Source organism: Cystobacter fuscus (assembly GCF_044360685.1).
Taxonomy (GTDB): Bacteria; Myxococcota; Myxococcia; order Myxococcales; family Myxococcaceae; genus Cystobacter; species Cystobacter fuscus_C.
This window is the reverse complement of the sequence record NZ_CP043491.1, coordinates 1493631-1952637: the sequence shown is the minus strand read 5'-3', so window position 1 is coordinate 1952637 and position 459007 is coordinate 1493631. Positions and strand designations below refer to the sequence as shown.

The following is a 459007-nucleotide window of genomic DNA, read 5'->3' as shown; positions in this document are numbered from 1 at the left end:
CAGGAGCCCTCTTGGGCGTAGCGGGCGGGAGCAGAGCGGGAGGTGAGGGACGCTGACGGAGGCCGCCCGAGCACTGCTGCTCAGGCCGCGCTCCCCTCAGGGGAGAGGCAGTGGGCTTGGGCCTGTGGGCAACCGCGGCCTGGCGCTCAACACCACGCGTGGGGGAGCTCACGCTGCACGAGGCCCTCACGGGACGGCGTGTCTTCCAGGACGAGGATCTCTCCAACACGGTGCGCGCCACCCCACCCCCCTTCCTCGTCCCGCCCTCGGTGCTCCGCCCGGACGTCCCTCCCGCGCTGGATGCCGCCGTCATGGGCCTGCTCGAGTGGAACGTGGAGGCGCGCACGGAGCGGGGCCAGTGGGTGCGCGAGCAGTTGTGTGCCCTGACGGGGAGCTTCGCGCCCTTTCCCCACGGGCAGCGGGAGCTGGGCCAACTCGTACAGGATGCCCTCGCGCGCAAGGCGGGCCTCCTGGCGGAGCGGAGCACGGCGCCGGAGCGCCGCACGGAGGGCAGCGATCCCCCGGCGCGAAGCGAGGAGCCCACGGCGAAGATGCCGGGGAAGGTGTCAAAGGGTTCGTAGCCTACAAATCGTCTGACACCCTTCTCTGCGCTGAGCGCGCCCCACGGACTGGCGTCTACTTGGACTCCACCCGTCCGAGCGGGCTGGCCGCGTCCGCCAGTGCGTTCTGGGCCTGCTGCCAGGCGGAGTCTCCGGGGTAGAGCGCGGTGCGGAGAAAGGCCCAGGAGAGCCGCTGAACGACGGCCACCCGCTCGGGACTCTCGTCCGTGGTCTCGGCGACGTCGTAGCCCGAGACTCCGCCCAGTCCGTGCTCCCCGTCGAACAGGGTGAGCAGGGACTTGGGGCCCGGGGCGAGGACATAGGGGTCGGCGTGCCAGGGGGCGCCCGCGACCGTCAGGTGGGTGGAATCGTCCTTGTCTCCGGCGACCACGAGCGCGGGCGCCGTCATCGACGAGAAGTCGATGCTCTTGAAGAAGGGGTAGTTCTCGGCCGCGAACGGACTGAGGGCGTCGCCCCGGCCGGGCGCGGCGAGCAGCACGCCCGCCTTGATGCGGGGCTCGGTGAGGCGCACCTCCTTTTCGCCCTCGACATCCAGGAGCCGCGCGCCCAGCAACACGCTCGCGGTGTGTCCGCCCATCGAGTGCCCGATGACGGCCACCCGGCTCCGGTCCACGCGTCCGGCGAGCGTGGGGACGGCGCGCTCGAGCGTGTCGAGCTGGTCGAGGATGCGCGTCATGTCCTGGGCCCGCGAGCGCCAGAACAGGGGCGCCTCGGGGTCCTTGGAATCGCGGGTGACCGCCGCGAGCGTCTTCGAATCGAGGTGGGTGGGCTGGATGACGACGAAGCCGTGGGCCGCGAAGTACTGGGCCAGGGGCGCGTAACCGTTCAGGGAGGAGAGGTGGTTGGAGCGGCCGTGGCCGTGCGACATCAAGAGGATGGGCAGGGAGTCGCCGGTCACGGGCGCGGAGACCCGCACCTGCAGGTCGACGACGCGGCCGGGCGCCGGCAGCACGAGGGGGCCGACCGAGAGGACCGGCGAGGGGGTGTGGGAGGTGGCAGTAGGTGCGCTCATGATTCGTAGCTCCTGTCGTGGGCTCGGCCCGGTGAAGAGGCGTGGGAGTCGAGTGAGCGAACAATGCCGCGCGGCGGGAGCCCTTCATTGGAAGGAACGGACATTTTCGGGGCGCGCCTCGTGGGGTCGGATTGAATAGCCGCGGCGGGCACGCGAGAATATGCGGGTGCACCACACGACGGACACCGCCACCCCGAGCTTCTCCCTGTCCCGCTACGTCGAGGACGTTCGTGAATTCGAGTCCGCCGCTGGAAGCACCCGTCACGACTGGCTGCCCGACGGAAGAACCGTCCTCGTCTTTCGAACGTTCGAGGGAGGCCTGACCGGGGACGTCTGCGTGGCGGGGCCCCGGACGCGGGCGATGTTCAAGAACACCACCGGCGTCTCGCGGGCGCTCATGCTCCAGTTCAAGCCGGGCTGGTCGGCGCAGTTGCTGGGCGTGAGCGCGAGCGCGCTGACGGACCACATCGTCCCGCTGGAGGAGCTCTGGGGCCGTCCGGGTGACGCGCTCCGCCTCGAGCTCCTCGCGGCGCGAAGCCCCTCGGAGGTCGCCGAGCGCCTCTCCCAGGCGTTTGCCCTTCGTGCCCACCACACCTCCGACCCGGCCTCGGCGCGGCTCGCGCGCCGTGCGATCCGATTGCTCGAAGGAGACGAGGTCCGGGTGGAGCGCGTGGCGGAGCAACTGGGCGTCACGGCGCGGCACCTTCGCCGGGCCTTCACGGAGAGCGTCGGCATCGGGCCGAAGGACTTCGCGCGCTCCGTTCGCCTGCGGCGCGCCATGCAACTGGCGGCGACCTCGAAGGAATGGGGACGCATCGCCCTGGAGGCGGGCTACTACGACCAGGCGCACCTCATTGGCGACTTCCGGGAGCTCGTCGGCTTCACCCCGAGCGCCTTCGTGAAGCGCGCGGAAGGGGGGGGCGTCCGGTGCGGCCCCGGAGGCCTGGAGGCCAGCGACTTCCAGCCCTCCGCGTGAGCGCGCCGTGGCGCTCCACCCCTCCGCGGGCTTGCCTCGCGCACGCGCTTCGGCTTCCACCTCCTGGAGCAATTCCCGCACCGCGCCCTGCCTCTCTTCTTCACTCTTCCCCACCCAACACGGCAGCGGCGCTACCTCCAACTCCACCGGCTCGGCCCACTGCTCGGCGAACCGCCCCTCCCCTCCTCCCTGCTCCCACTGCCGCGTTTGCTCCAGCGCTTCGTCCAGTTGAACCCATGGAAGAGCCGCCGCGCCGCTCCCTGCAACTGCGGCAGGCACGTGAGGCCCGGCCACTGGGCGCACTTCTCCACCCATCCTTCCTTCACTCCATGGGCGAGCACGTAGCGCAGCCGGCCCACCAGCGCCGTGTCGTCCAGTACCGGCTCGGCCGAGTAGCGCCTCTCCCAGAAGCCTCCACTCCAGTCCACCCACCGCCCCACCTTCTTGGAGAGATTGGCTCTCAGGTACTGCATGAAGGAGGCGAGGGACGCACCACGAGCCCACACCCTCAGCACGCTGGAGACGCCCGAGCTCCAGGCGTTGCTCGCCGAGTTGGAGACCCTCCGGCCCGTGCGCTGAGGGCCGGGACTCACTCGCCAGAGGACGCCCGCGCCGCGAGCGACTCGCGCCGCACCTGGCTTCTGGGGCATGCCTCCACGCGCCAGGCCCTGCGGGAGTTGCGTGAGCAGTACCGGACCTTCATCGCGGCGTTCCGAGAGGCGGCGGCCCGCTGGGGACGAGGGGATTTCTCAGCGCCCTTTCCGCCTTTCTCCTTCCCGCCGCGGGTGGTGCCAGGTCGCGTCGCTCGAGTTCTTTGACACCCTCTCTGGCTTCGACTCGGGAGCGCCCTTGAGCCGCTCCACGTCACGGCGCGGAGACAGACCATACATCCGGCGGTACTCCCGACTGAATTGGGATGAGCTCTGGTAGCCCACCTGGTAGCCCGCCGACCCCGCGTCGAATTCCTCGAACAGCATGAGCCGCCGCGCTTCGTGAAGCCGCATCTGCTTCTGGAATTGCATGGGTGTGATCGCGGTGGAGACCTTGAAGTGATGATGGAAGGACGAGACGCTCATCCCGACGTGCTCCGCGAGTTCCTCTACGTGCAGGGGCTCGGTGAAGTTCGCGCGGAGCCAGGCGATGGCCTTGGCGATCCTGCTGCTCTGGCTGTCGACCAGCGCGAGTTGGAAGAGCCTCGGACCAAAGGGTCCCGTCAGGAGCCGATAGAGGATCTCCTGCTCTATCAACGGGGCCATGGCCGGGATGTCCTCGGGCCGCTCGAGCAGGCGGAGCAGGCGCAACGTGGCGTCGAGCAGGTCGGATGACGCGGAGAGAACGGCCACGCAGCGAGCGCCGCCTCGGGGCTCCGGGGGCGTGACGTCGATGCGTGCCAGCAACTCACGAAGCGTCTGGCTGTTGAGGGTCATCCCGAGTCCCAGGAAAGGCTCGGCGACACTGGCCTTCGTCGTTCGAGAGAGCACCGGGAGGTCGAGCGCCACCACGAGATAGTCGCCCACCCCATACTCGAGGTCCTGGCCTCCAAGGGTCAGGCATTTCGCGCCCTGCACCACGAGGGCGAAGCAGGGCCATTGGGTCGTGTGCTGGGGCTGTGTCAGGGACGTGCATCGACTGAGGAACAAGCCATTGATGGACGTCTGGACCTCACCTTCCCGCGTGGCGAAACGGTCGATGAGCCCCGCGAGTTCTCGATAGGCCATGGTCGTCGAAGTCATTGGATTCCGATGGGAATCATGCCCGATGCCTCGGCGCGCGTCAGCCGCTCCGGATTGGCCCTGGAGGATCGTACACAGGTCCTGGAGCATCGGGATACCGCACCGAAGAGCGCCGCGCGTAGGGTCCAGACCATCACCCAGGCGCATCACCGGGCCACATCTGGCTTTTCGAGTCGACGCCGGGAAACTGGAGCGGGAAATGACAGGCAAGCTTCTCATCTATGGGGCCACGGGCTACTCGGGACGACTCATCAGCCAGCAGGCGTTGGCGTCACGTCTTGACTTCGAGGTCGCCGGACGCGATGCGGCCCGGACCCGTGCGCTGGCGGACCGGCTCGGCGTGGGCTCGCGTACGTTCTCCCTGGATGACGCGGACGCGCTGCGCCGCGGCCTCGAGGGCGTGCACTCCGTCCTTCTCTGCGCGGGGCCCTTCAGCCATACCGCGCGACAGGTCATGGAGGCCTGCATCGAGCTCAAGGTCCACTACCTGGACATCACCGCCGAGCTCGGCGTCTTCTCGTTCGCGGAGTCGAAGTCGGAGGCGGCGTCCTCCGCGGGAATCATGCTCCTGCCGGGAGTGGGCTGGGACGTGGTGCCCAGCGATTGCCTGGCCCTCCACACGTCGAGGCGCGTCCCACGTCCTCACCGTCTGCGCCTCGCGCTCAAGCACTTTGGTGGCATCTCACGCGGCTCCGCTCGGAGCGCGGGGGCCATCCTCCAGCTCGAGTCGCTGGTGCGAGAGGAGGGGCAGCTCGTCGCGTCGACGGCGCCCGCGCGGGAGTCGTTCGATTTCGGAGAAGGACCCGAGGATTGCCTCCGCATGCCCATGGGAGATCTGATCACCGCCTGGAAGTCGACGGGCGTGCCCAACATCGAGGAGTTCGCCCAGGTCGGGTTGACAGCGCTCGCGGCGCCCCCCGATCCGATGACCATGCCCGAAGGCCCAACGGAGGAAGAACGAAACGCGGGCCGCTCGAAAGTCGTGGCCGAGGTCACGGACCGGGATGGGACCGTGGTGCGCTCACTCATCGACACGCCGTCGGGCTACACGTACACCCAACTGTCCGCAGTCGAGCTCGCCCGGCGCGTAGTCGGTGGCGAGTACAAGCCCGGCTTCCAGACCCCCGCGTCCGCTTTCGGCTCCTCATTGGCCACCCAGATTGGTGATGCGCGGATCATCGATCTGTAGTGAGGGGCGAGCGCCCTCCCATCAGGCGGACTGCTCACGAGAGAGGGCCGGAGACAGCTCGGCCGCGCCCGCCCCGCGTTCTCGTAATCGCCAAGTCGGGGGCGTTGCGGCCGGTGAGCAACACGAGGAACTCGTCGTCGTCGTCCAACTCGACGGCCGTGGTGCCGCGCCCGTTCTGCGTCAGCCGTCCGCATCTCCGGGCGTCACCGATTCCGAAAGAGCCGCGCGGGGCCCCTGGAATCGCTTTCGGTACGAGGAGTCGTCCACCAGGTACGGCGCGGACCACTGGGGGAGCATCTCGACGAGTCCGCGCGTGTCGCGGCTGAACAGGCCGGCGATGCGAAGGAGCCAGCCGGGCATCGCTCGTACCTCGATGGCGGTGCCGTGCGTCCTGGCCTCGCGCTCGACGAGGTTCCGCGTCGTCTCGTGAACGACGGGCGCGTGAAAGACTTGCCCCTCGACGTCGTCCGGCGCGAAGGCGAGCTGCACGAGAGCATCGATGACGTCGTCGCGCATCGAGAACGCATGCGGCACGTCCGGATCCCCAATCAAGAGGGGGCTCTTGCCCTGCTTGATGCGCTCGATGGCGCTCGCGTTGAGGAGAGAGCGCGCCAGACCCGCGCCGAGGAAATCCGACGCGCGGAGCGAGACCGCACGCACGCCTTCGCGCTGGGCGGCGACCACCATGTCGGCGAGGGCTTTGCGAATCTTGCCCTTTTCCGTCGCAGGCTCCTGCGGCGTCGCCGGTCTGAGCGGGCCGCGGTCGAGTGCGTACATGTACAGGCCGTCGAGCAAAACGAGGCGTGAGCCCGAGAGCCGGGCGCCGTCGAGGAGTCCCGCCGTGAGCGGCACGAGCTGTTTCTTCCACACCGCCGCGTCGTAGATGGGCGGGTTGGCTGCGGCGATGATCGCGCGCGCGCCGGTCGCGAGCCTGGCGAGCTCCGCGCCATGCCGTGCGTCGAGCGCCACGTGCGTGACGCCGTTCGGAATGCGGCTGGGCTTCGAGCGGCTTACCCAGACGACCCGGTGACCTTCGCGCGCCAGGCGCTCCACCAGGGGCGTCCCGATCTGGCCGGCTCCGACGACGACGAGCTTGCTGTGATTCATGGCATGGTTCTCCATGCACCCAAGATGGCGCCGCGCAAGCCTTTGTTCCAATCGATAGAACCGATACGATGCATGCATGCAGAGCATGAGATACACGCCGACCGAGCTGCTGCCGGCGCTGGTGGCACTGCTCGATACTGCGAGCGTGACCAGCGCGGCAAAGAGGCTCGGCGTGGGCCAGCCGGCGATGAGTCGCACGCTCGAGAAGCTGCGCGCGGTGACGGGAGATCCCCTCCTCGTGCGACAGGGCAGGAGGATGGTGCGCACGCGTCGCGCGGAGCAGCTCTTGCCACAGGCGGAGGCCATCCTCGCGGGCGCGCGGCGTGTTCTCGCGCCGGAAGAAGCGTTCGACCCGGCGACGGCGACGGGCATCGTGACCCTCGCTCTCGGGGACGACCTGCAGGTGATGCTGTCCGGTGCGCTGCTCACGCGTTTGCGCAAGCTGGCTCCGGGCATCGACGTGCGGGTGCGTGCACTCACCGAGGAGACGCCGCGCGACGCGGTTCGCGGCGTCGTGGACCTCGGTGTGGTGCCGGACATCCTCGAGGACTACTCGGTTCCCGGGGTGGACGATCTCGTGGTCAAACGAGTGTACGCGCGCAAGTTCGTGACGGCGTCACGCGAGAAGAGGCCTGCGTCGCTGCGAGCGTTCCTCGCGGCAGAGCACGTTCTGGTGTCACCCCGGGGGGAAGGCGGTGGCTACGTGGACGAGATGCTGGAGAAGCTCGGCCAGCAGCGTCGCGTGGCCGTGACCGTGCCTGGGTTCATTGCCGCCCTCGAGCTCGTGAAGCAGACCGAGCTGATCTCCACCTTGCCGGACGACGTCGTGCGCGTCCTCGGGGGCAGGCTCCACGTGCAGAAGTGTCCCGTGGAAACGCCGACGCTCTACATGAGCGTGTTCTGGGCCTCGCGCTTCACGCAGGACGGACGCCACGCCTGGCTGCGTGGCGTCGTCACGGATGTGGTCCGCTCCCTCGGGCCACGCTGACTCGTTCCAGTCCAGGGGGTCAAAGAACTCGAGCGACGCGGCCTGGCACCACCCGCGGCGGGAAGGAGAAAGGCGGAAAGGCTACTTCCAACTCCACGGGCTCGGCCCATTCCTCGGCGAAGCGTCCCTCCCCCACTGCCAGTTCCTGGCGTCCCCTCTTGCTCCAGCGCTGCTACCGCTACGAGTGATGGTGCACGGGCGCATCCGTGCTTCCGCTGGACCGGGTTGGGTGCCAGTCTGCGCCTCCCAACCCGGAGACACCGGCATGGTCACGCTGTGCGGCTTCCCACTGTCGAACTACTACAACAAGGTCAAGATGGTGCTGCTCGAGAAGGGCGTTCCCTTCCAGGAGGAGCGCGTCGGCACGGGCAAGACCGACGAGGCGAGCCTGAGCGCGTCGCCGCTCGGCAAGGTCCCGTTCATCCGCACCGAGCACGGCCCGCTGTGCGAGAGCCAGGTGATCGTCGACTATCTCGAGGCCGCGTACCCGAAGCCGTCGCTGATGCCGGCGGATCCGTGGGCCCAGGCCAAGATGCGGGAACTGATCACCTTCATCGAGCTGCACCTGGAGCTCGCCGTGCGCCAGTTGTACGCCCAGGCCTTCTTCGGCGGCACGGTCAGCCAGGAGACGCAGCAGCGCGTGCGCCAGCTACTCGACAAGAACATCCCCGGCTTCAAGCGGCTCGCGAAGTTCTCGCCCTACGTCGCGGGCGACACCTTCACCCTGGCCGACTGCGCCGCGTTCGTCAGCCTGCCGCTGGTCGCCATGGCCACCAAGAACATCTATGGCGAGGATCTGCTCGGCGCGGCCGGCATCGACTGGAAGAGCTACACCCAGAAGATCGGCGAGCGCCCGAGCGCGCAGAAGGTCACCGCCGACCGCGAGGCCGATCCGCTCCTGCCGAAGTGACCTGACCTTCCACGCCCCCGGTAGTTCGAGTCTCGGAGGGGCCTGGACACGCCCTCCACGGCGCGTCTTGGGTTTGCCCGGAACCAGCCCCCCCCGGCGAGGGAAGGCGCCGGGGTTGACTGGAGGAGCGGGCGGGGCTTGCTCAGTATCCCCACACCTGCATCTCGTAGAGCGAGTAGCCCCACTGCGTGGCGCGCTGCGTGCCGAGCATGCGCACATAGCGACCGCTGCCATTCAGGTTGGGCAGCACCACATGGCTGTACGAGACGCCGTTGGTGGTGGAGTAGAACGTGGTCCAGTTCACGCCGTCGTTCGAGGCCTGCAGGTAGTACACCTTGGCGCCGGCGTCCCAGTACAGGTCGACGCCATTGATGGTGCGCACCGAGCCCAGATCCACCATCAGCCACTGCGTGCCGGCGGCGCTGCCCTCGATCGAATTCCAGCGCGTGCTGGTGGTGTTGCCGTCGAAGGCATTGTTCGGGCCCAGGCTGGCGTTGTAGCTCGACGAGGCCGAGGCCGGCTTGCCCTGCGACAACAGCACCGTCTGCGGCACCGTGACGGCGGTGCCCGGATGGTAGCTCGAACCGAGCTTGTTGCGCGTGCTGTCGGCATTCACCCCGAACCGCGACAGGCTCCAGCGCTGACCCGTGCTGGTGTCGCCCAGGTAGAGCTGGTAGCCGCCCGCCGTGGTGGACGAGAAGAACACGTAGTTGGTGCCGTTGACGGGCCAGGGATCGGAGTTGTTGCTGTTGCAGTCGTTGATGCTGAGCTGGTTGGGCGTGTCGCCCGGGTTGACCTTGGTGTAGAGCTGGTCGAGTTGGGCAGCGTCCTTCCAGCGTGCATAGAACACGGTGCCGTCGGCGCGCACGATCGGGTAGTAGGTCGCCAGCCCGGTCGGCGTGTCGAACGCGACCTTGGTGCGGGTGGCGACGGTCTGCTTGTACAGCCCCATGCCGGAGCCCGCACCGGTGACGAAATAGACAGCGCTGCCGTCAGGGCTGGCGAACGGCATCGAACTCTCCACGTTCGGTGCCGTGTTGGTGAGGTTCACCACCGAGGTAAACACCGGACCCGAACTGGTGTACGACAGCGTGGCTTGCATGATGTCGCCGTTCTGCTTGAACAGCAGCGACTTGCCATCGGCGCTGAACTTGGGGTCCTCGTTGCGCGTCTCGCCAGTGCTGTTGGTCAGGTTGACGGGTAGCTCGCTGGAGCCGACCTGCCAGAAGAAGACGTTCCACGCACCATTCGCGATGCCCATGAAGGCCAACCATTTGCCGTCGGGACTGAACACCCCGTTCATCGGATCCTGGATGCCCCAGGTGCTGTTGGACACCTGCGTGAGCGTGCGGGCCGCGAAGTCATAGATGAAGAGCTGGCTGGTGCCGTCGCCGTAGCCGACGTAGCTGTGATACGCGAGCTTGCCCGTCAGGCTGGCCGGAAAGGTGGAGTCGGACTGGGTCGGCGGATTGGCCACGCAGGCCGCGTGGGCCGCCATGCCCAGGGTGGCAACCAAGGCGCCCGCGGCAAGGCGCAGTGCGAGAAAGCGGTGAGGCATGGGTTGAATTCCTGTGCGAATGCGTCGATGGGGAGAGGCCACCGGGTTGAGCCTTCGCCGCACCGGCGGTGAGCAGGCAAAGCTCCGCCCGCTCGGGTTTGACGAGGCTTCATGAAGCAACAACTCGTCTACCACGAAAGGCGTGAAGATGACGAAAAATCTGAAGCCATCCGAGAGCGTGAACCGGGATGGGAATGAGCTGTCTGGACCTGGTTTGATGTCCTGCAACAGCCGCGCGCCCTGGGGGGAACCACCGCTCACCCAGGGCTCGGAGCCGTGCTCCTGCTCGGAGGCGACGAAGACGATACGGCCATCTCCCACCGGCTGGTGCAGAGGGGCCGAGAAGGGCCGCTGACGGAGGCCGCCCGAGCACTGAGCCAAGCCCGTGGAGAGGCCGCACAGCCCCCTTTGGGTACACACCTGCGCAGGCCGCGCTCCCCTCAGGGGCGAGGCAGTGGGCTTGGGCCTGTGGGCCACTGCGGACTGGCGCTCAACACCAGTGAATCCTTCCCAGGCGGACACGAGCACGGCGTCAGGATTTGGCTTCATTCCCTGGAGGCTCTTCCTGGCCTGGCCAGGACATGCGGTAGGCTCACCGGATTGAGCCCCATTTCCTCGAAGCAGCGACTCACGAACGAGAGGGTCTCGGTGGCGACGTACTTCCTACGTCCCCTCCGCCGGGCCCTTGATGCGCACGGGTGCGAGCCGTCGTCGGTCCTCGCCCCGCTCGGGCTCGCCGATCAGCCAGCGGCGCGCATCCCCTTTGAAACCGCGGCGGCCATCTGGGCTTCGGCGGCGGCGCTCGCCGAGCCGGGCATTGGCCTGCACGCGGCGCGCATGCTGGTCCCTGGCGACTATGGCGCTCTGGAGTTCGCGGCGCGCTCGAGCCCCACGCTGCGCGCCGCGCTCGAGCGAAATGCGCGCTACCACCGCCTCCTGAACGACCGGAGCGAGGTGCTCGTCCAGGGACGCTGCGTGCGCTATGTGCGCCCGGGCATGGAGGCGTCGATGCCCGCTCCCTACGTGGAGTTCGTCCTCGCCTCCTGGGCGAGAATGGCCCGCGATCTGGCGGAACGCTCCTCGCTGCTCGAGCGCGTCTTTCTGCCCCACGGCCCTCCTCCGGACGACACGCTCCATCGCGAAGTCTTCGGGTGCGAGGAGGTCCGGTTCGGGAGGGACGAAGCGGAGCTGCACTTCGCCGAGGGTGCGCTCGACGCGCCACTCCCTCGCGCCGACGGGGCGCTCGCCTCGGTGCTCGACCGGCACGCCGAAGCCCTCCTCGAGGAGATCGCTCGCGGCGCGCGCTGGACGTCCCGTGCGCTCACCCACATCGAGCGCCGCCTCGCCGATGGGACGCCCCGGCTCGAGGATGTCGCGCAGGACCTCGGGATCTCGCCGCGCATGCTGCGCCGGCGTCTCGAGGAAGAGAACACGACGTTTGCCCGGGTTGTCGACGATATCCGCCGACGGCTCGCGCTGAAGATGACCGCGGACGCCACCCTCTCGCTCGGAGAGATTGCGTTCTTCCTCGGGTTCTCCGAGCCGAGCGCCTTTCACCGCGCATTCCGCAGATGGACGGGCCGCACGCCCCGAAGCGAGGAGCCCTCGCCGCCCTAGCGGTGGTCACCCGGGTCAGCCGGGGGGTCAGCCGAGTCACTGCCTGAAACGAAGCCTGGCCGCAGAGTGGGAAGCGAAAGGTGCTTCCCATGAACCCTCCCCTCTCGCCTCACGCCGCGCCGCCGCGCCCGGGCCTTACGGCGCGCCTCGGTCCTCACGTGCGGCTCGCGCTCGCCGGATTGGCGCTCGCGCTCGGAGGAGCGGCGTGGGTCCTTGTCCCGTACCGTCCGATCGCCATGGCCGGTGCGACACCGGCTCCGCCACCGTATGGACGGCCCGTGGCGGTGCCTGGCCTGCGTCTCCACGTCTTCAACACCGGGGCGAACCGGATGTCCTCGCTGCTCGTGGGCGATGTGCGGCCCTGGCGCTCCGCCCCCGCGTTCGTCATCGAGCATCCGCGGCACGGGCTCATCGTCTTCGATACAGGGCTCTCGCCAGCGGTGGCACGCGACGGTGAGCGCGCGTTGCCCCTGCCGATGCGCTGGCTCTTCGAGAGCCGCGGGCGGCCCGAGCGCACGCTGCCCGCCCAGATGCGCGAGGCCGGTCTCGAGCCGGCGCGTGTCCGCCAGGTGGTGATCTCGCATCTGCATGACGATCACGTGGGAGGACTCGCCGCCTTCGAGAACGCGCCCATCATCGCTGGCCCGGCAAGCGCGTCCCAGGCCAGCGCGTACGGCCTCGAGGGGCGGTGGCATGAGGTCCACTTCGCGGGTGGCACCGCGCCTCCATTCGACGCCGCGGCCGATCTGCTCGGAGACGGGAGCGTGGTGCTACTCGGGGGCGGCGGACACTCGAGAGAGGATCTCCTGATGCTGCTCGCGCTTCCGGGAGGCCCGGTGCTCCTCGCGGGCGACGCCGTGGTCCATTTTGACTGGCTCGAATCCGACGACGTGCAGCGGATCGCCGTCGATGCCGAGCGCGCGGCGGCGGTCCGCAATCAGGTCCGTGCGTTCCGGGCAGCGACTCCGGACCTTGTCCTCATCCCTGGGCATGACCTCGACGGGCTGCCCACGAATCGCACGGACCTCGTGCTGCACCACCCGGAGTGGTTCGCGGTGGAGGCCTGGCCGATCTCCCTCGAGGGGTGATGCCCACGGGCCTTCGTGAACCCAAACCCCGAAGCACTGACCATGAACCCGACGCCAAAATATAACGGTTTTGCCCAACTGGAGAAACCATGAAGAGATCCACCATCGTCTTGAAACCGATCGTCGTCGCCGTCTCCGCCCTGTTTGCCGGCACCGCGCTGGCCGGGGTGCCCAGCGGCGTTTCCGTCAAGACCTCACACCCGCGCCTGTATGCGAGCGCCTTCGACTTCACCCTGCTGGAGATCGAAGCCGCGGTGGGGCCGAAGACGTTCCCCACGCAAAAGGGCGAGTTGAAGTTCACGCTGACGCCGGTGCCCAAAGGAACGGGCGACACCGCGACCACGACCATCTTCGGCGACCAGAATGCGCCGAACTCGCTGTACGTGCGCCATGCGGACAGCGCCACGAGCGCCGGCAGGACCCTGGTGCAGGTGGTCTTACAGCGCACCGCGCGCGTCGGGACGACGGAACCCATCAACGCGTTTGCCGCCACCTTCGAGGTGACGACCGGTACGCCCCATGAATTCGTCGTCACCTGGGATGCCGGCGCGAAGACCGCGGTGCTGAAGGTCGACAACGTGCAGCACCCGGCGAAATGGCAGCCGGTCGGCGACGGCTGGACCGCGTCTGGCCAGAAATTCGTGCTGGGTGGACATAAGGGCGACCAGCTGAAAAACCTCAGCGTGCGCAACCTGGCGACGAACGAGGTGTGGTCGTCGCTGCCGGAGCTGCCGGTCGAGATCGCGCTGCACGAATCGTGGCAAGGTTACCTGCGTCGCAGCACGACGCTGGCCAACTTGATCAACAATACGTGCGACCTGAGCAAACCGCTGGCCGATCAGGTCGACTACTGCAATACGACGAAAGGCGGCCGCGGCAAGATCACCGAACCGGCCAAGTGGCTGGCGCTGGCTTACCGGCTCACCGGCAAGCCGGAGCTCCTGACGGCCGCGAAAAAGCACATCAAGCTGCTCCTGAAGGCCGACCTTGGTGCGGGCGAAGTGGACGGCCCGGAATGGAGCATGGGCGGCCGCGTCGGCGCGATGGGGATCTATTACGACTGGCTGTTCGACGACCTGAAAGGCGACAGCCCGGACGGCGTACTGACCTACCACGAGGCGCTCGCGCAGCGGATCAAAGCGACGATCGCGTTCGACGTCGTGGGTAAGAACACCGACCTGCTCGGTTCCGTGTGCGGTGCGCCGGCGCAAAATGCCAGCGGCCAGTGGGTGACGCCGACCATCACGGCCAACCCGTTCGACTGCGCCGTCAAGCCCGTCTTCACCACCGGTGCCGGTCCGAATATCCGCACCAACTACCTGAGCGGCCACACGGCCAGCGCCAACACGGGTTCCCTGCTGGGTCTCCTCGCGATCGCCGATGCGTACCCCGAGGTGAAGGGCCTGATCGACACGATCTACGACCACTTCAAGTTCGGCTACTTGCGCGCGCGCGACTTCGTTGCCGAGAACGGCGGCAACCAGACGCTGTATTCGTACGCGTCCTCCGCTGGCGAGACGGCCGACCGCCTGCTGCTGTGGAACCGGGCGCTGACGAGCAACTCGGGCCTGCAGATGGTGTCGGCACCGTACATGATCTACCCGTACATCTACGGCGTGCGCGCCGACGGCAGCTTCCCGGCGGGCGGCGACAACTTCACGTTCAGCCTGGGCGAGCGCAGCGTGGGCAGCATGGCGCTCGTGGGCGCGGCGGCCGGCGACGTGCATGCGGCGAATTACTACTGGAACGACATCATGCGCTACCGTAGCGCCTCGCACGTGGGCCTGTTCGAGGAGCGCCTGCTGTATCCGAAGCCGACGACAGCCGCGCCGACGACCGCGCTGCCGCTGTCGCGCCACTTCAAGACGGCCGGCAATGTGCTGATGCGCGACACGTGGACCCACGCGGAGGCGACGCTGCTGGACTTCAAATCGTCGTCGTTCATCAGCGAGAACCATCATCACCTGGACCAGAACGCCTTCTCCCTCAGCTACAAGGCGCCGCTGCTGCTCGATTCCGGCCGCTACGACAACTACGGCAGCGTGCATTGGCTGAACTACTACACGCGCACGATCGCGCACAATACGATCACGGTGTACGACGAGGAGACATTCGGCGGCCGGTCGCTCGACGGCGGCCAGTGGTTCGGCACACGCGCGACCTATCCGACGATCGAACAGATCCAGCCGGGCGGGTCGAACGTGCTCGATGGCGTGGCCAGCTACGAGGAGGGGGGCGACTACGCCTACGTGACGGGTAATGCCAGCAAGGCTTACGTCAACAGCAAGATCGATCCGAACACAGGCTTCCTGCGCAGCATCGTCTACCTGCGTTCGCAGGTGCGCGGCGAGCAGCCGAAGATCCTCGTGTTCGACAGCGTACGCCCGACCAAGCCCAATATGGAGATCACGTCGCTGCTGCACAGCGTGAACAAGCCCACCAGCACGATCGTACCGACGGACGAGCACAACGGTCGCTACAAGTTCGGCTTTGTCGGCGCCGCCGAGCCGCTGACGATCCGGAACGGCAACGGCATGGTGACGGTGCAACCGCTGCTGCCGGCGCAAAGCGACATCGCGCTGGTGGGCGGCCTGAATGAAGGCAGCTCGTGCGTGCAGGCGGCCGTGCCGGGCACGACGTCGTTCGAGACGCCCCGTGCCGAGTTCACGTCGCAGGATTGCCGCTTCATGGTGCGCACCAGGCTGCAGGACGGCACGATCGGGTGGCGCAACTTCGCGCTCATGGATGAACCGCCAGAGCCGTCGCGCGACACCGATATCGGCGCCTGGCGCGTCGAGATCAAGCCACGCACCGCGCCGGCCGTCGGGACGGCGCAGTTCTTCCTGAACGTGCTGCACGTGGACGACAGCGATGGTGCGACCAGCGGTGCCGCCGCGATCGCCAAGGCGCGCCTGTTGTCGTCGGATGGCAATGCCGTGGCGGTGGCGATGGCCGACGGCCGCGTGGTGGTGTTCCATGGCGGTGTCGCGCCATCCGCCACCACGGACGAAATCAGTTGGACGGTCGATGCGGGCTCGAAAGCGCCGACGTTGGTGGTAGGGCTGCAGAAGGGCGCGACCTATACGCTGACGCCGGTCAGCACGACGCGCATGAAGCTCACGCGCAGCAGCACCGGTACGCTGACGGCGCCGAACGGCGTTCTGAAGATCAACCGTAGCTGACAACAGGTGCCCCGCGCGCGGGGCCATGAAAAAAACCCGCCGCGGCGGGTTTTTTTCTTTTGGCCGGCTACGCTCAGGCGAAGTTCTGGTTCACGAAGTCTCAGTTGACCAGGTTCCACCACGATTCCACGAACTTCGGACGGGCTCCATGAGCCTGCCCCCGTGCGGGGCAAGGGCCGCATGCCCTCGCGCGAGGTGCGTCTGCAGGCCAACGTGATGCTGGACGTGCTCGTGGAGCGGTGAGTCGGCGCGCGGCTTCCGCGCGACCGGAAAGTGAATCCGTGGGTGACACTTTCCGGGGGCCGTGGGGTTTCAGGGAGCCAATGAATGAAACGCTAGAAGAGGCAACCTTCTCCCCCTCGCATGACTCGCCTTCGCCCGGTTCGCGGTGGGCCCTGCTCTCCGTGTTGCTCCTGACGGCCGTGGCGGGTTGCTCGGACGACGCCCCTCCCGACACGGCGCCGGAGGGGCCCAGGCCCCTGGTCTGGGGGAATTGCCCGGCGCTTCCGGAAGGCGCCACCCGAGACCCTCGTCAGACGTGCGCGACCCTTCAGGTCCCACTGGATTATCAGCACCCGGAAGGGCGCACCCTCGAACTCACGGTCTCGCGAATCGCCACCGCCAGGCCGGACTCCCGACGAGGCGTTCTCCTGTTGAACCCGGGTGGACCGGGGCTCGAAGGACTCGATCATCCGAGCCTGCTCGCCACCGTGTTGTCTTCCGAGGTCCTCGACCACTACGACCTGATTGGATTCGACCCCCGCGGTGTGGGTCACAGCTCTCCGGTCACCTGCGGGCTGACCGACGTCGGTTTCACCGACCTCTTCCCGTACCCCGCCGCGGATGGCTCGATCGACGCGAACGTCGCCCTCGCTCGCGAGACCGCGACTCGATGTGCCGCATCCACCTCGGGCGATGTCCTGCCTTTCATCACCACCGCCAACACCGCCCGCGACATGGATCGGATCCGTCAGGCGCTGGGGGAAGGGAAGATCTCCTACTGGGGCCAGTCCTACGGCACCTACCTGGGGGCCGTGTACGCGTCCTTGTTCGCCGAGAACACCGACCGGATGGTGCTCGAGGGCAATGTGGATCCCACGAGTGTCTGGTATGGCTTCGCCCGCTACTGGGGGGTGGGCATGGCCAGCCGGTTCCCCGATGCCGCCCGCCTTGCCGCGGCCAACAACGACACCGTCCACTTCGGCACGAGCATCGAGGAGGTGACGGCGACGTACCTCGAGCTGGCGAATCGGCTCGACGCGACCCCCGCGTCCGTTCCCGGAACGAGCGCGCGCATCACCGGGGGTCTGTTCCGCTCCGTCACCTACGTCCTGCTGCAAAGGGATGAGCAGCTTCCGCTCCTCGTCCAGTCCTGGCGAGCCATTGCCCACCTCGCCGCCGGAGCTCCCACCGCCGAGGATGCCGCGCTGCTCCAGCAGGTCTTCGCCCAGGGCCCGGCCAGGACGGACGTCCCCGCCGACAATCAGACGGCTGTCTTCCTGGCGCTCATGTGTGGCGACGCGAGCTGGCCCACGGACCTCGAGGTCTACAGGAAGAACACCGCCGAGGACCGGGCCACCCATCCGCTCACCGCCGGCATGCCGTTCAATATCTGGCCGTGCGCCTTCTGGAAGACCCCTCCGCGCGAGGCCCCGGTCGAGGTGACCCGCCAGGGAGCGCACAACATCCTCCTGCTGCAGAACCGGCGCGACAACGCGACTCCATGGGAATCCGGGCTGGGCATGCGAGAGGCGCTCGGAGCGCGCGCGACGTTCGTCGAGGTCGACGCGGGTGGCCACTATGTCTACGGTCAGGGCTCAACCTGCGTGGACGGCGTGTCCAACACGTTCCTGCTGAACGGACGACTTCCCCAGGAGGACGTCTCCTGCGGGAACTAAGTAGGTCGCCAGAAGTTCCGAGACAAATTCCGGCCGCATGCACAGCTTCTGGAGCATGCGACCGGCAAGGAGCCCTGCCGAACTGGGGCTGACAGCATACGACAGGCGGAAGCTGGAGCGGGCGTTGCGGCAGGCGCGCGACGCCCGCTACTTCCGTCGTCTTCTGGCCATCAAGCTCATCGCCGAGGGCAAGGGCCCGGGTGAGGTCGCGCACCTGGCAGCCCTGAGTCGACCAGCGGTCTACTTCTGGCTTGAGCGCTACCTTGCAGCACGCACTCCATCAGCGCTGTTGGATGCCCCGCGCTCAGGCCGGCCCAGAAAAGCCCCGCGCCTCACCAGCAGGCGCCTGCGTCGAGTAGTGCGCAGCAGTCCAGAGAGGGCTGGCTGGGCGAGCCATGGCTGGACGGTGCCGCTGCTCCGCTCGCACTTGCAGAGGCAGGGCTTCGAGGTATCCCCCGCACGCTGCGTCGCCGACTGCACGAGGCGGGGCTGGCGTGGAAGCGACCCCGGTATGTGTACGTGACGGCGGCGCCCCATCCAGGGCAGAAAAAGGGGGCCTTGTCCGCCGTTTGAAGCGCCTCAAACGCCAGTTCCCCCGTGCGGTGCTGCTCGTCATGGACAGCACGGTGCTGCGCTGGTTTCCACCGCTGCGCGCCGTATGGGCTCCTGTCGGTCAGCAGGCAGTGGTGCCCATTACAGGTGAAAATGCCAAGCGCACGCTCTGGGGCGCCATCAACCCGCGCACCGGCAGGCGTGTCGTCATGGCCACCAGGCGCAGCCGGCAGGAGGACTTCATGGCCTTTCTGCGCACGCTGCGCGCCGCCTACCCCGGCCGCCCGCTGCTCTTGGTGCTCGACAGGGCCAGCTGCCACACCGCCCAGAAGTCCCAGCAGCTGGCCTGCCGCCTCGGTATCCATCTGCTCCTGCTGCCCAAGCAGCACTCGGAGCTCAACTGCATGGACCACTTGTGGCGTCCACTCAAGCAGCTCGTATCGGCCAATCGCCAGTACCCTACCGTGGAGCAGCACGTCGACGCCGCCATCCAATGGGTACTGGGCCTCTCTGCCCAGGAAGCCCTCCGCAAGGCGGGCTGCCTCGCCGAAGGCTTCTGGCTGCGCGATTTGTTAGAGAACTTCTGGCGACCTACTTAGCGCAGTTCCCGCGCGCGGCGCTCCAGCGAGTCCGCGCGTGAGTCCAACTCCCAGGCCAGGGACTCGAGCCGCGCGGCCTCCTGCTCCAGGCCCCGCATGTCCAAGTCGAACGTCCTCCTGAGCAGCTCGGCCCCATTCACTCGCGGCGTCCTCTCCTTCAGCACCTCCTTGCTGGCCGCTGCTTGGGGCGCCTCGTTCGCCTCCTCCGCACCTGCTTGGGTGAGAGTACCCATCATAGACCTTCCCGATGCCGACCATTCCGTGCGAGTCGAACTCCGCCGCCCGGAGTGCCCCCATGCTGGAAGCGCCAGAGTGTCGGGGAAAGAACCCGGACCACGTGCTCAAGCTTGTGCTGGGGTCAGCGCGCGCCGGTAGTGCATGGCGACCGCGCCGCAGCGGAGCGGCTTCGCCGAGACCAGCTCGAGCCGTCGTGTGCTGGGCAGCCCGCTCTGGTACAGGGTCGGGCCGTGGCCGGCGATCCTGGGGTGGACGAGGAACTTGTACTCGTCGATCAGATCCAGTCGGTCCAGCTCGGTCGCGAGCTTGCCGCTACCGAGGAGCACGCCGGACGGGGTTGCATCCTTGAGCTTCTGCACAGCCGTGCGTAAGTCGCCGACGATGTGGTGGCTATTGGTCCACGGGAAGTCCTTTCGCGTCGACGACACCACGTACTTTGGCTTGTCCTCCAGCTTGAGCGCCCACTCGCGCATCGCTGGCGGCGCCGACTCATCGCCCCGGGCGACCGCCGGCCAATAGCTCTCCATCATCTCGTAGGTGACGCGGCCCCACAGCATCGCCCCGCCCTCGTCCATGAGGCGGGTGAAGAAGGCGTGTGTCTCGTCGTCGGCGATTCCCTCCTGGTGGTCGACGCAGCCGTCCAGGGTGACGTTGATGCTGAAGGTCAAGAGTCCCATGCGGCCAGTCTAAGCACACAGCGGGCTGAATCACGGCTCGAACGATGCGAGTACGTCTCGCCCTTCGGGCAGCGGTCCTCCAAAGCGCACGTGCACGTCCACGCTCCGAATCTTCCGCTCCCCGGCTTCTCCGAATTGAAACCGACAGGACATGCCCACCGAGAGGCCCGCGTCCGACGTGGCCGCCCATGAGTCGGAGCGCTCACCACGTCCGCCGTGTTGCACGTCCTGGGTCATGTGCCGGTGCGGACGCGGCGCGGTGGACGCGGCACGAAGCGCGGCACTCGCTCGATGACGGCCGCGTATGCCGGCCGGCGCTCGAGGCTCCGCTGCTCCATCATCGGGATGCTGGCGAGCTGGAACATCGCGTATATGCAGGCGGCTCCCGCGAACACCCACCACGCATCCGGGTCAGCGGCGATGCCGAAGATCGCGAGCGAGACCCAGAAGCTGACCTCGCCGAAGTAGTTGGGGTGCCGCGACCACGCCCACAGACCCTGGTCCATCACCTGGCCGGGCTTGCGGGTCCGAATGAACCGGTGCATTTGGATGTCGGCCACGAGCTCGATCGCCACTCCACCCACGCCCACGACGACCGCCAGCGCGTCCAGCCACCCGAGGTCGCGGCCGGTGCGGGTGAGGACGACGTAGACCGGCAGCATGCCGAGGAACACCTGCAGCGTGGGGAAGACGTGGATGCCCATGAGGTCGGCCGCCGCCTCGGCCCTGCCGGCGCGCTCGCGCACCATGGGGTAGCGCCAGTCCTCGTGGTGCAGTCCGGGAAAGGTCTGGACCCAGTTGGCCGTGAGCCGGACCGCCCACAGCACGATCACCCCCATCACGAGCCAGGCGCGGGGCTCGTCGGCCGGTGTCCCGGACTCGACCCACCAGGCGAGCATCAGCAGCGGCGGCAGCACGCTCCAGTACGCGTCGTAGAAGCTCGAGTTGTGGTGCAGCCGGCTCGCGCCGAAGATCACCAGCGTCGCGATGAGGTCGGCTATCAGCCCGTCGAGCCACAGCCACGCGGTCTCGGGACCCCACGCGAACCACGCAGCACCCGCGGCGATCGCCACGATGTACGCGATCACGATCCGCACCATGGACTCGGTCCTGCTCGCCTGCGCTGTGGTCATCCCGCAGACCGTACCTAGAACACGTTCCAGTTCGCCAGCGTATAAGCGGGATGGGGGACCTGTTGAGGGGGAGGGCTGGAACCGAGAGGTGGAGGAGGACTGCTGACGGGTGACAGGCGGGCTGTGCGCCGTGCTGGTGGAGAGACGGTGCAGCCCTATTGGGCACACGTCGGCCCAGGTGGCCCCCCAGGGGGAGGCAGCAGGGGCGTGGGCGTCCTTGGCAGCGTGACTGCTCGAGGCTCAACACCACGCCTGCTGGGGTGGCCCCTGGGCTGCAGCCAGCGGCAGCAAGCCGCGTAGGCAGTGCCAGGTGCTGCGGAATGGCGCGCACTGCGTTGGGTGCCGTCAGGTACGCCAACACCCGGCGCTTGCCTCCACAGCACGCACAGGTGAAGACGTCCCACGCGAACGTTCTCCTCGGCAACTCCGCCTGGTCCGCTCGTGGCTTCCTCTCCTTCTTCGGCTCCTTGCTGACCCCTGCCTGGGATGCCTCGCTCGCTCCCTCCTCTCCTGCTTGGGGGAGCATGGGCACGCTGGTGCGCGTGCGCTCCTGCGGCACGTGCACCATGGACAGCGCGCTCGTCACCTGCGCGCCGTGAGGCCGCGGCTCACAACCCCGACAGGAAGCGGTCGAGCGCGGCGTTGAAGTGCTCGGGCTGCTCCTGGTTGGGCAGGTGTGCGGCGTCGGGAACCGTCTCCAGGTGGGCGCCGGAGATGAGGTCCGCCATCTGCCGGACCTCGTCCGGCGTGGTGAGAGGATCCTTGTCGCCCACCACGACGAGGGAGGGACCGGCGTAGCGCGCCAGGAGATCCCGGCTGTCGGAGCGCAGGGCCATGCCCCGCTGGGCCGCGGCGATGCCCTCGGGCCGGGCCGCGCGGATGAGCGCCGCCACCTCGCGGCCCACGACGGAGTCCGGACCGGCGGCCACCAGGCGCGGCAGCAGGGTGCGCAGGACGGCATCATGGCCCTCGCGCAGCACGTCCTGGGCCAGGTTCTCGCGCCGCGTGTGTCCCGCCGCGTCGTCCGCCTGGGGCAAGGTGTCCACCAGCACGAGTCCCCGGACGCGGCCCGCGTTCTCACGCAGGAAGGCCATGCTGGCGTAGCCGCCCATGGACACGCCGCCCACCACCACCGAGTCCAGCCCCAGCGCGTCGAGGAGCGCCAGGCCGTTGCGGGCGATGCGCGACATCTCCGTGGGGACCTCGCCCAGGCCGCTGCGTCCGTGCCCCGGGGCATCCGGCAGCAGGAAACGGTAGCGGTGCGACAGGGCCTTCACCTGGGGCAGGAAGGCGTCGGCGTTCAGGGAGTAGGCGTGAAAGAGGAGGACGGGCAGGCCCTGGCCCTCGTCTCGGTAGTGCAGGGGGACGCCATCGACGCTCAGGGTAGGCATGGACGCTCGTGGGCAGGAGGGAGGCAGCGCGGGTCACAGCCAGCGCTTGCGCCGGAACCAGAACATGAGCCCCGTGGGCAGGGCAAACACGAACACCAGCATCAACCAGAAGAAGCCCCGGTGGGAGAGGACGTCGAAGTTCTGGCCGAAGAAGCCCGTGATGAAGGACAGCGGCAGGAAGATTGGTGGAGAAGATGGTGAGCTGTTTGGTGATGTCGTTGGTGCGGTTGGCCACCATGGACAGGTAGCTCTCCTGGCCCGCGGTCACGCGCGGGCGGGACGCGGACCACACAGCGCGCGGAGCGCGTCACCCTCGGCCGTGGAGAGCACGGTGACCGGGTACTTCGGACCACCGCTCGCGCGGTCGAAGAACGGATGGGGCCACGTCCTGCCGCGGAGCTTCCAGCCGAGCACCATGCGCATCGCTCGCGCGAGCAGGCGCACGTTCGGTTTCACCAACCCGGGCGGAGGGTTGCCGATCGCGAACTTGCCGAGGAGCCCACCGCGCGGCGCGCCGAAGACCTCGTCACACGGGCGTGCGTTCGGCGCCTGCTGGAACAGTTCGGTGACGATCCCGACGAACGGCAGCCGCGACGACACCGTGTTGCCGAGCGGCGTCTTGCAGCAGCTCGCGTACCAGCGATAGAGGCCCTCGGGCGTGAGGCGCACGGCAGTGGCGAGTTCGATGCCACGATCGAACGAGAGCATCGAGGGGGCGACCTGCACGATATCCGAGCCGCCGTGCTCGTCGAGCAGCTCGGCGCGACCGAGGTGGTGCAGGAACGCCTGACAGTCGTCGCAGTAGCAGACGACGCGGTTCACCGTGTCTGGCGCTGCCTCGCGCAGCCATCCGTGTATCTTTCCGCAACGACACTGCAACTCGACGTCTCGAGACATGGGAGCCCCCGCATATTCCGGCCTTGAAAGACTTTTCTGCTTTTCCTGATTAATTTTGATTATTTCACGGTAAGTGTGCTCCTCTGGGTCTCGGCAGTCCGCCCCGCTCCCGGGGCGTTCACCCCCAGTGCTGGAGCACGCCATGTCTACGGGTCACTTCCGGAAGCGCCTTGTCCCCGCCGTCGTCCTCACGGGGGCCCTCGCGGGCTCCAGCGCGCTGGCCGTCGCGCAGGACGAGCATTCCCGCGGCGAGGAGCGCCACCTCGACGCACGCAGCGCGTACAACGCCCAGGCGCGGTTCGGTTTCTCGCGGGCCCAGCAGTCCGCGGCGGCGGCGCTGCGCCAGCGCGTACCGGAGCTGCTGGTGGAGGTGGATGAGTCCAACGGACTGGTGCGCTCGCTCACCAACCCGGTGGGCGCCCTGTCCGAGCCGCAGAGCGGCGAGGCGCTGGTCATCGGCCTGGACTTCGTCATGAAGCACAGTCAGGCCCTGGGCCTGGAGCAGCGTGACCTGACCCAACTGGAGCTGACCGACCGCGTCTATTCGGAGGACAGCGGCATCACGAACCTCTATCTGCGGCAGACGCACAAGGGCCTGCCCGTCTACAACGCCCAGCTGCAGATCAACGTGGACCGCGAGGGGCGCGTGCTCAGCGTGCACAGCGACTTCCTGCCCTCGATGGACACGTCCATCGCCGGCGTGGAGCCGCGCCTGGGCGCCGAGCAGGCGGTGGCCAGCATCGCCAAGCACCTGGGCGTGCGCCTGGAGCGCGCGCCGAAGTCGCTGAAGGCGCAGCCGGGCGCGCGGCAGCGCACGCGCGTGGAGGTAGAGGGCCTGTCGCGCGAGCCCATCGACGCGCAGTTGGCGGTGCTGCCGGTGCGCCGGGGCGAGGCGCGGCTGGTGTGGCACTTCCAGGTCCACACCCCCGACCAGCAGCATGACTACGACGTGACGGTGGACGCGCAGACGGGCGAGGTGTGGACGCGCTTCGACTGGGTGGCCTCCGACTCCTACAAGGTCTACCCGGCGCCGGTGGAGAGCCCCAACCACACCTCGCCGCTGCCGCCCTCGGACGGCCGGGTGGTGGTCACCAACCCCGCCAACACCGTGGCTTCGCCCTACGGCTGGCATGACACCAACGGCGCCGCCGGGGCCGAGTACACCACGCTGCGCGGCAACAACGTGCACGCGTACGAGGACAGCAACAACGACGGCCTGCCGCCCACGACTCAGCCGAGCTGCGGCTCCACGCTGGAGTGCAGCTTCACCCTCAACCTCTCCAGCGCGCCATCCACGTACATCCCGGCGGCCGTCACCAACCTGTTCTACTGGAACAACATCATCCACGACGTCACGTACCAGTACGGGTTCAACGAGGCGGCCGGCAACTTCCAGGTGAACAACTACGGCAAGGGCGGCCTGGGCAATGACGACGTGCGCGCCGAGGCCCAGGACGGCAGCGGCACCAACAACGCCAACTTCTCCACGCCGCCGGACGGCTCGCGCCCGCGCATGCAGATGTACATCTGGACGGCGCCCACGCCGGACAAGGACGGAGACCTGGACTCTGGCATCATGGTCCACGAGTACGGCCACGGCATCTCCAACCGCCTGGTGGGCGGCCCCAGCAACGTGTCCTGCCTCTCCAACCGCCAGCAGCCGGGCGAGGGCATCAGCGACCTGCTGGCGCTCTGGTTCACCGCGCGCTCGACGGACACCGGGGCGCTGGGCCGCGGCATGGGCACGTACGCGCTGAACCAGCCCACCACGGGGGTGGGCATCCGCACCCAGCGCTACAGCACCAGCTCGACCGTCAACACCTGGACGTACTCCAGCATCAACGGCATGGCCGTGCCGCACGGGGTGGGCTCGGTATTCACCCAGGGCATGTGGGAAGCGTACTGGGCGCTGGTGAACCAGTACGGCTTCAGCAGCGACCTCTACGCGGCCACGGGCACCGCGGGCAACCAGCGCTTCATGCGGTACTTCATCCAGGGCCTGAAGAACACTCCGTGCAGCCCCACCTTCACCCAGGTTCGTGACGGCATCATCCAGGCGGCCACCTCCATCAATGGCGGCGCGGACGTCTGCACGCTGTGGAAGGCCTTCGCCGCCTTCGGCCTGGGCACCGACGCCGTCTCCGGCGGCTCCACCAGCACCACGCCGACCAACGGCTTCGCGGTGCCCGCCGCGTGCCAGTGAGCGGCACGCGCTAGCCCCTCGCGGTAACGGCCCGGAGCACTCCCTCGTGGAGGCTCCGGGCCCTCATCATCTCGCAGTGGAGTGACCCGCCCCCGAGCCGAGGCCCTGACGGCCTGGCTGCGCTCTCTGCAGGGACGTCAAGGCCCCCACTCCACATCCATCCCCCGAGCCACGGTAGATAGCAGCCATGCACATCTCCTCCTTCCGTGGCGCTAAGGCTTTGTCCCTGTCACTCCTCTTCTGCGTGCGGCGGCACAGCCCGAGCTGACGCTCAACCTGCGTGACATCCCCAACGGCACCTTCACCGGCAAGCTGCTGGGCAAGTTCCAGATGAGCGGGGACCTCGAGGGAGAAGTCACGCTGGACCTGGTCATGAACGGGCGGACCGAGGACGACGGGACCGGCAAGGTGCGGCGTGTGGCCCGAGAGGGTGTCAAAGAACTTGAGCGACGCAACCTGGCACCACCCGCGGCGGGAAGGAGAACGGAGGAAAGGGCGCTGAGAACTCCCCTCGCCCCCAGCGAGCCGCCGCCTCTCGGAACGCCGCGACGAAGCCACGGTATTGCTCACGCAACTGCCGCAGGGCCTGGCGCGTGGAGGCATGCCCCAGAGGTCGCGGGCTGCGCTTGAGGTGCTCAGGCCGGGTATGCGGGTGCTGGGCCCTCACCGCTCTCGCCCCAAGCACGGGCTTGTTCCTCGCGCGCGCCTCGACTTCCACTTCCTCCACCAGTGCCCGCACCGCACGCTGCCTCTCTTCCTCCCGCAGTCCTTTCCAGCACGGCAGGGGCGCTACTTCCAACTCCACGGGCTCAGCCCATTGCTCGGCGAAGCGTCCCTCCCCCACTGCCAGCTCCTCGCTTCCCCTCTTGCTCCAGCGCTTCGTCCAGTTGAACCACCGGAACAGCCGCCGCGCCGGCCCCAGCAACTGCGGCAGACACGTCAGGCCCGGCCACCCGGCGCTCCTCTCCACCAGCCCCTCCTTCACCCCGTGGGCCAGCACGTAGCGCAGCCGGCCCACCAGGGCCGTGTCGTCCAACACCGGCTCCGCCGAGTAGCGCCTCTCCCAGAAGCCGCCACTCCAGTCCACCAGCCTGCCCACCTTCTTGGACAGGTTGGAGCGCAGGTACTGCATGAAGGAGGCGAGAGAAGCTCCCCGCGCCCACACCAGCAGGTGGAAGTGGTTGGAAGCGAAGGTGAAGGCGTGCAGCCGGACGGTGCCGGCGCTGCGCTGGACGGCTCGCGCCAGTACGCCTCCCACCACCTCGTTCATCTCCGCGCTGGGACGCAGCAACAGCCGTCCCTGGTAGCACCTGGACGTGACGAAATAGACACCCTCCTCCTGGAACATCCTCAACGGCCAGCCCATCCCCAACCCCCACGTGCACTCCGCCCGGCCAGATGCACCCCGTGGGCCAACTCCAAGTCCTCCGTTGAGTCCTTTGACACCATCTCGCCATCTCGGCGCGCAGACACCATCTCGGCGCGCACCGCCGAGGCTCGCGCGGGCCTTCTCTCCTGCCCTCCGTGCCCGAATCTCAGCTCGCGCTCGCTGCCTGAGTCGGTGAACGGTTACCATCGCTCGAGCACGACTCTTCCAGGAACTCTCAACTCCTGCATCAGAGGCCACCGGTCCCGACATCCTCCACCTACAGCAAGTCCTCGATCCGGATCGGCATCTTGCGCAGGCGCTTGCCGGTCGCGTGGTAGATGGCGTTGGCGATCGCACCGGACGCGCCGACCATCGACACCTCGCCCAGCCCCTTGGTGCCGATGGGGTTGCTCAGCGGGTCAGGCTTGTCGATGAAGGCGACGTCGATGTCGCCCACGTCGGCGTTCACCGGCACGACATAGTCGGCGAGGTCGCAGTTCAGCCAGCCGCCGAAGCGCGGGTCGACCTCGGTCTCCTCGCGCAGCGCCGCGCCAATCGCCCAGATGACGCCGCCGCGCACCTGGCTCGCCGAGGTCCTGGGGCTCACCACCCGCCCGCAGTCGGCGACGCTGACGACCCGCGGCACGCGCACCCGCCGCGTACGCGGCTCGACGCGGACCTCGACGAAATGGGCGATGTAGCTGAACGTCGTGAACGACGGATAGTGCGGCCCCCAGATGCTGAAGCCGCCCTGCTTGAGCACGTTCAGCACGCCGGGATCCTGCCCGGGCCCGACCTGCGACGCCTCGATCTGCAGGAACGGGCGCCGCACTGTGGCGAGCCGGCGGTGCAGGTTGCCAGAGAGCGCGCGACCCGCGAACAGCGCGTCCGCCGCCTCCCGCATCTTCGCCGCGGCGGTGGCGGCGGCGGAGACGACGCTCGCCGTGCCCCAAGAGCCAGCGGTGAGGTGCTGCGGCGCGGCACTGGTGTCGCCGATCACGATCTCCAGCCGGGCGGGCTCGATGTCGAGTTCGCGTAGCAGCACCGCGGCGATCGCGGTGCGCAGCCCCTGCCCCATCTCGTGGCCCGAGGCGGCGTAGCGCGTCGTGCCGTCGGCGCAGACGCGCAATGTCACCAGTGACGGCGTCGTCATCGACGGATAGGCGCCGCAGGCGACCCCCCAGCCGACCTGCGTCCCGTCGGGCAACGTCATCGACCCGGGCGCCGCGGTCCGCCGCTCCCAGCCGAAGCGTCGCGCGCCCTCGCGGATGCAGTCATTCAGGAACCGCGACGACAGCGGCTTGCCAGTGATCGGGTCGACCGTCGCGTCGTGCCGCAGGCGGAACGCGACCGGGTCCTCGCCGAGCTTGTAGGCGAGTTCGTCGACCGCGCTCTCGAACGCGAAGTTGGAGGGCTGCGGGTGCGGCGCGCGCATGTGGCCCGGGGCCTGCGTGTCGATGCGGATGTTGCTGGCGGTGCCGAGATAGTCGGCGATGCCGTACATCTGCACTGGGGCCTCGTGGTATTGGGGCGGGAACTCGCCCTTACGCGACTGCTGGTGGTCGGCGTCGTAATGGACCGCGACCATCTTGCCCGCGTCCGCGCCGAGCTTGACGTGGTGGCGGCTCCTCGGCCGGAAGGTCGCGTTGTGGAAGATCTGCGCGCGCGGCATGACCAGCTTCACCGGCCGCCCGATCAGCATCGCGGCGCGCGCGACGAGCGCGGTCTGGCGCTGCGACGCACCCTTCTGCCCGAAGCCACCGCCAATCGAAGAGCTTTTCACCTCGATCAGCGCGGGATCGATCCGTAGCGAGCGCGCGAGCGTGCTCTTCACCGGGCCTGCTTGTTGCGTACACTCCCACACGGTGAGCTTGCCATCCGACCATTGTGCGGTAGTGGAGAGCAACTCAATCGGGTTGTGGTGCTGCGCCGGGCTCACGTAGGTGCCGGCGTGCAATGTCGAGGCGGTCTCCATCGCGAGCCGGGCGTTGCCGACCTCCACGCCCTTGAACGGCTCGCGCGCCGCGCCAACGCTGTCGATCAGCGGGCTGAACGTCTGGCCGGCGTAGGTCGCGCGTACCGCCTCGGCGCCCTCGATCGCGGCCTCCAGCGTCTTGGCGACGACCAGCGCCACCGGCTGGCCGCGGTAGGCGATCTCGCGGATGATGGTCGGCGGCGGGGGGGGCGGCCCCTCGCCCTGGGGTGGCGCGGGGGGCGGTGGGAAATCGTCGGCGGTCAGCACGCGCACCACGCCGGGCACGCGCGCCGCCGCCTCAAGCGACAGTGCGGTGAGCTGGCCCTTGGCAACCCGCGCTGGCACGGTCATCGCGTAGAGCAGGCCCGGCAATGGCACATCGGCGGCATAGGCGGTACGGCCCATGACCTTCTCGCGCGCGTCGACGCGGGCGCGATCAGCAAAGGGTGCGGTGGTCATCAGACATTCCTCCCAGCGGCGATCATGAGCGCGTCGGCGACGGTGCGCGCGCCGAGTTCGATCTTGAAGCCGTTGAAGTGACCCGGTGTCGCGCCGGAGAGCGCCGCGCGGCCGGCGGCGAGCGCGGTCTCGAGGGTGAGTTGCTGGCCTGCGAGCGACTGCTCGGCGGCGGTGGCGCGCCACGGCCTGGTCGCCACCCCACCCAGAGCGATCCGTGCGCGGACCACCCGGTCGCCGTCCATCTCGAGCGCGACCGCGGCGGAGGCGAGCGCGAAGGCGTAGCTCTCGCGATCGCGGATCTTGTGATAGGTCGACGCGCGTCCGGCGGGGGTCTTGGGCACGACGATCGCGGTGATCATCTCGCCTGGCTGGAGCGTGAACTCCAGGTGCGGGGTCGTGCCGGGCAGGCGGTAGAGGTCGGCCACCGGCAGCGTGCGCGAGCCGGTCGGACCGAGCAACTCGATATAGGCGTCCATCGCCACCAGCGCCACCGGCCAATCGCCGGGGCTGACCGCGGTGCACGCGCTGCTGGTGCCGAGCACCGCCTGGCCGCGGTCGAGCCCGCCGATCGCCGCGCAGCCGGAGCCAGGCTCGCGCTTGTTGCAGGGGAAGACGCCGACCGCGGACGGGTTGCCGGTGCCGTTGCGGAAATACAGGCAGCGCGTACGTTGGAGGAGGTTGCCCCCCACCGTCGCCATGTTGCGCAGCTGCTGTGAGGCGGCCTTCCACAGCGATTCGGCGAGCAAAGGATAGTCGCTCTGCAGCGTGCGGTCGGCCGCTACCGCGCTCATCGGCGCCAGCGCCTCGAACCGCAGCTGGTCGCCGCTGGTGTCGATCCGGTCGAGCCCGCGGATCGCGGTCACGTCGATCAGGTGGCGCGGCCGGTCGATGTCGAGCTTCATCATGTCGTACAGCGACGTGCCGCCGGCGATGTAGCGCGCGCCCGCGCCGACCCGGCCGTGAGCGGCCACCGCCTCGGCGGCCGACGTCGGCCGGGTATAGGTGAATGGCTGCATCAGCCCCTCCCCATCTTGGTCGCGGCGTCCTCGATGGCCGCGACGATGCCGACGTAGGCGCCGCAGCGGCAGATGTTGCCGCTCATGTACTCGCGGATGCGCTCGCGTGACGTGGCGTTGCCCTCGCGCACGCAGGCGACCGCGGCCATGATCTGGCCCGGGGTGCAATAGCCGCACTGCAACGCGTCGTGGTCGATGAACGCCTGCTGCATCGGGTGCAACTGCTCGCCGTTGGCCAGCCCCTCGATCGTCGTCACCTCGCGTCCCTCGACCTTGGCCGCGAGCGTCAGGCACGACGCGACGCGCCGGCCGTCGACGTGGACTGTGCAGGCGCCGCACTGGCCGTGGTCGCAACCCTTCTTGGCGCCGGTCAACCCGATCCGCTCGCGCAGCAGGTCGAGCAGCGACGTGCGCGTGTCGATCGCGACCTCCACCGCGTGGCCATTCACCGTCGTTCGCAGGTCGAGCCCGTTGCCGCCCACCGGAGGCGAGGGCACCGGGTCCTGCCGTGGCTGGACATGCTCGCAAGCCAGCGACAGCGTCAGCAACGCCGCGCCGCCGCCCAGCGCGCCCCGGCGCGTGACTGCCAGGGAATCCGTCGTGTTCTCGTCGTCAACCATGGTTGCCAAGGTGCGCTCTCGTCGAGCCGCTTACAAGCAGCTTGCTCGGCATGCTAAGCATCACGAAAAGTATGACTCGTGGATTCGACAGACATACGCTCGACGGGCTCGGCATCCTCCGCGCCGTCGTGGAGGCGGGGAGCTTCATGGGCGCGGGAGAAGCACTCGGCCTCACCCAACCCGCCGTCAGTCGCGCGGTGGCACGGCTCGAGGCACGCATCGGTGTGCGCCTGTTCCGTCGCACCGCGCGCTCCATCTCGTTGACCGACGAGGGCAAGACCTTCTACGAATCGGTCGCGCCCCATATCCGCGCCATCGAGGAGGCGACGAGCGGGGCGGGGGAGTCGAAGGCCCAGGTACGGGGCCGCTTGCGCGTGAACATGGACCCGGGCACCGCGCGATTCCTGCTGATACCTCGCCTGAATGAGTTCCTCTCGAGGCATCCCGAACTCTTCGTGGAGATCGCCGTGCGTGACCGCATGGGCGATCTGGTCCGCGAGGGCGTCGACGTCGCCATTCGGTTTGGCAACCCGGAGCCGTCGGCGCTCAAGGCCCGGTTGCTGCTGCGCACGCGCATCATCACCTGCGCGTCACCCGAGTACATCGCGCGGCACGGAGCCCCCCTTCGTCCGAAGGACGTCGAGAAGCATCCCTGCATCCTGATGCGCGACCCCTCGACGGGAATCCCCTTCGCCTGGGTGTTCCAGCGCGGGAGGAAGACAGTCCCCGTGAACGTGACGGGGCAGTTGATGGTGAACCATGGCGAGACGATGATGGCCACGTGTCTCGCGGGACTGGGCATCGCGCAGGTGGTCGAACTCTACACGCGCAAATACCTCGCCGACGGGCGGCTCGTCCAACTGCTCCCGGAGTGGAGCGACGAGATGTACCCGCTCTACGCGTACCACCACTCGTCTCAGCTCATGTCGGCCAAGGTCCGAGCCTTCCTGGAGTTCGTCGTCGCGCTGACGCGCGAGTAGGACCCCTCGGCTCCAGCCCTCTCCCTCCACATGGCCCCCATCCCGCCTATACGCAAGCATGTGCCGTTCGTGCTCGGGCTCGCGCGTGCCCCCGCCGTCTACAAGCGCAACTACCTGCGGCGCGGCGACCCGTTCAACCTGGAGGACGCGGCGCATGTCTTAGAACCCTGGGCAGGCTCCCAGTCCACCTCCTCTCCACAGTCCTTCAATCCTTCCCATGCTCCGAGCTGTTTGAGCGTCAACTCCCACTCACCGACGGGCCGCTCCAGGCGGGTGAGCAGCAGGCCGCCCGCGTTGGCCGAGCAGTCCGCGAGCACGGCGGCGTGCTCCAGCGACACGCCGTGTCCACACCGGGGGATTGTCTGATTTCCAGGGGCACAGCGAGCAATGGCCGGGTGCGTCAGGTGCGCGCGAGAAGGGGGCGCACGGCGCGGTGAGGCCCGGGATGCGCTGGCGTGCAAGCTGGACGGGGCATGGGCGTCATGATGACGACTGAAGTCCGTTCGTCGGGAAGGAACCCATGCTGAAGCAGTCCCTCACGCAGGCCGCGGCCAACGGTGACTGGCGCACCGTGCTCGCGCAGCTCCTCGACGCCTGGCGGGCCGCGCCGCACCGCGAGCTGGCGGACCGCATCGCCGCCGTGGGCGCGAAGCTCGGCGCCGGGACCTGGGACACCGTCGCGACGAAGCCGGACCCCACGGTGCTGTCGGCTCTGCTCGACACCCTCCTCGACAAGGGCTCCGTCAAGGCACGCGCGCGGCTCGAAGCGATGGAGGCCTGGCCGGAGGACCCGCGTATCGACCGCTGGGTGGCGGACCGGTACGCGGACCCGCCCTTCACGAGCACTGGCGCACGTCCCTTCTGGACACGGCTGCTGCCACTGGCGCGCCGCGTCCGGGATGCACGGGCCGCGGAGACGCTCGCCAAGGCTCGCACGGGCTTCGACCGCTCGATTCTTCATGAAGAGTTCCTCGGCCGTCACCTCGACAGCCTCCAGTTCCAACTGAGCGCCGTGACGGACGCGGAGCTCTCTGCCGACCTCCGCGAGGCCCTGCCGGGAATCGACGCCGCGCTCCGCTCGGAGACCGAGGCCGCGAAGCCCCGCCGCTCGGCAGATGCCGAGGCGCTGCTCGCACAGGTGCTCGCGAAGCCGGAGGACGACGAGGCGCGCGCCGTGCTCGCGGACGTCCTGCAGGAGGCCGGACATCCTCGCGGAGAGCTCATCGCCCTCCAGCTCGAAGCGACCCGCCGCACGCTCACCCCCGCCGAGGCGAAGCGCGAGCGGCAGCTCATCAAGTCGGCGCGCAAGGAACTGCTCGGCCCGCTCGACGAGGTGCTGAAGCCCGACTGCGCCTTCTCGCGCGGCTTCCTCTCCCGCGCGGCGCTGAAGCAGGGCAACTCAGGTGCGCTCGCGAGCGCCATCGAAAAGACCGCCGGCCACCCGCTGTGGGCCACCGTCGAGCACCTCGAGGGCAAGGGCGACTCCAGCATCACCCCGCACGAGGTGATGAGCTCACTGCGCTCCCTCGCGCACAGCAGCGTCGGCATCAAGAGGCTGGCCCGGATGCCGAAGCTGGAGGCGCTCGTCGATGACAGTCACTCCGAGGACTGGCTCGCGCTCGCCCAAACGCAGGAGGCCTTCCCGCGGCTCCGCAAGCTCGACGTCCAGCTCTTCCCGCGACAGGCGCGCGACTTCCTCCTGTCGCCTCTCGTCGCACGCCTGGAACGGCTCCAGGTGCGGCTGGACCTTCCAGGTCATGACCCGTCCATCGCCGAAGCCGCGCTGCAATGGCTTGCACTCGTGCCGAGGCTGAACGTCCCCGACCTCACCTTCCGCATGGTCCGCTACAGCACCAAGGACTGGAGCAGCGGCTACCAGTTCGTCCGGGACGCCTCGGGACAACTCTCCGTCCGCGTCTTCACCACCGCGATGAACGAACCCCACGAGGCGCTCGTGCAGGCCGATGTACTGCGCGGCCTGGATGAGATTGTGAAGCTGAAGCCCGCGAGCCTCGTCGTCGCCCATCAACTGCGCACGGACGTCCGGACCGCCGTCGAGGCGCGGGCGCGCGAGCTCGGGGCCACGCTGGAGACCTGAGCTGCGTATAAGCCGAGAAGGTGTCGCCGAGAAGGCCGAGAAGGTGTCAAAGGACTCGAAACGAGGGACGCGCGCGGGAACGGAGGACTTGGAGTTGGCCCACGGGGTGCATCCGGCCCGGCGGAGTGCACGTGGGGGTTGGGGATGGGCTGGCCGTTGAGGATGTTCCAGGAGGAGGGTCTCTACTTCGTCACGTCCAGGTGCTACCAGGGACGGCTGTTGCTGCGTCCCAGCGCGGAGATGAACGAGGTGGTGGGAGGCGTGCTGGCGCGAGCCGTCCAGCACAGCGCGGGCACCGTCCGGCTGCACGCCTTCACCTTCGCTTCCAACCACTTCCACCTGCTGGTGTGGGCACGGGGCGCCGCGCTCGCCTCCTTCATGCAGTACCTGAGAGCCAACCTGTCCAAGAAGGTGGGCAGGCTGGTGGACTGGAGCGGCGGCTTCTGGGAGAGGAGGTACTCGGCGGAGCCGGTGTTGGACGACACGGCGCTGGTGGGCCGGCTGCGCTACGTGCTGGCCCATGGGGGTGCCACGCTCGCCCCCTCCTCACCTGCTTGAGGGACCAGAAATGGCCGCAATTTCGAGCCTGGAGCGAAGACGCCGTGGAACCTCGTGAGGTTCGTTCGAGGCGCAGGTACCAGGGACGCCACACGCCGTAACAGTTCCAGCCCGGTGAAGAGCAGGTGCGTGGTGCCGTCCGGCAGCGGGCGCTTCATCCAATAGGGGATGCGGCCGTCCTCCGCTCGTGACAAACGCTCCAGCGCCAACGCTCCGCGTGCTCCATAGCGGCACAGCCGCTCCAGTCCCTGTCTGTCGTTGGCGTGAAGGTGCGTGTTGGCATGCAGGGAGAAGCCCTCCAGGAAGGCGCACCGGGGCTGCTTTCGGGGAGGGGGCCGGACGCCCACCTCCATCCAGCGCAGCCGCTTCTGTAGTGAGTGCGCCTGGTACGCCTGCTGCGCGTCCTCGGGCCCTTGCGCGGGGAGGGCCCCTCTTTTCTCCAGAAGGCGCAGCACCCGGTGCCGCACCACCCAAAGCAGTCGCTCCACCTCACCTTGCGTGGGCGGGGGCAACGCCTCGAAGCGCACGCCGCCCTCTCCCGGCACGAAGACGCCGTCCGGCACCAGCGAGTGGAAGTGAGGCGTCACTTGCAACGCCGAGCCGAAGAACTGGATGAACGACACGGCCCCGACCTGCCCACGACGAATACCCTGCCTCCGCGCTCGCCGACGCTGTAGGGCGAACACCGCGCCCAGGAAGACGGTGAAGACGTCGGTGAGCAGCCCCGCATCCTTGAGCAGCACCCACCGCACCCGGTGCGGAAAGGACAGCGTCCACTGCCGGTAGGGCACGTGCGGCAGCACCCGCTCCTCCAGATGCGCCGCCGTCACATGCGCCCGCTTCGCATTGCAGGACGGGCACACCCCTCGTCCTTTGCACGAGAAGGCGACGAGAAGTTCGTCCTTACAACTCTCACAGCGCACCCGCGCGAAGCCGTGCGCCAACACTCCACACTCCAGGTACCTGGCGAAGTCCCGCTCCACGTACCGGGGCAGGCCGCGCCCCAGTTCGCTCGCCTCCGCCAGCAGCGTGGCGAGGTTGTCCCTCACCGCCGCATACAACACCGTCCTCTCCGGCCGTCTCCGCCGGTACTCCCACCCGTGCGCCCCCACCAGCCCCTCCCCGGCCACACCTCGCCAGGGCACACGCTACCGCCAGGCTCCCACGAGACTCCGCCAAGCCCCCTTTGTGAGTGCCAGACGGCGGGTTCGCTTCCCACCGCCTCCACTGTTTTGCTCTGTACTTGCAGGTGGTTAGCAGTTTCCCTCCATCCACGTTGCACATCTGTCGCACGCGGGCGCAAAAGGTATCCCATCAACTCCTGAATGACCTTGAGCGGGACACCCCGCATCGCGAGGTGGCTGGCGAGGCTCACCGTCTACCTCTCATTGCGCTCCCTGCCACGCCTCGCGGCAGAGAGCGCTCTTATTCCAGGAGCACCTTCAGGTGCTCCACCTCATAGTTGGGCCGTCCCATGAAGGTGTCGAGCAGGCGTTGCTCGACGTTCTCCTCTTCCCAAACGGCCGCGCGCTCAAGCCCGACACACTCTTGGGGCTCTGCACTTCTCACATTGCCGACGGTGTCGAAGATCGTGCAGTCCCGGAAGTTTCTTCGGTCCTGCATGAACTGAACAATGGGTTGGGAAAACTGCTCCCCCAACTTCCTCCACCCAATGAGTTCCCATCCCCTCTCTTCCATGTGGCGGGCAGAAATCTTGAAGAGGATGGGCTGGGAGGCAATCCGATCCAGGTCGGAATCCGGAGTCTCGGTTCTGTAATTGTAATAGGCGTCGTGCGGCAGCTTCAGCACTCGGCCGTAGCCAAAGGAGCCGTCGGCGAGGGGAATTCTCAAGAACGAGCCTGGCTTGTAGAGTCGCGGCATTTCTAGTATCCCGTGTACGGGGAAAGTTCGCCCCACAGCTCCGTGGCGGCGGCGTGAAACCGTCGGCCTCGCGGATTGTCTTTCGCCACACCGCGCACGGCATTCTCGGTCTGGTAGGGTGCTCCTGTGTCAGAGCGAGCGCTCCCCAGGGAATCCATCAACTGCTGCTCTCTTCCGCGAATCCGCCAGTACGCGACGTCGTCGTATCTCTGGCCATAGTCAACGGCGTTCCCAACATCAAATCGATCAACCTCAGGAGATAAGAACACAGCGCTCCGAGGTTCCAGGTTCTCGTCCAGATGACGATTTTTATCGCGAAGGAGAACAGCCACCACGGCTTGAAGTGGTAGTGACTGAGTGAGATCAACAACCATGCTGGTCCGCCCCGCGTAGTAGCGGTGGGTTGTCTTGTTGAGCTTGGTGTAGGTGACGTAGATGCGCCCCATCCGTTTCTTGCCACTCTTGTCAGGCTCAGACTTGGGGGCCGCGCCTGGAGGAGCCTGGGTTGGGTATTGACCTTGGACCCACCCCTTCACATCGCCGAAGTGAGTGCCATAATACTTGTCCGCAATATCAATGGGAGTCTTCTCCCCATCCGCAGCTGCACTGGCGGTCAGGCAGACGAGAAGGACGCTGCCGACCGCAGCCACCACCGCACCTCCCACTACCACCACCTCTCCCACCGCGCCGCCAGCCCCAGCCTCCGCGGCAGGGCCGCCTTCGGGCACGAGCCGCAGCACGCCCTGAGGGATGCCATCTCCCAGGCCCTCGCCCGACAGCCCCTCCAAGGGAGGTGCCGAGCGCGGGGCGAGTGGAGCCACGGGTGAAGCCCCCGCCGCTGTCGCCACAAGCACCACGTGCACACCCGCGCGAGCGGAAGGAACCGCCTCCCTCCGAGTCCCGGCCGCCTCCTCTCGGCGCGGGACATAGACACAGCGCTGGGGCTGCTCAGGAGCCTCTCGGACGCTGGGAGCCGTGCCGCTACACCCCACCAGCACCATGCACAGCCACACCACCCACCCACGCGACACGCAGCGCCTCCAGGCGTTGGCTCCTGCCGACAAGGTTCCGAGCCTACAGACACGTCCTGCGTTCCTGTCAACGCACCCCCTGGGGTGAAGACCCTACGGAGGACTTACGCGAGACCCACGTCCGACGCGGCCGCTCTGGATGGTGGCCACGAGCCCCAGCGCTCCCCACGAGGGCGCTTCGATGAGGCCTGCGTTCAGCCTACCTCTCCATCCCGAGAAGCTCAGCAAGGGCAAGGGCAGCTCAGAGCCAGCTCGGGCTCTCGCGGCCCAGGCCCTTCAAGGCCCGCTCCGCCGCATTCACTCCGAACCAGTTGGCTTCCTCGAAGAGCGCCAGTCCTCCCAGGTCCGAGTGCGCGAAATGCAGGTGCTCGCCCAGGCTCTCCTGGGCGGCGAGGCGCTCCGGGCCCCACAGGAAGCCCGGCACGGGGCGCACCATCGCATGCCCCCAGCGCATGACCTCCAGCCGCCGGGCCTGCCCGGCGATGCCGGGGTGCGCGGGCATCAGGTCGGCCATCACCAACCCCTCCCAGTCGCCGTAGCTCGCGGAGAGCACCTTCTCGCGCTCGGCCTTCACGTCCAGGCCCGCCATGGGCAGATACCAGGTGAGCACCGTCGGCCCCTGCTCGTCCATGCGCAGCCGCTGGTGCGTGGCCACCACGTAGCCCAGGCTGCGGCTCTCGTAGAGGACGTTGTCCCAGGACAGGGGAAAGCCCCGCGACAGCGGCGCCTCCGACAGCGTCAGGTTGGCCACCACCCACGGCCCGTAGTGGAAGGCCCCGAGCCACTCGGGACGCCGCTCGCGCCAGGGCGCCACCAGGTGCGCGGCCACGAAGCGCGGACACGCCAGCACCACCTGCCGCGCCCGCCACGCCCGGGGCCGCCCCGTGCCCGCCTCCACCGCGTCCACCCGGCAGCCGTCCGGCCCCGGCGTCACCGTGTGCACTAGCACGCCCGGCTCCACCTGCCCCGCAGGCAGCGCCGACAGGAGCTGGTGCACCAGGCGGCCATTGCCCTCCGGCCAGCTCAGGAAGCCCTCGCTGCGCTCCCCCTGCCCGTTCTGCCGGGCGGCGAAGTACCAGATGCCGGCCCACGCCGACACGCCCTCCGCCGTGGTGCCGTAGTCATCCCGGCACGCGTAGTCCACCAGCCACTTCAGCCGGGGCGAGCGGAAGCCCTCCGCCTCCAGCCACTGGGCGAAGGAGAGCTTGTCCAACGCCGTCCACTCGGCGTCGTCGCTGGAGAGCGCCGTGGGCACCGCGAAGGCCTTGCGCCCGCGCCCATCCCGCGCCGCCGCGAAGGCGTTCATCCGCGCCTCGAAGCGCCGCAGTTCCTCCAGGTCCCCGGAGCTGGCTCCCGCGCGCAGGTACAGGCCCTCGTACCACTCGCCCCGGTAGAAGATGCGCTCCTCGGGCTCGCTCACGAGCAGGGTCTCGTCGAAGAGGGGCTGGCCCTGGTCGTCCACGCCCGTCACCGCGTCCATCTCGCGCAGCAGCCGCATCACCGGGCCCGCGTCCACCAGGGGCGCCGGCAGGTAGTGCGCGCCCCACGGGTAGGCGGACACCGCGTTCTTCCCCGAGCGCGACGTCCCCCCCGCCTCCGCGTCCAGCTCCAGCACCCGCACGTCCTTCACGCCCGCGGCCGCCAGCCGCCACGCCGCGCTCAGGCCCGCCACCCCTCCACCCACCACCAGCACGTCCACCGGTTGGGCCTCGGCCGCGAGCGGGAGCGGGCCCGCGCGCAACCGGTGGCCCGTGTCCACCACCCGGTCCACGAGCGCTCCGGGCACGGGCTCGCGCGGGGCCGTCTTGCGGCACGCGCTGGCCGCCACGGCCGAGCCGAGGAACGCGGCCACCAGCTCCCGCCGCGTCAGTTCCACCGCCGCCACTCCTCCTCGTAGTAGTGGACGAGCACCTGGTTGTTCAGCCGGTTCACCTCCGTGGGCAACGGACCCATGTCCGGGGGGAACAGGAAGAGCGAGGCGTGCGTCTCCTCGGAGAGGAAGCGCAAGCCCTCCACCAGCGGCCGGCGCGGCAGCACCCCCTCGTGGGCGACGAGCACGTAGCCCCACTCCCCAAACGAGGGCACCAGGGCGTGGTAGGGCTGGGTCCAGAAGCCCGCCGCCGCGAGCGTGGTGTTCACGCACCAGAAGGAGCGCCGGGCGTAGAGCGGAGAGGTGCTCTGGATGACGGCCACCCCGTCCGGCGCCAGCCGCTTCTTGAGCAGCCGGTAGAAGCCCGTGGTGTACAGCTTGCCCAGCGCGAAGTTGTTGGGGTCCGGGAAGTCCACGACAATGACGTCCCAGGGCTCGCCGTGCTCGCGCAGGTACTCCATGGCGTCGGTGTTGACGACGTGCATGCGCGGATCCGCGAGCGAGTGCGCGTTGAGCTCGGCCAGCTCGCCGTAGCGCGTGGCGAGTCCGGTCATCGCCGGATCCAGGTCCACCAGGGTGAGCGTCTTCACCTCGGGGTACTTGAGGATCTCCCGCGCCGCGAGCCCGTCCCCACCCCCGAGCACCAGCACGCGCTCGAGCTTGCCCGCGCGCACCAGGGCCGGGTGCACCAGCGCCTCGTGGTAGCGGTACTCGTCCACGCTGGCGAACTGGAGGTTGCCATTGAGGTAGAGCGAGAAGCCCCGCTTGCCGCGCGTGAGGACGATGCGCTGGTAGGGCGAGCTCGTCGCGTGCACCACCTCGTCCGAGAAGAGGTGCTCCTCGGAGAAGTTGCTCAACCGGTCGCCCAGCACGAGCCCCACCATGAGCAGCAGGCTGAGTCCCACCGCCTTGACGCGCAGGCGCCCCGGGTGGGCGAGCACCGGCGCGAGCAGCCACGTGCTCCACAGGCCCACCAGGGCGTTGAGCAGCCCGAAGAGCAGCGACGTGCGCACCAGGCCCAGCCTCGGCACGAACAACAGGGGGAAGCTGATGCTCGCGGCGAGCGCGCCCAGGTAGTCGAACGTCAGCACCCGGCTGACCAGGTCCTTGAAGGCGAGCTGATCCTTGAGCAGGCGCAAGAGCAGGGGGATTTCCAGCCCCACCAGGGTGCCGATGAGCAGCACGCTGCCGTAGAGCACCACGCGGAACACGTCCGTGAGCGCGAAGGTGAGGAAGAGCAGCGGCGCGCACGCGCCTCCCACCAGGGCCACCCCCAGCTCCACCTCCACGAAGCGCTGGGCCACGCCCCGCTCGATGAAGCCCGACAGCCAGCTGCCGATGCCCATGGCGAACAGGTAGCAGCCAATCACCGTGGAGAACTGGGTGATGGAGTCGCCGAGCAGGTAGCTCGCCAGCGCGCCGATGATGAGCTCATAGATGAGCCCACAGGTGGCGATGACGAGGACGGTGACGAAGAGGAGCGTCTTGTTCACGGTGGAAACGGCCCGCCGCGGGACTTCAACCCGAGATGGCCGCGGCCACGATGATGGCCAGGCCGATGATGAAGGAGCCCATCACGATGCCGAGCGCGGTGTTCTGGTCGACCTCGATCTCCTTGTGCACGTCGAACGGCATGATGAAGCGGAACACGTAAAGGCCCGCCACGAACACCGCCAGCCCCACCAGCGAGTACACGACGCTCGCCAGCAGGTTGTCCACGTTCACCAATACGGCCAGCACACCCATCCGCATCACTTCCCTCCCATGAAACCGCCACTGCGGTAGCGCGATCCACCCACGAAGAAGCCGCCGCCCGAGCCGCGAGAAGAAGAAGACGTCACCGTCCCCCGCTCCGCGCGGGTGAACGGTTCCCAGCCCCGGTACGCCATCAGCGCGTAGAGCACGACGATGATTCCACCGATGTACTTCATGACGCCTCCCTCACTCTCCCGAGCCGGACTCCAGGTTGCTCTCCGCCCAACGTGATGTCTCGAAGCTCGAGGCGCGGAAGACCGCGAACAGGGGCAGCACCCACAACACCACCAGCGCCCAGAAGAACCAGAGCGCGCGCGGGGTGTCGCTCACGAGCTTCAGCGTATAGCTCTGCCCTTGTGGCGTGCCGTCGAAGAGCGCCTGGGTGCGCAGCACATAGCGCCCGGGCGGCACCGAGGACAGGTGCTCGGTCTCCGTGCGGTTGCCCTCGCTCCAGGAGCCATCCGAGTCGCTGCCGGAGTAGTAGCCCACCTCCTCGTAGAAGCCGATGACGTCGCCACTCTGCTCGTTGACGAGCTCCGCCTGCACGCCCAGCCAGGAGTTGTTCACGGGCGAGGTCAGTTCGGCGCGCACGTTGCCGTGCTTGTGGATGTCGAAGGGCTTGCTGAAGTGGATGGCCGAGGGTGTCCCCGAGCGGGCATCCAAATCCAACCGCACGGTCTCCTCCAGCACGACCTCGTTGGCGGCGAGCACGTTGAGCACCAGGAAGACGGCGAGCAGGGCCACGCTCCAGATGCCGGCCCACATCCAGGCGGGGCCGCTCGCGTGGGGATTGGGCTGGCTGGGCGCGATGCCCTGGGGCGCGGGCAGGGGCTCCTTCAGCCCGAAGGCCTCCTGGATGACGCCGGGCGCCAGGTACTCGCCGCGCGTGTACGTCACCTCGTTCTCCGTCTCGTCCACGCTCACCGAGTACGGCGGCGCCACGTACTCCTCGGCGCGCGACCGCTCCCCGGCGCGCACCTCCCAGTAGAACTCGCCGAGCACGGTCTCGGTGACGGCCTCCACGCCCTGGAAGGCCCGGTAGCGCTGGCCCTCGAGGTGCGCGGCGGCCCCCGGAGCCACCGACACCTCGCCCGCGTCCAGGGGCGTGAGGAACACCCAGTGCCCGTTGGACTCCATGAGCCAGGTGAAGCCCCGCTCCCGGTTGAACAGGAGGTACTCCTCCCACGGGTAGCGCACCCCCTCCACCGTGCACGAGCGCACCAGGAAGCCGATGCAGATCCACTCGGTCCCATCCAGCTTGCCCCGCGCGCCCAGGGGAATGCGCGGCCCCGGGTCCGGCTTCTCCAGCAGTTGGAGGAAGGCGAGCTTGCCCTGGCGCACGTCCAGCAGCGCGCCGCAGTAGGGGCACGCCACGCGCTTCGTCTGATCCGGCGCGCGCAGCTCCAGGGGACCGTTGCACTGGGTGCAGCGCGCCTGTTGCAGCGCGACCTTCTTCACCCGGGGCCGGAGCTGGTCCGGCGCGATGCCCAGCTCCGTGAGCTTCAGCTTCTTGCCGACGTAGACCTCGGGGTCCGTCGACCACGTCCCGAAGTCCAGCGTCACGAAGACGCCCTTGGGCCCCGTGGCGTCCACGTAGTGGCTGTCCGCGCTGGGGTCCACGTCGTCGGGCAGCTGGCCCTCGGCGGCCACCACGCGGCCATGCCCCCGCTCCTCCACCACGAGCCGGTGCCCCGCCAGGCTGAAGCGGTGGCCGGGCGGGAAGTCCTCGAGCGACAGGCCCTGCTCGGTACCGGAGGCGATGAGCAGGTGGAAGGCGCCCTCGGACTCGGAGAGCCAGCCGGTGCGCCCGTCGTCGAACTCCACGTACCACTCGTCCCAGGGGCCCGCGCCATGATCCTTCTGCAGGTGCCCCACCAGCCGGTACGCGTCGCGCCCCAGCCGGCCCTCCGCGCCGAGCCGCAAGGGCGAGTCGGTCTCGACGATGGCGCCCACCTTGCCGTGGGCCTCGAGCGACACGCCCTTGCGCGCCACCACCGTCTGGCAATGGCCACACACCACCACCTGCGCCGAGCCCGCGGAGAACTCCACCGCCGCCCCACACGAGGGACACGTCCCCTGCGTCACGTCTCCACCTCCCGGCGCAACTCCCGCACCCGGCAGGAGACCGCCCCCAGGTGACGCATCGTCAGATCCTCGAAGTCCGGGCACAGCCGTGGCCGGCAGCAATAGACGTTGAGCGCGGCGAAGCCGTGCTCGGGGAAGGTGTGGATGGTCAGGTGGCTCTCCGCGAGCAGCGTGAGGCCCGTGATGCCACCGGGCTCTGGAAACACGTGCCACTGCGGCTGTCCCATCACCTTCAGCTCCAGCAGCACGATGAGCTCCTCGAACAGGGCCTCGAGTCCTCGCGCGTCCTTCAGGCGCTCGGGCACGCACCCGCTCACGTCCACCAACCATTCCTGTCCGGTCGTCAGGGCAGTCCTCCCCTTGCAGCCCCTACCTTCTACCACGGTGTCCTCCCCTGGGGAGGGGGTGGGAAGAAACGCGGAGCCCGGCCCTGGTACACTGCACGTGCGCATGGCCCCGAAGGATCTGCTCCCCCCGACCCCGCCCCCCACCGTTCTTCCCACCAACGAGCCCGCGCCGAAAAACGTGCCCGCGCCGAGCGCGGTGGCGCGGCTCTTGCGCTCCCTGCGCTCCCTTCCGGAGGCCCGTCACGACACCCCGGCGGGTGGCAGCGCGGGCCTCGCCGGCTGGTTCAAGGCCGAGACGGCTCCGCCCACGGACATCACCGCGCGCTTCCACGAGCTCCATGCCCGGGTGCGTCAGGACGAGCCCGTGCTGCCCGACGAGGCCCGGCGCCACCTGTACCTGCTGGTGAAGGGGATGCTCGGCGACGAGCTGCCCGGCTATCTCGAGGACAACCAGCTGCGGCTGGAGCAGCGGGGGCTGGAGACGCGCGAGGTGGCGGTGGACACCGAGGGGCGGCTCGCGGACAACGTGGCGGTGGTGCGCGAGGCGCTGCTGGACGCCATCCACTTCGGCCGCACGGTGGTGCTGGTGGGCCACAGCAAGGGGGGCGTGGAGGCGATGAGCACGCTCGCGCTCTACCCGGAGCTGCGCCGGCACGTGCGCGCGGTGGTGGCGATGCAGCCGCCCTATGGGGGCTCGGTCATCGCCAATGATCTGGTGTCGACGCCCGCGCTGCGGCAGATGCTGGACGTGACGTTCCCCTCGCTCTTCCAGGGGGACGCAGCCTCGGTGGAGGACCTGTCCTACGCGCGGCGGATGGAGTTCGTGCGCCAGCACCCCTACCCCCTGGACATCCCCACCGTGGCGCTGGCCACCTCGCGGCTGTCGCGGCGCTCGTTGATGCGGCCCCTGTGCAACTACGTCCAGGAGCGCTACGGCTGGGCCTGTGACGGACTGGTGGCGGCGCTGGACGCGGAGGTGCCCGGTTCACGCGTGGTGCGGCTGGCGGACATGGACCACGCCGAAGCCGCACTCACGGGCCTACCCGGCTTCGCCAACTACTTCCCCGGCTCGCTCACCGAGACGCTGATCGCCCTGGCGCTCGACTCGCGCGTCCAGGGGACCTAGAAGGCGCCGCTTCGTATGAGTCAGGGCAAGCCCGCCGAGACAGGTGTATCCACCAGCAACGAGCCGGCCCCGAGCGAGCGAGCCCCCACGGACGCGCCTCTCCTCACGGACGTGTCCATGCGCGAGCGGGACTCCTCCGGCATCGGGGAGGCGCCCACGCTGCGGACGCTCACACCAACGCGTCTGGAGCGGCTCCGCCCCAGTCACCTGCTGCCCGTGGTGGACCCCGCGCACTACGCGCTCGCGGGGGAGCTGGCGCACGGCGGCATCGGCCGCATCCTCCGCGCGCGGGATCTGCGGCTCGGCCGGCCAGTGGCCATCAAGCAGATGCTGTCCCCCACTCCGGGGACCGAGTCGCGCTTCATGACCGAGGCGTTCGTCACCGCGCGGCTGCAGCACCCAGCGATCGTGCCGGTGTACGAGGCGGGACGCTGGCCCAACGGCGAGCTGTTCTACTCGATGAAGCTCGTCTCCGGACGCTCGCTGGCGGACGTGCTCGCCGAGCGCACGACGCTGAAGGAGCGGCTGGCCCTGCTGCCCCACGTGCTGGCGGTGGCCGAGGCCATGGCCTACGCCCACTCCGAGCGCATCATCCACCGCGACCTCAAGCCGGCCAACATCCTGGTGGGAGGGTTCGGCGAGACGGTGGTCATCGACTGGGGCCTGGCCAAGGATCTCTCGCGCGAGGAGAACACCGCGCTCGCCCAGGCGCTCGTTCCCGAGGGCTCCTCGCCAGACGATGGCCTGACCCGGGTGGGCACGGTGATGGGGACGCCCGCGTACATGCCGCCGGAGCAGGCCGCGGGCCAGGCGGTGGACGAGCGCGCCGACGTCTACGCGCTGGGGGCCATCCTCTACCACCTGCTCGCCGGCACCCGTCCGTATGAAGGGAACACCTCGGATCAGGTGCTGGCGAAGGTGGTGAGCGGCCCCCCACGGCCACTCCTCCACCTCCAGAAAGGCATCCCGAGGGATCTGCTGGCCATCGTGAGCAAGGCGATGGCGCGCCGCCCCGATGAGCGCTACGCCACGGCGCGCGAGATGGCGGAGGATCTGCGGCGCTTCCAGACGGGGCAGATCGTCGAGGCGTACGAGTACTCGCCCGTTGAGTTGCTGCGCCGTTTCGTGCGGCGCCACCGGGCCGCGCTGCTGGTCACGGCGGTGGCCCTGTTGCTGCTCGCCACCCTGGGCGAGGAGAGCATCCGCCGGATTTCCGACCAGCGGGATGCCGCCCAGAAGGCCCGGCAACAGGCGCAAGACCGCACCGATGAGCTCCTGCTGACGAAGGCGCGTGATGACGCGGCGGATGCGCCCAACGAAGCCATCGAATCGCTGCGGGAACTCCCGTCCGGCTTCGAGAAGTGGTCCGCGGCGCGCACGATCGCCGCGGATGCCCAGGCCCATGGCTTCGCCACCGTGTTGCGCGACCATACCCAGCACATCAACGACATCGCCTTCACGGCCGATGGCCAAACGCTCGTCTCCGCCAGCGACGACTCCACGTTGCGTGTCTGGAATCTCGAGCAGGGCAAGCAACTGCGCACGCTGGAAGGTCACGAAGACGAGGTCTGGCGCGTCCGGATACTCCCGGGAGACCGGGGCTTCATCTCCAGCGACAAGCAGGGGATCCTGCGCAAGTGGACTCCCACCTCCGAGAAGTCCACTGTCTTCGCATCCCTGGGCAGTCCCGTGTCGGCGCTCACCGTGGGCTGTGGGGGCCGGTGCCTGCTCGCCGCCACCCAGGCGGATGACGTCCTCCATCAATGGGACCTGTCCACGGGGGAGGCCCGCACGTTCCACACGGGCGTGCAGGGCATCGAGGAGCTGTTGGTGTCACCGCTCGGCCCCTGGGTGTTCGTGCGGGGCCACCGCAACGCGGCCTCGGCCTTGGGAAACCTGGAGCAGGGCTCCTTCCAGGTGTTGAAGCAGACCCGGCCCACCGCCGGGGGGTTCTGCCCGGACGGCCGCCTATTCACGGTGGACGCCCAGGGTGAACTTCACGCCTGGAAGCCCGGGACGCCCGAGGGGCAACTGCTCACGCGCAACCTGGGCATCGGCACGGCGCTCACCTTCGTGCCGGGCACGGCCTGGGTGGTGATCGGGACCCAGGAGGGGGTGATCCGGCTGTGGAACTTCGACACGGGCCGGCTGCGGGAGCTCCACCATCACCAGGGGCTCGTCAACAGCCTGGACGTCACCTCGGATGGCCGCCATCTCGCCTCGGCCAGCGCCGATCGGACCGCGGTGCTCTGGGAGCTCGCGACCGGAGAGCCCCGCGTGCTCCGAGGGCCCCGGCAACAAGCCCACCTCGTCCTGTTCTCGCCGGATGACCGGCGGCTGGCCGTGGCCAGCTACACCGGGCAGCTGCGCTCCTTCTCCATGGAGACGAAGCTCCACCACGTGCTCTCGGCCGGCGCCGCCCCCCAGGTCTCGCTGGTGCTCTCCTCCAACGGCCAACGGCTGGCCACGATGTCCGAGCAGGGCGTCCTGCGGCTCCTCGATGCCTCCTCGGGCAGGACCATCCAGGAGGTGCCCGGCTTCGCCCCGGAGGCGATGAGCTTCTCCCCGGACGGCAGGTGGCTGGCCGCGGGTGGACTCGATGGACGGGTCCACCTGTACGCCTCCGGCACCGGGAACGAGCGGCCCCTGCCGCCAGGGCATGAGACCCGCGTCACGGCCGTCACCTTCTCCGGGAAGGAGCAGCACCTGGCGACGGCGGACGAGCACGGGGAGATATGGCTGTGGGAGCCTGGCGTGGGCCAGGGACGCCGTCTCGGAACACACGGGGCCAAGGTGTGGCAGCTCGCGTTCTCGCCCCGGGACGAGAGCCTCGCCTCGGCGGGCGACAATGGCGAGGTGCGGCTGTGGAACGTGGCCACGGGCGATGCCCGCTCCCTGCCCGGCCGCAAGGGCGCCGTGCGCGCCGTGGCCTTCTCTCCGGATGGCGAGCGCCTCGTCATGGGAGGCATGGATCAGCTCGTGTTCTGGGACCTGCTCAATGGCCAGCGCCATGAACAGGACACGAAGAAAGGAGACGTGCTGGAGCTGCGCTACTCACCCGGGGGCGACGTGGTGGCCAGCCGCAATCACAAGGATGGCAACGTGATGCTCTGGGACGGACGAACGGGGGAGCCACGACAAACGGGGGAGGGGGAGTCACACGGCCTGCTCCGGGGACACCAGGGTGATGTGCTCGGACTGGCCTTCTCTCCGGACGGGACGCGCCTGGCCTCGGTGAGCCTCGACAAGACCGTGCGGCTGTGGGACCTGGCCACCTTGGAGAATCGCGCGCTGCGAGGCCACACCGGACCGGTGGGGGCGGTGGCCTTCTCCCCGGACGGAAAGACGCTCGTCTCCGCCGGCCACGACGGCACCGTCCGGCTCTGGCCGGACGACCTGCCCCTGGAACCGGAGGCCCTGCGCGCCTGGATGAGTACTTTCAAACAGGACCAACTGCCCCGCGAGAAATCCTGGCCCTGAGGCGGAATCTGTCAGACAGGGGGCGTAGAGGGTGGGGCTCACCCAGGAGACTTCCGCATGCTCCAACCCCGACAGCTCCTCGCCTGTCTCGTCCCCCTGTTGCTCCTCGTCCCATCCGCCCGGGCGGAGGAGACCCCCACCCCGGCCGGAGGACACACGCCCTCCGCCGCGTACCGGTGGCTGGACATCGTGCTCGAGGCCACGGCGCGCGAAGTGGAGCGGCGCGGCGCACGGCCCACGGTCATCTCCCGGGCCCACGCCATCTCGGTGACGGCCATGTACGACGCGTGGGCGGCCTATGACGCGCGCGCGGTGGGCACCCGGCTGGGAGGCAGCCTGCGCCGGCCCCTCGCCGAGCGGACCCTGGCCCGCAAGCAGAAGGCCATCGCCTACGCCACCTACCGCGCCCTCGTGGACCTCTACCCGGAGGATGCCGCGTGGCTCGCGCAGCAGATGAGCGGCATGGGGTACGACCCCAACGACACCTCGACCGACCTCGCCACGCCCCAGGGAGTGGGCAACACCGCCGCGGCCGCGCTGCTCGCCTGGCGGCGGAACGATGGCGCCAACCAGCTCGGTAACGAGCCCGGCTCCAGCGGCGTCCCCTACTCCGACTACACCGGCTACGCGCCCGTCAATCCGCCCGACGTCATCCTCGACCCCGACCGCTGGCAGCCCATCTCGTTCGATGACGGCCAGGGCGGCACCGTGACGCCCGGCTTCCTCACGCCCCACTGGTACAAGGTGCGGCCCTTCGCGCTCACCACCAGCTCCCAGTTCCGTCCGCCGCCTCCTCCGAAGGTGGGCTCGGCGCAGCTCGCCCAGGACGTGCAGGAGGTCATCGACTACAACGCGAACCTCACCCCGGAGCAGAAGGCGCTCGTCGAGTTCATGCGCGATGGCCCGCGCTCCACGGCCCAGTCCGGCCACTGGCTGCGCTTCGCCCAGGACGTGTCGCGCCGCGACCATCACGGCCTGGACCGGGACGTGAAGCTCTTCTTCACCGTGGGCAACGCGGCGCTGGATGCCTTCATCGCCGCCTGGGAGTCCAAGCGCTACTACGACTCCTCCCGGCCCTGGACGCTCGTGCGCTACTACCACGCGGGTGACACGCTGCTGGGCTGGGTGGGGCCGGGCCAGGGCGTGGACTGGATTGGCGCCGAGCAGTGGCACCCGTACTCGCCCTCCACGTTCATCACCCCGCCCTTCCCGGGCTATGTGTCGGGCCACAGCACGGTGAGCGCCGCGTGCGCCCGGGTGTTGGAGCTGTTCACGGGCAGCGACGCCTTCGGCAAGGTGGAGCAGCTCACCGCGGGGGCCCTCACCGAGCCGGGCTTCGCGTGCAACATCATCCAGCAGCGCGAGGGCGTGCCCTCGCAGGACACGCCCGAGGATTGCCAGGTGACGCTGGAGCTGCCGACCTTCAGCGAGACGGCGGAGCTGGCGGGCATCTCGCGCGTCATGGGCGGCTACCACATCCAGGCGGATAACGTCGCGGGGCTTCAGCTCGGACGCCAGGTGGCCGACTTCCTCTGGCCCCGGGCTCGGGCCTACTGGGCGCCCGGAACGAACTGACGCACGCTCAGGACAGCTCGAGCGAGGCGGAGGGCCGCTGGTTCTCGCGGGGGCCCTCCACCGGCAGCACCAGCGTGAAGGTGGCGCCATGCCCCAGCCCGGAGCTCGCGCAGGACAGACGCCCGTGCATCTCGGTGGCCGCCAGCGCGCTGATGTGCAGCCCGAAGCCGTGCCCGTGCTTCTTCGTCGTGAAGCCCTGGGAGAAGAGGCGCGCCAGATGCTCCGGCGCGATGCCCACGCCATTGTCGGAGAACTCGATGACGAGCTGGTCGCCCCCGGCGCCCAGGCGGATGCGGATGCGCAGGCGCTTGTCCGGGGCATTGCTCTCCATGAGCGCGTGCCGGGCGTTGCTCAGCAGGTTGACGAGGATCTGCAGCAGGTTGTGGCGGTCCACGAGGATGGGGGGGACGTCGGCGTACTCTCGCACCAGGAGGATGCCCTGGCGCTCGATCGATCCGGCGTGCAGGCGCAGAGCCTCCTCGATGAGCTGGGGCACCGGTAGCCGCTCCAGTACTCCACCGGCACGCGCGTACTGCTGCTGCATGACCACGATGGACTTGATGTGCTCGATGCCCTCGGTCAGCGCCCCCACCTCCTGGCGCAGCACCACGCGCTCCTTCTCCAGCTCCTCCGCGAGCGCGAGCAGGTAGCCCGGAAGCCGATGGCCGCGTGAGTCCGTGGCGAGGAAGGCCTCCAGTTCCTCGGAGTGTTGCCCCAGCAGGGTGGCGGCCTTGCGCAGGCCGGACAAGCGTGAGTGGCGCAGCTGCTCGTTGAGGATGCCCGCCGAGATGTTGACGCTGTTGAGGGTATTGCCCACGTTGTGCAGCACGCCAGTGGCGATCTCGGCCATGCCCGCGTAGCGGGAGACATCCACCAGGCTGCGGTGCATCTCGCCCAGCCGGGCCTCGGCCAGCTTGCGCGCCGTGATGTCCCGCGCGGAGACGGTCAGCCCCATCACGCGGCCCTCCGCTCCCACGATGGGGCTGATGGAGATGTCCAGGACGACGTGGACGGGCTCCTCCAAGGGCTCCTCCGAGTGCTCCTCCTGCTCGAAGCGCAGGCGCTCCCCCGCGAGCACCCGGTTGAACCTCGGGTCCCATTGCTCCTGGAGCTCTGGAGTGCGTGGGAAGCAGAAGCGCTGTCCGGGAACGAGTTCCTGTCCCTGCATCCGCCGGTAGAACCGGCGCATCGCCGTGTTGGCGGTGATGACGCGCAGCTGGGTGTCGAGGGAGAACACCAGGTCATCGGAGCTCTCCACGAGGCTGCTCAGCTTGCCCTCGCTCTCGCGCAGGGTCGCCAGGGTCCGCTCGAGCGCGTCGTGGGCGGTGTCCCGCGAGGTGCTGTGCAGCGTGCTCAGCACCCACGAGCCCACGAGGGCAATGGCCGCGGAGGCGCACATGACCGTGAACTCATCCAGGGGGATGGCCGTGAGGCCAGGGGTGAAGCGCACCCGGTACAGCGGATGGAGGATGCCCAGGCACACGACGAGGCAGACCGTGACGAAGAAACCCAGGCGGGGTCCCAGCAGGTACACCGCGAACGCGGGAATCATCATGCTCGTGGCGTGGAACCCCCCTTCGGGATGGGAGCTCAAGAAGACGGACACCACGTAGCTCACCACCATGGACAGGCACAGGAACATCGCCGGCACGGTCAAGGAGCGGGCCCTGCGCGCCAGCAGCAGCGTCGCGGCGTAGCACCCGCTCGAGAGGAGCGTGGGGACTTCCGCGGCCGTGAAGGGCACGAGCAGCAGGAAGAACACCCCGAAGGGGAGCGCGAACAGGCAGGCGGCGATCAACACCCGCTGGCGGTGCAGCTCCGAGGGGGGAGCCTTGCGCAGTGCATCCGAGAGGAACGCATCCAGCAGGGAGGTGAGCCAGAGGTACCCCACTCGCGGCCCCCCTTGCCCCGATGACGTGGATGAACCGGAGCCTACGTGCTTCGAATCGGATGTACTCGCCATGTTGATGTCGCGCTCGCCGCGAACCCCCGTCTGAGAATAGCGCATGGGCTTGTGCAGTAGTGGACACACCCAGGCCAGCCAGCCACCGCTCGTCTGCTCCAGACCAAGGGGGGTCGGGGGTGCACCGAGGCCTCGCCACCCGAGGCCCTCCGCGCGTGCTCATTCGTTCGAAATGAATGTCCCTCTCGGTCGATTCGACCGACCGCGCGAGACCTCTCGCCGCGACGAAGCCACCGCTCCTCGGAAGGCCGAGCGCTCCGGTGGTGGCACGCACCTTGCCCCTGGCACGGACCCGAGCCGTCCCACCCCGTCCCAGTCCGAGGAAAGCAACCCATGAGCGCTCCGCTGAACCTGATGGCACCCGACGTGCGGGCCAATCCCTACCCTCTCTACGCGCGGCTGCGGCGCGGGCCGGTGTGCCAGGTGGAGCCGGGAGGAATGTGGGCCGTCAGCCGCCATGACGACGTGGTGGCGGTCCTCAAGGACACCCGGCGCTTCTCGTCGGTGGGGCTCGGCCGGAGCTTCCTGCCGCCCTGGTTGGAGCGCAACCCCGTGGCCGCCTCGCTGGTGATGAAGGATCCGCCCGAGCACACCCGGCTGCGCGGGCTGGTGAGCAGGGCCTTCAGTGGGCCGGCCCTCCAGCGGCTGGAGGCGCGCGTGCGCGCCATCGCGGAGGAGCTCGCCGAGGCGGTGGCGCGGCAGCGCGAGGTGGACTTCGTCGCCGCGTTCTCCCTGCGGCTGCCGGTGCGGGTGCTCAACCTCTTCTTCGGCCTGGAGCCGGAGCTGTGGCCGCGCATGCGCGTGTGGGCGGATGATCTGCTCAGCATTCCCGCGAGCCAGCCCACGCCCGAGCGCATCGAGGAGATCCGCCGGAGCCTCGAGGAGATGGAGAGCTGCTTCCAGGCCCTCATCGCCTCGCGCCGGGCCGTGCCGGGGGAGGATCTGGTGAGCGAGCTGCTCGGCGCGGAGGGGCTGACGGACGACGAGCTGATGAGCTTTCTCTTCAGCCTGTTGCCGGCCGGCTTCGAGACGACGGCCCACCTGCTCTCCAACACCGTGCTCGTGCTCGCCCGGCATCCGCGCGAGGCGGAGCGCGTATTCGCGGAACCCCGGCTGATTCCCCGGCTCATCGAGGAGGTGCTGCGCTACGAGCCACCGGCCCAGTCCAGCCTGCGGCTGGTGACGGAGGACACGGAGCTGGGCGGAGTGCGCGTGCCCCGGGGTGCCCTCGTCGCCGTGCTGCTGGGCTCGGCCATGCGGGACGAGCAGCGCTACCCGGAGGCGGACCGGTTCGACCTGGACCGGGAGGGCCAGAGCCACCTGCCCTTCGGGCATGGCATCCACTTCTGCCTCGGGGCGCAGCTGGCCCGGATGGAAGCCCGCCTGGGATTGGAAGCGCTCCAGGCCCGCGTCCGCGGCGTCTCCCTCACCCGGCAGGAGGTGTCCTGGTCCCAGTCGTACATCGCGAGGGGCCCCCTGAGCCTGCCCGTGCGCTTCGAGCCCCGTGCCGGAACGTAAAGCGCGAAAGCGCTGGGAGCCGCCGGGCCGTTGTCCGATGTACGGTTTGGATCCAGAACTGTTGGATCATGCCCTCCTCATTGGAATTCCCGGAAACAAAGAAGGCCGGTTTGCGGGAATTCAGGCACTGTTTGTTTGCGCCTGATCCGCTTTTGAAGATAGGAGGGGGGATTGAGCCGATGGCAGAGCAGAGGAGAGAGGCACGCCGGTGTTGGCATGTCGTATGCGCGGCGCTCACCGTGAGAGCGGCCCTGAAGCCCGTGGCACGACGGCGCGCGCCTCCCTGCTTTCCGCCAGGAATGTATCGACCCGATACGGAGAATCCATGAGTCACGCGAAGCCGACCCTCGCCACGCGACGGGTGGGGTACATGCGGCTGTCCGCCGTCGCCACCGGGCTGATCGCCGCCCTCGCATCCGCCCAACCCAAGGGCCTGGTGAGCTTCGAACTGGAGCGCCTGGAACTGAACCCCAATGGCCGGGGTTCGTTGGTGATGAGCACCGGTGAACTGCTGCCCGGAGGCGCCTTCCGCCTCTCGGTGGCGGGGCATTACGAGAAGAACCCCCTGGTGCTGTACTCGGACATGAGTCCGGTGGGCGCGGTGGTGGGAGACCGGGCCACGGCGCACCTGTTGCTGGCGTGGACGCCGCTGCGCTGGCTCGAACTGGGCGCGCACCTGCCCCTGGTGGCCTGGCAGCGCGGAGATGACCTGAGCGGCCGGGGCATTGGCACTCCGGCCACGACGGGCCTGGGTACGCCCTCGGCGCAGGTGCGCGTGGGCCTGCTCGCGCAGCGCCGCGAGGCCCCGCTGGACCTGGCGCTCGAGCTGGGCGTGGGATTGCCGGTGGGCAGCGTGGACACGCTCTCCCGGGACAATGCTTTCCGGCTGTCGCCCAAGCTGTCACTGGGCCGGCGCTTCGGCGGGCTGCGCGCGGGCGTGGAGGCGGGCGTGCTGGTGCGGCCCCCGCAGGTGCTCATCGACGACGGCGCCGTCCAGGACGAGCTGGGCAACGAGGTGCGCCTGGGCGCGGTGGTGGCCACCACGGGCAAGGGGCTGCGCGGCGAGCTCAACGTGCGGGGCACGATTCCGCTCACCCAGCAGCAGAAGTCCATGGAAGTGCTGCTCGGCCTGCGGCTGCCGCTGGGCTCCGCGGCGGAGTTCTACGCCCTGGGAGGCCCGGGCTTCGGCGACACCACGGGCACGCCCTTCTTCCGGGCGCTGCTCGGCGTGGCCTTTGGCGGAATGGAGCCGGAGATCGAGCGGGGCGGCGTGCGCGACGACGATGGCGACGGAGTGCCCAACAGTGAGGACCAGTGCCCGAATGAGCCGGGTCCGGCCGCGCGCCAGGGCTGCCCTCTGAAGGACACGGACGGCGACGGCATCCTCGACAGCGCGGACAAGTGCCCGAAGGAGCCGGGTCCGGCCGAGTTCCAGGGTTGCCCCACGAAGGACCGGGACGGGGACGGAGTCCTCGACACCGAGGACAAGTGCCCGACCGAGGCGGGTCCGGCCGAGCGCCAGGGCTGCCCGGTGAAGGACACGGATGGCGATGGACTGCCGGACGAGCAGGACAAGTGCCCGCGGGAGACGGGCCCGGCCTCGCGCCAGGGCTGCCCGGTGAAGGACACGGACGGCGACGGCGTCGTGGATGAGCGTGACGCCTGCCCGACGCAGGTGGGCCTGGTGGAACTGCGCGGCTGCCCGGCCAAGGACACGGACGGCGACACGGTGTCGGACCACCTGGACAACTGCCCCACGGAGAAGGGTCTGGCCTCCAACCAGGGTTGCCCCGCCCAGCAGGAGCAGTTGGTGGAGATCCAGAAGGACCAGCTGAAGATCAAGCAGTCGGTGTACTTCGCCACCAATAAGGCGGTCATCAAGCCGCGCTCGTTCAAGATGCTCAGTCAGATCGCCAGGATCATCCAGCAGCACCCGGAGATCGAGCAGATCGTCATCGAGGGCCACTCCGACTCCGTGGGCAACGCCGATGCCAACCGCAAGTTGTCGCTGGCGCGCGCGGAGTCGGTGAAGACGTACCTCGTGGAGAAGGGCGTGGAGGCCTCGCGGCTGCAGGCGAAGGGTTATGGACCCGACCGCCCCATCGCGCCCAACACGAACGCCAAAGGCCGCGCGGCCAACCGCCGCGTGGTGTTCACCATCGTCAACGAAGAGCACAAGTAGAAGCCGAGGGAATCAAAAGTCATGAGGAATCCATTCATGAAGCAGTGGCTCCCCGCCGCCGTGTGCGCGCTGGGCCTCGGCTCGACCACGGCGATGGCCGCGGCGGACACGTTCGGTTTGGGCAACGGACAGGACGGGCCGCTCACGGTCCCCGCGTATGGCCACGTCATCAACAGCTACGCCCAGGTGACCGCAGCGTTGGCGGCTCAGGCCACGTCCATCCAGATCGGCACCTGCAGGGGGGGGGACTCTGCATGCTTCGCGGAGGGAGATCTGGTGCTGGTGTACCAGGCCACGGGTCTCCAGCCAGAGCCCGTGTCGGGAGAACAGAGGACCATCGACCTGAGCAACAATCCGGTAGGTCGGTGGGAGTTTGCGCGTCTGGCCGCAGGGACGATAACCGGGCGATTGGAACTGACCGAGCCGCTCATCTACGACTACGCGCCGAACGTGACCCAGGTCATTCGGGTGCCAGAGCACACCAAGGTCACCATCGAAGCCGGACGGAGCATCACGGCCCCTGCCTGGGATGGGGCCACAGGCGGAGTCATCGCGTTCCTGGCCACTGCGGAGGTGGACAACCGGGGGGAGATCAACGCGGATGCCCTTGGGTTTCGGGGTGGTCAGTACACCAAGGGGGATCCCGCCGACAGGGGCTGCTCAGACCTGGATGAGGCGACTCCCCGGGGCGCTCAAAAAGGTGAAGGTATTGGCACGGGGCGCTACGGAGCCACGCAAACCGGGAGAGGCAACGTAACCAATGGTGCTGGAGGCGCCGTCTGCTACAGATCGGGAGGCGGAGGCGGAGGCAACGGCGGAACTGGCGGCCAGGGAGGACACTCGGAGGCAACTGACGGTTCGCGGCCTGTGGGAGGAATGGGAGGCGCAGCCCTGTCCTACGGGAACAAGGCGACCTCCGATGCATACCTGCGGCGCCTCACGTTCGGCGGAGGCGGAGGAGCCGGACATGGCACCGCCACCACGAGTTTGGGCGGCACGGGCGGCGCGGGTGGCGGAATCGTCTTCCTGCGAGCCAGTCAACTCCAGGGCAGCGGCAGCATCAGCGCCACAGGAGCGCCGGGAGGATTGAACAACACGAGTATTGAGGGCGGGGGCGGAGGCGGAGCAGGTGGCACCATCTATGTGCGAATTGTCAGAGCCGCCGCCTGCGGCCAGATCCTCGCCACTGGCGGTATTGGGGCGACTTCGTCCTCTCCACGAGTGGGACCTGGAGGTGGAGGAAGCGCCGGACACGTGCTGTTTCAGGCCTTGGCAGGAGGAAGTTGCGATACCGACGCTATCCTCGCGACTGGGGCTAATCCCGGAACCCAACAGAATCCCGGGGACGGTTCTTATGGCGCGACGGCCGGCAGTCTGAAGTCGGATGACCCCAGCCCCGTCAACGAGCTGACGTACGGTTTCATCATCCCCGCGCCTCCGGTGGTGACCACGCCGGCCAACGGCAGCTTCATCAACAACGTCCGTCCCCCCATCACGGGCACGGCCCGGCCCAACACCCCGGTGATCGTCTACCTGGATGGACAGGAAGTCGGCCGAGTCACCACCAACGCTGCTGGTGAATACTCCGTCACCCCGACCCAGGATCTGGCCGAAGGCCCCCACTCAGTGGTGGCGATCGCGGCGATCGATGCCGTGCAGAGCCTCAACAGCGTGCCCGACACCTTCACCGTGGACATCACGCCCCCGGACACCAGCATCGCCAGTGGTCCGGGACGGTTCACGCGTGCTCGCGACGTGACGTTCGAGTTCGGCGCTTCGGAAGAGGGCGTGACCTACCAGTGCAAGATTGATGACGCGACTGACTTCATCCCTTGTGACCCAAGCAAGACCTTCACCGGACTGTCCGATGGGCCTCACAGGGTGGAGGTGTATGCCGTTGATCGCGCCGGCAACCGAGATGACACCCCTACTGTCCACGAGTTCCAGATCACCGTCGCGGATCTCTCGCTGCTCGGTGATGGCATCGGCGGGTGCTCGGCCTCGGGGCAGGATGCCTCGCTGATCGCGCTGGGCCTGGGCGCTCTCGTGGCCGGGCTCCGGCGTCGCCGCCAGAGCCAGACCCACTAACACCACTCAGTGCTGGATGCGGGTGCCCAGCACCTGCAGGAAGCCCGCAATCCAGCGCGGGTGGCCGGGCCAGGCCGGCGACGTCACGAGGTTGCCGTCCACCACCGCCTCATCCGCGGCCACCTCGACGAAGGTCCCCCGAGCCAGTGTCACCTCGGGGCCGCAGGCCGGGTAGGCCGTGCAACGCTTGCCCTCGAGCACTCCCGCCGCCGCGAGGATCTGCAATCCATGGCAGATCGCGGCGATGGGCTTGCGCGTCTCCCCGAAGTGGCGAACCACCTGGATCACCTTCGGGTTGAGGCGCAGGTACTCCGGCGCCCGGCCTCCGGGAACCACCAGACCATCGTATTGGGCGGCCTCGACCTCGGAGAACGTGGCGTTGAGGATGAAGTTGTGCCCGGGCTTCTCGCTGTACGTCTGCGCCCCGTCGAAGTCATGCACCGCGGTGCGCACGAAGTCGCCCTTCTTCTTGTCCGGACAGACGGCATGCACGGTGTGTCCCACGGCCTGCAGGGCCTGGAACGGCACCATCACCTCGTAGTCCTCCACGTAGTCGCCCACCAGCATCAGCAGCTTCTTGCCTTGAGCCATCGTCTTCTCCGGGTTGGGGGGTGAATCGTCCGGAATCATACCGTCCGGAAACGGGGCCTGGGCAATGGGCGGTGTCTTCGCGCGTAGGGCGCCCCAACCCGCCCTGGAGGCCCCATGCAACGCCCCGCCCAAGCACCCCGAGCCCGCGGCCGATGGATGAAGCTCCTCGTCGATTTCTCTCCCCTGCTCCTGCTGCTCGTCGGCCGGGCCAGCCTCGCCGACCACTACCACGTGCCTTCCGGCTCCATGGAGCCCACCCTCCAGGTGAAGGATCACATCGTCGTGGACAAGCGCGCCTATGGTCTGCGCGTTCCGCTCACCCACCTCTGGCTCACCGAGCACGAGCCTCAACGCGGCGACGTCATCCTCTTCGACTCGCCCGTGGATGGACGCGTCATGGTCAAGCGGCTGGTGGGCCTGCCGGGTGACCGGATCGCCTTCGATGGCGAGTCGCTCCTCATCAATGGCGAGCGCATCCCCCAACACCTCACCCCGGACGGCACGCGCCTCGAGTTCCTCCCGGGCGCCCTCCACGCGCTCCACCCCGAGACGGACCAGGGTCCGCCCTTGAGCGAGGTGGAGGTGCCCGCGAGAAACTACCTCGTCCTCGGAGACCACCGGGGCAACTCGGCCGACAGCCGGTACTGGGGCTTCGTTCCCCGCGAGAACCTGCTGGGCCGGGCGGTGGCCGTCGTCTACAGCCAGCGCGAGGGGCTCTCCGCCAGCGAGCGCTGGTGGCTGCCGCTGCTCCCGGAGGAAGGCACCGGCCTCGACCCGCGCCTCACCCGCTGAGCTCCCGCATGAACTTCACGAGCGGGGGATTGAGCAGTTCCGGATGCGTCAGGGTGGGCGCATGCGCGGCGCCCGGAATGGGCACGAAGCGCGCGCGGCCCCCGAGGGCGTCGACGAGCACCTGAGCCTCGGTGACGGGAATCGCCGCGTCGGCGAGGCCATGGAAGACAATGGCCGGGCAGCGGATCTCCCCAAGCCGGGGCTCGATGTCATCCCGCTCGAGGAGGTTGTTCGTCGCGGCGACGAAGGCGGCCTTGGGCGTCTGGCGCCACCGCTCGACCCAGGGGCCGTGGAAGCGCGGGTCGCCAATGATGACCCCCGAGTAGAGCCGGAGGATGTTCTCCATGGCGCCGGGAGTCCCCCACAGGTCTCGCACCTGCCGGTAGCCGGCACGGCCCTGCTCTCCGTCCATGCTTCCGCTGGTGCTCATCAATACGAGGCCGAGCACACGCTCGGGGTAGCGCAGCGCGACGCGCAGGGCGCAATAGCCCCCCTGGGACAGGCCGCCGACGACCGCCCGCTGGATGCCCAGGTGGTCGAGCAGCGCGATGCAGTCCGCCGCGGAGTCATAGAGACTGAAGGGCTGGCCGTCCCACCGCGTGCGCCCGAAGCCCCGGGCGTCCCAGCGGATGACGCGGAACTCGGGGGCGAGCGCCTCGGCCTGCGCGTCGAACATGCGGCCATCCATGAGGAAGCCATGTCCCAGGATGAGCGCGGGACCCGGGCCGCCAGAGTCCTCGAAGTAGATGCCTTGGTGGTTGAGTTCGGCGATGGGCATGGAGCCCCACGCTACTCCACCCCCCACGTGCCTCCGAGGCTACACGCGGCCCGGCGAGGACTCCGGATGCCGCGGACGAGCGCCGGAACTCCCTGGCCCAGAGCCCGGCCGTGAATTGAAAAACAACAGTGTACCTGGAAGCTGTGGTGTTCCAGACAACACCGCAAGAACGGTCTTCACTGACCACAGAGGGAAACACGCGTTGGCCTGCTTCCTGCTCTGGGGTCAGGGCACGCTCCGCGAGTCCGCGGAGCCACCGTGAGGCATGGCCTCGCGGTCCCCTCCCCCGGAAGAAGAGGACTTCATGATCCGCACCCTGCTCCGCCCCTCCTCCCTGCTTCTCGCCTGTGTCCTCGCCTCGGGTTGTGGCCCCGCGCCCGAGCCCGAGCCCATGCCCACGCCCGAGACCACCGCCGCCCAGCCCCTGCGCTGGCCGAAGTGGATCCGGGTCATCGGCGCCGACATCGTGGGAGCGGTCGAGGGGGCGCAAACGGGCGGTGCGATCGGCGCCGTCTTCGGCCCCGAGGGCGCCGTCATCGGGACCGTCGCGGGTGCCGTCATCTACGGGACCCAGGCCTCCGTCGAAGCCGCCTCCGCGACGACCACCACCCAGGGAGTGTCCGCGGGCAGCCGCGCGTCGAGCGATCCCTCCAACGCCCTCAACCCGTTCGATCACATCGGCAGGCACCACAACGTGGAACTGGACAACACCGTGTCCATCATCGGCCCGGGAGGCTGCATCCCCAACCCCTTCCCGTTCCCCTTCCCGCGTGATCTCACCCAGGGCCCCCTCTGGGATTACGCGGCCAAGGCGTTGAAGACCCCTCAGGAGTTCCTGGCGCTGCCCGAGTTCAAGGAGGGCTGGTACGACTCGCTCGACTTCGTCGCCTCGACCGCGAACGACGACATCGAGACCTCCATCAAGAAGCGCGTGGAGAGCGGAAAGATGACGGCGGCCGTGGGCCAGCGGCTCACCCGCTACTTCACCACCGTCGCGCCCCTCGACACGGACAAGCTGATCGCGGCCACGAAGTCCTTCGAGAAGGAGACGCTCGCGGACAAGACCCTGACGGAGCAGGACCGCTCCACCCTGCTGAGCGGCTACTCCGTCGCGCGCCACAGCGCGGCGTACTGGGCCGACCAGGCCGCCCGGACGACCGCCTCGCCCTGGTGCGGCTGCAGCAAGTAATCCCTCACACCATCGGTCCGCCCAGGACATACGGAGAGCAGAAAAGCCGTTCATTCCAGAAATCTTGGAATCTGATAATTGTTTGTGCTAACAGGTAAAGCCTGTTCAGCCCATGCAACGTCCCAACTCCAAGGCTATCGGCATCCTCGGTGTCCTGCTGCTCATTGCCCTCGGAGCGGCGCTGATCTCGCGCACTCCGGACTCCTCCCGGAGTGCCTCCGCGGATGCTCCGCCCCTCCCGTCCTCCGCCCCAGGCGGCGCGCCCACCGCCGCCACTTCCCCAGGAGCCAGAGGCCCCGCCGTCCCCCGGGAGCCCACGCCGAAGGAGGACATCCTGCCCATGCCCGGGTGCTGGGAGGGCGTGGCAGAGTTCGACAAGAACGGCTCGCTGGACACCTTCCGTCAGGCGTTGAGCGCCGCGGCGGGAGCGGGGGACAGCGAGCTGATGCTCTACCTCCAGGAGCGGCTCACGGAGCTCATCGCGGATGACGCGGGCAAGGCGCTCCAGGTGCTCGAGTGGGCGGAGAAGTCCGCGCCGCCGGAGCTGGGCGTCTACATGGAGGCGATGAAGCGCGCGCCCGCCGTCCACCAGCCCCAGGTGGTCGAGCGCCTGCTGAAGATGGGCGAGGACCCGGGCGCGCAGCTGGGCAACCGCGCCGCCGCCGTGGACGCGCTGGAGACGCAGAAGCGCCTGTCCCCCACGAACATCCAGCGCCTCAAGGCGCTCGCGATGGAGCCGGCCACGGACTCGGCGGGCTGGGTGGCCACGCGCACCATCGGCCGGGTGATGAAGGAGGACTACGAGCGCACCGGCACCTTCGCCCCCTATTGGAACGAGCTGCTCGACGTGGGCGAGAAGTCCGAGGACCTGGCCGTGCGTCTGCTGGCCCTGGAGATGCCCTCCTACTCGGATCCCCTCATCGGCGACGAGACGATGGACAGGCTCGCGAGCATCATGCGCAAGGATCCCGAGCGGGACGTGCGCGAGATGGCCGCCTTCCGGCTCGCCGTCACCGGAGAGCCCCAGAAGGCCCTGGAGGCCTACCGCACGGCCTTCCCGCTGGAGAAGGACGAGTGCGTGCGCTGGGCCCTCTTCCGCTTCGCCGCCCGCGCCGCCGGACCCGAGGCCCTGCCGCTGCTGCAACAGATGGCCGCGCAGGACGCGCGCTTCGCGCAGGACTACCAGGACTTCAAACGCCTCTATGCCGAGGGCACCGTGGACTTCGCCCGGATCTGGCTCGGCGTCCAGGAGCGCCACCGCTGCACCATCGAGGAAGGGGCACCCCACCAATGATCTCCCCTCTCCCCCGCGCTCTCCTGAAGCGCGCGCCCCGATGGCGCATGGCGCTGCTCGCCTCGGCCACCTGGCTGCTGCCGGCCCCCTCCCCCGCCGCCGATGCCGCCACGCCCTTGCGGCAGACGGCGTGCTCGTTCACCGGGATGATCGACGAGCTGCGCGAGGCGTTGAAATCCGGCTCGCCCGCCTACCGCAAGTACGCCCGGGAGCGGCTCAAGGCCGCCGCGCGCGTCATGCCCGCGGACGAGCTGCGCGCGGCCGTGCAGAGCGAGCGGGACCCGGACACGCTGGAAGCACTGGGCATGGCGCTCGCCAGCAAGTCCTCCTTCACGGAGGACGCCACGCTCGTGCAGCCGCTGCTCACCCGCGCGGCGGGAGACGCGGACCCCAAGGCCCGGGCCGCGGCGATCCGCGGCCTGCGCGGCACCGGCTCCGTGGACCTCATGACGAAGAACGACGGCGTGGTGACGTACGAGCAGCTCATCCGCGACAGCACCCCCGAGGTGCGCCAGGCCGTGGTGGACAACCTCATCCACGAGAGCGCCAAGGTGTACTTCGGCCACGAGCGCACCGTGTCCGAGGCGGCCGTGTCCGCGGCGCTGGCCTCGAAGGATCCCCAGGCGGCCGCGAAGCTGCTGTCCGAGGTGTCCATGGAGGCGGTGGGCCACGACACGGTGGAGCGGTTGCGCAAGCAGTTGCGCTCGGAGGACCCCGCCCTGCGCGGAGCGGCGGCCACGGCGCTCGGCGGCGTGCCAGGAGCGGAGGCCCCCTCCATGAGGGACGCGCTCGTGTCGCTCTATCGCGACGAGAAGGATCCCGCGGTGCGCAAGGCCGCGCTGCAGGGGCTCGTGCGGCTGGGCATGGGGGGTGCCCGCTCCACGCTCGAGTCCCTGCGGGGCGTGGCCCCCGGGATGGATCCGGAGATCGACGCCTGGCAGTCCGCGCTCAAGCTCGGGCTGCAGGAGTGGCACCTGTTGCTGCGCGAGAAGGAGCGCCTGCGCAGGTAGCGGCTGTCTCACCCCGTAGTCCCGCAGCGCAGTGCCCCCCGAGGAGGACGTATGAACATGAAGAAGGTGATGTACACCGCCAGCGCGCTGCTGGCGGGCTGGGCCGGAGTGGCCATCGCGGCGAGCGCCAAGGGCCCCATCTGCGAGCCCAACGCACGCGTGAACTCGACGACGTACTACAGTTGCAGCGGCGGCAGCCACACGGCGCTCGACATCAGCAACGGCACGTGCGGCGAGTGGAACCACCGCGGCATGCTCGCGGGCAGCTTCGCCTACAAGTACTACGGCGGCTGCGGCGCGGCGTGCTACGGCTCCACCTGCAACGGCGGCGCGGGCAACTACTACGTCGTCTCCGGCGGCAGCGGCTGGGAGTTCCGCCAGCTGCACATCTACGCCAACGCCAGCTCCGGCACGAAGACGTGCGACGGCTGCGCCCTGGGCCTGGTGGGCGGCACCGGCGACGCCACCGGTCCCCACGTGCACGCGGACAACCGCCAGTACGGCACCCGCAAGTCCGCCTGGTACACCAGCAAGGGCACCACCTGCGGCACCACCGGCAACTGCACCACGGTGATCGGCGCCCCCACGCTGTAGTCCCCGCGCGCCCCGTTCCGCTCGCCGTTGCCGGGCGGAACGGTCTTCCGGGCAGTCCTGGCCCCGTTCATCACTGCGCGTAGGAGAACGTCGTGGTGGAACGGACGCGCCGCCGGATGAAGAGCACGCCGCCCTCCCCGGTGGCGAGGATGCGCGACAGCTCCCGGCCCTGCGCTCCAGGCGCACCGAACTCCAGGGTGATGTCCACCTTGTCCGCGAGCTTCGGCAGTTGCGTGGGACGGGTGCTGATGCGCAGCAGCTCGCCCCGGCTCCCATCCACCAGGGCCTCGCCCACGAGCCCATCCGGGCACTTGCCGCCTTCCTTGGGCGCGAAGGCGATGCGCAGCAGGTGCGGCTGCCGGGAGTCCGGGCCCTTCACCTCGAAGCGGTAGCGGCCCTGCTCCCGCGGCGAGAAGGGAAGGTAGTCGAGCTGGAATTGCTTCTCCTTGCTCTCGGCCCGGTCCTTCTCCTCCTTCGCGCGCTGCTCCCGCACCTTGCCGGTGACGTCCTGTCCATCCTGCGTGGCACGCACCACCGTGGAGGCGCGCTTGCCCTGGCGCCACTCGTTGCGCTCCACGGACTCCAAGCGGGACTTCGTCTTGCCCTCGTCGTCGAGCTCTTCCCACACCGTGGTGGCGAGGGTGGTCCGGCCCTGTCTGCGTTGCTCGCGCGCCTGTTCCGCCGCCGCCAGGCGCGGGAGCAGCTCCGCCAGGGGATCCTCATTCGCCAGGACGGAAAGCGGCAGGAAGAAGGACAACGCCATGGACCAGTAAGGGAAGCGCATGCGCGAAAAGCTACTCCTCCCCCTGGAAACGCCAGCCCCCCTGGAGTCTGGGTACGCCCAGGCACGTGACAACTGACACGCAGACAACGCCCCATGGCGGAGCTCTTCGTCCATTATTGAATCACCCGGAGGAGCAGCCCAAAAACGAGCCATGGATCCGACGAACCGTCCGCCGCCCAGCGACCCGTCGTACGACCTGCTGCACCAGAGAGATCGCCATCCGCTCGACGCCCTCTTCGCGCCGCGCAGCGTGGCGGTGATTGGCGCGAGCGAGAAGCCCGGGAGCGTGGGACGCACGCTGCTGTGGAACCTCATCAGCAGCCCCTTCGGGGGCACCGTCTACCCCATCAATCCCAAGCGCAAGAACGTGCTGGGCATCACCGCCTGGCCCTCCCTGCGCGCGCTGCCCGAGCCCGTGGAGCTGGCCGTCATCGCGACCCCGGCGGCCACGGTGCCCGACGTGATGCGCGAGTGCGCCGAGGTGGGGGTGAAGAACGCCCTCATCATCTCCGCGGGCTTCAAGGAGGTGGGCGGCGAGGGCGCGCGGCTGGAGCAGGAGGTGCTGGAGCTCGCCCGGCGGGCGCGCATCCGGGTGCTCGGCCCCAACTGCCTGGGCGTGATGCGGCCTCCCAACGGCCTCAACGCCACCTTCGCGGGGAGCGTGGCCCGGCCGGGCAACGTGGCCTTCATCAGCCAGAGTGGCGCGCTGCTCACGGCCATCCTCGACTGGAGCCAGCGCGAGGCCGTGGGCTTCAGCGCCATCGTGTCCCTGGGCTCGATGATGGACGTGGGCTGGGGCGACATCATCGACTACCTCGGGGATGACCCGCGCACGCGCAGCATCCTCATCTACATGGAATCCGTGGGCGACGCGCGCTCGTTCCTGTCGGCGGCGCGCGCGGTGGCGCTGCACAAGCCCATCATCGTCATCAAGGCGGGGCGCACCGCCCAGGCAGCCGCGGCGGCGGCCTCGCACACGGGCTCTCTGGTGGGCAGCGACGAGGTGCTCAGCGCTGCCTTCCGCCGCGCGGGCGTGCTGCGCGTGGACTCCATCGCGGACCTCTTCTACATGGCCGAGGTGCTCGCCCGGCAGCCGCGCCCCGACGGACGGCGCCTCACCGTGCTCACCAACGCCGGAGGCCCCGGTGTGCTGGCCACGGACGCGCTGGTGATGGGAGGCGGCGAGCTGGCGCGGCTGTCGGACACCACGCGCGAGCAGCTCACCACCTTCCTGCCACCCGCCTGGAGCCACGGCAACCCGGTGGACATCCTCGGCGACGCGGACCCCGAGCGCTACGCGCGGGCGCTCAAGGTGACGGGCGCGGACGAGAACAGCGATGGCCTGCTCGTCATCCTCACGCCCCAGGACATGACGAAGCCCACGGAGACGGCGGAGCTGCTCAAGCCCTATGCGCGCATGGGCAAACCCATCATCGCGAGCTGGATGGGCGGCTCGGAGGTGAGCGCGGGCGAGCGCATCCTCAACGACGCGGGGATTCCCACGTTCGGCTACCCGGACACGGCCGCGCGCATCTTCAATTACATGTGGCGCTACTCGTACAACCTGGCGGGCTTGTACGAGACGCCCGTGCTGACGGAGGAGCCCGAGCGGCGCGAGGAGGCCGAGGCGCTCATCCGCGAGGCGCGCCGCGCGGGCCGCACGATGCTCACGGAGTACGAGTCCAAGCGGCTGCTGGCGGCCTATGGGATTCCCACGGTGGAGACCCGGCTGGCGTCGAGCGCGGACGAGGCGGTGCGCGAGGCCCGGGCGCTGGGCTTTCCCGTGGTGGTCAAGCTCAACTCCCAGCACGTCACCCACAAGACGGACGTGGGCGGGGTGCGGCTGGACCTGCGCACGGAGGAGGCGGTGCGCGAGGCCTTCGACGGCATCCGCCAGAAGCTGGAGGAGCTGGGACAGCCGGACGCCTTCCAGGGCGTGACGGTGCAGCCCATGGTGAAGCTGGACGGCTACGAGCTCATCCTGGGCAGCAGTCTGGACGCGCAGTTCGGGCCGGTGTTGCTGTTTGGCACCGGAGGCACGCTGGTGGAGGTGTTCCGGGATCGGGCGCTGGGCCTGCCCCCGCTCAACACCACGCTGGCGCGGCGGATGATGGAGCAGACGCGCATCCACGAGGCCCTGCGCGGCGTGCGCGGACGCAAGCCGGTGGACCTGGCGGCCCTGCAGAAGCTGATGGTGCGCTTCAGCCACCTGGTGGTGGAGCAACGCCTCATCAAGGAGGTGGACATCAACCCGCTGCTCGTCTCGGAGGAGCGGATGATCGCGCTGGATGCGCGCGTGGTGCTGCACGAGCCCGAGGTGACGGAGGCCGGGCTGCCCCGGCTCGCCATCCTCCCCTATCCCCAGCGCTACGTGGACCGGTGGCGGGCGAGCGACGGCGAGGAGCTGCACATCCGCCCCATCCGGCCCGAGGACGAGCCGAAGATGGTGGAGTTCCACCACACGCTCTCCGAGCAGTCGGTGTTCCTGCGCTACGCGGGGATGATGAAGCTGGACCAGCGCGTGGCGCACGAGCGGCTCGCGCGCATCTGCTTCATCGACTACGGACGGGAGATGGCGCTGCTGGCCACCCGGGCGGATGGCACGGTGCTCGGGGTGGGACGGCTCACGCGCCTGCCCGGCACGGAGGCCGCGGAGTTCGCCCTGCTCATCAGCGACGTGGTGCAGCGCCAGGGCCTGGGCTCGGAGATGCTCCAGCGGCTGGTGACGGTGGGCCGCGACTGGGGCCTGCGCTACATCGTGGCGGACATCCTGTCGCGCAACGGCGCCATGCAGCACGTCTGCCGCAAGCTCGGCTTCCACATCCGCGAGGGGGAGCTCGGGGATGATATGGTCAAGGCCGTGAAGAAGCTGGACTGAGGGTCCCTCCCCCAGTCCGCGCGGGAGCGGGGTTGCTGCCCACCTGGATGGGCACCCCCGCGGTGCCTTTGCTGACTCGATTCATCAAGCGGCCCTGGCTAGCCGACTTGTCGGTTACGAGACAGCCAATGGCCCCGGTGTCCCTGTATTACGCACCGCGTCCAGCTATCGAATTCTCATAAAAACATTTCAATAGCTGGACTTAACCCTAAAAATCTTTTTTCTTCTTCCTCTGCTTTCGCGGGAATCCGTTTGGTTTCTGCGCAACCTGGCTGAGGAGGACGAAGCGCCACCATGAAATACAAAATCACTGGACTCGCCGTCGCGATGATGGCCACCGGCCTATGGGCGGGTGAAAGTCTCGCGGCCCCCGCCTCTGGAGTGCAGGGCTCGGGTTCCTCCGCCGTGGCGTACATCAACACCACGTCCTGGGCGGACATCCATTACCGTGTCAACAACGGCGGCCAGATCAACGTCCGGATGACGGTCATCAACGGGCGCAACGAATACACGATCACCAACCTGACCAGCGGCGCCACCGTCGACTACAACTTCACGTATTGGGACACCGCGTGCAACTGCGCCTATGACACGGCGGCGGCCCGGTATGTCCATGGCGGCACGGCGCCGGACGCGGGCACTCCCGACTCGGGAACGCCGGACTCGGGAACGCCGGACTCGGGGACGCCCGACGCGGGCAACTCCCAGGACGCGGGAACGCCGGACTCGGGCACCTTCGACGGCGGCGGCACCACCAGCGTGGTCCCCCTGTTCAACAGCGGCACGGCCCTGGAGCCCGTCCTCGTGGAGAACACGTCCACGGCGATCATCACCCACGTGGGTGACCGCGTGCGCGACCGCCATGCCCGTGAGGCCCAATTCCAGGCGTACGATCACTTCCTCAGCTTGTATTTCAACAACCGCACGTTCTACCTCGACATCATCGACGAGGTCGCCAAGGGAGGCACCCAGGTCAAGGTCAACATGACGACCACCTACCCCCATGACGGCACGAACTTCCGCGCCTTCTTCCGGGGCATCAACACCACGGCGGAGTACTGGCACAACGGCACCTTCACCCGCACGACGGACGACTATCACTACACCGCCAGCGTCGGTTACAACGCCAAGGAGGGCCGGGCGATCAAGGTGGGCGATCGCATGGAGATCGAAGTGGGCGTCTTCCTGAAGCAGCCGGTGGAAGGACGCTTCAACTACTACTCCAGCACCATGCTCTACATCGTCGGCACCGGCGGCATCGTCCCGTTCGAGGGCGTGGGCTCCACCCTGGACTCCTACCCGCTGCCGGAGACCGCCTGGAGCGGTGGCCGCACCACGCTCAACTACCCCTACTCGAACGAGCCCTCCAAGCGCTTCATGCAGCTGGCGACGAACCTGGCGCCCGTGAACGCACAGCCGTTCGTCGAGGGCCGTCGCATCCACCACACCCACTTCGGGGACGGCACCCACTCCGAGTCGGGCAACCCCGTGTTCACCACGCAGGTGGGCAAGCTGGGGGTCAACTACGTGGCGGAGTCCTGTGTCGCCTGCCACAAGAACAACGGCCGCGGCCTGCCCCAGGCCACCAACACCACGCTCACCAACATGGTGGTCAAGGTGGGACGCGTCAGCGGAAGCACCGTCACCGCGGATCCGCAGATCGGCGCCAAGCTCCAGCCGCGCAGCACCAGCGGCACGCCCGAGGCCGACGTGCGCATCTCCGGCTGGACCACCACCAGCGGCCAGTTCGCCGATGGGACGGCCTACCAGCTGCGCAAGCCGACCTACAGCTTCACCAACGTCATCCCCACCCACTTCTCGGCGCGCGCCACCCCGCAGCTCGTCGGCATGGGCCTGCTGGAGGCCGTGCCCGAGACCGCCATCGCCGCCCTGTCCGACCCCAATGACAGCAATGGCGACGGCATCTCCGGACGCATGAGCAACGTGAAGGATCCCCAGACGGGCGAGCTGCGCATGGGCCGCTTCGGCTGGAAGGCGGGCCTGGCGCGCGTGCGTCACCAGGTGGCCGATGCCTTCAATGGCGACATGGGCGTCACCACGTCCGTCTACAAGTCGCTGGACTGCGGCGCGTCGCAGCAGGGCTGCGCGGGCACCAGCACCGAGCTGAGTGATCAGGACCTCGACAAGCTCGTCCGCTACATCTCCCTGCTGGGTGTGCCGGCCCGCCGCAACCTGAACGACACCCAGGCCCAGCGCGGCGAGACGCTCTTCCAGAGCGCGGGCTGCGCGAACTGCCACAAGACGTCCCTCACCACGAGCGCCTACCACCCGAACGCCGAGCTGCGCGGCCAGACGATCCGCCCCTACACCGACCTGCTGCTGCACGACATGGGCGCGGGCCTGGCCGACAGCCTGCCGGAGAACAACGCGTCGGGCTCGGAGTGGCGCACCGCTCCGCTGTGGGGCATCGGCCTGACGGCGGGCGTGAGCGGCGGCGAGGCCTACCTGCACGACGGCCGCGCGCGCACCCTGTCCGAGGCCATCCTCTGGCACGGCGGTGAGGCCGAGGCCTCCAAGCAGTCCTTCGTCAAGATGTCCGCCGCGGACCGCGACGCCTTGATCAAGTTCCTGCAGAGCATCTGACGCACCCGTCGTCCGCGCCGCCGGGGGGCACGCTCCCCGGCGGCGTCTGTCCTACCGGGGCGCGTCGTCGTCTGGAGGCCGGCGTACCGGCACATCCCCCACGTCGAGCGTCTGGCCTCGCACCAGCTTCACCCGGTGCTCGTTGGGCTCGCTCCCGGCGAAGATCTCCAGGGTGCCCTCTCCCGGGGACAAATCCTTCAACGCGAAGCGTCCATCCACGGTGGTCTCGACGAAGAACTCCTGCTGTTCCTTGAGGCGGAGCGCCGCATGTGCCAGCGGAGCATTCGTGGTGGCATCCACCACCCGGCCCCGCACGCTGCTTCCCGGCGCGACGGACACCTCCACCTCCGCCGTCTTTCCCTCCACCGGAGAGACGTGTGCCGTCCCCACCGCGCCATCCACGGTCCGCACCATCAGCGTCAGGGGCTCCGCGGGGACGTCCGGCAAGTCGAAGCGCTCTCCGGAGAATTCACGGGTGAACCTGCTCGGTGCAGACGACTTGAGTGGAACATGAACGCCCACGGTGAAGCCTCGGACCGGTTGACCATCCGCACGCACCACCCGGCCGCGCACCGAGGCCCCTGTCCGTAACTTCACCACCACCTCCTGATCGCCCTGCGCGATTGCTTGCCGCGTCTCTCCCGAACGTCCCCCATTCCTCGCGGTCACCGTCAACAGCCCGGCCTTGGGCGACTTGTAGAAGCGGTAGACGAAGCGTCCCTCTTCGTCCGTGGACGTGCCCATGCTCCCGCCTTCGTCCGGGAACAGCTCGCCGGAGAGCACGACCCTGGCGAAGGGAGAAGGCGCGCCATCCGGCTCGAGGACAAGGCCCTTGATGAGGGGGCTCGACGCTTCCCGCCAGACCATCTCGAGCTGGACGGTCCGCCCCGCTTCGATCTTCACCTCATGAGTCCGGCGCTCGCCTTTCAGCAGGTCAGAGTCGGACACGAGCACTACACGGTAGGCGCCCACCGGTAACGTCATCCGGAAGCGTCCGGTGGAGTCCAGCGCGCTCCGGGCGTGGGGAGGGAGCTCGACCGAATAGACCCTCACCGACAACGGCTCGGCAGGCGGCGAGCCCTGCTCCGTGCGCACCACGCCCTCCAGAATACCCGTCCGCTCGAAGGTGAAATCCACCCGGGCCGTCTCATCCTCCTTCACGTCCACGAGATGGCTCACCCCCAGGGCCACGCCCTCCAGATGGGCGGTGAGGTACATCTGGCCGAGGTTCAGCCCCCCGAGGCGGTAATACCCTTGAGCGTCGGTAAGGGCCTCGGCGGTGGAGCTCCCCCGGCTTCCCGCCCAACGCAGCCCGCCCCCTACCCGCGCCCCCGCCAACGGCGCTCCCGCGGTGTCCCGCACATGGCCTTCCACCGTGCCCGTGCCCTCGAGTTGGAGTTCGAGCGGGAAGCGCTCACCCGCGGCCACCATCACTCCCTTGCGCGTGAGCCGGGAGTAGCCGGGCGCATCCACCACCAGATCGTAGCCGCCGGGAGCCAGGCTCTTCAGGGCGAAGAGCCCCGAGGCATCCGTGACCGTGCGTCCCGCGTCTCCGTTGCTCCCCGTGGAGCCGGCGCGCACGAAGTGGCTATTGGGCATGACGCTCACACTCGCACCCGCCACGGCGGCCCCCGTGGCCCGCGCGACGACCCGGCCCTCCAGCACCGCGCCCGCCCCGAGCCGGATCCGCACGTCCCGCACCGTCTGCCCCGCGCGCACGAACAGAGGCTTGTCCACCGAGCCCGCCTCGTCACCGCGCCGCGCGGAAAGGAAATGGGAGCCAGCGCCCACCTCGACGGAGAAGCCACCGCCCTCGCCCGTGGTGGCGCTCTGGGGCGTGGACCCGCGCACCTCCACCTCGGCATTCGCCACGGGCCGCTCCTGGGCATCCACGACGAAGCCCTCGATGACTCCCGCCACCTGCAACGCCACCGTCAGCGGAGCCGCCGCGGGAATCACGACCTTCCGCAGCACCTGGCGCGCATGCCCCGGGGCCCGCGCCTCCAGCAGGTACTCTCCCGAGGAGAGCCCCTCGACGCGGAAGTCTCCCCGCTCGTTGCTCGAGGCGTACACCCGCTCCTCGGCGGGAGCATCGTGGCGGAAGAGGATGTCTGGCGAATCCGGCCGCACCGACAGGACGAGTTCCACCAGGGGCAGCGGCTCGTTCGTCCCCGCCACCACCGTGCGGCCGGTGAGGGGATGGCCGGGCTCCAACACCAGGCGCACGCGCGTGCGCTCCTCCCCATAGGGGCGCTGCACCTGCCGCCGCAGCGGCGCATGGCCCTCGGCATGGACGGCCACCAGATAGCTCCCTGGCCGCGAGGCGAGCCGCGCCTGGCCCCGTGCATCCGTGGTGCCCGTGCTCGCCAGCCGCCACGCCACCTCGTCGAGGATGGGATCTCGCGCACCGCGCCAGTACAGCCGGACGTTGGCGCCAGGCACGGGACGCTCGCCCGCGAGCACCTCCACCTCCAGCACGCCTCCTTCCTCGGTGGGAACCTCGGCCAGCAGCGGTGTACTGCCCGCCTCCGCGCCACCGCGTGCGCCCACGTCCTCGGGCCGCTCCCGCTGCAACTCCAGACCCGCCCGGCTCCTCGGCTCCCGCCCTGGGGAAGAGGCGTCCTCCATGGGCTCTCCGCTCCCCCGGAGTCCGAGCCAGAGCAGGAGGAGCACTCCCATCAAGACCACCGCCACACGTGTGAGCCCGCGCATACCCGATGTCCGTTCAGTGAGGGGACCCCACACTACCCGGAGCACGGCTCCACCCGGAGCCCTCCACGACAGCCTCCCCTCGGACCGCACCTCCACGGTGCTTCTTCAACCATACGGTCCGCCCCCCTTCCCGACCTGCCAGGCACGAACATTCCCTGGCCGGAAGCGATTTGCCTGTCATATATTTTGCCAGGTAAATCATCGGATAGCCCATGCGACAGACCCTGACCCCCCATCCCGCCAACGCGTACGCGCTCCAAGCGCTCCAGCTCATCCCCCGGCTGTACCGGTGGGCGGTGGCGAGCATGCAGGCCAACCACCTGGGCCGGGACTTGAGCCTGCGCCAGCTGGGCGTGCTCTACGCGCTCCGGGAAGGCGCGTCCTCACCGGGACAACTGGCGCGCCGGCTGCGCGTCACGCCCGCGGTGGTCACGGGGTTGATCGATCGTCTGGAGCGACAGGGCTACGTGCGGCGCGAGGCCGAACCCGCGGACCGGCGGCGCTTCCGGCTGGTGCTGACGGAGACCGGACTCGCGGTGAGCCTGGAGGTCCAACAGGCACTGGCCTCCGAGTTGACGGCCCAGTTCGCGAGCGCCTCCCCGGAGCAGCTCCAGGAGCTGGGCCGCTCGATGCAACTGGTGGAGCGGGCCCTGCTCGTCCTGGAAGAGCGCACGCCGCCCTCCCTCCTCGACGAGGAAGAGACGACGAAGAAGCCGAAGGCAGGACGGAAGTAACACCAACGAGGAGGACACCATGGCGACGAATCCCGTGAACCAACAGACGACGCAGGCGGCGGCGAGTGGGCCCACGCCCCAGGCCACCTGCCCCATGAAGGCCCTGCGCGAGGCACCGCGCTGCCCCGTGCTGCTCGACAAGGAGAGCCCGGAGTTCCTCGCCCGCGCGTACGCCGCCTACGCGGAGCTGCGGGAACAGGCCCCCGTCGTGCGCGCCTCCTTCGGCCACGGCTTCGCGGACGCGGTGCTTCCGGGGGGCGCGAAGCGGCCGGAGTCCGGCAGCTTCCCCGCCAAGGAGCGCCTCTTCGTGACCCGCTACGACGAGGTGGTGGAGGCCCTGCTCGATGATCGCCTCTCGTCCGACTTCCGCACGTCCCTGACGCCGGAACAGCGCGCCAACCTGCAGTACATGCCCGAGGAGATCCGCCCCCTCGCCTACAGCCTGCTGATGTTGGATCCGCCCGACCACACGCGGCTGCGCAAGCTCGTCCAACCCAACTTCACCGCGCGCACCATGGAGACGCTCCGGCCGCGCATCCAGCGCATCGCCGACACCCTGCTCGACCAGGTGGAGCGCGCGGCCGCCGAGCGCGGAGAGCGCGAGGGGGAGCGCCGGATGGATCTGCTCCACACGTTCGCCTACCCGATGCCCATCACCGTCATCAGCGACATGCTCGGCATTCCCGAGGAGGATCGGCAGCGGGTGCACGGCTGGGCGGAGAGCCTGCTCGGCGCGGATCGGCGTGACGCCGCGATGGACGAGCTGCGGCGGGGCAGCCTGCGGGAGTTCGCCCGGTACCTGGATGGCTTGTTCGAGCGCAAGCGGCGCGAGCCCACCGAGGACATGATCAGCCAGATGGTCCACGCCCAGGACGAGGGGGACAAGCTCAACCACCAGGAGATGGTGTCCATGGTGTTCATCCTCTTCTTCGCCGGGCACGTGACGACCGTGAACCTGATTGGCAGCGGCGTGGTGGCGCTGCTCACCCATCCGGATCAACTCGAGCGCTTCCTCGCCGACCCCACCAACCTGTCCAAGGGCGCGGTCGAGGAGACGCTGCGCTACTGGGGCCCGGTCGACTACATGTCCACGCCGCGCATCGTCAAGGAGGAGATGGAGCTGGCGGGCACGCACCTGCCCCAGGGGGAGAAGCTGTCGGTGGGGCTCGCGTCGGCCAACCGCGACCCCCAGCACTTCCCCAACCCGGACGTGTTCGACATCACGCGGCCCAACGCGCACCGCAACCTGGCCTTCGGCAAAGGCATCCACATCTGCATTGGCGCGCCCCTGGCCCGCCTGGAGGGGCAGATCGCCTTCGAGACCTTGTTCCGGCGCTACCCGCGCATGCGCCTGGAGGTGCCCTTCGAGTCGCTGCGGTGGAACACCGGCTCCGGCCTGCGCGGCTTCGACCGGGTGCCCGTGCGCTTCTAGTCAGCGCCCCGGCTCCACCGCGTCCGCCCACCCGGGAGGACGCGGTGAAGGAGCAGGCGCCTCACGCCATGGGAGGCGCGTGCGGCGGGGAGAAACGCGCCATCACGTCCCCCACGTACACGTAGGACAGAAACGTGGGAGACGTCTTCGCCTCGCGCTCGCGCAGACGCCGCAGGGACTCGCCCACGCTGAGGTGCTTCTCCAGCAGGTCCGCCACCAAGGACTCCACCGCACTGCGCGCGTGCGCGTCCTGCACCGGCCACAGGGGCGCGATGAAGCCCGCGAAGCGCTCGCTCACGAACGCCTCCGCCCAGCCCCCAATGCCTCCCAGCAGCTCCGAGGCGGCGCCCACCTCGCAGGCGTTGAAGATGACGAGCGGCCGGGACTTCCGCCCCAGCAGCATGCGCGAGTTGCGCACCTCGAGCGTTTGCAGGACGCCATCCTCGAGGAACACCCGTGAGGGCGACACCTCGTTGTTCGCGCTGTACTTGCCATGTCCCGCGAAGTGCAGCAGGCCCACCGCGCGATTGTGGCCATTCTCCAGCAGGCTCAGGATGGGCTGGCGCCTTCCGGCGAACCGCACCGCGCGAAAGCGCTTGGACAACTGCCGCGACTCCTCCTGCGCCTGTGGCAGGGGTGCCAGGTGCGGGTGGAACTGGTAGTCCGGCGCCACGGTGAGGATGTCCCCCTGCGTCAGCCGCGCCGACATCGACGTCTGGTAGTCGAGCAGCCAACGCGCCACCGGGTGCTCCATGCACAGCAGCTCCGCGCCCGGCACGTCCTCGGGCGCCATCAGCTCCCAGGGCACGTGCGGATCATCGGTGATGAACTGGATGGGAAAGCCCGGCCCATACTGCTGACGCAAGGCCTTGAACGTCTCCCGGAAGACGCTGGGCGTGCGCTGGTAGAGCAGCTTGCCCAGCCCGAGGAACCAGGCGTAGTGCTCGCCCGAGCGCAGCTCGCGCGCCGTGGTGGCCACGCTCTGGAAGAACGCCGCCGGATCCGAGCCCAGGTTGAGGTCTCCGGACAGCCGGGCCGGCAAGCCCTCGCACGGCACGCCCACGTGGAGCATCCAGTACAGCCGCTGGGGGTTGGAGGAATCCAACCGGTGGATCTGCACCGTCAGGTGGGGCTTCTGCGCCCCCGCGTCCAGGGAGAAGACCCCTCGCTCCTCCTCGCCTTCGCGCGCGGAGGCCGACACACCCCCGCCGGACGAGGACGTCGAGGGGGCGCGCGACGGACCCGGACCCGGGTTGCCCGTGCCGGTGGACTCGATGAGGACGCGCCGGCGGGCCGCGCCGCAGAAGCGCCCCTCGTACTCGAAGGTGGCCACCAGGGAGAGTTCGCCCGAGGCCCCCGCGTTGATGGTCCCCGTGAGGGTGGCGGCGATGGAGCTGTCATCGCGCCGCACCAGCACCACGCCCGTGTCCGCCCCCGGCCGGAACGTCATCTCCGCGCACAACAGGCGCACCTTGACGGGCAGCTCCTTCCAGTCCTCGGCGAGCCCGGAGAACAACACCCCCGCGGACTGCGTCTCCGCGCCTACCTCGGCGAGCGCCAGGTCCACCGTCACCGGCAGCGGCTGCCCCGGGCGCGCGGGGATGAGCGGCTCCAGCGAGGGGTAGCGGGTGATGGTGCGCCCCTCGACCTCCACCGAGAGCCCCGTGGGGTACATGTCCAGGAGCGAGATGGGGTACGAGTCGTCAAAGCGCCGCTCCGTGCTCGAACTCGTCCCCGGGACGAACTCCAACGGGGCCTCCTCGTCCTCGGGCAGCTCCCCGGCGCGGTGGAAGACGGCGAAGACATCGCTCACCGGGATGACCTCGGGGCCTCCCTTGACGCTCACGCGGTAGAGCCCGGGTGGCAGCGGAGCCAGCGTCCCCTCATGCCTGCCGTCCGGCCCCCGGACGAGTGGCGTCGAGTAGGACTGCGCCGTCTTCACGTTGGACACGTACGCCCGCAGGGACACGGTCTCGGTGGAGGGCCGCACGCGGATGACCACGGGCTCGTCGTGCGCGAACGCATCCTCGATGCTCAGCGACAGCATGCTCGGCGCGGGTCCGAACAGCGAGTCGCGGTACTTGTCGAGCGCGAGGTGCTGGCCGGTGATGAGGCCCTCCACGTGCGCCAGTACCTCGAAGGCGTTCTGCAACGAGGCGTGGGACGTGGGGCTGTACATGGCGCGCAGCTGGCCGCGCTCCTCCAGCGGCAGCGCGGACACGCGCGGCACCGTGCCATCGCCGGCATGGTCCGGGCCATCCGGCTCGCTCAGCAGCATCTCCACGGCCCCGGACGCGCCGACACGCGCCCCCTGCAACGTGGGCTGGAAGGTGCCCACCACGGGGTAGAGGTCGTAGCCCCGCTCGAGGTACTCGGAACTCTTCGCGTTCGCCGCCAGGGCGCTTTCGATCTCCCGCTGGAAGGCGAGGCCCTCGGCGGCGCGCTTGGGGTCGAGCTGGCCCAGGCCCTGGGTCTCGCCCGGACGCACGAGCCGCCCATCCGCCAGCCGCACGCAGGGGTAGATGGGCAGGAGCTGGTATGCCGAGGGCAGCGAGCGCACCATCTCCGACAGGTCAACGAGGTTCACCGGCCCCAGGTCCTTGCGGAAGCCCAGCGCGAGCGCCTGCAGGGCCAGGAGCGAGCCGCGGTGGGGCGTGCCGAAGGTGATGAGCGCGCGCGTGTCCTTCCATCCCCCGAGGCACTCGAGGAAGTAGCGCGAGACGATGCCGCCCATGGAGTGGCCCACGAGGATGAGCCGCGCGTCGGACGAGCCGCCATTGCTATTGCGCCACTTGTGCAGCCAGCGCGCGGACTCGCGGGCGAGCCGCCTCGCGGTGTGGCGGATGTCGCGCCGCCAGTCATAGGGGAACTCGAAGAAGTTGGCACCCCGGATGAGGCCGAGCGCGCCCACGAGCGTATCGGCCACGCGGGTGTAGCCATCCACCTTCCAGAACCCGGGGATGAGGTGCGTGTCGGGGAGCACCGCGGTGGCCTCCACCCCGTCATCCGCGAGCTCACCCCCGCTGTCGGACTTCAGGGTGAGGGACTTCACGCTGCCCGCGCCGCTGAAGAGGGCCCGGAAGATGGCACCACCGGACAGGCCCCAGATCTCCTTGCCGTCCCGCTTGAGCACACTGCCGAGCAGACCGGGCAGCAACACGACGACATCCCTGATGACGGCGGCCATGGCTTCCTCCTGAGGGAGCGGGGCTCCTGGACCCGAGTACGAAAGGGACCCAGGAGGTCTGACGATAGCCGGAATCCTATGGTTCCCCTCCGACCCATCCATACCCGGGGAGCGTGGGGGACTGAACGCTTGCGCCGCCACGCCCCGGCGTCTTCCCGGACCGTTCCGGTTGCGAGCGCGGCTTCGCTCTGTAGGATGCCCGCCCCATGCGCACGAAATTCCTGACGACGGGACTCCTCCTCCTCACCACCCTGACGGCCTGCAAGGACAACCCGCCCCAGAACACCCCTCCGGCGGCGCCCCCCGCCAACACGGCGGCGCAGCAGGCCACGCCGCCGCCCGCGGCCCCGCCGCCCGCCACCCCTCCCCCCGCCGAGCCCCCCGCGGGCACGCAGGCCGACGCGGCGCCCCAGGAGCACGCCGCCAGCGCGGCGCCCCGGACCCAGGCCCCGGCCGAGAACCCCGGCCCCTGGCAGAAGAAGGCGCTCAGCGGGCAGGAACTGTTCGCCACGTTTCAGACCAACCAGGGCGACATCGTGGTGAGGCTCTTCTCCAAGGACGCGCCGCTCACCGTGGCCAACTTCGTGGGCCTGTCCAACGGCGAGCAGAAGTGGACGGATCCGCGCACGGGCGAGTCGAAGGAGAAGACGCCGCTGTACCAGAACGTCATCTTCCACCGCGTCATCCCCGAGTTCATGATCCAGGGAGGAGATCCCCTGGGCCAGGGCATTGGCTCGCCGGGCTACAACTTCGAGGACGAGTTCAAGAGCGGCCGCACGTTCGACAAGCCGGGCATCCTCGCCATGGCCAACCGCGGTCCGGGCACCAACGGCAGCCAGTTCTTCATCACCGTGTCCACGCCCCAGCATCTCAATGGCCGGCACACCATCTTCGGCGAGGTGGTGAAGGGCTATGAGGTGGTGGAGAAGATTTCCCGCGTGGAGACGGCGGGCGGGAACAAGCCGGTGAAGGACGTGGTGCTCAAGAAGGTCGTCCTCAGCGACCAGCAGCCCAAGTAAGGGAGGGCACGCACCATGCGACGAGTGAGCACGAAGCTGGGCGAGTTGGACTGCCAGGTGTTCGATGCGGTGCCGGAGGGAACGAGCCCTGAGCTGGCGGTGGTGCTGTGCCACGGCTACGGGGCCCCCGCGACGGACCTCGTGCCACTGGCGCGAGAGCTGGTGCAGTTGCAGCCCGAGCTGGGCGCCAAGGTCCGCTTCGTCTTCCCCGCGGCGCCCCTGTCGCTCGCGGCCATGGGGATGCCGTCCGCGCGGGCGTGGTTCCACCTGCCCCCGGAGGTGTTGATGGGGCAGCAGCGGGACTGGAAGAAGTTCGCGGTGTCCGTGCCCGAGGGGCTCGCGCAGGCGCGGCGGGGACTGATGGGCATGCTGTCCGCGCTGTCGGCGGCGACGAAGCTGCCCTACGGGCGCATCGTCCTGGGCGGCTTCAGCCAGGGCGGCATGGTGACGACGGATCTGGCGCTGCGGCTGGAGGAAGCTCCGGCGGGGTTGTGCATCCTGTCGGGGGCGCTCATCTGCCAGGATGAGTGGAAGCAGCGGGCCGAGCGGCGCAAGGGCCTGCCGGTGTTGCAGGGGCACGGGCGCCACGACGACATCCTGCCGTTCCATCAGGCCGAGTCGCTGCGCGAGCTGTTGAAGAACGCGGGCCTGCTCGTGGACTTCGTGCCCTTCGACGGACCGCACACCATCGATCCGGACGAGCTGGCGAAGCTGGCGGAGTTCCTCCACGTCCGCCTGTTGAAGCGCTGAACCGAGAAGCCCCGGAAGAGGAGCGAGCCATGTACCACGCCAGGGAATTGAAGGTGGCCACGCGAGGCCGGGGCTTCTACGACATCACGGACGAGGTGCAGCGGGCGGTGGCGGCGAGCGGCGCGCGCCAGGGCCTGTGCACCATCTTCCTGCACCACACGAGCGCCTCGCTGCTGCTGTGCGAGAACGCGGATCCGGACGTGAGGAAGGACCTGGAGTCCTTCTTCTCGCGGCTGGTGAAGGATGGGGATCCGCTCTTCGTCCACGACGCGGAGGGCCCGGATGACATGCCCGCGCACGTGCGCACGGTGCTGACGCAGAACTCCATCAGCGTGCCCATCAAGGACGGCGAGGCCAGCCTGGGCACGTGGCAGGGCCTCTATGTCTGGGAGCACCGCACCGCGGCCCACCAGCGCCGGGTGACGGTCTCCGTGGTGAGTTGAGCGGGAGCCAGGGCCCTACTCCGCGGGCTCCTGGGCCTCGAGGAGCTTGTAGAGCGTCTTGCGGTCCACGCCCAGCAGGCGCGCCGCCTCGCTCTTGTTGCCCCCCACGTGCTGGAGCACATGGGCCGCGTAGCGACGGGACAACTCGGCCAGGCTCGGCATGTCTCCGGCGAGGCCACTGAGCTTCTTGGGCGCGTCACCAATGGGCTCGGGAAAGTCCTGGGGCCCCAGCACGCCCGTCACGTTGAGCGCGAGCGCCCGCGCCACCACGTTCTCCAACTGCCGCACGTTGCCTGGCCAGTCATACGCCGCCAGCCGGGCCATCGCCTCGCCCGCCACCACCGGCGCCACCCCGCCCCGCGCGTGCAGCGCCGCGAAGTGCTCCACCAGCGCCGCGATGTCCTCGCGCCGCTCGCGCAGGGGCGGCAGGTGCAGGTGCACCACGTCCAGGCGGTAGAGCAGGTCCTCGCGGAACAGCCCCTCGGCCACCCGCGCCTTCAAGTCCTTGTTCGTCGCCGCCACCACCCGCACGTCCACCTTCACGGGCGCGCTCTCGCCCACGCGGCGGATCTCCCCCTCCTGCAGCGCGCGGAGCAGTTGCGCCTGCACCTTGGGGCCCACGTCGCCAATCTCGTCGAGGAAGAGCGTGCCGCCGTGTGCCTCTTCGAAGAGGCCCCGCCGCGCCCCCGTGGCGCCGGTGAACGAGCCGCGGGCATGGCCGAACAGCTCGCTCTCCATGAGGGACTCGGAGATGGCGCCGCAGTCCACCGGAATGAAGGGCCCGGCCGTGCGCGGCGAGCGCCGGTGCAGCGCCCGCGCCACCATCTCCTTGCCCGTGCCCGTCTCGCCGGTGATGAGCACCGGCACCGACGTGGCCGCCGCTCGCGCCACCTGCTTGTACACCTCGAGCAGCCCCGGGCTGCGGCCCACCATGGCGCCGCGCTCCACCTGCTTGCGCAGCGAGCGGTTCTCCTCCACCAGCCGCTTCTGCTCCAACGCCCGCCGCGCCACGCGCATGATGGCGTCCACGTCGAAGGGCTTGGACAGGTAGTCGAAGGCGCCCTGCTGGATGCTGTCCAGCGCGCCCTCGATGTTGCCAAACGCCGTCACCACGATGACGGGCGTGTCCGGCAGGTGCGCGCGCACCTCGTGCAACACGAGCAGTCCGTCGCCCGCGTTCGGCATCGCCATGTCGGTGAACACCAGGTCGAACGGACCCTCCTCCGCCATGCGCGCCGCGGCCATCTTCGGATCCGAGGCCTGCATCACCTCGCCGAGCATGCCGAGCAGGCGCTTGAGGAGATCCCTCGCGTGGGGATCATCGTCGACGACGAGGATGCGCGCGGGATTCATCTAGGCCGCTCCTCGCTGGGCAACGGGCGCCGCCTCGGCCACGAGGGGAAAGCGCACCGTCACCCGGGTGCCCGCGCCCGGCGCCGAGTGCAACCGCAACGTGCCCTCGTGCGCCTCCACCAGACGCCGGGTGGTCGCCAGGCCCAACCCGTGCCCGGGAATGCCCCGCGTATCCGGCGAGCGGAAGAAGGGCTGGAAGAGCTTGCCCTGGGTGTCCTCGCTCATGCCCATGCCATTGTCGACGACCTCGAACACAGCCTCGCCTCCCTCGCGCGCCACCCGCACGCTCACCCGCGCGTCGGGCCGGCCCGCCGTGTACTTCACCGCGTTGGATAGCAGGTTCTGCGCGATGATCTGCAAGAGCTGCGAGGGGCACATCACCTTCACGCCAGAACTCAACTCGCGCTCCAGGGCCACGCCCTGCGCCGCCGCCGTCTGGCTCACCTCCAACAGGAGCGTGCTCACCGCCGTGTCCAGCTCGCCCACCACGGGCTCGCCCCGGGTGCCCGCGCGGCAGAAGCGCAGGAGCGCCTCGATGAGCTCGCCCATGCGCACCGCGCTCGACTCGCACAACGACACGAGCTCCAGCGCCTGCGGCTCCTTCACCGCGCCCGAGCGGCGCAAGAGCGTCAGGTAGCCCTTGAGCGGCGACAACGGGCCCATCAGGTCGTGCGCCACGCGCCGCGTGAAGGCGTCCAGTTCCTGGTTGCGCCGGTCCAGCTCCTCCATCTGCGCCTGGATCGTCTTGCCCTGGCGCTTGATGACCGAGGTGATGCGCCACACCACCGACAGGGACACCAGCATCGCCAGCAGCGTCACCGCGCCGCCGAAGGCCAGGTTGCGCGTGCGCAGCGCCGCCAGATGATCCAGCAGCAGGCGGCCCTCCTCCGCGTTCTCCCGGTTGAGATGGCCCGCCAGTCCGTCGATCTCCTCGGCCAGCGGACGCACCTGCTCCACCAGATGGTGCCGGGCCCGCTCCGCCTCCTGACGGTTGGAGAGCACCGCCGCGGCCCGCACCTGCTCGGCCAGGCGCGTGCATGCCATGTTGAAGCGCTCCCACACCACGAGGCGTTCTCCCTTGGGCAGGCCGCGCGTGTACGCGAGCGTGGCGTCACGCACGTCCGCGAGGATGTCCTCCATCACCTCGTTGGCCGCCTGGCGCTCCTCGTCGTTGGTGGCCCGGATGTGGGCCTCGATGGCGGACTCCAGAGAGAGCGCGTCCACGCGGATGCGGCCGATGAGCCCCGCCCGATCCAACGACTCCTGGAAGCGCGCGGCCACCTCATGGCTCGTGCGCACCTCCGTCCAGAGGAAGAAGGCAGCCACGGCCGACAGCAGCATCACCGCGAACAGGAAGCCCGCGCGGTAGACCCGGATCGAAGGAGAGGACTTCACGGCGTGCTGACGGACTCGGCGGAAGGAGGCACGGGCGGAGGCAAGGGCGGCATGGGAAGCGGCTGAGGCTGGCTGCGCCGACGCGCCCGGGACAGCGCCGACTGGTACCACACGTCCTCCAGCTCCTCCTGGATGGCCGTCAGCTCACGCTGCTTCGTCACCAGCTGCGCGTTGTGCTCCACCAGCGTGTGCCGCTCCGCCTGCACCCGCTCCAGCTCGTCCTGCCACAACGGCGGAAGCAGCGCCTGCTCGGAGCGCTCCAGGTTCACCACCTCCAGCGCGCTCTCCACCGCGGCGAGCCGCATGGCCAGCGCATCCAGCCGCTCGCGCTCTTCCTCATACCGGCGCTTCCACTGCTCCATGTCCTCCGACACAGGAGGTGGTGCGGTTACCTTTGGGGTCACGCACCCGACTTCCAACCCACACATGACCACCGCGATGAAGAGGTACCGCATGCCTTCGCTCCCGTCCTCCGCCGCGCGTCATGCGCCTCAGGGCTAGACCGGGCTCTACCTTGGCCGGCTGACAAGGCCAGCATCCCCAAGATGGAGGGTCACGTCAAAGAGCGAGGTGGGTTTGTGGGGAGGGTGCCCCCATGCCGGGCAGGCGACATGGGGAGAATCTCCGCAATCCAACCCCGCGGCCCCTGGGAAGAGGCCGTGGCACGGCGGGTGCTTCGTGACATGGATGAAACGTCGCATTCCCGCGACGCTTCTTCGTCCTTCCGGAGCCCGACCATGAAGAACGTCCTCGCCGCCGTTGTGCTGTCCGCGTCGCTGTCCGCGTTTGCTTCCGAGCCCACCAAGGCCGCTCCGGCTCCCGCCGCTGCTCCCGCTCCCGCCGCCGCTCCCGCTCCCGCCGCCGCTCCCGCTCCCGCGCTGAAGGCCGAGGCGCAGGCCGAGGGCATCAAGGCCGAGGCCCAGCCCGAGGCCGCCCCCACGACGGAGACCAAGACCGAGACGAAGACCACCAAGAAGACCACCAAGAAGGCCGAGAAGAAGGCCCCGGCCACCGAGACCAAGGCCGCCGAGACCAAGTAGTTTTTCTCCTCGAGCCGCATCGTCCGAGGGCGCCCCCCATTCCGGGAGGCGCCCTCGTCGTTTTCAGCTCAAAGCGCCCGCCGGCTCACCGCGCCCCGAGATCGGTGGTGCTGAAGTACTCCTCGCGTTGCACCGTGAAGGCCACCTCGGTGCCGTCCTCGAGGAGCCCCGTCCAGGCGGCGCCCGCGAGGGGCCGGTGGTCCGCGTCGTTCGGGAGGCTGGCGGTCACGGGCACGCCCGCGCTCCCCCGCGCGTCACCGAGCGCCGCGGAGCGCGTCTCCAGGCGGAGGATCTGATCGAAGTCCGGAGCGCGGCTGGCGACGTGGACGCCGAACCATTCTCCGTCCCGGCCGAACACCCGGTAGCTCGCGCGGGAGGGCGCCGGGTCGGTGGGATTCAGCGCCTTGACCATGAGCAGACGCTGGACCGTGAACGACACCTTCGCCGCGCGGTCCGCGGAAGGAAGCGGCGTTCCGCCCTGCTCGAAGTGACCGTGGTGGAGCGTGCCCTCCAGCGTGAAGCCCGGCTTCAGCGAGGCCAGGGCGAAGGGCTCCGGCTCGAAGGTGACGAGCGGGCTGCCCGCGGCCCGGTCCGAGTCGTAGAGGCGGCGTCCCTCCTCATCCGGGCGGGCCTCGATGACGATCTGCCAGGCATGGAGGCCATGCCACATGGGCAGGTGGTAGAGGTAGAGGCCCTGGTCTCCAAAGACAACCATGCCATGCACGCCCGTGCGCGTGGACACGGCCAGGGCCGAGGGTTCGTCGGCCTCCCGTGCGCGCGACGCTCCAGGCGCGGCCCGTTCACTTCCACGACAGGCCAACAGAGCCACGCACAGACCCATCACGCACGCCTTGCCCGACCGCCACGGCACCCACTGAGACGACATCCGGACTCCTCGCGAAGCGCGCTCCTGCACGGAGCCACGACGGGGCCCGCGCGTAGCATTTGTCCTCGTCCGCGGCCAGAACCCCCGGGTGGAGGGCGGGCCGTTCCCCGGATTGCCTGGAGCTGCTTTTTCTCCCAACATGCCGCCGACTTGCCGTTGAACCCCCTTCACCCCACGAGACCGCCCATGTCGCAGACGACCCCGAACGCCTCCACGCTTCCCCCCGAGCCCCCCGAGCTGGCGGTCAGGCGGGAGCAGTTGCTGGCAACCCTGGAGAAGGAGGCGAAGGTGGCCACCGGCACCGCCGAGCCCGTGCTGCGCAAGATGCACGAGCTGCTCGCCAGCACCCAGCCGGGCGCGCCGTTCAACCCGGCCCTCTACGAGGACGTCAAGACCGCGTTCGTGAACTTCACCCGGGCGCCCGTGTTCCCGCCTCCCACCATCATCATGGAGTGTCTGGCGTTCATGCAGGAGCGGCAGGTGGCGTTCATGTCCGCCACCCAGCGGTGAGCCTCCCAGGTACACCGCCCCACCCCGTGGCGTAGACTGGTCACGGGAGGGTCGATGAACATCCGTTCCAATCGCCGGGTCACGCTCGGCATCGCCGCGATCGTCATCCTGCTCGGCATCTGGTGGGTGGCCGTGGACGATTGCGTGTCCACCTGGATCTTCCAGGGGGTGAAGACGCCGCGGTGTCCGGACGGACGCCTGCGACAGACCGTGACCCTGGACGTCCAGGGACTCGCCCGCGAGGCCACGGGCAGCGTCACCGTCGGGGCCCTCGCCCATGGCGTCACCCGGGACGGCGGCACGCTGCAATCCGCGGTGCGCCGCCTGGAGCCCACCCTCTTCCTCGTGGATGCCGAGGGCAAGGAGACTCCGCTTGCCGTCGAGAGTCCCTGGGAGCGGCAGAAGCCCGGCTTCGCCCAGAGCGCCCGGGTGAAGTTGCCCGCCCTGCCGGACGGGGATTACCGGCTGCGTGCCCGCGTCGACTCGCCGCTGGGCACGGACACCGTGGACGCCCCGCTTCCCCTCTACGCTCCCGCCCGCGTCCAGGTGCTCACCGACCGGCCCCTCTATGAGCCCGGCCACGTGGTGCGCTTTCGCGCCGTGGTGCTGCGCGCCCGGGATCTGGCTCCGCTCGATGGGCGCCCGGGCTCCTGGTTCGTGAGAGATGCCTCGGGCGAGGTCCTGCTCGAGCAGCGCATGCCGGCGGGCCCCTGGGGCGTGGTGTCCGGAGAGTTCCCGCTCGACCGCGGCGCGGCCACCGGCTCCTGGAAGGTGTCCTGGACGAGCGGAGACGCCGTCGGCGAGGCGTCCTTCCAGGTGCAGCCCTTCACCCTCCCCCGCTTCCAGGTGGAGGCCCAGGGCACGAAGCCCTTCTGGCGCGCGGGCGAGTCGCCCCTCGTCGAGGGCCGTGTCCTCTACACCTCGGGAGCCCCCGTGTCCGGCGCCGCCGTGAAGGTGGACTGGCGCGCCTCGGGCCGCTGGCCCCCTCCCACCGCGTGGCTCGACGCGAGCGCCCGCGACGGCCTGCCCCGCGAGGCCCGCACGGACGCCGCGGGACGCTTCCGCCTCCAACTGCCGCGCGTGCCCTTCGACCTGCGCGGCCAGGCCACCCTCTCCGCGGCGCTGTCCGCCACGGACCCGGCGGGAGACCAGGTACAAGGCGCCACCTCGGTACTGCTCGCCGAGGACGCCCTCTCCGTGTCGGCGGTGACGGAGCAATCGGACGGCCTGGTGGACGGCTACAGCAACCGCGTCTACCTGCGTGCCACCACCGCCGCCGGCCGGCTGTTGCCCGGCGCCGAGCTCACCGTGCGCCGCGCGTGGGACCCCAACGACGAGGGCGTGCGCGCGGTGACGGACGAGGACGGCGTGGCCGCCTTCCAGCTCGACCCGGGCCCGCCCATCAACGTCGTGCTGCCCGCCATGCCGGTGCGCCCCGCTCCCCGGCCGCCCCCGGTGCGGCTCGAGGGGTTGAAGGATCTGCTCGCCGACGAGGGCGACGCCTCCCTGGAGGATCAGCTCGCCGTGGAGCGGTGGTTGGAGCCCCTGCGCCCCTGCGCCCGCTTCGTGTCGCCCGACGGAGGTTCCTCCGAGATGGAGTTCGGCCTGCGTGTCACGGCGGGAGGCGCGGTGGTGGACGTCACCGCGGAGGACTCGCCGCTGGCCGCCTGCGCCGCCGCGATCCTGCGCGCGCGCACCCTGCCCCCCGGCCGCGAGCGCATGCTGGGGCTCTCCCTGTCCCTGACGGAGCCGGGACTGCCCTCGCTCGGCTTCGAGGTGCTCGAACTCTCCGGCGCCAGCGAGGGACTCGAGGAGGCGCTGCACCGCGCGGCGCTCGATGCGCGCGAGTGCCTGCCCGCGGACTTGTCGCTCTCCGCGCCGCTGCCCGCGGTGCTCACCTGGCGCACGCGTCCGGGCAAGCGCGAGGTGGAAGTGGGCTGGACGTCCCCACGCCCCCAGGAGGACTCGCTGCCCACCACGCACCTCTCCTGCATCCAGTCGCGCTTCACGGGGATGCGGCTGAGCGAGGAGCCCGGCCACGCCATGGGCATCGTGCGCTTCACCGCCGAGCCCGCTTCCCGGGCCTCCGAGGGCGCCGCTCCCCAGGAGACGACGATGCTGGGCTACGAGCTGAAGGTGAGCGCGAAGGACGCGACGGGGGAGCTCGGCTCGACGACGTGGATCGCATCGCCCACGCGGCTGCCTCCCACGCGCCTGCGCGCCTCGCCCGTGCTGGCCCAGGCCGGAGGAGACGTGAGCATCGAGCTGCTGCGCGGTCCGGACTTCGTGGGGGGACTGCCCGAGGAGCTCGATCTCCAGGCGGGAGACAGGACCCTCCGGGCGAAGGTGGAGCGGACGGGGGCGGTGCCGGTGGCGCGCTTCTCCCTGCCCACCAGCTTCGAGGGCTGGGCCGAGGCCTCCTGGAACGGGGCCGTGGCGCGGGTGTACGTGGCGCCCCAGGCGCGGCTCGCGCTGGAGGTGGCGCCGGACAAGGCGGCCTATGCCCCCGGCGAGCTGGCCCACCTCCAGGTGAACACGTGGGTGGACGGCCGCAAGGGCCCGGCGGCGGTGGGCCTCTTCGGCGTGGACGAGAGCCTGTCACAGCTCGTGGCCCTGCCGGACGCGGACGCGCTGGATGGAATGCGGCCGGCGCCCTCGGTGCCCTCGCCCGCCTTCGGGGTGCTGGACAGCACGGCGCTCGTCATGGGGCGCATCCGGGGCGCCAACGCCGCCGCCGCCACGCTGCTGCGCGTGAGGGGCGTACCCGCGCGCGACGAGGGGGAACGCACCCTGTCGTTCTCGGCGCGGACGCCCTTCGAGCCCGACGTGGAGTTGACCGAGCCCTTCTACCGGGTGCTCTCGGAGCTGACGGTGCGGGTGCGCGCCTGGGAGGAGTCCGCGCCCCAGGGCGAGACGCTGTCGCCCGAGGGCCTCGCGCGGCAATGGGAGCAGGCGCTCGCGGCCTGTGAGCAGCGGGGCGAGAAGGTCACGGACGCCTACGGCCGCCGGTTGCGGTTGTCGCAACTGCCCCCGGAGCTGCTCGCCCTCACGGATCCACGCGCGGTGGTGGTCAACGGCACGCGGTTGCCGCAGGACATCGAGAATTGGGGCGCATGGGTCGCCCGGGAGTTGCCATGAAGCGCACCATCCTCGTGGGAGTGGGGGGCCTCGTCCTGGGCGCCGTGCTGACCCTGTTGCTCATAGGCCTCTCGGTCATGCCGCGCCTCTCACCGCAACCGGAGCCCGAGGCGGCGATGGCGGAGATGCCCGCCATGGCCCAGGCCGCGCGCCCTCCCGCCGCCGATTTCTCCGAGGCGGATGAGTCGCTCAGGGGAATCGGCGCCGCGCCCGGACGCGGAGGAGCACGCAAGCAGCGAGCCCCGGCCGCGTTCGGGATGCAGATGGACAAGGCAATGCCCGCGGGAGCGATGGCGCCCCCTCCGCCCCCCCCTGCCCCCGCGCCCATGCAGGAGGAAGCGGCGGCCCCCTCGGGACGGGCGTGGTTCCCCGAGACGTTCCTCTTCGAGCCCCTGGTGGTGACGGACGCATCGGGCGAGGCCTCGGTCCCCGTGAAGGTGCCGGACAGGCTGACGCGCTGGCGGGTGCTGGCGCTGGCGCATTCGCGCTCGGGGGCCCAGGCCGGAGCGGTGAGCACCTTCGCGAGCTCGCTGCCCACCTACGTGGATCCGGTGCTGCCCGCCTTCCTGCGGGCCGGAGACGTGGTGCGCATGCCGGTGCAGGTGGTGAACACCACGGGCGCCGCGGTGACGCGCGCGCTGAAGGTGGAGGCCCAGGGAGTGGCGGTGGAGGGCGGCACGCGCACGGTGACGGTGCCGGCGGCGGGCAGCGTGGTGGAGTACGTGACGCTGCGCGCGGCGAGGCCGGGGCCGGTGACGGTGCGGGCCGCGCTGGAGGGAGCGGACTCGGTGGAGCGAGGCTTCGACGTGTGGCCCACGGGGCAACTGGTGCGCGAGACCCGCGGAGGCACCCTGGCCGCGCCGCGCACGCTGGAGCTGGTGGGGGCCGCGTCCCCGGTGGAGGGCAGCGAGCGGGTGCGGCTGCTCGTCTTCCCCGGGGCGCTGGGCGTGCTGCGCTCGGAGCTGGCGGCGGCTCCCGGCCGCACGGGCGGGGCCGAGGATGCCTATGCGCTGCTGCTCACCGGGCGCGCCCCGGCACTGCTCCAGGGCCTGGGCGGGACGGTGGAGCCACGCGCGCTCGAGCAGGCGTCGGTGCTCGCGGGCCAGCGGGTGCTGCGGGCCGGACGCGCGCCGGACGTGGCGACGGCGGCCCTGCTCGCCGAGGCGGCGCTGGCGCACCCGGGCAACCCCGTGCTGGCACGGCTCGGCGAGCGCCTGTCCGAGCAGGTGGCGCGGGCCCAGCGTCCGGATGGAACGTGCCAGGGCGGCGAGGGGTGGACGTTGCAACGGCTGCTGGTGGCCACGGCGGAGTGCACCCGGGTGGTGCGCGCCGGGATGGGCACGGACGCGGGCAGCCGGCGGGCCTCGGCCTTCGGGGCACGCGCGGCGGGTGCCTTCGAGCGCTCCCTGTCACGCATCCGGGACGGGTACACGGCGGCGGCGGTGCTGGCCAGCGGAGGGGTGTCCGGCTCGGTCCGGGACACGCTGCGCGGGCGGGTCCGTGAGGCGCTCCAGCGGCGGCCGGATGGCGCGGCGTACCTCCCCGTGCCCGCGGGCGTGGTGCGCGCGGATGGACAGGTCCCCTCGGAGGCCGAGGCCACCGCGCTCGCGGTGCTGGCGCTCGTGGAGGACAAGCAAGCGCCGCTCGCGGACCTGGGCACCTCGCTGCTCGCGGACTACCGGCCCGAGTCCGGCTGGGGCGACGGGCGCGCCAACCTCGCCGGGCTCCAGGCCGTGCTGGCCCTCTTCAAGGAGCCACTCCCCTCGCAGGTCCGGGTGGTGCTGGAGCGGGATGGCCAGCCGGTGACGGAGGGGACGTTCGACGCGAAGGCGCTGCGCGAGGTGCTCGCGCTGGAAGCGGAGGCGCCCGGTTCCGTGGGCCCGCACACCTGGAGCGTGCGCGCGGAGCCCGCGGTACCAGGGCTGGGCTTCTCCCTGACGCTGGCCGCCCGCGTGCCCTGGCGCGCGAGCGAGCCGGGCCATGGGCTGGAGCTCGCCATGAAGGTCGCGGCGGACGCGAAGGTGGGGATGCCCGTGGAGGTGACACTCCAGGCGGCCTCTCCCGCGGGCCTGGAGCTCACGCTGCGCCAGGAGCTGCCCGCGGGGGTGCAGGTGGATCGCCCGAGCCTGGAGGAGCTGGTGCGGCAGGGCCGGGTGACGGCCTACGACGTGGAGGACGGAGCGGTGAGCCTCACCCTGCCGCCACGCGGCGCCGCCGAGCCCTTCACGGCCCGGTTCCGGGTGGTGCCCACGCTCGCCGGTTCGCTGCAGGCGGGCGCCTCCAGCCTGTCGCTCGTGGGGAGCGAGAACACGGCCTTCCGCGTGGCGCCCACCACCTGGACGGTGCGCTGAGCCTACGGCTTGGAGACGAGGACGAGATCCTCGTCCTGCGTCAGGCGGTACACCCCGTCCGGCTCCCGGCAGCCCTCGGCGTGCTCGCGAATCCTGGCATCGAGCGCGCGCGCTTCGTCCTCGCTCAGGGCGGCGAGCTGCCCGGCGGTGTAGCAGTCCTCGAACACGAAGAAGCGGCAGAGCGTGTACATCTCTTCGAAGGTGGTCGCGGAGAAGCTGTTCTGGGTGTCGGCCACCTCGTACGACAGCTGCTTCTGCTTCAGCACGGCCTTGAGCTGCTCGCTGGAGATCACCGTCTGGGTGAAGTCGCGATGCAGCTCGTAGTTCTGTCCATGGGCCGAGCCGAGCACGAGCAGGCAGTACCCTCCCGGACGCACGAACGAGAGCAGCCGATCGATGAACCCGCCCCATGCGGACACGGGCACGTGGTACAGCACGTGCGAGCAGAGGACGACATCGTACTGCTCGGATGATTGAAGGCTCTCCAGCGTGCCGTGGATGAGCCGAGCCCCCGGGAGATCGAACGCGCCGAGCTGATCCCGATTGGGCTCGAGCAGGGTGAGCGAGCCGAAGTGCGCCGCGAGCCGCCGGGAGACGGTGCCCGGCCCCGCGCCCACATCGAGCAGCGAGGGACGCGCGGGCAGCCGGGAAAGAAGATTCCGCTCGACCCACTGCCCGATGTTCTCGTGGTGCCGGGCCGTCTTGGCGAGCAGGTGGAAGGCGGTGGCGTAGTCCTGGGGCGATAGCGTGATGTTCATGGCGTGAGTTCCTCGGAGGTCAGCCTAACACCCACCACGCGCTCGACCCGGAGCACACGGCATTCCCCGAAACCCATGCGTGTAGGAGAAGGTGACGCCTCCGCGACACCCCTGCCTGCTCCCCTGCTGGCGAGGCGGCCACGGCTTCTGGCGTCCGCGCGCGATCGGTTCTGGTAGCCTACGCGCCCGCCTGCCATGTCCTCGCTCGACGCCACCGCCACTTCCATCAGCCGGACGTTCGATCCGGATCTCATTCCAGGCTACCGGCTGGAGAAACTCGTTGGAGCCGGCGGCATGGGCGAGGTGCACAAGGCCACCCAGCTCTCGCTCGGCCGCACCGTGGCGGTCAAGCTGCTCAGCCAGCAGCTCGCCCAGGACGAGAGCTTCGTCGCGCGCTTCCAGAAGGAGGCCGCGGCGCTCGCCACCCTGCACCACCCGCACATCGTGTCCATCGTCGACAAGGGCAGCACGCCGACGACGTACTACCTCGTGATGGAGTTCGTGGACGGGCCCTCGCTGCGCGAGCGCATGCGCCAGCCGCCCGAGGATCCCTTCGAGCACCTGCGGATCATGATGCAGATCTGCCGGGCCATCGAGTACGCGCACAACCGGGGCGTCATCCACCGCGACCTCAAGCCGGAGAACATCCTCTTCGACATGCAGGCGGGGGATCTGCCCAAGGTGACGGACTTCGGGCTCGCCTCGTTCCTCGAGGACAGCAGCACGCGCTTCGCCCTCACCAGCACGCACGTGGCCATGGGGACGCTGTCCTATATGGCGCCCGAGCAGCGCGTGGACGCGAAGAACGCGGATGGCCGCGCGGACATCTTCGCGCTCGGCCTCATCTTCTACGAGATGCTCGTGGGGGAGCTGCCCGCGGGCCACTATGATCCGCCCTCGCGCCGCAAGCCGGGGGTGGACCCCAAGCTGGACGGCATCATCGACCGGTGCCTCAAGCAGCAGCCCGAGGAGCGCTACCCGAACGTCACCGCGCTCATCCGGGACCTGGAACCGCTCATCCCCCACTACACCACCATCGCGCCGGCGAAGCTCAGCCGCGTGCAGCGCGCCAAGCGGGTGGCGGCGCGCGTGGTGCGCACCTGCCTGCAGGTGGTCGCCACGGTGATGGTGATCGCGTCCGTGGGCATCCTGGGCGTGGCGTGGATGCGCAGCGGGGAGAAGCGCGTGGAGCGCACCCCGGGCGCCGCGCTCACCTCGGACCTCGGACTGCCCGCCGCGCAGTCGCTCGCCGGACGGTTGATGACGGTGGAGGGCGAGACGCGCCGGGTGACGCTCGGGGAAGGCCCCGACAAGCCCTCGGTGCTCGTGTCGGGCCGGCCCGTGGAGCTGGAGGATCGCACGATCGTCTTCCCCTCGGTGAAAGGCCAGTCCCGCGTGGGGCTCATGCGCGTGGACGTGCGCAGCATGCGCGGCAGCCGCGCCCGCTTCTCCGCGCGCGTGGATGCCCGCGACCCCGAGCCCACCCTCGACAACCGCCTGCGCTCCTTCAAGCGCGGGGAGGCGCCGGACCCCGAGGTCGCCCTGCTGCTGCTCGGCAGCACGGGCCGCTACGTGGCCCTGGTGTACAGCGGCGCGGGGGCACCGCTGCGGCTGGAGTGGAACCTCGGCGAGAAGCGCGGAATCATGCTCGGCGAGGATTCGCCCGACGGGCCCGTGCAGCTCTCGCTGGAGGTGGATGAGGAAGGCGTGCTCGTCGCCTCGGTGGGGACCAAGGAGGATCAGCGTCCCATGGGCGAGCCCCTGCACCTGGGGACGGACTGGCAGAGCAGGCGCTTCGGCGACGAGCCCGTGCCGGCCCTCGGCTGCATCGAGGGCAGGTGCCAGGCGGAGAACTTCACCTATCAGGTGTGGCCCGCGCCCAAGCAGTCCACCACCGCCCAGCTCACCCCGCCGCCGCAGGTCTCCCGGCCGCCGCAGGTCTCCCGGCCGGCCGCCGCCCCGGCGAAGCGCGCCCCCCCCAAGACCACTTCCTCGAAGGGCAAGCGCTCGAAATAGAGAAGTGCGCGGCCCTCCGCTGCATGCGGATGTGGCCCGGACCCGGGCTTTGAACTATCCCTGGGTCCTCTATGCGCACGACTCCCCGCGCCCATCTCGCGCTCCTGCTCGTCACCGGCCTCGTGGCCGGCTGTGCCGCTCACTCCCCCGCCTCCTCCGAGGTGCTCGAACGGGCCGCCACGGCGGCGCGCAATGGGGCTTCCGCTTCGCGCACCCTCGCCTTCGCGGGTTTCCACTCCTGGCTGGTGCAAGGGGACGTGGCGGCCGCCCAGGGCCGCTTCGACGAGGCCATCTCCAAGGACCCGGCCGAGCCCTACTCCCTCTACGGCCAGCACCTGCTTGCGCGCCGCGCCGCCCAGCCCCGCCGGGCGCTCGACGCCGCGCTGGCGGTGGTCACCCGGGCGCCCCGTCATCCGCTGGCGGTACCCTCGGCGCGCTACGTGCTGGAGTCGGTGGGTGTCTCGCCCGCGCTGGATGAGGTCATCCTCACCGGCCTGCTCGCCGCGCTCGACGCCGGCGCCGCGGGGGAAGCCGCCCAACTGCTGCGCGCGGCCCAGCTCTCTTTGCTGGCCCTGCGGCCGGACCGGGCCGCCCAGACGCAGGTGCTCCAGGATCTCGGCGCCGCGGACACGGCCACGCTGCTCGGGCCCTTCTCCGCCTGGCACCTGCTCACCTTCGACGAGCCGCTCGCGCCGGAGAAGGACGGCTCGCTCGTGGGCCCCTTCACCGGCCCCTTCGGAGCGCTCGCGCCGCGCATCCTCCACGCGCCCGACAGCCGCCTGGACATCGCGGGTGAGCCGAGCACGGGAGACGTCTACCTGATGGCGGCGGACGTGGAGGTGCCCGAGGCGGGCGTCTACGTGGTGCGCGCCGCGTCCGCCTCCTCGTACAAGCTGATGCTGGATGGGCAGCCCGTGCTCGATCGCCGGGCCTTCGCGCGCGCCGCGTCCACCGTGGCCGCGCGCCCCATGCAGCTCGGCGCGGGCCGGCACCGCGTCCTCGTCAAGCTGCTGCGCGATCAGCGCCAGGCCTCCGTGTCCGTCACACTGTCGCGCGCCGACGGGCGCCCCGCCGCCCTGCGCTACAGCGCCGCCACCGGGCCCGCTCCCGCCCCGTGGGGCAGTGGCCCCAAGGAGGCGCGCGCGGAGCTCGTCTACCCGCGCGCCGAGGACCTGTCCGCGGCGCTCGCGGCCGAGGCCGGTACCCTGCTCGCGGACTTCATCGCGGTGCGCGACGGCATGTCGAGGGATCCGGACGGCTCCTGGCGGCTGATGACGCGCCTGGCGAAGCTCTCGCAGACCCCGGCCGTGCTGTCGCTGCGCGCGGAGCTGGCCGTGCAGGACCGGACCATCCCCAGCAAGGTGGCACGCGGACGCGCGACGCGGGACCTGGAGGCGGTGCTGGCCAAGGACGCGAGCGACGTGGTGGCGCTGATGGTGCGCGCCGAGCTGTCCCTCGGCGACAACCAGCCCACCACGGCGCTGGAGACGCTCAAGACGGCGCGCAAGGCGGCGACTCCCACGGGCTGGCCCGTGCTGCTGATGGAGGCGCGCGCGGCGGTGGCCCTGGAGCTGGACAGCACGGCGGAGGAGAGCCTGGCGGCGGCGCTCCAGGTGCAGCCGGGCCTGTGCGAGGCGCAGGGGCTCCGCTACAACCTGGCCAGGCGCCGGGACGCGGTGGCGCGCACGGATGAGCTGATCACCTCGCTGGAGGGCTGCCCGGGCTCGCTCGGACGAGCGGCCGAGCACGCGCGGATGCGGGGCGACATGGAGCGCACCGCCGCCCTCTACCGGGAGCAGCTCGCGCGCAATCCTGGGGACGGCACCACCGCCCTGTCGCTGGCGGCCGCGCAGGTGGCCCTGCGCCGCTTCGACGACGCCACCGCCACGCTCAAGGAGCTGAGCCTGCTGTGGCCGCGCAACCCCCGGGTGCTGGAGAAGTGGGCGGACGTGCGTGAGCTGGCCGGAGACGCCGCCGGGGCGCTCGCCCTGCGCGAGCAGTCGCTCTTGTTGGCTGGGGACAACCTGTCGCTGCGCCGCGCCGTCACGCGCGCGAAGACGGGGCAGGAGGTGTTGCAGGCGCACGCCATCAACGGGCGCGAGGCCATCCGCGACTACGAGCAGAACCACGGCCCCGAGGACAGCTCCGCCGCCTACGTGCTGGACGCGGCCGCCACCCAGGTCTTCCCCGATGGCTCCCAGGTCAGCCGCATCCACATCATCCAGAAGGCGCTGGAGCAGAGCGGCGTGCAGGAGATCGCGGAAGTGAACCTGCCCGCGGGCGCGCAGCCCCTCGCGGTGCGCACCCTCAAGGCCAATGGCACCGTGCTGGAGCCAGAGAGCATCGAGGGCAAGGACAGCGTCAGCCTGCCGGGCGTGCAGGTAGGCGACTACGTGGAGATGGAGTACCTGGTGGCGGAGCCCTCGCGCGGGCCGGCGCAGCCGGGCTTCAAGGCGTCGGACTTCTACTTCAGCGTGGCGAACATGCCGGACCACCGCGCCACGTACACGGTGGTGGCGCCCAAGGGCACGGGCATGAAGGTGGACGCGCACAACGTCCGGGTGCCGCCGCCCACGGTGAAGGGCGACGAGGAGATCTTCACCCACGAGGTGCGCGGGGTGCCGCCCCTCATCCCCGAGCCGGATGGCCCCTCGAGCAAGGAATACCTGCCCTTCGTGGTGGTGGGCGCGGGCACCACGGGCAATGACAAGCTGGTGGCGGTGTACGCGGACAGCTTCCTGGAGCGGGGCGCGCTCAACTGGGAGCTGGAGGCGTTCGCGCGCGAGGCGGCCGGGGACAAGCGCGGGCTGGAGGCGGCCCAGGCGCTGTACGCGGCGGTGATGAAGCGCTTCAGTGGCCGGGACGCGGGGCTGACGCAGTCGGCGGCGTCCACGGTGGCGCAGGACCGGGGCAGCCGCATGTGGGCGCTCAAGACGGGGCTGGAGACGTTGGGGATTCCCACGCGCCTGGCGGCGGTGCGCACCTTCTCGGTGGATCCGGCGGAGTACCTCTTCCCCGAGGAGTCGCTGCTGCCCTACATCGCGCTGCGCGCGGAGGTGCCGGGCTCGGGGCCGGTGTGGCTGGACACCACCACGCGCTACGCGCCCTTCGGCGTGCTGCCCGAGACGGCGCTGGGCGAGCGTGACGCGTACCTGCTGCCCGAGCCGGGCCGGGCCCTGGAGAAGGTGAAGACGCCGAAGCTCGAGCCGCAGCCGGGCAAGCAGGTGAAGCTGGAGCTGGAGCTGGACGCGAACGGCCACCTCGTGGGCCGCGGCGAGGAGGTCTACACGGGCTACGACGCGGCCCAGCTCGCGGAGGCCTTCGAGGCCATCTCCGGCGACCGCCGGCAGCAGGCCCTCCAGAACGCGGTGGGCCGCTACTTCAACGGGGCGGAGCTGACCGAGCTGAAGTTCGATCGCGAGGAGCAGGTGGGTGCCCCCTTCACGGTGCGCTACGCCTTCAAGGCCGCGAACTTCGCGCGCGCGAGCGGCGGGACGCTGGTGCTGCCGCCCATCACCATGCCCGCGACGCTGGGACGGCAGTACGTGCAGCTGAGCACGCGCACCGTGCCCCTGCTCATCGACGACACCGAGGCGAGCACCACGCGGGTGAGCCTGAAGATGCCCTCGGGCTACCGGCTGGCGGACCCCCAGGCGCAATTGAAGACGGAGAGCCCCTTCGGCCGGCTGCTGCGCACGGAGAAGCAGGAGGGCCACACGCTCACCATCGACGAAACACTGCGCGTGGAACGAGGCCGCATCGCGGTGAAACAGTACGAGGACTTCGCGCACTTCGCGGGCGAAGTGGACCTCATCCAGTCGCGTGATCTGGTGCTCGTGAAGCAATAGCTGGACGGCACCGGCGGCCTACCTGCTCCCTACTGACCTCCTTTTCAATCAATATGTTAAAAACCAAGAAAACGGGGAAAACCCACCTATTGGCAAACCAATGAGTTATCCTGCGCCCGCTTGACGATGAGCCAAGCCGCGCGTGTGTCTGTCTGAAAGACACCCGCGACGACATTGCATCCATCTCGAGAGGCGCGAATGAAGAGGAATCAGGTTTCAGGCGGTAGGGGTCTGAGCGGCGGGTGGGGTCTGTGTCTGGCGGTCCTCCACCTGTCGCTGCTCGGCGGGTGCGGGATCGAGGAGCCCACTCCTCCAGGGGAGCAGCCTCCGGTGGTCGTGGAGCCTGGCCCCACGATCCCCACATCGCCCGCCACACCCACCAACCCCGCTCCGGCCCAGCCCCCCAACCCGGCTCCGGCGCCGCTCGCCTCGCCCGTGGCCACGAATGGCCAGCTCAAGGTGGTGGGCAATCAAATCCAGAACCAGAATGGCGTGGCCGTCCAGCTCAAGGGAATGAGCCTCTTCTGGAGCCAGTGGGGCAGCGCGTTCTACAACGCCTCCGTCGTCAACTCGCTCGCGGACAACTGGAAGGTCACCGTGGTGCGCGCCGCCATGGCCGTGGAGGAAGGCGGCTATCTCACCAATCCGGCGGCGGAGAAGGCCCGGGTGAAGACCGTCGTCGACGCGGCCATCGCCAAGGGCATCTACGTCATCATCGACTGGCATGATCACAGCGCCACGCAACACACCGCGCAGTCCAAGGCGTTCTTCACGGAGATGGCGCAGCTCTACAAGAACACCCCCAACGTCATCTTCGAGATCTTCAACGAGCCGGACAACGAGTCCTGGGGCGAGGTGCGCGCCTACGCCGTGGAAATCATTGGCGCCATCCGCGCCGCCGGCGCTCCCAACCTCGTGGTGGTGGGCACGCCGACCTGGTCGCAGGGAGTGGACGCGGCCGCCAGCAACCCCATCACCCAGTACCCCAACGTGGCCTATACGCTGCACTTCTACGCGGGCACGCACGGGCAATGGCTGCGCGACAGGGCGGCCGCGGCGCTGTCCAGGGGCATCGCCCTGTTCGTGACGGAGTTCGGCACCTGCGACGCGTCCGGCAATGGCAATCTCAACCTCAACGAGAGCCAGCAGTGGATCGACTTCATGAACAGCCGCAAGCTGAGCTGGGCCAACTGGTCGCTGCACGACAAGCCCGAGACGGCCTCCGCGCTCGTCCCCGGCGCGAGCACCACCGGCAACTGGCCTGACTCGGCCCTCACGCCCTCCGGCGCCTTCATCAAGCAGAAGCTGTTGCAGTAATCCGCGACGGGCGGGAGGCCTGAAGCTCCCGGGGCCTCCCGACCGCACCGGCTTGATCCGAAAGAACGCATGGTTCGTGCGTTCCCTCCTGACAGGGTATCCACATGAGAAAAGATACGGCAGCTCGTCAACCCGCCCAAGCTGAAGCCCTCACCCGCACGAAGCCCTCGTTTCACGCCGCTTCGGCCCTCCTCCTCTCCGCCGCCCTGGCCGGCTGCGGCGGCTCGCCCGGCGAGGCGGGCGTCGCGGGCGCGAGTCTGGAGGAAGGCCAGGCGGAGAGCGCGCTCGAACTCCGCAAGGGCTCAGGGGGCGACACCAGCTCCGCCCCCACGCTCGCGTGCGCGCCGCTGTGCAATGGGAGCTGCACCCCTATCGATCTCGCGACCATCAACACCAACGGCGCCATCAATATCGCGCTGACGGACCAGTACGTGTACTACGGCGGCGGCTATGGCTCCGAGGTCAGCAACGACGAGGTAGGCAGGGTCCCCAAGGCCGGCGGCGCGAAGACCGTCCTCATCAATCGGCTCACCTACGTGACCGAGCTCGTGGGAAGCGGCCCCTACGCCTACTTCTCCGGCAGTGGTCCCGGCCTCGGGAGCAAATTGAACAGGGTGAACCCTGACGGCACCATCACCGCGCTGCCGGTCACCGGCGGCTACCCGTCGGGGGTGGCGGTGGACTCGACCCGTATCTACTGGATCGGCAACAATCAATACAACATCTACGCCCAGCCGCTCTCGGGCGGGACCGCTTCCCTGGTCGTCCCTCGTGATCCTGTTTCGGGCGGGCTGCGGACGTCATTGTTCGCGGACGGCGATAGCCTGTACTATCGCGAACTCGGCTCCCTCTCTTCCACCATGAAGGCGCCCAAGTCTGGCGCCGGGGCGCCGATCAAGCTCACTCGTACGAGCTGGTATCTCGACTTCGACGACGCCAACGTCTACTACGCCGCGAGCGGGGTCTACAGAATTCCCAAGAGCGGTGGCACCGCCGTCCAGCTCGCCGCCACGGGGACGAGGGTCGTCGTCGATAGCGAGAGGATCTACTGGCTCGATGGAACAGCCCTCCGGGCGATGTGCAAGGACGGCACCGGCGCCCAGGTCCTGGCGTCCACCGGCGAGTCTTATAACCTCGCCGTGGACAGCACGGGGGTCTACTGGGCTGGCGAGGGCAAGATCCGGAAGATCGCGAAGTAGCCGGACAGGGCACGTCGGTCGCAATGGTGGGCGCGTACGTTCTCGCCGGTGAACTCGCCAGGCACAAGGATGACCTGGCGAGTGGAAGGAGAGAACGGCGCTGCGGATGGCCTCCCCAACTTCGGTGCACTGACGCTGCCGTTCGAGCTCAAGGACTACGAGGAGTTGGTGAGGCAGTCATGAGTGCCTTGAGACCAGACTCGCAGAAGCCCCTGAGAAGATGGGCGCGGCGAGCACGCCCACGACCCCGCCGGGCGGTGACCGCGCTCCCGTGACAGGAGCGGGGGCATTCACGCGGCCCGGGCCATAGAATGCATGGCATGGACCTGGTCCCAAGCAAGCCCCCCGCTCCCACCTGCCCGGAGTGTGGCATTCCGCTGCACGGCCGGCGCACGCGTGAGGGCACCCTGCAGGTGTGTCCCCGGTGCCAGGGCCACTGGGACGCCCGTCCCCAGACGTCCCTCCCCCCCCTGCTCACCCAGGCGCTGGAGCAACGCTCGCGCTGGACCCGCGAGGGGCTCTGCGCCCGGGGTCTGCACGAGTCCCGGCCTCCCGACGAGCACTGTTCCCGCTGCCCCGAGGCCTCCCATCGCTGCCCCTCGTGTGCCGCGCGGCTGTTCCCCAGCGAGCCGCGGGGTCAACCGATCGAGGTGTGTCCGCGCTGTCCGGGCCTGTGGATGAGCGCGAGAGCCTGGGTCGCGTTGCGCCAGGAACCCGCTCCGGCCTCCCTCGCCGTGAACCTGGGCGCCGGGGGCAGCATCCAGCGGGGTCCCTCTCCCTGGCCCCAGCGGGTGGCGGTCCTCGTCGGCCTCGTGGGCTCGGCCGCCGTGTCGGGCGCCTTCGAAGGGCTCCTCCACCTGCTCTGGTCCCTCTTCCGGGGTGGTTGAGTCGACGCATGCCGTCCTTCCACGCTCTGGCGCTCCAGGAGGTGTCAGAGAACTTGTTCCGCTCCCTCGCCGCCTACGAATCGTCTGACACCTCTCAGCGGGCCTCGGTTCAGCCCGTCCGTCCGTAGACGAGCCACTCGGAGTGACGCCGGATGCGAGCGGCCTGCTCGGAGAGCCCCGCGGCCTCCAGTTGTCCGAGGACCCAGTCCAGCGCCGCCGCCATGGAGGGAGCGACGTAGTACGGAGCGGGCATGGGCTTGAGGTGGAAGATGACACTCACGACCAGCCGGATCACGGGCGAGGTAATGAGGAGGCAGGTGCCGAGCCCCACCTGCCGGAAGAGCGACTCATGCTCCCGCAGGAACTGCGCCATGCGCTGGCGTTGCGCGGGCGGAATTCCAGTGAAGGAGCGCATGTCGATGATGCTGACGTACTTCTCCCCGCGCCGGAGGCATGCACTCAACCTGGCCTGGTATTCCTCCTGCTGCTCCGGCGAAGGACTGCCCACGTAGCCCACCAGGAGCAACGGCCACAGAGACTCGTCATCGAAATCAACCCTGCCCATGGTGCTTCCCCGCACTTTGACTGCCCACGGTGCCCCATGCAATGGGGCCCCCGGGGAGGTGCCCTGCACGGCTCGCTCCAGGAGGTGTCAGAGAACTTGTTCCGCTCCCTCGCCGCCTACGAGTCGTCTGATACCTCTCAGCGGCCGACGGTCTTCTTCTCCGCGCGGTCGAATGCGTCGCGGGCCTGCTGGACTTCGGGACGATGGCGCTGGGCCCACAGGGCGAGCTCGGCCACGGGAGCGAGCAGGGTGTGTCCGAAGGGCGTGAGGTCGTAGTCGACGCGCGGCGGATTCGTCGGGGTCACGGTGCGCTTCACCATGCCGTCGCGTTCCAGGCCGCGCAGGGTGAGGGTCAACATGCGCTGCGAGATGCCCTCGATGGCGCGCTTCAACTCACTGAAGCGCTGGGGGCCCTCCCCCAGGATGACAATCAACAGAACGCTCCACTTGTCGCCGATGCGCGTGAGGATCTCACGCGTCGCCAGACAGTCCGCATCGAAGCGCCCGGTAATCTTCCCGTTCCCTGGTGACTTCAATGTGCCTCCTTGTCGAGCGGTGCCCGGAACCGCAACATGCCGCCGCTTCCGAAAAGTAACCAGGAACACGAAAGTAACCAAGTCCTCTCGAGGAACCCCCATGTCCATTCGAACCCGTGTCGTCCTCGCCCTGTCGTCCCTGTTGCTCGCGCCGCTCGTGCGGGCGGAGCCTCCGCCGTCCGCACGGCCCGTCATTCGCGAGGATCAAATCAAGAAGCTCGGTGAGCAGCGGCTTGCGGACCCCCTCGTTCGTGTCGATCAGCTCAAGAAGCTCAGCGCGCACGTGTCCATCATCCCGGACGGTGGCGTCCCCCTGGTCCCCAACGTCGGCTTCATCCTCGGGGACAAGGCGCTGCTCGTGGTGGACACGGGCCTGGGTGCTCGCAACGGGGCCGCGGTGGCCCGGGTGGCGGAGCGGCTCGCCGGCAAGCGCCGCATCTACCTCGTGACCACCCACGCCCATCCCGAGCACGACCTGGGCGCCCAGGCGTTCCCGGCGAACATCACGATGATCCGCTCCGAGGGCGAGGAGAAGGACATCGCGGAGTCTGGCCTCTCCCTGGCGCAGATGTTCTCGCGCATGTCCCCGGTCAACGCCGAGCTGCTCAAGGACGCGCGGTTCCGTGAGGCGGACATCACCTTCCAGGACACGCTGGACCTGGATCTGGGAGCGTTGCGCGTGCGCCTGCTGGCCTTCGGCCCGAACCACACGCGGGGCGACACCGGCGTTTGGATCGAAGCCGACCGGGTGCTCTTCTCCGGCGACGTGGCGATGCAGTACACGGCCGCGTTCGCCAGTCCCTCGTCCACCTTCGCCCACTGGCGCAAGACGCTCGACGAGGTGGAGGCGCTCAAGCCCTCGATCATCGTGCCCAGCCACGGCCCCGTGGGCGGCCTGGAGTTCGTCGCGGGCTACCGGGACTTCTTCACCGCCATCCAGGAGCGCACGGTGGCGGCCAAGAAGGCGGGCCGCACCGAGGATCAGGCCGTGGCGGAGATCACGAAGGACCTGTCCGGCCGCTACCTCGACCCGATGCGCCTGGATTGGGCGATTCGGGCCGCCTACGCGGAATTCAACTGACCGTCCAGGTGCTCGGAGGGGCCCTCCACGAGGTGTCCCCAGGAGGCCCCAGGAGGTGTCAGAGAACTTGTTCCGGCCTACGAGTCGTCCGCCTACGTCGCCGGGACTGGACAGCTCGATGAGGCCGAGGACTACTTCATCCATCAACTGGACCATGCCCCGATGGCCATCGCGCACTTCACCAGCCAAGAGGAAGCCGAGGCCTGGATGAAGAGCGTCGCGGAACCACCGAGCCCGGTCCGCATCCTCATCGGCGATGCGTATTACCAACTCTGGTATACGCGTGAGGACAATACGCGCGGGATGTATCGCGAATATTGCATGGAGCCGGCGCTGGAGGCGCTGACCGCCAGGGGAATCCCCCCGCGGACTCCTTCGTTCGCCACACGCATGGAGGCGGAGGAATGGTTGATGAGCCACCCAGCCAATCCCTATGCCTTCGTGGTCATCGCCGGGGAGCACTACTTCGCGGTGCATCACCCGAGGCTGAAGCGTCACTCCCTCCACCACGTGGCGTCAGCCCTGAAAGACTGGGAGGAACGCAAGAGGGCCGTGGAGCTCGATACAGCCCTGGAGGCCGCGGCTCCGTCAGATGGAGCCGATGAGTAGCTAGACGCACGGCGGCTCGCTGGGCGGGGCCACGGCCCGAAACGGGTGTGTCGTATTCGATATGATAGCGGCGGCCGTTATGGTCGAACTGCCGGTCCGGTCGATTGACTCCCACGCGCTGGCGGTTTTCCACCCGAATCGGGGCCAGGCGTATCCCGTTGACGACTCCAACGGCAGCGCCATCCGCACGGGAATCCGGAGTCAGACCGCCAATTACCAATGTGGAGCCGTGTCGGTCTCCTACGGCGTGCAGACCATCGACAACATCTCCGATGCCCAGGTGGCCGCGTGCGGCGATGCCATCGCGGCCGTCGGAGGGGCCTTGTGCCACAGTCGCCGTGCGGCGTGAACCGCCGGCGTCCCGCCCTACCAACGACTCCGCCTGCTTCTGAGCGGTTCATCCACCCGAGGCCGGGAGGCGCCCCGCGGGCGAGGCGCCTCCCCGGCCTCATTCCCCATCCGCGCCCACAACCCGCCCAGCTCGGCGGTGCTGCCCACCGCCAGCTTCTTCATTGCCCGGGCCCGGTGCTTCTCCACAGTCCCCTCGGAGATGTCCAACTCGGCCGCGACCTGCTTGTTGAGCAGCCCCCGCGCCACGAGCGCGCACACCTCGCGCTCGCGCGGCGTGAGCAGGGAGATGCGCGCCGCGACCGCGCCTGCCTCGTTCGCGCTCGGCGATGGCGGTAATCTCGCGAGCGCGGCGGTCAGCGTGGAACCCCGATGATCGCGGAACGCCTTGTCTATCGAGCGCCCGCTCGCGCCGGTGATCCGGCAGAGCTCGCGCATCGACACCGGGCGGGGCCCGGCGGCCTCGACGTATTCCTCGACCCTGCGGACCGCGCCCATGCCGGCGCTCGGCGTGGGGGTCTGGAGCAGATGGGAGTAGTCGTGCGCCTGGCCCAGGAGGAGCGCGCGCACGACGCTCTCGCCGAGAGGGGCTATGAGCCGCGGATCCTGGAACATCACGGATCCCTTCTCGATCTCTCGTCCCAGGAAGAGGCACATTTGCCGGAGGGACTCGCCGTAGCCGGCTTGGGTGTCCATGGAGAGCGCGAACCGCGGCGGCCCATGCACGGTCTGGCCCGTGAGCGCCTCCAGCTCGGCCTGCAGATGGGCGGGGTCGATGCGCAAGGTGACCGAGCGGACGCCATCCGCCAGCTCCAAGACGAGAGGGTGTCCTGCCGTGAATACGACCGCGCCGCCGTCCTGCGTGATGTCGGCTGCGTCCTTGTGTGAAGCCGCGTGCCCGCTTTTGTCGGTGAGCAAGACCACGACGTAGCTGTCGGGCATGACGCGCATGATGGTCCCACCGCTGCTCCCCCCGCGGGTGAAGACGACGGGGCCCGTGCCGGCGAGGTTGACCCGCCACTCGAAATGCTTTGAGTCCACGGCATCGAGCTTCGACTCACCGTACGTACGGCGGAAGATGTCGCGCGCCTCGTCAAGATGGCGCGTTTCCACGAGCTTGTATGGGCGAGGGCCCGACGAAGAGGTTTCGCTGGTCATGAAGAGCGACGCGAAGTTACGTAATCTCCGGTACGGAGCAAGCTCTGCGTTCACTCTCGGGAAGATTTTGACCTCGCAGGTCGCACCCGGAGCGGGGGCGGGGACGGGCGTATAGGAGGGAGAGGGGACCTGTTGAGGGGAGGGCTGGAACCCAATAGAAAGGCCGGTGCCGAAGCTCATGGCTCTCAGCACCGGCCTACGCTTCTCTTGGTACGGAACTACGTAGCGCCATTACTCCGGACCTGCCAGGACCCACGCTGAAGCTCCAGCGACTTGCACTGCTGAGTAGCGACGTCCCAGGTGAAGGTCAGCTTGTCATTGTCCTTGAGTGCGTAAACGAGATCGACAAAGGCCTGGGGTGGGTTGTTCAGGATACAGATCCCGTCGTTGCCGCTGGTATCCCTGGCATGGCAATACAATCTCTGGGTTGCTGTTCCCAAGGCCGTAAGGTCCACCTTGATCTGGCACTGAATGACGGAGTTCGTATCAGACGAGTTCTGCACGCCAACGAAAGAACCCGCCGCAATAGCCGTGCCCGACGGGGGAATGGAGAGGTAGATCTCAAAATTCGTCTTGCTGCCTGCGACGGCGGCTGTAGACAGAAGGGCAATACAAGCAAAGGCCAGTTTCGCGACGTTCATGTTTCCTCGATGTGGGCTGTGGGCTGTGGGCGAACCATCACAGCGAGTGAATTTTATTTCACTCCCAGAGACCTGTCAAACAAGATCAGTCCAGGCATCCAGCCCAGGCATCCAGAGAAAGTGTCAAAGAGTTCGTTCTGACACCTCTCTTCCCGCAGGCGGGCCCACAGAAGCAGAGCCTCTCCTTGGCCGCGGCGATAATGTCACTTCACCGAGCCCGTCAGGGCGGCCTGGTACCAACGAACGTCGTCGATGATGCCCGCGAAGAATGAATTCGAGCCAGTCGACAACGGAGTATGCTTGGCCCTGATTTGGATGGGATCCATCTCGACATCGGTGTTCGCGATGTTGTTGGCTGTGATCGCCACCGTGCCGTCGGCCTCCCCGTCCACGAAGAGGCGGAGCAGTTGCGCGGACGTGTCACGAACGTAGGCCACATGATGGTACTGGCCGTCGTTGATCGTCTTCGTCCCGGTCACGTAGGTGGCCACATTGGAACTCCCGCGAATCGACCCCATGAGCTTGCCCGTCACCGCGTGGAAGGTAATGCCGGGGAGCATTCTGTGGAGGGGTGGGTTTCCACCCCTTGCAAGGCGGGCCGAAGTATGGGGAGGGGGAATGGAGCGCTGCTCGCGTCTTGCCGATCAGGCCCCAACCCGTCGGCCGCATGGCATGGGCACGAAGGAAACGGGCCTGCGCGGTAGCTTCCATTCCGCCCGCATCTCGCACTTTCCGCAGGCTGGAGTACCATCTGGTCCGCGTGGATGGTGTCCGCTACGAGCCCATCTACACGGGGAGGGGATGTGGCGAGGAGTCGCTCATCTTCCGGGCCACGTTCAAGGCTGGTCGCGTCGCCGAGGCCTTCACCGACGGTCGTGAGCGTCAGTACCCCGTCGACCACGTTCGTGGCGTGGTGCGCGAGTTCGGGAAGAGAGTGATCTGGTCGGACTGGACATACCACCGTGAGCGGTACTTCCCCCGCCTCCGGCCCAGCCACCCAGGAGGACGTCGCGAATCAGTGGAAGTGAAGCCCCCGCGCTCGGGTGATACCCATCAACGGCCCTTCTCGGGCCTTGCCGCGCGGGGCTCGCCTCTTGCCGCCTCGGCTCTACCCACGCTTGGGGGACTTCCGGCGGAACAAGGCATCGGCTCGAAAAGGTGTCAGACGATTTGTACGGACGATTTGTAAGCGACCCCCTTCCCGGCTCGTTCACGGGACAAGCCAATCCTCGGGGCGCGTGCCGTGAGGGCCCAGCACCCGCCTACCCGGCCCGAGGCAACCCGCGACCGTTGGGGCATGCCTCCACGAGCCAGGCGCTGCGAGAGTTGCGTGAGCCCCTCGGAGAGCGAATCCGAGGGCACGGCCAATGTCGGATGGACGAGCAGGGACGAGCGAAGCCGGTTGCCGGGCGCCCCGCGCTCCTCACAGCCCGAGCGACGAGGGCGGGGGTTTGGCGGCGCTGAAGGTGGGCGAGTAGCACTTGCCCTGGTGCTCGTAGAGCACGTCCGGGCACGGGGCCTTCAACTCGTGAGGCATCCAGCAGGCACCGACCAACTCGACCTCGGCGTAGCGATGGCAGGGAGGGCGCCTCTGTCCCTTGAATGGCTCGCGCGGCAGCGGACGGGCGAGTACGGATTGCCCCGCGTCCGGGAGGGTTGCACCGCTTCTCCACTGGCCCGGCGCACAGCCCTGACAGCACCCATCCGCGGCCTTCCTCTCCCCCTCCGCTCCAGCCCGCCCCCCTCCACAGGGCCCCCATCCCTCCTATACGCCTTCGTAGTCCCGAGCATGTGTCATCCCCCGCGGAGGCGACGTTGCAAACCATACGCGGAGGGAACGAACGTAGTTCTCGTGGTCGCCATTGAGACGATCAGCGCTTGCCGTGACGTTTTCGCTGGGCGGCCTTGGAGGAGCGCCCTGAGAAGGTGTCCCTGAGAAGGTGTCAGACAATTTGTACGGGACGATTCGTAAGAAACTCCAGGAGGTGTCAGAGAACTTGTTCCGCTCCCTCGCCGCCTACGAGTCGTCTGACACCTCTCAGGGGGACACCTCTCAGGGGCCTTGGTGTACATGGGGCCGAGACACCGCCCCCCCCTCCCCCCCCGCTCGGGCCCTTCTTCCAATTCTCTCATAAGCCGAATATCGCCAAATATCGCAACTTCGAATTGCGGTGAGTGAAATCCAATTCTATTCATCATCGCAACTTGGAGTTGCGGTCCATCGCGTGTGCGGAGGGGACCGTTTGCGACTTCTTGGGGGAGAACGACCATGGCATCCACGAATGATGTTTCCCGGAGACCCGCGACCTTCCTGCTGGCGAGCTCGGGGGCGCCGGGGCATCTGCTTCGCGTCCTGGACCTCGCGCAGCAGCTCACCGCTCGGGGCAACCGGGTGCTGTTCAAGGCGAAGGCGAGCCTGGCGGCCGATGTGAAGGCCGTCGGCGCGGAGCACCTGCCTCATGAGCGGATGCTCGACGTCCAGGACATTGGCGATCTCGCCCAGCTCACGAGTCTGCCGCCCTGGATGCCGTCGGTCCCCTTCGGCATCACGATGTTCCGGGGCATCGGCCAGGCGAACAACGTCCAGCTCGCGCGAGAGCTGGAGCCTGTCTTGAAGCGCGAGAAGGTGGACTGCGTGGTCCACGACTTCTTCGAGCTGGGCGCGGCCTGGGCCGCCGAGCGCGCCGGCATTCCCTGGGCGAGCGCCGGGAACATGGGGACGGTCCTCACGGCGGATGAGCTGCCGCTGATCTTCAGCACGATGCCGTCCATGAAGCCCTTCTTCCGGTTCCCCGCGCTGACGCACCTGCTGATGGGCCAGCTGATGCCGTTGAACGAGGCGAGGGCCCAGCTCGGTCTGTCCCCCTATCGTGGCCGCTCGGCGCACCTCGTCCAGGCCGCGGCCTCGCCCAAGCTCCACATCATCATGGGCCACCGGGGACTCGCCGGGAGCATTCCGCTGCGCGACAACCAGCTCTTCGTCGGGCCGACGACCGCCAACAGCTCCACGAGCCGCAAGGAAGCGCCGCGCATCGAGCCCGGGACCGTGGTCGTCAGCACGACGACGACCCATGCGGACAATGGCTTGTTCCGGCGCGTGTTGGAGGCGGTCGCGCCCATGAACGTCCCCGTGCTCGCCACGGCCGCGGGGGCCTCGGATGTTCCCTCCGGGCTCGGCTCCCACATCCGCATCGAGCGCTACGTTCCCCACGACGAGGTATTCCCCAAGGCCCGGGCGTTGATCACCCACGGGGGTTGGGGCGCGGTGGGCCGCGCCCTGTACACGGGTCTGCCCATGCTGGTCATCCCCCTCGTTGGAGACCAGACCCTCAACGCGTCGCTGGTCGAGCGCGCGGGGCTCGGGCGCTACCTGCCCCTGGAGAAGGCGACCCCCGAGCGGATCCGCTCCGAGTTGCAGGCGCTCCTGGCCGACGAGTCGCTGCGGGCCCGCGCCCGGAAGGTCTCCTCGGAGATTCAGCAGCTCAAGAGCGGGCAGGTCGCCGCGCGCGCCCTCGAGAAGCTGGCCTTCGAGGGGAACGTGGACGTCGAGAGCATTTCCGCCGCGGCCTAGACCCCTCCCCCCATCCCTCTTCTGGGAGGGCAAGCCAGGCAATTGACGAGGCTTGCGATGCTGGCTCCCAGAACTTCTCCGGCAGGAAGGTCATCGCGTCGCCGATAACGACCAGTGCCAGTATTCCGTGGTGGCCCGCCGCGAGCAGTTCCGGCTGGGCCCCCTCTTCGTCCGCCAGCAGCCAGGGCCAGGTCGTCGCCCGGTACCCCTTCCCCGAGGAGCAACTCCGCGACTCGGGCACGCTCCGCCACCCGGGGCGGCGTGGGCCATGTGCATTCCTCCGACATTGAATTAGTTCAGGCTTATCGGAGATGCTAGGCAGGACTCGTTCCTTGGAAGCTGGAGGTTTGCTGTGAAGTTGTTCCGATTGTGCCTGACGTCGCTGATGGTCCTGCTGACCGCCTGCGGTGATTCGACGGATCCAGAAGGGCCCCCTGATTCCGGTCAGTCACGACCGGACGCGGGCACGCAGCAGCCGGACGCTGGCACCGAGGTGCCGGATTCAGGCACGGAGCCTCCGGACTCCGGGACGGAGACGCCCGACTCGGGCACGGAGCCTCCAGACTCGGGCACCGAGGTTCCGGATGCGGGCGCCGAGACGCCTGATTCGGGGACCGAGACGCCGGACTCGGGCACGGAGACACCCGATGCGGGCTCCGACGCCGGGACGAGCGTCCTCGACAACTGGAGCTTCGAGGAATGGCCCGGCGCGCTTCCCTCCCAGTGGCTGGGCAGCCAGTCGAACTTCACCAGCGACGCGGTGCAGAAGGTGACGACGAATCCCTACCAGGGCCTCAACGCGGTCCGGCTGATCAATGACACGGGCACGCACAAGCGCTTCACCACCGTCGCCAGGTCCATGCCCGCTGGCCGCTACTCCTGCACCTACCAGGTGCGGGGCGCTGGTGAGATCCGCAACGCCTTCTTCAGCACCGATTACTCCTCGTACTCGAGCTACACCACGGTCGAGACCCAGGACTGGACCCGGGTGTCTTACTCCTTCAACCTCGCCAACCCCGTCTACGACACCTTCGAGTTCATCTTCAGCCTCCGGAACACCCGGGGCGACCACCTGCTCATCGACGACGTGCGCTGCGCCCGCGCCCCGGAGCCGTGTGACATGGTCAGCTGCCAGTCCTGGGAGCGCTGCGTGAACGCCACCGCGACCTGTGAGCCGCTCTCCGGCCGCTGCGACAACGCCACCCAGTGCAGCGAGTGGCAGAGCTGCGATGCGTCCCACACGTGCGTGACCGCGGCGGACCGCTGCGTCCGCCACGCGGATTGCGCCGGCACTCCGCGGACGCCCGTCTGTGATACCGCCTCGCACCGCTGCGTGGAAGGTGACCCCTGCGCGGGCGTCGTCTGCAACAACCCGGCGACGAGCTGCAACCCCACGACGGGCGTGTGCGAGCTGTCCCCTGGGGCCTGCTTCACCACCTACGACTGCCGCGGCGACCTGCCCGCCTGTGACCCGGCGACCCGTCGCTGTGTCTCCGCCGAGCACCCCGCGAACATCATCCGCAACGGCGGCTTCGAGAACTGGAGCAACACGCCCATTCCGTACCACGGCACCCCGTACATTCCCGACTACTGGTACGGGTTGGACAACGGCGTCGCGGATCCGGGCTCGGAGATCAAGCCCTCGCGCCTCGTGCCCTACACGCAGGCGGTGCACGGTGGCTCGCGTGCGCTCCAGTTCGTCGTCCCCATCCAGATCGCCGAACGCTTCACGCTCCAGAAGTTCAACGTGCCGACCGGCAACTACTCCTGCTCGTACCGGGTGAGAGGCCACGGCACCATCCGCCACCGCATCTACTCGAGCGCCGGCTGGAGCCCTCAGACGGACTTCATCACGGTGGACAGCGATACCTGGGAGCCGGTGTTCTTCCGCTTCACCGGCAACGTGCGTGACTGGCGCCTGTTCTTCTACCCCGGCCGCAGCGTGGCGGACCGCGACCACCTCCAGGTGGACGACGTGGTCTGCACGAAGGACTAGCACGACTGCGCCAGGGCCCGGAGGGGTGAGCCGAAGAGGCCAGGGGCGCACGGGACGAGGTCTGGCACCTCCGGTGGCATGTGGGGCACCGGGGCTCCTCGTTAGGAGTGGGCTCGGCTCAGAGCGGCGGATTGCAGGTGACTCCGCACTTTCACTCGCTGCGCGTGTGGTTTCCTTTTGCCCGGGCCAGCCACTCCATGCGCTCGTGCCGGGCGCTATTGGACAACAGCCCGGCGAGGAATCTCCCGATGTCCTCCAGTGCCTCGGCGGCCGCATGTAGCATCGTGAAACTCGAGGGAAAAACGTGAGTCATTCCCTCCCAGACGTGGACCTCGCAACTCCGTCCGGCTTGTTCGGCCTTTCGCGCGAACCGCAGCGAATCATCCAGCAACACCTCGGCGTCGCCCACATGGATGCGCACCGGTGGCAGCATCGAGAAATCGCCATCCAGCGTGGCCAGCCGCGGATCCTCCACACGATGTCCGCCGAGATAGGTCGCCGCGGCTTCAGCGAGCGTCGCTCTGGACAAAAGGGGGTCTTCCTCCGCGCGAGAGGCCATGGATTCTCCGGAGACGGACAGGTCGATCCACGGCGACATCGCGACGACGCCGAGGATCCGCTCGGATTTCGCCGTGCCGTCCGTCAGGAACGAGAGCGCGAGACCGGCGCCGGCGGAATCACCGCAGAGCGCGATACGCTCGTAGCCACGGGCCAACAGGCCTTCATGAAGCGCGCGGATATCGTTCGTCGCGGCGGGAAACGGCCGTTCCGGAGCAAGCGCATAGTCCGCGACGAATGCCGCGGCGCCCGCCCGCTCGGCGATGTGCCCGACGAAGTTCCGGTAGGCCGCCGCCGAACCGATCACATAGCCGCCGCCGTGCAGGTACAGAACGACAGCCGTGTCGTCCGCATGCTTGGGACGGCACCACCAGCCTGGTACGCCGCCCACCTCTCCCTGCTCGAAGCGGACCGTCTCGGGTGGGGGCGTGCGGGCGATGATCTCGTCGAACGCGGCGCGACTCGCGGGCTCGAACTTGAGCTTCGGCGCCCCGGCGAACATGGCGCGCATCGCCCGCAGGGCCTGCGCGTCCGATGAACTGATTTCGTGCTTGATGACAGACATGTGGGTCTCCATTCCTGCAATCTTGGCCGCTGCTCCCGTGGTCACTCGCAGAGAGGGACCACGGGGCTGATGGCTCGCTGAGTTGCTTTCACCAGGTGATCAACGGGGAGCGATGCACCCAGGTGTCGTCGCGCACCTGGTCCAAAGCAAACCTCGCGACGTCTGCTCGCGAGATGGATCCACCATGGAAGCTGGAGAGATCCGTGAGCGCGCGGATCGTGTCGCGGCCGGGCTTGCTGGTCAGAACGGAGGGGCGAACGAGCACCCAGTCGAGCCCGCTGTCCCTGACGATGGCCTCCTGCCGATTCTTGTCGTCGTACACCTTGCGCAAGAGGAGCGGGAAGATCAGGTTGTCGAAAAGAAAGCCGCCGTGCCCAGCACTGTCACCGGCGCCAATCCCCGTGATGCAGACCAGACGTGAGACCTGCTCGCTCTTCATCGCGCTCACGAGCGCCCGCGTCGCGGTCGAGAGAAGTGTCACCTCGCGGAACGGGCTCGCCGGTGTGCCGAGGACACTGACGACGGCGTCCCGGCCCTTGAGCGCCTGGCGCAAGGCCATCTCGTCGCGGGCGTCTCCGACGATGAGCGTCGCCCCCTTGAGCCCACTCGCCTTCTCGGCTGAGCGCACGAGCGCGGTGACGTCGTACCCTCGCGCCACGGCCTGGCTGACGATCAGGCGGCCGGTGCCGCCGGTCGCGCCAAGGACCAGTATCTTCGGTTGGGGTGTCCGGATGTTGTCGGTTACGGAATCTCGCATGGTAGCTACCTCGGAAAGAGGGACGCCTCCTGGGAGGCAGTCCCGTCGTTCATGTCCCTGGTGATGATCAGAGCCGGCCCTCCGCGAGCAGGCCGCGGGTCCGTTTCAGCGTTGACAGCAAGGCGCTCTTGTAGCCCTTGTCGCTGTTCATCCATTCTTGTTCGGCCTGCTCTTCGGGGCCGTTCGGCTTCTTGCCGCGCAGGCCGAGATAGCAATAGAACCGAAGTTGAAGCGCGCCGGCTTCGTCCTCGAACAACTCGTTGATGATCGCGCCTTCGCGTGGACCGGTGACCTGGAAGAAGGTCACCTTGCTCTCCGGCTCGAAGGTGATGATCTCGCGCAAATCATCGCCTGCGATCGTGGCTTCACGCACGATGTGCGTCACGCGCTCCTCCACGACCTCGCAACGGGTGCAGACGTTGGGCGGGAGAAACAGGCGGGCGTCGCGGGCCTTGAGGACCAGGCCTTTCCATGCCTGCGCGCGGGTCAGTGGGGTCTCACCCTCCGGATTCACCGGAACAGTGGCGGTTGAATAGATCATGATGGAATTCCTTGTTGTTGGGGTTGTGTATGGCCTGTGCCGTCAGGCCGAGGCCGCGCTCTTGGAGGCTGTGCCGGTTGCGCCGGTAACGAGGAGGGTCATGGGGCTCACTCCGGGTTCGAGTCAGAAGACACCGTGTAAATTAGCGATCCACGCGTGGGCCGACAGATGGTATCTTTGGACGGACCGTCTCACTGGTGGAACGGTCTCCCGGGTGGAACGAATGGATCTGCTTGCCCTCGCTGATTTCAATCTCGTCGCCCGGCACGGAGGGTTCGGACGAGCCGCACGCGCCGCTGGGCGCCCGAAGGCGACCCTGTCCCGCCGGGTCGCGGAACTGGAGGCCAGCCTCGACCTGCGCCTGTTCGAGCGCGGGGCGCGCACACTGAAGCTCACCGAGGAAGGACGGGCGCTCTTCGAGCGAGCGGGGGCATTGCTTACCGAGCTCGACGAGACCGCGGCGGCGATCGCTTCGGGTGGGGAAAAGCCGCGAGGCAGGTTGCGGATCAGCGCGCCGCTGCTCTTTTCGCAGACCGCGATGGGTAAGCTCGCGGCCGGCTTCGCGCTGAAATATCCGGAGGTCCGGCTTGAGATCACGACGGAAGATCGGGCCGTCGACATTGTAGAGGAAGGTTATGACCTGGTGATCCGGGTCAATCCGGATCCAGATGAAAGCCTTGTCGGACGAATCCTTCTGCGCGATCGGCTGGTGGTCGTCGCGAGCCCGGGCCTCGCTCGACCGGCGGCCAATGTCGCTGTTCCGGCTGTGGTGCGGGGGGCGGGCGACCGGACCGCGGGCTGGGATGTCAGGGTGCCCACTGGAAGATCACGCATCGCGATAGAGCCAGTCCTTCACCTGTCATCGCTCATCATGGTCCGCGATGCTGTCCGAGCGGGCGTCGGCGCCGGACGCCTTCCCGTGTCACTCGTCAGTCACGATCTGGCTGCCGGCACGCTGGTGCATTGGGGTGATGCAGAAGGGCCAGACATCGCCCTGTGGACGCTCTATCCATCGCGGCGGCTGCTGAGCGCTCGTGTATCCGCCTTCCTCGACTATTTGAAGGAAGCTTTTCCCATGGGAACGCCTGACGAGCTGGCGGCCTATATCGGGACGTAAGACGGGTATCGATCGGGCTCTGCCGGCCTTCGTGCGGAACAAAGGCCGAAGGGATTGATGCCGGCCACCCCTGCCAGCGTCAGGGCTCTGTCGCCCTTGCCACCGCGAAGCTGTCCTCGAAGAGGCGGTAACGAACGATCAGGCCGTTGCGTATCGTCAATCCCGGCTACAGAAACAGGGCCGACATGACGAAGCGAGGAAGACCCCGGAGTTTCGATCGCGATCTCGCACTGCGGCGCGCGTTGGAGGTGTTCTGGGCCAAGGGGTACGAAGGCGCACAGATCGCCGATCTCACCTTGGCCATGGGAATCAATCCACCGAGCTTCTACGCGGCCTTCGGTTCGAAGGAGGCCGCTTTTCGCGAGGCGCTCGAGTTGTATCTGGGCACGTCCGGTGCCGGCAGCATGCGAGTCCTGGACGAGGTGGCGACAGTCCAGGAGGCCATCGAGGCCATGTTGAGGGAGAGCGTGGAGAGCGCATTGGCCGCGCCCCTCGCGAAGGGCTGTCTGGTTGTCCTGGGGCTCGTCAACTGCGCTCCGGACAACGCGCCGCTCGGCGGCCACCTCGCGGAAATGAGGCACACCACCTTCAGGCGGATCCAGCAGCGAATCGAGCGGGGAGCGCGGGACGGAGACCTGCCCGCCCACGTCGACACCAAGGCCCTGGCCGCCTTCTATTGCACCGTCATGCAGGGCTTGTCGCTACGGGCCAGGGATGGAGCCTCTCGCGAGGAGCTCCTCGGCACGGTGACCTTGTCGATGGGCATCCTGAAAGCCCACAAAACCGTCAGGGGGCGGCCGTCGGCTCCTGGCTCATGATGTCGGCCAGCCTCCGCATCAACCGGACCAGTTCGTTGAAGTCCTTGAGCGTCCAGTCGCGGAACAACGTCAATGCCATTTGCTCGCGGGCGGCATCCAGGGCGTCCGTCGCCGCCTTCCCACGCGGGGTGATGATCGCCTCGCGTACCCTCTTGTCGGCCGAGCCCGCGCGGCGGTCGACGAGTCCGAGTTCCTCCAGCCTCGCCACCTGGCGGCTGACGGTGGTGTAGTCGCGCCCGACGCGGCCGGCGAGATCGCCCACGCCGATCGGCCCCATCCGCTCGACCAGGACGAGGAGCGGGAAGAGCGCACGCTCGAGCTTCAGGCCCGCCATCTCCAGCAACGCCACGTCGCGCTCAGGGCGGTTCATCACGATCACGATGTCGAGCAGCGCTCGATGCAGCTCGGGTAGGGACGCCTTGATATGTGCATCATGCACATTTTTCGTTGACACTCGCTCATCTCCTGTAGATAAGTGCATTCTACACATAGGAGGTGACTGTGGAAGAGCAAAGCCCGATCGCGGTATTGGTCTGCGGTGCCGGTGCCGCGGGTCTCACCCTCGCCATCGACCTGGCACGGAGGGGGGTACCATTCCGGCTGATCGAGAAGATGGATCGTCCGTTCCCCGGTTCGCGGGGCAAGGGGATCCAGCCGCGGACGCAGGAAGTGTTCGAGGATCTCGGCATCATCGACCGGCTCGTGGCGGCCGGCGGAGTCTACCCGCCGCCGCGGGAATATCGTGACGACGGCAGCCATGCCGAATCGGACATGGTCGAGCCGCACGAGCCGACACCGGCCGAGCCCTACCAGCTCGCGCTGATGGTCCCGCAGTTCCTGACCGAGCGGGTGATGCGCGAGCGGCTCGCCGAGTTCGGCCATCATGTCGAGTTCGGATGCGAGCTGGTCGGGTTCGAGCAGGACGAGGGCGGGGTGACGGCGCGCCTCGTGGGACCCGAGGGCGAGGAGACCGTGCGCGCCCGCTATCTCGTTGGGGCGGACGGAGGGCGCAGCTTCGTGCGAGGCGCGCTCGGCGTGGATTTTCCCGGCAAGACGCTGGGCGTGCGCGCCATGGTGGCGGATGTCCTGCTGACCGGGTTCGACCGTGAGGCCTGGCACCAGTTCAACAAGGGTGACATGGAGCGGCAGGTTTCTGTCTGCCCGCTCGCCGGAACCGACCTCTTCCAGCTCCAGGCCCCCATTCCGCTCGAGGGCGAGGTCGACCTCTCGGCCGAGGGGCTCGAGCGGATGGTCGCCAGTCGCACCGGTCGAAGCGGCATCCGCGTGCAGTCGATGTCGTGGGCGTCGGCCTACACGATGAATGCGCGGCTCGCTGAGCGCTATCGCGTCGGCCGGGTGTTCCTGGTCGGCGATGCCGCCCACATCCATCCGCCGACGGGAGGGCAGGGCCTCAATACCAGCGTCCAGGACGCCTACAATCTCGGATGGAAGCTCGCGGCGGTGCTCGGCGGCGCTTCGGAGCGCCTGCTCGACAGCTATGAGGAGGAGCGGCGCCCGGTCGCGGAGGCGGTGCTCGGCCTTTCGACCCGCCTGCTCGACGCGATGAAGCGCGGAGTGAACCGTCGAACCCGAGACGTCCATCAGCTCGACATCGGTTATCCGAAATCGTCGCTGGCCCTCGGGTCATCCGCGCGTCCCGGTGGTTTGTTGGCCGGAGCTCGTGCACCGGACGCGCCCCTGCGCGGAGCCGCTGGCTGCTCCCGACGCCTGTTCGAGCTGTTCGCTGGCCCGCACTGGACGCTGGTGGGTTTCGAAACAAAGCCAGACATCATCGCGCCACGACGCGGACTGCGCATCCACGAGGTCGGGGCCGGCCGCGAGCTGTCGGACGAAGCGGGGCATCTGCGCGAGGCCTACGGTCTTGCTCCTGGCGAGTGGGTGCTCGTGCGGCCAGATGGCTATGTCGGCGCGATCGTCGCCTCCGAGGACGCCCCTACGCTCGACAGCTATCTCGCGCGGGTGGGTCTGGCGGAGCAAGGAGCAGAAGTGAGGACGGCATGAACCTGGAACTGGCAGGCAAGGTGTTCATCGCCCAACCTTTTCGCGACCGACCGCATCAAGCACATCCTCTGCGACAAGGAACCGCCCGTGGCGGGATCGCCTTGGAGCGCCTCGGCGAGCCCGCGAAGCTGGGGCGGATGGCAACCGTCCTGCTGTCCCCGGTCGCCGCCTACGTCACGGGGGCGGTGATCTCGATCGACGGTGGGCAGTTGAGGTCGCTCTAGCCGCTTCAAGCGTCGTCCTTGTCCTCCGGGGAGGCGGTCACGGCGGGGTGGCGGCGGCCGAGCTTGCGATAGAGCGTCTTGCGATCCACGCCGATGTGGGAAGCGACGCATAGGGTGAATAGAAGGCCTCTGCGGGCAAGCAAGCTTCTCTCATGCGGCCAGCCGAATGCCCGGGGATGCACACAAACTGCGGGAGAGCCACTGAAACGGCTCAGGCCCAGGAGTAGCTCGCAGGCTCGCGCGAGGGAAGGTTATGCTTTCGCCATGGGCGTGACCTTCTTCTGGCTATCTCTCTGCATCCCCCCCGAGCACTCCTCCGGAGTTGCCTCACGCTTCGCCGCTGCTGTTGCCGCCTCGCCCGTGAGCCCGACTGCGCGCCAGGTCCTAGACCGCTGGCGCAAGACCCCAAGTTCCCTTTCTCCCAAGGCTGTTCCCGATCCTGCCCATCCTGGCTATTGGACGGAATCTGAAGGGACCGAAGAGTTCGAGGAACTCTTCCGCCCGGAGGCGCTGAATGCATTCGGGCAGGGATTCATCAGAACGGGCGCGGAAGCGAACGGCTGGGGCATCGAGTTCAACGCGGAGAATGGCGGCCTAATCATTACCGACCGCATCCCAGCCGCCGCCGCCTTGTACTACGGGTTGGGGGCAGAACAAGCGGCATGCCTGCCCGGCCACTTCGGCGCCTTCTTCGTAGCCCCGAGCAATATTAGCGAACTTCTACCAGCCTTGGATGCCGTGCTCGAACGCCCCTCCCCGGAGATGCTCGCGCGGGCCCAGAGCTGGCTGAAACGAGGGAACAATGAGCGCGTCCGCCCCGAGGCCCTGTTCTCCTTCGTTCCCCGCGCCCTCCGGACAGCCCAGGTGCGGCGAGAAGGAGTATTGCTGCTCACGGCCAAGGGATGACGAGAAGGTTGTCTTCGTCCCCCGGAGACCCTGCGCGTGGCCGCGCAGCTAGTGCGGCCGTCAGCGTTTACACCCCGTCACGACGACTCTGATCCGCAGGCCCGCCGCTTCCAGCGCCGCCATCAGCGCGGCCTTGTGCGCCTCGGTGCTAACCCCGACCGTGAAGTCATACCCACAGGCCAGCGCAATTCGGCTCTCTTCCTCAAATTCCTCTAGCTCGTCTGCAACCACCTGCTTTTTGACGAACTCGTTGTACGTGTCGAACTCGTCGGTCTTGATCTCCCACAGCCCCCGGACCCCGACTTGCAGCGCGTCGAAGGCCTTGCCGTCTACAACCGCATCCATTCCGGGGTAGCGGTTGGGCGGATACCAGTCCGCGCAGTCGTTGTGAGCCTTGTCACCGCCTCGGTGCTTCTCCGGAATGACCTCGCACCTGCGGCGGCGCTCCTTGTCCGTGGGCTCGGGTGGCAGCGGGGGTGGCCAGTTCTCTCCCGTCGGCTCTGGCTTGGGCCGCCGCTTCTTCTGCGGCTCCTGTGGGGCGGGCTTCGTCTCTGCCACCGGCCGCGCTTCCGGCACCGGCCGCGCTTCCGGCACCGGCCGCGTAGGCAAGGGCCGCACCTGGGGACGGCCCCTCTTCTCGTACGCCTCCAGCGCCTCTGAAATCGCGAAGCCCACCACCACCACGCCCGTAATGATGACGGCTCCCACGACGATTTCCGGCGCCGCCAAGACGCAAACGCCGAGCCCCACCGCCGCAGCCCCAGCGGAGGCCACGGAGCACCGCCCCATGGTGTCCCTGAACTGGACTCGCTCCTGGTCGAGCGCGTGAAAACACCGCTCCACCAGCACAGACCACGGCTGGGAGGCCTTCTCGACGACGCACTGCCCTCCGTCCGTCCAGGGCAGCGTCGCCGCCCGTTGAAGGTTGGCGAGCCTCGGGTCTCGGGCCGCTGGCTCTCTTGGGCTCGGCGCTGACGTAGCGCAGGCGGAGACATAGAGCAGAAGTGCGATGCACGCGCGGAAACACATGGCTACATCCTCCAATCGGGTCCTGGTGGGGCCGTTCGGAGCATGGAAGCGCGCCCCGACAGCGATGGACGAGCACGCGGGGAGAGTGGCACACGGCAGCCGCAGCTCGGGCTTGTGGAGGGCTCCCTTACCGTGGTTGGGTGATAATGAGATTGTAGACAGCCCAGAGGAAGGGAAACAGCGCGGCGCTGCCTCCGAGGAGCCAGTGGGCCAGCAGTTTCTTCATCATCGGGTCGAACATGGACACGTCCTTTCGCCAAGCGAGGTAGGGAATTCGATCTGCCGTACACCGCGCCTGTGCCATCCACGTGTGCCACGACTCGTAAAATCTGTCGCGTCTACCTCCCTGCTCCAGCCCGCCGCCCAGCAACAGGGCCCCCATTCCGCCTATACGCGAAGCGCAGCACAGAGAAGGTGTCAAAGAGTTCGTTCTGACACCTCTCTTCCCTCAAGCGGGGACGGAGGCGGGCCCATAGAAGGAGAACCTCTCCTTGGCCGCGGCGGTGGAGGAGCCGAGGAAGCAGAGGACAGCGCGGGTGGATGGGGCCGGGCTGCTGCGCAGGACGTTCGCACGGGACATGTTCGCCTGTCCGCAGTGTGGAAACGCGGCGTCGGGCGGAAACACGAAGGGCGCGACGGCAGGCGACGGCCCCTTCGGGGCAGCGGCGGGTCGGCGGGGGCGGTCCATGACCCTGGGGTAGCACGTCCGTGCCCCACCGTCGCGCACCCGGTAGGCAGCGCGGTGCGGGCAGGAGACCTGCCTCTGTCGACAAATCGTCTCAGGGACTGTTTTAACTCGAAGTCTCCACACCCCGAAAGCGTGAGCCCCATGCGCCACCTCTCCCTGGCAGCGACTCCGTCGCGCGCCGCAGCCCCGGCCCCCTGGCATCGTCCCTGCCCAGGCCCCCTGGCAGCAGCGCTCGCGCTCGCGCTCCTCGCCTGCGGGCCCGGGCCGGAGCACGAAGGAGATGGGAAACAGGCTGGGGTGATGGGGCGCCCCCTCACGGCTTCCATGGGGTCGGTCCGGACGGAGCACGCGGCGACGCTGCTGGCCGACGGCCGGGTGCTCGTGGTGGGCGGGACGGGCCCCAGCGGCGAACTCGTCACGGCCGAGGTGTACGACCCGGCCACCCACACGTGGTCCGCCACCGGCTCGCTCGCGGTGCTGCGCCGTCACCACACGGCGACCTTGCTCAACGACGGCAGGGTGCTCGTGGTGGGCGGGACGGGGAGCAGCGGCAACGTCGCCCTCGCGGAGCTGTATGACCCGGCCACCGGGACGTGGTCCCCAGGAGGTGTCAGAGAACTTGTTCCGCTCCCTCGCCGCCTACGAATCGTCTGACACCTCTCAGGGGGTCTGACACCTCTCAGGGCTCAGGGAGTCAGCAGGTCCGGCAGGACGACCCGAGCCGGGGTGGTATGCAGGGTCGAGCCACCATCTCCCGCCTGGCCATGGATGGCACCGCCCCACGCGCGCAGCGTGCCATCCGCGAGCAGGGCCACTGACCCCGAGCGCCCCGCCGTGAGTGCGCTCGCACCCGACAGAGCGCCCACCGGCCCGGGGACGGCACGATCCACCGTCGTGCCATCTCCGAGCTGGGCGTTGAGGTTGTTGCCCCAGGCCCACACCGAGCCATCCCCCAGCACCGCCAGCGTATGGAACATTCCCGCCGCCACGCCCACCACACTCGAGAGGCCCGGCACCAGGATGGGGGAAACGCGGTCCACCTTCGTGCCATCTCCGAGGAGTCCAAAGGCGTTGCCACCCCAGGCCCACAGCGTGCCGTCCTCGCGCACCGCGAGGGAGAAACCACCTCCCGCCACGAGGGTCCGGATGTCCACCAGCCCTGGCACCTGCACGGGCGAGAGCCGCTGCTGCCGCGTTCCATCCCCGAGCTGTCCGGTGCCATTGGAGCCCCAGGCCCACACCGTACCGTCCGCGCGCAGTGCCAGTGCGTGGCTCCCGCCCGCCGAGATCGCCACCACGTCCGTGAGCCCCACCACCTGCACGGGCGAGAGCCGCTGCTGCCGCGTTCCATCCCCGAGCTGTCCGGTGCCATTGGAGCCCCAGGCCCACACCGTGCCGTCCGCGCGCAGCGCCAGCGAGAAACTGGCGCCAGCCGCGAGGTCCACCACCTGGGAGAGCCCCGGCACCTGGAGCGGCCGGGACCGGGACGTACTCGTTCCATCCCCGAGCTGTCCGGTGCCATTGGAGCCCCAGGCCCACACCGTGCCGTCCGCGCCCAGGGCCAGCGAATGCACGCTGCCCGACGAGATCGCCACCATGTTCGTGAGGCCCGGCACCTGCACGGGCGTGTGATTCGGTCCCAGCCGGCCAAGCTGCCCGAATTCATTGGAGCCCCAGGCCCACACCGTGCCGTCCGCGCGCAGCGCCAGCACGTGGACATCGTTCGACTTGACGGAGAGCACACCCGAGAGCCCCTTCACCACCACGGGAGCGAGCCGCAGCTCCGAGCCCGTCCCCAGAACGCCCATCGTGTTGTGGCCCCAGCTCCACACGGCTCCATCCGGACGCACCGCGAAGGTGCCCACCTCGCCCGCGGCGATGGCGCGCACGGCATGCAGGCCTTGCACCTGCTGGGGCGTGGGGCTCGAGCGCACCGTTCCATGCCCGAGCTGTCCGTGGACATTGCTGCCCCAGGTCCACACCGTGCCGGGCCAGCGCAGCGCCACCGAGTGTGACTCTCCTGCGGCGATGGCCGTCACGTCCATGAGCCCCGGCACCCGCCCGGCAGAGGCGCTGCGCGGCACGGATGCGTCCTGTCCGAGCTGGCCTTTGCCATTGCCGCCCCAGGCCCACACCGTGCCGTCCGCGCCCAGGGCCAGCGAATGCACGCCGCCCGCCGAGATCGCCACCACGTTCGTGAGGCCCGGCACCCGCGCGGGCGCGAACCGGCTCACCCACGTGCCATCTCCGAGCTGCCCCTGGTTGTTGAGACCCCAGGCCCACACCGTCCCATCCTCATGCAACGCCAGGGAATGGGAGCCTCCCGCCGACACGGCCACCATCCCGGAGACCCCGGGAACCTGGGCGGGCGTCATCTGGTTGGAGCCGGACGGGAGGCCAAGCTGACCGGAGCCATTGCCGCCCCAGGCCCAGACGGTGCCATCCTCGCGCAGCGCCAGGGCATGGACCCTCGACATGGCCACATCCACCACGTCCACGAGGCCCGGCATCTGCCCGGGCGTGGGCCGAAAGAAGATCCCCGCGCTTCCGAGCAGGCCCGAGAAGTTGGAGCCCCAGGTCCAGACGGTCCCGTCCTGGCGCAAGGCCACGGAGGCCTCGACCCCCGTCCCCACTTCCACCACGCCCGTGAGCCCCAGAACCGGCACGGGAATGGAGGCAGAGCGCATGCTCCCGTCTCCGAGCTGCCCGAGCGAGTTGTTACCCCAGGCCCAGACCGAGCCATCGGAGCGCACGGTGAGCGTATGGTATTGATTGGAGGAGATGAGGCTCCCCGCCAGGGGATGGCGCGCATGCGGGGGTCGGCTCCAGGCGCTCCCCGCGATCATCAAGACTCCACACAGGAGCGCCCCCAGGGCGTTCCCCCCGCCTCTCATCAACCGAAGCATCAGCTCTCCAATCGGGTTTGGACTTCCCCCGGCTCGAAGCAGCGGGCGTGCCAACCGACTGCCCGCCTCCCCTGCCCTCGGAGGAGCCGCGTACGAAGACCGGGCCAGGCGGAAGAAGTGACGTTTTGCGTCCGACACGTGACGCATTCGGACACCTGGCTCCTGAACCTCCGAGGAGAACCTCATGGACGGTGGTGGAGGTGGATTCCGCCTACCACCTCCCGCCCGCGCGGTTTTCAGGGTTCGCTCGGGCCGAAGCGTGCCCGACGCAGCGCCTGCACCACCACCAGCCCCGGACCGTCCAGCCGGACCGAGCCCCCCGCCTCCACCACGGTGTCGCTCGGGTCCCCCTCGTGGGTGAGCCAGAGCAGGCCCTCGCGGCAGGTGAGCCGCAGCCCCCCCGCCCGCAGGCGGTGACTCCACACCGAGCCCTCGTCGAGCACCACCTGCTCCAGCCCCTTCGTTTTTCCTCGCGTCGTCCGGTGCGGCCTCACTGCCTGCCACAGTCCTCGGAGCATCGCTGTTGCCATCACTGTTCCTCCTTCAATGGAGAACCATGCGCCCGCGGCCTGGATCAGAACAGATTCAGACAGGTTGAATTGTGAGGGGTACAGTTGTGGCGGGATGAACTGTACTGGTTCCCCGCCTGCTCAGCTGTGTCTGGGCGGGCGAGGCCCCACTGGCTATGTGTTCGCGGTGGGACACGGTCGTGAGTCCCGGAGGAGGGAGGACCCTTGGGCATGGCAATGGAGGAGGCCTCGCGGCCCCGGCGTTATGAGCAGGTCGCCGAGCGGCTCGCGGAGGCCATGGCCGCCGGCACGCTGCGACCCGGGGACAGGCTGCCCTCGGTGCGACAGCTCAGCCTGCGCGAGCGGGTAAGCATCTCCACCGTCCTCCAGGCGTACCTCCACCTGGAGTCGCTCGGCCTCGTGGAGACGCGGCCCCAGTCCGGCCACTACGTGCGCCGCCGCGAGCGCCCCCGCCCCGAGGAGCCTCGCGTCTCCCGTCCTCCCACCACCGCCAGACCTCCCAGCAACAGCGCCCTCGTCGCCCGCGTGTACCGGGCCGCCCGTGACGAGCGGATGGTGCAGCTCGGCGCCGCCGTGCCCACGCCCGAGCTGCTGCCCGGCCCGCGCCTGCACCGCGACATGGTGATGCTGTCGCGCCAGCGCCCCGACGCCATCGGCTACGACATGCCCCCCGGCTGCCTGGAGTTGCGCCGCCAGGTGGCCCGCCGTGCGCTGGATTGGGGCTGCTCGCTGTCCCCCGACGACTTCATCACCACCTGCGGCGCCACCGAGGCCGTCTACCTCAGCCTCGCCACCGTGGCCCGCGCGGGCGACACCGTCGCGGTCGAGTCCCCCGCCTACTACGGCACCCTCCAGGCCATGGAATCGCTCGGCCTGCGCGCGCTGGAGCTTCCCACCCACCCGAGGCATGGCCTGGAGCTGGACGCGCTGGAGGCCGCCCTCGACAAGCGCCGCGTGGCCGCCGTGCTGGTGGTGCCCAGCTTCAGCAACCCGCTCGGCGCCTGCATGCCCGAGGAGAACCGCGCCCGCCTCGTGGCGATGCTCGCCCGGCGCGAGATTCCCCTCATCGAGGACGATCTCTACGGCGACCTGCACTACGGCCTGGAGCGCGCCCGCACCTGCAAGTCGTTCGACCGCGAGGGGCTGGTGCTGCTGTGCGGCTCGGTGTCCAAGACGCTCGCGCCGGGTTTCCGGGTGGGGTGGGTGGCGCCAGGTCGATTCCAGGAGCGCCTCGAGCTGCTCAAGTTCGCCCACTCGGTGGCCACGCCCACGCTGCCGCAGCTCGCGGTGGCGCGCTTCCTCGCCAGTGGCGGCTATGACAAGCACCTGCGCACGCTGCGGCGGCAGCTCGCCTCGCAGGTGGAGCGGATGACGGAGGCCATCTGCGAGCACTTCCCCGAGGGCACCCGCGTCTCACGCCCCTCGGGCGGCTCACTGCTGTGGGTGGAGCTACCGCCCACCGTGGACGCGCTCGTCCTGCACGCGCGGGCGCTGGAGGCGGGCATCAGCATCGCGCCGGGGCACATCTTCTCCGCGCAGCCCCGTTACACCCACTGCATCCGCCTCAACTGCGGGCAGGCCTGGAGCCCCCGCCTGGAAGCCGCCATGGCCACCCTCGGAAGTCTCGCGCGCGCTCTCACATAGAGCCTGGCCATGATTGCCATTGAACGCGCGCGATTGCCGTCCGACCTGCCGCTCGTGCGGGAGTTGGTTCGCGAGTACGCCGAAAGCCTGGGCATCGACTTGGGCGTTCAGGACCACCCCTTTCAAGGTCCCTTGAGCACGCGCGCTGTTGCCACATGTTTGCGCGCGACTACCCCGGCACATAGCCTTTTTTCACCTTCTTCTTGGCTGCTCGGGGATGTTCGCGCAACGTAGAGAGCCTGACCTTCTTCGCCAGTTCCAGAAGTGTCTCACTCAACTGCTCGGCGGACTGGATTTCTTTCTCTCTCCAGTCCTCCGGTTCCACCACCATCATCATCCCACCGTAGGCGAACTTCACTTCGGTCGCGATGTAGTAGGTAGACACTTGCACGTTGGCTGCTTCCAAGTCATGGCTGGCCTCCACCGCTGACTTCACCACCGACAGCACGTTGTAGGCCAGCACCGCCACCCCAAAGGCCAATAGCGCAGCTCGCGGCCGTCCCAGACTCCTCACCTCGCTCTCGAGCACCGCCTCCAACTCTCCAAACATCCCCTCAATCTTCCAACGCTTCCTGTACAGCTCCGCTACTTCCAGAGCGTTCAGCTTCTCCTCGGGCACATTCGTGAGCAGCCGGATGACTGTCTCCCCGTCCTCCGTTGGCTCCTCCAGGTGCACCTCAATCCGTCTCAACTCCAACGGCGCATCCCCCTCCACGCGCACAGCTTGCTCGAAGACACGCCCTGTCCCTCCTCGTGTCTTCTCTTGCTTCTCTCCCCGCGCGGTCGGATTGGGGGGCACTCCATGCTCTCGGATGATGAAGGCCGCTCTCGTCTCATGCACCGCGCGTAGTATCCGGCTCGTGCAGAAGTTCCTATCGGCCAGCCACAACTCGCCCTCCCGCACTCGCTCCAGCACCGGCCCCATCAAGGCGCGCTCCTGAGCATGTGCATCCTCCGCGGGCACTACATCCACCACCAAGCCCACCACGGGCGCGTACATCACCAAGGACTGTCCGGGCAGGGCCGCTCCTCGGAATTCTCTCAACGCCTTGAGCCGCTTCTCGCTGGCCGGCAGGTGGTTGCCATCCAAGACTCGCACCTGGTAGCCCGCTGCCCATGGCTCCTGCTTCTTCATGGGCCGCACCACCGGCAACAGTCTCTCCGCGCTCCCTTGTACCAGCGCTCGCACCACCTGGGGCTCGGTGCGATTGACTTTGTCGTAGAGCGCCGCCAGCGAGACGGTCAAGTCTGGGTTGGACTGCGCCGCGGCGTGCAGCGACGGCCGCAATCCCAGCGCCACCAGCCCCATCAAGTCCACCACCGAGGAGAAGAGCAGCTCTCGCGTGTACTGCCTGTCTCGCTGTGCTTCAAATACCTCATCAATCCACTGTGAACTCAACGCATGCTCGAGCGTGCGGCGCACCATCACCGTGACGGGACTGCGCTGCGTGAAACGCTCCACGAGTTCGTTCAGGGCCACGTTCATTCCTCCTCGTACGGGCGCGAGGAATTCGTCTTGGCCGTCCGCCGCTTCGGACCCACCTCCGCCCAGGTGGGCAGTCACCTTCCCACTTGACCGCTATGGTAGCACCCTCCACATGACCTTGAAAGTGGTGGCTTTCAGGACTTCCACGTCGAACGTCCTCCTGAGCGCCTTCACCGCGCCGTACAGCCCGTCCCCGTCCGCGCGCGATCGCCGAGAGACCCCGCGCGGCCGCGGCGAGGACGAGCTCCTCGGTGTGCGAGGCGCCCCGGAGGAACGAGAAGTTCGATGGCACAGCAGCTCGGCGTACACGTCCGCCACCCTACTGAGCAGCCGTTCAGGATTGGAAGGTCCGCCCCAGTAGGTATGGACAGGCGACCCGAGGTGTCTGATCACCCCCAGGTGGGTCGGGGGAGCCGACTTCGCGAGTTCCTCGGGAGGGAATGCACCTTGGAGTTACTGGACGCTGACGGTGCCCGGAGCCTGCACGGCGGTCAGGCTGCCATAGGGGTAGTCCGGGTTGCCGAGTTCAGCGCCCTGGCCCCCCCACCCCCATACGCTCCCATCCTGCTTGATCGCCACGGTGTGGTCGAGGCCACTTTGGAGCGCGACCGCGCCGGACAACACCGTCACGCGCGTGGGAACGGTACGGGAGTTCCTCGTGCCGTCGCCCAATAGACCCGTACCGTTGTAGCCCCAGGCCCACCACGAGCCATCCGAGCGCAGGGCGAAGGATGACCCATACAGGGACGCCTCAAGGTGGCTCACGCCGGTCAGTCCAGGAATCTGCACGGGGGTGCTTCGCATGGTCGTGGATCCATCACCCAGTTGCCCGGAACCGTTCACGCCCCACACCCAGACGGTTCCATCCTGTTTCAGGATCATCGAGTAGAAGACGCCCGCCACGAGACCCGTCACTCCCGAGACCTGGGTGACCTGGATGGGCACGCCAGACGCACTCATGGAACCATCGCCCAACTGGCCGTGGGCGTTATGGCCCCAGGTCCAGACGGTCCCATCCGACTTCAAGGCCATGGAGTGATCGGCCCCCGCGGAGATGGCCGTCACACCCGAGAGGGCCGAGACCTGGACCGGAATGGCGCTATTCTGCCAGCGTCCATCCCCAAGCTCTCCATAGCCACCGAGGCCCCACGCCCAGACAGTTCCGTCCCGCTTCAAGGCGAGGGAGTGAGAGTCGATTGCGATGGCCACCACGTCCGACAGGCCGATTACCTGGACCGGGGTGCTGCGATTGACCGTGGTCCCGTCTCCCAGCTGGCCATATGAATTGTCTCCCCAGGACCATACCGTTCCGTCCTGTTTCAGCGCGAGGGCGTTGGACCAACCCGCCGCCACCGCCTTGACCTGGGTGAGCCCGGCCACCTGGACCGGAGACTTCTGGGCGACCCCCGAGCCATCTCCCAACTGGCCGGACTCACTGCTTCCATAAGCCCAGACCGTGCCGTCCTGCCGGACCTGGAGGCTGAATGCCCCTCCCGCCGCGATGCGCGTGGACAACTGGGCGGCCGTGGGGGCCGGGACATGCACCGCGAAGGCGAGGTCGTCGCGGTCATTGTACGCCCCCAGCGAGCAGCTGCCCGCGGAGCTGCCATAGCGGAAGGCGGCGCGCACCGCCTGGGTGCTCCCTCCGGAGGGCAGGAGGTAATTGAACTTCAACGTCTGCGCCCCCGCGCCCGCCGGCACCAGGGTGGTGAGGTGGGTCCATACGGGATGGCTCGCATCCGCCGCGGCGTACAAATCCAGGGCGTCGGACGTGTAGCCACTCCAGGCCCACACCTCCACCTCGAGCGTCACCTGCTTGCCCGGCGCCAGGGGGGCGCCATCCACGGTGTAGAGCTTCACCCGCTCGATGGACTCATCGCTCCTGTAGCCGCCACTGGAGTCATCCGCGCAGGAGCTCCCCAGGGTGTTGGGCGCATTGCGCTCGGGCCCCACACCGCCACGTCCCGTGACGAGGCTCACGGTGTCGCAGCCCGACACCACCCCCGTGCACCGGGGCACCTTCAACTCCGCGTCATAGACCGCCCCGGCCATCAACGGCGCCACGGTCCCCCCCACATCCTCCGCCGGTCCCGCCTCCACGCTCCCCATGTCTTCTGGCTGTCCACACGCCACGGCCATGAAGGCAGACAGCACCACCGCCCCCGCTCCACACTTGTTGTTGCGCTTCATGAAAGTACTCCCCCTTGGAAAAGCAAATAGCCTTTGCTGCGCGCAGGATCGCGGCTCTCCCCATCGAGACTCGAATGACAAGGAATTGAGCGCATTCGTCCGCGCGAGTGGGCAGCCTTGTACAGAGCTTCCGCCCGCGTGGCTTCCGCCAGTCCGCCAAGACATTCACTCGACGCGACAGGGGCGCGGGTCGAGTCTCTACTGCGGAGGGGATCGGGGACAGTGCTTCAAGGGGGCGTTCACCCCGGGCTATTGCCTCTTCCCCGGAGCGCTCCGCGCCGGGTCCCGTGAAGGGGCGTAGCGGGCAAGCCAGAAGAGCAGCACCCCGCCGATCACCCAGGGGCCGATGAACAGCAGGACGAGGCCGACGAGCAGGCCCCGCTTCGACTCGCGGGCGGCCACGAACGCCGCCAGGACATCGAGGCTCGGCTCGGGCAGGGAGCCGAGATCCATGAGGACGTGGTGCTGCTCCTCGGAAGAGGCCGGGGCGGAGCCCGGATTCGACCTGGACCTGGTGACGTACTGCCGGAGGCGGCCCTGCTCCTCGCGACCCTTCGAGCATTGGGCACGAAAGCCTCCATGCCTCCGTGACGGAAGGCGTGAGGTTGGCGGCTCCAAGTCCTTGGCGACCTGGGGGACGCTCTTGCCTCCTTAGCGCACCAGTCGGACCGCCTCGGCCTTGAACTCCGCGTTGAAGCTCCGCCTCTTCCTTCTCTCCATGGACACTACCTCCCGTGCAGCCGACTTACGAGGTATGTCCACAAAAACGGCTCAGGCCCAGAACTACATCCAGCCCAGCTCCAGGCGCGCCACGTCGGACATGCGGCTCTGGTCCCACGGGGGATCCCACACGAGCTGCACGTCCGCCTCCGCCACCCCGGGCAGGCCGCTCACCTTGCGCCGCACGTCGTCCACCAGCACCGGGCCCATGCCACACCCGGGCGCCGTCACCGTCATCTGGATCTCGACCTTGTTCCCACCTTCCGGCAGGGGCGTGCTCTTGCACTCGTACACGAGCCCCAGCTCCACGATGTTCACCGGAATCTCCGGATCGTACACCGTGCGCAGCTGCTCCCAGACGCTCTCCGGGTCGAACTCCCCGCTCTGGGGCTGGGCCTCGGCGGGCTTCGCGTTCTGCTTCTGGTAGTCCTCGCCCAGCACCTCGACGTCCTTCTCGTCGATGCGCATGAGCTGCCCGTAGTCACCCTGCACGGTCACGTTGCCGCCGAGCGTCTGGAGCACCCGCACCTCGGTGCCGGCGGGAACCACCACCCGCTCGCCGCTGGGGATCATCGTCACCTCGCAGTCGCGTGCGAGCGGTGTCTGTAGCCCTCTCATCTGTCCCTCCCTATTCCGTCGACACCGAGGCGTCCTTGCCCTCGAGCGCCGCGCGCAACGCATGCCAGGCCAGGCTCGCGCACTTCACGCGCGAGGGGAATTCACTCACCCCGGAGAGCACCGCCAGCTTGCCCAGCGCCTCCAGGTCCAGGCCCTCGGGGCCCTCCGTCACCAGCCGGTGCACCAGCTCGAAGAGCCGCTCGGCGTCCGCCCGCGACAGCTCCTTCACCGCGCCCGTCATCAACGACGCCGAGGCGCGGGAGATGGCACACCCCTGCCCCACGAAGCCCACGTCCCGGATGACGTCGCCGTCCATGCGCAGCGTCACGGTGAGCTGATCCCCACACAGCGGGTTGTAGCCATCCGCGCGCCGGTTGGCGCCTTCCACCTCGCGGAAGTTGCGCGGACGCTTGCCGTGCTCCAGCACCATCTCCTGGTAGAGGTCCTGCAGTTCCGAACTCATGCGAACACCTCCCGCACCTTGTGCAGCCCGCGCACCAGCGCGTCGATGTCCTCGCGCGTGTTGTACAGAGCCAGGGACGCGCGCACCGTGGCCGCCACGCCGAAGCACGCCAGCAGCGGCTGCGCGCAGTGGTGCCCCGCCCGGATGGCCACGCCCTCGCGGTCCAGGATGGTGCCCACGTCGTGCGCGTGCACGTCCTCCATCAGGAAGGACAGCACCCCCGAGCGCTCCCGCGCCCGGCCCATGAGCCGCAACCCCGGCACGCTCTCCAGAGCCTTCGTGCCGTACTCCAGCAGCTCCTGGTCGTGCGCCGCGATGGCCTCGCGCCCCACCGAGTCGAGGTAGTCCAGCGCCGCCGCCAGCCCCACCGCGCCCGAGATGTTCGGAGTCCCCGCCTCCAGGCGGTAGGGCAGCCGGTTGTAGACGGTCTTCTCCATCGTCACGGTGAGGATCATGTCCCCACCGCCCTGCCAGGGCGGAAGCGACTCGAGCATCTGGGCCTTGCCGTACAACACGCCGATGCCCGTGGGGCCGAACATCTTGTGCCCGGAGAACGCGTAGAAGTCGCAGTCCAGGTCCTGCACGTCCACGCGGAAGTGCTGCATCGCCTGGGCACCATCCACGAGCACGGGCACGCCCCGCGCGTGCGCCCGCCGGGTGATGTCCTTGATGGGATTCACCGTGCCGAGCGCGTTGGACACATGCGTCACCGCGAGCAGGCGTGTGCGCTCGGTGAGCAGCGTGTCGAGCTGCTCCAGCCGCAGCTCCCCGTTCTCGTCCACCGGCACCATCTTGAGCGTGGCGCCCACGTGCTGGCAGAGCATCTGCCAGGGCACGATGTCCGAGTGGTGCTCCATGGCGGTGATGAGCACCTCGTCGCCCGGGCCCACCTTGGAGCGGCCATACGTCTGCGCCACCAGGTTGATGGCCTCGGTGCAGCCGCGCACGAAGATGATCTCCTTCGTCTCGCGCGCGTTGATGAAGCGGCGCACCCGCTCGCGAGCGCCCTCATACGCCTGGGTGGAGCGCTCGGAGAGCGCGTGCACGCCGCGGTGCACGTTGGCGTTGTCGTGCGTGTAGTAGCGCACCAGGGCGTCGATGACGGCCTGGGGCTTCTGCGTGGTGGCCGCGCTGTCGAGGTACACCAGCGGCCTTCCCCGGACCTCCTGGTGGAGGATGGGGAAGTCGGCGCGGATGCGCGCCATGTCCAGGGTTGATCCACTCATGCCCGACCCTCCTTCGCTCCGGGGAGCTTCCGCGTCAGCAGCTCCTCCACCTGGGTGCGCAGCGACGCCAGGGGGATGGCGCTCACCACCTCCGTGGCGAAGGCGAGCGTCAACAGCCGCTCCGCCTCGCCCCGGGGAATGCCTCGCGAGCGCAGATAGAACAGCGCCTGCTCGTCCAGCCGGCCCACCGTCGCGCCGTGCGCGCACTTCACGTCATCCGCGAGGATCTCCAGCTGGGGCCTCGCCTCCGCCGACGCCGTCTCCGACAGGAGGAGGTTGCGGTTGTTCTGCCGCGCGTCGGTGTGCTGCGCGTCCGGGCGCACCATCACCTTGCCGTGGAAGGTGCCCCGGGCGTTGTCGTCCAGCACGCCCTTGTACAGCTCGCGGCTGGTGCAGTCCGGCTGCGCGTGGTCCAGGTTCGTCCACTGGTCCAGGTGCTGCGTGCCATGGCCCACGTACAACCCGTTGAGCGTGGCCTCACCGCCCCGGTCCTTGAAGAGCGCATGCACCTCGTTGCGCGCGAGCGCGCCGCCGAGCGAGAGCACATGCGAGGCGAAGCGGCTGTCCCGTCCCTGCTCCACGTGCAGCGAGCCGATGTGGAAGGCCACCTCGGACTCGGCCTGGAGCTTGAGGTGCGTCACCCGCGCGCCATCCCCGAGCACCACCTCCGTCACCGCGTTGGTGAAGGACACGCCGGGCGACACGCCCACGTAGCTCTCCACGAGCGTCAGCTCACTGTTCTCCCCGGCGCGCACCACCACCCGCGGGCTCGCCAGCGACAGCGTGGCCACGCCGCGCGAGAGGAAGAGCAGCTGCACGGGATCCGCGCACACCGTGCCGGGCGCCACGTCCACCCATGCGCCCTCCTCCAGCAGCGCCACGTTGAGCGCGGTGAAGGCACTCGACGCCGCGCGGGCCCGCTGGCCCACCAGCTCCTCCAGTGGTGCGCCCTCCCCGAGCGCCTCGCGCAGGCTGCGCACCTGGAGCCCCTCGGGCAGGCCGTCCAGCCGGGACAGCTCGCGCACGAAGCGCCCATCCACGAACACCAGCCGCGCACCGGGGCCCGGCAGGCGTTGCAGCTCCACCGCCGCCTCCATGCTCGCCTCGTGCACGGTGTGAACGGGGCAGAAGGACTGGCAGCTCACGGGGGACACGTTCGTGTACTTCCAGTCCTCGTTGCGCGAGGTGGGAAATCCCTGGCGCGCGAGCTGCTCGATGCCGTCCTGCCGCAGCGCGCGCAGCCACGCGGGAGCCCCCGCGGCGCGCTCCGCCTGGAAGCGCTCGGCCAGGTCGAGGTAGTAGCGCAGCCCCTCGTCCGTCACGGCCGGGCCTCCTTGCCCACCGGGGCCTTGCCGTCGTTAAGCCACGCGTAGCCCTTCTTCTCCAGCTCCAGCGCCAGCTCCCGCCCGCCCGTGCGCACGATGAGCCCACCGGCCAGCACCGACACCCGGTCCGGCACCACGTACTCGAGCAGCCGCTGATAGTGGGTGATGACGAGCATGCTGCGCTCGGGCGTGCGCAGCGCGTTGATGCCCCCGGAGACGATCCGCAGCGCGTCGATGTCCAGGCCCGAGTCCGTCTCGTCGAGCACCGCCAGCTTCGGCTCCAGCACCGCCATCTGGAAGATCTCGTTGCGCTTCTTCTCGCCGCCGGAGAAGCCCTCGTTCACCGAGCGCTGCATGAACGCCTGATCCAGCTCCACGAGCTTGGACTTCTCACGCGCGAGCTTGAGGAAGTCCATGGCGTCCAGCTCCTCCTTGCCCTCGGCGCGCCGCCGGGCGTTGAGCGCCGTGCGCAGGAAGTGCAGGTTGCCCACGCCCGGAATCTCCACCGGGTACTGGAAGGCCATGAACACGCCCGCGTGGGCGCGCGCCTCGGGCGGCATCGCGAGCAAGTCATTCCCGTCGAAGAGCACCTCGCCCTTCGTCACCTCGTACGTCTCGCGGCCGGAGAGCACCTGCGACAGCGTGCTCTTGCCCGAGCCGTTGGGCCCCATGATGGCGTGAACCTCCCCGGGCATGAGCTCCAGGTTGATTCCCTTGAGGACCTCGCGACCCGCCACGCGCACGTGCAGGTCCTTGATGCTGAGCAGCGGCTTCATCCCACGCTTCCTTCCAGGCTCACACTGAGCAGCTTCTGCGCTTCCACGGCGAACTCCATGGGCAGCTCCTTGAAGACCTGCCGGCAGAAGCCATTGACGATCATCGATACGGCGTCTTCCTTCGAGATGCCCCGCTGCTGGCAGTAGAAGAGCTGGTCCTCGCCGATCTTCGACGTGGACGCCTCGTGCTCCACCTGCGCCGAGGCGTTCTTCACCTCGATGTACGGCAGCGTGTGGGCGCCGCACTTGCTGCCGAGCAAGAGCGAGTCGCACTGGGTGTAGTTGCGCGCGCCCTCGGCGCTCTTGAGCACCTTCACGAGGCCCCGGTAGGTGTTCTGCCCGCGGCCCGCGGAGATGCCCTTGGACACGATGGTGCTCTTCGTGTTGCGGCCCAGGTGGATCATCTTCGTGCCCGTGTCCGCCTGCTGGCGGTGGTTGGCGAGCGCCACCGAGTAGAACTCGCCCACCGAGTCATCCCCCTTGAGGATGACGCTCGGGTACTTCCAGGTGATGGCCGAGCCGGTCTCCACCTGCGTCCAGGAGATCTTCGCGCGGTGGTGCGCGATGCCGCGCTTGGTGACGAAGTTGTAGATGCCGCCGCGGCCCTGCTCGTCCCCGGGGTACCAGTTCTGCACCGTGGAGTACTTGATGGTGGCCCCGTCCAACGCCACGAGCTCCACCACGGCGGCGTGGAGCTGGTTGGTGTCGCGCTGGGGCGCGGTGCAGCCCTCGAGGTAGCTCACGGTGGAGCCCTCGTCGGCGACGATGAGGGTGCGCTCGAACTGGCCGGTGTTCTCCGCGTTGATGCGGAAGTAGGTGGACAGCTCCATGGGGCAGCGCACGCCCTTGGGGATGTAGACGAACGAGCCGTCGCTGAAGACGGCCGAGTTGAGGGCCGCGAAGTAGTTGTCCGAGTGCGGCACCACCGTGCCCAGGTACTTCCTCACCAGCTCCGGGTGCTCGCGCACGGCCTCGGAGAAGGAGCAGAAGATGACGCCCGCCTTGGCCAGCTTGTCCTTGAAGGTGGTGGCCACGGAGACGGAGTCGAACACGGCGTCCACCGCCACGTTCTGCAGGCGCTTCTGCTCCTCGAGCGGGATGCCGAGCTTGGCGTAGGTCTTGAGCAGCTCGGGGTCCACCTGGTCCAGGCTGTCGAGCTTCGGCTTCTGCTTGGGCGCCGAGTAATAGATGATGTCCTGGTAGTCGATGGGCGCGTACTCCACCTTCTGCCAGCGGGGCTCCTTGAGGGTGAGCCAGTGGCGGTAGGCGCGCAGACGCCACTCGAGCATGAACTCCGGCTCGTTCTTCTTGGCGGAGATGATGCGGATGATGTCTTCGTTGAGCCCGCGGGGGATGGTCTCGGACTCGATGGCGGTGACGAAGCCGGCCTCATAGGGGCGCTTCGTGAGTTCCTGCAGGGTCTGGGTGCTCATGATGGGGTTCCTCGCAGGGAGACCGGGATGGGAGCCGGGGAAGGAGCGGCGGGGTGATCCGCCATGGGAGAGAGGCGCGAGACGGGGGCGCAGAGGTCGGCGAGGGTCAGCCGGCCGAGCGCGTCCTGGAGGGCACGGTTGATGATGCGCCAGTGGCCACGGACCCGGCAGACGGTCTCCAGCTCGCACGGACCGCTGGCGTGCGGGATGCCATGGGCACCGCACTCGGTGAAGGCGACCGGGCCCTCGAGCGCGGCGATGATCTCCGTGAGGAGGATGCCCTGGGCGGGCCGGGACAGACCGTAGCCGCCGCTGGCACCCCGGTGGGACACGAGGAGCCCCGAGCCCTGCAGGCCCTTGAGCACCTTGCTCACCGAGGGCAGGGGCACATGGGTACATGCCGCCAGTTCCTTCGCCGTACGCGTCTCGCCCGAGGCACGTGCCAGCTCGGTCAGCAGCACGATGCCGTAGTCGGTCATCTTGCTCATCCGGAGCATTCGGAATCTCTCCCACCAGGGGGGCGCCCGGACTGCCCGGGGGACACCGCCGCGTCACGGGCTTTTAAACAGGACCAATCTGGTCCGCATTAAAAATCGTACCCGGACGAGGGAAGGAGCGCCCGCTTGGGGGTGGGGGCTGGCGACCGGCCAGCGGACCTACTTCCCGCCCAGCCAGTACACCGGGCGTCGGGAGCGCATCACTGCCTCCAGGAACTCCGCGAAGGAGCCGGCCACTTGCCCGCAGTACTCCGCGTTCGGCCACGCCTCATGGTAGCCATCCATGAGGGGATAGCGGCCATTCTCCTGCCGGCTCACGTCCAACAGGACGTAGTCCCCATCCTGGACGTCACACAGGGTGTACAGCGAGGAGGGACCGTGCTCGTCATCATCTCCTCGCTCTCCGAAGATGGCCACCCGCGCCCGGACGATCTCCGCCAGCGGCAGGATCTGATACGGCGAATCTGGCAACTGCTCGATCAGCTCCGCCCCATTGCAATGCAGGTAGAAGGCCCGTAGGTCCGGGTCCAGCCGCCAACCCACCCGTCGCTCGAAGTCCTCGAGTTCCTCGGGCGTGGCGGGAGGATACGGGAAGTGATCGCGGGAAACCTCTTCAAGCAAGCTGCTCATGGGAGTAGCCATCGTCAGTTGTCCGTATAGGGCCGGTCGACCCCTACTGTGTTCCAAGGCGCCTTGCCCTCGTAACAAACAGGGTATTGCTCGTTGTACACCTCATGGACGTCCGGTTGGGCGGGGAAGACGTTGTTGGGGTCCACCGGAGCACCACCGTGCCAGAGGTCCCAGATATGATGACCTGGCCACGACTTGCCTCTCTCCATGGGCCACTCCCCAAACCTTTCGCTCCAGTTTTTTCGAAAGGACTTCATCGCGTTTTTCCACGACTGGCGCGCGGCATCGTTCTCGACCTTCGTCAACGTGGGGAACTTGCAGCAGCAGTGATAGATGCCGTAGCGACTCCCGCCCTCTACGGGAACAGGTAGGAGCAGAAGGCGTCCCTCCCAATCGAACTTGAGGTCGGCCAACCAGATGCAGCCCATGAGTGGGTAGCCCGTGCTGGCGCACTCCACCTGACACCCATTCATGAACTCCTCGCGGCACTGCCAAGGGCCATAGAAAAGGGTCGTCTTCATGCGCCCACCCGGCACCATCAGCCATGGCAACTCCTTTTTCGTCGCGGGTTTCGCTCCAATAGATGGAGTGGGCTTCGTTCCGAGGGAACCACTCGCACCATTGGTTGAACCACACCCAGCGAGGAGCATTAACAACAGCACTTCCTTGGCTGATTTCATGGGAACTCCCACGTGGTGATGGCAGAAAAGCCCCGCACCCAGCGTACCATGACCCGACAGGCCATCTGGGGCTTGGACACAGGAATACGTTGACAGCACTGCACCACGGCCCTGAGTACACCATCGAGTCCAGGTCATTGGAGACCTGGACTCGGTACCCAGCCATATGATACCCAACGTGAATTTGGACCACGAGCTATCGAGAACATCAGGAACGGAGCGTGGAAATAAAACCAGAGCAACTGGCGGAAGAGTTTGCCCGGAACGTATCAGCACAGACGGATGCAATCTGGAATGGAGAAGCAAGAACGGGGAACAAGCACGCCAAGCGTTACCTCGCGGCCTTCAAGAAGTTGCATGACCACGGCGACGGGGGGAAGGATGCGCTGGCTGCCCTTCTCAATCACCCGCGAATGGATGTGCGCGTGAAAGCAGCAATCTACCTGCTGTAAGCGCTCACCGATTCAGGGCGGAGGTGGGGGCTGCTCGTTGGCCGTGAACGGGAGAAGGGAAGGACATGGCAGCCTACGTCGATGGGCGGTGTTTCCATCCTGGCCCAGGCCTTCGACGCCTCGGACACCCCGCGCTACGAGGGATTGTAGGCGCCCGGGGGTGGCCTTGCCTGGGCGATGGAAACGGGGGTAGAAGCATGGGGCATGACGTTTCGAGTAGGTGTCTTCGGAGTGACCTCCCGTGTAATAGGGCTCGGCGTGCTGGTCGCCACGGCGGTTCATGCCCAGGCGGTGGCGCCAGTTCCACCTCCAGCGCCGTCCATCCCAGTGCCTGTTCCCCGGTACGTCCCCGCGGGAGCGGGGGCACCCAGGGTGGGCCAGCCGGGCGAGCAAATCGCGCCCATCGACCGCTCGCCGAACACGCGAGTGCTTCCTCCGACAAGGGAACCTGGAATCTGGGCCGCGGACGAGACGCAAGCGGTCAAGAAGCCCGTGCCGGCGTCCCCGCCAGACATTGACGAGCTACTGGCTGCTCGACCGAGTCCTGGCACTCCTGCACTGCTGAGCTGTCGTCAGCGAGTCTTGCGTGCCTCCAAGAGTTCCGGCCAGGAGGAGACTCGACGCAACCTCCCACAAACCCCCAGGGAATGTCTCACGGCGCGACTCCTCCTCCACTGTGCGAACCATGAATTGAGAGACCTTGAGGAGCAAGAGCTGTTCACGCCTGACATTGGAGGCGATGACCCGCTAGCGGACAGGCGCCGCGAAGCTCATGCGACTTTTTATTGGCAGATGCAACGTTGCGAATCTTTTCGCAGTCTGCCGACGATTGAAGCCCTTTTCAGCGACATCCTTTCCGCGCTTGAGAGACAATTCAAGAGGAGTGCCAGATGAAGACGCGAGCCAGCTCAAGGTGGTTTTTCGCGAAGATTGACGCAATTCGCGCCGAAGCGGGACATGACGCCAAGAAGCTTGAAGCGCTCTCCCAGGACCCAACAGTGGAGCGCGAGGCACGGGAACTGTTTCCCGAGGACCCAGATCTGTTCGCACAGCTCAAAACGGCCATCGAGCTGGAGCTTCCACTCGCAAGGCGAGGGATCTTCCTGGTTGACGGGCCACCGACCGATGAGCAGGTCGCCGAGTTGAAGCGAATCAACCGAGAAGCCCTCCGGTTCCTGAAGAAGTCTTGAGCACCGCCTGGGGGCTCGGTCAGCGGTTGGAGAGGTTTGAGATGGGTGCCGCGGCTCCAGGTCCAGTCCAAGCGGCTCGGCCCAGCCTTCGCGCATTTGCTCTTGAGTGATCGCGCGGCAGCCCATTGCTTTATCGGACATTCCGCATCTATCCTGTCTCCCTTCAACGCCGTAGCGGAGGGACACACATGAAGAGCGCGATCCGTGTTGCGGGTTTGTCGTTGGCGATGGGCCTGATGATGGTGGGCTGTGGCGGAGCCGTCGCCGAGACCGAGCAGGAGGCCACCCTGGAGACCCGGGAGGATGCCATCCCTGACTGCTCGGCCAGCGGAGCCACGTATAACATCTATTACAGCGACGCCACGTACACCACGCAGGTCGGCGGCAGGGGATGCGACTGCGGCTTCTACGGCTATTGGGGCAAGTCGACCACCTTCCGGCAGACCTTCTACGATTACTGCAGCCCCTAAGACACGGTTCCGCCTGGAAGCGGGCCCCCCGCTTCCAGCGGCATCACGGCCGCTCCCGGGAGGTCCGGGACAACAACCCCACGTCGAGCCCCACCCCGAGCGCCACGCCCACCGCGTAGCAGAAGAGATCCGACACGAGGAACCCGCGCCCCAGCACCAGGGCGGCGAAGGGGTTGGCCCGGAGCGCATCGAGCCAGGGAGTATGGATGAGCTGGCTGAACTCAATCACCAGCGAGAAGCCCAGCGCGCCCGCCGCGGCTCGCCCCACGGAGAGCCGAGGCCAGAGCAGCAGAATCCCCACGTAGACGAGGGTGGCCCACAGCGTGTCGCCCGCGTAGTCGGTGACGAAGCCTGGCAGCACCTGCCGGCCCACTGCGGAGCGCGAGCCCAATCCCAACATGACCAGGAGCAGCAAGCACGGCACCAGCAGCACGCGAGAGCGCGAGGGCGGGCCGTGCGGGAAAGGATTCGGCATGCGCCGCAGTGTACTCCGGCGGCGGAGGCTATCCCGGTGCCGCGGACGAACGGCGCGGCGCGCGGCCCGACCCGGCGTAGGACTTCCCCTGGGCGAAGGAGGCGATCCGCGTCCACACCTCGCGGAAGGCCTCCGCGTCGAAGCCCGCGGAGGAATTGAGCAAGTCGTAACGCTTGAAGGCACCGTGCGTATCCCCGGCGGTCTCCGCCTGGTAGTGCCCGATGACGTCCGCGTGGTCCGCGTCGACGAGGTAGCACGACGCCGCGTCCGGCCAGACCTGGGACACGGTGTTGACGAGCCCGTCGTTGTCACCCAACGCGAGCATCTGCGTGGTCCGGGGATCCAGCAGCTTCGGCACGGCCCGCGGCGGGCCCAGCCGCGCGTCCGGTGACTCGGCCGTGAGCGCGTGGAGCCGGTTGAAGAGATCGAACCAGCGCTCCGACCTGGGCCGCGCCACGGTCACGATGGAGGCGTAGCGGATGCCGTGCTCGACGAGGAAGCGCCGCTCGCCCTCGGGATCGTCCGAGTGCGCGGGGCTGGGCGGAGCGTCGCCGAGGTGCACGGGGCTCAAGTCGCTCAAGGCCGAGGAGTCGCTGGCCATGTGCAGCAGCCAGCGCAGCAGCTCGAAGTACGAGGCGCGGGCCAACGCGCGCGCGTGTGCCCCGTCGTGCGAGTAGCAGCCCTCCAGCGTGTCGAGCAGCGCGTCGATCCAGTTGTCCGACTCCACCCGCTTGCCGCGCAGCAGGACGCGGCGCAAGAGCCGGCCGCTCTCCGAGGTGCCACGCTCGCGCAGGGCACGCGAGCTCTCGTAGATGGCGCGCAACAAGGGGCGGATGAGCAGGGAGCGCACCAGTGGCTGGTTCATCCGGCGCACCAGGTTCGTGCCCCGTTGAGGCGTGGAGAGGAACTGCACGGAGCGGATGTGGCTGAGCACGTCCAGGGCGGAGTCCGCGCGGCGCAGGTCCTTGGACTCCTCCAGCTCCCGGTAGCGCAACAGGAGCTGGCGCAAGTCGAGCCCCCCGGTGGAGTGGCCCACCAGGTGGATTTCATCTCCCGAGCGGATCTCCTTGCGCCGCCAGCGCTCGTCGAGGAACGAGAGCATCTGCTCGGCGCGGGTGCGCACGCTGGCGGTGGGCAGGTTGGGAAAGTAGTGCAGGACGAGTGGTGTCTCTTCCAGCACTCGGGTGACACCTTCGTAGTAGCGCAGGGTGCCGAGGGCATCGAACCCGCCGAAGCCCGGCACGAGCACGAGATGAAGGTTCATCGGGGACCACCTCCCGCAGCCGCTCCCCGGCATGGGGATGCGCGCCAGCGCCCTCAGTCAAGAAGAGGGGAGGACGCCCCGGCAATCGCCCCCGGGGGCAACGTTCAGCGTCCACCATCTCACCCCGCTCCGCCCTACGCGCGCATCCCACCGTCCACGCGCATGACCACTCCCGTGACGTAGGAGGCGCGATCACTGAGCAACCACGCGGCCGCCTCGGCGATCTCGTGGGGCTGGGCGGCGCGGCCCAGCGGCGTGCGGGCCTTGAGCGTCTGGAGGATGTTGGGCTCCGCGTCGACCCAGCGCTGAATCATCTCGGTCATCGTGGTGCCGGGGGCGATGGCGTTGACCCGGATGCCCTCGGCCCCGTACTCGATGGCCGCGGTCTCGGTGAGGCTGTTGAGGGCCCGCTTGGCCGCGCCGTACGCCCCCAGGGTGGGATTGCCCCCGAAGCTGCCAACGCTGCTGTTGTTGACGATCGCCCCGGTCCGCGCGGTGGCGCGGATCGCCTTGATCTCCTCCCGCATGGCCAGCCAGACGCCCTTGTAGTTGACGGTATTGATTTGATCGAAGAAGTGCTCGTCCATGTCGACCAGCGGCCCCGGCGGAGTGGCGGTGCCGGCGTTGTTGAACGCGATGTCCAGGCGGCCGTAGCGCTCCACCACGGCCCGCACGGCCTTCTGGATGCTGGCGGCGTCGCCCAGGTCGGCCACCACGTAGTCGGCGGTGCCCCCCCGCGGCGCGGATCTCCTCGACCACCGAGCGCAGCTCCGACTCGGTCCGCGACGCCAGCATCACGGACGCCCCCTCGCGGGCGAAGAGGTGCGCGGACGCGGCTCCAATGCCTCGTCCCGCGCCGGTGATGAAGGCGATCTTGTTGGCGAGCAGGCCGCGCGAGGCAGGGTGGGTTTCAGCGTTCATCGTCATGGGACTTCCTCCAGGTTGGACTTGGACCGCGTTGGACTGCGACTTCCTTGGAGTGAGCGCTCACTCCGCACAAGAGCAAAAAAAGAGACGGCTAGAGACGGATGGCATTCCAGCAGCCCTCGAGGACGCGCTCGAGGATGGCGTCATCGAGCACCACCTGACCGAGGTGGTGCCTGCGCACCAGGCTCATGACCGGCTCGAAGAAAAGGGCCTCGAACACGGCTGGGGGCATGTCGCGCACCACCTGGGCGCGAATGGCCTCCGCGAGCAGTTCCTCCATGCGCCGGGCGAAGCGCGCGAGCGTCTCGGGGGGTATCTGTTTGACGTAGGGCGAGTTGTAGAACTGCGCGAGGAAGAAGCAGGCGTCGCGGTTGGCGAGCTGCGAGCGCGCGGTGTTGCGCCACGCGCGGAGCAACCGCTCTCGCAAGGGCTGGCCGGGCGCATCGCCCTGGAAGACGAGCGCGGCCCCGAGCGTCTTGATGCGGTCATAGACGCGCAGGACGAGCTCGTCCTTGGTGGCGAAGTAGCGGTAGATGGTGCCGGCGCCCACACCCGCCCGCGAGGCGATCATGTCCGTCGAGGTGCCGTGGAACCCATGCTCGGCCACCAGCGCCAGCATGGCCTCGAGGATGGCCTCCTCCTTCTCCGGCACCTGGGGTGCGGACGAGGCGTCCTGCTTGGAGCGGCGTGGTGAGCGGGTAGTGACCATGGAGTGAGCGTTCACTCCGTTATACGGTCCATCCCCCGCCCCGTCAACGAAGAGTGCGGGGCCCCTGGTTCAGCTCAAGGGAGCGGGCTCGGCGGACGGAGCCGGAGCGCGCGGGCGCTTGTCCCGGTCCAGGCCGTAGCGCCGCGCCGCCGTCTCGACGATGCGCTGGATGAGCTGGGGATAGGACAGGCCGATCTCCCGCGCCCCCATGGCCACCTCGCACTTCGCCTCCAGGTAGGGATTGGGGTTCACCTCGAGCAGGTAGGGCTCGTTGGTGGCGCTGGACACGCGGAAGTCGATGCGCGCGTAGTCGCTCAGCTTGAGCGCCCGGAAGGCAGTCACCGCGGCGCGCTCGATGCGCCCGCGCAGCTCGTCCGACAAGTCCTTGGGCATCACGAGCTGGGGCTCGCCCGGGCCCTCGGGACCGAACTTCACCTCCCGGTCGGCGATCTTCATGCGCTTGCGGCTCCACTTCTTGCCGAAGTCGAGCTCCACCACCGGCAGCACCTGGGGCCGCGCGTGGTCGCCGAGCACGCCCACGTACACCTCGCGGCCCTCGATGAACTCCTCCGCGAGCGCCTCGTCGTCGTACTGCTCGCGAATCATCCGCACCCGGCGCGCCAGGCCCTCCATGTCCCGCTCCACGCCCAGGCCCATGCTCGCGTCCGAGCGGGCCGGCTTGACGATGAGCGGGAAGGACAGGTCGCCATGGGCCTCGAAGGACATGCCGTCGAAGGTGGCGAAGCGGGGCGTGAGCACGCCGTGGAACTGCAGCAGTTGCTTGGTGAGGATCTTGTCCTGCGCGAGCAGCAGCCCCGCCGTGCCCGAGCCGGTGAAGGGCATGCGCGCCAGCTCCAGCACCGCCGCCACGTTCACCTCCAGCCGGTAGTCGTCGGCGAACGTCTCGCACAGGTTGAAGACGAGGTCCGCGCGGCTGCGCGCCACCTGGCGCACCAGGTCCGTGATGCTCTCGTCGACGCGCAGGAGCACGGGTGTGTGACCCGCGTCCCGGAGCGCGGCGGCCACCTGCTCGGTGACCACGTCGGCGGGCTCGTCCTTGGGCTGGTAGTGCAGGACCGCGATGCGCAGGGAGGGCAGGCTCATGGCGTCATTCCTCGAAGAAGCGGTCGGTGTAGAGGTAGTTCATGGACAGCACCGTCACGAGCGACACGAGGCGGCAGATGGCCTCCCGGCTGTCGTCCGGATGCAGCGTGAGGTTCATGTCGGAGGTGCGCTCGAGGAGATGGTCCACCAGCGCGCGCACCACGCCCCGGCTCACCCCCGAGTACTGGCTCACCAGGGACATCAAGCGCTGGCGCTCGGCGCGCACGAGCGTCTCCGCGCGGACGGGCGCCTCGCCCGGGCCCTCGAAGATGTCCTCCAGTGACTGGTCGAAGGCGTTGCGCAGCTCCAGGTCCACCTTCTCGTCCAGCTCGCGCTGGCGGTAGTGGTCGAGCACCGTGCCTTCCATCTCCTCGGTGGTGAGGTCCGGCGTGTTCAAGTTCACGAGCGGCTCGGTGCGGCCCAGGCGCTTGACGATCTCGTCCACGTACTGGAGCTTGCGCAGCGCGCCCCACCCCTGGTAGCGCCGGGCCCAGTCACTGCCGGGCGTGAGCCAGACGGCGAAGGTCTCCGCGAAGTCCTCGTCCGGGTGCTTCTGGGCGTACCAGCCGGAGATGTGCGTGACGTAGCGGCGTGAAAAGGGCTGGGGTTTGTAGTCGTCGCGGTAGGGCCGCGAGTAGTCGCCGAACACGCGCAGCCACTCCTCCGACTCGTAGAGCCGGTAGGCGTAGTTGAAGGCGTGGCCCGCCTCGTGGCGCAGATACATGAGGATCTCCGCCTCGCTCTCCGCCCCACCCCCGAGGTCCGCCTCGATGGACAGCAGGTTCGGGTCGGCCAGGTAGAACGGCAGGCCGATGACCGGCACGCCCGAGGGACAGCCCCACTCGTCGGACAGGTAGCACTGGGGTTTGAAGGAGATGCCCCGCGCCTCCAGCTCCGCGTGCAGCTGGGCGATGTGCCGCTCGAGCGGCGTGCCGGCGAGGCGCAGCGAGAGATCCTTGATGCGCGCCTGGAGCAGGGCCTCGCGCTGGGGGGACAGTCTTCCCCGCCCCTCGCCATGCTCGGTGGAGTGCTTCTCCCGCATCAGGTCGGTCTGGACCGGTGGCATCATGCTCCCTTGAGGTAGGGAGCAGGGGCCCGGATGAACAGGGCGGCCGGGCATGGTGGCGGCCAGGGAGGCGAGCCCTCCCAGGTCCCCTCGCCCGGAGGAATGGCCCGGGCCTAGAAGTCCGCGATGCGGTCGGCCAGCAGGGCGTCATCCACGAACGGGTTGCGGTTGCCCTGATAGCTCTCGATGGCGGTGTTGCGCGCCACCTCCGCGGCGTCCACCCCGTCCAGGTGGTTCCACTGCTTGAGCACCGCCTCGTCCCCGGGGGGAATCGGCTTGCCGTAGACGGTGGAGAAGTAGAAGAGGGCGCGCGCCACGTTGCCCTTGTGCGCGTCGGGCGGCTCGAAGACGGTGTTGCCCTTGGCGTCCTTGCCGAACTTCGCGCCGTTCTGGCTCCACTTCACCTCCTTCACCTCGCCGAACGGGTAGCTGCTCCGGATGGAGTTGGCCTTGCTGTCCGTGGGGAAGAGGTGGTGCAGGTCGCTCTTGGCCGGGCCCGTGGCGCCCTTCGACTGCGGCCACGTGTGCTCGGTGTTCATGTCGTTGGGGCTGGGAATCTTGTCCGTGGTCACCTCGCGGCCCGTGTACACGCACGTCACCTGGCCATCGTGGTTGTCCAGCGTGGTGAAGATGATCTTCCGCGCCTGGTTGTAGCCAAGGTCCTTGTGCTGGGCCGAGGCGTCATGCAGCGCCTGGATGAGCGCCTTGTCCTTGAGCCCGTCATACGGCGAGGGCGACGTGGGCGGGGGCGTGGAGCCGGTGGTGTCCGTTCCCAGAGAAGGCAGACCCCGGCGCGCCGCGGGCTGGAAGCTGTCGAGGCTCGCCTGAAGGGGCCGCGCCGGAACCGGGGGCGGAGTGGGCCGGCGGCTCTCCGACACGGCGGCCGGGATGACAGGAGAAGGACGGAGGGGGGCGGTCGTCGAGCGCGGCATCATCGGAGCGGTCCTTCCAGGAGGCCCATATTGGTGGGCGGACTCCCGAATTGTCGCTCAATGACTCCACGAGTTGCCTGTCATCATACTTTTACCGCACCCCACCTCCAATGTGCGACATGCCCATACTCACTGTGCCTCCGCAGCCTCCATCCAGCACATGGACTAGAAGGCTCTCACAGCCCCCCGTCACCTGGAGTGTTCGTCCCATGCGCCGCACCTCGTCACTGCTGCTCACCGCGATCGCCGTGCTCGTGGCCGCCTGTGAGAAGAAGGCACCGCCCGCCGCGCCCCCCGCCGCCACCCCCGCCGAGGCCTCGAAGCAAACCCCCTCGGACGCGGCGCCCATCCTCGTGGGACAGGTGGGCAGCCTCACCGGCAGCGAGGCCACCTTCGGCGTCTCCGCGCGCCAGGGCATTTCCATGGCCCTCCAGGAAGCCAATGCCGCGGGCGGAGTGAAGGGACGCCCGTTGGCGCTGCGCACCTATGACAGCCAGGGCAAGCCCGAGGAGGCGGCCCAGGCGGCCGCGCGCCTCATCAACCAGGACCACGTGGTGGTGATCCTCGGTGAGGCCGCCTCGTCCAACTCGATGGCCATGGCGGACAAGGCGCAGGCGGCCGGGGTGCCGATGATCAGCCCCACCTCCACCAACCCCGCCGTCACGCAGAAGGGCGACTACATCTTCCGCGTCTGCTTCATCGATCCGTTCCAGGGCGAGGTGATGGCCCGGTTCACCCACGACCACCTGCACCTCAAGCGCGTGGCGGTGCTCCAGGACAACAAGAGCGCGTACTCGGTGGGACTGGCGGACGAGTTCCGCCGGAAGCTCACCGAACTGGGCGGCAGCGTGGTGGCCACCGAGAGCTATTCCAAGGGAGACACGGACTTCCGCGCCCAGCTCACCACGCTCAAGAAGACCAGGCCCGAGGCGCTCTTCCTGCCCGGGTACTACACCGACGTGGGCATCATCGCCCGTCAGGCGCGGGAGCTGGGGCTGACCCTGCCCCTGCTCGGCGGAGATGGCTGGGACTCCGCCCGCCTCTTCGAGCTGGGGGGCGAGGCGCTCGAGGGCAGCTACTACTCCAACCACTACTCGGAGGAGAACCCGGATCCCGAGCTCCAGGCGTTCATCACCCGCTACAAGGCCGCCTACGGCCAGGTGCCCGACGGACTGGGGACGCTCGCCTATGACGCCGCGCGGCTGGCCATCGACGCGATGAAGCGCGCGCCGGACCTGTCGGGCCCCGCCCTGCGCGACGCGATCGCCGCCACCCGCGACTTCCCCGGCGTGGGCGGCAGCATCACCCTGGACGCCAACCGTGACGCGGTGAAGCAGGCGGTGATCATCAAGGTGGAGGGCGGCAAGGCGCGCTTCGTCACCGCCCTGAAGCCCTAGCCTCCCGAGTCCCAGGTGAGGTGGTGACAGACGTCACCAGGGGATGACAGACGTCACCACTCTCCCGACATCTCCCGCCCAACGGCAGTCACCAGGGAGCCCTCGGTCCTCACGTCATTTCAAGGGGTTACGCACTCCGAGGGGGCTTTGGGGGATTGGCACACGCCCTGCTATGGTCTCCCTCGTCACCGAGAACGGTGGTCGAGAAGTCCCCCCCAAGCACACGAGGCATACCATGGGCGTTTCTGGCGTTGGTCCCCGCGGCAATATCTACACCCCCACCACCCCCGAGACGGGCAACACGCAGCAGACGCCCGAGACGCAGCTGCTGTCCAAGGCGCTGCAGGGTGACCAGAAGGCCATCGAGCAGCTCGCGCAGAAGCTGGGCATCGATCCGCAGCAGCTCAAGCAGCTCATCGAGCAGCTGAAGGCCGCCGCGGGTGGTGGCAAGCCCGAGGGCGCCGGTGGTGGCGAGGGCGCCGGTGGTGCCGAGGGTGCCGGTGGTGCCGAGGGCAAGGAGGGCGCCCAGGGCAAGCAGGGCATCGAGCAGCTGCTCCAGGTCCTGATGGAGGCGGTCAAGCAGCTCAAGGAGGGCAAGGGCGAGCCGGGTAAGGAGTTCTTCCAGGACAAGTTCGAGGCGGCCCCGGGCCAGGGTCCGGTCAACCTGGACGGCGGCCAGACCGGTGGCAACCCGGTGCCTCCCCCGGTCGAGCCCCCCAGCATCTGAGCTGAGTCACACCGCCTCGTGAGCCTACACCGCGCTCCGCTGCTTGTTGCGGCGGCAGAGCGCGGAGGCCGCCAGGAAGCCGTAGCTGAAGCCAGGCCGGAAGAGGGTCTTGTAGACCCAGCCCACCCCGGGCACGGCCTCGATCATGTCGCCCAGACTCCACATCTCCTCGTGCCGATGGATGAGGGGGTGGGGCTCGCCGCCGGTGGAGGGGCGCTCCAGGGAGAAGTCGTAGGCGAGGAAGGTGCGCAGCGGGTAGACGTAGAGCCAGTCGAACTGCCTCAGGTTCATGGTTCCGTCGACGAGCACCCGCCCCTTCTCGTGGCCCGGCTCGAGCTGCACGTTGAGCTGGAGGATGTCGAAGTCGAAGCGGAACATGCAGTGGAAGCCCGCGGCGCCGCGCCGGTAGGTCTCCCGCCCCGCTCCCGTCTGCCAGGGGTCGATGAAGCGGATGTCCTCCGCCAGGTAGGGCGCCAGCTCCTCGTCCAATACATGCTCGGGAATGCGCGTGTCGTAGAGCAGGTGCGTGAGGTGCCGGAAGCGCTCCTCCAGCTTGAGGATCAACTCCCGCTCGCCGCCGATCTTGGACTGCCCCTGTTCTCTGCCAGACGTGGACGCGGTCGTCTTCATGGGTGCCCAGGGTAAGCATCACGTCCAGACCCGGGAAGCGTGCCACGCCGGACACGGGGCGGGCGTCCAGGCCCCACGAGCCGCCGCGGCGGTAATGAACGTGTTACGAAGACACACGGCCCCAGAGACAGAGTGCGCGCGCGCGTCGGGATTCACCCCATGCGGCTCGGACCCCCGGTGGACCGAGAGCGGGTGGATGGTGGTGAAGGACGAGAACGGCGAGCGCATCCGATTCGGACGGGCACAGAAATTCCGGCTGTCCCTCAAGGGGAGCGAGGCCGAGGCGGCCTATAACCTCATGGTCGCCAGGGCCCGGGACGGAGAGGGCCGGGCCCAGTTCGACTCGGCCCGCGCCGCCTGGAGCACGCCCCTGGGGCTCACCCCCGAGGATGGACTCTTCCTCGTGGAGTTCGGCCAGGGAGAGCGCACCATCGCCGAGGCGGTGCGCAGCCTCGACAACTGCGCCACGCCCAAGGAGGTCAAGGTGGCGGTGGAGCGGCTCCTGGAGTGCGGCATGCTCGAGCCCGTCCCCGCCGCCCCCGTCGAGCCGGCCGCTCCGCCGCGCCGTTACTGGTAGTGGACTCCGGGCCAGCCCCGGACACGGGGGCGAGTGCTTAGGTTGAACACATGTCCGCTCGCATCCAGGCCCGCCGCCAGACCCCGCGCCGCCTTCGCTCCCTCCGGGCCTCGCCTCCGGTGGAGGTCGAGCACGATCTGACCGAGCCCGAGGCGGGGCCCGCCCTCGTCCCCGAGCACATCCCCGTGCGCGCCGAGCGCAAGCTCATGGGGCGCGCCCTGCGCGAGAAGACGCCGCGCGAGGCGCATGCCTTCTGGAAGGCGGACAAGGCGCGGCCGGATCCCATCGCCCTGTTGGAGGCGTCCAACGTGGGGCGGCTGCCCTCGCTGGTGCCCATCCGCCACGCGCGCATGGGGGTGGACCCCTTCGCCTTCCTGCGCGGCTCGGCGATGCTCATGGCCAACGATCTGGCGCGCACCCCCAGCGTGGGCATCAAGGTCCAGGCCTGCGGCGACGCGCACCTGGCCAACTTCGGCATGTTCGCCACCCCCGAGCGCAACCTCGTCTTCGACGTGAACGACTTCGACGAGACGCTGCCCGCCCCGTGGGAGTGGGATCTCAAGCGACTGGCGGTGAGCGTCTGGGTGGCGGGCCGCTCCAACGGCGACACCGAGGCGCAATGCGAGCAGGCGGTGGAGGCGTGCGTGCGCGGCTACCGCCGCTGGATGCGCACCCTGTCCAAGTGGTCCTTCCTGGACGTGTGGTACGCGCGCGTGGACGCCGAGGAGCTGCGCCACACGCTCTACAAGAAGGAGCCGTCGAGCGCGGAGAAGACGCTCGCCCAGGCACGCCGGCGCACGCAGCTGGCCACCCTGCCCAAGCTCACCGAGCTGCGCGAGGGCCGACGCTGCATCATCGACGACCCGCCCCTGGTGGTGCACCCCCCGCGCGAGCACGCGGAGCTGCTCGCCGAGGTGCTCCAGGTGGTGGGCGAGGGCTATCTGTCCTCGCTCCAAGGGGACCGCGGCACGCTCGTGCGGCGCTACCAGGTGGTGGACGTGGCGCGCAAGGTGGTGGGCGTGGGCAGCGTGGGCACGCGCTGCTACCTCGTGCTGCTGCTCGGCGCGCACGCGAGGGATCCGCTCTTCCTCCAGGTGAAGGAGGCGGGCCCCTCGGTGCTCGAGCCCTTCGTCGGCGCGAGCCCCTACCCCAACGCCGGGCAGCGCGTGGTGGAGGGGCAGCGGCTCATGCAGGCCGCCAGTGACATCTTCCTCGGCTGGTGCCGGGTGGGCGGCCGAGACTTCTACGTGCGGCAGCTGCGCGACATGAAGGGCTCCACGGACGTGGAGCGGCTGTCACCCCGGGGGCTGCGCGAGTACGCGGCCCTGTGCGGCCGGACGCTGGCCCGGGCCCATGCGCGCGGAGGAGACGCCGCGGTGCTGCGGGGCTACATGGGCCGGGGGGACGTCTTCGATCGCGCCCTGTGCCGCTTCGCCCGCGCCTACGCCGACCAGAACGAGCGCGACTACCAGCTCTTCCGAAAGGCCGTGCGCGACGGACGCCTGCCCGCCCAGGACGAGGGCGAGTAAGCAGACGAATCCACCGGCGGACACTGGCAATTCACCCCGGGATGTGGGATATAGGCGAAGTCACGCTCGAGAAGAGTGGGGCTTCCGGTGCAACTCATGCGGCCGGACAAGAAAGAAGACGCGACGAAATGGCAACTGGTACCGTGAAGTGGTTCAACGACGCGAAGGGCTTCGGTTTCATCACGCAGGAGGGCGGGGGCGAGGATCTCTTCTGCCACCACACCGCGATTCAGACCGAAGGCTTCCGTACCCTGGCCGAGGGCCAGCGGGTCGAGTTCGATGTCGCCCGTGGCCCCAAGGGTCTGCAGGCGCAGAACGTCCGCCCGATCTGATTTCGAGGCGCTGAACCCGCATCAGGCCTGGTCTCCTCGTGAGGCCGGGCCTTTTGTATTTCGGGGGTATGGCGAACGCCTCCCCGCCCCGCGCTCGGGGCGGCGGACCCTGGCCCGCTCCCCCGCTTTCTCCTCCACGGTCCGGCTTGATCCTGGCGCGCCCCGCCCCACCCTGTGAAGAGGGGCCCCTTGGACCCGGGCGCCTCATCACCGCAGGAGGGCGGACGTGATTCAGCACATCCTCGTCGCGATCGACGGCTCGGACACCTCGCGCAAGGCGGCCCGCTTCGGGCATGACCTCGCCCAGCAGACCCGCGCCCGCGTCACCTTGCTCTTCGTGCTCGAGCCGCCCCGCGTCCTGCCCTTCGGCTTCATGGACGCGGAGCTCATCTCCGGCGCCCCGCGCAGCCCCGAGGAGCTCGCCGCCGTGCGGCGCCTGCTCGACGAGGTGGCCGCGGATCTTCCCTCGGCCCAGGTGGAGAAGGTGGTGGAGATGGGCCGCCCCGCCGACACCATCGTCGCCATGGCCGACAAGCTCGGGGCGGATCACATCGTCGTGGGCGCCCGCGGACTCAACGCGGGCGGCAGGTGGTTGCTCGGCTCGGTGAGCGACCGGGTCATCCAACTCGCCGGCCGCCCCGTCACCGTCGTGCACTGAAGCGGGCACTGAAGCGGGCACCTCAGCGCTTCACGCGCTTCATCGTCTCCTGGACGAGGTCCACGTACTGGCGGTTCTTCGGGTTGATCTTGAAGGCCTTGCGGTAGGCGTCCTCCGCCTGCGCCCACTGGCCCTCGCCCCGGGACACCTCGCCCAGGAAGAACCACCCCTCCTCGCACCCGGGCTCCTGCTTGAGCACGTCCTGCAGCTCCTGCATCGCCAGCTTGCCGTGGGACTCGGGCTTCATCAGGTAGCGCGCCCACGCGCGGTGGGCCCGGTACAGGGGCTTGGGATCGATGTCGCAGGCATACTCGAAGTACTCGAACGCGCCGGCGAAGTTCTCCGCCTTGAGCCGCTTCATCGCCTCGTCGAACTGGGTGCTCGCGTCCAGCAGGTCCGTGCGGATGCGGAACTGCTCCGCCGTGGAGGGCCGGCCCGTGTTCACCTTCTTCTCGCGCGCCGCCTGGCGCCGCTTGCGCCACAGCGTGGCCTGCTCCACCTCGCTGAGCGCCCCGTACGCCCGCGCGTACGCGGTGAGCAGTCCCTCGGCCTTCTCCTTGAGGTCCGCCGAGTGGAAGCGCAGGGGGGAGAACTTGTCCGCCAGCGCCAGGAAGGCCTTGCGCAGCGCCACCGGCTGCACGTTCTCCGGCACGCCCAGCAAGTCGAACGGATCCTGGCTGCGGTGGGACAGGAAGACGCTGAGCAGCTCGTTCTTCACGGCCTCGTCCTCGTCGGAGAAGGGGATGCCCGTGGGCCGGGCCTCCACCGTCTCCAGGGTGCCGGGCAGGGGCGTGAGGGCGGGACCGGGAGGAATGAAGGGCACGGCGACGGGCCCCGCCGCGGCGGGCCTGCGCGCATCCACCTCCTCCACGAAGTCCGCGAGCCCCAGCACGCAGAAGGCGTAGAGTCGGCGCAGCGTGGAGTCCGTGTCCATGCCCGAGCGCTCCATCAGCTCGGGGAAGGTGGGCCGGAAGCGCAGCGCCTGGAACAACCGCGCGTCCTTGGCGGACAGCTTCGGCCCCTCGATGCCCGGCACCTGGGCGAAGCGGCGCTCATCCGTGAAGGTGAAGTGCGTGGCCACCTCGTCGAAGGGCATCACGTTGGCGATGCCCGTGAGGATGAGCTGCGCGGTGTTCATCCGCACACTGGTGTCCGGCGGCTCGATGTCGGCGATGAGCCGGTAGCGCGCGTCCGTCCAGCGGAAGCAGTCCAGCAGCGTCATCGCCATGTTCGCCTGCATCTGCTTGTACAGGTCGAACGGGCTGATGAGGCCCTTCTGCACCACCAGGCCGCCGAAGGGCACCTCGGTGCTCACGCTCTCGGCGAGCGTCTTCTGGTAGTCCGTCTCCGACAGCTTGCCCTTGTCCACCAGGAACTTGCCCAGCGTCTCGTGCAGCAGGTTGCTGGAGCTGGCCACGGGCGCGCCGTCCTCGAAGGTGATGCGCTTCTCGCGCTGGCGGACCTTGAGCTCCAGCGTGCACGTGCGCTCCTCCACGGCCAGCGCGTGCAACAGCAGGGCGAAAGGTGTCTCGGCGAGCGCCCCCTCGCGCTGCCTCAGGACCTGGGCGGGGGTCGAAAACATGGTTCCTCAGCCTAGCGGGTTTTCAGGAAAACCAAGGAGCCCTCCGCGAAAGACGCCCGCCTACTCCCCGGTGCCGGGTTCGTCCGAGACCCAGGCCTGCTCGTCCGCTTCCCATCGCGAGGCGGAATCCGCCATCCGGCCGAGCAGCGAGCCGACGAGGACGAGGCCCACCGCCAGTGCGACCCCGTAGGCCAGGGGCCGGCTGGGGCGCGCCCGCCAGGCCCACAACCGCTCGCGGCGGCGCTGGAAGGAGGGCGCGGCCACGTACTCCTTCCAGGCCTCCTCGCGCACCAGGGCCGCCTCGCCGTCCTGGCCCCCGCGCTCCAGGGCACGCGCGAGCAGCACCCGCCCCTCCACCGTGCCCGGACGCACCTCGCGCAGGCGCTGGAGGGCCTCGATGGCGCGAGGAAAGTCCCCGCGCGCCAGGCGGAAGCGCCCGCGCTCCAGGTCGATGGCCCCCAGCTGGTGGCGGGGGTCGAGCTTCTCGGCCTCGTCCAGCAGCAGCTCGCCCCGGGCCGTATCGCCCGCGCCCAGGTAGGCCACGCCCAGCAGGTAGAGCGTGGACACGTCCTCGTCCCCCGCCTCCAGGTTGGGCTTGAGCACCTCCACCGCCGCCGCGTACCGGCCCCAGCCCACCCACAGCTCCGCCAGCTCGTAGCGCGCCCGCCGGTCATGCGGATTGACGTGCAACGTCCGCCGCAGCGCCGCGGCGCGCCGCCACCGTCCCAGCAGCCGCAGGGGACCGGGAAGGATCATGCTGTAGCGCCCTATTGCCCACAGCACCCCCAGCACGCCCAACGCCGACAGCACCGGGCTGCCCGTCACCCGCGCGAGCACCATCCACAACAACCAGCTGTAGCTCATGAGCGCGGTCTCATATCAGGTGGCCTCGCCTCGGCGCGCGGTGAGACCAACCGATGGGTCCCCAGGACGCGTGGCGATTCGCCACAGGGGCGTTCCGCCACAATCGCAAGCCCGGCGGGCATCCCGCCTGGATTCCATACAATGCGCGGTGTCCAGAGGGAGCCCTGGGAAAAGAAGGGGGACCAGGCCCCGAATTCGCGGCCCGGGAGGGGACTGACATAGGCTGAGCAGTGAAATGGCCGGTGGCGTTCGCCTTGCAACAGGAGCGCCGCGAGCCATCCTTCTCCCCGATTCAACCTCATTGCCTTCATGAGAAATCCCTCCCTCCCCTCCCCGACTCCTCCTCGCGCACTCGCGTGGGGCGAGCGCGCCTCGGCACTGGTGCTCGCCGTCGCGCTGTCCCTGGTGGCTGGAAGCACCCAGGCCCAGCCCAAGCACAACGATCCGCCGAAGCTGCGCTTCGCGCAGGACCTGCGCGGCGACTTCGCCCTCATCGGCAACACGCTCGCGCAGGACTGCCGCCCGGGAGTCACGCCCCGGCCCCTGAGCGGCCGGATGCCGCCGATGGGCAGCGGCCTGCCCGGAGATGCCGCATGCAGCAGGCGCGACACCTCTCCGGACTTCTTCTGGACCCTGAACGACTGGACGGTCGAGAGCACCGGCGCCGCCACCCAGCCCGCGGCGCCGATCACCAGCACCACCGTCGGCATCACTCCGACGAACGCCCGGAGCCAGGCGGCGCTGTCGCTGCCCGCGGGCGCCCAGGTCGTCTACGCGCGCCTGTACTGGGCGGCCACGCGCTTCAACACGAACAGCGGCGACAAGCGCCAGGAGGCGGACCTCACCGCCCGGCTGTCCCGGCCGGGTGTGGCCGGCTTCGACAAGGCCCTCTTCGCGGATGACTACGCCTTCTATTACCCCCCAGCGGGGACCTCCGAGTACCACTACCAGTCCACCGCGGACATCACGGACATCGTGCGGCAGTACGGCGCGGGCCGCTACCAGGTCAGTGACGTGCAGGCCATCAACCTGGACACCCTCGCGGGCGGCGGCGAGTTCATCTTCGACGGCTGGTGGATGGCGGTCTTCTACGAGGTGCCGGGCTCGACCAAGCGGCACCTGAAGCTCTTCGACAGCATGCGCGTCGTGACGGGCAACAACGCCACGAACTTCACGCTCAACGGCTTCTACGTGCCGAGCTACGCCACGGACGCCAAGCTGGGCGTCATCGCCTTCGAGGGTGACGAGCCCGACAACGACAACGGCGACACCTTCTCGTTCAACGGCAAGATCCTCAGCAACGATCTCAACCCGGCGGACAACTTCTTCAACAGCACGCGCTCGTGGACCACGAAGGGCGGCAAGACCACCACGGACACGCCGCTGTCGCTCGCCAACCCGGGCACGGACGGCGTCTTCGACGCCTATCCCATCAGCCACCGCAACGACCGGCCGCAGCTCACCGGCACGCCCAACAGCATGTCCGGCATGGACCTCGACGTGGTGGATGTCACCCTGGCCTCGGGTGACCGGACCGCCACCGCCGCCGCCGCCACCAAGGGAGGTGGCGACACGTTCTGGCTCGCCGGCTTCATCACCTCCATCACCACCCAGGCCCCGGACTTCGTCAACACCATCAAGTCGGTCAAGAACCTCACCCGCGCGGACGGCACCGTGCGCCCCGGCGACGTCATCGAGTACACCATCTCCACCGAGAACATCGGGGATGACATCTCGCGCGACACGGTCGTCAACGACAAGCTGCCCACCGACAAGCTCGACTACGTGCCGGGGTCGCTCAAGCTGTTGACCGTGGCGGCGAGCGACACCCAGACGCCAGGAGCCCTGACGGACGCCAAGGGCGACGACGTGGGCCACTACGACGCCACCACGGGCACCGTCACCGTCTACCTGGGCAAGGGGGCCACCCCCACCAAGGGCGGCCAGCTCAAGGGCGTCCTCGTCCCCGGGGACCTGCCCGAGCGGACCAGCATCTCCTTCCAGATGAAGGTCAAGGCCACCGCCTCCAATGGCAGGGTGGAGAACCAGGCCATCATCACGGCTGGCGGCGTGCTGGGCATCGAGCCCGTGAACACGCCCTCGCGCAACCCGGATGGGCAGGGACCCACGGACATCGAGATCGCCATCGTCCCGAAGCCCGTCATCCAGACGCCGGCCGAGGGCTCCATCGTGCCGACCGCGCGGCCCACGTACACCGGAACCGCGCTGCCGGGCACCACGGTCACCGTCTACGAGAATGGCATCGCCCTGTGCACCGCCACGACCACGGCCTCGGGCACCTGGTCCTGCGTCTCGACGAGCCTGGGCGAGGGCGGCCACAAAGTCACGGCGGTGGCCACGAACAGCGAGGGCACGAGCGAACCGACGCTGCCCCGCTCCTTCTCGGTGGACACGCAGAAGCCGGCGGCCCCCACCATCACGGTCCCCACGGCCAATGCCGTGCTCACCACGCAGCGCCCCACCTTCGAGGGCACCGCCGAGGCCAACTCCACGGTCATCGTGAGCGTCGATGGTCAGGTGATTGGCCGCACCACCGCCGACAGCTCGGGCAAGTGGTGGCTCCCCTCGATCCTGCTCGCGGATGGCCCCCACACCGTCAGCGCCACGTCTCAGGACGCGGCGGGCAACCGCAGCGACGCCACGAGCGTCCCCTTCACCATCGACGCCAAGCCGCCCGAGACGGTGATTGACACGGGGCCGGCTTCCAACAGCACCACGGGAACGGCCAACTTCACGTTCACGGGAACCTCGGCGACCAGTGGCATCCACAGCTTCGACTGCAGCCTCAACGGCTCCCCGTTCATCAAGTGCGCGGACGCGAACACGAGGAAGGGCGCCTACGCGTACACCAACCTGCCCGAGGGCCGGTACACCTTCCGCGTCCGTGCCCGCACCCAAGCGGGCGCCGTGGACCTGACCCCGGCGGTGTGGACCTGGGTGGTGGGTCTGGATACCGACAAGGATGGCATCCCCGACAGCATCGAGGACAAGAACCACAACGGCACCGTGGACCCGGGCGAGACCGACCCGAACAACCCCGACACCGACGGGGACGGCATCAAGGATGGCCTCGAGGACGCCAACGGCAACGGCACCCTGGACCCGGGCGAGACCGACCCGCTCAACACGGACTCCGACGCGGACGGCCTCCCCGATGGCGTCGAGGACGCGAACCACAACGGCACCCGCGACCCGACCGAGACCGACCCACGCCTCCCCGACACCGACGGCGGTGGCGTGCCGGATGGCCTCGAGGACAGGAACCACAACGGCACCGTGGACCCGGGCGAGACCGACCCGCGCGACCCCAAGGATGACGACACGCGCGACAGCGACGGGGACGGCATCCTGGATGTCATCGAGCAGGCGACGGGCACGAATCCGAACAACCCGGACACCGACGGGGACGGCATCTCCGATGGCGTCGAGGACAAGAACCACAACGGCTCCGTCGACCCGGGCGAGACCGACCCGCGCAAGGCCGACTCCGACGCGGACGGCCTGCCCGATGGCATCGAGGACAAGAACCACAACGGCACCCGCGACCCGGGCGAGACCGACCCGCTCAACCCCGACTCCGACACGGACGGCCTGCCCGATGGCATCGAGGACAAGAACCACAACGGCACCCGCGACCCGGGCGAGACCGACCCGCTCAATCCCGACACCGACGGCGGTGGCGTGCGCGACGGCGCCGAGGACAAGAACCACGACGGCATCCACGATCCGGACGAGACGGATCCGCTCAACCCCGCGGATGACGACCCCACGCGTGACTCCGACCAGGACGGCATCACCGACAACGTCGAGGCCGCCACGGGCACGGATCCGAACAACCCGGACACCGACGGGGACGGCATCCCCGATGGCGTCGAGGACAAGAACCACAACGGCTCCGTCGACCCGGGTGAAACCGACCCGCGCAAGGCCGACACCGACGGCGGCGGCACGCCCGACGGCGTCGAGGACAAGAACCACAACGGCACCCGCGACCCCGGCGAGACCGACCCGCTCGACCCCACGGATGACGACCCCCTGCGTGACTCCGACCAGGACGGCATCCCCGACGACATCGAGAACACCACGGGCACGGATCCGAACAATCCGGACACCGACGGGGACGGCCTGCTCGATGGCGTCGAGGACAAGAACCACAACGGCTCCGTGGACCCGGGCGAGACCGACCCGCGCAAGGCCGACACCGACGGCGGCGGCGTGAGCGACGGCGACGAGGACAAGAACCACAACGGCACCGTGGACCCGGGCGAGACCGATCCACTCAACCCCGCGGATGACAAGGACGCGGACGGGGACGGCATCCCCAACGACGTCGAGACCAACAACGGCACGGATCCGAACAACGCGGACACCGACGGGGATGGGCTCTCCGACGGCGAGGAGGACGCGAACCACAACGGCACCGTGGACGACGGCGAGACGGACCCGCGCAAGGCCGATACCGACGGCGGTGGCACGTCCGACGGCGAGGAGGTGAAGGCCCACACCAACCCGCTGGATGGCAACGATGACCTGCTCCTCGGCGGCCGGGGTTGCAGCACCTCGGGCGGCAGTCCGCTCGCGTGGCTGACCATGGCCCTGCTCGGCCTGCCGTGGCTGCGCTCGCGGCGCGCGCCCCGTCCGGGCATGCTCGGGGGTCTGCTGGGGCTGGCGGGCGTGCTGTCCGCTCCGGCGGCGGACGCCCAGGTCGTCTCCCCCTCCCCGCTGTCGCAGTCCATCGACGTGCAGCGCTACAAGCCCGGTCCCGGCGCCACGGACATCCTCGGCGTGCACGGCTCGCGGGTGGACAACCACCTGGGCTGGCACCTCGGGGCCTCGGTCAACTACGCGAGCAACCCGCTGGGCTTCTACAACCCGGCCACGGACCGCTTCGTCTACGAGCTCGTCGCCCACCAGGCGACGCTGGACGTGATGGGCTCGCTGTCGCTGTGGAACCGGTTCGAGCTGGGCGTGGTGCTGCCCATCACCTACCAGGCCTCGGAGTCGGAGGCCGGCTTCACGCCCTCCTTCGCGCAAGGGGTGGCGGGCGCGGGCCTCGGCGACGTGCGGCTGGTGCCCAAGCTGAACCTGGTGTCGTCGGAGAACTTCGGCCTGGGCCTCGTCGTCCCCGTGCTGCTGCCCAGCGCGGGAGGCGAGGCGTTCCGCGGCGGCGCGGGCGTGAGCGCCCGGCCCCAGCTCGTCGTGGAATGGGGCCGGGACAGGGGCGCGCGGCTGGTGGCCAACCTGGGCGCCAACATCCAGCGCGAGGAGCAGCTGCGCAACCTGCGCACCGGCACCGAGCTGATGTACGCGCTGGGCGCGCAGATCCCCTTCTCCGAGAAGCTCGCGCTGCGGGCCAACCTCGCGGGCTCGTACGGGTTGAACTACACGGGCTTCGGGGCGCTGCCGCTCGAGGTGCTCGCGGCGTTGCAGTACCGCTTCTCGCCCGGACTGTCGGCCCACCTGGGCGGCGGCCCGGGCCTCACCCGGGGCTACGGCACGCCGGCCTTCCGCGTCTTCGCGGGCATCGACTGGCACCAGCCCGGCGAGCGCGCCTCGACCGCTCCCAAGGCCGCTCCCACGGAAGAGGCCACTCCCGCCGCTCCAGCCGCTCCCGCCGCCGCGCCCGTCGACACGGACGGTGATGGCATCCCGGACACGGCCGACAAGTGCCCCACGAAGGCCGAGGACAAGGACGGCTTCGAGGACCAGGATGGCTGCCCGGATCGGGACAACGACAAGGATGGACGTCCGGACGTGACGGACCGGTGCCCGAACGAGCCCGAGACGATCAATGGTTTCCAGGACGAGGACGGGTGCCCCGATGCCTCGACCAAGGATTCGGATGGGGATGGGCTGCTGGACTCGAAGGACAAGTGCCCCCTGCAGGCCGAGGACAAGGACGGCTTCCAGGACGAGGATGGCTGCCCGGATCCCGACAATGATCAGGACGGCGTGCCGGACACGAAGGACCAGTGCCCGAACGAGCCCGAGGTCATCAACGGCGTGAAGGACGAGGACGGCTGCCCGGACGAGGGCAAGTCCAAGGTGCGCCTGGAATCCAACCGCATCGTCATCCTGGACAAGGTGTATTTCGCCACGGCCAAGGACGTCATCCTGCCCAAGTCGTTCAGCCTGCTGAAGCAGGTGGCCTCGGTGCTCAAGGCCAACCCGCAGATCGAGCTGCTGCGCGTGGAGGGCCACACGGACAACCAGGGCAATGACGCGAGCAACCTGCGGCTGTCCCAGCGCCGCGCGGACAAGGTGCGTGCCTTCCTCATTCGCGAGGGCATCGCCGGGGAGCGCCTGGATGCCATGGGGTTTGGCGAGACGCGGCCGGTGGACGACAACAAGAAGGCGGCGGGCCGGGAGAACAACCGCCGCGTCGAGTTCAACATCCTGAAGATGAGCGGGCAGGACGTGCAGAAGAACCCGTAGTCCTCCTTCGGACCCGCTGGACAGGGACGGCGCGGACAGGCGAGATGGCCTGCCCGCGCCGTTCGCTTTTGTGTATGGACCCCTTGTGAGGAAGAAGCCATGCCGTCCCCCGCCCCCCGCCCAGGCCTCCTGGTGTTGATGGTTCCCTTGATGCTCGCGGCGACCCCCCCGTCGCTGCCGTCGCGCGCGAAACAAGACGCCCCGGAGACCTTCTCCGGCGTGGAGCGCGTGGTGGCGGTGGGTGACGTGCATGGAGACGTGGACGCGCTGAAGGCCGTGCTGAAGCTGGCCGGGCTCATCGACGCCCGGGGGCGCTGGAGCGGCGGCAAGGCGCACCTGGTGCAGACGGGAGACATTCCGGACCGGGGAGACCAGACGCGCGAGGCCTACGAGCTGCTGATGCGGCTGGAGAAGGAGGCGCTCGCCGCGGGCGGCCGGGTGCATGCGCTGCTGGGCAACCACGAGGTGATGAACATGCTCGGGGACCTGCGCTACGCCACGCCCGGCGAGCTGGCCTCGTTCGCGGACCTCGCGAGCGGACCCACCGAGGGGGGACTCGCCGGGCACCGGGCCGCCTACGGGCCGCAGGGGCGCTATGGGCGCTGGCTGCGCACCCATGCCGCGGCGGTGCGCATCAACGACACCCTCTTCGTGCATGGCGGCATCTCCCCCGAGGTACCCGCCCAGACCCTGGCCGAGCTCAACCGCTGGGTGCGCCAGGACCTGACCGAGGGCCAGCCCCTGGGAGGCGCGAAGTCTCCCGAGGGGCCGCTGTGGTTCCGGGGCTACGCGCTCGGGGACGAGGGCACGCAGGCGGCGCTCGACACGGTGCTCGCCCGCTTCGGCGCCCGGCGCATGGTGATGGGCCACACCACCGAGCGCGAGGGGAAGATCCGCACGCGCTGGGGCGGCAAGGCGGTGTTCATCGACACCGGCCTGAGCACCGGCTACGGCCACCACCTCGCGGCGCTGGAGCTGCGCGGCGGCAAGCTCACCGCCCTCTACCCCGAGGGCCGCGTGGAGCTGCCCGTCAGCGCCCCCTGAAAAGCACCGGGGCAAGCACCGGGGCCCACACGGCGGGACTCACAGCAGGCGCGCGCAGATGGCGCTGTGCACGTCCGCGCCCGCGTCGGTGAGCACGAGCCGGGCGCCCTCGAGCCGGGCGAGGCCATGGCGCACCAGCCGCTCCACCTCGGCCCGGCGGGGCTCGGGGGACTGGCCGTAGCGCGCGCACACCGCTTCCCAGTCCACGCCGGAGCGCAGCCGCAGCCCCATGGACAGGCGCTCGGCGAAGAGCTCCTCGGAGCCCAGGGCTTCCCGGCTCGCCTCCACCGGCCGGCCCTCCTCCACCGCGCGCAGGTACGCCCCCGAGCCGCGCGGGTTCACGTAGCGCGAGCCCTCGAGAGGGGCCCCCGCGGGTGAGGTGAGCCACATGCCCGTGGCCCCCACGCCCAGCGCCAGGTACTCGCCCCCGGTCCAGTACAGCGCGTTGTGGCGCGAGCTGAACCCCGGCCGGGCATGGTTGGAGATTTCATAGCGGTGCAGTCCGCCCCCGGCGTAGACGTCGCGCACCGTCTGGGCCATCTCCACCACGGCCTCGTCCGAGGGCAGCGCCAGCACGCCCTGGTCGAGCTGCCGGGACAGCGGCGTGGCCACGGCCAGCACCTCGCGCTCCACCGTCAGCGCGTAGGTGGACAGGTGCTCGGGCTGAAGGGCCACCGCCTGGCGCGCGTCCGCCTCCACCTGCGCGCGGGACTGGCCGTGCACGCCATAGATGAAGTCCATGGACACCACGTCGAAGCCCGCGCGCCGGGCCGTGTCGAACGCGGCCACCGCCTGCGCGCCCGAGTGCTCGCGCCCCAGCGCCTGGAGCGTCTCCGCCTGGAAGGACTGCACGCCCAGCGACAACCGGTTGACGCCCGCGGCCCGGTAGCCCGCGAAGCGCCCGGCATCCGCGAGGCTCGGGTTGGCTTCCAGGGACACCTCGGCGCCCGGCGCCACGCGCAGCCGCGCCGCCACGCCCTCCAGCACGTGCGCCACCCACCGGGGATGCCACAGGGACGGCGTGCCGCCACCGAGGAAGATGGACTCCAGCGTGCGCTCGCGCAGCGACGGGTCCGCCGCGAGCCGCGCGTCCAGCTCCGTGAGCACCGCGCGGGCGTAGCGCTCCTCGGGCACCTCGCGCACCACCGCCACCGCGAAGTCGCAGTAGGGGCACTTGGACACGCAATAGGGGAAGTGCACGTACAGCCCGAAGCGCGCCGCGGGCGTGCCCGTGAGGGCGTCGATGGGACCCGCGAAGTCCATCCCCTACTTCGCCTTCTTCAGTTGCGCGAGCTCCGCCTCCAGCCGCGCCACCTTCATCTTGTTGCTGGCCGCCGTCTCCAGCGCCAGCTCCGCCACCATCAGCTTGCGCTTCATCGAGGCGACGTCTTCCCGGAGCTGGTCGCGCTCGGCGATCACCTCGGCGTCCACCGCCGGGGCCGGCGCCGGGTTCTTGCGCCGGGCCGCCTCCAGCGCGTCCTCCAGCGTCTTCACCCGCTGGCGCAGCCGCTCCGCCTGGGCCTCGGCCTCCAGCGCCCGGCTCTCGGCGCTCTCCTCCTCCGCCCCCTCCTCCCCGGACGGCGCCTGCTTCGCGCTCCGGAGCGACTCCAGCTCCGCCTCCACCTCGGCCAGCGCGCGCGAGAGATCCTGCCGGTCCGCCGTCACCGTGCGCAGCTCTTCCTCCAGCCGCGCCACGTTCGCCTCGGCGGACTCCACCACCTCGCCCAGCGCCGCCACCTCCGACTCCATCCGCTCGCGCAGCCGCTCCACCTCCGCCTCCGCCAGCGCCAGCTTCTCGGACAGATCCCCGCTCTCGGCCAGCGCCCCATCGCGCTCGGCTTCCAGCTCCAGGGTGTGCGCGCGCACCTCCTCCAGCGAGTCGTTCGACCACTGGGCATCCGCCAGCAGCGACTCCAGCTGCCCCACGCGCACCGCCAACCCCGTGCGCTCCGCCGCGGCGAGCTCCCGCTCCCGCTCGGCCTCCTGCAGCCGCTCCGCCGTCTGCTCCAGCTCGGCCAGGGTGGCCTGGTACTCGTCCCGGACGGCCTCCAGCGCGCCTTGCGTCTCGAGGTGCTCGGCCACCAGCTCCGACACCCGGTCCTGCGCGAGCGACAGCGCCTCCTTCGCCCCGATGAGCTCCTCGGCGAGCGCGCCGCGCGATTCCCGCTCCCGCGTCAGCTCGTCCGACAGCCGCGCCAGCTCCGCTTCCACGTCGGCGAGCGAGCGCGAGAGATCCTTGCGGTCCTCCTCCACCTGGAGCAGCTCGGCCTCGAGCCGCGCCACCCGGGTCTGCGCCGCCCCGGAGTCCTTCGGGGCCGGGCGCGTCTTGAGCGAGGCGAGCTGCCCCTGGGCCTCCACCAACTGTCCGCGCAGCGTGGTCTCGGAGATGCGTACCGTGCGCAGCTCCGCCTCCCGCTCCGCGTACAGGGTCCGGGCGCGCTTGAGCGTCTCCACCTTCTGCCGCAGCACGGTGCGGAAGTAGTCCAGCCGCTCCGGGAGGGAGCCCTCGGGGGGAGCGGGTGGCTCGGTGGGCTCACCGAACGGGTCCGCCGCCTCCGTCGAGGCGGAGGGACGCGTGGGCATGCGTACGGCGGGCAGGGTCATCGCCGGCCGGAGCGCCACCGACGTGGACCGGCGCGGAGGGAGCGGAGGAGGCGCGGCCGTGGCGGCCGCCTCCGCGTCCGAGCCTTCCCCCTCCCGTAGCTCGGCAAGTGGATCCACTTCCTCTGACGACCCCATGTCTTTCCAGGTTACCGCCCGCGCCACGGCTTCTCCACCGAACACCGCTCCCGGCCCGCTCCCCGTCCTCCTGATTGGTCTCCAGGCATACGTCGGGGGGCCTTGAGGGCACCGGGCGCCTTGCCACCCCCTCCTACCAGTGCCAGGGTCGACTGTTCCATGGCTCAACGCTACACACTTCCTAACGGACTCACCGTCGTCTTCGAGGAACAGCACGCCGCCCGGGTGGCCGCCTTCCAGGTGTGGGTCAAGGCGGGCAGCGCCGACGAGCGCCCCGACCAGGCCGGACTCGCCCACCTGCACGAGCATATGCTCTTCAAGGGCACGGCCCGGCGCGCCCCCGGGGAGATCGCCCGCGACGTGGAGGCCCATGGAGGGGAAATCAACGCCTGGACGTCCTTCGACCAGACCGTCTACCACATCGTCATCGCCAGCCAGTACGCCCGCATGGGGCTGGACATCCTCGGCGATGCCATCCGCTCCTCCGCCTTCGACGAGGGCGAGCTGTCGCGGGAAATCGAGGTGGTGTGCGAGGAGATCAAGCGCAGCCAGGACACCCCGAGCCGCCGGGCCTCGAGGGATCTCTTCTCCACCGTCTACCAGGAGCACCCCTACCGCCTCCCCGTCATCGGCACCGCGGAGAGCGTGCGCGGCTTCAGCCGGGACAAGGTGCTCGAGTTCTACCGGCGGCACTACACGCCGCGCAATCTCGTGCTGGTGGCCACCGGGGACTTCACCGAGGCCCAGCTGCGCGGGTGGGTGGAGGAGTTCTTCGGGGGAGACTGGGGCCAGCCCTACGAGGGCGGCGTCGTGCGCCCGCGCGAGCCCCAGCTCACCCAGCGCCGCGTCCTCTTGCGCCCGGACGAGGTGAAGGAGGCCTACCTCAACCTCGCCTTCCCCATCCCCCAGGGCAACCACCCGGACGTGCCCGCGCTGGACGCGCTCGCCATGATCGCCGGCCAGGGCGAGGCCTCCCGGCTGGTGCTGGAGGTCAAGCGCAAGCGCGGCCTCGTCAACGACATCCACACGTACGCGTACACGCCGAGGGATCCAGGCCTCTTCGCCGCGAGCCTCACCCTGCCCCCGGGCAAGCTGCCCCAGGCGTTCGAGGAGACGGTGCGGGGGCTCGCCGCGCTGCGCACGGGGCTGGTGCCCGAGGAGGAGCTCGCCACGGTGAAGGCCCTCATCGAGTCCGAGGCCATCTACCAGCGCGAGACGGTGCAGGGGCTGGCACGCAAGCTCGGCCACTACCAGTCCTCCATGGGGGAGCTGGAGGCGGAGGCGCGCTACTACGAGGCCATCGCGCGGCTGGCTCCCGAGCAACTGCGCGAGGTGGCCGAACGCTACCTGCGCTTCGAGCACGCCATCGTCACCGGCCTGCTGCCCCCCGGCACCGCCTTCAGCGCGGAGCAGGCCGAGGAGATCCTGGACCGGGTGCCCCGCGAGCCCTCCGCGCCGCCCCCCGAGCGCCGCGCCCCCAAGGCCCCCCCCGCGGCCGGGCGCGCGCCGCGCGAGGAAGACAGGAGCCCGCGCGCCACCCCGGGCCGGGTGGTGGAGGAGCGGCTGCCCTCGGGCGCGCGCATCCTCGTGCGGGAGGAGCGGAACGTGCCCGTCTTCGCCATGCGCGCCGTGTTCCCCGGCGGCCTGCGCTACGAGACGGCGGAGACCAACGGCCTCACCACGCTGCTGGGCCGCTCGCTCACCCGGGGCACGCCCACGCACGACGCGGAGGAGATCTCCCACCTCGTGGATTCCTTCACCGGCGCGCTGTCCGGCATGGGCGGGCGCAACACGGTGGGCCTGCGCGGCGAGTTCCTCTCGCGCCACTTCCAACCCGCCTTCCGCCTCTTCGCGGACTGCCTGCTGCACCCCCTCTTCCCCGAGGCCGAGGTGGCGCGGGAGCGCGCGCTGCTCGTGCAGGACATCGTCACGCGCGAGGACAAGCCCAGCGGCGTGGCCTTCGATCTCTTCAACCGCGCCCTCTTCCAGACGCACCCGTACCGGCTGCCCAGCCTGGGCGAGCAGGCCTCGGTGGAAAAGCTGGGGCCGGAAGCGCTGCGCGCCTATCACGCCGCGCACATGGACCCGTCCCAGCTCACCCTGTGCGTGGTGGGGGACGTGAGGGCGGACGAGGTGTTCGCGCTCGCGCACGAGGCCTTTGGCGCGTCGCGTGGCCAGGCACGGCCCCCGCCCGAGGTGCGGCCCGAGCCCCCGCCCGAGAGCGCCCGGACGGCGAAGCGGGAGCTGGCGCGCGCGCAGGCGCACCTCGTGCTGGGCTTCCAGGGCGTGCGGCTGGATGACCCCCGGCGGTATGTGCTGGAGGTGCTCTCCACGGTGCTCAGTGGCCAGGGCGGGCGGCTCTTCGTGGAGCTGCGCGACAAGCGCTCCATGGCCTACAGCATCAGCAGCTTCTCCGTGGAGGGCGTGGACCCGGGCTACTTCGCCGTCTACATGGGCACCAGCCCCGAGAAGGTGGACGCGGCGCTCGCGGGCATCCGCGAGCAGCTCACGCGCGTGCGCGACGAGCCCATCCCCGAGGGCGAGCTGGCCCGGGCCCGGCAGCACCTCATCGGCACCCATGAGATTGGCCTGCAGCGCAACGGCTCGCGCGCCGCGCTCATCGCGCTCGATGCCTGCTACGGCCTGGGGCGGGAGAACTTCCTGCACTACTCCGAGCGCGTGGCGGCGGTGACGGCCGCGGACGTGCGCAAGGTGGCGCGCGAGCTCATCGACCTGGAGCGCTGCGCGCTCGCCATTGTGGGACCCTGAGCGTCGGACCCAGAGCACCGGGCCCTGAAAAACAAAACCCCCCTCCCCGCGGTGGGGGAGAGGGGAAGCGCGAGTCCCGGGCCTCGGCGCGAGGCCCGGTCCAGCGAGGGGACTACGGCGTCGTCACCGCCGTCTCCTCGTTGTTGCAGGCGGCGGAGTTCTCGTGGCGGCACTCGTGGAGGTTGCGAGGCACCTCCATCCACGAGATGTCGGGCGCCGCGTTCTTCTTGTTGCCCAGCGTCTCCGTGCTCGGTGCCGCGCCGGCGGCGCTGATGGCCACCTCGTAGCGGATGCCCTGCGTCGCCGACAGGGAGATGATGGGCGCGGGGTTGCCCGGAGGCGCCGCCGTCGGCTGCTCACGCGACAGGATCCACCCCAGCCCCGGCACCTCGAAGCCCGAGGCGTAATCCGGCCTGCCGGTGATGGCATCCGCCTGCCACGAGTAGGACCTGTCACCCAGTCCCGCCAGCGAGCAGGCATCCTTCCCCGGCGTCGTGGACGGAGAGAAGGAGGACCAGAAGACGACGCCCGCGAGCACCGTCGCGCCCGTCGCGGTCCGCTCCGCCACGGTGTTGGTGTAGCGCACGAACCAGCCCGCATCCTCGGACGACGGCCACTTGATCTTCTCCAGGTTCGCCTTGGTGATGTAGCGCTGCTTCACGCCACGCACGTCGGCGGGCGTGTAGGCGTAGTAGTCCGGCGGAACGGTGATGTCCGTCAGCGAGCAGTTCAGGGTGTCGCACTTGACGCCCGGCTTGTCCGTCACGCGCATCTTGTCGAACGCGATCGCGCCCAGCTCGTCCTTGAAGACACGCTTGGGGCCACCGTAGGAGAGGAAGCCGAAGAAGCGGTTGGTGCCCACGGTGACCTTCTCGTCGGGCGTGAGGATCTGATCATGGCGCTCGCTCGTGTTGAGCGGGCTGCTCGCACACGTCCAGTCGCCGTTGGCACCCGAGCAGGACGCCGTGGAGCTATACACCCGCGAGCCACCCCCCACCGGGAAGACGGCGGTGCCGTAGGCGGCGGTGGGGCAGCTGAGCGACAGCTCGGTCAACTCCATCTTGGAGCCCGAGCAGGCCGAGCCCGCGGTGCTCGCCCAGCTCTCCGAGTTGCTCGTGAGCACGCCGGCCTTGTACTCGACGACGCTGGTGCGCTGCTGGCCATTCACCTCGCCGGAGAACGAGGCCTTCACGTCACACTTGAGCCGGATACACGCGAGCAGGTCATCCGCGTTGCAGTCCGAACCCGGCGAGGTGCGCAGATGCTGCCGGTCTCCAGTGCCCATGAAGCTGCGCAACCACCCCGTGTCCGGCTGCAACACCGTGGCGGCGACCTGGAAGAAGGGCGCCTTCTGGTGAGCGTTGACCACGGCGTCGTCGCGCTGCACCTCGAGCGAGCGGGCGCCGAACCAGTTCTTCACCAGCCCCGTGCTGCCGTCCACCTCACCCGGCTGATGGAAGCGGAACGTCCACACCTGGCCGCCCATGTCTCCGACGATCATCGTGTCGAAGAAGCCGTCCATGTCGCGCTGCAGGTTCTCTCCCTTGCCAATCTCCACCAGCGCGGGCGCGGCCACCACCGGCTGCATCGTGTTGATCACCTTCTGGTAGGCACTGGCGGCCGCGTTACCCGGCTGGGCCTCCACGGACCACAGTTGCTCACCCGTCCAGGCGTCCAGCATGTACACGCCGCGGCCGCGCGTCAGGTCCGGGCTGAAGCCGCCATTGAGCACCGCCACCCAGCGCTCCTCCCAACCCCGATCCCGATCAGTCGCGGGAGAGGTCGCCGAGGCCTTGAGGCGCACGGGTCCGATGGGCGGGGGCTTGGGCGCGAAGTTCGACCAGGACTGCCCCATGCTCAGTGACTCCTTGTCGCAGGCGTTGGGGAACATCCAGCGGAACGGCTTCTGGGTCGTGTCCGTCGGGTTCTTCACCGCCTTGAGCATGGAGTAGGGATCGGTCACGTCGAGCGCCATGTAGCGCTGGCCGCCGCTGCGCTCGCCGATGACGGCGATGGTGCGGAACTCCTTGAGCTGCTTGACGCCGTCGCGGCCACGGGCCTGCAGCGTGCCGTTGGGGGAGCCGTCCGCCCAGATGTCACGCACCATGGGCGTGCCGTCCACGTAGTACTGGTGCTTCGACACCATCAGGCCCAGCTTGGGCATCAGATCCGGCGGCACGAAGGCCCACATCTCCTGGCCCGTACCGATGTCATGGATGCTGTCCAGCGCGTCCTTCCTCGTCTGCGTGGCCGTGCCCACGTGCACCGCGTGCAGCATGCCGCCGTTGGAGCCCACCAGCGCGATGCGATCGCGCCGCGCCACCGGTTCGTGCTTCATGTACTCGTCATAGACGCCGTAGCGGTTGGTGTTGTCGCGCGGCGTGGCCATGGGCGTGGGCGCGTAGCAGGGCTTGGCGCTTCCACCCGCCGAGCACAGCGGCTCGCTGGTCACCGAGGACGAGAAGTCCTCGTAGAGCGTGGACACGCACTGGCCGCTCAGGCCCAGCGAGCACACGAAGGGATCCACGGGCGGCTCCACCGTCACGGGGGTGGAGTGGAAGATGTCCGCGAGCTTGCAGGACTTCGTGTCCTTCGCATCCAGGTTGTCCGAGCACGGCCGATCCTCGTCGCGATTCGAGTCGCCGTCGTAGTCGAAGACGTCCACGCCGCGCACGAAGCGCACGAGCTGCTGGGCACATTCCGTCTGCTGCTCGGGACTCGCCACCCACGTGCCCTTGCGCTGATTGGCGAAGAGGATGCGGCAGAAGTCGAGATCGCCCGCCAGCAGGTAGGGCTTGAGCAGGGTCAGGTTGTCCTCGTGGAACTCGATGGGCGGGTTGTCCTCCGCGGTGAACTTGCCGTCGTTGTCCCGATCGATGAGCGTGAAGATGCAGCGGCCGCTGGTCGGATCCAGCGGGTTGTCGAGGTTGCACTTGGCGCTCGCCTTGCGCTTGCCCACCGTCTCCCCCAGGTTCCAGAAGGGCTCCGCGGGCGTGCCGCCCTGAAGAGCACCATCGACCACGGACGCGGTGTTCACCTTGACCCAGACGCCGTCGGCGTTCTCCTGGACGATGTTGGAAGCGGTGAAGGAGGCGATGTTCGGTACGCCGCCCGAGAAGCCCGCCGGCTTGTCCAGGAAGAACGTGTCGTCGCAGTCTCCATCCTTGTTGAGGTCGAGTGGGTGCTTCGTCGTGCTTCCGGTCGGCATCGGCGTGCAGCCCTGGGCGAACTCGCTGAAGTAGAAGAAGCGGAAGAGGCTGCCTTCGTACGGACGGTTGCCACGCGGCACGAAGCGCGGCACGAACACGGAGGACTGCATGCCACCCGTCTGCACGCCGGAGATGTTGGCGGAGGCGAACGAGGTGGACAGCTGCTTGATGTCGCCCAGGGCGTCCATGAGCGACTTGCGCAGCTCTTCACCGTTGTTGGCACGGTAGAACTTGCCCTTGCCCGCCAGGGCGATGCTCTGCAGCATCGGGCTGTTGTCACCGTAGCCCACGGTGTACGTGCGCATCGACTGCATGCCCTCCATGTCTCCGCGCAGGTCGGAGTGGGCCAGGAAGTAGGCCACGTCATCCATGAAGTTCTTGTTCTTGGGCAGCAAGCCGGTCGGCCAGTTGTAGTCGGTGTAGTCGCAGTCCTCCTTGGTGGCCTTGACGCCCGGAGCCTTGTCGAACTGGTCGCAGTAGTTGATGCCACCCGGCTCCGCGGTCGGATTGGCCCTGGGGTCGACCGGATTGAACGTGACGGGCGTCTTGTCCGTCACGTGCTTGGCGTTCTGGGCGATCAACAAGGACATCATCTTGGTGATGGGCACCGAGTTGTCATAGACGGGCTCGCCGTCGGTGAGCACGATGACCGAGCTGACCTGGCAGCCGAAGCACACGGACCGATCCTGGCCGCCCACCTCGAAGCGCTGGCCCGGAAGGGTCACGTTCGTATTCGTGATGGGATCCAGGTAGGTGTAGGGCGCCTTGAGCCACTCATCCGCGGTCTTGCCGTAACCACCACCGGTCTGGTTCTTGCCGTAGGGGTTGTCGATCGTGCCGCCACTGGGCTGGCCCGGCCAGCCCCAGGTGGTGTTGCCGATGGGCTGGGCAAACCAGGTGGCCCACCTGCCGTCCGAGGTCTGCGAGGAGAAGTAGCCGCCCAGACCGAAGAGGGCCTCACCGATGGCGCGCTCGTTGTGGCGGAACTTCGCGTCGTTGACGGCCTTCATCAACGTGGGCCGGTCGAGCTTGGCCTCGTTGATGGTGGGGTAGGACGCGTCGCAGGTCGGCCGGATGTACGAGAGGATCCAGGGCGGATCGTACCAGCCGCGATCGCCGCCGAAGGTGGCCACGCCCATGCGCACGTTGGTGGCGTCCCGGATGACGTCCTTGAGCACCTTGCGCGCCACCACGAACTTGGGCGGGTGCAGGTTGAGGATGCGGCCGCTGACGACCCACTTGCGCTTGGCGTGGGCGGTCAGGGGTCGCTCGTCATCGGACTTCGGAGGACCCAGCTTTCCACTCTTGTCATTGATGTTCGCGGGCACGAGCGGACCACGCCACCAGCCCTTGGACTGCAGGCAGCTGATGCACTCGTTCCAGATGGGCGTGTCCTTGTACTTGCTGCTGAAGTCCCACACCTGGCGGCAGGCGTACTGGGCATCGGAGGTGCTCGCCAGCTGCGTGAAGTCCGGATTGAGCGAGTACGGAAGCTCTTCCGTCTGCCAGGCGATGCGCCGGCCACGTGAGTGATAGAACTCCGCGGGGTTGAAGAACGGAGAGCCCAGATCGCTGTCGCTGTCGTAGACGATGGAGCCGTTCTTGCTCGTGTCCGGGCTGTTCTTGTCGAACCAGCTCATCTTCGCGACCAGCGCCGGATCCTCACAGCCCGTGTTGAAGAAGTGGCCGAGATCCGGGTCGTTGTACCCGCGTTGCCCCGGCCCACTCCCCGTCGCCGGGTAATAGCCCTCGGTGTAGTCCTCGGGCAGCAGGTGCTCGGTGGGGTAGTCCTGCATGGACTCGTTGTTGCCCAGCAGGAACATGGCGCTTGGCGGGCTGGAGGGGATCTCGAAGAAATCCTTGTCCGCTCCGATGGCCGGGCTGATCATCGTGTCGCCCACGGCCACCGCGCTCGAGCAGCACGCGCCCTTGGGCGGCGTGTCGATCGAACCGGAACGGCTCTCCATGGCCGCCAATCCCGCGGCCCCCACCACCACCACTCCCGAGGCCAGGGCCATCCTGCGCGAGAAGGAGTGCTTCCACGCACGTCGAAGGGTGTCGAAATTGATGCGCATCATCAAAGGCTCCTAGAGACCGAACCGCACCACGAACTCCACTTCGGTCCCTCGTCCGTTCTCATCCAGACAGTGGACTGTAATCTTATAGGGCACGCCATCGCCCAACGTAGGATCCCCGATAAGGTTGGCCGAATCACGAAGCGCGCGGCGATTGCCACCCGCGGACGCCTTCACGGCCTTGACGCCCGTGACGACCGACGTCCCGAGGTGGCCAGTGCGCATACACCGGGCGTCCGCGGGGACGCTCTTGTCTTCCGGGCACTTGGACAGCAGCTCGTTGCTGAGGTCGGCGTTGAGATTGACGTTCACCTCCACGCGCTCGGGCGAGCTAGCGTTACTGAACTTCGAGAGCACGTACTGACGGCCCGCGTCCGCGCACGACAGCAGCTCGTCTCCCGAGCGCTCGTTCTTCACCGCGCCCAGCTCGCTGCGGGAAAAGGACAGGGCGGCGGCCGCCAACAGGCTCAGCACCGCCAGCAACACTACCACCAGCAACAGCACCGAACCGCGTCTGCCGAGGCGTCTTCTCATGGGAAAGTTCTCCTAGCCGCCAGCACAGTTGTAATAGTCGTTGGGAACGCCGCCCGTACAGGAGCCCGTCGCCAGCGAATAAATGGGTAGAGGCATCTCCGAGGAGCGCATGTTGCGCACCTGCACGGTCATCTCGGACACCACCCGCCGGATCCCCGGCGGACTCTGGGTGGTGCCCCGAAGCTTCGAGATCTTCGGCTCCATCTTGATGTCCTGCGCTCGAGAACTCGACGACGGAACGAAAACCGCCACCTCCTCCTCGAGCTTGCTGAACGAGGGAATGCTGTTGTCCACGGTCGTGGAGAGATCCCGGGTGCTGCTGCGCGCCGCCATGCCCACGATGACGGCTCGGATGTTGGCCGGGTTGTTGTTCCGACGGTCCGCATGATCCGCGGCCGTTTCGTAGGTCGGGGCCTTGTCCGCGGGATTCGGGATGAAGGGCGTGCCATCTTCCCGGAGGAAGGTGACACGGAACGCCTCGATGTCCTCGGCCACCGGTTCGCCATAGGGATCGATCGAGGACATGGAGCCGAGCCCATGCTGGCGGAAGAGGTAGGGGCGGTCCTCGATGAACCGGATGGAATAGTCGTAGACGTCGATCTTGAAGATGTGGACCTTGTTGCCTCCGGACGAACCGAAGCAGGACACCTTGTCGAATTGGTCGTTCTGGTTGGGGAACGTGCCGTTTCCGGGCACCAGTTTCAGCGTGGTACTCCCCGCCAGCGCATCCGCGCTCAGCTGCGCATAGCGCCAGTTGGCAGCTCCAATGCACACGGCCTGGATGATCTGTCCCTGACGCAGCCTCTCCCTCAACGGCTCGGCGAGGGTGATGGTCGCGTTGTCGAGGTTCGTGGCGATGGTGTTGAACGCCGGGTTGCGCATCCGGAAGACGAGCCGGTTGGACCTGTTGTTCGCATCGTTGCGCCGCCAGCCAGCGGGGAAGTCGAAGGCCAGGTGGGGATCAATGCCATAGCCCGCCATGCGCAGGTTGCGGATCACCATCAGGTGGGTCTGCCGCAACGAGGCCTGGCCCCCGCGAATCCCCGCCTGCGTGTAGAAGGACTGCGAGTAGTTGAGGAACGCGGCGGAGACCGTGAGCACCGTGAGGAAGGTCACGGCGGAACTCACCAGCAGCTCGATGAGGGAGAAACCTTGCCGTTGTCGCATCGCTAGAGCCCCTGATGAATGCGCATCGCCTGGGTGGTCACGACCCGCGGCTCGCCCACGTCGTCGTAGCGAACCTTCACCCAGATCTGCAGACGCGTGACGGCCGGATTCACCGTGGTGTCGACGTGCTTGCGGATCATGAAGTAGCGCCAGTAGGTGGTCGTGATGCCCTGCTCGTCCGTGAACTCGGGCGTCGCCAGCCCCGACCACTGCCGGTCGTTGGGCTTGATGTCGAAATCGTCTCGCATGCACTTCGTGTAGGCCGTGTAGTCGCCGTTATCCCTGGGCTTGAGCATGGCGCCCGCCTTGTCCAGGGGATCGCACACGTCGGACTTGGGGACCAGACGTGGGTCGTCGGAGCGCCAGAGTTGGATCTGCTCGACCAGGTCATTGGCGATGTCGGTGGCCTGCATGTACCGGCGCGCCTGGCCCGTGGCGTTGCGCGCCTGGGTGAGCGCGCCCAGCAGACCGGAGAGACCCAGCAGGAACACCACCGCGGCGACGAGCGCCTCGATGGTCGTGAAGCCGTGGCGTGGGCGGAAGGAGGCCCTTGGCAGCATGGAGATCACCTCGTGGACGCCGAAAAGGTCCGCACAAGACCGGTGTTGGTGATGACGACGGCCTGGACATTCTCCAGCCCGCTGTTGGTGGGCCGGAAGGTGATGGAGGCCGCGCCCACGTTGGAAAGAGTCCCCGCCGCGTTGGCGAACCGCACGGAACCATCCGGTTCGAAGAAGATGACGCCGCGCATGGGCTGCGCGACTCCATCTCCGGAGCAGAAGGTGCACCCACTGTTGCTCGGCACGAAGCAATAGGGCGCGGGGAAGATGTCGTCGGAGTTCGAGGGCTGCCCACGAGCGAGACGGATGTCGGCGTACTCCGCCTTGTTGCAGGACGGGGAGGCCATCCCGTTCACCGCGCCGCTGAAGCCGGGCGGATACACCCGCACCGACGCGTTGAAGTACCCGGAGTCGTACATCATGAAGGAATCATCCGTCTTCGACGGAGAAGTGGGCTTGAGGTCATTGAGCCCTGTCCAACCCGGCGTATTGCTCAGCGCATTGGCGAAGTCCGACCACTTGTCCACCACCACCCAGTAGCGGATGGGCTGGCCGATGTTCTGGGTGGCGGCGTTGATCAACACCGCCACGCGCTGGTTGCGGCCGTAGGCCTGGGAGCGGGCACTGGAGATGACGGCGGCGAACTCGAGCGCGCCGCCCGTCAACCGCGTGCGCTGAGGCAACACCTCCAACGCGGCCAGCGACAGCGCGGCGAGAATGCCGATGATGCCCACCACCGTCATCAGCTCAAGCAGGGAGAAGCCGGTATTGCGACGGGTTCGCTTCATACTCCATCCTGAATCACGGGCGCACACGGGGAGGGGCTGGACAACGGGAGCCTGAATAGAGGGTTCGCGGAGAGCTTACCCCAAATTCCGCAAGAGGAAATCGCCTCACCCGCCAGTTCCCTCCAGGGCCAACGAACGGAGCGCCCGCCACCCCGAAATTTCTTCCTCCACTGCAGACCACCCGGCATCTTCCCGGGAACAACGAGAGATGCGAGAAGGGCGACATGACGGGGACGTATCAAACCCTCACGGTGGACTTGCCGGAGGGGGACTCAGAGGCGGCGCAGGATCTGCTCCACGACGTGGGCGTGCTGGGACTGGAAGTGCGGGATCGCGAGGGGCCCACCATGCCCGGAGTCCGGGCGCCCGCGCCGGGCGAGGCCATCCTCGTGGCCTACTTCGAGGACGCCGAGACGGCCGAGGCCGCCCGCGCCCAGCTCGCCGAGAGCTTTCCCTCGGCCAGACTGCAGCTCGCCGAGGAGGCCCAGCAGGACTGGAGCAACGCCTGGAAGGTCCACATCAAGTCCGTCCAGGTGGGCCGGCTGTGGGTGGGGCCCCCCTGGGAAGCCGCCAACGCCCCGGCCGACCGGGTGCGCCTCGTCATCGAGCCGAAGATGGCCTTTGGCACCGGCGACCACCCCACCACCTCGCTCTGTCTGGGTGCGGTGGATGACTACATGGCCACCCATCCGGGCGCGAGCGTGCTGGATGTGGGCACGGGGACGGGCGTGCTGGCCATCGCCGCGAAGAAGCTGGGGGCCGGGCGCGTGGTGGGCACGGACAACGATCCGGTGTCGGTGGAGCTCGCCCGGGAGAACGCCGAGGTCAACGCGACCCCTGGACTGGAGTTGTCCGGCAAGAGTCTCGACGCGGTGGACGGCGACTTCGACCTGGTGGTGGCCAACATCCTCGCCAACACGCTCATCGAGCTGGCGCCGCTCATCGTCCCGCGGGTGAAGGACAAGCTGCTCCTGGCGGGCGTGCTCGCGCACCAGAAGGCAGACGTGGAGGCGGCCTACGTGAAGCTCGGCATGGTGGCCGAACCGGGTGCCCAGCAGGGCGAGTGGGTACGGCTGGACTTCCACCGGGGTTAGATTCTCCCCATGCTCCGACCCCAGACCCAGGCCCTGTTCGACGAGTATTACGCCTCGCACCAGCACCCCACCAACCGCCTCACCCACAAGATCGCCATTCCCGTCATCGTCCTGCACATCGTGGCGATGCTGGACTGGGTGCGGCTGGTGCCGGTGCCCGCGCTGCCCGGCGGCGCGCTGACGCTCGCCATGGTGGCCTGGCTGCTCACCCTGGGGTGGTACCTGCGCGCCGACGTGAAGCTGGGCCTCATCGTCTCGGCCTTCATGCTGCTGTGCATCCCGCTCGGGCGGCTGCTGCCCGTCTGGGCCGTCATCGTCCTGGCCGTGGTGGGCTGGGGCGTGCAGCTCGCTGGCCACTCCGTCTGGGAGAAGAAGTCTCCCTCCTTCCTCACCAACCTGGTCCACGCCCTGGTGGGGCCGCTCTTCTTCGTCGCCGTGCTGACGGGCGACTACAAGCTGCCCGCCGACGCCCATACGTCGTCCACCGCCGGCGGCCGGAACAGCCAGGCGCATACGTAGCCCCTCGGTCTCGCTCGGCCGGTGTGCCGCCATCCAAGCCAGTCCTCCCGGGCTCGGCTCCCCCTCCTTCCACCCTCGCCGGAGACGGCACGGGTTGGCGGGCGCCCGTACGCGCCCGAGATTGTGGGGGGAAGAAGCTCGCAGCGCGAGCCACGCATTCACGCCGAGGACTCATGCCAGGACAGGCCCTTTCGAGACTTCTGGATCGCCTCCCCTTCGGAAGAGGGGTCATCGAGGGCGTTCCCCTCGCTCCTCCCACACACCTGCCACACCGCGAGCCCCTCCATGTGTTCCAGGGGTTCGAGTCGCTCCAGGCGGCCACGGGCCCTCGCCAACTGGGCACGGGCGTCACCCTGCTGGTGCACCATCCCCAGCCCCGCCCGCCCCGGGACGGGTGCCTGCGCGTGATGACGTACAACATCCTCCTGGGCGGCGAGCGCCGCGCCCTGCTCCAGCACTACTTCGAGCAGCTCGAGGCGAGCGGCCGGATGCCGGACGTCATCGCGCTGCAGGAAGCCAGTCAGCCCACGGCCATGGAGCTCGCGCGCCACTTCGGCTTCCACGTGGCCTACCAGGGCCGCGACATCCACGGGCCCGTGGTCAATGGCAAGGCCATCCTCAGCCGGCACCCCATCGAGGAGGCCGTGCACTTCACCTATGACTTCCCCGCGGACGCGCGCGCGGCCGCCGTCGCGCGCCAGGGCTTCGTGGGCGAGCTGGACGAGGACCGGGGTGCCCTCTTCGCGTTGATCGACGTGCACGGCCGCCCCGTGGCCCTCTACAACGTGCACCACACCCTGGGCGACAGCGGCGTCAACGCCGGTCAGCTCTGGCAGCTCCAAGCGCTCGTGCACGCGCGCGAGGGAGTGCCCTCCATCGCCCTGGGCGACTTCAACGCCAACATCAACGTCAAGCAGCACTACTCGCTCTTGCCCAGCCCCCTGCGCAAGCACGAGCCCACCGAGACGATCCGCGACTATGAGTCGCGCTACGGCGACGTGCACCCGAGCGTGGGCGACTGGGGCGTGGGCAACATCGGCGACGTGCGCGTGCGCCGCGCGCTCCATGCGCTCGAGCACGAGCTGCACGATCCGCTGCGCCGCGCCCGCGAGCTGCGCGTGCGCATGCCGGATGGCTCGCACATGAAGCCCGACGAGGCGCGCGAGCTGCTCGTCGCCGGCAAGTACCCGAAGGACTCCGCCCAGTGGATGCGGCTGCAGGACGTGGCCGACATGTCCACCCTCAACTCGCTGCCCAACGGCAACGGCGTCGTGCCCGCCACCGGCAAGCGCTTCGATACCTTCTTCGCCTCGGCCGAGCTCGAGCCCCTGCTGCTCGAGGTGGACCACTCCACCGACGCGTCGGATCACCTGCCCTCGGTCGCCGACTTCAGGCTGCGCGACACGCGGCACTGAACCGGCCCTGGTGGAAGGGGCGGCTTCCTGGTGAAGTCCCTCCCCTTCCCCCCCGCTGGAGGACACCCTCGCCGTGGTCCGACTCTTCGTTCCCCTCCCCGAGCCCGCCCCCACCGAGGTGACGCTCTCGGGCGAGCGGCGCCATTACCTCCTGCACGTGCTGAGGCTCGCCGAGGACTCCGTGCTCGAGGTCTTCGACGGCGCCGGCCGCGCCTTCTCCGCGCGCGTGCTCGCGGTGGAGGAGGACAGCGTGCGCCTGGGGCTCGGCGAGGCCCGGCACGCGCCGCCCTCGCGTGAGGTGCACATCCTCCAGGGCCTGCCCAAGGGGGACAAGCTGGAGTGGGTGCTGCAGAAGGGCACCGAGCTGGGCGCCACCGCCTTCCACCCCGTGGCCGCCGCGCGCAGCGTGGTGAAGCTCGAGCCCAAGCGCGCCGAGGAGCGCACCGCGCGCTGGACGAAGATCGTCGAGGAGGCCGCCCGTCAGTGCCGGCGCAACGACGTGCCCCGCGTCCACCCGCCTCGCGCCCTGCTGGAGGCCGCGCGCGCGCTCTCCCCGGACACGCTCCTGCTCGTGCTCGACGAGGAGGAATCCGCCGTTCCCCTGGGCGAGGCCTTCCGCTCGCGCCCTGGCGGCACTCCCGTGGCGCTCGTAGTCGGCCCCGAGGGAGGACTCACCCGCGAGGAGGTGTCCGCCCTCCAGGCGCTCGGCGCACGGCCCGTCACGCTCGGCCGCCGCATCCTGCGCACCGAGACGGCCGCGCTCGCCGCGCTCTCGGTCATGGCCCACCTGGATGGAGAACTCGGCTAGCAGCCAGGAACTGAAGCCCTCGTCCCCCACCGTCTGACCGCTCCCCGCTCGCGTTCCTAGGTTTGCCTCGTACGGTCGGTCCACCCAACCCCGAGGGGTTACGCGAGGGAGCGTCTTCCCATGTCCATCTTCGTCTACACGTTCATCGGGCTCATCGTCGGTGTCCTCTCGTTCCTGGCGATGCCCGCCACGCGCCTGGTGGGACTCTGGGGTGGAGTGCTGCTCGGCATGGCGGGAGGCACCCTCGGAGGACTCATCGGCACGGCCATCGCGCCCAACACCATGTATTCCAGCATCAACCCCCTGGGCATCGTGCTGGCCATCGTCGGCTCGCTCCTCGTCTCGGTCGGGTTGATGCTCGTTTCCCAACGCCGACCCGTCTCATGAGGTGGGCGGCCCGGTGAGCCACCAGACAGGGAGGCCCCGGGCCCGCGGCGGTTTTCTTGCTCCCGGCACGGGGAGGGCGTTTCATGCTGCTACAGCCTTCTTCAGCCTGGAGGAAACGTTGTCCAAGTGCCTGAAATGCGGAGCCTCGCTGCCGCCCGTCGGGGACTGCCCCACCTGCGCCGCCGCGTCCCAGTCCGCGGCTCGGGCCGTCCCGAACCTGTTGGACCGGGAGATAAACATCGACCGCCGCCGGTCGGAGCGGAGCGCGGACAGCGACAGCGAGGCGGTGACGATTCCGGCGGGACCCCTGCCCCAGCCTCCGGGAATGACCGCTCGCACCACCCCTCCGGGAATGACTCCCGCGCGCGCGGCCCGCACGCCGCCTCCCTCGGCCCCGTCCGCCCCCTGGTCCGGTGTGGCCGCCTCGACGCCCGCCCCCGTGTCCCAGGGCTCGCCCGGCCTGCCCGTCATGCCGCCCCGCGCTCCGTCCCCGGGCCTGCCCGGCGCCGCCCCGCTTCCGTACGCGGCCCGTGAGGAGGACTCCATCCCGGTCGACATCGAGGAGGAGGCACCCGCTCCGCGTGCCGCCGCGCCCGCGGTGAAGCCCGCCGCGATGGCCGCGACGGACGGAGAAGTCCACGCCCGGCCGGCCTCCCTCTGGCGCCGGCTGCTCGCCTTCGGCGTCGACGCGAGCGCCATCTTCGGCGTGGTCGCCCTCTACCTCCTGCTCGCCTCCTCCGTGGCCGGCGTCCAGACCCCCGCCACCACCCTCACGGGACTCGACCTGTTCCTGCTCAAGGTCCGCTCCCTCCAGTCGGTGCTGATTCCCGGGGTGATCCTCCTCGTCCTCCTGTCGCTCGTGTACTGCGCCGTGGCCGCCGTCCTCTGGAATGGCCGCACGTTGGGCCGCAGGTTGCTCGGCCTGAGGCTCGTGGATACCCGCGGACAGGCGCCCGCTCCGGGCCGCGCCGTCGTGCGCGCCCTGCTGGCCAGTGTGTCCTTCGGCTTCTTCCTCGCCGGCTTCTGGATGGCCCTCTTCGACCGGCGGGGCCAGACGCTCCACGACAAGCTGACGTCCACCTACGTCGTCCAGCCGAGCTGAATGACCCAGGGGGGGAGCGGGTTGACAACGGATTAAAGGATTCGTTGTGCCCGCCTTCCGCGGCTTTAAGATGCCGGACCCCCCATGCCTTCTCAACTCGCCCACACCCTGATCACCCAGGGACTCCTCCCCCAGGACAAAGCCGAGGAGGCCTTGCGCCATCAAGCGGCGTACGGGGGCGCTCTCGACACCGCCCTGCTGGAGCGCCAGTGGCTCGCCGAGCCCCAGGTGCTCTACGCGCTCGGTGAGGCGTCGGGGCTGCGTCCGGTGAACCTCGCCGACTTCGAGCCCAACGCGGACGTCGCCTCCTTCATCCCTCCGAAGATCGCCGACCGGCTGTGCGTGGTCCCCCTGTCGCTCGACGGCAGCACCCTGCACGTGGCCTGCGGCTACCCGGTGCCCCGCAAGGAGTTGGAAGAGGTCGGCTTCCTGCTCGGCAAGTCGCTGGAGCTGTGGGTGGCCACCGAGGTCCGCGTGCGCGAGTGGATCTCCGTCATCTACCGGCTGCCGCTCACGCCCCGCTACAGCGCCGTGCTCGGCATGCTCGACCCCGAGCGGATGGGAGTCCAGGCCGCTCCGCCCCCTCCCGCCCCGGCGCTCACCCCGCCTCCCCCGCCGCCCAGGCCCGAGGGAGAGGACGCCGCCCTCACCCTGGAAATGGTGGAGCGGCTCGCGCGCACGGTGGCCTCCGAGCCCGTCCCCTTCGAGCGGACCCTCGAGGCGCCTCCCGCCCCTCAGCCTCCGCCCCAGCGTGCCCCGGCTCCCGCCGCCCCGCCGCAAGTCGCGCGTCCCGCTCCCGCCGCCCCGCCTCCGTCCGCGCCCGCCCGTGAGCCCCTGCGGCTGAACATGACCGAACCCGCGCGTCCCGCGGCGCCTCCCCAGCAGGTGCCTCCCGCCGCGCGCCCTCCGCCTCCGGCCCAGGCCGCTGTGCCTCCCCAGGCCGCGCGCCCTCCGCCTCCCGTCCAGGGCGCTCCGCCTCTCCAGGCCATGCGTCCTCCGCCTCCGGCCCAGCAGGCCGCTCCGCCTCCCCAGGCCATGCGTCCTCCGGGCCCTGCCCAGGCCGCGCCCCCCATGCAGGCCGCGCGTCCTCCGGCGCCCGCCCAGGCCGCGCCCCCCATGCAGGCCGCGCGTCCTCCGCCTCCCTCCCAGGCCGCGCCTCCCATGCAGGCGGCTGTGCCTCCCCAGGCCGCGCGTCCTCCGCCTCCCGCCCAGGCCGCGCCTTCCGCCCCGCCCCAGCCGGCGCGGATCTCTCCTCCGACCATCCTGATGGCGGCCCTTCCTCCCGAGGTGGCCGCGCCTCCCGCGCAGCCGCTTCCTCCGGCCATCACCCCCGCGCCGGAGCCCACCGCGCCGAGAAGTGACGACGTGCCGGAGTGGACGCTCGCCCAGGCGCGCGCCGCCCTCAAGGAGTCCACGCGCGACCGCGACCGGCTCATCGACAACGCCCTGCGCTTCGGCCGCCGCACCTTCGACTACGTGGCCGCCTTCGCCGTGCTGCGCGGCTCCGCCGTGGGCTGGGACTCGCGAGGCGAGGGAATGGGCGGCGACGCGCTCGCGCAGGTGTCCATTCCGCTCGACGCCTCCAGCGTCTTCCGCACCGTGGCCGTCACCCGCGGCAGCTACGTGGGCCCCATGCCGCCCGACAGCCTCACCCGGCACTACCTGGAGCTGTTCGGACGTCAGCCGCCGCGCACCCTCTTCCTCTACCCGGTGGAAGTGCGCGGCCGCCTCGTGGCCGTGCTCTACGGGGACTGCGGCCAGAAGCCCGTCAGCCAGCGCCGGCTCTCCGACTACATCCTCTTCTGCCAGGACCTGCCCGCCGCCTTCCAGGAGCTGCTGCTCTTCCGCAAGCAGCGCATGGGCGAGCAGCGCCACTCCGCCGCGCTGGACTTCGACGTGGACGTGGACCTGTCCGACACCGCCCCGTCGTCGGCCCCGGCCCCGGCGCCCTCCTTCGCCGCGAGCCTCGGCTGGAGCCCCTTCGCCACCCGCTCCGCCAACGTGCCGGGCCGCGCCGCCTCGCTCGCCCCGCTGGTGATGTCGCAGGAGGAGCGTCCGCCTCCGGACTTCGGCCCCCTGCTCAAGCGGCTCACCGGCCCGGACGCCAACCAGCGCGCCAACGCCATGGCCGAGCTGGCACGCTCGCCCGAGGCCAGTGCCCGGGTGCTCGCCATGCACTTCCCCGGCCCCAGCGCGTGGAGCCGGCTGCCCGTGCTGGAGCTGCCCGAGGCGGACGAGCTCGGCCCCATCGCGGGTGCCCTGTCGCGGCTCGGCCGGCCCGCGGCCCAGATGCTCGCGCCCCTGTTGGACTCGCCCGACGCGGACACGCGCTACTTCGCGCTGCTCACCGCCGGCAACCTGCCCTACGTGGAGCTCGTGGACGGAATCCTCCGCGGCCTCTTCGATCCCGAGCCGGACCTGTCCAGCGCCGCGCGCGTGGCCGCCTCCGCCCTCAAGCACCTGCCCCGCATGGACGCGGCCCGCCGCGAGCTGCGCCAGGAGCTGGCCCACCCGGACACCTCGCGGCGTGCCCTCGCCGCGCGCGCCCTCGGCACGCTGCATGACCGCGAGGCCATCGAGGGCCTCATCCCGCTCACCCACAGCACCGACGAGGCGTGCGCCCAGGCCGCCGCCGACGCGCTGCGCGAGGTGACGCGCGCCACGTTCGGCCTGGACACGCGTGCGTGGATGGCCTGGTGGGCGGAGAACCGCGGGCGCCGCCGCGCCGACTGGCTCGTGGCCGCGCTGCGCCACCCGGAGCTGGACATCCGGCTGGCCGCCCTCGAGGAGCTCAGCCGCGGCCTCAACGACACGCTCGGCTTCTACGCCGACGCGCCCGAGGGCGAGCGCGAGGCGGCCGTGCGCCGGTGGGAGGCCGTGGCGGCCGATCCCGTGCGCTCCCGGCGCCTGGCCCTCCTGTAGCCGGCCCGCTCGGGACACGAGAGTCACGAGGGGGGAGTGATGACGACCCAGGCGTGGATCAGCCTCGGGGCCTGCGCGGGGCTACTGGCGCTCGCGGGCCTCGCCCTGGTGCGGGTGGGGCGCAGTCCCATGGGGCTGCCGCTCGCGGTGCTGTGCATCTCGCTGTCCACGTGGAACTTCGCCGACTTCGCCCTGGAGCACGCGGGCGGGCCCGGCTGGCGTCTCATCGCCACGTGCGCGACGTTGATGAGCGTGCCGCCCGCCCTGCATTTCGTCCTCGCCTTCGTGGGCGAGCGGCGCCGGCTGGCGGGGGTGATGTACGCCACCTATGCCGTCTTCGGCGTGCTGGCGAGCCTCAGCCTCGTGGGGCTGGGCTCGCCGCGGGTGGCGGACGAGGTGGACTCGCGGGGCTTCGCGCTGATGGTGCTCGCGCTGAGCGCGCCGCTGTTGCTCGGCAGCTTCGGCCTGCTCACCTGGCACCTGCGCCGCGAGCCGCGCTCCACCGAGCGCGCCCGGACGGGACTGCTGCTCACGGGGCTCGCGCTGCTGGTGACGCTGCTGGGCACGGACGTGGTGGCGGTGCTGGGCCAGGACGTGCCGCGCCTGGGCGGCCTGGGCACGCTGCTGGGACTGCCGGCCATCGCCGTGGTGGCGCTGCGCCTGCGGCTGTTCGGCCAGGAGCTGTCCAACGTCCACGCGATGTACGCGCTGCTGCTCTCGCTCGTGGGCGTGCTGTCCTACCTCACCGTCTTCCGCGTCTTCGCCGCGCGCTACGGCGCGCTCGTGGTGGGCACGGCCGCCATCACCCTCGCGCTGCTGGCCATCACCCGCCGGGGCGTCATCGCCTTCACCGCCCAGCGCGAGCGCCTGGAGCAGATGGCCACCCTGGGCCGCTTCTCCGCCCAGATGGCGCATGACCTGAAGAACCCCATCGCCGCGCTCAAGGGCGCCACGCAGTACCTCCAGGAGGAGCACGCGCGGGGCCGCTCGTGGGACGACAAGGGCGAGTTCCTCGAGCTGCTACTCGAGCAGGTGGAGCGGTTGGACCGCGTGGTGAGCACCTACCAGCGCCTGGGCCGGGTGGAGCCGCTGCTCGCGCCGCTGGACGTGAACCACCTGGTGACGAGCGTGCTGTCCCTCCAGGGCTTCGCCGGGAGCCCCGGGGTGGAGCTGCGCCGGGAGCTCGCCGGGGACCTGCCGCGCTGCGCGGGGGACTGGGACTTGCTGGCCACCGCGCTGGAGAACCTGGTGCGCAATGCCCTGGAGGCCATGCCTCGCGGGGGAGTGCTCACCGTGCGCACGCGGACGGAGGACGCGGGGGTGATGCTCAGCGTGGAGGACACCGGCGAGGGCATGAACGCCCGCACCCGCGAGCGCGCCTTCGACGACTTCTACACCACCAAGACCACGGGCAGCGGACTGGGGCTGGCCTTCGTGCGGCGGGTGGTGGAGGCCCATGGCGGACGCGTGACGCTCACGAGCCACGAGGGGCGCGGCACCACGGTGACCCTGCGCCTCACCGTCTCGGCCACGCGCGTTCCATGAGCGGAACAGTGCATTCCAAAGCAGCTACTACAGCCCAGACAGCGGAAGGGGTTACTTCTGTCCTCGTCACGGTGACTCGCTGTTGGTCCCACGCCGGCGGCCCTCGCCGCCCACCCATCCGAGGTCCCTCATGTCCACGCTCTTCTCCTCCGTCTCGCTCGGCCGCTACACGCTCAACAACCGCATGGTCATGGCGCCGATGACCCGCTCGCGCTCGGATGACCAGACCGGTGTCCTCACCGAGCTCGTCCCGACCTACTACCGCCAGCGCGCGGGCGCGGGGCTCATCATCACCGAGGGCGTCTTCCCCTCCGCCATGGGCAAGGGCTACGTGCGCACCCCGGGCATCGAGACCGACGCGCAGGTGGCGGCCTGGAAGCAGGTGACCGAGGCCGTCCACGCGCAGGGCGGACGCATCTTCATGCAGCTCATGCACAGCGGCCGCATCTCCCACCCGAGCATGCTGCCCGGCGGAGCCACCCCGGTGGCGCCCTCGGCCATCACCCCCGCGGGCCAGAGCTTCACCTCCACGGGACCGCAGCCCTTCGTCCAGCCGCGCGCCCTGCGGCTCGAGGAAATCCCCGAGGTGATTGGCGAGTACCGCCGCGCGGCGCGCCGCGCCCTGGAGGCCGGCTTCGATGGCGTGGAGCTGCACGCCGCCTCGGGCTACCTGCCCGAGCAGTTCCTGTCGAGCAACACCAACACCCGCACGGACGCCTATGGCGGCTCGCTCGAGAACCGCGCCCGCTTCATCCTCGAGACCCTCGCCGCCCTGGTGGACGAGGTGGGAGGCGACCGGGTGGGCATCAAGATCTCCCCGGAGATGGGCTTCAACGACATCAAGGACGCCAACCCCCGGGAGACGTACCGCTACCTCGTCGAGCAGCTCGCGCCGTTGAAGCTCGCCTACCTGCACGTGGCCACGTTCGGCCCCCAGTTCCACGCCTACCACACCACGTTCCGCTCGCTCTTCCAGGGCACCTACCTGCGCGGCGGCATGCTCGACCGCGAGAGCGCGGAGGCGGTGCTGAAGAACGGCGAGGCGGACGCGGTCGTCTTCGGCGCGCTCTTCCTCGCCAACCCGGACCTGCCGGAGCGCTTCCGGACGAACGCGCCCCTGAATGCGCCGGACAAGCAGACCTTCTACTCGGCGGGCCCGCAGGGGTACATCGACTATCCGCGGCTGTCGACGGCGGGCTGAGCCGAAGCGCTCCCAGCGGGCGGGCTGAGCCCCGAGGCAGGCACTGCCCGAGTCCACCGGGGCGCGGTAGCATCCCCAAGGGGGCACGCGCGAGCCACACCGGGGAACGCGGCCCCTCCCCGTACCAGGAGATGGAGCCGCGTGGCCGAGTCGCTCAAGGGAAGCGTGCTGCTGGTGGATGACGACCCCGCCGTGGCCAAGGTGCTCGGCGCGCTGCTGGCCCAGGCGGGGCTCACCGTGCACACGGCCGCGCGCGGGGACGAGGCGCTCGGCCTGCTCGGCCGCAAGCCCATCGACGTCGTCGTGAGCGACGTGCGCATGCCGGGCATGGGCGGCCTGGAGCTGCTCGCCGAGGTGCAGCGCTCCTGGCCGGACGTGCCCGTCATCCTGCTCACCGCGCACGGCACCGTTCCACTCGCCGTGGAGGCCATGAAGGCGGGCGCCGCCGACTTCGCCCTCAAGCCCTTCGATCGCGAGGAGATCCTCTTCAGCATCCGCAAGGCGCTCTTGCGCGCGCAGCAGCACCAGGAGGCCACGCGCCCCCTGGGCAAGGAGTCCGGCGGTTTCGTGGGCCAGAGCACCGCCATGGCCAGCGTGCAGGCGCTGCTCGGCCGCGCCGCCATGGGCACCGCCACGGTGCTCTTGCGCGGGGAGTCCGGCACCGGCAAGGAGCTGGCCGCCAAGGCGGTGCACGACGCGAGCCCCCGGCGCGGCGGCCCCTTCGTGAAGCTGCACTGCGCGGCCCTGCCGGACACGCTGCTGGAGAGCGAGCTGTTCGGCTACGAGAAGGGCGCCTTCACGGGCGCCGCCACGCGCAAGCCCGGCCGCGTGGAGCTGGCCCACGGCGGCACCCTCTTCCTCGACGAGATCGGCGACATCACCCCCCAGGTGCAGGTGAAGCTCTTGCGCCTGTTGCAGGAGCGCGAGTTCGAGCGGCTCGGGGGCACGCAGACGCTCAAGGTGGACGTGCGCTTCGTGGCGGCCACGCACCGCGACCTGGAGGCGCTCGTGCGCGAGGGGATGTTCCGCGAGGACCTCTTCTACCGGCTCAACGTGGTGCCCGTGTGGCTGCCGCCCCTGCGCGCCCGGCCCGAGGACATCGAGCCGCTCGTGCGGCACTTCCTCGAGGTGCACGCCCGGGCCAACGGCCGCCCGCCCTTCGTCCTCACCCCCGAGGGGCTCGCCGTGCTGCGCGCCCAGCCCTGGCCCGGCAACGTGCGCCAGTTGCAGAACTTCATCGAGCGCCTCGTGGTGCTCTCCGACGGTCCCCTGCTCTCCGGGGAGGAGGTGCTCCGGGAGCTGGACCGCCAGCCGGGCATCGCGCCCATGGCCGCGCCCCCGCCCGTGCCGGGCCCGCCCCCGGGAATCCCAGGCGCCGCTCCGGCGTCGTTCCCCGCGGGGGAGGGGCGCACGCTCGAGTCCCAGCGCAAGGGCATGGAGCGGCAGGCCCTGGTGGACGCGCTCCAGCGCGCGGGGGACAACCGCACCCTCGCCGCGCGACTGCTCGGCATCAGCCGGCGCACCCTGTACAACAAGCTCGAGGAGTACGGGTTGGTGTAGTGCCCACCCGTCATGGAGAACGCATGAGCCAGCAGCATGGATGAGCGGGCCTTGGAGAAGCTGGGGTGGGCCCCCCCCTTCGTCGACGCGTGGAGGGCCCGCGCGAACACCGGCGAGCAACCCGCGCGCATCACCGCCGACTATGGCGTGGAGTACATGCTCGGCACGGCGGGCGGCGAGCTGCGCGCCACGCTTCCCGGCAAGCTGCGCATGGCCATCCGCAAGGGGGACTCGGCCCGCCCGGTGGTGGGTGACTGGGTCTCCTACGAGCCGCGCTCCCAGGAGGGCACCACCGTCATCCAGACGGTGCTGCCACGCCGCACGCAACTGGCGCGCAAGGCCGCGGGCCGCACCACCGAGGAGCAGGTGGTGGCCGCCAACGTGGACGGCGTCTTCCTCGTCTCCGCGCTCACCAAGGATCTCAACCCGCGCCGGCTCGAGCGCTACCTCACGGTGGCCTGGGACAGCGGCGCCCAGCCCATCATCGTGCTCACCAAGGCGGACCTGAGCGCGGACGCCGCCGCGGAGCGCGAGCGCATCGTCCAGTTCGCCCAGGACGTGCCCGTGCACACCGTCAGCGCCGTCACCGGCGAGGGCCTGGAAGCGCTCGCGCCCTACCTCGGCCCGGGCAAGACGGTGGCGCTCATCGGCTCGTCCGGCGTGGGCAAGTCCACCCTCATCAACCGCCTGCTGGGCGCGGCGCGCCAGGAGGTGCGCGAGGTGAGCGAGGACGACAAGGGCCGCCACACCACCACCCACCGCGAGCTGTTCGTGCTCGCCAGCGGAGGGCTCGTCATCGACACGCCCGGCATGCGCGAGCTCGGGGTGCTGGAGAGCGAGGAGGGCCTGCGCGACGCCTTCGTGGACATCCAGGAGCTGGCGGCCCACTGCCGCTTCAGCGACTGCCGGCACGAGCGCGAGCCGGGCTGCGCCGTGCAACAGGCCGTGCGCGAGGGGCGGCTCGCTCCGGAGCGGCTGGAGGCCTTCCACAAGCTCTTCCAGGAGGTGGCCCGCCCCGAGTACGACACCCCGCTGCAGACGCGGGGTCGGCAGGGAACGAAACGCAAGGGCCGGTAGCTCAAGAAGAGGACGTCGCGCGCCCCACCTCGCGCACCGCCTGGGCGAGCGCCTCGAGTTCCGCCTCGAAGTCCTCGATGAGCACCCGGGGCTCCGGGACGAGGCCCGCGTCCACGGCCACGCCGAGCGTCACGTGGCCCGCGTAGCGGAAGAGGCTCAGCCCCAGGCCCAGCCGTCCCGCCATGGGTACCCAGAAGGCCATGCCCGACAGCCGCGCGCCCGCCAGGTACACCGGCCTGCGGGGCCCCGGCACGTGGGTGAGCACCAGCGAGGACTTGCGCCGCATCACCTCCACCGCGGCCCGCTCCACCGGCGCGGGCGCCAGGCCCGCCGCCGTCAACATGCCGAACACCACGGACGCCTCGGGTGAGCGCTTGAGGCTGTCCATGCGCCGCTTGAGCTCCCACAGCCGCTCCACCGGCTCCTCCAACGCGAGCGGCAGCGGCAGGAACACCATGCCGAAGCGGTTGCCCAACGTGCGCGGCAGGGGCTCGTGGAGCGAGCGCAGGTTCACCGGCACCACGGCGCGCAGGTCCTTCGGCTCTCTGCCCCGGGCGCGCATGTAGCGGCGCAGCGTGCCCGCCACCACCGCCATCATCACGTCATTCACCGTGCTGCCCGTGCCATGGCCGATGGCGCGCACCTGCTCCACGGGCACCGGCCGCGACCACGCCACGCGCTTGACCAGACCGAGCCGGCCCGTGAAGGGCGAGGGGGGATCCGGCACCAGCGACAAGAGCCGGCTGAGGGCCGAGGCCCCCCGGGCCCCTTCCACCGCCAGGTCCATGAGTTGGATGGGCTCGGCCCACAACTCCCCGCCCCGCTTCAGCGCCGCCTGGGTCGTGTCCGCCACCTTCCGGGCGCCCCGCCACAACCGCGTCCAGGTGCCCGGCGAGGCCTCCGGCTCCTCGAAGGGATCCTCCTGCTCCGGTCCCTCCTCGGCGCTCGCGTCCGTCAGGGCGAGCAACACCCGCCCCAGGGAAATCCCATCCGCGATGCTGTGGTGCACACGCGCCAGGAGCGCGCAGCCCTGCTCGTACCCCTCGAAGAGATGCAGCTCCCACAGGGGCCGCGAGGGCTCCAGGGGCGTGCCCATGGACTCGCCCACGAGCCGCGCCAACGCTTCCCGGCCCCCGGGAGGCGGCAGCCGCGTGCGCCGCAGGTGCTCCTCCACACGGAAGCCGGGCACCTCCTCCCAGTGCGGCGTGCTCCACAGGCCTCGCGTCACCACGCGCTGGCTGAAGCGCGGATGGCGCGCCACGAGCCGCTCCTCCACCCGGCGCGCGAGCCGCTCGAAGTCCAACGGACCGTCGAACCACAGCACCGCCGTGATGACCATGAGACTGGTGGGCTCCTCCATCTGGAGCCACGCCGCGTCGACAGGGCTCATCCGCTCGGCCATGCGCTTACTTCGCCTTCTCTTCCGCCTGCCGGCGGAACTGGAATGTCTGCTTGGCGGTCGTCTGCGCGGTCACCCCGAGCACGTCGCCCTCCAGCTCGTACTTGTAGAGGGGCCGCTGGAACTTGCCCTTGGACAGGCCGACGACACGGGGCTTGCCGCACACCATGCCCACCGCCTGGCCGGACTTCGTGCGCAGTTCCACCGTGTCCTCCTTCTCGTCCACCACGAAGGCGCCCCAGGAGCGCACCTCCAACTCACTGCCCCTGCCCAGCGTGGCGTCCTCCAGCTTCGTGCGCAACAGGAAGCAGCCGTTGGGTGTCACCACCAGGGTGCGCTCGAAGTCCGGGCGCGGCTTGACGTCCTGCGGCGCATCCTGGCCCACCACCTTGGCCTTCTCCTCGGGGCGCACGCTCGCCGCTTCCAGGCTCCAGGTACCCACCATCCCCTTGGGCACCGCGCCCGAGCCCACCGAGCCGTCCGCGCACGGATCCGCGGTCTCCTTCTCGGGGCTGCGGGGAGCGGGCTCGAAGGTGCGCTCACACTGCTTGCCGCACACGCGCTCCACGCAGTCCGAATCATCCGGGCCACAGCCGCTCCGGGCGGCACATGCCGCCAGCGCGTCCAGCGCCTTCTCACACCCCTCGGCCAGACACCGGTCCACGCACGTCACGTCGATGCACTGCGCCACGCACACCCAGTTGGCCGAGCCACACCGGCCCGCCAGCGAGCGCGGGGTGCCCGCCCCCTGGGTCACCGCGGGAGCCTGAGCCCCCGCCGACGAGGTCATCAACAGCAGGAGCGCGACGAGGCACGGGACACGCAGGCGGCTACCCTCACGAGAAGTTCCACCGCCATGTGGTGATGTCCGCCAGGTCCGGCAACGACATCTCCACGCGGATCGTCTCGTAGCGGGCAAAGTCGCGGCTGTCCGTGCGCAGCAGCATCACCGGAGCGCACGCGCGAGGACGCTCGGGGATGGTGTCATAGGACAGCGTGTCATCGAAGTGCGCCCGGTAGTACAGGCACAGGCCGTCCATGCGGCCCCCATGCACCACGGGCCTCGCCAGCTCCAGGCGCCGCGGCAGCGAGCCCGAGCGCAGCGTCTCCAGGTCCAGCGTGAAGGCGGGCCTCGCCTCACACAGCGAGCGCTCCACGTCCTGGGGCCGGATGAGCCGGGTGAAGTACGTGGGATTCAGGGTGTCGCGGAGGATCTGCAGGCAGCTGAAGTCCACGTCCGGCAGGCGCTGATCCCACAAGAAGGGCACCCGCGCCTCCTCGCGCAACTGCACCGGCTCGAAGAAGATGTCGAAGCGGTGGGGCAGGATGCGGCCTCCGGGCACGAGCAGCCGCTCCCTCGCGTCGAGCAACCGGGGAATCAGCCCCGCGTCGAACACCCCCTCGCCCACCAGCTCGTGCAGCAACACATCCACCCGCTCCGGCGGCTGGAAGCGCGAGATGTCGGCGCGCACGAACTCGATGCCCGTGAAGCCGTTGCGGCACGCCACCCACTGCGCCGTGTCCAGGTCACTCGAGACATCCACCGCGTACAGCCTGCGAGGCCCACACCGGGCCGCGAGCATGGCGCGCAGGCCATTGCCCGTGCCCACGTCCACCACCACGTGCCCCGGCTGCACATAGCGCTCGATGGCGTTGCGGTACGCGTCCACCCTCGCCGTGTCCACCAGGGGCATGTACCGCGAACCAGGCTTGGCCAGTTCCGACTCGTCCGCCAACAGGTTGCGCAGTGGCTTCACCCGACGCGGCAGGTCACGCAGCTTCGACTGCACGTCCCCCCAGGCCTGTCGCCGCAGGGCCATCAAACTCGGCATGTCCTCGTCCCCCCCAGCATCATGCGCCGCTCCTCCGGCTCCCTCGGAGCGGAAGATTCGAAGCTAGCCGAAAGACGGAAACACAGGAAGTCAGCCACAACGCGACATCGGGTGTCGGAGCCCGGATGTTTCGAGGAAGAACAGTCCGGAGCACCGGCCCTCGAGCATCGTCGCTTCCTGGCGGGTGCGCTCCGACCCCAGGGGTAGTCCCGAGGGGAGGACGGGAACGTCAGGACAAGGGGTGCAAGCTCACGTGAACCGGCCCCCGTGGGCAGGGACTCCCATCCGCGGCGAGGTAGCCGCGCAGTTGCAGGTGCATCTCGGCCTCCACGCGCGTGCGGAAGATGTGCCAGGAGGCCTGGGCCCTGGTCGCCACCGTGTGGGCCATCATCCTCGGGATGGGCAGGGGAATGGCGCACACCACTTCCATGCGCGCGCCCCACTCACGATCCAGTTCCTTGAAGGCGTTGGCGAAACCGATGCGCGCGTTCACCATGCCCGTCCCCTCCAGGAAGAAGCAGCAGGAGCCGGGGTGAGCGTGCAGGAAGCGACGCAGCTGCTCACACAGCGCCTTGCCGTTGAGCTCATCCCCCTGCTCGGGAAGCGTGACGCACACCAGATGGGCCGCCAGGGGCCGCGAGGAGGGGCGAACCGCGTCGCCTCGCGTCACCGGCGCGGGCTCGGCGACCCGGGGCTCTGGCTTGAATAGGGTGGACATGGAGAAGCAATGTAGAGCACGGCTCCCACGCCTCCCCGAATCTCCGTCCACGGTAGGTATTGGCGGTTAACACGACGCATCAGAGGCGGAATCCTGCGCCCACGCCGCCAGGAGATTTCCGGATTGCTCCGGGAGTGCGTGGCCTCGTGGATCAGGCGGGCTCGAGGCCGAGCCGCTCGTCCCGGCGCCGCAGCCAGGAGACGAGGGGCAGCGACAGCAGCACCATCCACGCCTTGCCCACCACCTGCCCCGCCAGGAAGTCGAGCCCCCCGAAGGCGAGCTTCAGGAAGAGGACGCTGTCCACGACGAGCCCCACGGCGCTGCTGGCGAGCACGGCCAGCACCAGACCGCGCCGCTGCAGGGGCGTGTAGACGGCGAAGTCGGCGAGCTCCGACACGGCGAAGGCCGCGCTCGAGGCCACCACCAGCGCCGACGGCGCCAGCACCCCCGAGAGCAGCGCGCCCAGGGCGATCGCCGCGAGCGTCCAGCCCTTGCCCAGCCGGCGCTGCACCAGGTCCCTCAACACGAAGGCCAGGCCCACCACGAGCACGCCGCTGGGTGCCAGCAGCCCCGGCCCCACGGGCAGCAGGCACGGCCCCGCGTCCGGGCACACCACCCCCACGTGGCCGATCATCCAGTTGGAGAGTGGAATCGAGGCGCCAAAGCCCGCCAGATAGAGAAAACCCTCGGTTCGACGCGAATCCACCAGCCCTCCGGACCCGCGCGCCATAGCACGTTTTCACGGGCCTGTCAGAATGGCTCCCCCCATGGACCCGGACTCCCCCTCACCGGGATCCCGCGACGGATCGCCGCCGGATTCGACCCTCTTCGATGACTCGCGCTGGCCGCTGCTCGTCCTGCGGCTGCCCGGCAACCTCACCTCGCACGAGCAGCAGGCGTGTCTGGACACCTTCGCCGGCTATCTGCGGCGCGGCGAGCGCTTCGTGCTGCTCGCGGACCTCTCCCGGGTGGGCGTGGTGCCGCTCGATCAGCGCTGGCGGCAGGTGGAGTGGTTCGAGAAGCACGAGCGCGCCCTGCTCGCGTGCGTGCAGGGCTCGGCCGTCATCATCACCTCGCCCCTCATGCAGCTGTCGCTCAGCGCCATCCTGCACTTCGTCCGGCTCTACCCGCCGCTGGCCACCTTCGCGAACCTGGCCGGCGCCGAGGCCTGGGCGGCCCGGCGCATGCGGGAGGCGGGGCTCCTCCCCCGGGACGAGCCCTGAGCCGGGCGCGCTAGACGCGCGTCTCCTGCGTCTCCAACAAGCCCGTCTGCTTGAGCAGGGGCTCGGTGCTGGGGGCGCGGCCGCGGAAGGACTCGAACACCACGAGCGGGTGGCGGCTGCCGCCCAGCGCGAGCACCGTGTCCCGGAAGCGCCGGCCGGTCTTCTCCACCGCGCGCGCGTCCGACAGCCCCGCCTCCTCGAAGGCGGCGAAGGCATCCGCGGAGAGCACCTCGGCCCACTTGTAGCTGTAGTAGCCCGCCGCGTAGCCGCCCGCGAAGATGTGGGAGAAGGAGCAGAGGAAGCGATCCTCCGGCAGCGGTGCCATCACCGTGTTCTCCCGGGCCACGCGCCGCTGGATGTCGACCACCTTGTCCGTGCCCCCCGGCTGGTAGCGGTGGTGCAGCTCCAGGTCGAGCGTGGCGAAGTACACCTGGCGCAGCGTCGCGGAGGCGGCGCGGTAGATGCGTCCGGCGCGGATCTTGTCCTGCAGCGCCTTGGGCAGCATCTCCCCGGTGTCCACGTGGCGCGCGAGCCGCGAGAGCGTCTCCTCGTGGAAGCACCAGTTCTCCATGAACTGGCTGGGCAGCTCCACCGCATCCCACTCCACGTTGTTGATGCCGGCGGCCTCGGGGAAGTCCACGCGCGTGAGCATGTGCTGCAGGCCGTGACCGAACTCGTGGAAGAGCGTCTCCACCTCGCGGAAGGTCAGGAGCGCGGGCTTGCCGCCCACCGGCGGCGTGGCGTTGCAGACGAGGTAGGCCACCGGCAGACGCAGGCCCCCCTGGGGCAGGCGCTTTCTGTCCAGCGCGCTGTTCATCCACGCCCCGCCCCGCTTGGTGGCCGGACGGCTGTAGGGGTCCAGGTAGAAGGCGGCGATGTCCTGGCCCGACTCGTCCGCCACGCGGAAGAAGCGCACGCTCTCGTGCCACACGGGCACCTCGCCATCCGCGGCGCGCACGGTGACGCCGAAGAGCCGGTGGGCGGTGTCGAACAGGCCCTCCAGCACGCGCGGCAGCGCGAAGTACGGGCGCAGCTCCTCGTCGGTATAGGCGTAGCGCTCCTCGCGCAGGCGCTCGGCCCAGAAGGCCGAGTCCCACAGCTTCAACTCGAACGAGGCATTGCCCGTCTTGCGGCGGGCGAACTCCGTCAGCTCGGTGAGCTCGCCCTGGGCGCGCGAGCGGGCCGCCCCGCGCAGCTCCCCGAGCAACTGCTCCACGGCCGTCACTCCGGGCGCCATCTTCGCCGCCAGACTCACCTCGGCGAACGAGCCGTAGCCGAGCAGGCGGGCCTTCTCCTGGCGCAGCGCGAGGATGCGCTCGATGAGGGGCAGGTTGTCCACCTCGCCCGAGGAGGCACGGGTGACGTAGGCGCGGTAGACCTTCTCGCGCAGCTCCTCGCGGCGCGAGTGCTCCATGAAGGGCTGGAAGCTGGGGCCATCCAGGGTGATGCGCCACGGACCGTTCTCCGGAGTGGGCTCGGGGGCCCCGGGCTCCAGACCCTGCCGGGCGGCCTGGGCGGCCATGGCGAGCGCGCTGGGCGGCAGCCCCTCCACCTCCTCGCGCCGGGTGAGCGTCATGGACCAGGCCTTGGTGGAGTCGATGACGTTGTTGGAGAAGCGGGTGGACAGCTCGGCCAGCTCCCGCTCGATGGCCTGGAAGCGCTCACGCGCCTCGCCCTCCAGCCCCACGCCGGACAGCTCCGCGTCGCGCAGGGCCGCCTCGATGATGCGGTGCTGGGCCTCCTCGAGCGACTTCCACTCACCGCCCTCGCGCAGCGCCTTGTAGGCCCGGTACAGGGGCACGCTCTGCCCGATGCGCATGAAGCTCTCCACCACGTCCCCCTCGACGGCGGCGTGCGCCTGGCGCAGCTCCGGGCTGTTCTGCACCCCCATCAGGTGGTTGACCACGCCCCAGGCCAGGCCCAGCGGCTCGGTGATGGCGGACAGACGCTCCACCGTGCCCGCCCAGGTGGGCTGGACCTCGCGCTCGAGCTCGTCCAGCTGCGCGTTCATGCGCTGGAGCAGCTCGCGCAGGGCGGGCTCCACGTGCTCGGGGCGGATGCGGTCGAACTGGGGAAATCCTTCGGTCTGAAGCAGCGGATTCTCGGCGACAGAGGCGTTCATGACCCGCAAGGGTAAGACTCCCGCCCCGCGTTGGCAGCATTCTCGGAAGGCGGACCGGACGAGCCGTCCGGGAGTGCACGTCCCCGAGGGCCCCCCTCCCCACGGGACTTCCCTCACCCGCCCCTCCATGCATAGGGTGGCCCGGTTCCACCCCGGCCTCCGCCCCATGATGAGATCCGCATTGATGGCTCCCCTCCCCTCTCGCGTGCCTCCTCCGCGAGCGAGCCTGCTGTCTGGCGCAAGGCACGTCCTCCGCACCCCCCACTTCATCGTCCAGGCGGACGATTTCCTGGGCATCCTGCTCACCGAGCGCACCGACGTCCCCTACGCATCGATCCAGGAACTCGAGGATGTCATGGATGAGCTGTGCGACACCCTGGATGAGCAGGGACGCGCGCGCTACGCCCTCCTGGCGGATCTCCGGGCCGCCCCCGGCCGGAATGATCCCGCCTTCGAGGCCACCATGAATCGCCTCACCCCCCGGTGGTGCGAGGGCTTTCGCAAGGTGGGTGTGCTGGTGCAGACCGTGATCGGGCAGATGCAGGTCCAGCGCTATGCCCGGCAGGACGGCATCGAGCGGTTGATCACCACCAACGAAGCCCAACTGCTCGACTACCTCACCGCTGAGTGAACATTCCCCCGGGGACATGGCCGAAGAGGGGGCCCCGAATCTCGGCCCCCATGCCCCATTCCAGCCCGTGAATGGCGACCTTGAAGAGCCCGGTGTCCACATGCTCCCAGGTGCGTCCGCCATCCTCGCTGTGGTGGTACCAGGTGTGCCCCCCGTCCTTGAACGGATCGCTGGGGAAGGAGAGCACGCGCACGGTGTCTCCCGACACGGCGAGGCCACTCACGTAATGGGGCTGATCCGTGATGGGCCTCCACTCCTCCCCCGGCGCATCACGGCGGATGGCCAGCCACTCTCCCACCCGGCCGGCGAGCATGCCTCCATCCCCCGCCTGCAACTCGGCCTCCGGCATGGGCTCGTACGTCCAGGTCCGGCCCTGGTCCGACAACCGGAAGAGCCCACTGGGACCCAGGAGCCAGACGGTCCCATTCGGACCCGGCACGAGCCGGTCCCGGAGGAAATCCGGTTTGCCAGCAAGCGCCACGGGGGAGAACGTCTGTCCCCCATCCGTGCTGACCACCAGCATCCAGCTCGACAGTGCCCAGACCTCTCGCGGTGACACGGCGAGCAGCTCGCCCCAATCGGGGAGCACCCCTCTCACCTCCCAGGACTCCCCCCCGTCGACAGAGCGGATGATCTGGTGGATGCGCTCGTCACTCCTGCCCACCTCGACGGGTTTGGAGAGCACCCCGAACCAGACACCCTCGGCACTGCTCAGATCCAACACGATCCCGTCGAAGAACGACACGAGGCGCATGCCATGGCGGCTCACCCGCCAGATCGCACTCGACCTGACATCCCAATGCCGGGTGAAGAACGCGGAGTGGTCACCCACATAGAACCTATCATGGATGTCCCACCCGGGCTCTTCCGGCCCCACGGGCATCCACCTGTTGTTGCCCACGCCGATGCCCCACCCCTCGCGCAGCGTGTGGCGGCCCCAGATATAGGCACCTCCTCCCAGGCAGAGCAGACAAGGCGAGAACAGGAGGACCAGCAGCACCTTGAGCAGATGGCGCATCATGATCAGTGCATCCCTCCATCCCACCAGCGCTGGTACATGAATGACTTCACCTCGCGCTCCATCCGATCTGCCTGATCCTGAAGCTCCTGCCGGACCTGGGACGAGGTCGCGTTGACGATGGTCGCCACATCCTTGGACCCCACCCGGTCGAGGACCTTGAGGATCTGCGCCAGCCCATCCTTGTTGAGCAGATCCTGGAGGTCCGGCGTGGTGAGGATGGTCGTCAAATCCTGCGTGGACAGGGAGAGAAGCCCCGCATCCAGATAGGCCTTCACGTGGGTCGAGTAGGCGAACTCCCGAAAGTCCTCCGGACGGCGTTCGAGTTCGGCGAATTCCTTTCCGTTTTCCCGGCGCGCCTTTTCCATCTCCACCTGAAGCAGCTTCAGCGCCTTGTCGCGCCACTTGAGCCCGTCGAGTGACAACTGCTCGGGCCCCAGCGCCGAAAAGGCCCGAACGTACTTGTCGCCGTATTGCAGGTAGTACGGAGGTGGCTGCACACCCGGATTGCGCGCGCGGAAGTCCTCCTCCCTCCGGCGGTAGTAATCCACCCTTCCCGTGGGCACCTCGCGCGGCGAGTTGGCGCTCGGCGAAGCATCGGGAGCCTGGGAGAGGGTGTTGCGCTCGGGCGCGGCCAGGGTCCTGCTCCCCGGTGCTTTCGGGAGAGGCGGAGCCGCGCCCTGGGTCGCGGCGGTTTCATCCAGGGAGGCAGCGGTTGCACCGGCACGGCCGGTCACGGGAAGGGACATGACAGTTCCTGAAGGAGGTGTTCACCCGCCTGGAGCAAAGCGCCTGCCATGGGCCGCTTCCTCTGGTACATCCTCCGCGCCGACCTCCGGCCAATCCACGCCGTGGATGGAGCCTCTCGCGGTGTGGATGGGCTCACGAGACCGGGCGACCTCGACTGAAGGAGCTGACCGCCATGAAGCCCCCCATCGGACGCGATACCCAGCTGTGCATGTCATTGGCGGGAAGGCCCGGCAACTTCGGGTCCCGCTTCCACAACCACCTCTACGAGGCACTGGGCCTCGACTACGTGTACAAGGCCTTCACGACGCGGGATCTGCCCGCGGCGATCGGCGGCATCCGCGCGCTCGGCATCCGCGGCTGTGCCATCTCCATGCCGTTCAAGGAGGCGGTGATTCCGCTGCTCGACGGGCTGGAGGCCTCGGCCAGGGCCATCGACTCGGTCAACACCCTTGTGAACGATGGCGGCCGGCTCACCGGGTACAACACCGACTATGTCGCGGTGCGCAGGCTCATCGAACGGGCCCGGCTCGCTCCGGACACGCCCTTCCTGCTGCGCGGCAGCGGTGGCATGGCGAAGGCGGTGGCCGCCGCGTTCCGGGACGCCGGGCTGCGAGCCGGCACGATCATCGCCCGGAACGAGGCCGCTGGCACCGCGCTCGCCCGGACGTATGGCTACCGCTGGCAGGCCGAGCTTCCCGACGCGCCGGCCCCGCTCCTGGTGAATGTCACGCCCCTGGGCATGACGGGCGCCGACCAGGAGGCGCTCGCCTTCCCCGAGCCCCTCATCGCCGCGTGCGACATCGCCTTCGACGTCGTCGCGCTGCCCATCCAGACGCCCTTCCTCGAGCGGGCCCGCGCGCTCGGCAAGCGCCTCATCTCTGGCGGCGAGGTCGCCATGCTCCAGGCGCTCGAGCAGTTCATCCTCTATACCGGCGTCACGCCGACGGAGGCCCAGGCCCAGGCGGCGGCGGCCTTCGCCCGGGGCTGAGGCCCGCGAGCACGCACCCCTTCAGTAGACAATGCAGTCGAACGTCTCGATGACGGCCCCGGGTGCTTCCGGGGTGGTCTCGTGCCGCCTGGCCATGGCGGGAGCGAACCTTGGGAAACCGCGAGGTTCGAGGCTCACAGCCCATGAAACGGCAATCATCCAGGCGCGCCTCGCTGAAGCCGCAGTCATTGATGGCTCCGTTATACGAGCGTGCAATGACTCAGAATCAGCTTGGAACCCAGGAAGCAGAGCGAGCCCTTATCCATCAATTCCAAACATTCGCTCTCGATCTTCTCATTCCCATGGAAAACCTTATTGAAGATCATTCATCATCCTTGTTCCGGCTGAAGTCGTAAGGGCGTTTGAACTGATTGGAAGTCCGTTGCACTCCAGCAGGGTCCGACGACGGCGGCTTGGAGGAATTGGTGGAGTCCTGCCTCGGGCATGCCTCCAGTTCCGTCACGTTCCGTCACGTTCCGTCACGCGGCGAGTGAGCATTGTCCACGTCTCAACCCAGCCAACCCCGTCCTTGGTCCGCATCAACAGCGTCGCGCATCCGACTGATGATCCATCGTTGGAGCTGCTCATGATTGTCTGACCGCACAAACCGGTGAATGGTTACGGAATATCAACGCTCTCATCCACCCATCGGTCTACATACACGCCATGCGGGACGCTATAAAAACATAGCATCCAACCAAACCCATGACTTGGCTCGAAAGAGCGGAGAGACATCACATGATGCCGCGGAGAACCCATTCCGTCGTCAGATCTGCCTTCTTCGTTTTCGCGCTTGGCCTGCTACATTGGGGGTGCAAGACCCGCCTCGATGAGCAGGAGAAGCCGTCTCCCCCGAAACACTCGCTGGGACAGACCCGAGCGCCACTGGTGAGCAACGGCGATTTCGAGGATGGCGGCCTGAACCACTGGACCGTGAGCAGCTATATCAACCCAGGCATGAGCTCCGTCCCCCCCAACAGCTTTTCCGATCTGCATCTCTACGCTGGGGGAAGCCTCCTGACCTTCGCGGTGAATGGTGCCCAGGAAACGCGAATTCCGGAGGGGCTCAGTGCCGGGTCGACTCTCCGCGCCCCCCGCTACGGACAGTGGGCCGCGGTGGTCAATCAAAACGGTAACAACGGCAACGCCAACAGCTTGAGCCAGACCTTCCGGGTCACCAACTCAGACATCGATCCGGCGGATGGGAGATTCCACCTCCGCTTCGTGCTCGCGCCGGTCTTCGAGAACCCCGGGCACGAAGCCTATGAGCAGCCCTACTTCTACGTCGTGGTGAACAACACCACGAGGAACAAACAATTGTTCTCGAAGTTCGAGTACTCGAATCAACCCGGTGTCCCGTGGAAGATGGACCCCGAGACCCAGGTGCTCTACACCGACTGGCAGATCTTCGATTTCGCTCCCGCCGCCGCGGACATCGACATCGGAGATGAGGTGGAACTCACGGTCGTCGCCGCCGGGTGTTCGCCGGGAGCCCACTTCGGCCACGTCTATGTGGATGGGTTTGGCGCCTTCCTTCCCGGGCTGTCGATCTCCGCGAGTGCACCCGCTCAAGCCAATGCTGGCGACAGTTTGACCTATACCTACCTGGTGAGAAGTTCGGGTCCGGACACGGCGACCCATGTCATCGTCGACCAGCCCCTGCCGGCGAACACCACCTTCTTGGGGCTCAACGCGCCGGGTGCGGTCTGCACGTTCCCCCCGGTGGGCGCGACGGGCACGGTCTCCTGCGACCTGGGCACGCTCAATCCCTCCGCGAGCACGACCTTCCAACTGACCGTGCGGATCGATCCGGGAGCCACGGGGACCGTGAGCAACGGCAGCTACACGGTCCGGGATGACAGGACTTCAGCCCTCCTCGGACCCCTGGTGGAGACGCTCATCACCGAGGGCAAGGTGTTCGCGGATCTGGCGATCACCAAGAGCGATGGGGTCGCAGCGGTCGGCTGGGGCCAGACCCTGCAATACCTCATCGAGGTCACCAACAACGGGCCCGCGGCGGTGAACGATGCGCGCGTCACGGATACCCTGCCAGCCCAGCTCACCTCCGCCACCTGGACCTGCACTGCCTCCAACGGCGGCGTCTGCGCCACGTCGGCGGGCACGGATGACATCGATGCGAAGGTCCACCTGCCCGTCAACGGCAAGGCCATCTTCACCTTGAGCGCGACCGTCGTGAGCGGTTCTGGAAGTGGCCGGCTCTCCAATCTGGCCTCCGTCACCGTCCCCGAGGGAGTCGTCGACAACGACAGCACCAACAATCAGGGCGTCGACACGGACTCGATCGGAAAGCTGTATCTGCTCACCGTGAACAAGGATCCCGCGTCAAGTGGAACGGGCGTCGTGGTCACCAGTCCGGCGGCCATCTCCTGCGACGCGGCCTGTACCCAGGCCGCCGCGCGGTTCCTCGAGGGAACCCTGGTGAGCGTCACCGCGACCGCCGCGCCGGGTGACACCTTCGTCGGCTGGACGGGGGCCTGCACCGGCTCCGCCAACCCGTGCGACATCACCCTCACCGCGGACACGGTCCTCACCGCGCTGTTCACTTCACCCAGAGCCCCCGGAGGAAGCACCTGCTCGGACGCGCAAGACTGTCTCAGCGGCTTCTGCGTGGATGGGGTTTGCTGCAACACCAGTTGCACGGAGCAGTGCATGGCCTGCAACGTCCCGGGCTCGGTCGGAACGTGTTCGCCGGTCACCGGGGCCCCGGTGGGAGACCGTCCCGCCTGCGCGGACGGAGACTCCGTCTGTGGTGGAACCTGCGACGGCACGGGCGCGAGCTGCTCCCATCCCATCTCGAATACCGTCGTCCGCCAGCCCACGACGGGTGCCTGCTGCTTGAACATCGACCTGAATGACTACAACCTGTTCTTGCGCGAGGATTACAACGGGGGACACGATGTCGTGGGCAAGGTGGCGGCGGGTGGCAACATCACCCTGACGAACTTCTCGGTGGGATGGGGATTGCCGGATAATGACATCGCCAATACCCTGGTCGCTGGCGGTTTCCTCACCCTCTCGCGCGGAGGCGTTTGGGGGGACGCCCGGTACGCGGGCGGCTACAGCACCAACCAGAGCGTGGTCTACCCACGAGGCAGCGCGGCCCAGGGCACGCCCATCGACTTCGCGACCCGGTTCAACGAACTGCACGACCTGTCCTCACGGCTCGACCACCTTCCGGCCAATGGCAGTACGTCGCGTGAGTCCTGGGGAGGCCTCCTGTTGAACGGCACCCACCCCACCTTGAACGTCTTCGACATGAGCGCCAGCGCCTTCACCCAAGCCACGCTCTTCCAACTCCACGCACCGGCTGGATCCTTTGCCGTGGTCAACGTCCGCGGCGCCTCGGCGACCCTTTCCGGGTTCGCCATGCTCTTCAACGGCGGCATCGATCTGCACCGCGTGCTCTTCAACTTCGTGGATGCGACGCGCATCGACGCGAGCAGCATTGGAATCCAGGGCACGGTGCTGGCGCCCAACGCGCGGGTCACGTTCAACGACGGATCCTGGGATGGGGGCATCTATGCCTTGTCCCTGACGGGTGATGCCGAGGGTCACATCAACCCCCTGGACGATCACCAGCTCTGCCCCTGAGCCTCCCGGGGCGGCGCCAGAACGGGCCGCCCCGGAGCCTCACCCTTCAGTAGACAATGCAATCGAACTGCTCGATGACGGCCCTGAGTGCATCCGGGGTGGTCTCGTGCCGCCTGGCCATGGCGGGAGCGAACAACGTCACGGCAGCCGTGGGCGCTGGCTGCCGATCGAGCTCCTGAACGGTGACCTCACCAAAGCTGCCGGGCCAGGTCGCGCGACGGAGTTCGCTGGCATTTTGAATAGGGTTCAAGATGGTGAAACATGGCCACTTGGGGAACCGCAAGGTCCGAGGCTCACAGCCCATGAAGCGGCAGCCGTCCAGGCGCGCCTCGCTGAAGTCACAGTCCTCGATGGCTCCGTTCTCCGCCCCGGTCGAGTATTCGGGCCAGTGGCCAAAGTCACACCCCGACAGGCTCCCCTTGAACCGGCAGCCCTTCAAGGAGGCATACACCCACTGCTGATGGTTCTTCAGTTCCTGCTTCACCTCGAAGGTGCAGCCAATGAACCGGGCATCCTTGATGATCAGGTTCCTGGCGGACACCTTCAGGACAATGGTGCAGTCTTTCAACGTCAGGTTGGAGCTAAGGAAATAAAGCGCGCCCTTATCCGTCAGCTCCAATCTTTCATTTTTGATTTCCCTGTCCCTGAAGATGACATTCCTCAACCCTGTCATGGCTGGACCTCTCAGAAGGTAAGCATCCGGAAGAGTTCGCCCGCCATGCGCCTGCCATGCAACGTGAGATTCGACTCCGTTCCGGAGAGAATCTCGTACTTGTGGCCTGTTGCAGGATCAACCACGTCGACCCCCTTGGGTTTCCACTCAAGGAGTCCCTCGAACTGGTCCTGGACCCTGCGATGAACGAAACGGCCCCGAGCTTCGCGCTCCAGCAAACGCGCCAGCCAGTACCTGCCTCGCTTCGTCGCCTTGGCGATGGCATCCCGCTCACCGAAGCTCAGTTTGTCGGGACCCCACTCCCTCGCCGCCTGCGTCACCGCTTCCTGGAGCTGGTCTCCCACTGGATCCTTCGCGGGAATGTCTCCGAGCCACTTGCCCCGTGGCAGGTGCCAGCGCTGCCCATTGCCCAGCAACACCTGCTGATTGCCTCCCCGATGCCGGATGACCGTGGACCCTCCACGTCCAGGAGCACCTCCTCCCGCTCCCTTCTTCAGCATCACCAGCGTGAGCCCACCCTCGGCACTCACCGCCACCGTGTGCACCGACTCCACCGCCTCGACCAGGGCTCGCGCCGCCTCTTCCGCTCGTGCCCGTCCCTGCACCCCCGCACCACCCGCCTGGGCCTCCCACTGCACCCCCGCCTGCACGAAGCCCGGCAATGCACGCACCCGGCTCGCCACCTGACCCAGCGCTCCTCCCGCCACCGCCCCCACTCCCAGAATCAGCCCCCGCGCCGCATCACGTCCCAGCACTCGCGCGAACTCCTCGCCCGCCTCTCGCAGTTCCTCGAAGCTGCTCGCCTCGTGGGCCCGCGTGGCCATACGCGCCCACCCATCCATCAACCCCCAGACGGTGTCCACCCCCAACCACCCCACCAGAATCACCGTGAGCGTCGCCGCCAGCCCCTTCGTCATCATCGGCTCGGGCACCAGCCACAGCGCCAGGTACAACCCCACCGTCCACACCACCAGCGCCACCACCGCCCTCGGATTGAATTCGCGTGCCACCGCCGCGCGTGTTTCGTCCAGCACCGGGCCCAATGCTAGCGCAAGCGCCAGGATGCGCCGGTCATCCGTGCGCAACCAGGGCCCATCATCCAACAAGCCCAGACAGTCTCCCCCTCCCCTCTTCCCGCACCACGTCAGGTAGCGCTCGCGCAGCGCCACCTCGGCCTCGGGAGACAGGGATGCCTCCTTGCCCAGGGGCGCCAGGGTGAGCACCCGGTCGCGATACACCTCCGCCAGCCACTCCTCCTCCAGCCCCAGGTCCAACAGCCTCCGTGCCTCCTCCCGAGGTCCCGCCTCCAACCGTATGGAGCGCACGAGCCGTGAGATGGCCCGCTGGAAATCCTCGCGCGTGAGCGGCACCGGACACGTGGCCACACGCCCCGGCTCGATGACGTCCACGTCGAACACGGCCTCCCGCTCCATGCCGGATGCGGAGGAACGCGCCACGGGTGCCGCCAACAACCCGCGCCCCGTCGCGCCCGTCGCACACGCGGCCTGCAGCACGAGCACCACGAGGAGCACCACGCCCTCCAGCCGGCCCTTGCTCCCAACTGGCTGGTGGTTCAATCCAGGCACCGTGGAATTCAATCCGTTCTCCGGCTTCGCCGCGATTAGCGGAGGTGTGGTCTGGCGCGTTACGACCTCTCGGCCAACAGGCCGCGCGGACAGCAGTTCCACGGAGTGCGCCATCGCTCAGTTGTCGAAGTAGGGCGAAAGCGGACCTGCCCAGAGACTGGGTACGTCTCGCGCGTTGGTGCCAGAAGCAGGGGTCGGTTGATAAGCGCGAAACTCGCCGTTCGCGGTGCCGACCTGTGGAAACAAGAGCCGTTGTGAGTAATCCATCTTCATGATTTCGACGGAGCCAGTGGAGCTCACCGTATAGCTCTGCCCCACGGCCACCGACACGGCGGTGGGCACCGTGCACTTGCGGAAGCCATAGCCTTGAGAGGGCGTGCAGCTCGACTGCGCGCCAGTCGACGTGTTCCTGATCGTCAGGGTGCCCACGTTCGTACCCGATGCGATGAATCCGCCGAGTTCGGTAAAGGTACGGGCATAACGCGCGTTCGGATACGCGACAGTACAGCCGACGCAATCCGTCAAGTAGGCGTAGTAGGGCTGCCCTCCCAGATTCGTTCCGTTCGACAACCGGAAACCGTATTGCGGCAACCGCGTTGCCGGGTGAGCGGTGTCGTTGTCGTTCATGTAGGAACGGTACTGGCCATTGGCGGATCCATATCGCCATGTGCCGCCATTGTCCTCGGACCAGGCCACATGTTCGCGTGGATCGAGTGACAGGAGGGCACCAGTGGCCGTCGCGCTCAACTCATTGCGAGCATGGGGGCCCGCCAGGGCGGTGTCGGCGAGCGGCGCGTTGAACGAGAAGAAGTTGGCCGCCGGGCTGGCGTGTGCATTGCTCACGATCAAGCCGTACATCGTCCCGCCTTGGAGCGTCGCGGGTGTGTTCACCCAGGCGAGAACCGGGATCGCGTCATTGGCCTCCGCCCTGGCCTCATTGTGACGGGTGCAGCCGTTGACGGTTTCCGTGGCGATCACGTTCGCCGGAAGCCCCGTGGTGGGGTTGATCTGCACGAGACTCCCGCGAAGAAGCCCGCCGTCTCCAGCGCCATAACCCGCCTTGTTGGCGTCCCAGCAGGTCGCGCCGCGCAACTTGAAGCCGAAGTAGAACCGGTCAATGGAGATGGTGCTGGTTGGCACGAAGCGCAGCAGCACCCGATAGTTCGCGGCTTTCAACGGCGAGTCGTTGACGTTCTCGATTCCGATTGGAATCGAGGCCGCCCTTCCACCCGCTGCCACGGCCACTGCCGCGACCGCTGCTGGCGCCGGGTTTCCATCCACCCACCGAGGAGTGCCGTCGTCGTTGCCGCCACCACATGCGGTGATCAGGGCCACCGAGGAGGCAAGCGCGGCGCTCAGCGTCGAGGATCGAAATGGAGTCATGATTGGCATGGTAGGCAGGTGCCGGAGAGCGCGTCCGGAAAAGCGGAGAGGTTCCCGCGCTCCCTCCGCCCCCGCCTTGACAGGGCACCGCCCCCCTTGTTCTCACCTGAAGCCATGCTCTGCTTCGTCCTCGCGGCCTCGCTCGCCGCCGCTCCCGCGCCCCGCGCCGCCACCGCTACGGAAACCCTCGTCCACATCCCCCGGCTGGACGCGATCCAGGGTCTCACCGCCTTCCTCGAACGGGCGGGACAGCCCGCCGCGCTGCTGCGGCCCGATGTCTGGTTCGCCGAGCTCCATCCCTTCCTGTCGCTCGACCCCCGCCAGCCCGACACCCTCACCCGCGCGGGCATCGACCCCGCCACCCCCCTCACCCTGTCCCTGCTGCCCTCGGGCCGCATCTCCTGCACCCGCCTGGCCGACCCCAAGCTCTTCCAGGAGCGGGCCGCCGCGATGCTCCAGACCGCCAACCCCAAGGTGACGGAGGTGAAGCCCACCACCAGCGCGGGCATCACCTCCGTGCTCGTTCCCCGCGACTCCGGAGGCGACATCGGCTACGCCCTCAAGGGGAAGGAGGCGTGTGCCTTCGCGAGCGTGAGCGGGGGCTTCGTCGACGACGGCCAGGGCAAGGTGCTGTTCAAGGAGGCCTCGCGGCTGGTGGGCCTGACGCCCAAGGCCGACGCCCGGATGGGCAAGCTCCCTGGCGTCGTCTATGTGTCCAGCGCCAAACGCGGCCTCACCGTGGGCCTGGATGGTTCCGCCACGGCGCTCCAGGTGGAGGGAACGGGCACGAACCTGCAACTGCCCGCCTTCCAGTCCTCGGGCACGAGCCCCTACGGCACCATGATGCCCACCGGCCTGCTCTTCTCGCGCGCCCGCCTCTCCCCCCCGGGCGTGTCCGACGCCATGGACCACGTGCGCGCCCTCCTCCAGCAGGTCTGCTCCGCCTGCCCCCAGGCCGAGCTGTCCTCCATCACGCGCGCGGTGGGCGGGCGGCTCACGGGCAACGTGCTGATCGCGGTGGACGGGGTGCGGCCACGGCCCAACCTGCGCACCCCCGACGGCCGCTTCTTCGCAACGCGTCAAGCGCTCGTCGCCGAGGTGACGGACCCGGCGGCGGTGAGGAGCGCGCTCGCCCCGCTCGCGAAGTTCCCCGGCGCCCGGGTGCTCGAGGATGGGTACGCCCTGGACATGAAGGGAGGCACCCTCCTCTTGCGGCTCCAGGGCCGGCACCTCGCCCTGGGCAATGACGAGACCGCGGCCTCCAGCCTGCTCTCCGTCGTGCCCACACAAGGCGCGAAGCTGCCCCACGCCGCGACCTTCACCGTGGACCCGGCCCGGCTGGCCAGCGGCCTCAAGCAGGTGTCCCTGATGGACGTGGTCGCCGACAAGAGCCTCGCCGGCATCTTCACCGTGGGGCTCGAGCTGGGTCCCCTGCTGTCCCGGAGCGAGGACATCGAGGGTTGGCTCGACAGCCTTCCGGGGGGAGGCCATCGCTTCTCCAGCCGCTGGACGCTGCCCGCCACGCCCTGATCGTGCTAGATGCGCGGACCTATGGACGGAACCTCGGAAACGGATCCCCTTCGCGCCCGGCTGCGGCAGTTGGAGAAGCAGGCGGAGCTGGGCGGCGGCGCCGACCGCATCGCCAAGCAGCACGAGGCCGGCAAGCTCACGGCCCGCGAGCGCATCGACCTGCTGCTCGACCCCGGCTCCTTCACGGAGATGGACAAGTTCGTCACCCACCGAAGCAGTGACTTCGGCATGGGCGACAAGAAGATTCCGGGCGACGGCGTCGTCACCGGCTACGGCACCGTCGAGGGCCGGCAGGTGTTCGTCTTCGCCCAGGACTTCACCGTCTTCGGCGGCTCGCTCTCCGGCGCCTATGCCCAGAAGATCTGCAAGATCATGGACATGGCCATGCGCGTGGGCGCGCCCGTCATCGGCCTGAACGACTCGGGCGGCGCGCGCATCCAGGAGGGCGTGGAGAGCCTCGCGGGCTACGCGGACATCTTCCTGCGCAACACGCTCGCCTCGGGCGTGGTGCCCCAGATTTCGCTCATCCTGGGCCCGTGCGCGGGGGGCGCGGTGTACTCGCCCGCCATCACCGACTTCATCCTCATGGTGAAGGACACCTCCTACATGTTCATCACCGGCCCGGACGTCATCAAGACGGTGACGCACCAGGAGGTGACGAAGGAGGAGCTGGGCGGCGCGCTCGCGCACAACCAGAAGTCGGGCGTGGCGCACTTCGCCGCGGAGAACGAGCAGGCCGCCATCGCCATGACGCGCGAGCTGCTGTCCTACCTGCCCTCCAACAACCAGCAGGATCCGCCGGCCCAGCCCACCGAGGATGATCCCTTCCGCGCGGAGGACAGCCTCAAGACGGTGGTGCCGAGCAACCCCAACAAGCCCTACGACGTGAAGGAGATCCTCCGCGCCGTGGTGGACGACCGGCACTTCTTCGAGGTGCAGGAGCACTTCGCCAAGAACATGGTGGTGGGCTTCGCGCGCATGAACGGGCGCTCGGTGGGGCTCGTGGCCAACCAGCCCGCGGTGCTCGCCGGCTGTCTGGACATCGACGCGAGCGTGAAGGCGGCGCGCTTCGTGCGCTTCTGCGACTGCTTCAACATCCCGCTCGTCACCCTGGTGGACGTGCCGGGCTTCCTGCCGGGAACGGACCAGGAGTGGGGCGGCATCATCACCCACGGCGCCAAGCTGCTCTACGCCTTCGCCGAGGCCACCGTGCCCAAGGTGACGCTCATCACCCGCAAGGCGTACGGCGGGGCCTATGACGTCATGGCCTCCAAGCACATCCGCGCGGACATCAACTACGCCTGGCCCACCGCGGAGATCGCCGTCATGGGCCCCGAGGGCGCCGTCAACATCATCTTCCGCGATGAGATCAAGCGCGCCCCGGACGCCAACGCCGAGCGCACCCGGCTGGTGAACGACTACCGCGAGAAGTTCGCCAACCCCTTCAAGGCGGCGGAGCTCGGCTACATCGACGAGGTCATCCGCCCCGAGGAGACGCGCGCCAAGGTCATCCGCGCCCTGGAGATGCTCAAGAACAAGCGCCAGGAGAACCCTCCGCGCAAGCACGGCAACATCCCGCTCTGAGCGATCCGCCGGGGGCCCCGTCACTCGGGGGGCCCCCCACGACGCGCCGCGTCCCAGGCGCTTGCGCGGCGGCGGGTGAATCGTTAGGGAGGGGCACATGGCCAACCCGCGTCCCCTCCTCGATGATGCCTCCCTGAACGTCCTCTTCAACGAAGCGCGCAGCCACAACGCGTGGCTCGACCGCCCGGTGGAGGACTCCGTCCTCAAGCGCCTCTACGAGCTCGCGCGGATGGGCCCCACGGCGGCCAACGCGCAGCCCCTGCGTCTGGTCTTCGTCAAGAGCCAGGCCGCCAAGGAGAAGCTCAAGCCCGCGCTCTCCGCCGGCAACGTGGACAAGACGATGAACGCGCCGGTGACGGCCATCGTCGCGTACGACACCGAGTTCTACGAGCAGATGCCCAAGCTGTTCCCCGCCCGGGACATGAAGCCCATGTTCCTGGGAATGCCGCCCGAGGCACGTGAGAAGTCCGCCTACATGAACAGCAGCCTCCAGGGCGCCTACCTCATCCTCGCGGCCCGGGGCCTGGGCCTGGACTGCGGCCCCATGGCGGGCTTCGACAACGCCAAGGTGGACGCCGCCTTCTTCCCGGACGGCAAGTGGAAGAGCAACTTCCTGCTCAACCTGGGCTACGGCGACCCGGCGAAGCTCTTCCCGCGCAACCCCCGTCTGGACTTCGCCGACGCCTGCCGGATTGAATGAGGGCTCCCCGGCTTGCGAAAGCAGGCAGGCAGTCGAAGACTATCTCCTGAAAATTCAGGGCGAATCCCCCGGGAAATTTTGGGGGGTGCGTTCGCGCTTCAAGGAGCGCACTCATTAAGGAGCCCCCGTTTGTCTCAACCCCGCCTGGTCCTCTTCCTCGCCGACATCGAAGGCAATCTCACCGCCCTGCGTCAGACGCTGTCCCGGGCGTGTGAGACCGCGCATGTCCCCCTGCCCGACGTGCGCTGGGTCGAGGCCGCCGCGCCCATGACCGACGCGGGCTGGCGCGTGGCCGAGGTGAAGCTGCAGCCCTCCGGCGGCAAGGCCGTCCCCGAGGATCACCTGGACTCGCTGGTGCGCGCCGTGGCGCGTGACTTCCGTGACCAGGCGGTGGGCCTCTACACCGACAAGGCCGGCAGCTACGGCCGCGCCTCGCTGAGCGAGCCCGGCCGTCCGTCGCGCTCGCTCGAGGGCGAGTACATCGACGTGGTGCGTCAGACGGCGCGCTGGCTCGGCGTGGAAGCGCCGGTGCTTGGCCGCCTGCTCGACGGGGGAGCGACCGCGCGCAACCTGCTCGCCGCGGCGGTGGACTTCGGCAACGAGGCGCCCCAGCAGGGCGCCGCCGCCCCGGGCAAGCCGGGCCGCCGGGGTGAGCAGCCCCCCGCGCCGCCTCCGGAGCCGGACGAGGATGACCGCTTCGTCGAGGCGAAGCTCGTCGAGGCCCGCCGGTTGATGGAGCAGTACCTCAGCCACCGCAAGTAGGACGCGTCTCGAAAGGGCCGGGCGCCGCTCCCGTGTGCTAAAGGGGGCGCCCATGGCCAAGATTCGAAAAATCCTCGTCGCCAACCGCGGCGAGATCGCCGTCCGGGTGATGCGCACCTGCAAGGAGCTCGGCATCGCCACGGTGGCCGTCTACTCCGAGGCGGATCGCTCCGCCCTCCATGTGCGCACCGCCGACCAGGCCTTCCTCGTGGGTCCCCCGCCCTCGCGTGAGAGCTACCTCGTGCAGGAGCGCATCCTCGAGGCCGCCCGCCAGGCCGGCGCGGATGCCATCCACCCCGGCTACGGCTTCCTCTCGGAGAACGCGTCCTTCGTGCGCGCGTGCGAGAAGGCCGGCATCACCTTCATCGGGCCTCCCGCCAGCGCCATGGACGCCATGGGCGAGAAGACGCGCGCCCGGCAGAACATGATCAAGGCGGGCGTGCCCGTGGTGCCCGGCAGCACCGAGCCCTTCGCCACCCACGAGGAGGCGCGCGCCTACGCCGAGAAGATCGGCTTCCCCGTCATGCTCAAGGCCGCGGGCGGTGGTGGCGGCAAGGGCATGCGTCGCGTGGACCGGATCGAGGACTTCGACTCCTCGTGGCGCGCCGCCAAGAGCGAGGCGCTCAACGCCTTCGGCAACGACGCCGTCTACATCGAGAAGTACCTGGAGAAGCCCCACCACGTGGAGATCCAGGTGTTCGCCGATGCGCATGGCAACACCATCCACCTCAACGAGCGCGAGTGCTCGGCGCAGCGCCGCCACCAGAAGGTGGTGGAGGAGACGCCCAGCCCCATCCTCACGCCGGAGCTGCGCGCGAAGATGGGCGAGGTGGCGGTGAAGGCCGCCCAGGCGGTGGGCTACGTGGGCGCGGGCACGGTGGAGTTCCTCGTGGACGTGCACCGCAACTTCTACTTCCTGGAGATGAACACCCGGCTCCAGGTGGAGCACCCGGTGACGGAGTGGGTGACGGGGTTGGACCTCGTGGCCTGGCAGATCAAGGTCGCCGAGGGCGAGAAGCTGCCGCTCACCCGGGCGCCCACGCCCAACGGCCACGCCATCGAGGTGCGCATCTACGCGGAGGACCCGGCGCGCAACTTCATGCCGAGCCCCGGCCGCATCACCACGCTGCGCGTGCCCGGCGGCCCCTACCTGCGCGACGACTCGGGCGTGTACCCCGGCTACACCGTGCCCAACTTCTATGATCCCATGATCTCCAAGCTGTCCGTGTGGGCTCCCACGCGCGCCGAGGCGATCGAACGGGCGAAGCGGGCGCTGGACGAGTACGTGGTCAAGGGCATCACCGCCAACGTGCGCTACCTGCACGCCATCCTCTCGCACCCGGAGTTCACCGGAGGCGACTACGACACGGGCTTCCTGCCGCGCCAGCACGAGGCGCTGCTCGGCAACACGGAGGATCCGAAGCTCGCCGAGGCGGCGCTGCTGGCCAGCGTGGTGTACGCCTACCAGCGCGACCAGAAGCGGGCCAAGGCCCTGCCCCAGGCGCCCTCCGAGGGCGAGGCGGGCATTTCCGCGTGGCGGCGGGCGCTCCGCCACGGCCGCTAGAACCGTCAACCCGGGACACGACGACGAGCCATGCGTTACTTCGCGAAGCTGCACGGACAGAAGGAAGCGGTGCCGGTGGACATCGAGCCCGCGGGAGACAACCGCTACAAGCTCACGCACGCGGGCAAGAGCGTGGTGGTGGACGCCCTGGCGCTCGAGGGCGGCGCGCTGTCGCTGTTGCTGGAGGGCCACTCGTACAACGTCGAGTTCGACGAGGCGGGCGACGAGGTGCGGGTGCTCGTGCGCGGGCAGTGGTCGCGCATCGACGTGGCGGACGAGCGGCGGCTGCGGCTGCGCCAGGGCACGGCGGGCTTCACCGTGGAGGGCAAGCAGCTCATCGCCGCGCCCATGCCCGGCAAGGTGGTCAAGGTGCTGGTGAAGCTCGGCGACGAGGTGAAGGAGGGTCAGGGGCTGGTGGTCGTCGAGGCGATGAAGATGGAGAACGAGCTGAAGAGTCCCAAGGCGGGCAAGGTGGTGGAGCTGCCCGCCAAGGAAGGCACCGCGGTGGAGATCAACGCGCGGCTCGTGGTGGTCGAGTAGCCGCCCCCGGAGGGGTGATGGAAATGCTCTGCACGTTGCGCAGTCTGACGGAGACCCAGCGCCAGGCGCTGCTCGCGGCGCCCGGCCAGCTCGAGGCCTTCCTGGATGACGAGGAGGACTTCGGGGACGCGGAGGGCGCGCGCTTCCTGGAGCTGGACATCGGGGAGACGTGGCACGGCCTGCAGTACCTGCTCACGCACACCGCGTGGGAGGGCCAGGCCCCGCTGGACTTCCTCGTGCGCGGCGGCGAGGACGTGGGCGACATCCCCTCGGACGAGGGCACCGCGCGCCTCTTCACCCCCGCCCAGGTCCAGGAGCTGTCCCGGGCGCTCCAGGCACTCTCCGCGAGCACGCTGCGCCAGCGCTACGAGCCGGCGCGCATGCAGCGCGAGGACATCTACCCGGGCTTCTGGGAGGAGCCTCCACCGGAGCTGGATCCCGAGGAGGAGCTGCTGTCCTACTTCGAGGAGCTGAAGAAGTTCGCGGCCAGCGTGGCCCGGCGCGGCCTCGCGCTGCTCGTGTTCATCGGCTGAAGCTCAGGCCGAGAGCACGTCGTGGCTCAGCTTGATCACGAGCGCCACCACCACGCCCAGCACCACCTTGCGCACCAGCCGGTCGCCGCCGCGCACGGCGAAGTGCGCGCCCAGCCACGCCCCGGTGAACTGGGCGGCCGCCATGGGCAGCGCCACGTGCCAGAGCACCAGCCCGCGCCAGGCGAAGAGGCACACCGCCGAGAGGTTCGTCGCGAAGTTGACCACCTTGGCGTCCGCCGAGGCGTGCGTCAGGCTGTGCCCGAGCAGCCCCGAGAAGGCGATGATGAGGAAGGTGCCCGTGCCCGGCCCGAAGAAGCCGTCATAGGTGCCGATGAGGAGCGCGATCAGCGCGCCCAGCGCTCGCAGGCGCGCGAGTGGAGGCTCGGGCCGCGCTCCGGGCGGAGGCCCCCGGCGGAAGGCCAGGAAGGCGGCCACCACCACCAGCAGCACGAGCACCACCGGCTTGAGGACCTCCGGGCGCAGGAGCAGCACCAGCCCCGCGCCCAGCAGCGCGCCCACCAGCCCGAGTGGGAAGGTGATGGCGGCCAGCCCCCCGCGCACCAGCCCCGCCCGCCAGAAGCGCACCAGCGCCGCGAACGCGCCGAACACCGACTGGCCCTTGTTGGTGCCCAGGGCCACGTGAGGCGGCAGGCCGGTGGACAGGAGAGCAGGCAGCGAAATCAATCCGCCCCCTCCCGCGATGGCATCCACCATACCCGCGGTGAGAGCCGCGACACACAACAGGGCAAGCTGAAGCGGGGAGAGGTCCACGAGCGGGCAACTAACATGTCCAAAGCTTGCGCGCGCGCCCACTCTGCGCGTCAATCAGGCCAAGACACCCCCGAGGTCCCATCGTGCTCGCGTCCCTCGTTTCCATGATGACCGCCGCATGGCTGATGGCCGCGCCCACGGAGGCGGCGGCCGGCCCCACCTGCCGCGCCATCGATGGGCACGTGGCGTGCGGCTACCAGTGCAAGTCGGATGGGCAGCGCGTGCGGTGCGCGCAGACGCCCCAGGGCTCCTGCCAGGTCATTGACGGACAGGCCGTCTGCTTCGACCCGCCCGCCTACATCGTCCGGGTCTATGGCTCCGCGCTGCCCGCGCCCGAGTGCAAGACGATCGACGGGCAGGTGGCGTGCGGCTACCAGTGCGTCACGCAGTTCGGCAAGGTGCAGTGCGCGCGCACTCCGGCGGGCATCTGCGGCGGCCGCAACGACGAGATCGTCTGCTTCGATCCGCCCCCCGAGGTGTACGCCTTGTATGGCCGGGAAGCGCCCCGCGCCGAGTGCAAGGGCTACGGCTCGGACCTGGCGTGTGGCTACAAGTGCACCGTGGGCTCCGGCAAGGTGGCCTGCAATACGACGCCCATGGGCGTCTGCAAGAGTGATGGTTTGCAGCTCAAGTGCTTCGATCCGCCCGCCCAGGCACTCTGTGCATGGGGCAAGTCGCTGCCCGCGCTGCAGTGCCAGTCGAGCGATGGGCACCCGGTGTGCGGCTACGGCTGCGTGAAGGCCTACGCCAAGGCGGCCTGCGCGAGCACGCCCAAGGGGATGTGCAAGGTGTTCGACAGCGAGGTGCACTGCTTCGACCCCCCCACCGCCCTGGACGCGGACGCCGAATGTCTGAAGCTCATTGGAATGGCCACGTTGGACACCCCGTGAGACAAGCCCGGCAGCCAGCTTTCCCTGCGCCCATGGCGGGGTTAGCGTGACCCAGGGCACACAAGGAGCCGCACCCGCGATGGCCGAGGGAGACGTCCGGCAGTACTTCGTGAGGAATGATCAGGGCGCCATCTGGGGTCCCCTGGAATTGGCCACCATCGAGTTGCTCATCGACAACGGTGCCATCCAGGGTCGGCTCCAGGTGTCCGAGGACGGCATCCACTTCGCCCAGCCCGGACTCTTCCCGCATGTGCGCGAGGCCTTCCCTCGCGAGATGTGGGGCGACGTCATCGCCCCGGGCCCCAGCACGCCCGTGCCCAACAACCGCCCGCCCAACGCTCCCGCGCCCATGCCGTCCGCGGCCCCACCGCCCGGAAGTGCGGGCGTGCCCATGGCGGGACCCGGCATCGCCCGCGCCCCCGTGGCGGCTCCCGGAGTCCCCGCCCCGGGTCCCGGCGCCCGGCCCATGGCGCCTCCTCCGGGTGCGCCTCGTCCAGGACCCGGTGCGGCTCCCCCGCCCGCTCGTCCCGCCGCTCCTGGAGCCGCCCCCCACGGTGGCCCGGGTATGCCCCCCGGCGCAGGGCCTCGGCCCACGGCTCCTGGTGTGCCCACCGCCGCCGCTCCTGGCGTCGCTCCCCACGGTGGCCCGGGTATGCCTCCCGGCGCTGGCCCCAGGCCCACGGCTCCTGGTGTGCCCACCGCCGCCGCTCCTGGTGTCGCTGGCCCCCGGCCCACGGCCCCTGGTGTGCCCACCGCCACCGCTCCTGGCGTCACCGGTCCTCGGCCCACGGCGCCTGGTGTGCCCACCGCCACCGCTCCTGGCGTCGCTCCCCACGGAGCCCCGGGTGCTCCTCCCGGCGCAGGGCCTCGGCCCACGGCTCCTGGTGTGCCCACCGCCGCCGCTCCTGGCGTCGCTGGTCCTCGACCCACGGCTCCTGGTGTGCCCACCGCCACCGCGCCTGGCGTCGCTCCCCACGGTGGCCCGGGTGTTCCTCCCGGCGCAGGGCCTCGGCCCACGGCTCCTGGCGTGCCCACCGCCGCCGCTCCTGGCATCGCCGGTCCTCGGCCCACGGCTCCCGGCGTACCGACCGCCGCCGCTCCTGGCGTGCCCACCGCCGGTCCTCGGCCCACGGCTCCCGGTGTGCCCACCGCCGCCGCTCCTGGCGTGCCCACCGCCGCCGGTCCTCGGCCCACGGCTCCCGGTGTGCCCACCGCCGCCGCTCCTGGCGTGCCCACCGCCGCCGGCCCTCGGCCCACGGCTCCTGGTGTGCCCACCGCCGCTGCTCCTGGCGTGCCCACCGCCGGTCCTCGGCCCACGGCCCCTGGTGTGCCCACCGCCGCCGCTCCTGGCGTGCCCACCGCCGCCGGTCCTCGGCCCACGGCTCCCGGTGTGCCCACCGCCGCCGCTCCTGGAGCCGCCGGTCCTCGGCCCACGGCGCCTGGCGTGCCCACCGCCGCTGCTCCCGGGGCTCCCCCTACCGCGCCAGCCCCCGCTTCCCCCGAGCCCACGGGCACTCCCGCCGCCTCGGCATCAGACGCGCTCCCCACCCACGGTCAGCTCTCGGCCTTCTCGCCCGTGCGCCTCTATGGCCTCATCGCCGCGGGCAATCACACGGGTCTGCTCTCGCTCACCCTGGCCGATGGCACCCTCGGCATCCACTTCCGCAAGGGCAATCCCGAGCTCGTCGAGTCCTCCCATCCCGAGGACGCCCTGGGCTCCTGGCTCCTCCAGGCGAAGCTCGTCTCTCCGGAGCAGCTCCAGCAGGCCGAGTCCGCCCGGAGCCGCTTCGGCGGCGAGGTGCTCGCGGCCCTCTTCGGCCTGGGACTGCTCCAGCCCGCCTCCGCCTTCGCCCAGCTCGCCCAGCGCGCGCAGAACATCCTGCTCAAGGCCCTGCGCGCCGAGTCCGGTTCCTTCACCTTCGAGGCCAGGGAGCTGCCCGCCGCCAAGGCGATGCCGCTGGGCAACAAGTGGGCCGTGCTCGGCGACCTCGTGCGCCGCATTCCCACCGCCGACCTGCGGCGCCTGTTGCAGCCCGAGCTCGCCCTGCCCGTGATGAAGTCCAACGGACGCGTGTCCACCGGAGATCTGCGGCTCACCCCGCATGAGGTGCGCGTGCTCGCCTTCATCGACGGCGCACGCTCGACGGCCCAGCTCATCCAGGATCTCCCCCAGGACGCCGACCATCTGCTGCGGCTCGTGTTCCTCCTCCGGGAACTCGATGGCGTGTCCTTCGCCGCCGTGCGGACGGCCCCCACGGCCCAGGCGACGCCCCAGCCGGCCCCGGCCTCCGCCGCTCCCCAGGGCCCCGCCACGCCCTCCATGAGTGGCATCCCGGCCGCCAGGCCCGCCGCTCCCTCGGCCCCGGCTCCCGCCGCCAAGCCCGCTGCCGCTCCGGCTCCCGCCGCCAGGCCCGCCACTCCCCAGGGCCCCGCCACGCCATCCATGAGTGGCGTCCCGGCCGCCAAGCCCGCCGCTCCCTCGGCCCCGGCTCCCGCCGCCAGGCCCGCCGCTCCCCAGGGTCCCGCCACGCCATCCATGAGTGGCGTCCCGGCCGCCAAGCCCGCTGCCCCCTCGGCCCCGGCTCCCACTGCCGCCGCAAAGCCCGCCGCTCCGGCCCCCACTGCCGCCACGGCGAAGCCCGCGGCTCCCTCGGCCCCAGCACCCGCTGCCGCCGCCAAGCCCGCCGCTCCCGCCCCCGCCGCTCCCGCGGCCAAACCCGAGGCTTCCGCTCCGGCGGCCCCGTCCGCTCCGGCGTCTGGCGCGAACGACATCGCCGCGCTCCAGGAGCTCGCCCAGAAACTGAAGGATCAGAACCACTTCGAGCGCCTGGGCGTCGGCGCGGACACCAACGGCCCGGCGGTGCGCATCGCCTACTTCAAGCTGGCCAAGCTGTACCACCCGGACACGAATCCTCCCGGCGCGCCTCCCGAGATGGAGAAGCTCAAGGCCGACATCTTCGCCTACATCGGCGAGGCCCATCGCGCGCTCGCCGACGAGAAGAGCCGCGCCGCGTACATCGAGGAGCTCAAGTCCGGCGGCAGCAAGGAGGCCGAGGTCGACGTGGTGGCCATCCTCAAGAGCGAGGAACTGTTCCGCAAGGCCGGCGTCTACATCAAGGGCCGCAAGTTCGCCGAGGCCGTCAAGCTGCTCGACGAGGCCATCCAGCTCAACGCCGAGGAGGCCGAGTTCTACGCCTGGCGCGGCTACGCCCGCTTCTTCACCTTCGAGGACAAGAAGGTGGGCTTCAACGAGGCCTACAAAGACATCCAGCTGTGTCTGAAGAAGAACGAGAAGGTCGCCGCCGGGCACTATTTCCTGGGCGTCATCGCCAAGCTATGCGGGGACATGAGCGGTGCGCTCAAGCACTTCCAGAGGACCGTGGAGCTGCAACCCAACCACATCGAGGCCCAGCGCGAGCTGCGCATGGCCGCGCAAAAGAAGTAGGGTGCGCCACCCCGGGAGCGCCACCGCGCGCCTCCCCACTTGAAGGAGAAGCATCTTGCCGTTGACCGGAAAGCAGCGCCGCCAGCTGCGCGCGCTGGGACATCACCTCGAACCCGTGGTCATCGTGGGCCAGGCGGGCGTCAGCGAGGGCGTCATCGCCGCCGTGGCCCAGGCGCTCCACGACCACGAACTCATCAAGGTGAAGATCAACGAGGGCCCGGAGGATCGCCACGAGGCCGCCGAGAAGCTCGCCCAGGGCACCGGCGCCGAGCTCGCCCAGCTGCTCGGCCGCACCGTGCTGCTCTTCAAGAAGCGGGACGAGGACTCGAAGTTCGAGAAGCTCTAGCGCCCCCTCACGGGGTGAAGCCCGCCGCCCGGGCCGCCACTTCCGCCCCGGCGCCCAACTGCTCCAACAACGTGGCGCCGAAGTACTGGCGGCGCGCCTCGCCCTCGCGCGCCCGCACGGCCTCGGGTGTCTCCACGTAGCCCACGTACCCGTCCGCCAGCCCCAGCACGTCGCGAGCGCCCGTGCGGCGCGCCAGGGACGAGCCCGCCGCCACCGTGGGCTCGCCCGGCACCAGCAGCCACTCGAGCGGCCCCAGCCGCAGCGCCCCCACCTCGGTGCGGCGCGCGGACGAGGCACACAGGAAGTTGTCTCCCGCCGCCCGGGCATACGAGGGCACCAGCCGCGAGGCGTCCGGCCTCGGCAGCGCCACCTCCACCCGCGCGAAGCCCAGCTCCGGGCGCTCCACCGGCACCGGCGTCACCCGCGCCGCCAGCTCCGCCACGGCCCGCGCGTACCCCTCCACGGTGTCCATCCCCTGGCTCCCCTCCCACACCGCCATGGCGTTGCCACTGGCCCCCTGGAGCAGGAGCGTCACCCCGCCCTCCGCCTCGCGCAACTCACTCACGCGGCCGGGCCAGTCCGGGTCCACCACGTCGCGCTTGCGCGGCACCAGCGTGGGGTGCGAGGCGAACAGCAGCAGCTCCGCCACCGGCCCCCGCTCGCCGCGCAGCACCGCGCGCGTCAGGTTTCCATCCGGCGACTCGCCCCCCGAGCGCGAGCGCACCAGTCCCGGCTCGCGCGCCTCCCCCACCTCCAGGGAGACGTCGGTAAGCTGGGAGGCCGCCTGGCGCAGGGCCTCGCTCGCCCCCTCCACCGCCGCCTTCAGCGACGCCTCGCGAAAGCGCCCCGTCCCACCGAGCTGGGCGGCCAGCCGGGCGTCATACCCTCCAAAGGAGGAGTGCGTGTGCGTGGCCACCACCACCACCGCGCCGAGCCCCAGGCTCGCGGTCCGCTCGCGCACCGCGGCCACGAGCGCATCGGGCACCAGCATCAGCTCCAGCGACACCAGTCCCACCTTCATGTCGCCCGCGGCCAGCACCACCGCGCGTGCCCGGGGCACGAGGCCCGCCCCGGCCGCCTCGGCAAGCGGCAGCCCGTAGCCGGCCACCACCACCGGATAGGGCGGCGCCAGGTCCACCCTCGCCGCCCCGGCCCTCAGGGGACCCCCGGCGCGCGCCTGGCCCACCAGCGCGGGCGCCCCCTGGCCCCAGCGTCCACACCAATTCCAAGACGCGAGTGCATAGGCGCACCCGAGGGTCAACAGGGTCATCGCCAGCAGGGCACGCAGCCGTTGTCGCCAGGAGACGGACATGTGACGCAAGAGCCTATCCCGAAGCCGGGAAATTCCCGGGGATCCTCGCGGGAGCCAGGGATTTCGGTGTCACCTCGCGGAATACCTTCGAAGGAGGCAGCCGTTCTCCGTTCCGTTCAGCACCCGAAGGGGGTAAGGCACGCCGCATGTGTGGAATCTTCGGAATCGTCGGTCACCCAGAGGCTTCCAACCTGGCGTACCTGGGTCTGCATGCCTTGCAGCACCGTGGGCAGGAGTCCGCGGGCATCGTCGCCTCGGATGGGGAGCGCCTGCGCGCGCACCTGGCCATGGGGCACGTGGCGGACATCTTCACCGCGCCGGTCATCGAGTCGCTGCCGGGAGGAGCCGCCATCGGGCACGTGCGCTACTCCACCGCGGGCGGCAGCCGGTTGAAGAACGCCCAGCCCTTGAGCGTGGAGTACGTGGGCGGCCAGATGTCGGTCGCGCATAACGGCAACCTCGTCAATGCCGAGGAGCTGCGCAAGTCGCTCGAGGCCGATGGCGCCATCTTCCAGTCGGACGCGGACACCGAGGTCGTCATCCACCTCATCGCCCGCTCCAAGAAGGCCACCTTCGAGGACAAGGTCGTCGAGGCGCTCTCGCGCGTGAAGGGCGCCTACAGCCTGCTCTTCCTCACCGAGAAGAAGCTCGTGGCGGTGCGCGATCCGTTCGGCTTCCGTCCGCTGGTGCTCGGCCGGCTCAAGAACAGCTGGGTGCTCGCCAGCGAGACGACGGCGCTCGACTTGATCGAGGCGGAGTTCATCCGCGAGCTCGAGGCCGGGGAGATGGTCGTCATCGACGAGGGCGGGCTGCGCACCAGCAACCCCTTCCCGCCCACGCGCCTGGGCCGGTGCATCTTCGAGCACGTGTACTTCGCCAAGCCCGACTCGGTCCTCTTCGGCACCAGCGTGTACGAGACGCGCAAGGAGCTGGGCCGGCAGCTGGCGCGCGAGCAGCCCGTGCCGGGGGCGGACCTGGTCATCGCGGTGCCGGACTCGGGCGTGCCCGCGGCCATCGGCTACTCGCAGGCCAGCGGCATCCCCTACGACGTGGGCCTCATCCGCAGCCACTACGTGGGCCGCACCTTCATCGAGCCCCAGCAGTCCATCCGCCACTTCGGCGTGAAGCTCAAGCTGTCCGCGGTGCGCCAGGTGCTCAAGGGCAAGCGCGTGGTGGTGGTGGATGACTCCATCGTGCGCGGCACCACCAGCCGGAAGATCGTGAAGATGCTCAAGGCCGCGGGCGCCGTGGAGGTGCACCTGCGCATCTCCTCGCCCCCCACCCAGTGGCCCTGCTACTACGGCATCGACACGCCCAGCCGCCAGGAGCTCATCGCCTCCAGCCACTCCGTGGAGGAGATCGCCCGCTACGTGACGGCGGACTCGCTCGGCTACGTCTCGCTCGAGGGCCTGGGCACCGCGGTGGGAGACCGCGAGCGCACCACCTTCTGCACCGCCTGCTTCTCCGGCAAGTACCTCACCGGCAACTTCGGTCCGGCCTCCTCCGAGGAGGAGAAGAAGCCCGGACCCAAGCTCGTCAGCGCCTGAGGCGCCCCCCGCCCCCGGGACATGGCGAGCCCCTCCCATCCCGACCTGAGAAACGCCGAGCGGCAGTTCACGCGCTCGGTGCTCGCGGGGCTGTGCCTGCTGGGCCTCGTCGCCGTGGTGGGGCCGCTGCTGTCCTACCGCGGGGACGTGCACGAGATGCACGACCAGTTCCGCTCGCGGCTGGAGCGCGAGGGCCGGGTGTACGCCGAGGCGCTCGGCCTGCACATCCAGCTGCTCGAGTCGGAGCTGTCCCGCGTCGCCCTGGGCGTGGGTCCCGAGCTGCTGGAGGGACGGGCCATCGAGGACATGCAGGACCTCACCGCGCCCGACCTCGGCCTGTTCCGCCAGGGCATCCTCCTGCTGGACACCGAGGGCAACGTGCGCTGGAGCGAGCCGCTCGTGCGCACCCCGGGTCACGTGGTGCGCGCCCGCGCGTGGTTCCAGCAGGTCCTCCAGCACCAGGAGCCCGTCGTGGACGCGCTCGATCCGGGCTCCTCCACCTTCGTCGTCGCCGTGCCGGTGATGGGCGAACACCGCCCCCTGGGCATGCTCGTCGGCCTGCTCGACGCCAGCATGGAGCTGCCCGGCTCGCGGCCCATGAGCAGGCACCTGAAGCTGGTGGTGCTCAACCGGGGCGGCGACATCCTCCTGCCCTCGCCGCCGCCCTCGTGGGCCACCCTGCCCGGCTTCGCCGCCAAGGTGGACGAACTGCTCGCCCGGGGAGGCCAGGAGGTGGACGGCGCGGACGGGGACGAGCTGTTCGCCTGGGCCACGGTGGTGCCGGGCACGCGGCTGCGGCTGGTGATGGCCGCGGACGAGACGGCCACCGTGGCCGCCATCCGCGAACGGCTGCTCGCGCAACTGCTCGTGCTCGCGGGGCTGCAGGTGGGCACCCTGCTGCTCTTCAGCCTGCACTGGCGGCGCGTCTACCGCCTCTTCCTGGAGATGGAGCGGCGCGCGGCGGAGAAGGAGACGATGGCGGCGCTCGGCTCGGCCGCGGGCCTCATCGCCCACGAGGTGAAGAACTCGCTCAACGGCCTCAAGGTGGCCACCGGCCTGCTGTCGCCCGGAGAGGAGCAGGCCCTCGCGGTGCGCGCCCTGCGCGGGCAGATCGATCGGCTCGCGCACCTGGCCACCTCGCTGCTGCACTTCGGCAAGCCCCCGCGCGTGCAGCGCATCCCCGTGGATCTGCCGCACCTGGTGCGCGAGGTGCTCGAGGGCCTGCGCGTGCTGCCCGAGGCCGAGGAGGTGCGCCTCACCGCCCACCTGCCCGAGGCGCTCGAACTCCACGGAGACCCCCTGCTGCTGGCCACCGCGCTGGACAACCTGGTGCGCAACGCCATGGAGGCGGCCGTGGCGGCCAAGGACCTCGGACAGGTGGCCACGCCCGAGGTGAGCGTGCGCGTGCGCCAGGAGGAGGGCCACGCCGTGGTGGACGTGGAGGACAACGCGGGCGGCCCGCCGGAAGGCTTCGAGGCGCGGCTCTTCGAGCCCTTCGTCACATCCAAGCCCAAGGGCGTGGGACTCGGGCTGTCCATGACCCGGCGCGCGGTAGAGCAGCAGGGAGGCCGCGTCTCTTTCACGCGCATTCCCGGCGGCAGCCGCTTCACCGTGACGCTGCCCCCACCCGACTCCACCGCCTCGTCCGACAACCAGGAGCCGCCCCATGAGCATCCCCCTGCTCTTCATCGATGATGACCGGGCCTTCTCGTCGCTGGGCGCGGCGGCGCTGCAGCGCGAGGGCTACGCCGTCACCCTGGCGCGCTCGCTGCACGAGGCCCGCGCCGCGCTCGCGCGCCTCACGCCCGCGCTGGTGGTGCTCGACCGGAGGCTGCCGGATGGAGACGGCCTCACCTTCCTGCCCGAGCTCAAGGCCCAGGCGCCCGGCGCGGCCGTGGTGATGGTGACGGCGCACGGAGACATCGCCAGCGCGGTGGACGCGGTGCGCGCGGGCGCGGCGGACTACGTGGCCAAGCCCGTGGAGCTGGCGGACCTGGTGCTGCGCGCGCGCCGGGCCCTGGACACGGGCCGCTTGAAGGACCGGCTGGCCGCGGCCGAGGCCGAGCTGTCCGGGCGGCGGCGGCTCGTGCCCCCCGCGTCGGCGGCCATGCAGCGGGTATTCGCGGCGCTCGAGCGCATCGCCGCCTCGCCCCGCAGCGCGGTGATGCTGCTGGGGGAGACGGGCACGGGCAAGGAGATGCTCGCGCGCCACCTGCATGCCTTGTCCTCCCCGGGCGGCGACGCGCCCTTCGTCCACGTCAACTGCGCGGCCCTGCCCGAGCAGACGGTGGAGAGTGAGTTGTTCGGCCACGAGAAGGGCGCCTTCACCGACGCGCGCACCGCGCGCCGGGGGCTGGTGGAGGTGGCGCACGGGGGCACGCTCTTCCTCGACGAGGTGGGCGAGCTGCCGCTGGGCCTGCAGGCCAAGCTGCTCACCTTCCTCGACTCGGGCCGCTTCCGGCGTTTGGGTGGCACCACGGAGCACTCCAGCAGTGCGCGCATCGTGGCCGCCACGCACCGCGACCTGCCGGGCCTCATGGCGCGCGGCGAGTTCCGCGAGGACCTGTGGTTCCGCCTGGGCGTCTTCCGCATCGACATCCCGCCCCTGCGCGAGCGCCCCGAGGACATCCTCCCGCTCGCCGCGGGCATCCTCGCCGAGCTGCGCCGGGAGCTGGGGCGCCGGGACGCCTCGCTCGGGCCCCATGCCCGCGCCCGGCTCGCCGCCTATGCCTTCCCCGGCAACGTGCGCGAGCTGCGCAACCTCCTCGAGCGCGCCCTGGTGATGGAGCCCGGCCCCGAGCTGGAGCTGGACGTGCTCGCGGGCACGAAGCCCGTGCCGGCCGGAGCCCCGGCGGCGAGCCCCTCCGAACCGAATGCCTTCGTGATCTCCGGACCGCCACGCGCCCTGGAGGAGGTGGAGCGCGCCTATACCCGCTGGGTGCTGGAGCAGATGGGGGGCCGGCGCATGGAGGCGGCCAAGGTGCTCGGCCTCTCCTACCCCACCTTCCTCAAGCGGCTGGGCGAGGGGACCTGAAGAACCGAGGCACCGCCGGCGTCCCTCACTCCTCGGGGATCCGATAGGGCAGCTCCAGCGTGAAGGTGGCGCCCTGCCCCGGCTCGCTGTCCACGGTCAGGCATCCGCCGTGGGACTCGACGATTTCCCGGCTGATGTAGAGCCCCAGTCCCAGACCCCCGTAGTGCCGCACCGTGACGGCGCGCTCGAAGCGGCTGAAGATGCGCGGCAGGTCCTCGGGGGCGATGCCCACGCCCTCGTCGCGCACGATGAACCGGGCGTGCACGCCGTCCGACTCCAGCCGCAGGGTGATGGGCTTGCCCGCGCCGTAGCGGGCCGCGTTGGTGAGCAGGTTGACGATGACCTGCTCCAGACGGAGCGCGTCCCAGCAACCCACCACGGGCGAGGGCGACTGGAACGTCACGCCGCAGCCCGCGCGGGTGAACACGTCGCGCAGCCGCTCCATCACCTCCTGGATCAGCCGGGTGAGATCCATCTCGGCGCGATCCAGGGACACGCGGCCGGTGACGATGCGGCCCACGTCGAGCAGCAACGTGATGAGCTGCGAGAGCCGCCGCGCCTGGCGTTGGGCCTCGTCCACCTTCGCGCGCATCCGCTCGCTGGCCTCCGGAGGCAGGTGCCGCTCCAGGGAGGACAACTGGAGCCGCAGCACGGTGAGCGGTGTCTTGAGCTCATGGCTCGCGATGGAGAGGAACTCGTCGCGCAGCCGGATGGCGTCCTGGGCATCGCGGTACAGCCGCGCGTTGTCCAGACACAGGGCGGCCCGGCGCGCCAGCTCCTCGGCCAGCGTCAGGTCCGCGCGCGAGTAGTGACGGCCGCTGTCGCCCTGCGCCAGCATGAGCGTGCCGAGGATCCGGTCACGTGCCACCAGGGGCACGCAGATATAGGAGCAGAGCTGGAGCGCGTTCAGCGGCGCCTCGGCCTCGGAGCTGCGCGCCATGTCGGCGAGCTGGCCCTCGGAGAACTCGGGGATCCACTCCGACTCACCCGTGCGCAGCACCTTGCCGACGCCATGGTCGGCGGACAACTCGACGGGCTGGAGCCGGAGCACCTGGAGCGCCACCCGGGCCTGTTCCGGCTCCCGGTGCAGCCCCGCGAGCTGCTCCACCCGTCCCTCCTCGGTGAGCACGTGCACCGCGCAGCAGTCGGCGAAGCGGGGCACCACCAGTTCCATCAAGCGCTGCATCGTGGAGACGGAGTCGAGCGAGCCGCCCAGGAGCGTGCTGGCCTCGTACAGGAAGTGCTGCCGCTCAGCGAGCGCCTCCACCTCGCGCCGCGCGCGCACGTGGTCCGTCACGTCGTAGGAGAAGAAGGCCACCCCATCCACGTGGCCCGCGGTGTCGCGCAGCGGCTCGTAGGAGAAGTTGAAGAAGCGCTCGTCGCGAGGCGCCCCCGTGCGCGGATCCTCCGCCACCCGGTATTCGCGCGCGACGAAGCGCTCCCCCCACATGTAGACGCGGTCGAGCACGTCGAGCATGCCCTGGCGCATGTGGTGGGGCAGGGCATCGCGCATCTTCTGGCCCACGAGGCCGCTGTCGCCCTGGTGGGCCTGGTGCAGGGGGTTGTCCAGTTCGATGACGTGCTCGGGGCCGCGCATCAGGCAGACCGCCAGGGGGGCCTGCATCACCACGGCTTGCAGTCGGGTGCGTTGGAACTCGGCCTCGGAGCGCGCGGCCTGCTCCTTGTCGAAGAGCCGGGCGCGCTCGAGCGCGAGCGCTCCCTGATGGGCGAGCGACAGCAGGAAGTCCCGGTCCGCCGAGTCGAAGACGTGCAGGGGCGCGAAGGTGAGGGACAGCACCGCCAGGGGCGTGCCCTTGGCGAGCATGGGCAGACAGGCCAGGGCACCGGACCACTCGGGCCGGCCCGAGCGGAAGACCCGGGTGATGGGCAGGTTCGACTCCATGGGCACCTGGGACAGCCGGTAGCCGGGACCTCCGGACATGCTCTCGCGGCTGAGCACCCGGAGCGAGCGGCCATCCATCTCGGGCAGTGCCACGGAGAGCCGCCGGGCATCCATCGCCTCCAGGGCGCCGCGCGCGATGACCTCCACGACCTCGGCGGCGGAAGCCACCGCGCACAACTTCGTCGTCATCTCCTGCAACAGGGCGAGCCGCCCGACGCTCTTCTCCCTGGCTACTTCCGCTTCCCGGCGCGCCGTCACGTCGCGCAGGAAGATGATGAGCCGGGAGCCATACGGGACGGCACACGCCTCGTAGGAGGTCTCCCCCAGGGGGGCGATCCACTCCGCGGTGGTGGTCACCCCCTCCGCCCGGGCGCGCAGGTAGGCCGTGCCGAAAGCGGTGTCGAGCAGCGTGGGGAAGAGCGACCACAGCACCTCGCCCAGCAACTCCTCGCGCGGGTGACCGAGCAGGCGCGCCGCCACCGGGTTGAGCGCCACGATGCGCCACTGCTCGTCGAGCACGAACGCCCCATCGGGAAACAACTGGAGCGGGATGTCGAAGGGCAGTTCCTCCTCGAGTTCCATCCGTTCACGCGACGGGGCCTGTCCGAGGGCGTCCTCGGGAGAGGAGGGGGCTTCACTCATGCGCGAAAGTTATGCACCGTCCGCGCCAGGGAAGATCAGCCCGGCCGGTATCCGGTTGGCGATGAAGTCCCGGAGGTCTCCGGGGAGCGGGGACTCGAACGTGACGCGCTGGCCGGTGGCCGGGTGGGGGAAGGACAGGCGCGCGGCGTGGAGGGCGTGGCGGGGCAGGCGCAAGCGCACCCACGCTTCGGGCTCGAGGCAGCGCTTGCTGAACCGATCGAAGTAGCCGGGGTCCGGCCCGTACATCTTGTCGCCCACGAGTGGAAAGCCCGCCTCGCGCAAGTGGATGCGGATCTGATGCTGGCGTCCGGTTTCGGGGTGGCAGCGCAAGAGGGCGAAGGGCTCGCCCTCGAGGGTGAAGCGACTGAGCACCTCGAAGCGCGTGTGACTTTCCTTGCCCTGGATGGGGTCGATGCGTACCGCGATGCGGATGAGCTCGGTGCCCTCGGCGATGGGGGCATCCACGCGGAAGGAGTCCTCGGGAGGATGGCCCTCGCAGATGGCGAGGTACTCCTTGTGCACCTCGCGCGAGATGAAGAGCCGGCCGAGCACGCGGCACGCCTCGGTGGTGCGTCCGCAGACGACCAGGCCACTGGTCTCGCGATCCAGGCGGTGCGCGGGCTCGGCGGAGGCATGGCCCAGACGCTCGCGCAGCAGGGAGACGAGTGTTCCCTTGTGGTAGCGGGCGGTGGGGTGCAGCGGCAGCCCGGCGGGCTTGTCGAGCACGAGCAGCCAGTCGTCCTCGAAGACGACGGGCAGTTCGGTGGGCGTGTCGGGCTCGGCGCTCGCGGGCCGGCGGATGCGGAAGGAGAGGCCCGGGTAGACGGGCGTGGAGGGCTTGAGCCGGTGCTCCTCGCAGAGGACTCCGCGCTGGATGACGCCGAGGAGCCGCTCGCGTGGCAGCCGGCGGAGCTTCTGGGCGAGGTAGCGCTCGAGCCTCCAGCCGGCGTAGTTCGGCTCGACGACGAAGGAGATGTCGACGAAGCCCTCGGGGGTCTCACTCATGAGGCCCCTGGCATAACACGGCGCGCGGGGCGGCTAGACGGCGGCGCGGCGAGGCGGAGCGACGGCGCCGAGCGTCTCCTCGTAGAGCTGGGCGATGCGCTCGCCGCTGTGGCCGTCCCAGCCGTCGGGCACCCGGCCCTTCTTCTCGTGCCCGTCGAGGATGCGGTCCGCTTCGCGCTGGATGTGGGCGGGGTGGGTGCCCACGACGAGGTTGGTGCCCACGTCCACGGTGATGGGCCGCTCGGTGTTCTCGCGCACGGTGAGGCAGGGAATGCCGAGCACGGTGGTCTCCTCCTGGAGGCCGCCCGAGTCGGTGAAGACGAGCCGGGCCTGGGAGGTGAGCGCGAGGAACTCCAGGTAGCCCATGGGGTCCACGAGGCGCAGGCCCGGGGTGCGCTCCAGGGTGGGCCCGAGGCCCAGGTCCGCGATGCGCTTGCGGGTGCGCGGGTGGACGGGGAAGACGACGGGCAGGCGGCTGGCCACGTGGCCGAGCGCGGAGAGCAGCCCGCGCAGCGTGCCCTCGTCATCCACGTTGGAGGCGCGGTGCAGGGTGCACACCGCGTAGCCGCGCGGGGTGAAGCCCATGTCCTTGAGGGTGGGCAGGCGCAGGGCCTGCTCGCGCGCCGCCAGGAGCGAGTCGATCATCACGTTGCCCACCATGCGGATGCGCTCGGGCTCGATGCCCTCGCGCAGCAGGTTGGCGTCCGCGTCGGCCGAGGGCGTGAGCAGCAGGTCCGAGATGCGGTCCACGAGCAGCCGGTTGAGCTCCTCGGGCATGGTGCGGTCGCCGCTGCGCAGCCCCGCCTCCACGTGGGCGAGCTTGATGCCCATCTTCACCGCCACGAGCGCCCCGGCCAGGGTGCTGTTGACGTCGCCCACCACGGACACGAGGTCGGGCTTCTCCTGGGAGAAGACCTTCTCCAGCTCGAGCATCACCCGGGCGGTCTGCTCGGTGTGACTGCCCGAGCCGATGCCCAGGTGGACATCGGGGGCGGGCATGCCGAGGTCGGTGAAGAAGACATCGCTCATCTTCACGTCGTAGTGCTGCCCGGTGTGGACGAGGATCTGGGCGAGCACGCCGCGCTCGCGGATGGCCCGGTGGATGGGCGCGACCTTCATGAAGTTGGGACGCGCCCCGACGATATGGAGAACCTTCTTCATGGGGAGCGAAGCTAGGCACCCTCCCCGCATCGGCCAGGGGGGCTCTGGCCCCGGGGGCCTCGCAGCGTCGTGAATCTGATAGACAGCGCCGCCATGTCCGCCCCCCGTCCCGTCGCCGTCATCCCCGCGCGCTACGCGAGCACGCGCTTTCCTGGCAAACCCCTGGCGCCCATCGCGGGCCGGCCGATGATCGAACACGTGTGGCGCCGCTGCCAGGAGGCGCGCGTCTTCGGGGAGGTGCTGGTGGCCACCGACGATGTGCGCATCCAGGAGGCGGTGGAGGGCTTTGGGGGCACGGCGGTGATGACCTCGCCCGAGTGCGCCACGGGAACGGACCGGGTGGCCGAGGTGGCCCGGGCGCGTGCGGACGTGGACGTGTGGGTGAACGTGCAGGGAGACGAGCCTCTGGTGGACCCGGATACCCTGAGGGTGCTCGCGGGCCTCTTCGCCGACCCGGCGGTGGAGATGGGCACCCTGGTGCGGCCCCTGGAGGCGGCCGAGCACACGAGCCCCCACGTGGTGAAGGCGGTGCTGGCGCTCAACGGGGACGCGCTGTACTTCAGCCGCGCCCTGCTGCCCTTCGTGCGCGAGCCGGGCGAGGCCAGCGCGGTGCGGCACTGGGCGCACCTGGGCCTGTATGGCTACCGGCGCGCGACGCTGCTGCGCCTGGCGGGGCTGAGCCCCACCCCGCTGGAGGGGGCGGAAAAATTGGAGCAGCTACGAGCCCTGGAGCATGGGGTGCGCATCCGCTGTGGCCAGGTGGCGGGACACACGGTGGCGGTGGACGTGCCCGGGGACGTGGCGCGGGTGGAGGCGGTGTTGCGCGGCGGCTGAGGCGGCCTGGCGGGCGGGCGGGCGGACGCGGGAAGAGAGAGTACGGGCCGGACGGCCTGCCACGAGGTAGGCTGCGCGCGTGTCCGACGCCAAGAACAAACCCGACGCCTCCAAGAAACCCCGGTTCTCCCGGGCGACGTTCCGCCGCCTGATGGGGCTGGCGCGCCCTCAGGCCCGCCGGATCATCGCTGGCACCTTCTTCCTCGTGCTCGCGAGCGCCCTGGGTCTGGTGTACCCGAAGATCATCGGGGACATCATCGACCAGAGCCTCAAGTCGGGGAACCGGGAGCACATCGACCGGGTGGCGCTGGCCATGGTGGTCGTCTTCCTCTTCCAGGGCGCGGCGATGGCGCTGCGCTACTACCTCTTCACCACCGCGGGCGAGCGCGTGGTGACGCGGCTGCGGCAGAACCTGTTCGCCAGCCTCATGTCCCAGGAGGTGGGCTTCTTCGACGAGCGCAAGACGGGAGAGCTCACCAACCGGCTGTCCTCGGACACCACGGTGCTGCAGAACGCGGTGAGCGTGAACATCTCCATGGCGCTGCGCAACGCGGCCCAGGCGTTCGGCGGCATTGGCCTGCTCTTCTACACCTCGCCGGTGCTCACCGCGCTGATGCTCGCCATCGTGCCCGCGGTGGCGGTGGGGGCGGTGTCGTATGGGCGCAAGGTGCGCGGCCTCTCCAAGGAGTCGCAGGACGCACTGGCGGTAGCCAACGAGGTGGCCGAGGAGAGCCTGTCGGGCATCCGCACCGTGCGCTCCTTCGCCGCCGAGCGCCACGAGGTGGAGCGCTACCAGACCGCCACCGAGCACGCCTACGATGTCGCGCGCCGCCGGGCGAAGCAGTCCTCGTTCTTCCTCGCGGGAGCTTCGTCCGCGGGCTACCTCGCCTCGGCGGTGGTGCTCTGGTACGGCGGGCGGATGGTGCTCGACGGGAGGATGACGGTGGGCAACCTCACCTCCTTCCTCATCTACTCGCTCATGGTGGCCTTCGCGCTGGGAGCGCTCGCGGACCTGTGGGCGGACTTCATGCGCGCCTCGGGCGCCGCCGAGCGCGTCTTCGAGCTCATCGACCGCGAGCCCGCCATTCCCTCCTCGGGGGGCGAGCGCCTGGCGGCCGTGCAGGGCCGGGTGGAGTTCCAGGACGTGCGCTTCGCCTACCCCACGCGGCGGGACGTGCCGGTGCTCAAGGGCATCCACCTGGCGCTCGCGCCGGGCGAGGTGGTGGCCATCGTGGGCCCCTCGGGCGCGGGCAAGTCCACGCTCGCCGCGCTGCTCGCGCGCATGTATGACCCGCAGGAGGGCCGGGTGCTGCTGGACGGGCGGGAGCTGAGCACGCTGGACACCGAGTGGCTGCGCCAGCAGGTGGGCACGGTGGCGCAGGAGCCCATGCTGTTCGCCACCTCCATCGCGGACAACATCCGCTACGGCCGCAAGGACGCCACGGACGCCGAGGTGGAAGCCGCCGCGCGCACCGCCAACGCCCACGAGTTCATCTCCCGCTTCCCCGAGGGCTACCAGACGATGGTGGGCGAGCGCGGCGTGCAGCTGTCGGGCGGGCAGAAGCAGCGCATCGCCATTGCCCGCGCGGTGCTCAAGGATCCGCGCCTGCTGGTGCTCGACGAGGCCACCAGCGCCCTGGACGCCGAGAGCGAGCACCTGGTGAAGGAAGCCCTGGAGCGGCTGATGCGCGGGCGCACCACGCTCATCATCGCCCACCGCCTGTCCACGGTGATGGGGGCCGACCGCGTGGTGGTGATGGAGGCGGGCCAGGTGGTGCAGAGCGGTGACCACTCCACCCTCATGGGCCAGGAGGGCCTCTACCGCCGGCTGGTGGAGCGCCAGTTCGTGGCCGCCTGAGCCGCTCCCGTCCTCCCGTCTGCCCAGGGTACGGCCTCGCCCCACACCTCCCGACCAGTGGCGCGGGACAGCAAGGGTTGTTAAAACAGGCTCCGCAGACGAAAGGAGGTGATGCCTTGACTGAAAGCAAGAGTCAGGCGTCCACCTCCGTCGGTACGGCGCGCTGATAAAGCCACCGTCCGGCGGAGACGTTGACGCCGAAGGTAGATTGGCCCGCCCGGGCCCACGCACCCCACCATTCGACGGGGCCGTGGACCGGGCGGGCCTTTTTTATCTTCCCTCCGGGAATGCGAGCGGGCGGACCCTGTTGCAGCCCGTCGAGGGGGGAAGGCTCGTTTGATTCGCTGGAGGCCCGACCTTGTCCATCACACCCTGCCCGAGTCCGCTCCCTTGCGCCCTGCGAGACGAGTCGGTGGTGGAGGTTCAACGCAATCTGTTCTGCGCCAACTATGACGCCTGTCTGCACCTCGCGGTGAAGCAGGGCTGGGACGGGTGGACGTGCCGGCACTGCCCGCTGCGCGAGCACCGGGGGAGCGTTCCCCAGGCGCGCGACTACGCCGAGAGCCGCCCCCGCAGTCAGGGCCAGGACTGACAGCCCCGGACTCACCGTGAGTCAGGGCCTCGACGGGGGCCGGGGGACCGACAGAAACATTGACGCATCCGGCCTCTCTTGGCAGGAAGGGCCATGCGCTCCAAGAAGACCAAGTACATCTTCGTGACCGGCGGCGTGGTGAGCTCGCTCGGCAAGGGGCTTGCTTCGGCTTCCATCGGTACCCTGCTCGAGAATCGCGGGCTGGAAATCACGCTGCTCAAGCTGGACCCCTACATCAATATCGACCCGGGCACGATGAGCCCGTTCCAACATGGCGAGGTCTTCGTCACCGACGACGGGGGCGAGACCGACATGGACCTGGGTCACTACGAGCGCTTCACCACCGCTCGGATGTCCCGGCTCAACAACTTCACCACCGGCCGCATCTACCACTCCGTCATCCAGAAGGAACGGCGGGGCGAGTACCTGGGCAAGACGGTGCAGGTGATTCCGCACATCACCGATGAGATCAAGTCCTGCATCCGCCAGGCGGCGCAAGGCGTGGACGTGGTCATCGTGGAAGTGGGCGGCACCGTGGGTGACATCGAGTCCCTGCCCTTCCTCGAGGCCATCCGCCAGATGCGCTACGACGTGGGGGCGGGCAACACGAGCTACATGCACCTCACGCTCCTGCCCTACATCGGCGCGGCGGGCGAGGTGAAGACCAAGCCCACCCAGCACTCGGTGATGAAGCTGCGGGAGATCGGCATCCAGCCGGACTTCCTCCTGTGCCGCACGGACCGGGAGATCAGCCGCGAGCTCAAGGACAAGATCGCCATGTTCTGCAACGTGGACACGGGCAACGTGTACACCTCGCCGGACGTGAAGAGCATCTACGAGCTGCCCCTGGAGCTGCACCGCCAGGGCCTGGACGAGCGGCTGACCGAGGCGCTCAACATCTGGAGCCGGGCGCCGCGGCTGGAGCGCTGGGAGGACATCGTCCGCAAGGTGTACTCGCCGGGCCGGGGCGAGGTGACGGTGGCCATGGTCGGCAAGTACGTGGACCTGAAGGAGAGCTACAAGAGCCTCAACGAGGCCCTGATACACGGCGGCATCGCCAACGACGTGCGGGTGAACCTGCGCTTCGTGGACTCGCAGGACGTGGAGGACAAGGGCGCGGAGGCCATCCTGGCTGGCGCGGACGCCATCCTCGTGCCGGGCGGCTTCGGGGTGCGGGGCACCGAGGGGAAGATCTCCGCGGTGCGCTATGCCCGGGAGAAGCGGGTGCCCTTCTTCGGCATCTGCCTGGGCCTGCAGATGGCGGTGGTGGAGTTCAGCCGCAACGTGCTGGGCTTGAGTGGAGCCAACTCCCTGGAGTTCAATGAGCACACGCCGCATCCAGTGGTGACGCTCATGGAGAGTCAGGTGAAGGTCCAGGACAAGGGAGGCACCATGCGTCTGGGCACCTATGCCTGCGCGCTCAAGCCGGGCTCGCTCGCCCACAAGCTGTATGGCGAGGACTCCATCCAGGAGCGCCACCGCCACCGCTACGAGGTGAACAACAGCTACCGCGCGCGCATGCAGGAGGCGGGGCTGGTGGTGTCCGGACACAATCCGGAACTCAACCTCGTGGAGATGATCGAGCTGCCGGACCACCCGCACTTCATCGGCTGCCAGTTCCACCCCGAGTTCAAGAGCAAGCCCTTCGCGCCCCATCCGCTCTTCTCGGGCTTCATCCGGGCGGCGCTCGCGCAGCGCGAGGCGGGGAGGACCCAGGCGTGAGCACCATCCAACTGTGCGGTCATACCGTGGGCGAGGGCCACAAGCTCTTCGTCATCGCGGGCCCCGACAGCATCGAGTCCGAGGACATGGCGCTGCGCCACGCGCGGATGCTCAAGGAGATGACGTCCCGGCTGGGCGTGCCCTATGCCTTCAAGTGCTCCTACGACAAGGCCAACCGCACGAGCGGCAAGTCCTTCCGGGGCCCGGGCCTGAAGGAGGGCCTGCGCATCCTCGCGCGCATCAAGCGCGAGGTGGGCGTGCCCATCCTCACCGACGTCCACGAGACGAGCCACGTGGGCCCCGCCGCCGAGGTGGTGGACATCATCCAGATTCCCGCCTTCCTCTGCCGCCAGACGGACCTGGTGGAGGCCGTGGCGCGCACCGGCAAGGGCGTCAACCTCAAGAAGGGCCAGTTCGTCGCCCCCAAGGACATCGTCCACTCGGCGCGCAAGGCCGTGGAGACGGGCAACCCCAACGTGCTCGTCACCGAGCGCGGCGCCACCTTCGGCTACAACAACCTGGTGGTGGACATGCGCGGCTTCGCCCAGATGCGCGAGGCGGGGCTCGTCGTGTGCTTCGACGCCACCCACTCCGTGCAACTGCCCTCCTCCGGGGATGGGCAGACGGGCGGGGAGCGCAAGTTCGTCTCCCTCCTCGCGCGCTCGGCCGCTGCCGCCGGAATAGACGCGCTTTTCACGGAAGTGCATGAAGACCCGGACCGTGCCCTGTGCGACGGTCCGTGTTCGCTCTCCCCCCAGATGTTCGAGGACGTGATACGTCAGGTGCTCGCCATCCGACGTGCGCTGGGGCACGAGCCGTCATGAGAGAATCGAAGTCGTGGGGAGGGAATCCGAGGGACACGACATGACGGACCTGCCGCCAAAGCCCAGCCGGGACGAGCTGACGGAGCGCGCCGCGCGCGTGCGCCTGCTCGTTTTCGACGTGGACGGGGTCCTCACGGACGGCGGCCTGTATTACGGCGATGGCGGCGAGGTGATGAAGCGCTTCGACGTGAAGGACGGCCACGGCCTGGTGATGGCCCGGCTGGCCGGCCTGCGCACCGCGCTGCTCACCGCGCGCTCCTCCTCCATCGTGGAGGTGCGGGGCCGCGAGCTGGGCATCTCCGCCGTCTTCCAGGGGCGCAAGGACAAGTCGGCCGGCCTGGACGAGCTGCTCGCCCAGCTCGGGGTGGCCCCCGAGGCGTGCGCCTATATGGGGGACGACCTCAACGACCTGGGTCCCCTGAGCCGGGTGGGACTGTCGGCCTGTCCGGCCGACGCGGCGCTCGAAGTCCGGCAGGAAGTGCATTACATCGCACGCAACCGGGGAGGTCACGGCGCCGCGCGCGAACTGGTGGAACTGTGCTTGCGGGCGGCGGGGCATTGGGAAGCCACCGTCCGACAGATGAAAGCCGCCGAGGCCCTACAGGCTGTCAAGTTGTGAAAGCAAAGAATTTTCGCTTCCCGGTTAGGTGTCCTATCCTATGAGTGCCGGAATGAAGCAGGGCAGAGATGAGGAAAGTTCGATGACGGATCAGCTCTACACGACCCACGACATCAGCCGGTTGCTCCAGGTGGACCCGTCCACGGTGAGCAAGTGGATCGACCGCGGCATCCTCATGGCGTTCCGGACGCCAGGCGGCCACCGGCGGGTGCGCTCGGCGGACCTGCGCACGTTCCTCATCACGCACCAGATGCCGGTGCCCGAGGAGTTGGGCAGCAGCACCGTGCGCCTGCTGGTGGTGGACGACGAGCGTCAGGTGCTCGACGCCATCAAGCGTGCGTTCAAGCCCTACGCCAACCAGGTGGAGCTGCAAACGACCACCAGCGGCGTCGAGGCGCTGCTGCTCGTGTCCGAGCAGAAGCCCCATGGCATGCTCATCGACCTGAACATGCCGGACATCGACGGTATCGAGGTGTGCCGCCGCATCCGCGCCCGCAAGCAGATGGAGGGTGTGCGGCTCATCACCATGACGTCCGCCCACTCGCCCGAGGTGGTGGAGCAGTCCAAGCAGGCGGGCGCCGTGGCGTGCCTGCCCAAGCCGCTGGACGTGCAGCAGGTGCTCGACCTGTTCCGCGTGCCGCTGGCGCTCGGGGGCACGACTCCCGCCGCCGTCAAGCGCTAGCCACGCGACGAAGGGCGGTGCCCATCAGTGGCCCCGCCCCCCGTCTCACTCCCGGCGTGCCCGGATGGACGAGCCGGACCCCAGACCTCGGGGCCCGTGCCCATCGGGTGCGCCGCGCGTGCGTCAGCCATTCACCTTCACTTCGATGACGCGCGGCTTGGTCTCCTCACGCCGGGGCAGCGCCAGCGTCAGCACGCCATTCTCGTAGCGCGCCTCCACCCGGGACGGGTCCACCGTGCGCGGCAGCACGAAGGAGCGGGTGAACACACCGAAGTTGCGCTCCAGGCGCCGGGTGCCCTCGTCCTTCTGCGACTCCGGACGCTTGCGCTCGGACTTGAGGGTGAGCGTGTCGTTCTCCACCTTCACCTCGATGGACTTCGCATCATGGCCCGGCAGGTCCACCTGCAGGGTGATGCCCTCGGCGGTCTCGTAGATGTCCGCCGCGGGGGCGAACTCACGCGCGCCGGACGGGCGCACGGGCAGGTCGCGGAAGAACTGGTCGAACTCCCTCATGACCAGGGGGCCCAGCGCCACGGCACCATTGTTCATCAACGGGTTCCAACGGCTTTGCATGGACGTCTCCTGTGCACGCCAGACTCCTCGCGGAGCCACGGCGCGTGGTTGTGGTGAAACAGAAAAGGGTTGGTTTGTTCGTGCGCGGCGCCCTCGTTCCCGGGGGCGCCGCGCCTCTCACAACTCCAAGAGAACCATGCTTTGAAGCGTGTCAAGGAAGCGCGCCGCGCGCCCCCGGACCGCCGCCTCAATCGTCCTCGCGCCCGAGGGAAACGAAGACCTCGTCGTCCTCACGGGTGACGCGCACGACCCACGGCCGGCAGCACACCGGGCAGTCTTCCACGTACGTCTCCGAGGAGGCCCCCAGGGCATCGGCGGTCACCTCCACCTGCTCCCCGCAGTAGGGGCAGAGCTGCAACGAGTCATCGGCGAAGGGCTGCATCAGCGCTCTCCTCCCGGGACGTCCAGTGGCCAGACGAGCAGGGGTCTGCCAGCTCCCTCGCCCGCTCGCCACCGGGTGATGTCCCGCCTCAACCGGTCCACATCCACGCCCTCGCACAGCGGGGCCAGGGACTCCAGCCGCTCGAGGGCCCGCGAGAAGAGTGTCCACGCGCCCCGGGTGTTGCCCACGTCACGCTTGAGCCAGCCCGCCGCGGCTAGGATGAGGCCCTGAAGCAACAGCCGGCGCGGGCCCTGCTCGTGCCGCCAGGCTTCCTCCCACGCCTCATGGGCCGCGTGGAAGGCGCCCGCGTTGAAGAGCGTCATCCCCTCCTCTAGACAGGTAGCGAACGCACGAGGCATCGAAACGCGACTCCAGGCTCCTTCCTTCGTAGACTGGAGGGCATGGCCGCACCTCGCAACCGGATTGGAGAAATCCTCGTCAAGGCCCGTGTCCTCGACGAGATGCAGCTGCGCAGCGCACTCGCCCAGCATGATCAATGGGGTGGGCGCCTCTCGCGCATCATCAGCGACATGGGGATTGCCTCGGAGGAAACCCTCACCCAGGCGATCGCCGAGGGCTTCGGCATGCAGCGCGTCCAGCTGGGCACCGCCAAGGATCCCGGCGCGCTCGCCAGGCTGGACGTCCACCTGGCCGAGCAGAAGGGCATCTTCCCCGTGTCCCTGCGCGACAACGGCAAGACGCTCGTGCTGGCCATGGCGGACCCCTCCGACCTGGCGACCATCGATCAGGTGGCCGCGCTCAGCCGCACCCGCGTCATCCCGATGGTGGCGGGCGACCAGGAAATCCAGAACGCCATCCAGCGGCACTACCGCAATCAGGAACCCATTGTCTCCCCCACCGCCCGCACCGCGCCCACCGGACGAACGGGCACGTCCGGGGACGAGGACGAGTTCAAGATCGTCGACATGGCGGGCAAGACGGTGAGGAAGTCCATCGCCGAGATCGCGCCGAACCTGGCGCGCGAGAACGCGGCCCGGCAGAACTCCGCCCCCATGCCGCCCCGTCCGAGCATCGGCTCGAGCGCCGCGGATCTGCTCGATGAAATCCTCAACGCCTCTCCCGCCGAGACGTTCTCCGCCGAGGAGATGCAGCGGTTGCAGGCCGTGCAGGTGAACCAGGAGAAGAGCTCGAAGATCCTGCGCGCCCTGCTCGAGCTGCTGCTGGAGAAGGGACACATCCAGCAGCGCGAGCTGGCGGCCCGCATGCGCGCGCCCTGAACCGCCCTACTCCCCCACTTCCCGCAGCTCGCGGGCCGTGAGCCCCAGGAAGTAGAGGATGGTGTCCAGACCGCCCGCGGAGATGGAGGTGTCGGCCGCCTGGCGCAGCTTGGGCTTGGCGCGAAAGGCGATGCCCAGTCCCGCGCGCTCCAGCATCAACAAGTCATTGGCGCCATCGCCCACGGCGATGACCTGGTCGAGCAGAATGCCCTCCGCCCGGGCGATGTCCTCCAGCAACTCCGCCTTGCGACGCGCGTTGACGATGGCCCCCAGGGTGCGGCCGGTGAGCTTGCCGTCCGCCTCCTCCAGCAGGTTGGAGTGGGCATAGTCGATGCCCAGACGGGCCCTGAGTGCCTCGGCCGCCACGGAGAAGCCTCCGCTGATGATGGCGGTGCGGTAGCCCAGCCGCTTGAGCACGCGGATGAGGGTCTCCGCGCCCTCGGTGAGGGGAAGGCGGGCGGCGAGCTCGTGCAGCACCCGCGCGTCCAGTCCCTTGAGCAGCGCCACGCGCTGGCGCAGCGACTCGTCGTAGTCCATCTCGCCGTGCATGGCGCGCTCGGTGATGCGCGACACCTGCTCGCCCACGCCATGGGCTCGCGCCAGCTCGTCGATGACCTCGATGCGAATGAGCGTGGAGTCCATGTCCATCACCACCAGACGCTTGGCGCGCCGGTAGAGGCTCTCGCGCTGCAACGCCACGTCGAAGGCGCTCGTGGCCATGGCCAGCTCCAGCAACGAGCGCTGGAGTTCCTCCGGCTCCTTGCTCGCCGGCAGGGCGAGGTGGATCTCGAACGAGCCGGGCTCCACGTCGGACAGTCGGTGGATCCGCTCGATGTTGGCCTCGTGCCGGGCCAGGCACTCCGTCACCGCGTGCAGTTCGCGCGCGCCGAGGGAGCGGCCCACCACGGTGACGACATGACGGCTGGGGGACGTGACGGCCTGGGGGCCCGGCTCGCCCACCGCTCGGGATTCCAGGGACACGCCCAGCGCCTGGGCCGCGGAGTGCAGTTCCTGAAGGACGCCTCGCCCCTCGGGCACACGCACGAGCAGGCACAGGGTGAGCTGGCCCCGCACCACCACCTGCTCGATGTCGAGCAGCACCGCGCCCGCGTCGGCGAGCAGGCCCGTCAGCCGGGAAGCGATACCGGGATGGTCCCTGCCGGTGAGGGTGAGGAGAAGGGACTCGTGCGAAGCGGAGGGGGTGGTCATGGTGTCACGGCCCGGGGAGTACTACCGCGGCTCCGAGGAAAGGATGAGATCGCCCTTGGCGAGGAACTGCGCCTCGGGGAAGGACTTGTAGAAGTCCTCCAGCATGGCGTCGAGGTCCGGATAGCGCTGGTCCACGCGGTCCTGAGTCATCTTGTCGAAGAGCGCATCCAGACCGGAGGGTGCCTCGGGATTGACCTCGGAGGGCAGGGGCGAGCGGCGGCCGGGAATCTGCCCGGTGAGCATCTCGTAGAGGAGGATGCCCAGCCCGTAGACATCGGAGGCGGGACCCGCGTCCTTCGCGCGCTGCGGCTGGAGGAGCTCCGGCGCCAGGTACACCATGCCGCTGGCGCCCACGAAGACCTGGGGCAGGCCCTTGGAGGCATCCTGCTCCACCACGCGGCTCAGCCCGAAGTCGCCGAGCTTCGCGTTGCCGTGGATGTCGAAGAGGACATTCTCCGGCTTGAGGTTGTGGTGGGAGAGGCCCACGGCGTGCGCGGCGCGCAGCGCGTAGGCCAGTTGCAGGAAGCAGCGCAGCGCGAAGGGCACGGGCACGCCCTTGCCCCCGCCCTCCTCCAGCATGGTCTTGAGGTTGCCCTGCAACAGCTCGAGCACGTAGTAGGGGCGCGCCGCCTCCACGTTCTGATCGAGCACCTGGACGATGCCCGGATGGCGCACCTGGGCCTGGGCACACAGCTCACGCTTGAGCCGCTTGAGCACCTCGCCACGCTGCAGGAAGGAGAAGTAGCCGAAGATGTCCTTGAGCTCCTTGATGCAGACGTCCAGCCCGAGCGCGTTGAAGCGGCCCTTGCTGGTGGTGCCCAGCGGACCGGAGCCGAGGGCCTCCTGCTTCTGGTAGCGCTGGTCCAGCACCTCCACGGCCTTGGAGCTGGGAGTCGAGGCGGGGGGCGGCAGCGGCACGGCGTCGTTGCGCGCGCTGGCCACGGGAGGCGAAGCCGGAGCCGGCGGCTCCACCGCAGAAGACGCGCTCGCGGTGGAGACCGGGGCGGGACGCGCGCGAGGCAGGGCGGGCGGCTCCGCGGACGCACGCACCTCGGAGGCAGCGGCCTCCGACTCGTCCTCGGGAGGAGGGGGCGGCTTGAGCGCCTGGGCCTGGGCGACCGTGTCCTCGGTGGTGAGCGACTCCAGACCCAGTTGCTCGGCGAAGAACTCCCCCACCTCGGCGATGAACTGGTCCTGCATCCCGGTGTCCACCACGCGCTCGCCCATGTCGGTCAGGCGCAGCTGCGCCTCCCGGGGATCCAGGGCGATGTAGTGGTACTTGCGCAGGAAGAGGTAGTAGCTGTCGAACTCCAGCGAGACGGACGGCTCGAGCGAGGCCTTCACATCGGCCAGCTTGTTCGAGCGTCCCAGACGGCCGTTCTCCCTCAGGCTCTGGAGGATGAACAGCGCCTCGCCGCAGATGGTGTCGCGGTGGATGACGGGCGTGGGCATGGGGGCGCGACTCTACGCGCTCACGCCACCAGGACCAACGAGGGAAGAGGGACGTCAGGGGATGTGGAGCAGCTGCTTCACCGTCTCCAACACTTCCTGGAAGCGCACGGGCTTGCGCAGGTAGATGTCCACCCCGAGCTGCATGGCACGCTCGCGCGCCTCGGGGCCTCCCGCGGAGATGGCCACCACGGGAATGGACTTGAGCGCCTCCTCGGCGCGGATGCGCTCGATGAGCGCGAAGCCGTCCATCACCGGCATGTACAGATCCGTCATCACCAGGCTGAAGCGGCTGGAGCGCAGCGCCTGCAGCGCGTGATGCCCATCGGGAGAGAAGTGCACCTCCAGGGGCACCCGTCCCGCCAGCTCGCCACTCGCCAGCTTCTTGAGCACGTAGCTGTACATCTCGATGATGTGGGGATTGTCCTCGACGATGAGGACGCGATAGCCGTCCGCGGGGGCGGCCGTCCGGTCCGACGCGCGGGTCTGTCCTGGCGCACTCAAGATGTCACCCAATCGCTGCCGGTCCTCCGCTTGGAGCACCCGGATGCCGACACCCCCGGGTGCTTCGGGCGACACGGGCCGGACCCATGCCACCGTTCCCACGACTTCTACCGGATCCAGAAGCCCCGGGAAAGAAAGTGCCAATCCAACGGACTCACCCACGGTGAAAGGACGGTCGGTCTGCACGAAGATTCCTCCTCGTGACAGGTTCTCCGTCACCTCCGTCATCCGGGCCTGGTCCGGAAAGCGCACCCGTAACACGAGCGGCACTCGGGGTCCTTCACGCTGGTCGTCTGATCCCCGATTCATAACAAGGGGTTGAAATCGCTCGGAATTTTGCTGGTGCCGGCGCAGTGTAGCGCCGAGGGTTTATGTTGACAACGCGGGCGTCAGAGACTTACGAACCCCCCGCCATGGCGGAGTCCCTGTTCACCCCCGAAGAGCAGAAGAAGTTCGACACGGAGATCGCGGAGATCCTGTCGCACTATCCCGCGGACCGGAAGAGCGCCGCGATGCTTCCCGCGCTGCGATTGATGCAAGAGATCAAGGGGTGGCTGCCGCCCGAGGGCATCAAGCTCGTCGCGCAGGTGCTCGGTGTCACGCCGGAGCGCGCCTATGAGGTGGCGAGCTTCTACGTGATGTACCACCTGAAGAAGCCCGGCAAGTACGTCATCGACGTGTGCACCAACCTGCCCTGCGCGCTCCGGGGAGCCGAGAAGATGCTCGCCCACCTGGAGAACAAGCTCGGGTTGAAGGCCGGAGAGGCGAACGAGCGCTTCACCCTGCGCGAGACGGAGTGCCTGGCCTCGTGCGGCACCGCGCCGTGCCTGCAAATCAATGAGGACCACCACGAGAGCCTGTCGAGGGCCAAGCTCGACGAGCTGATCGACAAGCTCTCCTGACCTGCTCCATCAAGGAACCTGATTTCATGGCGACAACGGCATTCGAACCCGTCATCTCGACCGCCTGGGGCACGCCCCAGTCGTGGACGATGGACGCGTACAAGAAGCGCGGGGGCTACCAGGGCCTCACCAAGGCGCTGGAGCTGACGCCCGCGCAGATCATCGACGAGGTGAAGAAGTCCAACCTGCGCGGGCGCGGCGGGGCGGGCTTTCCCACCGGGCTCAAGTGGAGCTTCGTCCCCAAGGACAACCCCAAGCCGAAGTACCTCGCCGTCAACGGCGACGAGTCCGAGCCGGGGACCTTCAAGGACCGCAACATCCTCACGCATGACCCGCACATGCTGCTCGAGGGCATCGCCATCGCGGCCTACGCGCTCAACGTGCACACCTGCTACGTGTACCTGCGCGGCGAGTTCAAGTTCCCGGCGGAGCGGCTCAACCAGGCCATCAAGGAGGCGTACGCCGCGGGCATCTTCGGCAAGAGCCTGATGGGCAAGGACTACGCGCTGGACTGCTATCTGGTGCGCGGCGCGGGCGCCTACATCTGCGGCGAGGAGACGGCGCTGCTGGAGAGCCTCGAGGGCAAGAAGGGCTGGCCGCGGCTCAAGCCGCCCTTCCCGGCGGTGGTGGGCCTGTTCGGCTGCCCCACGGTGGTCAACAACGTGGAGACGCTCTCGAGCGTGCCGCACGTGTTCACCCGGGGCTCGGCCTGGTACGCGGGCCTGGGCACGGACAAGTCGGGCGGCACGCGCATCATGTGCCTGTCGGGCTCGGTGAACCGGCCGGGCGTGTACGAGGTGCCGCTGGAGACGACCTTCAACCAGCTCATCTTCGACGACAAGTACGGCCAGGGCCTGCCCGCGGGGCGCAAGGTCAAGGCGGTGATTCCGGGAGGCTCGTCGGCGCCCATCCTCAGCCCGGACGAGCTGGACATCGCCATGGAGTTCGAGGCGCTCAAGGTGAAGCAGAGCATGGCGGGCTCCGGCGGCGTCATCGTCATGGATGACACCACCTGCATGGTGCGCAGCCTGTGGCGCGTGGCGCGCTTCTACGCCGAGGAGTCGTGCGGCCAGTGCACGCCGTGCCGCGAGGGCACGCCGTGGCAGGCGCGCATCCTGCGCAAGATCGAGGAGGGCCGGGGCGAGCCGGGCGACGTGGAGCAGCTGAGCAACGTGGCCTCGTCCATCGCGCCCTACCCGCCCATCGGCCTGGGCAACACCATCTGCGCGCTGGGCGATGCCGCGGCGCTGCCGACGCATTCCTTCCTCATGCGCTTCCGCGACGAGTTCGAGGCGCACATCCGCGAGCACCGCTGCCCGTTCGGCGACAAGCCCTGGGGCGCGTTCGGAGACTGGTCTTGAGCATCGAGCACGTCCTCTTCGGAGTCTTCGCCCTGCTGACGGTGGTGTCGGCGGTGATGGTCATCGTCGCCAAGAGCCCCATCAGCTCCGCCATGTCGCTGGTGGCCACCTTCTTCTTCCTGGCCGGCATCTACGTGCTCTTGTGGGCGCACACCGTGGCGGTGCTGCAGGTGCTCGTCTACACGGGCGCCATCATGGTGCTCTTCCTCTTCGTCATCATGCTGCTCAACCTGGGCGAGTCGAGCACCCCGGGCCCCCGGGTGACGCTGGCGCGCGTGGCCGGAGGCGTGGCGGCGGCGGGACTGCTGGCGGTGCTGGTGACGGCCATCTGGCGCATCCCGTCGGCCAGCACGTTCACGGGCAGCCAGGCGATGAGCCAGGGCTTTGGCACCCTGGCGGTCATCGGCCAGACCATCTTCACCAAGTGGCTGCTGCCCTTCGAGGCCGTCAGCCTGCTGCTGCTGGTGGGCATGGTGGGCGCGGTGGTGGTGGCCAAGTCGCGGATTTGAGCGCGTCCCCTTCAACCCTCTGCTAGAAGGCGGGCCGCGTCCGCCCTCCTTCCCTCGGCGTCATGGTCCACTCCGTCGACATCAAGTACTACCTCGTCCTCGCCGCCATCCTGTTCTGCCTGGGCATGTTCGGCGTGCTGGTGCGCCGCAACGCCCTGGTGGTGTTCATGTGCGTGGAGCTGATGCTCAACGCGGCGAACCTGACGTTCTTGTCCTTCGCGCGGCTCAACGGGGACGCCACGGGCCACGTGTCCGCCTTCTTCGTGATCGCCGTCGCGGCGGCGGAGGCCTCCATCGGACTGGCCATCGTCATCGCCGTGTTCCGCAGCCGCGGCACCGTCAACATCGAAGAAATCCGGACCATGAAGCACTGACACGGTCCCCCTCCCCCTCCTTTTCCGCCCTACGAGAGCCCTCAGAGCAATGGATGCCCTCAAGTCATTCTTCATGACCGCGCCGGTGGAGCCCGCCGTCTTCGCGCAGTCGTTGTGGCTCATCATCGCGTTGCCGCTGCTGGGCGCGTTCGTGTGCGGCGTATTCGGCAAGAAGCTGGGCCGCGCCAACGTGCACCTCATCGCGTGCGCGATGGTGGCCGGCTCCTTCGCGCTGTCCGTGCTGGCCTTCTGGTGCGTCAACCACGCGCCGCAGGGCGGCACGCCGGTGGCCATGGAGAACGCCTTCTCCTCCAGCGCCCTGCGCTACTCGCTCGGGTATGACTACGGCATCTGGTTCGCCGCCGGTGACTTCCGGGTGAACCTGGGCCTGATGGTGGACCACCTGTCGGGCATCATGCTGCTGGTCATCACCGGCGTGGGCTTCCTCATCCACGTGTACTCCACGAGCTACATGGAGCACGACGAGAGCCCCTGGCGCTACTTCGCCTACCTCAACCTCTTCATCGCGGCGATGCTCACGCTGGTGCTCGCCGACAACCTCGTCCTGCTCTTCGTGGGCTGGGAGGGCGTGGGTCTCGCCAGCTACCTGCTCATCGGCTTCTGGTACACCGACGCGGCCAAGGCATGGGCGGGCCGCAAGGCGTTCATCGCCAACCGCATCGGCGACTTCGCCTTCCTCATCGGCTCCTTCCTCATCGTGTTGCTGGTGGGGGCGTTCAACAGCCAGGCGAACACGAGCAACTTCGCCTCGGGCATCAACGCCGAGGCCGCCCAGGCCCGCTTCCGCGAGGGCCTGGAGCTGAAGGGCCCGCTGACCTTCCAGGGGCTGGAGGTGATGGCCAACGCGGTGCCCGTCTCGAGCGACAAGGCGCCCAACGCGCTCACCCTGCAGACGCCCATCCAGGCGGGTCCGCTGGCGGGCCGCACCTTCGGCGGCGTGCTGACGGCGGCGCTGCTCTTGTTCCTCCTGGGCGCGGCGGGCAAGAGCGCCCAGTTCCCGCTGTACGTGTGGCTGCCGGACGCCATGGCCGGCCCCACGCCCGTCTCCGCCCTCATCCACGCGGCGACGATGGTGACCGCGGGCGTCTACCTGTTCTGCCGCATGAGCTACCTGCTGGTGCTCAGCCCCACGGCCATGCTGGTGGTGGCCAGCATCGGAGCCTTCACCGCCCTCATCGCGGCGCTCATCGCGTTCGCGCAGGACGACATCAAGAAGGTGCTCGCCTACTCCACGGTGTCGCAGCTCGGCCTGATGTTCATGGGCGTGGGCATGGGCATCTTCTGGGCGGCGGTGCTGCACCTGGTCACCCACGCCTTCTTCAAGGCCTGCCTCTTCCTGGGCGCCGGCAGCGTGATGCACGGCAACGGCGACGAGACGGACATCAAGAAGCTGGGCGGGCTGCGCCACGAGATGACGTGGACATGGTCCACCTTCCTCATCGCCACCCTGGCCATCACCGGCATCGCCCCCTTCTCCGGCTTCTTCTCCAAGGACGCCCTGCTGCACGGCGTGCACCACAACCACCTGCACGGCTTCGAGTCGGCCTCCACGCTGCTCTACGCGGTGGGGCTCCTCATCGCGGCGTGCACGGCCTTCTACATGACCCGCCTGTACGTGCTCACCTTCGAGGGCAAGCGCTCGGCCGAGGCGAAGACCGAGCACGCCCACGAGAGCTCCGGGTACATGACGGTGCCCCTGGTCATCCTGGCCATCCTGAGCGTGGTGTCGCTCGCGTACGCGCTGCCCCTCATGCCCAGCCGCAACGGCCCGCAGCCGGTGATGGAGAACTTCCTCGGCCCGGTGTTCGCCAGCGCCGAGCGCATCGCCCTGCGGGGCGCGCAGGTGACGCTGGACCACAGCCTGCCCACGATGGCCGACTACCTCATCGCCTGGGTCGTGGCGCTGGTGGGCGGCGCAGCGGCGGCGTTCGCCTACCTGAAGTACTACCCGAGCCGGGTGGGTCAGCCGGCGCCGGCGTTCGCCCGCGCGGTGCGCCGCTTCACGCAGAACAAGTTCTATGTGGATGAGGTCTACACCTTCCTGATCATCCGGCCGGTGAAGAACCTCGGTGTCCTGCTGTTCAAGCTGGTGGACACCATGCTCATCGACACAGTGTTGGTGCGCGGCACGGCGTGGGTCACGGCCCGCGTGGGCGGCGCGCTGCGCTACGCGCAGACGGGAGATGCCCAGGCCTATGCCGCGGTGATGGCCCTGGCCCTGCTCGGCGGTGCGGTTTACGCGATCATCCAGGTGCTGCAGTGAGCCTCTTCGACACCCATCTGCTCAACATCGTCGTCTACCTGCCACTGCTCTTCGTGGCGCTCCTGTGCCTGCTGCCCGCGGGTGAGCGCGGCCAGGTGCGCGCGGTCACGCTCATCGGCATGCTGGTGGACCTGGCGCTCGGCGTCTGGGCCTACCTGCGCTTCGAGCCCGCCGGTGCCGAGTTCCAGCTCGAGTACCGCGTGCGGTGGCTGGAGCAACTGGGCGTGAGCTACCACGTCGGCGTGGATGGCCTGTCCATCAGCCTCGTGCTGCTCACCGTGTTCATCGGGCCCCTGGTGGTGCTGGCGTCGCGCACGGCCATCACCGAGCGCGTGAAGGAGTTCCACATCGCCCTGCTGCTCTTGCAGGTGGCGATGATGGGCGCGCTGGTGTCGCTGGACGTGCTGCTCTTCTACGTCTTCTGGGAGGCCATGCTCATCCCCATGTACCTGCTGGTGGGGGTGTGGGGAGGCGAGGATCGCCAGGCGGCGGCGGTGAAGTTCTTCCTCTACACGCTGGCGGGCTCGCTGCTGATGCTGGTGGCCATCGTCGCCCTGTACTTCATCAGCGGCACGGGCAGCACCCGCTCCTTCGACTACGCGGCCATCTACAACAGCCTGGCGGATGCCAACCGGCAGCTCGCCACGTGCGGCGAGGACTGTGGACGGCTCACCGGCATGGCGGGCGCGCTGTACCGCTGGGGCCCCTGGATGTTCGCGGCCTTCGCGCTGGCGTTCGCCATCAAGGTGCCCATGTGGCCGCTGCACACCTGGCTGCCGGATGCCTACGTGCAGGCCCCCACCGGGGGCACCATCCTCTTGTCCGCGGTCATGGCGAAGATCGGCGTCTATGGCTTCTGGCGCTACGCCATCCCCTTCTTCCCCGCGGCGATGCACCAGGTGCGGCCCGTGCTGGCGGCGCTCGCGGTGGTGGGCATCGTCTACGGCGCGCTCATGTGCCTGGCACAGCGCGACATCAAGAAGCTCATCGCCTACTCGTCGGTGAGCCACCTGGGCTACTGCATGCTGGGCCTCGTGGCCCTCACCAGCGAGGGCGCCAGTGGAAGCGCCTACCAGATGCTCAACCACGGTGTGGCCACCGGCGCGCTCTTCCTCCTGTTCGGCCTGCTGCACGAGCGGCGGCAGACGCGCCTGATGTCCGACTACGGCGGCATCGCCAAGGTGGTGCCGGTGTACACGGCGGCCTTCCTCATCATGACCTTCTCGTCCGTGGCGGTGCCGGGCACCAACAGCTTCGTGGGCGAGTTCCTCGTGCTGCTGGGCACCTTCAAGAGCAACCTGGGCGTGGGCTTTGGCGTCTTCGCCACGCTGGGCGTCATCCTGGGCGCGGCGTACATGCTGTGGATGGTGCAGAAGGTCTTCTTCGGGCCCCTCACCCACCGCGACAACCAGAACCTGACGGACCTCAACGCGCGCGAGCTCGTCACGGTGCTGCCCTTCCTGGTGCTCGTGGTCGTCATGGGTCTCAAGCCCCAGCCCTTCCTCGACCGCATCAACCCCGCCACCGAGCGCTTCGTCAGCCGCGCCAGCCTGGGCGCGCCCGGCAGCCAGGTTCAGCCCGTCGACGTGCGCATCAACGTGATGGGCCTGCCCCCCTCCGGCGAGGCCGCCGCCCCTCATGCCCAGCCGGCGGGTCCGCTCGCCGACCGGCGCTAGCCGAAAGCCTTCCATCATGAACCTGCCCACCCTCACCTCGGCAGACTTCCTTCCCCTGATTCCCGCGTTCATCCTGGTGCTGGGCGCGTGCATCCTGCTGCTCTCGGAGGTGTTCCTCTCCGCGAGCTCCACCCGCGGCTACCAGGCCGTGCTGGCCAGCATCACGGCCGTCATCGCCGGCGGCGTGTCGCTGCAGCTCTTGTTCGAGCCCGCGCGCGAGGTGTTCCTCGGCTTCGGCGCGTTGGATCCCTTCTCCAGCTTCCTGACCTTCATCGTCTGTGTGTCGCTGGCGCTGGCCACGCTCACCTCGGCGGGCTTCCTGCGCCGCCGGGGCGCCGAGCGCGGTGAGTTCTACGCGCTGATGCTCTTCGCGGGCGCGGGCATGAGCCTGTTGGGCCTGTCCAACGAGCTCATCACCGTCTTCGTCAACATCGAGGTGCTGTCCATCTCCACGTACGCGCTCACGAGCTTCCTGCGGCGTGGCACGCGGCCGAGCGAGGCGGGCTTCAAGTACTTCATCCTCGGCGCCTTCTCCTCCGCGGTGCTGCTCTACGGCGCGGCGCTCCTGTACGGCGCCACGGGCACCACGCTGCTGTCGAACATGGCGCAGCCGCTGCGCGACGCGATGGAGTCCCACGCGGCGCTCGTCTACGCGGGCGCGGTGCTGGTGGCCGCGGGCTTCGCCTTCAAGGTGGCCGCAGTGCCCTTCCACATGTGGACGCCGGACGTCTACGAGGGCGCGCCCACTCCCGTCACCGCGCTCATGAGCGCGGGAGTGAAGGCCGCCGCCTTCGTGGCGCTCGTGCGCGTGTTCGTCACCGTGGGCAGCGGCATCAACGGCAAGCTGCCCTTCGCCCTGTTCTCCACGCTGGCGTTGCTCACCATGGTGGGCGGCAACCTGCTCGCCATCCCGCAGCGCAACGTCAAGCGCATGCTGGCCTACTCCTCCATCGCCCACGCCGGCTATCTGATGCTGGGCGTGGCCGCCCTCTTCGTCGTGCAGCCCGGCCAGCAGTTCGAGCTGCTCGGGCCCACGTCGCTCACCGGCGCCAGTGTCGAGGCCACCGCGCGCGTCGAGGCCCTGCGCAGCATCCTCTTCTACCTGCTCGCCTACGCCGTCACCGCGATTGGCGCCTTCGGCATCGTCTCCCTCCTGGAGCGCCGCGAGGACGAGGAGCGGGGCACCGCGTGGGACCTGGAGCGCCTGAGCGGACTGGCCCAGCGCCGGCCGGGTTGGGCCTTCGCGATGGCCGCCTTCATGCTGTCGCTCGCCGGCATTCCGCCCACCGTCGGCTTCATCGGCAAGCTCCTGCTCTTCCGCGCCGCGGTGGACGTGGGCCTCGTCGGGCTCACCATCGTCGCGGTGCTCTCCAGCGCGGCCGGCGCCTATTACTACCTGCGCGTGGTCGTCTACATGTACATGCGCCCGGTCCCCGAGGGCGCCCACCCGCTGGAGCGGGCCTGGATGACGGAGCTGGTGCTCATCATCTCCACCGCCGCCGTGGTGCTGCTGGGCATCCTGCCCGGGCCCCTCACCGAGTGGATCACCCAGGCCGGCAGCCTGCTCAACCGCTGAAGTCGCACGGCTTCCGGTTCACCCACGCCCGGGCGGCTCACGCCCGGGCGTTTTCGTTCCGGCACTCGAGCGCGCGGCCGGACGCCGTTTCCCCGTTCCGCACCGCCCGGACACCGCGGAGCCGTCAGACGCCACAGTGAGGGCGTGAACGGATGCGAGGGGAATCGATCCAGCTTGGCGCCAATCCGACGAAAGGCGTCCACCACGGGCAGACCCCGCCAACAGCCTCACCTCGAGCACCAGGAAGGGCCGGAGCAGCGCGGGTGAATGAGCCCTCCACGGCAAACCCAGGAGCGATGAAAAGAAGACGGCCCGGAGCCCTCAGAAAGGGCTACCGGGCCGCGGGTTCTTCTCAGGAAGCCATCTGGAGGGCTGAAGGCGGTGGGGGGGAACCTCCTTCGACCAGCTCCGACATGCTCCGAGTCCATGCTTTAGCACTCCCCATGCCATCTCCGCGCTCCACCGAAACACCAAGGATTCCAGTGGGTTGGCTTCCAGGGGGAAGGCACGGGCGCCGGGCTGCTTTCAGCCCTGCATTGCAGCCCTGCAATCGCCTTTCACATGTGAAAAGCCCCCAGCCCTTCTCTCCCGGGAGGCAGGGCTCCACCTGGCGGCCAAGGCCCAAAAAAGAAGACGGCCCGGAGCCCTCAGAAAGGGCTACCGGGCCGCGGGTTCTTCTCAGGAAGCCATCTGGAGGGCTGAAGGCGGTGGGGGGGAACCTCCTTCGACCAGCTCCGACATGCTCCGAGTCCATGCTTTAGCACTCCCCATGCCATCTCCGCGCTCCACCGAAACACCAAGGATTCCAGTGGGTTGGCTTCCAGGGGGAAGGCACGGGCGCCGGGCTGCTTTCAGCCCTGCATTGCAGCCCTGCAATCGCCTTTCACATGTGAAAAGCCCCCAACCCTTCTCTCCCGGGAGGCGGGGCTCCACCTGGCGGTCAAGGCCCAAAAAGAAGACGGCCCGGAGCCCTCAGAAAGGGCTACCGGGCCGCGGGTTCTTCTCAGGAAGCCATCTGGAGGGCTGAAGGCGGTGGGGGGGAACCTCCTTCGACCAGCTCCGACATGCTCCGAGTCCATGCTTTAGCACTCCCCATGCCATCTCCGCGCTCCACCGAAACACCAAGGATTCCAGTGGGTTGGCTTCCAGGGGGGAGGCACAGGCGCCGGGCTGCTTTCAGCTCTGCATTGCAGCCCTGCAATCGCCTTTCACATGTGAAAAGCCCCCAACCCTTCTCTCCCGGGAGGCGGGGCTCCACCTGGCGGCCAAGGCCCAAAAAGAAGACGGCCCGGAGCCCTCAGAAAGGGCTACCGGGCCGCGGGTTCTTCTCAGGAAGCCATCTGGAGGGCTGAAGGCGGTGGGGGGGAACCTCCTTCGACCAGCTCCGACATGCTCCGAGTCCATGCTTTAGCACTCCCCATGCCATCTCCGCGCTCCACCGAAACACCAAGGATTCCAGTGGGTTGGCTTCCAGGGGGAAGGCACGGGCGCCGGGCTGCTTTCAGCCCTGCATTGCAGCCCTGCAATCGCCTTTCACATGTGAAAAGCCCCCAGCCCTTCTCTCCCGGGAGGCAGGGCTCCACCTGGCGGCCAAGGCCCAAAAAAGAAGACGGCCCGGAGCCCTCAGAAAGGGCTACCGGGCCGCGGGTTCTTCTCAGGAAGCCATCTGGAGGGCTGAAGGCGGTGGGGGGGAACCTCCTTCGACCAGCTCCGACATGCTCCGAGTCCATGCTTTAGCACTCCCCATGCCATCTCCGCGCTCCACCGAAACACCAAGGATTCCAGTGGGTTGGCTTCCAGGGGAGAGGCACGGGCGCCGGGCCGCTTTCAGCTCTGCATTGCAGCCCTGCAATCGCCTTTCACATGTGAAAAGCCCCCAACCCTTCTCTCCCGGGAGGCGGGGCTCCACCTAGCGGTCAAGGCCCAAAAAGAAGACGGCCCGGAGCCCTCAGAAAGGGCTACCGGGCCGCGGGTTCTTCTCAGGAAGCCATCTGGAGGGCTGAAGGCGGTGGGGGGGAACCTCCTTCGACCAGCTCCGACATGCTCCGAGTCCATGCTTTAGCACTCCCCATGCCATCTCCGCGCTCCACCGAAACACCAAGGATTCCAGTGGGTTGGCTTCCAGGGGGAAGGCACGGGCGCCGGGCTGCTTTCAGCCCTGCATTGCAGCCCTGCAATCGCCTTTCACATGTGAAAAGCCCCCAACCCTTCTCTCCCGGGATGCCGGTGGGATCAGCTCCCGAGGCCCGAAAAGAAGGCGGCCCGGAACCCTCGAAGAGGGTACCGGGCCGCGGGTTCTTCTAAAGGAAACACACCGGAGACACTGAAGCGGTGGGGGGGAACCTCTTCAGCGCCACATCAGCGCATTCTGACTTCAACCTTTAGCACGCTGCATGCCAGCCCGCCCGCCAGTTCAAAGCCCTGTTATTTCAAGGGTTTGAACAGAGGTGCCTCCCCGGGGAACGCCCTTGTGCATTGCACGGCTGCAATGCGTTTTCAGCGCTGCAAATCCGCTGTCATCCCGGGGGGTTCCAGTTTTCATCATTGAACGGCCCTTGCAGCTCCGCCCTCACTCCCGATGTTCTCCTCCAGGTGGACGGAGGTTGAGGCGCTTCATCTTCCGCCACAACGTGGTGGAGGAAACGGCCAACTCCTCGGCCACTCGGCCCAGATCCATCGCGTAGCGCTCCAAGGCCTGGGCGATGGCCCGGCGCTCGGCCTCTTCCACCGCCTCGGCCAGCGTGGGGACGCGGGAGCTGACATCCGTGGTGAGCGGCGCGGGCGGCGCATCCAGGGCCCCACCCACCCGGGTGAGGGGCCGCAGGGGAAAGTCCTCCGGAAGCAGCTCCTCACCCTCGGACAGCGCCGCCGCCTGCTCCACCAGGTTCTCCAACTCCCGGACGTTGCCCGGGAAGTGGTGGCCCATCAGGTGCTCCACCGCCGCCGCCGACAGGCGCTTGGGGTTGGGGCTGCGCGCATTGGCGCGCTTGAGGAAGTGCTCGGCCAGCGCGGGCACGTCCTCCAGACGCTCGCGCAGCGGAGGCACCCGCAGGGTCACCACGTTGAGCCGGTAGTAGAGATCCTGCCGGAAGCGCTTCTCCTGAACCTCCAGCTCGATGTCCCGGTTGGTGGCGGCCACGATGCGCACGTCCACCTTCACCGCGGTGGACTCGCCCACGCGCCGCACCTCGCCGTCCTGCAACGTGCGCAGCAGCTTGGACTGGAAGGCGGGCGTCGTCTCCGTCACCTCGTCGATGAAGAGCGTGCCCCCGTCCGCCTCCTCCACCAGACCCCGGCGGGCCCGCACCGCGCCGGTGAAGGCGCCCTTGGCGTGGCCGAACAGCTCGCTCTCCAGCAGCGACTCGGAGATGGCGGCGCAGTTGACGGGCACGAAGGGCATCCCCTTGCGCCGGCTGTGCGCGTGCACCGCGCGCGCGACGAGCTCCTTGCCCGTGCCGCTCTCGCCCTGCACCAGCACCGTGGCGTCACTCTGCGCCACGCGCACCAGCCGCGACGTCAGCTCGAGCATCGCCGGACTGCGGCCCACCAGCGCGCTCAAGCCGTGACGCTCGTTGAACTCGCCCGCCAGCATGTCCACCGTGGCCTGCAGTCGCGCCCGCTCCTGCGCCCGCTCCACCCGGTAGCGCAGCTCCCCTTCCTTGAAGGGCTTGGTGACGTAGTCGAACGCCCCCTGGCGCATGGCCTCCACGGCGCTCTCGATGGAGCCAAACGCCGTCATCATGATGACCTGCAGGCGAGGCGACACCTCCAGCGCCTTCTTGAGCAGGGTGAGCCCATCCATGGGCTCCATCTTGAGGTCGGTCAGCATCAGCTCCACGCGGCCGCCCGACAGGATCTGCAGTGCCTCCTCGCCCGTGGCGGCCTCGAGCACGAAGTAGCCCTCGGAGCGCAGGAGCAGCGCGGTGGTGGCGCGCATGTTGCACTGGTCATCCACCACCAGGATGCGGCCACGGGGAAGGGTAGTCGTCGATGGGTCTGTCACGGCGGACTCGTCGGCTGGTTGAGGGGGAGACGGATGGAGAAGGTCGTGCCACGGCCCGGAGTGCTCTCCAGGGAGAGCTCCCCGTGGTGCTCCTCGATGATGCGTTTGACCACCGCGAGCCCCAGGCCGGTGCCCTGGGCCTTGGTGGTGAAGAAGGGCTCGAAGACGCGGTGGAGGAGTTCGGTGGGAATGCCGCACCCCTGGTCCACCACGTCGATGCGCAAGAGCTCCCGGTCCTCATGCAGCTCGCGGCGGGCGAGCACCCGCACCCCGCCGCCCTGGGGCATCGCCTGCATGGCGTTGATCAGCATGTTGATGAGCACCTGGCGGATGTGGCGCCGATCCAACGGCACCCGGGGCAGCTGCGGTTCCACCTCGATGGAGGGCGTGATGTGGCTCGGGCTGCCCTGCTGCTTCCACGCCGCCTCCACCGCGTCCTGCAGCATGCGCGACACGTCCTCGAGCTGGCGGATGGGCTCGCGCGGCCGCGTGTAGTCGAGCAGATCGCTCACCATGCGATCCAACCGGTCACTCTCCTCGGCGAGGATGTCCAGGAGCATGGCCGTGTCGCCATCCGGCTTGAGCAGGTGGCGCAGCGACGCCACGGCGTTGAAGATGGCGCCCAGGGGATTGCGCACCTCGTGGGCCACGATGGCCGACAGCTCGCCCAGGGCCGCCAGGCGCTCGCGCTTGACCATCTCCGCGCGCGCGGCGGCCAGCTCCGCGTAGGACGCCCACAGCGACTCGTACAGACGCGCGTTGGTGATGGCCAGGGCGATCTGCCCGCACGTGGCCTCGGCCAGTTCGATGAACGCCGTGGGGAAGATCCGGGGCCGGCGGGTATCGTCCAGCAACACCACGCCGATGAGCTGCTCGCGCGAGGTGAGCGGCAAGGCCAGCATCGCCTTCTCCCCGAGCTGCTGCACGAGCGTGCGCCGCCCGAGGCCCTGGGCCTTCGACAGGTCCGGCACGGCGATGGACCGGCGCTCGCGCGCCACGCGCGCCGTGAGACTCTCGGGGTCATCCACCGGCACCACCAGGCCCCGGAAGAAATCCCGATGACTGGCGGAAGCCGCGGCCCCCCGCAGCACCCCCGCCTGCTCGTCATGCAGGAGGATGAAGCAGTTGGAGACGTCCAACAGCTTGACGAGGAAGTCCGAGGCCACGTCCAGGATGCTCGCCACCTCCAACGTGGCGGCGGTGGTGCGCGCCAGATCCAACAGCAGGCGCGAATCGGTGAGCTGGCGCGCGGACTCGGCGCGCAGGCGGCGCTGCTCCAGCAACATCATCAACAGCTCGGCCAGCGTGGCCAGCAGCCGCAGCTCCTCCGCGCTGAAGGGATGGTCCGCGCCGCGCAGCACCTGCAAGAGCCCCCCGGGCTGACCTCCCTGCAACAGCGGCACCGCCGCGCTCCGGACCAGACGGCCCGCGGACAGCGCGCTCCACTCGCGCTCCTCCGCCTCGCTGGAGAGCATCACGCCCCGAGCCGGCATCTCCGTCGACAGCCACTCCCCCCGCGGCCTGGGGAGCGCCTCCACCAGGGCCGGCGCCAGACCCACCTGCGCCACGAGCCCGAAGGGCCCCTCCGGCGAGTCCGACCCGTACAACACCACGGCCTCGGCGCCCACCAGCAGCGACAGCCGCGCGAGGAAATCCTCGGGCGAGGGAGGCTCGGGCAGCGCGACGAAGCGCGCCACCTCGGCCACGGACGACAGCTCCCAGCGGCTGCGCTCCACGTCCGCCAACAGCCGCGCGTCGGTGAGCGCCGCCCCCACCACCTTGGCGAAGAGCTCCAGCACCGGCCCGTACGAGGGCCGCACCTGCGAGCCCGCCACCCACAACACCTCCGGCGACGGAGTGCCCAGCGCGAGGTAGACGGCCGTGGACTCATTCTCGAAGTGGCCGAAGACGGGGCGTGCCTCGGACAGCGCCCGCTGGGCGAGCACCTCCTCGAGTCCCTCGAAGGGGCTGAAGCGCTCCCCGTCCCGCACCAGGAAGCGCGCGGCGAGCCCCACCCCCTCGAAGCCCTCCAGGGCGATGCGCCGCACCGCCTCCTCGGAGCGCGCCGCGACGAGCTTCGCGGACGTCTCCACCAGGCGCTCGGCCATCTCCAGCTCGTTCGGACGATCGCCCAGCACCAGGTGGTTGCACAGCAGCGCGAAGCCACTGCCCTCCAGCTCCACCTCCTGCACGTGCACCGCCAGCTCCCGCGGCCCCACGCCCGGACGCGCCGGGAGCACGTAGCGCCGGGGATCGCTCTCCGCCAGCATCCCCTGCTCGCGCAGGCGGTAGCGCGTGCGCAGCCTCGCCAGGTCCTCCGGGTGGAGGAAGTCGAAGAAGGAGCGGCCCTCGACCTGCTCGCGCGCCAACCCGTGCATCTCCAGGTAGGCGTCGTTGGCCATCCGGATCCGACCATCCTGGACCACGGAGATGGGATTGGTGAAGTTGTCGATGAGGCTGCGCAGGGTCGCCTCGTTGTAGAGATTCCTCGTCATGCGCGCCGCAACACCCGTTTCTCTCCGACACGAAGCGTGACCTTCTCGCGATCGAAGTACTCCGAGAGGGGAATGACGAACTTCCGGCTCTGCCCCACCAACTCCTTGAACGCCTGGGTGGAAATGTCGCTCTTGTCGCGCAGGTAGGCAACGAGCCTCTCCTTGAGACCGGCCAGCGCGCCCGCGTCGAAGTAGAGTTCCTCACTCACCCCCACCACCCGGCCCTCCGCCACCGCCACCCGCAGCAGCTCCCTCACCCGGGGCACGGGCAGGCGCAGCCGCTCGGCCAGCTCGTTGAGCGTGGGCGGAGCGAGCCCCGCCGCGCCCAGGTCCGCCACCAGCCGCGTGCGCGCCGCGTCCTCATCCAAGGACAACGTGCGGCCCCGCCCCACCCGCCTCACCGTCTCGCGCTCCACCTCCACCTTGCCCGCCTCCACCAACGTCTGCACCAGCCGGGAGAACACCCGGGCCTCCAGTTCGCCCGACAGGCGCTGGCGCAGCTCCTCCCTCGACAGCCCCTCACGCAAGGGCTCGCGCTCATGGAAGGCGTCGAGCAGCGCCAGGGCCCTCGCCCGCATTCCCTCGAACACCTCGCCCGACAGGTACAGCCGCCGCTCCTTGTCCACCAGCAGCGCCGCGCCCCGCGCGCCGAGCGTCTCCAGTACCCGCGACAGCACCCGGGACGCCAGGGCGGAGCGGGCGAAGAGCTCCTTCCAGGTGAGGCCCCGGTAGCCCGCCTGTCTCAAGAGCCACGCCACCTGGGTGCCCGGGTCCGCCTCCAGCAGCGGCGCCACCACCCCGGCCCCGCCCTTGCGCCGGCGCGGAGGCGAGATGGACAGCACCCGTCCCCCAGCCAACGTGGCACCCCGGCCCGGCAGCGCGCGCGGGCCCCGGAGGATGAAGCGCTGGCCGGGCAGCGCCGCCACGGGCGTCGCCAGCCGCAGCTGCGCGAGCCCCGTCTCGCCCGGCTCCAACCGCTCCAGGTCCAACAGGGCCACCGTGGCCTCCGTCTGCGCCGTGCCCAGGTGCAAGAGGAGCTTGCGGCGCCGGGGCAGCGCCTCGGGCGCCGCGGCCAACAGGCTCAGCTCCACATCCAACATGGACGTCTCGGACACCTCGCCCGCGTGCACCAGCACCGCGCCCCGCTCGATGGCCTCGGCCTCCACGCCCACGAGATTCACCGCCGCGCGCTGCCCGGCCACCACCCGTGGCACGCCCTCACCATGCCGCTGCACCCCCCGCACGCGCCAGGGTCCGGCGAGTCCCGGCAGCAGGGACACCGAGTCCTCCGCCGCGAACGCCCCCGACAAGAGCGTGCCCGTCACCACCGTGCCAAAGCCCTTCAAGCTGAAGGCCCGGTCCACCGGCAGCAAGGCGGGGCCGTCCACGCCACGCGCGGGCACGTCCCGGGCGGCCTCGACGAGCGCGGCCCGCAGCGCCTCGAGCCCCTCGCCCGTGCGCGACGAGACGGGCACCACGGGACGGCCCTCGAGGAAGGTGCCCGCCACCAGCGTGGCCACGTCCGCGTCCACCAGCGCGCGCCACTCCGCGCCCAGCCCCGGAAGCAGATCCGCCTTGGTGAGCGCCACCACCCCGGCCTTCACGCCCAGCAGCCGGCAGATGTCCAGGTGCTCGCGCGTCTGGGGCATCACCCCCTCGTCCGCCGCCACCACCAGCACCGCCAGGTCCACCCCGCCGGCCCCCGCCGCCATCGCCTTCACGAAGCGCTCATGGCCGGGCACGTCCACCACGCCCGCCACCTGCCCCTCGCCCAACGCGAGGTGCGCGAAGCCCAGCTCCAGGGTGATGCCCCGGCGCTTCTCCTCCTTCAGCCGATCCGTGTCGATCCCGGTGAGCGCCTTGACCAGGGACGTCTTGCCGTGATCGATGTGCCCCGCGGTGCCGATGATCATCGCGCTCCGCGCCCCCCCGCGGCCTTCACGCCCCCGCCTTGTCCGGGTCCACGTCGAAGCGCCCGTCCTCGGCGACGTCCTCGTAGTCCCACGGAAAGACGACCAGGGCGTCGGTGGACAGCGCGCAGAAGTCCGGCTCGAAGCCATCCGGCCGGGACACCAGCGCCGCGGTGTGCACCTCCCGGGCGCCCACCTTGCGCGCCAGCGCCATGGCCAGCGCCAGCGTGTCGCCGCTGGACGCCACGTCGTCCACGATGAGCACCCGCTTGCCCTTGAGCTCGCGCGGCATCTCCCCGCTCAGCTTCGGCTTGGCCTGGCCCTTGTCCCGGCTGCGGCGGCTGATGCGGACCGGGAAGAACTCGGCGCCCAGGGCGCTCGACAGCGCTCCGCCCACGAACACGCCCCCATGCGCCACGCCCACCACGGCCGTGGGCGAGTACGACTGGCGGATGGCGAGCGCGAGCGTCTGCACGGCGCGATCGAACTGCGCCCACGTCAGCTCCTGCACCTGGGTCCTGGCACGCGACTGGTCGCGTCCGGTGGCATGACGGGGGGCTTCCACCTGGGGCGCGAGCACCACGTCGGGTGGAATGGAGACGAGTTTCTCCACCTGTTTCTGGGAGGGCTTGCCCTTGGTGACCTTGGGTGTTGCCCGCTTGGTGGCCACGGCGCGGACTCCAGTGTGAGAGGCGGGGCCCGCGTCATACCCCGGGCCGTGCGCTGCCGCCACTCCCGGCAGCAAACCCCGCCCGCCTCCTCGCTCAGCTCGTGGAAGCCTCCATCTCCCCGAGCAGGCCCTGAATCTCCTCCCCGGTGATGACGTAGTGCATCGTGCAGAAGTGGCAGTCCGCCTCGGCCTTGCCATCCGTGGCGAGGATGTCCTCCAGCTCCGCCCGGCCCAGGGTCGTCAGCGCGCGCTTGACCCGGTCCTTGCTGCAACTGCACGTGAAGGACACCGGGTAGCGCGACATCACCTCCAGGTCCGGCTGGGACACCAGCGCCTTGAGCAGCGCGCCCGTGCCCTGGGCGGCGTGCGCCCGGACCGCGAGCTCGAAGTCCCGGGCGAGCCGGTCCCCCAGCTCCCGGAAGGCCTCCATGTCCCCCTGCGGCAGCGGCTGCAGGAGCATGCCCGCCACCAGTCCCAGCGGCTCGGGCTGCTCGCCCTGGGACAGCGGCTGCACGGAGAGGTAGACGCGTGTGGGGAGCTGATCCGAGATGCGGAAGTAGCGCTCCAAGTCCCGCCCCAGGTCGAAGCTCTCCAGTTCCACCGCCGAGCGGTACTGCTCGCCGCCCCCCAGGTCGCGCAGCACGGACAAAAAGCCCTTGTTCCCGAGCGCCGGACGCCAGTGGTACTCGCCCTCGGCGCCCACGTGCGACACGAGGGGATTCTTGGCGTAGCCCCGCACCACCCCCGCCCCGTCCCCATCCACGAAGAGGCCGCGCAGGGGGCCATCGCACTCCACCTGGAGGTTGATGCGCGAGTCATTCTTCTGCAACGAGCCGAGCAGGGCCCCGGCGGTGAGGGCCTGCGCCATCAGCGAGGCCGACGCCGACGCCGAGCGGTGCAGCTCGCGCGCCCGGCGGGCCAGGTCACTCGTGGTGACGAGCACCACGCGCAGGTCGGTCTCCTTCAACAAGCCACTGACGAGTTCATCGGCCATGAGAGGCAATAGCCTGCCGCCCCCGGAGGCGCTCGCCAATGACAATGCGCACCCGGGCGCTCCCCCGGTGGCCCCCCCGCCAGGGACCCGGACAGCGGGACCGGACCCAGTCATCACCCCCGCTGATACCTCCCGGTTACCGCCCTGTGCCCGGGAGGTGTCTTCCCATGGCGGAAAATCCTACCCCGGCCCCGGGACGGGCTATAACGCCCCGTCCGACTGACTTCCTGGCGCGACCCCCCAGGCCGCGCGACGTCCGGAGTTCCGATGAGCACCCAAGCCGCTGCCGCCGACGCCCTCCCCCAGAAGACGCCCTTCATCCAGTCCCGTCTGGGCTCGTTCCTCGCCGTGGTGCCGCTGAGCATCTGGGTGGTGAACCACCTGTGGGACAACCTCGCCGCCTTCCAGGGCGCCCAGGCCTGGCAGTCCGCGGTGACCGAGTACAAGCACCCGTACTCGATGATCTTCACCTTCATCATCGTGCTGCTGCCGCTGCTCATCCACACCGCGTGGGGCGTGGCGCGGCTGTTCAGCTTCCGGCCCAACCTGGGCGCCTACCCCAACTACGGCAACCTCAAGTACATCCTCCAGCGCGCCGCGGCCGTGGGCGTGCTCGGCTTCCTCGGCGCCCACATCTGGCTGGCCTTCCTCCAGCCGCGGCTGGTGCACGGCGCGGCCGAGCCCTTCGCCGTCATCGCCTACGAGATGCACTGGCACCTGCCCACCATCATCGTCTACACGCTGGGCATCCTCGGCACCGCGTACCACCTGGCCAACGGCCTCCAGGGCTTCGCCATGGGCTGGGGCCTGCTGGCCAGCGAGCGCTCCATGCGCCGCTTCGAGCCGTGGTCCATCGGCCTCTTCTTCGTGCTGCTCGCCATGGGCTGGGGCGTGCTCTTCGCCATGTACCAGGCCGGCGGCACCGAGGCCGTCATCCAGGCGCGCAACGCCATCGTCCAGACCAAGGGCGACATGCACTGAGTCCCTTGGGGGCGCTCCCTCCCGAGCGCCCGCAACGACAACGGCCGCCCCGGTCTCCCGGGAGCGGCCGTTGGTGTTTCAGGGGGAAGAAGCCCTAGAACGGGATGTCGTCGTCCCCGCCGTGGCCACCTCCCATGGGGCCACCGCCATCGTCCATGGGAGGCGCGCCGTAGTCGTCGTAACCGCCGCCCTGGGACTGGCCACCGCCACCGCCACCGCCGCGCTGCTGCGAGTAGCCCCCACCGCGGCCCCCGCCCCCACCGCCGCCGCCGCCACCACTCATGCCGACGCCGTCACGGCCCCCGAGGAAGGTCACCGCGTTGGCCACCACCTCGGTGGTGTAGTTCTTGCGGTTCTCCTTGTCCGTCCACTCGCGCGTCTGCAGACGGCCCTCGATGTAGCACTGGCGGCCCTTCTTCAAATACTCACCGCACAGCTCCGCGAGCTTTCCCCACACCACGATGCGGTGCCACTCGGTGCGCTCCTGCTTCTGGCCGCTCTTGTCGGTCCAGTTGTCGCTGGTCGCGATGCGGAAGTTGGCCACCGCCTGTCCGCCCGGGGTGAAGCGCACTTCCGGGTCCGCCCCCAGATTGCCAATGAGGATGACCTTGTTGACGCCTCCAGCCATGATGCCGTCCTTTCTCGAGCACCGGCCCACCACGGGCCGGTTACCTACATCCAAGAGCGGGAATGCCGCTCGCGCCACTTCCCTACCATAAGGGGCTGACAAGCACCTGAACAGGGCTTCAGCCCCCACCCTTCCCGGACGGTCGGAGGAGGGGAAGGAGGGCGGGCGAGTGGGCGGGCTCTCACCCGCCGGGACGGGTCTCCGACAGGCCAGCGCCGATGACGGGCGGCGAGGCCAACACGGGAGTGCCCAGGGGCGGCTCGGCCCGGGGGGCCTTGGCCTCGGCGACCTTGCGCGACAGCAGGCCCTCGAGCGAGCGGGAGAACTCCGCCACCTTGGGATCCGGCGCGGCCAGGCTCTTGCGCAGCGCCTTCCAGAAGGGGTGATCCGCCTCGCCCGTCTGCACGAGGCCGCGCGCGAGCAGCGTGGTGGCCGCCTCGCGATCCTTGTCGCTCGCGGTGCGCAGCGCCAGCACCAGGTCCTCGGGCGCCGAGCGGGCGATGGCGCCCAGGCCCTCGGCCATCTCCCCCTCGGCGAGGTTGTCGCCCGCGGAGGCCCCGGCCAGCTCGGCGACGCGCGAGAGCGCCTCGGCGTTGCCGCTCGCGGCGAGCTCCACGAGGCTGCCCAGTCCCGGCACCTCCACCGACAACTCCCGCGCCACGGTGCGCAGCCGGCCGTACACCTCCGCGCCCGACGAGTAGCTGTCCAGGAGCGTGCGCACCCCGAGATAGTCCTGGGGGTTGGACTGGTAGAGGCCCTCGGCCACCACCGCGCGCACCGCCGGGTCGCGCTCGCTGCGCCACGCCGTGCGCAGGAAGCCGATGTTGCGCGGGTCATGCTGGCTGCTCAGCGCGAGGTACGTCTTCACCCGGCTGCTCATCTCGCCCATGGGGCTGCTGGACTTCTCGCCACTGGCGAGCTCGGCCACCGCGCGTCCGGGGCCCATCGTCGAGCCCACCGAGGCCACCGCCGTGCCCAGCGCATCCAGGCCCCGCACCACCGGCCCCGAGCGGCCCGGGTAGTCGTTCACCATCATGGAGAAGATGAACTTCTCGCCGCCCGCCGCCTGCACGTAGCCGCTGAGCGCCGACACGTTCTCCAGCGTGCCCGTCTTGGCGCGCAGCCGGCCCACCGCCTCGGTGCCATCGAAGCGGTAGCGGAGCGTGCCGTCCTTGCCGGCGATGCCCAGCGAGGACAGGTACTCGGGCGCGAGCGGGAAGCGCTCGTACATGTGGCGGAGGATCCGGTCGAGCTGCGTGGCGGAGAAGCGGTTGGCGTCGTTGAGCCCGCTGCCGTTCTTCATCACGTAGGTGCCGCGGGGGATGCCCACCTCGCGCGCGAGGAAGTCCTCCACCACGTCCAGCCCCTTGGCGAACGAGCCCGGAGCACCCCGCGCCTCCGCGCCCATCGTCTTGAGGAGCGTCTCGGCGATGAAGTTGCTCGACAGCTTGTTGAGCCGCTTGAGCACGACGTCGAAGGTGTCCGAGTGCGCCACGAACACGAGCTTCGCGCGCTGCGGCGTCAGCCCCGCCTTCACCTTGCCCTTCACCTTGACGCCCCGCGCCACCAGCATCTGCTTGAGCGTCTGGCCGAAGTAGAGCGGCGGGTTGTCGATCTTCTTGTACACGCTCATGGCGCCACCGGCCTCGGGCACCTGGCCGCGCACGATGATCTTCTGCTGCGCGCCCGCCGCGTCCGACGACACCGAGAAGCGGCGCGCCCGCCGGTCGCCCGTCGTGAGCGTGTTCTCCACCACGAAGTAGTCGCTGGGCGGCTCGACCTCCACCACGCCCTTGGCGCCCGCGCGCTCACCGGGACGCAGGAAGACGCCCACCGCGTTCCAGTTCAGGCTCAGGGCTCCCGTGGGGGCCATGTACGCCCGGTCCGAGTCCTCCTGGTCATACCCCGGCGGGGTGCGCTCGTCGTCGAACCACGCCTCGTCCACGACGATGTCCTGCACCTCGCGCAGGCCCGTGTGGAACAGGTCACCCACCATGCCGTACAGCCGCTCGGTGGTGATGGAGGGGTCGCCCTTGCCGCGCACGTAGAGCGTCTTGGCCTTGAGGCCATCGGACTCCGTCTCCACGAGGAACTCGGTCTCGAAACGGAACTCGGGCCCGAGCGTGGAGAGCGCCGCCGCCGAGGTGACGAGCTTCACGTTGGAGGCGGGGTTGAGCAGCTCGTCCGCGTTGTGGCTGAACACCACCGAGCCGTCGTCGAGGCTCATCATGTGGACGCCCACGCGGCTGGCGTTGAGGGGGTCGCGCTGCAGCACCTGCATCAACGACGCCTTGAGGGCCTCGCGCTCGGCGCGCTTCTTGTCATCCGCGGCGGCACTCACGCGCGGATGGGCGACGAAAAAGGCAATCGTCACGGCCAAGAGGGTTCTGGCTCGGGGGACCTGCACACACTCTCCGGGGAAGGTGATGGGCATTATGAAAGGGGGACTCTGGGGCGGCAAGAGAGAGACTCCCGAGCACCCCGGCTCCGGGGTGCCCGGCCTTCCACCAGGCGGCAAAGCATGCTCGCGCGAGGCCGGGAATTGATCGCTGGCCAACGCGAGGGGCCCACCGCCGGGGGGGAAGGAATCGGCTACCAGGCGATGGGCTGGCGATCCCGGAAGAGCCGTCCGGTGGGGCCCTCTGGAGGGAGGAGCGCCGCCCACACGAGGGTGTCGGCCCCCTGCTCCACATCCCGCGTGGCCCGGGGTCCGCCCATGCGCGTGCGCACCCAGCCCGGACAGACGGCGTTGACGAGCACGCGCCGGGGTCTCAACTCCTCGGCGAGCAGCCGGGTAAGCGCGTTGAGTCCCAGCTTCGAGACGCGGTAGGCCGAGCCCGGCCAGCCCTTCTGCTCGTACTGGCCGGCGCGCACCTCGGCGGCGAACTCGTCCACCCAGGCGCGCAGCGCGTCCTTGGAGGGGGGTGGATCGATGCGCTGGCGCAGGGCGGAAGGCAGGCCCTCCAGCGCGCCCAGTCCACTGGACACCATGACGATGCGACCGTGTTCGCGCATGAGCGGCAGCAGGTGTTCGGTGACGCGCAACGCGCCCGTGAAGTTCACCGCGAGCGTTCGCTCGACGACTTCCGCGTTGAAGCCCTCCAGGGCGATGCCCGCGTTGTTGACGAGCGCCGCGAGCCGCAGCTCCTGACGTGCGAGCCGATCGGTGAGCTGGGCGACGCTCTCCTCGGAGGTGACGTCCAGGGGCTCGAAGCTCACCTCGAGGCCCTCCTCACGCAACGCGGCGGTGGCCTTGGCTCCCTCGGCGATGTCCCGAGCCGAGAGCAACACCCGCATGCCCCGCTGACCGAGCTGCCGGCAGACCTCGAACCCCAGTCCCCGGTTGCCGCCCGTCACGAGCGCCACTCCCGTTGCCTTGTCCATGGACCCGCTCCTCTGGTGAGAAGGGGAAAGTAATGACGGACGCAAGCACGGGTAGGGGCACGCGCGTGACGTGTTCTGTGTCACAACACGCCTTCCATGCTCCCGCCACTCCGATCCGCCCACCTGGGGCTCGTCATGGCGCCCGTCATGGCGCTCGTCGTCGCGCTCGGGAGCGGATGCCGCGCCGAGCCCGCCCCCGAGGGCATCACCGTGCTCATCGAGGCGCCGCCGGACAGCCTCGACAGCCGGCTCGCGCTCACGGCGATGGGCCAGCGGCTGTCCCAACTGCTCACTCCGGGCCTCGTCACCGTGGATGACCACGGCAGGCCCGTGCCCGACCTCGCCGAGTCCTTCCAGGAGCTGAGCCCCACGCTCGTGGAGTTCACCCTGCGACCGGGACTCACCTTCCACGACGGCGGCCCCCTCACCGCCTGGGACGTGAAGGCCACCTATGACAGCGTGAGGGAGCCCGCGCTCGCGAGCCCCCGGGCCGAGCGCTACGCGGCGCTCGAGTGGGTGGAGGTGAAGAACGCGCGCACGGTGCGCTTCCACCTGCGCCAGCCCTTCGCGCCCCTGCTCGCGGACCTGTCCCTGGGCATCCTCCCGGCCCGGCGCGCGTCGGCCGCCTTCAAGCAGGCCCAGGACGCTTCGCCCGTGGGCGCCGGCCCCTTCCGCTTCGAGTCCCAGCCGGACGAGGAGCACCTGACGCTCGTGCCCTTCGCGGGCTACTTCCGGGGCGCGCCCGCCATCCCCCGGCTGCACTTCCGCGTGGTGCGCGACGAGACGACACGCGTGCTGGAACTGCTCAAGGGCCGCGCGGACCTCGTGCTCAACGCGCTCTCCCCCGCCACCCTGCCCGCCCTGGAGCGCGAGCCCTCCCTGCGCGTGCTCACCCGGCCAGGCACGGGCCTCGCCTACCTGGGCATGAACCTGCGCGAGGGAGCCCTCGCCGACGCGCGCGTGCGCCGCGCCCTCTGCCAGCTCATCGACGTGGAGCCGCTCGTCACCTACAAGCTGCACGGCCTCGCCCAACCCGCCCAGGGTCTGCTGCCACGCACCAACTGGGCCTGGGCCCCCGTCTCCGGCTGCCGGTATGCCCCGGAGGAGGCCGCCCGGCTGCTCGACGAGGCGGGCTACCCGGATCCCGATGGCTCCGGAGGCACGCCCCGGCTCACGCTCCAGCTCAAGACGAGCACCGACCGGCTGCGCCGCTCCATCGCGCTCGTGCTGCGCGAGCAACTGGGCCAGGGCGGCGTGGCCGTGGAGGTGCGCTCGCTCGAGTTCGCCACCTTCTTCAACGACGTGCGCCGGGGCAACTTCGAGCTCTTCACCCTCAAGTGGGCCTCCGTCGTCGAGCCGGACCTGATGCGCGGCGCGTACCACTCGGCCAACGTCCCCTCGGAGAAGAACCATTTCGGCGGGCTCAACCGGGGCGCGCTGGAGGACGCGGCGCTCGATGCCCTGCTCGACGAGGCCAGCCGCGTCCCCACCCCCGAGCGCCTGCGCCTCTACGCCCGCGCCCAGGAGCGCCTGGACGAACTCGTCCCCGTGGTGCCGCTGTGGCACGAGGACTCGGTGGCCGTCGTCTCCCGGCGCCTCCAGGACTTCGAGCCCAGTCCCCATGGCTTCTTCACCCCGCTCGCGCGTGCCCGCCAGGTGGGGCCATGAGGCGGCTCCTCTCCACGCTGCTCTCGGGCGTGGGCGCGCTGCTGCTCGTCTCGCTCTTCCTCCACCTCGTGCCGGGAGACCCCATCGACGTGATGCTCGGCGAGCAGGCCACGCAAGTGGACCGCGAGGCGCTGCGCCGCGCGGTGGGCCTCGACGAGCCCATCCCCGTGCAGCTCTGGCACTTCACGCGCGACTTGTTCACCGGTGAGCTGCGCACCTCACTGCCCCCCTTCCAGAAGAAGGTGATGCCCGCCATTGGACAGGCCCTGCCCTTCACGCTGGTGCTCGCGCTCGCGGCGCTGGGCGTGGCGCTCGTGCTGGCGCTTCCGCTCGGGGTGCTCGCCGCGTCGCGCCGGGGCTCGTGGGTGGACGCCGCGGCCATGAGCGCGGCGGTGGCGGGCGTGGCGCTCCCTCGCTTCTGGCTCGGGCCCGTGCTGCTGCTCGTCTTCTCCCTGAAACTCGACTGGTTGCCCGTGTCCGGCGCGGGCTCCTGGCGCCACCTCGTGCTGCCCGCCTTCACGCTGGGCACCGCGCTCGCCGCCTTCCTCGCGCGCATGACCCGGGCGAGCCTCCTGGAGGCCCTGCGCGAGGACTACGTCACCGTCGCCCGGGCCCAGGGACTCAGCGCCCGGCGCGTGCTCTGGCGCCATGCCCTGCGCAATGCGCTCCTGCCGCTGCTCACCGTGCTGGGGCTCGAGTTCGGCGCCCTGCTGGGCGGGGCCATCGTCACCGAGAAGGTGTTCGCCTGGCCCGGCATGGGCACCCTGCTGCTGTCCGCCATCGAGCGGCGCGACTACAACACCGTGCGCGCCACCGTGCTCGTCTTCACCGGCTGCTTCCTGCTCGTCAACGCGCTCACCGACATGGCCTACGCGCTCGCCGACCCCCGGCTGCGGAGGCGCGCATGAGGCGGCTGTCCCCCGGTGGACGCCTGGGCCTCGCGGTCACCGGCACGCTCGTGCTCGCCGCGCTGCTGGCCCCCGTGCTCAGCCCCTCGACGCCCGAGGCCCTCGACCTGGCCGCCGAGCTGTCCCCGCCCGGCCCCGGCCACCCCCTGGGCGCGGGGGAGAATGGGATTGATCTGCTCACCCACGTGCTCCACGGCGCCCGCCTGTCGCTCACCGTCGCCGTCTTCACCGTGGCGCTCTCGGCCGCGGTGGGCACCGTGCTCGGGGGGATCGCCGGCTGGGTGGGCGGGCTCGTGGACGAGGTGCTCATGCGCCTGACCGACGTGCTGCTCGCCTTTCCCGGCCTGCTGCTCGCGCTCTTCCTCACCGCCGTGCTCGGGCCCTCGCTCGCGCACGTCGTGCTCGCCTTGAGCCTCACCGGGTGGACCGGCTACGCCCGGCTGGCGCGCGCCCAGGTGCTCACCCTGCGCGAGCGCGACTACGTGCAGGCCGCGCGCGCGCTCGGAGCCAGCGACGCGCGCATCCTCTGGTACCACCTGCTGCCCAACGCCGCGGGGCCGCTGCTCATCCAGGCCACCTCCGCCCTGCCGGGCACCCTCCTCGCCGAGTCCTCGCTCAGCTTCCTCGGGCTCGGCGCGCCTCCGGGGACACCGTCCTGGGGAGCGCTGGTGGATCAGGGCACCCAGTACCTCCTCGTGGCGCCCCATGTGGCGCTCTTTCCCGGACTCGCCCTGGCGCTCGCGGTGCTCGGCTTTCACCTGCTCGGCGACGCGGTGCGCGATAGGTTAGATCCCCGGCATGCGGAACGCCGATGACAGGAGAGCCATGCTGACGTGGAAGTGGAAGAACTTCGCGGAGCTGACGCCCGACGAGCTGTACCTGGCGCTCGAGCTGCGCCAGCAGGTGTTCGTGGTGGAGCAGAAATCCATCTACCTGGACGCGGATGGCTATGATCGAAGCGCCTACCACCTGCTCGGGATGGAGGATCAGCCGGAGGCGCCCTGGCTCGCGGCCTACCTGCGCGTGTTGCCCCCCAAGACGAAGTACCCGCAGGCGAGCCTGGGCCGGGTGGTGGTCGCCCCCGAGGCGCGGCGTCATGGCCATGGACGGGTGCTGGTGCAGAAGGGGATCGACTTCATCGAGGCGCGCTACCCGCGCGTGCCCATCCGCATCGGTGCCCAGAACCACCTGCGCGCCTTCTACGAGGACTTCGGCTTCCGGGCGATGGGGGACGTCTACGACGAGGACGGCATCCCCCATGTCGACATGGTGCGCTGAGCCGCGCCGCGAGAGGGAAGGAGAGGCACGATGAAGGCAGTGGTGCAGCGGGTGCTCGAGGCCTCCGTCACGGTGGCGGGCGAGCGCGTGAGTCAGATGGGGCCGGGGCTCCTGGTGCTGCTCGGCGTGGGCCAGGGCGACACCGAGGCGGACGTGGCGTGGATGGCGGACAAGCTCGCCACCCTGCGCATCTTCGAGGACGCCGCGGGCAAGATGAACCTGTCGCTGGAGGACACCTCGCGCGAGCTCATCGTCGTCAGCCAGTTCACCCTCTACGGCGACGCGCGCAAGGGCCGCCGGCCCAGCTTCATCGAGGCCATGGAGCCGGTGGGGGCCAAGGCGCTCTATGAGCGCATCTGCGAGGTGCTGCGCGCCCGCGGCCTCACCGTGGGCACCGGCGTCTTCGCCGCGGACATGAAGGTGGCGCTCGTCAACGACGGCCCCGTCACGATCCTGCTGGAGACTCCTCCGAAGGCTCCCCTTCCGGCGCCTCGTTGAGCGGGCGGATCACGTGCGCCACCAGGCCCGCTTCCTCCCGGGCCGCCTCGCGCACGAGCGCCGCCAACAGGCCAATGCGCTCCACCCACGCGCCGCCCTGGGGCCCCGCCAGCGGCTCCGACAGCGCCGGACACTCGGTGGAGTGGCCCAGCAACCAGGCCCGCACCGCCTCCCACTCCGGAGGCCGCGCCGACTCGAGCCGCTCGCGCTCGCGCTCCAGCAGCCGCTCCAGCTTGGACTCCAGCTGCGCGCTCCATTGCGCCACCGTGCTCGCCGGCCGCCACGCCCAGTCCGCGAAGGCATACTGCTGGCGCGACGCGTACTCGCCCCGTCCCAGGGTGGAAAAGACGCGATCCGGTGGGAAGGAGGGGAAGGGCTCCCACTGGCCACCAATCAGCGACGCGAGTCCCAGGTCCGCCACCGGGTAGCGCCGGAAGCCCTCGCGCCGGCCATGCGAGGCACGCGCCTGGGCGTAGGGATAGGAGGGATCCTCCAACATCAGCGCCAGGTGCAGGGCCTCGTCCCAGTCGCCCACATAGCCCGCGCGCTCGCCGAGCACCCGCCAGCCCGAGGGGCCAGGTGCCCACTGCAACCGCGTGAGCCTGTCCACCAGCGCCACCCAGGACGTCTGCTCCACGCCCCCGAGCCCGCCACCGATGTGCGACGCGAGCAGCTTGCCAGCCAGGAGGCTCGACTGGTCGTCGTCGAGCTGCCCCAGCAGGGTTTGCAGCGCGCTGGCCGAGTCACTCATCGCGAGCGACAGGAAGGACAGCACGTGCTCATGGAAGAAACGGTCGTTGACCGGCCGAAGGACCAGATCCATCCCCGCCAGCCTACCACGGCCCCTCAGGGCCGAGCGTCTTCCTGCACGATGAGGGCGTGAATGGCCTCGACGGTGGACGCTTCGAGGATGGAAGCGCGGAAGCGCGGATTTTTGAAGAGACGCGAGATCCGCGCGAGTGCCTTGAGGTGCACACCGGCGCTGTTCTCCGGGGCTACCAGGGCGAAGAAGAGGTGCGTGGACTTGCCGTCGATGGCCTCGAAGTCGACGCCCTGACGGGACACGCCGAAGGCGGCCACGAGCTGACCGAGCCCCGGCAGCTTGCCGTGGGGAATGGCCACGCCCTCGCCGATGCCGGTGGAGCCGAGCTTCTCGCGCTCGCGCAGCACCTCCACCAGCCGCTCGGCCTTCAGGGTCGGATGGGCATGGGAGAGTGCCGCGCTCAATTCGCGCAACACCTCTTGCTTGTCGCGGGCCTTGAGGTCCGAGACGACGGCTGGTGGGCTGAGGAACTCGGAGATTCGCAAGCTGGCGCTCCCGGCGGTGGCGCTCCCTGCGCGGGCAATTACTCCTGGCCCTTCATTCGCGCAAGGGTCGCATGCCCTCCTTCGCAACTCCTTGTCCGTCTTCGTGTGTTCCCGTGCTTCGGCGGCCGGAAGATGGAGGGGGTGGAAGGGCTCGTCTACTCTCCATGGGAACGTGTCCCTCCGGCCCCCGCACGCCCTCGCGCTCCCCCTCGTCCTGCTGCTGGGGGCGTGTACCCTGGTGCCGGCCCCGCTCCCGGCCCCCTCCCCCCCTCCCCCGCCGCCCGCGCTCCCCCTCGTCGTCCCCGTCCCGGTGGACGCGCTCGCCGACGAGGTGGAGCGGCTGCTCGCCGGCCTCTCCGTCGAGGACAAGGTGGGACAGGTGATGATGGTGGGCATCGGGGGGCGCGAGGTGGATGGCGCCGTGGAGGCGCTGGTGCGCGGCCACCGGGTGGGCGGCATCTGCCTCTTCAAACACAACATCTCGGACGGCCAGCAGGTGGCCCGGCTCAACCAGGAGCTGCGTGGGCTGCTCGCCGATGCCATCCCCCCCTTCCTCGCGCTGGACCAGGAGGGGGGCAACGTCGTGCGGGTGAAGGATGACGTGGTGGTGTTGCCGGGCAACATGGCCCTGGGGGCCACGCGCTCGGCGGAGCTTGCCTACGCGGCGGGGCATGCCCAGGCGGAGGACCTGCGGCGGCTGGGCTTCAACATGAACCTGGCCCCCGTGCTGGACGTCAACCTCAACCCGCGCAACCCCGTCATCGGCAGCCGCTCCTATGGAGACTCGATTCCCCTCGTGTCCGAGCTGGGGCGCGCCTTCGTGCGCGGCCAGCAGGACGCGGGGCTCGTCACCGTGGCCAAGCACTTCCCCGGCCATGGCGCCACGGACGCCGACAGCCACCGCGCGCTGCCCGTCATGCTCGAGTCGCGCGAGGAGGTGCTCGCCCAGATGGAGCCCTTCCGGGCCGTCATCCGCGAGGGGCTGGACGGGTTGATGACCGCGCACGTCGCCGTGCCCGCCCTCACCGGAGACGACGTGCCCGCCACCGTCCACCCCCGGGTGCTGCGCGGCCTCTTGCGCGAGCGGCTCGACTTCCAGGGTCTGGTCCTCACCGACGAATTGGAGATGGAGCCCATCGCCCGACGCTACGGCGTGGGTCAGGCCGCCGTGCTGGCGGTGAACGCCGGCGCGGACATGGTGCTCGTGCCCTGGCACTCGGAGAAGAAGCGCGAGGTGCACGCGGCGCTCCTGTCCGCGGTGCGCAGTGGCGAGCTGTCCGCCGCCCGCCTGGATGAAGCGGTGCGTCACATCCTCGCCACCAAGGTGCGCCGGGGACTGTTCGCTCCGCCCCTGCCGGTGGAGGAGCGTCTGGCCACCCCGCGCTCGGCCGAGCACGAGGAGGTGGCCCACCGCATCGCCCGCGCCGCCGTCACCCTGCTGCGCACCGACGGCGAGCACTTCCCCCTGCCCTCCGGCATGCGCCTGGGCGTCATCACCGCCGAGGACTCGCTCGGGCAGGCCATCCGCGAGCGGATGCCGGGCGCCCGGGTGCTGGACGTGCCCGCGTGGCCCTCGCGAGCCCAGCGCGCACGCGTGCGGCAGCGCGCACGTGCCCTCGCGCTCCAGTCGGACGTGGTGGTGGTGGGGATGATCAACTCGCGCCAGCTGGAGCTCGTCACCCTGGCCGCTTCGCTCGGGCGCCCCGTGGTGCTCGTGTCCATGGGCCTGCCCTACCTGGCCGAGCGAGCCTCCGCGGCCCGGGCGGTGCTCGCCGTCTACTCGTACCAACCCACCGCCACCGAGGCCGCCGCGGCCGCGCTCTTCGGGGAGATTGGCACGCCGGGCCGGCTGCCCGTGGGACTCAGCCGGCTCACCTTCGGGTACGGCCTGGAGGTGCCACGCCGTCAACAGGCCGCCGCGCCACCCGCCCCTCGGGGAGAGGCGGGAGGCGGCCGCCCGCGCTAGCCGGCGTTGGGCGGCGCGTGCACGCCGATGAGGCCGAACTGCCCGTCGTCCTTGCGCCGGTACACCACGCAGACCTCGTGCGTCGTCGCGTGCTGGAAGACGTAGAAGTCCTGGTTGAGCAGGTTCATCTGCATCACCGCCTCATCCACCGACATGGGCTTCACGGTGATCTCCGAGGTGCGCACGATGCGCTGCGCGGGGGCCTGGGCGGCCGGAGCGGCCGCGGGCGTGGCCGAGCGCAGGGCCCCGGCGGTGTCCGCGGCGTCCGCGAACGCCTCCTCCTCGGGCAGCTCGAACACCTTGTGGCGCACCTTGAAGTTGTTCACCAGTTCGTGCCGGTGATGCACGCGCTCGCGCCCGTGGTGGTTCTTGATCTTCTCCTTGTACTTGCGCAGCTGCGCCTCGATCTTGTCCATCGCGCTGTCGATGGACGCGTACATGTCCTCGCTCTTCTCCCTGCCGCGCAGCACCCAGGCGCCCGAGTGGATGGTGATGTCCGCGTGGTGCAGGTGCCGCTCGAGCGACAACACCACGTGGGCCTCTCCGGCACGATCCAGGTACTTGTTCACCCGCTCGACCTTCTCCTTCGCGTACTCCTTGAGGGAATCGGACGAACCGAACTGGCGGAAGGTGATGTTGAGCTGCATGCGTTTCTGCCTCCTTGTTGGGGCCGAAGTGAGACGACCGGGACCGCACCCCGATCAGAAACGCTCCACCGCATCGAATGCAACCCACCCACTCCACAGGATGGCTGCCCGTACACCACCCGACAGGCAGTGTCGTCCCGACTTTCCAGTTGGGCTGGATTTCCAACACGCGGTGTATGGGCGAGGCCACCGCGCGTCGGAGCCGGGGAGCGGCGAGGGATGATTAGAGGGGTAGTTCGACGACGAACGCCGCGCCTCGCCCGCCGGGTCCGGGCTGCACGTACACGCGGCCCCGGTGGCCCTCGACGCACTGGCGCACGATGAAGAGTCCCAGGCCGAGCCCTCCCGCGCGCGCGCGCCCCTGCACCTGCTCGAAGCGCGCGAAGATGCGCTCGCGATCCGCCTCCGGCACGCCGGGACCCTCGTCGCTCACCACCAGCCGCGCGCCCCCGGCGTAGCGCTCCAGCACGACTTCCACCGGGTGTCCCCCGCCGTGGCGCAGGGCGTTGAACAGCAGGTTGACGAGCACCTGCTCCACCCGCAGCCGATCGAAGCGTCCCACCACGCGCGGCTCGATGAAGCCGGCGAGCGACACGCCGGCCGTGCGCGCCTCGTCCTCGGTGCGCGCCACCACCTCGGACACCAGCGCCGACAGGTCTCCGGTGGTGAAGATGAAGTCGAGCTGGCCATGGCGGATGCGGCTGACGTCCAACAGGTTGTCGCCCAGTGTCCCCAGGCGCCGCAGACCTCGGTCGATGGCATCCAGGCGCGCCTGGACCCGGGGCGCCATCAGGGGCGTGGTGACGTCCTCCTCGCCCAGCCGCCGCAACATCTGCACCTGCAGGTTCAGCCCCGTCAGGGGCGTCTTGAGCTCATGGCCCGCGAGCGACAGGAAGTCCTCGCGCACGCGCACCGACTCCTGCAGCGCCAGCTCCGTCTCCTTCAACTGGGTGATGTCGAGGATGGCGCCGCGCACCACCACGGGCCGGCCGTCCCCATCGCGCAGCACCCGGGCCCGGCTGGTGAGCCAGCGCCACGAGCCCTCCACGCCCCGGACGCGGAAGGTGGAGGTATAGGCCTTCACCTCGGAGGAGAAGACGGCGGCGACCTGCGCCTCCACCTCGGGCCTGTCCTCCGGATGCAGCGCCTCCAGGAAGCGCTCGTGCGTCCACGTGGGCAGGGGCTCGGGGTAGCCGTAGAGCCGATCATGCCCCTCGGAGCGGAAGACCTGGCCGGTGGCGAGGTTCGTCTCCCAGACGGCCATCTGCGCGGAGTCGAGCGCCACCTGGAAGCGCTCGCCCAAGAGCCGGAAGCGCTTCTCCGTCTGCTCCACCAGCGCCTGGGCCTCCTCGCGCTGGGTGATGTCGGTGGCGAGCACCCACAACTCCTCGCCCACCGGCACCACCGACACCTCCAACCAGGTGCGCGGGGGCAGCGAGGCGAGAAAGCGCGCGGGCTGGCGCGACTCCAGGGCCGCCACGAGCCGCTCGTGCAACGTGCGGCCCATCAGCCCGGGTGACGCCGCCCACGGCTCCTGGCCTCGAAGCCGCTCGGCCTCCACGCCCAGGAGCGCCGCCGCGCGCGTGTTGCAGCGCAGCACCCGGCCCCGCTCATCCAGGGACAGGAAGGCCTCGGCCATGTGCTCGAGCAACAGCGCGAAGCGCTCGTCCGGCGGAGGACGCGAGGTGTCGGAAGCGGAGTCAGGCGCCGGATGCGAACCGGGCACGGGTGAAGCAAGGGGCGCGCTCACTCCCTCACGGTCGCTGGAGCGCCTGTTGCCGTCAAGCACCGCGACAGGTCGGGTAGGAAAGAAGACGCCGCGGGTGAGCCGCACCGCCTGGATTCAACAGCCGGTGCGGCCAGCCCGGGGCGTGGCACTCGGCCCGCCCCGGGGGGTACGCGAGGCACCCGGTGCCTCAGACCCGCCTGTACGTCGTCCGGTGGATGGCCCGCAGAATCAATAGCAGGACGACCGCGCCGACGAAGGCCACGATGATGGTCGAGACGATGCCGCTGCCCGGAGCGCCCACCCCCATGGCGCGGAAGAGCCATCCGCCCAGGAACGCGCCCACGATGCCCACGACGATGTCGCCCACGAGGCCATAGCCCCCGCCCACGACCGCCGAGGCCAGCCAACCCGCGATGAGACCGATGAACAGCCAGAGCACCAGTGTTTCGAGACCCATGTGAGAACCCCTCCAGCTCCAGTTGGTGACGACTGAAGAGGTATGCACCCTGGGGCCCAATGGGAGGGGCGGCCGGGCGGGCGAGCCCTCCTCCGAACCTTTCATCCGGGATGGCGAACTTCCACCCCCCGGGAACCGGCCACGATGAGCTCCGAGGTCATCCCGAGGAACAGGCCATGCTCCACGAGCCCGGCCCGGGCCTGAAGCCGCGCGGCCAACGCCTCCGGGTGCTCCAGGGCCCCCCAGGCGCAGTCGAGGATGAAGTGGCCCTGATCCGTCAGGAAGGGTGAGCCCTCGGGTCCCAGGCGCTGGGTGACCCGGGCGCCCAGTCCTTCCAGGTAGAGTGCCTGCGAGCGCCAGCCAAACGGCAGCACCTCCACCGGCACCGCCCAGCGCGTGCCCAACCGGGGGGACAGCTTGCCCTCGTCCACCACGATGATGAGCCGGCGGCTCGCCTGGGCGACGATCTTCTCGCGCAACAGCGCGCCGCCCCCGCCCTTGATGAGCCGCAGCGCCGGGTCCACCTCGTCCGCGCCGTCGATGCAGAGATCCAACACGGAGTGTGCCTCCAGCGTGGTGAGGGGGACGCCGAGCGACTCCGCCAGGGCCTCCGTCCGCTGCGACGTCGGCACGCCCTTCACGTCCAGCAGCTTCCCCTCGCCGCGCAGGGCGGCCAGCCGGTGCACCACGTGGGCCGCGGTGCTTCCCGTGCCCAGCCCCACCACCATGCCCGGCTGGATGGACTCCACCGCGCGCTCGGCCGCCTCGCGCTTGTGCCGGTCGGCATCGTGGACGGCACCCTTCTCGATGGATGGGCTCATGGCGGGGCTCCTCGTGGCATGGAGGGGAAGTCCTTCAGGCAAGGCGTGCAGCCTGCCCCGGGCCTCGCGCTCCAGCCCGCAAAAGGTTTGGGGAGGAGCCGCCCCCCAGCGGCTCCTCCCCAATGAACAACGAACAACCCCCCACTACCGCCCCTGACAGAGCACTCCCCTCCAACGACCCTTCGACCCCCCGCCCCCGACCTGCCCCACGCCCCTCGACCCGACCTGCCCGCCCCCCACCGACCCGCCCTTCCCCGTCACTGCTCGAGCGGACATAGAGCATCGCGCGTGCCAAGGGGTCCACGGCGGGAAACTCCTGGGATTTCAAGCACTTGGGTTCCAGAAGAGGAACGGCCCGTCCCCGAGCCGGTAAGACTTACGCGGACCCGGGGACGGGAAGAGCACCCAGCGCAGGACACTCAGGCGAGCAGCTTGCCGCCGGTGACGCCGAGCACCTCGCCGTTGACGTAGGTGGACTCGTCCGAGGCGAGGAACACGTAGGAGGGCGCCAGCTCGACGGGCTGACCGGCGCGGCCGGTGGGGTTGCCCTCGCCGAAGGACTTCACCTTCTCCGCGTCGAAGGAGGCGGGGATGATGGGCGTCCACACGGGGCCCGGCGCCACGCAGTTGACGCGGATGCCGCGCTCGATGAGCTCCTGGGCCAGGCCCTTGGTGAAGGTGACGATGGCGCCCTTGGTGCACGCGTAGTCGAGGATGCTGGGCGTGGGCTGGTAGGCCTGGATGGAGGCCGTGTTGATGATGGTGGAGCCCTTCTTCATGTGCGGCAGCGCGTAGCGCACCAGGTGGAACATCGCGAGGATGTTGGTGCGGAAGGTGCGCTCGAGCCGCTCGGCGGAGATCTCCTCGAACTTCTCCACCGCCTTGCCCTGGTAGGCGGCGTTGTTGACGAGGATGTCGATGCGGCCGAAGCGCTTCACCGTGTCCTCGATGAGGCGGCGGCACACGGCCTCGTCGGTGAGATCTCCCCGGAAGGACACCACTTGGTGACCGGACTCCTCGACGGCGCGCCGGGTCACCTCGGCGTCCTGGTCCTCGTTGAGGTAGCCGAAGGCCACGTCGGCCCCCTCGCGGGCGAACGCGAGGCACACCGCGCGGCCAATGCCACTGTCGCCACCGGTGACGAGCGCCACGCGGCCCTTCAACCGGCCGAGCCCCTTGTACGAGGTCAGCCCGTAATCGGGCGCGGGCGTCATCTTGGACTCGAGCGCCGGTGCGGACTGCTCCTGCGGCGGCTGCGGAGGCGTGTTGCCAGCGGAACGCGGATCTTTCTGAGCCATGTCTGGAAGTCCTCGGGTTGGGTGTACCCAGCCCACGGTGGGGAGGCTGGGTGCGGCTGGCAACCACCGCCCCCCGCGAGGACTCCACGCCCGGAAAGCGGGCGGGCTCAGCGGGCGCGAGGCTAGAAGTAGCGCTTGCGCTTGCTGCTCGGGAGGATGTTGAGCACCTCGCGGTACTTGGCCACGGTGCGCCGGGCGATCTCCGTGCCCTGGGCCTTGAGCAGCTCGACGATCTTCTGATCCGAGTAGGGGTTGCGCGGATCTTCCTGGCTGACGAGCTGCTTGATGTGGTGCTTGACGGCCTCGCTCGCGGTGTCGTCGCCGGACACGCGGGCGATGGACGAGTTGAAGAAGTACTTCAGCTCGAAGATGCCCTGGGGCGTGTGCACGTACTTGTTCGTCGTCACGCGCGACACGGTGGACTCGTGCATGCCGATGTCCTCGGCCACGTCCCGGAGGATGAGCGGCTTGAGGTGCGCGATGCCCTGGTCGAGGAACTCGCGCTGGAACTTCACGATGCTCTCGGTGACCTTGTAGATGGTGCGCTGGCGCTGGTGGATGGAGCGGATGAGCCACTGGGCGCTTCTCAGCTTCTCCTGGATGAACTCCTTGGTCTGCCCGGGGCCCACCCCGCCCGCCTTGAGCGCGTTGCGGTACATGCCGGAGATGCGCAGCTTGGACAGGCCGTCGTCGTTGAGCACCACCGTGTAGTCGTCCTCCATCTTGTAGACGAACACGTCCGGGGTGATGAACTGCGCGTCGTCGCCGCTGAAGTTGCGGCCCGGCTTGGGGTCCAGCCGCGGCAGGAGCTTGGAGGCCTCCACCACCTCCTCGAGCGACACCTTCAAGTCCTTGGCGATCGCCGGGAGGTTCTTGCTCTCCAGGTACTTCATGTGGCGCTTGATGATGAGGCCGAGCAGCGGCGCGTGCTTCTCCTTGAGCGCGGCCACCTGGATGAGCAGGCACTCCTGCAAGTCGCGCGCGGCGCAGCCCTTGGGCTCCAGGTTCTGGATGCGGCGCAGGGTGCGCTCGGCCACGCTCATGGGCACGTCCGCCTCGTTGGCCAGGCGGATGAGGGGATCTCCCTCCACCTCCTCCAGCTTGAGGTAGCCGTCGTTGTCCAGGTTGCCGAGGATGAGCATGCCGATGCGACGCTCGGCGTCATTGAGCCGCAGCGTGCCCAGCTGCTCCTGGAGGTGATCGACCAGGTCCTCCTTCTCCACCATGTTGGCTTCGAAGGAGGGCATGTCGTCCGTGGCCACGTTGCCCTTGTTGGACGCCGTGGTCGGCTCGTTGAACTGGTAGCTGTTGAGGTACGCCTCCCAGTCGATCTCCGGCGGACCGTCCTTGTCGGCCTTGAACTCCGTCGCCGTGTCCGGGGTGCGGGGCTCCAGATCCCGGGGAATCTCGGTATTCGCGGCTTCCAGCGAGGCCTCGCCAGGCTCCTTGTCGGACAGGTCGCCAAAGGGCGCCTCGTCTGGCTGCTCGAGGAGGGGGTTCTGGTCCATCTCCTCCCGGACCTGCTCCAACAACTCCATGCGCGAGAGTTGCAGCAGCTTGATGGCCTGCTGCAGCTGGGGCGTCATCACCAGCTGCTGCGAAAGCTTCAGGCTCTGCTTGAGTTCCATCGCCATTTCTGGGGTCTCCCGCCCTTTTCAATGCTCGACTTGACGGCGACCCGCCATCAAGGACCGTGCCAAGCTAACAAGCCCCCCCGACTTCGTCCAGTGCCCCCGGGTCCGGCGCATCCCTTGCAGTGAGTGAATTTCTCCTTTTATTCCGCGAGCTTAGACAATCTCGCGGATCGCGGGAGACGTTCACGAATGGACGTGCGGACACCAGGCGGCGAGGCGGGCGCGGGCGGGGGCCACGGCCTCGCGGGGGCGGACGACTGGCCCTCACCCGGACTGCAGGCGGAAGCGCTCGCCGAGGTACACCGCTCGCGCCCGGGGTGAAGCGACGAGCTGTTCGGGCGTCCCCTCTTCGAGGATCTGCCCCTGTGCGATGATGTACGCCCGATCACAGATGCCCAGGGTCTCCTGGACGTTGTGGTCGGTGATGAGCACGCCCAGGCCGCGGGACTTGAGCAGGGAGATCTGCGCCTGGATGTCGCCCACGTTGATGGGGTCCACGCCGGCGAAGGGCTCGTCGAAGAGGATGAAGCGCGGCTCGGGGATGAGGGAGCGGGCGATCTCCGTGCGGCGGCGCTCGCCTCCGGAGAGCACCTCGCCGGGGGCCTCGGCCACGTGGCCCAGGTCGAATTCCTCCAGCAGTCGCGCGGCCCGGCGCTCGCGCTCGGCGCGGTTGAGGCCCTTCTGCAGCTCGAGCACGGACAGGAAGTTCTGCCGCACGGTGAGCTTGCGGAAGATGGAGGACTCCTGGGGGAGGTAGCCCAGGCCGTGCACGGTGCGCCGGTGCATGGGCAGCCCGGTGAGATCCGCGTCCTCCATGCGCACGCGGCCGGCGTCGGGCCGCACCAGGCCCACCACCATGTTGAAGCTCGTCGTCTTGCCGGCGCCGTTGGGGCCCAGCAGCCCCACCACCTCGCCCTGCGCGACCTGGAAGGACACGCCCCGCACCACCTGACGCTTGTTGAAGGTCTTCTGGAGACCCTCCGCGAACAACCGGCCACTCATGGTTGCCTGGTACTCCCCGACTGCGAGTTGTCAGGCGACTTGCCTGGAGGCCCCTTGCCCGCCCCCTTGCCCTTAGGCACGGACGGCGCGGACTCGACCGTCACAACGGCGTCCTTCACCTCGAAATTCGCGTCGCCGATCGTCATCCGCACTTCCGAGCCACGCAGGTGGGTGGTGGCGTCGCGCGCCTCGGGGTTGCCCGTCAGCCACAGCACCCCGGTGGGGACGTTGAGCTCGGCCCGCTCGCCCCGCGCCTGCCGCGCCCCGTCCTGGGCGCGCACGTGCCCCACGCACTCCGCCCGGCTCACCTCCCGCGTCGCGCTGAAGTAGGTGATCATCTTGTCGCAGCGCAGATCCAACGTCCGGTGCTTGACCACCACGTCTCCCGTGAAGACGGCCTGGGTGGACGAGCCGACGACCCGGCGGGCGGTGATCTCCGCGGGAAACCGCTGCGCGCCGCCCTCCTTGCCCCCGCCCTTGCGCGGCGTGCGCAGCGGCGCCGCCTCGAGGGTGACGACGGCATCGTCCACCTCGTACTCCATGCCCCGCGCGCCCATGAGCAGGCGCACCTCGGAGCCGCGCAGGGCCGTGGTGGGATCCCTCGCCTCGGGGCTGCCCGTCACCACCAGCCTGCCGCTGGGCACGTCGAGCACGGCGCGCTCGCCCTGGGCGGTGCGCCCCTCGTCCACCAGGCGCATGTTCCCCGCGCACTCCACGCGCGTCACCTCGCGAGGGCCCGTGTAGGAGGCGGTCATCTCGTCACAGCGCAAGTCCATGGTGCGCTGCTTGACCACCACGTCGCCGGAGAAGATGGCCTGATCCCGCGAGCCCCTCACCCGCTTGGAGGTGATCTCCACCGGATCCCTCAGCCGCGGCTTCTCCTCGCGGGGCGCGGGGGCGGCCCCCGGGGCGGCGCTGGCCACCGGCACGGGCTGGGCCACGAAGAAGGCCGTCAGGAGGTACTCAATCATCCGCGGCCTCCAGCACGGTGTGCACCGAGCCCTCGAAGGTGAATTGCCCATCGGGCAGGGAAATCAGGAATCTCTCGGCGCTCAGGCGGTAGTCGGGGCCCTGGACCTGGACTCCCTCGGAGCCGCGCGCCGTTTGTTGGACCGCGTCATAGGCGACCCGGGGGGTGCGCGCCACCATGCCGGAGGGGTTGCGCACCACCACGTCCCCGGTGGCTACGAGCTGCCGGGTGCCCAGGTGGCCCTCCAGCTCCCGCGCGGTCACCACCGTCACGTCCCCGGGCGTCTTGCCGAGTACCCGGATGGTGGCCTCGGCGGCGGTGAGCTCGCCGGTGCGCTCGTAGGTGGCGCTGCGCGCCTGGCCCTCCAGCGAGGGAGTTTCCCCCTCGAACGAGCGCAAGCGCACCCCGTGCATCACCACCGCGGGCGGCGCGGAGCCATCCGCCTGACCTTGAGGGGGAGTACAGGCCGACCCGAAGGCCAGGAAGCAACCCATGAATATGACGGCACGTGTCACGTCCCCTGTCTACCACCCCATGAGAAAAGGTTGTGGCATCCGAGCGCTCGACTGGTGGTCCGCTTCAGGAATGATCCAGGTGGGGGTGCACGAACTCCCTGGACATTTGGCTGTCCCGTCCATCACATCTCGGCGCGCTCTCCGACCGCGGCCGGCCCCCCGTCCGTACCTCCGGTCGGAAGCCCCCCTGGGCCGGTCTTCCTTCTGGATCTTATGAAACGCATCCTGCTCGCCACCATGCCTGTTGGAGGAGGCCACACCGCACTGCGCGACTCACTGCGGACGGCGTTGGCCTCCCTGGATCCCGGAAACCGCGACTACGAACTCCTCAGCTTCGACAGCCAGGACACCCGGGTCAGCGGCTTCTATGACTTCTGCATCCACCGGGCGCCCTGGATCCAGGCGCTCCTGTTCAGCCTGGGCCATACCCGGTTCGCCCTGACCCCGAGCGTGCTGTTCAATCCGCAGCTGGAGGCCGAGGCCCGGCAGGCCCTGGTGCAGCACCGGCCGGATCTCGTGGTCTCCACGCACTTCCTCCAGTCGGCGATGTTCGTGCGCGCCCGGCGCCAGCTCGGGCTGGACGTGCCCATCGTCAGCGCCATCCCGGACTATGGCGAGCCGACGGAGATCTTCGCCCCGTCGCAGGAGGCCTACCGGCTCGATGCCCTCATCGTGATGGTGCCCCAGGTGCGCGAGCGGCTCCGGGTGCGCGGCCACTATCCGCTCTCGCGCGTGCACCTCTCCGGGTTCATCCCCAAGGCGCCCTTCCTGGAAGTGGGCCGGGAGATGGGCGCGCGGGGCCGGCTGTCGGAGACGCGCCGCCGCGCCCTGCTGGAAACGCTGCGCGCCGAGCACCCCCAGCTCGAGGGCGTGGATCCCTCGCGCCCGACGCTCTTGTTCCTCGGAGGCTCCGCCTGGACGAGCAAGACGATGCCCGTGCTGGAGCGGCTGCTGCGCACGCCCGCGCTGATGGATCGCCTCAACGTGATGGTGGTGTGCGGGCGCAACGAGCGCTTCCATGACGCCTTGAAGGCCCGGGTCCAGGGCCAGCCGCGCGTCGCGCTCTTCGGCTTCGTCAACGCCTCGCTGATGGCGCGGCTGATGGCGCTGGCGGACGTGCCCGTGCTCGGCAGCCTGGCGCCCGCGTCCATGCACGAGCTGATGGAGACGCGCTGCGGCCCGCTCATGCTCTTCCACATCATCCCGGGCAGCGAGGACGCCCATCCCGCCTACATCCAGGAGCAGGAGATCGGCGTGTACGAGACGAATCCGGACGCCATGCTCAACCTGCTGGCACAGGCCACGGGCATCACCCCAGCGGGGCCCGCCATGGCCCGGCTGCTGCGCGTGTGCCCCGAGCGCATGCGCACCCTGCGCTCCACCCACATGGAGCGCGCCTCGCAACTGGGCACGTTCCTGGAGCGGCTGACGGGGCGCGAGCCCCAGACGTCCCTGATGCTCGAGCCGGCACGCGCCCGGCGGCGCGCGCAGGCCGACAGCGCGTCCTGAACGCGGCGGCCCGGCGGGCTCACGCGGCGCCGGAAGGTGCCCCGGGCCCGCCCGGCTCCTGCCCATGGGTCTTGGACACGCGGAAGACGATCCGCCACGCGGGGTAGCTGAAGCCCACGTAGATGACGAACGTCACGATGAGGTTGGCCAGCTCGAGGGGCAGGTGCAGCGACCTGATCAGGAAGCGGAAGAGCAGCCAGTTGAGCGTGAGGGTGATCGACTCGACGCCGCAGAACAGCAGGGCCTGGCGGCGCAGGCTGCCGCCAGTGGCGTGGAAGGCGAACGTGCGGTTGCCGAAGAACTGGACCGCGAGCCCCACCAGGAAGGAGAAGATCTTCGCGGTGGAGGGCTCGACGTGCAGCAGCCGTACGCAGATCTCCAGCACGGCGAAGTCGGCCACCGTGGCCAGGATGCCGACGAAGCTGGAACGCAGGAAGCGGAAGAAGCGCGAGAAGAACGACATCACGCGCCCGACCCTAACAGTGATCCACGCGCGTCACGGCTGTGAAACAGACTCCGGACTCGACGTGGGAGCCATTTCGTCGTCGGGGGTCGTGAAATCCCACGCGCCGTCGTGCCAGAAGGACGAGGACAGCACGAACTCCACCTCTGGCTCCTCGCACCCGTCGCTCAAGGGCAGCCCCAGCGCCTCGGCGAAGGCCAGGTCATAGTCGAGGAAGAGGGCCTGGAGCGCGGGGGCCGCGCTCTTCGGGTAGACGGAGAACGGCACCAGGGTGTCGTCCTTGGAGATGGCGAGCAGTTGCCGCGCGAGGACGCTTCCCCGCGAGTCCCGGGCGTAGAGGACGCGCTTGTTGATGTCGAGCGCCACGGCGGCCGCGGACTCCGCCTGGAGGCCATTGAGGCCGAAGCAGCTCCCCACGTAGGTGCCCATGCGGAGCACCTCCAACGCATCGCGCTCCAGGGCCAGGGTGACGCGCCCGAAGCCCGGCAGCTCCCGGCACAGCACCGGGCCAGTGAGCCAGGTCTTCGGCTTCACCCGGGGATGGCGCGCGAACCAGGACTGGGACTCGGGGTGGTGGACGATGAAGTCGCGCTCGCCCGCGAAGTAGTGGTTCAACAGCCTGCGCAGCCCCCGCCGATTGCTCCCCTCCACGAGGCGCGCCATCTGCAGGGCATGCCGCACGCGCGTGTCACTCACGTCGGCCTCGAGGCTTCCTCGCAGGAACTCGAGCACGCCGCGCGCCAGCACCTGGAGCCGCAGCCGGGGCAGTTGCGTCGAGGCAAGGCGCAAGGCCCGCTCCGTCTGTCCCGGCGTCAGCGCCTCACCCGCCTCCCAGGCGAGCCGGGCCTTCCTGGGCAGGGGGCTCTCCACCCCGTCCACGCAGTGCTCGCGCAGGCTGGCGGCGAGCACCCCGGGCGGCCACTGGAAGGGATCCTCGCGGACCCACGGGTGCCGGGCGAAGTCCGCCAGCAACGCGGCCTGGGCCTCCTTGTGCGGAGTGCCCAGCAGTTGCGCCGTGCGCACCAGGGTCTCGGGGCAGGCGTCCATGGCCTCGAGCACCAGCGGCGCGTGGCGGGCGACCAGCAGCCGCATCCCATCGCCCACCAGGCCCACGAGGTCTCCGCGCGAGCAGCCCTCCTCGAGGCGCAGCAGACTCCGGACAGAGACACGCGAGAAGCGCTCACGCACCTCGGGCGAGGGGTGGAACAGCAGGGGCTCGAGCACGGAGACGAAGCGGTCGACGGTCGCGAACGGGGGCCGGCACAGGCGTTCGACCAGCGCGAACGTGGTGGACTCCAACCAGTCGGGACCCGACCACTTCGCGCCATGCTTGCCCAGGACCTCGAACACCATCCGGACGGCGCGCGGCTGGTGACTCGCCGGAATCCGTTCCAACAGCCGCAGCAGCCGCGGATGGAGGCGGCGGACGGCCCCCCACTCCCGAGCGCGGCCCTCGAGCGAGTCCCAGAAATAGGAGAGTTCACCCGCCAGAAGCCTGGCGGCCTCCGCGCTCAGGGACCTCCACGGCGTGGCGACGAGGAGTTCGGCGAACCCCGGAACCTCTCCACACAGCTGCCACAACCAGACCAGGATGTAGGCGTTGGACAATCCCGGCCCCACGAAGTCGAAGAGGTCCAGGAGGCCTTCTTCCGGGACGGGACCGCTCGACCTGGGAAGCACGTGGGGCAAGCCGTCCCTGGACATGCCGAGGGTGTCCAGGAGACGGAAGACACTCAGCAGGAAGTCACTGGAGAGACCCGACGCGCGCCCACGCAGGTAGTACACCCGCCAATCGGCCTGGAGGGACGCGAACGCCTCGATGCGCGGGTCATAAAGGCTGGCATCGAACGGGGACGTCTTCGCCTGGAAGAGGGCCGTGAGCAGGGCCGTCTGGGATTCGGGCACGAGCGACGCCGCGATCTCCAGCCAGCCCAGGCCCTTCTCCGGACCCCAGTCGGCCAGCAACCGCGCCGCGAGGCTCATCACCTCCGGATGCGTGTCGAGCGCCAACCGTCCCCGCAGCGCGAGCAACCGGCCGAAGTCGGCGGCCGAACCAGGAGTCAGAAGACACCCGAGCCGGACGAGGGACGCGGGCAGTTCGGCGCCGCGCTCCTCGAGCACGCCGTGGCGCCAGGCCAGGGCCACCTCGGCGCGGCTGGGAGACAGCAACGCCTGGCGCACGAGCACCAGGCGCTCCCGCGACAGGCCCTCGTCCCCGAGACGTTGGAGCGCCTCGTCCACATGGGGGAGCAAGGGCTCGAGCAGGGCCCGGACCGTCGCGCGATGGAGCAGGTAGGGACGGACGTCGAGCACCTCTGGAGAGGCGCGCTTGGGCGGCTGATGGATGGTGCCCCGATAGCCCCGTGGGTGGGCGGCGGTCCTCCGATGCGGAGGAGGAGGAGACTCCAACCAGGGGTGGGCCAGCGACGGCGCGGGGCCCGGCTCACCAGCCACGGTGTGCAGCAGCACGCGGAGCACATGGGTGAGCGTGTTCACGGTCGCGCCACGCGCCCGGCCCAGGTGCTCCCAGGAGGTTCGCAGGCACGCGCGCTCCGCGGCCCCGGGTCCGGAGAGCTGCTCCAGCGGGACCCGGAGCAGACGGCTCGCGCCCTCCTCCTCGGGAAGCACGAGCCCCATGAGCCCTTCGGACTCGCGCGAGACGCAGATCAGGCGTGACATGGGGTGCTCTCCTCCCCGTCACGATAGCAGAGGAGCACGGGAGGCCTTGCCCCCTGGGTCCTGCCCGGGCTTCACCCCACGCGGGTGTGAGGGAGCACTCGAGCGGCGTGGTAGAAGCGAGGCACTCCAGTCATGACCTCACCCACCGAGAGAACCGGCGCCTCCAAGAGAGACACGGGCCGCTCCCCGCTCGGCACCTGGCGGCTGCACCTGCTGGGAACCCCCTCGCTCATGAATGGCGGGGCCCCTGTCTCCCTGCCAAACACCACGGCCCTGGCACTCGCCTATGTGGCCCTGGAGGGCCAGGTTCCCCGCGCCGTGCTCTCCGCGCTGCTGTGGCCGGGCTCCCCCGAGCCCACGGCGCGCAACAACCTGCGCCAGCTCAAACGCCGCCTGCGCCTGGCCTGCGCGGGCTTCGAGGCGCTGGAGGGAGAAGAGGCCCTCCAGCTCTCCACACAGGTGGAGGTGGACGCCCTGCGGCTCAAGGACTCGCCCCTGTCCGAGGACACGCCCGAGGGTGAGCTGCTCGCGGGCCTGCAAGCCGATGACAGCCCGGAGCTGGCGCGCTGGCTCGACGGAGCCCGTACGCGCGTGGAGAGCTGGCGGAGGCGGGCCCGCGGCGTGGAGCTCGCCCGGCGCGAGGCGGCGGGGGACGAGAGGGGAGCCCTCGCGCTCGCCGAGGCGTGGGCGGCGCGCGAGCCGGAGTCCGAGGAGGCGGGCCAGGAGGTGATGCGGCTGCACTACCTGCTGGGACAGCGCGGCGCCGCGCTCAAGTCCTTCGAGCGTCTGGAGCGCACCCTGGAGCGCGAGCTGGGCGTGACGCCCCTGCCGGAGACACTCGCGCTCGTCCGCGACATCGAGCGGGGCACGCGGCTGCCCGGGGCCCTTCCCAAGCGCGCGCCCCTGCCCTTGAGCATCCTGCGGCCGCCGGTGCTCGCCGGGCGCGAGGCCGCCTGGCAGGCGGTGCTGGAGGGAGCGGAAGCAGGCCAGGTGGTGGTCGTCGTGGGTGAGCCGGGCGTGGGCAAGAGCCGACTCATCAACGACTTCGCCGAATCCCGGGGCAGCTGGACGCGCGGGGATGCCCGCCCAGGGGATCACGACGTGCCCTTCTCCAGCACGGTGCGTTGGTTCCGCGAGTGTAGCGCGACCCGCCCGCTCACCGGGCTTCCGGAGTGGGTGCGGCGCGAGATGTCGCGACTCATGCCCGAGCTGACCGAGCCCGGAGAGGCCCCGCCGCTCGTGCCCCGCGAGTTGGACCGGGTCCGGCTCTTCGATGCCCTCCTCGAGGCAACCGTCCACCTGACCACTGGCATCGACACGTTCGCCACCGACGACATGCACTACATGTCCGAGGCGGATGTGGCCCTGTGCGACTACAGCTTCAGCCGCCTGTACCCCTCGAGCGAGCGGAGGATCCAGCCCATCCAGGGAGTGCGGCGCGGCGAGGGCTCACCGACCTTGTGGGCACTGGTGCGGCGACTGGAGGCGGCGGGAGTGGCCCGGGTGGTGGAGGTGCAGCCACTCGGACTGGAGGGCGTGCGCACCCTGCTGGAGGGGTTGGAGCTGCCGGGAGTGGAGCGCCATGCCGAGCGCATCGCGCGCTACACCGGTGGCAATCCGCTCTACGTGGTGGAGACGGTGAAGCACCTGGTGGAGTTGGGCCTGCTGGAGGGCGAGTGGCCCGAGCGTCTGCCCGCGCCGGGCCGCGTGGCTCCACTCATCCAGCGGCGCATGGAATCCCTATCGCCCGCGGCGCTCCGGCTGGCACGCGTGGCGGCACTGGCGCGCACGCAGTTCACCTACTCCCTGGCCTCGGCGGTGCTGGAAGTGGGCGCGCTCCAGGTGGGTGAGGCCGCCGTGGAACTGGAGGCCGCACAGGTGATGGCTGGCGAGCGCTTCACGCACGATTTGATTCACGAGGCGGTGGCCGGCGCCATCCCCGAGCCCCTGCGCCGGATGCTCCACCTGCGTCTGGCCGAGGTGCTCGAGGGCCGAGGAGCACCCCCGGTGGTGCTCGCGCACCACTGGTTCGAGGCGGGAGAGGCCCAGCGGGCCATCCCCGCGCTCATGAGGGCGGCGACGGACGAGGAGGTGCTCCAGCCGGGGGCGACCGCGGACCTGTACGCCCGGGCCGCCGCGCTGCTCACCGAGGCCGGCCGGCATGACGAGGCCCTCCAGGCCCGCGCCCGGGAGGCGCGCTGCCGTCAACGCACCACCCCCCGGGATCCCGGGCCGTAGCGCCAGCGGCGAGTCAGCCCGTCTTGGCGGCGTCGGCCTTCCAGTCGTAGCGCATGCGGAACTTGCTCAACTGGGCGGACGCGACCTGGACCCGCTTGCCGTCCTCCACGAGCTTCCAGGCCTGGCTGTGCGTGAAGATGAGGTTGCGCCCAGAGCGTACGACCTCGGCTTCGAACAGCACCTCGGTGCCCAGCGGCGTGGCCGACATCATCATGCTGTTGAAGCTGTTGGTCAGCGCGTACTCGTCCGGCCCGAGCATCGGCAAGGTGGCCAGCATGCTCACCACATCGAGCATGGAGTACAGCACTCCGCCGTGCAGGGTATGGCTGAGGTTGTCGATCGCCTCCGTCACCCGCAGTCGGCACTGACAGAAGCCGGGACGCTGCTCGATCAGACGCAGGCCGCAGTAGCGTTGGTACGCATGCTCCAGAAGCGCCCGCGAGTGTGCCTGGGCGTGCTCACTGATCGTCGTCACGGGGTGCTCCATCACAAAGTCCTTCCGATGATTTCCAACATGACTTCCCGGGCGCCCCCACCGATGCCGAGCAACCGCGCATCGCGGTAGATGCGCTCGACCACCGAGGGCTCCACGCAGCCGTGGGCGCCATGCACCTGCACGGCGTCGTGGGCGATGCGCTCGAGGACGTCCACGGCGGTGTTCTTCGCGATGGCGGCCTGGGCCGCGCTCAGCTCGCCGGAGGCCTGCCAGCGCACCGCCTGCTCGACGTACACGCGCACCAGACTCAGCTCCGAGTGCCGCTCCGCGAGCCGCTGGCGGATGACCGACTTGTCCAGCAACGCCTCTCCACCCACCTGGCGCCCGCGGCAGTGCTCGATGGCCGTGCGCAGGGCCAGCTCCGCCGAGGCCATCGCCATCACCGCCAGGTTCAACCGCTCCTGTTGCAGGCATTGCTGCAGGAGCCGCCCCACGCCGTTGCCCTGGGTCAGACGGCGCGCGACCGTCCGCTCGAAGCGCAGATTGGCCAGGGGCAGGCAGCGCCAGCCGAGGCAGGCCTGACGCGTACCGCGCGACCCCTCCGCATCACCGTCCACCAGGAACAGCTCCAGCTTGCCCTCGAGGAGCGCGCCCACCAGGAGCCAATCCGCGCGGGTGCCATTGCAGATGAAGACCTTGTCACCCGTAAGCCGGTACTCGCCGTCGATGAAGTCCGCCCGGCACTGGAGCGCCCGGAGATCCGAGCCCGCCTGGGGCTCGGTGAGCGCCAGGACGATGCTCCGCTCCCCCTTGAGCACGGCGGGAACCACCCGGGCCGCCACCTGGGGATCGCCCCCCTGCACCGCCTTGAGGCTGACGAAATGCGAGGCCAGCCCCATGGTGATGCCCTGCGAGCCTCCCAGGGTGAGCTGCTCCACCAGCACCGCCAGCGCCGAGGGATCCTCCGGAAGCCGTTCCGGCGAGCGCCCCAGCGCCAGCAGACCGGCCTCGCCGGCCCGCCGGTGCAGGTCCATGGGATAGGCCCCGTCGCGCTCCCACTCCGCCACGTGGGGCCTCACGAAATCATTGACGAAGGCGCGGACGGCGTCTCGAAGATGTTGAGTCATGGCCCTGGCCTAGAACACCGTGCTCTGCGCGAGGTGATGGAAGCGCTGGACGATGGGGGTGAGCCGCGCCTTGCTGACCTCGCCTTCGCGCTCGAAGTAATACAGGTCCGTCATGTCCCGCATCACCTTCAACATGTCGCGCGAGCGCTGCGCCGCGCGCAGCTCGTAGCGCTTCAAGGCGGACTCCAGGCTGTTGTCGCAGTGGCCGACCAACGCCTGGGCCAGCATGAAGCCGTTCTCCAGTCCGAGCGTCAACCCATAGCCCAGCGTCGGCAGCATCGCGTGGATGCTATCACCGAGCATCACGACCCGTCCCCGGAACCAGTGGCCCTCACCCGTCAGGGCCTTGAGCTTGTGGGTGAGGATCTCCTTCTCCTCGGTCGCCCCGATCATCCGCAGCAGTTCCTCCGGCAGGGCGGCGAACAGCTCCAGCAGGCCCGCCCGGTCGAGCAGCGGCTGATTGCGATGCTGGTAGGCGGCGAACCAGTAGCGCAGCGAGGTGGCCTCGTTGAGCGGATAGGTGACCACCCGGGAGTGGGTGGAGGTGAAGATCTGGCACCGGTCGGAATGCAGCAGCGGCGAGCGGAAGGCCACCACGCCCCGGCTCGCCACCAGCCCGGTGTCATAGGGCACCATGCCCGGGTCGACGAAGCTCCGCACGGTGGAGGAGACGCCGTCGGCACCGATGACCAGGTCGAAGTCCGCCACCTGTCCATTGCCGAAGGTGACCCGGACCTGGTCGCCCAGATCCTCCAGCCGCTCGCAGCCCATGCCGTAGCGGATGTCCTGCGCCTCGAGGCTGGCCGCCAGCAGACGGAACAGCTCCGTGCGCAGGAACATCATCGCCGGCGCCGGAATGCCGAGCCCCTCCGGACGCACCGGCTGGCTGTGAATCAGCCGGCCCTGCTTGTCATGGGTGTCCAGGAACTCGATGGGCTGGCCCCGGCCGAGGAAGTCCCGGTTCTTCAACACGAAGCGCAGGACCTGCATGGCTTGCGGCCAGACATAGATCCCCGTCCCCGAGTCGCGAGGCCCCTGCCCGCGCTCGAAGACGGTGCACTCCAGACCGAAGCGCTTCAACATGATGGCGCAGGCCAGGCCATTGAGGCCCGCGCCAATGATGGCGATTCTCATGCCGCGACTCGCGAATTCCAGTGAGCGGAAGCTCCGGAAGACCCCATGGCGAAGCGGCGCTGCAACAGGCAGAGACTCGTCAGCTCCATCAACATCGGATCGAGCAGACCCTGCTCCTGGGCCGACAGTCGCGGCAGCTTCTCCAGCAGCGAGCGGACCTTCGCGGGCTCGAAGAACGGCAGCGCGTCCAGCTCCCCACCGCGGAGCACGTCCTGGACCAGCTGGTACAGCCGGCCCTTCTGCTGCAGGGTCGCGGGCGGAGCGCGGAAGTAGTGCTTCTTGCGCTTGTACAAGGCGTCCGGCAGGTACGGCCGCATCGCCTCACGGAACACGTACTTCTCCGTGGAGCCCCGCACCTTCATCCACACCGGCAGCCGGCAGGCCAGTTCGACCACGTGGTGGTCCAGCAACGGCACGCGCCCCTCGATGCTGTTGGCCATCTCCATGCGGTCGCCCAGCGTGGTCAGCACGAAGTTGGGCAGGTAGGACTTGGCCCACAGGTACATGGACTTGTGCACCGGATCCCGCCCCTCGAGGTTGCGGTGATCCAGCCGATCGAAGAACTGGCGGTAGGGGTCCACGCCCTGGAAACGGTCGTGGAAGTCCGCGCGGTAGAGCGACTCCAGGGCCTTGAACCAGCCGGCCTGGTTGTCCAGCCAGGAGACGCCATGGCGCAGCTGCTGGATCATCCAGTGGATGTCCTGGGGCATGTCCGGCTGCACATAGCCCTGCTCGCTCTCCTGGATGCGCTGGCGCAGCTTGTTGACCACCTCCGGATCCTGCTGCTCGGAGTTGTACAGCAGCATGTCCCGGCGGAAGTGCGGGTAGCCGGCGAACACCTCGTCGGCGCCCTCGCCGGTGAGCACCACCTTCATCCCGGCCTCGCGCACCTGCTGGCTCAGGATGTACTTGGCCACGCCGTGCGCGTTGAAGAACGGCGTCTCGTTGTGCCACAGGGCCTGCTCGAAGAAATCGGCGAGGTTGTCCTGGGAGACGGCGACGGTGTGGAAGCGCGCGCCGTTGTGCTCCGCGGCGAGCCGGGCGAACCGGTTCTCGTCATAGTCATCCATGTCCGTGAAGGACAGGTTGAAGGCGTTCAGCGGCTGGCTGGACAGGTGCGTGGCCATGCCCAGCATGGCCGAGGAGTCGATGCCGCCACTGAGATAGACGCCCATGGGCACATCCGCCCGCAGGCGCAGGCGCACCGACTCCTCCACCGCCGCGCGCACCGCCTCGATCATTCCCTTCTCGTCGGCCGGATAGACGGAGTCCTGGCGGGCGAACTCCATGTCCCAGTAGCGGCCGTTGTGCAGGCCGCCGTTGTCGACCATCACCCAGCAGCCCGGCTGCACGCTGCGCACGCCCTTGAACAGGGTGTGATCTCGCAGATAGAAGGCACGGCTCGCGTACGCATCCTCATCCCACTCCGCGGGGATGCCGGCGGCCAGCAGCGCCTTGATTTCCGACGCGAAATACCAGGCGCCACCGTGCTGGGCATAGAACAACGGCTTGATGCCCATCCGGTCGCGCACCGCCATCATCAGACGGCGCCGCCGGTCGAACAGCACGATGGCGAACTCGCCCCGCAGCTGCTTGAGCCCCGCCACGCCGGAGCGGCGGTAGAGATGCAGCGCGATCTCGCTGTCCGAGGCGGTCTTGAAGACACACCCCTCGGCCTCCAGCTCGCGGCGGAGCCGCTCATGGTCATAGAACTCCCCATTGACCACCAGGGCCAGATCTCCCTGCTCCGCGACAATGGGCTGACTGCCATTGTTCAACCCGATGATGCTCAGACGGACATGTCCGAGCGCCGCACGGCCCGCCGGGTCATGCCACACATTGCGCTCGTCGGGACCCCGGTGGCTGATACTGCTCAAGGCATTGAGCAGGGAGTGATCATCAATGACAGCGGGATTGCGTTGGTAGACGCCAATGAAGCCACACATAGATGTCTCTTCCTCGCGAATGCAGATGTTCCATCGGCGCCAGGGACGCGAGGCTGGTGAGCACTCACCGCCACGGCGCGGCCATGGTTGACAGCTCAGACACAACAAAACAGGACGGGGCATCCCATCCAGCCAGCACTCTATTGAAATGAATGGATGACCGAATCAGCGCCTAGCGCGGACACGCGCTCAGATGCTTATTCCACAGCAGTTGTTCTCAGGGCAGGACATTGTGGACCCCTAGACTCCGCAAAGGCGCCTCTACAACTCTCGTGGAACTCTGCTCGAGTGACACATACCGCGACGTGTCGTCCCCAAATGATTCGCGGCGTACATACCATTCTTTAGGAGAAGTTTAAAGCGCAAAAAACTGTAACAGAACCACCTCGATGAACTCCCCGCAATTGACACACAAGAACCCGTGACACGGCCGAAGCCATGTCCTGGCGAATACGGCGGTCTCCCGTCAACGAACGGTGTGTCATGGAATCCACTGATTGCCTTGTTTCGGGGGATGGCCGCTTTCATCCAACCGCCAACCGCTTCCACCAGGGCGCCAACCTATCGAGCAAGCAACCCCTCTCACCGAGCATGCCATGGACAGACCTCGTGGTGCCGCCCACCCAGGAGCCAGACAGCACGTGTGCAAGCATGGCCGTGCCCTCCCGAAGCCGGGCGGCCCATGGATTCCGTCAGGTATTCGAGACACGTGCCGCCCATGCGGAACACCGGCCGCTCTCGCGAGCGGGACGGGCGCGCCACGGGGGAAGCGGGCTCATTCCTGGGGTGACAGGGGGAGATCGAAGAACAGCACTTCGCTCACCTCTTCCGCCACGAGTTCCACGAAGAGGGTCTCCACCAGCTTCAGCGCATCGCCGGCGCGCAGGAGCAGCGGCTGCTCTCCCTCGGGACGAGCCTCCAGCCGGCCCCGCGCCACGTGCAGATAGCCACCACGTCCCGCCGCCAGTTCGCGGGAAAGACGGACGCCGGGCTCCATGATCGCGGCGGAGATGCGCGCGTCCTGATGCAGCTTGACCGAGCCGTCCTGACGATCCGGCGACGCGATCAGACAGAAGCGGTTGTGTTTGGCGGCGTCGTCGAAGTGCGCCTGCTCGACGCTCGGAGGCAGACCGCGCACGGAGGGCAGGAGCCAGATCTGCAGGTGGTGATCCAGCTTGCTCTGCGATGCGTTCATCTGGCTGTGCGTGATGCCATGGCCCGCGGTCATGCGCTGCACGTCACCGGGGCGCACGAGGGCGTGGGTGCCCAGGCTGTCACGGTGCTCGATGACGCCGGACAGCGGATAGATCACGATCTCCATGTCGCTATGGCCATGAGGACCAAAGCCGGTGCCCGGAAGAATGACATCCTCGTTCAGCGCACGCAGTGGGCCGAAATTCTCGTGCTCCGGATCCTGGTACGAGGCGAACGAGAAGCTGAAGCGCGCGTCGAGCCAGCCGAAGTTGGCGTGTCCGCGGTCCTGCGCGCGCCGCAGCACCACCCGCCGCGACTCAGGAGGAAGGGAAACAGCGGTGGCGCTCATGTGCGTGCCTCTTGGGGTCGCAGATTGACCAGCCAGATCCCCGCCATGATGATGGCGATTGCCACCAACGTTGGGACCGTCAGGTGCTCGTTGAAGAACAGCAGTCCGGAGATCACGCCCGTCGCCGACAGGACATAGCCGAACTGGCTGAAGTACACGGGATCCGCGACCCGCTGGAAGTGGAAGTACACCAGGTAGCCCAGGCTGGTGAAGAGGCACTGGGCCAGGAGCACGTTCCACCCGGACAGGCCTGGCGCGAAGAGGCCGCCACTGGCCACCAGCAGGGGCAGGAGCGCGAGCGCCCCTCCCAGCAACATGCCGCCCGCCAGCAGGCTCGAATGCACGCCCCGAGGCATGCGCTGCTTGCGATACAGATTACCCACGGCGATGCTGATCGGCGTGCACAGCGCCAGTCCCAGCCACCACATCGAGCCAGTCCCGCCCGACTGACGTCCAAGCACCAGCAGCGCCGCGCCACACAGCCCGAGCAGGATTCCGGCCAGACGCAGCGGCCGGTAGCGTTCAATGCCGATGACCCAGGCGAACGCATAGGTGAACAACGGAGGCAGCGTGTACACCAAGGAGGTCAGGCTCGTGCCCAGATTGGGCATCACGATGAACGTCACGCTGTTGGGAATGGCGACGCTCAGCACACCGGCGATCAGGTTGTACAAGAGCACGGGCCGAGCGACCTGCACCCGGGCGCCGGCTCGCAGCCCCGCGAGCGCCAGGAGCAGTCCACTCCCGAGCGCGGGCCAGAACGCGAAGGCCAACGGCGACCAGCCCGAGGCACGGGCCAGGCGAGACATCGGCAACATGCTGCCGAGCAACGCCCCCGTGACGAGCAGCAACAACAGCGGCGAATCGCCGAGCTGACGCAGCCTCGGGTCTAGACGAAATCCGGATTTCAACGAACTCCCCTATCGAGCGGAATTCACTGTACCGGCTTTCGCAACCCAAAATTTGGCTGAAAACGAAAACAATCAATTTCCAAGAAGAAACAATCACCTCTTGACGGAGAGGAGCCACACACCGGTCCGCGAGGTGGGAGCGGCGCATGAAAAAGAAGGGGCCCGTCACCAGGCCCCTTCAGACAACCCACGTCGCTCGCGGCGGACTACTTGGCGTCAGTGGCCGCCTTGGTGGCCGGCGCCTGCTTCTTCGTGAGCTGCAGGTCGATGGTGATGGAGACCTCCTCGCCCACCGCCACGCCGCCCGTCTCCAGCACCTTGTTCCAGCCCAGGCCGAAGTCCTTGCGGTTGATCTTCGTGGTGGCCGTGCCGCCGCGCTTGAAGTTCCCCCAGGGATCCTTCGACTCGGTGGTGAAGCCCTCCACGTCCAGCACCACCGGCTTGGTCACGCCGTGCATGGTGAGCTGACCGGACACCTTCAGGTTCTTGCCCGCCTTCTCCACCTTCGTCGACTTGAAGGTGAGGGCGGGATACTTCGCGGTGTCGAAGAACTCCGGGCCGCGCATGTGCTCATCCCGGGCGGTATCGTTGGTGTTGAAGGTCGTGGCGTCGATGCTCGCCTCGATGGTGGACTTGGTGATGTCCTTCTCGTCGATGTTGGCGGTGCCCGTCACCTTCGAGAAGGAGCCGCGCACGTTGGACACCATCATGTGCTTCACGGCGAACTGGGCGCTCGAGTGGGTCGCGTCGATGTCGTACTCGGTGGCGAAGGCGAACGACGGGGCGGCGAGCACGAGGGCGGCGACGGCGGACTTCAGGGACGACTTCATGGGGTTCTTCTCCAATTGAGTGGGAACGGCGGGGAAGGAAGGCGCTTCAGCGCCGGGCGTAGGAGCCGCTGCGCAGCTCCTCGATGATGCTGGGTCCACGGGGCGCCCAGCCCAGGGTCTGCTCGGCGCGGCGGGCGGAGAACTTCTGGTCGAGCGCCAGCGCATCGGCGAACGCACCGAACTGCGTCCGGGCCTCCTCCAGGGGCCAGGCGACCGTCTTGCCTCCCGCCCCGGCGCCCTCGCTCGCCGCGGCGGCGATCTCCTTCACCTTGAAGGAGGGGCCCTGGACGGCCAGGAGGGTGGTCCCCGCGGACGCCCGCTCGACGGCGCGCACATACAGGTCCGCGAGATCATCGATGAACACCACCGGCCAGTGGTTCTCCCCGGTGCCCACGAAGCGCGCGGCGCCCCCCTCGCGCGCGGACGCGCCGAGCATCCCGGGGATTCCACCGGCGCGCCCGTAGACGATGCCCGGGCGGATGATGATGCCCCGGATGCCCTGCGTGGCGAGCACCCGCTTCTCCACGGCCGGACGCCAGGCGACGAGCTCGGCCGCGTTGAGCGGGCTGTCCTCATCCGCCACGCCGCCGCGCGTGCCACCATGCACCCAGACGCCGCTCGTGTAGAGGAAGGTCTTGCCCGTGCCCGCCATCTTGTCGAGCACCGCCGCGACCGCGGGCGCGTCCACGGCCTCGCTGTTGGAGGTGGCGGTCCAGACGATCGCCTCGAAGTCCTGCACGAGGGAGGACAGGCCCGCGGCATCCGTGAGATCGCCGCGCACGGGCTGGATTCCCAGCGACTCGAGCTTGCGCTTCGCGTCGTCGGAGCGGGCGAGTCCCTTGACCTGATGACCGGCCTTGGCGAGCGCCCCGGCGACGGCCGAGCCGATGTAACCCGTTGCTCCAGTGACCAGAACCTTCATGTTCATCCTCTTTCGCGTCTGTTGAATCAATCGACCTGGACGTCCACGGCCTGACCCTCACGGGCCCAGACATAGGAGCGCAACAGCAGTTGCCACACCACCTCGAGCTCGGCCGCGTCACGTGGCCCGAAGACCATGGGCGTGCCGGAGCGGGGATGAGGCGCGCCCCAGCCCTGCTGATACACCTTCTGCGCCACGCCGGGAGGAAACTTCATGTGAAGGCTTCCATCGTGCGCCGGGTGGATGTGAGCGAACTCGGTTCCCACCTGGAAGGCCTCGCGGGGCCCGAGGACCGCCGCGGGCCGGAGCCAGAAGGCACGGGCGCCCGGGACCGAGATGCCGCTGGGTGCCACCACCACATCCGCCAGGGCCGCGGCCCGGGCGAAGAGCGCCTCCTGCATGTCAACGGGGGACTGCTGGCTGAGCTGCCGGTGCGCGAGCGGGGTTCCTGGCGGCGCGTCACTGACCTCGGGCGCCGGTCCCGGCCGTTTGCCCAGGCGGAAGGCCGTCTCCAGGAGGACCCCCCGGGTGGCGGGCGCCGCGGGGGCCTCTTCCTTGGCGGGGGGCTCGCGCGTGGCCGAGGTGCAAGCCACCAGCGCGAGGAGCTGGGCCGCGACGAGCGTGAACACCCACCTCTTTGAGGTCATATCTTCATCTCCGCCGCGCCGCGCGAGGGTCTGGGACGTCACCTTTCCAACGGCGTTTATGTGTTTCCCCGGGGTAGAAACAATGAGGGGAATGGAAAAGGATTGTTTCCAGGAGAAGACCAATGAAGGACGTGGGGTGTTACTTCACCTTCGCGGAGGTCGTGCGAACTGGAAGTTTCACAGCCGCCGCCCGAGCGCTTGGGGTCACCAAGGCAACGGTCAGCAAGCAGGTGATGCACCTGGAGAACACGCTGGGCATGCGGCTGCTGCACCGCACGACGCGCAAGCTGTCCCCGACGGCCGAGGGCGAGGCGCTGTACACGCGCTGCCGGCGCATGGCCGAGGAGCTGGAGGCGGCGGAGGCCGAGGTCATGCACCTGAGGAGCAAGCCCCGCGGCCGGCTGCGCGTGAACGTGCCCATGACGTTCGGGCTGGTGCATATCGTCCCGGCCGTACCGGAGTTCCTCAGCCGCCATCCGGAGATCGAGTTCGATCTCCAGCTCGATGACCGCGTGGTGGATCTCGTCGAGCAGGGCTTCGACATGTCGGTGCGGATCGCCGAGCTGCCGGACTCGTCCCTCACCGCCAAGAAGCTCGCCACCAGCCGCCGCGTGGTGTGCGCGACGCCCGAGTACCTCAAGCGCCACGGCACGCCGCGCAAGCCCGAGGACCTGCGCCAGCACCGGTGTCTGCAGTACACCTATCTCGCCTCGGGAACGACGTGGCGGATGAGCGGCCACGGAGAGGAGTTCCTCGTCCCGGTCGGAGGACCGCTGCAGGCCAACAGCAGTCTGGCCCTCAAGGCCGCGGTGCTCGCGAACATCGGGATTGGCCAGTTCCCCCTGTTCGTGGTCTTCGAGGAGCTGCGCAGCGGCCGGCTGGTCCCCGTGCTCGAGGACTACACACTGCCGCGGCTGACCATCTGGGCCGTTCACGCCTCGGGACGCACCGTCACGCCGAAGGTCCGCGCGTGGGTGGATTTCCTGGTGCGCCGCTTCGAGAAGGAGCTGGGCTGGAGCGAGGGGCCCGGCGGTTCAGCGCGCGAGCATCCCCATCCATGACTTCACCTCGGCCGCGCGCTGGGAGCTGCCCGCCCGGGTGAAGCGCTCGAGGGCCCGGGCCGCCTCGACCCGGGCCTCCTTGACGCGGCCGTCGCGCCACAACGCCTGGGCCAGGACGAAGCCCGTGCCACCGAGGACCTTGTCGGGCATGTCCTCGAAGGTCCCGGCGCGCCGCAGGATGGCGATGGCCTCGCGCGTGTGGCCCAGGGCGAGCAGCGCCTGGCCCACTCCGTCATAGGAGTACTGCAACTCGCTGTCCTCGGGCCCCAGGTGCTGGATCTTGAGCCCGAGCGCCTCGCGGAAGACCCGCAGGGCGTCCTCGTTGCGCCCCAGGGCCAGCAGGCACATGCCCTGCGACTCCAGGGCATCGGCCAGCGCCAGCGGATCCACCGCGGAGGACCGGTAGAGATCCGCCGCGAAGCGCGCGTGCTCCAGGGCGCGCGAGGGATCCGCGTTCCCGCGCAGCGCGCGCGACAGCTCTGCGTGAAACCACGCCAGCTCCAGGTGCCGCGGGCCCACCGCCGATTCCATCTGCCGCAGCGCTTCCTCCAACATCTCCACCGCCTGCCGCGTCTCGCCCAGGTCCAACAGCGCCCGCCCGAGGGTGTACGTCACGCGCGCCCGCTTCGGATGCCCGGGCGGCAGCCCTCCCAGCAGCGCCAGCGACCGCTCCAACAAGACGCGCGCCTGCTGGGGCTTCTCCTGCCAGAGGGCCAGGTTGGCGCGGCTCATCAGCAAGTCGCTCTCCAGGAGCGAGTCTCCGCCGAGCCGCCGCACCATCGCCTCCCCCAGCCGGCCCCAGCGCTCCGCTTCCGCGTAGTGCTCCAACTGCCCCGTCACGAAGAGCAGCTTGTTGAGGATGGACACCTGCAGGCGGTCCGCCCTTCCCGCCGCGGCGTCATACACGGCCTGCTCCAGCAGCGAGGCGCCCTCCTCCGTCCTGCCCATGAGCGCCAGGAGCCAGCCCTGATGCAAGCGCATCTCCGCCAGCAGGGGCAGATAGCCGCTGGCCACCACGCGCGGCGCGAGCGCCTCGGCCTCCTCGAGCGCCGCCGGGTAACGGCTCACGTCGAGCAGGGCCTTGAGCTCGGCCACCCGCGTTTCCAACCGCTCCAGATCCGCGCGCCGGGAGGGATCCGCGGGCCGGGGCTGCTGCTCGGACAGCGTCCCCACGTTCGCGCAATCCGAGGGGGCGGGCAGCGCGTACACCGCGTCCAGCGACTTCTCCACGCCCCGGGCGTCCACCTCTCCCAGCACCTTCACGAGCGCGCGCAGGCTCTCGCGCCGCAGCTCCAGGCACACCACCTGCTGGGACAACAAGAGCTCCGTGCGCTCATCGCGCAGGCGCGTGGCCTCGCAGGCCTCGGTGCTCTGCCGGGACCACGCCGCGGCGTACGCATCGAGCACCGCCGACGCCCGGCGGAACATCTGCCCCGCCGCGGCGCCTCCGGCCTTCTGGAAGGCGGCCTCCACCCGTTGACGCTCCGGCGCTCCCCACACCTCCACCATCTGCCGCTCGGCGCCCGTGCACAGCCGTGAGCGCCAGACGGCCGCGCCTCCCACCGCCGCGAGCGCCAGTCCCGCCAGGGCCCCCACGCCCAGCCAGCGCCGCCGCACCAGCCGCCGCTCCTGGGAGAGCGCCTCCAGCAGCACATCCATGGAGGCGAAGCGCGCACCAGGCTCGAGCGACAGGCCCCGCATCACCGCGCGCCGCACCCAGACGGGCACCTTCACCCCGCGCGGCGGCTCCTGGATGATGGACGGCGAGGCCCCCCGTTGCGCCGCGGCCCGGGACATCTCCTCGGGCTCGAAGGGGCGCGTGTTGAACAGCGCCCGGTAGAGCGCGGCGCAGAAGCTGAACTGGTCCGAGCGCGCGTCCAGCGCGTCCCCCCGGAACTGCTCCGGTGACATGTAGTGCGGCGTCCCATGCACCACGCCCACCTGGGTGAGCGACCGCCGCAACACCGACACCGGCCTCGGCAGCGGCAGTTCCTCCTGGGTCAGTCCCCGCGAGGGAGTGAACCGGGCGTCGCGCCGGGCCAGGCCGAAGTCGGTGACGTAGACGCGGCCGTTGTGGCCCACCAGGACGTTGGCGGGTTTGAAGTCGCGGTGGACCAGTCCCGCCGCGTGCGCGGCCGCCAGGCCCTTGCCCGCCGCGACGTACTTCTCCAACACCTCGCGCCAGGAGCGCGGCCGCTCGCGCAGCCATTCGCGCAGCGTGCCCCCCTCCACCAGTTCCATGGCCACGAAGACCTGATCGTCCCAGGAGCCCACCTCGAAGACGGGGATGACGTGGGGATGGGAGACACGGGCCATGGCCTGGGCCTCGCGCACCAGCCGCTCCCTGCCCTCCTCCAGGTTCGTGCCCTCGTTCTTCACGAGCAACAGCTTGAGGGCCACCTTGCGATCCAGGTCCGGATCATACGCCGCGTACACCATGCCCATGCCGCCCTGTCCCAACTGCTTGAGCAGCAGGAAGCGGCCCACCTGCCGCGGCGGCGGCCGCGCGGGGAGCGGCTCTCGCGGAGCCTGCTCCACGGGCGCGACCCCGGTGGAAGCCGACATCGGCTCCGTCTCGGTCTTCTCCTCTCCGGCAGGCACGGGTGGGGGCGTGGCTTCGTCGCGGTGGGACATGGCGGCTCCCCCGCATCCTAACGACTTCTCCACCCCTCCACGCCAGGGGCCGCAACTCCACCCGGGCACCTGGCGATAATGGGGAAGGTCTCGATGGATTCACCCCGGCTTCGGAGGGCGGATGAGCGTCTGACCGATGCTCAGGTCCGTCCCCGTGACGCGGCGTCCGCACGCGCGGCACGTCAGCTGCGCGTGCAGGGGCTGCCCACAGTCATGCACGAAGGACCCCGGCGTGGCGGGCGCCTCCGACGTCCACCGCTGCCCCCACTGCAACAGGCAGAGCAGCGTGGGCGCCAGATCCAACCCGGCCTCGGTGAGGTGGTACTCGCTTCTGGCGGGCCGCTCCGAGTACTGCACCCGGCGCAGCACGCCCGCCTCCGACAGCTTGCGCAGCCGCGCGGTGAGCACGTCCCGCGGCGCCCCGGTGTTCCGCGCGATGCCCTCGAAGCGCCGCACGCCGTAGAACACCTCGCGCACCACCAGCAGCGACCACTTCTCTCCCACCACTTCCAGCGCATCGGCCATCGAGCACACCCGAGGACCGGCCTCCTTCTTCGGCATGCGCGCATCCTAACGAATCAGTTGGAAATCCCAACCCATGTGCTACGGTACACCCAGTTGGAAAATCAAACCGACCCCGGGAGACGTCCGAGAACGCCCCGGGGCCGCTCGAGGAAAGCCGCATGAGTCTGCTCGCCGTGCTGTTCGTGGGACTGGTCGCCGCCATCCATGTCTACATCGTGGTGCTGGAGATGTTTCTCTGGACGAAGCCCCGGGGGATGAAGGTGTTCAGGATGGAGCCGGCCTACGCCGCGCAGACGGCGACGCTCGCCGCCAACCAGGGGCTGTACAACGGCTTCCTCGCCGCGGGCCTCATCTGGGGACTGGTGGCCGCGGAGCCGGTGGCGTTCCAGGCCAAGGTCTTCTTCCTGGCGTGCGTGATGGTGGCGGGCCTGTACGGAGCGGCCACGGTGAGCCGGCGCATCCTCTTCGTGCAGACGGTGCCCGCGGCCATCGCGCTGGTGCTGGTGGTGCTCGCGCGCGCGTGAGTCAGGAGGCCGGAGGAGGCCGGGTCTTCCAGCGCTGGTGCATCCACACCCATTGCTCGGGAGCACGGCGGATGGCGGCCTCGATGCGCTCGGAGAGCGCCGCGGTGAGCGCCAGGGCGTCCGCCTCGCGGTCCGTCCCCGCCCGCCACGCCACCTCCTCCATCCACAAGCGGTAGCCCTCGCCCTCGCGCTGGCAGAAGCCCACCACCACCGCCGCGCCCGTGCGCAGCGCCAGGTCGGCCGCCGCCCGGGGCGTGGCCGCCAGCTCCCCGAAGAAGGGCACGAAGAGCGACTGCACCCGCGTGTCCTGGTCGATGAGCAGCCCGAGAATCTCCCCCGCCTTGAGCGCGCGCAGCATGGCGCGCGCCGCGCCCTCCTGGCCGCGCCAGATGCTGCGCACCCCGCCCAGTTCCCGGAAGCGCCCCACGAGCGCGGTGAGGCGCGGGTCCGTCGTCTCCTTGGCGATGCTCTGGCTGGGGTAGCCCGCGCGCGACACCCGCCGCGCCAACAGCTCCCAGTTGCCCACGTGCCCCGAGACGAAAACCACTCCCTTGCCCCGGGCGAGCGCCGCGTCGAGCACGCGCCGGTCCGCGTCCTCCCAGCGCACCAGCCGCTCCAACTGTCGATCCATGGACGAAGTGGCCCCCACCTCGAAGGCGGCCATGCCCAGGTGGCGGAAGGAGGCGCGGGCGAGCGCATGACGCTCCGCGTCGGGCTTCTCCGGGAAGGCGCGGGCGAGGGACTTCAAGGCCTTGCGCCGCTCCCCCCCGGCCACGGCGAAGGCGAGACGGCCGAAGCCCGCGCCGAGCCACCGGGCGAAACCGAGCGGCAGGGCCCCCACCAGGGCGAGGGCGGCGCGCACGAGGAGGTAGCGGAGGAAGCGCTTGAGGCGCTTTGTTAGGGGAGGACGCTCCACGAGCGTGTCCATACCTCATGCGCGAATACAACTTCGACGGCCTCGTCGGTCCCACGCACAATTACGGCGGTCTCTCGCCCGGCAACCTCGCCTCGGCCCAGCATGGCGGCACGGTGAGCCATCCCCGCGCGGCGGCGCTGCAGGGGTTGGAGAAGATGCGCTTCGTGGCGGGCCTGGGCGTGGGCCAGGCGGTATTGCCCCCCCATCCCCGGCCCTCGCTCAAGACGCTGCGCGCGCTGGGCTTCACCGGCACGGACGAGGAGCTCATCACCCGGGCGGCCCGCGAGGCGGAGCACCTGTTGCGGCTCACCTCCAGCAGCGCCGCCATGTGGACGGCGAACGCGGCCACGGGGGCGCCGAGCGAGGACACCGCGGACGGGCGCATGCACCTCACGGTGGCCAACCTCCAGCAGATGTTCCACCGGGCCCTGGAGGCGGAGACGACGCACGCGGTGCTGCGCGCCATCTTCTCGGACGAGCGCCACTTCGCCATCCACGCGCCGCTGCCCGGAGGCGGGCACTTCGCGGACGAGGGCGCGGCCAACCACACCCGGCTCGTCACGCCCGGCCACCGCGCCGTGCACCTGCTCGCGTGGGGCCGCAGCGCGTGGCGGAGCGACGTGCGCGCCCCCTCCCGCTTTCCCGCCCGGCAGACGCTGGAGGCCAGCGAGGCGCTGGCGCGGTTGCACCAGCTCGACCCGGCCCAGGTGCTCCTGCCCCAGCAGGCCCCCGAGGGCATCGACGCGGGCGCCTTCCACACGGACGTGCTGGCGGTGGGCAGCGGGGGATTCCTCATGCTGCACGAGCTGGCCTTCGTGGACGCGCCGGGGCTGCTGCGAACGCTGTCCGAGCGGCTCGGCGAGGGCTTCACGTACGCGCTCGCCACCGAGGACGAGCTGCCCGTGCGCGACGCGGTGAAGGCCTACCCGTTCAACTCCCAGGTGCTCGCGCTGCCGGACGGCTCGCTCGCCATCGTGGCCCCCCAGGAGAGCCGGGAGACGCCCACCACGCGGCGCTTCCTCGAGCGCGTGGTGGCCGGGGACAACCCGGTGAAGGCGGTGCACTACCTGGACGTGCGCCAGTCGATGAACAACGGCGGTGGCCCGGCGTGCCTGCGCCAGCGCGTGTGGCTCACCGACGCCGAGCGCGCCGCGGTGAAGACGAACGTCTTCTACACGCCCGAGCTGCACGCCTCGCTCGCCGACTGGGTGACGCGGCACTACCGCGAGGAGCTGCGCGCGGAGGACTTGAGGGATCCCCGGCTCGCGCGCGAGACGATGACGGCGCTCGACGAGCTGACGCGGCTGTTGCACCTGGGCCCGGTCTACGACTTCCAGAAGTAGCCCACGCACGCTCCCCCGCCGCCCAGGTGGCCTCCGCTTGCATCCGGGGCGCCATCTGGCATCTTCGGCCCCCCCATGCGCCGATCCGCCGTCCTCTGCCTGAGCTTCTCCGTTCTGCTCGCCCTCGCCGGTTGCAAGAATCCGTGCCGGGAGCTGTCGGAGCGCTACTGCGACTGCCTCGATGAGTATCAGCGCGCCGACTGCGTCCTCGAGGTGGCCAATCGCGAGCGCAACGTCGAGCCGACCGACGCGGATCTCGCGGCGTGCGAGCAGCGGCTGGAGACCTGCACCATCAAGGCGAACGATCGCGCCAGCTGCGACATCCTCCAGACGGACGAGGGCAAGCAGGCCTGTGGGTTGTCCCGCTAGCTCACCTCGACATCCCGCAGGCCTGGCGGGGAGGCGCCCTGGAGCTCGCCTTCCCCGACTGGCCACCCGGGTGACGGCTACCGGCGGCCCAGGCCCATGTACGTGAAGCCCAGCTCGCGCATGCGCTCCGGGTCGTAGATGTTGCGGCCGTCGAGGATGACGGGCGTCTTCATCAGCTTCTTCATGCGCTCGAAGTCCGGGTGGCGGAACTCGTTCCACTCGGTGACGACGAAGAGCGCGTCCACGCCCTCCAGGGCCTCGTAGGGCAGCTGGGTGTAGCGGATGCGCTCACCGAAGACGCGGCGCGCGGTGCGCTCGGCCACCGGATCATGCGCCGCCACCTTGGCGCCCTTGGCGAGCAGACCCTCGATGACCTCGATGGAGGGCGCCTCGCGCATGTCGTCCGTCTTGGGCTTGAAGGCCAGGCCCCACACCGCGAAGGAGCGCCCGTCGAGCGAGCCGAAGTGCTTGAGCGCCTTCTGCACGAGCGTGCGCTTCTGCCGCTCGTTGGTGCGCTCCACCGAGCGGAGCAGATCCAGCTCCAACCCCAGCTCGCGCCCCTTGGCCACCAGCGCCTTCACGTCCTTGGGAAAGCAGCTGCCGCCGTAGCCCACGCCGGGAAAGAGGAACGGGTAGCCGATGCGCTTGTCGGCGCCCATGCCCTTGCGCACGAAGTCCACGTCCGCGCCCACCTTCTCGCAGAGCGCGGCCATGTCGTTCATGAAGGAGATGCGCGTGGCGAGCATGGCGTTGGCGGCGTACTTGGTGAGCTCCGCCGAGCGCGTGTCCATGAAGAGGATGGGGTTTTCCGTGCGCACGAACGGCGCGTAGAGCTGGCCCATCACCTTGCGCGCCCGCTCGGACTCGGTGCCGATGACCACCCGGTCCGGCTTGAGGAAGTCCTCCAGCGCGGCGCCCTCCTTGAGGAACTCAGGGTTGGAGACGACGTCGAACTCCACCTGGGTCACCCGGGAGATGGTCTCGCGCACCTTGTCCGCGGTGCCCACCGGCACGGTGCTCTTGTCCACCACCACCGTGTACTGCTGCAGGGCCCGGCCGATCTGCTCCGCCGCGGACAGGACGTACTGGAGATCCGCCTCGCCGCTCTCGCCCTCGGGCGTGCCCACGGCGATGAACACCACCTGCGAGCGCGCCACCGCCGTGGACAGCTCCGTGGTGAAGGACAGGCGCCGCTCGCGCGTGTTCGTGCGGATGAGCTCCTCCAGGCCCGGCTCGTAGATGGGAATCTCACCCCGCTGCAGCTGGGCGATCTTCTCCGCGTTGATGTCCACGCAGACGACGTCGTTGCCCGAGTCGGCGAAGCACGTCCCCGCGACGAGTCCCACGTAACCTGAACCAATGATGGCGATGTGCATGCGCGTCCTTCTGGGCGGAAAGATGTGCTCCCGCTCTTACGCTGACCGACGCTCCGAGGGAAGGGGGTGCACCCTCACTGGCCGGTCAGCAACCGGCGCAGACGATCCGATCCCCGCGTATGACTCATCTTTCCGGGTTCACTGGAGGGGAGGACGACGAGCCGATCGAGCAGTTCCCGGGTTGCCCGGCGCAGGGGCGGGAGAGCGGGGGCGATGAGGGCGGCCGTCTCGGGGAAGAGCCGCGAGACGATGGACAGCGAGGTGTAGAGGGCCCGCTCCAGCCGCCACGCGCGGGCCCGCTCCAGCAGCGCCGCCACGTCCAGGGGACGCGAGTAGACGCCCCCCATCGACGGCGCGCCCAGCACCAGCTCGCGCAGGTCCACGAAGGACAACCACGGCACCTGGTAGCCCTCGCGCGCATGCTCCAGACACACGAGCAGCAGCGCGTCCTCCAGGTCCGGACGGAACAACGACGGGCCGTACATCTTCATGGGCCTGGCGCGCTCGAAAACGCCCCGCAGCTCGGCCTGCCGCTGGGAGCCGAGCACGTCGGCATAGAGGAAGATGGGGGTGCGGGTATCCGACAACACCTTCTGGGCACCGTGGAGCGGCTCGTCGGGCTCGGGACGGAACTCGTGCTGGGCGAGGTAGCCGGTGAAGCCCTCCACGTCCATGCGCCGCAGCAGCACCTGGATCTCCAGCACGGGGCGGAAGCCCACGTGGGGGTAGAGCGAGTCGGCGAAGGACGCGGCGCCGATGAGCAGGAGCTGGCGGCCCTCGAGCTCGTCCACGCACTGCTTGAAGTTGACGAGCTTCATGACGTTGTCGTTGACCGAGCCCGAGTAGATGCTCAGCAGCCGATCCCTCGCCCACTCTGGAGCCCCCGAGCCGGGCAGGCGGTACTCGAGGTTGTAGGACGCCAGCGGCGCCAGTCCCTGGGCGATGGCCCAGTCGACGTATTGCTCCCACGGCGCCCCGCGCAGCGAGCCCCGGGGCGGATCGAACGAGGAGAGGACGCGGAAGGTGTCGAGGAGACTGATGGCCATGGGAGCGCTTTAGCGACTCCCGCGCCCGGGACGCAATCGGAAGACCACGGCCCCGCCATCCTCCGAACGGTATAGAAACCAGGGGCCATGAACCCACCCCCCTCCCCTGCCCTCGTGGACGAGGCCCGGCCCATCGACGCCGGCGAGCGGCTCGTCCTGCTGGACGTGCTGCGCGGCTTCGCGCTGGGCGGCGTCTTCGTGTCCAACGTCTTCGGGTGGTTCACCGGCCGCGCCTTCCTGCCGCGCGCACAGCTCGAGGCCCCCCTGGCGGGGACGCCCTGGTGGGACGTGCTCGCCGTCCAAGGCATCGCGGCCCTGGTCAACGGCCGGTTCATGACCCTGTTCTCGTTCCTGTTCGGACTGGGCTTCTCCGTGCAGTTGCTCCGGGCCGAGGCGCGCGGGGCCTCCATCGCTCCGCTCTACACGCGGCGGTTGTGTGTGCTGTTCCTCATTGGCGCCGTGCACCTGTTGGGGGTCTGGTACGGCGACATCCTCACCACCTACGCGCCCGTGGGCCTGCTGCTGCTGCTGTTCCGAGGACGCTCGGACAAGGAGCTGCTCGTCTGGGCCACCCTGCTCATCCTCGTGATTCCCATCGGGGTGGCCGTCGGCATGCAGTGGCTGTCCGGACCGGGACCCGCGGCGGGGACGGAGGCGGCCCGGGTGCTGAAGGAACAGGCCGATGCGGCCCGGGCCGAGCGGCTGGACACCTTCCTGCACGGCAGCTACCCCGACGTGGTGCGCGCCCACGCCCGGTTCTACTTCGGCGAGTTCGTCCGGCGGCTGCCGCCCATGCTGTGTGCCCTCTTCGGCCGGTTCCTGCTGGGCTTCCTCGCCGGACGGCGGCGCCTGTTCCACGACGTGTCCCGGCACCTGCCCTTCTTCCGCTCGCTGTTGCGCTGGAGCCTCGTCGTGGGAGCGCTCTGCACGGCCGTCGCGGTCGCGGCGCCGTTCCTGATTCGCCAGAAGCTGCTGGACGCACAGGGGCCCTCCCAGTACTACCTGCGCCCGGTGCGCCAGCTCGCCGAGCTGGGACTCGCCGCCTTCTACGCCTCGGGCTTCGTGCTCCTCTTCCAGCGCGAGGCATGGCAGCGGCGGCTGCGGGTGCTCGCCCCCGTGGGCCGCATGGCCCTGACGAACTACCTGGGCCAGAGCGTGATCAGCCTGCTGATGTATTACGGCTTCGGCCTGGGACTGATGGGCCGGGTGGGCCCCGCGGCGAGCATCGCGCTCACCCTGGCCATCTTCGCGGTGCAGGTGGCCTTCAGCCATGTGTGGCTCGCCCGCTTCCGCTTCGGTCCAGCCGAGTGGCTGTGGCGCTCGCTGACGTACGGCAAGGCCCAGCCCTTCCGCCAGGACAAGGGCGTGGTGGCCCCCAGCCCTTGAGCCGAAACGGGAGAAGGCCGCGGCGCTCCGCCCTCACGGGACAAGAGCCGCCGTGGAACCGGGCGGCCGCGGATGTCGCCTTTCCGAAGAGTGCGTCCCCTCGCCACGCGGGAGCCCGGGGTGTGATAGGCACGAGGCCGTGAGCCCCTCCGTATCGATCGTCATCCCCTATACCCCCCTGTCCGCACCGGCCGCGTCGCGCTTCGCGCGGGCGCTCGCCCAACGGAACGAGACCGAGGTCATCCTCGTGGGAGACGGGCCCCTGGACGCGCCTCCCGCCCCCAACGTGCAGGTCATCCCGGGCGTGGCCGGCAAGGGCGTGGCCATCCGGACGGCGCTGGACCGGGTCAAGGGCGGCATCACGGTGCTCCAGGACGCGGATGGGGCCTACTCGTTGGAGTCCTGCGAGGCGCTGTGCCGTCCCATCCAGGAGGATCGGGCGGACGCGGTGTTCGGCAACCGCGCGGGCACGGGGCTTGGCGCGAGCGTGCTGGCGGACCGGGCGCTGGGCCAGGTCACCCGCTTCGTCACCGACGTGCCGCTCGCGGATCCCCTCTGTGGCCAGCGCGCCTTCCGCACCGAGGCGCTCAAGTCCGTGGCGCTCACCAGCGACGACGACGCGGTGGACGCGGAGATCGTGGTGAAGCTGGCGGCGCAGCTCTACCGGCTGACGGAGGTGCCGGTGGGGTTGGACACGCCGCCGCACCAGCCCCTGGCGTCTCAGCTCTCGCGGCTGCGCACGCTCGTGCGCTACGCCACGGTGCGCGACGACGCGGACAACCAGCACGAGGGCTACACCACGCTCGAGCGCATGGACGGCGCCAACAACTACAACGCGTGGCTCGGCCAGCGCTTCCGCGAGCACCTGGGCCGGCGCGTGCTGGAGATCGGCGCGGGCATCGGCACCATCACCGAGAAGCTGGAGCCGGGGCTGGAGTTGCTCATCGCGCTCGAGGTGGACCGCTTCTACGTGGACCGGCTGAAGAACAAGTTCCGGGGCCGCCCCCATGTCCGGCCCTACCTGTCGGACGTGGCGCTGGCCGACTGGGAGTCGTTGAAGGCCGAGCGGCTGGACACCATCGTGCTGTCCAACGTGCTGGAGCACATCCCCGATGACGCCTCGGCGGTGCGCCGCTTCCGGCAGATCCTCCCTCCGGGGGGACGCGTGGTGGTGCTCGTGCCGGCGCTGCCGCAGCTCTTTGGCAGCATCGACGAGGCGGTGGGCCACCACCGCCGCTACACGAAGGCGGGGCTGCTCCAGGTGCTGGAGGGCAACGGCTTCGAGGTGGAGACGTTGGAGTGGATGAACCTGGTGGGGGTTCCTGGCTGGTTCATGAACAGCCGGGTGATGCGTCGCCGTTCAGTGCCCAAGTTGCAGCTCAAGGTCTATGATCGGCTCGCCCCGCTGTTCGCCAAGGCCGAGAGCCGGGTGACGCTGCCCGTGGGAATGAGCCTCTTCGCCGTGGCGCGGGCCACGGGAGGTGCGCAATGAAGAAGATCGAAGCCATCATCAAGCCGTTCAAGCTCGACGACGTGAAGGACGCGCTGCACGAGGTGGGAGTACGTGGCCTCACCGCGATGGAGGTGAAGGGGTTCGGCCGGCAGAAGGGCCACACGGAGCTCTACAAGGGCGCCGAGTACGTGGTGGACTTCCTGCCCAAGGTGAAGGTGGAAGTGGTGGTGGACGACGACCTGGCCGAGCGCGTGGTGGACGCCATCGTGCGCGCGGCGCGCTCGGGCACGGAAGGGAAGATCGGCGACGGGAAGATCTTCGTCACCCCCGTGGACGAGGCCGTGCGCATCCGCACGGGGGAACGCGGCAGCGACGCGCTGTGAGCGTCCCGTCCCGAGCGGCCCTCGCGGCGCTGGTGGCGCTGTACGTGCTGCTCTTCCCGTACCACCCCGGCCTGCGCTCGCCCAACGAGCTGTGCCGGTTGTGGCAGACACGCGCCCTGGCGGAGTACGGCACGCTCGACATCAACCGGGTGCTGCGTGACTTCGGCTACGTGGGCGACCTGTCGGTGAAGGACGGGAAGTACTACCCGTCCAAGGCGCCGCTGTTGTCCTTCGCCGCGGTGCCGGTCTACGGGGTGCTGCGCGCGGCGGGCGGAGGCACCCCGCGCGCCGTGGGCGAGGTGCCGCTCGTCTTCTTCAGCCGGCTCGTGCTCACGGTGCTGCCCACGCTGCTCATGCTCGGGCTCTTGCGCCGCTTCCTCGGGGCCTACGTGTCCGCCGCGGTGGCCGACACGGTGACGGTCACCTACGGGTTGGGCTCGCTGGCGTTCAGCTACTCGCTGCTCTTCATGAGCCACCAGACGACCGCGGTGCTGCTCTTCGGCGGCTTCTACGCGCTGTGGCGGGTGGCGCGCGACGAGTGGAAGCCGTGGGGCTACCTCGTGGCGGGAGCCTGCGCGGGCGCCACGCTGGCCGCCGAGTACACCGGGGGCCTGGGCGTGCTGGGCCTGGTGCTGTACGCGGCACTGAGCGTGCTCTGGCGCGAGGAGCCCCCCCGGGCCCGCGCGCGCCGGTTGCTCCAGGGCACGGGGCTCGCCGTGCTCGGGGCCCTGCCCTTCGTGGCGGGGTTGATGCTCTACCACCAGGCGGCCTTCGGGCACCCGCTCGAGACGGGGTACAAACACCTCAACGACGCGGCCTACCAGCCCTGGCACCTGGGGGGCTTCCTCGGCATCCGCTACCCGGATCCGCGCGCCTTCGCCCTCTCCTTCTTCTCCCCGCTCCGGGGCCTGTTCACCCTCTCGCCCTTCCTGCTGCTCGCGCTGCCTGGACTGGGCGTGCTCGCCCGCGAGGCGCGCACCCGCCCGGAGATGCGCGCCCACCTGGGGCTCACGGTGGCACTGCTGCTCGGGTACACCTACTTCACCTCGTCCTTCTCCTATGACTCCTGGGGCTGGACGACGGGCCCCCGCCACCTGACGGGGCTCGTGCCCTTCCTCCTGCTGCCCGTGGGCCTGCTGCTGGAGCACGCACGGAGCGCGCAACGCAGGGCCTGGACGGGCTTCGCCGCCGCGCTGTGCACCGCATCCATCGTGTTCACGGGACTGGCCACCTTCGTCAACTACGTCCCGGACGACGTCTCCAACGTGGTGCTCGGGCTGGCCACGCCGCTGCTCCGGGCGGGCTACGTGCCCCCGAACGTGCTGAACCTGCTCGGCCTGCCCAACCCGGTGGCGGGCCTCGCCCTGGGGCTCGTGCTGCTCGGCGTGGCGCTCTGGGTCTTCGTTCGTCTGGCCGGGAATGGGCAGCTGCCCGGACGTACTCCCCTGCTCGCTGGGCTGGCGGCCTTCGCCGTGCTGCTCGGCTTCCAGGCCGTCACCGTGCGGCATGACGCCCCTGACCAGGGCGCGGTGAACTTCCTGGAGAAGGTGTGGCTCGTTCCCCCCGGCCGGACGCTGTCGTTTTGACCCTCCGTGAACGTCCACGCGGAGGGAGCGGGGAAGCCTCCGCCCGGCCGGCATGCCGCCTCCACCGCCATCCGGGGAAACCCCGGGAGAGGGTGGGATTCTCCCTGGCCATCTCCGGCCCGATGAGTTGACATCCACACATCGCGCCGGGCTGACGCCCGACTGGAGGTCCCACATGAAGTTCCGGTTCGCCCTGTTGATGCTCTCCCTCGCGGCCACCGCCGCCCAGGCCCAGGAAGACACCGTCGCCGAGACGTGGACGGCCAAGTGCAAGTCCTGCCATGGCCCGGACGGCAAGGGTCAGACCCAGATGGGCAAGAAGGAGGCCATCCAGGACCTGTCCCTGCCCTCCTGGCAGAAGTCCTGGACGGACGCGCAGATCCGCCAGGTCATCGCCGAGGGCTCTCGCGACAACAAGAAGATGAAGGCCTACAAGGACAAGCTGACCCCTCAACAGATCGACGCCCTCGTGGCGTACGTCCGCGGGTTCCAGAAGGGCTGATCCACCCGGGGCTGAATATACCCAGGAAGCCCGGCGTCCCCGCCGGGCAGGAGGCAATCCCATGCGCACCCTGACCTTCGCCCTCGTCTCCCTGCTCGCCCTGACCTTCGCCTCGCGGTTGTCCGACCGCCCGACGGCTCGCCCGGATCCGGAGGGCGCCCAGCCCCCGGGGACCTCGCTGTCCAAGGGGGGCAGCGGTGGCAAGGACGGCGGCAGCGGCGGGGACGACGACGATGACGAGGACTTCAAGGTGGTACACGCGTAGCCAACCAGGCGCCCGGGCTCCCGGGTGACCTGCACTCGTCGCTTCCCGCGCTCTTCCGTTGACCCCCTGGGGTCCGGCTCCTAATTACCGGTAGGCGCCTCGCGGCGTCTCCGGATGGACACTCCTTTTACCCAGAAACTCGATGCGGAGGGCCTGCGCGCGCCTCCAGTGGCCGGTGACCCCGTGGCGCGCCTCGTGGAGCTGCTGCGCCCCGGCCAGCGCGTCCGCACCCAGGGACTGCAGGGGGCGGGACGGGGCTATGCGCTCGCCCGGCTGCTGCGCACCCTCAAGGCGCCCCTGGTGTGTATCGCCCCCGATGAGGAGGCCGCGGACGCCCTCGCCCACGATCTCGCCTTCTTCCTGGGAGGCCCGGGCACGCCCCGCGAGCCCCGTGTCCTGCGGATGCCCGCGGACGAAGTCCTCCCCTACGACGAACTCTCCCCGGACGCGGACGTCGTCGCGGACCGGCTCGGCGCGCTCTTCCACCTCAACCAGGGCACCCGCGCGCCCGCGCTCGTGCTGTCCCTGCGCGGACTCTTGCGCAAGGTGCTGCCGCCCCAGGTGATGAAGGAGCTGTCCGAGCGGCTGAGCGTGGGCCAGGACTTCGACCGCGACGAGCTCGCGCGCAAGCTCGCCCACATGGGCTACCAGTCCAGCCCCCTCGTCGAGGACCTGGGCACGTTCTCCGTGCGCGGCGGCATCATCGACGTCTTCAGCCCGCTCTACGACAAGCCCGTCCGCATCGAGTTCTTCGGCGACACCCTCGAGTCCATCCGCGTCTTCGATCCGGAGACCCAGCGCACGGTGGATCCGCTCAAGGAGATCATCCTCCTGCCCGCGCGCGAGGTCATCTTCTCCGAGAAGACGCGCGTGCACGCCGAGGCGGCCGCGCGCGCCGTGGCCGATCGCATCAACCTGCCCACCTCGAAGCTGCGCGAGCAGCTCGACGCCCTCCACGAGGGACTGCCCGGCTTCGGGCTCGAGGCGCTGCTGCCCGGCTTCTTCCCGGGGGGACTCGGCACCATCTTCGACTACCTGGCGCAGTGGAGCGCGGAGCCGCTCTTCTACCTGGATGATCCGCTGAGCCTTGAGCGCGCCGCCGAGGACCTGTGGGCCGACATCACGCGCTCGGCCCAGGCGGCCCACGAGCGCCAGGATCTCGCCCTGCCGCCCGAGGAGCACTTCCTCACCCGGGAGCAGGCCGAGCAGCGGCTGCGCGCCTTCCGGGTGATGGAGGGTGGAGGCCTGTCGCTCTCCCAGGGCGAGCCCCCCGTGCACTTCTCGTACGGCACGACCCAGGACGTGCGCGAGGCCATCCTCGCCCACCACGGAGAGGAAGGCGCGCTCACCCCGCTCATCGAGCGGCTGCAGCGCTGGCGCGACAGCCACATCCCCTGCGCCGTGGCGTGCGGCACCCTGAGCCAGGCGGACCGGCTCAAGCGCCTGCTGCTCGACCGCAACGTCATGGTGCGCGTGCACACCGATCCGCTCGCGGACGCGGCCCGGCTCTACGATCCCGCCATCTCCGCCCACCTCTTCGCGCTCGAGGTGAGCCACGGCTTCGTGGACCCGGCGCCCGGGGGCTTCGCGCTGCTGTCGGACGAGGAGATCTTCGGGGCCCGCTCGCGCCGCCGCGCGCGGCGCTCCAAGAGCCTGGATGCCTTCGCGGCGGGCTTCAAGGATCTCAAGGAAGGCGACCTCATCGTCCACACCGACTTCGGCATCGGCCGCTACCAGGGCCTGACGAAGATGCAGGTGAACAACGTGCCCGGGGACTTCCTCGTCCTCGAGTACGCGGGCAAGGACAAGATCTACCTGCCGGTGGGGCGCATGCGGCTCATCCAGAAGTTCACCGGGGGAGATCCCTCCCAGGTGACGCTGGACAAGCTGGGCACGACGTCCTGGGAGAAGACGAAGAAGAAGGTCAAGGAGCAGCTGCTCAAGATGGCGGCGGATCTGCTCAACATCGCGGCGGCGCGGCGCGCGCACCCGGGCCACGCCTTCTCGCCGCCGGACCGCTACTTCGCCCAGTTCGAGGCGGACTTCGAGTTCGAGGAGACGCCGGACCAGGCCAAGGCCATCGAGGACGTGCTGGCGGACATGCAGAAGAGCGAGCCGATGGACCGGCTCGTGTGCGGCGACGTGGGCTATGGCAAGACGGAGGTGGCGATGCGCGCCGCCTTCAAGGCGACGTTGGATCGCAAGCAGGTGGCGGTGCTGGTGCCCACCACGGTGCTCGCGCAGCAGCACTACCTGTCGTTCAAGAAGCGCTTCAAGGACTACCCCGTCACGGTGGAGGTCATCTCCGGCCTGAAGAAGCCGCCCGAGGTGCGTGAGCTGCTCAAGCGCGCCAAGGAGGGCAAGGTGGACATCCTCATCGGCACGCACAAGCTGCTGGGTGGGGACGTGGCGTTCAAGGACCTGGGGCTCTTGGTGGTGGACGAGGAGCAGCGCTTCGGGGTGAAGCACAAGGAGCAGATCAAGCGGCTGCGCTCGCAGGTGGACGTGCTGACGCTGTCGGCCACGCCCATTCCGCGCACGCTGCACATGGCCATGTCGGGCGTGCGCGAGATGAGCATCATCGCGACGCCGCCGCAGGACCGGCGCGCCATCCGCACCTTCGTGATGAAGTACGACCCGGCCACCATCAAGGAGGCCATCGAGCGGGAGCTGGCCCGCGGCGGCCAGGTCTTCTTCGTGCACAACCGGGTGGAGTCGCTGCCCGCCACGGAGAAGCAGCTGCGCGAGCTGATGCCGCAGCTCACCATCGGCGTGGCGCACGGGCAGATGGGCGAGGGGCAGCTGGAGAAGGTGATGCTCGACTTCACCGAGAAGCGCTACCAGGTGCTCCTGTGCACGAGCATCATCGAGAGCGGCATCGACATCTCCAACGCCAACACGATGATCGTGGATCGGGCGGACACGTTCGGCCTCGCACAGCTCTACCAGTTGCGCGGACGCGTGGGCCGCTCGCGCGAGCGCGCGTATGCGTACCTGCTGGTGCCCTCGCGCCGGACGGTGAGCAAGGACGCGCAGCGGCGGCTGGAGGTGCTGCAACGCTTCACCGAGCTGGGCGCGGGCTTCTCCATCGCCAGCCATGACCTGGAGATCCGCGGCGCGGGCAACCTGCTGGGCGCGGCGCAGTCGGGCTCCATCTCGGCCATTGGCTTCGACATGTATGCACAGTTGCTCGAGGAGGCGGTGGCCGAGGTGCGGGGCGAGCCACCCCAGGTGCGCATCGAGCCCGAGGTGACGCTGCCCATCGCGGCGCTCATTCCCGACGACTACGTGCCGGACGTGCACCAGCGGCTGGTGTTCTACAAGCGCTTCAGCCAGGCGGGCACGCCGGACGAGGTGCAGGACCTGCGCTCGGAGCTGGTGGACCGCTTCGGCGAGGCGCCGGACGAGGTGGACAACCTCTGCGAGCAGGCGCTGGTGAAGATCGACATGCGCGAGCTGCGCGTGCGCGGGCTGGAGGGCGGGCCGGGCCGGCTGTCGGTGATTCTGGGTGGGGACGCGCTGCTGGATGGCGCGAAGCTGCTGGCGCTGGTGCAGCGCTCCAAGGGCTACTACCGGCTCACTCCGGACATGAAGCTGCTGGTGAAGCTCGGGGCCGAGGTGAAGGGCCCCGCGCTCATCGCCGAGGCCAAGAAGGTGATGAGAGACCTCTTCACCTGCGCCCAGCCCCAGCATTAGGCGATTGACGCACAGCTCAGGCGCCACCCGTCAGCGGCTCTCCTCGGCCCTTCTTAAGCTTACCCTCGTTCCGGTCACATACGCCTCGGGTGGCATTCCGAAAGCGAGAGGCTCTCGATTACTCTGGGGCTCCTCACTGGAGGTTCGATGCCCGGCCACTTCAAGTTCGTCCATTACGACTCAAAGGAGCTGACCGCTGCGGGTGCTCAGTTGGTAGATGCCATGGCTCGCGGTTACGACCGGAACATGGAACCGCCCACAGAGGTGTGGACCGAGTTGGTCCTCGACTGGTTCGCTTGCGCTGCAAGTACATTCTCTGGCCAGCCCGTACTCGTAGATGCACGCGCACGGGAGGTCCGTGAGGACTGGCGTCCCTTCTTCGCGAGCCTGCGCGACATCCCCATGCGCAACACGCGGGCGGAGTTCCTTCTAGACCTCACGCACTCGACCTACCCTGACTTCACCGGTCGGTACTATAATGATGCTTATTGGGATGAAGTGCTCCTCAAGGAGCGAGAGGTCCTGCTTGGCCTGGAATCTGAGTGGGGGCGGTTCGGCGACGTGCGGCACACGCGGGTGAAGGTCCTCGAGGAGGCCGTCAAGCTCGCGGCCATTCGCGCGCGCACCAAGGTCCTCGTCTTCGGTTCCAACAGTCAAAAGCAGTGCGACCACCTGCTCGCTGATGTTGCTCTCCTGCGGTATCAAGCACGAGACGCAGCACCCTGGCTGCTGATAGATGTGCCATGGACTCAGAGGGGCCGCTCCTGGCAGCCATCCTCCCATGTCCTGGTAGGTACCGAGCGCCCCACTCATCGTCTGCTCGGCTCCGACACAGTCACGTGAGGCTGTCGGTGAACGAGTTTCACTCATTCATCCAGGATATCCATCTCGCCGCGGAGATGGCTCGTGACGAACTGGCGCGGCGTGACACACTCAGACCGCACATCGACACGAGTCGCTCCATTCCGCTTCCGTTCGTGGGTGGCGGTGACATCCGACTGGTCGTCTTGGGACAAGACCCCACCATCAAGAACGAGGCCAGTAGAGAGAATATCCGTACTGTACTGAACCTCGATAAGCCCGGTGCGTTGCGCCGGTACATCGAGCAGATCGCCAAGGCATTGGGGCTGGAACTGGAAAACGTCTACGCGACCAACGTCTGCAAGCACTTCTTCCGCAATCCTCCCTCAGTCATCCTCAAGTCGCATGGTCAGAACGTCCTTCAGCAGGGCTCAGAGCTGACGCTTCCCATCCTCCAGAGGGAACTTGCCCGATTCGCCGATGCAACCGTGGTGAGCTTAGGTGAACCAGTGTTGAGTGCCCTCGTGTGCAACGGAGGCTCCCTCTTCGTGCGAGTCTACTGGGGATACGATGAGCCTCGGAGAATGATGTCTGCTATTCCGGCCAGACACTCACGGCTGGAGCGCACTATCTATCCACTACCACATCAGCCTGCGCTCAGGCTCCACTTCTACAAAAGCAACCTCGACCAATTCCTCCGATTCATACGGCAGGACGCCGAGAGAGCTGCACTCTCGTCCCATCAGGCCCCCATGCGCGAGGCAGTGCGAGAACCGCATGAATAGTAGTTAGCTACGAGTCGTCTGACCCCGTGCCTGTCTGAGGCGGCAATCCACAATCCAGATGGTCGACTTCAGCGCGTGGGCAGCTCGCGGAAGTCGACCTCCTCCAGATCAAGGCGCCTGACCGTGTCGATGAAGCGCTCAGTGGCGATGAAGATGGTCTCGAAGTCGCTCAGCCGGAACAGGTCGGTGTGAGCCGGAAGCGACGCTGCATCCAGGATCGGGTCCTCCGGAAAGGCGAAATCGTCCCAGCCGCACTTGGGGCACCTGGGGGGCCGCTCCGGCGTGCAGTCCGGATGCAGCCGGCCATGGGGAGGAATCTCCAACTCCAGCAACTCGGGGGGATTCCGCTGCCGGAAGCGCAGCTCCGTTCGGAATCCTCGCAGGCCCCGCACTCCCGCGACCCGCAGCCGCTCCAGTGCCTCGGGATGCACCAATGGCATCTCGGCGTAGTAGAAGAATAGCGGGCTGAATGTACCGGTGGCCGTGCCTACCAGTGGGCCGAATTTCGTTCCAGGGAGCAACGGGCTCTCGGGAGGCACGAGGGGCCGCACCCGCTCACGTAGCCGCGTGAACTCGTCGAATGGCTCCGGTCTGGGTACCTCGTACTCGCCGCGCTCGGTGAGGGCAGACACGTCCACGCCCGGATACGCGGTGAAGCCCCCCGCCCAGGTGGCTTTGCATTCAGGACAGCGAAGCCCGGGAAGGGCCCACTTGTGCGTGGCGCTGAGGTGACCTGTGTACCTTGATTGTCTTGGTGCCCGGAGCCGATAGAACTTCGTCATCTCATCACCTCACCTGACCGCCGTGGCGGTATGGCACGATGGGGCCCGTCAGTTCAAAGCGGAAGATGAGCACCCCTGCATGGCGGTAGATCGCTTCGGGTGTCGCATTGGGACGGGCCTCTTTGAAATCCGCCCAGGCTTGGTTCCACAGGCCGCCGCGAGGTCCTCCGCTATAGAGGCGGATGTGGACGTATTCGGGAATGACGATGGTGAATTCGTGAATGTCCCCCACGCCTTGTCGCTGAAACCACTCCCGGAGTTCCTGGGCCTGGGGAAAGACGTGGTGCTTGACCCAGCGGCCTGGAGGCAGTGCGAAGGGCGGAGGCTTGGGGTCGAAATGGCGGTTGAAACGGAAGGTGAGGACGGGCTCGCGATCTCGCGGCCAGCCACCGGGTTGGCCCCACCATCGGCGCGGGGAGGCGGGTGAGGCGCCCGGGATGTAGATGGTGCCGCCACCCCGGTACGCCAGCAACACCTCGCGGGGCACCACGTCCCGACAGATGAAGAATCCGCACTCGTCTCCATCCTCGCGGCACAAGAGGACGAGACTCCGCTCGTCCTCGCAGCCGGCCTCCCACGAGTCCACCACCATCGGTGGCTCAGGGTCTTCATGGACAAAGCGGCTCGAAACCGCACACGCGCTGAGGAGCCCGAGCAATAGCAACCAGGATTTCGACAGGATTCGCATGCGTCATCGGAGCCTACTGTGCAGCGGATCTCCGAAGAACTGCTGGGAGGAGGCGGAGGGGCCTCTGGTCCGGAAGAACTGTGCGTCGCTCAACATCTCATGATGAAGCTCCCTCTGAAGCCAAAGCGAGCCGCAGGTTCACGTGGAACGAGGTCCTGGACATCGTCGCGTATCGCATGAGGAGCTATGGTGTCTCGATGGAGTTCATCCGAGGGAGAGGACAATGAGCGGCGGACAGGCGTGGCGGGGAAACTGGACGGTCCGCCTGTACGAGCGGGTCCGTGAACGCGGCTACGATTCGCTCACCGCCTTCGCGAACGCTCGCCCCACCGCCTCACTGGTGGCGCTAGCCAGGGAGCTTGGCGAGGACGACGTCGCTGGGGTGCAGGTGTTGCGCGGGCTGCTCGCCGAGGCGGAGCAACGCAAGCAGGTCACACGCTTTGTACGCGATGTGCTTGTGCGTGAACTGTCAGAATGTCTTCCCGACGGCTGGCCAGCCGTGCTGGATGACGCCAATCGATTCAAAGTGGCCAAGGCTCTCGGCTCGTGGTTTGCGGACACTCCAGAAACCCATAGGGACCGTGCCGACAAGGCTAGCGATGCGCTCCTCGCCACACCACCACCGCCTGGCTGGCGTCCGCTCGGACCCGACGACGAGTTGCTGCGCACGCTCCTGCCTGACCAGGAGGCTTGAACTTTGTCTTTGTGCCTGCGTCCTCACCCCATACGTGCGGGGCCCACCCTCACACCGACAGGAAGGCGTTGACGTCCCCGGCGACCTCCACCGGGTACTGGAACAGGAAGGCGTGTGCCGAGTCCGGGTAGATCTTGATCCTGGCGTTGGGGATGAGCCCGGCCATGAGGTGGCTGAGCCGGGTGGGGCTCATATGGTTCAGCCGCGCATGGTGAGCAAGCCCACCAGGGAGACGAGGAAGTAGGGCACCAGGCCCGCGGCGCCCGCGTAGTCCTTGGCCATGCGCTGGCCGAAGAAGAGAGCCACGAAGGACAGCCCCGAGAGGGCCGCGCCCCACATGGCCACCCGCGTGGCGCCAGAGAGCACCAGGAACACGACCCCGGCCGCGCTCAGCGCGCCGGCGGCCAGCTCCAGCACCGTGAGGGTGGCCAGCAGCAGCGGCACCACGCCACGCAGGGGGCTCTTGGCGAAGTGTCCGGTGAGCCACCCCAGGTTTCCCTTCCAGTCGATGACCTTGTCGAGGCCGGACTGGAGGAAGGTGATGGCCAGGAAGAGCGCACACAGAATCTGGACGAGCCAGAGAGAGAAGAGGTTCGAGTCGAAAGACGGCATGGGCACGCACTCTATCCCGGCTCGATACACTGGAAGTGCATTCACACCACGCATGGTGTATCCTCCCCATCACCGGTGGCGCGGCCCCCTCGAACCCGGGGTGTGGGCCCCTTGTCCGATTGTCGGGCACTCTGTCCGAGACTCGGACGGTCCGGTGCCGTGCGCGTAAATCTTTGCACCCACAAGCGATTCACCAGGAAACGTCAGGACTCTTTACAAGAAGTCCCGGGACGATGGGTGCAGCCATGCTCCAGGGCTTCTCGGGGATGGCTCGCCAAGTCCCTGTTTTCCGGTTTGCCCAGGTGTTGGTCCGAGGGTTGCTCCTGGAAAGGGGCGCGCGGTCGCGGCTGGGTCTCTCCAGGCGGCGGCGCTCAACCCCTGTCGTCCCTCGAAAAGGAAGCCCCCATGCGCAAGCTCTCCATGGCGTTGCTGGCCGGTGTTGCCCTCGTCGGTTGCGGTGTCGACCCGCAGGCCGAGCAGCAGGAGATCATCTCCAACCTGGTCGAGGCCGGGTTTCCCGCCAACGACATCATGGTCCACGAGGATGCCGTGTACGTGGGACTCGACGCGCATGTGACCCTCGAGGCGTCGCGCGAGATGCTCCAGCCCGGCAGGGGGAGCGCGGAGCAGTACCGGACGACCAATCTCGTCGACACCAGCGTCGTGAAGAAGATCTGCGTCGTTCCCACCTCCCAGTTCAACAGCTACAGCCAGCTCAGCGCCGGGCTGGATGCGGCCATCGCCAATTACAATGGCCTGGGGCTCAGCTTCACCCTGGCGCGTGGCTCGGCCTCCGACTGCAGCGTGACCATCAGCGCGAAGACCACGTCGGGCGCCGGCGGCTCCGCTGGATTCCCCCAGGGTGGCAAGCCCTACGGAACCATCAACATCGGCACCGGGCTGCAGAGCTACAGCGTTGACGTGAACGAGCACGTCATCACCCACGAGCTCGGCCACACGATCGGTTTCCGCCACTCGGACTACTACGACCGGTCCATCAGCTGCGGCGGCTCCGCCACCAACGAGGGCGCCTCCAACGTGGGTGCCATCCTCATCCCCGGGACGCCGAGCACGGCCAAGGTGGGCGGGTCGATCATGAACTCCTGCTTCCGCTCGTCCGAGACCGGCGAGTGGACCAGCTCCGACAAGACGGCGCTGGACTACCTCTACTGAGCGGTTCTCGGTGCGGCACCGAGCGGAACACGAGCGCCGGGCCCGCCCTCACGCCGACAGGAAGGCATTGACGTCCCCGGCGACCTCCACCGGGTACTGGAACAGGAAGGCGTGTGCCGAGTCCGGGTAGATCTTGATCCTGGCGTTGGGGATGAGCCCGGCCATGAGGTGGCTGAGCCGGGTGGGGAGCATGAGGTCATCATCCCCCTGGATGACGAACGTGGGCTGCTGGATGGCGGTCAGGCGCTGCAGCTTGCCATGGTCGGGAATGCCCCAGTCCAGGACCGCATCGTACTGCGCATCGCGGGCGGCCAGCGAGCTGGGCTGGTCGCGCTCCACGCCGCGCTGCATGAAGCGGCCGAGATCCATTCCTTGGCGCCGTGCGTGGACGCCCCGGAAGAGAGCCGTTAGCGCTTGCCCTGGCCGCCCATGTCGAGGGCCTGGCCACGCTGGATGGCGCGCTGATAGGCGGGGCGGGTGTGCAACCGCTCGAGATAGGCGCCGAGATTGGGAAAGGGCTCCAGGGCGCCCGTGGACCGCGCCACTTCCAACACGAAGCACATCTGGATGTCGGCGGCGCTGAAGCCGTTGCCCACCAGGAAGTCCCGCTCCCCGAGCGCTCCCGAGATGTAGCCCAGGTGATTCGTCACCTCGCTGGAGATGCGCGGCTTGAGTGGCGCGCCGGCCTCGCCCAGACGGCCCACGTACACCCCGAGAATCAAGGGCAGCATGGCCGAGCCCTCGGCGTAGTGCAGCCAGTGCACGTAGGCGTCGTACTCGGCTGAGTCCGGAGCGGGCGCGAGCCGGCCCTGGCCATGGCGGCGCACGACGGAGTCGATGATGGCACCGGACTCGGCGAGCACCCGTCCGTCGTCTTCGAGGAGCGGGGACTTGCCGAGCGGATGGATGGCCTTGAGTTCAGCGGGCGCGAAGTTCGTCTTCGGGTCGCGCGGGTAGATGACGAGTTCGTAGTCGAGCCCCAACTCCTCCAGGAGCCAGAGGATGCGCTGCGAACGGGAATTCACGAGGTGGTGCAGTTTGAGCACGGAGCGACTCCTTTGCGGTTCACGTCCAGGATATGCGAGGACCCACCTTGCCCCACCGGACGAAGTTCACGAGCTGCGAGACCGCCGCTCGAGGAGCCATCACGGGTCGAGGGTTGCCGCGCTCATCCTGACCGGACTCCGGTGACTGCCCGCGCCGCGGGTGGGATGACGCGCCGCGAAGACGACGGCGTGGCACGGCCACACGCCAGCAGCAGGGAAAGACATACGCGCAGAGAGGTGGGAGCACTCATCGGGTGCGGCTGACAGCCACGTTCTTCCGGAAGGCACGGCGTCAAGAGGCGCCGGGCGCTGAGCGACCAACACCGCCCGCGAAATGATTGCCTTTCCGATGTTCAACTCCGGCTTCAGCTTTGATGTCAAACATTGCTGCACCAAGGCATGAGAATTTGAGAAGGGGGGATTGTATTGGATATGTGTTTGGGGCTATTCCGTTGTTCCCAACTTTTTTCAAGGAGCGGGGAATGTCGCGAAACCTCTTTTCGAAGAATGGCCAATTCGCCCTGGTGATGGGCTCGCTGGTTGCCTTGAGTGGGTGCAACGACAGCACCGAGACCAAGGAGACGGCTCAGGCGGAGGTGGTCACGCAAGACGTGAGAGGCTGCGCGACGCCCCGGCTGAGCCCCGAGCAGCAGGCCCAGGTCGAGAGCCGCTTCGCGCAGGAGCTGGCCGGCCGGACGAGGGAGCTGCGCACGGCCCGCTCGGTGAACATCCCCGTCTATGTTCACGTCATCAACAAGGGCACGGGCGTGACCAACGGTGACATCACCTCGACGATGATCACCAATCAGATCAGCGTGCTGAACAACGCGTATGCCAACACGCCGTACTACTTCACGCTGGTGTCGACGGACCGCACCACCAACTCCACCTGGTTCACCGCGCAGCCCGGCACGACCGCCGAGGCCCAGATGAAGAACGCCCTGCACAAGGGAACCCAGAAGGACCTGAACCTCTACTTCAACGGCATGGGTGGCGGCCTGCTGGGGTGGGCGACCTTCCCCTGGGACTACGCCTCCAAGCCGCTGATGGACGGCGTGGTGGTGCTCTACAGCTCGGTGCCCGGCGGCACGGCGGCTCCGTTCAACCTGGGAGACACGGCCACCCACGAGGTCGGCCACTGGGTTGGCCTGTACCACACGTTCCAGGGCGGCTGCGCGGCCCCGGGTGACTCCGTGAGCGACACCCCGGACGAGGCCTCCCCCGCTTCCGGTTGCCCGACGGGCCGAAACACCTGCGCCACCACGGGGAACGACCCCATCACCAACTTCATGGACTACTCCGACGATGCCTGCATGAACACGTTCTCCGCGGGACAGATTTCCCGCATGGACAGCATGGGCATCACCTACCGGTAGCACGAGCCCCGTAGCCGTCGAAGCGGCTCGAGCCCAACAAGGCCACGGCCCTTCGACGGCACCTGCCTCAGGCGGGGATGAACCGGAGCGGCAGGCGTTGGGGTCCACGAACCGTGATGGCCTGGCCCCAGCTCAGCTCCGTGGAGGTCCGCGTGAAGCCGCTGAAGCGGGAGAGCAATGCCTCCAGACCGCAGCGCGCTTCCATCCGGGCCAGCTGCGCGCCAATGCAGTAATGGACGCCATACCCGAAGGAGAGGCCGGGCTGCCCGCGGTGGACATCGAAGCGATCGGGCTCGGTGTAGTGGCGCTCGTCCCGGTTGGCCGAGGCGAGGAGGGCGAGCACCACGTCCCCCTGGGGAATCCTCACCCCGGAGAGCGTCACGTCTGAGGTGGCAACGCGCAGCAAGGCCTGGACGGGAGCCTCGTAGCGCAGCATCTCCTCGACGAACCCTGGCACCAGCGAGGGCTGCGCGCGCAACCGGGCCTGTTCCTCCGGACGCTCGGCCAGGAAGAGCAGGGAGTGGCCCAGCAGATGGACCGTCGTCTCCAGGCCCGCGATGAGCAGGAGCACCAGGAAGTCGACGATCTCCCGATCCGTCAGGGATTGACCGTCCACCTCCGCGCGGATCAGATCACTGACCAGATCATCGGCGGGGGAGCGGCGGCGGACTTCGATGACCTCGGAGATGTAGCGTGTCGCGTCCGCGATGGCGGTGAGCGTGCGCTGGGCGTGCTCGGGACCGTGGGGCACGGGCGTGACACTGGTGATGTCGTCCGACCAGTCCTTGAACCGATGATGGAGGGAGGCGTCCAGCCCGAGCAGCTCGCCGATGACGAAGGCGGGCAGTGGCATGGCGAACGAGGAGATGGCGTCCGCCTCGCCCTTCTCCGCCAGCTCATCCACGAGCCGGTTCGCGAGCTTCCGGATGCGAACCTCCAGCCGGCTGATGGCGCTGGAGTTGAAGGCCCGGCTCACCAGGGCACGCAGCCGGGAGTGCCCCGCCCCATCCAGCACGAGCATCGAGTTGGCAAGCGGGTTGTACCCCACCCACTCCGGTTGCCATGCCGCCTTGAATCCTTGCGAGGAGAAGAGCTGGGGATTCTTGATGACGAAGGCCACGTCCTCGTAACGGGAGATGGCCCAGAACCCGGCGGGCTCTACCTGGACGACGGGGGTGTCGCGGCGCAGCTCGGCATAACGGGGATGGGGGTCGGCCCGGAACTCGGGCGCGAGGATGTTCACACGTCGAGGCGTCACGGAGGGTCTCCAGTCCATGCACCGTCGAGTTGATTCGAAGGGTGCACGGGAAGACAATCCTCACACACTTTTCAACCAGTTGGAGGGTGGGCACGGCGCCCTGCCCAGTGTCACGGGCGGATGCCAGCGAGAACGATCTCCACGTAGCGCTGTGCGGCCTCCCTTGGCTGCGGACCCACCCGTGCCGCGAGCTCGATGCCGCAGACCAATCGCTTGAAATCACCTACCTCCATATCGGGTCTGATCACCTTCGCCTTTTTCGCGCGAGTGACGAGGGCTTCCACCTTCGCTTCCATCGCGCGGAATTCGTCCTTCGAGCCGGCGAGCACCCTGGCCACCAGCGGCCGGTGAACGACGAGCTCGACGGCCGCACGAAACAGCTCCTCGACAGCGGCGGTGACGTCTTCGTTCGCCACCGCGTGCTCGATGAACGCTCGAAAGTCCTCGAGCTGCTCTTCCACCAGACCAGCCAGCAACGCCTGTTGATCCGCGAAGTGCCGGTACACGGTGCCCACGCCGACCTCGGCCTTCTTCGCCAGCTCGTTGAAGGAAGGCACCTCGCCGTCCTTCGCCATGGCGCGCGCCACGGCGAGCAGGTGCGCCCGGTTCTGCTTCGCGTCCGACCGCTTCGAGGCCATGGCTGGAGGTTAGCACGGAAAGCGGATACGAAATCCGTTTTCGTTGCGGCGCGCGCGAAGCGGATTAATTATCCGCTCATGAGAACTCATCTCGTCACAGGGGCCAACAGCGGCCTCGGTCTGGAAACGGTGCGCGCGCTCGCGGGGAAGAACGAGCGCGTCATCATGGCGGTGCGCGACCTTGGCCGTGGAGAAGCAGCACGGGCGGAGATCCTCCGTGAGCACCCGAAGGCCGTGCTGGAACTCGAGCAGGTCGATCTCGCCGACCTCGACAGCGTGCGTGCGCTCGGCGCGAAGCAGCTCGGGCTGGACGTGCTGATCAACAACGCCGGCCTCGGCACCGCGCCGCTGCGCAGGACGGCCGAGGGCGTGTACGCGCAGTTCGGCGCGAACCACCTCGGGCATTTCCTGCTCACCGCGTTGCTGTTGCCGCAACTCGAGAAGGGCACCGACCCGCGGGTGGTGACGGTGTCCTCCGGCTTCGGCCGCAAGGGGAAGATGAACCTCGACAACCTCGACGCGAGCCAGGGCTACAACCAGGGCACGGCGTACATGCAGAGCAAGCTCGCCAATGCGCTGTTCGGCGCGGAGCTCGACCGCCGGCTCCGCGCGAGGGGCTCGCCGGTGAAGAGCGTGCTCGCGCACCCGGGTGTGGCGGCGACGCCGATGCAGCAGAAACCGACGGGATGGATGGGCGTCGTGTCACGCGCGGTCAGTGCGTTGCTCGGCCGGCCCGCGGCGAACGGTGCGTTGCCGACCCTCGAAGCGGCGGATGGCGCGAACGTGCGGAGCGGCGAAGTCTACGGCCCGGGCAAGGGGAAGACCGACCCCGCGCGCAGAGAAGAGCCCTGGCCATCCATGCGTGACCTCGAAGGCGCGCGCGCCCTGTGGGAACGCTCGGAGCAGCTCACGAAGACGCGCTTCCTGCCCGCCTCCCCCTGATGGATGAAACGAGACGAGCCCGCGCGATTGCTCCGCGCGGGCCCGCTCCGTCCTGCATCGACCTTCGTCAGTACCGGCGGATGACATCACCCGTGTATTGGTTCACGTTGAGCACCCACACCGGATCCTTCGAGTGGCAGTACGTGCAGGAGTAGTAGTCCTCGAACTTCAGCACGTTGTCCACGAAGACCTTCAGGCGAACCCGGCCCTGGTAGGACTTGAGGAAGCCGGGCTGGCCGACCGTCATCGTCACCTTGAGTTCGTCATCGGAGCCGATCAGGTGCTGGTTGATCTCCCCGGACGCGTAGCCGTTGGAGTACATGACCTCATTGAAGACGGTGCTGCCGGTCTTGCGGACATAGGCGCGGCTCTCCTTGTACGAGTCGGACAGTTCCACGCGGATCTTCTTCACACCGGGGCAGGTGCGCTCCGTGTAGCTGGTGGTGCGCGACATGGTGGCGAACTGATCATCCCAGCGCCGCAGCTCGTAGCCCACGGGCTTGAGGGTGACGAGCGGCACGTTCACCAGGGTGAAGTAGTCCTGCCAGTTGCCGGACTTGATGGTGGCCACCTGGGGCTCGGCCGGGCCACCGTACCCGAAGACGCGCAGCGTGCTCTCGTTGATGATCTTCTTCTGATCGGCGCTCGCGGAGGCGCTGGTGCTGCCGTACACCGCGTTGACGGCGGCCTGAAGATCCTGCTTCGAGGAGGTGGACGTCACGGAGAAGATGAGCATGCGGCCGTAGGTCACCGCGCGGACGTAGGTGGGCAGGTTGTCGTAGCCCAGCTCCCCCATGTTCCCCAGGGTCTCCAGGTCCGAGGTGCCGAAGTAGCTGTTGAACTGGCCGGCGGCGGGCGTGTAGCCGCCCAGGTCCTGGAAGACGGTGAAGAGGCTCTGGGTGAAGCGGACGAAGACGGTGTTGCTCTGGCTGGTGTTGAGCGAGCTGAAGGTGGCGTTGATGTTGCCGCCCAGCACCTTGGCGTCCAGCTTGAACTTCACCGCGGCCTCCTCCAGCGTGGAGGCGCTCTGCATGTCGAAGTACACCGTGGACTGGGTGACGCCGCCCTGCGCCTGGGCCGACTGGATCATCTGGCCGACGGCGCCATACACGTCCGTCGCGGTGGCGGCGGGAGCCGTGGCCGACTGGAAGAAGGTGGCCACCAGGTTCACCGGCTTGCGCTGGGTGTACGGCACATGGATGGGCGACAGCGAGCCCACGCCCAGGTTGATGTACCGGCCCTGGTTGAGCGCGGACGGGAAGAGCAGACCCGCGCCCGCGTCGAAGTTCACCAGCTCCTCGGGGTTGTAGCTCGCGTCCACCTGGCGCAGCTGACAGCCGTTGGCATCAGGCGCCAGGGGCGTGACCGTCTGGGTGGGGCCGCTGTTGGCCCAGATGCCACTCTGGAACAGCTTGTTCACGAAGTCCTGCACGCCAGAGGTGCCCGTGGGATAGGCGAACGAGCGGAGCCTGTAATTGGTTTGCAGGTACGTGTCGATGTTCGGGACACCCGCCACCATGGGCGACACACCCAGCTGCTGGGACTTCAAATACAGGTCACTGATGGGCGCCTTCTGCGGCGTGCCCGGCACGTTCAGGATGTCCGGGTTGTAGCAGGTGCCGCAGTCCATCTCGCAGCTCGAGCAATCCTCACCGTAGGACGCATCACAGTACCCGTCACCGCAGTAGGAAGAGTAGCCACAGTCCTGGGGGCACCAGCCCTGCTCGTCAATCGAGCACATGTAGTCGCCGCAGTAGCCATAGGGATCCATGGGCTCCGCGTAGCGCTGCTCACTGACCTCGCCGCCCTGCCGGGCCATGAACTCGCGGCCGGCCTGGGCCATCTTCTGCTGCGGAGAGGACTCCTCCTGCTCAACCCCACCACAGGCCGTGAGGGCACCTCCCAGCAGTACAGTGAGAAGCAAGGCTCCTGGTTTCAGATGTCTGCTCTGTCTCATGGTCTGTGGACGCACAGCGGCCTCTCGGCAACGCCGTCGCGCATGCTCCATTTCGGGGTGAGAGGACGGGCTGCGTGGCGGAAACCCGCGAAAGCCCGATTCAGGGTTTATCACAGTTTCCGAGAAAGTAACAACCGGCCTGGAAAATTACACCGGCCGTCCTACTCGATGCGCCCCGTGTGATTCGAAGGTCCGGCGCGTGCCCCCTCCAGTTGGATGGGATGCCGACACGTGACAGCGCCGCGTCCAGACGGGAGACGATGGCCTCCACCGCCAGGGACAAGCGTGAACTCCAGTTCGGGGCCGTGGACGCCCGCCCTCATCGTCGAGGACGAGCGTCCCTGAACCTACAGGCGCCCGATCAGAGGCACGCCCACTTCCGCGCGGAAGCCGTGCACATACAGGTCTTCCCCGCGGAGGAATCGCTGACACAGCAGGTTCGCGTGATGCCAGGCTGCGTGCAGTCCTGCCAATGGAGATACGAGCACGAGTCGCTCGTGGCACAGAGGGCACTCTCGCCTTGCGCCGCGGACTCCTCGCCTTGCTCGACCTCCGTTCCTCCACAACCCGCCACGACGGAAACGACAAGTGTTGCGAGAATGAGCAGCGAGCGCTTCATGTTGACTCCGATGTCCAAGGGTTTGTCCGTCACCGTACAGACCTCGTGAAACACCGTCAATCCATTGCATTCGCTCGCGCTGCACAGGGCCCCAGGCCGCGCGGAACCTGGGGCCTTTTGTTTCTTCGGTTCAGCAGCCGGTGTTGCCACCGGGGCTCACGCCGAGCATGTCAGTGAAGCGCAGGTAGTTGTTCACGCGGCTCTGGACCTGGGCGGGATTGCGGCCATTGCACTCGAGGAAACCGTTGATGGTGCGAATGGTCTCACCGAAGCCGGCTCCGGAGACGATGGCGTCATGCGCCGTCCTGGAGCCCGCGCCCGTCTGCGTCATCCAGAACCAGAGGGCGCTCCGCCAGGCGGCGACCGCATCCCGCGAGAGCAGGTCCGGGTCGTTCTTGAGATCCAACCCCAGCGCGTTGCCCGCGGCGCAGTAGTTGCCATTCCACGACAGCTGGATGGGACCCCGGCCATAGTACGACTTACCCGGCGCACAGCCGCAGCCCGGGGGACCCCAGCTCGTGTCACACATGACGCTCTTGTTGATCTCCTCGATGTACACGAGGTGACCGGTCTCGTGCGCGACGTTGGCGAGGAAGGCCGCCACCTCGCGCTTGCGGGTTTCGACATCACCCGTGGTAGCGAACGTGGGGAAGGTCCGCGCCGCGTCGAACAGCGACTCGAACGAGTAGAACGGGTTGCGGCCGGGGAACATGTTGTGGAACATGGCCGGACTGAGCACCCCACCCACCCCAGGGCTGGCAGGGCCACCGCCTCCGTCACCTCCACCGCCGCCATTGCCTCCACCATCGCATTGACCGCCCGTCGACCACAGCGACGGCGCCGCTACGGGATTCCAGCCGCAACCCGCGCAAGGGGTATGAGCGACCAGCGCCGTATAGCTCGCGCCACCGTAGGTGACGACATCTCCCGCGCTGTAAGCCGTTCCTTCCGCCCAGGCGCCTCGACACGCCGCCGCCTCCGCTGCTCGCGGAACAAGTACCATCGCCATGGAAGAGAACAGCAGCGCCGCGAACAAGAACTTCTTGGCGATGTCACAAAACCCCTGACGCATATCCAGCTTCTCCTCTGCCGTTGAGTGTTGGGACGCGGCCCGGGACGGTGGGCCCGCCCGAGCCGATGACGAAGCTACGGCGCCTATGAGTGGCCCCTTTATTTTTTCGGGTTTTATGGCGTTTTGGAGCCCAACCTCTGGTGACCTCGTCTCCCCTCCGCGCCAGGGCTCCTCGTTTTCTCATACTCTACTAATTCCTCATGTTTGCTTGAATACATGTCTGATTTTGGATGGGCCCATTGTGGAGGTGACAGCATCACGGAGTCGCGGTGTTCCAGGGCGAGTTGGAACACAGGAGCGACTCATGAACCGCGAACACACCTTCACACGCAGGCAGACACTCTACGGTTGCACGGCGCTGCTCGGCTTCGGCCTCCTCGTCGCTGGCTGCGATGACCACCCTCTCCCCTCCGAACCCCCCAAGGAGACCTACGCCGAGGTGAAGGCGGAGCTCAGCCGGCTCATCGATTCTGGCATGGCGGAGGGCAAGGTCCCCGGGTTGAGCATCGCGCTGGTGGATGACCAGGAGGTGGTGTGGGCACAGGGCTTCGGCTTCGCGGATGAGGTCGCGCGGCGTCCCGCCACCGCCGAGACCCTCTATGAGATTGGCTCGACCAGCAAGGTCTTCACCGCCACGGCCCTGATGCAGCAGGTGGAGCGGGGCCGCGTCGCGTTGGACAGGCCCATCCAGGAACTCATCCCGGACTTCACCCTTCAGTCGCGCTTCCCGGAGAGCGGCCCCATCACCCCACGCAACCTGCTGACACACCACGCGGGGATTCCCGAGCAGTACGTCGGGGGATTCACCCCGAAGGTGTTGACGCTGCCAGAGCGGATGGAGTTGCTCCGGGAGGATCACCAGGCCTATCCGGCGGAGCGGATATGGGCCTACTCCAACACGGGCCTCGTGGTCGCTGGCCGGGCGCTGGAGATGGCCTCGGGCATGGAGTTCACCGCCGCGATGAAACAGAACCTGCTGGGCCCGCTGGGCATGAGCCAATCCTCGTTCCGGGTGGAGCCTCACATGGAGCCCAACATGTCGGTGGGCCATGGATCACTGGCCACCAGTGACGCTCCGCCGCACTGGCTGGACGGCGAGGGCCCCGCGGGCAGCATGCGCAGCTCGGTGCTGGACATGAGCCGCTTCATCAAGATGCTGCTGGCGAACGGCAAGGCGGGCGAGACGACCCTCTTGCGGCCGGAGACCTTGCAGGAGATGTGGCGGCAGCAGAACGCCGGCGTTGCGCTGGACCTGGACACCCGCGTCGGCATCACCTGGTTCCTGGACGATCTGCCGCTGACCAACGGCCAGTCCGCGCGGATCGTGCACCACGGTGGCGCGACCCTGTTCTTCCGCTCCATGCTGGCGCTGCTGCCCGAGCACAAACTGGGCGTGATGGTGCTCTCGAACACCAGTGCCGCCCAGGCGCTCACGCCGACCATCGCCGAGGAGGCGCTCGCGCTGGCCTTGAAGGCCAAGACGGGACTGGAGGTGGTGGCCCGTCCGCGAGAGCCCCAGGTGCAGCCTGTCACCCGGCCAGTGGAGGAGCTCCGGGCGCTGGAGGGCTTGTACGCCACCGATCTCGGCCCGATGAAGGTGGCCGTGGAGAATGGAGATCTGGTGGGCAACCTCACCGAGCTCCGGCTCGTCCTGGCGCCACACCAGCAGGGCCTCTTCAAGACCGAACTCCAGGGCACGCCCCTGTGGCTCTCGTTCGATCGCATCGACGGTCATGATGTCGTCCTGATCCAGGGCTCCGAGCCCAGGTTGTTGTGGAGCGGCCGCCGGTTCCTGGGCGAACGCATCACCCCCTCCGAGCTGCCTGAGTCCTGGAAGAGCTGGCTGGGCCAGTACAGCGTGCCGCAAGGCGCCCCCCGGGAGTTCTTCGAGAGTGCCAGACTGAGCCAGGGGGAAGGTGTCCTCGTCCTGAATCTTTCCAGCGCGATGCTGGGAGAGACTTCCACTTTGTTGCTGAAGCCGGACGGTGAGGAGCATGCCATCGTGCTCGGGCTGGGCCGTGGCAAGGGCGAGGTCGTGCGCTTCCAGAGGCAGGGAGAAGCACGGTTCCTGATCACCAAGGGCATTCGCATGCAGCTGACATCGCTAGAAACAAGCCGTTGAAGCGGGGAGTAACGCTTCGCCGGGTCTGGGGTGTTCCGTTCGGGACTTCATTCACTTTCAACCCCCGCCCCCCCGCGGGGAAGAGGTCCCCCGATGCTGAAACGCTCCCTTGTTCCCCTGGTGCTCGGCTCCCTCCTGAACTCCGGGTGCTCCGAAACAGCTCATCCGCCCCCGGGACAGTGCGACGCCCTGCCCACCGCGATGAAGGAGCGAATCGATCCCTTCGTCACCGAGAGCATGCGAACAGGACACATCCCGGGGCTCTCGCTCGTCATCCTCCAGGGTGGCCAGCCTGTCTGCCTCCAGAGCTACGGCCTGGCCAACGTGGAGAAGAACCAACCGATGACGCCGAATACACTGGTGTCCATCGGCTCCACCACCAAGGCGATGACAGCCCTGGCGCTCATGCAGCAGGTGGAGGCGGGTGCCGTGGACCTGGATGCTCCCGTGACGCGCTACCTGCCCTGGTTCCGCACGGCGGACGGACTCCAGAATCAAATCCTCGTCAAGCATCTGCTGTCACACACCTCGGGCCTGCCCAACGGCATGGCCTGGGATGGCGACCATGATGACGAGGCCCTCGAGCGCATGGTGCGCTCACTCGCCGAGGTGAAGCTCCACTTCCCGCCGGGTCAGCAAGAGGCGTACTCCAACGATGGACTCGCGGTGGCCGGTCTCATCGTCCAGACGGTGGCGGGCAGGCCCTTCGAACAACACATGGCCGGCTCCGTCTTCGAGCCGCTGGGCATGAGCCGCACCTTCATGGGGGCGGTCCCCGAACAAGAGCAGGACGTGGTCCAGGGCTACACGTGGACGCGGGGACAGTTGCATACGATGGCCCCGCCCTGGTCGAGAGCACACGTGCCCGCGGGCTCGGCGACCCACACCACCGCCGAGGATGTGTCCCGTTACTTCTCGGCCCTGCTCGCCCGGGGTGAAGCGCCTGGAGGCCGGGTGCTCTCCGCGCAGGGCATCGAGCGGATGTGGCAGCCCGCGGTGATGACCAGCAACGGGCCGTCCGCCAACGGGCTGGGCTGGGTGATCTCCGAGGAGTCCGGCCGGAAGCTTGTGTCGCATGGAGGCAACACCATCACCAGCAGCTCCAGCTTCAACCTGTTTCCCTCCGAGGGTCTGGCCGTGGGAGTACTCAGCAACCTCAACACGCCGGTCACGGAGCAGGTGGGCGCGGGCGTCGTCGCGCTGCTGTCCGGAAAGGAGCCGGTCAAGCCCGTGTCGAATGAACGGGCACCCAGCACCTTCGTGCCGGACACCTCCGTATGGCGGAACTACGTGGGCACCTACGACACGGCGATAGGCCCGCTCATCGTCTCCGTGGAGGCGGGCCACCTGTGGTTGACCATCGAGGCGGCCAGACCGCCCGTCCGCGGGGAGCTGGAGGCCTACGGCGACAATGATTTCGTCGAGCGGGATGAGCTCGGCCTGCTCGAGGGCATGAACGTGAAATTCAATCCCTCGCCGGACGGAGGCATGCTCCTGCTCCTCAACGACCAGCCCATCGGCGGTCGCGTTCCCTAGCCAAGGTCGGCGTTCATCAACCCACGACGGTGAAGCTCCCCAGGTCAGAGGCCCGGCCATTCACGAGCGCCTCGACCCGGTGCGTGCCCGCGTAGTGCTTGCGCGTCGTCATCGCGGCGAAGGAGATCGTCTTCTCGAGGGTGCAGGACGCTCCGGGGAGGAGATCCACCTTGCCCCCCTTGAAGACCTTTGGACTGGCCGAGCCATTCGATTTGATGAAGTGCACGGCGAAATCGACGATGGCCTGTTGTCGCGTCTCCGAGCGGTTGGTGACGGACAAGGCCATTTTGATGCTCTCGCCGATCCGGACCCGCTTGGATTGGAATGAGGCCGTCACCTCGAGCGCTCCGCCACCGCTGAACCCGAGCACCGAGAGCGCGCGTGTGTCCCCTCGTTTCACCGCCGAGCGGAGCGCATGGCGGATGATCCACAGCCGCTCCGGTGAGGCGCCTTGCTTCCACCGTGCGCAGGTGTCCACCAGGACATCCGGGTGGTCCTTGCCAATGTCATTCAGGTTGTTGGCGACGGAGCGCCGGACGTAGAGCTCCGGATCATCCTTGAGCAGCTCGAGCAGCTCGAGCACCGGACGTGGATCCTCCTGGAACGCGCGGAGCCGGGAAGCCCAGGGCAACCGGGGCCGCGAGCCCTCGGAGACGAGCCGCCGGACGTGGACGTTCGGATCTTTCGCCCACTGGGAGAGCCGCTCCAGGGTCTCTCGAGGATGGCGCTCGAGGAACGGCCGGATGGAGAACTCCGCGGTGAAGCGTTTGGTGAGCTCGTAGTGGGCTCGCATCGACGTCTCGAAATGGCCGAGGCCATGCTCCGCGACGTACATGGTGTGAGGAAGGTAGATGAAGACATCCATCCCCTGGCTGTCCGCGCCTTCGCGCTCCGGCCCGAGCGACCGCAGGAGGATTCCAGCCGCGCCCTCGAAGTCAGCGGGGAGCGCCCGGTGCATCGCCCGCATGATGTGGCGGGCACGGCCCAGGAGCTCATGTGTCTCGAGTCCCTCGGTGGCCTCGGCCAGGAAGCGCTGCCTCGGGAAGGAGGGATGGGCGGCTCGCAGCATGGTGGCGATGCGCTCCACCACGCTCCGGTCGAAGAAGGTCTTGAGCTGATCCGGCATGGGAATGGGGAGTTAGCGCGTCTCCGCAGCTGGCACCATGCTCGTCAGGGCTCCACCACGTCCTGCCCAAGGAGAAGAAGCGCGGCTTCACCAACGAGCTGGATATCGACCAGTTCTGCGTCAAGATGGAGCAGGCGCACCATGAGGCCATCCATGATGGAGAGGGCAATGAGCGAGGGACGCTCCTGGGACGGCAACTGGAAGGTCCGCCTCTACGAGCGGGTCCGCGAGCGCGGTCATGATTCACTCACCGCCTTCGCCGAAGCACGCCCCACCGCCTCGTTGGTCGAGCTGGCTGAGGAGCTTGGTAAGGATGATCTCAACGCAGTACAGGTGTTCAGCGGTTTGGTCGCCGAGGCGGAGCGGAGTAAGCAACTCACTCGTTTGGTGCGCGGACAGTTCGTTCGCGAATTGTACGAAACTCTCCCCGAGGGTTGGCCCGCCGAGATGGACGACGCAATTCGTTTCAAGATTGCCAAGGCGCTTGGCTTCTGGACCTCCTTCACCCCAGAAACCCATAAAGAGCGGGTCAGACAGGCCAGGGCAGTGCTCCGCGCCACACCGCCCCCACCCGGGTGGCGACCGCTCGGCCCCGACGACGAACTCCTGCTCACGCTCCTGCCAGACGAAGAAGCCTGAACTTCACCTCTGGAAAGCCCGTCTGACACGTGATGAAGCGCGGTCGAGTCACGTCTTCGCGACGGGACGTCACTCCTGAGGAAACGTCCGCATATTCGGACTACTTCCTCTTCTGGGTGGCAGCTCTGGTGGCGGGACACCTGTTCCATCAGGTCAAGCCCCGAGGTTGACCTCTCCGGTCATCCATTCCTTCCCTTCCACCTTTCATGGTGTTACCGTTGGAGGACCTTCAAGTGGAGCCTTGGACCCAACAGGTCCTCTCCGCGGCGCCGGAGCATCTCGCATGTCCTCGCGGAGGGAGCAGCGGTGAAGAACGAGCCGATGACGAAGAAGAAGCTGACCGTGCACCTGGGAGAAACGCTGCGAGCCGCCCGCGCCCGGGCGCAATGGACGCAAGCGGACGTGGCCGAGCGCGTGGGGGTGGCCACGGAAGTGTACGGGCGGATGGAGCGCGGCAACCTGACTCCCAGCGTCCCGATCCTGCGGGCCTTGTGTGGGGTGTTGAGGATGGATGCCGATGAGGCCCTGGCCCTGGAGTCCCGGAGGTCGACGGCCTGGTTGAAGGAGCAGTCCGCCCCCTCGGGGGAGGAATCGCCGCGGATGCGCCGCTTGATGCGCACGCTGCGCCAGATGGACAACAAGCAGTTGGTGGCCCTGAGCGTGGTCGCGCACACCCTGGCGTCATCGGCGGACGAGTAACTCCCCATGAAGCGCCAGCTTTCCGCCCCATGACACGGCAAGGCTTCATTCCCGGCGTGGTGAGTGTCCTCCTGGGCGCATGGGTGGCGGTAACGCCGGGCTGCCGGAGCGAGCCACCTCCAAGCTACCTCCGGCTCTAAGGAGCCGCCCCCGCGCTCGAAGCCCCACCGGATGCACGCGCCCGGCTCCTCGTCTTCTGGGCCTCGTGGTGCCCCTCGCCCTCGCGCTCGTCTTCACCCTGCTCTACCTCACCTACCGCCGGGTGCTGGATGCGCTGCGCATCCTCGCCAGCGTGCCCTTCGCCTGGGTGGGAGGTGTCCTGGCGCTGCTCGTGCGCGGACTGCCCTTCTCCCTCTCCGCGGCCGTGGGCTTCATCGCCCTGTCGGGGGTGTCGGTGCTCGGGGACATGGTGCTCGTCAGCCGCGTGCGCCAGTTGCTCGAGCGGGGCCTGCCACTCGGAGAAGCCCTGCGCGAAGCGGCCCTGTCCCGCCTGCGGCCGGTGCTGATGACCGCGGCCGTGGCCGCCATCGGCTTCCTGCCCATGGCGCTCAACACGGGAGTGGGCGCGGAGGTGCAGCGCCCCCTGGCCACCGTCGTCATCGGCGGCCTCCTGTCCTCCACCGTGCTCACCCTGCTCGTGCTGCCCGTCCTCTACTCCGTCTTCGGAGCCGGACGGGCCCGCGCGGACAGGTGAGGCGTCCTAGCGCGCCGCGGTGGCCTGCTCGCCCGGCGCGAGGACGATCTCGATGCGCCGGTTGAGGCTGCGGTTCTCCGGCGAGTTGTTGGCGGCGATGGGCTGATAGGGCCCGTAGCCCGCGGCGGACAGCCGGGTCGGGTCCACGCCCGCGTCCTGCAGCGCCCGCACCACCGCCATCGCCCGCGCCAGGCTCAGCTCCCAGTTCGTGGGGAACGGCCCCTTGGGATCCGTGGGCACGTCATCCGTGTGCCCCTCCACCCGGATGATCTTCCCCTGCACGCCCTTGAGCGCCTCGGCCACCTTCTTCAGCGCCGCCTCCCCCTCCTTGCCCACCCGCGCCGAGCCCGAGGCGAAGAGGATCTTGTCCTTGAGGTTCACCGTCATCCGGCCCTTGAGCTCCGACAGCTCCACCTTGCCCTCGGCGATCTCCTGCTCCAGGCTCTTGGAGAGGTTCTCGTACTCGGCGCTCTTCTTCTCCAGGGCCTCCTTGGCCTCGGCGAGCTTCTTCGTCGAGCGCGCCAGCTCCTGGTTGAGCGCCGTCAGCTCCGCGTTCTTCTGCTCCAGCGCCCGGCGCTCGGCCGTCCCCGCGGACAGTCCCGCCTCCGCGGTGTTCAGGCGCGTGTTCAACGCCTCCTTCTCCGCCTCCAGCCCCTTCACCTGCTCCTCCAGCTCCCCCACCTTCTGCTCGGCCGCCGTGCGCCCCGCCTTCTCCGCCTGGAGTTGTTCATCGAGCGTCCGCGCGTTCTGCATCGCCAGGTCGTACTTGCCCTGGGTGACGCAACCGGTGGTGAGCATGAACGTGCAAAGGGAGATCAGCAGCCTGGACCGCATTCGGGTTCTCCTGGAGTAGAGGTTGAAGCTCCAAGCATATGCCCGAAAGGCTAGTGGGAGTCACGCCTGGACTCGAGGATGTTGCGGGACAGCTCGTCCATGAGCGCGAGCAGTTCCTGGCGGACAGCGTCGGAGGACTGGCGCAGCTGGGCGGTGAGGATGTGCAGCGCATCACCGGGAGCACTGGCCTCATGCAGCATGCGAGCAGCCGTGCGCGTGGCCGACAGCGGGCCGTCCAGGTCCTCGGCCACCAGGCGGCGCAGCCGCTCCAGGGGATTGGGTGGCGGAGCCGACGGCGGAGCGGAGGCCGCCGCCGGAGCCTCGGGGGCGTTGGAGACGGCGCACACGCGGTTGCGGCCCTGGCGCTTGGCCTTGTAGAGCGCCGCGTCGATGAGCTCGATGAGCTCGGTGACGGACGAGGCGTGCGCGGGGTAGCAGCCCACCCCGGCGCTGATCGTCAACGCGCGGCTGCCGCCCCGGGCGCCCTTCACCACGGCGCCCTCCACCGCGGCCCGGAAGCGCTCGGCGGCGAGCAAGCCCTGCTCCAGGTCCGTCTCGGGGAGGATCATCGCGAACTCCTCACCGCCGTGGCGGGCCACCACGTCCGTGGAGCGCGCCGTCTGGCGCAACCGCGTGGACACCTCGCGCAGGGCCTGATCTCCCGCGGTGTGGCCGAGCGTGTCGTTGACCTGCTTGAAGTGGTCCAGGTCCAACAGCACCAGCGCCATGGGGTGCTTGTAGCGCTGGGCGCGCCGGAACTCGACGCCGAGCGCCTCGTGGAAGTAGGCGCGGTTGTACAGCCCGGTGAGCGGATCCGTCACCGCCACCAGCATGGCGCGATCGCGCGAGGTGCGCAGCTGGCGCTGGCGGCGCTGACGGCGCAGGGCCGTCCCCATGCGGGCGATGAGCTCGGCCATGGGCGTGTTCAGCGTGAGGTAGTCGTCGGCGCCGGAGTCGAACGAGGAGACACGCCGTGAAGTGGATTCCACCTCGTCCACCACGAGGATGGCGGGCGCCTCCTCGTCGAAGCCGAAGCGCTTGAGCAGCGGCTGATCCCCCTCGAGCGCGACCGGGTAGCTCACCACGAGCAGGTCCGCTTCCGTGGTGGTCATGCGCTGGGACGGGGAGCGCAGGGTGAGGTGGAAGTCGCCACACAGGGGCGAGCCGCGCAGCGCCCGGGCAAGCCGCTCGCCCATCACCGGCGTGTGGTGGATGATCTCCACCCGGGCCTGGGGAGGCAGGGGGGCCTCCGGCTCGCGCATGACGCGCGCCATGGCCTCGTGCTGGGCCTGGAGCTGAGCGCGCATCTTGCCGAGCGAGATGAACGAGCGCACGCGGGCGATCATCTCGGCGTCGGGAGCCGTCTTGGTGAAGAAGTCGTCGGCGCCCGCCTTCAACCCCGTGACGCGGTCATCCGTGGAGTCGAGCGAGGTGAGCAGGAGGATGGGCGTGTTGAGGGTGCGGGCATGGCCTCGGAGCTGGCGCGTCAGCTCGTGGCCGTTCATCTGCGGCATCATCACATCCAGGATGAGCAGATCGAAGAGCTGGGGGCCCTCGGTGGCGAGCGCCAGCGCCTCCAGGGGCGAGGTCGTCATCGCCACCTCCAACCCGCTCTCCCGCAGGCGCGAGCCGATGGTTTCGAGGGCGATGATGCTGTCATCCACCAGAAGGACACGACCGGTGGTGCTGAGGCTGTTCGTGAATGCAACCATGGTCCGCTCCGAGCTCAAGCAATCAAGCGGGATCGCCAAGGAGGGGAAGTGGCCGGGAACACGCGCCCCCGCGCTCCTTCCCCTCGTCGTCCCTTCCATCCCAAGAGGAACCCTCTTGTGCGGATGCGCTCCCCCACACCCCCGCCCCGGAACGAAGCATACGCGGGGAGCCCACCCGCCAGACATGCCCCCCGGCTCATTCACGTCATGGGATGTACCGGACGCCTGGGTGCCTATTCACCGACACGCGAGGAGCCGTCCCCACAGAAGTGCGCGATGGCCTGGGAGAGGTAGGCCTCGCACCGCACCAGGTCCTCCACCGGCACATACTCGCCCGTCTGGTGCGCCACGCGGATGTCTCCCGGGCCGAACACCACCGCCTGCGCCCCGAGTTCCGTGAGTTGAGGGGCTTCCGTGCCAAAGGGGACGGTGATGGGGGCATTGCCGGAGAGCTTCGCGAGCACCCGCACCACCTCCGCGTCCGCGCGCGTGTCCACCGCGGGCTCGGCCCGTACCAGGCGGATCCGGGCCTCATAGCCGGGCTCGTCCCGCACCAGCTCCTGGCGGATGGACTCCAGCAGCTCCAGCACCCGCGCCTGGGGCTGACGCGGAATGGGCCGCCACTCCACGATGAAGTGGCACGCGCCGGGGATGATGTTGGACGCCTTGCCGCCGCTGATCCGGCCCACGTTCACCGTGGTGAAGGGGGGCTCGAAGGAGTCGTCCCGATCCTCGCGCAGGCGCGTGCGCGCGAGCGTCTCCAGCTTCTGCAGGAAGCGCCCCGCGCGGAAGATGGCCGAGGCGCCCTCGTCCGGATAGGCGCTGTGCCCCTCGTGGCCCAGCACCTCCACCTCCGCCAGGCAGTACCCCTTGTGCGCGCGCACCGGCACCAGGCGCGTGGGCTCACCGACGATGGCATGCCGCGCCCGGCCCTTGCCCAGCGTCACGAGCTGCTTGGCGCCCTCGCACCCCACTTCCTCGTCCGCCGTCAGCAGCACCATCAGGGGCGCGCTCGGCGGACGCGGCAGATGGGTCACCGCGTGCAGCGCGCAGGCGATGAAGCCCTTCGTGTCACACGCGCCCCGGCCGTACAGCCGTCCCTCGCGCTCGGTCAGACGCAGCGCGTCCGTCCACGCCGCGTCGTACGGCACGCAGTCCGTATGCCCCACGAGCACCAGGGCGGCCTGCTCCCGCGGCGAGCCGCCCAGCACCGCGAGGAGGTTCACCTTCTCCACCCCGGCGGCGTCCCGGTAGGGAACCAGTTCCACCTGGAAACCAACCGCTTCCAGCTTGCCCCGCGCCAGCTCCACCAGGGGCGCGTTGGAGCGGGAAGACGTCGTGTCCACCGCGACCAGTTCGGCCAGCGTGGCGCGCAGCGCGGGCAGGGTGTCACTCATCGGGAGGGCCTCCGAGGGCTCGGGCCACCGCGCGTCACGCGGCGCCCGGGCTGGGACTGTAGAACCCTCGGACGGCCTTGTCCCAGGGGAAGAGCGCCCCGGGCGGAGCGCTCCGCCCGGCGCAGCGCATCAGACGTGGGCCCCGGCCTCTTCTCTCGTCCAGGGACGCAGGCGCACCGCCTCCTTGATCCACGTCAGGTGCCGCTCCTCGTCCTTGCGGTTCTTCTCGATGAGCTGACGCACCTCGGGGCTCCAGTCGAAGCTCAGCGCCAGCTCGTAGGTGCGGTTGGTCAGCTCCTCGTTGCCGAGCATGGCCACCAGCGCGGCCTCGGTCCCCATCATGCTCGTGATCGCCGTCATGCCCTTCATCACCGCGCCCTTGAAATCCGGCCGCAGCTCCACCGGCTCTCCGCCCTGTTGACGGATGAACACGTTGAGATCCTGCACGTGCCGCACATGGTCCACGCGGAACTCGTTCAGGCGCTCGCGCACCAGTTGATCCTTCACGCGGGCGATGGCGGCCTCGTAGGTCCCCGCCGCGTCCACGTCCAGTTGAGCCAGGCTCCTGAGCTTCTCCACCTCGGGAATGATCGCCATCTCGAGTCCTCCCCCATCCAGAATTCGCGGTTCGCGCAAATGTGTTTCGGGGTCCCCGTCCGGCCAATCCCACCTCCCTGGCGCCCGTCCGGACAGCGGGCGGACGGACGGGGCCCCGACGTGCGCCCACCCCGGGGGATGGCGGGGCGAGGCCTCGGGAGGCTTGGCATTCCAGGAGAGGAGGGCCACCTTGTGGCCGGGAGCAGTTCTTGCGCCGGGCGCGAGGTGTGCAGTGAAGATTCATGAGGTGATGATCCCGGACGCCGTCTCCGCCCACCCGGAGACGACGCTGATGGCCGCCGCCGAGATGATGCGGCTGCTCAACGTGGACACCCTCCCGGTCGTCGAGGACGAGCGGGTCGTCGGCCTCGTCACCGAGCGCGACATCGTCGTGAGGGGGCTGGCGCTGGGGTTCGATCCGCGCGCCACGCCCGTCGTCCGGGTGATGGCCCGGCACGTGCCCGGGTGCGAGCCCCAGGAGGACGTGCTCGAGGTCGCCGAGCGGATGCGGCAGTTGCGCGTGCGCCGCCTGTTCGTCCTGGACGCACAGGAGCGGCTGCTGGGCAGCGTGGGCCTGGGTGAGCTCCAGCGGGGGCCGAGGACCACGCCCCCGGAGGACGAGGAGATCTTCGTGCACCCCCATCGCTGACGGACGGGGGGCGGGGCGTCAGAAGGTGAGCGGCAACATGAACGCCGTGCCGTTCTCCGCGCCGGTGCGGTAGCTGAGCGGCGCGCCGATGACGAGCGTGGGCGGCGTCTTGCTGTCCCCCGGGGTGAGCGCCAGGGACTGGCCGAAGTTGGAGCGCTCCGCCGTGTCACCCGTGACCAGGAGCCAGGGCGAGGGCGCGCCCTTGACGGCCGGTCCGCCCGCGTACACGAACACCGCGCCCCCACCGTCCGAGGACACCGAGGCGCCCGAGGCACTCACGATCAGCTCCGGCACCCCATCGTTCGTCAGGTCCACGTTGCCGCGCACCACCGCTCCGAAATTCACGGCCCGCGTCGGGCTCACCACCATGATGGGATTGAGGTCCACCGCCTTCACGTTCACCTCACCCGTGGTGGGCCGGCGCTTGCTCACCTCCGCCACGTCGATCAGCAGCACCGACGGCTGCGTCACGCCCTCATAGGGAATGTTGGTCGCGGTCACCGCCAGATAGTCCGCGCCGCTCTTGCCGAGCACCCGGCCCACGCGCGCCGTCGAGCCTCCCAGCCCGGCGTAGAGACCCGGGGCATCCGCCTGGCGATCCGCCAGACGCACGGTCGTCGCGACCTTGCGCCCGCACTTCGCGCCACTCGCGTCATAGCCGAACAGGATGATGACGTTCGACGCCGAGCCATCCGCGGAGCGCCACGCCACCTCGTCGCACCCGTCACCATCCAGGTCACCCAGCGCCGCCGGAGCCGAGGTCTGCCGATCGTAGTACGGCGACGAGTAGACGGGATCGCACCCCATGGACAGCTTCGCCAGCAAGACGTCATCCGGAGCGCGGCCCAGGAAGAGCTCGAAGCCGTTGTTGCGCAGCACGCCGATGTCCTGCTTGCCGTCGCCATTGAAGTCGAAGCCCCCCAGCACCGAGCGCCCGAGGGCGCGGCGCTCACAGGTGGAGCCCGTGCCGGTGCAACCGGCGATGTCCCCCGGAGCCCACAGCCAGTAGGCCTGCTTGAAGCTCCCGTCCGCCTGGCCGAGCGACACCAGCACTCCCCCCGCGTTCTCCAGACTCAACGCCGGCACGCACGCGGCCTTCTCCATGAAGTAGGGAGTGATCTCCGCGGCGCGCACGTTGGCGCCCGGCTGGATGAAGCTGCTCGCCCCCACCACCGTGTCCGCCCGCCCATCCCCGTTGAAGTCCGTGAAGGCCACGTCCGAGCCCACCCTGCGCCCGCGCCACAGCGGCGAGGAAGCGCCCTCGGCCGCGAGCGTGGCCCGCGAGGCATCCCGCACCCAGGCGCGGCCGGCGTTCAGGTCGTTCCCATCCTCGTAGGGCCCCGGACCCCCCCAGCCCTGCGCGCCCACCAGCGCCACCGCGCTCCCCTGGGCCCCCTTGGCCACCGCCACGCCCTCCCCATAGCGCTCCTTGCTCGGCCGCGCCGGCACCAGGGCGCTCGTGCGCGTCCACTCGGAGAGCGACGCGCCCGCCTTGAGGTAGGCATCCACGCGGCCGGTAAAGGCCTGCCCGGGACCCGAGGCCCGTCCCGAGAAGGCCACCAGCGCCGAGGTGCCGGGCAGCGACCACACCGCGAGCCCCGCGCCCAGGGTGTCCGACTTCGTCTTCCCCTGCAGGGTGAGCAGGGGTTTGTTGAGCACCGCGCCCCTGGTCAGGGTCGCCAGGGGGTAGACAATGATCCTCCCCGCCAAGCGCAGCGGCGTGCTCGGGGACGCGTAGGGCTCGCCCAGCAGCAGCTCCGGACCGGGATTGCCATCCACGTCCATCACCGCCCAGCTCCGCCCCGCGGTGCCGCCAGACGCGTCTCCATACAGACGGGCGAAGGCCGCCCCGAGCTTGAGCTGCACGGGAGCCGCCGCGGGCGCGCCCTGGGGCTTGTACGTGCTCAGGTCGAAGAGCAGCGCGCCCCCCGCGTCGGTCATCGCGACCGACCCACCGCTGGTGCTCAGGTTCGGTGCGTCCGTCTTGTCCGCCAACACCATCAACAGCGGAGGCCGGGAGCCCTCACCCGGCACCGCCGCCAGCCGCCACGTCCCCTCGCCTCTGTCTGTCGGGTGGTTGGAGGGCAGCACGATCAGGTCCGGCGCGGAGCGGAAGCGCTCACCGTCCCCGCGCGCGAAGAACACCGCCACGGTCTGCTGCGCCACTTCCTCGATGGAGCCATCCGCGTTGAAGCGCGACGCCTTGCTGAGCGCCGCCAGGTCTCCCAGCCCATCCCCGTTCAGGTCCGCCACCACCAGCGCGCGGCCCAGCTCCGTGCTCTTGCGCGACTCGAGCGTGCCGTCCTTGCCCAGATCCATGCCGCCCAGGCGGATGGCCGGCAGCTGCGGCACCGTCTGGCCCGGAGTGAGCAGGTAGATGTCCACGACGCCACGGCTGGACCCCGACCCGGGCACCAGGTCCGCCAGGGGCGAGCCCACCACCAGATCCAGATCCCCATCCCCGTCCATGTCCGCGAGCGCCAGGCCCGAGCCGAAGTAGCCGCGGCCCGTGGTGGTCATGGGATTGCCGATGCGCTCCGGACCCTTCGCGCCGAAGCGGTACAGGTACACCGCGCCCGAGTCGGCGATGGTGGTGTCCGCGCCCGGCGAGGACACCACCAGCTCCGCCCGGCCATCCTTGTCCAGGTCTCCCGCGAGCACCGTGTCGCCGAAGAGGGCCGAGTTCGTCTCACCGAGGAGGACCCAGGTGGGCTGGGCGGGCAGGCCCTCGAGGCTGCCCTTGAAGATGAACACCGCGCCCCCGGACGGTTTGCCGAGGTCGCTCTCACGCCGGCCCACGGCCACGTCCTCCACCCCATCCCCATCGAAGTCCGCCGTCACCACCGAGGCCACGTCCGTGAGCTGCCCGTGCGCCTGCGTCTCGCGCGTCAGCTCCGTCATCACGTGCACCGACACGGTCGCCTTCTCGCCGGTGAACGCGTCCGTCGCCTCCACCTTCGCCGTGCCCGTCTCCTCCGGCGCGCTCACGAAGCGCCCACCCTCCACCCGGCCCGGGCCCGACAGCTTCGCCCAGAGCACCCGGTCGGTGCCCCCCTCGGCCCGCAGCGGAATGGACGAACCCGACGGCAGCCCCAGGAACTCCGGGCCGCCCCGCAGCCGCGCGTCCTTGCGCACCTCGAACTGGAGCTGGGCCACGTCGCCCGAGCGATCATCGCGCACGCGCACCAGGTCCACGCCCTCGCCCTGGCCGGCCGTGTACACGCCCGTGGGCGACACGGTGCTGCCCGTGGGCCCCGCGTCCAACGAGAAGATGGCCGAGCCCAACACGCCCGTCACCTCCACCTGGAAGCTCGTGCCCGGCTTGAGCGTGGCCCGCGTGGGCGCCACGCCGAAGGCCGCCACCACGGACACCTGCAGCCGCGCGTCGCCGGGGCAGCGCAGGTCCTCCACCACCACGGTGTCCGTGCCGGGCGTGGGGCCGGCGACGAAGCGCGAGCCGTTCACCTGGCCCGAGGAGCCGCCCGGCTCGAGGCGGTAGGTGTAGTAGCCGCTGCCGCCCGTGGCCTTGAGGTTGGCGCCCGCGTTCACGCGCACCTGGGTGCTGTCCGCGGTGAGGGCCAGGGGCGCGAGGCCCACGCAGGCATCCAGCGGATCCTCGCCGGGGTCCTGGCAGGCAGACAACAGCAGCGCGAGCGCGAGCGAGGCGCGGAAGGCTCGATTCATGGGGGAGCGGCTCAGGGGTTGGCGCCGGTAGCGGCCCAGCGCTGGATGAGGGTGATGAGCTGTGTATCCAACGGACCGTCCGCGGGCATGCGCTGCTCGCGCACCGCCGCGATGATGAGGGAGGAGTTGTCCTTCCACAGCTCGTACGTGGACAGCGGCCGGCCCGGTCCCGTCGATTCATGGCACTTGGCGCACCGGGCCACGTGGATGGGGCGGATGTCCTTGTCCCAGCCCAGCACCACCGTGCTCAGCGGCTCGTAGGAGAAGGCCACCGAGCGCCGGGCCCGGGTGCCATCCGCGTAGGTGGCCACGGCGCTCAGCGTGTGCGGGCCCGCCTCCAAACCCGCGAAGGAATAGGAGCGGGGCGTCCCGTCCGCCTCCACGCCGCCGAGGCTGTAGGCCGGCCCCTCCGCGGACACCTCCGCGCCCCCCAGCTCGAAGGACATGCGCTCGGGTGGCGTCGTGCCCGGGGCCACGCGCGCGCTCACCACCAGCGTGTCCTGCACCACCGTCATGCCCTCGTACAGGCCAATCACCCGGGGAACCGGGCCCCAGCTCAGCGCCAGCGTGTCCGCGCCCAGCTGCACCCACGCGCAGCCGCTCTCGTCGGCCGCCAGGAAGCGGAACTCGCGGGTGTCCACGTTGGCGGCGCGGCCCCACGTGTCCGCGTCCGCGTCGTAGGACAGCAGCGCGTCGCCCGACTTCACCCAGACGAAGCGGCCCGCGGCCAGCACCTGGGTGGGCGGCCGCTCCAGCAACACCGCGCGCCAGCCCCGCGCCGTGTGGCGCAGCAGCCGCTCGGACGTCATCACCCACGCCTCCGCCCCACCCTTCTCCGAGGCCCCCAGGCCCACCAGCGCCACCACGTGCTCGCCGTCCTCGAGCGGCACCGTGGCGGGACGCACCTGCCACGCGTCCGGCGCCGTCTGCACCGCGACGCGCAGCTCCCCGTCGCGCAGCAGCCACAGCGCCGAGGCCGCCTTGTCCACCGGGGCCGCCACCATCGAGCTGATGCCATCCAGCGTCTGCCCCTCCACCTTGAGCGCCGCGAGCTGGCCGTCGCGCAGCCGGTACAGGCCCGACTCGTGCGCGAGCCACGCCACGCCCTCGCTCGTCGACGCGGTGGCCTTGAGTCCCGGGCCGAGCAGCTCGCGCCAGGGCGGCGCGATGAGCCAGCCCGCCTGCGCCAGGAAGAGGCCATTGGCGGCCTCCACCAGCGCCGAGTTCGTCCCCATCCGGAAGGCGGCGTGCACCCGCCCCGGGGCCACCCGGTTGCCCGGGTGGTTCTCCAGCGCGCCCCGCGTCCCGTCCAGCCGCAGGCGGATGGCCTCGCCCGACGCCGTCGCGAAGATGCCTCCCCCCGTCTGGTCCGCGAAGCCCGGCGCCGCCGCCACGTCCGCCTGCGCCTTCACCAGCGTGGGCTGGAAGGGCACGGGGCTCGGACGATCCACCGCGGGGCCACACCCCCACAGCCCCAGCCCCACCAGACACACCAACCGCCGCCCCCACGACCGCCAGGGCACACGGGACTCGAAGTTCGAGGCTTGGCTCTTCATCACGTCACGCCAACAGGGACCGCAGGGGCTCGACACGCGTGATGCTGTAGTCCAGCCCGGCGGATGCCAGCACCGTCGCGATGATGTGATCAGGAAGGATGTTCTGGCCGCTGACGGGGTCCGACTCGCCCGTGCCCAGGTTCACCACGGCCGGCGCCATGGCGATGTCACCGCTGCGCCCGAACACCGTGTTGTGCTTGATACCCGCCCCCATCAGCAGACAGCTGTTGGTGAGGTGGTGGTCGCGGCCGGACGCGGCGTTGAGCAGCGGCGTGCGGGCGAACTCCGAGTAGACCAGGATGGTGGTGTGGTCCATGAAGTTGCCGCCAGCCCAGTGTGGGGTGGCGCGCAGATCCTTCACCAGCAGGGCGAGCGATTCGAAGCCCTTGCGCAGATTGAGCGCATGCGTCGTCTGCGAGCCGAAGTGGGTGTCCAGGCCCCCGGCCAGGTTGATGGACACGCACTGGCTGATGCCCTTCTTGAGCGCCGTGGCCACCAGCGCCGCGCGCCCCGCCGCGTCGTCGTACGGACCACTGTCGCCCAGGCCGTAGGCGGTCCGCACCGCGCTGGCTTCCGGGGTGTTCTGTTCGAAGCGGAACGCGTTGTCCAGGCGGCTGGAGATGACCTGCCGCATCTGGCCGCGGCTCGACGAGTACATGGTGCCCACCCCACCGGCGCCATAGGCCGCCGCCTCGCAGGAGATGGGCTGGCCGCTGAAGTCCACGAGCTGCTTCTCCAGCTCGCTGTCGAGCTGGGTGGAGCTGGGCGCGAGCGCGAGCAGCAGGTCGCTCGACTTGCTCACCTTGAGCGCGTTGGCGGAGCCCGGGTAGCGGTCGTTGTACGTCTCCACGTTGTAGGCGATGGAGGGGATGGGCACCGGGGGCGCCATCTGCCCCACCACCTCGGTGGCCGTGGACGAGCCCCGCGCCGCGGCGCCGATGGGGCGCTTGCCGGTGATGAAGTAGCGCCTGCCCTCCTCATGCGCGAGCGTGGTCATGTTGATGCCCCGCACCACCGTCATGAGATCGTAGTGCTCCGCCAGGGTGCTCACCGCCGGACCGAAGGTGATGTTGGAGGCGGCCGCGCCCGGGCGCCTGGCCGGCACGATGGGCCGGGTGGGGATGCTCGGATCGGTGAAGCTGTAGCCCGGTTGGATGCGCGTCTGGGAGACCCGGTCCGCGGTGAAGACGGTGGGATCCCTCGGATCGAGGGCGAGGAGCTGGTCCCACCCGCCATCGAAGTAGACGAAGACGAAGCAGCGCTCGGAGGGCTTGAGCGCGGTGCTCTGCGCGAAGGCGCGGAAGGGCGTGCTCCCGAACAGGGTGGTGCCCATGAAGCCCGCGGCGGCCTTGAGGAAGGTGCGGCGCCCGTGGGACGTGTCGTGGTTCTTCTTCATTGGTGCGTCTCCCCGGAGCGGTCAGTAGGTGAGGAAGCGGGTGTCGGTCATGAAACCGATGCAGAGGGCCGCGAGGGCCTGATCCCGCTTCTTGATCGTCTCGGCGCGAGCGGCCGCCTTGGTGAAGAAACCCGCCCAGCGCGTCAGCTCCTCGTCATGCAACGGCGAGCCCCAGAAGCGGGTGGACAGGTACACGAGCAGCTCGCGCACCTGGGCATCGGTGAGCTTGCGCAGATCGCCCACGGTGCCCTCGGGCAGCGTGCGGGCCAGCACCCGATCCTTCGCCACGGTGAGCTTCAGGTCCGCGCTCGCCCGGGCCACGCACACCTCGCGCGCCCCGTCCTCGAGGAACTTGGCGAACACGAGGTTGGCCTCGGTGCTCTCCGCGTTGACGAGCGCGTAGTCCGCGCGGCCCAGCGAGGCCGCCCGGCTGTTGAGCTTCGACCAGGGCTGTCCCAGCGCCGTCTGGATGGAGGCGTCGAGCTGATCCACGGTGAGGCGGCGCGCGGAGCGTCCCACGCGGCCGTCCTGCTGCTCGGGATCCGGCAGGGGAACCACGCCCCCGTTGCCATGAAGGCCGTCGTCAGGGGGTTGCTGGACGTCCACGGGGGTGAGCGTGCCAGAGGAACCGCTCTGGTCACACGCGGCGGTGCCGAGCGCGACGAGCGCGAGCAGGAACAGGCGGCGCATCAGTCGATCCTCCGGTAGGCGTCCGACAGCAGCAGACGCTCGATGAGACCCTTGAGACGGTGATTGTCGGCGGCGAAGTCCGCGGCGAACTGCTCGAGATAGAGCGCCTGCTCCTGTCCCGACATGGGGCGGCCGAGGAACTCCTCCCAGATGCGCCGCACCGCGCAGCGCTCCAGGTCCCCGCCCTGCAAGAGGCGCTGCACGAGCAGCTGGGGCCCGCCCTCGATGTTCTGCTCCTCGGAGGCATTGCGATAGAGGAACGAGGTGAGCGTGCCGAGCGAGCGCGCGCCCTCCTCGTCATAGGCCTGCATCACGTACTGGGAGCACTCGCCGTTGCAGGACGTGTTGCCCGCGATGGCGCAGTCGTAGCACTTGGGATCGAAGCGGGGAAAGCGCGAGGGCTCCAGGTAGAGCGCGGCGCGCTCGGCGAAGCGGCCCCAGTGCGCGCCCGTGGGCTCGATGGTGGCGTGGCAGTCCTTGCAGGCGCAGCGCGTGGAGAGATTGTTGTCGCGGTTGCATGCGTCCTCGGCCGCGGGCGGACGGTTGTTGGAAGGCACGAACGCCTTGCACAGGAAGGCCGAGTAGAAGTGGTTGACGCGCGCGCGCTGGGTGGGGAAGCGGTAGAGCCAGGCCGGCGTGGTGAGCACACCCGAGTGCTGGGGGCCGCGCACGTACTCGCGCCACGTGTTCGCGTCCGCGAACGGCAACACCGGCATCGACTCCGCGGGGGCGGGCGAGGACAAGGAGAAGACACCCACGCCCTGCTGGGGATCGCGGTACAGCTCGGACAGGGGGCCATTCACGAAGGAGCGGCGCGTGGTGAGGATGTTGAAATAGGGCTCGTCGTTGCGCAACACCGAGTCGGCGATGAGCTCGGGCTCGGTGTTGATCGCCGCCACGCGGAAGGGGTGGGTGACGGCGGCGGTGGTGGACGTCGCCGAGTCCTCGCAGCGGCGCATCTTCTCGCCACACCCGCAGCTGCGGTCATTGTTGAAGCGCGCCGTCGTGCACGACTCGAGCGTCCAGGGGTTGACCGAGCGCTCCTGCGCCTCGATGGCGCAGATGCGCACCTCCGGCCCACCGAGGTTCCAGAAGGGCGCGGGCCGCGTCACGTACCCCTCGCGCTGGAAGCAGCCGCGCTGCGGGACGTAGGTCCCCTCCACGCCGTTGCGCGGACTCATCGTCAGCGTGCACCGGTCCAGCCGCGTGAGCGTGGTGCTGTCGGACGGATTGGGATTCTTGAAGGCCACCACCTTGCCCGAGCCATCCGTCTCCTCCGCGGTGAGCGCGGACGTGGACGCCTTGGTCGGGTGCGGCTTGCACAGGTGCGGCACCAGCGCGGTGCCCACCCGCCGCATGTCGCAGAAGTACATGTACTTGGGATCCAGGCGGTCCCCCACCGTCTTCTTCGTCGCCGCGTCGCACGAGTTGATGGCCGGATCGGGGACGGGCTCCTTGGTCGGGTCGGCGTTGGGCACCAGATCCAACCGGCTGCACTGGTAATAGGAGGTGGTGTCGTAATCCCAGCTCACCGGCAGCGGCACGCCCCGCGCGTCGTAGCAGGCCTTGGTCGTGGTGGGCTCGGCGTGCGGATCCTGCCGGAGGGCGGTGGCGCACGAGTCCTGGGGGATGTAGCTGTCACAGCCAATGCCATTGGCCCCGCGCAACGAAACGCTGCTGTTGCCGCGCATGGACAGGGCGTCCGTCGCGTCCCCCTTGCCATACAAGCGTGAGTTGGTGTTGTTGTTGACGCTGCCGTTGACGTTGCTCCAGAGCAGCGCGCGGTGATAGCCGCGCATGCGCGTGTAGAACTGCTCCGAGTTCATCATCGAGCGCACGTCCTCGACCGACACCTCGCCCTTGGTCCGCACCGCCGTGTACTCCTCCACGGTGGGCGGGCGGCCGAGCAAGTCCAATGACAGTTGGCGCAGGTAGCGCTCCAGGGGAAGCTTCGTGACCGGCGCGCACACGGGCCCATCCTCGGCCAGAACGGGCGTTGGCCCGAGGATCAATATGGCGGCCAGGGGGACGAGGACGCTGCGTGCAAGGGGCACGGGCACCTCCTAGGACTGCGGGTGGGGGAAAACCGCGGTTGGCCTTTATGCCATGAATTCAAACTACTGAACAAGTGGCCTTTTCCCATTAGACGGGAAAATCACGTCCCCGCTGTGCGGTTGCATCGGGGGCGAGGCCGGGTCAAAAGACGAGCCATGTCCAACGCCGCCGGTGCCCCCCTGTCTCGGGGGGAGAACGATCGTCCCTTCTACATCTTCACCGCGGTGGTCTCCACCGCGGCGCTCGCGTTCCTGGCCTGGCTGCTGCTCATCCGCAGAGGGGGCGCGGTGGGAGGGGTGGACCTGCGCTTCCTGCCCGCGGTGAACGCGAGCCTCAACGCGCTGGCGGCGGCGTTCCTCACGGCGGGCTGGGTGGCCATCCGCCAGAAGGCCCGGCGCGCGCACCAGTACTTCATGGTGTCCGCCTTCGCGTCCTCGTCGCTCTTCCTGGTGTGCTACCTAGCCTACCACTACGTGCACGGGGACACGCGCTACGCGGGCGGCGGCGCGCTCAAGGTGGTGTACCTGCTCATCCTGGCCAGCCACGTGCTGTTGTCCACCGCCGTGGTGCCGGGCGCGCTGCTGGCCTTCTACTTCGCGTGGCGCAACGCCTTCGAGCGGCACCGCAAGGTGACGCGGTGGCTGGCGCCCATCTGGCTCTACGTGTCCGTGACGGGCGTGATCATCTTCTTCATGCTGCGCGGCAGCCTGCCCTCCTCGCCCTGAAGCGCGCCCGAGCGGCTCAGGGGTGGGCCTCGGACTCGAGGCTCGAACCCCGTGCGAGCGTCTCGCGGGGCAGGCGCACGGTGAAGGCCGAGCCCCGGCCCTCCTCGCTCTCCACGGAGAGGGTGCCTCCGTGCATCGTCACCATCCGGTAGGCGCTCGCCAGACCCACGCCGCTGCCGGAGATGGCCGGCGCCACGTTCCGGCCGCGGCGGAAGCGCTCGAAGATGTGGGGCAGGTCCTCCGCGGGGATGCCCATGCCCTGATCCCTCACGCACAGCCGCACCCAGCCCTCCGGGCCGGAGGACTCCTCGCTCAACGACACGTCGATGGTGCCTCCGCGCGGGCAGTACTTCACGGCGTTGCCCAGCAGGTTGTCCAACACCCGCTCCAGGCTCGACGCATCCCACTGGCCCCGGAAGTCCATGCCCTCCACGTGCAGTTGCACCGGGTGCGTGGCCGCCAGCGGCCCCAGCTCGCGCACCTTGGTGCGCACCAGCGCGAGCAGATCCACCGACTCGCGTTGCAGGGGGCGCTCGCCTCCCTTGGACACCGCGAGGAAGTGGTCGATGAGCTCGCTCATGCGCTGCGTGCCCCGGAGGATCTGCGCCAGCCGCGCCTCCACGCCCGGCGTCTGCGCCTCCTGGGGGAGCTGGCGCCGCAGGAGCTGGGTGCTCAGGAGGATGCTCTGCAGCGGACCCTTGAGGTCATGCGTGGCGATGGCGAAGAACTCGTCGCGCACCGCCAGGGCCGCCCGGGCCGCCCGCTCGGCGACTTCCGCCCGCCGGCGCCGCTCCTCCAGCTCGCGCGTCATGCGCATGGACTCCACCGCGTTGTGCAGGCTGTGGCGCAGGCGCTCCGGGGAGAAACCGTCCTTGAGAAGGTAGTCATGGGCGCCCGCGCGCATCGCGTCCACCGCCACGCGCTCGTTGCCGCTGCCCGTGAAGACGATCACCGCCGGCATCTGCTCGCCACAGCGCTCCTTGAGCCCCTGCAACAAGGAGATGCCATCGATGCCCGGCAGGTGGAAATCCAGCACGAGGGCATCGGGCATCGGGGGGTGGTCGAGCCGCTCCAGCGCTTCCTCGGCCGAGCCCGCGAGCTCCACCTCCCAGCGCGTCCCGGTGTCCTTCTCCAAGGCTCGCCGCAGTGCCCGCTGATCCGCCAGGCTGTCGTCGACAAGGAGTACGCGCAAGCTCATCCCGGGGACAAGCCTCCGAGCCCGGGAAGCCGCGCGACGTTGAACCAGAAGTGCTGCAAGGCGTTCACGACGTCCTCGAGTTCCTCGAGCCCGCTGGGCTTGAAGAGATAGCTGTTGGCGCCCAGCTCATAGGCACCATCCACGTCCTCCACGAGCTTGGAGTTGGAGAAGACGATGACGGGCAGCGAGCGCAGGTGGGCATCCGCCTTGAGCGTGGAGAGGATCTCCCGTCCCCCGACTCCGGGCAGGTGCAGGTCCAACAGGACCAGCATGGGCCGGGGCGCATCCACGTACACCCCTCGCTGGAACAGATAGTCGAGCGCCGACTCCCCGTCCGCCACCCGCGTGATGGGCCAGGAGAGCGAGAGCTTGCGCGCCAGGCGCTGCAATGCCTCGGCGTCGGGATCACTGTCCTCGACGAGCAGCACTGGCCGTTTGAGCTCATCCATCATCCGGGCCCCTTGCCCAGGGTGAAATAGAAGGTAGAGCCCTGGCCGGGCGCGGACTCCACCCACAGATCGCCGCCATGCAATTGAATGAGCCGGCGCGCGATGGACAATCCCGCCCCGTTGCCTCCTCCATATGCATGTGCGGGGTGCAGGCGACGGAACATCTCGAAGATGGTCTCGTGGAACCGCTCGGGAATGCCGATTCCGTTGTCGCGCACGTAGAAAACGTACTCATCCGCCCTTCGACGTGCCGGGCGGGACAAGGGTTCCTCGGGGGTGATGAAGCCCGCCTCCACCCAACGCGGCTTGCCTGCCTGGTGGTACTTGGCCGCATTGGTGAGCAGGTTGGACCAGACCTGGTGGATGCGCACCCGGTCGCACGCCAGCTCGGGGAGCCGGCGAGGGACCCTCACCTCGATGCCATTCTCCTGGATGCGTGACGACACGATGGTCAACACGTCCTCCAGGATTTCCTGCATGTCCGCCTGGCCCCAGGACAGCTCCACGCGCCCGACGCGGCTGTACTCGAAGAGGGCCTCCATCTGCCCCTGGGTGCGCCCGGCGAGCCAGCGCACCTCCTCCAACTGCTTGCGCCCCTCGCTGCCCACCGCGTCCCCCACGTCCTCCAGGAGGAAGCTCACGTACTGCTGGATGCCGCGCAGGGGCTCCTTGAGGTCGTGCGCCACGGTGCCACCGAAGGCATCCAGCTCCGCGTTGGAGCGCGTGAGGGCGGCGGCATGGCGCAACAACACGCCCACCAGGGCCCCACGCAGTCCGGCGGCGGCGGTCCGGTCCTCCGGTGTCCACGGCAGGCTCGCCCCCTGCACCGTCTCCTGCCAGGCCGTGAAGGAGGCGCGCGGATGCAACCGCTGGGTGCCGGGGCCCTGGACGACGGGCTTGAGCGGATTGCCCGCCCAGGTGACGGTGCGCGTGACTTCCGGGCGGAACCAGACGACGAAGCGGGGAGCGCTCGGGTCCAGGCGCACCGCGAGCAGGCCACTGGCCACGTCCAGGTAGGCCTGCGCGGGTTCATACACCTGGCCGAGCCGCTCGGTGTGGAAGGTGGTGCCCTCGAAGGGCTGCCGGGCGAGCCACTCGCCCAGGGCCTTCACCTCGTCCAGGGTGGGCGTGGCCCCCATGAGGATGGGCGCCTCGCCGAGCAGGAGGGCCGCGCCCGTCGAGCCCGTGAGCCCCAGCACCGAGTCCGCCTCGCGCGAGAGCGACACCGGCAGGGAGCTCGAGTCCGCCGACAGGCGCTCCATCAACTGCGTCTGGAATTGCGCCCGGCGGGCGATCTCGGCGGCCATCGTGGCGCGCTCCTCGGACGCCAGTTGCAGCGACACCAGCCGGGCCAGCACGTCGCACGCCCGGCGCGCGGCGGCCGGCACCTTCAAGGGAGCGCGGTGATGGCACGCGATGAGGCCCCACAGCGCGCCCTCGCGCAGCAGGGAGATGGACATGGACGCGCCCACGCCCATGTTGGCCAGGTACTCCAGGTGCACCGGCGACACGCTGCGCAGGGCCGCGCCGGACAGGTCCAACGGCCGCCCCAGCTCGGGGAGCACCGCGGGCACCAGCGGCACGGGCCGCGCGCGCGCGTCGGCGATGAGCCGCAGGGTGTTGCGGACATAGAGGGCCCGGGCCTGCACGGGGATGTCGCTCGCGGGGAAGTGCATCCCCAGGAAGCTGTCCGTCGCGGGCTCCCGGCTCTCGGCCACCACCTCGCCGTGCCAGTCGCTGTCGAAGAGGTACACCATCACCCGATCGAAGCCGGAGAGCGTGCGCACCGCGCCCGCCACCTCCTGCAGCAGCGCCCGCGGCCCCTTGGCCCGCGTCAGGGGCGAGAGGATCTGATCCACCATGACCAGGGCCCCCTCCTCGCCGGAGTCGCTGGTGATGGGCTCCAGGTCCAGCACCGCCAGCCCATCGCTGCGGTGCAGGAGCCCCACGAAGGCGTGCCCCGCGGCCTCGATGCGCAGGGTGCCACTGGGGCCCTGCTGGGACAGGGCCCGTCTGAGCAGGGCGAGCGACGTGGGGTGCAGGAACTCCGCCAGGGGCTGGCCCAGCAGGGCCTGGGGCGCCCGTCCCAACCAGGCCTCGATGTTGGCGCTCACCACCCGCAGGGTGAGGTCCGGCTCGGAAAAAGCCACCAGGGCGCCGTGTGGTTGGATGCCACCCAGCAGGTGGATGGGCTCGCGGTCACATTCCGTAAGTTCGGTCTGGGAGACAGGAGGATTCATGAACGGGAGACCTCACGGAAACGGGCTTCGAAAGCGTCGAACGTGGCCTGGGCCCCCCGGATGACGCGGGGAGCGAGCGCGGGCTCGGGACAGGCGCGCAGCAGGGCGTCGCCGAAGGACTTCCACATGGGGCCCACGTTCTCTCCATAGGCCCGGAAGAAAGCGAAGTGCCCCACGGGCATCCCCTCGAAGTGGCGCACGAGGTGGCGCAGGATGAGTTGACCTCCAAGCGTCGAGCCCTCCAGCACGTAGAGGGCCCCGAGCGCCTCGGGTACCCCGGGCAGGGCGGGAGGGTGCGCGAGGGGCGGCAGCCGGGCCAGGGAGTCTTCGTCGTGGCCGAGCGCCAGGAGATCCTCGCGCAACAGGTGCAGCTTGCGGCGTTCGTTCACTCGCAGCTCGGGGTGGGACGGCTCCAGGAGCCCGGCCACGGCCGGCTCCAGGAAGGCATGGAGCGCGTGGAGCGCCTCCAGGTGCGCGCGGTAGCCGGACACGGAGAGGTCCGGCGCCATGAGACGCACCACGCTCTCGGCGCGCTCATGGTGGGGTCGGGTTTCGGTCTTCAACGACTGCAACAGGTGGGGGGATTCGAGGGAGAGCAACACCCCTCCAAGCATGGATGTGGGGAGCAGGCCGGGGAACCCGCCCGGCCCGCAAGTGTCCACCTTTCGCCAGGGCGGCTAGTCGGGGGAGGACTCGGTGGGGGTGAGGGCGAAGTTGATGCCGTTCACCGTCTGGGACACCTTCACCTCGATGGGCTCGATGTTGGCGGGGTCACGCCAGGCGCCCACCCGCTCCCCGTCCTCGAAGAACTCCTCGTCCCCATCCTCGTCGATGGTGGCGATCGCCAGGTAGGTGCGCGGAGTGAGCTTCATGCTGTAGGAGTAGCCACTGGACGCGGGCACCAGCGTCAGCCCCTCATCCTCGAGGTCCAGCTCGCCCGCGGCGTTCTCGAAGAAGAAGGCGAGGATGATGTCCTTGTCCTCGACGCTTCCCACCTGGATCTTCACCGCCACGGTGGCCGTCTGCCCGTTGTCGCCCGTCAGGGTGAGCTGCGCCGGGTACTCGCCGCGCGACAGGTTCGCGGTGTTGACGGCCACCGGCAGCGAGACCGAGCGATAGGCGGACACGGTGACGGTGTTGCCACTCGGGAAGGACAGCGCGGAGGCATACGTCCCCGAGGCCTTCGCGGTCACCTTGAGCGAGCCGCCGCCGAGGTTGCGCACCGCGAGCGACTGGGTGCTGGCGCCCATGAAGGAGATCTGGTTGGCCCCCACGCCGAGCTTCGACGGAGCGTTGGGATCCAACCCGTTCTTGGCCCTCAACACGGCGGCCTGGGCGTTGACGAGCCCCGCGCCACAACCCTCGCCGCACTGGCTCGCCGGATCCGCGGTGGCGGTGAGGATCTGCTCGACCTCGTCCGAGGTGAGGCTCGGGTTCTGCGCCTTCATCAGCGCCACGATGCCGGCCACGTGCGGCGCGGCCATGCTGGTGCCCTGGTAGTAGGCCCATACGGGCGTGTTGTCATCGTCCAGGATGGGGGAGAGCACGCCGTCCGGCTTGCCATCCCCATCGAGGTCCTCCGAGATCTCACCGCCGGTGGCCATCACGTCCACGTTGGCGCCGTAGTTGGAGTAGCTGGCGCGCTTGCCGTTGAAGCGCGTGGCGCCCACACAGATGACGTTGTTCTGGTTGCACGGAGAGAAGGCGCTCGCGTCGACGTTGTCGTTACCCGCCGCCACGACGATGATGACACCCTTGGCCACAGCGGCGTCGATGACCTCCTGGAGCGCCTGGCTCGGGGGAGACGCGCCGCCGAGGCTCATGTTGATGACCTGGACGGGATTGGCGTTGGTCCTCAATCCGGGAACCGGATTGCCCACGGCCCACTGGATGCCCGCGGCGATGTCGGCGAACGAGCCGCCGTCCCTGCCCAGCGCGCGCACGGGAACGAGGGGGCCCGACCAGGTCACCCCGGCCACGCCCGCGCCCTCGTTGGACACCGCGCCGATGGTGCCCGCCACGTGCGAGCCATGCCACGAGGAGCTGCCGTTGGGCTGGTCCTTGCCCATGTCCGTGGCATCCATGTCGCGCCCGTCGCCGTCTCCCGAACTGGCGACATCGGAGATGAGGTCCACGCCCTGCACGACGCGGCCGTTGAGGTCCGGGTGCCGGACGATGCCCGAGTCGATGATGCCCACGGCGACACCGGCCGTGGTGATGTCCCAGGCGGCCGGCAGGTTCATCATCCGGTAGTGCCACTGACGCGTGTAGCCCGGATCATTGGGCGTCTTGAAGGCGTACACCCGGGCGTTCTTCTCCGCGTAGCGCACGCCGCGCATCCCCTCCACCTCCTGGGCGAGCGACTCCGTCGCCAGTGCGCGCATGACCCCGGGATACAGGGGCGCGTAGCCGATGAGGTGCAGATGCTGGGTGACGGCGCCCTTGTACACCGCGCGGTAGCCGGGGAGTTGCACGCGCGCGAGGGCCTCGGACTCGGAGAGGTTCGCCTCCTCGAAGCGGACGATGACCTCACCCGGCACGCCGTCCACGCCTTGCGTCCCTGGCGCGGACAGGGCCGAGCGCCGCGCCGCCCTCTGCTTCGTGACGGCCTGCGTCAGGGAGGCGGACAGCCGCCGCCGGACCGCCGGATCCTTCAACTTCTCGGGCCAGGCGGCCGGGGACGTGGCGGACTGGAGACGGAAGGGCGTCAGGGTGCCCTTCACCGTGCCCGTGGGAGTTTCCGGCTCGGGCTCGAGAAGATCCTCCAGGTTGCAGGCGGAGACGGACAGGAGCCCCAGCAGGGCGAGACGGCGGAGCACGCGGGTTTTCCTTGGACGCATGAGGACCCTCCAACAATCTGGACGACGAGAGATTCCGCCTCCTTACTCGCCTGACCCTGGACCGGGCGAGAACCTTCTCCCTACAGTGCGCGCGCGATGACACCGGCCTGGAGCAACGAGGGATACATCTGGTGAAGCAAGGCATCGAGCTGGACGCAATCACGCGCGTGGTCGGCGGAGAAATCCACCTCGCGAACATTCACTTGACGCTCGAACCCGGCTCCTTCCACGTGCTGCTGGGCCGCACGCGCGCGGGGAAGACGTCGCTCCTGCGTTTGATGGCGGGACTCGACAAGCCCACCCGGGGCACGCTGCGCGTGAACGGCACCGACGTCACCGGCGTGGACGTGCGCAAGCGCGACGTGGCCATGGTGTACCAGCAGTTCGTCAACTACCCCTCCCTCACCGTCTACGAGAACATCGCCTCGCCGCTGCGGCTGGCGGGCAAGCTGGACGCGAAGGAGTTGGACCGGCGCGTGCGCGACACCGCCGCGGCGCTGCGGCTGGATCCCTTCCTGCAGCGGCTGCCCGCGGAGCTGAGCGGAGGCCAGCAGCAGCGCACCGCCATGGCGCGCGCGCTCGCCAAGGACGCCTCGCTGCTCCTGCTCGACGAGCCCCTGGCCAACCTGGACTACAAGCTGCGCGAGGAGCTGCGCACGGAGATCCGCCAGCTATTCCAGGACCGGCCCGCCGTCGTGGTGTACGCCACCACCGAGCCCACCGAGGCGCTGCTGCTCGGCGGCCAGACGGTGGTGCTGCACGAGGGGCGCGTGCTGCAGACGGGCCCCACGCTGGAGGTGTACCAGGCCCCCGCCACCGAGCACGTGGGCCAGGTGTTCAGCGATCCCCAGATGAACCTGTGGGACGCGGAGGTGACCCAGGACGCGCGCCTGCGCCTGTCCCCCGAGGTGCACTTCCCCCTGTCCGGCCACCTCCAGGGGCTCGCGCCGGGGCGCTACCGCCTGGGCCTGCGCGCCCACCACCTGCGACTGGCCCCCTCCTCCCCCACCGACATCCGCATCCCCGCGCACGTGGAGCTGGAGGAGGTGAGTGGCTCGGAGACGCTGCTGCACGCGGCGCACGCCGGGCTCGCGCTCGCCGCCCAGGTGGACGGCGTGCACCGCCACCACTCCGGCGCGCCCGTGGAGCTGTTCGCTCCGCCCTCGCGCCTGTTCGTGTTCGACCCCGGAGGCCGGCTCGTGGCCGCGCCGCCCCTCGCCCGCCAGGAGGCCGCGCATGGCCAGGATTGAGCTTCGCGGCGTCGCCCACGCCTACCGCCCCTCGCCCACCACCGACGCGGACTACGCGCTGCGTCCCCTCGAGCTCGTCTGGGAGGACGCAGGCGCCTACGCGCTCCTCGGCCCCTCGGGATGCGGGAAGACGACGCTGCTCAACATCATCTCCGGGCTCTTGAGGCCCTCGCGCGGCCAGGTGCTCTTCGACGGCGTGGACGTCACCGCCGCCCCGCCCCAGCAGCGCAACATCGCCCAGGTGTTCCAGTTCCCGGTCATCTACGACACGATGAGCGTGCAGGAGAACCTGGCCTTCCCGCTGCGCAACCGGGGCATGAGCCCGGGCGAGGCGCGCGCGCGGGTGGAGGAGGTCGCGGAGCTGCTGGAGCTCACGGGCGACCTGCCCCGGCGCGCGAGCGGCCTGTCCGCGGACATGAAGCAGCGCGTGTCGCTCGGCCGGGGCCTGGTGCGCCGGGACGTGGCGGCCATCCTCCTGGACGAGCCGCTGACGGTCATCGATCCGCACGTGAAGTGGCTCTTGCGCCGCAAGCTCAAGCAGGTGCACGAGCAGTTGAAGATGACGCTCGTGTACGTGACGCACGACCAGGTGGAGGCACTGACGCTGGCGGACCGGGTGGTGGTGATGAACCAGGGCCGGGTGGTGCAGGTGGGCACGCCGCGCGAGCTGTTCGAGCGCCCGCTGGACACCTTCGTCGGCTACTTCATCGGCAGCCCGGGCATGAACCTGCTGCCGTGCGCGGTGGAGGACGGCGCGGTGGTGGTGGAAGGACAGCGGCTCGCGCTGGACGCGGGCGTGTGCGCGCGGGCGCGGACGGCCGGGGGCGAGTTGCAGCTCGGCATCCGGCCCGAGTTCCTCCGGCGCGTCCCCGAGGGCACCCCCTCCTCGGTGCGTGTCGAGGTGACGCAGGTGGAGGACCTGGGACGGCACAAGCTGGCCACCGCCCGGCTGGGCACGCGCACGCTCAAGGTGCGGCTGCCCGAGGACGAGCGGGTCGCCCCCGGAGAGACCTGCTGGCTGGAGCTGCCGCCCCCCTGGACGACGCTGTACGCCGCGGGCCGCGCCGTCTCCTGAAACCCCGAACGAGAACCCCCCTTCTTCTCAGGATCCCCCTTCATGGAAAAACCCACCCGACAGAGCGCCTGGCTCCTGGTCGCCCCCGTGCTGGTGGCCGTCGCCTTCAGCGCCGTCATTCCCCTCATGACGGTGGTGAACTACTCGGTGCAGGACATCCTCGGCCCCGACCAGCGCGTCTTCGTGGGCACGGAGTGGTTCCGCAAGGTGCTGAGAGATCCCGAGCTGCATGGCGCGCTGCGCCGGCAACTGGGCTTCTCGCTGGCGGTGCTGGCGCTGGAGATTCCGCTGGGCGTGGCGCTCGCGCTCGTGCTGCCCAAGGCGGGACGGGCCGCGTCCGCGAGCCTCGTGCTGGTGGGCCTGCCGCTGCTCATCCCCTTCAACGTGGTGGGCACCATCTGGCAGATCTTCGCCCGGGGTGACATCGGCCTGTTCGGCGTGGCCATCAACGCGCTGGGCATCTCCTACAACTACACGGCGAGCGCCCTGGATGCCTGGCTCACGGTGCTGCTCATGGATGTCTGGCATTGGACACCCCTGGTGGCGCTCTTGTGCTACGCGGGCCTGCAAGCCATTCCCGAGGCCTACTATCAGGCGGCGCGCATCGACGGCGCCACGGCGTGGGCCACGTTCCGCTACATCCAGTTGCCCAGGCTCAAGGGCGTGCTGACCATCGCGGTGCTGCTGCGCTTCATGGACAGCTTCATGATCTACACCGAGCCCTTCGTGCTCACCGGCGGCGGGCCCGGCAACGCCACCACGTTCCTGAGCCAGTACCTCACGCGGCTCGCGGTGGGCCAGTTCGACCTGGGCCCCGCGGCGGCCTTCTCGCTCGTCTACTTCCTCATCGTGCTGCTCTTCAGCTACGTCTTCTACACCGCCATGACCCACCAGAAGGAGGCGCGATGAGACGCCTCGCCGTCCCCCTCTATCTGGCCCTGAGCTTCGTGCCCATCTACTGGCTGGTGTGCATGTCGCTCAAGACGAACGAGGAGATATTGGGCGACTTCTCCGCCTGGCCCCGCTCGCCCACGCTCGACAACTACACCACCATCTTCACGGACCCCTCGTGGAGCATGAGCTACGTGCACTCGCTCACCTACGTGAGCATCAACACGGTGCTCTCGGTGCTGCTCGCGCTGCCCGCGGCGTATGCCTTCTCGCGCTTCCGCTTCCTCGGCGACACGCACCTGTTCTTCTGGCTCTTGAGCAACCGCATGTCGCCCCCGGCGGTGTTCCTCCTGCCCTTCTTCCAGCTCTACTCGAGCATCGGCCTGTTCGACACGCCCTGGGCCGTGGCCTTCGCGCACATGCTCTTCACCGTGCCGCTGTCCGTGTGGATCCTCGAGGGCTTCATGTCCGGCGTGCCCCGGGAGATCGACGAGACGGCGTACATCGACGGCTACAGCTTCCCGCGCTTCTTCCTGCGCATCTTCTTCCCGCTCATCCGCTCGGGCGTGGGCGTGACGGCATTCTTCTGCTTCATGTTCAGCTGGGTGGAATTGCTGCTCGCGCGCACGCTCACGTCCGTGGAGGCCAAGCCCATCGTCGCCGCCATGACGCGCACGGTGAGCGCGGCGGGCATGGACTGGGGCGTGCTGGCGGCGGCGGGCGTGCTGACGCTCGTGCCGGGCGCGGTGGTCATCTACTTCGTGCGCAACTACATCGCCAAGGGCTTCGCCCTGGGAAGGGTGTGAGCCCCATGGACATGGAATGGATGGCGTGGACGGGCCCCACGGCCGGCTTCTTCGGCTTCATCGTGCTCGTGCTCGCGGCCTACACCGTCTGGGGAATCCGCTCCCCTTCCCTGCCTCGCAAGGGCCTGCTGCCCATGAGCACCACCCGGGGAGACCGCCTCTTCGTCGGGCTGCTGGGCAGCGCCTTCGTGCACCTCGCCTGGGTGGGCCTGACGGATGCGTCCGTCTGGGTGGCCACCGCTCTGTCGTTGCTGTTCCTCGTCTTCGTTTCTCGCTGGGGGTAGACCGTTGAAGAAGACCTTGTGGACGTTGGCCTTGGCACTGGCCGTTCCGGTGGCGGGCTGCAAGAAGGAGTCGAAGCCGGCGGAGGGCGACAAGCCCGCCGCCACCGCGCAGCCGCAGCAGGTGGACCTGGCCGCCCTGGAGAAGGCCGCCGAGAAGTGGGTGGACGAGGAGTTCCAGCCGAGCACCCTCACCCGTGAGCAGCAGCTCGCGGAGATGAAGTGGTTCCGCGAGGCCGCCGCGCCCTTCCGCGGCCAGACCATCAACGTGGTGTCCGAGAGCATCGACACGCACGTGTACGAGTCCAAGGTACTCGCCAAGGCGTTCTCGGAGATCACCGGCATCAATCTCAAGCATGACATCATCCAGGAAGGCGATGTCATCGAGAAGCTGCAGACGCAGATGCAGTCGGGCCGCAACATCTATGACATGTATGTCAATGACAGCGACCTGATTGGCACGCACGTGCGCTACGGGCACGTGGTGCCGCTCACGGACTTCATGGCGGGCGAGGGCAAGGACGTGACGCTGCCCACGCTCGACATCGACGACTTCATGGGCAAGAGCTTCGTCACGGGCCCCGACGGGAAGATGTACCAGCTGCCGGACCAGCAGTTCGCCAACCTGTACTGGTTCCGCCACGACTGGTTCAGCCGGCCGGACCTGCGCGAGCGCTTCAAGAAGAAGTACGGCTACGAGCTGGGCGTGCCGGTGAACTGGTCGGCGTACGAGGACATCGCGGACTTCTTCACCAACGACGTGAAGGAGATCGACGGCGTCAAGGTGTACGGCCACATGGACTACGGCAAGAAGGATCCGTCCCTGGGCTGGCGCTTCACGGACGCATGGCTGTCCATGGCGGGCGCGGGCGACAAGGGCCTGCCCAATGGCAAGCCGGTGGACGAGTGGGGCATCCGCGTGGAGGGCTGCAACCCGGTGGGCGCCTCGGTGTCGCGCGGTGGAGACACCAACGGCCCCGCGTCGGTGTACGCGCTCACCAAGTACATCGAGTGGCTGAAGAAGTACGCGCCGCCCCAGGCGGCCGGCATGACGTTCTCCGAGGCGGGCCCGGTGCCGGGCCAGGGCAACATCGCCCAGCAGATCTTCTGGTACACGGGCTTCACCGCGCCGCTGATGAAGCCGGGCCTGTCCGTGGTGGACGAGAAGGGCCTGCCCAAGTGGCGCATGGCGCCCTCGCCGCACGGGCCGTACTGGGAGGAGGGCATGAAGCTCGGCTACCAGGACACGGGCTCGTGGACGATGCTCAAGAGCACGCCGCTGGAGCGCCGCAAGGCCGCGTGGCTGTACGCGCAGTTCGTGGTGGCCAAGACCACGTCGCTCAAGAAGTTCCTGGTGGGGCTCACGCCCATCCGCGACTCGGACATCCGCTCCGAGCACGTGACGAAGGTGGCGGACAAGCTCGGCGGCCTGGTGGAGTTCTACCGCAGCCCGGCGCGCGTGGCGTGGACGCCCACGGGCACCAACGTGCCGGACTACCCGAAGCTCGCGCAGCTGTGGTGGCAGAACATCAGCCTCGCCGTCGAGGGTGAGAAGACGCCCCAGGAGGCCATGGACACGCTGGCCACGCAGATGGACGACGTGCTCGGCCGTCTGGAGCGCGCGGGCATGAAGAACTGCCCGCCCAAGCTCAACGAGGTGAAGGACGCGAAGTTCTGGTTCGACGCGCCGGGCGCGCCCAAGCCGAAGCTCGCCAACGAGAAGCCCAAGGGCGAGACCGTGCCCTATGAGCAGCTGCTCCAGGCGTGGAAGGAAGGCCGCGAGAAGTAGTTGTCATGCGAGGGGGAGGCTCCGTCCGGGGGCCTCCTCTTCGAGTCGGACGTGGAAAGGAGCGAGGATGAGAGCCGCGTCGTGGATCCAGATGGGCGCCCTGCTCCTGTTGTTGGGAGGCTGCCGGGAGCCCGCGCCCGCACCGCCCCCTGCGCCTGGGACCCCCGAGAACCCGCTGCTCACCGTGGAGGGAACCACCGTGCGCTACAACGGGCAACTCCTGCCCTGGGAGGACACCGGGGCCTGGCGGCGGGTGCTCGGTCCACCCAGCCGGGAGACGGAGGGCATCCTCACCTGGGATGAGCTGGGTCTCTTTCTTTACGATCAGGATCCCAAGGTCCCCGGACCCGAAGCCTTCGAGATACTTCTGGGCCGCGCGAGACTTTCCCCTCACTCGAAAGGAGAGCCCGACAGCTGGCCGCACAAGACCTTCACGGGCCGGCTCCTCGTGGATGGCGCCACCGTCACCAGCCGATCCAAGCTCCATGAAATCAACCGGGACAAGAAGGGCACCGATTTTAGCAGCGGGTACATGAGCGGGATCTACAGCTACACGGTGGAAGAGTTCGACGTGTGGCTCGAATATGGCCATGACCGCACCCTCACGACCTTCAGTGTGACGAAGTGGTTGCCCAAAGCGCCTTGAGTCATCCAGAGCCCCGTCCGTAACGGGGATGCCTTGGAGCCAGGGTCACTGCAACCCGGGCGGTCGTACCATGGGTGCCCAAGGACACTCGTGCGAACCGCGCCGTCGTAGGCGCTTGCCCCTCCGCTCGTGCCTTGCCACAGTAGCCGGGCAGCCGGTGCGCGCAGGTGCGCACGCAAGGGGGGAGCATCCATGGCGGGCAATCCACGCAACCACGCTTTCATCCAGAAGCCCCCGCCCAACGCGTCTCACCCCTCACCACCAGGGCTCCCGCCCCGAACACATCGGATCCGCGCAGGGGATACCCTCTCTCGACTGGCACAGGACTATCAGGTCTCGCTGGAGTCACTCGTCGCCGCCAACTGCATCCAGGACGCTCGTCTGCTCTGGGTGGGGCAGGTGTTGACCATTCCGCAGACAAACTCTTCCACCACCCAGCCTGCACCGCCCCCAGCGGCCCCCTCCACTGCCGTTACCCCGCGACGCAACACGGTGATGCCTCGGCCTCGCACCAGACCTTTCGGGAGTTCCTCGGTCACTCCTACATGGGTCGCCGTGGAGGGTGAAGCGCTCCAGAGCACCATGGCCCTCGAGGAATTGCACTCGCTCATCACGTCGATGACGCCGGACGAGTTGCTGTCATGGTTCCAGCTCATCTTCGGGGAGGACATCCCTCCGACCACCATCCAACGCCTGCGCTCCGCCGTGATCACCGGCTCCCTGCCTGCACCCCAGGTTGTCCTCGTCCGCGATGAACTGGACGGGCACCCGGCCGCCTACCACGGTCCGAGCCGCTCCATCCTCATTTCTCGCGAACTCGTGCTCCAGGCGAAGAGCAACAACAACGAAGCATGGAAGCTGCTCGTGTGTCTCACCGAGGAGTTTGGCCATCACCTGGACCGGCTGCTGCGCACGCACTACTCCTCCATCGGAGGAGATGCACTCCTCGATGAGGGGGCTCGAATGGCCTATGCCCTTATCGACTTCGGATACAGCCAAGGACTGCGGCGGCGCGAGTTCGCCCGCTACACCACGGCCAAGGGTCTGGTGGCCCTGGAGGTAGAGTTCGCGGACATGACGGCGGCCGTCCAGCGCTTCCTGAACGCGACAGAGCAGCGGGAAGACGCCCGGTCGGGAGATCTGGAGTACTTCGGCGCGGGGCGTGGCTCCGGACGCGAGGGCTCCTTCGGACACGAGTCCATTGAGGACGCATTGAAAGAAGCCAATTTCTCTCTCGCACAGCGCAAAGCCATTTATTTCGGCAACTGGCTGCGCGACCACTCGCAGCTCGTCGACCCCAAGCTCGTCCGCAAGAAGGGTGCCCGGGTCGCCGCGAAACTGTCCCGGGAGTCCGGTTCCGGGTGGATGCCCAACGTCTGGGCGTCTACCGCAACGAGGAGCACATCGATAATCCAAACGGCATCACGGACGCTCGCGCCATCGATCCTGCCTTCCGGGTTGCCTGCCGCGCCGAGGAACTGGCCATCAACTCCCTACGGATGAAGAACTTCATTCGCACTGGGGGATTGCCTGGAGGCCGATCGCCACGCCTCCATCGTGTGAAGGACGGAGAAACGCTGGACAGCATCGCCCGCGCAAATGGCCTTACCTGGCAGGCATTGGCACGTCACAACTTCGGTACCGACGTCAAGGATGAGGTCACCCGGCAGCTCTACACCCAGGTGGGCTGCCGAAAGAGGACTGGCGATGGCCGCAGCTACATCTTCACGAGCCAGGACTCGCCCGGCCTCATCCAGATTCCTGGCGCTACGGGCGACCTCGTCCCGGAAGCGTCCTACAGCGCCTTCCACTACATGAGCACCCAGCTACGCACGGCCGTGAAGCTGGGGCGCACGGATGACGGCTTGCGGCACTTCGGTCACGCGCTCCACACCATGGAGGACTTCTTCAGTCACACGAACTTCGTGGAACTGATGCTCATCGAGCTCGGCGCCTGGGTGGAACCCTGGGTGCCCACCCAGGGATCAAAGGCGGGTGATGCCTCCTCCCTGGTCCTGACCAGCGGTCAGTTCGGCGGACTGGACACCATGGCGAGCCTTACCCTGGGCATCGCCGAATCGATGCAGAAGGAGCACGCGTGCATCCCGGGCGAGACGAGTTCGGCAACGAAGATCGCCCTGATCATCCTGGAGGATCAGGGATACATGGAGACCCGCGACGCGCTGGGCGGCCTGTCCACATGGTGGAATGGTTTGGAGAAGGCGCACCCCACCCTCGCCACCTTGAGCTGCGAGACGGTGGGCATGGTGATACGCTCCCTCCAGGCCAGTCTGGGAGGTAACATCCAATCCGCAGCCAACCTCCTCGATGATGCGCAGACAGTCTTCCTGAGCGATCCCTCAAGCACCAATCCGACACACACGCAGTTGGCCAAGGACCATGATGACCACCCCCTGCACGCCCTCGCGGCCGCCCTGGCGGCGGGCGCCGTGCAGGACGTGGGCAAAGTCATCCAACGCGCGTGGAGCGGCAAGGCCACCGCGGACGATGTGGTGCTCACCGCTTCCCACTACTTCCTGCACCCCGCCCGGATTGACCCCCAGGGCAACGCCGGATGGATGAGGAACCACGTCCAGGCCTGGATCCCTGGCCATCGGGCGGCCATCACGCGCATGGGCTCGAAAGGCTGGGCAGTGGAGTGGACAAAGCAGGCTTCTCGGCACATCCATGAGTTGAAGGAACGCGCCACCAGGCTTATGAAGAGGAGCAAATGAGGGCATTGTCGTGAAGCCAGATATGGGCGTCCTGCTCCTGCTATTGGGAAGCTGCCGGGAGCCCGCGTCCGCTCCTCCACCTGCACCCGGGACCCCCGAGAATCCGCTCCTCACCGTGGAGGGCGCCACCGCGCGCTACAATGGGCAACTCCTGCCCTGGGAAGATACCGAGGGCTGGCCGGCGAGTGCTCGGTCCGCCCAGCCGGGAGGGCGACGGCACTCTCACTTGAGATGATGGTGGCAGAACATCAGCCTCGCCGTCGAGGGCGAGAAGACGCCCCAGGAGGCCATGGACACGCTGGCCACGCAGATGGACGACGTGCTCGGCCGTCTGGAGCGCGCGGGCATGAAGAACTGCCCGCCCAAGCTCAACGAGGTGAAGGACGCGAAGTTCTGGTTCGACGCGCCGGGCGCGCCCAAGCCGAAGCTCGCCAACGAGAAGCCCAAGGGCGAGACCGTGCCCTATGAGCAGCTGCTCCAGGCGTGGAAGGAAGGCCGCGAGAAGTAGCCGTCACGCGAGGAGGAGGTTCCGCCTGGAGCCTCCTCCTTGAAGTTCCAATGTGGTCGTGAGCAAAAAGCGGTTCGCTTACGTATCCGGGCCACAAGCTGGCTGTGACCACGCTCACTTATTGGGAGTTAATTGGGTCACAGCGGCTGCCACACGCATGAAGCACTCTGCATCCATCAACGGCGAGGAGCAGGCCTACCAAGACTGTCCTCACCATTGATGCCCCCCCCGCTGAAGAAGCGGGACTTCCGAGGAGATGCAAATGGCTTCGCGTTCCGTGACCGTGACCTTCACCAACAATACCTCTCAAGCGCTCGTGCTCGCGAATGCCGCCCTTCAGGGCGGCACCTGGTCGCAGAACATGTACCCTCCGAGCCAGATCAACCCTGGTCAGAAGGTGACGTGGGAGTCGGAGTCGAATGGCTTCGCCACCGGCACGCAGGGCACTGTCACCTACAACGTCCAGAACGGAGCCGGGCAGGCCATGATGTCGTGGAACGACCCGTTCTCTGGCAGCAACGCGTACACCCAGTCGGCAACGGGTCCGTATCGGATCTCCCCTCCGTCCGGCGGTGATGGCAACAACGCCAACGTGGCCTTCACGTTGTCGCCGGCCTGAGGGTCACGCTCGGGATGAGCGATATCGACGCGGACCTGGCGAGAAGGAACTCGTCCGCGTGGTGACGCACAACACACGGTCACGCCCTCCCCCGCCTCGAGCCCAGCGAGTGCGGCGTCCACGAGCTGAACGGGCTACTTCTTCTCGCCCTGGCGCGGGCCGGTCCAGCGCAGGCTGACCTCGACGGACCTCTGGAAATCGGAGAGGAAGGCGCGCTCCGCCTGTCTGGCGAAGGCCTCGTCGTCGACGATGAGCGCCCCCTCCTCCAGAAACCGGAAGGAGAGGATATCGAAGTTGATGGAGCCCACCATGACCAGGTGGTCGTCCGCGAGGATGACCTTGGAGTGCATCATGGAGATGGGCCACTCCCAGATGCGCACCCCCGCGGTGGCGAGGTCCGGGTAGGACATCCGCTGGGCGGTGGTGATGACGGGCTGGTCATTCTTGTCGCCGGGGGTGAGCACCCGCGTGTCCACCCCCGCGTGCGCCTGCTCCACCAGGAGCGAGAGCAGGGTGGAGGTGGGCGTGAAGTACGCCTGGCCGATCCACAGCCGCTCGCGGGCCGCCTTGCACATCAGGAGGATGCTGCGCTCGGCACGGGTCAGCTCCGGGCTGGGCGAGCTGCTGATGAAGGCCGCGCGCGCGCCTCCGGGCTCGTGGGGCGCGTACATGGCCGCGAAGTCCGAGGCGGGCAGCAGCACTCCCCCCATCTCCTGCCAGTTCTCCGCGAACGCCTGCTGCATCTGCGCCACGACGGGCCCCTCGGCCCGTACCGCGACGTCCCGCCACTCCTTCTCGTTGCGCGCGTCCCCGAGCCAGCTCGTGTGGACCCCGAAACCGCCCGTGTACCCGACGCGTCCATCCACGATGACGAGCTTGCGGTGGTTGCGCCCCAGCGTCTCGTCGGCGGGCAGGGGCCGGAAGACGCGCACGTCACACCCCGCCCGCTCCAGTTGGGGCTTCACGATCTCCAGGTCGGTGCTTCCAAACGGATCGAGCAGCACCCGGCAGACGACGCCCGCCTTCGTGCGCACGGCGATCTGCTCGGCGAGCGAGTCCCCGGGCTGACCGGAGCGCCAGATGAACAGCACGATGTTGATGGAGGACTTCGCTGTGCGCACGTCCTTCTCGATGCGCTCGAAGAGCGCGCCGTTGTCGATCCACTCCACCTGGTTGCCCGTGGTGAAGCGGGTGCCCAGGGTCTCGTAGAGGGCCAGGTCGAACCCCTCCGGGTCCGTGGGAATCTCGCCTCGCAGGGAGAAGTCCGACGTCCGTGCGCCATTGGAGGACACACAAGCCGACAACCCCAGGGCCAGCATCAGGAGACACAGCTTCTTCGTTCCACGCATGGCCTCCGACCCTAGCGCGAGCGGCCGCGCCGGCCTCCGGCCTGAGCCATCCCTGGGTTCGTCGCAAAACAGAGGGAAAAAGAGTTGCCGGTAATTCTTGACCCGGGTCCGAACCCGCTGTTCCATGGCCGCTCCACCCGCGAACGGAGTTCAACTCATGGTTCTACGTGTGCTCGCGCTTGTGTCTGTCGTTTCCATCTTCGGAGTGGGCTGCGGCGGAGGCGAAGTGCCGGAAGGCTCCACGGAGGTCTCGGAGCAGCCCGGCCAGGTCTCCGCCGAGCTCATCAAGTCCTGTGGTGAGGTCATCGGCAAGATCTGCACTCCGGAATCGGTGATTGGATGTGTCATGCCCGACGGCGCGATCGCCGAGTGTCTGTGCCAGCAAAGGCCCGCCAACAAGTGGGTCTGCTGGGTCGAGTGATGCTGCGCCGCATCGGCCACTGCCCCCTCTGCCTGCGCCGCGTCGGCTCCCGCGTTCCTCCTCGGGGGCCGTCGCGGCTCTGCTCAGGTAGGACTATGGCACGTAGACGGTGTTGATGGCCGGAGCCGCCGGGTCGTAGAGCACGACAATGACGTCGCGGCTGGGGAGGAAGTCGAACTCGGACGCGTAGTCCAGGGAGAAGCGGCCCTCGTACCGCTCGCCGCGCACGATGAAGCTCCAGCGCAGTTCGGTGGGCGGCGGCCCCTTGTTGCTCACCGACCTCGCGTCGCCGAAGTACGTCACCCGCGCGAGAATGGGGATGCCCACGCGGGCCGCGCGCGACTCTCGGTGGTTCGTCCACAAGACAAGCAGCAGGCCCACGCCGCCAGCGAGGGGGAACAGCAGGAAGAGCCCTCCCAGACGCCCCATGGGTGTGAGGGTGGATCCACGGATGCGGGCCAGGCCTTTGCGGTGCTCGAGGAGCACGCGCTGGCCCGGTTGGAAGCTGCCGCCCGGCTCACAGCTGCGGCCCACCAGCCCGCCGTCCTCCGAATGGAAGCGCGCGCAGTACACGGGCGGACGAGGCTTGCGCTTGCGACTGCCCACCTCCACCGAGTCGACGACGCCGAGGACCTCGAGGGAGTGCTGGTCCAGCAACAGGTCGCCCACCGCCCGAGGTGCCTGGAAGATGGCGCACAGGAGCAGGCCCACGAGCAGGAAGCCCAGGCTGGAGTAGAACGTGACGCGCTGGGGCCCCGCGAGGGCGAGCACCAGGCGGCGGGCCTCCTTCGAGGGTTTGCGCGGCGCCCTGGGGACGCTCGCCAGCAGCGCGCGCGCCCGCTCGAGGTCGCCAGCCGGGACGTCCGCGAGGGCGGCGCGGTTGTGCTCGGGAGGCGAGTCGTCCATCGGTACCGAAGACATGGGCGGACATCAACCCAGACACTGTGCCCCCTGCCCGGAACCGAATGCGCCCCCCACCCTTTTCGTTGCTCTAGACCGCCATGACACCGCCATCCACGAAGAGTTCGACGCCCGCGACGAAGCTGCTCTCGTTCGACGCCAGGAACAGCACCGCATTCGCGACGTCCTCCGCCTGACCGATCCGCCCGAGCGGCGTCATCTGTTTCAGCACGTCCTCCATCCCCGCGTTGTCATGGAGGTACGTCTGTATCGCGGGCGTTTCGATCACTCCCGGCGAAACCACGTTTACACGGATGCCTCGGCTCTTCAGGTCGGTCGTCCAGGTTCGCGCGAACGAGCGAATCGCGGCCTTGGTCGCGTTGTAGACCGACAGCCCGGGGAGTCCTTTGCTGCCGCTGGCCGATCCGGCGAGAATCACCGTACCTCCGCTGGTCATGAGCGGCAGCGCCTTCTGCACGCTGAAGACCACGCCCTTCACGTTCGCGCCAAATACGCGCTCGAAGTGCTCCTCGTCGAGCGCACCGAACGTCACGGTTTCGGAGATTCCCGCGTTGGCGAAAACGACATCGACCCTGCCGTGGTCGCGCTTGACCCGCTCGTAGAGGCGTTCGAGGTCGGAGAGATGACTGACGTCCCCTTGGATGCCAACGGTGGCGCCACCGATTTCGTTGACCGCCTCGTCGAGCCTCTCTTGCCTGCGCCCGGTGATGTAGACATTGGCCCCTTCCGCGGCGAAGGCCTTGGCCGTCGCGAGCCCGATGCCGTCACTTCCACCGGTGACGACCACGACTTTGTCTTTGAAACGCGTCATATCGATTCATCTCCTTCAAGAACGGCTCATGTCGTGACGATGAACTGGCCGGGGATGTTCCCTGGCCCCGCGACAAGCTGCCTCCGCCCGCACGGCCTGCGCGCATGAGTGGCCACAGGCAAACCGCCACTCGTTGGGAAGAGAGGCGAAGTGGTCACGCCACGGAAGGTATCTCTTGCATACCAGGGGTCAAGAGCGTACCTTCAGCATCCTTGGTATGCTGAACGATACTGAAGGCGATCCCATCTACCGGGCCGACTGCCCCAGCCGCACGATCCTCGATCAGATCGGCGACAAGTGGTCGATGATGGTCCTTGCCGTGCTGGTGCGCACGCCGAGGCGGTTCAACGCAATCAAGCGACAGCTCGAGGGAATCACCCAGCGCGTGCTAACGCAGACGCTGCGAAAGCTCGAACGCAACGGGATGGTCCGCCGACGCGTCATCGGCGGCTCGCCGCCGGGCGTCGAGTACGCGATCACCCCGCTTGGCAGATCGCTCCAGGAGCCGTTCGCGGCACTGTACGATTGGACCCTCGCGCACATCGACACGATCCAGAAGCACCAGGAAGCCTACGACCGCGAGCGTCCCCCTGGAGCGCCCTGAGCCGGGCATGCGCGGGGAGCGGCGCGGTGTCCGTGACGATGGCGGTGACCTCGTGGCCATGTCTGACGACCTATATCAGGGCGGACATCGTACGGGCTGGGACAATGAGTTGGCTGCCGCCGCTCGCCCCTGATCTGTCCAATGCGTGAGCCAGGCGGCACTTCGCCTGGATACGGCGCGTGACGTCCGTTGGGGTCATTGTTCCTCGGCCATGGGACGTGCCACGCTTCGCGGATGGCCGACACTCCGAAGCCAGACACGACCTTTGTCGAGGTCCACATCGACCGGCGACGGCTGCTCACCTGGATGGTGGCCGCGCCCACGCTGGTGATCGCGGCGCGGCTGGGGCCCGAGGCCGCCGCGGCCCAGACCGCCGCCGACGCCGCCACCTTCGATCTCTTCCTCGCCCTGCACCCGGATGGCCGCATCGCGCTCACGATGCCCCGCACCGAGACCGGCCAGGGCATCTCCACCGGCATGGCCATGCTCGTGGCCGAGGAGCTCGACGCGAACCTCTCCAGCGTGGACGTGCGCTCGGCGGACGCGGACCCCCGTTGGCTCGTGCAGCTCACGGGCCTGTCCACCACGATGCGCTACCTCGCCGACCCCGCGCGCGCCGCCGCCGCGTGCGCCCGCGCCCGGCTCATCACCGCCGCCGCCCACCGCTGGCACCTGCCCGCCTCGAGTCTCACCACCGCCCAGGGCGAGGTGCTCGCTCCCGACGGGCGCCGGGCGGGCTATGGGACGCTCGCCCACGAGGCCGCCCGGATACTCCTCCCCGAGGTCTCGCCCCGGCCCAAGTCCCCGAGCGCGTATACCCTCGTCGGCCAGCCCACGGGGCGGGCCGATGCGCGCGCGCTCGTCACCGGCGCCGCGCGCTTCACGCTCGACCTGCCCCACCCCGAGGCGGTCTGTACCGTGGTGGCCCGGCCTCCCACACTCCGGGGGACGGTGCGGTCCTATGACGCCTCGGCCGCGCTCGCCCTGCCCGGCGTGGTGGGCGTGGTACCCCTCCCCCATGGCGTGGCGGTCGCCGCGGGCAACTTCGCCCAGGCCCTGGCGGCGCGCGACGCCCTGAACATCTCCTGGCAACCGGGTCCCGCCGCGGGCCTGTCCGACGCGAACATCCGGGCCACGCTCGAGGCCCGGCTCGGTCCCCGGCCCCTGCCGCCCCTGTTCACCACGCGCACGCTCGAAGCCCGCTTCGACTTCCCCTACCTCGCGCACGCGCCCCTGGAGACCCAGGACTGCGTCGCCCGCGTCGTGGGCGACAGCGCCGAGGTCTGGCTCGGCGCGCAGGATCCCCAGTTCACCCAGCGCGAGGTCGCCACGGCGCTCGGCTGGGCCCTGACGCCCGGGCGTGTCCAGGTCCACCCCCAGCGCGCGGGCGGCGCCTTCGGCCGGCGGTTCTTCTCCGAGCCCGCCATCGAGGCCGCGCTCGTGTCGCGGGCACTCGGCCGGACGGTGCGGCTGATGTGGACGCGCAACGACGACATGCGCCAGGGCCGCTACCGCCCCGCCAGCCATCACCGGCTCCTCGCCTGGGTGGGCCCCGCCGGCCTCGTGCTCGGCTACAACCACCAGGCCGTCATCCCCACCCTGGATTTCTCGCATGGCTTCGGGGACCTGGCCACGTCCCTGGGCAGCGAGCTGTCTCCCGAGCTCGCCAGCGAGGCCTTCTTCCTGCTCACCCAGCAGGTGCCCTACCGCCTGGGCCTGGTGAGCCAGCAGCTGCTCCAGGTCTCGCTGCCCATCCCCACGGCCTCGTTCCGCTCCGTCTACAGCAGCCAGGTCGTGGTGGCCAACGAGGTCTTCCTGGACGAGGTGGCGCGCGAGCTCGGTGTGGACGCCGTGCAGTGGCGGCGCTCGCGGCTCACCTCGAGCCGGCTCCTGGCGGTGCTGGACACGGTGGCGCGCGAGGGCGAGTGGGGCCGTGCGCTGCCCCCCGGGGTGGCGCAGGGCGTGGCCGTGCACGAGGAGTGGAACAGCGCCGTGGCCCACCTCGTCGAGGTGGACACCCGTGGGCCCACACCCCGCGTGACGCGCGTCACCGTGGCCGCCGATGTCGGCCTGCCCATCAATCCCCGGAGCGTCGAGGCCCAATTGCAGGGCGCCACCGTGGACGCCTTCTCCACGACGCTGAGCGCGGGACTGCACCTGGACGCGGGCGCGGTGCGCGAGGGCAGCTATGCCGACTACAAGTGGCTGCGCATGAGGGACACACCCGCGGACATCCGCGTCCACCTCGTGCGCTCGGATGACCGCGTGGGCGGAGTGGGCGAGCTGGGCTACCCCACCGCCGCCGCCGCCCTGTCCAACGCCCTCGCGCGGGCCACGGGCGTCATGCCCACCCGCTTTCCCATTCTCGATTCCGGAGCCTGAACCCATGGCCCTGCACCACTTCCTCCTCAATGGCCAGACGGTGTCCCTGGAAGCCCCGGAGGACATGCCCCTCTTGTGGGTGCTGCGCGACGTGTTCGGTGTCACCGGGCCCAAGTACGGCTGCGGCGTGGGCGTGTGTGGGGCCTGCACCAGCCACCTGAACGGGCACGCCTTCCGCCCCTGCATCCAGCCCGTGGGCGGCGTCCACGGCCAGCGGGTGACCACCATCGAAGGGCTCGGCGGCGGCGAGGCGCCGCACCCCGTGCAGCAGGCGTGGATCGATGAGGACGTCGCCCAGTGCGGCTTCTGTCAGCCGGGGCAGATCATGGCCGCGGTGGCGCTGCTCCAGAGTCACCCTCAGCCCACGGACGCGGACATCGACGCGGCCATGAGCGACAACGTGTGCCGGTGCGGCACCTATGTCCGCATCCGCTCGGCCATCAAACGCGCGGCCTTGCTGTTACGCGCCTCGCCTCGGCCCTGACGTGGAAGCGGCGGGGTCCCGACACGGAGCCATGGTCCTACGAATCGTCTGACACCTTTCCAGCGATGCTGCGCAATGCTCACGGAGTGGTGTACGAGCCGTCATGGCCAACTGGAAGCGACTCGAGCAGCTCAACGGTGGTGACCGCATCTCCTACTCCGACCCATGGCTCGACACGAAGAACGAGGTCTGGTTCTTCGCCGAGTCCTACCAGCTCCGGGTGTGGAGTGATGGCGTCCTCCACAAGCACGACGAGAAGGCGGACGCGCTCACCGCTCCCATCTCGGGGCGCTTCACGCTCTACAAGCAGCGCGAGAGCCTCTTCGTGGACGTGGAGCTCCGGGGTGACCAGGCCGTCATCCGCCGGGGAGTGTTGAACGGCCATTTCCTCTCGACACTCGTCGCGCCCTCGGAGGTCGAACCACTGCTCGCGCGCTACCGGGCGCTCGGCTTCCGGGATGGCTTCCCATGGAATGCGACGAAGACACTCGCGACCCGGCGTGAGTACGTCAAGGCCGACATCGCCCGTTGGTCGGTGGAGGTGCATGGCAACGTCCTCAAGCAGGAAGTGCACGAGAACACCCCCGCCGAGAGCCGCGAGGCCGCCATCGCGCTCGCGGAGAAGCGCATCCGCGCCAAGGAGAAGACTGGATTCAAGCTGTACCGCATCGAGCTCGTCACGTCCGAGCACCCCAACCCCGAGCCCATTCCCGCGAAGGGAGCGCCAGAGCGCAAGCCCCTGCCGAAGAGGGCCCTGGTCGCGAAGCCGAAGAATGCCTACGAGGCCGTGGATGCGGCCATCGCGATGCTCAAGGACCTGCACGAGCGAATCCCGACCGCGCACTTCGTCACCGAGTGTCTCGACCCGAAGAAGGACCGCGCACGCGTCGCCTCGGTCGAGTCGAGTGCCGCCTTCTTCCTGCGCATGCACAAGGCGCGCGTCGGACGCTGGGCGAAGGCGAAGCCCCGCAAGCCGAAGAAGAACGAGTCGAGCTGGGACTACTTCGCGAACGAGTATGGCTCCATCACGTGGATTCTCGACGGCGCGGCCGACGAGGGACTCCAGATGTTCTACTGCGGCAACGTGACGGGAGGCGGCTGGAGCTGCCTGGAAATCGATAGCGACAGCGACTACTCCCTGGACGATCAGGTGGAGGTAACAGGCAACGAGGAGCTCGAGGAGCTCTTCGTGTTCCACGGGGGCTGGCACCAGGACAGGTCCTGGGCCTTCGATCGGCGCGTGAGCTCACCCGCTGGCGAGCACGCCGTCATCCCGTTCAGTGACACCCTCGAAAAGCTGCCGAGGCCGATGAAGCCCGAGCGAATCGTCCCATTCGGGCTCTGGCTCTACAAGCGCGTCGCGGCCCTGACGAAGGTCGCGGAGAAGAACCTGCGCGAGCTGAGCTGAGAGGCCGCGGGGCCCCCCGGCTCGCAAGGGCGGGCCCAGAGACGGTGTCAAAGGACTCGAAACGAGGGACTCGCGTGAGAAGGGCAATCAAACAATCGTGCACACTTCCTCGAAAGCCAGGCGCGGTCCCCGTGGGTAGAGCTTCGAACTGTCACCGTACCCGAGCGTGCAGATGAAGTTCGATTTGAGGGCCATGCCCGAGAAGAAGACCCTGTCCACTTCCGCATTGTCGAAGCCGGACATGGGGCAGACGTCCAAGCCCAGCGCGCGGGCCGCGAAAATCAAGTAGGCGCCCTGGAGGGAGCTGTTGCGGAAGGCGGTGTCGTAGCTGAACTTGGGATCATTGGTGAAGAAATGTCTCGCATCATAGCTCGGAAAGAGCCGGGGCAGATCTTCGTAGAACTTCTCTTTGTAGGCGATGATTGCCGTCACGGGGGCCGCTTTCACCTGCTCGCTGTTGGACCCCATCAAGGCGGGATAGAGTCTGGCCTTCTCCGACTCACTCCGCACGAACACGATCCTCGCTGGCGCGGAGTTCACCGACGTGGGTCCCCATTTCATCAGCTCGTAGAGCTCCCGCAGGGTCTGCTCCGAGACGGGCTTGTCCTGCCAGAAATGGTGGGTGCGGGCTTCGGTGAAGAGTTGCTGGATGGATTCCTTCGCAATGGTCTTGGTCATCGGGGTCTCGCTCATTGGATACCCCCATTCTTGGGCCCGACGAACTCCCTTGAGAAGGGCGAAGAATCCCAATATATTTTCCGGATAGGCGAAAAATGAATCCGGATCTGAATGCAGCGCTGATCTTCGTGAACGTGGTGAGGGCGGGGAGCTTCAGCAAGGCCGCTCGGAGCCTCGGTCTCTCCGTCTCCACCGTGAGTGACCGGGTGGTTGGCCTGGAAAGGGCCCTGGGGGTGAGTCTCCTGACCCGAACCACCCGGAAGTTGAAACTGACGGACGAGGGCGCCGCCTTCTTCAAGGAATCCGAAGTCGCGATCCAGACCCTGCTGGGTGCCTTCGAGGGAGCCACGGCGACCCGGCGGCAGCCCACCGGTACCTTGAGGATCAGCGCGCCCGCGGATTTTCCGTCCTCGGAGCTCTCCGCCGCCGTGAGCGAGTTCCGGAACAAGTATCCTCAGGTCAAGGTGGAGACCCATATCAGCAATCGCTACGTGGACATCATCACCGAGGGATTCGATATCGCCATCCGGGGAGGGCACCTGGAAGATTCCAGCCTGCGCTCCAAGCGCCTCGGGGTGGGAAACTCGGTCGTGGTGGCGAGCTCCCGCTATCTCCAGGGCGCCTCGGCCATTCAGCACCCGCGAGACCTCGTGGCGCATCCGTGCATCGGCTTCGTGCTCAAGGGGGGCAACAAGGGCGACATGCCGTGGCACCTTCGCTCGGCGGGCGGAGAGGCCGTCCGGTTGAAGCCGGATTTCGTGGTCTCGTCCACGTCCTTCTACTGGATCCTGAGCCTCGTGAGGCACGGGGCGGGGTTGGCCTTGGTGCCCCAACCCCTGCTCAAGGAAGACTTCACCAGGAAGAGGCTCGTCCGGGTACTTCCGGATTGGGCCACGGAGGATGCGCCGGTGCACCTTGTCTATCCTCCCCAGCGCATTTCTTCGCCCAAGGTGAGGGAAATGATTCCCATCCTGGAGAGGCACCTGCGTGGGCTGTTCGCGTAGAGCCAGGCCGGCGGAGCGGGCGCCCTGCCTTCCGCAGTAGCTTCTCGGCGGACACCGACCGATCGCCCCCACGGCGCGCGGCCCACGTTGGAGGCACGTGCCACGCCGCGCGCACCACGCCCAGCCGCAGAGGGTGTCAAAGAACTCGACGCACCTGCTGAGCTTCCGTCCGGGTGGACCTGACGAGGCATTTGGTCTAATCTTCGAATAAACTCCTTCTCGCCCTTTTTCACGTGCCGCCTTCCGGACATGCAGAAGCCCTGACGGGCAATCAGAGCCTCATCAAGCGAATCAACAGTGCAGCGATACTCCGGTTGGTGAGGCAGGAGGCGGGCCTGTCGCGGGCGGACCTCGCCAAGCGCAGCGGGCTGACGAAGTCCACCGTCAGCCTGCTGGTGCAGGACTTGATCGACGAGGGCTGGTTGTGCGAGTCCGAGGCGCCCGCATCCAGCGCAGTGGGCCGGCGCCCAACGCCCCTGCGGCTCGACCCCTCTCGCCTGGCGCTCATCGGTGCCGAGATCGGCGTGGACTACCTGAACGTGGTCGCGTGCAACCTCCAGGGGGAACTGCTCGGCTCTCGTCAGCAACCGTATTCGCCCTCGGACCTGGGCTCCACGCTCACGGCGCTTGCCGGGCTCATCGCTCAACAGGACGCTTCGCTGTGCGCCCAGGGCCGGCGCGTCCTGGGGATCAGCGTCGGAGTTCCAGGAACCGTAGATGTACACGGTCATCGGGTGGGCGTGGTGCCAAACCTCGGCTGGCACCACCAGGACATCGAGCAGCCGCTGTGTGAGGCGTTGAAGAGAGCCGGCGTACGCCAATCGCCGGTGAAGGTGCTGAACGAAGCCAACGCCGCGGCGTTGTCCGAGTACGTCTTTGGCACTGGCGCCCAGACGAACTCACTCGTCTACCTGAGCATGGGCATTGGCGTAGGCGGGGGGATCGTTCTCGGCGATCGGCTCCACCTCGGTCATGACGGCACGGCAGGGGAAGTCGGCCATACGGTGCTGCAACTCGACGGACCGCCGTGCCGGTGCGGTAGCCGCGGCTGCGCCGAAACCTTCATCTCACAGCGGGCAGTCAGTCTTGATATCACGGGCACCCCAGACCCCGTGCTGCCAATCGACGAACTGGCGCGTCGGGTAGCCAGGGGCGATGCGACGGCAGTGTCGGCCGCGCGTCGTGCAGGGCGCTATCTGGGCATGCTGATGCAGAACATCTGCAACATGCTCGACCCGGCGGTCCTCGTGCTTGGCGGCCCCATGGTACAGCTCGGCCCGGTCTTTCTCGATGCGGCCCGCGAGTGCTTCGCAGGGCTGCAGGCGCGGTACGCCTTCCACACCACCGAAGTACGGCACTGCCGCTTCGGCATCAATGCTTGCGCTGTGGGCGCCGCGGGTGCGGTGCTGCATGAAGCCCTGATGGCCTGACGTCATCCCCCCGCGGGTCGTCTGGGCCTCGGGGGAGCGCCGATGTGCTTTCACCATCGGCAGTGCACCAGAAAATACAACCGCAGGTTGAAAAGCGATTGGGTACGCTTTTTCATCCTGCTCAAAATCGTCCAGTCGAGCACCACCACTGCTTCGGCGCGCTGCGTCAGCACCATCGGCACTCCTGAGACGAACAGTCGTGAGACGCCCCTCCCTCATTGGAGAGCAGCCAGCCCATCTGTTTGATGGTGTACTCCAGCGCCCCTCCCCCCGGGCCCGTGCGCACTCACGGCCGATGGTTGCCACGGCCACGCAGGCAATGAATGACGCGCTATGTCGAATTCGCTAGCTGCTGATTCCCATGACTCTCCTGATTGACGGGCCTGGCATTCGGCTCTATGGTTTGTTCATCGAACAAACCAATTCGGCGATATCAACGCGAAGGCGCCAGGGGGCGCGCCAGAGGAGACGCACATGAGACTGAACCGCAGGGCCACCCTGTTGTGGCTCGCCGTCATGGCAGCCGTGCCGAGAGTCGCAAACGCAGAGAACCTGGTGGTAGGCGTCTCCTGGTCCAACTTCCAGGAAGAGCGCTGGAAGCGCGACGAGGCCGCGCTCAAGGCGACCTTGCAGAAGCTTGGTGCGAAGTACATCAGCGCCGACGCGCAGGGCTCCAATGAAAAGCAGCTGTCGGACGTGGAGGGCCTGATTTCGCGCGGCGCCAACGCGCTGATCGTGCTTGCTTATGACTCCGACGCCATTCTGCCCGCTGTGCAGCGGGCTCGTCAGGAGAACATTCCGGTGGTGGCGTACGACCGCCTCATCCAGGATTCGGGGGTGCTGTATGTCACGTTCGACAACGTCGAGGTGGGCCGCATCCAGGCCCGCGAGGTGCTGAAGGTCAAGCCACAGGGGAACTACGCATTCATCAAGGGCTCGCCGACCGATCCCAACTCGGACTTCCTGCATCGCGGCCAGCTCGAGGTCCTGCAAAGCGCCATCCAGGCCGGAAAAATCAAGGTGGTGGGCGAGCAGTACACCGAAGGCTGGTCGCCGGAAGTCGCTCAGCGCAACATGGAGCAGATCCTCACGCGCAATTCCAACAAGGTCGACGCGGTGGTGGCCTCGAATGACGGTGCTGCTGGAGGCGCGGTCGCGGCCCTGAAAGCGCAGAACTTGACCGGAGTCCCGGTCTCCGGCCAGGACGCCGACATCGCAGCGCTGAACCGGATTGCCCGCGGTGAGCAGACGGTCACCGTGTTCAAGGACACCCGCGTGCTGGGCGAGGCGGCGGCCAATTTCGCGGTCGCGATGGCCAAGGGCACGAAGCCGTCGACCATCCAGGGCGCGACCCTCTGGAACGGCGGTACCAAGAAGTTGCCTATTCCAGCGGTCTTCCTGAAGCCGGTACCCATCACGGCGGACAACCTCGACCACGTCCTCAACTCGGGTTGGGCCACCAGGCAGCAGGTGTGCGCAGGCGCGAGCGCCGCGAAGGCGCCGAAGGCCTGCAGGTAGGAAACCGCTCGGCCTCGCGGCGGCGACGAGCGCCGCGAGGCCGTCTCTCCCAGAACACGCCCTCGCGATGCAAATCCTTCTCCGCAAGACGGGCTTTGACCCGCGCTTCAGTTCAATGGTCCTGGTGCTGCTCATGGTCTGGGCCGTCCTGGCGGCTCTGACCGAAGGCACCTTCCTCACGCCGCGCAATCTCTACAATCTGTCAATTCAAACCTGCGTGACCGGCATCATGGCCTGCGGCATGGTGTTCCTGATCGTGGCCCGGCAGATCGACCTGTCCGTGGGCTCGCTGCTCGCCTTCACCGGCATGCTGATCGCTTACAGCCAGGTGCAATGGTTTCATCCGGAAGCCAACTGGGGCTGGCTGCTGAGCATCGCGCTCGGCGTGGCGGCGGGCGTCGCCGTCGGGGCCTTTCAGGGGTGGTGGGTCGCCTATCGACAGGTGCCTGCCTTCGTCGTCACGTTGGCCGGCTACCTGATGTATCGCGGTGCGGCCTTCCTCGTCGCTGACGGGCAGACCATCGCGCCGCTGCATACCAACTACCAGGTGCTCGGTGGCGGCTTGTCCGGCTCGATCGGCGTGGGTTGGAGTTCGGCATTGGGCGTGCTCACCTGCATCGCCGTTGTCTGGTATCGCTGGCATGTGCGTCGCACGAGCGCCCGCTACGGCGCCGAACAACCCCCGCTGTGGGCCGACGTGCTGCGAGTGGTGTTGCAGTGCGGCGCGATTGGAGCGTTCGTCGCGGTGATGAACAGCTATGTCGGCCTCGATGCACAGCAGAACCGGGTAGGAAAAGGGATCGCGGTGCCGGTCCTCATCTTCATCGCCGTCGTGTTCGTGATGAGCTTCATCGCCGAGCGCACCCGTTTCGGACGCTACGTGTTCGCACTGGGCGGCAATCCGGAAGCCGCGTTGCTCTCGGGCATACCGACGTTCCGCGTGATGCTCTACCTCTTCATGCTCATGGGTGCGCTCGCCGCGCTGGCGGCGATGATCACGACGGCGCGCCTGAATTCGGGGGCGAATTCGATGGGGCAGATGGCGGAGCTGTACGTGATTGCCGCGGCGGTGATCGGCGGCACCTCGCTCGCGGGCGGCGTGGGCTCGGTCGCGGGTTGCGTGGTGGGGGCACTGCTGATCCAGAGCCTGGACAACGGCATGGTGCTCATGGATGTCTCCAGCGCGAAGCGGCAGATCTTCATCGGCCTGGTGCTCATTGCCGCGGTGTGGTTCGACGTGGTCTACAACCGACGGAGCAATCGATGATTGGCCATGAGGGTCGCCGGCCCCTGGTCGAAGTTCGCCAGGTCACGAAGCATTTCGGCGGCGTCATGGCCGTCGATGGAGTGAATTGCGACCTCTACGCGGGAGAGGTGGTGGGCCTGCTCGGCCACAACGGGGCCGGCAAGTCGACGCTCATCAAGATGCTGTCCGGCGTGTACCCCCCGGACAGTGGCGAAATCCTCGTCAATGGCCAGCCGCTGCGTTTCGGGAGTCCGCGAGAGGCACGTGCCGCGGGCATCGAAACCATCCACCAGACCCTGGCGCTCGCCGACAACCTCGATGCCGCGGCCAACCTCTTCCTCGGCCGCGAGCTGATGACCCCGTGGAGGACCCTGAACACGCCCCGGATGCGGCACGAGGCGCGACAAATCATTCAGCGGCTGAATCCCCATTTCACCGAACTGCACAAGCCGGTGCGCGCGATGTCCGGTGGGCAGCGGCAAACGGTGGCGATCGCGCGAGCGCTCTACTTCAATGCGCGGATCCTGATCATGGACGAACCGTGCGCGGCCCTCGGCCCGGCGGAGACACGCATGGTGATGGATACGATTCGCCGCCTGAAAGCCGATGGTATCGGCATCTTCCTCATCAGCCACGACATGCCGGACGTCTTCGAGGTTTGCGACCGCGTGACCGTGATGAAGAATGGCAAGGTGGTGAGCACCGAGCGTGTGGCGGACCTGACGCAAGACGACGTTCTGAGCATGATCATTCTCGGTCGCCCGCCGCAGCGGCAGCACGCCACCACGCTCTCCCCGGTGACGCCCACTTCCTCCGTAGCCTCCATTGGGCCTGCATGGGCCGACCGTGCTCGTTGACCGAGCAGAGGGCAAAGCATGTTCATCGGAATAGACCTCGGCACCTCTGAAGTGAAGGTGCTGCTGCTGGACCGTGACCAACGGATCGTGGCCACCGCTCGCGAACCGCTCGCTGTCTCGCGACCGCATCCGCTGTGGTCGGAGCAGGCCCCACAGGAATGGTGGGACGCGACGTGCCGCGCCCTGGATGGGCTGGCCGCTGACCAACCGGCGGCCCTGCGCGCTGTCGAAGCCATTGGGCTGTCGGGCCAGATGCACGGCGCGGTGGTGGTTGATGCGCACGACCGGGTGCTGAGGCCGGCCATCCTGTGGAACGACGGACGCAGCGGCGCCGAATGCGAGGAGTTGATGCGCAAAGCGCCACGCCTTACCGAGCTCGCGGGCAACCTGGCAATGCCAGGGTTCACGGCGCCGAAGTTGCTGTGGCTGAGGCGCCATGAACCCGAGGTATTCGCGCGAATCGCCACCGTCTTGCTGCCAAAGGACTGGCTGCGCCTACAACTGACAGGCGAGAAGGTGAGCGAGATGTCGGACGCCGCGGGGACACTGTGGCTCGACGTTGCCCGTCGCGGCTGGTCCGATGAGCTCCTCGCGGCCTGCGACCTGCACCGGCATCAGATGCCCACGCTGGTCGAGGGGAGCGAGCCGAGCGGGCGGCTCCTTCCGCAATGGTCCAGTCGTTGGGGCATCCCGCGGACCGCGGTGGTGGCGGGAGGCGCCGGAGACAACGCGGCGAGCGCGGTGGGTATTGGCTCCGTGGAGCCGGGCCAGGGCTTCTTGTCGCTCGGCACCTCGGGCGTGCTCTTCGTCTGCAATGATCGCTTCCGGCCCAACCCGCGGTCGGCCGTCCACGCATTCTGCCATGCGCTCCCGCGGCGCTGGCACCAGATGAGCGTGATGTTGTCGGCCGCCAGCTGCCTCACCTGGGCGGCGAAGCTCACCGGACACTCCGACGTGTCGGCATTCCTCGCACAGATCGATTCGCTCCCCCCCGACGCGATGCACCATGCGCCGCTCTTCCTTCCGTACCTGTCCGGCGAGCGCACGCCTCACAACGACCCGAATGCCAGTGGTGTGCTGTTTGGCCTGTTGAACGAACACGCGGCGGCATCGGTGGCGTATGCGGTGATGGAGGGCGTGAGCTTTGGCCTGCGCGATGGCCTGCTCGCCCTGCAGCAGGGTGGCACCACGGTGGAGCGCTTGTCCTTGGTGGGCGGCGGTGCACGCAGCGAACGCTGGGCGCAACTGCTGGCGGACGTGCTCGACCTCGAGCTCGTGACCCATGAAGGCAGCGAGGCAGGTGCGGCCCTCGGTGCAGCCCGTCTGGCCTGGCTCTCCGTGGGTGGCGACGAGGCAGCGGTGTGCCGCCCTCCCCCCGTGGCGCAACGATGGCGGCCTCGCGCGCCCGAGCACCGGCAGTACCTGATGCAACGCTACGAACGCTTCCGCGCGCTGTACCCCGCGCTCAAGCGCCTGAACCCCCGATGAGTTCATCCCGCTGAAAGCAGGAGACCTACTGATGAGCAGCAGCTATTTCGCCGATATCAAGCCAATCCGTTACGAGGGGCCCGAAAGCGACAACCCGCTGGCCTTCCGCTGGTACGACAAGGACCGCATCGTGCTTGGCAAGCGCATGGAAGACCATCTGCGGTTCGCCGTGTGTTACTGGCACAGCTTCGTGTGGACAGGGCTGGACCCTTTCGGGGGCGAAACCTTCTTGCGGCCCTGGTTCACCGGCGGGAGCCCCATGGAGCTCGCGGTGCGCAAGGCCGAGGCCGCGTTCGACTTTCTCAGTCGGCTCGGCGTCCCGTACTACTGCTTCCATGACCGCGATGTCGCGCCAGAGGGCGCCACGCCCCGTGAAAGCCTGTCCAACTTCCGTCACATGGTGGAACACCTCGCCGCACACCAGCAACGCACCGGTGTCAAGTTGCTGTGGGGCACGGCGAACCTCTTCAGCCATCGTCGCTACATGTCGGGGGCCGCCACCAATCCCGATCCGGAGGTGTTCGCCATGGCCGCCACGCAGGTCAAGGCGGCGATCGATGCGACCCTACAACTGGGCGGCGAGAATTACGTCCTGTGGGGTGGGCGCGAGGGCTACGAAACGCTGCTCAACACGGATCTGCGGCAGGAGCTCGACCAGCTCGGGCGTTTCTTGAGCCTGGTCGTGGATTACAAGCACCGTATCGGCTTCAAGGGCACGATCCTCCTCGAACCCAAGCCGCGCGAGCCCACCAAGCACCAGTACGACTTCGATGTGGCAACGGTCTACGGCTTCCTGAAGCGCTACGGACTGGAGAAGGAGGTGAAGGTCAACATCGAGGCCAACCACGCGACCTTGTCCGGCCACAGCTTCGAGCACGAGATCGCCCTGGCCCAGGCGCTCGGCATCTTCGGCAGTCTGGACATGAACCGGGGCGATCCCCAGCTCGGCTGGGACACCGACCAGTTCCCGAACAACCTGCCCGAAACCGCCATCGCGCTCTACTCGGTGCTGCAGGGTGGCGGCTTCACGACCGGCGGGTTGAACTTCGACGCCAAGGTACGGCGCCAGTCGATCGATCCGACCGACCTGTTCCACGGCCACGTCGGAGCCATGGACCTCTGCGCCCGGGCACTCCTGGTCGCGGCGCGCATGATCGAGGATGACCGGCTCGCCAAGGCCGTTCGTGAGCGCTACGCCGGCTGGCGGACATCTTTCGGGCGAGACGCGCTCGAGGGTCGCCTCTCACTGGAAGCGCTCTCCGAGCGCGTGTTGAGCCGTAATGAAGACGTGACTCCGGTTTCCGGACGGCAGGAGGCGCTGGAAAACCTGGTCAACCGTTACATCTGATTGCACCGATCCGACTGAGCTCATCAGTCACAGAGGAGAGAGACGACATGCTGACCAAACTGCGTGCCGCTGCGGTAACGGGGCTGCTGGGCGCCACCGCGGGCGGTTGTGCCACGACCCAACGAGCGACGCCCGCCGACCCGCAATTCCTGAATCAACCGCTGATTTCGAGCATCTACACCGCCGATCCCTCGGCCCACGCCTTCAACGGCCGCATCTATCTCTATCCGTCCCATGACATCGAGGCGGGCGTGCCCGAGGATGACCTCGGCAGCCATTTCGCCATGCGCGACTACCATGTCTTCTCGATGGAGCGCGTCGGGGCGGAAGTCACCGACCATGGCGTGGTGTTGCGGCTCGAGGACATCCCCTGGGCCGGCCGCCAGCTCTGGGCTCCCGATGCCGCATACAAGGACGGCAAATACTTCCTGTACTTCCCGGCCAAGGACAAACAGGACATCTTCCGCATCGGCGTAGCGGTCTCCGACCGGGCAGAGGGTCCGTTCAAGGCCGAGCCGGAGCCGATCCATGGCAGCTTCAGCATCGACCCGGTGGTGTTCAACGATACCGACGGGCAGTCCTACATGATTTTCGGCGGCATCTGGGGCGGCCAACTGCAGCGTTGGGCGACCGGAACCTACGAGCAGAACGGCTCGGTGACCGACCTGAAGCAGCCAGACAAGCCCGCGCTGATGCCCAAGATCGCGCGCATGAACGCCGACATGCTGACGTTCGCCGAGGCGCCACGTGACCTCTCCATCGTCGACGAAGCCGGCAAGCCACTGCTCGGCGGCGATTCCGAGCGGCGCTTCTTCGAGGGCTCCTGGATGCACAAGTACCAGGGCCGCTACTACCTGAGCTACTCCACGGGCGACACCCACCGGCTGGTGTATGCGGTCGCCGACAACCCATACGGACCCTTCACCTACCAGGGTGTCCTCCTGGAGCCGGTGCAGGGCTGGACCAACCACCACTCGATTGTCGAGCACGATGGCAAGTGGTGGCTGTTCTACCACGACACCCAGCTCTCGGGTAAGACGCACCTGCGGAACGTCAAGGTGAATGAGCTGAACTACAATCCTGACGGTTCGATCCGAACGCTCAAGCCGATGCGCTGACGGCGCGGGAACGGGGAGCCACCTGGCTCCCCGTTCTGCTTTCAGAATCAACAGGCTTGACCACGCGGCAAAGCGCATGTAATTGATTGACGGCGCCCTCAAGAGCCACGAACCGACGGCGCCGAGAACAATCAAAAACAGACGTCCTGGGGAGACAAAAAAATGACGCTCACGCGGCTGAAGAAGTTTGTGCTTTCATACGCTCTGCCTGTCGTATTCGCCCTGGCTTCTGCTGGAAGCGCGCAGGCGCAGAGCATTTGCAACAATCAAACGGGCACCCACAACGGGTACTTCTATACGATGTGGAAGGACTCCGGGTCGGGCTGCCTGAACCTGGGTAGCGACGGCAACTACAGCATCAACTGGAGCCTCGGCTCGAGCGGCAACCTGGTGGTTGGGAAGGGTTGGGCCACGGGCTCGACCAACCGGGTGGTCGGCTACAACGCCGGAGTCTTCAACCCCGGCTCGAACGGCTATCTGACGCTCTATGGCTGGTCGACGAACCCGCTGATCGAGTACTACGTCGTCGACAACTGGGGCGGCTTCACTCCGCCCGGCAGCGGCGCCACGTTCATGGGCACCGTCAACACCGACGGCGGCACCTACAACATCTTCCGGACCCAGCGGGTCAACGCCCCCTCCATCGAGGGCACCCGCACCTTCTACCAGTACTGGAGCGTGCGGACCTCCAGGCGCCCCACCGGCACCAACAACACCATCACCTTCGCCAATCACGTCAACGCCTGGCGGAACGTGGGCATGAACCTCGGGACCATGAACTATCAGGTCCTGGCGACCGAGGGCTTCGGCAGCAACGGCAGCTCCAACGTCACGGTCTGGCAGCAGTAGAGCGTGACGTATAGCGGTGATGAAGCGGCTGGTCGGCCACGTGCGTGGAGGGTTGGGGGCACGAGGTGGTGGTGGCCGACCATCAGGTGAACGAACATCTGGCAAGAGTAGACCGAAAGTTGTCAATGACGCCACTGGCGGGGAGCGTCTGTCGCTGCGATATTCAAGCCACTCCACTCGGAGAAAGTTGAAAGGCTAAAATGAGCAGCAAGAAAATGAGCAACAAAGAAATCGTCCTCGCGGCAATGACCGGGCTGTTCATCGACAGGGATCTGTCGGTCCTCGACAAGTATTGGGATCCCGGGTACATCCAGCACAACCCGAGCGGGCCGAACGGGACTGACTTCTTCCGCAAGATGATCCCGAGCCTGAAGGCTGACTTCCGCTACGAACCCGGCCTCGTCATCGAAGACGGCCAGTTCGTGATGATCCACGGTCGATACGTCGGTTGGGGCGACAAGACCATGATCGGCGCCGACATCTTCAAGGTCGTGAACGGGCGCTTCGTGGAGCATTGGGACGTGATCCAAGAGGAGGTCGCCGCCGAAAGGACGGCCTCCGGGAATGCCATGTTCCCGATCAAATAGCCGCGGCCGTCGGTTTCGGCGGGAGCCCTGGCAACTTTCGAATACCCTTTCTTGGGAAAACCAATCGTAGAAGCTCCAGCAGTCCCTCAGACCCGCCGCGGAGCATGCGTCGAAGACCTGTCCACCTCGCGGCGGACCCCTGTCCGCACGACCATCGGCGGCTGACCGGTGAGTCTGACGAACGCGCGTCTCATCCGATCGCCGTTTCCAAACCCGGTGGTCCTCGCGACCTCCTCCAGCGAGGCGGTGCCCGCCTCGATGGACGCGCGCGCGGCCTCGACACGCAGGCGCTCGATGGCCTTGGCGGGAGAAACGCCCGTCTCCCGCGTGAACGCGCGCGTGAATTGCCGCACGCTGAGCGCCGTCTGCTCCGCCAGCGTTTCGACGGAGAGGGGTTCCGACAGCCGTCCGCGCGCCCAGGCCAGCAGGGGCGCGAACCTGTTGTCCGGCGTCACCATGTCCAGCAGCGCCGAGTGTTGGGATTGGGTGCCAGGTCGCCGATGGTAGACGACCATCATCCGGGCCACCTTGCGCGCGAGCTCATCGCCATGATCCCGCCCGATGAGGGCCAGCGCGAGATCGATCCCGGCCACCACTCCCGCCGAGGTCCACACCCCCCGGTCCTCGACGAAGATGCTTTCGGCATCGACGGTGGTCCCCGGGTGACGTCTCTTGAGGTCCGCGACGGACCCCCAGTGGGTCGCGGCACGCCGCCCCTCCAGCAGACCCGCGGCGCCCAGGATGAACGCACCCGAGCACACGCTGGCCACGCGACGACCAGACCGCACCGCGTCCACGAGCGCCGCGAGCAACTCCGGCTGCCGGGCCGCTTTCAGCGGATTCTCCGCCCCCGGGATGAGCAGCAGCTCGCACTGCAGCGCCTCGGCCAGCGGCACCGCCTCCACGACAATCCCTCCCGAACTGGTGACCCGTCCCCCATGCACGGCCGCGAGCTTGACGGAATACGGGGCACCAAAGCGGCCGGCGATCTCGAATGCAGTGGCTGGCCCGGTGGCATCGAGGATCTGGAACCCGTCGTAGACGAGGATGGTGATGCGCGACATCGAGCATGTCCCAAAATGACGGAAGTACGTCCTTTAGGACACGAGCGGGAAGGATTAGTCAAGGTGCATGCCGCGACGGTCGGTGTCGCGCTGAACCAGGAGCGCTGCCCCATGATCAATCGAAGGACGTTGTTGACCCGTCTCGCAGCCGCCGCCGCGCTGCCCGCGACCCTGTTCCGGGCCTCGCCGACGGCCGCGCGCGAGATGGACTCGCAGGTCCCTGGCCAGAAGGCCCAGAAGGGCCAGGAGCAGATCGCCATGTTGCTCTATCCTGGCTTCACGGCCCTGGACTTCGTTGGCCCGTATCACTTCCTGGCGGGCATGGGGAACGTGAAGGTGCATCTGGTCACCAACCAGCCCGACCTTCGCCCAGTCCCGAGCGATGGCGTGCTGGCTATACAGCCAACAGTCACGATGGCCGACTGCCCGACCCACCTGACCGTTCTCTTCACCCCCGGCGGCACGAAAGGAACGCTGGCGGCGGCTCGTGACGGAGCGACGATCGACTTCATGCGCCACGGCGCGTCCCGGGCCACCTATGTGACCAGCGTGTGCTCCGGCTCCCTGATCCTCGGGGTCGCTGGCGCCTTGCACGGCAAGCGAGCCACCTCGCATTGGTCTGTCCTTCCGTTGCTGTCCCAGTTCGGGGCGACGCCGGAAAGGAGCCGGATCGTCCAGGACGGCCATGTGATCACGGCAGCAGGAGTCTCGGCCGGCATCGATTTCGGCATTTCGCTGGTGATGAAGCTCCGGGGAAAGAAGGTGGCCGAGCAGAGGGTGCTGCTGGCCGAGTACGCACCCGAGCCGCCCTTGAACGGCGGTACGCTGGAAACGGCGCGTCCGGAGATCAGAGAGTTGTCGACGGCGAGCCTCGCGGAGTTCGTCGCGGACGCCAGCACACTCCGTCGCTGGACCGGTGAACCCTCCAAATAAGCCACGAAGGGCCGGAGGGCCTCGACGAAACGCCTGTATTTCAGACCTCGGCAGTACTCTGTTCGAACGAACCAAGACCCAGGAAGACATCATGAGCGAACGAAGCAAGATGAAGCAGAGGGCGGTGCCAGTGGTGGCGGTGACACTGATGCTCGGAGGCTGCACCACCCCGCCGCCAACGCGCCCCGAGGAAACAGCCCAGCAGCGCTGTGATCGCCTCGGCGAGAAGACCTTCGAAGGCGCCAGCATCACCGAGGCCACGCTCGTCGCCGCCTCCAGCACCCTGCCCGAGTACTGCAAGGTCACCGGCAAGCTCCCCGCCGATCTCCAGTTCGAGGTGCGCCTGCCCACGGACTGGAACGGGAAGACGCTCTACTCCGGAGGCGGTGGCTTCGACGGCGTGATTTCCCCCACGGATGTCTATACGGCGCAGGGCTACGCCGCCATCGCCTCCAACGGCGGCCACACCGGCGAGGTCTTCGACGGCTCCTTCGCCCAGGACCCCGAGAAGCTCGCGGACTTCGCCGACCGCTCCATCCACCGGGTGCTGCCCTTCGCCAAGGACATCATCCGCGAGCGCTACGGCAGGAACTCCGAGAAGACCTACTTCGAGGGCTGCTCCAACGGTGGCCGCGAGGCCCTCATCCAGGCCCAGCGCTGGCCCGACGACTTCGACGGCATCATCGCCCGCGCCCCCGCCTACAACTTCGTGGAACTGATGATTGCCTTCAACCGGAACTTCCAGCAGTTCTCGAAGCCCGGCGCCCTCCTCTCCACCGCCAAGCTCGCCACCCTGGGCAAGGCCGTGCTCGACGCCTGTGACGACAAGGACGGTCTCGTCGACGGCATCATCTCCCACCCGGCCGCCTGCCAGTTCGACCCCGGCACCCTCCAATGCACCGGCGCCGACCAGGACACCTGTCTGACGGCGGAGCAGGTCGCCTCGGCCCGCACCCTCTATTCCCCCATGCGGCTCAACGGCTCCGTCATCAACGAGGGCTGGCCCGCGGGCGGTGAGGCGGACCCCGGAGGCTGGGCCCCATGGATGACGGGCGACGGCAATCCCTCCCAATCGGCCGGCGGCATCTTCGGACGCGAAATCGTCCGCTACTTCATCACCCGGGACCCCAATTACGATTCCCTGACCTTCGATCCCCAGGCGTGGCAGCCGCGCATCGCCGAGGTCTCCGCGCAGGTGTCCGCCCACAGCGCCAACCTCGAGCGCTTCCGTGCCCGGGGCGGCAAGCTCATCCTCTGGCACGGCGGCACCGACGCGGCCATCTCCCTGAATGGCACGACCGCCTACTACCAGCGCGTGGTGCAGGCCTCCGGCGGACAGGCCGCGGCGGACTCCTTCGTCGAGTACTTCCCCGCCCCCGGCGTCAACCACTGCATGGGCGGCGCCGGCGCGGACACCGTGAACCTGCTCCCCGCGCTGGAGAACTGGGTGGAGAAGGGCGTCGCGCCCTCCAGCGCGAACCTCGTGGCGACGAAGGTGGATCTCCAGACCGGTGCACAGCTCCTCGCCCGGCCCCTGTGCAAATACCCCCTCTATCCCCGCTACAAAGGAGAGGGAGACCCCGCCTCCGCGGCGAGCTTCACGTGCGTCGCTCCCTAGGAGCTTGTCGGCGAATCGGCTAGGAGCACGTCCGAGCGTAGCAGGCACCAGGAGGTGCCTGTCTCCGCGGCTCGACGGGCGTGGGGCCCCGCCCGTCAGGCGGGCTGCGCCACCAGCACGGGCAACTGCCTGCCCTTGCGCCACAGCTTCTTGAGGTTGTGCACTGCGCACGCCAGGGAGAATTCTCCGCTTACCTTGTGCAGACCCCGCAGAGAGAAGCGCGGCAGCGTCCCATTCTTCACCTGCCCGATGACGGGCTCGGCCGTCACCTTGCGTCGGGCATAGGCCGCACGGCCTCGCTTCGTCAGCAGCTTGCGCTGCATCCGCCCCTTGAAGCTCAAGTCCTTGGGCGGGCGTCCGCGGGGTGCCGCTTCTGGCTCCTGTCCGTGCTTGGAGCGGCCCGTGGCGACAAAGCACTCCACTGCCTGGGCCTGCACCTTCTCTATGTCTTCCTGGCACAAGTAGCCCGAGTCCGCGCTCAACTGCACGGGCAACAGCCCCGTGTTGTCGCGCGTCTGCTCCACCATCGGCTCGAGCTGCCGCGCATCGTTGCCGCTCTGCCCCACCTGCTGCGCCACTATCAATTGGCTGTCCGCGTCCACCGCCACCTGCGCGTTGTAGGACTGCTGGAAGCTGCCTGCCCGGGGCATGATTCTGGAGTCCGGGTCGGTGAAATTGCGCTGCGCCTTCTCGCCAGGCCTGGCCTCCTCGGGGTTTTCTCCCGGGCCTCGGCCTTCTCCCGGGCCTCCTTCTCCAAGTCCTTCTTGGCCTGGCCAATCTTCTCCCGGCGCTTCTTCTTCTGCGCCGCCAGCTCGCGCTTCTTCTCCGCCTCCAGCTGACGTGCCGCCTGCCGCAGACGCTCGGCCCGCTTCTCTGGATTCTTCAGCTCCTCGGGCAGCTCGTCCCCGCGCCTGCCCTTGCCGTAGCGCTTGTCCTCCTCGGCATCCAGTGCCGCGGCCTGCTCCAATAGCCTGTCAATCTGCTCGTCCAGCTTCTTCATGGCCTCCTCCATGCGTCCGTAGCTCATGGCCTTGTGCTTGCTGGCATTGGCTTTCACCTTCGTGCCGTCCACCGACACATGCCCCAGCTTCTTGAGCCCCGAGCCGCGCGCCAGTCTCAGCGTGTCCACGAAGAGCGCGCGGAAGGCTTCCAGGTGCCTCACCCGGAAGGCGCAGACCGTGTCATGGTCGGGCCTCCCTCCTCCCGTCAGATAGCGGAAGGCGATGTCCGTCTCGCACCGCCTCTCAATCTCCCGGCTGCTCGTAATGCCTCGTGCGTACGCGTACATGAGCAGCAGCGCCATCATCACCGGGTGGTAGGCCGGCTGGCCGCACTCCTTCGTGTACGCACTCAGGATGGGGCTGAAGTCGAGCGCCTTGCGCAGCTCGACGAAGAAGCTCGCCAGGTGTCCTTCTCCCAGCACCTCCCGCGCATACTGCGGCAGCAACTGCCCCTGCTCCGGTTGCCACTCCCGGAACGGCCTCGGCGAGCTGAACCGGGCGGAGCTCTTCGTCTCCTCCCGCCTCGGCTTCTCCTTGGTGGCTACTTCCAACAGCGCGGCCTGCTCCGGCTTCTTCGTCGACGGGGTGCTCACCCTCCACCTTCAACCAGAACTCGCCTCCCCTCTGAAGGACCACCTGGGGCATCACCCCTCCGGCCCACCCTCTACGGTGGGATTCTCCGACAAGCTCCTAGAAGAGGAGCCCACGCTCGCTCCTCTGCGCTCCTCCTGAGATGGCCCCGATCCCGCCGGGTTGCTTCACGACCGGGCGGGAGCGCGGAGTGACTCCCCGTCAACACGGGGTGCCTACCCTTGCCGCATGGGTAGCCAGGACTCGACGCGTACCGCCAAGACAGCCCCTGGACCGGGGGCCCTTGTACCGGAGGCCACACCCACTCCCGAGCCATGGGCGGGAGTGGCGGAGGAAGCAGCCACTCCCCTCCGCGGTTATCCCCGCCCTCAATTAAGGCGCGCGGCATGGTGCCCCCTCAATGGCACCTGGGACTTCGCGATCGATCCCCTCGGGCGATGGACCGTGCCCTCGGAGGTGAGCTGGAACACGCGCATCCGCGTGCCCTTCGCTCCGGAGACGGAACGCAGCGGCGTGGGCGACACCGGCTTCTACCGGGCCTGCTGGTACCGCCGCGCCTTCGAGCCGCCCACGCTCGGCGCCCAGGAGCGGCTGGTGCTGCACTTCGGCGCGGTGGACCACGCGGCCACCGTCTGGGTCAACGGCTCGCGCTGCGCGCACCACGAGGGCGGCTATACGCCCTTCAAGGTCGACATCACCGATCTGCTCCACCGGGACGGCCCCCAGGAGCTCGTCGTGCGCGCGGAGGATGACCCGGCTGACCTGGCCAACCCCCGGGGCAAGCAGGACTGGCAGCTCGAGCCCCACTCCATCTGGTACCCGCGCACCACCGGCATCTGGCAGACGGTGTGGCTCGAGCGCGTCCCCACCACCCGCGTCGAGGGCCTGCGCTGGACGCCCAACCTCGCCCGCTGGGAGCTGGGACTCGAGGTGCACATCGAGGGCGCGCGCCCCGATGGGCTGCGGCTGGACGTGAAGCTGAGCGTGGGGGACACCCTGCTCGCCCGGGACTCGTACACCGTGGTGCTCGGCGAGGTGTACCGCCGCATCGCCCTGTCCGACCCCGGCATCGACGACTTCCGCAACGAGCTGCTGTGGAGCCCCACCTCGCCCACGCTCATCGACGCCCGCATCGAGCTGCGCGACGCCAACGGCCAGCTCATCGACGCGGTGGACAGCTACACGGCCCTGCGCGCCATGTCCGTGCAGGGCGACCGGTTCGTGCTCAACGGGCGGCCCTACCCCATGCGGCTGGTGCTCGATCAGGGCTACTGGGACGGCTCGGGCATCACCGCGCCGGACGACACGGCGCTGCGGCGCGACGTGGAGCTCGCCCGGGCCATGGGCTTCAACGGCGTGCGCAAGCACCAGAAGATCGAGGACCCGCGCTACCTCTACTGGGCGGACCGGCTGGGGCTCATCGTCTGGGAGGAGATGCCCAGCGCCTACCGCTTCACCCGCCAGTCCGTCGAGCGCGTCACGCGCGAGTGGCTCGAGGTGCTCGCGCGCGACTACAGCCACCCGTGCATCGTGGCGTGGGTGCCGCTCAATGAGTCCTGGGGCGTGCCCAACCTGCCGGACAACGTCGCCGAGCGGCACTACGTCCAGGCACTCTTCCACCTCACCCGCACCCTCGACTCCACCCGCCCGGTCATCGGCAACGATGGCTGGGAGAGCGTGTCCACCGACATCATCGGCATCCACGACTATGACTCCGACCCGGAGCAGATCGCCCAGCGCTACCACTCGCACGAGGTGCGTCCGCACCTGTTCCAGCGCGAGCGTCCCGGCGGGCGGGTGATCGTCCTCGACAACCATCCGCACGTGGACCACCCGCTCGTGCTCTCCGAGTTCGGCGGCATCGCGATGGCGCGGGGCGACCAGCGCGAGTGGGGCTACACCCAATGCCGGGGGCCCGAGGAGCTCGAGCAGCGCTACACCGCGCTGCTCGCCGTGGTGCGCTCGCTCAACCTCTTCGCGGGCTTCTGCTACACGCAATTCGCCGACACGTACCAGGAGGCCAACGGGCTGCTCTACTCGGACCGCACGCCCAAGTTCCCCCTGGAGCGGATCGCCGCCGCCACGCGGGGCCCGCGCTTCTCGAGCGACATCCCCATGCCTCCCGCCCCGTCCGGGCGCCCCCGTCCCACCACCGAGTCGGGCGAGCCCGCCGGAGCCTGAGCCCACGAGAGGAACGGCGATGAAATCCCCCCAGGCTGATGCCCCCCGCTTCGAGTCCCTCTTCGGCCGGCCGCCCAAGGTCCAGGTCCGTGCCCCCGGCCGGGTGAACCTCATCGGCGAGCACACCGACTACAACGGCGGCTTCGTGCTGCCCATGGCCATTCCCCAACACACCGAGGTGCACCTGGCCCCGCGCGAGGGCCACACGGTGCGCGCCTTCAGCGCCAACCTCGGCGCCCAGGGCCAGGTGGACGCGTACGAGCTCGGGCAGGAGAAGCGCGGCCGGGGCTGGCTCGACTACGTGCAGGGCGTCACCCACGTGCTGCGCGCGGAAGGCCACGTGCCCGGGGGCTTCGACCTGTGGCTGCGCTCGGACGTGCCCGTGGGCAGTGGCCTGTCCTCGAGCGCCGCCCTCGAGGTGGCGCTGCTGCGCGGGCTGCGCGAGGCCTTCGGCCTGCCATTGGACGACGTGCGCATCGCCCTGCTGGGACAGAAGGTGGAGTGCGACTTCGTCGGCGCCCCCGTGGGGGTGATGGATCAGATGGCCTCCAGCCTCGCGGACACGGGTGCGGCGCTCTTCCTCGACACCCGGAGCCTGAAGTACGAGCGCGTGCCGCTGCCCTCGCGGGTGGAGCCCATCGTCATCAACTCGGGCGTGACGCACAGCCACTCGGGCGGCGACTACCGGGTGCGCCGCGCCGAGTGTGAGCGCGCCGCGAAGCTGCTCGGCGTGGAGCAACTGCGCGACCTGCCCGACGCGGAGCTGCCCCGCGCCCTCGCCCTGCCCGAGCCGCTCGGCCGGCGCGTGCGCCACGTGCTCACCGAGAACGCGCGCGTGCTTCAGACCGTGCGGGCCCTGCGGGAGGGAGACGTGGCCGCGCTGGGACCCCTGCTGTACGCCTCCCATGCCTCGCAGCGCGACGACTACGAGGTCTCCGTGCCGGAGATCGACTTGTTGGTGGATCTCGCCCGCACCGAGCCCGACGTGCTTGGGGCCCGGCTGACGGGGGGTGGCTTCGGCGGCTCGGTGGTGATGCTGGCACGCACGGGCACGGGAGCTGACGCGGCGGCTCGCATCGCCACCCAGTACGCGAAGCAATCCAAACACCAGGCAACCGTGCTCGTCCCAGAGCCCTCGTCCGGTCGCTGATCCCCGACAAGCACCAGGCAAGAGGGCGAACGCCACTCGTCCTCATGGCCAGTAGGTGTGCCGAAGTGGAGTGCCCACTGTCTCCCGCATGAACCGACTGGTGATGGGTGCATGGAGGGGCGCATGACGTTCAAATGGAACACCGATGGGGTGGACAGCGTGGTCAGCAGCCACGAGCTGCCAGATCTGGTGTGCCTGTCGCACCTGCGCTGGAACTTCGTCTTCCAGCGGCCGCAGCACCTGCTCAGCCGCTTCGCGCATGAGCGCCGGGTGTTCTTCTTCGAGGAGCCCCTCTACGACAGCCAGGAGCCCCAGCTCCACGTCACCCGCTCGCCCGAGGGCGTCTGGGTGGCCGTGCCGCACCTGCCCGAGAGACTCGACGAGCAGCGGGCCATGGCCATGCAGCAGTTGCTGCTGGACGAGCTGCTCACGCGCCACGCCGTGCGGCATTACGTGAGCTGGTACTACACGCCGATGGCGATGGGGTTCTCGCGCCATCTCGAGCCGCTGGCCGTGGCCTACGACTGCATGGACGAGCTGTCCGCCTTCCGGGGCGCGCCTCCCGCGCTGCTGCACCGCGAGGCCGAGCTGCTCGTGCGCGCGGACGTGGTCTTCACCGGCGGCCAGAGCCTCTACGAGGCCAAGCGGGACCGGCACCCGAACGTGCACGCCTTCCCGAGCAGCGTGGACGTGCCGCACTTCGCCACCGCGCGCGGCAACGTACAGGAGCCGGCGGACCAGGCGTCCATTCCCCATCCACGGCTCGGCTTCTTCGGCGTGGTGGACGAGCGCATGGACCTGGAGCTGCTCACGGCCGTGGCCGACGCCCGCCCCGACTGGCAGCTCGTCATCATCGGCCCGGTGGTGAAGATCGACCCGGCCAGCCTGCCGCGTCGGCCCAACCTGCACTTCCTGGGCGGCAAGAACTACAAGGAGCTGCCCACGTATCTGGCCGGTTGGGACGTGGCGCTGCTGCCCTTCGCGCGCAACGAGTCCACGCGCTTCATCTCACCCACCAAGACGCCCGAGTACCTCGCGGCGGGCAAGCCGGTGGTGTCCACGTCCATCCGCGACGTGGTGCGCCCCTACGGGGAGATGGGACTGGTGCGCATCGCGGACACGCCCGAGGACTTCGTGCGCGCCTGCGAGGAGGCCCTCGCCGAGAACCACGCCACGTGGCTGCCCCGGGTGGACAAGCACCTGACGACGATGTCCTGGGACAGCACCTGGTCCCGGATGAAGGCCCTGCTCGACGCGGCCACGCGGCAGCGGCGCGAGGAGACCCCGGTTCGAGTGGAAGCGTTGAGCGAACAGACAACCTGACGAACAGCGAGGACGGCAGACATGTTCGACTACATGGTGGTGGGGGCGGGGTTCGCGGGAAGCGTGATGGCCGAGCGGCTCGCGAGTGTCCATGGCAAGAAGGTCCTCATCGTGGAGAAGCGGCCGCACATCGGCGGCAACGCGTACGACCACTACAACGACGACGGGGTGCTCGTGCACAAGTACGGCCCCCACATCTTCCACACCAACTCGCAGGACGTCTTCGACTACCTCAGCCGCTTCACCGCGTGGCGGCCCTATCAACACCGGGTGCTGGCGAGCGTGGATGGACAGTTGATGCCCATCCCCATCAACCTCACCACCATCAACCAGTACTTCGGGCTCAACCTCACGGCCTTCCAGGTGGAGGAGTTCCTCAAGTCGCTCGCGGAGAAGCGCGAGACGATCCGCACCTCCGAGGACGTCATCATCAGCAAGGTGGGCAAGGAGCTGTACGAGAAGTTCTTCCGCAATTACACGCGCAAGCAGTGGGGCCTGGATCCGAGCGAGCTGGACTCCACGGTCATCGCCCGCATCCCGGTGCGCTCCAACCGCGATGACCGCTACTTCAGCGACAAGTACCAGGTCATGCCGCTGCACGGGTACACGCGCATGTTCGAGCGGATGCTGGATCATCCCAACATCAAGGTGATGCTCAACACCGACTACCACGAGGTGAAGGACCTCATTCCCTACCGGGAGATGATCTTCACCGGCCCGGTGGACGAGTACTTCGACTTCTGCTTCGGCAAGCTGCCCTACCGCTCGCTCAACTTCCGCCACGAGACGCACAGCACGTCCCGCTTCCAGGAAGCGCCGGTGGTGAACTTCCCCAACGAGTACCCGTACACGCGCTGCACCGAGTTCAAGTACCTCACCGGCCAGGAGCACCCGAAGACGAGCGTCGTCTACGAGTACCCCACCGCCGAGGGAGATCCGTACTACCCGGTGCCCCGTCCGGAGAACGCCGAGCTGTACCGCAAGTACGAGCAGCTCGCGAAGGACACGCCGGGCGTCTTCTTCGTGGGCCGGCTGGCCACGTACAAGTACTACAACATGGACCAGGTGGTGGCGCAGGCGCTCACCCTGTGCACGAAGATCATGGGCATGCGCCGCCGGGAGCTGCTCGACATGCAGGTGGAGGGGCACGCGTGAGCCCAGCCTCCAAAAGACCCGCGGGCCTCCCCGAGCTCTGGGGAGGCATCGAGGGCACGGTCAACCGGGTGGGGGACCGGTACTTCGATCAGATGCGGCGCAGCGGCCACTGGGAGCGCATCGAGGATCTGGACCTCATCGCGTCGCTGGGCATCCAGGCGCTGCGCTACCCGGTGCTGTGGGAGCACGTGGCGCCGAACGGCCCCCACCGGGCGGACTGGACGTGGCCGGATGCGCGGCTCGCCCGCCTGAGGCAGTTGGGGGTGCGGCCCATCGTCGGGCTCGTGCACCACGGCAGCGGGCCGAGGCACACGAGCCTGGTGGACCCGGCCTTCCCCCTCGAGCTCGCTCGGTACGCGCGGGCCGTGGCGGAGCGCTACCCGTGGGTGGAGGACTACACCCCGGTCAACGAGCCGCTGACCACCGGGCGCTTCAGCGGGCTGTACGGCCACTGGTATCCACACGGCAAGGACCACCCCACCTTCGCGCGCACGCTGATGGTGCAGTGCCGCGCCATCGTGGAGGCGATGCGCGCCATCCGCGAGGTGAATCCCCGGGCCCGCCTCATCCAGACGGAGGACATGGGGCGCACCTACAGCACGCCGCACCTCGCCTACCAGGCGGAGTTCGAGAACCACCGGCGCTGGCTGAGCCTGGACCTGCTCTGCGGGCGCGTCGATCGCCAGCATCCGCTGTGGTCCCACCTGCTGGACTGGGGGTGCTCCGAGGCGGAACTCGGGTGGTTCCTCGACAACACCATGCCCCCGGACGTGGTGGGCATGAACTACTACATCACCAGCGACCGGCTGCTCGACGAGCGGATGGAGCACTACCCGGAGTGGTCGCACGGCGGCAACGAGCGCGACCGCTACGCGGACGTGCACGTGGCCAGCGTGTGGAAGGACGCCATCTCCGGGCACCGGGACGTGCTCGCCTGGGCGTGGGAGCGCTACAAGCTGCCCGTGGCCTTCACCGAGGTGCACCTGGGCTGCACCCGGGAGGATCAGCTGCGCTGGCTGGGTGAGGCGTGGGACGCCGTGTGCTCGCTGCGCGCGGAGGGAGTGGACGTGCGTGCCCTCACCGTGTGGAGCCTCCTGGGCGCCTATGACTGGAACACCCTGGTGACGGCCGACCGCGGCTTCTACGAGCCCGGCGTCTTCGACATGCGCTCGTCCCGCCCTCGTCCCACGGCGCTGGCCTGGATGACGCACGCCCTGGCCAGACGTGGGCACTATGAGCATCCGGTGCTCGCCTCGCCCGGCTGGTGGCGGCGCGACGAGAGGGCCGAGCCCCACTTCGCCGCGAGCCTCCACGGAGACAACCCGGTGCCCTACAAGACGTATGTGCCTCCCCGGCGCGCGGGCACCGGGCAGCCCCGGCCCGTCCTCATCTCGGGGGCGACGGGAACGCTGGGGCGGGCCTTCGCCCGGCTGTGCACGAGCCGGGGCATCGCCTTCCGTCTGCTCTCGCGCCAGGAGATGGACATCGCCTCACCGCGGTCGGTGGAGAGCGCCATCGCGCGCCACCAGCCCTGGGCCATCATCAACGCCGCGGGCTACGTGCGCGTGGATGACGCCGAGGTGGACGCCGAGCGGTGCTTCCGGGAGAACGCGCTCGGCCCGGAGATCCTCGCCGCCGCCTGCCGCGCGCACGACGTGCGGCTGATCACCTTCTCCTCGGACCTCGTCTTCGGTGGAGAGCAGCGCTCGGCCTACCTGGAGAGCAACCAGGTCCAACCGCTCAACCAGTATGGCCGCAGCAAGGCGGAGGCCGAGCGCCGGGTGCTGGAGCGGATGCCCGACGCGCTGGTGGTGCGCACGGGGGCCTTCTTCGGTCCCTGGGACACCTACAACTTCGTCACCCTCGCGCTCGGGACGCTCGCGCGCGGAGAGCGGTTCGCGGCGGTCAATGACGTGGTCGTCTCACCCACGTACGTGCCAGACCTCGTACACACCTGTCTGGATTTGCTGCTCGACGAGGCCAGCGGCGTCTGGCACCTCACCAACGCGGGCGAGGTGACGTGGGCGGAGTTGGCCACCCATGCGGCCCGCGTGGCCGGGCTGAATCCGAGCCACGTGGAGTCACGTCCCCTGGAATCCTTCGGGTGGGCGGCGCCCCGGCCGCGCTACAGTGCCCTGGCGAGCGAGCGCGCCCAGCTCATGCCACCCCTCACCCAGGCCCTGGAGCGCTACCTCGTGGAAGACGAAATCAAGCCCGCGCGAAGGCCGGCCGGAGGGGGCCGGACAGCCTGCGCGGTCTGTGGAGGAACAGTCGATGAAAGTCATGGTGACGGGCGGTGCCGGCTACATCGGGAGCGTGGTGACGGAGGAGTTGCTGCGGGGGGGTGACGAGGTCGTCGTCTACGACAGCCTCTACAAGGGCCATCGGGAGGCGGTGGTGGAGGGCGCCAGCTTCGTGAAGGGCGACCTGCTCGACACCGAGCTGCTGCGTGGCACGCTCATCCAACACAAGGTGGAGGCGGTGGTGCACATGGCGGCCGACTCGCTGGTGGGCGAGTCGGTGAAGGCCCCCGCGAAGTACTACCGCAACAACGTCCTCGGAGGGCTCAGCCTGCTGGACGCCATGCGCGAGGCGGAGGTGAAGTACCTCGTCTTCTCCTCCACCGCCGCGGTCTACGGCGAGCCGGCCAAACAGCCCATCGAGGAGAGCGATCCCACCCAGCCCACCAACCCCTACGGCGAGACGAAGCTCGCCTTCGAGCGCGCCCTGCGCTGGTACGACGGGGCCTATGGGCTGCGCTACGTGAGCCTGCGCTACTTCAACGCGGCCGGCGCCACGGAGCGCTGTGGCGAGCGCCACTCGCCCGAGACACACCTCATCCCGCTCGTGCTCCAGGCGGCGGTGGGGCAGCTCCCCGAGGTCACCGTCTTCGGTGACGACTACCCCACCCCGGATGGCACCTGCGTGCGCGACTACATCCACGTGGTGGACCTGGCGCAGGCGCACGTGCGCGCCCTGCACGCGCTGGCGGAGGGACACGAGAGCGCCATCTACAACCTGGGCTGCGGCGGGGAGGGCTACAGCGTGAAGCAGGTCATCGACTGCGCCCGCCGCGTCACCGGACGGGACATTCCCGTGCGCAAGGGGCCGCGGCGGCCCGGGGATCCCGCGGTGCTCATCGCCAGCTCGGCGCGCATCATGCGCGAGCTCGGCTGGCGCCCCGCGCACCAGAAGCTCGACGCCATCGTGGAGTCCGCCTGGCGCTTCATGCAGAACAAACGCTGACGCACGCGCCCCGGGCAAGGCGAGGGCGTTCCCGTCTGGGAACACAGCGTTGCTCGCGCGAGGGCTAGTGGCCCGTCGGGGGAACGGGCTACTTCCCTCGAACATGACCAAGAACATGACGCGCCGGCAGGTCCTCGAGGGCCTCGGCTTGACGATGATGGCCCTCCCCCTCGGCCAGCTCCTGGCCTGCGGTGGCGGGGCGGCGGAAACGGCCTGGGCGACCGGGGGCACCGCCGCGATGACGGGCGCCAGTTCCTATCCCAACCCGTTCGCCTCCGCCTCGGGCACGGTGTGCAAGCTCACGTGTGAGCAGATCCAGGGCCCCTGCTACGGCGCCACGTTGGTGCGCAAGGACATCAGCGAGGGACAGAACGGCCTGCCCGTGCGCCTCGCGCTGCGCGTGTTGGATGAGGCCTGCAAGCCCATCCCGGGCGCGACCGTGGACATCTGGCATGCCGGACCGGCGGGCGTCTACTCGGGCGAGGACCAGCACCCGTTCTGCAATCCCGACAACGCCGAGGCCCGCGCCGGGCGGTGGTTCCGGGGCGTGCAGACGACGGACGCCGACGGCCGGGTGGACTTCGATACCTGCTTCCCGGGCTGGTACTCGGGCCGGGCGATCCACATCCACTTCATCATCCGCATCGGCGACACCGCGTCCGTGACATCCCAGCTCTACTTCGAGGACTCGCTCAACGACGACATCCTCGACACCCAGGCGCTCTACAACACGCGCGGTGAGCGCGACACGCGCAACACGGCCGACAACATCGTCGACCAGGGTCAACTCGGGGACTTCACCCTCCAGACCCGGAAGATGACGGATGGCGCGCTGCTGGCCTGGAAGACCCTCATCGTCCGCTCGTCCGCCAGCACGCCCTCGTGCGAGGCCAACAGCCAGACCATGAAGGAGCTGATCAACTCCGGCGTCGATCCCAACGACGCCAGCACCTTCCCGCCCGGCTTCCCGTAGGCGCTTCACCTGCGCGAGGCGGAGGCACCACCGGGGTGAAGTGTCGACCATCCCGGAGGCCCCGGCTCACGGGAGCACGGACCCGGCTATGCTGGGGCCCATGACTCCCGTCCGATCGTTCCGCGACCGCTCCTGGCACCAGGCACGCCAGTTGGGCCATGCCCTGCTCGCCCTGACACTGGGGCCCTGGTGCCTCGAAGCGGCGGCGGCCCCCGCGCAGGCCAGGGTCTCCGCCCAGTCCCCCTCGTCCTCCGTGCTCCTCACCCGCGCCTGTGAGGCCCTCGAGGCCGGAGATCTGGACGGCGCGGAGGGCCACATCCTCACCTTGCGCCAGACCCTTCCCGAGCGCCCCGAGCCGCGCCTGCTGGAGTCACTCCTCGCGCTCAGGCGCACCCGGCCCTCCCTGGGCTGGCGAGAGGCCTTCCTCCAGGCCTGGAATGGCATCGGCCGGCCCGACTTCAGGGACTCCCCCCTCCTGCCGGAGGACCCTCAAGGCTCGGATCCGTTCACCGCGACGCCCCTCGAGAAGGTCTGGAAGAAGGAACTCTCGGCCGAACAGCGCTTCCTGCTCGCGATCGCCATGCACCCCGCGGATGCCGAGCGGGCCCGAGCCCTCATCGCCTACCTTCCCGGACTCACGACGCCCGAACTGCTCAACCCCATCGCCGAGCAGCTCAAGAGCGACCGTCTGCCCGTGCCGCTGCGCGACCAGCTCCGAGCCGCCCTGCGCGCTCGCCTCACCGCGCTCATCGCCGAACATCCGGAGTCCATGCAGTTGCGTGCCCTGCTCCTCCTGGAGGGCACCAGCGAACGGGCGCCCTTCACGGCTCGGGAGATCGAGGAACTCGAGACCCTTTCCCAGTTGTCCGACTGGCGCCAGAGCGATTTCCACTCGCTCTACCAATCCACCCTGCGTCAATTCGAGGCCATCGGCGTGTCCCCCGCGGACAACCATGCGTACACGGTCTCCGTCCTCGGGCTGGCCGACACCGCGCCCTGGCTGCTCCAGTCACGCGCCGAGCACTCATGGGACACGCTCACGCCCACCGAGCGCCAGCGCCTGGGCGAGGCCATGTGGCGCGTCGGCTCGCGCCTCGCCGACGAGTCCTCCATCCTCGAGCGGCTCCTGGGACTCCAGCTCATGAAGAAGGCCGCCACCGGGATGGGGGACGAGGAGCGCCTGCGGCGGATCACCGAGTGGAGGACCGAGGAATACGCCACCTACTCCGCCTTCCAGAGCGCGGAGCCCACCCGCTGGCCCCTGCCCTCCCTGTACAAGGCGATGACTGAATCCTCCATTCGCGACGAGGTGGCGCACATGCACGCCTTCCGCGCGCCTGAAGCCGACACGCGGTAGGCACGAACCCGGGAATGGCTCGGAGCTACAGGGACTCCACCGCCCGGACTCTCTCCTCCGCGGCCGGCGCACGGCACTTCTCGAGCAACTGCTTCTTCTCGAGGGCATTGCTCGTGCGCCACTCGGGCAGCTCCGAGGCGACACAGGTGGGCTTCACTGGCTCGTCGTCGGTCTCGGCCGTCACCACCCGGGAGCCGGGCCCGCCGGAGTTCTCCAGCTCCATCTCCACCAACATGCCACGGAGGGTCTCCGCCTCCTCGCGGCCCGTCATCAGATCGAGTCCATTCCACGTGCCGCCGGCGAGCACCTCCTCCTCGCAGCGCGGCACCCAGGCCGGATCCTGCGTGCTGCACACCACGTGACCATCGAGCGTGGGTTTGCCGAACAGCTCCACCTGAGAGACGCTGCTGGCCGAGTGCCCCCATGCTACGGAGGGCCGATGCCAAGCTGGATGCGGACCGTCGCCCTGTGGGTGCTGCTCATCGTGCTGTACGTCGCCTTCTACGCCTTCTTCCGGCAACCCGGCGAGCCGCTGCCGGACCTGTCGGGCTGGATTCCCGTGGCCCTCCTGGTGGGAGGTGCCGTCGTGGTCGGCGTCGTGCTCGGCAATCGGGTCCAGAAGGGCTGGCGCTTGAACGCGGAGGGCAGTGATCTGCTCTCCCGCGGGCGCATCGCCGCCGCGCTCGAGAAGTTCGAGCTCGCGCGTCCCCTGCTCAAGAAGCAGGGACAGGGCGTCATCCCCTTCAACGTCGGCGTGTGCCACCTCGGACTGTGGCATCTGGACGCCGCCGAGCGGGACTTCACCACCGCCGGGGACATCAAGGAGCTGCCCGCCTCCATCCGCAAGCACATCCCCGTGCGGCTCGCCCTGATCTCCGCGCTCCAGGGCGCCCTGGGCGTCGCGGACAAGCGGCTCGCGGAGGCCAGGGCCCTGGACGCCGAGGATCCCCTCCTCATCGTCACCCAGGCCGTCATCGCCTGCCGGCGCGAGGACTGGGCCCAGGCCCGCGCGCTGCTCGAAGGGCCCGCCACCCACGTGCTCGGCGGCCCCATGCGCGGACTGCGCGACGCCCTCCTCTCCTGGAGCGTGGAGAAGCTCTCCGGCGAGCGCCGCTACGTGGACCCCATCACCGTGTTCGGCGAGGCCTCGACCGACAAGCTGCGCGAGTCCTGGCCCGCCCTCGTGAACTTCCTCCTGGAGCGCGCCCGCCAGGCAGCTTGATGGCGAAACGTGTCACCTCGGGTTATTTGACCAGCAAGGAGGCATACCATCGTGCCCCCGCATGGACGCTGAACCCGCATCGTTCACCGCCCCTGTACCGACCCAACACCGCCGTGGAGAGAGTCACATGCGAACCCTGTCGATGACCTTCCTCATCGCCGCCCTTCTGTCGGGCTGCAATGACCAGCCCCCCGACAACACGGGTGGCACGCCGCCAACCCCCGAGGACGCGGGCACCACGCCGCAGGAGCCCACCGACGCGGGCACCACCACCGACGCGGGCACCACGCCGCAGGAGCCCACCGACGCGGGCGTCCCGCCGGAGGAACCCCTTCCCAGCGGACCTCCGGTGCCGACGGGTCCCGCCAACGTGCCCGAGTTCGACCCGGCCTTCCCCCAGCAGACGCGCGCTCCGGAAGTCAAGTCGAAGACGGCCGTCCAGGTCACCGAGGTGGCCGCGGGCTTCAAGAACCCCTGGGCCATCGCCTTCCTGCCCGACCGGCGCATGCTGGTGACCGAGAAGCCCGGCGCCCTCTACATCGTCACGCCCCAGGGCGAGAAGTCCGCCGCCGTCGCGGGGCTGCCGCGCGTGGATGCCCGCAACCAGGGCGGTCTGCTCGACGTGGAGGTCGGTCCCGACTACGCCCAGAGCGGCCTCATCTACTGGACCTATTACGAGCCGCGCGAGGGCGGCAATGGCCTGGCGGTGGCGCGCGCGAAGCTCGTGGACGGTGAGAAGCCGCGCGTGGAGAACGTGCAGGTCATCTTCCGCATGTTCCCCACGCTCGAGTCGACCCTGCACGCGGGCGGACGGCTCGTGTTCACCCCCGACAACAAGCTGTTCGTCACGCTCGGCGAGCGCTCCATCCTCGAGGGCCGCAAGCAGGCGCAGGACGTGAAGAGCCACTTCGGCAAGGTGGTCCGCATCAACCCCGACGGCTCGGTGCCCCAGGACAACCCGTACTTGAGCAACAAGGAGGCCAAGCCGGAGATCTGGTCGGTGGGCCACCGCAACATCCTGTCGGCGGCGCTCGACAGCCAGAAGCGGCTGTGGATCGTGGAGATGGGGCCCAAGGGAGGTGACGAGCTCAACCGTCCCGAGGCGGGCAAGGACTATGGCTGGCCCACCATCGGCTACGGCGAGGAGTACTCGGGCGACCCCATCCACCAGAGCCCCCAGGCACCGGGCATGGAGCAGCCCGTGTACTACTGGGATCCGGTGATCGCCCCCTCGGGCATGACCATCTACTCCGGGGACCTCTTCCCCGAGTGGAAGAACAACGTCTTCATCGGCGGACTGGCCAGCCAGGCGCTGGTGCGGCTCATGATGAGGAATGACCTCGTGGTGGGCGAGGAGCGGCTGCTCACGGAGCGCAAGGAGCGCATCCGCGAGGTGGTCCAGGGTCCCGAGGGAGCGCTCTACCTGCTCACCGACGACACCAACGGCAAGCTGCTCAAGCTCACGCCGCGCTGACGCCCACGTCACCGTTCACGGCGCGCCCGAGCCGCTCAAGCCTCGACGGGCGGCGGAGGAGCGCGGCGCGCCGTGAGCGTGGACCCCGCGGAGGCGGCGCTCACCAGCACCACCGCGAGCCACTGCACCGGGGAGAGGTGCTCGTGCAGGAACACGAGCCCCATGAGGGTCGCCACCGCGGGCTCCAGGCTCATCAGGATGCCGAAGGTGCGGCTCGGCAGGACGCGCAACGCCATCAACTCCAGGGTGTAGGGCAGCGCGCCCGACAACAGCGCCACCCCCAGGCCCGCCGCGAGCAGCATTGGATTCAACTTCGCCACCACGCCGGACGCGAGGGAGAAGGGCAGGATCGCGAGGCTCGAGAACACCATTCCCACCGCGACCCCCGCCCCCCCGGGCAGCACCCGGGACAGCCGCCCGCCCAGCACGATGTAAGTCGCCCAGCACGCCCCCGCGAAGAGCGCGAGCAGCACGCCCACCGGATCGAGAGAGCCCGGGCTGGCACGCCAGGGGGTGATGAGGACGATGCCGAGCGCGGCGAGCACCACCCACAGGAAGTCCAGGGCCCGCCGCGACCCGGCGACCGCGAGCACGAGCGGACCGATGAACTCCAGCGTGACGCCCAGGCCGAGAGGGATGCGGGTCAGGGCCAGGTAGAAGCTGAGGTTCATCGTGCCGAGCACCAGGCCGTACGGAATGGCGGCGGTCCACTGGGCCCGGGTCAAGCGCGTGAAGGGGGGACGGAAGACCACGAGCAGAATGAGCGTGGCCAACACGACGCGCAGCCCCGCGGTCCCCGCCGCGCCGAGCACCGGGAACAAGCCCTTCGCGAGCGCCGCGCCCCCCTGGACACTCACGACGGCGAGCAACACCGCCGGAATCGGCGGCAGGGTCCAACCAGAACGGCCAGCGGGTGCCTCGAGCATGACCCGCCCCCTATCACAGCCTGGGGTCGCGCTCGATGCTCAGCGCGGCGTGAGCTTGAGCAGCCTGCCGTTGCTCGCATCGGTGAGCAGGTAGAGCGCGCCCTCGGGTCCCTGCACCACCTCGCGGATGCGTGCGTCCAGGTCCGTGAGCAGCCGCTCCTCGCCCACCACGCGGTCATCCTTCATGACGAGCCGCACCAACGCCTGGCTGGACAGACCGCCGATGAAGATGTTGTCGCGCCACTCGGGGAAGAGGTTCCCGGTGTAGATGGCCATGCCCGAGGGCGAAATCACTGGATCCCAGTAGTACACGGGCTGCTCCATGCCCAGGCCCTGGGTGCGCTGGTGGATGGGCGCCCCCGAGTACTCCTCACCGTAGCCGATGGTGGGCCAGCCGTAGTCCTTGCCCGCCTCCGGCCGGTTGAGCTCGTCCCCCCCACGTGGCCCCATCTCCACGATCCACAGCCGCTTCTGGCTGTCGAGCGCCGCCGACAGGATGTTGCGGTGGCCCAGGGACCAGATCTCCGGCCTGGCCCCCGCGGTCTTCACGAACGGGTTGTCCTGGGGCACCGAGCCGTCGGGGTTGATGCGGACCACCTTGCCGAAGTGGCTCTTGAGGTCCCGCGCCTGCTTGCGGCCCTCGAGGACGGAGCGCTCGCCGAGCGTGACGAACAGCTTGCCGTCGGGGGCGAACACGAGCCGTCCGCCCGCGTGCAGGGTGGACTCGAGCGTGGGCTGCATGCGGAAGATGACCTGCACGTTCTCCACGCGCGGCTTCTCACCGTCCACGAGCTTCGCGCGCGCCACCGCCAGACCGTTGCCGCCCTGGCGCGGCTCGTAATAGGCCCAATAGATGAGACCACTCTGGGCGTAGTCGGGACCGACCTCCACGTCGAGCAGACCGCCTTGCCCTCGGCCATCCACGCGCGGCAGGCCCGCGACGGCGGGGGATTTCGCCCCCTGGGACGTGACGATGTAGAGCGAGCCAGTGGGCTTCTCGGTCACCAGCATGCGCCGGTCGGGCAGGAAGGCGATGGCCCAGGGGTTCTTGAAGCCCGCGGCCACCTCGGTGACCTGGACGGCCGTCTTCGTCTGGACGGCCGGGGCGCGCGTCTGACCGGGGAAGGCCGGTTGGAACTCGGGCACGTTGGGGGGAGCCGTCTCGACCGGGGCGCCCTGGGGATTGGGCCCCACGCGCGGCACCGACTGCTGGCTGTCTCCCGCTCGCTCGGGAGCCAGATTCCCGCTCTGGTCCGAGCGTGGGCGGGCTCCCTGCTGGCCATGGGCCACCTGCCCCAAGCCAGGCAGGAGGACGGCGAGGACGACGGTCTTCACGAAGGTGCGCATGCGGCCTCTCCACGGGGGCACGAGGGATGGCGAAGCAGGACAAGGATGTGTCGCCCCCGGCAGGCAGAACAGCATGACGGGCAAGGCTCGCCGCCCTGCTCGCCGCGCGGCTGTCCTGGCATCGACAGAACCGAGGGCCGTGCCACCGTCTACACTCGCCCCATGACCGACACGTCCACGGCTCCACGCTCCCCAGAGCCCCGTATCCCCACCGGCCCCCGGGGCCTGCCCTTCATCGGCGTCGTTCGCGACGCCCAGAAGGACATCCTGGGCTGGTTCCTGCGGACGGCGGCCGAGCACGGGCCCGTGGCCCGGTACCGATTCGGCTTCGGGCGCTCCTACCTCGTGAGCCATCCGGACGGCATCAAGCACGTGCTGCAGGACAACGTGAAGAACTACACCAAGGACCACTTCAGCTACGCCATGGTCCGCCGCGTCGTCGGGGATGGACTGCTCACGAGCCAGGGCGACACGTGGATGAAGCAGCGCAGGCTCGCGCAGCCGGCCTTCCATCGGACCCGCATCACGGCCATGGCGGACCAGATGGTGCGCGCCACGGTGGAGCTGTCCGAGCAGTGGGCCGAGGCCCAGCGGACGGGAGAGCCCCGCTTCGGAGCGGTGGACATGATGTCGCTCACCCTGCGCATCGTCGGCGAGGCACTGCTGGGAACCGATGTCCGCGCGGACACCGAGGCCGTGGGTCACTCCTTCACCGTCATCACCGAACAGACCGTCGAGCGCTTCCGCTCGCTGCGATTCATCCCGCCCGTGCTGCCCACCGCCTATGACCGGGCCTTCCGCGACGCCAGCCGCTCCCTGCGGCAGGTGGTGACCCGGGTCATCGCCGAGCGCCGCGCCCACACGGAGGACCGGGGCGACCTGCTCTCCATGTTCATGCTCGCCCGGGACGAGGAGACCGGCGAGCGCATGGATGACACGCACCTGCAGGACGAGGTGCTCACCATGCTGCTCGCGGGCCATGAGACCACCGCCAACGCGCTCTCGTGGACCTGGGCCCTGCTCTCCCAGAACCCGGACGCGGAGCGCGCGCTGCACGCGGAGCTGGATGCGGTGCTCGGCGGCCGGCCGCCGACGGCGGAGGACGTGCCACGGCTCGTGTACACGCGCCGGGTGTTGGACGAGACGCTGCGCCTCTACCCCCCCGCCTACGCGCTGAGCCGCAAGGTGGTGGAGGACGACACCGTCTGCGGCTACCAGGTCCTCGGCGGGTCATCGCTCGACATGAGCGCGTACCTGACACACCGGCTGCCGGAGTTCTGGCCGGACCCCGAGCGCTTCGATCCGGACCGCTTCACGCCCGAGAAGGTCGCCGCGCGGCCGCGGTATGCCTACTTCCCGTTCCTCGGTGGCCCCCGGCAGTGCATCGGCAACAACTTCGCGCTGATGGAGGGGACGTTGATCCTCGCGACGCTCGCGCAGCACCATCGTCCGAGACTGGTGGAGGGCTACAAGCCGAGGCCCGAGCCCGTCATCACCCTGCGGCCCTCCGGCCACCTGCCCGTGCGCATCACCCCGCGCTGAGCGGCCCCCTCAGTTCGCCGACGCCACGCCACCCGCTTCCGCCTCGCCCTCGGCCTCCTCATCCCCATCGCCCTGGTCATCGAAGCCCTGGGGCACGCCGTCCACGTAGGTGACGACATTGCCCACCGTGGCGGGCACGCGAGGCCCCGGCGTCACCACACCCGTGAGGTTGAGCGGATCCACCGCGGAGATCTGCACGCGCACGCCCGCGGGCGCCTGCCGCCGGACCGCTCGCGCCACGTCCACCGCGTCGGGCAGGGCGAACTGCTCCCCCACGAAACCCGCCACGAAGCGGCCTCCGCGAATCTCCCCGCGCGCCTCCATGCGCCGGTACACGTAGAGCAGCTCGCGCCACGAGGGCGCCAGCGCCTCGCGCATCACCAGGTCGCGCCACACAATCCCGTAGCGCTGGAGGAAGAGCCGCGCGAGCGACTCGCGCACCTCGTCCTCGCCCTTGGGCTCCGAGGGCACCAGCAGGCTCCAGCGGCCCGGGCCTCCGCGCTGCAACTGCTTCTGCCGCTTGCGCTGGGCCGGGCTCTGCAACACCCGCAGGTTCTGCACCGCGTCCGCCGTGACGAGCCCCCGGGCGACGAGCTCCCACAGCGCGTCCTCCACCTCCGAGGGCAGCCGCCGCGAGCGCGAGCACAGGTCCGTGAAGAAGCACGCGCCGCGCTGCTCGAGCACCGTCACCACGTCCTTCGCCGGTCCGGACAGGTCCGGAGGGACGAGGATGCCGCCATCCGCCAGCACCGCGTTGGGCCGCGCCGCGGAGAGCATCCAGTCCAGGTCCTCGCGCCGCACGAAGGACAGGCTCGCGTTGCGGTTGGGCGACGCCGCCCGGGAGCGCACGGGCTCGGGCTCGACGGGAGTCGCGGGAGCCCCCCGGCGCGGGCCGGGCACGGGCTTCGCCTCCTTCTGCGTGAGCCGGCCCCAGGCCACCTCGCCCGAGTAGCACGCCCGCTCCAGCAGGTCGCCCAGGTAGTTCTTCATCCGCGCGGGCAGAAGGAAGCGCTCCCAGGCCGACGCGGGCGCCTCGTAGCCCTGCAACAGGCTGATGGCCTTGGACAGGCCCGTGGAGCCGCGCAGCGCGTCCAGTTCCTCCAGGTGGTGCCACCGGAAGAGGAAGCGCATGAAGTCCTGGGCGCTCAGCGGCTCGATCTCCTTGCGCAGCCGTCCCACCGTCAGCCGGTGGATGCGCTGCAACAGGCGCCGGTCACACCACTCCACCACGCCGGGCGGGGCATCGGGCCGGAAGCGGCCCCGGAGGATGCCTCCCGCGGCCTCGAGCTGGTGCAGCGCGATGTTCACCTCGGACTCGTCCAGGGAGAGGATCGCCCCCAGCTCCGCCGCCGTCGTGGGGCCCAGCAGCTCCATCCAGCCGCGCACCACCAGGGCCACCGCCGCATCGCGCTCCACCGGCTTGTCCCCGGGCAGCGGCTCCAGCGCGGGTTGCAGGAGCACGTCGGGGAACAGGGCACGCAGGGCACGCAGCCGCTCGGCGGGCACGAGGTAGCGCGCGTTCCCCACCTCCATCCACGCCACCCGCCGCTGCGCCATGAGGCTCTTGACGAAACTCCCCGGCACCCGCGCCTCGGGCAGGAGCACCAGTTGCAGGAGCGCGTCGTGCAGCTCGTCCTCGTCGCGCATGGGCGGGGCCGCGTCGCGCACCACCTGCTCGATGGCGCTCGCGTCCAGCGCGCCGAAGGCCGCCGAGTCCTCCGCGGGCAGCGTGCGGCGCAGCACCACGTTGCGCACCCGGCGCTCCTCGGCCGGCGCGTCGTCCAGGAAGGTGTAGGGCTGGCTGTTCACCATCTGGTGGGCGAACACGCTCGGCTCGGGCACGTCCCGGGCGACGAGCTGGATGCGGCCCTCCTTCATGCCCCGCAGCACCTCGCGCAGGCCGTCGATGTCCATGGCCTCGCGCAGACAGTCCTGCATCGTCTGATTCACGAGCGGATGGTCCGGCAGCTCCACGTCCGCGCCGCCGTGGTTGTCCTGGCACCCCACCTGCGCGGGGAACACCGCCGCGAGCAGATCCTCGCTCCGGGCGCGCTGGAGGTTGGGTGCCACGCGCTTGCCCGCGGAGAAGCGCGACAGGGACAGCGCCCGCGTCGCGTTCCACCGGAAGCGCGTGCCGAACAGCGGCGCCTGGAGCACCGCCTGCACCAGCACCTCCTCCACGTTGTCCGGGGTGAGGAAGGAGAAGATGTCCTCCAGGGGGAAGGAGTGCTGCTCGCCCAGGGAGAGCAACAAGCCGTCCTCGGTGGCCGCCGCCTGGAGCTCGAAGTCGAAGGTGCGGCAGAAGCGCTTGCGCAGCGCGAGCCCCCACGCCCGGTTGACGCGGCTGCCAAAGGGCGCATGGAGGATGAGCTGCATGCCGCCCGCCTCGTCGAAGAAGCGCTCGGCCACGATGGTGCGGTGGCTCGGCACCACGCCGAGCACCTGGAGCCCCGCGCGCAGGTACGCCATCAACGCGTCCACCGCGGGCGGCGTCAGCTTCAGCTCCTTCTCCAGGAAGCGCGCCGCGTCCGAGCGCTGGAGCAAGTCCTCGCGCAGCCGTCCCACGTGCACGCTCAGCTCGTCCGTGCGGCCCGGGGCCTCGCCCCGCCAGAAGGGCACCGTGGGCGGCTGGCCGTGCGCGTTCTCCACCATCACCGACGAGCCCATCACCCGTTGAATCCGCCACGCCGTCGTGCCCAGGAGGAAGATGTCCCCGGGCGAGGACTCCACCGCGAAGTCCTCGTCCAACGTGCCCACCGTCTTGCCCTCGGGCTCGGCCACCACGTTGAAGGTGAAGGTGTCCGGAATGGCGCCGCCATTGGTGAGCGCGGTGATGCGCACGCCCCGGCGCGCCTTGAGCCGCTGGTTCACCCGGTCCCGGTGCAGGTGCACGCCCGCGCGCCCGCGCCGCAGCGACACGCCCTCCGAGAGCGTCTCCAGCACCTTCTCGTACTCCTCCCAGGTGAGGTCGCGGTAGGGCCAGGCCCGGCGGAACAGGCCGTAGAGGGCACGCTCGTCCCACTCCTCACACGCGCACGCCGCCACCACCTGCTGCGCCAGCACGTCCAGGGGCTTCTCCGGCATGCGCACCGCGTCCAGATCCCCCTCGTACACGGCGTGCAGCAGCGCCACGCACTCCATCAACTCATCGCGCGTCATGGCGATGAGCACGCCCTTGGACACCCCGCCCTTGTAGTGGCCCGCGCGGCCCACCCGCTGCAACAGCACCGAGATGGAGCGCGTGCTGCCCAGTTGCACCACCAGGTCCACGTTGCCCACGTCGATGCCCAGCTCCAGCGACGCCGTGGCCACCATCACCGAGAGCTGGCCCGCCTTGAGCCGCTCCTCGGCCGACAGCCGCATCTCCCGCGACATGCTGCCGTGGTGCGCCGCCACCTTGTCCTGCCCCAGGCGCTCGGACAGGTCATGCGCCACGCGCTCGGCCAGCTTGCGCGTGTTCACGAAGACGAGCGTCGTGCGGTGCTCCCCCGCCAGCGCCACCAGCCGGTCATACACCTGGCCCCACATCTCGTGCGTGGCCAGCGAGCCCAGCTCCGCGTCGGGAATCTCCACCCGCAAATCCCACGGCCGCTGGTGCCCCACCTGCACCAGCCGGCACGTCTCGGCGCGCTCGCCCGTGAGGAAGGCGGCGATGGCCTCCAGCGGCTTCTGCGTCGCCGACAGGCCGATGAGCTGGGGGCGCACCTCGGTGATGGCCTTGAGCCGCTCGAGCGACAGGGCGAAGTGGCTGCCCCGCTTGTCACGCGCCAGGGCGTGGATCTCATCCACGATGACGGTGCGCACACCGCGCAGCGTGGCCCGCGCGCGATCCGCCGTGAGGTAGAGGTAGAGCGACTCGGGCGTGGTGATGAGGATGTGCGGAGGCCGGCGCACCATGCGCGCGCGATCCGCCGCGGACGTGTCCCCGGTGCGCACCTCCACCCTCAAGTCCTGGGGCGAATAGCCCGCTTCCCGCGCGCGCCGCAGCAGCTCCTCCAGCGGCTGGAGCAGGTTCTTCTGCACGTCGTTGCCCAGCGCCTTGAGGGGCGACACGTACAGCACCTGCGTGCGGTCCGGCAGCGCTCCCTCCAACGCCAGACGGAAGAGCCGATCCAACGCGGCGAGGAAGGCGGTGAGCGTCTTGCCGCTGCCGGTGGGCGCGGCGATGAGCACGTCCTCCCAGGCCTGGATGAGCGGCCAGCCCTCCACCTGGGGACGCGAGGGCTCGCCCAGCCGCTCGGAGAACCACGCCTGGACCACCGGGTGGAAGGAGCCAAGGGCCGGGTGCGCGGCCACGGTGGGAGTGAAGGCGAGGGCGATCTGTGGGGCCATGGGTGCTCCCTCGGGACTGAACATCGGTTGCGGTCGGGCGTCAACGCACGCCCCCCCTGGAGTCCCATCCCCGGACAAGGGTTGGACACGCGTTCGGTACGTTATGTCCGGCCTCGCACGACTGTTGTTTCGCCGCCATTCACTCGCGGTAGGAGACGCCGCGCGTCATGGGGAGCGGAAGGCCCGTGTTTACATGCGGAGAGAGGAGTTTCGCATGGTCTCCCCGAGCAGCCCCTACCTCCTGGAATCCCTCAACCCGGATGGGTTTCTCGCGCTCCGTCAGGAGGGGGAACCACACCCGGCTCCCGAGGACTTCCTGTGCGAGTACGCGAATCCGGTGGCCGAGGCGCTCCTGGAAGAGCACCTGCCCGGCAAGTGCCTGTTCGCCGCGCGTCCGGAACTCGCCCGGGCGGGGCTGGCCTGGGGGCAGGTGCTGGCCACGGGGGTGGCGCACACGTGTGTCCTGGAGACGCGGCGTGGGCAGGTGACACGACAGGTGCGGGCCCGGGCGGCGCGGGTGGAGAAGGGGCTGCTGGCGGTGTGGCTGACGGACGTGACGGAGTCGGAGCGCTTCGTCCGGGAGACGGCCTACTTCGAGGAGCGGATGCTCTCCTTCGTGGAGTGCATGCCGGACCCCTTCTTCGCGCTCGACGCGCAGTGCCGCTTCTTCTACGTCAATGGAGCCACGGAGCGGCTGCTGGGCAAGCGGCGCCAGGCACTCATGGGGCGCACCCTGGCGCAGGAGTACATCGAGGGGCCCGGCTCACGGCTGCGCGCCCAGGTGCGGCAGGTGCTGACCACGAGCCTTCCCGTGGACTTCGAGGAGTGCTTCCACGGCCTCGCCTTCCGGGCGACGGCGGTGCCCATGGGCCATGGCGTGCTCGTCTATCTGCGCGACGTCACGGACCTCAAGCGGGTGCGCGAGCGCGGCCACGGCTGAGGACCGGAGCCCCTCAGAGCCCCATGGAGCGGCTGGACACCGGGCGGGTGGCGGCGTGCGTCCAGGTGAGCCGGAAGGTGGCGGACGTGCCGTCGCAGGCCACCGGCTCCACCTGGATGTCCCCGGCTCCCGCGGCGCGCAGCGTCTCCGCGAGGAAGCCACAGGCGAAGTAGGGATTGTCCGCGACCATGTCCTTCATCCACAGCGTGGCGGCGTGGGTGCCCAGCTCCTCGACGCGGACCTCGTTGAAGTTGTTGCCGGCCCGGATGTTGTGCGGCACGCGCTCGAGCGTATGCCGGGGGCCCAGCCGCGTGACGAGCGACATGCTCGCGCGCCCCTGTGCCGTCAGCCGGAAGCCCTGCAGGTAGCGCTCGCCCAGGGAGGACCAGGCCTCGCGCTCGGACAGCCCCGGGAAGACGTCCTTGGCGGCCACCCGCAGGAACGCCTTCCACTGCTCCAGCGAGTACGACGGCCGCAGGGGCTCGCTCAGATCCAGGCCCGCGTCCTTGAGCCGGCGCCGCCCGTCCCGCGACAGGTGCGGCCCCAAGGCACGGATGAACAGCGCATCCACGGATTGCGCGAAGACGCGCTTTTCAGGCGAGAGCGAGGGCGGCATGTCCTCAGGGTGACCATTCACCCTGGCAAGCGGCCATCCCCGCCCCCCTGTTTCTGTGTGCTGGTGAAAAATCCGTCCGCCCTGGAGGCGAGACGAGTGTCCGTCACCCGACAGCCGCCCCGCGTCACACCTGCATTTTCAATCGGGTTTCTTGGACCTCCAATGAGCCGGGAGCCTGTTCGCGCCCGGCCTGACGCATGAGGCGGAGGATGGAGGGGCCGAGCACGTCGACCTCGGTGGAGGCGAAGGTCTCCGAGCCGAAGCGGCGGATGGTCTCCGTCTGGCGCTCGAGGATGCGGGCGTCCTGCTTGAAGATGTGGAGGGCGACGGGGGTGATGAAGGGCTTGATGAGCCAGTGCGGCAGGGGCAGGCGGAAGGTGACGACGGCGTACACCCAGGTGTCCCAGTCCTCGGCGGGCGTCATGGCCGAGGTGACCATCAGGTGGCTGTCCTTGCCCAGGCGGTACTCCACCTGGGCGATGGAGGGCATGAGGAAGCGGTCGAAGTGCTGCAACACCCCGCCGCCCGGAGCGAGCAGGCGGCCCACGAGCCCCTCGGGCCGGGGCTCGCCGATGTACTCGGCCTCCACCTGGTGGGCGCTCCGGCGCACCACCACGTCGATCTCATGGCGTTGCTTCTCGGTGCGGAACAGCCCGCCATGGAGGAACGAGGTGTGGGGCACGTCGAGCGTGTTCTCCAGCAGGGCATGGAGCGAGCCGCCGGCGCGCAGGGTGCGGCGCACGGTGCTGTAGCCCGGGGCGTCCAGCAGGGGGAAGCGGTAGGGCTCGTGCGAGGGCTCGACGCCGGGGGTGGAGTACACCCAGACGAAGCCCTCCTGCTCGCGCGTGGCGTGCCAGGTGGCGCAGCGGCTCTTCGCCTCGGGCTCGCCGATGAGGCCGGGGACGGCGCGGCACTGCCCCGAGGCGTCGAAGCGCCAGCCGTGGTAGCCGCACTGGAGCTGGCCCTGCACCACGCGGCCCAGGGACAGGGGCACGTTGCGGTGGGGACAGCGGTCCGCGAGCGCCGCGGGCTTGCCCTCAGCGGTGCGGAAGAGGACGAGCGGCGAGCCCTGCAGCGTGCGGGCGAGGGGCTTTTGGCCCAGCTCGCTCGAGGTGCAGAGGATGAACCAGCTATGGGGCAGGCGTACCACCGACACGAGCCCCGATGGCGCAGCCGACCCCCGCGCTTCCTCACGAGAAGAACCCATGGCGCGCAATCTAATGCGCTTGCCTGCCCACCAGGAGGGGATTGACCAGGAGGCACTCCGATCCCGGCCGCGAACCTGGGCGGACGGACCTCGGGAACCCACGTTCAAGGGTATGAAGACGACGCCCGAACTGATCGAGGGAGTGCGCGCCGCCGCCCTGGGACTCAAGGGCGAGGACACGGACTTCGATGCGCTCCTGGAGAGCATCGGGGACGCGCGCTTCGTGCTGCTGGGCGAGGCCACCCATGGCACGCATGAGTTCTACCAGGCGCGCGCCGTGCTCAGCCGCCGGCTCATCGCCGAGCGGGGCTTCAGCGCGGTGGCGGTGGAGGCGGACTGGCCGGACGCGCTGCGGCTCAATCAGTACGTCCGGGGCGAGCCCCGCGACAGCCGGGCGGAAGAGGCCCTGGACGACTTCCAGCGCTTTCCCCGGTGGATGTGGCGCAACGCCGAGATGCGAGCGTTCGTGGAATGGCTGCGCGCGCACAACGCCTCCCGGCCAGAGGGGGAGCGGGCGGGCCTGTATGGGTTGGACCTCTACAGCCTGCATGCCTCCATGCGCGAGGTGGTGCGCTACCTGGAAGCGCGCGACCCCGTGGCGGCGGCGCGCGCGAGGGACCGGTACGCGTGCTTCGACCGCTTCGGCGAGGATGCCCAGTCCTATGGGCACGCCACCACCTATGGCTACGCGGACACCTGCGAGCAGGAGGTGCTGGCGCAGTTGAGGGAGCTGCGCGAGCGCCGGGGGCGGGACGGAGCGCGTGAGGAAGACGCGCACTTCCACGCGGAGCAGAACGCCCGGCTGGTCCGGGACGCGGAGGCGTACTACCGGGCCATGTTCGCCGGGCGGGATGAGTCGTGGAACCTGCGCGACACGCACATGGCGGACACCGCGGATGCCCTGTCCGAGTACCTCGGCCGGCGCCGCGGGGAGCCCGCGCGCCTGGTCGTCTGGGCCCACAACTCGCACCTGGGCGATGCCCGCGCCACGCAGATGGGGGATCAGGGAGAGCTGAACCTGGGTCAGCTCCTGCGCGAGCGGCATGGCCGGAAGACGTTCAACGTGGGCTTCACCACCTACACGGGCACCGTCCTCGCCGCGCGCGAGTGGGACACCCCGGGCCGCAGGCGGCGGGTGAGGCCCGCGCTGCCGGGCAGCTACGAGGCGATCTTCCACGAGCTGGGCCTGCCGGCCTTCCTGTTGAGGATGGAGGACCTGGGCGAGGCGGGCTCCGCCCTGCGCGAGCGGCGGCTGGAGCGGGCCATTGGCGTCATCTACGCCCCCCACAGCGAACGCCACAGCCATTATTTTTTCGCGGATCTCCCCGCGCAGTTCGACGCGGTCCTGCACTACGACACCACGAGTGCCGTGCAACCGCTCGATCGGGATGCGGGCCACGAGGAGGAGGACGCGGCGGACACGTGGCCCACGGGGATGTAAAAGCTCTCCGCGAGGAGACTCCAGTAGAATGGGCCCCATGAACCGAGCAGTCCTCTTCCTGTTCTTCGTGCTCGCCGGCTGCAACCGGGGTGAAGCCGTGAAGGCCATCATCCAGATCGACCCCGCGCTGAAAGCGAGCTGCGTCGTCCTGGAAGTCCGCACCCCGGAGGGAGAACTCCGCACGGAATCCGCTCCCCTGCTCCGCCCGGAGGATCAAGTGCTGGAGCTGGCCGTCTTCCGCAAGGACCTCCCCGCGGACGTCCAGCTCCAGGCGCGTGCCCTCTGGGGAGGAGCGACGTGTGAGGACTCGCGGTTCTACAATGGGCGCGGCGAGCCGGTCGCCGTCCACTTCGAGCCAGGCACCCAGGACGTCCATCTGACCCTGTCACCGCCGAGCGCCGCCGAGGACGAGGATCGCGATGGCTTCGTCGCGGCCGAGCTGCGCGGGGCGGACTGCGATGACAAGGAGGCCAGGCGCCAGCCCCAGGCCCAGGAAGTGTGCGACGCGAGCGACGACCTCAATTGCAATGGCCAGCGCGGCTGTGAAGACGCCACCTGCTCGGGCAAGACGTGTAGCCGGGCCCCCACCTCGCTCGTCTTCACCTCGTCGGAGCTGACGACGATAGCGGGTCAGTGCTCGGCGCAGGTGACCGTGGAGCGCCGCGAGTCCGACGGGAAGCCCTCCTTCGCTGGCTTCCCCACGCCCATCACCCTGGCGAGCACGTTCGGCCCCGGCGTGACCTTCCACTCGGACCCAGGTTGCACCTCATCGCCCCCCTCCTCCATTTCCTCGGGCAAGAGCAGCGTCACCTTCTTCGTGCGCAGCACCACGGTCGGCCAGGGCCCGCTGAGCGCCAGCTCTTCCGCGGTGGCGCAGCAGGCGACCCTGACCCATACCCTGCGCCCCGGACCCGTGACGAAGTTCGCCTTCACCTCCCCGAACGCCACCGTGCAGGCGGGTGACTGTTCTGCTGTCTCGCTCGAATGGCGCGACGCGTTCGACAATCCCGCGCCCGTGACGCTCTCCAGCCTCAACCTCTCGCTCACGCCCACGCCCGCGAACGCCGAGGAGGCCGCGCTCTACCAGGATGCGGCTTGTACCCAGGTCCTCAACACCAGCACCCTGCCTCCAGCCGCCACCCTCTCCTTCTATTTCCGGGGCACCCGCGCGACCACGTTCACCCTCGCGGCCAAACTCAACGGCACGTCCCTGCAATCACAAGCAACCCGGCTCGTGAAACCCTTGCCCGCCGCCAGGCTCACCTTGTCACCCACGACCGGACAATCCATGTATGCCGGGCAGTGCTCCAGTCCGGTGAACATCCGCATCACGGACCCATACAACAACCTCTCGGCCCTCCCCGCGGGCCAGTTGCTCTCCCTGTCCACCACACAGGAGGCAAGCTTCGAGGTGTTCTGGGGGCCGGGGTGCGACCCTTCAAAGAAACTGGGCACGAACTTCGACCCGCAGGGAACCACGGAGGGGTCCATGTCTTTCAGGATCAAGACAGGTGGCTCGGTGGAGCTCAAGCTGAGCGGGGCCCCGGTGGGAGAGGCCAGGCAGACCCACACCATCGTCCCCGTGGTCCGGCGGGGCTCGTGCCAGATCGAGGAGGGGGCGAAGGAGAAGAGCTGCCTCATCAGCAGCACCACCAATACCTCGGTCGCGGTCACGCCGTCTCGCAGCTTCCTCGTCTTCCAGGCCACCACCAACAACGATCAGCCCGTCAACTCTTTCGTCCGCTGCTCGTTCTCGACCAACAACACCATCCTCTGCAAGCGCAATGGCACCACAGGGCCCGCGAACATCAACTGGCAGGTGGTGGAACGCCTCCAAGGACTGTCCGTCCAGCATTTCCCCGATTTTGAGTGCGCCACGAGCACTACCCGCCTCCCCACGGCGGTCGACCTGGCGAGCAGCTTCGTGCTCTTCAGTTCCTCCCAGGATGGGGAGGTCGTCGACAACAACGACTTCCCTTCGGTCAGGCTCTCCGGCGCTGGCAACAACATCAACCTCAACGCATTCCTGTTCCAAGACTGCAACTCGAACCAGGTCTTCTCCCTCCAGGTGGTCCAATTCACCGGCAGCCAGGTGCAGCGAGACATCACGGGAGCGATGCCCTCCAACAGTGGACTGCTGACAGTGGGCAACCTGCCCTCGGCCGAGCTCTCCCGGTCCATCGTACTGTCCACCTGGCAGGTCAGCACCAACGGCCAGGACATCTACAAACGGATGACTCGAGGGGAAATCGATTCAGCGAACACCACCCGCTTGCTCTTCCATCGCGGGGCCGGTACCGCGATCACCACCGGCGACATTCCCCAGATCTCCTGGGAACGCATCACCTTCCCCCCGGGCACACTCGTCCAGACGCACCCGTTGACGGCGAATGATGGCGCGGCGAGCACCAACGCCACCCTCGCCACGCCAGTGGATGCGACCCGGACGCTGCTGCTCACCAATTCCCAGGCTGGCGGACAGGGCGCGGGCGAGACCTCGTTCGCCACGAACGACATCCTGGGCACGGCCACCGGGAGACTGTCCCTGAACGGCAATCAGCTCTCGGTGACCAGGGACGCTCCCAACGGAACCACGAGCTGGACGGCCTACGCCATCCAGTTCGAGCCCTGAGCGGTCACGGCCCCCACCCGGGTGGGGCCAACGCCCCGCCCGGGGCCTGGTTCAGGGGCCTGCGTCGGGTCGGCGGATGCACATGTCGCCAACGAAGGTGATGTAGGCACAGAGGGGCAACCGGGGCCCGCAGTCCGTATATCTTCCCGGCATCATGCCTCCGCCCCTGATCAGCCTGCTCACCGACTTCGGCCTGACGGACACCTACGTGGGTCAGATGAAGGCGGCGATCCTCCGGGTCGCTCCCCACGCGCGTCTCGTGGATCTCACGCACGCGGTGCCCGCGCAGGACGTGAGGGCGGGCGCCTTCCTGCTGTGGAGCGCGGTGGAAGCCTTCGCCGAGGGCTCGCTGCACCTGGCGGTGGTGGATCCCGGCGTGGGCTCCACGCGGCGGGCCGTGGCCGTGAGAAGCCACCGGGGCGACGTGCTGGTGGGCCCGGACAACGGCCTGCTGGTGCCCGCGCTCCTGCTGCTCGGCGGACTGGCCGACGCCGTCGAGCTGACCGACCCCACCTGGTGGGGACCCCGGCGCTCGCGGACCTTTCATGGGAGGGATTTGTTCGCCCCCGTGGTGGGCCACCTCGCGGCGGGCGTGCCGCTCGAGCAGCTCGGCCGGCGCCTGGAGCGGCTGGAGACGCCCTTCACCTTCCCCGAGCCCCAGGAGGAAGGCGGAGGCGGCGCGCTCGTGGGCGAGGTGCTGCACGTGGATACCTACGGCAACCTCATCACCAATCTGCCCGTGGCGCGGCTGCCGGCCCGCTTCGACGTCCAGGTCGGCGACCGCCTCATCCCGGACGCGCCCCACGCCCACTATCAGGCCGTCGCTCCCGGGGCGCTCCTGTCCCTGGGAGGCAGCACGGGACTGCTGGAGGTGTCCGTGCGGGACGGCGACGCGGCGCGGGTGCTCGGCGTGGGCCGGGGCACCCGGGTGCGTGTCACCGCGCGCGGATAGCCCGCTCTAGCGCTTGGTGGGCTTCTTCTTCGGCGGGGTGGGCTTCTTCACCGGATTCTTCGTGGGCAGGTTCGGGCCGGAGGCGAGGTCGAACTCGTAGGTGCCGCCGAGCAGGAAGCGGAAGTTGTAGATGTCGGAGAGGTCCGGCGTCACCGCGATGCCCGCCACGGCCTCGAGCACCAGTCCCGGGAAGAGCTCGCGGCGCACCACGGGGATGATCTCCACCTGGTTGGCGTTGTTCGTCCACGTCGGGGTGATGGCGGGCTCGAAGTAGCGGCGGCCGATGACCTCCAGGCCCACCAGGGTCTGGTCGTTGATGTTGTACGTGCCCGCCACGGCGAGCTGCAGCGCGTCCGGAACGTCGAAGGGCTGCCGGGAGCCGCGATCGCGCGTCCCATGGTGGAGGTAGCTCGGGTTGAGCATGAAGCGCAGGTTCCTGGTCACCCGCAGCTCGGCGATGAACGTGCCCTCGATGTCCCACGTTCCGTCCGACAGCAGCGGCTGGATCGCGTCCTGGTCGCTCGGCCCGGTGGGGAAGGTGACGCGGCCGTAGGCGCCCAGCGCCAGGGGACCCGCTTCCAGGAAGGTCCACTGCAGGCCGAGCGGGATGTCACCGAAGGCCACCTGGAAGTTGCTCTCCCCGGGCGTGCCGATGCCCAGGACCTCGAAGTAGACGTTGGCCTCCACGTTGTCGACGATGCCCCAGCGGATGCTCGGGGAGACCTGGTGGTAGGGCAGCGACTTGCCCTGCTCGAGCGAGAAGAAGCCCTGGTAGCGCAAACCAAGCTCCAGGTTGCCCGGCCGGGTTGTCGACGCGGTGCGCGTCACCATGGCCCGGTAGGGCTTGGCCCACGCGGTGGCGGAGGAGAGGAGGCAGACAGCGGTGGTGAGAGCGAAGGAGAAGGACCTGGCGTTCATGCGGCGGGACCATAGTTCGGCGCCCGCGCTCGTGGCGCACGGAGTGAAGGGGTCGGAGGTGTGGTCTTGCCTGCTCCCCGAGCCCACTTCGTCCGCGGCGGCGGTCGCTGGCGCGTTTCCACCGTGAGCGGGCACTCGTCGGGGGCGCCCCTCCGCCCGGCCGTCCATGCCTCGAAATCAAGGCCCCAGTGCCCTCGTTGTCGAGCGCTATACAACCCTCCCCTTTGTGTCGCATATTGTTTCGAGGCGGCTTTCCAGGGGAGCCCGCACCACGTCCAGCCAGCGTTCGAGCGAGGACCTTCGCAGTGAGTGACACCACCGTCGAGGAGTTGCGCGAGGACCTCGAGGCGCCCCTCGAGCAGACCAGCGCGGCGGTGTCGCTCGAGCCGCTGCCCATGTTCGACGCGGCTCCCCGCCCAGATGCGCCAGCTCTCGCAGAAGCGGCCTTCCACATCACGCTGTCCCCGCGGCAGCCCTTGCACGGGTAGAAAGAGCCATGGAGCCCAAACGAGCTGTCACCATCCTGATGGCCGATGATGACCCGGATGACCGGGACTTCGCCCGCTCGGCCATGCAGGAGAGCCGGCTCGCCAACGAGCTGCGCTTCGTCGAGGACGGCGAGGAGCTCATCAACTACCTGCGCCGCCTCGGCCGCTACGCCAACCCCAAGGACTCCCCGCGGCCGGGGTTGATCCTCCTGGACCTGAACATGCCGCGCAAGGATGGCCGCGAGGCGCTCCGGGAGATCAAATCCGACCCGGTGCTCAAGAACATCCCCATCGTCGTGCTGACCACGTCCAAGGCCGAGGAGGACATCCTGCGCAGCTACAACCTCGGGGCCAACTGCTTCATCACCAAGCCGGTGACCTTCGATGGGCTCGTCGAGGTCGTGAAGGTGCTCAACCGGCACTGGCTGCAGATCGTCGAACTGCCTCCCGAAACAAGCTCCGAATGAGACGTGCGGCCGATGCACACGCCATCCGCGTCCTGCTCGTCGAGGACGATGAGGATGATTACGTCCTGACCCGGGACTGCCTGCGGCAATTGGGACCGCGGCGGGTGGAGCTCGAGTGGGTGGCGACCTGCGAGCGCGCCCTGGAGGAGCTGGCGTCCGGCAACCATGACGTGTGTCTGGCCGACTACCGGCTCGGCCCCATGACGGGGCTCGAGCTGCTCCAGCAGGCCCGGAGCAGGGGCTGGGAGGGCCCGTTCATCCTGTTGACCGGACAGGAGGACGACGACATCGACCATCAGGCCCAGCAGGCCGGGGCCACCGACTTCCTCGAGAAGTCCCAGCTCACCCCCACGCTCCTGGAGCGCTCCATCCGCTATGGGCTCCAGCACACGCGCACGCTGGAGGCCCTACGCCGCTCCCAGGAGAGCTTCCGCGAGCTCATCGAGCGGCTGCCCGACGGCGTCTGCGTGATGCACGACACGCGGCTCGTCTACATGAACCCCACCTACGTCCGTCTGCTGGGCTACTCGTCCCAGATGGAGCTGTTGGGCAAGACGCTGCTGGAGCTGGGCCTGAAGTTCCTCCGTCCGGAGGATTGGCTCCCGCTCCAGGCGGATGTGCAGCGCATGGAGTCCACCGGCGAGCCCATCCCGCCCCGGGAAGTCCTGCTGCTGGCGCGCGGGGGCGGCCGTGTTCCCGTGGATCTCTTCCATCTCCCCCTGATGTTCGACGGACAGCCCTCCCATGTGTGGATCGTCCGGGACCTGACCGAGCGCAAGCAGATGGAGGGACGGCTGCTGCGCGCGGATCGCATGGGCTCGCTCGGACTGCTCGCGGCGGGCGTCGCGCATGAGATCAACAACCCGCTCGCCTACACGATGGCCAACCTGGACCATCTGGAGAACCAGGTGCTGCCCCGGCTGGGCTTGTGCGCCACCGGGCGCAAGGAGGTCCAGGATCTGGTGGCGGACACCCGGCTCGGCATCACCCGGGTACGCGACATCGTGCGGCAGTTGAAGATGTTCTCGCGTGGGGACGAGGACGGGACACTGGCGCCCGTGGACGTGCACCGGGTGCTCGAGTCCTCCATCGACATGGCGGTGAACGAGCTCAAGCACCGCACGCGGCTGGTGCGCGACTACGGGGAGCCGGTCCAGGTCCAGGCGAAGGAAGGCCGGCTCGGGCAGGTGTTCCTCAACCTGCTGGTCAACGCGGCCCATGCCATTCCCGAGGGCAACGCGGCGGGCAACGAGGTGCGTGTCGTCACGCGGCGCGAGGGAGCGCGCGTGCGCATCGAGGTGCGTGACACCGGCGTGGGCATCTCCCCGGAGCACCTCGGGCGGATGTTCGAGCCGTTCTTCACCACCAAGCCCGTGGGCGTGGGCACCGGGCTCGGCCTGTCCATCTGCCACGACATCGTGACGAGCTTCGGCGGTCAGATGGGGGTGGAGAGCCGCGAGGGACACGGCAGCACCTTCTGGATCCTCCTCGACGCGCTCAGCCCCGAGGCCCGCGCGGAGGCACCGCAAGCGCCCGCCGAGGCGGCTCCCGCGCGCAGGGGCCGCGTGCTCGTCGTGGATGACGAGCCCATGATCGGCACGGCCATCCGCCGCACGCTCCAGAGGGACCATGAGGTGGTGACGCTGACGAGCGCGCGCGAGGCCTTCGCGCGGCTCATGAGCGGAGAGCGCTTCGACGTCATCCTGTGTGACGTGATGATGCCGGAGATGAGTGGGGTGGACCTGCACCAGCAGCTCGCGCAGCACCTGCCCGCGCTGGCCGATCAGCTCATCTTCCTGTCCGGAGGCGCCTTCACGCCCAAGGCCCGCGAGTTCCTCTCCCAGGTGGGCAACCGCCGGGTGGACAAGCCGTTCTCCGCCCGGGAGTTGAGGGACATGGTGCAGTCTGTACTGGCGCACGCCCCGGACGACTGAAGGCGCGGCGTGCCCTGGCGCCCACCCGGCGAGAAAACCCGCTCGGGGGACTGGCGCGCCCGCGGTCGAGGGTGCATACCGCACCAGACCGTGAAGAAGCCCTCACGGCAGAAGGCAGACTCATGAAACCGAAGTTCGGGACTGATTTGACCACGGGCAGCATCCCCCGGCACATCGTGACGTTCTCCCTGCCGATGCTCATCGGCAGCCTGCTGCAGACGGCCTACAGCTTCATCAACGCCATCTGGGTGGGGCAGTTCCTCGGCACCGGGGCGCTGGCCACCGTCACCGTGAGCTTTCCCGTCATCTTCACCCTCTTCGGCATCGGGATGGGCATGACGCTCGCGACGAACATCCTCGTGTCGCAGAGCTATGGCGCCAGGCGCTTCGACGAGCTGCGGCGGGTGGTGGACAGCTCGACCGTGTTGATCATCGGCCTGAGCCTCGTGCTGACCCTGCTGGGCGAGCTCTTCACGCCCCACATCCTCCGCGCCATGGACACCCCGGAGGACATCTTCCAGCCCTCGGTGGACTACCTGCGCATCATCCTGCTGTCGCTGCCCTTCAGCTTCGGCATGTTCGCGCTGCGCAGCATGCTGCAGGGCATGGGGGATTCGAAGACGCCCCTGTACTTCCAGCTCATCTCCGTGGTGCTCACCACGGTGTTGGATCCGCTCCTCATCTTCGGGCACCTGGGCCTGCCGCGCCTGGGGCTCAACGGCACCGCCTGGGCCACCATCGTCTCCCAGGTGCTCGTGCTGGCTGTGCTGGTGGTCTGGCTGCACCGGCAGAAGTCCCCCGTCGCGCCCGGCTGGCCGCGCCTGAGCCACCTCGGCCCGGCCACCTGGCAGACCCTCCGGATTGGTGTGCCCGCCTCCATCCAGCAGTCCCTGGTGTCGCTCGGCATGGTGCTGGTGACGGGCATCGTGAACCGCTTCGGGGAGATCTCCACGGCGGCCTTCGGCGCGGCCTCGCGCATCGATCAGATCGCCTTCATGCCGGCCATCAACTTCGGCATGGCCATCTCGACGCTCGCCGGACAGAACCTGGGGGCGGGCCACCTGTCTCGCGTCCGGCAGATCTTCGCGTGGGGGTGCGCCTTCAGCGGAGCCATCACCCTCGTCATCTCCGCGATGGCCGTCCTCTTCCCGGAGGCCCTCCTGAAGGTGTTCATCACGGATCCCGTCGTCGTCGAGCTGGGGACCTCGTATCTGCACATCGTGGGCGCCTGCTACGTCCTGTTCGGCCTCACCTTCGTGAGCAACGGCATCATCAACGGCGCTGGCTCGACGATGGTCACCACCGTCATCTCCCTGCTCAGCCTCTGGGTGGTCCGCGTGCCCCTGGCGTACGTGCTGTCCCGCCAGATGCACGACGTGAAGGGCGTCTGGTACGCCATCGCCATCAGCTTCTTCGTGTCGCTCGGCTGCAGCATGGCCTACTACTTCTCCGGGCACTGGAAGCGGAAGGTGGCCCACCACAAGCCGACCCTCATCGAGCAGGCCAAGCCGGATCCCTCCGAGGTCTTCGCCAACGAGGCCGGCGAGGCTTGAGGGTTCAGGGAGCCATCAGCGCGGCGAGCTTGGACGCCAGCTCCGCCTCGGCGCGCAGCCCGGCGTCGTCCAACTGCTCCGCATGGGTGCGCAGCAGTTCCACCGTCCGCTCCGCCAACTCCCGGGCCCGAGCCTTGTCCCCCGCGTGCCAGGACGTGCACGCCGCCCGGGCGCCGAGGATGAAGTTCGTCAGGGCCGCCGTCTTGCGCACCGTGTCCTCGGAGTACCACGTGCCGGTGGACGAGAGCGGCTCGCTGCCCTCGTAGCTCGCCGTCAGGAGCGTGGGCGGGCTCGCCTCACCACGAGCGGGCGTGAAGGAGAACTCCTCCGACAACATCCGCTGCGCGGGCTGGATGTCCGCCTCCCGGGAGAGGCGCGCGAGGATGGCGCCGCGCCGCCGGGAGAGGAAGACCGTGGGAAGCTCCAGCGAGGCCAGGCTCGCGCCGGGCGCCACCCCGGGAATGCCATACACCGCCTCCACCCGGAAGCCGTGGGCGGGAATGAGCACCATCTTCAAGTCATACGCGATGGGCGTCACCAGGTAGTCGAAGTCCTCGTCGAAGACCGTCCGCGTGCGCTCGGCGCCGCTCAGGTAGAAGGCATTGGCGCCCCGCACCGAGGAGATGGCCGTGACGAAGGCCTGATCGAACGCGAGGTTCACCCCGAAGAGGGTCAGGTCGCGGCCCTCGCGGGAGTGGTCGCGCAAAAGCGTCATGAACGCGCTGTCCTGCGTCTGGCCCACGTTGGGCATCGCGTCCGTGAAGAGGAAGACGCGGCGGGAGCGTGACGCGTCCAGCTCGCGCGTGGCGAGTTGCTGGTAACCATCGCGCAGTCCGCACTCGATGCAGGTCGAGCCGGCCACCTGGATGGTGTCGATGGCGCGCAGCAGGGCCTCGCGGTCGCGCACGGGAGTCTGCTTCACCAGCACCTGGGAGCGGTCATCGAAGATGACCAGCGAGAAGGTGTCGTTCTCGTCCAGCTTCGCCACCAACCGGCGCGCCGCTTCCTTCACGGCCGCCATCGGCTCGCCCGCCATGGAGCCGGAGTGATCGATGACCAGCGCCGCGTCGAGCGGCTGGCGGCGGAAGGTGGCGGGATCCACGTTGGACGAAAACCCCACCTGCACGAACACCTCCTGGCGGTCCGTGTCGATGGCCGTCGCGATGCCCGTGGCCGTGCGCAGACACAGCACCTGCTCACAGGGCGGGCCCTCCAGGGGAAGATCATGCTCCGCGTAGAGCCCCTCGGCGGTGAAGTCTTCCGCGAGGGGAATCTGCCCCGCGTCGATCTTCCGCCGCGCCAGCGCGATGTCCTGGATTCCGCCGGGAGTCGCCCCCATGTCCCCACCGGGAGCGCCTCCCACACCTCCGGGAGAACCTCCGATGTCCATCCCGGAACAACCCACCAGCGTCAGTACCGCCAGCCCTGCGATCCACAACCGCCGTGTCCTGCTCATGTCCATGCTCCGGGTGAAGGGGTGGACCCGGGCCCAAAGCAAGACATGTTCCAGCAATGAGCCCGACGGAGGGCGGCGCTTGCCCTCCTCCGGGCCCCACCTCACCCTGACACCCGTGTCATGCTCCAGGGGGAACGTCGACGCGGGCGGGGAGGCGACGACGCCAGTCCCTCAGTGCTCGAACAGGCGGTTGAGTCCGTTGAGCGCCGCCACCCGGTAGGCCTCGGCCATGGTGGGGTAGTTGAAGGTGGTGTTGATGAAGTAGTCGATGGAGTTGCCCGGCCCGTCCTGGGACATGATGGCCTGGCCGATGTGGATGATCTCCGAGGCGTTGTCCCCGAAGCAGTGGATGCCGAGGATCTCCCGCGTGTCGCGGTGGAAGAGCAGCTTGAGCATGCCCACCGTGCGGCCGGTGATTTGAGCGCGCGCCAGGCTCTTGAAGAACGCGTGGCCCACTTCGTAGGGCACGCCCAGGCGCGTGAGCTCCTGCTCGGTGCGGCCCAGGCTGCTGATCTCCGGGCTGGTGTAGATGCCGCTGGGGATGTCCTTCACCAGCTTGTGCTCCAACCGCCCCTCGACGATGTGCGTGGCGGCGAAGCGGCCCTGGTCATACGAGGCGCTCGCCAGCGAGGGAATGCCCACCACGTCGCCCACCGCGTAGATGTGCGGTACCACCGTCTGGTAGGCGTCGTTCACCTGGATGTTGCCGCGCGAGTCCAGTTGGATGCCCAGCGCCTCCAGCCCGATGTCCTGGGTGTTGCCGGTGCGCCCGTTGGCCCACAGGAAGACGTCCGCCCGCAGGCGCTTGCCGCTCTTGAGGTGCAGCACCACCCCATCGTCCCGCGTCTCCACGCGCTCCATCTGCTCCTGGTGGCGGATGAGCACGCCCTGCTCGCGCAGGTGGTAGGACAGCGCGTCGGAGATCTCATCGTCCAGGAAGGACAGGAGCCGCTCGCGCGTGTTCACCAAGTCCACCTTCACGCCCAGCTGCCGGAACATGGACGCGTACTCGCACCCGATGACGCCCGCGCCGTAGATGATCATCGTCATCGGCGTCTCGCGCAGGTTGAAGATGGTGTCCGAGTCGAAGACGCGCGGGTGCTGGAAGTCCAGGTCCGGCGGGTGGTAGGGCCGCGAGCCCGTGGCCAGCACGAACGCCTTGGCGGACAGCTGCTCACTCGCGCCCCGGGGCTCGTCCACCTCGAGCGTGTGGGCATCCAGGAAGCGCGCCCGTCCCACCACCAGCTCCACCCGGTTGCGCTCGTAGAAGGTGGTGCGCAGTTGCACCTGGCGCGACACCACCGTCGACGCCGAGCGCATCATGTCCTTGAACTTCCACTTCTGGCCCAGCTCCACGCGCAGCTCGGGATGGTCCATCTGCACGTCCACGAGGCGTTGGATGGCGTGCCGGAGCGCCTTGGAGGGAATGGTGGCCGTATGGGTACAGGCACCGCCCACCAGCGGACGCTGCTCCACCACGCACACCCGCTTGCCGGACTTGGCCGCCTTCATGGCCGCGCCCTCCCCGCCGGGGCCCGAGCCGATCACCACGATGTCGAAATGCCGCACGCTCATATTGGCTGGATACTTCTCCACCCCTGGCGCATCGGGAAGAAATCATTCCCGTGCTTGCTTAGGATGAGGGCGGAACAGGACGGGGCGTACGCCCATTCCACCCACCCACGAGGAACCCTTCCCCATGGCGTTGCGCTTCAAGAACCTGGATGGCAGCGGCCCCCACCCCATGTCCACCGTCTTCCAATGGGCGGTGGCGGACAAGGTGGCTGGCAGGCGCCGCAAGAGCGCGGCCACCTGCACCATGCGCCGCGTGGAACCGGACCTCGCCGTCCTGGCCGTGCCCCCCGCCCCCGGCGAGGGCGCGCGCCTCACCTGGCTGGGTCACGCGAGCTGGCTCGTCCAGCTCGAGGGGGTGTCGCTGCTCATCGATCCCGTGCTGCGCGACAGCATTCCGGGCTTCATCCGCCGCAACGTGCCCCCCGGAGTGCCGACCGGCCAGCTGCCCCCCATCCAGGCCACGCTGGTGTCCCACAACCACTATGATCACCTGGACCTGCCCACCGTGCGCCAGGTGGGCGCGCCCGTCATCGGGGGACTCGGCCTGACGCGCTACTTCCAGCGCACCGGCCTGTCCGTCACCGAGCTGGACTGGTGGGGCTCCACGCGCGTGGGCCCCGTCACCGTGCACTTCGTCCCCGCCCAGCACTGGAGCCGCCGCGGCCTCGCGGACGTCAACGAGACGCTCTGGGGCGGCTTCGTGGTGGAGGGCGGCGGCACGCGCGTCTACCACTCGGGCGACACCGCCTACTTCGCGGGCTTCCGGGAGATCGGCCAGCGCTTTCCCGGCATCGAGGCCGCCCTGCTGCCCATCGGCGCCTATGATCCGGAGTGGTTCATGGAGAAGCAGCACATGAACCCCGAGCAGGCGGTACAGGCCTATGAGGACCTCGGGGCCCGGCGCTTCCTCGCCATGCACTGGGGAACCTTCAAGCTCACCGACGAGCCCCTCGACGAGCCGCCCCAGCGGCTGGACGCCGAGTGGAAGCGGCGCGCGCTCCCCGTGGAGCCCCTGCACGTGCTCGCCGTGGGCGAGAGCCTCAGCGTCCCGCCCGGCACCCCACGACAAGGTTGAGCGGGGCCGGGCGGTGTGCTCAACAGGCGGCCGACATGCTCCTGTCCGCGCTCCTCGCCCTGACACTCCACCAGACGCCCCTCACCACCGTCGCCGAGCAGAGCGGGTGGCTCCGCACCGGCCGCTACGCCGAGGTGGAGACCCTCTGCCGCGCCTTCCCCAAGCGCTACCCCGGCAAGGTGCGCTGCGACTCCTTCGGCACCACCCCCGAGGGCCGCCCCCTGCTGGTGCTCACCGCGAGCGCGGACGGCACCCTCACCCCCGCCGCGGCGGCGAAGAAGGGCCGCCCCGTCGTCTTCTTCCAGGGCGGCATCCACGCCGGGGAGATCGACGGCAAGGACGCGGGCTTCTGGCTCTTGCGCGACCTGCTCGACGGCAAGGCGCTGCCGGGGGTGCTCCAGGGCGTGACGGCCGTCTTCGTGCCCGTCTTCAACGTGGATGGCCACGAGCGCTTCGGCCCCAACCACCGCCCCAACCAGGTGGGCCCCGAGGAGATGGGCTGGCGCGTCACCGCGCAGGGCTTCAACCTCAACCGCGACTACGTCAAGGCGGACGCCCCGGAGATGGGCGCCCTGCTCACCCTGCAGCATGCGTGGGATCCCCTCGTCGCCATCGACCTGCACGTCACGGACGGCGCCCAGTTCGAGCACGACGTGAGCGTGCAGCTCGAGCCGCAGAAGACGGGCCCCGAGCCGCTCCGGGCCGCTGGCGAGAAGCTGCGCCAGGAGCTGTTCACCGCCCTGGAGGCTCAGGGCCACCTGCCCCTGCCCTTCTACCCCTCCTTCCGCGAGGGGGATGATCCCCGCTCGGGCGTGAGCTACGGCGTGGCGCCGCCGCGCTTCAGCAACGCCTACTGGATGGTGAACCGGCGCTATGGCGTGCTGGTGGAGACCCACTCGTGGAAGCCCTACGCGCACCGCGTGGCCACCACGCGCCACGTGCTGGAGGGGCTCCTGCGGCTCTTCGCCCGGGACGGCCAGGCGCTCATGAAGGCCCGCGCGGCGGTGGACGCCGAGGCCGAGGCCGGCAAGGCGCGCGAGGTAGTGCTCGCCTGGGAGAACACGGACAAGAGCCGCCCCATCGACTTCCGCGGCTATGCCTATGAGCGCTCGCCCTCCGACCTCACCCAGCAGCCGTGGATCCGCTACGACCCCACGAAGCCCCAGGTGTGGACCATTCCCTACTTCGAGGAGCTCCGCCCCGCCCTCACCACCACCCTGCCCGCGGGCGGCTACCTCGTGCCCCCGGCCCACGCGGAGTGGGTGGCCCGCAAGCTCACCATCCACGGTCTGCGCTTCCAGCGGCTCGGCCAGGCCCAGCCCTCCACCGGGGTGGAGGTGTTCCGCGCCACCGAGGCCACCTTCCGCCCCGGCTCCTACGAGGGCCGGCAGCCCCTGTCCGTGAAGGGTCAATGGACGAAGGAGACCTGGCCGCTGCCCGCCGGCACCCTCTATGTCCCCGCCGCGCAGAAGAGCGCTCCCCTGCTCGCCCACCTGTTCGAGCCCCTCGCGCCGGACTCGCTCCTCTCCTGGGGCTTCTTCAACAACCACTTCGAGCAGAAGGAGTACATCGAGGACTACGTGGTGGAGCCCTTCGCCCGGGAGTTGCTGGCGAAGGACCCCGCCGCGAAGGCCGCATGGGAGGAGCGCCTGAAGGACAAGGCCTTCGCCGGGGATGCGCGCGCCCGCCTGCGCTTCTTCGCCGAGCGCCACCCCGCCTGGGACTCGCGGCTCAACCTCTACCCCATCTTCCGCACCGACACCGCGCCCACGGGCCTGAAACCCGGACGGTGAGAAAGAGCGGAATTTTCTTCCGCCACTCGACGTCACCCGCCCTGATTGGTTGAATGGCCGGGGCCCCGGCCCGGCTCCCCACCGGAGGACGATGAGCAACGAACGCGACCTGCTCGAGCAGGCCATGGCGGTGTTGGAAGCCCAGCGCACGGTGCTCGGCCACGAGGCCACCGAGGCCGCGCTGGCCGCCTTGCGCGTCCGGATCGCCGCCCTCACCTCGCACGTCCCCTTCGAGCGCCGGCACGTCACCGTGCTCTTCGGCGACCTGTGCGGCTTCACCGCGCTGAGCGAGCGGATGGATCCCGAGGACGTCAGCGAGCTGATGAACCAGCTGTGGGAGCGCGTGGACGGGGCCATCCTCCGGCACGGCGGGCGCATCGACAAACACATCGGGGATGCCGTCATGGCGCTCTGGGGCACGGAGGGCGCGAGCGAGGACGACGCCGAGCAGGCGCTCCACGCGGCCCTGGACATCCAGGCGCAGCTGGCCACCTTCCCCGCGGCGCCCCCGGAAGGGCTGCACATGCGCATCGGCATCCACACGGGGCCGGTGCTGCTGGGCGTGGTGGGCACGCGCGGGGAGCTCACGGTGATGGGCGACACCGTCAACACCGCGAGCCGCCTGGAGCAGGCCGCGCCCGTGGACGGCATCCTCATCTCCCACAACACCTGGCGCCACGTGAGCGGGGCCTTCGCGGCCGAGCCCCTGGCCCCCCTGCGCCTCAAGGGCAAACAGGAGTCCCTGCAGGTGTACCGGGTGACGGAGGCCAAGCCCCGGGCCTTCCTGCGGCGGGGCCGGGGCCTGGACGGCGTCTGGGCCCGGCTGGTGGGACGCGAGCACGAGACGCGCCACTTGCGCGCGGCGCTCCAGGCGGTGCTCGCGGGCAACGGCAGCCACCGGGTGACGCTCACGGGCGAGGCGGGCATCGGCAAGTCGCGGCTGCTCGGCGAGTTCGAGACGTGGCTCGAGTCGCTGGACGTGCCCCCCCGCTGTCTCCGGGGACGCGCCAGTCCGGAAATGCGCCGGCACCCCAACGCCCTCTTGCGCGACCTGTTCTCCTTCCACCTCCAGGTGCAGGAGAGTGATCCACCCAGCGTGGTGCGCGCCCGGCTGGAGGAGAGCTTCCACGAGGCGCTCGGCCCCGGAGAGTCGAGCCGCATCCGCGCCCACCTCGCCGGCTCGCTCATCGGCTTCGACTTCAGCAACAGCCCGCACCTCAAGGGCACGCCCATGGACGAGCAGAGCCTCCGGGCCCGGGGCCTGGAGTCGCTCGGCGAGTACTTCCGGGCCCTCTTGCGGCGCGAGCCCATGGTGCTCTTCCTGGAGGACATCCACTGGGCGGACGACAGCGCGTTGGACCTGCTCGAGCGCCTGCACGAGACGCTCGCGCCCGAGCAGCTACTCGTGGTGTGCACCGCGCGGCCCGAGTTCTTCGAGCGGCGTCCCGGCTGGGCCCACGCCCCCGCCCATGTCCGGCTGGAGCTGCGGCCCCTGTCCCCGGACGACAGCCACCGGCTGGTGGCGGAGCTGCTGCGCAAGGTGGAGTCCATTCCCCCGGCGCTCGAGGAGCTCGTCATCACGCGCGCCGAGGGCAATCCCTTCTACCTGGAGGAGCTCATCCAGATGCTCCTGGAGGAGGGCGTCATCCTCGCCGGCAAGGAGCACTGGCGCGTCGAGCCCCACCGGCTCACCTCGCTCAAGGTGCCCCCCACGCTCAGCGGCGTGCTCCAGGCACGGCTGGACAGCCTGCCCGCGCACGAGCGCGAGGTGCTCCAGCGTGCCTCGGTGGTGGGCCGCGTCTTCTGGGACGAGCCCCTGTTGACCATGGGCAGCGCCCTGCCGGATGGGGTGTCCCTGCACGACACGCTGGCGGCGCTCCAGGAGCGCGAGCTCATCTTCGAGCAGTCCAGCTCCGCCTTCGCCGGGGCACGCGAGTACACCTTCAAGCACGCCATCGTGCGCGAGGTGGCCTACGACACCGTGCTCAAGCGCGAGCGGCGCGCCTTCCACGGGTGGATCGCCGAGTGGTTGCAGGCACGCGGAGGCGAGCGCTCACGCGAGCACCTGGGACTGCTCGCGGATCACCTGGAGGCGTCCGGCCAGGGCGAGCGCGCGGCGACGTTCCTGCGGCGCGCCGCGGAGGAGGCCCTGTCCCTGTTCGCCCACGCCGAGGCGCGCGCCTTCCTCCAGCGGGCGCTCGCCCTGAGCTCCGAGGACAACATCGCCGAGCGCTACGCCATCGTGGCGGCGCGTGAGCGCGTCCACGCCATCCAAGGCGAGCGGCGCGAGCAACGCGTGGACCTGGACCACATGGAGACCTGGGCCGAGCGGCTCGACGACGATCGGCGGCGGACCGAGGCGGCCCTGCGCCGGGCGCTGTACGCCGTGGAGGTCGGCGAGTTCGCGATGGGGGAGCAGGCGGTGCAGCGGGCCATCCGGCTCGCCCAGCAGCAGGGGGACATGGCCAGCGAGGCGCTCGCCCATCTGAACTGGGGCCGGCTGCTGCGCCACCTCCGGGGAGATTTCGCGAGCGCCCGCGAGCACCTGGAGCGCAGCCTCGCGCTCGCCGAGTCGGCGCGGCTGCCCCATCTGGAGGTGGAGAGCCTGCTCAACCTCAGCGCCGTCATGCACGAGGTGGGTGAGCTGACGGCGAGCCTCCAGCCCATCCAGCGCGTCCTTCCCTTCTGCCAGTCCATGGGGGACCGGTGGCTGGAGTGCTCGGCGCGGCGCTACCTCGCCTACGTGCGCAAGAGCCTGGGAGAGTTCGCCGCGTCCCGGGCCGGCTTCGAGCAGACGCTCCAGTTCAGCCGGGTCATCGGCTACCGGTTCTGGGAGGCCATGGACTACACCAACCTCGCGCGGATCCACTACCACCTGGGCGATCCCGCCGGCGCGCTCGAGCTGAGCGAGCAGGGCCTGCGCATCAGTGAGGACATTGGCAGCCTGCGCTACCAGGGCTACGCGTGGATGAGCCGGGGCCTCGCCCTGGGCGCCCTGGAGCGCCTGCCCGAGGCACGCGAGGCCTACCAGCGCTCGCGCGACATCCGGGCGCAGATCCGCATGCCCCACCTGGAGCACGAGGCCATGACGGGGCTGGCCGCCGTGGCGCTGATGGGCGGGGAGCTCCACGAGGCGCTCGAGCTCGTCGAGCAGCTCCTGCCCCACCTGGAGGGCATGCACCGGGGCGTGGAGGAGCCCTTCTGGATCTGGCTCACCTGCTTCCGGGTGCTCCGGGCCCACCAGGACGCGCGCGCGCCCCGCCTGCTGGAAGCCGCCCACCAACGGCTCCAGGCCCATGCCGACAAGCTGCGCGACGAGGCGCTGCGGCGCTCCTTCCTGTCCATTCCCACCCACCGGACGCTCCTGGTGGAGTGGCGCCGGCACCAGGACGTCCGGGGCTCGTCCGGTCGCGAGCGGCTGTTGCTGGAGACCTCCTAGGTTCACATGACGGTGAGTCCACACGGCGAGGCCACTCGGACGGGGCCGGACAAGACGACCCTCTTGTTCGCGGCGGTGCTCCCGCTGCTATCCGTTCTGGACGTGCTCATCTTCTCGCACGTCAACCTCGAGGCGCTCGGCGTGCGCGTGCTGTGGGCGATGGAGCTGGTGCTCAGCGCGTTCCTGGTGACCCGGCTCTCCGGGTGGAGCCGGCGCCTGTTCTTCCTGGCCAACAGCGCGATCGGCTCGGTCTTCTACCTGGCCATCGTCGCCTGCACCGGGGACGTGGACAGTCCGTATGTCCACCTGGTGATGTGCCTGCCCCTGCTGGTGGCCATCGTCTACCCGGAGGAGGCGGGCGCGGCCATCGTCAGCGGCGTCGTCTGCATGCTGGGCATCGGCACGCTGGTGGTCCTCACCGGGCACCCCCCGGCCCAGGCCATCACCTGGGCCTCCCTGGTCGCGATGACCAGCTTCTTCGGCGTGGTGGGCTCCACCCAGTTCCGCCGGGCGCTCGAGGCGCGCAACGAGGCCCGTCTGGAGCGCACCCGCCGCGAGGCCGCGGAGAAGCTCGCCCGGACGCTGGCGGATCAAGCCCTGTCCGAGCGGCTCGCCACCGTGGGGCGGCTGACCGCCAGCGTGATGCACGAAATCAACAACCCGCTGGCCTTCGTCCACGCCAACCTGCGCTTCCTCCAGGAGGAGCTGCGCACCCAACGCCTGTCCTCCGAGGTCCCCGCGGAGCTGGAGCAGGTGCTCGCCGAGACGCGCTCGGGCGTGGAGCGCGTCCAGCAGATCGTCACGGACCTCAAGGGCTTCTCGCGCCGGGACGCGGAGGAGGCCACCGCCTGCGTCCTGGCGGACGTGGTGGCGGACGCGGTGCGGCTGGCGGCGGTGCGGCTCAAGCACATGGCCCATGTGACGGTCGAGCTGCCCCCCGGACTGCCGCCGGTGCTCGCCACGCCCCGGCGGCTCGTCCAGGTGCTGCTCAACCTGCTCGTCAACGCGGGCGACGCCATCGAGGAGTCGGGCCGGGTACCGGGGCAGATTCTCGTGCGCGGCGAGACGCACGGGCAGCGCGTGGTGCTCGTCGTCGAGGACAACGGCCCGGGCTTTCCTCCCGAGGTGCTGACGCGCCTCTTCGAGACCTTCTTCACCACCAAGGGCCCGGAGAAGGGCACGGGCCTGGGGCTCGTCATCTCCCGCGAGCTGCTGGAGCACTGCGGCGCGACACTCACCGCGGAGAACCGGGAAGAGGGCGGCGCCCGCCTGCGCATCGAATGGCCCGCGCACGGCCAGGCGCCGGACGCCGTCAACGGGTAGGCGCGCTCACGGACGCGAGGGCTGCGGCGCCGCGGGCTTGTCGATGTCGAGCTGGAAGCGGTAGCCCGCGTCCCGGACATAGACGCTGTTGCCCTGGAGCGCCTCGACGGGGGTGATGTCTCCCTGGGCATCGAGCGCGCCCACGCGCACGTAACGCGAGTCCTGGTTCACCCGGCGGGCCAGACGCACGAGCCAGCTCGCCGCCGGACTCACCTCCTCCGTCAGGCGCAGCTCGTGGCGCTCCACGTCCCGCCCGGCCGCGTCGAAGACCCGGAGCGTCACCGTGCTGCCCGCGCGCAGCTCCTCACGGGCCCGCACCGGCTCGGCTTCCTTCCACTCGGAGGCCGCCAGCGTGGTGCCGATCTCCACGTCCACGCAGGCGTAGAAGGCCTCCGGGCTGTCGGAGCGCTGCCAGATGTTGTAGATGACGTGCCGGCCCGTCCTCCCCGTGGGGAAGGGGCAGTTCAACGTGTAGCGGTTGTTCTGCAGGGGCACGGTCCCCACGGTGCAGAAGGGCGTCGCCTCCAGGTCCGACCACTTGAGCGGCTGCGTGGGATTGTAGCCCTGCTTCGTGACGAAGAACTGGAAGCTGCGCGCGGCGTGGGGCGCCGTCGCGTGGTAGACGAAGTCGAAGCGGCCCTGGGCATTGGGCGCGATGCGCTTGGCCGGCCAGTCCGACCGCGCGAGATCCAACCCCTTGTGTGATTCATTGGCCGCGCTGCACAGCTTCCCATCCGGGATGAGGGTGCGGTGCTGGCCATTGGCGTTGCCCTGCCGGACGCCATTCCAATCATAGAAGGCCTGGGTGCCGCCGTAGGCGATGGCGGCCTTGCACGCGGCGGACTGGGGAGTCTCCGGACCTTCCTTGTAACAGTTGTACACGCGGCTGATGGGAATCTCGATGGAGCCGTGTGCGAGGGATTGCCCGGCGGACAGCGCGGACACCAGGGCGAGGGACGGCGCCAACATGGACTTGAGCATGAGGACGAACTCCTGTTCCGGCAGGGGGACGGACCCGGGATTCACCGCGTTCGCGCGGAGTACGGGTATGGAGTTCATCGCGTGATTATTCGGGTCATCGCGGGACCCGGAAAAGGACCGGGGCCGGGAGCCGCTGACGGATCAGCGGCTCCCGGCCCCGGCTGGCTCATCCCCGGAGGGCCTCAGGGCCCGCCGGGGAGTGACTCATTCCAGAATCGTCTCGCAGGCGCAGGTGCTCGTGTTGCACTTCTTTCCGGTCGTGCAATTGCCACCGCAGTTGTCCTTGCAGATACAGGCGCAGGCGTTGGCATCGGCCTGGTAGTTCGGGCCGCAGTTGAGCGCTCCCGTGTCACAGACACAACCACACGCCGCCGCGTCGAACCTGAAGCCCGGCGAGCAGGTGGCCTGCTGCACGCAGGCGCACGCGCAGGTGGACGGGTTGCACGTCTCGAAGCTGCCGCAGGCACCCGCGCATTCCGCGCCGCAGGACCAGCTGCACACGTCCCGGTTGGTGTTGCACACCTGGCCGGGCTTGCCACCACCGCCGCAATCCGCGGGGCACTCGCACAGGTTCGTCTGCCGGTTGCACACGAGTACGCCCTTGCAGAAGTCCGCCTGGCTGGGGTCGTAGTACCCCGAGTGGGTGGAGCAGGGCGCCTGGTTGCCATCCGCGCCGGCCGTGAGGTCGCTCCAGTAGCGGTAGGAGATGGCTCCCTGGGTGGTGCCCGTCTCGGGCGGACGGCACGCACCATAGAAGGACAGCGTCTGGCTGCGGCCGTCCAGGTCGAAGCCATTCGTGCGGCTGCGCGGCAGGTCGCTCGGGTTGCAATTCGCGGAGTCACGCACCTTCGCCAGCGCCACGCGCACGGACGCACCGATGGGCGGCTTGAGGGTCTTGTAACCCGCGGAGCCGATCACGCTGTCCATGATGCTGTTGATGGCCGTCTGGATGCCCGCCGTGGTGCGGATGCTGCCCACGATGCCGCCCAGCGCCTGGATGGCGTCCTTGTGCACCGGGATGAGGTGATCTTCCTGGCTGTTGCACTTGGTGGCGCTCTCGGCGGGATCACAGATGATGCCGTGCATCTGGATGGCCTTGCCCGTGGGGTTGCCGCTCTTGAAGTAGTTGATGAACTCCGGGAGCGTATTCCCAGACCCGGCCACGGCATCATCCGTGGACTGATCGCGCGTGTCCGTGAGGATGATGACGACCAGGCGGGCGCCATCACGGTACCTCTTGTTGGGATCCGTCGTGCTGGCGGAGGTCATGTCGTTGATCGCCTTGCGCGCCGGCCTCAGGTGCACTTCGTCGGCGATACCGCTGGTGCCAATCCAGCAACCCTGCGTGGTGTCCGGGCACGTGGCGTTCTGATCCAGCCAGGCCTTGAACTGGTCGATGTTCCGGGTGAAGCCGCGGAAGACGTTGCGGTTGTTGCTGTAGGTCGCGCCGTAGGAGGTGGTCACCAGGGCGATGCGCCAGTCGAGCTGGGAGTTGCTCAGCCGCGAGGCCACGGCATTGGCCGCGTTGGCCAGCGCCTGCTGGGACGAGCCCATGGAGCCACTGTCGTCCACCACGAACAGGAAGTCCGTGGGGCCGCTGCCGGCGGAGGCGAAGGCCTCGCACTGCACCGCGTCCGCGTCACCGAACTGGGCCAGCGCCGTGCCACCCGCCGTGTCGCCCACGACGAAGAGCCCCGGCTCTGCCTCGGCGCGCGTCACGGAGGTGATGGCCAGCACCACGAGCACGCTCGTGTTGGAGCGGTGCACGTACTGCGCCTGGATCTTGAACGGACCCGCGACGTCCACGCCACCCGAGAGCGTCCCCGCCCCCGTGCCAACGAGGCTGTTGGCCACCGAGTTGGTGTAGGTGCTCAGGTTGGCGGTCGACGTCTGCTGGTAGAAGGCCTGCGAGGCGGGATGACCGTCCCAGGTGGTGAAGAGCTGCGTGGTCTGCGTCACCGTCGGATTCAACTGGCCACGCACGAACAGCTCGTCACCCGCCGGCGTGGTGGAGGTGCCCGCCTGGGGGCGCTTGTAGGCGATGAAGGCCACCTTGTTGGTGCTGTCGTAGCCGATGAAGCCCTTGATGTTGCCCGAGGAGATCGTCTTCACCTCATTGAAGGTGGGGCGGAGCGCCAGGCGGATGTCACTGCCGTTGTCCTCCTTGAAGGTCACCTGACGCAGGTTCTGCGCGGCGCACGCCTGGCCCGCGGGAGAAGTGCCGGTACCGTCCGCGCCATTGTTCGGGTTGAGCTCGCCCTCATCCACGCGGCCGTTCTGGTTGGAATCCTCGGCGCCGTCGGCGATGCCATCGCCGTCGCTGTCCGCGTTGGTGGGGTTCGTCTTGGAGCCCGGGTCCGCGTCGCCGACATAGCCGCAGGTGGTGATGGGCGCCGCGTTGGTGGCCACGCCACGCTCCACGCCGTCCACCAGACCGTCTCCGTCCGTATCGCGGTTGGCGGGGTCCGTCTCGCCCGAGTCGCGCCCACCGCTGGCGTTCAGGTCCTCGCCCAGGAAGGTGCCCTGGTTGGGTCCATCCAACAGGCCGTCGCAGTCCGAGTCCTTCGACTTGGGATTCGTCTCGCCCGGGTCCACCTGGCCATTGCGGTTGCGGTCCTCCTGACCATCGCGCAGCCCATCACCATCCGTGTCCGCATTGTTCGGATCGGTGCCATTGGCCTTCTCGACATCGTCCGAGATGCCGTCGCCGTCCGAGTCCGTGCCCGTGGCCCCGCCGCAGTCGCCCGCCTTCTTCGGGTTCGACTCGCCCGGATCCACGATGCCGTTGCCGTTGCGGTCCTCGGCGCCATCCAGACAGGTGTCGCCGTCCATGTCGGCGTTGAGCGGATCCGTCTTGCTGTTGTTGAGCTCCACGAAGTCCGACAGGCCGTCGCCGTCCGTGTCGCGCTTGCGGGGATCCGTCTCGCCCGCCTCCACGATGCCGTTCTTGTTCTTGTCCTCCGCGCTGTCCGACAGGCCGTCACCATCCGAGTCCTGGTTGGTGGGATCCGTCTCGCCCGGGTCCAGCCGGCCGTTCTTGTTGCGGTCCTCCACGCCGTCCGGGATGCCGTCGCCGTCCGTGTCCGGATTGGTCGGGTTGGTGCGGCTGGTGGGATCCGCGTCCGCGATGAAGAGCGAGGTGCACAGCGGGAGCGTGTTGAGGGTGGTGGTGCGAGCGGCTTCCACGCCATCGCGCAGGCCGTCGCCGTCCGTGTCCCACATGTCCGGGTCGGTGCGCTTGTCGCCCGTGTAGATGTTGCCCCACTCCTCGGCGTCCGACAGACCGTCACAGTCGGTGTCGATCGTCTTGTTGTTCGGAGCGCGGGGACCTGGGGGCTTCTCGAAGGGATCGTCCGTCGGCTGCTCGATGCCGCCGTCGGTGCCAGCATCGTCGGTACTGGGGGTACCGCCGTCATCCTGAGTACCGGGAGTTCCCGAATCGGGATCTTCGATGTCCGGCGGCTGAGGACAACCAGCGAGGAACGCGACCAGGGCGGCCGCGAGTAAACGTTTGGGGGCTCTCATGAACAGCCTCACGGGGAAGGGGGGGCGAATTTGGGACTGGGGTTGTCTGTTGCCTAGTGGGTGATTGTGTAACCTGCCCTCCTGTTCCATACGCCGGCCCGTATGGAAACAGAAGAGTACGAAACTCCGCCCCCGGGTGTGCAAATGCGACGGGGGCGTTCACTCGTGAAGAGTGCAGAAGGGTCGAAGAATTTTTCCATCGTCCCAATCTGAGTCACACCCCGGACAATCCGGAGTGGGGGGAGTCCATCCACTACCATTCTATCCCATCGCCAGCGAGCGCCGGGACGCGGACGCCCGGGAACCTGGCAAGCCCGCTTCGCCCACGACCTGGAGGCGGCTGCGACCCGCGCCCTGCTTCACCACGCGTACCTGCACACCGATGCGCTCGGCGAGTCCCGACACGTGGGAGATGATGCCCACCTGCCTGCCCGTGGCCTGGAGCGCGTCGAGCGTGGCCAGGGCCACTTCCAGGGTCTCGGGGTCCAGCGTGCCGAAGCCCTCGTCGATGAAGAGCGTCTCCACCTGGGTCGTCTCCGAGGAGAGCGAGGCGAGGCCGAGCGCGAGCGCGAGCGAGACGAGGAAGCTCTCTCCGCCGGAGAGGCTGGAGACGGCGCGCACCTCGTCACCCATGTCTCGATCCACCACCTGGAGGTCCAGGTCGTACCCAGGCACACGCATGAGGTGGTAGCGGGGCGCCAGTTGCTCCAGGTGTGCGTTGGCGTGGTGCAGGAGCGCATCCAGGGTGAGGCTCTGGGCGAACACCTTGAACTTCTTGCCGTCATGCGAGCCGATGAGTTCACTGAGCGTGCGCCACACGCCGCTCTTGCGCTGCTCCTCCTCCAGCAGCCGGGCCTGCTCGCCGTGGCGGCGCCGGGCATCATCGTCCTGCGCGAGCCGGGCCCGGAGGCGGGCGGCGGCGTCCACACGCGCCTGGGTGTCCGCGGTGGCCCGCTCGAGCGCGGACGCGGCGTCCTCCTCGGAGAGGGGAGGCCGCGCGGAGGACTCGTGCTCGAGGCGCTGGCGCTGGCGCTCCTCGACGAGCAGGAGGGACTTGTCGTGGGCCTGCCGCAACTGGCCCAGCGCCCGCTCCTCGTCCGCGCACCACGCGGCGCCCCGCGCGAGCAGGCCCCGCGCGGTCTCCAGGGAGAGGCCCCGCTCGGACAGGCGCGTGCCCAGGGAGTCCTCGGCCCTGTCCCGGGCGGCGCTCGCCGTGTCCCGTGCCGCGAGCGCGGCCTCGGTCCGGGCGAGGGCCACCGCCATGGCCCGTGCCGCCCGCGCGGCGTCCTCGCGCCGGGACTCGAGAGCCTGGGCGAGTGCCTCCCGCTCCTGACGAAGGGCCGCGCGCACCTCGGCGGTGGCACGCCCCGCGAACAGCGCGCCCCGTGAGGCACGCACGCGCGCGAGGGCCTCTTCCCGCTCGGTCGCCGCCTGGGCACGGGCCGTGCTCTGCGCGTGCAGCAGCTCCACCGTGGCTTGCACCGGGCCCCGCTTCTCCGCCGCGCCGCGCGCCTCGGCCTCGGCCTGGCGCAGCTCCTCGTCCTTCGCGTTCCACTCCTTCACGGCCTTCACGCAGCGCGCCTGGAAGGCCGCCGCGTCGGTGGACAGCTCCTTCTCCCAACGGGGCCAGCCCGTGAAGGCGGCCGACAGCGCGGCCAGCAGCGCCTCGCGGCCATGCGCCGCCTGCTCCACGTCCCGCAGGTGCAGGGCCTCGGCATCGACGTTCTTGCGCCACGCCTCGTCCGCCTGACGCCAGAGCTTCTCCGCCGCCTCCGCGCCCGTGCGCGCGGCCTCCCTCCGGGCCCGGGCCTCCTTTGCCTCGCGGGCCTGGGCCTCGGCGAGTTCCTCCTCGGCCCTCAACCGCTCGGAGTGGACGCGCACCTCGGCGAGCGCCTCCGCCAACCAGGCCTCGGCCTCCGGGGCCTCCACGGACTCGGGAGGAAGCGCGCCCGTGAGCTTCGCGCGCAAGAGGCTCCAGCGCTCGCGGGGCGGGGTGCTCCGCCTCGCCGCGGCCTCCCCACGCTCCCCGGCCCGTGCCGCGCGCTGCTCCGCGCCCTGGGCCCGGGCGATGGCGGCGGACTCGGTCCGCGTCACCTCCTGGAGCTCGTTCTCCAAAGACGCCACCCGGCCGCGTCCCTCCTCGAGGAGTCCCGCCAGGGGCCCGTCCTCGCGTGCGTAGGGGTGCTCCTTCGCACCACACAGGGGACAGGGCTCGCCCTCGCGCAGGTCCGCCCGGCGCGCACTGAGCTCCAGCGCGTCCCGCGTCCGGTCGAACGCGCGCCGTGCCTCCTTCAGCGCCGGGTCGAGCCCGGTGCGCCGCGCCTTCGCGGCCTCCGCCTCGGCGTTCGCGGTGGCTTGCTCCTTCCGGGCCTCGTCCACCTCCCGGGTGGCCTCGCTCAACGCCTGGGCCGCTTCGCGCGCTTCCTTTCGCGCGAGCTCCAGCTCCTTCAACACCTCCTGCCGGGTGCCCAGCTCCTCGCGCCGCAGCCTCCGCGCCGCGTCGGCTTCCGCGCCGAGCGCCGACTCCGCCCGCGCGGCCTCCTCCTCGGCCCCACGCAGCGCCTCGGACGTCTCGCGACGCGCCACCTCACGGCGCTCCGCCTCGAGGCGAAGCGGCTCGGCCTCGGCGCGCGTGCGCGTGAGCAGCGCCTGGGCCGCGGCCTCCTGGCGTGCCTGTTGATGATAGCGCTGGAGCTCCGTCTCCCACCGGGACCACTCCCGGGCCACGGGCTCCACGGGCCCGCGCTTGTCCCGCCACGCCTGGATGTCCTCGAGCCGCTTGCGCGCGGAGGCTTCCTGGTCGCTCAGCACCGAGAGCTCGGCCCGGGCGCGCTGCTCGCTCGCGAGCGCCTCGTCCCGCGTGCGCGCCGCGTCCCGCGCCTGCTCCTCGGCGCGTTGGATCTCCCCATCCAGCGCCTCGGCCGCCTCCAGCTCCGGCCGTGCGGCCTCCTCCGCCTTCACCGCCGCGTCCCGCCGGGACTCCGCCTCGAACCGGGCCACCTCGGCCCCACGTTCCACCTCGCGCGCCACCGCCTCCTCGGAGCGCCGCGTGGTCAGCTCCGCGTCCCTCGCCGCCAGGGCCGCCGTGGCCTCGTCTAGCGCCGAGACCGGAGCGCGCAGATCCTCCGCCGCGCGAACCCGCTCCCATTCGAGCCGCCGGGGCTCAGCGTCCTGGAGGGCCCGCCCCGCGCGCTCCCGCTCCGCTTCCGCCTCGCGCTCCCGGGCGGCCAGCTCCGCCCGCGTCCGGTACCAGCGCACCGCGTGCTCCGCCCGGGACTGCACCGCCTGGGCCTCCGCCCGCGCCGCCTCCTCGCGCGCCAGTCCCTCCTCCTGCTGCCGGCGCTCCTCCTCGCTCATCAAGGAGATGGCCTCCACGCCCCGCGCCAGCTTCTCCAGCGCCGCATCCACCTGCTGCTTACGCTTGTGCGCGGCGATCGACATGCGGCTGTACACCTCCGTGCCCGTCATGCGCTCGAGCAGCTCCGCGCGGTCGTCCTTCTTGGCACGAAGGAAGGCGGCGAACTCCCCTTGCGCGAGCAGAGCCGAGCGCCGGAACTGCTCGAAGGACAAGCCAAGCTTCTCCTCGATGGCCTTGAGCACCTCGCTCTTCTTGGCGCCAAAGCGCTGTCCGGAGGCCACATCGACGAGGCTCATCTCAGGCAGCTGGATGGTGCCATCCAGGCGTTCGCGCGCCCTATGCACAGACCATTTCGCGCGGTAGCGCCGCCCATCCCGTCCGAGAAACTCCACCTCGGCGAATCCCTCGACAGCACCACGCCGCAACATGCCGCGCGCATCAGTATCCTTGACGCGTACCTTCTCATCCTCACCGGCGCGCCCCACGAGTACCCCACTGCCCTGAACCAGCCGGGGCGTGCAGTCGAAGAGGGCCAAGCACATGGCGTCCAGCAGGGTGCTCTTGCCCGCGCCCGTGGCGCCGGTGATGGCGAACAGCCCCATCCGGTCGAGCGGCGGCTGGTCCATTTCCAGGGCGAAGTCGTCCACGAGGCTCGCCAAGTTGCGACCGCGGATGGCCAAGATCTTCATGACGCGTCCTCCTGCACCTGGGTGAGCAGTTCGTGGAAGGCCTCAAGCAACGCCGGCTCGGGTGGCACTTCGTAGTACCGGGCGTGACGGGCGCGGAACACGTCCTCGGGGGTGCGATCCTTGAGCGAGGGCCCGGGCCGTGACTCCGCGAGCGACAGGCCCGTGCCGGTGTACTGGGGGGTGATCTTCACCAGCCGCGCGGCCTTGCCCTCCAGCGCGGCCTCCACCTGCCGGCGCAGGGCGGGCTCGGGCCTGGGCAGCTCCACGCACACCTCCAGATAGGGGCGCTTCCACTCCACCATTCCGGCCTCGGCGGGGGGCAGGGCCTGGAGCGCCTTCACCACGGCGGCCAGGTCCATCGCGGGCGCGCCGCGCTCGGGCACCCGGAGGATCTCCGCCTGACGGGGCACGCGCACGGACTCCACGGAGGCGAGGTGCTCGCCCTCGAGGTCCACGAGCAGCACCTGATGCACGTAGCTCGCCTCGGACAGCGACAGCGGAAGGGGCGAGCCGCTGTAGCGCACCCCCTCGCGCCCGCCCACGCGCTGGGCCTTGTGCAGGTGCCCGAGCGCCGCGTACGCCACGTCCTCGGGGAAGAGGTCCACCGGGAGCGCGTGCTGGTTGCCGCCGAGGATGCGGCGCTCGCTCAGCTCGCTCAGCTCGGTGCCCACCATGTAGCAATGGCCCATGGCCACGAGCGCCTGTCCGGGCTGGCGCCGCGCCCGCGCGCCGTCGAGCACCTCGGCGTACACCGCGCGCACGCCCTCGATGAGCCGGTCGCCGGCCTCGTCCGGGAGGAGGGGGAGATCCGCGGGCCGCAGGTAGGGTACCGCCGCCACCCACGCGCCCACCTGTCCCCGGGCGTCGTGCAGCGGAACCAGCAGCCGCTCCAGGCCGCGGTCATCCCGGGAGCGCGTGAGGCCGCCCACCACGCGCACCCCGAGCGCGGTGAGCAGGGGGTCCGGCGCATCCAGCCGAGCGGCCGAGTCGTGGTTGCCACCGATGACGACGACATCCAGGTTCGGGCAGCGCTGGCGGGCCTGGGCGACGAACTCGTACCAGGAGGCCTGGGCCTCGGCGCTGGGGTTGGAGGTGTCGAAGATGTCACCGGCCACGAGCAGCGCGTCCACCTCGCGCGCCGCCAGGGTGTCGAGCAACCACGCGAGGAAGGCCGAGTGCTCGGCCTCGCGCGAGGTGTCGTACAGTGAGTGACCCAGGTGCCAGTCCGACGTGTGCAGCAGGCGCATCCGTGCGTACCCCTCCAGGAGCGATGCGAGCGGGACGGGAGAGCCCTTGCCTGCTCGCACGTTCAGGCAGCGCCAGTGTGCCCGTTGGCGCGCGTGGAGCCAAATGCGGAATCCCCTCCCCTCGTTCTCTCCCGCGCGGAGCAGGCGGGCAGGCGGCTTCGGGCGTGCGGTCCGGCGTCCGGGCGGGCATCATGACGCGCCGCCTTCCGCTGCCGGGGGGCCGCTGTGCCCCCGCTGACCGTGAGACACCGAGAATGAGGTACCTGGCCACCCTGTGGTTCTGGCTCGTCTTCCTGAGCACCGCCCCGCTCTGTACGGCGATCGGAGCGCTGATCTGGCTCGTCACCTGGCCCTTCGACCGGAACCGCAACGCGCTGCACGCCTTCGTGTGTGGCTGGTGCCACGTGCTCTACCTGTCGTGGCCGGGCTGGCGGGTGCGCATCGAGGGCCGGGAGCACCTGCCCCCGGGGCCCTCGGTGCTCGTGGCCAACCACCAGTCCGCGTCGGACATCCTCGCGTCCATGGGGCTCAACCACCCGTTCAAATTCGTCGCCAAGGAGGCGGTCTTCCGCACGCCGTGCGTCGGGTGGCTGATGCAGTTGATGGAGTACATCCCGGTGAAGCGGGGCCATCCCCAGGCGATGGAGCGGATGCTGGAGGACTGCCGCGGGTGGCTGCGGCGGGGGGTGGCGGTGTTCATCTACCCGGAGGGCACCTATGCGCGTACGCGCGAGCCCCTGCCCTTCAAGCGCGGCGCCTTCCAACTGGCCATCGCGGAGCAGGTGCCCGTGGTGCCGGTGGTCATCGAGGGCACGACGGACGTCATCGCGGGGGACGGGCCGTTGATGGGAGCGAGCGCCCGGGTGCGGGTGCGCGTGCTGCCGCCGGTGCCGGCGCGGGCGCTCGGGGAGGATCCGGTGGAGCTGGCCGGACGCGTGCGCGACATGCACCTCGAGGCGCTGGGCCAGACCGCGAAGCAGGGTGAGGCGCCCGAGCAACGGGTGGCCTGAGCCCGGGAGGGCTCACAGCGTGATGTGGCCCTCGAGGTAGAGCACCGCCTGACCGCTGATGCCCACGCGCTCGCCGCGCTCCTCGCACTGGAGCACACCGCCGCGCGCGGAGAGCTGATGGGCGAGCAACTGGCGCTTGCCCAGCACGCGCGCCCAGTAGGGCACCAGCGAGCAGTGCGCCGAGCCCGTCACCGGATCCTCCGGCACACCCACGCGCGGCGCGAAGAAGCGCGAGACGAAGTCCGCCTCCGAGCCCCGCGCCGTCGGCACCACCGCGAAGTACTCCAGCGCGGCGAGCCTGGCCATGTCCGGCGCGAGCGCGCGCACCTGCTCCTCGGTGTCGAAGACGACCAACAGGTCGCGCGTCACCAATGTCTCTCGCGGCTCGGCGCCCAGGGCCTCGGCGAGCCCCTCCGGCATCGCGCACGGCTCGGGCACCCAGGAAGGGAAGTCCATCTCCATCCACTCGCCCTCCTGCTGCGTCACCACCAGCGGACCCGAGCGGGAGTGGAACTCGGCCTTCTCCAGGCCCGGCGCCAGGCGCGTGAAGAGGATGTAGGCCGCGGCCAGCGTGGCATGGCCGCACAGGTCCACCTCCTGGGTGGGGGTGAACCAGCGGATCTGCCAGCCGCGCACCTCGTCGCGCAGCACGAAGGCCGTCTCGGAGAGGTTGTTCTCCGCGGCGATCGCCTGGAGCACCTCATCCGGCAGCCAGGCGTCCAACGGACACACGGCGGCGGGGTTGCCGCCGAAGACCTGGGGAGAGAAGGCGTCGACCTGATAGAGGCGCAGACGAGTGGGCATTCGTGGTCCCCTATCTACCCTACCCCGGAGGCCATGCGAAGCCGGGGGGGGTTCACTTGGAGGACGAGGTGAGAGCGCTGGCGAACTGCATGGCGTAATTGATCTCCAGGCCGCCATCCACCACCAGTGTCTGGCCATTCACGTACGAGGAGCCCTCGGAGCACAACCACTCGATGGCCTTGGCGATCTCGTCCCCGTCGGCCACGCGGCCCACGGGCACGGTGTCGCGCACCTTGGCCTCGAGCGTGGCCCAGGCATCACCCATGTAGAAGCGGCTGGAGTCGGTGTCGATGTAGCCCGGATTGACGGCGTTGACGCGGATGCCATTCGGGGCCAGCTCGGCGGCGAGGTACTTCACCAGGATTTCCATGGCGCCCTTCATCGAGCCCAGGAAGCCATGGAAGGGCAGCGGCATGCGCGAGTCCATGCCGGACACGGCGACCATGCGGCCCTTGCGCCCCTCCATCAGCGGCACGGAGCGCTGGGCGCCCAGGAGGAAGCTCTTCACCGTGACGTTGAAGGTCTTGTCCATCTGGTGGAGCTTCATCTGCATGAGCGGCGTGAAGGCGGTGGAGGCGGCGTTGGCCACGAAGACGTCCAGCGCGCCGAACTCCTGCTGAACCAGATCGAACGCGGCATGGAGGCTGGCGGGCTCGAGCTGATCCGCCACGACGGTGCGGCAGCGCCGGCCGAGCGCCTCGACGTCACGGGCGAGCAGGGAAGCGGCCTCGGCATCACGCCGGTAGGTGGACACGATGTCATAGCCCGCCTTCGCGAGCCGCAGGGACAGCGCGCGGCCCACGCCTCGCGAGCCACCAGTGATGAGCGCCACGGGAGCAGTCGTCATACGAGCGGGCATAGCACCTTCCCCCCCAGGGAGTAGAGTGCGCCCCCCTATGACTGTTCCCCAAGGACCCAAGTGGCTCTATCTGCACGGCTTCGCCTCGGGCCCCGAGTCCGCCAAGGGCGTGAAGCTCGCCGCGCACTACGCCCTCCAGGGAATCCACCTGGAGCGGCTGAACCTGCGCCAGCCCTCGCTCGAGCACCTGAGCTTCGGCGCGATGGTGGGCACGGTGCGCGAGGCCCTGGGGGGAGAGCGGGATCGGGCCATCCTCTTCGGCTCCAGCATGGGGGGGCTGACCGCATGCCACGTGGCGCAGGAGGACGCGCGGGTGTGCGCGCTCGTCCTGCTCGCGCCCGCCCTGCGCATCGCGCGGCAGATGCGGCGCACGGTGGGCGAGCCGGGCCTGCGCCGGTGGCGCGAGACGGGTTGGTTGGAGATCCAGGACTACGCGCAGAAGCGGCAGACGCGGGTGCACGCCGGCCTCCTGGATGAACTCGACGCGCTGGAGGCCCGCTCGGAGGGAGTCCCCGACGTGCGTGTGCCCACGCTCCTCATCCACGGCCGGCAGGACACCACCACGGAGATTTCCTACTCACGCGAATGGGCCCAGGGCCGGCGCCACGTGCGGCTCGTCGAGGTGGACGACGGCCATGAACTGGTGGCCTCGCTCGAGCGCATCACCGCGGAAGCGGATGACTTCCTCCGCCCCTTCCTCGCCAGCCCGGCTGCCCGGTAGACAGGCTTCAGAATCCTCGGCAGGGATTGGAATGACGCGGGTGCGTCATCTCTTTGTGCACCCACGATGCACAAAGCCAATCCGTTGATTTCGTCCGCTTGTCTGCTGGGCGTGCTGCTGGTCACGGCCTGTGAGCAGTCCTCCTCCTCCCCGGTGAAGGAGCCGTCCGTCACGGAGCCCGCCCCCGCGGCGCCTCGCGATGACGTGGGGTCGGAGAAGAGCGAATCCCTTCCGCCTGGAGCGACCACCGGAACTCCCGCGCCGGGCTTCTCCGCGAGCAATTGCCAGGCGATGACCACCCTGAGCACGTCCGCGAGTGGGGATGACGGCGCGGGCAGCGTGGCCGCCAATACCCAGGACGACAACCTGGCCACGCGGTGGAGCGGGCCGGGCAAGGGGGCCTGGCTCACGCTCGACCTGGGCAGCGCGCAATCACTCTCGGGCACCGCCATTGCCTGGCATCAGGGAAGCACGCGCCAGAACCACTTCACGCTCGCCACCTCCACGGATGGCACCACCTTCACCCAGGCGTACGCCGGGGACAGCGCCCTGACGAACGAGGCCCAGACGTACGCCTTCCCCAGCGCGCGCCAGGCGCGCTACGTGCGCGTCACCGTCAACGGCAACACCGTCAATGACTGGGCCTCCATCGCCGAGGCGCGCGCGTGTGCCGGAGGGACGACGACGCCCACGCCCACGCCCGCGCCCACCACGGACTCGGGCCCGGCGCTGCCCCGCCAGCCGTACCTGCAGAGCGTGGGCACCACCAGCGCACTCGTGGCCTTCCGCACCAGCACCTCCTGCACGCCCTTCGTGCGCTTCGGCGAGGGCGCGTACCTGTCGCGCTCGGCCTCGGCCACGGTCACGGGCTACCGCCACGCGGTGAAGCTGGACGG

Annotated in this window: 376 protein-coding genes and 5 pseudogenes (1 of these 381 running past the window's edge); 198 read left to right on the top strand and 183 right to left on the bottom strand. The window is 69.0% G+C overall.

Annotated features, from left to right (window positions below; all coding sequences use genetic code 11):
* The first annotated feature begins 116 nt into the window (after positions 1-116).
* Positions 117-581 (top strand): hypothetical protein, encoded by a 465-nt coding sequence (locus F0U63_RS08155; RefSeq protein ID WP_395845314.1) that lies wholly within the window; start codon positions 117-119, stop codon positions 579-581.
* Positions 582-636: 55 nt separating this feature from the next.
* On the opposite strand, the gene F0U63_RS08150 is transcribed toward F0U63_RS08155, so the two are convergent.
* Positions 637-1593, bottom strand: coding sequence for an alpha/beta hydrolase family protein (locus F0U63_RS08150; RefSeq protein WP_395845313.1), 957 nt, complete (start codon positions 1591-1593; stop codon positions 637-639).
* A gap of 166 nt (positions 1594-1759) precedes the next feature.
* Between F0U63_RS08150 and F0U63_RS08145 the strand changes: the two genes are divergently transcribed.
* Positions 1760-2569, top strand: coding sequence for a helix-turn-helix domain-containing protein (locus F0U63_RS08145; protein WP_395845312.1), 810 nt, complete (start codon positions 1760-1762; stop codon positions 2567-2569).
* Positions 2570-2700: 131 nt separating this feature from the next.
* On the opposite strand, the gene F0U63_RS08140 is transcribed toward F0U63_RS08145, so the two are convergent.
* Entirely contained in the window at positions 2701-3219 is a 519-nt protein-coding gene (locus F0U63_RS08140; RefSeq protein ID WP_395845311.1) for a hypothetical protein, read from the bottom strand.
* Positions 3220-3318: 99 nt separating this feature from the next.
* Positions 3319-4302, bottom strand: a complete 984-nt coding sequence (locus F0U63_RS08135) for an AraC family transcriptional regulator N-terminal domain-containing protein (RefSeq protein ID WP_395845310.1) — start codon at positions 4300-4302, stop codon at positions 3319-3321.
* A 199-nt stretch (positions 4303-4501) separates the two neighbouring features.
* Between F0U63_RS08135 and F0U63_RS08130 the strand changes: the two genes are divergently transcribed.
* Positions 4502-5491, top strand: a complete 990-nt coding sequence (locus tag F0U63_RS08130; protein ID WP_395845309.1) for a saccharopine dehydrogenase family protein — start codon at positions 4502-4504, stop codon at positions 5489-5491.
* 180 nt (positions 5492-5671) lie between these two features.
* On the opposite strand, the gene F0U63_RS08125 is transcribed toward F0U63_RS08130, so the two are convergent.
* Positions 5672-6598 (bottom strand): NAD-dependent epimerase/dehydratase family protein, encoded by a 927-nt coding sequence (locus F0U63_RS08125; RefSeq protein ID WP_395845308.1) that lies wholly within the window; start codon positions 6596-6598, stop codon positions 5672-5674.
* 76 nt (positions 6599-6674) lie between these two features.
* Here F0U63_RS08125 and F0U63_RS08120 point away from each other — a divergent pair, with 76 nt between their 5' ends.
* Positions 6675-7586 (top strand): LysR family transcriptional regulator, encoded by a 912-nt coding sequence (locus F0U63_RS08120; RefSeq protein ID WP_395845307.1) that lies wholly within the window; start codon positions 6675-6677, stop codon positions 7584-7586.
* A gap of 265 nt (positions 7587-7851) precedes the next feature.
* Positions 7852-8496 carry a glutathione S-transferase gene (locus F0U63_RS08115; protein ID WP_071900954.1) on the top strand — a complete coding sequence of 215 codons (645 nt, stop codon included), beginning with the start codon at positions 7852-7854 and terminating at the stop codon, positions 8494-8496.
* Between the two features lie 142 nt (positions 8497-8638).
* Here F0U63_RS08115 and F0U63_RS08110 read toward each other — a convergent pair whose 3' ends face one another.
* A complete protein-coding gene (locus F0U63_RS08110) occupies positions 8639-10054 on the bottom strand; it encodes a discoidin domain-containing protein (protein ID WP_395845306.1) in 1416 nt (471 codons plus the stop codon).
* Between the two features lie 648 nt (positions 10055-10702).
* Here F0U63_RS08110 and F0U63_RS08105 point away from each other — a divergent pair.
* The 6 genes from F0U63_RS08105 (at position 10703) to F0U63_RS08080 (ending at position 18990) form a co-directional block, all read left to right on the top strand.
* Positions 10703-11671, top strand: coding sequence for an AraC family transcriptional regulator ligand-binding domain-containing protein (locus F0U63_RS08105; RefSeq protein WP_395845305.1), 969 nt, complete (start codon positions 10703-10705; stop codon positions 11669-11671).
* Positions 11672-11760: 89 nt separating this feature from the next.
* Positions 11761-12759, top strand: a complete 999-nt coding sequence (locus F0U63_RS08100; protein WP_395845304.1) for an MBL fold metallo-hydrolase — start codon at positions 11761-11763, stop codon at positions 12757-12759.
* Between the two features lie 89 nt (positions 12760-12848).
* The gene (locus F0U63_RS08095; protein ID WP_395845303.1) at positions 12849-15941 is read left to right on the top strand and encodes a heparinase II/III family protein; all 3093 of its coding nucleotides are present in this window, start codon (positions 12849-12851) and stop codon (positions 15939-15941) included.
* A gap of 653 nt (positions 15942-16594) precedes the next feature.
* Positions 16595-17839 (top strand): alpha/beta hydrolase, encoded by a 1245-nt coding sequence (locus tag F0U63_RS08090; protein WP_395845302.1) that lies wholly within the window; start codon positions 16595-16597, stop codon positions 17837-17839.
* 37 nt (positions 17840-17876) lie between these two features.
* Positions 17877-18362, top strand: coding sequence for a helix-turn-helix domain-containing protein (locus tag F0U63_RS08085; RefSeq protein ID WP_395845301.1), 486 nt, complete (start codon positions 17877-17879; stop codon positions 18360-18362).
* 46 nt (positions 18363-18408) lie between these two features.
* Positions 18409-18990 (top strand): transposase, encoded by a 582-nt coding sequence (locus F0U63_RS08080; RefSeq protein ID WP_395841548.1) that lies wholly within the window; start codon positions 18409-18411, stop codon positions 18988-18990.
* Here the strand turns inward: F0U63_RS08080 and F0U63_RS08075 are convergent.
* The 3 genes from F0U63_RS08075 to F0U63_RS08065 all read right to left on the bottom strand — a co-directional run bounded on the left by F0U63_RS08075 (position 18987) and on the right by F0U63_RS08065 (position 21004).
* The gene (locus tag F0U63_RS08075) at positions 18987-19226 is read right to left on the bottom strand and encodes a hypothetical protein (protein ID WP_395848557.1); all 240 of its coding nucleotides are present in this window, start codon (positions 19224-19226) and stop codon (positions 18987-18989) included. The genes F0U63_RS08080 and F0U63_RS08075 overlap by 4 nt on opposite strands.
* Positions 19227-19331: 105 nt before the next feature.
* Positions 19332-19904 carry a dihydrofolate reductase family protein gene (locus tag F0U63_RS08070; RefSeq protein WP_395845300.1) on the bottom strand — a complete coding sequence of 191 codons (573 nt, stop codon included), beginning with the start codon at positions 19902-19904 and terminating at the stop codon, positions 19332-19334.
* 233 nt (positions 19905-20137) lie between these two features.
* Positions 20138-21004, bottom strand: coding sequence for a DUF1295 domain-containing protein (locus F0U63_RS08065; protein ID WP_395845299.1), 867 nt, complete (start codon positions 21002-21004; stop codon positions 20138-20140).
* Between the two features lie 353 nt (positions 21005-21357).
* Between F0U63_RS08065 and F0U63_RS08060 the strand changes: the two genes are divergently transcribed.
* Positions 21358-21636 (top strand): hypothetical protein, encoded by a 279-nt coding sequence (locus F0U63_RS08060; protein ID WP_395845298.1) that lies wholly within the window; start codon positions 21358-21360, stop codon positions 21634-21636.
* Positions 21637-21645: 9 nt separating this feature from the next.
* Here F0U63_RS08060 and F0U63_RS08055 read toward each other — a convergent pair whose 3' ends face one another.
* The 3 genes from F0U63_RS08055 to F0U63_RS08045 all read right to left on the bottom strand — a co-directional run bounded on the left by F0U63_RS08055 (position 21646) and on the right by F0U63_RS08045 (position 23325).
* The gene (locus F0U63_RS08055) at positions 21646-22428 is read right to left on the bottom strand and encodes an alpha/beta fold hydrolase (RefSeq protein WP_395845297.1); all 783 of its coding nucleotides are present in this window, start codon (positions 22426-22428) and stop codon (positions 21646-21648) included.
* Between the two features lie 33 nt (positions 22429-22461).
* Positions 22462-22590 carry a hypothetical protein gene (locus F0U63_RS08050; RefSeq protein ID WP_395848337.1) on the bottom strand — a complete coding sequence of 43 codons (129 nt, stop codon included), beginning with the start codon at positions 22588-22590 and terminating at the stop codon, positions 22462-22464.
* A gap of 102 nt (positions 22591-22692) precedes the next feature.
* A complete protein-coding gene (locus tag F0U63_RS08045; RefSeq protein WP_395845296.1) occupies positions 22693-23325 on the bottom strand; it encodes a DUF6151 family protein in 633 nt (210 codons plus the stop codon).
* Between the two features lie 142 nt (positions 23326-23467).
* Between F0U63_RS08045 and F0U63_RS08040 the strand changes: the two genes are divergently transcribed.
* Positions 23468-25528, top strand: coding sequence for a M36 family metallopeptidase (locus F0U63_RS08040; RefSeq protein ID WP_395845295.1), 2061 nt, complete (start codon positions 23468-23470; stop codon positions 25526-25528).
* A 433-nt stretch (positions 25529-25961) separates the two neighbouring features.
* Here the strand turns inward: F0U63_RS08040 and F0U63_RS08035 are convergent, their stop codons facing one another.
* From F0U63_RS08035 to F0U63_RS08020, 4 genes are all read right to left on the bottom strand, one after another.
* Positions 25962-26894 carry a transposase gene (locus F0U63_RS08035; protein ID WP_395845294.1) on the bottom strand — a complete coding sequence of 311 codons (933 nt, stop codon included), beginning with the start codon at positions 26892-26894 and terminating at the stop codon, positions 25962-25964.
* 280 nt (positions 26895-27174) lie between these two features.
* On the bottom strand, positions 27175-29331 hold the full coding sequence (locus tag F0U63_RS08030) for a xanthine dehydrogenase family protein molybdopterin-binding subunit (protein ID WP_395845293.1): 2157 nt from the start codon (positions 29329-29331) through the stop codon (positions 27175-27177).
* The gene (locus tag F0U63_RS08025) at positions 29331-30347 is read right to left on the bottom strand and encodes an FAD binding domain-containing protein (RefSeq protein WP_395845292.1); all 1017 of its coding nucleotides are present in this window, start codon (positions 30345-30347) and stop codon (positions 29331-29333) included. The genes F0U63_RS08030 and F0U63_RS08025 overlap by 1 nt, the downstream gene beginning before the upstream one ends.
* The gene (locus F0U63_RS08020; RefSeq protein WP_395845291.1) at positions 30347-30967 is read right to left on the bottom strand and encodes a (2Fe-2S)-binding protein; all 621 of its coding nucleotides are present in this window, start codon (positions 30965-30967) and stop codon (positions 30347-30349) included. The genes F0U63_RS08025 and F0U63_RS08020 overlap by 1 nt, the downstream gene beginning before the upstream one ends.
* A gap of 71 nt (positions 30968-31038) precedes the next feature.
* Here F0U63_RS08020 and F0U63_RS08015 point away from each other — a divergent pair, with 71 nt between their 5' ends.
* The 3 genes from F0U63_RS08015 to F0U63_RS08005 all read left to right on the top strand — a co-directional run bounded on the left by F0U63_RS08015 (position 31039) and on the right by F0U63_RS08005 (position 34603).
* Positions 31039-31947 (top strand): LysR family transcriptional regulator, encoded by a 909-nt coding sequence (locus F0U63_RS08015; protein WP_395845290.1) that lies wholly within the window; start codon positions 31039-31041, stop codon positions 31945-31947.
* Between the two features lie 520 nt (positions 31948-32467).
* Positions 32468-34045, top strand: coding sequence for a TIGR02996 domain-containing protein (locus F0U63_RS08010; protein WP_395845289.1), 1578 nt, complete (start codon positions 32468-32470; stop codon positions 34043-34045).
* Positions 34046-34189: 144 nt separating this feature from the next.
* A complete protein-coding gene (locus F0U63_RS08005) occupies positions 34190-34603 on the top strand; it encodes a transposase (protein ID WP_395845288.1) in 414 nt (137 codons plus the stop codon).
* Here the strand turns inward: F0U63_RS08005 and F0U63_RS08000 are convergent.
* The 9 genes from F0U63_RS08000 to speD all read right to left on the bottom strand — a co-directional run bounded on the left by F0U63_RS08000 (position 34552) and on the right by speD (position 43548).
* On the bottom strand, positions 34552-35667 hold the full coding sequence (locus F0U63_RS08000) for a transposase (RefSeq protein ID WP_395845287.1): 1116 nt from the start codon (positions 35665-35667) through the stop codon (positions 34552-34554). The two genes, F0U63_RS08005 and F0U63_RS08000, sit on opposite strands and share 52 nt — an antisense overlap.
* Before the next feature lie 361 nt (positions 35668-36028).
* Entirely contained in the window at positions 36029-36484 is a 456-nt protein-coding gene (locus F0U63_RS07995; protein WP_395845286.1) for an immunity 26/phosphotriesterase HocA family protein, read from the bottom strand.
* Positions 36485-36486: 2 nt separating this feature from the next.
* Complete coding sequence (locus F0U63_RS07990; protein ID WP_395845285.1) at positions 36487-37272, bottom strand: hypothetical protein; 786 nt, start codon at positions 37270-37272, stop codon at positions 36487-36489.
* Positions 37273-37756: 484 nt separating this feature from the next.
* Positions 37757-39391 (bottom strand): FAD-dependent oxidoreductase, encoded by a 1635-nt coding sequence (locus F0U63_RS07985; RefSeq protein ID WP_395845284.1) that lies wholly within the window; start codon positions 39389-39391, stop codon positions 37757-37759.
* Positions 39382-40878, bottom strand: a complete 1497-nt coding sequence (locus tag F0U63_RS07980; RefSeq protein ID WP_395845283.1) for a polyamine aminopropyltransferase — start codon at positions 40876-40878, stop codon at positions 39382-39384. The genes F0U63_RS07985 and F0U63_RS07980 overlap by 10 nt, the downstream gene beginning before the upstream one ends.
* 25 nt (positions 40879-40903) lie before the next feature.
* Complete coding sequence (locus F0U63_RS07975) at positions 40904-41131, bottom strand: DUF350 domain-containing protein (RefSeq protein WP_071904858.1); 228 nt, start codon at positions 41129-41131, stop codon at positions 40904-40906.
* A 5-nt stretch (positions 41132-41136) separates the two neighbouring features.
* Positions 41137-41316 carry a hypothetical protein gene (locus F0U63_RS07970; protein WP_395845282.1) on the bottom strand — a complete coding sequence of 60 codons (180 nt, stop codon included), beginning with the start codon at positions 41314-41316 and terminating at the stop codon, positions 41137-41139.
* Positions 41317-41326: 10 nt separating this feature from the next.
* On the bottom strand, positions 41327-43225 hold the full coding sequence (locus F0U63_RS07965; protein ID WP_395845281.1) for a DUF4178 domain-containing protein: 1899 nt from the start codon (positions 43223-43225) through the stop codon (positions 41327-41329).
* Positions 43222-43548 (bottom strand): S-adenosylmethionine decarboxylase, encoded by a 327-nt coding sequence (gene speD, locus F0U63_RS07960; RefSeq protein WP_002629566.1) that lies wholly within the window; start codon positions 43546-43548, stop codon positions 43222-43224. The genes F0U63_RS07965 and speD overlap by 4 nt, the downstream gene beginning before the upstream one ends.
* Positions 43549-43675: 127 nt before the next feature.
* On the opposite strand from speD, the gene F0U63_RS07955 reads away from it, so the two are divergent.
* The 3 genes from F0U63_RS07955 to F0U63_RS07945 are packed head-to-tail and all read left to right on the top strand — an operon-like array spanning position 43676 to position 49753.
* On the top strand, positions 43676-44698 hold the full coding sequence (locus F0U63_RS07955) for a lipase (protein WP_395848336.1): 1023 nt from the start codon (positions 43676-43678) through the stop codon (positions 44696-44698).
* 15 nt (positions 44699-44713) lie between these two features.
* Positions 44714-48178 (top strand): WD40 repeat domain-containing serine/threonine protein kinase, encoded by a 3465-nt coding sequence (locus F0U63_RS07950; protein WP_395845280.1) that lies wholly within the window; start codon positions 44714-44716, stop codon positions 48176-48178.
* Between the two features lie 57 nt (positions 48179-48235).
* Positions 48236-49753: a vanadium-dependent haloperoxidase gene (locus F0U63_RS07945; protein WP_395845279.1), complete on the top strand. Its 1518-nt coding sequence runs from the start codon at positions 48236-48238 to the stop codon at positions 49751-49753.
* A gap of 7 nt (positions 49754-49760) precedes the next feature.
* Here the strand turns inward: F0U63_RS07945 and F0U63_RS07940 are convergent, their stop codons facing one another.
* Positions 49761-51644 carry an ATP-binding protein gene (locus F0U63_RS07940; protein ID WP_395845278.1) on the bottom strand — a complete coding sequence of 628 codons (1884 nt, stop codon included), beginning with the start codon at positions 51642-51644 and terminating at the stop codon, positions 49761-49763.
* A gap of 405 nt (positions 51645-52049) precedes the next feature.
* On the opposite strand from F0U63_RS07940, the gene F0U63_RS07935 reads away from it, so the two are divergent.
* From F0U63_RS07935 to agmC, 3 genes are all read left to right on the top strand, one after another.
* Positions 52050-53234 (top strand): cytochrome P450, encoded by a 1185-nt coding sequence (locus F0U63_RS07935; RefSeq protein WP_395845277.1) that lies wholly within the window; start codon positions 52050-52052, stop codon positions 53232-53234.
* 325 nt (positions 53235-53559) lie between these two features.
* A complete protein-coding gene (locus F0U63_RS07930) occupies positions 53560-55416 on the top strand; it encodes a thrombospondin type 3 repeat-containing protein (RefSeq protein WP_395845276.1) in 1857 nt (618 codons plus the stop codon).
* A 36-nt stretch (positions 55417-55452) separates the two neighbouring features.
* On the top strand, positions 55453-57504 hold the full coding sequence (gene agmC, locus F0U63_RS07925) for an adventurous gliding motility protein AgmC (protein WP_395845275.1): 2052 nt from the start codon (positions 55453-55455) through the stop codon (positions 57502-57504).
* Between the two features lie 6 nt (positions 57505-57510).
* Here agmC and F0U63_RS07920 read toward each other — a convergent pair whose 3' ends face one another.
* Positions 57511-58095, bottom strand: coding sequence for a DJ-1/PfpI family protein (locus tag F0U63_RS07920; protein ID WP_395845274.1), 585 nt, complete (start codon positions 58093-58095; stop codon positions 57511-57513).
* 114 nt (positions 58096-58209) lie between these two features.
* On the opposite strand from F0U63_RS07920, the gene lepB reads away from it, so the two are divergent.
* A complete protein-coding gene (lepB, locus tag F0U63_RS07915; RefSeq protein ID WP_395845273.1) occupies positions 58210-58887 on the top strand; it encodes a signal peptidase I in 678 nt (225 codons plus the stop codon).
* Here lepB and F0U63_RS07910 read toward each other — a convergent pair.
* Positions 58877-59665, bottom strand: coding sequence for an alpha/beta fold hydrolase (locus F0U63_RS07910; protein ID WP_395845272.1), 789 nt, complete (start codon positions 59663-59665; stop codon positions 58877-58879). The two genes, lepB and F0U63_RS07910, sit on opposite strands and share 11 nt — an antisense overlap.
* 304 nt (positions 59666-59969) lie before the next feature.
* Between F0U63_RS07910 and F0U63_RS07905 the strand changes: the two genes are divergently transcribed.
* The 4 genes from F0U63_RS07905 (at position 59970) to F0U63_RS07890 (ending at position 63752) form a co-directional block, all read left to right on the top strand.
* Positions 59970-60854, top strand: a complete 885-nt coding sequence (locus F0U63_RS07905) for a hypothetical protein (protein ID WP_395845271.1) — start codon at positions 59970-59972, stop codon at positions 60852-60854.
* A gap of 112 nt (positions 60855-60966) precedes the next feature.
* Complete coding sequence (locus tag F0U63_RS07900) at positions 60967-62148, top strand: HEAT repeat domain-containing protein (RefSeq protein ID WP_395845270.1); 1182 nt, start codon at positions 60967-60969, stop codon at positions 62146-62148.
* Entirely contained in the window at positions 62145-63158 is a 1014-nt protein-coding gene (locus F0U63_RS07895) for a HEAT repeat domain-containing protein (RefSeq protein ID WP_395845269.1), read from the top strand. The genes F0U63_RS07900 and F0U63_RS07895 overlap by 4 nt, the downstream gene beginning before the upstream one ends.
* 51 nt (positions 63159-63209) lie before the next feature.
* Entirely contained in the window at positions 63210-63752 is a 543-nt protein-coding gene (locus F0U63_RS07890; protein WP_395845268.1) for a peptidase M23, read from the top strand.
* Between the two features lie 70 nt (positions 63753-63822).
* On the opposite strand, the gene F0U63_RS07885 is transcribed toward F0U63_RS07890, so the two are convergent.
* Positions 63823-64536: a hypothetical protein gene (locus tag F0U63_RS07885; protein ID WP_395845267.1), complete on the bottom strand. Its 714-nt coding sequence runs from the start codon at positions 64534-64536 to the stop codon at positions 63823-63825.
* A gap of 151 nt (positions 64537-64687) precedes the next feature.
* On the opposite strand from F0U63_RS07885, the gene F0U63_RS07880 reads away from it, so the two are divergent.
* Both F0U63_RS07880 and F0U63_RS07875 read left to right on the top strand, forming a co-directional pair.
* Positions 64688-67414 (top strand): bifunctional acetate--CoA ligase family protein/GNAT family N-acetyltransferase, encoded by a 2727-nt coding sequence (locus tag F0U63_RS07880; protein ID WP_395845266.1) that lies wholly within the window; start codon positions 64688-64690, stop codon positions 67412-67414.
* 294 nt (positions 67415-67708) lie between these two features.
* Entirely contained in the window at positions 67709-70018 is a 2310-nt protein-coding gene (locus F0U63_RS07875) for a di-heme oxidoredictase family protein (RefSeq protein ID WP_395845265.1), read from the top strand.
* A 51-nt stretch (positions 70019-70069) separates the two neighbouring features.
* Here F0U63_RS07875 and F0U63_RS07870 read toward each other — a convergent pair whose 3' ends face one another.
* Positions 70070-72646 (bottom strand): carboxypeptidase regulatory-like domain-containing protein, encoded by a 2577-nt coding sequence (locus tag F0U63_RS07870; protein ID WP_395845264.1) that lies wholly within the window; start codon positions 72644-72646, stop codon positions 70070-70072.
* A gap of 296 nt (positions 72647-72942) precedes the next feature.
* Between F0U63_RS07870 and F0U63_RS07865 the strand changes: the two genes are divergently transcribed.
* Together F0U63_RS07865 and F0U63_RS07860 are read left to right on the top strand one after the other, a co-directional pair.
* Complete coding sequence (locus F0U63_RS07865; RefSeq protein WP_395845263.1) at positions 72943-73464, top strand: MarR family winged helix-turn-helix transcriptional regulator; 522 nt, start codon at positions 72943-72945, stop codon at positions 73462-73464.
* Between the two features lie 19 nt (positions 73465-73483).
* Complete coding sequence (locus tag F0U63_RS07860) at positions 73484-74896, top strand: cytochrome P450 (protein WP_395845262.1); 1413 nt, start codon at positions 73484-73486, stop codon at positions 74894-74896.
* A 61-nt stretch (positions 74897-74957) separates the two neighbouring features.
* On the opposite strand, the gene F0U63_RS07855 is transcribed toward F0U63_RS07860, so the two are convergent.
* Positions 74958-78083 (bottom strand): CHAT domain-containing protein, encoded by a 3126-nt coding sequence (locus F0U63_RS07855; protein WP_395845261.1) that lies wholly within the window; start codon positions 78081-78083, stop codon positions 74958-74960.
* A 206-nt stretch (positions 78084-78289) separates the two neighbouring features.
* Here F0U63_RS07855 and F0U63_RS07850 point away from each other — a divergent pair, with 206 nt between their 5' ends.
* Genes F0U63_RS07850 through F0U63_RS07840 form a run of 3 tightly spaced genes read left to right on the top strand, consistent with a single transcriptional unit; the run spans position 78290 to position 80295 of the window.
* Entirely contained in the window at positions 78290-79102 is an 813-nt protein-coding gene (locus F0U63_RS07850; protein ID WP_395845260.1) for a peptidylprolyl isomerase, read from the top strand.
* A gap of 15 nt (positions 79103-79117) precedes the next feature.
* A complete protein-coding gene (locus tag F0U63_RS07845) occupies positions 79118-79852 on the top strand; it encodes an alpha/beta hydrolase (RefSeq protein ID WP_395845259.1) in 735 nt (244 codons plus the stop codon).
* A 29-nt stretch (positions 79853-79881) separates the two neighbouring features.
* Positions 79882-80295: a secondary thiamine-phosphate synthase enzyme YjbQ gene (locus F0U63_RS07840; RefSeq protein ID WP_395845258.1), complete on the top strand. Its 414-nt coding sequence runs from the start codon at positions 79882-79884 to the stop codon at positions 80293-80295.
* Positions 80296-80310: 15 nt separating this feature from the next.
* On the opposite strand, the gene F0U63_RS07835 is transcribed toward F0U63_RS07840, so the two are convergent.
* Genes F0U63_RS07835 through F0U63_RS07825 form a run of 3 tightly spaced genes read right to left on the bottom strand, consistent with a single transcriptional unit; the run spans position 80311 to position 83405 of the window.
* Positions 80311-81648, bottom strand: coding sequence for a sigma-54-dependent transcriptional regulator (locus F0U63_RS07835; protein ID WP_395845257.1), 1338 nt, complete (start codon positions 81646-81648; stop codon positions 80311-80313).
* The gene (locus F0U63_RS07830; RefSeq protein WP_395845256.1) at positions 81649-83043 is read right to left on the bottom strand and encodes a sensor histidine kinase; all 1395 of its coding nucleotides are present in this window, start codon (positions 83041-83043) and stop codon (positions 81649-81651) included.
* Positions 83040-83405: a hypothetical protein gene (locus tag F0U63_RS07825; protein ID WP_395845255.1), complete on the bottom strand. Its 366-nt coding sequence runs from the start codon at positions 83403-83405 to the stop codon at positions 83040-83042. The genes F0U63_RS07830 and F0U63_RS07825 overlap by 4 nt, the downstream gene beginning before the upstream one ends.
* A 375-nt stretch (positions 83406-83780) precedes the next feature.
* Between F0U63_RS07825 and F0U63_RS07820 the strand changes: the two genes are divergently transcribed.
* Positions 83781-84083 (top strand): hypothetical protein, encoded by a 303-nt coding sequence (locus tag F0U63_RS07820; RefSeq protein WP_395845254.1) that lies wholly within the window; start codon positions 83781-83783, stop codon positions 84081-84083.
* An 85-nt stretch (positions 84084-84168) separates the two neighbouring features.
* Here F0U63_RS07820 and F0U63_RS07815 read toward each other — a convergent pair whose 3' ends face one another.
* The gene (locus tag F0U63_RS07815; protein ID WP_395845253.1) at positions 84169-84969 is read right to left on the bottom strand and encodes a hypothetical protein; all 801 of its coding nucleotides are present in this window, start codon (positions 84967-84969) and stop codon (positions 84169-84171) included.
* 186 nt (positions 84970-85155) lie between these two features.
* Here F0U63_RS07815 and F0U63_RS07810 point away from each other — a divergent pair, with 186 nt between their 5' ends.
* Genes F0U63_RS07810 through F0U63_RS07800 form a run of 3 tightly spaced genes read left to right on the top strand, consistent with a single transcriptional unit; the run spans position 85156 to position 90968 of the window.
* Positions 85156-85479: a hypothetical protein gene (locus F0U63_RS07810; RefSeq protein WP_395845252.1), complete on the top strand. Its 324-nt coding sequence runs from the start codon at positions 85156-85158 to the stop codon at positions 85477-85479.
* A gap of 54 nt (positions 85480-85533) precedes the next feature.
* The gene (locus F0U63_RS07805) at positions 85534-88617 is read left to right on the top strand and encodes an MG2 domain-containing protein (protein ID WP_395845251.1); all 3084 of its coding nucleotides are present in this window, start codon (positions 85534-85536) and stop codon (positions 88615-88617) included.
* A complete protein-coding gene (locus F0U63_RS07800; RefSeq protein ID WP_395845250.1) occupies positions 88614-90968 on the top strand; it encodes an alpha-2-macroglobulin family protein in 2355 nt (784 codons plus the stop codon). Before F0U63_RS07805 ends, F0U63_RS07800 begins: the two co-directional genes overlap by 4 nt.
* Positions 90969-90970: 2 nt before the next feature.
* Here F0U63_RS07800 and F0U63_RS07795 read toward each other — a convergent pair whose 3' ends face one another.
* Entirely contained in the window at positions 90971-91726 is a 756-nt protein-coding gene (locus F0U63_RS07795) for a class I SAM-dependent methyltransferase (RefSeq protein ID WP_395845249.1), read from the bottom strand.
* A 195-nt stretch (positions 91727-91921) separates the two neighbouring features.
* On the opposite strand from F0U63_RS07795, the gene F0U63_RS07790 reads away from it, so the two are divergent.
* From F0U63_RS07790 to F0U63_RS07770, 5 genes are all read left to right on the top strand, one after another.
* Positions 91922-93742 (top strand): serine/threonine-protein kinase, encoded by a 1821-nt coding sequence (locus F0U63_RS07790; RefSeq protein WP_395845248.1) that lies wholly within the window; start codon positions 91922-91924, stop codon positions 93740-93742.
* Between the two features lie 71 nt (positions 93743-93813).
* On the top strand, positions 93814-97590 hold the full coding sequence (locus F0U63_RS07785) for a tetratricopeptide repeat protein (protein WP_395845247.1): 3777 nt from the start codon (positions 93814-93816) through the stop codon (positions 97588-97590).
* A 198-nt stretch (positions 97591-97788) separates the two neighbouring features.
* Positions 97789-98907, top strand: coding sequence for a glycoside hydrolase family 5 protein (locus F0U63_RS07780; RefSeq protein WP_395845246.1), 1119 nt, complete (start codon positions 97789-97791; stop codon positions 98905-98907).
* 104 nt (positions 98908-99011) lie between these two features.
* Positions 99012-100106 carry a hypothetical protein gene (locus tag F0U63_RS07775; protein WP_395845245.1) on the top strand — a complete coding sequence of 365 codons (1095 nt, stop codon included), beginning with the start codon at positions 99012-99014 and terminating at the stop codon, positions 100104-100106.
* 320 nt (positions 100107-100426) lie between these two features.
* The gene (locus tag F0U63_RS07770) at positions 100427-100993 is read left to right on the top strand and encodes a zf-TFIIB domain-containing protein (RefSeq protein WP_395845244.1); all 567 of its coding nucleotides are present in this window, start codon (positions 100427-100429) and stop codon (positions 100991-100993) included.
* Between the two features lie 109 nt (positions 100994-101102).
* Here F0U63_RS07770 and F0U63_RS07765 read toward each other — a convergent pair whose 3' ends face one another.
* Both F0U63_RS07765 and F0U63_RS07760 read right to left on the bottom strand, forming a co-directional pair.
* Complete coding sequence (locus F0U63_RS07765) at positions 101103-101558, bottom strand: hypothetical protein (RefSeq protein WP_395845243.1); 456 nt, start codon at positions 101556-101558, stop codon at positions 101103-101105.
* A gap of 137 nt (positions 101559-101695) precedes the next feature.
* Positions 101696-102094, bottom strand: a complete 399-nt coding sequence (locus tag F0U63_RS07760; protein WP_395845242.1) for a winged helix-turn-helix transcriptional regulator — start codon at positions 102092-102094, stop codon at positions 101696-101698.
* A 100-nt stretch (positions 102095-102194) separates the two neighbouring features.
* Between F0U63_RS07760 and F0U63_RS07755 the strand changes: the two genes are divergently transcribed.
* From F0U63_RS07755 to F0U63_RS07745, 3 genes are all read left to right on the top strand, one after another.
* Positions 102195-103175, top strand: a complete 981-nt coding sequence (locus F0U63_RS07755) for an MBL fold metallo-hydrolase (protein WP_395845241.1) — start codon at positions 102195-102197, stop codon at positions 103173-103175.
* 162 nt (positions 103176-103337) lie between these two features.
* Positions 103338-103784, top strand: coding sequence for a hypothetical protein (locus F0U63_RS07750; RefSeq protein WP_395845240.1), 447 nt, complete (start codon positions 103338-103340; stop codon positions 103782-103784).
* 79 nt (positions 103785-103863) lie between these two features.
* Positions 103864-104133 (top strand): hypothetical protein, encoded by a 270-nt coding sequence (locus tag F0U63_RS07745; RefSeq protein ID WP_395845239.1) that lies wholly within the window; start codon positions 103864-103866, stop codon positions 104131-104133.
* Positions 104134-104150: 17 nt separating this feature from the next.
* Here the strand turns inward: F0U63_RS07745 and F0U63_RS07740 are convergent, their stop codons facing one another.
* The 3 genes from F0U63_RS07740 to F0U63_RS07730 form a co-directional block, all read right to left on the bottom strand.
* A complete protein-coding gene (locus F0U63_RS07740; protein WP_395845238.1) occupies positions 104151-105470 on the bottom strand; it encodes a LuxR C-terminal-related transcriptional regulator in 1320 nt (439 codons plus the stop codon).
* 38 nt (positions 105471-105508) lie between these two features.
* Positions 105509-105931, bottom strand: a complete 423-nt coding sequence (locus F0U63_RS07735; RefSeq protein ID WP_395845237.1) for a hypothetical protein — start codon at positions 105929-105931, stop codon at positions 105509-105511.
* 203 nt (positions 105932-106134) lie between these two features.
* Positions 106135-106449: a LamG-like jellyroll fold domain-containing protein gene (locus F0U63_RS07730; protein WP_395848335.1), complete on the bottom strand. Its 315-nt coding sequence runs from the start codon at positions 106447-106449 to the stop codon at positions 106135-106137.
* Between the two features lie 1751 nt (positions 106450-108200).
* Between F0U63_RS07730 and F0U63_RS07725 the strand changes: the two genes are divergently transcribed.
* Together F0U63_RS07725 and F0U63_RS07720 are read left to right on the top strand one after the other, a co-directional pair.
* Positions 108201-109502, top strand: coding sequence for a glycosyltransferase (locus F0U63_RS07725; protein ID WP_395845236.1), 1302 nt, complete (start codon positions 108201-108203; stop codon positions 109500-109502).
* A gap of 385 nt (positions 109503-109887) precedes the next feature.
* The gene (locus F0U63_RS07720; RefSeq protein WP_395848334.1) at positions 109888-111498 is read left to right on the top strand and encodes an invertase recombinase-like protein; all 1611 of its coding nucleotides are present in this window, start codon (positions 109888-109890) and stop codon (positions 111496-111498) included.
* A gap of 151 nt (positions 111499-111649) precedes the next feature.
* Here F0U63_RS07720 and F0U63_RS07715 read toward each other — a convergent pair whose 3' ends face one another.
* The 3 genes from F0U63_RS07715 to F0U63_RS07705 all read right to left on the bottom strand — a co-directional run bounded on the left by F0U63_RS07715 (position 111650) and on the right by F0U63_RS07705 (position 113919).
* Positions 111650-112621 carry an alpha/beta hydrolase gene (locus tag F0U63_RS07715; RefSeq protein ID WP_395845235.1) on the bottom strand — a complete coding sequence of 324 codons (972 nt, stop codon included), beginning with the start codon at positions 112619-112621 and terminating at the stop codon, positions 111650-111652.
* An 88-nt stretch (positions 112622-112709) separates the two neighbouring features.
* Positions 112710-113378, bottom strand: coding sequence for an NAD(P)-dependent oxidoreductase (locus tag F0U63_RS07710; protein ID WP_395845234.1), 669 nt, complete (start codon positions 113376-113378; stop codon positions 112710-112712).
* 67 nt (positions 113379-113445) lie between these two features.
* Entirely contained in the window at positions 113446-113919 is a 474-nt protein-coding gene (locus F0U63_RS07705; RefSeq protein ID WP_395845233.1) for an AtaL-like protein, read from the bottom strand.
* 223 nt (positions 113920-114142) lie between these two features.
* Between F0U63_RS07705 and F0U63_RS07700 the strand changes: the two genes are divergently transcribed.
* On the top strand, positions 114143-115036 hold the full coding sequence (locus F0U63_RS07700; RefSeq protein WP_395845232.1) for a LysR family transcriptional regulator: 894 nt from the start codon (positions 114143-114145) through the stop codon (positions 115034-115036).
* 185 nt (positions 115037-115221) lie between these two features.
* Positions 115222-115854 (top strand): TetR/AcrR family transcriptional regulator, encoded by a 633-nt coding sequence (locus F0U63_RS07695; protein WP_395845230.1) that lies wholly within the window; start codon positions 115222-115224, stop codon positions 115852-115854.
* On the opposite strand, the gene F0U63_RS07690 is transcribed toward F0U63_RS07695, so the two are convergent.
* Positions 115823-116308, bottom strand: coding sequence for a MarR family winged helix-turn-helix transcriptional regulator (locus F0U63_RS07690; protein ID WP_395845228.1), 486 nt, complete (start codon positions 116306-116308; stop codon positions 115823-115825). The two genes, F0U63_RS07695 and F0U63_RS07690, sit on opposite strands and share 32 nt — an antisense overlap.
* A 47-nt stretch (positions 116309-116355) precedes the next feature.
* Between F0U63_RS07690 and F0U63_RS07685 the strand changes: the two genes are divergently transcribed.
* From F0U63_RS07685 to F0U63_RS07675, 3 genes are all read left to right on the top strand, one after another.
* Entirely contained in the window at positions 116356-117876 is a 1521-nt protein-coding gene (locus F0U63_RS07685; RefSeq protein WP_395845226.1) for an FAD-dependent oxidoreductase, read from the top strand.
* Entirely contained in the window at positions 117873-118100 is a 228-nt protein-coding gene (locus F0U63_RS07680; protein WP_395845224.1) for an SDR family oxidoreductase, read from the top strand. Before F0U63_RS07685 ends, F0U63_RS07680 begins: the two co-directional genes overlap by 4 nt.
* A 264-nt stretch (positions 118101-118364) precedes the next feature.
* Entirely contained in the window at positions 118365-119006 is a 642-nt protein-coding gene (locus F0U63_RS07675; protein WP_395845222.1) for a hypothetical protein, read from the top strand.
* A gap of 60 nt (positions 119007-119066) precedes the next feature.
* On the opposite strand, the gene F0U63_RS07670 is transcribed toward F0U63_RS07675, so the two are convergent.
* Complete coding sequence (locus tag F0U63_RS07670; protein ID WP_395845220.1) at positions 119067-120035, bottom strand: DUF6310 domain-containing protein; 969 nt, start codon at positions 120033-120035, stop codon at positions 119067-119069.
* Positions 120036-121023: 988 nt separating this feature from the next.
* Between F0U63_RS07670 and F0U63_RS07665 the strand changes: the two genes are divergently transcribed.
* Positions 121024-121377, top strand: coding sequence for a Kelch repeat-containing protein (locus tag F0U63_RS07665; RefSeq protein WP_395845218.1), 354 nt, complete (start codon positions 121024-121026; stop codon positions 121375-121377).
* 32 nt (positions 121378-121409) lie between these two features.
* Here F0U63_RS07665 and F0U63_RS07660 read toward each other — a convergent pair whose 3' ends face one another.
* Both F0U63_RS07660 and F0U63_RS07655 read right to left on the bottom strand, forming a co-directional pair.
* Complete coding sequence (locus F0U63_RS07660) at positions 121410-123569, bottom strand: RCC1 repeat-containing protein (RefSeq protein ID WP_395845216.1); 2160 nt, start codon at positions 123567-123569, stop codon at positions 121410-121412.
* Positions 123570-123865: 296 nt separating this feature from the next.
* A complete protein-coding gene (locus tag F0U63_RS07655; RefSeq protein ID WP_395845214.1) occupies positions 123866-124159 on the bottom strand; it encodes a DUF2917 domain-containing protein in 294 nt (97 codons plus the stop codon).
* A 210-nt stretch (positions 124160-124369) separates the two neighbouring features.
* On the opposite strand from F0U63_RS07655, the gene F0U63_RS07650 reads away from it, so the two are divergent.
* Positions 124370-125803, top strand: coding sequence for a PLP-dependent aminotransferase family protein (locus F0U63_RS07650; RefSeq protein ID WP_395845212.1), 1434 nt, complete (start codon positions 124370-124372; stop codon positions 125801-125803).
* A 122-nt stretch (positions 125804-125925) separates the two neighbouring features.
* On the opposite strand, the pseudogene F0U63_RS07645 reads toward F0U63_RS07650, so the two are convergent.
* The 12 genes and pseudogenes from F0U63_RS07645 to F0U63_RS07590 all read right to left on the bottom strand — a co-directional run bounded on the left by F0U63_RS07645 (position 125926) and on the right by F0U63_RS07590 (position 137847).
* A pseudogene (locus F0U63_RS07645) lies at positions 125926-127229 on the bottom strand (IS4 family transposase).
* Positions 127230-127742: 513 nt separating this feature from the next.
* Positions 127743-129479, bottom strand: coding sequence for an RCC1 domain-containing protein (locus tag F0U63_RS07640; RefSeq protein ID WP_395845210.1), 1737 nt, complete (start codon positions 129477-129479; stop codon positions 127743-127745).
* 249 nt (positions 129480-129728) lie between these two features.
* Complete coding sequence (locus F0U63_RS07635; protein ID WP_395845208.1) at positions 129729-129932, bottom strand: hypothetical protein; 204 nt, start codon at positions 129930-129932, stop codon at positions 129729-129731.
* 330 nt (positions 129933-130262) lie between these two features.
* Positions 130263-130817 carry a putative Fe-S cluster assembly protein SufT gene (sufT, locus tag F0U63_RS07630; RefSeq protein WP_395845206.1) on the bottom strand — a complete coding sequence of 185 codons (555 nt, stop codon included), beginning with the start codon at positions 130815-130817 and terminating at the stop codon, positions 130263-130265.
* Between the two features lie 10 nt (positions 130818-130827).
* Positions 130828-131280 carry a Fe-S cluster assembly sulfur transfer protein SufU gene (gene sufU / locus F0U63_RS07625; protein WP_395845204.1) on the bottom strand — a complete coding sequence of 151 codons (453 nt, stop codon included), beginning with the start codon at positions 131278-131280 and terminating at the stop codon, positions 130828-130830.
* Positions 131277-132506 (bottom strand): SufS family cysteine desulfurase, encoded by a 1230-nt coding sequence (locus tag F0U63_RS07620; protein ID WP_395845202.1) that lies wholly within the window; start codon positions 132504-132506, stop codon positions 131277-131279. The genes sufU and F0U63_RS07620 overlap by 4 nt, the downstream gene beginning before the upstream one ends.
* On the bottom strand, positions 132503-133828 hold the full coding sequence (gene sufD / locus F0U63_RS07615; protein ID WP_395845200.1) for a Fe-S cluster assembly protein SufD: 1326 nt from the start codon (positions 133826-133828) through the stop codon (positions 132503-132505). The genes F0U63_RS07620 and sufD overlap by 4 nt, the downstream gene beginning before the upstream one ends.
* On the bottom strand, positions 133825-134607 hold the full coding sequence (gene sufC, locus F0U63_RS07610; protein ID WP_395845198.1) for a Fe-S cluster assembly ATPase SufC: 783 nt from the start codon (positions 134605-134607) through the stop codon (positions 133825-133827). Before sufC ends, sufD begins: the two co-directional genes overlap by 4 nt.
* A complete protein-coding gene (gene sufB / locus F0U63_RS07605; protein WP_395845196.1) occupies positions 134604-136040 on the bottom strand; it encodes a Fe-S cluster assembly protein SufB in 1437 nt (478 codons plus the stop codon). The genes sufC and sufB overlap by 4 nt, the downstream gene beginning before the upstream one ends.
* The gene (locus tag F0U63_RS07600) at positions 136037-136537 is read right to left on the bottom strand and encodes an SUF system Fe-S cluster assembly regulator (protein ID WP_395845194.1); all 501 of its coding nucleotides are present in this window, start codon (positions 136535-136537) and stop codon (positions 136037-136039) included. The genes sufB and F0U63_RS07600 overlap by 4 nt, the downstream gene beginning before the upstream one ends.
* A gap of 159 nt (positions 136538-136696) precedes the next feature.
* Complete coding sequence (locus F0U63_RS07595; RefSeq protein WP_395845192.1) at positions 136697-137179, bottom strand: SMI1/KNR4 family protein; 483 nt, start codon at positions 137177-137179, stop codon at positions 136697-136699.
* 2 nt (positions 137180-137181) lie between these two features.
* Positions 137182-137847, bottom strand: a complete 666-nt coding sequence (locus F0U63_RS07590) for a hypothetical protein (RefSeq protein ID WP_395845190.1) — start codon at positions 137845-137847, stop codon at positions 137182-137184.
* Between the two features lie 221 nt (positions 137848-138068).
* Between F0U63_RS07590 and F0U63_RS07585 the strand changes: the two genes are divergently transcribed.
* From F0U63_RS07585 to F0U63_RS07575, 3 genes are all read left to right on the top strand, one after another.
* Positions 138069-138299, top strand: a complete 231-nt coding sequence (locus F0U63_RS07585) for a hypothetical protein (RefSeq protein ID WP_395845188.1) — start codon at positions 138069-138071, stop codon at positions 138297-138299.
* 890 nt (positions 138300-139189) lie between these two features.
* Positions 139190-139489 (top strand): hypothetical protein, encoded by a 300-nt coding sequence (locus tag F0U63_RS07580; protein WP_043430027.1) that lies wholly within the window; start codon positions 139190-139192, stop codon positions 139487-139489.
* Between the two features lie 236 nt (positions 139490-139725).
* Complete coding sequence (locus F0U63_RS07575) at positions 139726-139959, top strand: hypothetical protein (RefSeq protein WP_395845186.1); 234 nt, start codon at positions 139726-139728, stop codon at positions 139957-139959.
* Between the two features lie 43 nt (positions 139960-140002).
* Here the strand turns inward: F0U63_RS07575 and F0U63_RS07570 are convergent, their stop codons facing one another.
* From F0U63_RS07570 to F0U63_RS07535, 8 genes and pseudogenes are all read right to left on the bottom strand, one after another.
* Entirely contained in the window at positions 140003-140434 is a 432-nt protein-coding gene (locus F0U63_RS07570; protein WP_395845184.1) for a DUF2809 domain-containing protein, read from the bottom strand.
* Positions 140435-140462: 28 nt separating this feature from the next.
* Positions 140463-141698 (bottom strand): esterase/lipase family protein, encoded by a 1236-nt coding sequence (locus tag F0U63_RS07565; protein ID WP_395845182.1) that lies wholly within the window; start codon positions 141696-141698, stop codon positions 140463-140465.
* Positions 141699-141832: 134 nt separating this feature from the next.
* Positions 141833-142459: pseudogene (locus F0U63_RS07560) on the bottom strand (SDR family NAD(P)-dependent oxidoreductase); the annotation flags it as partial.
* Positions 142446-142619, bottom strand: a pseudogene (locus tag F0U63_RS07555) (SDR family NAD(P)-dependent oxidoreductase); the annotation flags it as partial. The pseudogenes F0U63_RS07560 and F0U63_RS07555, both read right to left, overlap by 14 nt.
* Positions 142620-142716: 97 nt before the next feature.
* Positions 142717-143334, bottom strand: a complete 618-nt coding sequence (locus tag F0U63_RS07550) for a TetR/AcrR family transcriptional regulator (protein ID WP_395845180.1) — start codon at positions 143332-143334, stop codon at positions 142717-142719.
* A 69-nt stretch (positions 143335-143403) separates the two neighbouring features.
* Complete coding sequence (locus F0U63_RS07545) at positions 143404-144438, bottom strand: ATP-grasp domain-containing protein (protein WP_395845178.1); 1035 nt, start codon at positions 144436-144438, stop codon at positions 143404-143406.
* A gap of 4 nt (positions 144439-144442) precedes the next feature.
* Positions 144443-145507: a putative zinc-binding metallopeptidase gene (locus F0U63_RS07540; protein WP_395845176.1), complete on the bottom strand. Its 1065-nt coding sequence runs from the start codon at positions 145505-145507 to the stop codon at positions 144443-144445.
* A 110-nt stretch (positions 145508-145617) separates the two neighbouring features.
* Positions 145618-146439 (bottom strand): endonuclease I family protein, encoded by an 822-nt coding sequence (locus tag F0U63_RS07535; RefSeq protein ID WP_395845174.1) that lies wholly within the window; start codon positions 146437-146439, stop codon positions 145618-145620.
* Between the two features lie 206 nt (positions 146440-146645).
* On the opposite strand from F0U63_RS07535, the gene F0U63_RS07530 reads away from it, so the two are divergent.
* Together F0U63_RS07530 and F0U63_RS07525 are read left to right on the top strand one after the other, a co-directional pair.
* Positions 146646-147833, top strand: a complete 1188-nt coding sequence (locus F0U63_RS07530; protein ID WP_395845172.1) for an ABC transporter substrate-binding protein — start codon at positions 146646-146648, stop codon at positions 147831-147833.
* A 235-nt stretch (positions 147834-148068) separates the two neighbouring features.
* On the top strand, positions 148069-148560 hold the full coding sequence (locus F0U63_RS07525; RefSeq protein ID WP_395845170.1) for a hypothetical protein: 492 nt from the start codon (positions 148069-148071) through the stop codon (positions 148558-148560).
* Positions 148561-148584: 24 nt separating this feature from the next.
* Here the strand turns inward: F0U63_RS07525 and F0U63_RS07520 are convergent, their stop codons facing one another.
* A complete protein-coding gene (locus tag F0U63_RS07520; RefSeq protein WP_395845168.1) occupies positions 148585-149190 on the bottom strand; it encodes a hypothetical protein in 606 nt (201 codons plus the stop codon).
* Positions 149191-149386: 196 nt separating this feature from the next.
* Between F0U63_RS07520 and F0U63_RS07515 the strand changes: the two genes are divergently transcribed.
* From F0U63_RS07515 to F0U63_RS07500, 4 genes are all read left to right on the top strand, one after another.
* Complete coding sequence (locus F0U63_RS07515) at positions 149387-149767, top strand: hypothetical protein (protein ID WP_395845166.1); 381 nt, start codon at positions 149387-149389, stop codon at positions 149765-149767.
* 50 nt (positions 149768-149817) lie between these two features.
* Positions 149818-151296: a DUF2252 domain-containing protein gene (locus F0U63_RS07510; protein ID WP_395845164.1), complete on the top strand. Its 1479-nt coding sequence runs from the start codon at positions 149818-149820 to the stop codon at positions 151294-151296.
* 128 nt (positions 151297-151424) lie between these two features.
* The gene (locus F0U63_RS07505; protein ID WP_043433126.1) at positions 151425-151628 is read left to right on the top strand and encodes a cold-shock protein; all 204 of its coding nucleotides are present in this window, start codon (positions 151425-151427) and stop codon (positions 151626-151628) included.
* 226 nt (positions 151629-151854) lie between these two features.
* Positions 151855-152286 (top strand): universal stress protein, encoded by a 432-nt coding sequence (locus F0U63_RS07500; protein WP_395845162.1) that lies wholly within the window; start codon positions 151855-151857, stop codon positions 152284-152286.
* A 22-nt stretch (positions 152287-152308) separates the two neighbouring features.
* On the opposite strand, the gene F0U63_RS07495 is transcribed toward F0U63_RS07500, so the two are convergent.
* Both F0U63_RS07495 and F0U63_RS07490 read right to left on the bottom strand, forming a co-directional pair.
* The gene (locus F0U63_RS07495) at positions 152309-153868 is read right to left on the bottom strand and encodes a DUF4388 domain-containing protein (RefSeq protein WP_395845160.1); all 1560 of its coding nucleotides are present in this window, start codon (positions 153866-153868) and stop codon (positions 152309-152311) included.
* 60 nt (positions 153869-153928) lie between these two features.
* Entirely contained in the window at positions 153929-154732 is an 804-nt protein-coding gene (locus tag F0U63_RS07490; protein WP_395845158.1) for a tetratricopeptide repeat protein, read from the bottom strand.
* Between the two features lie 309 nt (positions 154733-155041).
* On the opposite strand from F0U63_RS07490, the gene F0U63_RS07485 reads away from it, so the two are divergent.
* On the top strand, positions 155042-161188 hold the full coding sequence (locus F0U63_RS07485) for an Ig-like domain-containing protein (protein ID WP_395845156.1): 6147 nt from the start codon (positions 155042-155044) through the stop codon (positions 161186-161188).
* Positions 161189-161287: 99 nt separating this feature from the next.
* A complete protein-coding gene (locus F0U63_RS07480) occupies positions 161288-162232 on the top strand; it encodes a metallophosphoesterase (protein ID WP_395845154.1) in 945 nt (314 codons plus the stop codon).
* 39 nt (positions 162233-162271) lie between these two features.
* Here the strand turns inward: F0U63_RS07480 and hemW are convergent, their stop codons facing one another.
* Positions 162272-163495: a radical SAM family heme chaperone HemW gene (gene hemW / locus F0U63_RS07475; protein ID WP_395845152.1), complete on the bottom strand. Its 1224-nt coding sequence runs from the start codon at positions 163493-163495 to the stop codon at positions 162272-162274.
* A gap of 3 nt (positions 163496-163498) precedes the next feature.
* Positions 163499-164971 (bottom strand): hypothetical protein, encoded by a 1473-nt coding sequence (locus F0U63_RS07470; RefSeq protein ID WP_395845150.1) that lies wholly within the window; start codon positions 164969-164971, stop codon positions 163499-163501.
* Between the two features lie 159 nt (positions 164972-165130).
* On the opposite strand from F0U63_RS07470, the gene F0U63_RS07465 reads away from it, so the two are divergent.
* The gene (locus F0U63_RS07465) at positions 165131-167740 is read left to right on the top strand and encodes a M16 family metallopeptidase (RefSeq protein ID WP_395845148.1); all 2610 of its coding nucleotides are present in this window, start codon (positions 165131-165133) and stop codon (positions 167738-167740) included.
* Positions 167741-167852: 112 nt separating this feature from the next.
* On the opposite strand, the gene F0U63_RS07460 is transcribed toward F0U63_RS07465, so the two are convergent.
* From F0U63_RS07460 to F0U63_RS07440, 5 genes are read right to left on the bottom strand one after another with little or no spacing between them, the layout of a single operon-like run.
* The gene (locus tag F0U63_RS07460; protein ID WP_395845146.1) at positions 167853-173027 is read right to left on the bottom strand and encodes a hypothetical protein; all 5175 of its coding nucleotides are present in this window, start codon (positions 173025-173027) and stop codon (positions 167853-167855) included.
* A gap of 9 nt (positions 173028-173036) precedes the next feature.
* Positions 173037-173558: a hypothetical protein gene (locus F0U63_RS07455; RefSeq protein WP_395845144.1), complete on the bottom strand. Its 522-nt coding sequence runs from the start codon at positions 173556-173558 to the stop codon at positions 173037-173039.
* A 12-nt stretch (positions 173559-173570) separates the two neighbouring features.
* The gene (locus F0U63_RS07450) at positions 173571-174725 is read right to left on the bottom strand and encodes a hypothetical protein (RefSeq protein ID WP_395845142.1); all 1155 of its coding nucleotides are present in this window, start codon (positions 174723-174725) and stop codon (positions 173571-173573) included.
* 2 nt (positions 174726-174727) lie between these two features.
* Positions 174728-175285, bottom strand: a complete 558-nt coding sequence (locus F0U63_RS07445; RefSeq protein WP_395845140.1) for a hypothetical protein — start codon at positions 175283-175285, stop codon at positions 174728-174730.
* A 5-nt stretch (positions 175286-175290) separates the two neighbouring features.
* Entirely contained in the window at positions 175291-176073 is a 783-nt protein-coding gene (locus F0U63_RS07440; RefSeq protein WP_395845138.1) for a Tfp pilus assembly protein FimT/FimU, read from the bottom strand.
* Positions 176074-176297: 224 nt separating this feature from the next.
* On the opposite strand from F0U63_RS07440, the gene F0U63_RS07435 reads away from it, so the two are divergent.
* From F0U63_RS07435 to rsgA, 11 genes are all read left to right on the top strand, one after another.
* Positions 176298-177167 (top strand): 50S ribosomal protein L11 methyltransferase, encoded by an 870-nt coding sequence (locus F0U63_RS07435; RefSeq protein WP_395845136.1) that lies wholly within the window; start codon positions 176298-176300, stop codon positions 177165-177167.
* 9 nt (positions 177168-177176) lie between these two features.
* Positions 177177-177686 (top strand): DUF962 domain-containing protein, encoded by a 510-nt coding sequence (locus F0U63_RS07430; protein ID WP_395845134.1) that lies wholly within the window; start codon positions 177177-177179, stop codon positions 177684-177686.
* Positions 177687-177973: 287 nt separating this feature from the next.
* The gene (locus F0U63_RS07425) at positions 177974-179101 is read left to right on the top strand and encodes an endonuclease/exonuclease/phosphatase family protein (protein WP_395845132.1); all 1128 of its coding nucleotides are present in this window, start codon (positions 177974-177976) and stop codon (positions 179099-179101) included.
* Between the two features lie 73 nt (positions 179102-179174).
* Entirely contained in the window at positions 179175-179909 is a 735-nt protein-coding gene (locus tag F0U63_RS07420) for a 16S rRNA (uracil(1498)-N(3))-methyltransferase (protein ID WP_395845130.1), read from the top strand.
* Positions 179910-180029: 120 nt separating this feature from the next.
* A complete protein-coding gene (locus F0U63_RS07415; protein ID WP_395845129.1) occupies positions 180030-180296 on the top strand; it encodes a hypothetical protein in 267 nt (88 codons plus the stop codon).
* 118 nt (positions 180297-180414) lie between these two features.
* Entirely contained in the window at positions 180415-181398 is a 984-nt protein-coding gene (locus F0U63_RS07410) for an RDD family protein (protein WP_395845127.1), read from the top strand.
* 84 nt (positions 181399-181482) lie between these two features.
* On the top strand, positions 181483-184320 hold the full coding sequence (locus tag F0U63_RS07405) for a FrgA protein (protein WP_395845125.1): 2838 nt from the start codon (positions 181483-181485) through the stop codon (positions 184318-184320).
* 39 nt (positions 184321-184359) lie between these two features.
* Positions 184360-185865 (top strand): nitrogen regulation protein NR(II), encoded by a 1506-nt coding sequence (locus F0U63_RS07400; protein ID WP_395845123.1) that lies wholly within the window; start codon positions 184360-184362, stop codon positions 185863-185865.
* A gap of 130 nt (positions 185866-185995) precedes the next feature.
* Positions 185996-187066, top strand: coding sequence for an alkene reductase (locus F0U63_RS07395; protein ID WP_395845121.1), 1071 nt, complete (start codon positions 185996-185998; stop codon positions 187064-187066).
* A 141-nt stretch (positions 187067-187207) separates the two neighbouring features.
* Positions 187208-188626, top strand: a complete 1419-nt coding sequence (locus F0U63_RS07390; RefSeq protein ID WP_395845119.1) for a sigma-54-dependent transcriptional regulator — start codon at positions 187208-187210, stop codon at positions 188624-188626.
* Positions 188627-188662: 36 nt separating this feature from the next.
* Entirely contained in the window at positions 188663-189703 is a 1041-nt protein-coding gene (gene rsgA / locus F0U63_RS07385) for a ribosome small subunit-dependent GTPase A (protein ID WP_395845117.1), read from the top strand.
* Position 189704: 1 nt separating this feature from the next.
* Here rsgA and F0U63_RS07380 read toward each other — a convergent pair whose 3' ends face one another.
* From F0U63_RS07380 to F0U63_RS07360, 5 genes are all read right to left on the bottom strand, one after another.
* On the bottom strand, positions 189705-191105 hold the full coding sequence (locus tag F0U63_RS07380; RefSeq protein ID WP_395845115.1) for a wax ester/triacylglycerol synthase family O-acyltransferase: 1401 nt from the start codon (positions 191103-191105) through the stop codon (positions 189705-189707).
* Between the two features lie 4 nt (positions 191106-191109).
* On the bottom strand, positions 191110-191892 hold the full coding sequence (locus F0U63_RS07375) for a hypothetical protein (protein ID WP_395848333.1): 783 nt from the start codon (positions 191890-191892) through the stop codon (positions 191110-191112).
* Positions 191893-191938: 46 nt separating this feature from the next.
* Positions 191939-192934, bottom strand: a complete 996-nt coding sequence (locus F0U63_RS07370) for a methyltransferase domain-containing protein (protein WP_395845113.1) — start codon at positions 192932-192934, stop codon at positions 191939-191941.
* Between the two features lie 229 nt (positions 192935-193163).
* On the bottom strand, positions 193164-193652 hold the full coding sequence (locus F0U63_RS07365; RefSeq protein ID WP_395845111.1) for a hypothetical protein: 489 nt from the start codon (positions 193650-193652) through the stop codon (positions 193164-193166).
* A gap of 151 nt (positions 193653-193803) precedes the next feature.
* Positions 193804-194358 (bottom strand): VUT family protein, encoded by a 555-nt coding sequence (locus F0U63_RS07360; protein WP_395845109.1) that lies wholly within the window; start codon positions 194356-194358, stop codon positions 193804-193806.
* A 61-nt stretch (positions 194359-194419) separates the two neighbouring features.
* On the opposite strand from F0U63_RS07360, the gene F0U63_RS07355 reads away from it, so the two are divergent.
* Positions 194420-194875, top strand: coding sequence for a hypothetical protein (locus F0U63_RS07355; RefSeq protein WP_395845107.1), 456 nt, complete (start codon positions 194420-194422; stop codon positions 194873-194875).
* Between the two features lie 10 nt (positions 194876-194885).
* Here F0U63_RS07355 and F0U63_RS07350 read toward each other — a convergent pair whose 3' ends face one another.
* A complete protein-coding gene (locus tag F0U63_RS07350) occupies positions 194886-196997 on the bottom strand; it encodes a M3 family metallopeptidase (RefSeq protein WP_395845105.1) in 2112 nt (703 codons plus the stop codon).
* Between the two features lie 184 nt (positions 196998-197181).
* Between F0U63_RS07350 and F0U63_RS07345 the strand changes: the two genes are divergently transcribed.
* Positions 197182-197628, top strand: coding sequence for a hypothetical protein (locus F0U63_RS07345; RefSeq protein WP_395845103.1), 447 nt, complete (start codon positions 197182-197184; stop codon positions 197626-197628).
* On the opposite strand, the gene F0U63_RS07340 is transcribed toward F0U63_RS07345, so the two are convergent.
* Both F0U63_RS07340 and F0U63_RS07335 read right to left on the bottom strand, forming a co-directional pair.
* A complete protein-coding gene (locus F0U63_RS07340; protein WP_395845101.1) occupies positions 197615-198649 on the bottom strand; it encodes a hypothetical protein in 1035 nt (344 codons plus the stop codon). The genes F0U63_RS07345 and F0U63_RS07340 overlap by 14 nt on opposite strands.
* 2 nt (positions 198650-198651) lie before the next feature.
* The gene (locus tag F0U63_RS07335) at positions 198652-199395 is read right to left on the bottom strand and encodes a hypothetical protein (RefSeq protein WP_395845099.1); all 744 of its coding nucleotides are present in this window, start codon (positions 199393-199395) and stop codon (positions 198652-198654) included.
* A gap of 173 nt (positions 199396-199568) precedes the next feature.
* Between F0U63_RS07335 and F0U63_RS07330 the strand changes: the two genes are divergently transcribed.
* Together F0U63_RS07330 and F0U63_RS07325 are read left to right on the top strand one after the other, a co-directional pair.
* On the top strand, positions 199569-200384 hold the full coding sequence (locus tag F0U63_RS07330) for a shikimate 5-dehydrogenase (RefSeq protein WP_395845097.1): 816 nt from the start codon (positions 199569-199571) through the stop codon (positions 200382-200384).
* 888 nt (positions 200385-201272) lie between these two features.
* Positions 201273-203996: a choice-of-anchor A family protein gene (locus F0U63_RS07325; RefSeq protein ID WP_395845095.1), complete on the top strand. Its 2724-nt coding sequence runs from the start codon at positions 201273-201275 to the stop codon at positions 203994-203996.
* A 46-nt stretch (positions 203997-204042) separates the two neighbouring features.
* On the opposite strand, the gene F0U63_RS07320 is transcribed toward F0U63_RS07325, so the two are convergent.
* The 3 genes from F0U63_RS07320 to F0U63_RS07310 form a co-directional block, all read right to left on the bottom strand.
* Positions 204043-204669: a hypothetical protein gene (locus tag F0U63_RS07320; protein WP_395845093.1), complete on the bottom strand. Its 627-nt coding sequence runs from the start codon at positions 204667-204669 to the stop codon at positions 204043-204045.
* Positions 204670-204680: 11 nt separating this feature from the next.
* Positions 204681-206267, bottom strand: coding sequence for a hypothetical protein (locus F0U63_RS07315; protein ID WP_395845091.1), 1587 nt, complete (start codon positions 206265-206267; stop codon positions 204681-204683).
* Positions 206268-206372: 105 nt separating this feature from the next.
* On the bottom strand, positions 206373-207638 hold the full coding sequence (locus F0U63_RS07310) for a hypothetical protein (protein ID WP_395845089.1): 1266 nt from the start codon (positions 207636-207638) through the stop codon (positions 206373-206375).
* A gap of 114 nt (positions 207639-207752) precedes the next feature.
* Between F0U63_RS07310 and F0U63_RS07305 the strand changes: the two genes are divergently transcribed.
* From F0U63_RS07305 to F0U63_RS07275, 7 genes are all read left to right on the top strand, one after another.
* A complete protein-coding gene (locus tag F0U63_RS07305) occupies positions 207753-209168 on the top strand; it encodes a hypothetical protein (RefSeq protein ID WP_395845088.1) in 1416 nt (471 codons plus the stop codon).
* A gap of 21 nt (positions 209169-209189) precedes the next feature.
* On the top strand, positions 209190-210752 hold the full coding sequence (locus F0U63_RS07300; RefSeq protein ID WP_395845086.1) for an acyl-CoA carboxylase subunit beta: 1563 nt from the start codon (positions 209190-209192) through the stop codon (positions 210750-210752).
* Between the two features lie 97 nt (positions 210753-210849).
* Positions 210850-211452, top strand: a complete 603-nt coding sequence (locus F0U63_RS07295) for a malonic semialdehyde reductase (RefSeq protein ID WP_395845084.1) — start codon at positions 210850-210852, stop codon at positions 211450-211452.
* Between the two features lie 129 nt (positions 211453-211581).
* Positions 211582-212214: a hypothetical protein gene (locus tag F0U63_RS07290; RefSeq protein WP_395845082.1), complete on the top strand. Its 633-nt coding sequence runs from the start codon at positions 211582-211584 to the stop codon at positions 212212-212214.
* 52 nt (positions 212215-212266) lie between these two features.
* The gene (gene accC / locus F0U63_RS07285) at positions 212267-213778 is read left to right on the top strand and encodes an acetyl-CoA carboxylase biotin carboxylase subunit (RefSeq protein ID WP_395845080.1); all 1512 of its coding nucleotides are present in this window, start codon (positions 212267-212269) and stop codon (positions 213776-213778) included.
* Positions 213779-213808: 30 nt separating this feature from the next.
* Complete coding sequence (locus F0U63_RS07280; protein WP_395845078.1) at positions 213809-214318, top strand: biotin/lipoyl-containing protein; 510 nt, start codon at positions 213809-213811, stop codon at positions 214316-214318.
* A 17-nt stretch (positions 214319-214335) separates the two neighbouring features.
* Complete coding sequence (locus F0U63_RS07275) at positions 214336-214851, top strand: YfbM family protein (RefSeq protein ID WP_395845076.1); 516 nt, start codon at positions 214336-214338, stop codon at positions 214849-214851.
* Positions 214852-214854: 3 nt separating this feature from the next.
* Here F0U63_RS07275 and F0U63_RS07270 read toward each other — a convergent pair whose 3' ends face one another.
* The gene (locus F0U63_RS07270; protein ID WP_395845074.1) at positions 214855-215622 is read right to left on the bottom strand and encodes a TSUP family transporter; all 768 of its coding nucleotides are present in this window, start codon (positions 215620-215622) and stop codon (positions 214855-214857) included.
* A gap of 104 nt (positions 215623-215726) precedes the next feature.
* Here F0U63_RS07270 and F0U63_RS07265 point away from each other — a divergent pair, with 104 nt between their 5' ends.
* Complete coding sequence (locus F0U63_RS07265; protein ID WP_395845072.1) at positions 215727-216512, top strand: hypothetical protein; 786 nt, start codon at positions 215727-215729, stop codon at positions 216510-216512.
* 120 nt (positions 216513-216632) lie between these two features.
* Here the strand turns inward: F0U63_RS07265 and F0U63_RS07260 are convergent, their stop codons facing one another.
* Positions 216633-216980 (bottom strand): hypothetical protein, encoded by a 348-nt coding sequence (locus F0U63_RS07260; protein WP_395845070.1) that lies wholly within the window; start codon positions 216978-216980, stop codon positions 216633-216635.
* A 559-nt stretch (positions 216981-217539) separates the two neighbouring features.
* Here F0U63_RS07260 and F0U63_RS07255 point away from each other — a divergent pair.
* Entirely contained in the window at positions 217540-219957 is a 2418-nt protein-coding gene (locus F0U63_RS07255; RefSeq protein WP_395845068.1) for a DUF4388 domain-containing protein, read from the top strand.
* A gap of 55 nt (positions 219958-220012) precedes the next feature.
* Entirely contained in the window at positions 220013-220303 is a 291-nt protein-coding gene (gene yhbY / locus F0U63_RS07250) for a ribosome assembly RNA-binding protein YhbY (protein WP_395845066.1), read from the top strand.
* 7 nt (positions 220304-220310) lie between these two features.
* Here yhbY and F0U63_RS07245 read toward each other — a convergent pair whose 3' ends face one another.
* Positions 220311-221615: a neutral/alkaline non-lysosomal ceramidase N-terminal domain-containing protein gene (locus F0U63_RS07245; protein ID WP_395845064.1), complete on the bottom strand. Its 1305-nt coding sequence runs from the start codon at positions 221613-221615 to the stop codon at positions 220311-220313.
* 146 nt (positions 221616-221761) lie between these two features.
* On the opposite strand from F0U63_RS07245, the gene purF reads away from it, so the two are divergent.
* From purF to F0U63_RS07230, 3 genes are read left to right on the top strand one after another with little or no spacing between them, the layout of a single operon-like run.
* The gene (gene purF / locus F0U63_RS07240) at positions 221762-223162 is read left to right on the top strand and encodes an amidophosphoribosyltransferase (RefSeq protein ID WP_395845062.1); all 1401 of its coding nucleotides are present in this window, start codon (positions 221762-221764) and stop codon (positions 223160-223162) included.
* A gap of 21 nt (positions 223163-223183) precedes the next feature.
* The gene (locus F0U63_RS07235; RefSeq protein ID WP_395845060.1) at positions 223184-224857 is read left to right on the top strand and encodes an ATP-binding protein; all 1674 of its coding nucleotides are present in this window, start codon (positions 223184-223186) and stop codon (positions 224855-224857) included.
* A complete protein-coding gene (locus tag F0U63_RS07230) occupies positions 224829-226196 on the top strand; it encodes a sigma-54-dependent transcriptional regulator (protein ID WP_395845058.1) in 1368 nt (455 codons plus the stop codon). The genes F0U63_RS07235 and F0U63_RS07230 overlap by 29 nt, the downstream gene beginning before the upstream one ends.
* Positions 226197-226221: 25 nt before the next feature.
* On the opposite strand, the gene F0U63_RS07225 is transcribed toward F0U63_RS07230, so the two are convergent.
* Genes F0U63_RS07225 through wecB form a run of 3 tightly spaced genes read right to left on the bottom strand, consistent with a single transcriptional unit; the run spans position 226222 to position 230907 of the window.
* Positions 226222-228741, bottom strand: a complete 2520-nt coding sequence (locus F0U63_RS07225; protein ID WP_395845056.1) for an ATP-binding protein — start codon at positions 228739-228741, stop codon at positions 226222-226224.
* A 9-nt stretch (positions 228742-228750) separates the two neighbouring features.
* Positions 228751-229746 (bottom strand): RluA family pseudouridine synthase, encoded by a 996-nt coding sequence (locus tag F0U63_RS07220; RefSeq protein ID WP_395845054.1) that lies wholly within the window; start codon positions 229744-229746, stop codon positions 228751-228753.
* Between the two features lie 33 nt (positions 229747-229779).
* Positions 229780-230907 carry a non-hydrolyzing UDP-N-acetylglucosamine 2-epimerase gene (gene wecB / locus F0U63_RS07215; protein ID WP_395845052.1) on the bottom strand — a complete coding sequence of 376 codons (1128 nt, stop codon included), beginning with the start codon at positions 230905-230907 and terminating at the stop codon, positions 229780-229782.
* Positions 230908-231000: 93 nt separating this feature from the next.
* Between wecB and kdsB the strand changes: the two genes are divergently transcribed.
* The 7 genes from kdsB (at position 231001) to F0U63_RS07180 (ending at position 238038) form a co-directional block, all read left to right on the top strand.
* Complete coding sequence (gene kdsB, locus F0U63_RS07210; RefSeq protein WP_395845050.1) at positions 231001-231741, top strand: 3-deoxy-manno-octulosonate cytidylyltransferase; 741 nt, start codon at positions 231001-231003, stop codon at positions 231739-231741.
* A gap of 151 nt (positions 231742-231892) precedes the next feature.
* Positions 231893-233599: an ABC transporter ATP-binding protein gene (locus tag F0U63_RS07205; protein ID WP_395848332.1), complete on the top strand. Its 1707-nt coding sequence runs from the start codon at positions 231893-231895 to the stop codon at positions 233597-233599.
* 358 nt (positions 233600-233957) lie between these two features.
* Positions 233958-234191 carry a hypothetical protein gene (locus F0U63_RS07200; protein ID WP_071901476.1) on the top strand — a complete coding sequence of 78 codons (234 nt, stop codon included), beginning with the start codon at positions 233958-233960 and terminating at the stop codon, positions 234189-234191.
* A 93-nt stretch (positions 234192-234284) separates the two neighbouring features.
* Positions 234285-235913 (top strand): CTP synthase, encoded by a 1629-nt coding sequence (locus F0U63_RS07195; protein ID WP_395845048.1) that lies wholly within the window; start codon positions 234285-234287, stop codon positions 235911-235913.
* Positions 235910-236737: a 3-deoxy-8-phosphooctulonate synthase gene (gene kdsA, locus F0U63_RS07190; RefSeq protein ID WP_395845047.1), complete on the top strand. Its 828-nt coding sequence runs from the start codon at positions 235910-235912 to the stop codon at positions 236735-236737. The genes F0U63_RS07195 and kdsA overlap by 4 nt, the downstream gene beginning before the upstream one ends.
* 40 nt (positions 236738-236777) lie before the next feature.
* Positions 236778-237356, top strand: coding sequence for a KdsC family phosphatase (locus F0U63_RS07185; protein WP_395845044.1), 579 nt, complete (start codon positions 236778-236780; stop codon positions 237354-237356).
* Between the two features lie 52 nt (positions 237357-237408).
* Complete coding sequence (locus F0U63_RS07180) at positions 237409-238038, top strand: response regulator (protein ID WP_002630710.1); 630 nt, start codon at positions 237409-237411, stop codon at positions 238036-238038.
* A 123-nt stretch (positions 238039-238161) separates the two neighbouring features.
* Here F0U63_RS07180 and F0U63_RS07175 read toward each other — a convergent pair whose 3' ends face one another.
* The 3 genes from F0U63_RS07175 to F0U63_RS07165 form a co-directional block, all read right to left on the bottom strand.
* Positions 238162-238611, bottom strand: a complete 450-nt coding sequence (locus F0U63_RS07175) for an Hsp20/alpha crystallin family protein (protein WP_395845042.1) — start codon at positions 238609-238611, stop codon at positions 238162-238164.
* Positions 238612-238798: 187 nt separating this feature from the next.
* Entirely contained in the window at positions 238799-238993 is a 195-nt protein-coding gene (locus tag F0U63_RS07170; protein WP_395845040.1) for a CPXCG motif-containing cysteine-rich protein, read from the bottom strand.
* Positions 238993-239316 (bottom strand): DUF309 domain-containing protein, encoded by a 324-nt coding sequence (locus tag F0U63_RS07165; RefSeq protein WP_395845038.1) that lies wholly within the window; start codon positions 239314-239316, stop codon positions 238993-238995. The genes F0U63_RS07170 and F0U63_RS07165 overlap by 1 nt, the downstream gene beginning before the upstream one ends.
* Before the next feature lie 78 nt (positions 239317-239394).
* On the opposite strand from F0U63_RS07165, the gene F0U63_RS07160 reads away from it, so the two are divergent.
* Positions 239395-240231: a hypothetical protein gene (locus tag F0U63_RS07160; RefSeq protein WP_395845036.1), complete on the top strand. Its 837-nt coding sequence runs from the start codon at positions 239395-239397 to the stop codon at positions 240229-240231.
* A gap of 6 nt (positions 240232-240237) precedes the next feature.
* On the opposite strand, the gene serB is transcribed toward F0U63_RS07160, so the two are convergent.
* The 3 genes from serB to F0U63_RS07145 are packed head-to-tail and all read right to left on the bottom strand — an operon-like array spanning position 240238 to position 243702.
* A complete protein-coding gene (gene serB, locus F0U63_RS07155) occupies positions 240238-241440 on the bottom strand; it encodes a phosphoserine phosphatase SerB (RefSeq protein ID WP_395845034.1) in 1203 nt (400 codons plus the stop codon).
* 21 nt (positions 241441-241461) lie between these two features.
* Positions 241462-242892: a serine/threonine-protein kinase gene (locus F0U63_RS07150; RefSeq protein WP_395845032.1), complete on the bottom strand. Its 1431-nt coding sequence runs from the start codon at positions 242890-242892 to the stop codon at positions 241462-241464.
* Positions 242893-242946: 54 nt separating this feature from the next.
* Positions 242947-243702, bottom strand: a complete 756-nt coding sequence (locus tag F0U63_RS07145) for a TIGR02266 family protein (protein WP_395845030.1) — start codon at positions 243700-243702, stop codon at positions 242947-242949.
* A 104-nt stretch (positions 243703-243806) separates the two neighbouring features.
* Between F0U63_RS07145 and nuoE the strand changes: the two genes are divergently transcribed.
* From nuoE to F0U63_RS07110, 7 genes are all read left to right on the top strand, one after another.
* Positions 243807-244295: an NADH-quinone oxidoreductase subunit NuoE gene (gene nuoE / locus F0U63_RS07140; RefSeq protein ID WP_395845028.1), complete on the top strand. Its 489-nt coding sequence runs from the start codon at positions 243807-243809 to the stop codon at positions 244293-244295.
* Between the two features lie 26 nt (positions 244296-244321).
* Entirely contained in the window at positions 244322-245656 is a 1335-nt protein-coding gene (nuoF, locus tag F0U63_RS07135; protein WP_395845026.1) for an NADH-quinone oxidoreductase subunit NuoF, read from the top strand.
* A complete protein-coding gene (locus tag F0U63_RS07130; RefSeq protein ID WP_395845024.1) occupies positions 245653-246165 on the top strand; it encodes an NADH-quinone oxidoreductase subunit J in 513 nt (170 codons plus the stop codon). The genes nuoF and F0U63_RS07130 overlap by 4 nt, the downstream gene beginning before the upstream one ends.
* A 62-nt stretch (positions 246166-246227) precedes the next feature.
* Complete coding sequence (nuoK, locus tag F0U63_RS07125; RefSeq protein WP_395845022.1) at positions 246228-246539, top strand: NADH-quinone oxidoreductase subunit NuoK; 312 nt, start codon at positions 246228-246230, stop codon at positions 246537-246539.
* A 49-nt stretch (positions 246540-246588) separates the two neighbouring features.
* Positions 246589-248823: an NADH-quinone oxidoreductase subunit L gene (nuoL, locus tag F0U63_RS07120; protein WP_395845020.1), complete on the top strand. Its 2235-nt coding sequence runs from the start codon at positions 246589-246591 to the stop codon at positions 248821-248823.
* Positions 248820-250499, top strand: a complete 1680-nt coding sequence (locus tag F0U63_RS07115) for a NuoM family protein (RefSeq protein ID WP_395845018.1) — start codon at positions 248820-248822, stop codon at positions 250497-250499. Before nuoL ends, F0U63_RS07115 begins: the two co-directional genes overlap by 4 nt.
* 16 nt (positions 250500-250515) lie before the next feature.
* Positions 250516-252075, top strand: coding sequence for an NADH-quinone oxidoreductase subunit N (locus tag F0U63_RS07110; protein WP_395845016.1), 1560 nt, complete (start codon positions 250516-250518; stop codon positions 252073-252075).
* A gap of 2569 nt (positions 252076-254644) precedes the next feature.
* Here F0U63_RS07110 and F0U63_RS07105 read toward each other — a convergent pair.
* From F0U63_RS07105 to F0U63_RS07085, 5 genes are all read right to left on the bottom strand, one after another.
* Positions 254645-256030, bottom strand: a complete 1386-nt coding sequence (locus F0U63_RS07105) for a sigma-54-dependent transcriptional regulator (protein WP_395848331.1) — start codon at positions 256028-256030, stop codon at positions 254645-254647.
* Between the two features lie 44 nt (positions 256031-256074).
* Positions 256075-258573: an ATP-binding protein gene (locus tag F0U63_RS07100; protein WP_395845014.1), complete on the bottom strand. Its 2499-nt coding sequence runs from the start codon at positions 258571-258573 to the stop codon at positions 256075-256077.
* Positions 258570-260486, bottom strand: a complete 1917-nt coding sequence (gene selB / locus F0U63_RS07095; RefSeq protein WP_395845012.1) for a selenocysteine-specific translation elongation factor — start codon at positions 260484-260486, stop codon at positions 258570-258572. The genes F0U63_RS07100 and selB overlap by 4 nt, the downstream gene beginning before the upstream one ends.
* Before the next feature lie 25 nt (positions 260487-260511).
* Positions 260512-261153 carry a phosphoribosyltransferase gene (locus F0U63_RS07090; RefSeq protein ID WP_395845010.1) on the bottom strand — a complete coding sequence of 214 codons (642 nt, stop codon included), beginning with the start codon at positions 261151-261153 and terminating at the stop codon, positions 260512-260514.
* A 94-nt stretch (positions 261154-261247) separates the two neighbouring features.
* Positions 261248-262147, bottom strand: coding sequence for an Hsp33 family molecular chaperone HslO (locus F0U63_RS07085; RefSeq protein WP_395845008.1), 900 nt, complete (start codon positions 262145-262147; stop codon positions 261248-261250).
* A 267-nt stretch (positions 262148-262414) separates the two neighbouring features.
* Here F0U63_RS07085 and F0U63_RS07080 point away from each other — a divergent pair, with 267 nt between their 5' ends.
* Positions 262415-263128: a succinate dehydrogenase gene (locus tag F0U63_RS07080; protein ID WP_395845006.1), complete on the top strand. Its 714-nt coding sequence runs from the start codon at positions 262415-262417 to the stop codon at positions 263126-263128.
* A 94-nt stretch (positions 263129-263222) separates the two neighbouring features.
* Here F0U63_RS07080 and F0U63_RS07075 read toward each other — a convergent pair whose 3' ends face one another.
* The 3 genes from F0U63_RS07075 to F0U63_RS07065 form a co-directional block, all read right to left on the bottom strand.
* Positions 263223-263756: a single-stranded DNA-binding protein gene (locus F0U63_RS07075; RefSeq protein ID WP_395845004.1), complete on the bottom strand. Its 534-nt coding sequence runs from the start codon at positions 263754-263756 to the stop codon at positions 263223-263225.
* Positions 263757-263937: 181 nt separating this feature from the next.
* Positions 263938-266163, bottom strand: a complete 2226-nt coding sequence (gene dacB, locus F0U63_RS07070; protein WP_395845002.1) for a D-alanyl-D-alanine carboxypeptidase/D-alanyl-D-alanine-endopeptidase — start codon at positions 266161-266163, stop codon at positions 263938-263940.
* 185 nt (positions 266164-266348) lie between these two features.
* A complete protein-coding gene (locus tag F0U63_RS07065; RefSeq protein WP_395845000.1) occupies positions 266349-267140 on the bottom strand; it encodes an SDR family oxidoreductase in 792 nt (263 codons plus the stop codon).
* A gap of 135 nt (positions 267141-267275) precedes the next feature.
* Here F0U63_RS07065 and F0U63_RS07060 point away from each other — a divergent pair, with 135 nt between their 5' ends.
* The 5 genes from F0U63_RS07060 to dtd are packed head-to-tail and all read left to right on the top strand — an operon-like array spanning position 267276 to position 271492.
* On the top strand, positions 267276-268808 hold the full coding sequence (locus F0U63_RS07060) for an ABC transporter substrate-binding protein (RefSeq protein WP_395844998.1): 1533 nt from the start codon (positions 267276-267278) through the stop codon (positions 268806-268808).
* Positions 268805-269716 (top strand): ABC transporter permease, encoded by a 912-nt coding sequence (locus tag F0U63_RS07055; protein WP_395844996.1) that lies wholly within the window; start codon positions 268805-268807, stop codon positions 269714-269716. The genes F0U63_RS07060 and F0U63_RS07055 overlap by 4 nt, the downstream gene beginning before the upstream one ends.
* The gene (locus F0U63_RS07050) at positions 269713-270531 is read left to right on the top strand and encodes an ABC transporter permease (protein WP_395844994.1); all 819 of its coding nucleotides are present in this window, start codon (positions 269713-269715) and stop codon (positions 270529-270531) included. Before F0U63_RS07055 ends, F0U63_RS07050 begins: the two co-directional genes overlap by 4 nt.
* Positions 270532-270541: 10 nt before the next feature.
* Entirely contained in the window at positions 270542-270994 is a 453-nt protein-coding gene (locus tag F0U63_RS07045; RefSeq protein ID WP_395844992.1) for a GNAT family N-acetyltransferase, read from the top strand.
* A gap of 30 nt (positions 270995-271024) precedes the next feature.
* Positions 271025-271492 carry a D-aminoacyl-tRNA deacylase gene (gene dtd, locus F0U63_RS07040; protein ID WP_395844990.1) on the top strand — a complete coding sequence of 156 codons (468 nt, stop codon included), beginning with the start codon at positions 271025-271027 and terminating at the stop codon, positions 271490-271492.
* Here the strand turns inward: dtd and F0U63_RS07035 are convergent.
* The gene (locus F0U63_RS07035; RefSeq protein WP_395844988.1) at positions 271440-272315 is read right to left on the bottom strand and encodes a hypothetical protein; all 876 of its coding nucleotides are present in this window, start codon (positions 272313-272315) and stop codon (positions 271440-271442) included. The two genes, dtd and F0U63_RS07035, sit on opposite strands and share 53 nt — an antisense overlap.
* A gap of 23 nt (positions 272316-272338) precedes the next feature.
* Positions 272339-272800: a PTS sugar transporter subunit IIA gene (locus F0U63_RS07030; protein ID WP_395844986.1), complete on the bottom strand. Its 462-nt coding sequence runs from the start codon at positions 272798-272800 to the stop codon at positions 272339-272341.
* A gap of 172 nt (positions 272801-272972) precedes the next feature.
* Here F0U63_RS07030 and F0U63_RS07025 point away from each other — a divergent pair, with 172 nt between their 5' ends.
* Entirely contained in the window at positions 272973-274766 is a 1794-nt protein-coding gene (locus tag F0U63_RS07025) for a glycoside hydrolase family 3 protein (RefSeq protein ID WP_395844984.1), read from the top strand.
* On the opposite strand, the gene hpf is transcribed toward F0U63_RS07025, so the two are convergent.
* The 9 genes from hpf to lptC all read right to left on the bottom strand — a co-directional run bounded on the left by hpf (position 274763) and on the right by lptC (position 283818).
* A complete protein-coding gene (gene hpf, locus F0U63_RS07020) occupies positions 274763-275413 on the bottom strand; it encodes a ribosome hibernation-promoting factor, HPF/YfiA family (protein ID WP_395844982.1) in 651 nt (216 codons plus the stop codon). The two genes, F0U63_RS07025 and hpf, sit on opposite strands and share 4 nt — an antisense overlap.
* Before the next feature lie 223 nt (positions 275414-275636).
* The gene (locus F0U63_RS07015; protein WP_395844980.1) at positions 275637-277139 is read right to left on the bottom strand and encodes an ATP-binding protein; all 1503 of its coding nucleotides are present in this window, start codon (positions 277137-277139) and stop codon (positions 275637-275639) included.
* A 190-nt stretch (positions 277140-277329) separates the two neighbouring features.
* On the bottom strand, positions 277330-277599 hold the full coding sequence (locus F0U63_RS07010; RefSeq protein ID WP_002628162.1) for a GlsB/YeaQ/YmgE family stress response membrane protein: 270 nt from the start codon (positions 277597-277599) through the stop codon (positions 277330-277332).
* A gap of 101 nt (positions 277600-277700) precedes the next feature.
* Positions 277701-278420: a ribose-5-phosphate isomerase RpiA gene (gene rpiA / locus F0U63_RS07005; protein WP_395844977.1), complete on the bottom strand. Its 720-nt coding sequence runs from the start codon at positions 278418-278420 to the stop codon at positions 277701-277703.
* A gap of 419 nt (positions 278421-278839) precedes the next feature.
* A complete protein-coding gene (locus F0U63_RS07000; protein ID WP_395844975.1) occupies positions 278840-279718 on the bottom strand; it encodes an SDR family oxidoreductase in 879 nt (292 codons plus the stop codon).
* Positions 279719-279840: 122 nt separating this feature from the next.
* Positions 279841-281352 carry an RNA polymerase factor sigma-54 gene (rpoN, locus tag F0U63_RS06995; RefSeq protein WP_395844973.1) on the bottom strand — a complete coding sequence of 504 codons (1512 nt, stop codon included), beginning with the start codon at positions 281350-281352 and terminating at the stop codon, positions 279841-279843.
* Between the two features lie 264 nt (positions 281353-281616).
* A complete protein-coding gene (gene lptB, locus F0U63_RS06990) occupies positions 281617-282354 on the bottom strand; it encodes an LPS export ABC transporter ATP-binding protein (protein ID WP_395844971.1) in 738 nt (245 codons plus the stop codon).
* Positions 282351-283325 (bottom strand): LptA/OstA family protein, encoded by a 975-nt coding sequence (locus F0U63_RS06985; RefSeq protein ID WP_395844969.1) that lies wholly within the window; start codon positions 283323-283325, stop codon positions 282351-282353. Before F0U63_RS06985 ends, lptB begins: the two co-directional genes overlap by 4 nt.
* Positions 283318-283818 (bottom strand): LPS export ABC transporter periplasmic protein LptC, encoded by a 501-nt coding sequence (gene lptC / locus F0U63_RS06980; protein WP_395844967.1) that lies wholly within the window; start codon positions 283816-283818, stop codon positions 283318-283320. Before lptC ends, F0U63_RS06985 begins: the two co-directional genes overlap by 8 nt.
* 234 nt (positions 283819-284052) lie before the next feature.
* On the opposite strand from lptC, the gene F0U63_RS06975 reads away from it, so the two are divergent.
* Positions 284053-285348, top strand: a complete 1296-nt coding sequence (locus F0U63_RS06975; protein WP_395844965.1) for a hypothetical protein — start codon at positions 284053-284055, stop codon at positions 285346-285348.
* Positions 285349-285367: 19 nt separating this feature from the next.
* On the opposite strand, the gene F0U63_RS06970 is transcribed toward F0U63_RS06975, so the two are convergent.
* Together F0U63_RS06970 and F0U63_RS06965 are read right to left on the bottom strand one after the other, a co-directional pair.
* The gene (locus F0U63_RS06970; RefSeq protein WP_395848330.1) at positions 285368-285811 is read right to left on the bottom strand and encodes a GtrA family protein; all 444 of its coding nucleotides are present in this window, start codon (positions 285809-285811) and stop codon (positions 285368-285370) included.
* 33 nt (positions 285812-285844) lie between these two features.
* Positions 285845-288490 carry a hypothetical protein gene (locus tag F0U63_RS06965; RefSeq protein ID WP_395844963.1) on the bottom strand — a complete coding sequence of 882 codons (2646 nt, stop codon included), beginning with the start codon at positions 288488-288490 and terminating at the stop codon, positions 285845-285847.
* 132 nt (positions 288491-288622) lie between these two features.
* On the opposite strand from F0U63_RS06965, the gene F0U63_RS06960 reads away from it, so the two are divergent.
* Positions 288623-290728: a BTAD domain-containing putative transcriptional regulator gene (locus F0U63_RS06960; RefSeq protein WP_395844961.1), complete on the top strand. Its 2106-nt coding sequence runs from the start codon at positions 288623-288625 to the stop codon at positions 290726-290728.
* A 13-nt stretch (positions 290729-290741) separates the two neighbouring features.
* On the opposite strand, the gene F0U63_RS06955 is transcribed toward F0U63_RS06960, so the two are convergent.
* The 9 genes from F0U63_RS06955 to F0U63_RS06915 all read right to left on the bottom strand — a co-directional run bounded on the left by F0U63_RS06955 (position 290742) and on the right by F0U63_RS06915 (position 300224).
* Positions 290742-291203, bottom strand: a complete 462-nt coding sequence (locus tag F0U63_RS06955) for a PaaI family thioesterase (RefSeq protein ID WP_395844959.1) — start codon at positions 291201-291203, stop codon at positions 290742-290744.
* 11 nt (positions 291204-291214) lie between these two features.
* Positions 291215-292291, bottom strand: a complete 1077-nt coding sequence (locus F0U63_RS06950) for an acyl-CoA dehydrogenase family protein (RefSeq protein WP_395844957.1) — start codon at positions 292289-292291, stop codon at positions 291215-291217.
* A gap of 9 nt (positions 292292-292300) precedes the next feature.
* Positions 292301-293425, bottom strand: coding sequence for an FAD-dependent monooxygenase (locus F0U63_RS06945; protein WP_395844955.1), 1125 nt, complete (start codon positions 293423-293425; stop codon positions 292301-292303).
* Complete coding sequence (gene asnB, locus F0U63_RS06940; protein WP_395844953.1) at positions 293422-295371, bottom strand: asparagine synthase (glutamine-hydrolyzing); 1950 nt, start codon at positions 295369-295371, stop codon at positions 293422-293424. The genes F0U63_RS06945 and asnB overlap by 4 nt, the downstream gene beginning before the upstream one ends.
* A 775-nt stretch (positions 295372-296146) precedes the next feature.
* The gene (locus F0U63_RS06935) at positions 296147-296914 is read right to left on the bottom strand and encodes a pirin family protein (RefSeq protein WP_395844951.1); all 768 of its coding nucleotides are present in this window, start codon (positions 296912-296914) and stop codon (positions 296147-296149) included.
* Complete coding sequence (locus tag F0U63_RS06930) at positions 296911-297825, bottom strand: DMT family transporter (protein ID WP_395844949.1); 915 nt, start codon at positions 297823-297825, stop codon at positions 296911-296913. Before F0U63_RS06930 ends, F0U63_RS06935 begins: the two co-directional genes overlap by 4 nt.
* 206 nt (positions 297826-298031) lie before the next feature.
* Positions 298032-298655, bottom strand: coding sequence for a YceI family protein (locus tag F0U63_RS06925; RefSeq protein ID WP_395844947.1), 624 nt, complete (start codon positions 298653-298655; stop codon positions 298032-298034).
* A gap of 46 nt (positions 298656-298701) precedes the next feature.
* Positions 298702-299577: an NAD-dependent epimerase/dehydratase family protein gene (locus F0U63_RS06920; RefSeq protein WP_395844945.1), complete on the bottom strand. Its 876-nt coding sequence runs from the start codon at positions 299575-299577 to the stop codon at positions 298702-298704.
* Between the two features lie 26 nt (positions 299578-299603).
* A complete protein-coding gene (locus tag F0U63_RS06915) occupies positions 299604-300224 on the bottom strand; it encodes a luciferase family protein (RefSeq protein ID WP_395844943.1) in 621 nt (206 codons plus the stop codon).
* Between the two features lie 122 nt (positions 300225-300346).
* Here F0U63_RS06915 and F0U63_RS06910 point away from each other — a divergent pair, with 122 nt between their 5' ends.
* On the top strand, positions 300347-301285 hold the full coding sequence (locus F0U63_RS06910) for a LysR family transcriptional regulator (RefSeq protein ID WP_395844941.1): 939 nt from the start codon (positions 300347-300349) through the stop codon (positions 301283-301285).
* Here F0U63_RS06910 and F0U63_RS06905 read toward each other — a convergent pair.
* Positions 301259-303919, bottom strand: a complete 2661-nt coding sequence (locus tag F0U63_RS06905; protein WP_395844939.1) for a protein kinase — start codon at positions 303917-303919, stop codon at positions 301259-301261. The genes F0U63_RS06910 and F0U63_RS06905 overlap by 27 nt on opposite strands.
* A gap of 99 nt (positions 303920-304018) precedes the next feature.
* Positions 304019-304480, bottom strand: a complete 462-nt coding sequence (locus tag F0U63_RS06900) for a winged helix-turn-helix transcriptional regulator (protein WP_395844937.1) — start codon at positions 304478-304480, stop codon at positions 304019-304021.
* A gap of 122 nt (positions 304481-304602) precedes the next feature.
* Here F0U63_RS06900 and F0U63_RS06895 point away from each other — a divergent pair, with 122 nt between their 5' ends.
* Positions 304603-304968 carry a DUF1304 domain-containing protein gene (locus tag F0U63_RS06895; protein ID WP_395844935.1) on the top strand — a complete coding sequence of 122 codons (366 nt, stop codon included), beginning with the start codon at positions 304603-304605 and terminating at the stop codon, positions 304966-304968.
* Between the two features lies 1 nt (position 304969).
* On the opposite strand, the gene F0U63_RS06890 is transcribed toward F0U63_RS06895, so the two are convergent.
* Entirely contained in the window at positions 304970-305896 is a 927-nt protein-coding gene (locus tag F0U63_RS06890; protein WP_395844933.1) for a lysophospholipid acyltransferase family protein, read from the bottom strand.
* Positions 305897-305901: 5 nt separating this feature from the next.
* Here F0U63_RS06890 and astB point away from each other — a divergent pair, with 5 nt between their 5' ends.
* Complete coding sequence (astB, locus tag F0U63_RS06885; protein WP_395844931.1) at positions 305902-307227, top strand: N-succinylarginine dihydrolase; 1326 nt, start codon at positions 305902-305904, stop codon at positions 307225-307227.
* Positions 307228-307302: 75 nt separating this feature from the next.
* Entirely contained in the window at positions 307303-307596 is a 294-nt protein-coding gene (locus F0U63_RS06880) for a hypothetical protein (RefSeq protein WP_395844929.1), read from the top strand.
* Positions 307597-307673: 77 nt separating this feature from the next.
* On the opposite strand, the gene F0U63_RS06875 is transcribed toward F0U63_RS06880, so the two are convergent.
* Together F0U63_RS06875 and F0U63_RS06870 are read right to left on the bottom strand one after the other, a co-directional pair.
* Positions 307674-308972 carry a UDP-glucose dehydrogenase family protein gene (locus F0U63_RS06875; protein ID WP_395844927.1) on the bottom strand — a complete coding sequence of 433 codons (1299 nt, stop codon included), beginning with the start codon at positions 308970-308972 and terminating at the stop codon, positions 307674-307676.
* Between the two features lie 74 nt (positions 308973-309046).
* On the bottom strand, positions 309047-310018 hold the full coding sequence (locus F0U63_RS06870; RefSeq protein ID WP_395844925.1) for a nucleotidyltransferase family protein: 972 nt from the start codon (positions 310016-310018) through the stop codon (positions 309047-309049).
* 87 nt (positions 310019-310105) lie between these two features.
* On the opposite strand from F0U63_RS06870, the gene F0U63_RS06865 reads away from it, so the two are divergent.
* The 9 genes from F0U63_RS06865 to F0U63_RS06825 all read left to right on the top strand — a co-directional run bounded on the left by F0U63_RS06865 (position 310106) and on the right by F0U63_RS06825 (position 320875).
* Positions 310106-311404, top strand: a complete 1299-nt coding sequence (locus F0U63_RS06865; RefSeq protein WP_395844923.1) for a DUF418 domain-containing protein — start codon at positions 310106-310108, stop codon at positions 311402-311404.
* Positions 311405-311543: 139 nt separating this feature from the next.
* The gene (locus F0U63_RS06860) at positions 311544-312896 is read left to right on the top strand and encodes a methyltransferase domain-containing protein (protein ID WP_395844921.1); all 1353 of its coding nucleotides are present in this window, start codon (positions 311544-311546) and stop codon (positions 312894-312896) included.
* Positions 312893-313240, top strand: coding sequence for a P-II family nitrogen regulator (locus tag F0U63_RS06855; protein WP_395844919.1), 348 nt, complete (start codon positions 312893-312895; stop codon positions 313238-313240). The genes F0U63_RS06860 and F0U63_RS06855 overlap by 4 nt, the downstream gene beginning before the upstream one ends.
* The gene (locus tag F0U63_RS06850) at positions 313237-314826 is read left to right on the top strand and encodes a hypothetical protein (protein ID WP_395844917.1); all 1590 of its coding nucleotides are present in this window, start codon (positions 313237-313239) and stop codon (positions 314824-314826) included. Before F0U63_RS06855 ends, F0U63_RS06850 begins: the two co-directional genes overlap by 4 nt.
* A gap of 175 nt (positions 314827-315001) precedes the next feature.
* Positions 315002-315328 (top strand): c-type cytochrome, encoded by a 327-nt coding sequence (locus F0U63_RS06845; protein WP_395844915.1) that lies wholly within the window; start codon positions 315002-315004, stop codon positions 315326-315328.
* 61 nt (positions 315329-315389) lie between these two features.
* Positions 315390-315593: a hypothetical protein gene (locus tag F0U63_RS06840; protein WP_395844913.1), complete on the top strand. Its 204-nt coding sequence runs from the start codon at positions 315390-315392 to the stop codon at positions 315591-315593.
* Positions 315594-315707: 114 nt separating this feature from the next.
* Positions 315708-319289 carry a transcription-repair coupling factor gene (mfd, locus tag F0U63_RS06835; RefSeq protein WP_395844911.1) on the top strand — a complete coding sequence of 1194 codons (3582 nt, stop codon included), beginning with the start codon at positions 315708-315710 and terminating at the stop codon, positions 319287-319289.
* A gap of 147 nt (positions 319290-319436) precedes the next feature.
* Positions 319437-320132 carry a hypothetical protein gene (locus F0U63_RS06830; protein WP_395844909.1) on the top strand — a complete coding sequence of 232 codons (696 nt, stop codon included), beginning with the start codon at positions 319437-319439 and terminating at the stop codon, positions 320130-320132.
* An 8-nt stretch (positions 320133-320140) separates the two neighbouring features.
* On the top strand, positions 320141-320875 hold the full coding sequence (locus F0U63_RS06825; protein ID WP_395844907.1) for a uracil-DNA glycosylase family protein: 735 nt from the start codon (positions 320141-320143) through the stop codon (positions 320873-320875).
* A gap of 68 nt (positions 320876-320943) precedes the next feature.
* Here the strand turns inward: F0U63_RS06825 and F0U63_RS06820 are convergent, their stop codons facing one another.
* Together F0U63_RS06820 and F0U63_RS06815 are read right to left on the bottom strand one after the other, a co-directional pair.
* Complete coding sequence (locus tag F0U63_RS06820) at positions 320944-321657, bottom strand: double-CXXCG motif protein (protein WP_395844905.1); 714 nt, start codon at positions 321655-321657, stop codon at positions 320944-320946.
* A gap of 4 nt (positions 321658-321661) precedes the next feature.
* On the bottom strand, positions 321662-322345 hold the full coding sequence (locus F0U63_RS06815; RefSeq protein ID WP_395844903.1) for a TIGR02269 family lipoprotein: 684 nt from the start codon (positions 322343-322345) through the stop codon (positions 321662-321664).
* Positions 322346-322568: 223 nt separating this feature from the next.
* Here F0U63_RS06815 and F0U63_RS06810 point away from each other — a divergent pair, with 223 nt between their 5' ends.
* Positions 322569-323039, top strand: coding sequence for an NUDIX hydrolase (locus F0U63_RS06810; RefSeq protein ID WP_395844901.1), 471 nt, complete (start codon positions 322569-322571; stop codon positions 323037-323039).
* Positions 323040-323088: 49 nt separating this feature from the next.
* Here F0U63_RS06810 and F0U63_RS06805 read toward each other — a convergent pair whose 3' ends face one another.
* The gene (locus F0U63_RS06805; protein ID WP_395844899.1) at positions 323089-323232 is read right to left on the bottom strand and encodes an alpha/beta fold hydrolase; all 144 of its coding nucleotides are present in this window, start codon (positions 323230-323232) and stop codon (positions 323089-323091) included.
* Between the two features lie 5 nt (positions 323233-323237).
* Positions 323238-323651: a DoxX family protein gene (locus F0U63_RS06800; protein ID WP_395844897.1), complete on the bottom strand. Its 414-nt coding sequence runs from the start codon at positions 323649-323651 to the stop codon at positions 323238-323240.
* Positions 323652-324056: 405 nt separating this feature from the next.
* On the opposite strand from F0U63_RS06800, the gene F0U63_RS06795 reads away from it, so the two are divergent.
* Positions 324057-324824, top strand: a complete 768-nt coding sequence (locus F0U63_RS06795; protein ID WP_395844895.1) for a zinc-dependent metalloprotease — start codon at positions 324057-324059, stop codon at positions 324822-324824.
* A 48-nt stretch (positions 324825-324872) separates the two neighbouring features.
* Here the strand turns inward: F0U63_RS06795 and F0U63_RS06790 are convergent, their stop codons facing one another.
* Together F0U63_RS06790 and F0U63_RS06785 are read right to left on the bottom strand one after the other, a co-directional pair.
* Positions 324873-325193 (bottom strand): alpha/beta fold hydrolase, encoded by a 321-nt coding sequence (locus tag F0U63_RS06790; protein ID WP_395844893.1) that lies wholly within the window; start codon positions 325191-325193, stop codon positions 324873-324875.
* 38 nt (positions 325194-325231) lie between these two features.
* Entirely contained in the window at positions 325232-325870 is a 639-nt protein-coding gene (locus tag F0U63_RS06785; protein ID WP_395844891.1) for a glutathione S-transferase family protein, read from the bottom strand.
* A gap of 482 nt (positions 325871-326352) precedes the next feature.
* Here F0U63_RS06785 and F0U63_RS06780 point away from each other — a divergent pair, with 482 nt between their 5' ends.
* Positions 326353-327246, top strand: coding sequence for a zinc metalloprotease (locus F0U63_RS06780; RefSeq protein WP_395844889.1), 894 nt, complete (start codon positions 326353-326355; stop codon positions 327244-327246).
* A 67-nt stretch (positions 327247-327313) separates the two neighbouring features.
* Here F0U63_RS06780 and F0U63_RS06775 read toward each other — a convergent pair whose 3' ends face one another.
* A complete protein-coding gene (locus tag F0U63_RS06775; protein ID WP_395844887.1) occupies positions 327314-328504 on the bottom strand; it encodes a cytochrome P450 in 1191 nt (396 codons plus the stop codon).
* Positions 328505-328614: 110 nt separating this feature from the next.
* Positions 328615-329142 carry a TetR/AcrR family transcriptional regulator gene (locus F0U63_RS06770; protein ID WP_395844885.1) on the bottom strand — a complete coding sequence of 176 codons (528 nt, stop codon included), beginning with the start codon at positions 329140-329142 and terminating at the stop codon, positions 328615-328617.
* Positions 329143-329220: 78 nt separating this feature from the next.
* Between F0U63_RS06770 and F0U63_RS06765 the strand changes: the two genes are divergently transcribed.
* The gene (locus F0U63_RS06765) at positions 329221-330084 is read left to right on the top strand and encodes an SDR family NAD(P)-dependent oxidoreductase (RefSeq protein ID WP_395844883.1); all 864 of its coding nucleotides are present in this window, start codon (positions 329221-329223) and stop codon (positions 330082-330084) included.
* A gap of 67 nt (positions 330085-330151) precedes the next feature.
* Here F0U63_RS06765 and F0U63_RS06760 read toward each other — a convergent pair whose 3' ends face one another.
* Positions 330152-332008 (bottom strand): thiol-activated cytolysin family protein, encoded by a 1857-nt coding sequence (locus F0U63_RS06760; protein WP_395844881.1) that lies wholly within the window; start codon positions 332006-332008, stop codon positions 330152-330154.
* 782 nt (positions 332009-332790) lie between these two features.
* Positions 332791-333732: a glycoside hydrolase family 19 protein gene (locus F0U63_RS06755; protein WP_395844879.1), complete on the bottom strand. Its 942-nt coding sequence runs from the start codon at positions 333730-333732 to the stop codon at positions 332791-332793.
* Positions 333733-334036: 304 nt separating this feature from the next.
* Between F0U63_RS06755 and F0U63_RS06750 the strand changes: the two genes are divergently transcribed.
* Positions 334037-335854: a serine hydrolase domain-containing protein gene (locus tag F0U63_RS06750; RefSeq protein WP_395844877.1), complete on the top strand. Its 1818-nt coding sequence runs from the start codon at positions 334037-334039 to the stop codon at positions 335852-335854.
* A gap of 93 nt (positions 335855-335947) precedes the next feature.
* Positions 335948-337390: a serine hydrolase domain-containing protein gene (locus F0U63_RS06745; protein ID WP_395844875.1), complete on the top strand. Its 1443-nt coding sequence runs from the start codon at positions 335948-335950 to the stop codon at positions 337388-337390.
* Positions 337391-337406: 16 nt separating this feature from the next.
* Here F0U63_RS06745 and F0U63_RS06740 read toward each other — a convergent pair whose 3' ends face one another.
* Positions 337407-338516, bottom strand: a complete 1110-nt coding sequence (locus tag F0U63_RS06740) for a DNA alkylation repair protein (protein WP_395844873.1) — start codon at positions 338514-338516, stop codon at positions 337407-337409.
* Positions 338517-338684: 168 nt separating this feature from the next.
* Here F0U63_RS06740 and F0U63_RS06735 point away from each other — a divergent pair, with 168 nt between their 5' ends.
* The 3 genes and pseudogenes from F0U63_RS06735 to F0U63_RS06725 form a co-directional block, all read left to right on the top strand.
* Positions 338685-339155 carry an NUDIX hydrolase gene (locus tag F0U63_RS06735; RefSeq protein ID WP_395844871.1) on the top strand — a complete coding sequence of 157 codons (471 nt, stop codon included), beginning with the start codon at positions 338685-338687 and terminating at the stop codon, positions 339153-339155.
* A gap of 306 nt (positions 339156-339461) precedes the next feature.
* A complete protein-coding gene (locus tag F0U63_RS06730) occupies positions 339462-339854 on the top strand; it encodes a helix-turn-helix transcriptional regulator (RefSeq protein WP_395844869.1) in 393 nt (130 codons plus the stop codon).
* 178 nt (positions 339855-340032) lie between these two features.
* Positions 340033-340548 (top strand): annotated as a pseudogene (locus tag F0U63_RS06725) (efflux RND transporter permease subunit); the annotation flags it as partial.
* Between the two features lie 6 nt (positions 340549-340554).
* On the opposite strand, the gene F0U63_RS06720 reads toward F0U63_RS06725, so the two are convergent.
* The 4 genes from F0U63_RS06720 to F0U63_RS06705 form a co-directional block, all read right to left on the bottom strand.
* On the bottom strand, positions 340555-341382 hold the full coding sequence (locus F0U63_RS06720) for an OmpA family protein (protein WP_395844867.1): 828 nt from the start codon (positions 341380-341382) through the stop codon (positions 340555-340557).
* Positions 341383-341432: 50 nt separating this feature from the next.
* Entirely contained in the window at positions 341433-343094 is a 1662-nt protein-coding gene (locus F0U63_RS06715) for a diguanylate cyclase (protein WP_395844865.1), read from the bottom strand.
* A 233-nt stretch (positions 343095-343327) separates the two neighbouring features.
* Positions 343328-344491 (bottom strand): acetylornithine deacetylase, encoded by a 1164-nt coding sequence (argE, locus tag F0U63_RS06710; RefSeq protein WP_395844863.1) that lies wholly within the window; start codon positions 344489-344491, stop codon positions 343328-343330.
* A 129-nt stretch (positions 344492-344620) separates the two neighbouring features.
* Entirely contained in the window at positions 344621-345088 is a 468-nt protein-coding gene (locus F0U63_RS06705; RefSeq protein ID WP_395844861.1) for a ferritin-like domain-containing protein, read from the bottom strand.
* A gap of 232 nt (positions 345089-345320) precedes the next feature.
* On the opposite strand from F0U63_RS06705, the gene F0U63_RS06700 reads away from it, so the two are divergent.
* Positions 345321-345737: a CBS domain-containing protein gene (locus tag F0U63_RS06700; RefSeq protein ID WP_395844859.1), complete on the top strand. Its 417-nt coding sequence runs from the start codon at positions 345321-345323 to the stop codon at positions 345735-345737.
* Between the two features lie 18 nt (positions 345738-345755).
* Here F0U63_RS06700 and F0U63_RS06695 read toward each other — a convergent pair whose 3' ends face one another.
* The 5 genes from F0U63_RS06695 to F0U63_RS06675 are packed head-to-tail and all read right to left on the bottom strand — an operon-like array spanning position 345756 to position 355117.
* Positions 345756-349421 (bottom strand): FG-GAP repeat domain-containing protein, encoded by a 3666-nt coding sequence (locus F0U63_RS06695; protein ID WP_395844857.1) that lies wholly within the window; start codon positions 349419-349421, stop codon positions 345756-345758.
* 11 nt (positions 349422-349432) lie between these two features.
* Positions 349433-350977 carry a hypothetical protein gene (locus F0U63_RS06690; protein WP_395844855.1) on the bottom strand — a complete coding sequence of 515 codons (1545 nt, stop codon included), beginning with the start codon at positions 350975-350977 and terminating at the stop codon, positions 349433-349435.
* Positions 350978-350981: 4 nt separating this feature from the next.
* The gene (locus F0U63_RS06685; RefSeq protein WP_395844853.1) at positions 350982-352373 is read right to left on the bottom strand and encodes a DUF1501 domain-containing protein; all 1392 of its coding nucleotides are present in this window, start codon (positions 352371-352373) and stop codon (positions 350982-350984) included.
* Between the two features lie 21 nt (positions 352374-352394).
* Positions 352395-353063 (bottom strand): hypothetical protein, encoded by a 669-nt coding sequence (locus F0U63_RS06680; protein ID WP_395844851.1) that lies wholly within the window; start codon positions 353061-353063, stop codon positions 352395-352397.
* Positions 353063-355117, bottom strand: a complete 2055-nt coding sequence (locus F0U63_RS06675) for a DUF1585 domain-containing protein (RefSeq protein WP_395844849.1) — start codon at positions 355115-355117, stop codon at positions 353063-353065. Before F0U63_RS06675 ends, F0U63_RS06680 begins: the two co-directional genes overlap by 1 nt.
* Positions 355118-355273: 156 nt before the next feature.
* Between F0U63_RS06675 and F0U63_RS06670 the strand changes: the two genes are divergently transcribed.
* Positions 355274-355843, top strand: coding sequence for a DUF420 domain-containing protein (locus F0U63_RS06670; protein WP_395844847.1), 570 nt, complete (start codon positions 355274-355276; stop codon positions 355841-355843).
* Between the two features lie 16 nt (positions 355844-355859).
* Here the strand turns inward: F0U63_RS06670 and F0U63_RS06665 are convergent, their stop codons facing one another.
* The 5 genes from F0U63_RS06665 to F0U63_RS06645 all read right to left on the bottom strand — a co-directional run bounded on the left by F0U63_RS06665 (position 355860) and on the right by F0U63_RS06645 (position 362549).
* Complete coding sequence (locus F0U63_RS06665; protein ID WP_395844845.1) at positions 355860-357041, bottom strand: ATP-binding protein; 1182 nt, start codon at positions 357039-357041, stop codon at positions 355860-355862.
* Positions 357038-357493, bottom strand: coding sequence for a response regulator (locus tag F0U63_RS06660; protein ID WP_395844843.1), 456 nt, complete (start codon positions 357491-357493; stop codon positions 357038-357040). Before F0U63_RS06660 ends, F0U63_RS06665 begins: the two co-directional genes overlap by 4 nt.
* Complete coding sequence (locus F0U63_RS06655) at positions 357490-359730, bottom strand: ATP-binding protein (protein WP_395844841.1); 2241 nt, start codon at positions 359728-359730, stop codon at positions 357490-357492. Before F0U63_RS06655 ends, F0U63_RS06660 begins: the two co-directional genes overlap by 4 nt.
* Positions 359727-360332: a biliverdin-producing heme oxygenase gene (locus F0U63_RS06650; protein ID WP_395844839.1), complete on the bottom strand. Its 606-nt coding sequence runs from the start codon at positions 360330-360332 to the stop codon at positions 359727-359729. Before F0U63_RS06650 ends, F0U63_RS06655 begins: the two co-directional genes overlap by 4 nt.
* Positions 360333-360407: 75 nt before the next feature.
* Positions 360408-362549 carry a S8 family serine peptidase gene (locus F0U63_RS06645; RefSeq protein WP_395844837.1) on the bottom strand — a complete coding sequence of 714 codons (2142 nt, stop codon included), beginning with the start codon at positions 362547-362549 and terminating at the stop codon, positions 360408-360410.
* 152 nt (positions 362550-362701) lie between these two features.
* On the opposite strand from F0U63_RS06645, the gene F0U63_RS06640 reads away from it, so the two are divergent.
* From F0U63_RS06640 to F0U63_RS06585, 12 genes and pseudogenes are all read left to right on the top strand, one after another.
* Positions 362702-363820 (top strand): ABC transporter ATP-binding protein, encoded by a 1119-nt coding sequence (locus tag F0U63_RS06640; protein ID WP_395844835.1) that lies wholly within the window; start codon positions 362702-362704, stop codon positions 363818-363820.
* A complete protein-coding gene (locus F0U63_RS06635; protein ID WP_395844833.1) occupies positions 363807-364895 on the top strand; it encodes an ABC transporter ATP-binding protein in 1089 nt (362 codons plus the stop codon). The genes F0U63_RS06640 and F0U63_RS06635 overlap by 14 nt, the downstream gene beginning before the upstream one ends.
* Before the next feature lie 42 nt (positions 364896-364937).
* A complete protein-coding gene (locus tag F0U63_RS06630; RefSeq protein WP_395844831.1) occupies positions 364938-365804 on the top strand; it encodes a carbohydrate ABC transporter permease in 867 nt (288 codons plus the stop codon).
* On the top strand, positions 365801-366592 hold the full coding sequence (locus F0U63_RS06625) for a carbohydrate ABC transporter permease (RefSeq protein WP_071901572.1): 792 nt from the start codon (positions 365801-365803) through the stop codon (positions 366590-366592). The genes F0U63_RS06630 and F0U63_RS06625 overlap by 4 nt, the downstream gene beginning before the upstream one ends.
* Positions 366593-366597: 5 nt before the next feature.
* Complete coding sequence (locus tag F0U63_RS06620; protein WP_395844829.1) at positions 366598-366876, top strand: DUF2160 domain-containing protein; 279 nt, start codon at positions 366598-366600, stop codon at positions 366874-366876.
* A 4-nt stretch (positions 366877-366880) separates the two neighbouring features.
* Positions 366881-368662, top strand: a complete 1782-nt coding sequence (locus tag F0U63_RS06615; RefSeq protein ID WP_395844827.1) for an ABC transporter substrate-binding protein — start codon at positions 366881-366883, stop codon at positions 368660-368662.
* A gap of 67 nt (positions 368663-368729) precedes the next feature.
* Positions 368730-369308 (top strand): hypothetical protein, encoded by a 579-nt coding sequence (locus tag F0U63_RS06610; RefSeq protein WP_395844825.1) that lies wholly within the window; start codon positions 368730-368732, stop codon positions 369306-369308.
* A gap of 192 nt (positions 369309-369500) precedes the next feature.
* A pseudogene (locus tag F0U63_RS06605) lies at positions 369501-369710 on the top strand (LysM peptidoglycan-binding domain-containing protein); the annotation flags it as partial.
* 180 nt (positions 369711-369890) lie between these two features.
* Positions 369891-370811 carry an HET-C-related protein gene (locus F0U63_RS06600; protein WP_395848556.1) on the top strand — a complete coding sequence of 307 codons (921 nt, stop codon included), beginning with the start codon at positions 369891-369893 and terminating at the stop codon, positions 370809-370811.
* The gene (locus F0U63_RS06595; RefSeq protein ID WP_395848329.1) at positions 370712-372043 is read left to right on the top strand and encodes an HET-C-related protein; all 1332 of its coding nucleotides are present in this window, start codon (positions 370712-370714) and stop codon (positions 372041-372043) included. Before F0U63_RS06600 ends, F0U63_RS06595 begins: the two co-directional genes overlap by 100 nt.
* A 289-nt stretch (positions 372044-372332) precedes the next feature.
* Positions 372333-372551 carry a hypothetical protein gene (locus F0U63_RS06590; protein ID WP_395844823.1) on the top strand — a complete coding sequence of 73 codons (219 nt, stop codon included), beginning with the start codon at positions 372333-372335 and terminating at the stop codon, positions 372549-372551.
* A 262-nt stretch (positions 372552-372813) separates the two neighbouring features.
* Complete coding sequence (locus tag F0U63_RS06585; protein ID WP_395844821.1) at positions 372814-373170, top strand: aegerolysin family protein; 357 nt, start codon at positions 372814-372816, stop codon at positions 373168-373170.
* Between the two features lie 134 nt (positions 373171-373304).
* Here the strand turns inward: F0U63_RS06585 and F0U63_RS06580 are convergent, their stop codons facing one another.
* Entirely contained in the window at positions 373305-374519 is a 1215-nt protein-coding gene (locus F0U63_RS06580; protein WP_395844819.1) for a phosphatidylserine/phosphatidylglycerophosphate/cardiolipin synthase family protein, read from the bottom strand.
* Positions 374520-374745: 226 nt separating this feature from the next.
* Between F0U63_RS06580 and F0U63_RS06575 the strand changes: the two genes are divergently transcribed.
* Positions 374746-374940, top strand: a complete 195-nt coding sequence (locus F0U63_RS06575; protein ID WP_395844817.1) for a hypothetical protein — start codon at positions 374746-374748, stop codon at positions 374938-374940.
* Between the two features lie 93 nt (positions 374941-375033).
* On the opposite strand, the gene F0U63_RS06570 is transcribed toward F0U63_RS06575, so the two are convergent.
* Together F0U63_RS06570 and F0U63_RS06565 are read right to left on the bottom strand one after the other, a co-directional pair.
* On the bottom strand, positions 375034-375861 hold the full coding sequence (locus tag F0U63_RS06570; RefSeq protein WP_395844815.1) for a hypothetical protein: 828 nt from the start codon (positions 375859-375861) through the stop codon (positions 375034-375036).
* Between the two features lie 70 nt (positions 375862-375931).
* Positions 375932-376672 carry an SDR family NAD(P)-dependent oxidoreductase gene (locus tag F0U63_RS06565; RefSeq protein WP_395844813.1) on the bottom strand — a complete coding sequence of 247 codons (741 nt, stop codon included), beginning with the start codon at positions 376670-376672 and terminating at the stop codon, positions 375932-375934.
* A 217-nt stretch (positions 376673-376889) separates the two neighbouring features.
* Between F0U63_RS06565 and F0U63_RS06560 the strand changes: the two genes are divergently transcribed.
* The 4 genes from F0U63_RS06560 to F0U63_RS06545 all read left to right on the top strand — a co-directional run bounded on the left by F0U63_RS06560 (position 376890) and on the right by F0U63_RS06545 (position 381550).
* On the top strand, positions 376890-377276 hold the full coding sequence (locus F0U63_RS06560) for a winged helix-turn-helix transcriptional regulator (RefSeq protein ID WP_395844811.1): 387 nt from the start codon (positions 376890-376892) through the stop codon (positions 377274-377276).
* 234 nt (positions 377277-377510) lie between these two features.
* Positions 377511-379658, top strand: a complete 2148-nt coding sequence (locus F0U63_RS06555) for a molybdopterin cofactor-binding domain-containing protein (protein ID WP_395844809.1) — start codon at positions 377511-377513, stop codon at positions 379656-379658.
* A gap of 4 nt (positions 379659-379662) precedes the next feature.
* The gene (locus F0U63_RS06550; protein ID WP_002621180.1) at positions 379663-380142 is read left to right on the top strand and encodes a (2Fe-2S)-binding protein; all 480 of its coding nucleotides are present in this window, start codon (positions 379663-379665) and stop codon (positions 380140-380142) included.
* A 103-nt stretch (positions 380143-380245) separates the two neighbouring features.
* A complete protein-coding gene (locus F0U63_RS06545; protein WP_395844806.1) occupies positions 380246-381550 on the top strand; it encodes a hypothetical protein in 1305 nt (434 codons plus the stop codon).
* Positions 381551-381637: 87 nt separating this feature from the next.
* Here F0U63_RS06545 and F0U63_RS06540 read toward each other — a convergent pair whose 3' ends face one another.
* Positions 381638-382228, bottom strand: a complete 591-nt coding sequence (locus F0U63_RS06540; protein WP_395844805.1) for a malonic semialdehyde reductase — start codon at positions 382226-382228, stop codon at positions 381638-381640.
* Between the two features lie 95 nt (positions 382229-382323).
* On the opposite strand from F0U63_RS06540, the gene F0U63_RS06535 reads away from it, so the two are divergent.
* Entirely contained in the window at positions 382324-383232 is a 909-nt protein-coding gene (locus tag F0U63_RS06535; RefSeq protein ID WP_395844803.1) for a LysR substrate-binding domain-containing protein, read from the top strand.
* Between the two features lie 233 nt (positions 383233-383465).
* Positions 383466-384662 carry an ROK family protein gene (locus F0U63_RS06530; protein WP_395844801.1) on the top strand — a complete coding sequence of 399 codons (1197 nt, stop codon included), beginning with the start codon at positions 383466-383468 and terminating at the stop codon, positions 384660-384662.
* Between the two features lie 50 nt (positions 384663-384712).
* On the opposite strand, the gene F0U63_RS06525 is transcribed toward F0U63_RS06530, so the two are convergent.
* Positions 384713-384838, bottom strand: a complete 126-nt coding sequence (locus F0U63_RS06525; protein ID WP_395844799.1) for a hypothetical protein — start codon at positions 384836-384838, stop codon at positions 384713-384715.
* 298 nt (positions 384839-385136) lie between these two features.
* Here F0U63_RS06525 and xylF point away from each other — a divergent pair, with 298 nt between their 5' ends.
* The 8 genes from xylF to F0U63_RS06485 all read left to right on the top strand — a co-directional run bounded on the left by xylF (position 385137) and on the right by F0U63_RS06485 (position 393673).
* Positions 385137-386180, top strand: coding sequence for a D-xylose ABC transporter substrate-binding protein (gene xylF / locus F0U63_RS06520; RefSeq protein WP_395844797.1), 1044 nt, complete (start codon positions 385137-385139; stop codon positions 386178-386180).
* Between the two features lie 67 nt (positions 386181-386247).
* Positions 386248-387447, top strand: coding sequence for a sugar ABC transporter permease (locus tag F0U63_RS06515; RefSeq protein ID WP_395844795.1), 1200 nt, complete (start codon positions 386248-386250; stop codon positions 387445-387447).
* Positions 387444-388283: an ATP-binding cassette domain-containing protein gene (locus F0U63_RS06510; RefSeq protein WP_395844793.1), complete on the top strand. Its 840-nt coding sequence runs from the start codon at positions 387444-387446 to the stop codon at positions 388281-388283. Before F0U63_RS06515 ends, F0U63_RS06510 begins: the two co-directional genes overlap by 4 nt.
* Positions 388284-388301: 18 nt before the next feature.
* Entirely contained in the window at positions 388302-389771 is a 1470-nt protein-coding gene (gene xylB, locus F0U63_RS06505) for a xylulokinase (RefSeq protein WP_395844791.1), read from the top strand.
* Positions 389772-389802: 31 nt separating this feature from the next.
* A complete protein-coding gene (gene xylA / locus F0U63_RS06500) occupies positions 389803-391119 on the top strand; it encodes a xylose isomerase (RefSeq protein ID WP_395844789.1) in 1317 nt (438 codons plus the stop codon).
* 47 nt (positions 391120-391166) lie between these two features.
* On the top strand, positions 391167-392237 hold the full coding sequence (locus F0U63_RS06495) for a glycoside hydrolase family 43 protein (protein ID WP_395844787.1): 1071 nt from the start codon (positions 391167-391169) through the stop codon (positions 392235-392237).
* A gap of 204 nt (positions 392238-392441) precedes the next feature.
* Positions 392442-393086 carry a glycoside hydrolase family 11 protein gene (locus F0U63_RS06490; protein WP_395848328.1) on the top strand — a complete coding sequence of 215 codons (645 nt, stop codon included), beginning with the start codon at positions 392442-392444 and terminating at the stop codon, positions 393084-393086.
* A gap of 200 nt (positions 393087-393286) precedes the next feature.
* Positions 393287-393673 (top strand): nuclear transport factor 2 family protein, encoded by a 387-nt coding sequence (locus F0U63_RS06485; protein ID WP_395844785.1) that lies wholly within the window; start codon positions 393287-393289, stop codon positions 393671-393673.
* 86 nt (positions 393674-393759) lie between these two features.
* Here F0U63_RS06485 and F0U63_RS06480 read toward each other — a convergent pair whose 3' ends face one another.
* Positions 393760-394737, bottom strand: a complete 978-nt coding sequence (locus F0U63_RS06480; RefSeq protein WP_395844783.1) for a GlxA family transcriptional regulator — start codon at positions 394735-394737, stop codon at positions 393760-393762.
* Positions 394738-394800: 63 nt separating this feature from the next.
* Between F0U63_RS06480 and F0U63_RS06475 the strand changes: the two genes are divergently transcribed.
* Together F0U63_RS06475 and F0U63_RS06470 are read left to right on the top strand one after the other, a co-directional pair.
* Positions 394801-395670 carry a DJ-1/PfpI family protein gene (locus F0U63_RS06475; protein WP_395844781.1) on the top strand — a complete coding sequence of 290 codons (870 nt, stop codon included), beginning with the start codon at positions 394801-394803 and terminating at the stop codon, positions 395668-395670.
* A gap of 91 nt (positions 395671-395761) precedes the next feature.
* Positions 395762-397288, top strand: coding sequence for a tannase/feruloyl esterase family alpha/beta hydrolase (locus tag F0U63_RS06470; protein WP_395844779.1), 1527 nt, complete (start codon positions 395762-395764; stop codon positions 397286-397288).
* 95 nt (positions 397289-397383) lie between these two features.
* On the opposite strand, the gene F0U63_RS06465 is transcribed toward F0U63_RS06470, so the two are convergent.
* Both F0U63_RS06465 and F0U63_RS06460 read right to left on the bottom strand, forming a co-directional pair.
* Positions 397384-397938 carry a transposase gene (locus F0U63_RS06465; protein WP_395844777.1) on the bottom strand — a complete coding sequence of 185 codons (555 nt, stop codon included), beginning with the start codon at positions 397936-397938 and terminating at the stop codon, positions 397384-397386.
* Positions 397869-398882 (bottom strand): transposase, encoded by a 1014-nt coding sequence (locus F0U63_RS06460; RefSeq protein WP_395844775.1) that lies wholly within the window; start codon positions 398880-398882, stop codon positions 397869-397871. Before F0U63_RS06460 ends, F0U63_RS06465 begins: the two co-directional genes overlap by 70 nt.
* A 442-nt stretch (positions 398883-399324) precedes the next feature.
* On the opposite strand from F0U63_RS06460, the gene F0U63_RS06455 reads away from it, so the two are divergent.
* The 8 genes from F0U63_RS06455 to F0U63_RS06420 all read left to right on the top strand — a co-directional run bounded on the left by F0U63_RS06455 (position 399325) and on the right by F0U63_RS06420 (position 410265).
* The gene (locus F0U63_RS06455; RefSeq protein ID WP_395844773.1) at positions 399325-401061 is read left to right on the top strand and encodes a glycoside hydrolase family 2 protein; all 1737 of its coding nucleotides are present in this window, start codon (positions 399325-399327) and stop codon (positions 401059-401061) included.
* Between the two features lie 19 nt (positions 401062-401080).
* Complete coding sequence (gene galK, locus F0U63_RS06450; protein ID WP_395844771.1) at positions 401081-402211, top strand: galactokinase; 1131 nt, start codon at positions 401081-401083, stop codon at positions 402209-402211.
* A gap of 123 nt (positions 402212-402334) precedes the next feature.
* Positions 402335-403534, top strand: a complete 1200-nt coding sequence (locus tag F0U63_RS06445; RefSeq protein WP_395844769.1) for a glycosyltransferase family 1 protein — start codon at positions 402335-402337, stop codon at positions 403532-403534.
* 21 nt (positions 403535-403555) lie between these two features.
* Positions 403556-404689, top strand: coding sequence for a UDP-galactopyranose mutase (gene glf, locus F0U63_RS06440; RefSeq protein WP_395844767.1), 1134 nt, complete (start codon positions 403556-403558; stop codon positions 404687-404689).
* A complete protein-coding gene (locus tag F0U63_RS06435; protein ID WP_395844765.1) occupies positions 404686-407037 on the top strand; it encodes a family 1 glycosylhydrolase in 2352 nt (783 codons plus the stop codon). Before glf ends, F0U63_RS06435 begins: the two co-directional genes overlap by 4 nt.
* A complete protein-coding gene (gene galE, locus F0U63_RS06430) occupies positions 406964-407935 on the top strand; it encodes a UDP-glucose 4-epimerase GalE (RefSeq protein WP_043431253.1) in 972 nt (323 codons plus the stop codon). Before F0U63_RS06435 ends, galE begins: the two co-directional genes overlap by 74 nt.
* A 103-nt stretch (positions 407936-408038) precedes the next feature.
* A complete protein-coding gene (locus tag F0U63_RS06425; RefSeq protein WP_395844762.1) occupies positions 408039-408908 on the top strand; it encodes a protocatechuate 3,4-dioxygenase in 870 nt (289 codons plus the stop codon).
* A 100-nt stretch (positions 408909-409008) separates the two neighbouring features.
* Positions 409009-410265 carry a hypothetical protein gene (locus tag F0U63_RS06420; RefSeq protein ID WP_395844760.1) on the top strand — a complete coding sequence of 419 codons (1257 nt, stop codon included), beginning with the start codon at positions 409009-409011 and terminating at the stop codon, positions 410263-410265.
* A 25-nt stretch (positions 410266-410290) separates the two neighbouring features.
* Here the strand turns inward: F0U63_RS06420 and F0U63_RS06415 are convergent, their stop codons facing one another.
* Positions 410291-410659, bottom strand: a complete 369-nt coding sequence (locus F0U63_RS06415; RefSeq protein ID WP_395844758.1) for a hypothetical protein — start codon at positions 410657-410659, stop codon at positions 410291-410293.
* A 45-nt stretch (positions 410660-410704) separates the two neighbouring features.
* Between F0U63_RS06415 and F0U63_RS06410 the strand changes: the two genes are divergently transcribed.
* On the top strand, positions 410705-411487 hold the full coding sequence (locus F0U63_RS06410) for a hypothetical protein (RefSeq protein WP_395844756.1): 783 nt from the start codon (positions 410705-410707) through the stop codon (positions 411485-411487).
* A gap of 127 nt (positions 411488-411614) precedes the next feature.
* Positions 411615-412961, top strand: coding sequence for a PQQ-dependent sugar dehydrogenase (locus tag F0U63_RS06405; RefSeq protein WP_395844754.1), 1347 nt, complete (start codon positions 411615-411617; stop codon positions 412959-412961).
* Positions 412962-412996: 35 nt separating this feature from the next.
* Here the strand turns inward: F0U63_RS06405 and F0U63_RS06400 are convergent, their stop codons facing one another.
* Both F0U63_RS06400 and F0U63_RS06395 read right to left on the bottom strand, forming a co-directional pair.
* Positions 412997-413887: an EamA family transporter gene (locus tag F0U63_RS06400; protein ID WP_395844752.1), complete on the bottom strand. Its 891-nt coding sequence runs from the start codon at positions 413885-413887 to the stop codon at positions 412997-412999.
* 39 nt (positions 413888-413926) lie between these two features.
* On the bottom strand, positions 413927-415234 hold the full coding sequence (locus F0U63_RS06395; RefSeq protein WP_395844750.1) for a PQQ-dependent sugar dehydrogenase: 1308 nt from the start codon (positions 415232-415234) through the stop codon (positions 413927-413929).
* 162 nt (positions 415235-415396) lie between these two features.
* On the opposite strand from F0U63_RS06395, the gene F0U63_RS06390 reads away from it, so the two are divergent.
* A complete protein-coding gene (locus tag F0U63_RS06390) occupies positions 415397-416776 on the top strand; it encodes a cytochrome P450 (RefSeq protein ID WP_395844748.1) in 1380 nt (459 codons plus the stop codon).
* A gap of 9 nt (positions 416777-416785) precedes the next feature.
* Here F0U63_RS06390 and F0U63_RS06385 read toward each other — a convergent pair whose 3' ends face one another.
* Positions 416786-421108, bottom strand: a complete 4323-nt coding sequence (locus F0U63_RS06385) for a DEAD/DEAH box helicase (protein ID WP_395844746.1) — start codon at positions 421106-421108, stop codon at positions 416786-416788.
* Positions 421109-421322: 214 nt separating this feature from the next.
* On the opposite strand from F0U63_RS06385, the gene F0U63_RS06380 reads away from it, so the two are divergent.
* A complete protein-coding gene (locus F0U63_RS06380; RefSeq protein WP_395844744.1) occupies positions 421323-422048 on the top strand; it encodes a PAS domain-containing protein in 726 nt (241 codons plus the stop codon).
* 13 nt (positions 422049-422061) lie between these two features.
* On the opposite strand, the gene F0U63_RS06375 is transcribed toward F0U63_RS06380, so the two are convergent.
* Together F0U63_RS06375 and F0U63_RS06370 are read right to left on the bottom strand one after the other, a co-directional pair.
* Positions 422062-422664, bottom strand: coding sequence for a DUF2378 family protein (locus F0U63_RS06375; RefSeq protein ID WP_395848327.1), 603 nt, complete (start codon positions 422662-422664; stop codon positions 422062-422064).
* A 124-nt stretch (positions 422665-422788) separates the two neighbouring features.
* Positions 422789-423871, bottom strand: a complete 1083-nt coding sequence (locus F0U63_RS06370; RefSeq protein WP_395844742.1) for a Rieske 2Fe-2S domain-containing protein — start codon at positions 423869-423871, stop codon at positions 422789-422791.
* Positions 423872-423983: 112 nt separating this feature from the next.
* Here F0U63_RS06370 and F0U63_RS06365 point away from each other — a divergent pair, with 112 nt between their 5' ends.
* The 3 genes from F0U63_RS06365 (at position 423984) to F0U63_RS06355 (ending at position 428896) form a co-directional block, all read left to right on the top strand.
* The gene (locus tag F0U63_RS06365) at positions 423984-425312 is read left to right on the top strand and encodes an erythromycin esterase family protein (protein ID WP_395844740.1); all 1329 of its coding nucleotides are present in this window, start codon (positions 423984-423986) and stop codon (positions 425310-425312) included.
* A gap of 37 nt (positions 425313-425349) precedes the next feature.
* Positions 425350-427944 (top strand): putative metal-binding motif-containing protein, encoded by a 2595-nt coding sequence (locus F0U63_RS06360; protein WP_395844738.1) that lies wholly within the window; start codon positions 425350-425352, stop codon positions 427942-427944.
* Positions 427945-428098: 154 nt separating this feature from the next.
* Positions 428099-428896, top strand: coding sequence for an S-adenosyl-l-methionine hydroxide adenosyltransferase family protein (locus F0U63_RS06355; protein WP_395844736.1), 798 nt, complete (start codon positions 428099-428101; stop codon positions 428894-428896).
* A 6-nt stretch (positions 428897-428902) separates the two neighbouring features.
* On the opposite strand, the gene F0U63_RS06350 is transcribed toward F0U63_RS06355, so the two are convergent.
* Positions 428903-429814 carry a hypothetical protein gene (locus F0U63_RS06350; RefSeq protein ID WP_395844734.1) on the bottom strand — a complete coding sequence of 304 codons (912 nt, stop codon included), beginning with the start codon at positions 429812-429814 and terminating at the stop codon, positions 428903-428905.
* Positions 429815-430119: 305 nt separating this feature from the next.
* On the opposite strand from F0U63_RS06350, the gene F0U63_RS06345 reads away from it, so the two are divergent.
* The 4 genes from F0U63_RS06345 to F0U63_RS06330 all read left to right on the top strand — a co-directional run bounded on the left by F0U63_RS06345 (position 430120) and on the right by F0U63_RS06330 (position 434256).
* Positions 430120-430302, top strand: coding sequence for a hypothetical protein (locus F0U63_RS06345; protein ID WP_395844732.1), 183 nt, complete (start codon positions 430120-430122; stop codon positions 430300-430302).
* A gap of 8 nt (positions 430303-430310) precedes the next feature.
* A complete protein-coding gene (locus F0U63_RS06340; RefSeq protein WP_395844730.1) occupies positions 430311-430769 on the top strand; it encodes a response regulator in 459 nt (152 codons plus the stop codon).
* Positions 430766-432703, top strand: coding sequence for a response regulator (locus F0U63_RS06335; protein ID WP_395844728.1), 1938 nt, complete (start codon positions 430766-430768; stop codon positions 432701-432703). The genes F0U63_RS06340 and F0U63_RS06335 overlap by 4 nt, the downstream gene beginning before the upstream one ends.
* A gap of 122 nt (positions 432704-432825) precedes the next feature.
* Positions 432826-434256: an MATE family efflux transporter gene (locus tag F0U63_RS06330; protein WP_395844726.1), complete on the top strand. Its 1431-nt coding sequence runs from the start codon at positions 432826-432828 to the stop codon at positions 434254-434256.
* A gap of 4 nt (positions 434257-434260) precedes the next feature.
* Here F0U63_RS06330 and F0U63_RS06325 read toward each other — a convergent pair whose 3' ends face one another.
* On the bottom strand, positions 434261-435712 hold the full coding sequence (locus F0U63_RS06325) for a VWA domain-containing protein (RefSeq protein ID WP_395844724.1): 1452 nt from the start codon (positions 435710-435712) through the stop codon (positions 434261-434263).
* Positions 435713-435883: 171 nt separating this feature from the next.
* Positions 435884-437287, bottom strand: a complete 1404-nt coding sequence (gene sthA / locus F0U63_RS06320; protein ID WP_395844722.1) for a Si-specific NAD(P)(+) transhydrogenase — start codon at positions 437285-437287, stop codon at positions 435884-435886.
* 124 nt (positions 437288-437411) lie between these two features.
* Between sthA and F0U63_RS06315 the strand changes: the two genes are divergently transcribed.
* The 4 genes from F0U63_RS06315 to F0U63_RS06300 all read left to right on the top strand — a co-directional run bounded on the left by F0U63_RS06315 (position 437412) and on the right by F0U63_RS06300 (position 444917).
* A complete protein-coding gene (locus F0U63_RS06315) occupies positions 437412-438362 on the top strand; it encodes an MBL fold metallo-hydrolase (protein ID WP_395844720.1) in 951 nt (316 codons plus the stop codon).
* A gap of 35 nt (positions 438363-438397) precedes the next feature.
* Entirely contained in the window at positions 438398-440155 is a 1758-nt protein-coding gene (locus tag F0U63_RS06310; RefSeq protein WP_395844718.1) for a M14 family metallopeptidase, read from the top strand.
* Between the two features lie 91 nt (positions 440156-440246).
* Entirely contained in the window at positions 440247-443594 is a 3348-nt protein-coding gene (locus tag F0U63_RS06305; protein WP_395844716.1) for an ATP-binding protein, read from the top strand.
* Positions 443595-443600: 6 nt separating this feature from the next.
* On the top strand, positions 443601-444917 hold the full coding sequence (locus tag F0U63_RS06300) for a sensor histidine kinase (RefSeq protein WP_395844714.1): 1317 nt from the start codon (positions 443601-443603) through the stop codon (positions 444915-444917).
* 6 nt (positions 444918-444923) lie between these two features.
* On the opposite strand, the gene F0U63_RS06295 is transcribed toward F0U63_RS06300, so the two are convergent.
* The 4 genes from F0U63_RS06295 to F0U63_RS06280 all read right to left on the bottom strand — a co-directional run bounded on the left by F0U63_RS06295 (position 444924) and on the right by F0U63_RS06280 (position 454717).
* Positions 444924-445898 carry a lytic polysaccharide monooxygenase gene (locus F0U63_RS06295; protein ID WP_395844712.1) on the bottom strand — a complete coding sequence of 325 codons (975 nt, stop codon included), beginning with the start codon at positions 445896-445898 and terminating at the stop codon, positions 444924-444926.
* A 204-nt stretch (positions 445899-446102) separates the two neighbouring features.
* Complete coding sequence (gene cglD / locus F0U63_RS06290) at positions 446103-449423, bottom strand: adventurous gliding motility lipoprotein CglD (protein ID WP_395844710.1); 3321 nt, start codon at positions 449421-449423, stop codon at positions 446103-446105.
* Between the two features lie 261 nt (positions 449424-449684).
* Positions 449685-453470, bottom strand: a complete 3786-nt coding sequence (locus F0U63_RS06285; RefSeq protein WP_395844708.1) for an AAA family ATPase — start codon at positions 453468-453470, stop codon at positions 449685-449687.
* On the bottom strand, positions 453467-454717 hold the full coding sequence (locus F0U63_RS06280) for an exonuclease SbcCD subunit D C-terminal domain-containing protein (RefSeq protein WP_395844706.1): 1251 nt from the start codon (positions 454715-454717) through the stop codon (positions 453467-453469). Before F0U63_RS06280 ends, F0U63_RS06285 begins: the two co-directional genes overlap by 4 nt.
* Positions 454718-454971: 254 nt before the next feature.
* Here F0U63_RS06280 and F0U63_RS06275 point away from each other — a divergent pair, with 254 nt between their 5' ends.
* Positions 454972-455727, top strand: a complete 756-nt coding sequence (locus F0U63_RS06275) for a lysophospholipid acyltransferase family protein (RefSeq protein ID WP_395844704.1) — start codon at positions 454972-454974, stop codon at positions 455725-455727.
* A 12-nt stretch (positions 455728-455739) separates the two neighbouring features.
* Here the strand turns inward: F0U63_RS06275 and F0U63_RS06270 are convergent, their stop codons facing one another.
* Positions 455740-456531, bottom strand: a complete 792-nt coding sequence (locus F0U63_RS06270) for a PhzF family phenazine biosynthesis protein (RefSeq protein ID WP_395844702.1) — start codon at positions 456529-456531, stop codon at positions 455740-455742.
* A gap of 52 nt (positions 456532-456583) precedes the next feature.
* A complete protein-coding gene (locus F0U63_RS06265) occupies positions 456584-457378 on the bottom strand; it encodes an SDR family oxidoreductase (protein ID WP_395844700.1) in 795 nt (264 codons plus the stop codon).
* 49 nt (positions 457379-457427) lie between these two features.
* Between F0U63_RS06265 and F0U63_RS06260 the strand changes: the two genes are divergently transcribed.
* Together F0U63_RS06260 and F0U63_RS06255 are read left to right on the top strand one after the other, a co-directional pair.
* The gene (locus F0U63_RS06260) at positions 457428-458111 is read left to right on the top strand and encodes a YqiA/YcfP family alpha/beta fold hydrolase (protein ID WP_395844698.1); all 684 of its coding nucleotides are present in this window, start codon (positions 457428-457430) and stop codon (positions 458109-458111) included.
* Positions 458112-458177: 66 nt separating this feature from the next.
* Positions 458178-459007 carry the 5' end (the start) of a discoidin domain-containing protein gene (locus F0U63_RS06255; protein ID WP_395844696.1) on the top strand. 1102 nt of this gene lie beyond the right edge of the window, so the window shows 830 of its 1932 coding nt (coding positions 1-830); its start codon is at positions 458178-458180; its stop codon lies off the right edge, out of view.

Coding starts and splice junctions, on each gene's coding strand:
- F0U63_RS08140 (WP_395845311.1), bottom strand. CDS start 3,219: ATGCCCCAGAAGCCAGGTGCGGCGCGAGTCGCTCGCGGCGCGGGCGTC.
- F0U63_RS06555 (WP_395844809.1), top strand. CDS start 377,511: ATGGCCGACACTCCGAAGCCAGACACGACCTTTGTCGAGGTCCACATC.
- F0U63_RS06910 (WP_395844941.1), top strand. CDS start 300,347: ATGAAGGACGTGGGGTGTTACTTCACCTTCGCGGAGGTCGTGCGAACT.
- xylA (WP_395844789.1), top strand. CDS start 389,803: ATGAGCAGCAGCTATTTCGCCGATATCAAGCCAATCCGTTACGAGGGG.
- wecB (WP_395845052.1), bottom strand. CDS start 230,907: ATGAAGAAGGTTCTCCATATCGTCGGGGCGCGTCCCAACTTCATGAAG.
- F0U63_RS08075 (WP_395848557.1), bottom strand. CDS start 19,226: ATGATGGGTACTCTCACCCAAGCAGGTGCGGAGGAGGCGAACGAGGCG.
- F0U63_RS07660 (WP_395845216.1), bottom strand. CDS start 123,569: ATGATCGCGGGGAGCGCCTGGAGCCGACCCCCGCATGCGCGCCATCCC.
- F0U63_RS06465 (WP_395844777.1), bottom strand. CDS start 397,938: ATGCCCCGGGCAGGCAGCTTCCAGCAGTCCTACAACGCGCAGGTGGCG.
- F0U63_RS06420 (WP_395844760.1), top strand. CDS start 409,009: ATGACTCCCGTCCGATCGTTCCGCGACCGCTCCTGGCACCAGGCACGC.
- F0U63_RS07235 (WP_395845060.1), top strand. CDS start 223,184: ATGGCGAGCCCCTCCCATCCCGACCTGAGAAACGCCGAGCGGCAGTTC.
- F0U63_RS06735 (WP_395844871.1), top strand. CDS start 338,685: ATGAGCGAGGGACGCTCCTGGGACGGCAACTGGAAGGTCCGCCTCTAC.
- F0U63_RS07330 (WP_395845097.1), top strand. CDS start 199,569: ATGAAGCCCCCCATCGGACGCGATACCCAGCTGTGCATGTCATTGGCG.
- F0U63_RS07955 (WP_395848336.1), top strand. CDS start 43,676: ATGGCCCCGAAGGATCTGCTCCCCCCGACCCCGCCCCCCACCGTTCTT.
- mfd (WP_395844911.1), top strand. CDS start 315,708: ATGGACACTCCTTTTACCCAGAAACTCGATGCGGAGGGCCTGCGCGCG.
- F0U63_RS07340 (WP_395845101.1), bottom strand. CDS start 198,649: ATGATGCGCCATCTGCTCAAGGTGCTGCTGGTCCTCCTGTTCTCGCCT.
- F0U63_RS07570 (WP_395845184.1), bottom strand. CDS start 140,434: ATGCCGAATCCTTTCCCGCACGGCCCGCCCTCGCGCTCTCGCGTGCTG.
- F0U63_RS07220 (WP_395845054.1), bottom strand. CDS start 229,746: ATGAGTGAGACCCCCGAGGGCTTCGTCGACATCTCCTTCGTCGTCGAG.
- F0U63_RS06280 (WP_395844706.1), bottom strand. CDS start 454,717: ATGCGCCTGCTGCACACGTCGGACTGGCACCTGGGTCACTCACTGTAC.
- F0U63_RS07730 (WP_395848335.1), bottom strand. CDS start 106,449: ATGGGGTCGATTCGCGGGAGTTCCAATGTGGCCACCTACGTGACCGGG.
- sufU (WP_395845204.1), bottom strand. CDS start 131,280: ATGAGTTCGGAACTGCAGGACCTCTACCAGGAGATGGTGCTGGAGCAC.
- F0U63_RS07725 (WP_395845236.1), top strand. CDS start 108,201: ATGGCATCCACGAATGATGTTTCCCGGAGACCCGCGACCTTCCTGCTG.
- sthA (WP_395844722.1), bottom strand. CDS start 437,287: ATGAGCGTGCGGCATTTCGACATCGTGGTGATCGGCTCGGGCCCCGGC.
- F0U63_RS07495 (WP_395845160.1), bottom strand. CDS start 153,868: ATGTTTTCGACCCCCGCCCAGGTCCTGAGGCAGCGCGAGGGGGCGCTC.
- F0U63_RS07245 (WP_395845064.1), bottom strand. CDS start 221,615: ATGTCCGTCTCCTGGCGACAACGGCTGCGTGCCCTGCTGGCGATGACC.
- F0U63_RS06425 (WP_395844762.1), top strand. CDS start 408,039: ATGACCAAGAACATGACGCGCCGGCAGGTCCTCGAGGGCCTCGGCTTG.
- F0U63_RS06265 (WP_395844700.1), bottom strand. CDS start 457,378: ATGACGACTGCTCCCGTGGCGCTCATCACTGGTGGCTCGCGAGGCGTG.
- purF (WP_395845062.1), top strand. CDS start 221,762: ATGTGTGGAATCTTCGGAATCGTCGGTCACCCAGAGGCTTCCAACCTG.
- F0U63_RS07295 (WP_395845084.1), top strand. CDS start 210,850: ATGGCCAACCCGCGTCCCCTCCTCGATGATGCCTCCCTGAACGTCCTC.
- F0U63_RS07045 (WP_395844992.1), top strand. CDS start 270,542: ATGCTGACGTGGAAGTGGAAGAACTTCGCGGAGCTGACGCCCGACGAG.
- F0U63_RS07720 (WP_395848334.1), top strand. CDS start 109,888: ATGGTCCTGCTGACCGCCTGCGGTGATTCGACGGATCCAGAAGGGCCC.
- F0U63_RS06805 (WP_395844899.1), bottom strand. CDS start 323,232: ATGAGCCCCACCCGGCTCAGCCACCTCATGGCCGGGCTCATCCCCAAC.
- F0U63_RS07670 (WP_395845220.1), bottom strand. CDS start 120,035: ATGTGTTTCCGCGCGTGCATCGCACTTCTGCTCTATGTCTCCGCCTGC.
- accC (WP_395845080.1), top strand. CDS start 212,267: ATGGCCAAGATTCGAAAAATCCTCGTCGCCAACCGCGGCGAGATCGCC.
- F0U63_RS07415 (WP_395845129.1), top strand. CDS start 180,030: ATGTCCATCTTCGTCTACACGTTCATCGGGCTCATCGTCGGTGTCCTC.
- F0U63_RS08125 (WP_395845308.1), bottom strand. CDS start 6,598: ATGAATCACAGCAAGCTCGTCGTCGTCGGAGCCGGCCAGATCGGGACG.
- F0U63_RS07595 (WP_395845192.1), bottom strand. CDS start 137,179: ATGGCTACTCCCATGAGCAGCTTGCTTGAAGAGGTTTCCCGCGATCAC.
- F0U63_RS07580 (WP_043430027.1), top strand. CDS start 139,190: ATGAAGACGCGAGCCAGCTCAAGGTGGTTTTTCGCGAAGATTGACGCA.
- F0U63_RS06845 (WP_395844915.1), top strand. CDS start 315,002: ATGAAGTTCCGGTTCGCCCTGTTGATGCTCTCCCTCGCGGCCACCGCC.
- F0U63_RS06350 (WP_395844734.1), bottom strand. CDS start 429,814: ATGAACGCCAGGTCCTTCTCCTTCGCTCTCACCACCGCTGTCTGCCTC.
- F0U63_RS07535 (WP_395845174.1), bottom strand. CDS start 146,439: ATGATGCCGCGCTCGACGACCGCCCCCCTCCGTCCTTCTCCTGTCATC.
- F0U63_RS07320 (WP_395845093.1), bottom strand. CDS start 204,669: ATGACAGGGTTGAGGAATGTCATCTTCAGGGACAGGGAAATCAAAAAT.
- F0U63_RS06975 (WP_395844965.1), top strand. CDS start 284,053: ATGAAACGCATCCTGCTCGCCACCATGCCTGTTGGAGGAGGCCACACC.
- F0U63_RS08120 (WP_395845307.1), top strand. CDS start 6,675: ATGCAGAGCATGAGATACACGCCGACCGAGCTGCTGCCGGCGCTGGTG.
- F0U63_RS08065 (WP_395845299.1), bottom strand. CDS start 21,004: ATGGTGCGGATCGTGATCGCGTACATCGTGGCGATCGCCGCGGGTGCT.
- F0U63_RS07150 (WP_395845032.1), bottom strand. CDS start 242,892: ATGCCCACGCCCGTCATCCACCGCGACACCATCTGCGGCGAGGCGCTG.
- F0U63_RS07000 (WP_395844975.1), bottom strand. CDS start 279,718: ATGGCTCAGAAAGATCCGCGTTCCGCTGGCAACACGCCTCCGCAGCCG.
- galK (WP_395844771.1), top strand. CDS start 401,081: ATGAAATCCCCCCAGGCTGATGCCCCCCGCTTCGAGTCCCTCTTCGGC.
- F0U63_RS08070 (WP_395845300.1), bottom strand. CDS start 19,904: ATGGGACTCTTGACCTTCAGCATCAACGTCACCCTGGACGGCTGCGTC.
- F0U63_RS07400 (WP_395845123.1), top strand. CDS start 184,360: ATGACGACCCAGGCGTGGATCAGCCTCGGGGCCTGCGCGGGGCTACTG.
- F0U63_RS06770 (WP_395844885.1), bottom strand. CDS start 329,142: ATGGCCTCGAAGCGGTCGGACGCGAAGCAGAACCGGGCGCACCTGCTC.
- F0U63_RS07110 (WP_395845016.1), top strand. CDS start 250,516: ATGAACCTGCCCACCCTCACCTCGGCAGACTTCCTTCCCCTGATTCCC.
- F0U63_RS08115 (WP_071900954.1), top strand. CDS start 7,852: ATGGTCACGCTGTGCGGCTTCCCACTGTCGAACTACTACAACAAGGTC.
- F0U63_RS07840 (WP_395845258.1), top strand. CDS start 79,882: ATGTACCACGCCAGGGAATTGAAGGTGGCCACGCGAGGCCGGGGCTTC.
- F0U63_RS06985 (WP_395844969.1), bottom strand. CDS start 283,325: ATGATTGAGTACCTCCTGACGGCCTTCTTCGTGGCCCAGCCCGTGCCG.
- F0U63_RS06820 (WP_395844905.1), bottom strand. CDS start 321,657: ATGACGAAGTTCTATCGGCTCCGGGCACCAAGACAATCAAGGTACACA.
- F0U63_RS06370 (WP_395844742.1), bottom strand. CDS start 423,871: ATGGGTTCTTCTCGTGAGGAAGCGCGGGGGTCGGCTGCGCCATCGGGG.
- F0U63_RS07880 (WP_395845266.1), top strand. CDS start 64,688: ATGGATCCGACGAACCGTCCGCCGCCCAGCGACCCGTCGTACGACCTG.
- F0U63_RS08005 (WP_395845288.1), top strand. CDS start 34,190: ATGGGCTGGCCGTTGAGGATGTTCCAGGAGGAGGGTCTCTACTTCGTC.
- F0U63_RS06670 (WP_395844847.1), top strand. CDS start 355,274: ATGTCCAACGCCGCCGGTGCCCCCCTGTCTCGGGGGGAGAACGATCGT.
- F0U63_RS07010 (WP_002628162.1), bottom strand. CDS start 277,599: ATGGGTCTCGAAACACTGGTGCTCTGGCTGTTCATCGGTCTCATCGCG.
- F0U63_RS08055 (WP_395845297.1), bottom strand. CDS start 22,428: ATGCCTACCCTGAGCGTCGATGGCGTCCCCCTGCACTACCGAGACGAG.
- F0U63_RS07820 (WP_395845254.1), top strand. CDS start 83,781: ATGAAGAACGTCCTCGCCGCCGTTGTGCTGTCCGCGTCGCTGTCCGCG.
- F0U63_RS06275 (WP_395844704.1), top strand. CDS start 454,972: ATGAGGTACCTGGCCACCCTGTGGTTCTGGCTCGTCTTCCTGAGCACC.
- F0U63_RS07505 (WP_043433126.1), top strand. CDS start 151,425: ATGGCAACTGGTACCGTGAAGTGGTTCAACGACGCGAAGGGCTTCGGT.
- F0U63_RS06535 (WP_395844803.1), top strand. CDS start 382,324: ATGAATCCGGATCTGAATGCAGCGCTGATCTTCGTGAACGTGGTGAGG.
- F0U63_RS06510 (WP_395844793.1), top strand. CDS start 387,444: ATGATTGGCCATGAGGGTCGCCGGCCCCTGGTCGAAGTTCGCCAGGTC.
- hpf (WP_395844982.1), bottom strand. CDS start 275,413: ATGCAGCTCAACATCACCTTCCGCCAGTTCGGTTCGTCCGATTCCCTC.
- F0U63_RS07895 (WP_395845269.1), top strand. CDS start 62,145: ATGATCTCCCCTCTCCCCCGCGCTCTCCTGAAGCGCGCGCCCCGATGG.
- F0U63_RS07890 (WP_395845268.1), top strand. CDS start 63,210: ATGAACATGAAGAAGGTGATGTACACCGCCAGCGCGCTGCTGGCGGGC.
- F0U63_RS07225 (WP_395845056.1), bottom strand. CDS start 228,741: ATGAGTGAAGCCCCCTCCTCTCCCGAGGACGCCCTCGGACAGGCCCCG.
- dtd (WP_395844990.1), top strand. CDS start 271,025: ATGAAGGCAGTGGTGCAGCGGGTGCTCGAGGCCTCCGTCACGGTGGCG.
- nuoF (WP_395845026.1), top strand. CDS start 244,322: ATGGCGACAACGGCATTCGAACCCGTCATCTCGACCGCCTGGGGCACG.
- F0U63_RS07100 (WP_395845014.1), bottom strand. CDS start 258,573: ATGACGAGGAATCTCTACAACGAGGCGACCCTGCGCAGCCTCATCGAC.
- F0U63_RS07065 (WP_395845000.1), bottom strand. CDS start 267,140: ATGGACAAGGCAACGGGAGTGGCGCTCGTGACGGGCGGCAACCGGGGA.
- F0U63_RS06705 (WP_395844861.1), bottom strand. CDS start 345,088: ATGGCGATCATTCCCGAGGTGGAGAAGCTCAGGAGCCTGGCTCAACTG.
- sufC (WP_395845198.1), bottom strand. CDS start 134,607: ATGAAGCCGCTGCTCAGCATCAAGGACCTGCACGTGCGCGTGGCGGGT.
- F0U63_RS06260 (WP_395844698.1), top strand. CDS start 457,428: ATGACTGTTCCCCAAGGACCCAAGTGGCTCTATCTGCACGGCTTCGCC.
- F0U63_RS07445 (WP_395845140.1), bottom strand. CDS start 175,285: ATGCTGCCAAGGGCCTCCTTCCGCCCACGCCACGGCTTCACGACCATC.
- F0U63_RS07735 (WP_395845237.1), bottom strand. CDS start 105,931: ATGAACGTCGCGAAACTGGCCTTTGCTTGTATTGCCCTTCTGTCTACA.
- F0U63_RS07545 (WP_395845178.1), bottom strand. CDS start 144,438: ATGAGCCTGCCCTCCCTGCGCATCGCGGTCCTGCACTACCAGCCCAAG.
- F0U63_RS06765 (WP_395844883.1), top strand. CDS start 329,221: ATGAGAACTCATCTCGTCACAGGGGCCAACAGCGGCCTCGGTCTGGAA.
- F0U63_RS06315 (WP_395844720.1), top strand. CDS start 437,412: ATGGCGTTGCGCTTCAAGAACCTGGATGGCAGCGGCCCCCACCCCATG.
- F0U63_RS07800 (WP_395845250.1), top strand. CDS start 88,614: ATGAAGCGCACCATCCTCGTGGGAGTGGGGGGCCTCGTCCTGGGCGCC.
- rpoN (WP_395844973.1), bottom strand. CDS start 281,352: ATGGCGATGGAACTCAAGCAGAGCCTGAAGCTTTCGCAGCAGCTGGTG.
- rpiA (WP_395844977.1), bottom strand. CDS start 278,420: ATGAGCCCATCCATCGAGAAGGGTGCCGTCCACGATGCCGACCGGCAC.
- F0U63_RS06610 (WP_395844825.1), top strand. CDS start 368,730: ATGAGAGCCGCGTCGTGGATCCAGATGGGCGCCCTGCTCCTGTTGTTG.
- F0U63_RS06550 (WP_002621180.1), top strand. CDS start 379,663: ATGGCCCTGCACCACTTCCTCCTCAATGGCCAGACGGTGTCCCTGGAA.
- F0U63_RS08100 (WP_395845304.1), top strand. CDS start 11,761: ATGAACCCTCCCCTCTCGCCTCACGCCGCGCCGCCGCGCCCGGGCCTT.
- F0U63_RS06945 (WP_395844955.1), bottom strand. CDS start 293,425: ATGAGAATCGCCATCATTGGCGCGGGCCTCAATGGCCTGGCCTGCGCC.
- F0U63_RS07655 (WP_395845214.1), bottom strand. CDS start 124,159: ATGGCAACAGCGATGCTCCGAGGACTGTGGCAGGCAGTGAGGCCGCAC.
- F0U63_RS06790 (WP_395844893.1), bottom strand. CDS start 325,193: ATGGATCTCGGCCGCTTCATGCAGCGCGGCGTGGAGCGCGACCAGCCC.
- F0U63_RS07710 (WP_395845234.1), bottom strand. CDS start 113,378: ATGCGAGATTCCGTAACCGACAACATCCGGACACCCCAACCGAAGATA.
- F0U63_RS07995 (WP_395845286.1), bottom strand. CDS start 36,484: ATGCCGCGACTCTACAAGCCAGGCTCGTTCTTGAGAATTCCCCTCGCC.
- F0U63_RS06375 (WP_395848327.1), bottom strand. CDS start 422,664: ATGCCGCCCTCGCTCTCGCCTGAAAAGCGCGTCTTCGCGCAATCCGTG.
- xylB (WP_395844791.1), top strand. CDS start 388,302: ATGTTCATCGGAATAGACCTCGGCACCTCTGAAGTGAAGGTGCTGCTG.
- F0U63_RS07520 (WP_395845168.1), bottom strand. CDS start 149,190: ATGAAGACGACCGCGTCCACGTCTGGCAGAGAACAGGGGCAGTCCAAG.
- F0U63_RS07815 (WP_395845253.1), bottom strand. CDS start 84,969: ATGTCGTCTCAGTGGGTGCCGTGGCGGTCGGGCAAGGCGTGCGTGATG.
- F0U63_RS06570 (WP_395844815.1), bottom strand. CDS start 375,861: ATGTCTTCGGTACCGATGGACGACTCGCCTCCCGAGCACAACCGCGCC.
- F0U63_RS06620 (WP_395844829.1), top strand. CDS start 366,598: ATGGACATGGAATGGATGGCGTGGACGGGCCCCACGGCCGGCTTCTTC.
- F0U63_RS07680 (WP_395845224.1), top strand. CDS start 117,873: ATGAACCTGGAACTGGCAGGCAAGGTGTTCATCGCCCAACCTTTTCGC.
- F0U63_RS06590 (WP_395844823.1), top strand. CDS start 372,333: ATGGACACGCTGGCCACGCAGATGGACGACGTGCTCGGCCGTCTGGAG.
- F0U63_RS07300 (WP_395845086.1), top strand. CDS start 209,190: ATGGACGGAACCTCGGAAACGGATCCCCTTCGCGCCCGGCTGCGGCAG.
- F0U63_RS07440 (WP_395845138.1), bottom strand. CDS start 176,073: ATGAAGCGAACCCGTCGCAATACCGGCTTCTCCCTGCTTGAGCTGATG.
- glf (WP_395844767.1), top strand. CDS start 403,556: ATGTTCGACTACATGGTGGTGGGGGCGGGGTTCGCGGGAAGCGTGATG.
- F0U63_RS06665 (WP_395844845.1), bottom strand. CDS start 357,041: ATGAGCTTGCGCGTACTCCTTGTCGACGACAGCCTGGCGGATCAGCGG.
- F0U63_RS07750 (WP_395845240.1), top strand. CDS start 103,338: ATGGCCATCGCGCACTTCACCAGCCAAGAGGAAGCCGAGGCCTGGATG.
- F0U63_RS07395 (WP_395845121.1), top strand. CDS start 185,996: ATGTCCACGCTCTTCTCCTCCGTCTCGCTCGGCCGCTACACGCTCAAC.
- F0U63_RS07905 (WP_395845271.1), top strand. CDS start 59,970: ATGATCCGCACCCTGCTCCGCCCCTCCTCCCTGCTTCTCGCCTGTGTC.
- F0U63_RS07510 (WP_395845164.1), top strand. CDS start 149,818: ATGTCCGCTCGCATCCAGGCCCGCCGCCAGACCCCGCGCCGCCTTCGC.
- F0U63_RS06935 (WP_395844951.1), bottom strand. CDS start 296,914: ATGAGCGCCACCGCTGTTTCCCTTCCTCCTGAGTCGCGGCGGGTGGTG.
- F0U63_RS06445 (WP_395844769.1), top strand. CDS start 402,335: ATGACGTTCAAATGGAACACCGATGGGGTGGACAGCGTGGTCAGCAGC.
- F0U63_RS06925 (WP_395844947.1), bottom strand. CDS start 298,655: ATGAAGTCGTCCCTGAAGTCCGCCGTCGCCGCCCTCGTGCTCGCCGCC.
- F0U63_RS08095 (WP_395845303.1), top strand. CDS start 12,849: ATGAAGAGATCCACCATCGTCTTGAAACCGATCGTCGTCGCCGTCTCC.
- F0U63_RS06545 (WP_395844806.1), top strand. CDS start 380,246: ATGGCCAACTGGAAGCGACTCGAGCAGCTCAACGGTGGTGACCGCATC.
- F0U63_RS06690 (WP_395844855.1), bottom strand. CDS start 350,977: ATGAAGAGCCAAGCCTCGAACTTCGAGTCCCGTGTGCCCTGGCGGTCG.
- F0U63_RS08015 (WP_395845290.1), top strand. CDS start 31,039: ATGACTCGTGGATTCGACAGACATACGCTCGACGGGCTCGGCATCCTC.
- galE (WP_043431253.1), top strand. CDS start 406,964: ATGAAAGTCATGGTGACGGGCGGTGCCGGCTACATCGGGAGCGTGGTG.
- F0U63_RS07745 (WP_395845239.1), top strand. CDS start 103,864: ATGGTCGAACTGCCGGTCCGGTCGATTGACTCCCACGCGCTGGCGGTT.
- cglD (WP_395844710.1), bottom strand. CDS start 449,423: ATGAGAGCCCCCAAACGTTTACTCGCGGCCGCCCTGGTCGCGTTCCTC.
- F0U63_RS06810 (WP_395844901.1), top strand. CDS start 322,569: ATGAGCGGCGGACAGGCGTGGCGGGGAAACTGGACGGTCCGCCTGTAC.
- F0U63_RS08135 (WP_395845310.1), bottom strand. CDS start 4,302: ATGACTTCGACGACCATGGCCTATCGAGAACTCGCGGGGCTCATCGAC.
- F0U63_RS07530 (WP_395845172.1), top strand. CDS start 146,646: ATGCGCCGCACCTCGTCACTGCTGCTCACCGCGATCGCCGTGCTCGTG.
- F0U63_RS06405 (WP_395844754.1), top strand. CDS start 411,615: ATGCGAACCCTGTCGATGACCTTCCTCATCGCCGCCCTTCTGTCGGGC.
- F0U63_RS07640 (WP_395845210.1), bottom strand. CDS start 129,479: ATGAAGCGCAACAACAAGTGTGGAGCGGGGGCGGTGGTGCTGTCTGCC.
- F0U63_RS07060 (WP_395844998.1), top strand. CDS start 267,276: ATGGCGCCCGTCATGGCGCTCGTCGTCGCGCTCGGGAGCGGATGCCGC.
- F0U63_RS07780 (WP_395845246.1), top strand. CDS start 97,789: ATGAAGAGGAATCAGGTTTCAGGCGGTAGGGGTCTGAGCGGCGGGTGG.
- F0U63_RS06635 (WP_395844833.1), top strand. CDS start 363,807: ATGGCCAGGATTGAGCTTCGCGGCGTCGCCCACGCCTACCGCCCCTCG.
- F0U63_RS08025 (WP_395845292.1), bottom strand. CDS start 30,347: ATGCAGCCATTCACCTATACCCGGCCGACGTCGGCCGCCGAGGCGGTG.
- F0U63_RS06780 (WP_395844889.1), top strand. CDS start 326,353: ATGTCGCGAAACCTCTTTTCGAAGAATGGCCAATTCGCCCTGGTGATG.
- F0U63_RS07305 (WP_395845088.1), top strand. CDS start 207,753: ATGCTCTGCTTCGTCCTCGCGGCCTCGCTCGCCGCCGCTCCCGCGCCC.
- rsgA (WP_395845117.1), top strand. CDS start 188,663: ATGGATGAGCGGGCCTTGGAGAAGCTGGGGTGGGCCCCCCCCTTCGTC.
- F0U63_RS06815 (WP_395844903.1), bottom strand. CDS start 322,345: ATGCGAATCCTGTCGAAATCCTGGTTGCTATTGCTCGGGCTCCTCAGC.
- F0U63_RS06715 (WP_395844865.1), bottom strand. CDS start 343,094: ATGGTTGCATTCACGAACAGCCTCAGCACCACCGGTCGTGTCCTTCTG.
- F0U63_RS07260 (WP_395845070.1), bottom strand. CDS start 216,980: ATGGGCCGGGCGCCGGGACCCGGGGCGGGGACTCCGGGAGCCGCCACG.
- F0U63_RS06355 (WP_395844736.1), top strand. CDS start 428,099: ATGCCTCCGCCCCTGATCAGCCTGCTCACCGACTTCGGCCTGACGGAC.
- F0U63_RS06830 (WP_395844909.1), top strand. CDS start 319,437: ATGCCCGGCCACTTCAAGTTCGTCCATTACGACTCAAAGGAGCTGACC.
- F0U63_RS06310 (WP_395844718.1), top strand. CDS start 438,398: ATGCTCCTGTCCGCGCTCCTCGCCCTGACACTCCACCAGACGCCCCTC.
- F0U63_RS07845 (WP_395845259.1), top strand. CDS start 79,118: ATGCGACGAGTGAGCACGAAGCTGGGCGAGTTGGACTGCCAGGTGTTC.
- F0U63_RS06720 (WP_395844867.1), bottom strand. CDS start 341,382: ATGCGGTCCAGGCTGCTGATCTCCCTTTGCACGTTCATGCTCACCACC.
- F0U63_RS07770 (WP_395845244.1), top strand. CDS start 100,427: ATGGACCTGGTCCCAAGCAAGCCCCCCGCTCCCACCTGCCCGGAGTGT.
- F0U63_RS06970 (WP_395848330.1), bottom strand. CDS start 285,811: ATGTCGTTCTTCTCGCGCTTCTTCCGCTTCCTGCGTTCCAGCTTCGTC.
- nuoE (WP_395845028.1), top strand. CDS start 243,807: ATGGCGGAGTCCCTGTTCACCCCCGAAGAGCAGAAGAAGTTCGACACG.
- F0U63_RS06485 (WP_395844785.1), top strand. CDS start 393,287: ATGAGCAGCAAGAAAATGAGCAACAAAGAAATCGTCCTCGCGGCAATG.
- F0U63_RS06385 (WP_395844746.1), bottom strand. CDS start 421,108: ATGGCCCCACAGATCGCCCTCGCCTTCACTCCCACCGTGGCCGCGCAC.
- F0U63_RS06960 (WP_395844961.1), top strand. CDS start 288,623: ATGACCTCACCCACCGAGAGAACCGGCGCCTCCAAGAGAGACACGGGC.
- F0U63_RS07350 (WP_395845105.1), bottom strand. CDS start 196,997: ATGAACGCCTCTGTCGCCGAGAATCCGCTGCTTCAGACCGAAGGATTT.
- F0U63_RS07920 (WP_395845274.1), bottom strand. CDS start 58,095: ATGGCTCAAGGCAAGAAGCTGCTGATGCTGGTGGGCGACTACGTGGAG.
- F0U63_RS06395 (WP_395844750.1), bottom strand. CDS start 415,234: ATGCGCACCTTCGTGAAGACCGTCGTCCTCGCCGTCCTCCTGCCTGGC.
- F0U63_RS06325 (WP_395844724.1), bottom strand. CDS start 435,712: ATGAGCAGGACACGGCGGTTGTGGATCGCAGGGCTGGCGGTACTGACG.
- nuoK (WP_395845022.1), top strand. CDS start 246,228: ATGGTCCACTCCGTCGACATCAAGTACTACCTCGTCCTCGCCGCCATC.
- F0U63_RS07860 (WP_395845262.1), top strand. CDS start 73,484: ATGGCGACGAATCCCGTGAACCAACAGACGACGCAGGCGGCGGCGAGT.
- serB (WP_395845034.1), bottom strand. CDS start 241,440: ATGACCACCCCCTCCGCTTCGCACGAGTCCCTTCTCCTCACCCTCACC.
- F0U63_RS07490 (WP_395845158.1), bottom strand. CDS start 154,732: ATGAGCTACAGCTGGTTGTTGTGGATGGTGCTCGCGCGGGTGACGGGC.
- F0U63_RS07795 (WP_395845249.1), bottom strand. CDS start 91,726: ATGAACATCACGCTATCGCCCCAGGACTACGCCACCGCCTTCCACCTG.
- F0U63_RS07370 (WP_395845113.1), bottom strand. CDS start 192,934: ATGCCGAGTTTGATGGCCCTGCGGCGACAGGCCTGGGGGGACGTGCAG.
- F0U63_RS07665 (WP_395845218.1), top strand. CDS start 121,024: ATGGGGCGCCCCCTCACGGCTTCCATGGGGTCGGTCCGGACGGAGCAC.
- F0U63_RS07835 (WP_395845257.1), bottom strand. CDS start 81,648: ATGAATCCCGCGCGCATCCTCGTCGTCGACGATGATCCCCACGCGAGG.
- F0U63_RS08045 (WP_395845296.1), bottom strand. CDS start 23,325: ATGTCTCGAGACGTCGAGTTGCAGTGTCGTTGCGGAAAGATACACGGA.
- F0U63_RS06515 (WP_395844795.1), top strand. CDS start 386,248: ATGCAAATCCTTCTCCGCAAGACGGGCTTTGACCCGCGCTTCAGTTCA.
- F0U63_RS07675 (WP_395845222.1), top strand. CDS start 118,365: ATGGGCGTGACCTTCTTCTGGCTATCTCTCTGCATCCCCCCCGAGCAC.
- F0U63_RS07945 (WP_395845279.1), top strand. CDS start 48,236: ATGCTCCAACCCCGACAGCTCCTCGCCTGTCTCGTCCCCCTGTTGCTC.
- F0U63_RS07715 (WP_395845235.1), bottom strand. CDS start 112,621: ATGTCTGTCATCAAGCACGAAATCAGTTCATCGGACGCGCAGGCCCTG.
- F0U63_RS07280 (WP_395845078.1), top strand. CDS start 213,809: ATGCGTTACTTCGCGAAGCTGCACGGACAGAAGGAAGCGGTGCCGGTG.
- F0U63_RS07855 (WP_395845261.1), bottom strand. CDS start 78,083: ATGGCCGCCGTCATCAGGGATGTCGTCGTGTTGCTGCCCGGTCTGCTC.
- F0U63_RS06305 (WP_395844716.1), top strand. CDS start 440,247: ATGAGCAACGAACGCGACCTGCTCGAGCAGGCCATGGCGGTGTTGGAA.
- F0U63_RS07480 (WP_395845154.1), top strand. CDS start 161,288: ATGCCGTCCCCCGCCCCCCGCCCAGGCCTCCTGGTGTTGATGGTTCCC.
- agmC (WP_395845275.1), top strand. CDS start 55,453: ATGAAGCAGTGGCTCCCCGCCGCCGTGTGCGCGCTGGGCCTCGGCTCG.
- F0U63_RS07910 (WP_395845272.1), bottom strand. CDS start 59,665: ATGCCCATCGCCGAACTCAACCACCAAGGCATCTACTTCGAGGACTCT.
- F0U63_RS06870 (WP_395844925.1), bottom strand. CDS start 310,018: ATGGCCATCAGTCTCCTCGACACCTTCCGCGTCCTCTCCTCGTTCGAT.
- astB (WP_395844931.1), top strand. CDS start 305,902: ATGCGCGAATACAACTTCGACGGCCTCGTCGGTCCCACGCACAATTAC.
- F0U63_RS08030 (WP_395845293.1), bottom strand. CDS start 29,331: ATGACCACCGCACCCTTTGCTGATCGCGCCCGCGTCGACGCGCGCGAG.
- F0U63_RS06905 (WP_395844939.1), bottom strand. CDS start 303,919: ATGTCCCACCGCGACGAAGCCACGCCCCCACCCGTGCCTGCCGGAGAG.
- F0U63_RS07430 (WP_395845134.1), top strand. CDS start 177,177: ATGCTCCGACCCCAGACCCAGGCCCTGTTCGACGAGTATTACGCCTCG.
- lptB (WP_395844971.1), bottom strand. CDS start 282,354: ATGAGTGGCCGGTTGTTCGCGGAGGGTCTCCAGAAGACCTTCAACAAG.
- F0U63_RS07575 (WP_395845186.1), top strand. CDS start 139,726: ATGATGGTGGGCTGTGGCGGAGCCGTCGCCGAGACCGAGCAGGAGGCC.
- F0U63_RS07540 (WP_395845176.1), bottom strand. CDS start 145,507: ATGATGCCACCGGTCCAGACCGACCTGATGCGGGAGAAGCACTCCACC.
- F0U63_RS07785 (WP_395845247.1), top strand. CDS start 93,814: ATGCGCACGACTCCCCGCGCCCATCTCGCGCTCCTGCTCGTCACCGGC.
- F0U63_RS07455 (WP_395845144.1), bottom strand. CDS start 173,558: ATGAGAAGACGCCTCGGCAGACGCGGTTCGGTGCTGTTGCTGGTGGTA.
- F0U63_RS07435 (WP_395845136.1), top strand. CDS start 176,298: ATGACGGGGACGTATCAAACCCTCACGGTGGACTTGCCGGAGGGGGAC.
- F0U63_RS06410 (WP_395844756.1), top strand. CDS start 410,705: ATGCCAAGCTGGATGCGGACCGTCGCCCTGTGGGTGCTGCTCATCGTG.
- F0U63_RS07810 (WP_395845252.1), top strand. CDS start 85,156: ATGTCGCAGACGACCCCGAACGCCTCCACGCTTCCCCCCGAGCCCCCC.
- F0U63_RS07180 (WP_002630710.1), top strand. CDS start 237,409: ATGAAGCAGGGCAGAGATGAGGAAAGTTCGATGACGGATCAGCTCTAC.
- F0U63_RS07405 (WP_395845125.1), top strand. CDS start 181,483: ATGCCTTCTCAACTCGCCCACACCCTGATCACCCAGGGACTCCTCCCC.
- F0U63_RS07950 (WP_395845280.1), top strand. CDS start 44,714: ATGAGTCAGGGCAAGCCCGCCGAGACAGGTGTATCCACCAGCAACGAG.
- F0U63_RS07930 (WP_395845276.1), top strand. CDS start 53,560: ATGAGTCACGCGAAGCCGACCCTCGCCACGCGACGGGTGGGGTACATG.
- F0U63_RS06335 (WP_395844728.1), top strand. CDS start 430,766: ATGAGACGTGCGGCCGATGCACACGCCATCCGCGTCCTGCTCGTCGAG.
- F0U63_RS07460 (WP_395845146.1), bottom strand. CDS start 173,027: ATGATGCGCATCAATTTCGACACCCTTCGACGTGCGTGGAAGCACTCC.
- F0U63_RS07970 (WP_395845282.1), bottom strand. CDS start 41,316: ATGAAGTACATCGGTGGAATCATCGTCGTGCTCTACGCGCTGATGGCG.
- F0U63_RS07650 (WP_395845212.1), top strand. CDS start 124,370: ATGGCAATGGAGGAGGCCTCGCGGCCCCGGCGTTATGAGCAGGTCGCC.
- F0U63_RS06480 (WP_395844783.1), bottom strand. CDS start 394,737: ATGTCGCGCATCACCATCCTCGTCTACGACGGGTTCCAGATCCTCGAT.
- F0U63_RS08130 (WP_395845309.1), top strand. CDS start 4,502: ATGACAGGCAAGCTTCTCATCTATGGGGCCACGGGCTACTCGGGACGA.
- F0U63_RS06660 (WP_395844843.1), bottom strand. CDS start 357,493: ATGATGGATGAGCTCAAACGGCCAGTGCTGCTCGTCGAGGACAGTGAT.
- F0U63_RS07310 (WP_395845089.1), bottom strand. CDS start 207,638: ATGACTCCATTTCGATCCTCGACGCTGAGCGCCGCGCTTGCCTCCTCG.
- F0U63_RS07620 (WP_395845202.1), bottom strand. CDS start 132,506: ATGAGTGGATCAACCCTGGACATGGCGCGCATCCGCGCCGACTTCCCC.
- F0U63_RS06625 (WP_071901572.1), top strand. CDS start 365,801: ATGAGACGCCTCGCCGTCCCCCTCTATCTGGCCCTGAGCTTCGTGCCC.
- F0U63_RS07875 (WP_395845265.1), top strand. CDS start 67,709: ATGAAATACAAAATCACTGGACTCGCCGTCGCGATGATGGCCACCGGC.
- F0U63_RS06295 (WP_395844712.1), bottom strand. CDS start 445,898: ATGCTCAAGTCCATGTTGGCGCCGTCCCTCGCCCTGGTGTCCGCGCTG.
- F0U63_RS06855 (WP_395844919.1), top strand. CDS start 312,893: ATGAAGAAGATCGAAGCCATCATCAAGCCGTTCAAGCTCGACGACGTG.
- F0U63_RS07790 (WP_395845248.1), top strand. CDS start 91,922: ATGTCCTCGCTCGACGCCACCGCCACTTCCATCAGCCGGACGTTCGAT.
- F0U63_RS07465 (WP_395845148.1), top strand. CDS start 165,131: ATGGCTCAACGCTACACACTTCCTAACGGACTCACCGTCGTCTTCGAG.
- F0U63_RS06340 (WP_395844730.1), top strand. CDS start 430,311: ATGGAGCCCAAACGAGCTGTCACCATCCTGATGGCCGATGATGACCCG.
- F0U63_RS06965 (WP_395844963.1), bottom strand. CDS start 288,490: ATGTCACGCCTGATCTGCGTCTCGCGCGAGTCCGAAGGGCTCATGGGG.
- F0U63_RS07345 (WP_395845103.1), top strand. CDS start 197,182: ATGGCTCCCCTCCCCTCTCGCGTGCCTCCTCCGCGAGCGAGCCTGCTG.
- F0U63_RS07695 (WP_395845230.1), top strand. CDS start 115,222: ATGACGAAGCGAGGAAGACCCCGGAGTTTCGATCGCGATCTCGCACTG.
- asnB (WP_395844953.1), bottom strand. CDS start 295,371: ATGTGTGGCTTCATTGGCGTCTACCAACGCAATCCCGCTGTCATTGAT.
- F0U63_RS07765 (WP_395845243.1), bottom strand. CDS start 101,558: ATGGGCAGGGTTGATTTCGATGACGAGTCTCTGTGGCCGTTGCTCCTG.
- F0U63_RS07850 (WP_395845260.1), top strand. CDS start 78,290: ATGCGCACGAAATTCCTGACGACGGGACTCCTCCTCCTCACCACCCTG.
- F0U63_RS07550 (WP_395845180.1), bottom strand. CDS start 143,334: ATGGTCACTACCCGCTCACCACGCCGCTCCAAGCAGGACGCCTCGTCC.
- F0U63_RS07165 (WP_395845038.1), bottom strand. CDS start 239,316: ATGACGCTCTTCAACGCGGGCGCCTTCCACGCGGCCCATGAGGCGTGG.
- F0U63_RS06920 (WP_395844945.1), bottom strand. CDS start 299,577: ATGAAGGTTCTGGTCACTGGAGCAACGGGTTACATCGGCTCGGCCGTC.
- F0U63_RS07515 (WP_395845166.1), top strand. CDS start 149,387: ATGGTGGTGAAGGACGAGAACGGCGAGCGCATCCGATTCGGACGGGCA.
- F0U63_RS07380 (WP_395845115.1), bottom strand. CDS start 191,105: ATGGCCGAGCGGATGAGCCCTGTCGACGCGGCGTGGCTCCAGATGGAG.
- F0U63_RS08150 (WP_395845313.1), bottom strand. CDS start 1,593: ATGAGCGCACCTACTGCCACCTCCCACACCCCCTCGCCGGTCCTCTCG.
- F0U63_RS06915 (WP_395844943.1), bottom strand. CDS start 300,224: ATGACCTCAAAGAGGTGGGTGTTCACGCTCGTCGCGGCCCAGCTCCTC.
- F0U63_RS06795 (WP_395844895.1), top strand. CDS start 324,057: ATGCGCAAGCTCTCCATGGCGTTGCTGGCCGGTGTTGCCCTCGTCGGT.
- F0U63_RS07175 (WP_395845042.1), bottom strand. CDS start 238,611: ATGCAAAGCCGTTGGAACCCGTTGATGAACAATGGTGCCGTGGCGCTG.
- F0U63_RS07975 (WP_071904858.1), bottom strand. CDS start 41,131: ATGGGTGTGCTGGCCGTATTGGTGAACGTGGACAACCTGCTGGCGAGC.
- xylF (WP_395844797.1), top strand. CDS start 385,137: ATGAGACTGAACCGCAGGGCCACCCTGTTGTGGCTCGCCGTCATGGCA.
- F0U63_RS07775 (WP_395845245.1), top strand. CDS start 99,012: ATGAGAAAAGATACGGCAGCTCGTCAACCCGCCCAAGCTGAAGCCCTC.
- hemW (WP_395845152.1), bottom strand. CDS start 163,495: ATGGACTTCGCGGGTCCCATCGACGCCCTCACGGGCACGCCCGCGGCG.
- F0U63_RS06900 (WP_395844937.1), bottom strand. CDS start 304,480: ATGCCGAAGAAGGAGGCCGGTCCTCGGGTGTGCTCGATGGCCGATGCG.
- F0U63_RS07265 (WP_395845072.1), top strand. CDS start 215,727: ATGATGACCGCCGCATGGCTGATGGCCGCGCCCACGGAGGCGGCGGCC.
- F0U63_RS06270 (WP_395844702.1), bottom strand. CDS start 456,531: ATGCCCACTCGTCTGCGCCTCTATCAGGTCGACGCCTTCTCTCCCCAG.
- F0U63_RS08040 (WP_395845295.1), top strand. CDS start 23,468: ATGTCTACGGGTCACTTCCGGAAGCGCCTTGTCCCCGCCGTCGTCCTC.
- F0U63_RS06630 (WP_395844831.1), top strand. CDS start 364,938: ATGGAAAAACCCACCCGACAGAGCGCCTGGCTCCTGGTCGCCCCCGTG.
- F0U63_RS07825 (WP_395845255.1), bottom strand. CDS start 83,405: ATGGAGCAGTGGAAGCGCCGGTATGAGGAAGAGCGCGAGCGGCTGGAT.
- F0U63_RS06755 (WP_395844879.1), bottom strand. CDS start 333,732: ATGCGTCAGGGGTTTTGTGACATCGCCAAGAAGTTCTTGTTCGCGGCG.
- selB (WP_395845012.1), bottom strand. CDS start 260,486: ATGATCATCGGCACCGCGGGGCACATCGATCACGGCAAGACGTCCCTG.
- F0U63_RS08085 (WP_395845301.1), top strand. CDS start 17,877: ATGCACAGCTTCTGGAGCATGCGACCGGCAAGGAGCCCTGCCGAACTG.
- F0U63_RS07525 (WP_395845170.1), top strand. CDS start 148,069: ATGGGCGTTTCTGGCGTTGGTCCCCGCGGCAATATCTACACCCCCACC.
- F0U63_RS06585 (WP_395844821.1), top strand. CDS start 372,814: ATGGCTTCGCGTTCCGTGACCGTGACCTTCACCAACAATACCTCTCAA.
- F0U63_RS06390 (WP_395844748.1), top strand. CDS start 415,397: ATGACCGACACGTCCACGGCTCCACGCTCCCCAGAGCCCCGTATCCCC.
- lepB (WP_395845273.1), top strand. CDS start 58,210: ATGCAACGCCCCGCCCAAGCACCCCGAGCCCGCGGCCGATGGATGAAG.
- nuoL (WP_395845020.1), top strand. CDS start 246,589: ATGGATGCCCTCAAGTCATTCTTCATGACCGCGCCGGTGGAGCCCGCC.
- F0U63_RS06525 (WP_395844799.1), bottom strand. CDS start 384,838: ATGGTGCTGACGCAGCGCGCCGAAGCAGTGGTGGTGCTCGACTGGACG.
- F0U63_RS07145 (WP_395845030.1), bottom strand. CDS start 243,702: ATGAATCGGGGATCAGACGACCAGCGTGAAGGACCCCGAGTGCCGCTC.
- F0U63_RS07055 (WP_395844996.1), top strand. CDS start 268,805: ATGAGGCGGCTCCTCTCCACGCTGCTCTCGGGCGTGGGCGCGCTGCTG.
- F0U63_RS06400 (WP_395844752.1), bottom strand. CDS start 413,887: ATGCTCGAGGCACCCGCTGGCCGTTCTGGTTGGACCCTGCCGCCGATT.
- F0U63_RS07565 (WP_395845182.1), bottom strand. CDS start 141,698: ATGAACCTTCATCTCGTGCTCGTGCCGGGCTTCGGCGGGTTCGATGCC.
- F0U63_RS08020 (WP_395845291.1), bottom strand. CDS start 30,967: ATGGTTGACGACGAGAACACGACGGATTCCCTGGCAGTCACGCGCCGG.
- F0U63_RS06565 (WP_395844813.1), bottom strand. CDS start 376,672: ATGACGCGTTTCAAAGACAAAGTCGTGGTCGTCACCGGTGGAAGTGAC.
- F0U63_RS06865 (WP_395844923.1), top strand. CDS start 310,106: ATGAACCCACCCCCCTCCCCTGCCCTCGTGGACGAGGCCCGGCCCATC.
- F0U63_RS07335 (WP_395845099.1), bottom strand. CDS start 199,395: ATGTCCCTTCCCGTGACCGGCCGTGCCGGTGCAACCGCTGCCTCCCTG.
- F0U63_RS07355 (WP_395845107.1), top strand. CDS start 194,420: ATGGACCCGGACTCCCCCTCACCGGGATCCCGCGACGGATCGCCGCCG.
- F0U63_RS07590 (WP_395845190.1), bottom strand. CDS start 137,847: ATGAAATCAGCCAAGGAAGTGCTGTTGTTAATGCTCCTCGCTGGGTGT.
- F0U63_RS07075 (WP_395845004.1), bottom strand. CDS start 263,756: ATGGCTGGAGGCGTCAACAAGGTCATCCTCATTGGCAATCTGGGGGCG.
- F0U63_RS07705 (WP_395845233.1), bottom strand. CDS start 113,919: ATGATCTATTCAACCGCCACTGTTCCGGTGAATCCGGAGGGTGAGACC.
- sufB (WP_395845196.1), bottom strand. CDS start 136,040: ATGAGCACCCAGACCCTGCAGGAACTCACGAAGCGCCCCTATGAGGCC.
- F0U63_RS07085 (WP_395845008.1), bottom strand. CDS start 262,147: ATGGCCGATGAACTCGTCAGTGGCTTGTTGAAGGAGACCGACCTGCGC.
- F0U63_RS07885 (WP_395845267.1), bottom strand. CDS start 64,536: ATGCGCTTCCCTTACTGGTCCATGGCGTTGTCCTTCTTCCTGCCGCTT.
- F0U63_RS07700 (WP_395845232.1), top strand. CDS start 114,143: ATGGATCTGCTTGCCCTCGCTGATTTCAATCTCGTCGCCCGGCACGGA.
- F0U63_RS07900 (WP_395845270.1), top strand. CDS start 60,967: ATGCAACGTCCCAACTCCAAGGCTATCGGCATCCTCGGTGTCCTGCTG.
- F0U63_RS07035 (WP_395844988.1), bottom strand. CDS start 272,315: ATGGATCTGGTCCTTCGGCCGGTCAACGACCGTTTCTTCCATGAGCAC.
- F0U63_RS06540 (WP_395844805.1), bottom strand. CDS start 382,228: ATGACCAAGACCATTGCGAAGGAATCCATCCAGCAACTCTTCACCGAA.
- F0U63_RS08060 (WP_395845298.1), top strand. CDS start 21,358: ATGGCGCGCACTGCGTTGGGTGCCGTCAGGTACGCCAACACCCGGCGC.
- F0U63_RS06655 (WP_395844841.1), bottom strand. CDS start 359,730: ATGAATCCTCCTGTCTCCCAGACCGAACTTACGGAATGTGACCGCGAG.
- F0U63_RS07185 (WP_395845044.1), top strand. CDS start 236,778: ATGACGGACCTGCCGCCAAAGCCCAGCCGGGACGAGCTGACGGAGCGC.
- F0U63_RS06330 (WP_395844726.1), top strand. CDS start 432,826: ATGAAACCGAAGTTCGGGACTGATTTGACCACGGGCAGCATCCCCCGG.
- F0U63_RS06600 (WP_395848556.1), top strand. CDS start 369,891: ATGGCCCTCGAGGAATTGCACTCGCTCATCACGTCGATGACGCCGGAC.
- F0U63_RS06560 (WP_395844811.1), top strand. CDS start 376,890: ATGCTGAACGATACTGAAGGCGATCCCATCTACCGGGCCGACTGCCCC.
- F0U63_RS06365 (WP_395844740.1), top strand. CDS start 423,984: ATGAAGACGACGCCCGAACTGATCGAGGGAGTGCGCGCCGCCGCCCTG.
- F0U63_RS06890 (WP_395844933.1), bottom strand. CDS start 305,896: ATGGACACGCTCGTGGAGCGTCCTCCCCTAACAAAGCGCCTCAAGCGC.
- F0U63_RS06895 (WP_395844935.1), top strand. CDS start 304,603: ATGAGTCTGCTCGCCGTGCTGTTCGTGGGACTGGTCGCCGCCATCCAT.
- F0U63_RS07375 (WP_395848333.1), bottom strand. CDS start 191,892: ATGACCTCGTCGGCGGGGGCTCAGGCTCCCGCGGTGACCCAGGGGGCG.
- F0U63_RS06300 (WP_395844714.1), top strand. CDS start 443,601: ATGACGGTGAGTCCACACGGCGAGGCCACTCGGACGGGGCCGGACAAG.
- F0U63_RS07365 (WP_395845111.1), bottom strand. CDS start 193,652: ATGTCCACCCTATTCAAGCCAGAGCCCCGGGTCGCCGAGCCCGCGCCG.
- F0U63_RS08035 (WP_395845294.1), bottom strand. CDS start 26,894: ATGGGCTGGCCGTTGAGGATGTTCCAGGAGGAGGGTGTCTATTTCGTC.
- F0U63_RS07170 (WP_395845040.1), bottom strand. CDS start 238,993: ATGCAGCCCTTCGCCGATGACTCGTTGCAGCTCTGCCCCTACTGCGGG.
- F0U63_RS07755 (WP_395845241.1), top strand. CDS start 102,195: ATGTCCATTCGAACCCGTGTCGTCCTCGCCCTGTCGTCCCTGTTGCTC.
- kdsB (WP_395845050.1), top strand. CDS start 231,001: ATGTCCGCCCCCCGTCCCGTCGCCGTCATCCCCGCGCGCTACGCGAGC.
- F0U63_RS06740 (WP_395844873.1), bottom strand. CDS start 338,516: ATGCCGGATCAGCTCAAGACCTTCTTCGACCGGAGCGTGGTGGAGCGC.
- F0U63_RS07485 (WP_395845156.1), top strand. CDS start 155,042: ATGAGAAATCCCTCCCTCCCCTCCCCGACTCCTCCTCGCGCACTCGCG.
- F0U63_RS06380 (WP_395844744.1), top strand. CDS start 421,323: ATGGTCTCCCCGAGCAGCCCCTACCTCCTGGAATCCCTCAACCCGGAT.
- F0U63_RS06470 (WP_395844779.1), top strand. CDS start 395,762: ATGAGCGAACGAAGCAAGATGAAGCAGAGGGCGGTGCCAGTGGTGGCG.
- F0U63_RS06840 (WP_395844913.1), top strand. CDS start 315,390: ATGCGCACCCTGACCTTCGCCCTCGTCTCCCTGCTCGCCCTGACCTTC.
- F0U63_RS07450 (WP_395845142.1), bottom strand. CDS start 174,725: ATGCGACAACGGCAAGGTTTCTCCCTCATCGAGCTGCTGGTGAGTTCC.
- F0U63_RS06695 (WP_395844857.1), bottom strand. CDS start 349,421: ATGAATCGAGCCTTCCGCGCCTCGCTCGCGCTCGCGCTGCTGTTGTCT.
- argE (WP_395844863.1), bottom strand. CDS start 344,491: ATGAGTGACACCCTGCCCGCGCTGCGCGCCACGCTGGCCGAACTGGTC.
- F0U63_RS07275 (WP_395845076.1), top strand. CDS start 214,336: ATGGAAATGCTCTGCACGTTGCGCAGTCTGACGGAGACCCAGCGCCAG.
- F0U63_RS07600 (WP_395845194.1), bottom strand. CDS start 136,537: ATGCTCCGGATGAGCAAGATGACCGACTACGGCATCGTGCTGCTGACC.
- F0U63_RS07080 (WP_395845006.1), top strand. CDS start 262,415: ATGAGCACCCAAGCCGCTGCCGCCGACGCCCTCCCCCAGAAGACGCCC.
- F0U63_RS06680 (WP_395844851.1), bottom strand. CDS start 353,063: ATGCGCCGCCTGTTCCTGCTCGCGCTCGTCGCGCTCGGCACCGCCGCG.
- F0U63_RS06800 (WP_395844897.1), bottom strand. CDS start 323,651: ATGCCGTCTTTCGACTCGAACCTCTTCTCTCTCTGGCTCGTCCAGATT.
- F0U63_RS06750 (WP_395844877.1), top strand. CDS start 334,037: ATGAACCGCGAACACACCTTCACACGCAGGCAGACACTCTACGGTTGC.
- F0U63_RS06745 (WP_395844875.1), top strand. CDS start 335,948: ATGCTGAAACGCTCCCTTGTTCCCCTGGTGCTCGGCTCCCTCCTGAAC.
- F0U63_RS07870 (WP_395845264.1), bottom strand. CDS start 72,646: ATGGAGGACGCCTCTTCCCCAGGGCGGGAGCCGAGGAGCCGGGCGGGT.
- F0U63_RS07740 (WP_395845238.1), bottom strand. CDS start 105,470: ATGAGCTTCGGCACCGGCCTTTCTATTGGGTTCCAGCCCTCCCCTCAA.
- lptC (WP_395844967.1), bottom strand. CDS start 283,818: ATGGGTTGCTTCCTGGCCTTCGGGTCGGCCTGTACTCCCCCTCAAGGT.
- F0U63_RS06580 (WP_395844819.1), bottom strand. CDS start 374,519: ATGCGTGGAACGAAGAAGCTGTGTCTCCTGATGCTGGCCCTGGGGTTG.
- F0U63_RS06360 (WP_395844738.1), top strand. CDS start 425,350: ATGAACCGAGCAGTCCTCTTCCTGTTCTTCGTGCTCGCCGGCTGCAAC.
- F0U63_RS07470 (WP_395845150.1), bottom strand. CDS start 164,971: ATGGGGTCGTCAGAGGAAGTGGATCCACTTGCCGAGCTACGGGAGGGG.
- F0U63_RS07230 (WP_395845058.1), top strand. CDS start 224,829: ATGAGCATCCCCCTGCTCTTCATCGATGATGACCGGGCCTTCTCGTCG.
- F0U63_RS07050 (WP_395844994.1), top strand. CDS start 269,713: ATGAGGCGGCTGTCCCCCGGTGGACGCCTGGGCCTCGCGGTCACCGGC.
- F0U63_RS08010 (WP_395845289.1), top strand. CDS start 32,468: ATGCTGAAGCAGTCCCTCACGCAGGCCGCGGCCAACGGTGACTGGCGC.
- F0U63_RS08110 (WP_395845306.1), bottom strand. CDS start 10,054: ATGCCTCACCGCTTTCTCGCACTGCGCCTTGCCGCGGGCGCCTTGGTT.
- F0U63_RS07205 (WP_395848332.1), top strand. CDS start 231,893: ATGGGGCTGGCGCGCCCTCAGGCCCGCCGGATCATCGCTGGCACCTTC.
- F0U63_RS07195 (WP_395845048.1), top strand. CDS start 234,285: ATGCGCTCCAAGAAGACCAAGTACATCTTCGTGACCGGCGGCGTGGTG.
- sufT (WP_395845206.1), bottom strand. CDS start 130,817: ATGAGAGGGCTACAGACACCGCTCGCACGCGACTGCGAGGTGACGATG.
- F0U63_RS06875 (WP_395844927.1), bottom strand. CDS start 308,972: ATGCACATCGCCATCATTGGTTCAGGTTACGTGGGACTCGTCGCGGGG.
- F0U63_RS07865 (WP_395845263.1), top strand. CDS start 72,943: ATGCGACAGACCCTGACCCCCCATCCCGCCAACGCGTACGCGCTCCAA.
- F0U63_RS06950 (WP_395844957.1), bottom strand. CDS start 292,291: ATGACTCAACATCTTCGAGACGCCGTCCGCGCCTTCGTCAATGATTTC.
- F0U63_RS07635 (WP_395845208.1), bottom strand. CDS start 129,932: ATGGATCTCGGCTCCCTGCCCGAGCCGAGCCTCGATGTCCTGGCGGCG.
- F0U63_RS06685 (WP_395844853.1), bottom strand. CDS start 352,373: ATGAAGAAGAACCACGACACGTCCCACGGGCGCCGCACCTTCCTCAAG.
- F0U63_RS06880 (WP_395844929.1), top strand. CDS start 307,303: ATGCGCCGATCCGCCGTCCTCTGCCTGAGCTTCTCCGTTCTGCTCGCC.
- F0U63_RS06495 (WP_395844787.1), top strand. CDS start 391,167: ATGCTGACCAAACTGCGTGCCGCTGCGGTAACGGGGCTGCTGGGCGCC.
- F0U63_RS07805 (WP_395845251.1), top strand. CDS start 85,534: ATGAACATCCGTTCCAATCGCCGGGTCACGCTCGGCATCGCCGCGATC.
- F0U63_RS06285 (WP_395844708.1), bottom strand. CDS start 453,470: ATGAAGATCTTGGCCATCCGCGGTCGCAACTTGGCGAGCCTCGTGGAC.
- F0U63_RS07935 (WP_395845277.1), top strand. CDS start 52,050: ATGAGCGCTCCGCTGAACCTGATGGCACCCGACGTGCGGGCCAATCCC.
- F0U63_RS07160 (WP_395845036.1), top strand. CDS start 239,395: ATGGCCGCACCTCGCAACCGGATTGGAGAAATCCTCGTCAAGGCCCGT.